Genomic DNA, 450162 nt, shown 5'->3' on the forward strand with positions numbered 1-450162 from the left:
GACAATCTCCGTGATGTTCTGGCGCTTGCCCGCAAACATGATCTTTGGATCGTCGCCGACGAGATTTATGCGTTTTATCATTATTCCGGCAGCCGCGCGCCGTCCTTCCTCGATGTGATGGAGCCGGACGACAAGATCGTCTTCGCCAATTCCTTCTCGAAGAACTGGTCGATGACCGGCTGGCGGGTCGGCTGGCTTGTCGCTCCGCCAGTCATCGGCCAGGTGATCGAAAACCTTATCCAATATTCCACGTCAGGCGTGGCGCAATTCATGCAGCGCGGCGCGGTCGCGGCCCTCGACAAGGGCGATGGTTTCATTCGCGAGAATTACGAGCGCGCTTTGACCTCACGCGATATTCTCTGTGACGCCTTGATTGCAACGAACCGCGTCGAAACTCTGAAACCGGATGGCGCTCTTTATGCCTTCCTCAAGATCGATGGAGTGACGGACAGCCGCGCAACCGCGATTGATATCGTCGATAAGACCGGCGTCGGCCTTGCGCCCGGAACTGCCTTCGGCCCAGGGGGAGAATTGTTCCTCCGCGCCTGCTTCCTGCGCAACCCCAGGCAGATAGAAGACGCGGCCGACAGGCTGGCCTCTTACATCCTTAGTCGGTAAGCCTCGCTCGCCGGCATCTCTGCCCTTTCGCGGCGCCTACATAGCATCGGCACGCCTCTGTCCGGCTCGTCTTCACGCATCACGCCGAAGCGCGAAAATTACAACCCCACGGCGTAGCCATCGACGTGCGGGTTTTTTTGTGCTAATGCGCCCTCGTTCCGTCTATGAGAACATTTTCATACAATAAATAAAATGCCTTGCATCGCACTAACCAATCGTAAGCCACCTTTTCACAGAGGCGGAAGATTGGCTGGGTATTCGCTGTGCAAGTAATCAATGATGAAGAATTATTGGCTTTGATGAGCTCAAGAAAAGCAAACAGGGAAGTAGTGTCATGGCTGTTCTGGTCACGGGTGGGGCCGGTTATATAGGAAGCCACATGGTGTGGGCTTTGCTCGATGCCGGGGAAGAAGTCGTCGTTGTCGATCGGCTTTCGACCGGATCGCGCTGGGCCGTCGCGCCAGCGGCGCGTTTTTATCTCGGCGATGCGGCGGATCCCGCGTTGCTCGACCAGATTTTCGAAGAAAATCAGATCGAGACCATTTTCCATTTCGCCGGCTCCGTCAGCGTTCCCGAGTCCATCAGCCGGCCGCTCGAATATTACGAAAACAACACCGGCACCACCCGCGCGCTTGTCGCTGCCGCGGTGCGGAATGATATCCGCAATTTCATCTTCTCCTCCACAGCCGCTGTGTATGGAAACCAGCCTTTCGAAGGCCCGGTGCCAGAAACGGCGGTCCTCAGCCCCGAAAATCCCTACGGTCTGTCGAAACTCGCTTCTGAAATCATGCTGCGGGATGTCGTGCGCGCACATGACTTCAACTACGTGGCGTTGCGTTACTTCAATGTGGCCGGAGCCGACCCCCAGGGTCGCGCCGGACCTTCGCCAACAGGCGTCGCTAATCTCATAAAGGTGGCATGCGAAGCTGCAACCGGGCGCCGGGATCACGTGGAGGTTTACGGGACGGATTATCCGACAGCCGATGGCACCGGCGTTCGCGACTATATCCATGTCAGCGACCTCATCGAAGCGCACATGCTGGCCATGGCCCATTTGCGCGCCGGCGGCGGCACAAGAACGCTCAACTGCGGTTATGGCGTCGGTTATTCGGTGCTTGACGTCCTGCATGCCGTGCAGCGGGAATCCGGACATGATTTTCCGGTCATCCACTGTCCGCGCCGGGCCGGCGACATCGCCACCATGGTGGCGGATTCGGGACGGATCCAGTCAGAATTTGGTTGGCGTCCGCGCTTCAACGATCTTTCGACCATCGTCCGCACCGCGTTGCAATGGGAGGCCAAGCGCCAGGCCCAGAAAAACGAGATGATTCCTCCAATACGGCGTAAACTGGCGGCGATAGGATGAACCGGCTGCGCATCACCTTGCCCTGTTTTTCTTGACTGAACGATAGTCAGTCGGGCGGTCTGACGCGCTGGCTGGGCGAAGCCATCGATCACGATCGAAGAAGCTGCGTGTCAGCTTCAGTCCGGCCGAAGTTTCGGTCGCGAGCAAAATCACATTCACGCGGTGCGGCGCGGTGGGTTCCGGCTTCACGGAAGCCGAAATGCCGAAGTGTCGCGCCTGATACGGTTGCATCTTCTGCGCCGGTTCAAGCACCGAGCCAATATCTCTCCAACGGGTCTGCTCGATAATCATGGCAAGTGCTGCCGCAAGCTTCGCGTTGACAGCGCGTCCGGCCGATGTCTGCGGTGCAACTGCCTTCAGCCTGACGGACCGGATTTCCCCGGAAACCTCGCCGCGGATTTCCAGGAAAAGCGATGCCGCGTCAGCCCGGTCCGCCGTCGTTGCCTCGCCCAGATCGGCCATACATTCGAAGCTGCGGTTATTCACCGGGCTAGGGTGCCAGCCTTGCGGGCTGGAGAAGCCTTCGGCCGTGAATCGGTCGCAAAGGTCTTTACCGGAGATGATGAAATCGCGGGCGAAAGACGCTCTTGCGCCATTGCGCTCGAATTTCAGCAGGTGAGGTGGCAGATAAATGGTTCTCGCGGCAGGCTTCTGCCGTTTGACGGGTTTTGCCCTGGCAGATGGTACGGCGGAAAGAGGAGCGGGCGCCAGATTGAGATAGGTGAGCAGGCTTCTCAGATGCTTTTTGTCATTGGCGAGCAGAACCGTGGCCGATATGGCGAAACAGACGACGAGCACCGCAACAAGCAGCGCGCGGAGACTGACTCTCTTTTGCGGGCCTGCGTCCATCATGGGACCTTGTTGGCTGTCTGTTATAGGCATCAGCCGGTTTGGAGCGAATTATCGGACCATTGGCGGTCCGGCGAATATCAATTGCGAGTAAAAGTTCTAAAATATCTGGTTCCGCCGGAATGTCCGGCGGATGTCCTCAGTCGGAGGAATTCTTGTCACCATCCCGTCCGCCGGCGCTGCTCTCATCATCCGCTACGGGAATGGCGTAGGAACCGTTCAGCCAGCGGGCCAGATCGAGCGAGCGGCAGCGATCCGAGCAGAACGGGTAGTCTTCCCGCGTCGATGGTCGGCCGCATTCCGGGCACGGTTGGGATTTGCGGAGCGGCGTAACGTTTCCAGCGCCTTCGGTGGAGGATTTTGCCACAGCCTATCCCTCCAGCCAGCCAGACGTCACCTCGAACCCTTCACCGGCAAGAAGCGACATGGTCTCATAGAGCGGCAGACCGACGACATTGGTGTAAGAGCCCGTCAATTTCTGAACAAACGCGCCGGCGATGCCCTGAATACCATAAGCGCCCGCTTTGCCGCGCCATTGCCCGGAGGCGATATAGGCATCTATCTCACGGGTCGACAGGCGTTTGAAGCGTACCTTGGTCTCCGCCACTTTCTGCCGGATCTTGCCGCCCGGGGTTACGAGGCAGATGCCGGTATAGACCCAATGGCTGCGTCCGGAAAGAAGATGCAGGGCCGCTGAAGCCTCTTCCGTATATTCGGCCTTGCCCACGATACGTCGACCGACAGCAACGACCGTGTCGGACCCCAGAACATAGGCGTCCTTCCAGGCCTGCTCGTTTTTCAGCGCCGCCTGCGCCGCTTCCGCTTTCTGCAAGGAAAGACGGCGGCAGAGCGTTCGCGGATGCTCGAGCTTGACGGGCGTCTCGTCAATATCCATCGGCATCAGGCGAGCCGGCTCGATGCCGATCTGATGCAGCAGCTCCAGACGCCGCGGCGATCCAGAAGCCAGAACGAGCTTTTGTTTTGAATTCGTCATTGCGCTGCCGGGCGTAGGATGCGGAAACGGATTACTTGAAGCGATAGGTGATGCGGCCCTTGGTCAGGTCGTAAGGCGTCATTTCGACCAGAACCTTGTCGCCTGCGAGAACGCGGATGCGGTTCTTGCGCATGCGGCCCGCCGTATGGGCGATGATTTCATGGTCGTTCTCAAGCTTCACGCGGAATGTTGCGTTCGGCAGCAATTCGGTTACGATGCCCGGGAATTCAAGGACTTCTTCTTTTGTCATGTAAGGGTTTTCTTCCTGTTGATAGTGCCGGACCGTGTCCTGTCCGGGAAAATTGCGCGGAAACTACACAATCCCGGCACATTTGTGAACCTCTAAAGCATCGGCTTGAAAATCGCGATCGATTTTAACAGGCCGAGGCAGTTTTCAGTCTTTTGAAAGCGTATCCGCCACCGGCTGTTGCCGCTTCGGCAGGCGTTCGGCAATCAGTTTTGCAAGATGGTCCCGCACCTCACGATAGGCGTCGAGTATTTGCTCCCGAGTGCCAGTGACCACCGTCGGATCCATGGTGGGCCAATAGACCACATCGAGAGAGTTCGAGCGCGTCAGTTCCAGTGCGGCGTGATGAGCTTCTGGTGTTAATGTAATGATCAGATCGAAAAAATCATCCTCGATCTCTTCCAGAGTACGCGGTTTGTGCTTGCCGAGCGAAAAACCCTGCTCCTCCAGCACCGCATCCACGAAGGGGTCGCGCTCGCCCGCCCGCACACCTGCCGACTGGATGTAGATGCCGGGCGCGACCAATCGTTTGGCGATCACCTCGGCCATGGGGGAGCGGATGGAATTCATGCCGCACATGAACAGGACCGATTTCGGCGCTCGTCCCTCGTTTGGCGCTGCGGCAGGATCGCTCATCTCTAACCCCGCCAATAAAGCACACAGACAAGGGTGAAGAGCCGGCGCGCCGTGTCGAAATCCACCTTTATCTTGCCGGACAGCCGGTCCATCAGCGTCTGCGACCCGTCATTGTGGATGCCGCGCCGGCCCATGTCGATCGCCTCGATCTGGCTCGGCGTGGAAGAGCGGATCGCCTCGTAATAGCTTTCGCAGATCAGGAAATAATCCTTGATGATGCGACGGAACGGCGTCAGCGACAGGATATGGGTGGACACATCCCTGTCGTCCTCGGTCTTGATGGAGAAAACCAGTTTGGAATCGACGAGCGATATATAAAGCCGGTACGGCCCGCCGTCATGTCCGGCAGGCTCAAAGGTATTTTCTTCGATCAGGTCGAAAATGGCGACGGCGCGTTCATGCTCCACGTCGGGCGTGGACCGGCCGATGCTGTCGTCCAGTACCACGTCGCAGAGCCGGAAGTCGCCTGACGCCATCGTTTAACTTTCCGGGTTGAGGCGGATGGAGACGGAGCGCGCATGCGCGTCCAGCCCCTCGGAACGGGCAAGGGTGATGGCTGCCCGCGCAAGCTGGCGCAGCTGCTCCGGACCAAGGCGCAGGATGGACGTGCGCTTGACGAAATCCAGCACCGAAAGGCCTGAGGAAAAACGCGCCGAGCGCGCTGTCGGCAGAACATGGTTGGAACCGCCCACATAATCGCCGATCACTTCGGGGGTATGGCGCCCGACAAAAATCGCCCCGGCATTGCGGATGTGGGCCATTAGCGCATCCGGGTCATCGATGGCAAGTTCCAGGTGTTCGGCGGCGATCCGATTGGCCAACGGAATGGCATCGGTGAGCTTTTCGACCAGAATGATCGCGCCGAAATCCGCCCAGCTCGCCGCTGCTGTTTCGGAACGCGAGAGACGCTTCAGCTGCCGCTCGACGGCTGCTCCCACCGCCTTGCCGAGCTCGGCATCATCGGTGATCAGGATGGATTGCGCACCACGATCATGCTCCGCCTGCGCCAGAAGATCGGCAGCAAGCCAGTCGGGGTCGTTATCCCTGTCGGCGATGACAAGCACTTCGGAAGGGCCGGCGATCATGTCGATGCCGACAGTGCCGAAGACCTGACGCTTGGCAGCCGCCACATAAGCATTGCCCGGGCCGACGATCTTGGCGACCGGCGCGATGGTTTCAGTGCCATAAGCCAGTGCCGCCACGGCCTGCGCGCCACCGATGCGATAGATTTCCTCGACGCCCGCAATACGCGCGGCAGCCAGAACGGCCGGATTGACCGCGCCGCCATTCGCGGGCACGACCATGACGATGCGCTCCACACCGGCAACCTTGGCGGGCACGGCATTCATCAGCACTGAGCTTGGATAGCTGGCCGTGCCGCCTGGCACATAAAGGCCCACGGCCTCGATTGCGGTCCAGCGCGAGCCGAGGCCGACGCCGATATCGTCTTCGTAAATATCGTCCTTCGGCATCTGTCGCGCATGGTGTTTTTCGATACGCCGGGCTGCGAGTTCAAGCGCTTCGATCACGCTCGTGTCGACGGCGGCAATCGCCGCATCGATTTCATCAGTCGTTACCCGCATCGGCACCGCGGCAAAATCGATGCCGTCGAATTTCCGGGAGTAATGGGCTAGGGCCGCATCGCCGCGATGTCGGACATCATTGATGATGTCGCGAACGGTCGCATTGACGTCTTCGGAAACTTCTCTCTTGGTTGTCAGGAAGGCAGCGAATTTCTGTTCGAAATCAGCCGATGCCTGCTCCAGCCAGATTGCCACGCCATTACCCTTTCATTGTCCCCGCGGGGTGCACGACTTACCGCAGAACGATTGCGGCTCTGGTATGTGGCATAAATCGAAACGGGACGGAAAGGCAACCGTCCCGACAGTCCGGAAAGCTTATTCGCTGTCGGGATGATGCGGTTTGGTGGCGGTTTCCCACGCACCGCTCACATCAGTCAACTGCGCCTCGATGCATTCGACATCAAGCGCGATGGTACCGCCGCCGGAAAGGGCCAGTTCCACAAGGCCATCCGGGCCTTCGCCATTCGGTGTGAAACGTATCGCCAGAAGCGAAAGAACCTGCTCCCTGTCGGCCAGGTTGATGGACTGCGAACGAACGGCGGAGACACGCTTCAGGAAAACAACTGTGCGGCAGCGTTCCGGTGGCAGGTGCTTTTTATCGGCGCTTTCCCAGACGAAACGGTTGGCGGAAAAGGTGAACTGGCCGTGTTTCGGCTCGAAGGCAACATCCTTCAGCTTGAAGACACTGTCCTGCATATGGGTCGAGATGACGGAGAGATCTTCAGTATCCAGCGCGAGCAATTTCAGGCCGCTCATCTTTTTCTTCCTTCTTGTGCGGTGCGGACCGCTATTTCCATGACTTACAATGGAAATAGGCAGTCCCGGCCCGCTGTGCAACGGGTAGAAAACGGATGAGCGGCGATGAATGGATCAATCGCTGACGCGCTCGACCAACGCGCCGCAGCGGGTGAGCTTTTCCTCGAGGCGTTCGAAGCCGCGGTCTAGATGATAGACGCGCGACACCATGGTCTCGCCCTCGGCCACGAGGCCGGCAATGACCAGCGACACGGAAGCGCGCAGATCGGTCGCCATCACAGGCGCACCCTTGAGGCGGCAAACGCCTTCGATGCGAGCCATCTGACCGGAAAGCGAAATCTTCGCACCGAGCCGGGCAAGCTCCTGCACATGCATGAAGCGGTTTTCGAAGATCGTTTCGGTAATGTGGGAAACGCCCTGGGAACGGGTCATCAGCGCCATGAACTGCGCCTGCAGATCTGTCGGGAAGCCGGGGAACGGTTCAGTGACGACATCGACCGGCTCAATGCCATTGCCGTTGCGCACCACGCGCAGGCCGGTTTCCGTCTCGCTGATCGTGGCGCCCGCGAGCCTGAGCGTATCAAGTGCATTGTCGAGCAGCGATGCGCGCGTGCCTTCCAGCACCACATCACCGCCGGTCATGGCCACTGCCATGGCATAGGTGCCGGTTTCAATACGATCGGGCAAAACCCGGTGGCGCGCGCCGGAAAGCGAGGTGACGCCTTCGATGGTGATGGTGGAGGTGCCGGCGCCTTCGATCTTCGCGCCCATTGCGATCAGGCAGTGCGCCAGATCGACAACCTCGGGCTCGCGGGCGGCGTTGTGGATGACGGTTGTGCCACGGGCAAGGCTTGCAGCCATCAGCATCACATGCGTCGCGCCAACCGAAACTTTGGGGAAGGTATAGACCGCGCCGATGAGGCCGCCCTTGGGGGCCGAGGCATTGATGTAGCCGCCATCGATCTCCATCGTCGCGCCGAGCGCCTGCAGGCCCTCGATGAACAGGTCAACGGGACGCGTGCCGATGGCGCAGCCGCCAGGCAGGGAGACGCGGGCACGGCCCTCACGTGCCAGAAGCGGGCCGATGACCCAGAAGCTTGCACGCATCTTGGAGACCAGCTCGTACGGAGCGGTGGTATCGACAATGGTGCGGCAGGTGAAATGCACGGTACGGGAATAAGCTTCGCCCTGACTTTCGCGGCGGCCATTCACGGAAATATCCACGCCGTGATTGCCGAGGATACGGATCAGCTGCTCCACGTCAGCCAGATGCGGAACGTTTTCGAGCGTCAGCGTATCGCTGGTCAGCAGCGATGCGATCATCAGCGGCAAGGCGGCGTTTTTAGCGCCGGAGATGGGGATGATGCCGTTGAGCTTGTTGCCACCCGTAATTCTGATGCGATCCATGCGTCCCTACGGGCCTGTGCCCGCCTTTCTTTATCGTGCCTTGCGGAAAGGCGCGTCCTTAGACGAATTTCCGCGGCGTTTCAATTTTATGCTGTGAATTCTCTATGAGAATGATTCGTCCGTTTTTGCGGCAGGCAGGCCAATGGTGTCGTCTGCGTCGCCGGCACGGCGCGCGCGAACCTGTTGTTTGCGCTTCAAAAGATTTTCGCGAAGTTTCTTCGCGGCACGCGCCTTCCGTTCCGCTTCGCGCTGGCGCGCCTTTTCGCCGGGCCCCGCCTGCGGCTTGCCGCTGGCCGCCGTGTCGGATGCGCCCGCGGAAAAGTCCCCGCAGAACGCTGTCTTCACCTGTTTGTCGTGATGTTCTGTCATAGATTCAGCAATATCTGAAAAATGCTGTTTTCAACAGGGGGGACGCTTTTTTGCGCCGCTTGATGAAGAATATCGTTTTGCGACTTGCGCTCGTCAAAAACCTGTGGCAATAGGCCGCCACGCTTGATGCTGAAGCGATCGCTTCGGCACCGGATGCTGCTATAGCTCAGGGGTAGAGCACTCCCTTGGTAAGGGAGAGGCCGAGAGTTCAAATCTCTCTAGCAGCACCATTTTACCTCGACAATTCAAGAAGTTACCCGCTTACTCAAGCCCTGCACCCTGCATGTTGCTCACCGCATTCCGGAGTGTTGCCGCGTCGTGAAAGCTTCGCAAACGGGAAAACCGCGCCCCTTGCGAAGCGCGGTTTCCACATCCGAATATTCTGTTGCTGCCAGAGCGGGACGAAACCGCCCGTAGCCAACGGGCGCCGCTTACTGACGGAATAGCGACAGGATATTTTCGGAACTGGTATTGGCGATGGAGAGCGACTGGATCGCCAGCTGCTGCTGCGTCTGGAGAGCCTTGAGCTTGGTGGATTCCTCGTTCATGTCCGCATCGACGAGGCGGCCGATGCCCTTGTCGATGGAGTCTGTCAGCTTGGAGACGAAGTCTTCCTGCAGATCGAGGCGCATCTTGATCGAGCCGAGATCGGCGCTTGCGCTGATGAGCGATTCCAGCTGGGTGTTGACGAACTGGATCATGTTATCGAGACCTTCGTTTTCGGTCAGCGGCTGTCCCTTTGAATTGGTCAGGCCGGCCAGGTCCTTCGTGATGTCGAGGTCGATCAGCGAGTAGTCGAGCTTCTGCGCCATCTGCGAATCCGCTGCGGCGGTTTCCAGATAGATATTGTTGCCGGACGTTCCGCCGGTGCCGATCGCGGTTACCGTGGTGCCGGCAGGTGTCGGCGCCGTGTTGTTGGCCTTCACGTAAAGCGCTTCGCCGGCGGCGTTTTCACCGATCTTGAAGTAGGTGCCGTTGTTTCGTGCAGTGGTGGCGGCAGCGACTGTAACGAGGCCGGTTACCGGGTCTGCGGCGGAAACCGTGGTTGTCGTGCCCGAGGGGAAACCGAGAAGCTGCGCTTCGGTAAACACCTTTGCGGTATAGGGTGTTGTTGTGGGGACACCTGCGGGCGTCGTTGTCGTGATCTCGAAATCGCGAAGAGCGCCGGTATCGGAGTAATAGGCGGCGCTGTCGAGAATGCCGTTTTTCGTCGCGCCGGTGGTCGTATCGAAAAGCGCGGTCTTGTTGTCGACCTGGATGTTGATGGTCTTGACGGCGACATTACCTGCACCGTCACGGATGAAGGAGCCGACGACCTGCTTGGTGATGGGCGTCAGATTGCCGGACGCGTCGCTGATCTTGCCCTTCAGCCAGTTTTCACCGGAGAAGGAGGCGGATTCGCCAATGCTCTTCAACTGGTCCTGAAGCTGGCGGATTTCTTCCTGGATCTTGGCCTTGTCAACGCCTGCTTCGCGGGCGGCAACCAGCTTCTTGCTGATTTCCTTGACGACATCGACGGTGGTTTCCATGGCGGAATAGGCGGTATCAACCTTTGCGGCGCCGAGGCCGAGAGCGTCCTGTACGGCGGAGAGGGCGCCATTATCAGAACGCATGGTGGTCGCGATCGACCAGTAGGCGGCATTGTCGGATGCGGTCTTGACGCGCATGCCGGAGGAAACGCGCGACTGGGTTTCTTCCATGTTGCTGCCGATGGCGCGAAGAGTCTGGAGGGCGGCCATGGCCGCAACGTTGGTCAAAATGCTGGTCATAATGATTTGCCCCTTGATTGGCTGAAATGAAAAGGGACATTCCGGATTGCCGCCGGGAACGATCGAGCGGCTTGATGCCTGTTAACCTCTTTTTCGTCTTGGTTAACCAATCGTTTCGATGACCAGTTTTTAGGGCGCGAATGGTTAACAAAGCCTAAACCTGTATTAATAAAATTAGGAAATAATAATTTCTATTAACGATAACGAAAAACCGCGCCCTTTCGGGCGCGGTTTGCATTTGACGATCGAGTGTCGGAATTAACGGAAGAGCGAGAGAATGCTCTGGGAGTCGTTGTTGGCGATCGACAGGGCCTGAACAGCGAGCTGCTGCTGGGTCTGAAGGGCCTTCAGCTTGGTGGATTCTTCGTTCATTTCCGCGTCGACGAGGCGGCCGATGCCCTTGTCGAGCGAGTCGGTCAGCTTGTTGACGAAGTTTTCCTGCAGTTCGATGCGCATCTTGACCGAGCCAAGGTCGGCGGCGGCGGATGTCATGCTCTGGAGCTGCTTGTCGACGAAGGAAACCATGGCGTCGAGCGCCTGCTCGGGCGTCAGGGTCACGGTGGCGGGGCCGACGAGATCCTCGGTGATGTCCAGCGAGGTCAGGGAGTAGGACAGTGACTTTGCGAGCTGATTGTTGGCGCCGGTTTGAAGGTAGACGTTTTGGCCATCTTTCGTGGTGCCGATTGCGGAGGTGCCGAGCGCTTTCTGAGCTGTGTCGATGGCGCCGGTGCCTGTCGAGGCAGTCGCTGCGGTGCCGTCGCCCATGACCTTGACATACTGATCGTCACCGATTTTCAGGTATGCGCCGTTCTCTGCGGCCGAAGCGTTGGCGACAACGACCAAGCCGGTAGTCGCATCCGCAATCGCAGTGACCGGGGTTGCAGCCGCGGCAGGGGTCAGGCCCTTAAGTTGTGCTTCGGTGAAGACCACCGCTGCCTTAACCGTGGTGGCCTTTGCGGCGCCGACGCCTGTCGTGATTTCGAAGTTCTTGTATGAACCCGTCGAGGAATAGACGGCGTAGGCATCGAGAATACCCTGCTTGTCTTTTGCCGCGCCGGACGAGGTGTCGAACAGAACCGTCTCGTTGCTCAATGCGACATTGATGGTCTTGACGGAAACGTTGCCGCTGTTATCGCGGATGAAGGAGCCGACGACCGCCTTGGTGATGTCGGAGAGGTTGCCCGTGCCATCGCTGATCTTGGCCTGCAGCCAGTTCTCACCGGAGAAGGAGGAGGAGCTGGAGATGGACTTCAGCTGGTCCTGCAGCTGGGAGATTTCTTCCTGGATCTTGGTCCGGTCGACGCCTGCTTCGCGGGCGGCCACCAGCTTGTTCTTGATCTGCTTGACGACCTCGATCGAGGATTCCATGCCGGCATAGGCGGTGTCGACCTTGGCAGCGCCGAGGCCGAGGGCGTCCTGAACGGCGGAAAGGGCGCCATTATCCGAACGCATCGTGGTCGCGATGGACCAGTAAGCGGCATTGTTGGAAGCTTCCCGGACGCGCTGGCCGGAGGATACGCGGTCCTGCGTGGCTTCCATGCTTTGGCCGATGGAGCGCAGGGTCTGGAGTGCAGACATGGCTGCGACGTTTGTCAAAATACTCGTCATAATAAATTGCCCCTTGAATGGCTGATTAGAAAAGGGACATTCCGGCTCACCGGGAGCGGCGCACAGCATCATGCCTGCTAACTGGCTGATTTTAAAAGGTTAGCTCACCGCTTCGATGGCTCTAGCTAACTGCCTTATGGTTAACAAATACTTAAAGTAGTAAAAATATCGCGATAAACTTTATACGTGCATACCATCTAAAAAACTGAAACGTAATATTTGCCATCCGCGTCGGACGGGCTGCCTTGAACGGTCTTCACGATCATCGCTTTGAAACGCGGGCGATAAAACGAAAAAAACCGCGCCCTTTCGGGCGCGGTTCGCATTTGGCGATTGAGTGTCGGAATTAACGGAAGAGCGAGAGAATGCTCTGCGAGTCGTTGTTGGCGATCGACAGGGCCTGAACAGCGAGCTGCTGCTGGGTCTGAAGAGCCTTGAGGCGAGTCGATTCTTCGTTCATTTCCGCGTCCACCAGACGGCCAACGCCCTTGTCGAGCGAGTCGGTCAGCTTATTGACGAAGTTTTCCTGCAGTTCAATGCGCATCTTGACCGAGCCGAGGTCGGCGGCGGCGGATGTCATGCTCTGGAGCTGCTTGTCGACGAAGGAAACCATCGCGTCGAGATACTGGTTTTCCGAGACTGCCGAGCCGTCACTGTTCTTGAACGTGCCGGTCAGGTCCTTGGTGATGTCCAGCGACGTCAGCGAGTAGGTGAGCTGCGTTGCGAGCTGGGCGTCAGCGCCTTCTTCCAGGTAGATCTTGGTGGTGCCGTCGAGGCCCACGGCAATGCTGGTCTTGGTTGCCGGAGCTGTCGGCGCAGTCGTGTTGATTTTCACGTACTGGTCGTTGCCAAGATTGAAGTAGGTGCCGTTGACGTTGGGGACTGTCGTGTCGGCGTTAGCGATCGTGACGATACCCGTTGCGGCGGCGGTGGTGAAGGTGACGGCGGTACCGGCAGTTGCTTCCTTCAGGCCCTTCAGCTGAGCTTCGGTGTAAACCTTGGCTGCGGCAACCTTGGTTACCGGCTGTGCGGCGCCTGCGCCGTCCGAGTCATTGGTGATTTCGAACAGCTTGTAGCTGCCGGTGGAAGAAAAGTAGGCATAGGAGTCGAGAACGCCCTGCTTGTCTTTTGCAGCGCCCGAAGACGTGTCGAACAGTACCGTGTTGCGGCTCAGGTCAACGTTAACGGTCTTTACGGAGACGTTACCGGCGGCATCGCGAATGAAGGAACCAACGATCTGCTTGGTGACGTTCTTCAGTTCGCCGGCACCGTCGCTGATGGTTGCCTGCAACCAGTTTTCACCGGAGAAGGAAGAGGAGCTGGAGATCGACTTCAGCTGATCCTGAAGCTGCGAGATTTCTTCCTGGATCTTCGACTTGTCTACGCCGGGTTCGCGAGCAGCGACCAGCTTGTTCTTGATTTCCTTAACGACGTCAATGGACGATTCCATACCGGAATAGGCGGTATCAACCTTGGCAGCGCCGAGGCCGAGGGCATCCTGCACGGCAGAAAGGGCGCCGTTGTCGGAACGCATCGTGGTCGCGATCGACCAGTAAGCAGCGTTATCGGAAGCTTCGCCGACGCGCTGGCCGGAGGAAACGCGGTCCTGCGTCGTTTCCATGTTCTGGCCGATAGAACGCAGGGTCTGGAGTGCAGACATAGCTGCGACGTTAGTAAGAATGCTCGTCATGGTAGATTTGCCCCTTGAATGGCTGATTAGAAAAGGGACATTCCGGACTCACCGGGAACGGCGCACAGCATCATGCCTGCTAACCGGCTGATTTTTAAAGGTTAGCTCACCGTTTCGATGGCTTTAGCTAACCTTTATATAGTTAATGAACACCTAAGGATTTTCTAAAAAATGCATTCCGAAGATTTGTTTTGCAACCCTTACGCGTGCGCGCGCGTATTCTGAAATGTTTAAAAAAAAATGAAGCCGCACCCGTTGCCGGATGCGGCTTTGTCGACAGGTGATGTGCTCGGGTCAGCCTCCCTTGCACTCGCCCCATTCACGCGATCGCGAGACGGTCAGCCCCCGCTTGCAATCGCGTCATTCATGTCATTCTGGTCGCGGCTATCCGCTGTCCATGGGTAAAATCTGACAGCCGGTGCTTTCCAAATCACTAATTTAGACGAGTACCAAAGCCCTTGCTGGGATCGTGGTAAATCCTTCGAAAATAAGGATGGTAAACAAATTCTGCCGGGGATTTGGCAGTATGCAACAAACAAAACCGCGCCCTTTCGGGCGCGGCTTGCATTTCGTCATTTACGATCCGATTAACGGAAGAGCGACAGGATGTTCTGCGAGTCGCTGTTGGCGATCGAGAGAGCCTGGATTGCCAGCTGCTGCTGTGTCTGCAGAGCCTTGAGGCGGGTGGACTCTTCGTTCATGTCGGCGTCGACCAGGCGGCCGATACCCTTTTCCATCGTGTCGGACAGCTTGGTAACGAAGTCTTCCTGCATGGAGATGCGGTTGGAGACTGCACCCAGATCAGCAGCGGCGCTGTTGAGGGTTTCAAGCTGCTTGTCGACGTGGCTGATGAGCTTGTCGAGGATGTCGTTGTCCGTGGCAGCGGCGGTGCCGAGCATCGTGGCGCCAGCGCCCTTGTAGATCGACAGGTCCGAAATATCGAGGTTCGAAATGGACTGCTTTACACCGTCTGCGACTGCAGCCTTGTCGAGGATGCCCGTGCCCTTGCCGTCCGTTACAGCGCCGGTGTCGAAAAGAACGTTCGAGCCGCTGAGCTGCACGTCAACGCGCTGAACCTTAACGGCGCCAGCGGAGTCACGGGTGAAGGATGCGACAACCTGCTTCTTCAGGTTTGCGATAGCCGCGTCGTCGGTGCCGGCAGCGAACGCTACGCCATCGTTGGACGCCTTGGTCTTCAGCCAGTTTTCGCCGTTGAAGGTTGCGGAGTCGGCGATGGAGGTCAGCTGCTTCTGGAGCTGGCCGATTTCCTTCTGGATCTTTTTCTTGTCGGCGGTCGGGTCCTGGGCAAGGATGAGCTTGTCCTTGATTTCCTGAACGACCTTGATGGTGGCTTCCATGCCCGCATAGGCAGTGTCGACCTTGGCGGCGCCAATGCCGAGAGCGTCGGAAACGGTGGAAAGGGCGGAATTGTCCGAACGCATGGTCGTTGCGATGGACCAGTAAGCAGCGTTGTCGGCGGCGGAGCTTACCTTCTGGCCGGTCGAGATGCGGCCCTGCGTCGTTTCCATGTTCTGGCCGATAGAGCGCAGGGTCTGGAGTGCAGCCATAGAGGAGGCGTTGGTGAGAATGCTTGCCATAGTATTTGTCCCTTGTGTTTACGAGATACTGGAGTTGGGGACATTCCGGACTGTGTATTACCGGTCACAACGTTTCGGCTTCATGCCACTCGGTTCAGAATTACTTGCTTCTGGAAACCAAACCCGCTGTGTGTGAGGCGAATTTCGCAGTCAAAACTTGCATAATTATTAATTTACGAATGAAGAAATATTAGAAAATACATATGGTTACTGGTTTGTTTCTACGAAAGGTAAGTTTTTAATTTAAAATTATAGTTATTCATCCGCTAGCGAAGCTGGTAACCAAAGTCTTAAAACGCCAAAACCCCGCGGCCTTGGGCACGCGGGGTTAAGAAACAGGGTTAATGGGTGTCAGTTCGGCACGAATGCCCGTCAGTTGAACGATCTGACGAGGCTGCCGACAAGCAGGTTCCAGCCGTCGATCAGCACGAAAAACAGGATCTTGAAGGGCAGGGAGATGGAAGTCGGCGGCAGCATCATCATGCCCATGGCCATGGTGATGGTGGCGACGATCAGATCAATGACCAGGAACGGCAGGATGATAAGGAAACCGATCTCGAAACCGCGCCGGATTTCCGACAGCATGAAGGCCGGAACCAGAACTCGATAATCGACGACGTTGTCGGTCATCACTTCCTGGCCGCGTTCGCGGGCAATATCCACGAACAGCTTCAGATCCTTGTCACGCGTATTGGCGTTCATGAAGGTGCGAAAGGGCTCGGCGATGCGCTGCACGGCCTGCTGCTCGTTGATCTGGTTCTGCAACAGCGGTTGCACGCCATCGGTCCAGGCTTTGTCGAAGGTGGGCGACATGACGTAGAAGGTCATGAACATCGCCATCGACAGAAGGATCATGTTCGACGGCGTGGAAGCGAGCCCCATGCCGGAGCGCAGGATAGAGAAAGCGATCACGAAGCGTGGAAAGCTCGTGACCATGATCAGGATGCCGGGCGCGACGGAAAGAACCGTCAAAAGGCCGAAGGTGCGGATGATCCATGCCGCGACAGACCCGTCTATCTGCGTGTTGAACAGATCGGACGGAAATTGCTGGGCATTGGCAAGGCCCGGCAAAGCGAGGAGGACGGCGATGGTTACAAGAAATCGAATCATTCGATGACAAAGGTCCGGAACATGACCTTGGATACGCGCCCTTGAGAGCGCAGGTCAACTCGTTCCTGAATGTCATCCTTAAGATATTGAAAGCCGCGCGGCCCTTCCAGCTGCTGAAGGGAAACGGTGCGGACATAGGCCATGATATCCTGATGGATATCCTCGGCCAGTCCGACTTCCACCGGCCCCTTGAACATCAGCGCCACCTCCAGCCGCACCCAGTTCGTCGAGGGGTAGGCGAGATTGGTGGTGATGGGATCGAGCTGGACGATGCCGTTCGGTTCGGCCGCGATTTTCTCGACACCCTCTTCCTTCTTCTCGCCATGACCACCGGCCGCAGCGGTGGCATGGGCCTCCGTTGCGGCAATCTTCGGTGCGATCATGCCGCCGACGAGCCAGCCTCCGCCCGCGCCGAGCAAGGTGAGGATCACAACACCTGCGATGGTCATGATCAGAGGGGAGGATTTCTTCTTGCCCTCTGCCTGTTCGTTTTCCATGGATCAGTCCGTTCCCCGTGTGCGGCGTCAGAGCGGCGAGAACAGGTCCACGACCTGCTGCCCGACCGGAGGCTGCTGCACTTCCGTCAGACGGCCGCGACCGCCGTAGGAGATGCGCGCTTCGGCAATGCGCTCGTAGGAGATCATGTTCTGAGCATCCACATCCTGCGGCCGGACGATGCCGCCAACGTTGAGGATGCGGATTTCATGGTTCACGCGCACTTCCTGCGAGCCGCTGATGATGAGGTTGCCGTTTTCGAGAATACCCGTCACGACGGCGGCCACGAGCAGCGTCAGCTTTTCAGACCGCTTGGTCTTGCCCTTGGCCTGGGTATCGGTGTCGGAGCCGTATTTGATGTTGGAATCCGCGTCCGGTGTCCAGCCAAGTATCTGGGCTTTGGCCTTCCAGTTCAAGCCGCTGGAGTTGGTGCGGTTACGCTCGGTTTCGTTGTCGAAATCGGCCTTGTCGTTGATCTGGATGTTGACGGTCAGGATGTCGCCGATGTTCAGCGCGCGCAGGTCTTTGAAAAGTGCGCCCTGGCTGTCGCTCCACAGTGAATAGCCGCTTGCCATGTGTTTCGGCTGCTTGGGATACATGCCCATCTGCGGTGTCTGGCTGAATTGCAGACCGCTGCCGATCGGGCTCATCGCCGGTGCGTTACCGATTTCCTTCAGGGTCTGGTTGTTCTGGCAGCCTGCCAGGAGAGCGAGCGGCAGGAGGAGGGCCGGAAGACGACGCGTGCTCATGAAGGATCCTTCGAAGTGTTTTTGTCGATTGCCTGCGACATGATGCCGGCGACGGTGGCAGCTTTCTGCGCGTCCATCTCGCTGAGGATGAGGCCGGATTGACGCGGCGGCAGCTGCATGATGATGGCGGCAGCAATCTCCACATGCATCTTCTCGAGCTGCGGTGCGGCGGCATCCGCCTTCATCGTCTTGTAGATGTCGACGAGGTTGCTTTTGGCCTGGTTGAGGAAATGTTCGCGGCGCGCCAGCCAGTCTTCATATTCAGCCTTGCGGTTTTCCAGCACGGAAATGCGCTCGTTCACGTCGGACTGGAGCTTCTCGAGCTCCTGCTTCTGCATCAGGTAACGCTGATCCCGGGCCGCATCGGCAATGTTGGTGCAGAATTTCTGGATTTCATCCTGCGTGCTGAGTTCTGAAACCACGTTCTGCTGGCTCTCCGCGCCGGCGGCCGGCAGCAGGAACAGCAGCGACGCGACCGCCGCGAAGCGGACGAGGCCATTCGAAAGCGGATTTTTGGTCTGACGTTCCATCATTGCAGCACAAGCTCCGCCTGAAGGGCGCCGGCGGATTTGATGCCTTGCAGGATGGCGATGATACCATCCGCCTTGAGCCCGATGCTGTTGAGACCGGCAACCAGCGTGCGAAGGTCAGGCCCTTCGACAATGGCGACCTTGCTGCCTTCCTGCATGGCCATGATATCCGTCTGCGGCTGCACCGCCGTTTGGCCGCGCGAGAAGGGTGCCGGCTGAATGACCTGCGGTGATTCGGTCACCTGCACGGTCAGCGTGCCGTAGCTGACGGCGACGCGCGAAATCCGCACATCGGCACCGATGACGATCGTGCCGGTGCGTTCGTTGATGACGACCTTGGCCGGGGTATCCGTCTCGACGGTCAGGTTTTCGATTTCCGCCATCAGCCGGGTGAGATCCGCGACGCGAGGCTTTTGCACCGCGATTTCCTGCGAATCGCGCGGTTCGGCGATCGGATCGCCATAGCGGGCGCGGGCAAAGGCGTTGACGACGTCTGCGACGCGCACGGCCGTCGAAAAGTCGGGGTTGCGCAGCTGAAGGACCAGATTGACCGAATCCTTGAACTTCGACGGCAGCTCCCGTTCGATGATCGCGCCGTTTGGCACGCGCGCCGAGGTGGTGACACCCTGGGTCAGCGTTGCCGCATCGCCCTGCGCCGAAAAGCCGTTGACGATCAGTGCGCCCTGCGCGACCGCGTAAATCTGCCCGTCGGCGCCGGAGAGCGACGTCATGATGAGGTTGCCGCCGCGCAGCGAAGAGGCATCGCCGAGCGAGCTCACTGTCACGTCGACGCGGCTGCCGGGGCTCGCGAAGGGCGGCAGATTGGCCGTCACCATCACGGCGGCGATGTTCTTGGCATTCGACTGGCCGCCCTGCGTGGTGATGCCGAGATTCTGCAACATCGCGCGCATGGATTGCTCGGTAAACGGCGAAGAACGCAGGCTGTCGCCCGTGCCCTGCAGGCCGACCACGAGACCGTAACCGATGAGCTGGTTGTCACGCCCCGCCTGCAGCGATGCGATATCCTTGATGCGGGACGTATCCGCTTGGGCTGCCGGAACGGAAAGGAAGGGCTGGGCCGAAAACAGGATGGCCGCGGCCAGGATACGAAGCACTCTCATTTCGCCATCACCTGAATGGTTCCGTCCTTCATGACCGTGCCGTTGACGATGACGCCGGAATCGATGTTGCGTACCCGTACGACTTCGCCGAGCGAGCCATCAGTCATCGGTGTTCCCGAAGCCATCAGCGTCATATTGCCGATGGTGAAGACGAGCTTGACGCTGGTGCCGCGCGTGACGAGCGAGGGTTCGCGCAGGGCGGCAACGGGGATCGTGCGGCCGGGAAGCAGGGTCTGCTTGGAGATCATGCCTTCCACTTCGCTGATGTCGCTCGCGTAACCCGCGGAAATATTGGGATTGGTCACCTCCACCGGCTTCACCTGTTCGGACGTGATCGTCTCGCCCGGATAGATGGTACGCACGGGAACCAGCGCCATTGGCGCCTGGGAGAAGGCAGGCGCGAAAGCGCCGATTGAAAAGGCAGACGCCAGGCACATACGGGCGAGTGCCCTTTTGCAGCTGTTATTTTTCCGGCCAAACCTCATGTTCGCCTGCCTTTCCGTTCTTACTTCAGGTTCTTGCTGACAATCGAAGCCATTTCGTCAGCGGTGGTGATGACTTTGGAATTCATCTCATAGGCGCGCTGCGCCGTGATGAGGTCGGTGATTTCCTTGACGGCGTCGACGTTCGAGCCTTCGAGGTAGGATTGCTTGATATAGCCGTAGCTCGGATCGTCGGGCACGCCGATGACGGCGTCGCCGGAAGCCGGTGTCTGGGCGAAGAGGTTGTCGCCGAGCGGCTTCAGGCCGGCTTCGTTGGCGAAGTTGGCGATGGTCAGCTGGCCAAGCTCGGTGAAGTCGGCGGCGTTGCCGATACGGGCCGTCACCTGACCCGTGCGGGTAACGGTGATGTCCTGCGCGTCGGTCGGGATATTGATATTCGGAATGACGTTATAGCCATCCACCGTCACGAGATTACCATCGGCGTTCTTGTTAAAGGCGCCGGCGCGGCTGTAGAGCGTCGAACCATCGGCCGCCTCGATCTGGAACCAGCCCTGACCGATGATCGCGACGTCGAGCTTGTTGCCGGTCTCGATCAGGTTGCCCTGGGTGTGGATGTTGCGCACGGCCGAGGTCTGCACGCCGAGGCCAATATTGGCGCCCTCGGGCACGATCGCCTGGTTGGCGCGGTTTGGCACACCCTGCATGCGCTCGGTCTGATAGAGAAGATCGGTGAACTCCGCCCGCGCGCGCTTGTAACCGGTGGTGTTGATGTTGGCGATGTTGTTGGCGATGACTTCCAGATTGGTCTGCTGGGCGTCCATACCGGTGGCAGCGATGGCAAGAGCTCTCATGTCAATATTCCTGCTGGGCTAGATCTGCATCTTGGTAATGTCGAGATAGGCCGACACGATCTTGTCTCGGAGCGCGATGGCGGTTTGCAGCGACTGCTCGGCCGAAAGCATGGCATCGACGACTTCACGCGTATTCGCCTTGCCCTGAATGCCTTCAAAAGAAGCGACTTCGGCCTTCTTGAGGTTGTTCATCGCGTCAACGGAAACATTACCGAGAACGCTTGCGAAGCTCTGGCCGGTCTGCTGCGCTGGTGTCGTCTTCTCGCTGCCGAAAATATTGTCGGTGAGCGAGGAAACGCTGCCGGCGCCGCGCGTCAGCGAGAGGGAGCCGAGTTGTTTGATGCCGTCGATCATTGCGATGCCTTCAGAAGGTCGATGGTGGAGGCGACGAGGTCGCGTGTCTGGCGGATGACCTGAAGATTGGCGTCGTAGCTGCGGTTTGCTTCGCGCATGTCTGCCATTTCGATCAGGATGTTGACGTTCGGCATCTTCACCATGCCGTTTGCGTCGGCGGCCGGATTGCCGGGGTCGTATTCGTTGATGAAGTCGCCGCGATCGACGCCGAGCTTTTTCACCGTCACGCGCTCGACGCCGCTGACACGGTCGAGTTCCGAACCGAAGGTGACTGTCTTGCGGCGATAGGGGTCCGCGCCTGGTGTGTCACCCGTCGATCTGGCATTGGCGATGTTTTCAGACACGATGCGCAGTCGGGTGGACTGCACTTCCAGGCCGCTGCCGGCGATCTTGCTCGCCGCACTCAAGGGATCCATGGCTTACCTCTTAACCGTCATCAGCATCATGCGATGGAAGGATTTGACGAGATTGGCATTCAGCTCGTACTGCCGCTTGATCTCGCCGGTCTTGGTCATTTCTTCCGCAAGCGCGACCGAATTGCCCGATTCCTGCATGCCGATCTCGTTGTTGACCGGGTTGTCGCGCACCGCGATATTGTCGCTGAGTGTGCTCTCGCCGAAGTGGGCAGGGTTGGTCCTCGCCATGCCGACCTGCTGGCTGGTGGCCTGCATGACCGCTTCGAATGGGCTGACATCCTTGGCGTGGAACTTGGGTGTGTTGGCGTTGGCGATGTTGGTCGCCACGACTTCCTGCCGCACGCTCAGCCATTCCGCTTGGCGGGATGCCAGTTCGAACAGTTGAATCGGTTGCATAGACTTCTCCATCTCGTATGCCCCGAACCTACGGGGCTAATCTTGCGTCAGACTTGCGGAGAAGACGAAGGGGTGCGACGACGGGAAAAGGCGCATGGATGCGCGGCCTGCACAAAGAAAAAAGGCGCACCAGCAGATGCCGCGCGCCTTTTGATCGGAAGAAAATTCTTTTATTTTTCGGGGTGATAGGTTTTTCCAGAGGATGTCTCTATCAACCACTCGCCGTTGCGTTGCTCGATTTTCGTCAGCAGTGCATTATCAGGCAGGGTCGAGCCGACCCTCACCATATACATGCCCGAACCGTCTTCGATCAGGGCGCGGCCGTTGGAGACATGCAGCAGACGGAAGGCGGTCTGGCCGGGGAAGGGCTGGTCCTCGACCCCGGCTGCGAGATTGTTCTGTTTTTCCTTGCCGCCTGCGTTCACGGTCGCCGTCGTCAGCATGTCGGGCAGTTCGGCCGGCGGTGGGGTGTCTTCCTTGTTGCGATTGGTCATCGCCATCGGAGAAACACTGAAGACTTCCCGCGGGCCGGTATGGGGCAGATCGCGGGTGCGGTCGCCGCCAGCCACCTTCATGCCGAATTTTTCCTCGTTGAAGAACACGTACCAGGGGAAGAAGGCCGCTGCAGCGGCAAGCGTGATGCCTGTCCATGCCAGAATACGGTCGGGTGTGAAGAAAACGGGCTTGGGCAGCACGCCTTCATCGTAGCTATTGTTATTCCGCTTTTTCTTCACGGTCAGCCTCTCATTCTCGGGGTTACCTGCGGCTGGCCGTTCTGCGCGCCGCCGCGCAATGCGGTCGCAAGGTCAGCATAGGCATCCTGTGCCGCCGGTTCGTTCGGCAGCTGTTTCAGCGTTTCATAGATGATCGGAACCTGCTTCACCGCCATGTCGAGGTCTGGGTCGGTGCCCGGCCGGTAACCGCCGATGAGGCGAAGATCTCGCGTTTCCTCGAAGCGATGCACCAGCGCCTTGAGGCGCGAGACCAGCTTTTCCTGATCCGGCGTCCATGCTTTCTTGGCGAGACGCGAGATCGAGGCGAGCGGATTGATCGGCGGGTAGCGGCCTTCTTCTGCAAGGCTGCGGTCGAGCACAATGTGACCATCGAGAATACCGCGGGTCGAATCGGCGATCGGATCGTTATGATTGTCTCCATCCACCAGAATGGAAACGATGGCGGTGATGGTGCCGGTGCCTTCGGCGCCCGGTCCCGCCCGCTCCAGAAGACGCGGCAGCTCGGTGAAGACGGAGGCGGGGTAACCGCGCGCCACCGGCGGTTCACCCGAAGCAACGGCCACTTCGCGGATCGCATGGGCAAATCGCGTCACGCTGTCAATGATGAGGAGGACATTGTCGCCCTGATCGCGGAAATGCTCTGCAATGGTGACGGCGGAAAGTGGCGCCATCTTGCGCAGCATCGGGCTTTCATCGCTCGTCGCGACAACGGCGATGGACTTGCTCATGTTCTCGCCCATCGTATCTTCAATGAATTCGCGCACTTCACGTCCGCGCTCGCCGACCAGTGCAATCACCACCTTGTCGAAGGCGTCAGCCTTTGCAAGCATGGACAGCAGCGTGGATTTGCCGACGCCCGAGCCGGCGAAAATGCCAAGGCGCTGGCCGAGACACAGCGGCGAAAAAATATCGATTGCCCGCACCCCGGTCTTGAACGGGGTCTCCACCCTCTTGCGGGTCATTGAGGGTGGCGCATTGTTGGAAATCGAACGGCGTTCAAGGCCGGCGGCAAGCGGTCCCTGGCCGTCGATAGGTTCGCCAAGCGCATTGATGGTGCGCCCGCACCAGCTATCATCAGGCGCGACACGGAAGGCGCCCTTGCGGATGACGGTATCGTGAATGCCGATCGGTTCGCCCGGTTCGATAGGGCACACGTAGCAGATATCCGGCTCAACGCGCACCACTTCGCCGAGATGGATGCCGGTCGGGCTGCGATGGGCAACAAACTCGCCGAGCCGCACATGCCGGGACAGGCCGGACACGGTATAGTGCCCGGCGGCGATGGTGCGAACGTGGCCGCCCGGCGCAACCGAAAATTCCGGATCGGCATAATGTCCGGCAAGGCCGGCAAGTTGGGCGAGCTTCGGTGAAATGGCTTCGGCCGAAAGCAGGGATACCGGCATTGTCATTGGTCAGTTCCTCAGCGCGCGCCACCAAGCGTCTTGATGCCCTCACCGAAGGTCGATTCGGTATCGCGCATCAGAGAGGAGATGCTTTCGAAGGCACGGTTGACCTGGATGAGCTGCGTCATCTGGGAAATCCCGTTGACGTTCGACTGTTCGAGATAACCCTGGACGACGCCGACCTCGTGATTGTTGACGACGGGGACCGGTTGGGCCACGGGCTTCACACCGCTATTGGGGTGGCGCAGGAAACCTTGCGAAAAATCCGCCTGGAAGATGCCAAGCGTGGCGACGATGTTTTCGTTCTGCCTGATGGCTCCGTCAAGACCCACGGTAATCGGGCCGCCATTCGGATTGAGCTGGATCGGGCCGCCGCCGGCGTCGAGAACCGGATAACCGCTGGAGGAAATGAGCGCGCCGTCAGGCCGCATGGTGAAGCGGCCGTCACGGGTCAGAATCTGACCGTCGGGCGTATCCAGCGAGAACCAGGCATCGCCCTTGATGGCGAAATCGAAGGAATTGCCGGTCTGCTCGAAAGCGCCCTGGCGCGTGGAGAGATAGTCGTTGCCCTGGGACACGAAGGCGATCTTGGCATTCATGTCATTATGGTTCTTGGCGACCATTTCGTCGAATTTCACTTCGGAACCGCGGAAGCCGACCGTGTTCACATTCGCCATATTGTCGGAAATGGTGGTAAGACGACGCTCCAGCGCGATCTGCGAGGACAGGGCGACGTATAGTCCGGATTGCATATCATTTGCCTCCGAGTTTCAGGGAGTTGATGGATATCAGCAGATCGGCCGAGATACCGTAGCCGCTGGAGGAGCCGAAGACGGCGAGGGGATCGTAGGTCGTCGAGGGGTTTTGCATTTCCCACATGATGGTGAAACGCTCCAGCAGCTTGCCGACCTTTTCAGGATCCTGCAGGTCCTTGACATCTATCGTTTTTTCGATGAGGGCGGCCTGTTTCTCGACATCTGCCCCGGCGAATTCGCCGGGCAGGTTATAGGCCGTGCGAAACACCTGCGCGAGCGCATCGTCGGCCAGAAAGTCGAGGCCGGATTTGATCGTCGGCGCCTTGCGCTCGAAATAAAGGGCGAGACGAACACCGTTATTGTCGTCGCCCGCTTCCTGTTCCAGCGTCTGCCGGGTGTATTTGGTAATGACGCCCGACTGGGCTGCATCGACCGAAGTCGCCGCCGCACCCAGATCTGCGAAATTCAGCGATTTCGCGAAATCCGCGTAACGGCTGTCGGAAAGCTTGTTGGCGAAGGCATTCTTGTCGGTCGCGCCTTCTGTCAGGACCTTGCGGATGAAGGCTTTCGCATAGGCCATGTCCTCGAGCCCGTGCGCCTTGAGCGCGTAATTGTAAAGGCGGGTATCCGCCATGAAATCGTCTATGGATTTCACGTCGCCGATCTTTGCGCGGTAATATTCGGTCTCGCGCGCCACGTCCGGCTGCTTCGACACCCGCTCAAGCGACTTGCCGATATCCTGACTGATCAGTCTGTAGCTGGTGTAGGTGGAAGTCACTGAACCGCCGCTCTCGTTTGATCCCGATCTCAAGGCGCACGTCCGCCTTTGCCGGCATAGTGCCGCGGCTTGCTTGTGCGAAACTGGCTGGAGGCTGAAGCGCGGAGAGGCTTTGCGGACAGGTTCACGCAAGCCACATTTTTTAGACATGGCGGCATGGAACACTGTTCGGGCGTGGTCGATCAATGAATATTGTAATTGGACTTATAATCACCTTCGGCTGCATCATCGGCGGCTACATGGCGATGGGCGGTCATCTGGACGTGCTGATTCAGCCGTTCGAATTGATGATCATCGGCGGCGCCGGTCTCGGCGGCTTCATCATGGCGAACCCGATGAAGGTCGTGAAGGATTCGGGCAAGGCGCTCGGCGAGGCCTTCAAGCACTCGGTTCCGAAGGAGCGCAACTATCTCGACGTGCTCGGCGTGCTTTATTCGCTGATGCGCGACCTGCGCACGAAATCGCGCAACGAGATCGAGGCTCATATCGACAATCCCGAGGAATCCTCGATCTTCCAGAGCGCGCCATCGGTTCTGAAGAACAAGGAACTGACCTCGTTCATTTGTGACTATGTCCGCCTCATCATCATCGGCAATGCCCGCAGCCACGAAATCGAGGCGCTGATGGATGAAGAAATCGAGACCATCCTCCACGACAAGCTGAAGCCTTACCACGCGATCACCACCATGGGCGATTCCTTCCCTGCCATCGGTATCGTCGCAGCGGTTCTCGGCGTCATCAAGGCGATGGGCAAGATCAATGAATCGCCTGAAGTGCTGGGCGGCCTCATCGGCGCCGCCCTGGTCGGCACCATGCTCGGTATCATCCTGTCCTATTCGATCTGCAATCCGCTCGCCTCGCAGGTCAAGATCGTCCGCACCAAGCAGCATCGCCTCTACATCATCGTCAAGCAGACGCTGATCGCCTACATGAACGGTTCGGTGCCGCAGGTCGCGCTTGAATATGGCCGCAAGACCATCTCCAACTACGAGCGGCCGTCCATCGACGCCGTCGAGCAGGAGATGATGAATCCCGGCGGCGAGAACAAGGCGGCATGACCATGGCAAAAGCTGCAGCGCAAAAAGCTCCCGCCATCGACACCGCCTTGCTCGCGAAACTCACCGGCGGGCTCTCCGACCGCAGGACGATCGCGAAGATCGGTTCCGATATCGGCCACCTCTACAGCGAATTCCTGCCGGATATTTTTCACAGCGAGACCGGCATTGCGATAGACGTCGAATATATCGGCTCCGAATCGGGGCTCATGACCGACCTGATCGCCAATGTCGGGCAGAATGTCGCGGTGGCCGATTGTTCCCTGCGCAACTGGTGCCCGAACTTCATGATGACGGTCGGCAATGGCTTCGTCATCGCGCTCATGGAGCGCATGCTCGGTGCAGCACCGGACAGCATCGGCGAACCCGATGAGCGCAGTCTTTCCCATATCGAGCTCGATCTGGCTGCCATGGTCCTTGGACGTATCGGTGGCGTGCTCCGTTCCGGAGTCAATGCGCCGGGCGGTTTTGAAGCGGCTATCGAGCCGCCGTTCAATTCCAATGGCAAAAGTGCCTTCGACGAGATGATTGCGGGCCTCTACGGCGTTAACATCCGCATGAAAATCGACATTGGCAAAGTGTCGTCGGAATTCTCGCTGATCATACCGCAGCGTCCGTTGCTCAAGACATCCATCGTCGCTCCCAAGGCTTCGGCGCAGGCGCTGAAGAAGCAGGAAGAGTGGATGGAGATGATCTCGGAACAGGTGAAGAGATCGCAGGTCACGCTTGAGGCGCGCATCAAGCTCGAAACGCTGACACTCCGTACGATTTCGAAGCTGGTGGCCGGCGATGTCATTCCGTTTCAGGCCCTCAACCAGGACGATATCGGCGTTGAGGTCAGTGCTAACGGTTCCAAGCTCTATAATTGCGAATTCGGCAAGTCAGGCGACCGCTACATGGTTCGGGTCAAGAACAATGTCAGCACGGACGACGAGATCTTACGACATTTGATGGGTTAAAATCCTGCCCGACCTTTTTGGGTTTGGGCAGGCTGACGCAAGTTTCAAAGGGAATAATCAGCGCATGGCTACGAAGAAAACACCTGTGACCGATGATGCGGCGTTGCCGTCGTTTGAAGACGGCGGCGACCTCGACCAGGCTATCGGCGATCTGCGTGGCGTCCTCAAGACGGATGCGGAAGGCTCGCTCTCCGATTTTGGCGACTTCGGCGATTTCGGAAGTACGGACGAGGTTTCTACGGATACCGACCTTTCCGCCTTCGGTGGCGGAACGGCCGATTTTGCGATGGACGATTTTGCCGCCGCCCCGCAGGTTGTGGGCGTAAAGGCACCGCTGGGCAGCGGCCTGTCCGAAAACATCGACCTGATCATGGATATCCCGATCGATGTCCAGATCGTTCTCGGCACCAGCCGAATGCTCGTCTCGGGGCTGATGAGCCTGGAGGAGGGCGCGACGATCGCACTCGACCGCAAGATCGGCGAGCCGGTCGAGATCATGGTGAATGGCCGCCGTATTGCGCGCGGTGAAATAACGGTTCTGGAAGACGACGATACGCGCTTCGGCGTAAAATTGATTGAAGTACTGAGTACGAAGAAAGCCTGATCCCTGTGGGGACGGAGAGGAAAGACCATGATGGACTTTGAAGATTTCGGTAACCCAATTGCGGGCAAGCCGTTGTCTCAGGCCGACAAGGCGGCCGCGGTGCTTCTTGCCATGGGCAAGGGCGTCGCCGGCAAGCTGCTGAAGTTTTTCACGCAGCACGAATTGCAGATGATCATTTCCTCGGCCCAGACCCTTCGCGTCATTCCTCCCGATGAACTTGCGCAGATCGTGGCCGAGTTCGAGGACCTGTTCACCGAAGGAACGGGTCTGATGGACAATGCCAAGGCAATCGAGAGCATTCTCGAAGAAGGCCTGACCCCTGAAGAAGTGGACAGCCTTCTCGGCCGCCGCGCAGCGTTCCAGGCCTATGAAGCATCGATCTGGGACCGCCTGCAGGAAGCAGAGCCGGAATTCGTCGGCAAGTTCCTGCTGCGCGAACATCCCCAGACCATTGCCTATATTCTCTCCATGCTGCCCTCGTCCTTCGGTGCCAAGGTTCTTTTGACCATTCCGGAAGAGCAGCGCGCCGATATCATGAACCGCACGGTGAACATGAAGGAGGTGAGCCCGACGGCCGCCCAGATCATCGAGAAGCGCGTGGTCAACCTCATCAACGAAATCGAAGCCGAGCGCAATGCCGGCGGTTCCACGAAGGTTGCCGACCTGATGAACGAACTGGACAAGCCGCAGGTCGATACGTTGCTCAGCTCGCTCGAGACGCTCAGCAAGGAAGCCGCAAACAAGGTCAAGCCGAAGATCTTCCTCTTCGACGACCTCATGTTCATGCCGCAGCGCAGCCGCGTCATGCTGCTGAACGATGTGTCGGCCGATGTTCTGACGATGGCGCTGCGCGGCGCCACGATGGAAATCAAGGAATGTGTGCTTTCCAGCATCAGCCCGCGCCAGCGCCGCATGATCGAATCGGACCTTGCGGTGCCGCAGGCCTCGATCAACACCCGCGAAGTGGCGATTGCCCGCCGTGCCGTTGCACAGGAGGCGATCCGGCTGGCCAATTCCGGCCAGATCCAGCTGAAGGACGCTGCCGCGGAAGAACAATCGGCTGCGGCCTGAGTGGAAGCCGGTTGATAACCGGCCCATCTGCTGCAGGCGGCCATTGCGGTGGCCAGCCGCCGGCGCTAGTTTCGGGACGACGGCCTGCCGGGATCGGCGGGCCTTTTTTTATCCCGGGAACGTGCCTTGGCAGACGATCAGGACAAGGACAGTAAAACAGAAGCCCCAACGGAGAAAAAACTCCGTGATGCGGCGGAAAAGGGCAATCTGCCCTTTTCCCGTGAAGTGCCGATCTTTGCGTCGTCACTGGCCTTTTACTGTTATCTCGTTTTCTTTCTGCCCGACGGTGCCAGCCGCATCGGCGAGACGCTGAAGGACCTGTTCGGCCAGCCCGAACAATGGGACCTCAGCACCAGGCCAGACGCCCTGTCGCTTTTGTACTTCCTCGGCACGTCCATGGCCTATCTGCTCATGCCGGCCATGATCATGTTCATCGTCTTCGGCCTCGCCTCTTCGTTTTTCCAGAACCTGCCGTCGCCGGTGCTGGAACGGGTGCGCCCGCAATGGTCCCGCGTATCGCCCGCCAAGGGTTTCACGCGCATCTATAGCAAGCAGGGTTTCGTGGAATTCGGAAAGTCCGTTTTCAAGATCATGATCGTCTCGACCATCATGTTCTTCGCTCTGCGCGGCGAGTTCTACAGCCTCATCGATCTGATGTTTTCCGATCCGCAGGTTATTTTTGTCCGGGTCGTCGAGATCGTCAAAAAGATGATGATCGTAATCCTGCTTTCGACCGCATTGCTCGCCGCCGTGGACGTTTTATGGACGCGCCATCACTGGTTCACCCAGCTGAAAATGACGAAGCATGAGGTGAAGGAAGAATACAAGCAGTCGCAGGGCGACCCGGTTGTCAAATCCCGTCAGCGATCGATTGCCCGCGACCGTGCCCGCCGCCGTATGATCAACAACGTGCCTCGCGCGACCCTCGTCATCGCCAACCCGACACACTTTGCGGTGGCGTTGCGTTACGTGCGTGAAGAAAGCGACGCGCCTGTTGTCGTTGCCAAGGGCCAGGACCTTATCGCATTGAAAATCCGCGAGATTGCGGAAGAAAATAATATCCCCGTTTTTGAGGACCCGCCGCTTGCGCGCTCCATGTTTGCGCAAGTCTCGATCGATAGTGTGATTCCACCAGCCTTTTACAAGGCTGTGGCTGAGCTTGTTCATCGGGTTTACGCCATGAAGTCATCGAAAATACGGGTTCAATAAGACCAATGAAAAAATCCGCCTATTCTGAACAGCGGGAAATGATCGTCGCAGAGGCGATCAACCCGATCGCTACAGAACTACGATTGCTAGACCCGGCCGACCTGATTTCGCTGCTCAGATTCGAGTGCTACGGCAGCATTGCCGATCTCGTGTCATCGGCTGCGGAGCTTTATTATCATCCCGGTACGATCAATTTCGGCGCCGGCGGCGAATATAAACTAGAATGGGAAGGCGCGCCGGAGATCGTTCTCGATCTCGAAATCAAACCGATGGGCGCCACGGTCTATGCACAATTGATCTTGGCCAATGAACATGCGGCGGTCGAAATCAATCATGTGTCGTTTCAGAACCCTTCGGAAAATCCGGACGAAAACACCGAGTTCCTCCGCCATAGCCTGATGGCCGCCCGATTCGTTTCGACCCACCAGGGCGAAGCGGCCTGAACCATCCGCCGAATATCCAGCCGATGACCGGTTGCGACTGCCGAAACGGCGGTCGCGACGGTTTTGACCTATCGCTTTTTCATCCGACCTTGCCCGAAGCCTGCCACCGCGCGCAAAACCGTTATGGGAAAGCGAGGAACGCCTTGCAAATCACCGTTGTTGTTTGGTACCTATCGAATTAACGATTTGTTAACGAACGGCAGGTCGCGGTGGATCATTTCAACCACCGCCGATGCGCATGATGCCTCTGCTCGTTTCCGGCGCAGCGCCGGATTATTTCTTACATTTTGAATTGGGTGGAACCCATGACCAGCATTATGACCAATGCGGCGGCAATGGCCGCGCTGCAAACCTTGCGCATGATCGACAAGAACCTCGAGACCACGCAGGCGCGCGTCTCCTCCGGTTACCGCGTCGAGACGGCAGCGGATAACGCGGCCTATTGGTCTATCTCCACGACCATGCGCTCGGACAATGCGGCGCTTTCGGCCGTTCAGGACGCACTTGGTCTCGGCGCCGCCAAGGTCGACACCGCCTTCGAAGCCGTGGAAAGTGCTATTGAGACGGTCAAATCGCTGAAGGCGAAGCTGGTTGCTGCTTATGGTGTGGGCAGCAACCGGACGAAGATCCAGGAAGAAATCAAGCAGCTTCAGGATCAGCTGAAGAGCATCTCCGAATCGGCGTCTTTCTCCGGCGAAAACTGGCTCCAGGCTAAGATCGGCGACGGCAAGACGCCGCCCGCCGAAGAGCCGGTCATCAAGAAGATCGTCGCTTCATTTACCCGCACCGCCGCAGGCGCAGTCGGGGTGACGACGGTCGATTATTCACTCGATTCGAGCACGGTGCTTTTCGATCTGAGCGGCGGCAAGTTCGGCATTCTCGATACAGAAGCGCGATTCCTGCGCAAGAACGAGACGATCGTGACGATGCGCACGACCGATACGCCCGCGGCACCCGCCGCTCCCACCGTCACCGACAAGGATTATGTCGTTCCGACGCTGAAAGATAGCGAAGTGGCGGCACTGGCAGGTTTTTCCGTCAAGGCGACCGGCATCTATACCAATGCCGCCAATACGGAGGGTTATTTGAAGATCGGTGATGGTGTGTGGGTAAAGCTCACCTCCACCGACCCGGCAGCGGCGGGCGCTCCGGCGACCGACAGCACGACCCCCGTCGCGACCACGACATCGCCGAGCACCAACTGGTATTACGATGTCACTGCGGCAATTGACCCTGACACTCGTAAACTCGGAATCTCCGTCTCCACGCTCGACATCAACAAGCTCACCGATCTCGCCCAGAAAATGGGAACGATGACGGGAGAGCAATATACCGAAGCCGACGTGCTGGATGCGATGATGTCCTTTGTCGACGGTCAGCTCGAAGCGATGACCAGCGCGGCGTCCAGCCTGGGCTCGCTGCAGAGCCGTATCGACATGCAGGAGAACTTCGTGTCGAGCCTGATGGACGTGATCGATAAGGGCATCGGTCGTCTTGTCGATGCTGACATGAACGAGGAATCGACCAAGCTGAAGGCGCTCCAGACACAGCAGCAGCTCGGTATCCAGTCACTCTCCATCGCCAACGCCAATGCGGAAAATATTCTCCAGCTCTTCAAGTAATGGAGCTTCCTCGCACGGACATGCGCGGAAACGTGGCGCAGACGTGCTGAACAGTTCCGCCTTCATCCTCGCACAAGTTTGAACACCTAACGTCGGGGCAATATGGGGGCGGATCGCATGGCGCGGTCCTCCGGCAATCATGGAAGAGACGGGCAGGGTAGCAAGGATGACGGTGGTGCCGCCAAACGGCTTAGAGCATTTCCAGGAAAAGCGGACCTCGGTTTTCCGCCCGGAAATGCGACGGAACGTTCCAGATCGCAGGCAGCGAAACATGTCTCGTCCCCTGTTTTGCCGGGGGCGTGCATGACCACCTCCATCGCAAGATATCTGAAGGACTTCGGTGACGCTCAGCCGGCAGGACTGGCCTTCGTCGATCCCCTGGCGGATACCGATGGCGTTTCGCCATTTGCCGACGCTGTGTCCGGTTTCGATGAATTCGAATCCGTCGACGTGGAGAGTGAAAGGCAGGCCGCTTACGCCCGTGGCCATGAGGATGCGACACGCGAAATCACCGAAAAGATGCAGGCGGAACGCGACGAGCTGCTGGCCGCCCATTCGGCTGAGCTGGAGGCGCTGCGATCCGCCTATCTCGAGGAAATCGCGGTCTTTCTGTCGCGCGGGCTGCGAGAGGGCATTGATGCGATTGCCGCCACCCTCAGCGAACAGACCGCCGCAATCCTTGCTCCGGTTTTGACGGAAGAACTGTCGCTTAAAGCAGTCTCGGCGCTGGCGGATGTGGTGCGCGCTTCCATGCCGGATGGTGACGCCGTCACGCTTGTCGTGAAAGGTCCGAAGGATTTGTTCGAGCAGTTGAAGACCCAGCCCGGCTTTGAAGAAGAGACGATGAAGTTTACCGAGACCGCCGATATCGATCTTTCAGTCGAGCTGGGTGAGAGCGTCTTCGTGACGCGCATGTCCGCCTGGGCCTCCAGTCTTCGCAAGGTGATGAAATGAGTGAAGGCGAAAACCATCACCACGGCAAAAACGAGATCATCATCGTCAAGCGCCATAAAGGTGGCCACGACGGTGCGCATGGTGGTGCGTGGAAGATCGCCTACGCCGACTTCATGACGGCGATGATGGCGTTCTTCCTCGTCATGTGGCTGGTCAATGCCGCCAATGAGGAAACCAAGGCCTCGGTCGCGAGCTATTTCAATCCGATAAAACTGTCCGATGAGAAACCCTCGTCCAAGGGGCTGGAAAAGCCCGTGGACAAGGAAGAGGGCGTCCAGAAAAAGGACCAGTCCAACATTCAGGCAGAGAAAGTGACCAAGGGATCCGCCGCGGCGACGGGCGAAGACCTGACGTCCCAGACAGGTGAACAGTCGAATTTCTCCGAAGCGGACTTTTTCGAAAATCCCTATTCCGTGCTGGCGGAAATCGCCCAGCAGGTCGGGCAGCAGGCCAATGTCAGCGCCAAGGGCGAGGGCGGTGCTGCCGATTCCGGCCCTGCAACCGGCGCAAGCGGCGGCGAAGCCTATCGCGATCCCTTCGATCCTGATTTCTGGACGCAACAGGTGAAAATCACCCGCGCCGATCAGCAACAAAAACCGGTTGAGCAGCAGGCCGCCGAAAACAAGCAGGAGAATGCTGCCGACAGCGCTCAGGCCGTTGCGGTTAAATCGTCTCAGGCGCCGGAAGACAAGGCGCAAGACGGCAGGCCCATGGACGTCGCCGCGGTTGTACCGCAGCAACGGCCGGATGCCGCCGAGCAGGCAGCGCTTGTACGGCCCAGGCCCGAGCAGCAGCAAGAGGCGAAGGATGTTCAGCAAAAAGCGAGCGATGCTGAATGGGAAAAGGCCGATACGCTGCGCGAAGAAATCGAGAAACAGATATCCGGCATAACCGGCAGGCTCTCGGAAGGGCTGGTCGTGACGCCTGCGGAAGGCGGATTGCTGCTGACCATTTCCGACCAGACGGAAACACCGATGTTCAATATCGGATCGGCCGTTCCCCGGCGCGAAATGGTTCTCGCCATGGAAAAGATCGGCAAACTGCTTCAGGAGCGCGGTGGCAGCGTGGTAATCCGCGGCCATACGGATGGGCGGCAGTTCAAGGGCGAGGCCAACGACAATTGGCGGCTCTCCATGGACCGCGCGCACAGTGCCTATTACATGCTGGTGCGCGGCGGCCTGTCGGAAGAGCGGGTAAAGCAGGTTTCTGGGTTTGCGGACCGCAGATTGCAGGTCCCGGCAGATCCCCTGGCGGATGCCAACCGCCGTATCGAAATCCTGCTTGAGGCTGATCGGGGGTGAGTGTGACGAAAACCTCGAAACGCTGGCTTCTTCTTGCGGCGACGCTTTGTGGTCTCGGTGCCGGACCATTCAAGGCGTTTTCGCAGTCACAAGACAATCTCATGCCCTATGCCATGCTGCGCTCCCTGCAATTCGTGCAGGATTCGGTTGCCAAGGGAGACCATTCGGCAACGGAAATGCAGCGGTTCCTGCTCCAGACCATTGACGAGCGGCTGAAAAGCGCGCCCTCGGCGATCTTCAAGGACCCACGCAATGTCGATGCGGCGCTGATCTATGCGATGAGCGGCGGCAATCCCGCCACGCTTGAATTGCTGGTCGCGCGCGATGTGGACGGAAATTTCGACAGCCGCGTCGCCGATATCCTGCGTAAGTATCTGTCAGGCAAGGGGACGCTGGTGGCGCAGAGCATCGCGGCAATGGTGCCTGAATATCGCGGCACCCGGATAGGCGCCTATCTCGCTCTGATCGGTGGCAATGTCACGATCCCGCGCGATCCTCTGGCCGCGCTCGGCTTCTACGACATTGCCCGGCTTGAAGCGCCCGGGACAATCGTTGAGGAGGCGGCATTGCGCCGCTCGCTCGCCATTGCGGTTGAAGACGGCGATGCAAAACGCGGCATCGAATACGCACAGCGTTACGCGCGGCGGTTCCTGCATTCGCCCTATGCAAGTCAGTTTGCGGATCTTCTGGTCTCGCTGGTGGTCAAACGCTCTGATTCCCTCGGCGAAGACGCGATAGTGGAGACCTTCGCGATGATGGATGCGGAAAGGCAGAAGGAAGCCTATCTGCGTCTTTCGCGTCTTGCGGCGATCAGCGGCAAGGATTCGCTGGCCCGCATGGCGGCGCTTAAAGCGAAGACGCTGTCGTCCGCCGCGCCTGATCAACCGGAAGCGCAGGCCAATCTCTACGAAAGCCTTTCCAACATTGGAACACCCGATGTGGTGAGCGCGATCGAGACGATCGGACAAATTCCCGAAACGCAGCTTTCGGACCGGGACAGGGCCCTCAGAGATGCCGCAAGGGCGATCGCCGAACAGGTGGTTCGTCCTCCCTCGCTATCAGGTGCTGATGTCGACGCGGCGGCGCAGGGCGTCAGGCAGAACGCAGCCAAAAATGATGCGGTGCCTGGCGGGGAAAAAAGCATATGGCGGGTTGAAACCCACAAGGCCGACGATGGCGGTGAGAATGTCCGGCAGCTCGTGACAAGCGGCCGCAGCAAGCTCGATGAAATCGACAGCCTGTTGAAGAAAGGCGAGGGGGCACCATGATCGACGCAACCATCAATGCGCTAACGAATGCGCCACCGTCCGATCCGCGCGCAGGCAGTGCTGCCGCACGTGACGAGGCGAGAGGCGGCAGCTTTGGCGATGCCCTTTCCACGGTTCGTGACGAGCGACCGCCGCAGGCGCCGCATTCGCGGTCGGACGATTCTGGTTCAGCAGGGCAACAGCACGGACAGGCCGACGGCGAGGGGGAAAAGATGGATGTCCCGGTCAAACGGCCTGCAGCCTTCCTGAATGTCATCGTCAACGAGCATGCCGGGGACGGTCGAGTTCACGACACAGCTGCCGAGTTCCAGAACGCGGTCAAATCCTCGCGGGCACAATTGGGGGACGGCAAGCCTGGCAAGAAGCTTAAAGATGAGGCGGATAAGGATGCCGAGGCGATAACGGATACTCTCGATCCGAAGCTCGCCGAACTGCAGCTGGTTACGGCCAGCGCCGGGGCAATGGCCACGGCCAAGACGCCGCTGGAAGAAATTGCGCAGGCAATTGCCGGCAAGACCGACACGGTCAAGTCCGACAGGGCTGAACCTGTCCGCAGCAAGGCTGAACATCCGGCCAAAGACATGCCGACTGGGGTTGCAGCTGCCAATGATGCGGCGGGTTCGGCTTCGGAAAACGAAGGCGATGCCTCATCATTCCGCTTCGCGTCTCCGCGTTCGGGTGCAGCCCGCGCTCTCGATATGAGCACGGTTCAGCGCGAAGGCCGCGTGGAGTTCGACACGCGGGAAAGCAGCGGCAAGGCGGCCGATACCATAACGGTTCTCGATTCCCGGCGCTTCATCGGTCTGGCGCCCTCCTCCAATGCCTCGGCTCTGACCGGCCTGATCGCCAATGATCCGGAATGGATCAGCGCCATGCAGCCCGGTTCAGCGCTGTCCAACGCAGCCGCCCAGAGCAGCACCGGCAAGGTCGTGCATACGCTGAAGCTGCATATGACGCCGATCGAGCTTGGATCGGTGACGATGTCACTGCGTCTTGCCGGTGACGAACTCGCCGTGCACATGACTGTGGAGAGCGTCGCGGCCTATAAAAAGCTCCAGGAAGACAGCAAGAGCATCCTTGATGGCCTCAAGGCGCAGGGTCTGACGGTCGATAACATCACGATCAGCATCGCTTCTTCCGATAAGAGTGACCAAACGGGCACACAAGCCAACAATCAGCAAAATCAGCAGGCGCAGCAGCAGGGCCAGCAGGCGGCTGCGGGCCGCAACCGTGACGAGTCCGGTGCACGAGGCGGCCGGCAAGGCAATGGCGATAATTTGGGGGTGCATAATGAAGGCATGGACGGCGCTCTTGGCTCTGCCCGCACTTCTGCTGACAATGGCGTCTATCTCTGAGAACGCATCGGCCTCGGCAACGTCAGGCGTGTGTGAAAGAGAGATCCAGTCTGCGGCACGCAAATACGGCGTGCCGGAGGGAATTCTCTATTCAGTGGGCCTGACGGAGACTGGCCGCAAGGGGCGGCTAGACCCCAACGCCATGAATATCGAAGGAAAACCGGTATTTGCGGCCTCTACCGAAGAGGCCTTGATGACTTTTGAGGCTGCCAAACGCAATGGCGCCAAGCTGATCGACCTTGGATGCATGCAGATAAATCATTATTTCCACGGCGAAAATTTCACATCTGCGCGCGAAATGTTCGATCCGCGTCGCAATGTCGAATATGCCGCCATGTTCCTGCGTAACCTCCACAACAGACACGAGACTTGGACGATGGCGGTTGCCCGCTATCACGCAGGGCCCAATAATGACCCGGCCCAGAAGAAATATGTCTGCCGGGTCATCGCCAATCTGGTGGCGACGGGCTACGGGAAATGGACGCCCAACGCTAAAAATTTCTGCGAAGGATAACAACCTGAAATTGCTTTATCAGGGGTTGGGACTCGTTATCGGAAATGTGGCGAGACAAAGCCCGAAAAAAGGCGTTTCAAGCGTTTTTTAGCGATTTCGGAAATTTTTACACAAAAATTTTGTGCCATATATGGTTAATACCCACTATATATAGATCAAATCGGCACAAAATGGTTAATCAATTATTAATAACTATCGATGATTTCCTACAGTTGTCGCTGAATCCCCCGATTCGTACCAATGCCTCATTGGAAAACACCACACTGATTCGGAGGCGGACGAATGATCGTAGTGGTTGATGAGCGCGAGCTCGTTAAAGACGGCTATACATCTCTATTTGGGCGTGAGGGCATTCCCTCGACCGGGTTCGATCCGGTCGAATTCGGGGAATGGGTCTCGACGGCGGCGGAAAGCGATCTTGCGGCTGTGGAAGCCTTCCTGATCGGCCAGGGCGACCGGAGCTTCTCCTTGCCAAAGGCGATCAGGGATCGCACGACGGCGCCTGTCATCGCGGTGAGCGACCAGCCCTCGCTGGAAGCGACACTCGCGCTGTTCGACAGCGGCGTCGATGATGTCGTGCGCAAGCCCGTTCACCCTCGGGAAATCCTCGCACGTGCGGCGGCTATTCGCCGCCGGCTGCAGGTCATTTCGAATTTCACCGACGCCGGTCCGATCCGGGTCTTCTCCGATGGACGCGACCCGGAAGTGGGCGGCGAGGTATTTCCCCTGCCGCGCCGCGAGCGCCGCATTCTTGAATATTTGATCGCCAATCGCGGACGCCGCGTTTCCAAGGCGCAGATTTTCAATGCCATCTACGGCATCTTCGATGATGACGTCGAAGAAAACGTCGTCGAAAGCCACATCAGCAAGCTGCGCAAGAAGCTGCGCAAGAAACTTGGCTACGACCCGGTCGATTCCAAGCGGTTCCTCGGCTACAGCATTGATTGGCAATGATTTTCATTGACCCGCGTGGTCTTTTTCAAACGCGGTATTTCAGACAGCTTCACGCAAGCCAAACGCTTTACCTTCTCCTTGAAAGATGACCACGAGGGTTTTTGAATGAGTATTTTCGGCACTATGCGAACCGGCGTGTCCGGCATGAATGCACAGGCGAACAAGCTGGGCACCGTTGGCGACAACATCGCCAACGCAAGCACCACCGGTTACAAGCGTGCATCGACGTCGTTCTCGTCGCTCGTTCTGCCCTCCTCGTCGGGCAGCTACGCTTCCGGCGGTGTGCAGTCCAACGTTCGCTACAGCATTTCGGAGCAGGGCAACCTCTCCTACACCACCTCGGGTACTGACCTTGCCATTCAGGGCAACGGTTTCTTCGTTGTCCAGGATGGTGCAGGCACGCCTTATCTCACCCGTGCCGGCTCTTTCGTGAAAAACTCGGAAGGCTATCTGGAAAACGCCGCTGGCTTCCAGCTGATGGGTTACCCCTACGGTTCCAACCCGCCGGCTGCCGTTGTTAACGGCTTCACAGGTCTTGAAGCCATTAACGTCAACAATTTCGGCCTGACGGCATCGCCCTCCACACAGGGCAGCTTTCCGGCCAACCTCAATCGTGACGATACGGCCGTAGCGGCGGCGTCGCTCCCCAGCACCAACTCCGCAACGGCGAAGTTCGGCAACAAGACTTCGCTGACCGCATTCGATAGCGGCGGTGCGAAGGTGCTCTACGACTTCTATTACACCAAGACCGGTGACAACACCTGGGAAGTGGCGGTCTACCGTCAGGATCAGTCGACCAATGGTGGCTTCCCCTATACGGCGACTGCGCCGGCATCCCTTGTTCAGGAAAGCGTCACGCTGACCTTCGATCCTGCGACCAACAAGCTGACGACTACGTCTCCCAAATCCATCACCATCGACGACAACAACAGCGGCGTGGCGCAGGCGATCAACATCGACCTGTCCGACATGACCCAGTTTTCGTCGAAGTTCACGCCCGGCACGGCGATCCTGAACGGTAACGGTCCGAGCCAGATCAAGGATGTCGAAATCGGCAAGGATGGCGTAGTGACGGCAGTTTACCAGGATGGCGGCCGCCGCAACATTTACCAGCTGGCGCTGGCCACCGTGCCGAGCGTCGACAACCTGAGCCCGCAGAACGGCAACGTTTATCTTCCGAGCAACGAGTCCGGTGTCGTTACCATCGGCTTCCCGCAATCGGGCAGCTTTGGTTACGTCCAGAAGGGCGCGCTGGAAGGCTCGAACGTCGATATCGCCAGCGAACTCACCGACATGATTGAATCCCAGCGCATCTATACCGCGAATTCGAAGGTCTTCCAGACTGGATCGGATTTGATGGACGTCCTGATCAATCTGAAGAGATAGTAATTCCTACGGGGACAGATGAATGTCGCTCACGTCAGCAATGAATACTGCGCAGTCGATTTTCAATAATGTAGGTAAGCAGACGGACGTTACCTCGAAAAACATTGCCGCTGTCGGCAATGCGAACTACGTCAAGCGTACCGCCATTCTCGGCACGACCATGGCTGGAGCGAGTATCGTCTCCAACGGTCGTGCCCAGAATGAAAGTCTTCTCAGGCAGACGATTTCCAGCGCCTCGCTGGCCACCGGGCAGAACACTGTTCTGACCGGTCTCGAGGAGATGAAGAGCATTTTCGGCGGCAACGACTACGAGAGCGCGCCGTCCACCTACATGAAGGAACTGCTCAAGAGCCTTAGCGGCTATGCCGCCAAGCCGAGCAATGCTGCTCTTGCCGCAACGGCCGTGACGTCCGCCGCGGATGTCGCCAGCTCATTGAACAAGGCGTCTGCCGAATTGCAGGCGATGCGTCTGCGTGCCGACAAAGAAATCTCCCTTCAGGTCGACAAGCTGAACGGCCTGCTCGCGAAATTCGAGGAAGCCAATAACGAGGTCAAGGCGCAGACGGCGATCGGCGGCGATCCGAGTGACGCACTCGATCAGCGCGAGACCTTGCTGAAGGACATCTCGTCCATCATCGGCATCAATGTCGTCAACCGCCCGAATAATGACGTCGCGCTTTACACGACCGACGGCGCCACGCTGTTCGAGATCGTACCGCGTCCGGTAACCTTCAAGGCGCAGCCGGGCTACGACGCGACGACCACCGGCAACGCGATTTATGTGGACGGTGTGGCGCTCAAGGCCGGCAGCGGCAGCAACACGACGGCGGAAGGATCGCTTCAGGGTTTGATGCAGGTTCGCGATGAACTTGCGCCGACCATGCAGAGCCAGCTCGACGAAATCGCGCGCGGCCTGATCACGATGTTTGCGGAAAAACCGATTACCCAGCCGGCGCCGCCTGCGACGCCTCTGACGGCGAAGCCCGGCCTTTTCACCTGGTCGACGGCAACCGGAACGAGCGAGATTCCTCCCGCCGGCGTCGTCGTCCCGGGGCTCGCTGCGACCATTACCGTCAACTCCGCGTTAATTATTTCGCAAGGTGGCAATCCGGAATTGTTGCGCGACGGCGGCATCAACGGTACCGCTTATATAGTCAATCCCGCAGCTACGGGCGGAACCGGGTTTTCCGCGCTGATCGACAGCTATGTGACCGCATTCGACGCGCCCATGAATTTCGCCGCGTCGACACGTATCGATACGAATACCAGCATCCTGAAATACGGCACCAACTCGATGGGTTGGCTCGAACAGGAACGGTCCGGTGCGACTTCGGCAAACGAAGCGAAAAGCGCGCTTTATGAGCGCTCTGCGACATCCTATTCGAACAATACGGCGGTTAGCCTGGACGAGGAGCTGTCGCTGCTCATGGATATCGAGCAGTCTTACAAGGCGGCCACGAAACTGGTGACGACCGTTGATGAAATGCTCAAGTCCTTGATGGACATGGTGAGGTAAAGGATGAAAACGTCATTCATTTCATCGCTGGCGATGCAGAACAGCATGCGCAGCACCATCCTCAAGGCTCAGCTTGAGATGACGAATCTCAATACCGAGCTGACAACGGGCAAGCACGCGGATCTTGGTGTGACGCTGGGTGCCAACACGGCCCGCAGCCTCGATCTCAACAGGGACGTGGAGCGGATTTCCTCGCTCGTTACGGTCAACTCCTTCGCCACACAGCGTCTTGAATCGTCGCAGACCGCATTGGACGGTATGGCAAAGGCCGCCCAGGAAATCCTCAATGTTCTGGTGCCCAATACGAGCAGCGAGCAGCCCACGCTTGCCACCGTCAACCAGAAAATCACGATCGCCTTCAACAATTTCACCAGCTTTGCCAACACGGCCGTAGATGGTGAGTATCTGTTTTCCGGTACGAATACGGATGTGAAGCCGGTCCAGGACTATTTCGCCGACGGTTCGCCGTTGAAAGCCGCCTATGACGCCGAACTGAACCATTTCATGGCGACACAGACGCCGGCCGTGGGGAGTATCTCGGACCTGTCCAAAGATCAGGTCAACGCCTTCATGACGCATATGGAAGGCGTATTCAACGGTACGACGACTGTAACCAACCCGCCGCACAGCAGTCTCGCTGTGGGACAGAATGTCGATTTCTGGACGAGGTTCGGTTCCAACGCCAGCGATACCAACATGACGAGCCGGATCAGCCAGAACGAAGTGGTCGAAACGTCGACCAACAGCAATTCGCAGGGCATGCGTTACTTCGCGATGACGGCAATCACGGCGATGACCTTCCTTAAGGACAATGTTTCGAGCACGGTCCGTGAGGCGGTCGCCACCCAGTCGGTGACGACTATCGGCAAGGCGATCAGTGGGCTGAACCAGCAGGCAAGCAGTCTTGGCCTTTCGCAGGAGCGCGTCAAAAAGTCGAATGACTCTCTGGCTGCCCAGAAGAAGATCATCGAAACACATCTGTTGGATATCGAGGGGATCGATACCTACGAGGCGAAGACCCGTCTCGATCTGCTGCAGCAGCAGATTGAGATCGCATACAGCCTCACGTCGCGTCTGCAAAAAATGAGTCTGGTGAACTACCTCTGATGAACAGAGGTGGCGGCAGATAAAGGATACATGAATGTACCAGTTTTCCTACGCCGAAATCATGGAGGATGGTGTCGCCAACGCGAAAGACCGCGAGCGACAGGCGTTGACCAAATCGATCGAACTGCTTGCGGAGGCGAAGGACTCCTCTTCTCAGCGGCACACGATCGAAGCGCTTTTTTACACTCGACGGGTCTGGATCCGCTTCATTGAGGATCTCAAGCAGCCGGATAATCAACTGGCCATGGAACTGAGGGCCAATCTCATTTCGATCGCGATCTGGATACTGAAAGAGTGCGAACTGATCCGGAAACGTCAGTCGACGAATTTCCAGGGCATAATTGACGTGACAACCATCATCAGGGATGGACTGAAATGAAAAGTACACTTCGAATTTCGCTGAAGTCGGGCGAAAAGATTTTCATCAACGGCGCAGTTCTGCGTGTGGATCGCAAGGTGGCGCTGGAATTCCTGAACGATGTCACGTTCCTGCTCGAGAACCACGTATTGCAGCCCGACCAGGCTACCACCCCGCTGAGACAGCTTTATTTCATCGCGCAGATGATTCTCATCAATCCGGAGGGGCGCGAACAGTCCACCAACATGTTCCGCAAGTCCGTGAGCATGCTCTTGAATTGCTTCCAGCATGACGAGGTCCTGGCGGAGCTCAAGCGCATCGACGGGCTGGTTGCCTCCGGCAAGGCTTTCGAAGCGCTGAAGGCCATCCGCGGCCTTTACCCGATCGAGGAGAAAATCCTCAACAATCAGGAAATGACCCCTGCAACGATCGAACAGATTCGCAAGGAGATCGCACCATGGCGGTAGATGCAGTCAATGCGGCGGCGGCAAACCCCTGGGCGAATGCCGGGGCGAGCAGCAACGACAAGAACGCGGCCTCGCTGAACTATGACAGCTTCCTGAAGCTCCTCATCGCCCAGATGAAGAACCAGGATCCGACCAGTCCGATGGATGCTGGTCAGCAGATGTCGCAGCTTGCAAGCTTTTCGCAGGTCGAGCAGACCATCAAGACGAACACCCATCTGAAGAGCATGCTGCAGGCCGAAGCACTGACCCGTGCGTCGGATCTGGTCGGCAAGACGGTAAAGAGCGCCGACGATACCGTCACGGGCGTGGTGAAGGAAGTCGAAGTCTATTCAGACGGCGTCGTTGCCATCACCGAAGCTGGTGACAAGGTGCTGCTGCAGGCCGGTGTGACCTTCTCCAACGGTCCGATCACGGATAAATCTGATAGCGGAACCGATTCGGATACGCCAGCTGGTTCCTGATATTGATAAGGCGGTATAATGCCGCCTTTCTGGAACGAGGGATGCGACGATGAACGAGGCCGATGCGCTTGATATCATGCAGGCGGCAGTGTGGACGGTTCTCGTCGCGGCCGGTCCTGCGGTTCTCGCCGCCATGATCGTCGGTGTCGCCATCGCCTTCATTCAGGCCCTGACGCAGGTTCAGGAAATGACGCTGACATTTGTTCCCAAGATCGTCACGATCATGATTGTCCTCGGCGTCGCCGCCCCCTTTGTGGGCGCGCAGATAGCGCTTTTTTCCAATCTCGTCTTTTCACGCGTGCAATCGGGCTTCTGATATCGACCCGGCCAGGATGCCATCCTCGCGCAAGCTTCGGCGGCTAGGGATAGGTTGAAGCATCGGGCTGAATTGCGTGAGCGATTTCGCGAAACGATGCCGCGGAACCGTGCGGCGGCTTTTCCGTCGCCCTTCTCATGAAGAGACAGGACGAAATTTATGGCGCAACCACCAGTCATTTCCTTGCCCAAGGTCAGTCCGAGCACGCGTGACATCGGCTTCGCACTGGGCATCGTGGCGATCCTCTGCGTTCTGTTCCTGCCCATTCCGGTCGTTCTGGTGGATATCGGCCTGGCGTTTTCCATCGCGCTTTCGGTCCTCATCCTCATGGTGGCGCTCTGGATCCAACGGCCGCTGGATTTCTCGTCATTCCCGACGGTGCTGCTGATCGCGACCATGATCCGCCTGTCGCTGAACATCGCGACGACGCGCGTCATCCTCTCCCACGGCAATGAGGGTCCGACGGCGGCCGGCGGTGTAATCGCCGGCTTCTCCAGTCTCGTCATGTCAGGCGATTTCGTTATCGGTCTGATCGTCTTCCTGATCCTGATCACCGTCAACTTCATCGTCATCACCAAGGGTGCGACGCGTATCGCTGAAGTCGGCGCACGCTTTACCCTCGACGCCATTCCCGGCAAGCAGATGTCGATCGATGCGGACTTGTCCGCCGGCATCATCGATGAGAAGGAGGCGCAGCGCCGCCGCCGCGAGCTGGAAGAGGAAAGCTCTTTCTTCGGCTCGATGGACGGCGCCTCGAAATTCGTCCGCGGCGATGCGATTGCAGGCCTCATCATCACCGCCATCAATATTTTCGGCGGCATCATCATCGGTTATTTCCGGCACGGCATGCCGATCGGCGAAGCGGCCGATGTTTTCGTCAAGCTTTCCGTCGGTGACGGTATCGTCTCGCAGATTCCGGCCCTCATTGTATCGCTGGCAGCCGGCCTGCTTGTGTCGCGTGGCGGCACGGCGGGGTCGACGGATCAGGCGGTCGTCAATCAGCTCAGCGGTTATCCGCGCGCATTGATGGTTTCTGCCATGTTGATGGGCCTGCTTGCCATTATTCCGGGCCTGCCCTTCCTGCCTTTCATGTTCCTCGGTGGCATCATGGCGTTCGGCAGCTGGTATATTCCGCGCCAGGCTGAAGCCGAAAGCGCGCTTCGTCGCCAGGAGGAGGAGAGCAAGATTCTCCAGACGACAGAGGCGGAAAAAGACTCGGTCAAGCAGGTTCTGAAAACCGCCGAGATCGAACTGGCGCTCGGCAAACAGGTTTCGACCCGCCTTCTCGGTGCGCATCAGGAACTGGCTTTCCGCGTCGGCAAGATGCGCAAGAAATTCGCAACGCAATACGGTTTCGTCGTGCCGGAGATCAAGGTTTCCGACGACATCATGATCCCGGAGAAGGCCTATCAGATCCGCGTTCACGGCACGACCATCGCATCGAGCCATCTGCGCGTCGGAGATGTTCTCGTCGTGACAGGGGCAGGGCGCAAGCCGAGCATTCCGGGCGACGAAATCCGCGAACCCGCTTTCGGCATGCCGGCCGTATCGATCCTCGAAACCTTCACCGAGGATCTCAAGCGCGAAGGCTTTCATCCGATCGATAACGTCTCCGTGGTGCTGACGCATCTGAGCGAAGTCATTCGCAACAATCTGCCGCAGCTTCTGTCCTACAAGGACGTCAAGATTCTCATCGACAGGCTGGATCCCGAATACAAGAAGCTCGCCGACGAGATTTGTTCGTCGCACATGTCCTATTCCGGCCTGCAGGCCGTGCTGAAACTGCTGCTTGCCGAACGTGTGTCGATCCGCAACCTGCATCTCATTCTCGAAGCCGTCGCCGAACTTGCGCCGCATGTGCGCAAGACGGAACAGATCGTCGAACATGTGCGGGTGCGCATGTCGCAGCAGCTCTGCGGTGACCTGGCCGACAATGGCGTGCTTCGCGTCCTGCGTCTCGGCAACAAGTGGGACATGGTCTTCCATCAGGCGCTGAAGCGCGACCAGAAGGGCGAAATCGTCGAATTCGATATCGATCCCCGCCATCTCGAGGAGTTTTCCGAACAGGCGTCGAAAGTTATCCGTGAATTCATGGATCGCGGCCTGCCCTTTGTGCTTGTAACCTCACCGGAAACGCGGTCCTATGTGCGCATGATTATCGAGCGACTCTTCGCGACCCTGCCGGTTCTCTCGCATGTGGAACTTGCCAAGGGGCTGGAGATCAAGATCCTGGGCGCCATTTCATGATAACCGACCCGCAGGGAACCATTATCGCGTTGTTCCTTGCCATCTGCCGTATCGGCGCCTGTTTCATGACCATGCCGGGCTTTTCCAGCTCGCGCATTTCACCGCAGATTCGCATGTTGCTGTGTGTGGCTGTGTCCATGGCCCTGTTGCCGGTGTTGTGGGATACGATCTATCCGAAAATTTCCGGCGCGAATCAGGGCACTGTCGTCGGCCTCATCGCCACGGAGATCGCGATCGGTGCGATGTACGGGCTGATCGCGCGCTTTTACACGCTTGGTTTTCAGTTCACCGGCGCCCTTATTGGCGCATCGGTCGGCCTCAGTGCGCCCGGCGGCGCCGATGTCATCGAAGACGCCCAGGAAAACCAGATATCCAACTTCATCACCTTCGGCGGACTGCTGGTGCTGTTCATGCTGGATTTTCACCACATCGTCCTCAAGGCCCTTGTGGATTCCTATACCGCCACGCCGGTCGGCGCGCTCATCAGCGGCCAGAAGATGCTGATTACACTGACCGACACGCTGAGGGCGTCGTTTTCGATCATGCTTCGGCTTGCTAGCCCCTTCGTGATCTATGGTCTGATGTTCAACGTCGCGGTCGGCCTCATCAACAAGCTTGCACCGCAAATCCCCGTCTACTTCATATCGACGCCCTTTGTTCTCGCCGGCGGCATCTTCATGCTCTATCTGTCGGTCGCGGCCCTCATCCGCCAGTTCGTGGATGGCTTCGGCCCGGTCTTCATCGGCTTTTGATCGGGAGAAACGCGGTGGCCTCAGACAAGCGGTCGGAGAAACTCAAGCGTCTGGTCACGGTCCAGCGCCACATGGAAAAAATGGCCGAGGTCGAACTGGCCGACACCACCCGCACGCGAAGCGAGGTGGCGCAATCGATGGACAGCGTGCTGGAAGCCATGAGTTCGATGGAGCCGGTGCATCAGACATTCTCGAGGCATTATTCGGATCGTTACGGCCGTCTGGTCGTCAAGGACCGTCAGCTCTCCGGCGTGCAGCAATTGCAGGAAAACAGGGTGCTCAAAGAAAAAACCAAGGCCGACAGGCTGGAGGACAGGATGCACCTGGCCCGTGATCTCGAGGATCGTGAGGCCGACGACAATGCAATCTATGATTTGTTAGAAATTACGAATGCTTCCCGGACACCAGCCTCCAGCAAGGTTGGCGATTCATAGTCTGCTCCATTGTTGCATCGCGGGCGTTTTTTTGAGGACGCCTAAAGCGATGTTTCTTGATTGGGTGAACGTGCCGGTTCGTGCCGCGCGTTCGTCAGCTCGGGAGATCGGGACGTGGCGATATCGGTTATAAGTGATCTGGTGATGGATGTGGTGCGTGCTGCGGACCCCCAGGAAGTCCAGGTTGCCCAGGAGAAACTCAAGGCCAATAAGGCGGCTTTTGCCGCAACCAGCCTTGCAGATGCCGGCAAGGGGTTTGGCGCCGCGGTGGATATGCTGGATGGCGCCTCCTCGAAGGCGGGCCTTGGCAATACGAATATTCGCGCGGCTCGCACCGAAATTCCTGAAACATATCGCAAATATGAGGCCTCTGTCCTCCAGACCTTCGTAGCCAACATGCTGCCGAAAGACAGCGAGGAAGTTTACGGCAAAGGTAATGCCGGCGAAATCTGGAAGAGCATGATGGCCGAACAGTTTGCCGACACGATCTCCAGAAATGGCGGTGTTGGCATTGCAGAGCAGGCATACAAGGATGCGCTTCGGAAGGCCGAAAGCAAAGGCATAACCGACGTATCGATGAATGAAAAAGACCATAATGCTGCAATTCGGATGGTGGCGGAGTTCGAGCGGCAGGTCCTCGGCGTTTCCAATGAGAAAACGGACGAGGCTTGAGAATGAAAAACCCTAACGAGGAGACAAGCATGGACCTTATGTCGAACGACCACCGTATCCAATCCGTTCTCGGCCGCCTTGAAATGATCATCGACCATGAGAACGACAATATCGGTAAGGACCCGCGGTTCGACTTCAAGGTCTCCAATGCCCATAAGAGCCGGTGCCTTTATGAGCTGACGATGCTGTTCCGGGATACCCCGCGCGAGGAAATCGCTGCCGGTTACATGGAGCAGGTCAAGGGCATCAAGTCCAAGCTCGCCACCAATGCCAGCCGCGTCGAGGCACATCTGAATGCAGTTCGTGCGGTCGCCGACCTCCTGAAGAACGCAATCCAGGAAGCCGACACGGATGGTACCTACTCCCAGGAACAGTTCATGTACGGCGCAGCCTCCTGATGTTGAAGCTTCTTCTCACCGGCGTCTGGGTTTGCGCCGTCACGCTCGGCGCGGTGTATTTCTCCGTCCAGATGGCGACGGCGCCCGCGCCGGATGAGGCGGGCGCAAAAAAGGCCAGCTTGCAACTGGTCAAGGGCGAAAGCATCACCATTCCCGTCATCAATGATGGCGGGGTAAACGGTTACTTCCTAAGCCGTATTTCGCTGCGCGTCGACAAGGACAAGATGGCGAAAATCGAGTTGCCGGCAACCCAGTTGATGACCGATGAGCTGTTCACGCTCCTGGCGGGTTCTTCCATGGTCAACATCGCCAATATCTCCACTTTCGATCCCGACGCCTTCAAGCAGCGCATCCGCGAGGGGCTGAACAAGAGGCTCGATGATGAGGTGGTCGAGGACGTGCTGATCGAGCAACTCGATTATCTGTCCAAAGCCGACATTCGTGAGCAGAATGGGAATGGAACACCCCGTTCCATCAAGATCGTAGAAGGTGAAAAAGCCGACGCCGGCAAGGAAGCGGCCGCCGCGCCAGGCCACTGATAGCGCCGCGCCGCTTCGTGCCTTCGGCATGGCCAGAGGCAAGGGACGGTCGCGTGATCCACGTGGTTAATCATTCCTTCGCGTGGGCCTTGGAATTCTATTGATTGCTTTCAGCGTAAATTCAACCAGCACATGTATAAACGGTCCATGAACCGCGAACCCGCAGAAACCTGCGCGTGACGGGCGGGGCTTGCATCGGGGGCTGGGTATGAACGTAACGACGGGTTTTGCACGACCGGGACAGCAGCGGGACATTTACGGGCTGCACTTCTGCGACCTCGACTGGAACGCAGCGCTGGAACATGTGAGCGACAGGGCTTCCGCCTCTGAGGGACACACGTCGCTCTCATTTCTCACCCTTGAAAAGGCAAAGCTTTCACTCAAGGACATCGGCTATCGGCAGGTCCTCGAAAGCTGCCTGCTTTTCCCGCAGGGCAAGGCGTTGAACGCTGCCGCGCGGCGCGCACATGGTGAGCCTCTGCCGGTCGTGATCGATGGCGTTGCCTTTGTCATGGCGCTTCTCACCTATATGGCAGTACCGAAACGGATCGGCGTTGCGGGTGACGATGCAGCCCAGCTCGGTGTCGTTCTTGCCAAGCTGCGTAGCCATGCGCCCTGGCACGACTTCGTCATGCTGAGCGGCGAGACGTCCGGCGTGAAAGTGGATATGCTGCTGGCGGGAATGACGAAGCAAAATCAGGAGATGTGGCTGCATCGCACCGTCAACCGCGAGGACGCGCGAGTCGCCATCGCAGTCGGGCCGCTTTTCAAGATATTATCGTCCGAAGTGGCAGGCATGCCTGAAATCTTCCGCAGGCTGCATATGAGCTGGCTTTACAGCCTTTGCGCCGAACCCTGGCATATCGCTCTCGGCAAGGGCTGAGGCGAGTTCGGCGAAGGTCCGTTAACCATTTGTTTGCCACGATCCTTTAACCTCTCGTAAGGTTTTGACAGCTGTCCGTCCGCGGGCGGCGGCGAAGGTGGCAGACGGCTTCAGATGGTTGATCACAGTCCAGATATGACGGCGACCCGCCCGGAAGGGGATGAGATTGCCGCGCCCGCGTCGCAGTGGCGCAGGCATTGTCTTCGGCTTTTGACCGCCGGATGCGTCGCGGCCGCCACGGTAACCGGCGCAGCCCTTCCGCTGCTGCTCGTTGATTCCGGTTTTCGCGGCTATGTTTCGCAGGCGCAGATCGAGGTATCACAGACCGCTTATGATGCACCAGATGCGACCCGCTTTCTGGCGATGGCGCGGCGCACCCTGCTTTCACCTCGCGGGCTGGACCGGATCAGCAGCGATCTCAAGCTGAAGCCTGCCGATCTGGTCGGCGTTCGCAAACAGGGTGAATTTCACCTGCTGGTCGATCTTCTGACCGGCGCGGATGCGCGTCCGCTCTCCCCGCGTGAGGCGCTTAACAGCGCGGTGGGAGATGGGATAGGGCTTGAACTGTCGCCCGACGAGACGACGCTGATCGTGACTTCGAGGGCTGCGACGCCAGAAGCGGCCATGCGGCTTACCGACTATCTTTCGATGCGTATCATGGCGGACGGCAAGGCCGGCACCATGACGCCCGCTGTGCGGGAGATGGAGCGGGCACGGACAAGGATGGACGAGGCCGAGGCGGCGCTAAGCGGTTTCCAGATGCGCCATGGCGATGCGGTGACCGAGGTGCAGCAGCTCGAGCAGCAATTGCGTGACGTGAACGAAAGAATCACCGCGGCGACCCGACAACAGCAGTCGCTGCAGGCGGATCTGGCGGCGGCTTCGGCCCTGAAACCCAACGATCTGTTCTCCAAACCGCTTCCCTCCGGCATCGCCTTTTCTGCACTCGAGGACATCAGGCAGAAACATGCCGCCGCCAGTATGGCGCTTTCCAGCATCTCGGTCGATTACGGCCCGAAACATCCCCGACACATCGCCGCCAGGAATGCGGAGGATGCCGTACAGGCACTCGCTGCTCCAGCATTGCGCCAACTGCTCGACGCACTGCGAGCGGACGAGAAGCGCCTCGCTGAGGAAATCGCCGATGCTGAAGCCGAGCGGAAAAAGAACCTTGATCGCCTGAATGGTCTCGGTGTTGCTCCGGGAGAGTTCTCCAGGCTGCAGGGGGAGCTCGAAACGGCGAGAAACACCTATCTGGAGGCGAGCGAACGCCGCGATCTCTCCTCTGCTGCGACGCCCGCCCTTGAGACCCGCCTCGCGAAAAAGGCAGGTCCGGGAGAACTATCGCGTGATCTTGCCCAGGCCGCCATGATGGCGGGCGGCGGCGGCCTGATCGGGTTGCTGGGCAGTCTCTATCTTCTGACGTACCGTCGCCCTGACGAGGAAGAGCAGGATGCCTCCGCCTTCGAACCGGAAGCGGCAATCCGGCTCCCCGAGGAGGAACCCGCGCAATTTTCGGAATTCGAGCCAATCGAACCGGCTGTGTTTGACGATCTGCAATCTCCTGATGCCGAAACGGCCGGCTTGGATGCTGGCCACGACGAGGAGAGCTTCGCCGATTATTACTGCGGTGCGGTTAACGACGATGAGCGCATGCCGCTCGACGAGCGTGTAAGGCAGGTTCTGATGGGCAACCGCACGGTTGGGATCGCCGGTCAGGCACCGTCCGCGCTGCCGCCGCTGCTGGCTGATGCGCTTGCCGGCCATGCCGATCATGCCCAGGCGGAAGCGGAGGAGCTGATGGAATTGCGACGGGAATTGGCGCTCCTGAGGGAGCGTCTCGTCGATTATGCCGACCACCAAGAAGACTACCGCAAAACCGCCTGAAAACGCCGCATTTTAGCTTGCATTCCTGCGACGGGGGCACCATACGGAGCCTACGTAACCCATGAGGAGCAGGACGCATGGCAGTTGTGATTGACGGGAAGGCGAAGGCGGCCTCGGTAACGGAGGCGGTCCGCGCATCGGCAGAAGCGCTTGAGGCGAAAAAGGGCGTCAAGCCCGGTCTCGCGGTCGTCATCGTCGGTAATGATCCGGCTAGCCACGCTTATGTGAACTCCAAGAGCAAGATGGCCAAGCAATGCGGGTTCAACTCCATCCAGCACACGCTGCCGGAGGAGACCACACAGGCTGACCTCCTGAAGCTGGTCGGTGAACTGAATGCCGACACCTCCATCCACGGCATTCTGGTTCAGCTGCCGCTGCCGAAACATTTCAATTCCGATGAAATCATCCAGTCGATCCTGCCCGAGAAGGATGTCGACGGCCTCAGCGTGCTAAATGCCGGCAAGCTCGCGACCGGCGATCTTGCCACCGGTCTCATTTCCTGCACGCCCGCAGGCGCCATGCTTCTGGTGCGCGGCATTCACGGAGACGACCTTTCCGGCCTGAACGCTGTTGTCATCGGCCGCTCCAACCTGTTCGGCAAGCCCATGGGCCAGCTCCTGCTCAATGCCAACGCCACTGTGACGATGGCGCATTCGCGCACCAAGGATCTGGCCGGCATCTGCAAGACGGCGGATATTCTGGTGGCGGCGGTTGGCCGCGCGGCGATGGTGAAGGGTGACTGGGTGAAATCCGGCGCGACCGTCATCGACGTCGGCATCAACCGCATTCCCGCACCCGAAAAGGGTGAAGGCAAGACGAAGCTGGTGGGCGACGTCGCCTATGATGAAGCAAGCGCCGTTGCCGCGGCCATCACCCCTGTTCCCGGTGGTGTCGGCCCGATGACGATCGCGATGCTGATGGCCAACACCGTCATCGCCGCTCATCGCGCCGAAGGCCTGGCGGCACCGAAGTTCTAGGCGGTTGAAACCGGCCGGCTACGCTTTCGGAGCCGGCCCCGTCGAGGCACGCACCACCAGTTCCGCCTTCCAGAGTTCCTGATAGGGCTCCGTCTGGTCGTTCTTGATGTGATTGATCAGGCGCTGGCCCACGCGGACGCCTGCCGCTCTCAGCGACGAGCGCGTGGTGGTGAGCGGCACGGAAAAATTATCGGGTTTCAAAAGCGGCAGCACATCGTCATGGGCGATGAGGGAAATATCCTTGCCGGGTTTCAGGCCTCGCTGGTTGAGCGAGCGGATCGCGCCAAGTGCGAGCGCGGTACTGGCACAGAGAATGGCGGTCGGTTTCTCCGGGCGTGAAAGCAGGGCCTCCATGCCGAGATAACCTTCCTCGTCGGTCATGCTGCCGTGTCTCTTATTGCTTGCATGCAAGGCCAGGCCGTTTGCCGCCAGCGCCTTTTCCACCCCAAGGCAGCGCCGATAGGTGAAATCATAGCCTTCCGGACCGTTCAGCAGCCCGATGCGCGTATGGCCAAGCTGAAGCAGAAGCTGGGTCGCATCACGGAAGGCGCCTTCATTGTCCACGTCGAGGTAGGGATAATCCTCCTCCACGCCGATGGAGCGGCCATGCACGAGGAAGGGCAGGGAAAGCGACTGCATCATGGCGATGCGCGGATCGTTATTCTTCATATAAGCGAGATAGATGCCGTCGACGCTGCCGCTAGCGGCGAGCCCACGAAGGGCTTCGCGTTCCTTTTCCGGCTCGGTGGGCATGATGACGAGATGAAAGCCGCTGCGCGAGGCTTCCTCACCAAGACCGCTCAGGAATTCGCCGAAATGCACATCCGAACGGTGATGTTCGCCAATCGGCATCACGAGCCCAATGGAGCCGACCTTGCCGGTTGCCAGCCGCTGTGCCGCGGCATTGGGGCGATATCCCGTCTTCTCCGCGGCTTCCATGACGCGGCGGCGCGTTTCCGCGCTGACCTCGGGATAGCCGTTGAGCGCCCTGCTGATGGTCGTCTGCGAAATGCCCAGCAGTTGCGACAGCTGTTTCAGGTTCATGTCTGTCATTCCTCCATGCGCGCGCCCGGAAAAGGCCAAAAGCCACTCCTCATTTTACCAAAGCGCTTTAGATTTTTAACAGCCCCATCCGCTTTTCTCAATCGAAAATGATAGCCGCCTTCCTAAATCAATATGACTATTTCGAAGGTTAGGCAGCGTTTCCGAATAAAGAGCCTCTTGACTCCATCTTGATGACAATGAGATGAATAGGCAGCCAAAGCGCTTTGATTGGAGAGGACGCTTTGAGCCTTTTATGTGATGGGAGGTAAATCACATGCGGAAGACCCTTTTGGCGACGGCTGCTTCAATCGTGCTGCTGTCGGGTTCGGCCTTTGCCGCCGATCTGAAATTCGCGCCGGGCCAGGACGCCAAGTTCAACTGGAAAAGCTACGAAGACTTCAAGGCGGCCCATGCTGACCTTAAAGGCCAGACGCTGACGATTTTCGGCCCGTGGCGTGGTGAGGACGAGGCTTTGTTCCAGTCCGTTCTCGCCTATTTTGCTGACGCGACAGGCGTGAATGTCCGTTATTCCTCGTCGGAAAACTACGAGCAGCAGATCGTCATCGACACACAGGCCGGCTCGCCGCCCAATATTGCCATTTTGCCGCAGCCTGGCCTTCTCGCCGATCTCGCCGCCAAGGGTTTTCTTGTGCCGCTCGGCGACGACACGGCCAAATGGGTCGAGGAAAATTACGGCGCGGGTAAATCCTGGGTCGATCTCGGCAGTTATAAGGGCAAGGACGGCAACAAGGCCTATTTCGCTTTCCCCTTCAAGGCCGACGTGAAGTCGCTCGTCTGGTATGTGCCCGAGAATTTCGAGGAAGCGGGATATAAAGTTCCCGAGAGCATGGAAGACCTGCTCAAGCTCACCGATCAGATCGTCGCTGATGGCGGCACGCCCTGGTGCATTGGTCTCGGCTCCGGTGGTGCGACCGGGTGGCCGGCAACCGACTGGGTGGAAGACCTGATGCTGCGCACGCAGCCGCTGGATGTCTACCAGAAGTGGACGACCAACGAGGTGAAATTCACCGATCCGGCCGTGGTTGCCGCGATCAACGAATTCGGCAAATTCGCCAAGAACGAAAAATATGTGAGTGGCGGCGTTGCGGCCGTAGCCTCCACCGACTTCCGCGACAGCCCCAAGGGCCTCTTCGACATTCCGCCGAAGTGCTACCTGCACCATCAGGCATCGTTCATTCCCTCCTTCTTCCCTGAGGGCACCAAGGTCGGAACGGATGCGGACTTCTTCTACATGCCGACCTATGCCTCAAAGCCTGACCTCGGCAAGCCGGTTCTCGGTGCCGGCACGCTCGTCACCATCACAAAGGAAGCGCCGGCTGCCAAGGCATTCGTCCAATTCCTGCAGACGCCGATCGCCCACGAAGTGTGGATGGCGCAGTCCAGCTTCCTGACGCCGTACAAGGGTGTGAATGTCGAAACCTATGCCAATGAGCAGATGAAGCGTCAGGGCGAAATCCTGACCACGGCGACGACCTTCGGTTTTGACGGTTCCGACCTGATGCCCGGCAAGATCGGCGCCGGCGCTTTCTGGACGGGCATGATCGATTTCGTCGGCGGCAAGTCCGCCGATCAGGTCGCCGCCGATATCCAGAAGGCCTGGGACGGCCTGAAGTAACACGTATTAAGACGAGGCCTGGCGGCTCGCTGCCGGGCCTCTTCCGCAGGAACGGCCCGACAGCTGCATAAATCAACGCGGCGCGGAGAGGATCAGGGAGGGAACATGGCTCAACAACTGGTGTCCGCCATCGGCGTTATGGTAGCGGGCGTTTTTGCCTGTGCTGCCTATTACTGGCTATCCGATAAGGCGTTGCAGGCAATCTTTCCCGTCCGCTCGGGAGACGTCATTCACGCATCCCGCAACTTAAACCGCCGCGCCGCCGTCCGGCCGTGGCTGTTCGTCGGCCCTGCGCTGATCCTGTTGCTTGTCTATCTGGTTTATCCCGTCATCGCGACGCTGATCCTCTCCTTTTACGACCGGACGGGCAGTGAATTCGTCGGTCTCGCCAATTATCGCTGGGCGTTTTTCGACGCCGGTTTCCGCCAGTCGATCTTTAACAACATTCTCTGGCTCGCCGTCGTGCCGGCCGCCTGCACCTTCTTTGGCCTTGTTATCGCGGTCATGACGGACCGCATCTGGTGGGGCAACATCGCCAAATCCATCGTCTTCATGCCGATGGCGATCTCCTTCGTCGGCGCTTCCGTCATCTGGAAGTTCATCTATGAATACCGCGCCGAAGGTCAGGTGCAGATCGGCCTGCTGAACGCCATCGTCGAGTTTTTCGGTGGTAATCCGCAGGTCTGGATTTCCATGCCCTTCTGGAACAACTTCTTCCTGATGGTCATCCTCATCTGGATTCAGACCGGTTTCGCCATGGTCATCCTCTCTGCGGCTTTGCGCGGTATTCCGGAAGAGACCATCGAGGCAGCTGTCATCGATGGCGCCAATGGCTGGCAGATCTTCTGGAAGATCATGGTTCCGCAAATCTGGGGCACTATCGCCGTCGTCTGGACGACGATCACCATTCTCGTGCTGAAGGTCTTCGATATCGTGCTGACCATGACCAACGGGCAATGGAACACCATGGTTCTCGCCAATCTCATGTTCGACTGGATGTTCCGCGGCGGCGGTGATAGCGGCCGAAGCGCTGTTATCGCGCTCATCATCATGGCGGCCGTCACCCCGATCATGGTCTGGAACATCCGCCAGGCAAACCGCGAGATGGAGGGCCGCTGAGATGGATATTGTCAAACGCCTCCGCCGCGTCGGCCTGCCGCGGCTCATCGTTCACGCCAGCGTTCTGATCGTCGTGCTGCTCTGGCTCTTGCCAACGCTCGGCATTCTCGTGAGTTCGCTGCGCGACAAGGATCAGATCACGGTGTCGGGCTGGTGGACCGCATTTTCGAGCTCCGAACAAACCCAAGCCGTTCGTCTGTCCGATGCCTCGGCTCAGAAGCAGGATGGCAGCCGCTACGTCATATCAGGCAATGTCTTCGAAAACGGCCAGGGCGGAAAGGTTGCGGCCTTCGGCGTGCGCGTGCAGGAGCCGACAGCTTTCAAGGCAGGTGAAGCCGCTGACATCGGCGATGGCGAGACGCTGCTTATCAATGAAGACGGCACTTACGAATATAGCAAAGCCGCAAGCTTCGAGGGTTCGCGCGGCAAGCGCGTCTACATCTCAGTCGCAACGCCGCCCGTCTTCACCCTCGACAACTACCGTACGGTTCTAACATCGGAAGGCATCGGCCAGTCCTTCGTCAACTCGCTGACGGTCGCCGTACCTGCAACCGTCATCCCTATACTCATCGCCGCCTTTGCCGCCTATGCCCTGTCATGGATGAACTTTTCCGGCCGCAATCTGCTGATCGCCATGGTGGTGGGCCTGATCGTCGTGCCGTTGCAGATGTCGCTGATCCCGCTTCTGAGACTGTATAATGAAATTGGCACCATCTTCGGCGTGCCGTCCAAGACCTATGCAGGCATCTGGCTGGCGCACACCGCCTTCGGCCTGCCGCTCGCCATCTATCTGCTGCGCAACTATATTTCCGGCCTGCCGAAAGAGATCATCGAAAGCGCCCGTGTCGATGGCGCAAGCGATTTCGAAATCTTCGTCAAGATCATCCTGCCGCTCTCCTTCCCCGCGCTCGCCTCCTTCGCCATCTTCCAGTTCCTGTGGACCTGGAACGACCTGCTCGTCGCCATGGTGTTCCTCGGCACGCAGAAGGACGAGCTTGTGCTGACGGGCGCGCTTAACGCGCTGCTCGGTTCGCGCGGCGGCAACTGGGAAATTCTCACTGCCTCGGCCTTCGTCACCATCGTCGTGCCGCTCGGCGTCTTCTTCGCTCTTCAACGTTATCTCGTGCGTGGCCTGCTGGCAGGCTCCGTCAAGGGAGGCTGATCATTCCATGAACGCCCATACCACACAGGACACTTCCATGACCGCTTCGGTGACTTCCGCTTTGACGCCCAACAAGGACTGGTGGCGCGGCGCTGTTATCTATCAGATCTATCCGCGCTCCTATCAGGACTCCAATGGCGACGGCATCGGCGATCTCAAGGGTATCACCGATCGCCTCCATCACATCGCAGGCCTCGGTGCCGATGCGATCTGGATTTCGCCCTTCTTCACCTCGCCGATGAAGGATTTCGGTTACGACGTCTCGAATTATGTGGATGTCGACCCGATGTTCGGCACGCTCGCCGATTTCGACGGGCTGATCGCCGAAGCCCACCGTCTCGGCATCCGCGTCATGATCGATCTCGTTCTGTCGCACACCTCGGACCAGCATCCCTGGTTCGTGGAAAGCCGCGCCAGCCGCAACAACCCGAAAGCGGATTGGTATGTCTGGTCGGACAGCAAGCCGGATGGCACGCCGCCCAACAACTGGCTGTCGATTTTCGGCGGCTCGGGCTGGCAGTGGGATCCGACCCGCATGCAATATTACATGCACAACTTTCTGACCTCGCAGCCGGACCTCAACCTGCATAATCCGGAAGTGCAAGAAGAGCTGCTGAATATCACACGCTTCTGGCTGAAGCGCGGCGTCGATGGTTTCCGCCTCGACACCATCAACTTCTATTTCCACGACCTTGAGCTGCGCGATAATCCGGCGCTGGCGCCGGAGCGCCGCAATGCCTCCACCGCGCCTGCGGTCAATCCCTATAATTTCCAGGAGCATCTCTACGACAAGAACCGCCCGGAAAACATCGCCTTCCTGAAGCGCTTCCGCGCCGTACTGGACGAATTCCCTGATATCGCCGCCGTCGGCGAAGTGGGCGACAGCCAGCGTGGCCTCGAGATCGTCGGCGAATACACCTCCGGCGATGACAAGATGCAGATGTGCTACGCCTTTGAATTCCTCGCGCCCGATGCGCTGACCCCGCAGCGTGTTGCCGATGTACAGGCGGATTTTGCCAGAGCTGCACCGGAAGGCTGGGCCTGTTGGGCTTTCTCCAACCATGATGTCGTGCGCCATGTCAGCCGCTGGGGCGAGGATGTCGAGGACAAGGATGCTTTCGCGAAGGTACTGTCGGCGCTGCTGATGACCCAGCGCGGTTCCGTCTGCATCTATGAGGGCGAAGAACTCGGCCTCACCGAAGCCGATATCGCTTTCGAAGATTTGCAGGACCCTTACGGCATTCAGTTCTGGCCTGAATTCAAGGGCCGCGACGGTTGCCGTACGCCGATGGTATGGGACGCCGGCCATGCGCAGGCCGGGTTCTCGACGGCCGACAAGACGTGGCTGCCGATTCCGACCGAGCACAAGCAGCGCGCCGTGAGCGCCCAGCAGGGCAATGAGGCTTCGGTGCTGGAGCATTACCGCCGCTTCCTCGCGTTCCGCAGGCAGCATCCGGCTTTCTCAAAGGGCGGCATCGAATTTCAGCCCGTGCAGGGAGAGGTGTTGAGCTATACCCGCAAGCTGGGCAACGAAACCGTTCTTTGCGTCTTTAACTTGTCAGCGACGCCGGCAGAGGCCACGCTGCCGGAAGGGAACTGGGAGGTTCTTGAAGGCCATGGCTTTGCAAGCGGACTGAAGGGCAGAAGCGTCGAACTTCCGGCATGGGGCGCTTTCTTCGCCCGTTACGCCTGACAGATGAGGGAGGAACACCCATGACAAGTCTCGTTCTCAAGGATATCCGTAAATCATACGGGCAGGTGAAGGTGCTGCACGGCATCGATCTCGATATCGAACAGGGCGAATTCATCGTTTTTGTTGGCCCCTCCGGCTGCGGAAAATCGACCCTGCTGCGCATGATCGCCGGGCTGGAGGAAATTACCGGCGGCGAGATGTATATTGACGGCCAGCTTGTCAACGAAATCCCGCCTTCGCGTCGGGGCATCGCCATGGTGTTCCAGTCCTATGCCCTTTATCCGCACATGACTGTCTACGACAACATGGCCTTCGGCATGAAGATCGCCAGGGAAAGCAAGCAGGAGATCGACCGCCGCGTTCGCGCCGCCGCCGAAATCCTGCAGCTCACGCAATATCTGGAGCGATTGCCAAAGGCGCTGTCCGGCGGCCAGCGTCAGCGTGTCGCCATCGGTCGCGCGATCTGCCGCAACCCCAAGGTCTTCCTGTTCGATGAGCCGCTCTCGAACCTCGATGCGGCTCTGCGTGTTGCCACGCGCATTGAAATCGCCAAGCTCAACGAGCAGATGGCCGATACAACGATGATCTACGTTACCCACGACCAGGTGGAGGCGATGACGCTCGCTGACCGCATCGTCGTTTTGAACGCGGGGCGGGTGGAGCAGGTCGGCGCGCCGCTTGAGCTTTATGAGAGGCCGGCCAATCTTTTCGTGGCGCGTTTCATCGGCTCGCCCGCCATGAATATTATCGGTGCGAAAGTGACCGGCACGGGTGAACGGACCTCCATCGAACTTGCCGGCGGCAAGACATTGGTCGTCGATGTTCCCACATCCGCATCTGAGCAGGGGAAGGCCGCAAGCTTTGGCGTTCGGCCGGAAGACCTGAGCATCGCGACGGGCGACGACTATCTATTCGAGGGAAAAGTCGCGATCGTGGAGGCCCTGGGTGAGGTGACCCTGCTTTATCTCGAAGCGCCCAAGGGCCAGGAGCCGATCATCGTAAAGGTGCCGGGCATTGTTTCCGTGGGTAAGGGTGAAACCCTGCGCTTTGCCGCCCTGCAGGAGAAGCTTCATCTTTTCGATGCGGAAGGCAAAGCCTACCGCAAGTAAACAGTGGCGATACTGAAACAAGCCCCGGAACTGTCTGTTCCGGGGCTTTTTACTGCTTATCAGCCGTGTGGAAAAACGTCGGAAATGTCCCGCTTCCGTCCTGTTTAAGCTGACGCTGATATGAATTGTTAAAGACTATGGCCTAGTCTCGTCCTATTGGTAAGCATTGGGAGTTCGGGCGTGCAGAGCGGTGCGGGTGTCATCAGAAATCATTATCTGAGCAAGGAAGAGTCCTTCATGTATGACCGCGAAAGCCGGTTCCGCATGGAAGACACCATGAACGCGGCGCGCATCGAATATACCGAAAAAGCCGTGATGCACATGGCGGCACGCCGCTGCGACGTCATTCGCATCTCCCAGACAGAGGCCGTGCTGGCGCTACTGACCAAATACAACCTGCCGAACCAGTTCTATCTCGATATCCCCGATGCCCGCATCACCAAGATCGGCTGCGTGATGTTGCGCGTCAACGCCAACAACACCATCCATGTCCGCTTCCTGCGTATGCTGACACAGAAGGAGCTGGATCGAATTTTCGTGTTCAGCACGCACCCGGCCCACAAGGACCGCAAGCTGGATATCCGGTCGTTCTAAGACCCTGACGATTTGCGGCTTTAGGAAAGCCCGCCCAGAACCGTCTGCTTCAGCTTCACATCCGGCACTTCGATGAAGGCGAGATCGCTGCGGCCGAAATAGGATTTCTGGTTGGTGGCGGACCAGTCGTTGCAGACCAGTTTGTAACGGCCTTTCTTCTCCGGCTTTTCCGGCATGGCGTAGAGATAGTCGCCCGTGCGTGCGGCGAGCGGAATGTTGCTGTCCTGATTGCATCGCTTGAGGATTTGGACGAGCGTTTCGCTGTCCACTTCGGTCACCATCAGCTTGCCGTCGAAGCGCAGCGAGGCGTTGAAATCATAACGGCGAATATCGCCTGCAGGCAGGCCTGCGCCGAAAGAGGTGTGGCCGATGAAACCGACATCGGCGCCGGTCTTCGCGGCGATCAGATGCGCCACATGGCGCCCTGCTTCGTCGACGGTCATCGCCTTGGCGGCCTTGCCGACAACTTCCCGTTCTTCTGCGGTCAGGTGCTTTTCAAGCGTCTGCTCGATGAGAGTCTTGAGAGCCGGCGAGGCGGGAGCATCACGATCGATGGTGACCGTCTCAATGGCGGCGGCCTTGCCGGGACCGGTAATTGTCGCGACCGTCATGGAGGTGCACCAGGAGCCGGTGTGGACATAGCGCGTCGCGCCCTCTTCGTGCACGAAATTCAGGTGATCATGGCCGCCCACCAGCAGCGTGCCGTCAGGCAGCACCGGCAGAATATCGCGGTCGGCGACAACGCCGGCGTGGCTCAGAACAATATTGATCGCATCCGCTTTGACGATTTCGGGCAGATTGGCCTTCGCCCATTCCACCGGCTGAGGAATGTCCAGCATCTCGCGCGTCGCCTTCGGATAGGTATTGATCGCATTGGTCGCGAGGCCCGCGACGATGACCGCCCGTTCGCCGGCCTTCACCGCGGCACTGGACGGCGCATAGGGGTTGCCGCTTCGCTTGTCGATGATGTTGGAAAGCACGGTGATGCCGAGGGCTTGAGCACGGCTGACGAAATTGGCGAGGTCATTGTCGATATCGGGCTCATGATTGCCGATATTGATGACCGTGGGGGCAAGCTTGGCGAGCGCCGCAAGGAAGGTCCATTCGATTTCGCCGGCCGAACGTGTGGCCACGGCGTTGCCGAGTTCGAAAAGGTCGCCATTTAGCAGGATGATGTGGGGCGCCTTGTCGGCCGCGATACGCGTTTCGATGGCCGCGAGAAGCTGGCCGATACGCTCATAGGCCGAATGCAGATCGGAGATGACGATGGCACGCAGGGCTACATCCTGCGCCGTTGCCGGCATGGCCGCTACCGTCAGCGGCAGCATGGCGGTGCCCGCCATAAGCTTCAGCACATCGCGGCGGTTGCTTGAAAAAATCGTCATGTCATGTCCCATTATCCGAAACTGCGCCGTCATCCCACGGCTGGTCGGGAACGCCTTAAGAGGCGATCATCACAGCCGCATGACAAGTTTGGCGTTTAAGGCATGGGAAATAAAGCTGTTTCTGCGTCCGCCCGTCCCGGGCGTGAAAGTGCGGTGTGACGATGCCGCAGAGCGGGGTTTAAAGGCGAAAGCCGCATCCAGCCTTCGCCTTTTGGAAATCAATGAAACAGGACGCTGGCACCTTGATCGGCAGGACCGGCATTACGGCGGAAGGGGGCGAAAAGTTCGCGGCCCATGCCCCATTCATTGCCGGAGAGATCAGCGCGCGCCGGTTCGCGTTTTGACAGTTCGGCGGCGGACACCAGCACTTCGAGCGATCCGGAAACGGCGTCGAGACGGATGATATCGCCATCGCGGATGAGCGAGATCGGCCCGCAATCGGAAGCCTCAGGCGTAACATGGATCGCGGCCGGTACCTTGCCGGATGCGCCGGACATGCGCCCGTCCGTCACAAGCGCCACCTTGAAGCCGCGGTCCTGCAGCACGCCGAGCGGCGGCGTCAGGCGGTGCAGCTCAGGCATGCCATTCGCCTTCGGCCCCTGGAAGCGGACGACCGCAATGAAGTCGCGGTTAAGCTTGCCTTCCTTGAAGGCGTCCTGAAGCTCCTGCTGGTCGTGGAAAACAATCGCGGGCGCTTCGATGATATGGCGCTCCGGCTTGACGGCGGAAATCTTGATGACGGATTTGCCGAGATTACCGGTCAGCATCTTGAGACCGCCGGTGGGCTGGAACGGTGTTTCAATGCTGGAAAGCACCTTCGGATCGTGGCTCTGCTCGGGGGAGGGCTGGCGGGTGACCGCGCCCTTCTCGTCCAGTAGTGCATCCACGGTGTAGGCGGCCAGACCCTGTCCGAAGACGGTGCGCACATCGTCATGCACGAAGCCTTGTTTCAGGAGCTGCTTGATGAGGAAGCCCATGCCGCCTGCAGCGTGGAAATGGTTCACATCGGCCAGCCCGTTGGGATAAACGCGGGCCAGCAGCGGCACGATGTCAGAGAGATCAGAAATATCCTGCCATGTGAGGATGATGCCTGCGGCGCGCGCCATGGCGATCAGATGCATGGTGTGATTGGTGGAACCACCGGTCGCATGCAGACCCACGACGCCGTTGACGATGGATCGTTCGTCGATCATCTCGCCGGCGGGGGTGAATTCGTTGCCCTGCGCGGTGATGGCGAGCGCTCTCTTGGTAGCCTCGCGGGTCAGCGCGTCACGCAATGGCGTGCCGGGATTGATGAAGGAGGAACCAGGCATATGAAAGCCCATGATCTCCATCAGCATCTGGTTGGAATTGGCGGTGCCGTAGAAGGTGCAGGTTCCGGGACCGTGGTAAGATTTGGATTCCGCTTCCAGCAGCTCGGCGCGACCGACCTTGCCTTCGGCGTAAAGCTGGCGAATACGCGACTTCTCGTCATTCGGCAGGCCTGATGTCATCGGACCGGCAGGAATGAAGACCGCGGGCAGGTGACCGAAGGCGAGTGCGGCGATGACGAGGCCGGGCACGATCTTGTCGCAGACGCCAAGATAGAGGGCGGCATCGAACATGTTGTGCGAGAGGCCGATCCCCGCAGCCATGGCGATGGCATCGCGGGAAAACAGCGAAAGCTCCATGCCGGGCTGCCCTTGGGTGACGCCGTCACACATCGCAGGTACGGCGCCGGCAACCTGAGCGATACCGCCCGCTTCCTTGGCTGCATCGCGGATGATGGCCGGGAAGGTCTCATAGGGCTGGTGCGCCGACAGCATGTCGTTATAGGCGGTGATGATGCCGAGATTGGGAACCCGGTCGCCGGCAAGGATGTCCTTGTCGGCGGGGGAACAGACCGCAAACCCGTGTGCAAGATTGCCGCAGGACAGGACGGAGCGGTGAACGCCTTTTGAGACCTGCAGCCGCAGCCGCTCGAGATAGGTCTCGCGATAGGGCTTGGAACGTTCGACGATGCGGGCGGTGATGGCCTGAATGCGGGAATCGGCGGACATGGGCGTTCATCCTGTTCGTTGGGCGACAACCGGCGTTCCGGGAGGCGAATGCCGGTTGTCGTGTTTCAGTCTTCATGTCTTCGGGGCGCTTGTCGCGGGCCGCAGGAGCGGCCGTCGCGTCGGCTTATGGCGCCCAGTAAATATCCACTGGCGTTTCTGCCCGGTTCAGCACGGCACGGACGGGCATTTCTTCCTCATCCTCGCCCGACTGCGCCTTCTCCAGCGTCGCCTTCTTCGCGGCGCCTTCGATATGCAGCACCAGGAAACCGGCATCGTGCAGGCTGGAGAAGTTGAAGGTCAACCGCTCCTCGCCGGCATTCTCGGCCGCCATGGTCAAAACGCCGCGCGGCTCATCGAGATCAAGCGCTTCGTAGAGATTGTCTCCACCGGGAAAGAACGAGGCCGTGTGGCCATCCGTTCCCATACCGAGAATGACAACATCGAAGGGATCGCAGATCGCTTCGGTCTTGACGGTCGCAAGCGTTGCCGCATCCTCCGGCGAGGCCGCCGGCTGGAACAGCGGCACGAAATAAGCCGCCTTCGCCTTGTTTTGCAGAAGATTCTCGGCGACGAGACGATGATTGGAGCGATCGCTTTCCGGCGGCACAAAACGCTCGTCCACCAGCGTCACGCTGATATTGGGCCAATCGAGATCGTGCTGGGAAAGCGCCTGAAAGAACAGCTTCGGTGTAGAGCCGCCAGAGACCGCAATGCTTGCGGTCCCCCGTTCCTTGGTTGCCGCGTCGAGCCGCTGGGCGACATCAGCCGCAAGCGTATTGGCAAGATCGGAGGCGCTATCGAAGGCGTGGATTGTTTCGCTCATCCGCGCGCCCTCAGTCGGCATCGTGCCAGGTACGACCGTCACGCTCGATCAGTGCGATCGAGCCGCTCGGTCCCCAGGTTCCTGCCGTGTAACCCTGCACGCCCTGACCAAGCTCTTCCCAGCTCTTGAGAATTGGGTCAATCCAGTCCCATGCGGCCTCGACCTCGTCGCGGCGCATGAACAGCGTCTGGTTGGACCGGATGGTATCCATCAGCAGGCGCTCATAGGCGTCGGGGCTGCGCACGTTGAAGGCTTCGGCAAAGCTCATGTCCAGCGACACCTGGCGCAGGCGCATGCCGCCCGGGCCTGGGTCCTTGATGAGGAGCGACTGCTTGACGCCTTCATCCGGCTGCAGGCGAATGACCAGCTTGTTGGCCTCGATCTTGCCTGCCGCGTCGTCGAAGATCGAATGCGGGATCTGCTTGAAGGTGACGACGATTTCCGAAACGCGGGTCGCGAGGCGTTTACCGGTGCGGATGTAGAAGGGAACGCCCGCCCAGCGCCAGTTTGCAATTTCAGCCTTGATGGCGACGAAGGTTTCGGTGTTGGAAACGCCGCCTTCCAGCTCTTCCAGATAGCCCTTGACCGGGCCACCTGCGGAAGCGCCGGCGCGGTACTGGCCCCGAACCGTCAGCTTTTCGACGTTGCTGGTGTCGATCGGCTTCAGCGAACGCAGAACCTTCAACTTTTCGTCGCGCACGGCTTCGGCGTTCATGGAAGCCGGCGGCTCCATGGCGACGAGGCAGAGCAGCTGGAGAATATGGTTCTGCACCATGTCGCGCAACGCGCCGGCCTTGTCGTAATAACCGGCGCGACCTTCGAGACCGACTGCCTCGGCAACCGTGATCTGCACGTGGTCGATATGCGCGGAATTCCACAGCGGCTCGTAAAGCGCGTTGGCGAAACGCAGCGCCATCAGGTTCTGCACCGTCTCCTTGCCGAGATAGTGGTCGATGCGGAAGATCTGCTCTTCCTTGAAGACATGGCCGATGGTGTCGTTGAGTTCCTGCGCCGAGGCGAGGTCGCGGCCGATCGGCTTTTCAACGACGATGCGGGTCGAGCGGGTGATGAGCTTGTGTTCGCGGATCTTGTCGGCGATATCGCCGAAAATTCCGGGCGCGACAGCGAGATAGAAAGCGCGCACGCGCTCTTTACCTTCGTCCAGCAGCTTCTTCAGCACGTCCCAGCCATTGTTGCCCTTGGCGTCAACGGGCACGTAGAAAAGCCTGTTCAGGAACACGGCAACCTGCGCGTCGTCATACTCGCCGGCCTTCAGATGCTCCTTCAGGGCGTCCTGTGCGAATTTGCGATATTCCTCATGGGTCATGACCGAACGCGACGCACCGATGATGCGGGTCGGCTCCGTGAACTGCCCTTCGATCTGCCGGTGATAAAGGGCCGGCAGAAGCTTGCGCTCGGCAAGATCGCCCGTGCCGCCGAAAACGACACAATCAAAAGGTTCAACAGGAATGATCTGACTGCTCATATCGATTCTCTCGATCTTCAAGGGTTGGGGCATCAATAATCTAATCGATTTAAAAATGCCAGACTCAGTTATGTGAAATTATGAATTTTGCTTTTGCCGGTGTGCTTGCCGCCGGTAATGGACTGTAAACATTGGACTAAAACCTGTCTCGCAATGCAAACCACGAAAGCGCCAGGAAAAGCAGCGGCGCGCGCAGTGACGTTCCGCCCGGAAAGGCCGGCACTTTAAGCCGCGCGAATGGCGCCAGCATGTCCTTTTTGCCGAGCACCAGATCGGCATAAAGCTTGCCGCAATAATTCGACAGCATCACGCCGTGGCCTGAATATCCACCGATGGAGGTGACACCTGGCATGACCTCACGCACGAAGACCTTGCGCGGTAGAGTGATGCCGACGGAGCCGCCCCAGGAATGGGTGATGTCGATGTCCTTCAGCTCGGGATAGATTTCCGCGATCTGCCGGCGGATGTGGCTGGAAATATCCCGCGGCGTATCTGCCGTGTAAGCTTCGCGGCCGCCGAACAACAGCCGGTTATCGGCCGTCTTGCGGAAGTAACGCACCACAAACCGTGAATCCGCCACGGCCTCCCGGTCTGGAATGATGCCGGGGAAGGCATCCAGCGGTGCGGTTGCGCCGATGAAGGAGCGGATCGGCATGATATGGGCTGCCGTTATCGGTTCCAGATTGCCGATATAGGCATTGGTCGCAATCAACACCCGTGGCGCAGTGATGGTGCCGAAAGGGGTGTCGATGATGGTCTTGCCGCCCACTTGCCGGATGGATTTCGCAGGCGTCATCTCGTAAATCTGAGCACCCGCATCTTTCGCGGCTTTCGCAAGCCCGACCAGCAGCTTAAGCGGGTGTATATGGCCGGTGCCGGTGTCGCGGGTGCCGCCGAAATAATGAGTGGAGCCGACGCGTTTGCGCGCTTCGCCACGCTCCATGTAGGAAATATGCGGATAGCCGTAGCGGTTGTTCATCGCATCGACGCTGCGGCGATAGTCGTCCTCGTAACCTGCCTTGTGCGCCACATAGAGTTGGCCCGGCAGATAATCCATGTCGATGCCGCGGCTGCTTGCGAAATCGCGCACATAATTTTTGGCGTTTTCGGCGATGTCGAACAGCAGCTTCGATTGCTCGAAGCCAATCTCTTCCTCAAGCTCATCGGGGAAAGAGCGCTGGCCGGTGCCGAACTGGCCGCCATTTCGGCCGGAAGCACCATCGCCAAAACGATGCGCTTCGATGAGGGCGACCGAGACGCCGTTTTCAGCGAGATTACAGGCGGCCTGAAGACCCGTGTAACCACCGCCGATGATCGCGACATCCACCTGCTTCGACCCATCGAGCGCGGGATAGTCCGGCCGCTCACCGATGGTTGCCTGATACCAGGATAGTCCCGGCGCAATCGGGCTTTGCCATGTCATGCTCGGGATTCCTTACACGTTGAGAAGCAGGAACTCGCGCTCCCAGGGGCTGATGACCTGCATGAAGGTCTCGAATTCCCCCCGCTTCAGACCGGCATAAAGGCCGACAAATTCGTGACCGAAGATCCGGTCGAACTGTGCCTCGCCCTCCAGCAAGGCGACCGCTTCAAGCAGGCCACGCGGCAGGTCGATCGAGCCTTCATTGGCAGTATCGGCGGTGGGTTCGGTCGGCTCGATGCTGTTGACGATGCCGAGCCAGCCGCAGCCGAGCGAGGCCGCGAGCGCCAGATAGGGGTTGGCGTCCGAGCTGGGCAGGCGGTTTTCGACGCGCCGCGCCTGCGGGCCGGAAATCGGCACGCGGAAGGCCGTCGTGCGGTTGTCGTAACCCCAGGCATTGTTCACCGGGCAGGCCATGTCAGGCGTCAGGCGGCGGTAGGAATTCACATAGGGCGCCAGCATGACCAGCGCATTCGGAACGTAACGCTGCATGCCGCCGACAAAGGAGAAGAATTCTTTCGAAGGGCTGCCGTCTTCATTGGAGAAGATGTTGCGGCCGCTATCGATTTCTACCACCGACTGGTGGATGTGCATGGCCGAACCCGGCTGGCCCTGCATGGGCTTGGCCATGAAGGTGGCATAGATGCCGTGCTTCAGCGCGGCTTCGCGAATGGTGCGCTTGAACAGGAACACCTGGTCGGCAAGCTCGATCGGATCGCCATGGCGCAGGTTGATTTCCAGCTGTGCCGGCCCTTCCTCATGGATGAGCGTATCGATCTCCAGACCCTGCTTTTCGGAGAAGTGATAGATATCGTCGATCAGTTCGTCGAACTCGTTGATGCCGGCGATGGAATAGCTTTGACCGCCAACGATGGAGCGTCCCGACCGACCCTTTGGCGGATGCAGCGGATAGTCCGGATCGTCATTCATGGCGACGAGGTAGAATTCGATTTCCGGTGCCACCACCGGCTTCCAGCCCTTTTCGGTATAGAGCGAAAGCACGTTCTTCAAAACGTTGCGCGGCGTGTAGGGCACGAAATTGCCTTCCGCATCCACCACGTCACAGATCACCTGCGCGGTCGGGTCGGTTTCCCAGGGCACGACGGAGAGGGTGGAAAGATCAGGCACCAGCTTCAGATCGCTGTCGCGCGGCTCGTAGCGGAAATTGGCGGTCTCATCGGGATATTCGCCCGATATCGTGTGGCGATAGAGCGCCGAGGGTAGAGCAAGCGAGGTATCGCCCGTGAATTTCGCCGTCGGCATCATTTTGCCGCGGGGGACGCCGGCAAGGTCGGGCGTGATGCATTCTATGTCTTCTATCCCACGCGCCCTCAGCCATTGCGCGGCTTCGCGCCAGGAGGAAACGCCACGGGTGGAGGAAAGGTCGAGGGGAGGGGTCTTCTTTGCCATGGTTGCCTGTTTTTTCGGGCGGAGCATGGTTTTCTTGGCGGGCATGTATCACCGGGTCTGTGTTTCGACTGTCGCCATCATAACCGTAGTTTGGCAATTGGCGAGGGGGAAAGCGCCATTGACAAGCGGCGGCACTTGGAAAAGAGGAAAGGAAACGAAACGGATGGAATGATGGCAGATAAATGTGACGTGCTGATTTTGGGGGCGGGCGCCGCCGGCATGATGTGCGCCATCCGCGCCGGCCAGCGCGGCCGCTCCGTCGTCGTTCTCGACCATGCGAAAGCGCCGGGCGAAAAGATCCGCATCTCCGGCGGCGGCCGCTGTAACTTTACCAATATCCACGCCGGGCCGAGGAATTATCTCTCTGCCAACCCGCATTTCGCCAAATCCGCGCTTGCCCGATATACGCCGCGCGATTTCATCGCCCTTGTCGAAAAACACCGTATCTCCTGGCACGAAAAGACGCTCGGCCAGCTTTTCTGTGATGACAGCGCCAAGGATATCATCCGCATGCTGCTGGCTGAAATGCAGGCGGTGAATGCGAAGCTTCGGCTCGAAACGTCAGTCTCCGCCGTGACCCATGACGGCGGCCGTTTTCGGGTGTCGACCTCGGGTGGCGTCATCGAGGCGGAGAGCCTCGTCGTCGCGACAGGCGGCAAGTCTATCCCGAAGATGGGCGCGACCGGTTTTGCCTACCAGATCGCCGAAGAGTTCGGCCTCAAGCTCATTGAAACCCGCCCCGGCCTCGTTCCGCTGACGCTTGATCCCGGTCTTCTGGAAAAGCTGAGCCCGCTTGCCGGTGTCGCTGTTCCAGCTGAGGTTTCCCATGGCAAAACCTCGTTTGAGGAAGCGCTATTGTTCACCCATCGCGGTTTGAGCGGTCCTTCCATACTGCAAATCTCCTCATACTGGCGCGAGGGCAATCCCATCCGCCTGAAGCTTGAGCCGCATCGCGATTTGGCCGCGGTGTTGAAGCAGGCCAAACAGAAAAGCGGCCGTCAGTCCGCCCAGACCGCCCTGTCGGAGATCCTTCCGAAGCGGCTCGCCCAGCATGTCGTCGAACAATCCGGCCTCACCGGCCATCTTGCCGATATGTCCGACAAGGCTCTGGCGAAGCTGGCGGCAGAGGTGCAGGACTGGCAGATCAAGCCCGCCGGTTCGGAAGGTTATCGCACCGCGGAGGTCACGCTCGGCGGCGTGGACACCACCGGCCTCGATTCCCGCAGCATGGCGGCGAAATCCGTCCCCGGCCTCTATTTCATCGGCGAATGTGTCGATGTGACCGGCTGGCTCGGCGGTTATAATTTCCAGTGGGCCTGGGCGTCCGGGCAGGCGGCCGGCGAATTCGCGTGATCGTCTCTGGCCGTGGAAAAGATCGGACCTCTCTCCTTCGTCATGCCGGACTTGATCCGGCATCCAGCCATGTCGCTTTTGCGCCATGAAGAGTCTTTCGCGATTAAGGACTTGATCGCGCTCGACCCCGGAACTAGTCCGGGGTGACGGAGCTGATGAGACCTGTTCGCCAACCCAGTTTCAGTTGGTAAAGTTGTGGCCCTTCCTCGCGTTTTTAATAATCTGTTAACGGGGGAGGAGTCATCCTGACCAAATGCCAGCAAGGCCGGATCGCTCAATGATCCCGCTGCACATGATGTCACGCTGGAAGCCCTTAACAGGGCATGGGTCGGTTGAGTTTTTCGTCTGGAGCCCGCGCATGAACAGATCTGCACATCGCCGCCCTCGCGCCATTGCCATCGCCCGCACTGACAACGAGAGCCGGCAGTTGGCCTTTCGGCTGAGCCTCATCGCAGCCGGTGCTCTCGCAGCCCTTATCGCCCTCTTCCATTGATCGACGGCTTCTCGCCTTCACAAAGTTGATAAGCGCGCTGAAAAACCGTGACATCCGTGATGCCTCGGCCATATCCCTGTAAAACTTTTCTTCCTGCAGAATCGCTTCACGGCGTGTGCGCGGTCGCTGATTTTCGATAATGGCCCGTGCTGCAAAAATCGCGTGCATGTTCGCTCTCCTTCTTACTGCAGAGGGCCATGATGCACGCCGTTTTTTGATTTATCTGCGCAAGAAAATGCGCTACGTTTTTCAATTATGAAAAACGTCACCTGGGATTCCTACCAGCTTTTCCTCGATGTGTCACGCAGCGGTGGCCTGACGGGTGCCGCCGCGCTGACGGGCTTAAGCCCCGCGACCATAGGGCGGCGCATGGTCGAGCTGGAGGAGCGGATCGGCAAGGCGCTGTTCCACCGCAGCCAGACGGGATACGCCCTCACAGTGGACGGCCGTGCGTTGTTCGACAGACTTCAGGCCATGGAGAATGCGGCCAGGGATATCGAGGGGTGGCAGAAGGCGTCATCGGCCTCGTCCATCGTGCGGATTGCCGTGGGCACCTGGAATGCCTGGCTCTTGACCAGCAACTTCTCCGCCATCTGCACGGATCGCGATGATTTCCGCATCGACCTTTTTATCGCCGAGCAGAGGGCGTCTCTGGCGCATCGCGAAAATGATATCGGTATCCGCGCTTTCGAGCCGCAGGAGCGCAATCTCGCCGCCATCAAGACGGGGGAGGTTGCCTACGCTCCCTACAGGCTGCGCAATGCCGCCGCCACTGTCGCTGACCGCTGGCTGTCGGTAGCCGAGGAAAACGCCATTTCAACCTATCTTCGCTGGCCGCATGAAAACCGGAGCAACGAGATCGTCGTAACGGTGAACCGGCCAACGGCGCTTCTCGATCTTGTCCTGTCAGGGGCGGGGATCGCGGTGCTTCCCTGTTTCGTGGGCGATGCGGATGCGCGCCTCGTCCGGGAGGGCGGCGAAATCGAACCGCTGCGCCACAATCAATGGATCGTCATGAATAATGACGATCGCCACCGACTCGATATCAGGACGGTGGCGGATCGGATGACCCGTCTGATCAAGAGCCATTCCGATCTCTACGCCGGACGCAAGGGCCGCCCGGCATAGATGAAATCACGTTCAGTTGTATAAATAAATTTTAATAATTTATAGTTGCGTGCGCATCAAAATATCCATAGGTTGCTTTTTGTAAGTTTAACCCTTTCAGGTTGAGGCCGCCATGATAGTTTCAGCATCATACGTAAATGCGATGTCCGCAGCAGGAACGCCGGAAGAAGCAGCAAAGCTCTTTTATGCAGCAGTCAGTAAGGGGCTCGCGGCAGTTGTTGCCGATGCTCTTTCGCAATCCGTCACGGCAATTGCGCCGGCAGCCTCAGGCACCAAGATCGCAGGCTGGGAAAAGCTCGTGGGAGGCGTGGCGATGCATCTGGCGTGGGAATCGCCGGCCGTTCTGAACCCGATTCCCCTGACGCAACTTGCCTGCTTCGCCCCCTATGCGCCCCAACTCCAGGGTAACGTGGAGGCGATGGGCGTCAATGTAAGCATCGGCGTTTCCGTGTCGGCGAGCTTCTGAGGCGGCCACTTCTGACGTTTGCACTGAAGGCCGGAACATCGATTATGATGTTCCGGTCTTTCGTTTCACGCGGCGTCACGCCCCTGCGCAACGATGACGGGGATAAGCAGATCACCCCAGTTGCCGCCGCCGCCATGGTGGCGGGCCGAGCGGACCAGCTCGACGGAAACGCCGGCCTCGACGGCTTTCATGACGGCCTGGTTGAGGCGGTGCAGGTCATTGGCCAGCATGCGGATGGCAGCCTGCTGATCCTGCGTCATGGCGGAGGATTGCTCCTCGGCGCGTTCCTTGACGTGCGTCTTGATGGGATTGTGGGCGTTCATGGCATTTCTCCTCTCGTTATTGTCAGGGGTTTTTGATCTGCTTTGCAAGCCCTTCCCGCGATGGGGAAGGGCGGTTTTCTTGATTTATTCGGCCGCCGGGCGGAACTGGTCGTGCTCGGTGGATTCCTTCATGGCCGTGGTGGACGACGTGCCGCCAGAGATCGCCAGAGACACGGCGTCGAAATAGCCGGTGCCGACTTCGCGCTGGTGCTTGGTGGCGGTGTAACCATTGGCCTCTGCTGCGAATTCCGCCTCCTGAAGCTCGGAATAAGCCGCCATCTGCCGGTCCCTGTAGCCGCGCGCCAGTTCGAACATCCCGTAGTTGAGCTGGTGGAAGCCAGCGAGCGTGATGAACTGGAACTTGTAGCCCATCGCGCCTAGCTCGCGCTGGAACTTCGCAATCGTCGCGTCGTCGAGGTTCTTTTTCCAGTTGAACGACGGCGAGCAATTGTAGGCGAGCTTCTTGCCCGGATGCACCTTGTGCACGCCTTCAGCAAACCTGCGCGCCTGTTCCAGATCCGGCTTTGATGTTTCGCACCAGATCAGGTCGCAATAGGGCGCATAAGCCACGGCGCGGGCAATGCAGGGCTCCAGACCGTTCTTGACCTGATAAAAGCCCTCAACGGTGCGCCCGGCATCGTAATCCACGAAGGGACGGTCGCGCTCGTCGATATCGGAGGTCAGAAGCTTGGCGGCCTCCGCGTCCGTGCGGGCGATGACCAGCGTTGGTACACCCATAACGTCGGCCGCAAGCCGTGCTGCCGTCAGGTTGCGGATGTGCGCCGCCGTCGGGATCAGAACCTTGCCGCCGAGATGGCCGCACTTCTTTTCCGATGCCAGCTGATCCTCATAGTGAACACCTGCTGCACCTGCCTCGATGAAGGCCTTCATGATCTCGAAGGCGTTGAGCGGCCCGCCGAAACCGGCCTCCGCATCGGCAACGATCGGCGCGAACCAGGTGTCGACAGAAAGGCCCTTGCCCTCCGCGGTCTCGATCTGGTCGGCGCGTTGCAGGGTGCGGTTTATGCGCTTGGCCAGCTCCGGCGCTGCATTGGCGGGATAGAGCGACTGGTCCGGATACATGGCCGAGGCCGTGTTCGCATCCGCTGCAACCTGCCATCCCGAGAGATAAATCGCCTTCAGCCCGGCGCGAACCATCTGCATGGCCTGGTTGCCCGAGAGCGCACCCAGCGCATTGACGAAATTCTCCTCGTTGATCAGCTTCCACAGCCGGTTCGCACCCATTTCGGCAAGCGAATGGCGGATTTCGACAGAGCCGCGCAGCCGCTCCACGTCGGCGGCGGTATAGGTGCGCTCGATGCCGTCGAAACGTCCCTGCGGTGCGCCCGGAACAAGTTTGTAAAAATCCGTCATACTTCTCTCTCCCATGATAAATGCGGTTTTCGTAGCGGGCCGTCTTGAACATCATATGGCGCCGTTTGATGTGACTACATTTACATTTTTCGAGATTTGATCGCCAGAACAAACATAAAAACAGTGACTTGAAAGAGGTTATCCTGTAGTGTGCGTGACAGAGTGACGCTGTAAAAATGTAATTTTTGTAAAAGAGTATGATCCGTCGATTTTGTAATGGAATTGTATGTGTTGACGGGGGTGGAGGGGAAAGGCTGTGTCGGAAAACAAGATTTTTGCGGGCCCGCGCGTGCGCCGCATTCGCAACGGTCTCGCGCTGACGCAGACGGCCATGGCCGAGGCGCTGGCGATTTCGCCATCCTATCTCAATCTCATCGAGCGCAACCAGCGGCCGCTGACGGTGCAGCTGCTTTTGAAGCTCGCCTCTGTGTACAAGGTCGATCTGGATGACCTGCAGGGCGAAAGCGCCGGTTCCGCCGGGCAGCTGCGCGAGGTCTTCGCCGATCCGCTGCTGGTCGGCGAAGTGCCGTCGCCGCAGGAACTGATTGAGGTCGCCGATGCCGCGCCCAATGCGGCAAGTGGTGTTCTCAAGCTATACCGGGCTTACCGGGAACAGGCGCAGCGCCTCTCCGATCTCTCCGATCTTCTGGCGCGGGAGGGTCATGAAACGATGCTTTCCTCCACCCGCCTGCCGATCGACGAGGTGCGACACGTCTTTGAAAACCGCCCGGCCTACTTCCATTCCATCGATGCGGCTGCGGAAGACCTCCACAAACATTTGTCGACGGGCGATGATCTCGCCTCCGGCGTTCGCGCATGGCTCCAGAAAAACCACGGCATCGTTGTCCGCACCCTGCCGGTTCACGCTATGCCAAACCTCCGCCGACGTTACGACCGGCATTCCATGCGGCTTTTTTTATCCGAGCGCCTGTCGCAGCCGGATCAGCTGAGGGAAATGGCGATGGAGACCTGCCTTCTCGCGCTGCGCGAAGAAATCGGTACGGAGCTTGAAGGGCTTGGCCTGAAAGGGGAAGAGGCGAGACGCATTGCCCGCTTCGAACTGGCGCGTTACGCCGCTCATGCGTTGATGATGCCCTATGGCGCATTCCTCGGCGCCGCCCAGCGGGCGAAGTACGATCTCGAAGTCTTGCGGTCGCGCTTCAACGTATCGTTCGAACAGGCGGCCAATCGCCTTGTCAGCCTGCAGCGGCCGACAGCCGCGGCGATCCCGTTTTTCCTGATGGAAATCGACAATGCCGGTAACCGTTTTCGCCTTGCGGGGGCCGGCGGTTTTCCAAGGGCGCGTTTTGGCGGCCTCTGTCCGCGTCTCAATATTCATGCGGCTTTCGCCCAGCCGGGACAAGTGCTCGTGGAAGCGGTCGAGATGCCCGACGGGGATGCTTTCCTCACGGTGTCGCGCACGCTGGAAGGTCCGCAGGCTGGTTTCGGTGAGAGGGTGCGGCGAACGGCGGTGCTTCTTGGCTGCGATTTCGCTCAGGCGGCAGAGACCGTCTATGGCCCGGCCGCTTCGGGCGCTGCGCCCGTCGCCGTCGGTCCTTCGTGCCGGCTGTGCGAAAGACAGGGCTGTCTTTCGCGGGCGGAAGCGCCGCTCACGCGGCCGCTGGGGCTGGATGAAATGGTCACCGGCCTCAGTGTTTTCGACTTCCAGTAGGTGTTTTCATTCGCTTTTTTGCGACCGGAACACATTTGGTTGAAAATGCTGTGCTGCACATTTCCCCCTTGCTCCCTTCTGTTTTCCTTTCTAGTCTCTCCGAAAAAAGGGGATCACGCTCCCGTCGTGAGGATGCGTTAACAGGAGACATCATGAAAAACCGTTCTCTCCGCCTGACCTTGGCTCTCACCACCGCGCTCGTTGCAGCAGGCTCGGCAATGGCCCAGGAAAAGGTCGTCCACGTCTATAACTGGTCGGATTATATCGACGAATCGATCCTCGCCGATTTCACCAAGGAAACCGGCATCAAGGTCGTCTATGACGTTTTCGACAGCAATGAACTTGTGGAAACCAAGCTGCTGGCCGGCAGCTCCGGATATGATGTCGTCGTGCCCACTGGCCCCTTTCTCGCCCGCCAGATCAATGCCGGCGTGTTCCAGAAACTTGACAAGTCCAAGTTGCCGAATCTGAAAAACATGTGGCCCGAGGTTTCCGAGCGTCTGGCGAAATACGACCCCGGCAACGAATATGCCGTGAACTACATGTGGGGCACCACCGGCATCGGTTATAACGTCGCCAAGGTGAAGGCTGCGCTGGGCGATGTTCCGGTCGATAGCTGGGATATTCTGTTCAAGCCGGAAAACGCTGAAAAGCTGAAATCCTGCGGCATCAATATTCTCGATGCCTCGGACGAGACCTTCGCCATTGCCATGAATTATCTCGGAAAGAACCCGGACAGCAAAGAAACCGCCGATCTCGAGGCGGGCGGCGATGTCTACATGAAGATCCGCCCCTATGTGAAGACCTTCAACTCCTCCGCCTATATCGATGAACTGGCGAATGGCGACAGCTGCATCACCATCGGCTGGTCGGGCGACATCCTCCAGGCGAAGAGCCGCGCCGAGGAAGCCAAGAATGGCGTCGAGGTGAATTACGTCATCCCGAAGGAAGGCACCTACATGTGGTTCGACAACCTTGCCATCCCGGCGGATGCCAAGAATGTCGAAGAAGCGCACGCCTTCATCAACTATCTGATGCGGCCGGAAGTCATTGCCAAGGCGTCGAACTACGTTCAGTACGCCAATGGCAACCTTGCTTCGCAGGCGCTGATGGATGAGTCTGTTGCCAAGAACCCGGCAGTCTATCCCGATGCCGAGACGCTGAAGAAGCTCTTCACGATCTCGCCTTACGGACCGAAGGAACAGCGCGTGCTGAACCGCGTCTGGACGCAGATAAAGACTGGCAGCTGAAACCTCCGCCCGCTGGTTGAGGAACGGCCGGCGGGCCTGTTCCTCTGATCCTTTGCCGGCAGGTCCGTTACCTGCCGGTATTGCCCGCCCCGAAGCATCGATCGACAGACCAACGGGATTTGAGGGTAGGGTGAATGGCGAAAACTCTAGGGCCGGTCAAACGCAAATTTAGCCCGTGGGACAATCCCGATGCGGTGCCCTTCATCCGCTTTGAAAACGTCACCAAACGTTTTGGCGATTTCGTCGCCGTCAACAATCTGACGCTCGATATTTACGAGCGTGAGTTCTTCTCGCTGCTTGGTCCGTCGGGCTGCGGCAAGACCACGCTGATGCGCATGCTCGCCGGTTTCGAGGAGCCGACCGAGGGCCGTATCCTGCTGCAGGGCAAGGATATTTCCGGCGTGCCGCCCTACAAGCGGCCCACCAACATGATGTTCCAGTCCTATGCGCTTTTCCCGCACATGTCGGTAGAAAAGAACGTCGCTTTCGGTCTGGAGCAGGATGGCCTGCCCAAGGCGGACATCGTCGCCCGGGTCGAGGAAATGCTGCGCCTCGTCAAGCTCACGGAATTCGCCAAACGCAAGCCGAGCCAGCTTTCCGGCGGGCAGCGGCAGCGCGTGGCGCTTGCCCGATCGCTTGCCAAGCGGCCGAAGGTGCTTCTCCTCGATGAGCCGCTCGGCGCGCTCGACAAGAAGCTGCGTGAGGAAACGCAATTCGAACTGATGGATATCCAGACCAATCTCGGTCTCACCTTCCTCATCGTCACCCACGATCAGGAAGAGGCGATGACGGTGTCGGACCGCATCGCCGTCATGGACAAGGGCATTGTCGTGCAGGTGGCGACGCCCGCCGAGATATATGAAGCGCCGAACAGCCGCTACGTGGCCGATTTTATCGGTGACATCAATATTTTCGACGCCAATGTCGTCGCCAATGCTTCCGATATCGGCAGGCCCGGCCTCGTGACACTGGATTGCGACGGGCTGAAGGTGGCGGTTGAGCAGGAATGTGCCGCTGCCGCCGGTAGCCAGGTGGCTTTCGCCATCCGGCCGGAGAAGGTGCGCATCTCGCTCGATCAGCCTGCCGATAGCAGCATTAACTCCGCCTATGGCGAGGTATGGGATATCGGCTATCTGGGCGACTTCTCGGTCTTCATCGTCAAGCTTGCCGATGGCCGCGTCATCCGCGCCGCACAGGCAAATGTCTCGCGTCTCGTGGATCGCCCGATTACCTTCGGCGATATGGTGTGGCTGAACTGGAAGCCGGACTCCGGCCTCGTCCTGACGCGCTGAGGGAGGCTTCGATGGCGATCACCACTCCCGAAAACCGGCAAAGCCCCTGGCGCTGGCTGGTCGTCGCGGTTCCCTATTTCTGGCTGCTGCTGTTTTTTGCAGCCCCCTTTTTCATCATCTTCAAAATCTCGCTGTCGGATACGGCGATCTCCATGCCGCCCTATACCCCTGTCTTCGAAGGCTTCTCGAGGCTCGGTGATTTCTTTTCGCAGCTGGATTTCGAAAATTACCTCTTCCTGACGGAAGACCCGCTATACATCGACGCCTATCTATCGTCGTTGCGCATCGCCTTCATTTCCACCTTCCTGCTTTTGCTGATCGGTTATCCCATGGCGCTGGCCATGGCCCGCGCGCCGTCTTCCGTGCGGCCGACGCTGGTTATGCTGGTGATCCTGCCTTTCTGGACTTCGTTCCTCATCCGCGTTTACGCCTGGATCGGGATTCTGAAGCCGGAAGGCCTGCTGACGGTGCTGTTCCAGTGGCTCGGATTGCTCGGGCCGGACCAGCAGGTCAACATCTTCCGCACCGAAACCGCGATCTTCATCGGTATCGTTTATTCCTACTTGCCCTTCATGGTACTGCCGCTTTATTCCGCGCTGGAAAAGCTGGACAATACGCTGCTGGAAGCGGCCGCCGATCTGGGTTGCCCGCCTTGGAAAGCCTTCTGGAAGATTACGTTCCCGCTCTCCCTGCCGGGTGTCGTGGCAGGCTCGATGATCTGCTTCATCCCGATAACAGGTGAATTCGTCATCCCCGATCTCCTCGGCGGCGCACAGACGCTGATGATCGGCAAGACGCTCTGGACGGAATTCTTCGGCAACCGCGACTGGCCGCTGGCATCAGCCGTTGCCGTGCTGCTTCTGCTGTTGCTGGTCGTGCCTATCGCCATCTTCCAGAACCAGCAAAAGAAGGTGGGGTGAGGCCATGAAGCGCGGAAAATTTGACATCACCGTCCTCACACTCGGTTTTGCCTTTCTTTACATACCGATCATCATCCTGATCGTTTATTCCTTCAATGCTTCCAAGCTTGTCACCGTCTGGGGCGGCTTCTCGCTGCAATGGTACAGGTCCATGTGGTCGAATGAAGGGTTGATGGATGCCGCCTGGGTGACGCTGCGCGTGGGTATCCTCAGCGCCACCATCGGCACCATCCTCGGGACACTCGCGGCGCTCTCGTTGACGCGCTTTGCGCGTTTTCCGGGCCGGGTGCTGTTTTCCGGCATGATCTATGCCCCGCTCGTCATGCCGGAGGTGATTACCGGCCTGTCGCTGCTGCTGCTCTTCGTGGCCGTCGGAGTGGATCGCGGTTTCTGGACGGTGGTCATTGCGCACACCACTTTTACCATGTGTTATGTGGCGATTGTGGTGCAGTCGCGTCTTTTGACCTTTGATCGAAGTCTCGAGGAAGCCGCGCTTGATCTTGGTTGCCCACCGGTCAAGACCTTCTTCCGTATCACCCTGCCGCTGATCTTTCCCGCCGTTATTGCCGGCTGGATGCTGGCCTTTACCCTGTCGCTCGATGATCTCGTCATTGCCAGCTTCGCCACCGGACCGGGTGCGACGACGCTGCCGATCAAGATCTATTCGCAGGTTCGCCTCGGCGTGACCCCGGAAATCAACGCCATCTGCACCATCCTGATCGGGCTTGTGACCGTCGGCGTCATCGTCGCCTCAATCGCCTCGAAGCGCACGGAGTTGCAGCGGATGCGCGATGAACACGCCGCGGCGCGAAACTGACCGGAGAGAATTCTACGATTTTTTCGCGTTACTGTTGAAACGCCAATAAAATCGGAAACCTGTAATTTAGTTTCGGGGCTTTACGGTTCCAGAATAGGAATTTTCGTCGGTGATTGATCGATTTTGGTTTTAACTGCTTGTTAATGGGAGTTGGCGGAAAGTAAACCCAACGCAGGGTCGTCATATGACTGATGGCCGGGATTGATAATTTCCATCTGGCGAGATTGTCCCCTTTCTCTCGTTGAAAAGCACACCTTATCCAGGCGGCCGCAAGGCCGCCTTTCTTTTTTGTCTCATTGGCGGGACGTTCATCGGTTTTCAGGATGATCCATCGACCTGGAAACGAGAAGGACGGGGACAAGCCCGGCGATGATGATGATGATCGCCGGTACGGCGGCATCCTGCACCTTGGAGCGTGAGGCATTCTCGTAAACAAGCGTGGCAAGCGTATTGAAGCCGAAGGGTCTCAGCAGGATGGTTGCCGGCAACTCCTTCATGGACTCGATCAGGACCAAAAGGAAAGCGGTCAACGCCGCGGGCCGCATATTGGGCAACAGCACCCTGAACAGCGTCTGCGCCCGGTTCCGCCCAAGCGTTCGCGAAGCCATGTCGATATGCGGCGAAAGCTTCTGGAAACCGGCATCCAGCGTGCCTTCCGCCATGGTCATGAAACGCACGGCGTGCGCATAGATGATGGCAAAGGCGGTGCCGGAGAGCAGCAGGCCGGTGGAAAAGCCGAAATGTGTACGGAAGAACCCGTCCACCCCGTTGTCGAGAGCCGCGAGTGGAATGAGCACGCCGATGGCGAGCACCGTTCCCGGCACCCCATATCCCATGGAGCCGAAGCGGGCGGCAAACTTCGAGGTTCGTGACCGCCCCGTGCGGATGGCGTATGAAAAGACGAAAGCCCCAACCAGCGTTACCAGGGCCGCGGCAAAGGAAACTTCGAGGCTGTGCCCGAGTGCCTTGAGAAGTTTCGGCGCAAGCAGCGCATCGAACCGTTTGGCCGCGTAACCACCCAGCACGATGACGGGAATGACAAAGCCACTCGTCACGGGCAGGAAGCAGAAAACAGTTGCCGCGCCGCGCCGCCAGCCGGTCAGCGACTTCAGCCGATGGCGCTGCGTCATGTTTGTCGCCTTGGGTGCGCCGAAGCGCTGTTTTTCCCGGGCGTTGCGTTCGATTACGATGAGCGCGCCGACGATGATGAGGATGACGGCGGCGATCTGCGTTGCATTGGCGAGATTGCCGCGGTTGAGCCAGGTCTCGTAAATGGTGAAGGTCAGCGTTTGTACGCCGAGATATTCGACCGCGCCGATATCGTTGAGGGTCTCCATCAAGACCAGAGAAAGCCCGATGGCAATCGCCGGTCGCGCCATCGGCAATTGTACGGAGAAGAACACGTCGAGAGGCTTTGCGCCGAGCGTGCGTGCGGCTTCGGCTGCAAAACGCCCCTGCATGGAAAAGGCGGCACGGGCCGAGAGATAGACATAGGGATAGAGCACCGAGCTCAGGACGATGACCGCACCGCCGAGGGAACGGATATCAGGAAACCAGTAGTCGCGGATGCTGTGATAACCGAAAGCGGCACGCAATAAGCTCTGCACGGGCCCGGTAAAGTCGAGAAACTCACCGAACGCATAAGCGGCGAGATAAGATGGAATGGCGAGCGGCAGGACGAGCGCCGCCGACAGCAGCCGCCGCAGCGGAAACTCGAACGTGGTGACAAGCCAGGCGCAGACAATGCCGAAGAAAGCGGTCGTCGCTGCCGTTGCTCCGAGCAGTATGAACGTACGAAATCCGGCTCGCGGCAGGACGTTGACGAGAAGATGTCGCCACCCCTCCGTGCTGCCGGTCAGCGCCAGCCAGAAGATCGCCAGAACGGGCATGGCGGCGATGGCCGAAACAATGATGGCCGCAATCGGCAATAGAGAAACGCGTTTTGTCGCGGGAAGGGGAACCGTCATGGGCATGCGAGCCTGCTGTCCTGCATAGGCCTTGACCGGCTGGTTCTCCAGCCGGCGGCTTTCGCATTGCTACGCCCGCATGACCTCAGTTGGCAAGGACCCGCTGTGACGGAAAGGTGATTTCCACCAGCGTGCCTTCGTTGGGTGTCGAGGTGATGGAGAAATTCGCCCGGTTGGCGTCCACCATGGCCTTGGTCAACGGCAGGCCGAGCCCGGTGCCGTCACCGCGTACACGTTTGCCGGAAGAAGCCACCTGCCGGAACGGCTTCATCGCCTGTTCCAGTTCCGCCCGCGTCATGCCGATACCGGTGTCGCGGATGCGAAGCGACACGCTGCCATTGGCCTCATAGGCGGTGGATACAACGATCTGCCCGCCTGACGGGGTGAAGCGAATGGCGTTCGACAGGATGTTGAGCACGATCTGCTTGATCGATCGCAGGTCGGCGACGATCTGCGGCACGGATTGCGCAAGCGCCGTGCGGATGATGACGCGCTGGTTGTTTGCCTGCGGCTGCACCAGCGAGACCGCTTCGGCCACCGTTTCGTTGAGCGGGACGGCGATGAAGTCGACATCCATCTGCCCCGCCTCGATCTTGGATATATCGAGGAGATCATTGACGATATCGAGCACATGCCGGCCGGAACGGCCGATATCATTGGCGTATTCCACATAACGCGGATGGCCGATCGGCCCGAAACGTTCAGTCGCCATCATGTCCGCAAAGCCGATGATGGCGTTGAGCGGCGTGCGGATTTCGTGGCTGACGCGCGCCAGGAAGTCGGTCTTGTGGGCATTGGCGGTTTCCGCCGCGCGCTTGGCGTTGCGCAGTTCTTCTTCGGTGCGCTTCCACTGGGTGATGTCGCGGATTACGGCGCAATAGCCATGTGAGGATTTGAGCCGCCCGATGGTCATGAACAGCGGCAGGAAACCGCCGGATGCTTCACGGCCGATCACTTCGCGGCCATCGTTCAGCACGCTCGCAACACCGTTATTGGCGAGACCGGAGAGATAGTCCAGCACGGCGCGCTGGCTCTCATGGGCAAAAAGCGTGACAAAAGGCTTGCCGGCAATTTCGCCATTGTCATAGTTGAACAGCGCGCTGGCCGAGCGGTTGAGGGAGCGGATTTCGCCCTCGTCGCCCAAAAGCACCACGCCGTCAGTGGCCGTTTCAAGAATGGAGTGCAGTTCCTCGACTTCGCCCTGAAGCAGGGAGATGCTGCCGGCTTGCGCGCTCTGCGCCGCAGTGTTTTCATTGGCGGCGGCAACCGGCGCTGCTTTTTCTTCCAGCGGAACGAGAGAAAGCATCAGCGCCTTCGTCTCTTCCCAGCGGATGGATTGCAGCCGCGCTCTGACAGGAATGATATCGTTTTCGGCGCTGACAACCACCATGCCGCCTTCATTGTCAGGCATGTCTTCGAGCTCCTGCCTCTGCAGCAGGGCTTCCAGCCCACCCACTTCTTCTAGTTCGGCCAGAGAGTCATAACCCGTCAGCCGCAGGAAATCCGGATTGGCGTGGATCAGCCTGTCGCCGGCGTGCACGAGAAGGGCAACGGGCATCTGGTCCAGCGTCTCGGCCGTCAGCGCGTCGGCGGGGCGAGGTACAGGACTGACCATTGCTGCCGCGACTTCGGCAACCGGCCGCTCTTCGGCGACGGCCTGCTGCTGCATTTCGTCCGAACCGCTTTCCGCTACGGGTTCGCTGACGGCCGCAGGCTGTTCACCCCGAACATAGTCGGCAAAAAGATCGTCGTCCTGCGCTGGCGCCGTGGCCTTAAGGTCAGTCTCGGAAGGTGCGCTGTCAGGCGCATGCGCATCCATGTCCTGTTTAATATCATGCGTGTCCGAATCGATGGAAACGGTTTCCGCATCCGTTTCCCGGTCGTCTTCGAAAGCAGTATCCGCTGGCGCCAGGGCGCGGCCGATTTCGCGGAAGGCGGCCTGCTCACCGGCGGTCAGGCCTTCGCGGGAGCGCGAACGGCGCTCTTCCAGACGAACGATCTTGTCGGAGGAAGACGGTTCCGGTGCAGTTGCCGGGGCTTCGAATTCGGGCGGGGTATAATCATGATGCTGTTCGTCGGTCGAAACGTCGTCCGCTGCATCGTCTGCCGCTCCGACCTCCGCGGCCGGGATTTCATCGTCAGTAGCCGATCCGGGAGTGTCCTCCGCATCGTCATCCTCATCGATGAAGGCCAGCAATTCATGGCTCGTGCTGTCGACGGTTGGCTCCGGAGAAACCTCCGCCGGATCAGACTCTTCGCCCTTCAAGAAGGTAAGGCCGATGGCGTGCGGGTCTTCTGTGGCGTCGGCCAGGCGCACGATGCCGAAACCGCGAAAACCGTCAAATTCCCGTGAGCGCGTATAGGTAGGCAGGGCGGCGAGATCGATCGGCACCATCAGCGATGTGCCTTCCACCGGCCAATGGATTGTCTTGCCCGACCACGTGTCGCGGCGGCCGAGAAGCTCACGGATCTTGCCGTCGGGATCGAGATTGAACAGGGCCGCAACGTCGGCAAAGCCCATGCCTTCCACCGCAGCCGCCTTGGCACCCACGGCCTCGGCAAATTCATGAGAAATGGAGCTGAACCGTCCTTCAGCGTCGATTTTCCAGACGAAACGGGATGCACGGGCGCCCGCGTTGAAGGCAAAAGGCTGGGCCTGTTCGACTGCTTCGGTCTCGATTGCAGCATCCTCGTCCGCCGGTGGCGCAACCGGGGATGCCGCGTTTTCGGTTATCTCGTCCTTTGCGACGAAACTCTCCGCATCGAGAGCCTCTTCGGCGGGTTCGTCGTCCGTCTTCTTGGTGAAGGGCGCCTCCGCCTCATCCTCATCCAGTTCAAAAAGATCGGCAATGTCGTCAGTCATCGCCACGTCCGCAGCCGCATCGGCGTCCTGCGTGAAAAGCGCCGCGGGGGCCTCCGGCTTCTCTTCCGCAAAGGGCAGAAGCCTGTCTTCATCCTGTCCGGATACCGCTTCTTCCTCCGCGTCGGACGGCTGCTCCTGCGGGTCTTCCACCTCTTCGATGTCTGCAACAGCATCGAGAACGGCGTCGAAAGAAGCAGCCGTTGCGACAACAGGCGCCGTCTCTGCAACCGGGGACGCAGGCTCGGCGACCGGGACGTCCTGCGGCTTGTCCTCGGCAAAACCATTAACGGGGTCGAGTGTGCCCAGTGCGGTTTCGACCACGAAGATCAGGTTGAGTTCGGGCGTGGTGGTGATTTGGCCGGCGGCTGCGGGCAGATAACCCTTTCCGGTGGGTACCGGGCGTTTGACGAGATGCCCCGATTGGCGCGCCGCCATTCCGACCAGTGTTCTGGCCGTATGCGGGGTGATGCCGAGTGTAGAGAAGCCGGGCGAGGCGGCAACGATCCGGTTGTCGCCATCGGTGACTGCCATATGGATATCGGGGTCGTCGAAGCCTTCGATCATGCGCCGGGCGCATTCCGCCATGTCGGGCTCGGCCTGATCGGCGCGGGCAGAAAAGAGTATCGCGGTTTGGCCGGGCTCGGCCTCAATGATCTCCGCGCGCGCAGTTGCGGCAATGCTGCGGAAACCGGAGGTGATGCGGATCGTGAAGGGCAGGCTGTCGCCGGTCTTTGAAAGTCGCGCCGCCGTGGCCGCCAGTTGGCGGAACGTCACGTCCTGCCGCTTCGGTCCCTGTTCCAGAAAGTCATAAACCATCAGCGTGCCAAACAGGGCAGCGCCGCGTCCATTGGCCCATAGAACATGTCCAAGATCGAGCGAGAACAAAGCCATCGCTTCACCGCGCCCGAAACCTTCACGCACCCGTTCATGCACTGCGATATCGATAAAGGGATACTGGACGGCGGGCATGTCGAAACCTATTCTGGCACTACCGGACCTTGCGGGCTCCCGGCTTCCTCATGAAACCGAAACGTAAACCCGCCGAGGCATCACGTTAACAGAATTTTAAATAACTTCACAGGGTCGCCGGGTCCACCGCCCGGCTTATGAATCACCAAATAGAGTTAACATCAACAGCCTCAATGCCGGCTTTCCGGTGTCAGCCCGCGCTGGAAAAGCGCTTGCCTTTCGCTGCCTTTTTTCGCAAAATTCGGATAGGGACTTGCAAATGGGAAAAACACCTTTTATGTGACCCCCCGTGGCGCCGCATTGGCGTTTGATGTGCGGTTGTAGCTCAGTTGGTTAGAGCGCAGGTTTGTGGCACCTGAGGTCGGTGGTTCGACCCCACTCAACCGTACCATTCCCCTCTCCCAGTAAGTTTATATGTCACAAGGACTTACCGGGAGAGGGGAAAGTCTGTTCCGCCGCTGGTCAGATATCCCGTTTTCCCGAAAAATAATCTTTGCGGTCACACGGCGCGCGGTCGTGTCAGGGGCCCTGCGGTTTCAGTCCGGCAAAAACCATTTGGCTAAAATCTCTTGCGCTGGTATTGTCTGCCCAACGAAACCTTATGAAAGCCTGCAGCATAGCGTCTACGCTTGTGCGCGGCGAAATGGACAAGACAGTGATCGACCCCGGAAACGGCCCAAAGCCGTCGGAACAAGGGGCGTCGGTGGCAAACAAAGGGAAAGCGAAGCGTTCCCGTCGTGGCAAGAAACACAAGCGTGACGGTAAGCCCCGTGACGCCTCTGTGTTGTTGCATGATGTTGCCGCGGATGTTCCGGCCGGTTCCTCCTATGTATCGGCGCTCGAGCCGGATGCCGAGCCGCGCAAGAGAAAACGTCGCAGGCGTTCTCGAGGCAAGGGCGCGTCTCAGCCGGCATCTGCGGCTTCCCCTGTACAGGTGCAGGCTTCAGCTGCAATTGACCCGGCCAATCCATCCTCCTTACCACCCGGTGGCGGGCGTAAGTCGCGTAACCGCAAACGCGGGCATCGCGATCCACGCGGACGTGATCCGCAGGGCCGCCCGCTTGTCCCCAGCCATGTACCGAAACACGTCGGCAAGCAGAACGGTCGCGCCGGCGGCTCCGCGCAGGACCAGCACCGGCAGCAATCGGAAACATCAGCCCGTCACCCAGGGCGGCAGCACGAGCATGGCCCGGACGCGCCGGCGGATATGTATGCCGCGCTTGATCTCGGCACCAACAATTGCCGCCTGCTGATTGCGCAGCCGACGCGGCCCGGCCAGTTCCGGGTGGTCGATGCGTTTTCGCGCATCGTGCGGCTGGGTGAAGGGCTGGTATCGAGCGGCCGGCTTTCCGATGATGCGATGGACCGCGCGGTTGAAGCACTCAAGGTCTGCGCCGCAAAACTCTCCGGCCGCCCGATCCGGCGCATGCGGCTCATCGCCACCGAGGCTTGCCGCGCTGCGTCGAATGGCGAGGAATTTCTGGCGCGTGTTACGCGGGAAACGGGGCTTAAACTCGAAATCATCAGCCGCGAGACGGAAGCCCGCCTTGCGGTTTCGGGCTGCGCCTCCCTCGTCGGCCGTGAAGCGCGTTCCGTCGTGCTGTTCGATATCGGCGGCGGATCGTCGGAGATCGCCGTCATCAAGGTCGGGGAGAATCGCTCGAACCGGCTTGCCAACCACATCACCCACTGGACCTCGCTGCCCGTCGGCGTCGTCACGCTTTCCGAACGCCATGGCGGCCGTGATGTGACGCCTGACGTTTTTGCCGCGATGGTGCGGGAAGTCGAAGGCCTGCTCGACGCCTTCCATTGCCCGCCGCTCGCGCCGCAAACGCATCACGAGGATTTTCACCTCATCGGCACATCAGGCACGGTGACGACACTTGCGGGCGTTCATCTCGATCTGCCGCGATATGATCGCCGCAAGGTGGATGGTCTCTGGCTTTCCGATGCCGAGGTGACGGCGATGCAGGACAAGTTGCTGGCATGGGATTTCGCCGGTCGCGCCGCCAATGCCTGCATCGGGCCTGACCGGGCCGATCTGGTTCTCGCCGGCTGCGCGATTCTCGAGGCCATTCGCCGCCGCTGGCCGGCGCGCCGAATGCGCGTGGCGGATCGCGGTCTGCGCGAAGGCCTGCTGACGGATATGATGGCGGATGACGGCGCATGGCGGCGCAACCGCATAAGGCGCATGCAGATGGTACGGCAGGACAGGACGGAAGGTTTGACATGAGCAAGGCGCCAACAAGCACCAATCGCACCGGCCGCAAGATCGGCCAGAAGGTCAAGAAGACCAAGCTCAAGGCCTCGTCGCGCCGCTGGCTCGAACGTCATATCAATGACCCCTATGTGCAGCGCGCCAAGCTGGAAGGCTATCGTGCCCGCGCCGCCTTCAAGCTGTTGGAAATCAACGACAAGCACCAGATCTTGAAGGGGGCAACCCGCATCATCGACCTTGGCGCCGCCCCCGGAAGCTGGTCGCAGATCGCCGCCAAGGTGACGGATTCGACCGAGGACGATATCCGCGTTGCAGCGATCGATTTCCTCGAGATCGATCCCATTCCCGGCGTGAAAATTCTGCAACTCGACTTCCTCGACCCGAGCGCGCCGGAAAAGCTGATGGAGGCCGTTGGTGGCACGCCCGATCTTGTTTTGTCGGACATGGCAGCACCCACCACCGGGCACCAGAAAACCGACCACATCCGCACCATGCATCTGTGCGAAGTCGCGGCCGATTTTGCCGTTCAGGTGCTTGCGGAAGGTGGCCATTTCCTTGCCAAGACCTTCCAGGGCGGCACGGAAAAGCAGCTGCTGGATATGCTGAAGAAGAACTTCAAGCAGGTTCTCCACATCAAGCCGGCGTCGTCACGCTCGGAATCGGTGGAAATGTTCCTGCTTGCCAAACACTTCAAGGGCCGCAAGACCGAGGCGGCGGGTGCATCTGAAGCCGACGAGGCCTCGAAAGATTGATTACTCCGCCGGTTGCGAGACCTTGCCGCGGTGGCCGGAAACGGCCGCACCCGCCTGTGCGTCCATGCGGATGATCGGCACGATGGCGAAGAGCGATACGAGCGCGACGATGGTGAAGGCGATGTGGAAATCGGCGAGCTGCAGATGCGTGCCCGACATCATGCTGCTGACTTCCAGAATAGAGGCAGCGAATGCAACGCCGAGCGCCAGGCTGATTTGTTGCAGCACGGAGGCCATGGACGTTGCCTGGCTCGCCTGACTGTCCTCGATATCGGAATAGCTGAGCGCGTTCGATCCGGTAAAGAAGAAGGACCGGGCAAATCCGGCCGTCACAAGAAAGATCATGATCAACGGGTATGGCGTTTCCGGCGTGAAGAAACTGTTGGCGAGCGTCGTGAACGCGCCGACGATGCCCGCGCCGATCAGCGTCGAGCGGAATCCGGTCGCCGCAAACACCCGCTTGGCCATGAATTTCGTAGTGATCGCCCCGATGGCGCCGGCGAAAGTTATCATGCCCGACTGGAACGGGTTCAATCCGAAACCGATCTGCAGCATCAGCGGCATCAGGAAGGGAATGGCGCCCGTGGAGATGCGGAAGATGGTGCCGCCGACGGAGGCGGCCCGGAAGGTCGCGTTCTGGAAAATTCGAAAGTCCAGAATGGGGGCGGGGTGGTGCGCAGCGTGGCGCATATAAAGAAAACCGCAGATGAAACCGATGATGGTCGATGCGATGCCGATGGCTGGCGGGAGCGCAGGCAGGCTGACGACGGAGAGGCCGAACACCACGCCGGAGGCGGCGATGCCGGACAGCACGAAACCCTTTCCGTCCATTGGCGGCGGGTTGGTGGTTTCGATTTCCGGCAGGAAGATCGTCGAAAGCCAGATGCCGATGATGCCGATCGGCACATTGATCAGGAAAATCCAGTGCCAAGAAAAATAGGTGGTGATGAAACCGCCGATGGGCGGACCGGTCAGCGGCCCCACGAGCCCCGGTATTGTCAGCAGCGCCATGGCGGAGACGAGTTCGCTGCGCTTCGTCGTGCGCAAAAGCACAAGGCGGCCCACGGGTGTCATCATCGCTCCGCCCATACCCTGCAGGAAACGCGAGAGTACGAATTCGAACACCGAAGACGAGACCGCGCAGCAGATCGACCCCACGACGAAGACGCCAATGGCGAAACGGAAGATTTTCTTCGCGCCGTATTTGTCGGCCATCCAGCCGCTGATGGGAATGAAAATCGCCAGAGCCACCATGTAGGCCGTTAAAGCCAGCTTGAGCGTAATCGGGCCGACGTGGAGATCTGCGGCAATTGCCGGAAGCGAGGTGGCGATGACGGTGGAGTCCATCTGCTCCATAAAGAGAGCGACTGCCAGGATGAGGGGAATGATGCGGTTCATGAGGCTGCCTGCGGCTTTCCGCTGCGACAAGGGATATCGCCGTCCGTCCTACGCCTGATAAGCGGGCTTGCCAACACGTTAATTACCAATTTCTGATGTTCCGATCAAACCTGCGTGAGGCCGGTTTCCTTGCAACTTTCTCGCTCTATTGTCCGTTGGGTGAGTTCAGTTGGCAATCACGGCCAGTTGGCGATATCGGAGACAAGATGATGACCCAATCCTTGAACATGAGCAGACGCGGCCTCATCGGTGCGGCCGGCGCGAGCGTTCTCGGCGCGCCGTTTTTGATGGCGCGCAGCGCAAATGCCCAGACCAACCAGCCGCAGACCTCGATGGAGATAGAGCACGCCATGCCGCCCGAAACCAACCGCTTCAAGCTCGGTAATTTCGAAGTGCTGGTGGTGAAGGATGGCGCGCGCGCGGCCCCCAATCCCGGCGAGACCTTCGGCACAGACCAGTCGGCCGAGACGGTCGGTAAATTGCTGGAAGACAATTTTCTGCCGACGGACCAGTTCGTCAATTCCTTCTCCCCCGTCCTCGTCAATACAGGGTCCGACCTCGTGCTGTTCGACACCGGTTTCGGTGAGGCCGGGCGCGGTGCGGGCAATGGTCGCCTGATCGAGGGCATGGCAGCCGCCGGTTACGCACCTGAAGATGTGACAGTGGTGGTGCTGACCCACATGCATGGCGACCATATTGGCGGCCTGATGGAGAAGGGCGCGCCGGCCTTTTCCAAGGCACGTTATGTTTTCGGCCAGACGGAATATGATTTCTGGACGGATGAAAAGCGCGTCGGCACGCCGGCAGAGGGCGGTCACAAGGGTGTTCTCGCCAACGTGAAGCCGCTGGCCGAAAAGGCGACCTTCATCGGCGACGGTCAAGATGTGGTGTCTGGCATCACAGGCATCGCAGCCTTCGGCCATTCGCCGGGGCACATGATTTTCCGTGTCGAATCGGAAGGCAAGCAGCTGATCCTGACGGCGGATACGGCCAATCATTTCGTCCTGTCGCTGCAGAGACCTGACTGGGAGGTTAAGTTCGACATGGACAAGACGGCAGCCGCTGCGACCCGCAAGAAGGTCTTCGACATGATTGCCACCGACCGGCTGCCCTTCCTCGGCTACCATATGCCTTTCCCGTCTGTCGGTTACGCAGAGAAGCTGGATACGGGCTATCGTTTCGTGCCGAAATCTTACCAGTTTGATATCTGATATCTGCTGCAATGCAGCAACAGGAAAAGCCCGGAAGCCGATTCCGGGTTTTTTCTATTCCCTTCCTGTCATGAACGTGTTACCAGCCCTCGCCAACTTCCAAGCAATCCTTGCAGGGCGCCGGGGTGAACTTTTCGTTCCGGAGCGGCCACGCATTTTCAGTATGAAGGAATTTGGTCATGGCACGCATCATTCAAACACCCACTGGTTTGGACGCTCTCACATTTGACGATGTGTTGCTGCAGCCCGGACATTCCGAAGTCATGCCGGGACAGACGAATATCGCCACCCGCATCGCCCGCGATATCGATCTCAACCTTCCAATTCTCTCCTCCGCCATGGATACGGTCACCGAAGGTCGCCTCGCGATTGCCATGGCCCAGGCCGGCGGCATCGGCGTCATCCACCGCAACCTGACCCCTATCGAACAGGCCGAAGAAGTCCGGCAGGTGAAGAAGTTCGAAAGCGGCATGGTCGTCAACCCCGTCACCATCGGCCCGGATGCGACGCTTGCAGAAGCACAGGCGTTGATGAAGGCGCACGGCATTTCCGGCATCCCGGTGGTTGAAAACGGCGGCGCCGGCGGCCACAAGAACGGCCGCCTCGTTGGCATCCTGACCAACCGCGACGTGCGCTTCGCCTCCGATCCGCAGCAGAAGATTTACGAACTGATGACCCGCGAAAACCTGGTCACGGTCAAGGAAAGCAGCGTCGATCAGCAGGAAGCACGCCGCCTCTTGCACAAGCACCGCATTGAAAAGCTGCTGGTGGTGGACGCCAAGGGCAATTGCGTCGGCCTCATCACCGTCAAGGACATTGAGAAGTCGCAGCTGAACCCCAATGCCACCAAGGATGCGCAGGGCCGCCTTCGCGCCGCTGCCGCCATCAGCGTTGGTGCTGACGCCATCGAGCGCGCCGAGCGCCTCATAGATGCCGGCGTCGACCTTCTGGTTGTCGATACCGCGCACGGCCATTCGCAGCGCGTGCTGGATGCCGTCTCTCAGGTCAAGAAGATGTCGAACTCGGTTCGCATCATCGCCGGTAATGTCGCCACTGCCGACGGCACCAAGGCTCTGATCGATGCCGGCGCGGACGCCGTCAAGGTCGGTATCGGCCCCGGCTCCATCTGCACCACCCGCATCGTCGCCGGCGTCGGCGTGCCGCAGCTTGCCGCGATCATGTCGTCGGTTGAAGTCGCCAACGCGGCTGATATCCCCGTCATCGCCGATGGCGGCATCAAGTTTTCGGGCGATCTGGCCAAGGCGATCGCCGCCGGCGCCTCGGCTGTCATGATCGGCTCGCTGCTTGCCGGCACGGATGAAAGCCCGGGCGAAGTATTCCTGTATCAGGGCCGGTCTTTCAAGGCTTATCGCGGCATGGGTTCCGTTGGCGCCATGGCGCGTGGTTCTGCCGACCGTTATTTCCAGGCTGAAGTGCGCGACACACTGAAGCTCGTGCCTGAAGGTATTGAAGGCCAGGTTCCCTATAAGGGCCCGGTCTCCGGCGTTCTGCACCAGCTGGCCGGCGGACTGAAGGCTGCCATGGGTTATGTTGGCGGCAGCAACATCAAGGAATTCCAGGAACGCGCCACTTTCGTGCGCATTTCCAGCGCTGGCCTGCGCGAAAGCCACGCCCATGACGTGACAATCACCCGCGAAAGCCCGAACTACCCCGGCGCGGTTTGATCTTTCGAGCCGAATCCGTAAAAAGATAGGCTAGTTATTTGGCGCTCCCCGATTCATGCCGGATCGGGGAGCGTTTTCATGATTGGAGAAAAGCATGTCACCCACGACCGCAATGTTCTGGCCGATGATCGCCCATGTCGTTCTGGTCTTCTGGCTTTACGCGCTTCTGATCGTTCGGCGAAACAAATATGCATTCAAGGATCGCGAATCGGCGATCCGCCTCCGGGATCACGGCGAGGAGGCACGCGAAAGCCGTCTGGTGAACCGCAACATCGCCAACCAGTTCGAAGTGCCGGTCCTGTTTCACATCGCCTGCCTGCTGCTCTACATCACGGATGCGGACAATATCGTGACCGTTGTCCTGGCATGGCTTTTTGTGCTTTCGCGTTATGCGCATTCCTATGTCCACGTCACCAGCAACCGCCTGCGTCAGCGCGGCGCATTGTTTGGTATTGGTTTTGCGCTGGTCGTCTGCCTGTGGGGATGGCTCGCCATATGGTTGGCGCTGGAGTAAATCAGCACCGTGAGGTTGCTTCATAAGTGAGACAATCCCGGCCTGCAAAATGGTGCGATTTGCGATGGGTCAATTCCATGACGCCCCATCCCCGTTAATCTCTGCCTCGCCGTCGAGGATTTCGGGCGAGCAGAGATTAGGGAGTATGTCATGGCTAAGACAATGAAAGCGGCAGTCGTCCGCGCATTTGGAAAACCGCTGACCATCGAGGAAGTGGCGATACCGGATCCCGGCCCCGGTGAAATTCTCATCAACTACAAGGCGACGGGCATTTGCCACACCGACCTGCACGCCGCGACCGGCGACTGGCCGGTCAAACCCAACCCGCCTTTCATCCCCGGCCACGAAGGTGTCGGTTATGTCGCAAAGATCGGCGCTGGCGTCACCGGCATCAAGGAAGGTGATCGCGCCGGCACGCCCTGGCTTTATACCGCCTGCGGATGCTGCATCCCCTGCCGCACGGGCTGGGAAACGCTATGCCCGAGCCAGAAGAATTCCGGTTATTCCGTCAACGGCAGCTTCGCCGAATATGGTCTTGCCGATCCGAAATTCGTCGGCCGCCTGCCGGATAATCTCGATTTCGGCCCGGCCGCACCTGTCCTTTGCGCCGGCGTCACCGTCTACAAGGGTCTGAAGGAAACCGAAGTCAGGCCCGGTGAATGGGTGGTCATCTCGGGCATTGGCGGGCTTGGCCATATGGCCGTGCAATATGCCAAGGCCATGGGCATGCATGTTGTTGCCGCCGATATTTTCGATGACAAGCTGGCGCTTGCCAAAAAACTCGGCGCCGATGTCGTCGTCAACGGCCGTGCGCCTGACGCGGTGGAGCAGGTGCAGAAGGCGACCGGCGGTGTCCATGGTGCGCTGGTGACCGCGGTATCGCCGAAGGCCATGGAACAGGCCTATGGCTTCCTGCGCTCCAAGGGCACCATGGCGCTTGTCGGCCTGCCGCCGGGCTTCATCTCCATTCCGGTATTCGACACGGTGCTGAAGCGCATCACGGTGCGCGGCTCCATCGTCGGCACACGACAGGATTTGGAGGAGGCGCTGACCTTCGCCGGCGAAGGCAAGGTGGCGGCTCACTTCTCGTGGGATAAGCTCGAAAACATCAACGATATCTTCCACCGCATGGAAGAGGGCAAGATCGACGGCCGTATCGTCGTGGACCTCGCCGCCTGATGTGAAAATCCGGAAGCGGCGCTCACGCAAATGTGTGGCGCCCCTTCCGACTGCCTTATTCCCCGCCCTTAGATCTGCGTTATCCTCCCGCATCCGTGCGTCCAAGGAGGATAGAGCGATGGACAAGCCCAAGATTACGCAGGCCATGATCGACGCTTATGATGAGTATACCCATCTCAGCCTTGATCGCCGCAAATTCATGGAAAAGCTCACCGTGCTGGCCGGCTCCGGCGCGGCGGCGGCGGCAATTGCGCCCCTTCTTTCCGCCAACAGCGCCCGCGCCGCCATCGTCGCGCCTGACGATGCTGGCATTGTTGCGGAAGACGTGACCTATCCGGCGCCCGGCGGCGAGATGAAGGGTTATCTCGTCACGCCGAAATCGGCGTCCGGCCCCATCGGTTCCGTCATCGTCATTCACGAGAACCGTGGCCTCAACGACCATATCCGTGATGTGGCCAGACGCGTGTCGCTCGCCGGATTTCGGGCGCTCGCGGTCGATTTCCTCTCGCCGCAGGGTGGTACGCCCGCTGATGAGGAGAAGGCGCGGCAGATGTTCAGTGGTCTCGACATGGATGCAACTGTCGCCAATGCCGAAGCGGGACGGGTCTGGCTTGCGGCAAGGCAAGGGGCGAATGGCAAGGTCGGCGCCATCGGTTTCTGCTGGGGCGGCGGGCTGGTCAACCGTTTCGCCACCAAATCGGGGGGCCTGAATGCCGGCGTCGCTTATTACGGTCAGCAGGTCCCGGCGGCCGATGTGCCGGCCATAAAGGCACCGCTGCTTTTGCATTATGCCGGTCTCGATGAGCGCATCAATGCCGGCATCGATGCTTACAAGAAGGCGCTGGAGGAGAACGGCAAGACCTTCGAGATTTTCGTCTATGACGGCGTCAACCATGCCTTTAACAACGATACCTCCGCGGCGCGCTATGACAAGGCGGCTGCTGATCTCGCCTGGGGGCGGACGGTGGAGTTTTTCAGGAAGTATCTGGGGTGATGGGTTTTGAGCGGGCAGCTGTTCTTCTCGCCGGTGGGGGAGGCGGACAGGCGTCAACTGTCAATTTAGAGCGAACCGAAAGTGGGTGGGGCTTTCCCCCCCTCTGCCCTGCCGGGCATCTCCCCCTCAAGGGGGGAGATCGACTCGTGGTGAGATTTCGCTCATCTCAACGCTTACGGATAAAGTGACGGTAGCGCCTCTTGCCGATCTCCCCCCTTGAGGGGGAGATGCCCGGCAGGGCAGAGGGGGGTAAAGCCCCACGCACCCTCGATCAAGTGCCCTAAACCCCACCAGCCCCACGCTTCAAATGCTCATCCAGCCGCGGCATGATTTCCACGAAATTACACGGCAGATGACGATAATCGAGTTGCGCCTTGAGGATGCCATCCCACGCATCCTTGCAAGCCCCCGGTGATCCCGGCAGCACGAAGATGAAGGTCGCATTCGTCACACCACCGGTCGCGCGTGACTGGATGGTGGCGGTGCCGATCTTGTCGTAGGAAATGCGATGGAACAGCGCCGAAAACCCGTCCATGCGCTTTTCGAACAGCGGTTCCAGCGCCTCGGGTGTCACATCGCGGCCGGTAAAGCCGGTGCCGCCTGTCGTGATGACCACATCCACGCCGTCAGTGAGCGTCCATTCGCGCACCGTGTCTGCGATCGCCGTCTTGTCGTCAGGCACGATGGCGCGGGCGGCGAGCCTGTGGCCTGCCTCCTCCAGCCTTGCGACCAGCGTATCGCCGGACTTGTCATTCTCCAGCGTGCGGCTGTCCGAAACGGTCAGAACCGCAATGCCAAGGGGAATGAAGGGTCTATCGCCTGCCATGGCTTTGTCCTCGAAATATCCGGCCCTCAAATGGTCCGCGTTGCCTGAAAATACCAGCCTGGGCGCTTCTTCCGAAGCGATGTTTCCGCGTTTTGGGCGGCATCGAAGGAATGAAAAATCCCGAAACAGGTTGCCCCCGAACCGGACATGCGCACAAGGGTGGCGCCCTCCTCAGACAGCAACCCGATGATCTCGCCGATGTCAGGCAGAAGCGCCTGGGCCGGCGGTTGCAGATCGTTGCGACTTTCCGCGAGAAAATCCTTCCAGCCGATTGTCACCTCGCCAACCTTGGCTGGCGTCGGCAAAGGCGGGTTGGCCTTGTTCTGCAATCGCCGGAAAATCTCCGGCGTCGAGACCGCCTTCAGCGGGTTGGCCAGCACCAGAAACAGTTCCGGCAGGTCATTGACCGGTTCGATGTCCTCGCCGATGCCGCGCGCGATCAGCGATCGGCTTTCAAGACACATAGGCACATCCGCACCGAGCCTCAGCGCTATCGACGAAATCCTATCCGGTGTTATCCCGGCACGCCAGTGGCGCAGAAGCGCCCGCAGCGTTGCCGCCGCATCCGCCGAGCCGCCCCCTATACCTGATGCAACGGGCAGATTCTTTTCAAGATGAATGGCGACCGGGGGCGCTGGTTGACCAACTGATGCGAGCGCGTTGCGCAGCAAATCTCTGGCCCGGGTAACGAGGTTATCGCCGCCATCGCCGGCGTGTAGAAGATCGCCAAACGGTCCTGAGATGGAGAAGCTGTCGACATCGGCGTCTTGGATATGGATCGTGTCGCCGGCTTCGGTAAACACCACCAGCGATTCAAGCAGATGGTAGCCATCCGCCCGCTGCCCGGTGACGTGGAGTGCCAGATTAACCTTGGCCGGGGCCGCCTCGACTGTCTCGGCCGCCCCGGAAATGCCCTGCATCGCCATGTGGCGTCAGGATTTCTTGTCCGGAGCAGGGGTCGCCGGGGCCGGAGGAGCCGGCGGCTGCGGCGCGACGTCCTTCTTGGCCGTATTCTCGGCATCCTTTTCGACTGGCGGCAGGCCGTTGGCGATCTTTTCCTTCACCTTGGCCTTGTCCACGTCGTCGCTGTCGCCGATCAATGCGCGGTTCCACTGATAGACCGCCTCGATCTTGCGGCCGACGCGCCAATAGGCATCGCCCAGATGGTCGTTGATGGTGGGATCACCGGCCTTGAGTTCGATTGCCCGCTCCAGTTCGGTCACGGCATCGTCGAAATCGCCGAGGCGATAATGCGCCCAGCCGAGCGAATCGACGATATAGCCGTCATTCGGACGAAGCTCGACGGCACGACTGATCATCTTCATGCCTTCATCGAGATTGATGCCCTTGTCCACCCAGGAATAACCCAGATAGTTCAGTACCTGCGGCTGCTCGGGGTTCAGCTCCAGCGCCCGCTTGAAATTCGGTTCGGCCTTGTCCCATTGCTTCAGGCGCTCGTAGGCGATGCCGCGCTGGAAAAACACCGTCCAGTCGGATTTCTGCGGCACGGCGCCGATCACTTCAACGGCCTTGTCGTAATTCTCCGCCATGGCCTTGTAGTCCTTGGCATCGGACAGCACGCTGCCATAGGCGAGGTAGGAACGAATATCCTTGGGGTCGGATTCGAGGAGCGACTTGAGGTGTTTGCGTGCCTCTTCCACCTTTTCGGTCTGCGCCAGCGTCAGTCCGAGCTGCAGCTCGGAGATGCGATACATCGGCGAGTCCTTCGGCACTTCGCGATAGAAGGCGATGGCACGTTCCGGCTTCTTCATGGCTTCTGCAAGTCCGCCGAGAAGAATGAGCGTATCCGGGCTCTTCGGATCGAGCGCGCGCGACGTCTGCAGATAAAGCGTGACGATCTCTTCGGCGCCTTCGCGGTTCAACGCACCGGCGATGGAGAACATGACGCTGGCGGCGCCCTCCACGGCATTGGTGATCTGCTGCTCCGGCTTCTCACCCTTTTCGATGGACTGGCGGAGCGCTTTCAGCGGTGCGTAATTCGGCGCGAAAGTGTCACCGACCGCGATCGCATCCAGCGCTTTCTGCTTATTGCCGGCGGAAGCCTCCAGCCTTGCGAGCGCCATCACTGCGCGCATATAGGTATCGGAGGCGGTCGCTCCGCCTTCGCGGTCGGTTACCGCTTCGTTCAGGCTCTTGCGGGCGGCCTCGGTGTTGCCGGAAACAAGCGCGATGGCTGCCGCATTGTATTTCTGGAAGATCGAAATCCAGCCCGGGCCCTTCATGTTGTTGACGAGCGCCAGAGCCTCCTTCGGCTTGCCGGAACCCGCGCGCGCCCAGGCGGTCAGAAGCGTGTTGACCATGCGGTCCAGATCGTTCGGGCCGGAATATTTCAGGATTTTCTCGGCCTTGGCGAATTCCTTGTCCTTGATGGCGTCGAGGCCACGCACGATGGTCGTGACGCGTTCCACCGAGGTATCGTCCTTCATCGAATCGGCAATCTTGGCGCCGGCTTCGAAGTTGCCGCTCAGAAGTTCGGCGATCATCAGCCGCTGGCGGATTTCCGAGTTGGCAGGGTCGAATTCCAGCGCCTTCTTGTAGAGCGAAATTGCGGTGGGATAATCCTGATCGACATCGGCATTGCGTCCGGCGAGGAAGGCGCCGGAGAAGGTGTTGACCTTGCCGGGGTCGAACGTAACGGCCTTGTCTTCCGGTGTCGCCTTCGTCTCCGCAAAGCCGGGGCTTGCACCCGCGCCGATTGCGAGAGCGGCGGCAAGAGCCGCGCTGCAGAGAAGACGGAGTGCTGGTTTACGCCGCATGAGGGAACCTTTGCCTTTGTGCAGAAGCACGGAAAAATCAGTTTCCATTGTTTGGTCACTACAGAATGGCTTTTTTGAAGCAACCCCGCAAGAAATTATGGCCCCGGCCACAATCACGCCTCGCGGAGAGTCAGGCCCGCAACCTCGGGCGGATGCTGTGTTCCATCCGCCTTTCGCCTGGCCTGCGGCGTCAGTTCAGACGCTCGATGCAGAAGTCGATCACTTCCAGAAGCGCATTTTTCCAGGGGCTCTGCGGCAACGGTGCAAGCGCATCGCGGGCAATGGTGCCATAATGCGTTGCACGGCCTATCGTATCGCCGAGGCCGTTATATTTTGTGATCAGGCCGAGCGCCTTTTCGAGGTTATCGTCGCTGCTCTCGCCATTTTCGATGGCATTGCGCCAGAAAGCACGCTCATCCTGCGTGCCGCGGCGATAGGACAGGATGACCGGCAGGGTGATCTTGCCTTCGCGGAAATCGTCACCTGTGTTCTTGCCGAGATCGGCGGACTTGCCGCCATAGTCCAAGACGTCATCGACCAGCTGGAAGGCGAGGCCGAGATTCATGCCATAGGATTTCAGTGCACTGCGGGTCGCCTTGTCGGTCTTGGCGACGATGGGGCCGACTTCGGCCGCGGCGGCGAAGAGGGCAGCCGTCTTGGCGCGAATCACCTGAAGATAATCGTCCTCGGTCGTTTCCATGTTCTTGGCGACCGAAAGCTGCAGCACCTCACCCTCGGCGATGACCGAGGCGGCGGTGGAGAGCACGTCGAGGGCATCGAGAGAGCCGACATCCACCATCATGCGGAAGGCCTGGCCAAGCAGGAAGTCGCCGACGAGAACGCTTGCCTGGTTGCCCCAGATGGTGCGTGCGGTGGATTTTCCGCGACGCAGATCGCTTTCATCCACCACGTCGTCATGCAGAAGCGTCGCCGTGTGCATGAACTCCACGCTGGTGGCGAGCTTGATGTGGTTGTCGCCCTCGTAACCGAACATCGAGGCCGAGGCGAGCGTCAGCATCGGCCGCAGGCGCTTGCCGCCGGACGAGATGAGGTGGTTGGCCACCTCGGGTATCATCTGAACGTCGGAACCGGCCTTGGAAAGGATAAGCTGGTTCACCCGTTCCATATCGGGGCGGGTCAGGTCGACAAGCGGCTTGACGGATGCGAGTTTGTTTTTGCTTTCTTCAAGCGGTATGACGACGCCCAAGGGACAGGACTCCAGTTCGAATTTGAATTCGACAATAAAAACTGACGCCTTGCGCGGCAAGGGGCGAATTGCCGCTAGCCATTCAAAAAGATGGGAATTTAAGGTCTATCCATGCGTGAACTGATCCGTACCAACGATGCCGTGCTGCTCTCCTTCGCCGAAAGCCTGATGAAGGATGCCGGCATCCATTGCCTCATTGCCGATCAGGCAATGAGCATTCTGGAGGGATCTCTCGGCCTTTTGCCCCGCCGGTTTCTGGTAGAGGAAGATAGGGCGGCTCAGGCCCGCCGTATCCTCATCGATGCCGGGCTCGGCGACGAGTTGCGCAACGAAGAGGCTTGAACGACGGTGGACGACGGCATTTCCGAAACGATCGATGCCTTTCATCGGGGCCGGTTTCATATCATCCAGCCGAAGGGCAGGGGGCATCGGGCCGGCATGGACGCCATGCTTCTGGCTTCGCTGGTGGCGGATGACCGCCCCTGCCGGATTGCCGATCTGGGTGCGGGTGCCGGTGCCGCCGGCATGGCGGTTGCGGCGCGGCTCGAAAAGGCCAGGGTGACGCTCTATGAGCGCTCGCCGGAAATGGCGCAATTTGCCCGCCGCAGTCTGGAACTGCTTGACAATGCAGCCTTTTCGGCCCGCGTCGAGGTGCGCGAAGCGGATGTGACGCTGCGCGCGAAAGCCCGTGTGGAAGCGGGTTTGCCGGACGATCATTTCCATCACGTCATCATGAATCCGCCCTATAATGATGCGGGCGACCGCCGCACGCCGGATGCTCTGAAGGCCGAGGCCCACGCGATGACGGACGGCCTGTTCGAAGACTGGATCAGGACTGCGGGCGCGATCATGGTATCAGGCGGGCAACTTTCCCTGATTGCGCGGCCGCAATCGGTGGCGGAAATCATTGCTGCCTGCGGCAGCCGTTTTGGCGGCCTGGAAATCACCCTCATCCATCCACGTCCCGGTGAGGATGCGGTACGAATGCTCGTCACCGCCATCAAGGGTTCGCGCGCGCGGTTGGTTTTTCGCGCGCCGCTTATCATGCACGAGACCGGCAGCCACGCCTTTACCCCTTTCGTGGATGACCTCAACAATGGTCGCGCCGCCTATTCCCGTAATGTAAGGGCAATCAGACCCGGCTTATAAAATCACCGTGACGCCAGCCGCATGCCATTGTGTTTTGCCCGGCGATACATACATCCGTGTCGATGAAGTCATTGCTGTGAGGATTGATTGGTGGGTTTGCTGAAGCTTCTTGTGCCGAAACGCTTTCGTAAAAAAGAGCTCGTCATTCCCGTGGTGCGCATGCATGGCGCGATCATGGCCGGCGGCAACCAGTTCCGCCCCGCCCTCAATCTCGCTTCCTATGCGCCGCTTCTCGAAAAGGCCTTCGCCGTCAAGGATGCTCCGGCCGTCGCCATTTCGCTCAATTCGCCCGGTGGTTCGCCGGTGCAGGCGCGGATGATCTATAACCGTATCCGCCAGCTTGCCGAGGAAAAGGACAAGAAAGCCCTCATCTTCGTGGAGGACGTCGCGGCCTCGGGCGGCTATATGATCGCTCTTGCCGGCGACGAGATCATCGCCGACCCCACCTCAATCGTCGGTTCGATCGGCGTCGTCTCCGGCGGCTTCGGTTTTCCGGAAATGTTGAAGAAGATCGGTGTGGAGCGGCGCGTTTATACAGCCGGCGAGAACAAGGTCATTCTCGATCCCTTCCAGCCGGAAAAGGAAGGCGACATCGATTACCTGAAGTCGCTACAGGTCGAAATCCACAATGTTTTCATTGATATGGTCAAGATGCGCCGCGGCTCCAAGTTAAAGGGCGACGAGGCGATCTTCTCCGGTCTGTTCTGGACCGGCATGCGTGGCCTCGACCTTGGCTTGATCGATGGGCTGGGTGACATGCGCGAGGTTCTGCGCCGCCGTTATGGTGAAAAGGTCAAGCTCCAGCTCGTCAGCGGCGGGCGGACTTTGTTCGGTAAAAAAGTACCTGGTGTGAATGCTGCGTTTGGCCTCGACACCCCAAGGCTGGCGGCGGGCGCCGTCGCGGGTCTTGCGGAGGTCGCCGAAGAAAAGGCATTGTGGTCGCGTTTCGGTCTATGATGTCGCGGGAATAAAGCCTTATGGCGCAGCTTATTACAATCATTCTTCTGGTGGTGGGGGCCATCATCCTCTACCGCCGCTTCGTTCGCGATGCGGAAAAGCTCTCGGCAAAATCGAAACAGCGCGAGAAGGAACGCGAGACCGGAGCGATCGGCACGCTGATCAAGGATCCCGAGACGGGGGAGTACCGCGTGAAGCGTGAGGATGAGGCGTAAGGCGCAGTCATCCCGGACAATCTCGTTTGCCAGTCCAGAAGGATTGGGGGTTAACCCAAAAATCAGCTTTTCGGGACAGCCCTGAAATTCGCCGAGTATTTTCGTCCCGATTGTGCGATTAGTGATCCACAAATTTTAGGGTGATCTGCTTTGCTTCGGCCTAATCCGGCGGAAGCCTCGCATTGCGCAGCCGGACGGGGTAGTTTTGCAAAAAGTTCATTCCATTCAGTTTTTGCGGGCGGTCGCCGCGCTTTCCGTCATGTTTTTTCACATTGTCGGGGCTCCTCTGACGATAGGCGCCGCCGGGGTGGATGTGTTTTTCGTAATATCGGGATTTGTGATGGGCATGGTCGGCGATAAGGCGACACCCACCAAATTCCTGCGTCATCGGCTTTTCCGTATCGTGCCGCTCTACTGGGCCGTTACATTGCTCATGTGTCTTGGCGCGCTGGCAGGCGTGTTTTCCACATTCACCTTTACCATGGACCATCTCTGGAAATCTTTGCTGTTCATCCCTTATGCGGATGCTTCGGGCCAGGTCACGCCTCTCGTGATGGTGGGCTGGACGTTGAATATGGAGATGTTCTTTTATCTCGTTTTTGCGTTGGGTCTTGCACTGCGCGCGCCCATTTCCGTGACGATCATTGTCCTGACGGGCATGGTCTGCCTGGGGCAACTGGCGGACTGGCAGTCTCCCTTTATGCAGATCTGGGCCTCGCCGCTGCTGCTGGAATTCCTCGCCGGTCTTCTCCTGTCGCAGATTGCCTTTGCGGGCGTGCGCAGCGGCGCTGCGGCCCTCGTGCTTTCTTTTGTCGGCTTCGCTTTCGCGGCCGGTATCGGTGAGCAATCCGGCCTTCTGCGCATCGCGAACTGGGGCGTGCCAGCCGTTCTGCTGGTGGCGGGCTGTGTGTGGATCGAAAGAGCGGGTGGCTGGCCCATCGCGTGGCTGAAGCCCTTTGAAATCATCGGGGACGCCTCCTATGCGCTTTATCTCCTGCACGGGCTGGTTATTTCCGTGGTCTACAAGATCATAGCGCCGGGCCCTACGGCGGGGATCGTGGTTGTTTTTGCGGCATTGGCTGTCTCGGTTGCAGCACATCTCCTGTTTGAAAAACCGGTGATCAGGCTTCTCAGGAAATTCGCAGACCGTGGCATCGGTGGTCAACGTGCCGAGGCCGTGGGCTGATCGCCGCTTCGCATAAAACCTTGACCCTCAGGCCATGCCGTGGCACCAGTCCGCATCCGAAGTAAGTCAATGCTTACTTGTCCTCCTAACACCGCGATGACTGCAATGACCGATGTTCCCGACCATATGAACCCGAAGCGTTCCTTTCAGGCGCTGATCCTGACGCTGCATAATTACTGGGCCGACAAGGGCTGCGCGGTGCTGCAGCCTTACGATATGGAAGTGGGCGCGGGTACGTTCCATCCGGCCACCACTCTGCGCGCACTTGGGCCGAAGCCGTGGAAGGCCGCTTATGTGCAGCCCTCGCGCCGCCCGTCGGACGGCCGTTACGGGGAAAACCCCAACCGTCTGCAGCATTATTACCAGTATCAGGTCATCCTGAAGCCCAACCCTTCAAACCTGCAGGAACTCTATCTCGGTTCTCTGAAGGCCATCGGCCTCGACCCTCTGCTACATGACGTGCGCTTCGTCGAAGACGACTGGGAAAGCCCGACGCTTGGCGCGTGGGGCCTCGGCTGGGAATGCTGGTGCGATGGCATGGAAGTCTCGCAGTTCACCTACTTCCAGCAGGTCTGCGGCATCGAATGCTCGCCGGTCGCGGGCGAACTGACCTATGGTCTGGAACGCCTCGCCATGTATGTCCAGGGCGTCGACAATGTCTACGACCTGAACTTCAACGGCCGCGAGGGCGAAGAGAAGATTTCCTATGGCGACGTCTTCCTGCAGGCCGAGCAGGAATATTCCCGCCACAACTTCGAATTCGCCGATACAGCCATGCTGCATCGTCATTTCATCGACGCCGAAAAGGAATGCCAGGCGCTTCTCGCTGCCGGTGCGCCCGGTGACAACGATAATCAGCGCCTGCACAAATGCGTGTTCCCGGCCTATGATCAGTGCATCAAGGCCAGCCACGTCTTCAACCTTCTGGATGCGCGCGGCGTGATTTCGGTGACGGAACGTCAAAGCTATATCCTGCGCGTGCGCACGCTGGCCAAAGCCTGCGGCGAAGCTTTCCTGCTGACGGATGCGGGCGGGCTGAACTGGAACAGGGCCGCTTGATTTTTAGCGGTAAGCTCTTGTCTAACTTTGATGATTTGAAAGGCCGTTCTTGACGGCCTTTTATTTTGTGTGGATTCGTATGGCTGAATAGGGCAATGGGTTTAACCGTGAATAATATTAGAAATTTCTGTTTTCTATATGTGCTTACACTCGGATGCGTTCTCGGTAATGGCGCGGCTGCGGAAACGACAGACTGGATGAGCGGCAACGATGCCTTTGCCCGCGCCGACAAGCTGCGTTCTTTTGGAATGATCGTCACCCGCATGGAGTGCAAGGATAGCGGCCAGCGCTCTCTCGATGTGGGCAGCGCGCTCGTCCGCATGCACTACACGCGCAATACGAAAATGCTCGACTGGGTCATAGACGGCTGGAATCATCTGGAGGGAAACAAGGAATATTGGGCTGAGCGAGGCTACAGGCTTGCCTCCTATACTCTTTTTGTCCGTAAGGTATCCGGCCTGAAATTATATTGTACCGTCTTTTATAAATAACGGGCGCTGCTTCCTGCAGCGGGTCCGTTCCGCCAAAAGCGGACAGAATGAGCGAAGCCCCATGACTTTGCGGTAATGAGCGGTTATCGTGCGCGCAACGAAGCTGGGAATCGCAATTCATGTTCATCACGCTGGCAATCATCGCGGCAATCGCGCTTTATGTCGTCTTCATCTATAACGGTCTCGTCAAGGCGCGGCAGATGAAGGAAGAGGCGTGGTCGGGCATCGACGTGCAGCTGAAGCGCCGCGCTGATCTCATCCCCAACCTCATCGAGACCGTAAAGGGTTACGCGGCCCATGAAAAGAGCACCTTCGAGGAGGTGATCAACCTGCGCAACCGGGCGCAGGCCGTACCGGCGGGAGACGTTGAAGGCCGCGCCCAGGCGGAAGGGCTGCTGTCGCAGGCGCTCGGCAAGCTTTTTGCACTTGCCGAAGCCTATCCCGACCTCAAGGCCAACTCCAACTTTCTGGAATTGCAGCGCTCGCTCGAAACCATCGAAAGCGAGATCCAGATGTCGCGCCGTTATTACAATGGCGCTGCCCGCGATCTTAACGTCAAGGTGGAGAGCTTCCCGTCCAATCTCGTGGCGGGGCAGTTCGGTTTTGCCAAGGCGCCCTATTTCGAGATCGACAACCCGGCCGACCGCGCCGTGCCGACGGTGAAGTTCTAAGCACCGGCTCACAAATTCCCGCCGATATTCCGATAGCCCGGCTTTGCGCCGCATACTTTGACAAGACGACGATCATGATCGAACTGACCATCACCCCGCCCGGCCACCCGCTTTCCGGCAAGGTGGAGCCGCCCGGTTCCAAATCCATTACCAACCGTGCACTTCTGCTGGCCGGGCTTGCCAAGGGCAAAAGCCGTCTCACGGGCGCGCTGAAAAGCGACGATACGCTTTACATGGCAGAAGCGCTGCGTGAGATGGGTGTCAAGGTAACCGAGCCTGACGCCACCACCTTCGTGGTGGAGAGTTCAGGTGGGTTGCATCAGCCGGAAAAGCCGCTTTTCCTCGGCAATGCCGGCACAGCCACCCGCTTTCTCACCGCCGCTGCCGCCCTTGTGGATGGCGCCGTCATCATCGATGGCGACGAGCATATGCGCAAACGCCCGATCATGCCGCTGGTGGAAGCCCTGCGCTCCCTCGGCGTTGAGGCGGAGGCGCCGACCGGCTGCCCGCCCGTCACCGTCTGCGGCAAGGGTACTGGCTTCCCGAAGGGCAGCGTCACGATCGACGCCAATCTTTCCAGCCAGTATGTGTCCGCACTTCTGATGGCCGCCGCCTGCGGCAACAAGCCTGTCGATATCATCCTCAAAGGTGAGGAAATCGGCGCGAAGGGCTACATCGATCTCACCACCTCAGCCATGGAAGCATTCGGTGCGAAGGTGGAGCGGGTCAGCAACGCCATCTGGCGCGTGCATCCGACCGGCTACACGGCAACCGATTTCCACATCGAGCCGGATGCCTCGGCCGCCACCTATCTCTGGGGCGCTGAGCTTTTGACCGGCGGTGCCATCGATATCGGCACGCCGGCCGATAAGTTCACCCAGCCGGATGCCAAGGCCCATGAGGTCATGGCGCAGTTTCCCCACCTGCCCGCTGAAATCGACGGTTCGCAGATGCAGGATGCCATTCCCACCATTGCGGTTCTCGCCGCCTTTAATGAAACGCCGGTGCGTTTCGTCGGCATCGCCAATCTGCGCGTCAAGGAATGCGACCGAATCCGCGCCGTCTCACTCGGCCTCAACGAAATCCGCGATGGTCTGGCGCATGAGGAAGGCGACGACTTGATCGTGCATCCCGATCCCTCGCTTGCGGGCCAAACGGTCAAGGCCTCCATCGACACTTTCGCCGACCACCGCATCGCCATGAGCTTTGCGCTGGCCGCACTGAAGATCGGCGGCATTGCCATCCAGAACCCGGCCTGCGTGGCCAAGACCTATCCCGGTTACTGGAAGGCCCTCGCCTCGCTCGGCGTCGACTATACCGAAAAGGAAAGCGCTGCCGAGCCGCAGCATTAGAAGAACGGTATTGGTTTTCCGTCATTCCGGCCCTGAGCCGGAATCCAGTGCGGTCAAGTCCTTGATCGCGAAAGACTCTTCAAGCCGCGCAGACGCGCGGCTGCTGGATACCGGGTCTAGCCCGGTATGACGGCAATGACTGTATTCTGAAACCGGAAACGCTCCATTCACTTAAGGAGAAATCACCCGTGAAGACCATCGCCGCAAGATTTCTCGCGCTGTTCGTCTTCCTGGGCGCGGCCTTCCCGGCTTTCGCGGAAGAGTTCATCCGTTCGTATCATTCCGTCATCGAGGTTGCGCGAGACGGAAAGCTGACGGTGACGGAAACCATCACCGCCCGCGCCGAAGGCCAGAACATCAAGCGCGGTATCTTCCGCGATTTCCCGCTTTATGCGCTGGATGCGAATAACCGCCGCACCAAGGTGGATTTCAGCGTCGTTTCGGTGGAGCGCGATGGTGCGCCCGAGAACTGGCGCACCGAAACCATCGATGGCGGCATCCGCATCTATACCGGCAGCGCCGACAGGATGTTGCCGACGGGCGAGCATATCTTCCAGATCACCTACACCACCGCGAGGCAGATCCGTTATTTCGGCGACTATGACGAGCTGACCTGGAATGTTACCGGCAATGGCTGGCAATTTCCCATGGGCGAGATTTCCGCCACCATCACGTTGCCTGATGGTATCAAGGCGACGGATACCGCCGTCTTCACCGGTCCGCTTGGCGCAAAAGGCAAGGACGCCCGCATCCTCAGTGAGGGCAACGAGGTTTTCTTCGCTTCCACTCGCCCCTTTTCGGTGGGCGAGGGCATGACGGTTGCGGTGAAACTGCCCAAGGGGGCTATAGCGGCTCCTGACACCACGCAGGAGGCGGGGTGGTGGCTGCGGGACAATCTCGCCATCCTCCTTTCGGGCGGCGGTCTCTTCGTCGTGCTCCTCTATTATCTGCGAGCCTGGTTCGCCGTGGGCCGCGACCCGGCAAAAGGCGTCGTCGTGCCGCGCTGGGACGCGCCGGATGGACTTTCCCCGGCGCTGGTCAATTACGTCGATAACCGCGGTTTTTCCGGCGCGGGCTGGACGGCGCTTTCCGCTTCGGCACTTGATCTGGCCGTAAAAGGTTATGTGGTTCTGGAGGACCTGAAGAACGCCATCGTCATCCGCCGCACGCAAAAGGCGACGGCCGACAACCTGCCGACGGGACAGAAGACGCTGCTTTCCTCCATCGGTGGGCCGGGGGAGACACTAACCATCGACAAGGCCCATGGGGCGGAGGTCGAGAAGGTCGGCAAACAGTTTCGCGCAGCTATAGAGAAAGAACATCGCGGCAAGTATTACCGCAGCAATGCCGGCTACACCGTCTTCGGTATCTTCCTCAGCCTCGCCCTCATCGTTGCGACGCTGGTCTTCGGCGATCTGGATGAGAGCGCCATCGCCGCTGTGCTGGTCTTTGGCTTTTTTGCTTTCTTTTTCAGCATCCTTTCGATTGGCATCGGCCGGCAGTTTTCGCGCGGCGCGCCGCTGCGCAAGCGGATCGGCGGCATCGTCATGCTCGCCTTTGCCGGTTTCGTGGCCTTTTCGGCCATTGGCGGCATCGCCACGCAAATCCTGCTTGACGTTACACATGACACCAAGTCACTGGCGCTCGCTGCCATAGGCGGAATCGTGCTCACCAATGCGCTGTTCCTGTTTCTGATGGGCGCACCGACGCCGCTCGGTCGCAAGCTGATGGATGGCATCGAAGGCCTGCGGACCTATCTGACGCTGGCCGAAAAGGACCGGATGAACATGGCGGGCGCGCCGGCCATGTCGCCGCAACATTTCGAAACGCTGCTGCCCTATGCCGTGGCGCTCGGCGTCGAAAAGCCCTGGAGCCGTACGTTCGAGACCTGGCTCGCGACCGCCGCTGCCGGTGCCGCCGCGGCAAGTTATGTGCCCGGCTGGTACCTGGGCAGCAATTACGGCAGCTTTGGCGACAGGATCGGCGGGTTCTCAACCTCTATGGCAAGCACAATCGCCTCCACCATTCCGCAGCCTGTCAGCTCTTCCGGCTCCAGCTTCTCAGGCGGGGGCGGGGGCGGTTTTTCCGGCTCTGGCGGCGGCGGTGGCGGTGGCGGCGGCTGGTGATGCCTGCCGCGGTAATTTAAGCGATAGCTGGTGACTTTTGCCGCTGGTCTTGCTAAGTCCGCGACACTCTTTTGCAACAGATTAAAGTCCTTATCCCATGCCCGATCTTCTGCTTGAACTTCGCTCCGAGGAAATCCCTGCCCGCATGCAGCGCAAGGCGGCGGGCGATCTGAAGAAACTCGTCACCGATGCCTTGGTGGAGAGAGGGCTGACCTATGAAGGTGCGCGTGAATATTGGACACCGCGTCGCCTGACGCTGGATATTCGTGGCCTCAACGCCCGCTCGGCCGATGTGCGTGAGGAAAAGAAGGGTCCGCGCACCGATGCCAATGAAAAGGCCATCGAAGGCTTTCTGCGTGGCGCGGGCCTCAACGATATCTCGGAAGCGCAGGTTGTTTCCGATCCGAAGAAGGGTGATTTCTACATCGCCATCATCAACAAGCCGGGCCGTCCGGCGGAAGAGATCATCGCCGAGGTGATGCCCGGCATCATCCGCTCTTTCCCCTGGCCGAAATCCATGCGCTCCGGCCCCGCTTCGATGCCGAAAGGCTCCAGCTATGCCGGTATCGAAGGCAAAGGTTCGGAAAGCCTGCGCTGGGTGCGGCCGCTGCAATCCATTGTCTGCCTGTTCGGCCCCGAACACGATGAAACGCAGGTCATCCCGTTTGCCATCGATGGTATCGTTGCCGGTAACGTCACCTATGGCCATCGTTTCCATGCGCCGGGTCCGATCACCGTGCGCCGTTTCGAGGATTATGTCTCGAGCCTCGAAAAGGCGAAGGTCATTCTCGATGCCGAGCGCCGCAAGGACATCATCCTGCACGACGCCAAGGACCTCGCTTTCGCCAACGGCCTCGACCTTGTGGAAGACGAAGGCCTGCTGGAAGAAGTTTCCGGCCTGGTCGAATGGCCGCAGGTGCTGATGGGCACTTTCGAAGAGGACTATCTGCAAATCCCCGCAGAAATCATCCGCCTCACCATCAAGACCAACCAGAAGTGTTTCGTCACCCGCAACCAGGGTGCGGAAGAGGGCCTTTCCAACCGCTTCATCCTTGTCTCGAACATCGAAGCGAGTGATGGCGGCAAGGAAATCATCCACGGCAATGGCAAGGTCGTGCGCGCGCGCCTGTCCGATGCCCGCCATTTCTGGACCCGTGACCAGGGTGATCTGCCCGATCTTGAGACGCTGAAGGACTCGGCTGCAAAATTCGGCCTCGATCTTAAAAAGCCCCTCGACCAGCGCATGGCGAAGCTCGATGCGCTCAACGTCACCTTTCACGCCAAGCTCGGAACGCAGGGCGAGCGCGTATCCCGCATCCGCGACCTGGCGAAGACGCTGGCCCCGATCGTCGGCGCCGATGCCGCGCTGGTGGACCGCGCCGTTGTTCTGGCCAAGGCCGACCTGCGCACCGAAGCCGTCGGCGAATTCCCCGAGCTTCAGGGCTTGATGGGCCGCAAATATGCGGCGCTTCAGGGCGAAAACGAAAGCGTCGCCGCCGCCATCGAAGATCACTACAAACCGCAAGGCCCTTCCGACCGCCTGCCGGCCGATAAGGTGGCGATCACGGTCGCTCTAGCCGACAAGCTCGACACCCTCATCGGCTTCTGGGCCATCGATGAGAAGCCCACCGGCTCGAAGGACCCCTTCGCGCTACGCCGTGCGGCGCTGGGTGTGGTGCGTATTCTGCTTGAGAAAAACGTGCGCCTGCCTTTGCTGAGCGTTGCCAAGGACCCCGACCTTCTCTCCTTCTTCCACGACCGCCTGAAGGTCTATCTGCGCGATCTCGGCGCGCGTTACGATCTGATCGACGCCGTCCTGACGCCGGAATCCGACGACCTGCTGATGATCGCCCGCCGTGTCGAAGCGCTCACCGCCTTCATCACCGGCGAGGATGGCCGCAACCTTCTGGCAGGCGCCAAGCGCGCCACCCAGCTTCTGGCCGCGGAGGAGAAGAAGGGGACTGTGGTGGCGGATGGCGTTTCGGAAGAGTTGTTGAAGCTCGATGCCGAAAAGGCGCTCTATGCGGCGATCAAGACCGCGTCTGCCGATGCCGCGAAGGCTGTTGACGGCGAAGATTTCCGCTCTGCCATGCAGGCGCTTTCGACGCTTCGCGCACCCGTCGATAAATTCTTCGAAGATGTGCTCGTCAATGACGAGGACGCGGCCATCCGCGCCAACCGTCTGGCGTTGCTGAAGGCCATTCGCGAGGCAACTGGCACGGTTGCGGATTTCTCGAAGATAACGGGGTGATAGGGTTGGGGTAGCCGTACATGTCAGTGTGCGCGGTTCACCCCCCTCTGTCCTGCCGGACATCTCCCCCTCAAGGGGGGAGATCGACTTGTGGCGAGCTCTCAACCACGTTGAACGTTTCGGGAAGAGGGGGAGCATGCCTCTCGCCGATCTCCCCCTTGAGGGGGAGATGCCCGGCAGGGCAGAGGGGTTAAGCCACAGCCTCAACTCCCGCAGGATAACTTCCCATTGACCCACCCCACCTCCAAAATCCTCATCAGCGCCTGCCTCCTCGGCCAACCTGTCCGTTACGACGGCAGAGGCAAGCCCTTCTTCCACCCGGCGATCGACCGCTGGCGCAGCGAAGGCAGGCTGGTGGCGATCTGTCCGGAGATGGCGGGCGGTATGCCCGTGCCGCGCCCGCCGGCGGAAATCGAAGATCGTGCCTCCGGTCTCGATGTGCTGGAGGGCCGCGCCCGCGTGCTAGAGGTGACCGGCGGCGATGTCACGGCGCAATTCATTGCCGGCGCAGAAAGGGCGCTGGCCTTTGCGAGGGCCAATGCCTGCACATACGCGCTTCTGATCGACGGCAGCCCGTCCTGTGGATCGGTTGCGATCTATGACGGTTCGTTTTCTGGCGTCAAACATGCGGGCAATGGGGTGACGGCGGCGCTGCTCGAAAAAGCCGGTATTGCCGTTTTTTCACCTGCCGATATCGACAGGCTGGATATGCTGACCCGTTAAAAGAAAAGCGCCGGAGTTCCCCGGCGCCTTTGTTCATCGATAGTCTTGCGGCGTATCACCCCGCCATGCGCAGCTCATGCGCCATGGCATGAAGCTGGTGACCGGACGACACGCGGAAGCCGCGGATGAGGTTCAGCAGTTCTTCGGTGTCCACGGCAAGCGCTTCCGCCGAAGCCGTGGTTTCTTCCGCCATGGCCGCATTGTGCTGGGTGGCGACGTCGAGCTGGTTGAGCGATGAGGAGATCGAGCGCAGCGTCGTATCCTGCTCGGCTGCCGAGTGGGCGATCTTGCTGACGATCTCGTTAGCGGATTTGATCTGGTCGGAGATACGCTTCAGTGCATCGCCGGCCTCGCCCACAAGCCGCACGCCATTTTCCACCTGGGCGGAAGAGCGGGCGATCTGGTCCTTGATCTCTTTGGCGGCAGCCGCGGATTTCTGTGCGAGTTCGCGCACTTCCTGCGCTACCACGGCAAAGCCCTTGCCAGCCTCACCCGCGCGAGCAGCTTCGACGCCAGCATTCAGTGCCAGAAGGTTGGTCTGGAAGGCGATATCGTCGATCACGCCGATGATGTTGGAAATCTGGTCGGAAGACTGCTCGATGCCGCTCATCGCCATGATCGCTTCTTCCACCACACGGTCGCTGCGCATGGCTTCCGAGCTGACGGTGGTGACACGCTTGGCGGCGTCAGCTGCCCCTTCCGCCGTCTGGCGCACCGCAACGGTCAGTTCGTCAAGTGCTGCGGAGGTCTCTTCCAGATTGGCAGCCTGCCGTTCGGTACGCTGCGATAGCTCGTTGGAGGCCTTGCGGATTTCTTCCTTTGAGCCGCCAATGTCGATGCTCTTGGAATTTACCTTGGCCATGGCGGCATCGAGATGGGTCAGGGCCTCGTTGAAATTGTCGCGCAGCGTTGCGTAACGGTTGCCGAGGTCGCCGCAGCGCACGGTCAGATCGCCGCCGGCCAGCTTTTCCAGCGCCTCGCCGATGGTGGCGACCACACGCGCCTGCAATTCTGCCTCGTCGCGCTGCATGTCGAGGTTGTTCTGGCGCTCGGCATTGAGCTGTTGCTGCTGTTCTTCCTCACGGCGCTGCATGGCATGGCGCTCGCGTACCTTGTCCTGAAGCGAGGCAGTAGCCTTCGCCATCATGCCCACTTCGTTGGTGAGGACAGTATGGGGAATGGCGAGCGAGACGTTTTCATTGGCGACTTCGCCAAGCGCGCGGTGAATATCGCCGAGGGGCTTCGAGATACCACGGATGACATAGAAAGCGGCTGCAAGCGCCAGCACGAAGATCAACGCGCCGATGGATAGCGCCTTCATCACCTCGCCGCGCACCTGTGCGTTCAGATCATCGATGTAAACGCCGGTCACGACCACCACCTGCCAGGGTTCGAAGGCAAGTGCATAGGAGCTCTTGGCGTAGTCATTGCCTTCCATGCCGGGCTTCGGGCCGTAGAAATCCGTCTGGCCGCCGCCATTGCGACCAAGCCGCACCAGCTCGTCACGATAAGCGAAACCCTTGCTGTCAGGCTTGCCCTTGAAGTTCTCGCCGACGCGCTTGGCATCGGGATGGAACTTCATCGTCACATCGTAATCATAACCGAAGAGGTAGCCATCCGGGGTGAAGCGTATGGCGCTGACGGTGGCATAAGCCTGCTTCATGGCCTCGTCGCGCGAAAGGGTGCCGGCCTTTTCCTTGTCGTGGAAGGATTGCAGGATGGAGATGGCCGACTGCACCTGAGTCCGCAGCATTCCGTAGCGTTCCTCATAGATCGCGTCGGTGGCGGACTTGAGCTGGTAGAAGGTTGCCACGGCGAAGGCGGCCATCAGGGCCACTACGAGAACGATCAACTGACGGGAAATGGAAAGGTTCTTCATGGGCGCTCACAAGCGTTTGGCCTCGCGCGCCTCGCTTTGCCGCGCGCTGCCGGTGTTTCGGAAAAGGGAGAAGCGCATGATGCGCCGGGAAGGGCCCGAAGAGCGGTATCCGCCCAAGGCCTCATGCTGTGCTGCATTGCACCATGAGATGACTTAGCAGCCAAAAATTTGAAGAAATATTTAATTAGTGGAAGCTTTATCACGCCAGCCGGCGGAATAACCTCTCGGGGATTTTTAATTCCCCAAATGGTTGCTGATGGCCTTTAAAAATACAGCGCGGACGCGATTGTTTGACATTTGTCATCCAACCCGCGGGTTAGTTGCCGCGCAATTGGAAGTCCGGGAAGTTGGTCGGAGCGGGCAAGGTAGACGCGCGTGAGGGGGCCGCCGCACCGGTACTCGAAATTTCCTTCGTAGCCGCAGTGGTGGTCGTCATGTCTATGCCGCCGGGCGTCGCAGCGGTTTCCTGCGTGTGCGCCGTGGGCTCCGCGTCGTCATAGGTGGCGATTGCGGTGCCAGACGCTTCCTTCGGCATCCATGCCGGATTGGTGCTGACAAAAGTCACGGGCGCGCCGCCAAGCCATGCTTCCGTGCGCACCAGCGTCTGTTTGCCATCCACTTCCCGCATTTCCGTGTGCTGGGTCCCGGGTTCTATGGAAGGAATGCTGTAAACCTGCGCCGCGGTTTTCTCCTTGACCTGCTGGCAACCCGTGCAGTCGCGACGGATGAAGCTGCCATTGGTGGTATGAACACCGTTGATATATTCGATGGAAGACGCCAAGGCAGACCCGCCGGTCAGCACGACAATCGCTGTCAGAAGAAGACGCCGCATCGAAAAAGCCCCCAAATAACGGCGCCGCCTCTTGATCCGGGCAAAGTGCGCCATTCCATGTTCGGGCAAGTATTACCGGCGTTTCGTTTCCATCGGGTCAGCAAACTTGGTAAAAATTGAACGAAATATTCGTTGCCGGCCCGTTTGATCTAAAAATCAGGCCTTTTCGCGCGCCACAGCCTGCCAGCCGATATCGCGCCGGCAAAAGCCGTTTTCCCACTCCACCCTGTCCGCCAGCGCATAGGCGTGGGCCTGCGCCTCCGTCACGGTCTTTCCAAGGGCGGTAACGTTCAGCACGCGGCCACCCGTAGCCACCAGCCTGTCGCCCTTCAACGCAGTGCCGGCATGGAACACCTTCGCTTCTTCGCTCGCTTCAGGAATATGCGCGATCGGCGTGTTCTTGTCGTATGCGCCGGGGTAACCCTTGGAAGCCAGGACGACGGTCAGCGCAGCCTCGTCGCGCCATTCCGCGTCAACCCTGTCCAGTGTGCCAGTGGCCGTGGCGTAGAGGATGGGCAGCAGATCACTTTTCAGGCGCATCATCAGCACCTGGCATTCTGGATCGCCGAAGCGCACGTTGTATTCAATGAGTTCCGGGCCCTTGGCGGTGATCATCAGTCCAGCAAAGAACACGCCGGAGAAGGGATTACCATCTTTCGCCATGCCCGAGATCGTCGGCTCGATGATTTCTTTCATGGTGCGCTCCACCATGGTCGCGGTCATTACGGGGGCGGGCGAATAGGCACCCATGCCGCCCGTATTCGGACCGGTATCACCATCGCCGACGCGCTTGTGATCCTGCGCGGTGGCGAGCGCCAGCGCGGTCTTGCCGTCGGAAAGGCAGAAGAAGCTCGCTTCCTCGCCATCGAGGAAGGCCTCCACCACCACTTCGGCGCCGGCCGCGCCGAAAGCGCCGTCGAAGCAGTCGTTAATCGCGGCGAGCGCTTCCGCTTCCGTCATGGCCACGGTCACGCCCTTGCCGGCGGCAAGCCCGTCGGCCTTGATGACGATGGGCGCACCCTGTGCGCGGACATAGTCCTTGGCCGGCTCTGCGGATTTGAAACGCTGGTAAGCGCCGGTCGGAATATCGTAGCGCGCGCAGAGATCCTTCGTGAAACCCTTGGAACCCTCCAGCTGGGCTGCCGCTTTCGATGGCCCGAAAGTGGCGATGCCGGCGGCACGCAGGTCATCCGCCAGACCGGCGACCAGCGGCGCTTCCGGGCCGATGACGACGAAGTCGATTGCCTTTTCTTTCGCAAAGGCGATGACGGCAGCATGATCTTCCACGTTCAGCTCCACTAGCCTCGCATGGTCGGCGATGCCGGGATTGCCGGGGGCTGCGTAGAGCGCATCAAGCAGGGGAGACTGGGCGATTTTCCACGCCAGCGCATGTTCGCGTCCGCCGGAACCGATCAACAGAACTTTCATGGTCAATATCCCTGCAAATTCGCCAGTAACCTTGTGTCAGGGGCGTTAAGGGCAGGGGGGCGAAAGGTCAAGACGAATATGTGGCGATTGCCGCGCGTTTAGCCTGCGAATAGAGGCTGCAAATCCCTCCTCCGTCATGCCGGACTTGATCCGGCATCCAGCCACGGCGCGTCTGCGCCGTGAAAGAGTCTTAAGCGATCAAGGACTTGATCGCACTGGACCCCGGATCAAGTCCGGGGTGACGGTGTGCGGATGGTGCCGTTCTGCATCAGAAATCGCTTTTCGAGACGCCGCGGTCACTACGATGAATTGCCTGTCTTTCCCCTGAAGTCAGCCTTTCCTGTGGAATCGTTGTCGCCTCTTGTTGTCACGCCACAATCAGACATTATGGTCGCCGCTCCAGATATGACAGCAGAGACCCATATGACCGCAGACAACGCCCGCCTCGCCACGCTCATCGCCTCCGAAATCAACGCCCGCCCCGATCAGGTAAAGGCGGCGGTGACCCTGCTGGACGAGGGCGCGACCGTTCCCTTCATCGCCAGATACCGCAAGGAAGTGACGGGAGGGCTTGACGATACCCAGCTGCGCACGCTTTCCGAACGCCTTGTCTATCTGCGCGAACTCAATGCACGTCGCTCTTCCATCGTCGATTCCATCAGCGGGCAGGGAAAGATGACCGATGAGCTGATGGTCAAGATCATGCAGGCGGGCACCAAGGCCGAGCTGGAAGACCTCTACCTGCCCTATAAGCCGAAGCGCCGCACCCGTGCCGAAATCGCCCGCGAAAGGGGCCTCGGGCCGCTTGCCGAAGCAATATGGGAAAACCGCGCCGCCGATCCGGCGAAACTGGCGGAGGCCTATGTGCAGGGCGAGGTGGCCGATGTGAAGGCGGCGCTCGAGGGCGCGCGCGACATCGTGGCTGAAACCATGACGGAAAATGCCGATCTGCTTGGCCGCCTGCGCGATTACATGCGCCAGAACGCCACCTTCCGCGCCAAGGTGGTGGATGGCAAACAGGCGGCCGGCGAGAAATTTTCCGATTATTTCGACCATTCCGAACGCTGGGCAAGCGTGCCGGGCCACCGGGCGCTCGCCATGCTGCGCGGCTGGAACGAGGAAATTCTGACATTGACGATCGATGTCGATGCAGACGATCCCGCACCGGTGAAGCCGGCGCAGCGCACCATCGCCGCCGCCTTCGATATCCGCAATGCTGGCCCCGCCGATCAATGGCTGATGGAGGTCGCCGGCTGGACCTGGCGCGTGAAACTCTCCATGTCGCTGTCGCTCGACCTGATGCGCGAGTTGCGTGAGCGGGCGGAAGAAGAGGCGATCAACGTCTTCGCACGGAACCTCAAGGATCTCCTGCTGGCCGCCCCCGCCGGATCGCGCGCCACCATGGGTCTCGATCCGGGCATCCGCACCGGCGTCAAGGTGGCCGTGGTCGATGGCACCGGCAAGCTGCTGGACACCTCGACGGTTTACCCCTTCCAGCCGAAGAACGACGTGCGCGGCGCGCAGGCGGAACTCGCCTTGCTCATTCGCAAGCACAATGTCGAGCTGATCGCCATCGGCAATGGCACCGGCAGCCGCGAGACGGAAAAGCTGGTGGCCGATCTTCTGGCCCAGCTGCCGGCTTCCGCTTCCGGTATAAAGCCCACCAAGGTCATTGTGTCGGAGGCGGGCGCATCCGTCTATTCCGCTTCGGAACGGGCGGCGGCCGAATTCCCCAATCTCGACGTTTCGCTACGTGGAGCAGTCTCCATCGCCCGCCGCCTTCAGGACCCGCTGGCGGAACTGGTGAAGATCGAGCCGAAATCTATCGGCGTCGGTCAATACCAGCACGATGTCGATCAGGGCCGCCTCAGCCGCTCGCTCGATGCTGTCGTGGAAGATGCCGTGAATGCCGTCGGCGTAGACCTCAACACGGCCTCGTCGCCGCTTCTGGCGCGGGTTTCCGGTCTCGGTGCCTCGATTGCCGATGCCATCGTTGCCCATCGCGATCAGACCGGTCCATTCGCGAGCCGCAAGGAATTGCTCAAAGTGCCGCGCCTCGGCCAGCGCACCTTCGAACAATGCGCGGGCTTCCTGCGCATTCCAAACGGCAAGGAGCCGCTGGATGCCTCGTCCGTTCACCCGGAAGCCTATGGCGTGGCGAAGAAGATCGTCGCCGCCTGCGGCCGCGATCTGCGCTCGCTGATGGGCGATAGCGCCACCTTGAAGTCGCTTGACCCTAAGAAGTTCATAGATGAGCAATTCGGCCTGCCGACCGTCAAGGACATCATCGCCGAACTGGAAAAGCCCGGCCGTGACCCGCGCCCGAGCTTCAAGACCGCGACCTTTGCCGAGGGTGTGGACGAGATCACCGATCTGAAACCCGGCATGTTGCTTGAAGGCACCGTTACCAATGTGGCTGCCTTCGGCGCCTTCGTGGATATCGGCGTGCATCAGGACGGGCTGGTGCATGTCTCGCAGCTCGCCGACCGTTTCGTCAAAGACCCGCATGAGGTCGTCAAGGCGGGTGATGTCGTCAAGGTGCGAGTCGTTGAAGTGGATGTGAAGCGCAAGCGCATCGGGCTGACCATGCGTAAGGATGGTGGTGAGGCTGCGCCGCAGCCGATGCGGGAGAGGGGCAATACAAACGCCATGCGCCACGCGACAGCCAAGCCCAAAGATCGCAACGAGGGGTCGCAATCCGGTGGTGCACTGGCAGCTGCCCTGGCTGAAGCCATGAAGCGGCGCTGACCTGCGGTTGAAATGATTTTTCTGAGTAAGGCCCTGCCATACACCTCGGCAGGGCTTTTTGCTTGATGAAATCGTTCAATTTTTTTGAAATAAGACTATCTTGCAACTTATGCCGAAAGGAATACGGTCAGCAAAATTGATAAGTGAGACTTAGCAATTGGGGGTGCCATGGCGTCGTCTCTGCATGTTCTTCTCGAAAAGATAATCAAGAACGGTGATCTGACCGTCAACAGCCCCGGCGGCAGCCGCACATTTGGCAATGGTGCCGGAAAGAAGGTGGTTCTCAACTTCACCGACGAAGCCGCCATGCAGGAGATTGCCGCCGATCCGGCGCTCAAGCTTGCTGAAATGTACATGGAAGGCCGCGTGAAGGTCGCGGAAGGCGACATTTATGATTTTCTGGCGCTGGTCAAAAGCAATACGCTGAGCGAAGCCCTGTCCTTCGGCATGATCTGGCGTGGCATGGCTCGCATCATCGCCGCCCGCATCAAGATGCATCTGCCGGTCAATCACAACAAGAGCAACGTCGCCCACCATTATGATCTGAGCGCAAAGCTGTTTGACCTCTTTCTCGATGAGGACTGGCAATATTCCTGCGCCTATTTCAATCCGCCCGGCATCAGCCTCTATGAGGCGCAGGTCGCGAAAAAGCGGCACATTGCCGCCAAGCTGATGACCGAGCCGGGCCAGAGTGTTCTGGAAATCGGCTCCGGCTGGGGCGGCATGGCCATGTATATCGCCGAGAGCGCCGGAGCCGATGTCACCGGCATCACGCTTAGCGAGGAACAGCTGCGCGTTTCCCGTGACCGAGCCGCAAAACGCGGTCTTGCCGGCAATGTCCGCTTTGAGTTGCAGGATTATCGTTATCTGCCTTCCTCGAAAAAATACGACCGCATCGTCTCCGTCGGCATGTTCGAACATGTCGGGCCGACCCATTATCGCGACTATTTCGAGAAGGTGGCGGAGGTGCTTGATGATAAGGGCGTGATGGTGCTGCATTCCATCGGGCAGCCCTATCCGGCACTGGCGACCAACCCCTTCATCGAAAAATATATTTTCCCGGGTGGCTATATCCCATCGCTCGCGGAAGTGTTGCCGGCCATCGAGAAGTCGCGGCTGCTGGTGAAGGATATCGAAATTCTGCCCATGCATTATGCCCATACGCTTCGCCACTGGCGGGAACGTTTCGTGGCACGCAGGGCAGAAGCGATCGCGCTTTACGATGAGCGCTTCTTCCGCATGTGGGAGTTTTATCTGGCGGGGTCGGAAATGGCCTTCACCCATGAAAACTTCCACATCTTCCAGATCCAGATCGCCAAGGACCGCGATGCCGTGCCGCATAATCGCGACTACATTGCGCAGAACGAGGCAAAGCTGCTGGAGTTTGAGAAGACCCGGGCGCCGCTGGAGAAAGTGACATTCTGACGACGGTGTGGGCGACGAGTGACCGAATTGCGGAGAGTATTGACAAGCGTCTCCGCAATCTCGGCGTCACCCTCGGGCTTGTTCCGAAGATCTATCCACGTTGCGTAAAGTCCTTCGGTCGCAGATGCTCGGGACAGGCCCGAGCATGACGAACGAGAGGTTTGGCGCCGTGTCGTGAGCCTCGCAGTGGTGTCTGCTTCTTAACGCACTGGTTAATCGAATGGAAAGACAATCCCTCTAATTCTACGGACACCTGTCTGTATTGCGTTTCTGGGGTTCTTTCATGTTCAAGCCATCAGCGGCCGTTGCCGCCTGTGTTGTATCGCTTTTTGCCGTGGGCAATGCCCATGCGGATGGCTGGTTTTCCGGCGACTGGTATCTGAAACTCGGCGGCGCGGGTTTCACTGCGCCGAAATATCAGGGCGATAACAAGAATGAATTCGGCTTTTCGCCCATCATTTCCCTCGGCCGTCAGGGGCAGGGCGCCCGTTTCACCTCCCGGAACGACAGCGCCTCCATCTCGCTTCTGGATAACGGTCCGATCAGCATGGGTCTCGCCGGCCGCCTGATTTCTCCACGTGATGAGGGTGATTCTGCCGATCTGAAGGGCATGACGCGTATCAAGCGCGGCGGCGAGCTTGGTGGTTTTGCCGAGGCTTATCCGACCGACTGGCTGCGCGTTCGCGGCGAAGTTCGTCAGGGCATCCGCAGCCATAGCGGCGTGGTCGGCGATGTCGCTGTCGATGCCTTCACCGATATCGCCCCCGGCATCCAGATTTCGGCCGGCCCGCGCGCCACGTGGGTGAGCAGCAAATACAATGAACGTTATTACGGTGTGAGTGCGGCACAGGCGGCCGCCGGCGCGCCATCGCCCTATAGCCCGGGCGGCGGCCTGCATTCGGCCGGTATCGGCGCCGCCATCACCTGGAAAGTCACCGAAAATGCCGAAGTCGGCTCCTTTGCGGAATATCGCCGCCTGACCGGCGATGCCGCGGACAGTTCGCTCGTGCGCGAGCGCGGTTCGAAGAACCAGTTCATCATCGGGGTTCAGGCGAGCTACAAATTCAATTTCTCCCTGCCCTGACACGAGTGGAGATATGCTCCTGAAAAGCCCCGCCGCGAACAGCTGCGGGGCTTTTCTGCGTGTACGGTCGGCTGCTGAAATCCATTCCGATTTTGCGGCTGATGCTGTAGAACCATCCCATGGTTCACCACAGCGATTTGTCAGACCGCGTCTCCGACGCGCCATCCAATAACTGGGTCTATCGGATTTTGCCGAGGCCCCTCTGGCCCTATGCGCAGCTGGCCCGGTGGGATCGACCCATCGGCTGGCAATTGCTGATGTGGCCATGCTTCTGGTCCGCAGCCCTCGCGGCTAACGCGGCGGTGTCGACCGGCGGCTTTTCCTGGGGCACGCTGCTCTGGCACCTAGTGCTGTTCTTCATCGGATCGGTGGCGATGCGCGGCGCGGGCTGCACCTATAATGATCTGGCCGACCACAAGATCGACACGGCAGTGGCGCGCACCCGCTCGCGACCGCTGCCGTCGGGCCGGGTGAGCCGCGGACAGGCCAAGGTCTTCATCGTCCTGCAGGCGCTTGCCGGGCTGGTCGTCCTCCTGCAGTTCAACACTTTCGCAATCGCGACCGGTATGTTCTCGCTGTTCTTCGTGGCGATCTATCCCTTCGCCAAGCGCTTCACCAACTGGCCGCAATTTTTCCTCGGCCTTGCCTTTTCCTGGGGCGCGCTGATGGGCTGGGCGGGGCAGTTCGGATCGATTGCCTGGCCGGCTGTCCTGCTTTATGTCGGCTCCATCGCCTGGACGATCGGTTATGATACAATTTACGCCCACCAGGACAAGGAAGATGACACGGCGGTGGGCATCGGTTCTACCGCCCTCCTGTTTGGAGAAAACACACATCGCTGGCTGGTTTTCCTTTATGGCACAGCCCTTGCCATGATGTTCCTGTCGTTCTGGACGGCGGGTGTTAACGTCATTGCTTATAGCGGACTTGCCGCCGCGGCTCTCATGCTGTTCCGGCAGGTATGCGTGCTTGATATCGATGACGTTGACCAGTGTCTCGTGCTGTTCAAATCCAACAACCGCGTCGGCGTGCTGATTTTCGCAGGGCTCATTCTGCCGCTGCTGCTGGTGTAAGCTGCGGGAATAGCGAATGAGAAAAAGCCCGGTCGCGTCATCCGCGCCGGGCTTTTTGTGTTATGAAGAAGATCAGTTGCGGGCGATGATTTCCTTGCCCTCGATCTTCATGCTCATGCCGAGCGAACCGGTGGAACGGCGAACGAGGAAGCGCGGGCGGCGCTCCGCGAAATAGGAATGGCGGCGGCGCGGACGGGTATTCTGGGTGCGCACCTTGCCGAGATGTTCTTCCAGCGGACGGGCGACGCCATCGGCTTCCACCATCAGCATGGGAATGCGGTAGGCCTCGGACCAGCTGCGCCAGTCGGCGGCGATATCGCACAGATCGTGGGCGACGAGAAGCGGAACGCAAAGGTCCGGATCGTCGTGATGCAGCTCGAGAGTCACCGTCACCTGCCCGTCACCATGGTCGATGGCGCGGGCGGCAACACCCTTGAAGGCGCGGGCAGGCAGGGCGAAGGACAGAGGCAGGCCGGAAGAGGACAGAACCTTTCTCAGAACGGCGCCCCGTTCATCGAGGGTGACGGCGACATCGGTCGCGCCATTGCCTTTTCCATAGGTGACCTGTTGCGGAAAACGTGCCGGGTCTAACCTGAGAGTGGCGACGGCCCAGTCGGGCTTCAGAACGGTCTTGGTCATGTTTATTCTACCCTTGTTTTACCTGAGAGCCGGTTTCCGGTCTTCTCATCGGGACTTTTCGTCCTCTGATGTCAGGAGAATATCCGCCGCCTGTTCGAGACTGCTTAAAAATCGCGGTTAAGAAAACTTTGCATTCCCAAATGGTTAGCAAAACACACTGTGGCATGGTTTCGCTTGAGTAAAGGAGATCGGGACAATGCGGTTTTTATCCCGGTCGAAATTGTGCTCTTTCAAGCTCCGGGCAAGGCGCGTCCTGCATAGTCGCGTCGGGCCCTGCCGCGCTTCCGGATGGAGGCATGGTGGGGCGGATTCAAGCGGAGTTTCGACGTCCCACGGGGACGAGCGCGGCTCCAGGGGGCATTCGGATGGTATCGACTTATCTCAGCTACGACCTCATCAACCGCGATATGAAGACAAGCATTTCGCGCGTGTCGCAGCAGGCAATCACCGAGCGTCAGACGAAATATTACAAGGAAAACATCGGCAATGTGAAAAGCGTCGATGAATTCCTCGATAACTATCAGCTCTATTCCTATGCCATGGATGCCTTCGGCCTCGGCGAGATGACCTATGCCAAGGCTTTCATGAAAAAGGTGCTGGAGAGCGACCTGAACGACCAGAACAGCTTCGCCAACAAGCTGACGGACGAGCGGTATCGGGAATTTGCCGCTGCCTTCAATTTCACGGCCTCGACAAAGACGGTTCAGACGGAGGCACAGCTCGACAAGATGATCGGGCTCTACGGGACGTCAATCACCGACATGGATGACAGCCTTGCCGAAGAGACCCGCTATTACAAGGCGATCATCGGCACGGTCACCAACGTTGATCAGCTGCTCCAGAACGACAGGGCCCGCGCCTATATATTTCAGGTCTTCAGCATCGATGAGAAGACCTATACCTATTCCCATATCCGGGGATTGATGACGAGCGACATCGCCGATCCCGACAGCTACCTCAATCAGAAATTTGGCGCTGCCTATAATGATGCGGTCGAAAAGCTGACCATGAAAGGTAATATCGAACTGCACGCGGAGGTCACGGCGCGGATCGCCGCAATCGACACTTCGCTCGCGGGAACGGAACTGACAGACGAGCAGCGCACGGCGCTCGAGGCGGAAAAAGTTACCAGGCAGGACCAGCTGACGCAGCTCGAAGCCGTGTTGCCACCCAAGAGCGAGTGGGAAGCGAAGCTTGCCGCGATCACCGCAGAACAGACGACGCTTTCAAATGCCGTTACCCAATATAACAAGATGGCACAGCTCGCCGCCGCCTTCGAATTCAAAAACGATGGCACCGTTGCCGCCGGCGGAGCGCAGAAAGCTGACAATATCAAGGTGATGACGGATGCCTACATCAGCAGCGCACCGCGCGTGACACCGACGGTCGCCACGCTGAACCGGGACTATTTCGAATCGAAGATCGGTTCGATCAAGACCGTGGACGAACTGCTCGCGGATACGCGTCTCCTCAACTATATCAAGGTTGCCTTTGACCTTAACGACCTGACGATCGTGACGGCGACCATCGAGAACATCCTGACCAGCGACCTGAACGACCCGAACAATTACATCGCGACTTTCGGCAAGAACGACAAGCGCTACCTCGCCATGAGGAACGCGTTCAATTTCAAGACGGACGGAACGCTTGCCGACGGCACGATGCCGCAAACGACGCTGCAGACCGCGACCACGACAAGCGGCTACATGACCCATTACGGCGAAAAGGATGACGCCGCCGACGAGAAGGCGCTGACCTTATTCAAGAGTGACATTAGAAGCGTCACCTCCGTCAAGGATTTCCTCGACAGCAGCGCAGTCTATAATTATGCGCTGAAGGCCGTCGGCCTCGATCCGGCCAAGGTGAATGCGGCGGATATTCGCAAGGTCCTCACCAGCGATCTTCAGGACAAAAAGAGCTACGTCTATACGCTGAAAGACGAGCGCTATGTCAAACTGGCGGAGCTTTTCAACTTCGCACCGGACGGAAGTCTGGGCTCCCCGGTGCTGGCACAGTCGGAAATCGAGATGCAGACCATGTCGGCTGACTACATCAAGAAGAAGTCGGCTTTCGGCACTGAGAAAGACAAGGAAACCGCCAAGAAGGAGGCGGAATATTTCACGGGCGAGATGCAGAAGATCAAGACGCTCAAGGATTTTCTGAGCAATGATCGTCTTACGGAATTCGCGATGGAATCGCTTGGTATCGATCCCAAAACTGTAACGAAGGAACAGCTGCAGAAGATGTTCTCGTCGAAACTGGATGATGGCGAAAGCTATCTCAACAAGGAAATGGACCCGGTCTTCCGCCGTCTCGTCACCGCCTTCAACTTCGATTCTGACGGCAATATCCTTCACGAAGACCGCAGCCTGATCCAGACTCGGCGCGGTCTCTACGAGACACTGGACAATTATCTGACCCAGACCCTGGAGACGCAGGCGGGCGAAGAGAATGCCGGCGTCCGTCTGGCGCTTTATTTCAAGCGCATCGCGGCAGGCACGACGTCCTATTATTCCATTCTTGCCGATACCGCGATCCAGAGTTTCATCAACACCACCTTCGGCATTCCTGACGAACTCGGCAATGCCCCGGTCGATACGCAGGTGGCGATGATGAAGAAATATTTCGACATCAAGGATTTTCAGGACCCGGAAAAGGTAAAGAAGCTCGTCGCGCGTTTTACCGTCATGTATGACAACGCGCAGAACACCACAGATCCCATCATGATGCTGTTCAATGGCAGCGGCTCTGCGGGAATCAGCGGCGATACGCTGCTGGCGGTAGCGACGCTGCGCGCGCGATAGGCGCGTTCGGACCGGCTTGTCAGCAGGGCGCGCTCGGCGATCCGCCGCCGGATTACCAGCCCGGCAGCATATGCCCGGCGCGCAGGCGCGGCATCTTCGGATAGGTCTTCACATCGCTGTCCATCTCGTCGACCACGCTCATCGGTGAGATATTGTCGAGGCAGGCGGTGATATGGTCGGTGATGGCATTCACCAGCGATGGGGAAAGGCCCGGTCGTTTCATCAGGCCGATCTGCACCGGCGGCAGCGGCGGGAAGCCGTCTGCGGCGGTCAGAACCTTCATGCCGGTGCGCAGCGCCGATTCCGGCAGCACCGAAACAGCCATGCCCGCCAGCACGGCGGCGGCAACGACGGTTGAAGACCAGCTGGTAAACAGCACCTGGTAATCGCGCCCGTCGGCATCGAGCGCCGAACAGGCGAGCTGGCGCCAGTGGCAGTCACGTCGTCCGACGGCGAGGGGCACCGGGGCATCGTCCTTCAGCGGATGGTTGGCGGAAGCGACCCAGCACAGCGGTTCGGTGCGCACCACATCCGACGAGCGGGCCCGCGGATTGTGGGTGACGAGAGCGATATCCAGTTCGCCGCGCGCCATTTTTTCCGCAAGGCTAACCGACGGCTCGCAGACGATGTAAAGCTCGACATTCGGATGAGTCTTCGCGAAACGCCCGATGATCTCGGGCATGTAGCGGTCGGCATAGTCATCGGGCGTGCCGATGCGCAGCGTGCCCTCCAGCCGGTTGTCATCGAAGGCGGCGATCGCCTCGTTATTGAGGCGGATGATGCGGCGGGCATAGTTCATCAGCTTTTCGCCTTCCGCCGTCAGGCGGTTGCCCCGCCCGTCCTTGGCGAAGAGCTGTTTGCCGATGCGTTCTTCCAGCCGTCGCATCTGCATCGAGACGGCGGACTGTGTCTTGAAAACGCGATCTGCGGCCTTGGTGAAGCTGCCCGTATCGACGATGGCGATGAAGGTGTGCAGCTGGTCTATGTCGAGAGGTGCGGACATGGATAGTCATCCATCAGAATGATTGATGTCTTACATTAGAAACATTCGTTGGACTGATCAATAGTCTTGCGACATTTTGACACCAAGCAAATCAATCTCAACCCCGGGCCGGCGAAACGTCAGGCCCCCAACCCGAGGCAGCTTCTCGCGCGTGGTGCGCCGGGGGCGGTGCCGCATCGTGCCGTTACGAAAGGATAAGTGTCATGCGCACGGCAGAACGGAGAATGGAACTGGAACTTGCAACAGCACGGCCGAACGATACGTTCCGCCGCGTCGCTTTCCGCGTCAAGACCTTCGTGCAGCGCATCTACAATCGTATCGTGGCGAATGGCCTCACCGAGCTGGATGATCGTCTTCTCGCCGATATCGGCCTGGCAAGATCGGACGTCAGCGACGCCCTCAACACGGGCCTGCTGGAAGATCCCACCGCTCATCTGACCCGCGCGGCACGTCGACGGGCCGTAACAAGGTTCAAGACCCTTTGAAATAGTGCCATCCGGCGGGCCTCCAGCTGCCGGAGAGGCCCTCCAGCCGAAAGGTTTCCCCGCAGGGTGATTTGCCAATAGCCCTGCCTTTGCCCGGTGTCAGGCCCCCTCGGCCGCACCGGGTTTTTTTATGTCTGCGATTGGCGCTCTCGCGAAAACCCGAAGCGGTTCCGCTGGTTTTAATACTGGTATTCCTCAAACACAGGAAGAACCGAGCCGTCCCAGCGGCCATTGTAAAGCGCCAGCAAATCTTCGGCGAGTGTCGTTTTCTTCGCCAATACCTCGTCCAGCGAGGACAGGAATACGGTCTCGTCCTGACCTTCGCCATTCAGCCGGTTGCGGTTTTTCAGTCCGGTGCGGGAAATATCGAGCACTTCGCGCGCGATACCGAGAAGTGGCTTGCCGGCGATTTCGGCATTCAGTCCCTTGGCCGGAACCGCATCACGAAGGGCGATGACCTCGTCGAAGCTCCAGGCCGCCGTCAGTGCGTCGGCAGCGTCCAGCGCTTGCCGATCGTAGAGAAGGCCGACCCAGAAGGCTGGCAGGGCGCATATGCGTCTCCACGGGCCGCCGTCGGCGCCGCGCATTTCCAGAAAACGCTTCAGGCGTACATCGGGGAACAGGGTGGAGAGATGGTTCGTCCAGTCGCCCATGGTCGGTTCCCATGCGGCGATTTCGCCCTTGAGCGCGCCATTCATGAACTGACGGAAGGTGACATGGGTGCAATCATGGTATTTGCCGTCGCGCACGATGAAATACATCGGCACGTCGAGCGCCCATTCCACATAGTCCTTGAACCCGAAATCCTCGTTGAAGGTGAAGGGCAAGACGCCCGAGCGGCGATTGTCAGTATCGCGCCAGATATCGCCGCGCCACGAGAGAAGACCGTTCGGTTTGCCCTCCGTAAAGGGCGACGAGGCGAAAAGCGCCGTTGCCAGAGACTGCAGCTTCATGGAAACACGCATCTTCTGGCGCATGTCGGCTTCGGATGAAAAGTCGAGATTAACCTGAATGGTGCAGGTGCGGTACATCATGTCGAGACCCTTGGTCCCGACTTTCGGCATGTAGCGCGTCATGATCGCGTAGCGCGATTTCGGCATGCGTGGCGTTTCGTCAAAGGTCCACAGCGGGCTGCCGCCGATGCCGAGGAAACGGATGCCCATCGGCTCCGCCACTTCGCGCAGCGTCGCCAGATGCTGGTTGGATTCCTTGCAGGTCTGGTGCAGGTTCTCAAGCGGCGCGCCCGAAAGTTCGAACTGCCCGCCCGGTTCGATGGAGATGGCACCCATGCCGTGTTGTTCGCCGAGGCCGATAATGTTTTCACCGTCCATTATCGGGTCCCAGCCGAGCTTCTCCTGCATGCCCTTCAAAAGTGCGGAAATGCTGGCATCGCCGAAATAAGGAACCGGCCGGTTGTCCTCGCGGAAAAAGGCGAATTTTTCGTGCTCGGTGCCGATACGAAAATCGGCTTCAGCTTTGTTACCGCCCGCCAGATAATCGGTAAGCTCCGTAACGGAGGAAAGGGGGGTCTGGTCGGTCGTGTCGCGTGCCATGGCTTACCTTGTTATGACGTCTCTGTTGCGGCGAGGCATATGATTGGCAGATAGGGCCGTATCGTAGCTGGAGGCAAATGAATTTCTTTTAAAGATGCATGAAGAGCAACGGAGCATTCAGTTCCAGTCGCCGACCGTGGCCTGAATGACCGCCAGTGCGGCAACCGCAGCCGTATCTGCCCTCAGAATGCGCGGCCCGAGCGGAATGGGGGTGACGAAGTCGAGGCTGCGCAGAAGCTCCCTTTCTTCCTCCGAGAATCCACCTTCCGGACCGACCAGCAATGCGATTTTGCGTTCCTTCACTGCCTGCAGGATCGGCAGCGGATTTTGCCCCGTATCGCCTTCGTCGCAATAGATGATGCGCCGGTCGTGGGGCCAGGTGTCCAGTATGTCCTTCAGTTTCACCGGCTCGGCTACCTCGGGCAGGGACAGTATGCCGCACTGCTCGGCGGCTTCGATGGCGTTGGCGCGCAATTTTTCGGTGTTGTGGATCTTGCCTTGGACATGCTGTGTCATCACCGGCTGCAACAGGCCGGCCCCCATCTCCACCGCCTTCTGCACCAGGTAATCCATGCGCCCGACTTTCAGCGGCGCGAAAAGATAATGCAGGTCCGCGGGGTTTGGCTGAGGCCGCGTCTGTTCGAGGGGGACGAGCACGATCTTCTTGCGGCTCGGAAAGGCAAGTTTCGCTCTCCACTCGCCGTCCCGACCGTTGAACAGCAGGATTTCCGCACCATCGGTCATGCGCAGCACATTGGCGAGATAGTTGAACTGTTCGGCGGTCGCCTCCAGCGCGACGCCTTCGGCAAGGCTGGCTTCGATATACAGGCGTTGCATCCGGAAATTGGCGCGCATGGGATTTTTCGGCTTTAGAGAAAGAGGAAGGACATGAACCAGTAGAGCAGCGCGGCGAGCGCTGCACTGGAGGGAACGGTGACCAGCCAGGCGGCGATGATCGTCATGAAGTGGGAGCGGCGGACAAGATATCGGCGGCGTATCTCCGAAGGATTGTCGGCATATTTGTCAGACCGGCGGGGTCGGCCGTCACCAACCTGGACCAGATCCTGCCGCCTGCGGGACGATTGCGTGTACCATTCGCGGAAAAAGCCGACGCCGAACACCGCGCCGATCGCCGTATGGGTTGTGCTGACTGGCAGGCCGAAACGCGAGGCGACGAGAACGGTGAGCGCAGTTGCCACCGAAACGCAGAAGGCGCGCATCGGGTTGAGCTTGGTGATCTGCTCACCGACGAGGCGGATGAGGCGCGGGCCATAAAGAAGGATACCGCAGGAGAGCCCGAAGGCGCCGACCAGCATCACCCACAGCGGCGCACGTGCAGAGGTGCTCACCGCCTCGTCATGCAGGGCCCGCACGATGGCCACGACAGGCCCAATGGCGTTCGAAACGTCATTAGCCCCATGCGCGAAGGACATCAGGCCGGCGGCGAGAACGAGCGGCCACTGGAACAGGATGCGAAGCGACTGGTTGCGGTTTTCCAGTCCTTCCGACTGCTTGCGGATGATCGGCACGCCAAGCCGCCAGACCACAAGCCCGGTCACCAGCCCAATCAGGCTGGCGTGGCCAAGCGACACATGCATGAGCTGCCGCAACCCGACCCAGATGAGATAAGCCGTAAAAACACCCGCCATCAAACCGATGAGGACCGGCACCCACCGCTGCGCCGCGCCAATCTTGTCCTCACGGTAAATGATGAATTCCTTGATGAAAGCAAGGATGATGATGGCTATGGCGGCGCTGATGAAAGGCGCGAGGACCCATGCGAAGGCGATGCTGCCGAGCGACAGCCAGTCCACTGCTTTTGCTCCGTAGGCGGCCATGCCCGCGCCCGCGACTCCGCCCACGACCGTATGAGTGGTTGAAATCGGTGCTCTGGTCCAGGTCGAGATATTGACGAGAAGGCCGGCGGCGAGAAGCGCAGACAGCATTGCCCAGGAGAAAACGGTTCTGTCGGGAATGGTCTCGATGTTGATGATGCCGCTGGAAATGGTTTCGACGACATTGCCGCCGGTGATCAGCGCCCCCGCAATCTCGCAGATCGCGGCGATGATGAGCGCGACGGCAAGCGGCATCGCCTTGGCGCCGACCGCGGGGCCGACATTGTTCGTCACGTCATTGGCGCCGATATTGATTGCCATATAGGCGCCGATGGCGACGGCGGCGATGATGATGACGGCGCCCGAAGTGCCTACGACAAAAGCGCCGGCGAAGACCGCCGCCAGAACGACGAACATGAAGCCGGCGCCAAGGCCCGCAAGCTGCTGTGTGACATGCAGCGTCGCTTCTTCGACACGGGTAATCTTGTCGAGATCCTTGTCGAGCGTCGGCTTCATGTTTGATGGCGGCTTCAATGCCATTCAGACCTCGTTTGCCAGCATTCCCTTTCGTCCGGCAGTGTCGCAGGTTGAAGGCAATTTACAGAAAGACTGTTACATCTCGTACATCTTTCCAAAAGGAAAGACGATAAAAGCCGTGTTGGAAAAACAAACTGCAAATTGCCACACCTGGGGCGGCCGCACTATTTTGAATGCGTCATCCGTTTGTCGAAAGCGAGCATCAGCGCTTTCAGTTCCGGCTCGTTGACCCGTCTGGTCGCCTCCTGGGGGCTGACCCATTCCAGTCGCCTGGATTCCTTTTCAGGAAAGCTATCCTGCATTTCGGAAACTTCGAGCAGATGCACCTGAACCCTGCATGGCACATTGATGCCGCTGTTCAGTTTTTTCTCGTATTCGTAGTAACCGAAGGGGGCCTTCTCCACCGTGCCCTTGACGCCTGCTTCCTCATAGGCTTCCTGCTCGGCTACCGCATGGGCCTTTTTATGCGCCATGGGCCAGCCTTTGGGAATGACCCATCGTCCCGTGTCCCTGCTTGTCAGCAGCAGCACTTCAGGCCCCGGATTTTTCTTGGAGAACCGATAGCAGAGCGCCGCATATTGCTGCCGCGGCGGTCTGCGCAACATCAAGCCAACATCTGTCGCCAATCGATTCAAAATCTTCAATCCGAATAGGTCCTTCTTTGCCTGCCTATGATAATTGCTAATATAGATATCCCGTAAATTCCGCCAATCCCCCAACCTCCATAACCCACTACTGTCTTCACGCTGATGAAGCCTGCGGAAAAGATGATGCGGCAGATTTGCGAACAAAGTTTCGACCGGGTGGTTCCCTGGCCAAACAGCCCGATTGCGGTCTCACGGATGCGTCCTTTTCACACCGTTCGCAACCAAAGCATCGATAACGGAACGCTTCAGGCGGGGCGCAGTCCCCAATGGCGCAGGCCTTCAACCACGCCGTCCGCTTCGGACGCGCCCGAGCGGAAATAACGGCTGTCGAGATCAGCCAGCGATACAAGCTCCGGCAGGGCATTGCCGACAATGACGCCACGAATGTCCGTTAACTCGAACATCGCCCGATCATTGCCAGTATCGCCTGCGACCACTGATTCGTCGAGGCCGATACGCAATTGTCCACATAACCATGCGAGCGCCGCGCCCTTGTCGGCGGCCTTCGGTAATATATCCAGATCGCGCCCGCTGGAATAGACGATCCGGGCTTCGATATCGGCCTCAATCAGCGCAGCCTCGATATCGGCCAGTGCCGCTTCATCTGCATCATGCAGGAACCAGCTGGACTTGAGGCCATGCTGGTAACGCTCCTCCTGCATCGTCACGCCCGGAACAGCGCTCATTACATCGGCAATTTTCTCCGGGTCGAATCCGGTGCCGAGGGAATGTGTGTAGGCGCTCTCCAGGTCGCTAGGCTCCTTGGCATGCAGCATGGTGCCGACCCCGCCGATGATGTAATCAGGTCGGGGCAGCGGCACTTCTTCCAGAAGGGCAAGCTGGTCATCCACCAGCCTGCCGCTGTTGAACACCAGAACCGGACGGCGATCGTCCGGCAATGATTGCCAGAAATCCCGGAACCGCCGCGTGGCGTCATTATCGCCCACGACGGTGCCGTCGAGATCCGTTGAAAAAAGGCGAAGCGGTCTCAATCGCCGTCATTCCATGGTTCGGCCCAGTCGGCTTCCTCGAGGACCGGCATCATGGTCCTGCCTTCCACCACGGCCAGAAGCTGCTGAGCAATCCCGGTCCATGTGAAGAGGCTGCGCGCCTTATGCGCGCCCATGCGGGAGAGGCGTCCATAGAGTCGCTCGTGCTTGAACGGCTTCATCATGGTGATGCCAAGATCCTCCTTGTCGAAAGGATCGGCGAATAACGCATGGCGACCATAGCTGACGGCTCGGAACAATCCGCCGTGAATGGTAACAACGGTCGGTGTGCCGCTTGCCATCGCCTCGATGGCCGTCATGCCGAAGGGCTCGTAGCGGCTGGACAGCACGAAGAGATCGGCCGCGCGATAGATGTCGGGCAGGTCTTCATCCGCGACATAGCCGGAGAATACCACCTTCTCCTCCAGTCCGAGCGATTTCACCCGCTCCTTGAGCTGGTTGAGGATGGTGGTTTCCTGCTCGTCCATGTTCTCGCCGCCCACGGCAAGATGCAGGCGGGCCTCCGGCTCGCGCTCGGCAAGAACCGAAAAGCCGTCGATCAGCAGGTCATAGCCCTTGTTGGTAGCAAGTCGCCCGAGCGCCAGCACCACCTTGCCTTCAAATCCGAAACGCTGGCGTATCATCTGCCGTGTCGCATCCGATACCGGGAAAAAGCGGTTGTCGTCATAACCCGGCGGAATCATGTGGATGTGCTTGCGCTTTTGCCCGTAGTCTTCAATGAGCACGTCGAGCTGCACCGGCGTGGTGGCGATCACCATGTCGCAGCTGCGGTAGATGATGAGTTCGTGCTGGATGCGTTCCTTGAAATTGAATTCCAGTTCGAACGTATCGGCCTTTTCCGGATAGTCGGTTTCCATCTGGCGTTTTTTCCAGATGCCCAGCGAATGCGGCGTATGCAGATGCGGGATTTTCAGCGCCTCGGAAAGCCGCTGACCGGCGACGCCTGCGTCCCAGTAGTGGCTGTTGATGAAGGAATAGTTGAGATCGTTTTTCTTGATGAAACGCAGGGCGTTTTCGCACCATTCCATCAGGTGGCGGTGCAGATACTCCTTGGGAATGAAGTCACGCCCGCCGCAGGGAATGCGCACCACGCGGACGCGCTCATCGACCTCGTCGAATTCCGGCTGGTCTTCGAAGCGCCGCGTATAAAGATCGACGGTATAACCGAGTTGGCCGAGTTTGCGTGCAAGCTCAAGCACATAAACCACCTGCCCCCCGGTATCAGCCGCGCCCAGTGGCGGATGCGCGGCGACATAGCCATGCGTCGATATGAGAGCTATCCGCGGATAGCGTTCAGTTTCGCTCGTGGTTGTCATGGGTCCCATCTTGGTAAATTTTTCCAATTAACCCGATAAAAAGACCGAAGAGCACAAAAGGTTCCATCAAAACCTGAATAAAATGGATTGCGTATTTCGCCTGAGGGCGTTTTTAACTACTTCGCTGCTGCTGCCGCAAACGGGAAATCCGGTCCCATTCCCGCGCCTGATGCGCCCTGGATGTCGTCTCAACGATGAAGTCGATGTGGGCCTCTGCCGCCGCCCGTGCCGATGCCGGATCGCCGGCGACGATGGCGTCGTAAATGGCGACATGCTGTCTCAGCACCTCGTCATGGGCGCCTGCGATACTGAAGATGATGTGGCGATTATAAAAGATGTCATCGCTCAACAGCCGGTAGCAGGAGCGAAGCGTGTGCATAAGGACAATGTTGTGCGCCGCTTCGCCGATGGCGTTGTGAAACTCCACATCCCCCGCCAGTTCCTCTTCGAAGCGGCCTGCCTCGTGCGCATCGCGCATCCGGTTGACAATGGCGGCAAGGTTGCGCCTGTCCGGTTCTGTCGCCCGCTGCGCGGCAAGTTCGGCGGTCATGCCTTCAATATAACGGCGATATTCGAGAAAATCCCGCGTCGCCCGGCTGTGGCGGGTGATCAGCGCGCTCAAGGGATCGGAAAAGACCGCCCCGACAATATCGGCGACATAAGTGCCGCCACCATGCCGGCTCACGAGAAGTCCGCGGGTTTCGAGTTCTTTCAGCGCTTCGCGCAGGATAGGCCGCGAGACGTCGAGTTTCTGCGCCAGTTCCCGCTCGCCGGGCAGCCGGTCGCCATCGCGCAATATGCCGTCGAGTATCAGTTCTTCGAAACGCAAGATCACCTCCTGCGATGTGCGGCTGTGCTCGATGCGCGCAAAAAGCGTTTCGTCCATCGCAGAAGTCTCCGGCGAAATCCGCCCGTGTTTGATATCGTATAAAGTATCAAGCAAGTCTCGCACTGGTCAAATATTCTGTCCAGTTCTCTCGCTCGCTGTATCAATGCCTGCGGCAACACGGCATCTGCCTTTTTGAATTGGCTTTTGTTAAAGCGGTCCCGACAGGGGCACTACAGCGGATTTTTCTGTCAGGTGGATCAAAACAGTGACATCGGCGTCGATCGTGGTGTTGTCATCACAATCGATGCCTTAGACATCAGCCATAAAAGCGGGGACGATATCGCAATGGCAAAGGGTAGATTTGCATTCGCAAGCGCGCCGGAACGGTCGCTGGCATTGGGCGAGGTGCATGCGCGGCCGACGGTGCTGCTTGCCCCGTCGCGCATCATCATCCAGCTTGCCTTCATGATGGATGGCGGCTCGGCCGTGCACCATTCCGTCATTGCGGAAATGTCGCGCAGCCGCGGTGTTGCGCCGCCGGAACGCGATGCGCGTCACCACGCCATGCCGTGGGGGCAGGGGACATTGCGCTGGGAGCGGCATACCGAATTCTCGACCTGGTTCTGGGATGGCCCTGCGCCGGAAAAATTTGGCGGGGAGATTGCCGGCGATCCCTTCGGTGACGGCTTTTCGCCGCCCGGCTCGCTGATCTCGGGCGTGCGGCTGGAAATTCGCCCGGAGAGTGGTTTTACCTCGCAGGCGGAAACAATCTTCGAGCCGACCAGCCTCTGTCATAGCGATGTGCGCGACGGTCAGGCGGCCATCCTCACCGATTTCAGGCAGGATCGCGACGGGCTGACGCAGATATTGGTGATCGATCGCGGCCTCAGCGATTACAGCCGCGGCGCGCTGGTGCAGCGGCTGCTCGATATCGAAACCTATCGCACGCTTGCCATGCTCGGCCTGCCGATGGCGCAGACGCTCTCGCCGGAAATCCGCCGCATCGAGGATGGCTTGACGGGCATCACCCAATGCATGAAAAACGGCGCGCGTGACGAGGCGGATGCGCTGCTGGCCGAAATGACCCGGCTTGCTGCGGAACTCGAAGCCAATGCCGCCCTCAGCCTCTATCGTTTCGGTGCCAGCCGCGCCTATGACGGCATCGTGCGCGAACGCATACGGGCGCTCGCGGAAACGCCTGTTCATGGCCATGAGACGATGGGCAGTTTTCTGGAGCGGCGCATGGCGCCGGCCATGCGCACCTGCCAGTCGGTGGAAGAGCGGCAGGCCAACCTGTCGCGCAAGCTCTATCGCGCCACGGCTCTGGTTCGAAGCTGGATCGATGTGGAGCTGGAACGGCAGAACACCGTGCTGCTCAATACCATGAACAAGCGCGCCGCCATGCAGCTTCGCCTGCAGCAGACGGTGGAAGGCCTGTCTGTCGCCGCCATCTCCTATTATGTCGTCGGGCTTATCGGTTATCTCACCAAGGCAATCAGCCATAATGTGTTGCCGGTCGACCCGGCCGTGGTCACCGGCGTTTCTGTGCCCTTCGCCGTGCTTGGCGTCTGGTGGGTAGTGCGCCGCATCCGCCGCTCTCATGCGGAGGGCGGGCACTGAGTGTCAGCCCTGCTCCCAATAGGGCGACGGCCCATAAAGCGCGGCGAGATAATCGATGAACAAGCGCACTTTGGCGGGCAGGAACTGTCGGCTGGGATAAACCGCCGAGAGTGTGACGTTACGCGACCCTTCATAACCGGGCAGCACCTGCACCAACTTCCCGCTTCGCAATTCATGGCCGATATCCCATGTCGAACGCAGCGCAACACCAAGCCCTGATATCACCGCCTCACGGATCACCTCGCTCGAATTGGTGACCAGCATGCCTTCAGGCCGAATGCTGAGCGCGCCGCCCGGTCCCTCCAGCCGCCAGATGTCATTATTGTGCGCCGGCAGGCAGCGATGTTTCTTCAGATCCTCGATCGTATCCGGCATGCCATGCGCGGCTACGTAGTCGGCCGAGGCGCAAAGCACGCGCCGCACCGGTGCCAGCCTGCGGGCCACGAGGCTGGAGGAGTTGAGATCGGCGATACGGATCGCCAGATCGTAACCGCCCTCGATAATATCGATGAACTCATCGCTCAGCACCAGATTGACTGACAGGTCCGGATGCCGCTCCATGAATGTCTTCAGATGTGGCGCGATATGCATGCGCCCGAAAGAGGTGGGTGCGGAAACCTTCAGCGTGCCGTTAACGGTATTGGCCCGGCCGGAGACGAAATCCTCCGCCTCTTCCAGCCCTTCGAGAACAGCCAGCACCCGTTCGTAAAAGCCTTGCCCCGCTTCGGTCAAAGAGATTTGTCGCGTGGTGCGCTGGAACAGCCGGGCACCGAGCTTTTCTTCCAATCGCTTGATGCGCTTGGAAATGACGGCGGGCGAATAACCAAGCTCCTTGGCAGCAAGCGACATGCTGCCGGAGGCGGCAACGCTGGCAAAGACTTCGAGATCACCCAGATTTGTCATAGTTGCCCTCGATTGTTTCCAGAATGGAAAAAATCCATAACATTTGATTGCGCAGCTTCAAAGTGGTAAAGAAACAATACCAGTTATCGGCACGGAGGAGCGGCGGTGACGCAGCCTATAAAGTTTCTGGAGCCGCGCGCTCAGGTCTTGGCGGATCGCGAACGAATTATCGCCGACCTCAAGACCGTCCTGCCTGATGACTGTCTTGTGCACGAGCCCCGCGAACTCGTGCCTTTCGAGACCGATGCTTTCGTTTCCTATCGCCGTCTGCCGCTCGCCGTCGCTTTGCCGAGAACGACGGAGGAGGTGGCGGCTGTCATGACATATTGCCATCGCTCCGGCATCCCGGTCGTGCCGCGCGGTGCCGGCACCTCGCTTTCCGGCGGCGCCATCCCGCAGGAAGACGCCGTGGTAATCGGCTTGTCGAAGATGAGTGCGATCCTTGAGCTTGATTTTTACAATCGCACGGCGCGGGTGCAGGCGGGCGTAACCAATCTCTCCATCTCCGATGCCGCAGGCGCGGAGGGTTTCTTTTATGCGCCCGACCCCAGCTCGCAGCTTGCCTGCACCATCGGCGGCAATATCGGTATGAATTCCGGCGGCGCGCACTGTCTGAAATATGGCGTCACCACCAATAACCTGCTTGGCGTCAAGATGGTGCTGGTCGATGGCACGGTGCTCGAGCTGGGCGGCAAGCATCTGGATGCTGCAGGTTACGACCTGCTCGCGCTTGTCTGCGGCTCCGAAGGCCAACTCGGTATCGTGACGGAGGCAACGGTGCGCCTCATCGCCAAGCCGGAGGGCGCGCGCCCGGTGCTGTTCGGTTTCGAAACCTCCGAAGAAGCGGGCTCCTGCGTCGCGGATATCATTGGCGCGGGCATCATCCCTGTTGCCATCGAGTTCATGGACAAACCGGCAATCGAAATCTGCGAGGCCTTCGCCAAAGCGGGATATCCGCTTGACGTCGGTGCGCTTCTGATCGTGGAGGTCGAAGGCTCCGAGGCGGAAATGGACGCCATGCTGGCCGATATCGTGGCCATTGCCCGACGACATGGCGTGAAGACGGTGAAGGAATGTCAGTCGGCAATGGAGGCGGCGGCGATCTGGAAAGGCCGCAAATCCGCCTTTGGCGCAACGGGTCGTATCGCGGATTATATCTGCATGGACGGCACGGTGCCGCTCTCCCAGCTTTCCCATGTGCTGAAAAAGACGAGCGAAATCACCGATCGCCTCGGCCTGCGCGTCGCCAATGTCTTCCATGCCGGCGATGGCAACATGCACCCGCTGATCCTGTTCAACGCCAATGACCCTGACGATGCGGCCCGTGCGGAAGAAGCGGGCAACGAAATTTTGAAGCTCTGCGTCGATGCCGGCGGCTGTTTGACCGGTGAACATGGCGTGGGCATCGAAAAGCGTGACCTGATGCGGCACCAATATGGCGAGGCCGATCTCGCCCAGCAGATGGCGGTGCGGGCAGCCTTTGACGAGGGCTGGCTGATGAACCCTTCCAAGGTGTTTCCGCTGGAGGGGAGGAGTTGATGGGCGCTGGTTTTATGATGTTGCAGGGTGTGGCTTACCCCCCTCTGCCCTGCCGGGCATCTCCCCCTCAAGGGGGGAGATCGGCAAGGGGCGAACACCCTGCCCATGGAACGGGTGAGTGCGGCATATCGATCTCCCCCCTTGAGGGGGAGATGCCCGGCAGGGCAGAGGGGGGTATCACTTGCTCGAAGGCAACAATCGCATGCTGACGCCCTACGCAGAAACCCAGGTTGCCGACATCATCCGCGATCATGCCACGCGCAAAACCCCGCTGAAAATCTTCGGCGGCAACACTCGCTCCGGTTTCGGCAATGCGGTGACGGCGGAGACCGTGCTGACCTCCCGTGCGATGAACGGTATCGTTTCCTACGTCCCCGCCGAAATGGTCATGACTGCCAAGGCTGGCACGCCGCTCGCAACTGTCGAAGCGGCGCTGGCAGAAAATCGCCAGATGATGGCCTTCGAACCTATGGACCATCGCCCCATCATGGGCACCCATGGCGAACCGACCATTGGCGGCGTCTTTGCTGCCAATGTTTCCGGTCCGCGCCGCTATGTGGCGGGTGCGGCGCGCGACAGCCTTTTGGGTATCCGTTTCGTCAATGGTAACGGCGAGATCATCAAGGCCGGCGGCCGGGTGATGAAGAATGTCACCGGTCTCGATCTGTCGAAGTTTCTCGCTGGTTCTTTCGGCACGCTTGGGTTCCTCACCGAAGTCACATTCCGCGTGCTGCCGAAACCGCCCGTCGAAAAAACCGTTGTCGTGTCCGGCCTCGATGACGAGGCGGCGACGCGCATCATGGCGGCGGCGATGGCGATGAGCGTCGAGGTCTCCGGCGCGGCGCATCTGCCTGAAAGCGTGCGCTCCCGCTTTATCGATGGCGCCTTGCCGGAAGGACCGGCCACCATTCTGCGTCTGGAAGGCCTTGCGGCTTCGGTGGAGGCCCGTACGGCTAAACTCCTGTCGGTCATGGATCGCGTCGGACCCTGGGCGCTGCTGGAGGGCGACGAAAGCAGCCTTTTGTGGCGGCAGGTCCGGGATGTCGCGCCTTATGCCGGCCAATCCGCCAAGCCGCTCTGGAAAGTCTCGGCAGCGCCTTCGATGGGCCACCAGCTTGTTGCGGCGCTGCGCATGGAGGCAGGCATCGACGCCTTATATGACTGGCAGGGCGGCCTGGTCTGGATGCAGATGGAGGCGGACCCCGAAGCCGATCTGCTGCGCGGCGCAATCCGTGCGCTCGGCGGTGGCCATGCCACGCTGATGAGGGCGAGCGATGCTGTGCGCGCCAAAGTCGCGGCCTTCGAACCGCGCCCGGCGGCGGAAGCACTGCTTTCCGCGCGTATCAGGGAGAAGCTCGATCCCGTGGGCATCTTCAATCCCGGCAAGATGGCCGTAACGATGGAAAGGGCCGTCTGAACCATGCAAACATCCTTCACGCCTGAGCAGCTGGCCGATCCACATGTGGCGGAATCCGAAAAAATCCTGCGCAAATGTGTGCATTGCGGCTTCTGCACTGCCACCTGTCCCACCTATGTCACGCTTGGCAACGAGCTGGATAGCCCGCGCGGCCGCATCTACCTCATCAAGGACATGCTGGAAAACAGCCGTCCGGCCGACCGCGAGGTGGTCACCCATATCGACCGCTGTCTTTCCTGTCTTGCCTGCACCACCACCTGCCCCTCCGGCGTGGATTACATGCATCTGGTCGATCATGCCCGCGCCCATATCGAGCAGACATACAAGCGTCCCTTCATGGATCGGCTGATCCGCAATCTTCTGGTCGGCATATTACCCCATCCTGCCCGTTTCCGGCTGGCCCTGCATCTGGCCCGTCTGGCACGGCCTTTCGCCGGTCTTTTTGCAAAGGCTCCTGCGCTGAAACCGCTGCAGTCCATGCTTGCTCTCACACCGGCCGCGGTCCCTCCAGCGTCGGCGTCAAGCCGCCCGGGCGCGCGACCGGCCGAAGGTGAAAAGCGCGGGCGCGTCGCCATTCTCACCGGCTGCGCCCAGCCGGTGCTTGATCCCGGTATCAATGAGGCGACGCTGCGGCTGCTTACGCGGCTCGGTATCGAGGTCGTTGTGCCGAAAGGGGAGGGCTGCTGCGGTTCGCTGGTGCACCACATGGGCCGGGAGGAAGAGGCGCTGGCTTCTGCTCGGCGGAATGTCGATGTCTGGACGCGCGAGATGGAGAATGGCGGTCTCGACGCCATCATCATCACAGCGTCGGGCTGCGGCACCACCATCAAGGATTACGGCCATATGCTTAGGCTTGATCCGGCCTATACCGAAAAAGCCGCGCGGATATCCGCGCTTGCGAAGGACGTTACCGAATATCTCGCCACCCTCGATCTGCCGCAACAGCAAAGCCAGGGGCTGACGGTCGCCTATCACTCCGCCTGCTCAATGCAGCACGGTCAGAAGATCACGCTTGCGCCGAAACAACTGCTGAAGGCGGCGGGTTTTGCCGTGCGTGATCCGGCGGAAGGGCATCTCTGCTGCGGCTCGGCCGGAACCTACAACATCCTGCAACCGGAAATTTCCGGCAAGCTCAAGGCGCGCAAGGTGAAGAACATCGAGGCCACGCGGGCAGATGTCATCGCGACAGGCAATATCGGCTGCATCACGCAGATCGGAACCGGCACGGACATGCCGATCCTGCACACAGTGGAGCTTTTGGACTGGGCTTATGGCGGGCCGAAGCCGGCGAGGCTCTCGGTGTAGAACGCCGCGCACCAGTAAAGCCCGTCGTGCATGAGAAAAGATTCGCCTGAGCGTCGTCGCTCTCGTTTCCTCATCCCTGTGCTCGTCACGGGGATCCAGCCAGTCCTTGGGCCGAGAAGATTCTTTCCGTCACGCAGACGCGCACCGCCCAGATTCCTGTGACAAGCACAGGGAATGAGGGTCAGGGGATGCCCACCGGCTGCCAGGATGCGCCCCGCTTCCCAAGCCACCACTAGAACTTATACGCCACACCGAAATTCACCGCATTGGTAATGATGTCGGTCTTCAACGAGCCGCCGTTGTCAATATCGACATCGACGAAGGAATAGGTGCCCTTATATTCCACGAAGGTCGACCAGCTGTCGGTGATGCGGTAGCTGAGGCCGGCCTGCGCCTGCAGCGTTGCGCCGCCGAACTGGTATTCGAAAGTCTTGCCCGAAGGGCGGTACACTTCCACATGCGGCACGTTGATGCCGACGCCGGCGCCGACGTAAGGGGTTATCGGCAGGGATTCCAGCGGAAAGCGGTAGAGCGCGTTCAGCGTCAGTAGGTTCAGGCCGTCGGTGAATTCGAAATGCGACCAGCCTGAGCGGGCAAGCGTCTGGTCATCGGCATAGACCTTGTCATGGGTGAAATCGAGCGAGATACCGAAATTCCGGAGCTGACCCTCATCGAACCAGTAGGTGCCGCGCACGCCCCAGTAGGGCGGGTTGGAAAAGGACTTGCCTTCCCATCCGGCGCGGAAATCCGGACCGTCGGAAACTTTCACATCGCTGTGCGGTGCGCTTTGCCAGCCGCCGTAACCGGAAATTTCGAATTCGCCCGCGATTGCGGCAGAGAAGGAAACGCCGCTGAAGAGCAGGGCGCAAACAAATGAAGTATCGCGCGGCATGAAGTGAATCCAGATTGATATCAGTAATTCACCAAACCGTTTTTTGATAACATTTGAATGACAGAAACGAAAAACGGGCGGTCGATTGACCACCCGCTTTAAGGCCGTTCCGTCATCCCCCTGAGAGAGGTTCGGCGCCTGGCGTCCCCCGCCAAGTCTCATTCCGCTGAAGTGAGCCGGATTGTACCGCCGCAGGGCGGTAACTCAAGCGGATAAGCCGATACGCCCGTTCCGAAGCGGCCGGAAAGGCTGAACCGTTGCCGTCATATCACAATGACCTTGGTTCCGACGTTGACGCGCTCATAGAGATCGGTGACATCCTCGTTGCGCATGCGGATGCAGCCGGAGGAATTGTTGCTGCCGATCGTCCAGGGCTGGTTGGTGCCGTGGATCCGGTAAAGCGTCGAGCCGAGATACATGGCGCGCGCGCCCATCGGGTTGGCGGGGCCGCCTTCCATGAAGGCCGGCAGGTAATGTCCTTTTGCCGCCTCTCGGGTGATCATTTCCTTCGGCGGGGTCCAGCTCGGCCATTCCGCCTTACGGGTCACCTTGTGAGTTCCAGCCCATTCGAAACCGGGCTTGCCGACGCCGACGCCATAACGCCGGGCCTTGCCATCAGCAAGCACGAGATAGAGGAAACGGTTCGGCGTATCGATGACGATAGTGCCGGGTTTTTCATTGGTCGGATAGGTGACGATCTGCGGCAGGAATTGCGGCGCGATCTGGGTACGCACCGGCGCATTGGGGCGTACGGCGGCATTCTGCACCCGTGCCGGGCGCTGCGATGTGACGCCGGAGCTGGGGCGCTGCGGCATTGCGGCCTGGCGCTGCTGGAAGAACGGCTGGCGTGCGGCAGGTGCGCGCGGATAGACAACGGGGCGCACGTTGCCGCGGCCGCCGAGCTGGGTTACCCATGGCGCGGAAAGATCCGGGCTGACGACGACGGGCGGACGCTCGCGATAACGTTCATTGGCCATGGCGGCAGGGACGGCGAGGGTGGAAACAAGGCTCAGCGCCAGGAAAACGGACTTCATCGTCATCGGGTGGACTCTCTCTGCGGGACGTCGCAACTATGGATTTGCGGGATCATTCTCCCGCTTTGCCGAACACGTTCGCACCTTGACGCCAGCGAATCGTAAATGGCTGTTCATTAAAAAGCGCTTGATTAAGGAAAGCTGATTTTAGGGTTAGCACCCCGTTTTGAAACGTGGTGAATGAGTGGTAAGTGCAGTCTTTAAGTGGTCGCAGGCGGAGTGGAAAAGGTGGTCGCGGAAATGATCGAGGCGGGACTTGAAACGGGCGCGGATGGCCTTGTTCGGTGCTTCTGGCAGCAGGGGCTTGCGGATTACAGCCGATATCACGACGAAGAATGGGGTTATCCCGTCACCGATGATCGCCGCCTGTTTGAGAAAATTTGCCTGGAGGGCTTTCAGTCCGGCCTCTCCTGGCTGACGGTGCTGCGCAAGCGGGAGGCTTTCCGTCTTGCATTCGCCAATTTCGAGTTCGAAAAAGTGGCCGAGTTCGGCGAGGCCGATATCGAGCGCTGCCTTTCCGACAAGGGCATTATCCGCCATCGTGGCAAGATTGTTTCCACCATCAACAACGCCCGCCGCGCCGTGGCTCTGCGGGACGAGTTCGGGTCGCTCGCCCGATATTTCTGGGGTTTCGAACCGGCTGCCGCAGAAAGGCCGCAAAGGCTGGACTATGCGACTTTAAGGGCCAATCCCACTAGCGCCGCCTCCATCCGCCTTTCCAAGGATCTGAAGAAGCGGGGCTGGACCTTTGTCGGCCCGACGACCGTCTATGCATTCATGCAGGCCATGGGTATGGTCAACGACCATATCGAAGGCTGTCATTGCCGCCAGCCGATAGAGGTCATGCGGCGGGAGTTTGTACGTCCATGAAGGTAACCCCCCTTCTCCTGGCGCTTGCCATGGCCATGGCCGCCGTGCCGCACCCCTCCTTTGCGGAAGGCCGCAACGTCGACGGTATCTGGCTGGATGACGGCGAAAGGCTTAAGGAGGTGGCGTTGCCACCGGCCGGCCCGCTGAAGCTCGAGGGCTGGACGCGCCGCGGGCGCGGCGATGTTTATCGTCTGAAGGTGAAGGCAGGGCAGACGGTGAAGGTCGAGCTTGCCGCCTCGAGCGAATTCGTGTTGATGGCGATCTTCGATTTTTCGACCCCGGATGAAGATGCGATTTTCTTCAGCGATTCCCAGGGCAAGGTGGCGACGCTGACACCAAAGGCAGATACCGAGTGGTTGATTCGCCCGACGCTCATTCTCGGTTCGCCGCGCCGCGGGCTCGGTGCGCATTATACACTTACTGTCAGCGCCGGCGAATAAAGCCGGAAGCTGGCTCAGGCCGTCTGGGTCAATACGATCAGGCCAAAGCTCAGGATACCCAGCAGCAAGAGAGACAGGCTGGCAGCGAGGATGACCTTGCCGCCGGCGTGGCGAAGGCTGCGGATATCGACCGACAGGCCCAACGCCGCCATCGACATGATGGTGAGGATGTTTGAGAGAGAGGCGACGGGGGCAAGCAGGACTTCAGGGATGAGACCGAATGACCGGGCCATGATCATCAGCACGAAGCCGATGATGAACCACGGAACCATCTGCTGCAATCTGAGGCGTCCCTTGTCGGACCGGCCGTGGACGACGGAGAGGGTGGCGATGACAGGTCCCAGCATCAGCACGCGGATGAGCTTCACGATGGTGCCGGTTTGCACGGCAATCGCGCCAAGCGGGGCGGTGGCGGCCAGAACCTGCGGCACGGCATAGACCGTAAGCCCGGCGAAGATGCCGTATTGGGTGGCGTCGAGCCCGAGAAGCTGCGGCAGGAATGGCATCAAAAGCACGGCGGCGACACCGAGAACCGCGGTAAAGGCAATCGAGGCGGCGACATCTTCCGGCTTGGCGCCGATGGCAGGTGCCGCAGCGGCAATGGCGGAATTGCCGCAGATGGAATTGCCGCAGGCAATCAACGTCGCGAGCTTGGGCGGGAGGCCGAGCATCCGCCCGGCGGCATAGCTGACGACCAGTGACAGCGCGACGATCAGCGCAATGCCGCCTATCAGCAGACCGCCCGCGCCCTTGAGGATGGACAGGCTGAGTGATGCACCGAGAAGCGCCACGGCGATTTCAAGCAGGGTCTTGGCGCTGAACTTTATGCCGGCGGAAGCGGCTGCGGGCAGAGCCACCAGCGAACGCAGCATGGTCCCGATCAGAATGGCGAGAACGAGATCGCCAAGCCAGGCATGGCCCGCAAGCCGCACCTGAAAGCGCTCCGCCAGAATGGCGGCGCAGCTGACGGCCGAACAGATGAGAATGCCCGGAAGAAGCGGGGCGAGCCAGCGGAGCGAAAACTGGAAGGGATGAGCAAGGGTGCGATGTTGGGCCATGACCAGACCATGCCGCAGCAGCCTGTTTTATTCTATCAAATAATATGGCATATATTATTCGATAAAATCGAATGAAAAACCATGACCTTTGAGCAGCTCCGTATTTTCATAGCCGTAGCCGAACGCGAGCACCTCACAAGGGCTGCGGAAGCCATCGGTCTGACCGCCTCCGCCGTCAGCTCCGCCATCAAAAATCTCGAAGCCTTTTATAATGTCGAACTGTTCCACCGCGTCGGACGCAACATTGAGTTGACTGAAAGCGGCCGGGTTTTTCTGGGTGAAGCAAAGGCGACATTGGCGCGTGTGCGCAATGCGGAACTAATTCTCTCCGAAATGGGCGGGCTGACGCGCGGCGAAATCACCGTCTGCGCCAGCCAGACCATTGCGAGCTACTGGCTGCCGCCGATCCTGATGCAGTTTAAGAAGCTCTATCCCGGTGTCACCGTGCGGCTGGATATCGGTAATACCAAGACCGTGACGCAGGCTGTGCTGGACGGTCTTGCGGAGGTGGGTTTCATTGAAGGCAGGATCGATGAGCCGGCTCTGATGGTGCAGCCGGTGGTGTCTGACAAGCTTCTGGTCGTCACGGGCTCCGCCCACCCCTTTGCCGATGGCCGTTATCTCACCGCGCTGGATATCCTCTACGGCACTTCATGGGTTCTGCGCGAGCAGGGCTCCGGCACCCGCTCCGCCTTCGAGGCGGCGGTGCGGCAGATGGGCGTGGATCCGGGTGAACTCTCGGTCATGCTTGAACTGCCGTCCAACGAGGCGGTGGTGATGGCGGCACGCTCCGGCGGGGCTGCGACGGCGGTTTCAGCCTCAGTGGCATCCCTCTTCCTGCGGCAAGGGCTGCTCGTTCGCGCTGGTATTGATCTGCCCGCCCGCAACTTCGCTTTGTTGCGCCACAAGGAACGCCACACCAGCCGGGCAGCCATGGAGCTGGAACGCCTCAGCCGCGCGGCATCGGAGGATTACAAGGCCGGTCTTGCGGGGTTATAGTAAAGCGCGGGGTGGCAGGCGGCGTTCGCGCGTTCGCCGTTGTATGGGAAAGCTGTCGCAAGTTTCTTCTCCCCGCCGGGGGAAGAAATATGCAGCAAAGTTGCCGGAGGAGCGCCATAGCCGGCGCTCCCCTTCAACAATAGCAATCACTTGCCCCTGGACTTCAGCCAGGCCTTCATCATGGCGATTTCGCCTTCCTGCGCCTTGATCACTTCTTCGACCAGCTTGCGGATTTCCGGGTCCTTGCCGTATTGCAGTTGGACCTTGGCCATATCGATCGCCCCCTGATGATGCGGGATCATGCCGCGCACGAAATCGACGTCGGCATCGCCACTATAATCGATTGCCATATTGCCATGCATCTTTTTGCTGGCTTCCATGAACGCCTGGGTGGAGGCGCTGTCGCTCATGCTGCCTTTTGACATGTCGTGTCCGGCATGGCCGCCCGCGTCCTGTGCAAAAGCGGGCATGGCGAGAGAGGCCGCAAAAGCGGCGGCGAGCGTAATGGTCTTGATAGACATGGATTATCCTTCCTGTGTCTGACGGATTTTTCGAAAGTCGGTCTGAAAAATCTGTGGTCAGGCGCGGGGAGGCGGTAGCGGCGGCGCGAAAGCCTTGCCGTCAAACATAGTGCCGCGTTGCGGCTTCGCATAGGCGAATGCCATCCGCCCGGCATCGGCAAAGATCATTCGTGGAACCACGATCAGGCAGGCGGCGCAGGAATCCGGATGCGAAGCATCGTTGCCGTGGGGGCAGCAACCGCCCGTTCCCGCTTCATGAGCGGCATTCTCCGCAGGCGTTTGAGAACCGTGACCTTGCGGGTGTGATTGGGTATCTTGATGTTTCATCGGCAAATGCGAGGAAACAACCATGCCTGTCGGCATGCTCATCGCCATCTGCGCCGGCATCGCGCCGTAAAGCAGGCAGGCAAGGAACATCAATGTGCGGACCACATGGGACATGATGTGAAGTTACCGCTGAAATTATGGAATAAGCATGACGATCAGGTAAGTTCGCGTGCAATGACGTGGTGCACGATGCGATAGTCCCCGCTTTCCTCGCCAAGCGGCGCGAGCGGCCATTCCCATGCAGCGGCTGGCGCGGGAAGCTCAATGCCGTGCAGCAGGTCTTCGTGCTGGTGCAGGCTTCCATCCTTGCCGATGACGTCAAAGGCGGTGTCCGTCACGAGGCACACCTTGCAGGGCAGACCGGCCAGCGCATCGAGATGCGTATGAATGAGTTTCGGCAGGAGATCATCAGGCGCAGCCGCTATTTTCTGTCGTTCCAGCCGATGCTGTGCACCCGTACCGATCTGCGACAGCAGGTTGGCCGAGACGACAAAATCGAGATAGGGCACCCGCCGCAGGAAATCGAGCGGTTCCGCCGGTCGGCCGGCTATGAGATCATCGAAGCCGGAAAGATCGCGATTGGCGACGCGGACATTCTTTTTGGCGTTGAGCCGCAACTTCACCTGCACGCTGGCGAGATGTACCAGATCGACCAGAACGACGGTATCGAACATCGCCACCAGCGCCTCATGGGGTACATCCCGCAACAGGCCGGACCCCAGCACCACGGCGGTCCGTCTCTGCTTCAGCTTTCTCGCCGATTGCAGCACGAACTGCCGGCTGTTGTTTTCATGCTCCGCCCAGGCTTTGGCGCAACGATTGGCGCGTGCCCAGAGATTGACGGAATAGCGGATATGCGGCCGGAATTCTTTCGGCGTGACCGCGCGTGTCGCGGCATATTGCAGGGCTTCGAGGATCATGAATGCCTAACGGTAAATTTCGCGGCGATGGCCGATTCGACCACCAGCACGATTAGCTTGTGATCCTGTATATCGCAGATGATGCGATAATCGCCCACCCGGTAGCGCCAATAATTGCCGAGTTCGGAGCCTTGCAAGGCGGCACCAGTCTGGCGGGGATTTTCATTTTGCACCACCCTGTCTGCCAGAAACGAAACGATGCGGTTCGCATCTTGCTTCGCCAGCTTTTCAAGCTGCTTGACGGCGCGGTGCTGAAACTCAATTTTCCAGGTCAAGATTGCGCATCACTTCTTCCAGAGTATAGGTGCGCTCATTGTTTGCGATCCGTCGCCGCGTCGCCTCTTCGGCGAGATAAAGATCTTCCATCTCTTCGATATGCTTTTCGATCGCCTCGCGAATGTAATAGGCAGATGTGCGTCCGGTGCGCTCGGAAAGCGCTTTCAGCCGCTCATAGGTCTCATCCGGGAGGCGGATGGCCGTCTGTTTGCTCATCGCTTGCGTCCTTTCCGACTAAAATGGGATACATGCATCCCATATAGCATCGCTTGTCCTTCGCGGCCAGTAAAACCGGAGCCTTTGCGGCTTGCCGCACAGGGCTTCATCCTCTAAAGCATGTCTCCCAAAAGTGCGCAGCGGTTTTGGGATAAAGACATGCGTAAAAACAGAATTTAAAGCGCGGCGCGCTTTAACACCGGCATAATTTCAGGAAAATATCGGATCGGCACCATGAGCGAAAAAGCAAAAAAGCCTCAGAAACTGAAAGCCCGCCTGCCGCGCGGCTTCGTGGACCGCTCGGCTGCCGATATCCATGCCACCAACGAGATGATCGACAAGATCCGCAGGGTTTATGAGCTTTACGGTTTCGACCCGATCGAAACGCCGCAGTTCGAATATACCGATGCGCTCGGCAAGTTCCTACCGGACAGCGATCGTCCGAACGAGGGCGTGTTTTCGTTGCAGGATGACGACGACCAGTGGATGAGCCTGCGCTACGATCTGACGGCGCCGCTCGCACGCCATGTGGCTGAAAACTTCAACGAAATCCAGCTGCCATACCGCACCTATCGCGCCGGTTATGTCTTCCGCAATGAAAAGCCCGGCCCCGGCCGTTTCCGGCAGTTCATGCAGTTCGATGCCGATACAGTGGGTGCATCCGGCGTGCAGGCGGATGCCGAAATGTGCATGATGATGGCAGATACGCTGGAAGCACTCGGCATCAAGCGCGGAGATTACGTTATCCGAGTCAACAACCGCAAGGTGCTCGATGGCGTCATGGAAGCCATCGGTCTCGGTGGCGAGGAAAATGCCGGTCGTCGTTTGAACGTGCTGCGCGCTATTGATAAGCTCGACAAGTTCGGCCCTGAGGGTGTGAAGCTGCTGCTCGGCCCCGGCCGCAAGGACGAGTCCGGTGACTTTACTAAGGGTGCCGGTCTCGGTGACGAGCAGATCGAAAAGGTCCTGTTTTTTGTCGGCATCAAGGATTATGCGGCGAGCGCCGATGATCTGGCGAAACTGGTCGCGGGCACCTCGAAAGGCGAGGAAGGCGTTGATGAACTGAATGTCATCGGCGCTCTGGTCTCCACTGCCGGTTACGATGCGGATCGCATCAAGATCGACCCCTCGGTCGTTCGCGGCCTCGAATATTATACAGGCCCGGTCTATGAGGCCGAGCTCACCTTCGATGTCACAAACGAAAAGGGCGAAAAGGTCGTGTTCGGCTCCGTCGGCGGCGGCGGCCGTTATGACGGCCTCGTCTCCCGCTTCATGGGCCAGCCGGTTCCCGCCACGGGCTTCTCCATCGGCGTTTCTCGCCTGATGACGGCGCTCAAGAACCTCGGTAAGCTCGGCCAGGTGAAGCCGCTCGCACCCGTTCTCATCACCGTCATGGATGGTGATGTGGAGAGTATGAGCCGTTATCAGCGCTTCACCCAGGCGCTGCGGGCCGAAGGCATCCGCGCCGAAATGTATCAGGGCAACTGGAAGAAATTCGGCAACCAGCTGAAATACGCCGACCGCCTCGGTTCCCCCATTGCCATCATTCAGGGCGGTGACGAGCGCGCCGAAGGCGTGGTGCAGATCAAGGACCTGATCGAAGGCAAGCGCCTCTCCGGCGAGATCGAGGACAATGCCAGCTGGCGCGAGGCGCGTGTGGCCCAGGTCAGCGTGCCGGAGGCCGAGCTGGTGGCAAAGGTCCGCGAGATTCTGGAGCATCAGGCAGAGGACGTTCGCCGCGCCGCCGAAGGGCGCTGAAGCCATGGGGATCTTTGCGCTCGACCATGTTCAACTGGCGATGCCGGCTGGCCGTGAAAAAGAGGCGCGGGCTTTTTACGGGAGCCTGCTCGGCTTTGCGGAACAGGCAAAACCGGCCAATCTGGTTGCCCGCGGCGGCTGCTGGTTCAGCCGGGGTTCGATAAAACTGCACCTGGGCGTCGAGCAGGATTTCCGACCGGCGAAAAAAGCCCATCCGGCGTTTCTGGTCAATGATTTGGCAGACTTGCGAAAAACACTTGAAACAGCGGGCTGCCATGTGGTTGAGGATGAGCCGCTTGAGGGATATCACCGGTTTTATGTCCATGATCCCTTCGGAAACCGCATCGAAATGATGCAGCCGCTCGAACCGTGACGAAAAGTACCGTTCCATGCCCCTGATCGACATGCCGGAGTTTTCCGGAGAGCTACTGGAAGAATTCGCCGCGCGCCGCACGAGTCGCGTGAACACGCCCGTCATCCAGCCTGCGGAACCGTTTCTGGATATGGCTGGCGAGGATTTGCGCCGCCGTATCTTCATGACGGAAAGCGAGACGGGTGAGAGCCTGTGCCTGCGGCCCGAATTCACCATTCCCGTCTGCCTGCGCCATATCGAGACGGCGACCGGCACACCCAAACGTTATTCCTATCTCGGTGAAGTCTTCCGCCAGCGCCGCGAAGGTGCGAACGAATTTTATCAGGCCGGCATCGAGGATCTCGGCGATACCGATATTGCTGCCGCCGATGCGCGTGCCGTCATCGATGCCACCGGGATTCTGCAGCGTCTGCTGCCGGGCCGGGCGCTTGCCGTCACCCTGGGCGATCAACAGGTGTTCGAGGCGGTTGTTGCCGCCCTTGGCCTGCCGCTCGGCTGGCAGAAGCGGCTGGTACAGGCCTTCGGTGACATGGCGCAGCTTGACGCGTTGCTGGAAAGCCTCATGCATCCCAAGCCGATGACCGGGCTCGACGCCCGCGTTGCCGGGCTATTGGCGACCGGGGATGAGGCGGTGCTGGTCGATTATCTCGATACGGTGATGCAGGAAACCGGCTACTCCACCAATGCAAGCCGTTCACCACAGGAAATCGCCCGCCGCCTGAGGGAAAAACTGGCCCTTGCGGCCACACGTCTACCGGATGACAGTTTTGCGCTGCTGAAGCAGTTCCTCGCTTTGAAGGCGCCTCTGCCGCAGGCCTCGCAGGTTCTGGCCGATTTTGCTGCGAAGGCGAAGCTGAAACTGGACGGGGCGCTTTCCGCTTTCGACAAACGTGTCGCAGCTCTTTCTAACGCTGGCGTTGACCTCGAAACCGTCACCTATGGCGCGGCGTTCGGTCGTCCGCTCGACTATTATACCGGCCTTGTTTTCGAGGTGGTGGAAGCGGGTGGAGATAGTGTTCTCGCCGGTGGCGGCCGTTTCGACCGGCTGCTGACGCTACTCGGCGCACAGGAAAAAATACCGGCCGTGGGCTTCTCGCTCTGGCTGGATCGCATCGAAACGGTGCGCGGGAGTAAGCCATGATCACCATCGCATTGCCCTCCAAAGGCCGGATGAAGGAAGACTCCTCCGCCGTTCTGGAACGCGCCGGGCTGAAAGTCGCTGCCGTCGGCAATGATCGTTCCTATCGCGGCCGCGTCGAAGGGCGCGACGATATCGAGATCGCCTATCTGTCGGCGTCAGAAATCGCCCGCGAGATCGGCGCCGGCACGGTGGATTTCGGCGTGACCGGGGAGGACCTTGTGCGTGAAGGGCTGACCAACGCCGATGCGCAGGTGGAATTCTGCGCCCGTCTCGGTTTTGGGCATGCCGACGTCGTGGTCGCCGTGCCGGAAATCTGGCTGGATGTGGACAGCATGGCAGATCTGGGTGATGTCGCTTCGGAGTTCCGCGCCCGCCATGGTCGAAGGCTCGCCATCGCCACCAAATACTGGCGGCTGACGCAGCAGTTCTTTTCACGCCAGCACGGCATCCAGCTTTACCGCATCGTCGAAAGCCTCGGTGCCACCGAAGGCGCGCCGGCGGCGGGGCAGGCGGATATCATCGTTGATATCACCTCCACGGGTTCGACGCTGAAAGCCAACCATCTGAAAATTCTCTCCGACGGTATCATCGTGCGTTCGGAAGCCTGCTTTGTCCGCGCCCGCAAATCGGAACATGACGGCGATGGAAGGATTGAGGAGATAGCGTCGCGCATCAGGGCGGCGGTCTGAGCATCAAAACACAAAAGCCGCTGGATCGCTCCAGCGGCTTTTTCGTTAGCGGGACGCCTGAATTAAGCGTGAGCCAGAGCGACGCCGCGCTTTGCATCGACGGAATAGGCGCCGGGACCGAAGGCGGCGAGCAGGATATAAGCGCCGGCCAGGGTGATGTTTTTCATCAGCATGATGCCGTTCAGCGCGTTGATCCAGCCAAGCGCCGGGTCAGGCCAGCCGGGAACGGCAACGGTGCCGCTGTGGAAAACGAGGCCGGTGAAGACGCAGAAGACGGCAAGCGCCCAGGCGGCGATTTTCGTCTGGAAACCGACGAGAATGGCAAGGCCGGTCACGAGTTCGAAGAGGCCTGCGAGATATGCAAGCGCGGTTGCGGCAGGCATGCCGGCACCGGCGATCATGCCGGCCGTACCGGCCGGATCGGTAAGCTTGCCGAAGCCGGCATAGATAAAGATGAAGGAAAGCAGAATGCGGGCAATAAGAACGAGAACGTTCTGGCTGCTGGACATGGAAATCTCCGGTAAATGATCGGCGTTTCGCCGGTTGGGGCAATGTCTGGAGATATCAATGACTGAAAATCATTCGCCCATAAAGATGAACAACAGAAGACGAATTGTCTTTATTTTGTGAACGATGGTGAAACTGGAAACAGGATATCAGGCGGCGAAGCGCATGTCTTCGAAACGGGGAAACAGGAACAGTCCCGTGATACGACCGGGCTGGCCATCTTCAAAATTGAAGGATTCACCCATGCAGATGACCGGTTGCCGCAGGGCCGGCAACATCGAGATGCCGGTTGAAAAGCAGAAACGCGAGGGGGCGGAAGAAGCCTGTTCGAATAGTTCCAGCACCCGGGCGTGGTCAGCGCGGTCGTAACAGCGGACGAGGCTGAGCAGGCCGCATTCACCCGGCGGCAGGCCATGCATGAAAGATGCGTGTTCGCCGAGCCGGATGACACCGCTCGAAAGCTCACTGCTCCATTCTTCCGAAATGAAGAAACGCGCCAAAGTCCGTGGATCCGGTGTGGTGGGAGCCGTTGCGGGCAAAGCATCGTTGCGTCTTGATATTTCGAACAATTCGCGCCCCCGTATGAACATCGCGCCGGCGCCGCTTTTGAAGCGTTATCGCCGGGTCGAACTTCCACCGCCATCCGCAGTCGGACGTATCTGCCAGGCATCGAAACCCCTTCAATGCTTGCGTCCCGTCGCGGCACCCTTACGGGAGCTGCTTATAGTTTATTTTCTTCTACCTACAACAACCAGTCAGTGAGAAATATAAAAATAATATGTATTTCTTCTTCAAAACCGCGAGACTTGTGAAAAGCCACAACTAAATAGCGTGCTTACAGGTCACTTGGCGCCGATATCGAGTCCCGTGGTGATGATGATTCGCAGAAGCGCCACCGCAATATTCCATGGGCCGCAAAAAACGGCTGGACAAATGCGGCGCTGTTCCAAAACGGGACAATATTTGAGCCCTTCCGCGTGGGCCTTCGAAATTGTGCAACCGGTTGATTTTACGAGGCATCTCTCTGGGAAGTGTCGACTTTCTGCTCAGTCTGGCGTCGAGGTTCACAGACTGCGCTCCTTTCTCTTCGGTCAGGGGATAAGGCCGATCCGACAAGTGCCGTTCATTACCCCGATGACAGGACTGATTAGAAGTCCATGCCGCCCCGTCCGGCGCGCTGGCGACGCCGGACCACTCAAGGGGCATTGGCGGCCAACGAAAAAGGGCGATCCAAAGACCGCCCTTTGATTATTCCGGTGACTGGCCTGATTAGAAGTCCATGCCGCCCCGTCTGGCGCGCTGGCGACGCCGGACCACTCAAGGGGCATTGGCGGCCAACGAAAAAGGGCGATCCAAAGACCGCCCTTTCATTATTCCGGTGACAGGCCTGATTAGAAGTCCATGCCGCCCCGTCTGGCGCGCTGGCGACGCCGGACCACTCAAGGGGCATTGGCGGCCAACGAAAAAGGGCGATCCGAAGACCGCCCTTTCATTATTCCGGTGACAGGACTGATTAGAAGTCCATGCCGCCCATGCCGCCGCCCGGCATTGCCGGCATCGGAGCGTCCTTCTTCGGAAGCTCGGCGATCATGGCTTCGGTGGTGATCAGCAGCGAAGCAACCGAAGCTGCGTTCTGCAGAGCCGTGCGGACAACCTTGACCGGGTCGACGATGCCGAGCTGGATTAGGTCGCCATATTCGCCGGTCTGGGCGTTGTAGCCGTAGTTGTCTTCGTTCTTCTCGAGGATCTTGCCAACAACGATGGAAGCTTCGTCACCAGCGTTGTCTGCAATCTGGCGAACCAGAGCCTGCAGGGCGCGGCGGATGATGTTGATACCAGCTTCCTGATCGTCGTTTTCGCCCTTGACGGCGATCTTCGTGGACGAACGCAGCAGAGCCACGCCACCACCAGGCACGATGCCTTCCTGAACAGCAGCGCGCGTCGCGTTGAGCGCGTCGTCGATGCGGTCCTTCTTTTCCTTCACTTCGACTTCCGTCGAACCGCCAACGCGGATAACGGCAACGCCGCCAGCGAGCTTGGCAAGGCGTTCCTGCAGCTTTTCGCGGTCGTAGTCGGAGGTGGTTTCTTCGATCTGGGCCTTGATCTGGGCAACACGACCTTCGATGTCGGACTTCTGGCCGGCGCCGTCAACGATCGTGGTGTTTTCCTTGGAGATCGAAACCTTCTTCGACTTGCCGAGCATGTCGAGCGTAACGTTTTCGAGCTTGATGCCGAGGTCTTCGGAAATGACGGTGCCGCCGGTCAGGATGGCGATGTCTTCCAGCATGGCCTTGCGGCGGTCGCCGAAGCCAGGAGCCTTGACGGCAGCGATCTTGAGGCCGCCACGCAGCTTGTTGACGACGAGCGTTGCAAGAGCTTCGCCTTCGACGTCTTCAGCGATGATGACGAGCGGCTTGCCGGTCTGAACGACAGCTTCGAGAACCGGCAGCATGGCCTGGAGGTTCGAGAGCTTCTTTTCGTGCAGGAGGATGTAGGCGTCTTCGAGGTCAGCCACCATCTTTTCCGGGTTGGTCACGAAGTAGGGCGACAGGTAGCCGCGGTCGAACTGCATGCCTTCGACGACTTCGAGTTCGGTTTCAGCGGTCTTGGCTTCTTCAACGGTGATGACGCCTTCGTTGCCGACCTTCTGCATTGCTTCAGCAATGTCGAGACCGATCTGACGTTCGCCGTTTGCGGAGATCGTGCCGACCTGCGCAACTTCTTCAGAGGTGTTGATCTTCTTGGCCTTGGCCTGAAGGTCCTTGACGACTTCAGCAACGGCCAGATCGATACCGCGCTTCAGGTCCATCGGGTTCATGCCGGCAGCAACTGCCTTGGAACCTTCGCGAACGATGGCCTGGGCCAGAACGGTCGCGGTGGTGGTGCCGTCACCGGCGATGTCGTTGGTCTTGGAGGCAACTTCGCGAACGAGCTGTGCGCCCATGTTCTCGAACTTGTCTTCCAGTTCGATTTCCTTGGCGACCGAAACGCCGTCCTTGGTGATGCGCGGAGCGCCGAAGGACTTGTCGATAACGACGTTACGACCCTTCGGGCCGAGGGTTACCTTCACTGCATCAGCAAGAACGTCGACGCCCTTGAGCATCTTTTCGCGTGCTGTGCGGCCGAATTTTACTTCTTTGGCTGCCATTTTCAAAACTCCTGGTTTCGAATGGCCGGATGGGGTCCGGCTTGAAATTTGAGGAAGGATGGGGTGGCCGAAATCAGCCGATGATGCCCATGATGTCGGCTTCCTTCATGATCAGAAGGTCTTCGCCGTTGAGCTTGACTTCGGTGCCCGACCACTTGCCGAACAGAACGCGATCGCCAACCTTGACGTCGAGAGCGACGACCTTGCCGGCTTCGTCACGTGCGCCGGAACCGACGGCGACGATTTCGCCTTCCTGCGGCTTTTCCTTGGCGGTGTCGGGAATGATGATGCCGCCCTTGGTCTTTTCTTCGGACTCAACGCGACGAACAACGACGCGATCGTGAAGCGGGCGGAAATTGGTGCTTGTCATTGTCTAATCCCTCGATCAAATGACTGCGCGAGCTTTTGGAACTCGCCTGATGGGTGTTAGCACTCTCGTTTATCGAGTGCCAGCGGAACCGAGATAAGGAGGGCTTCTTCCGGAGTCAAGAACGCCCTGTCTGAAAAATTTCATGGCTTATGGTTACCAGCGTTCCATGACAGGAATTTCTATGTCTGCGCGATGCTATGAAGCTTCACATCGGGAGGCTGGAAGGCTCGAAAAGCGCGCCGCTGTCTTCCTCAGGCTTGTCCCGGGAATATGATCTGACAACGCATTGATTTTCGTGACGGGTTTGGACGCGCGGGATAAGCCTGAGGATGACGTCGAGTGTGACGAGCCATTCCGTTCAGTCTGAAGCCCGGACCGGCGGCGCTTTTTTCCTTGCCATCGGCGTCCCGCTTTGCGATGTGACGCACACACTCTTCTCGCATCCGGAAAGCATCTCATGGCCCACCGCATTCAAACTCTCGGCGAAATCACTGATGGGTTCGACGTTATCCTGTCGGATGTCTGGGGCGTGCTGCACAATGGCGTCAGCGCCTTTCCGGACGCGGCCATTGCCCTGAGAAGCGCGCGCGAGGCCGGCAAGACCGTGGTTCTCATCACCAATTCACCGCGTCCCGCGCCCGGCGTCATCGCCCAGCTGCGTGTGCTCGGCGTGCCCGACGAGGCCTATGACCGCATCGTCACCTCGGGCGATGTAACGCGTGGCCTGATCGCGGAAGGCCCCAGAAAAGTCTTCCTGCTGGGACCGCAGCGGGACATGCCGCTGTTGGAGGGTCTCGATGTCGAGGTGGTTGGCGAGGCCGACGCGGACTCCGTGGTCTGCACCGGCTTCTTCGACGACGAGACGGAGACGCCGGAGGACTATACCGAAATGCTTAAGGGCTTTATTGCCCGCAACGTGCCGATGATCTGCGCCAACCCGGATCTGGTGGTGGAGCGCGGCGAGCGCATCATTCCCTGCGCCGGCGCCATGGCCGCCTATTACGAACAGCTTGGCGGCGAGGTTCGCATCGCCGGAAAGCCGCATGCGCCGATCTATGAGGCCTGCCTTGCAGCGGCCAAGGAAGTGCGCGGCGCCTTCGCCAAGGATCGCGTTCTCGCCATCGGTGACGGCATGCCGACGGATGTGAAGGGCGCGATTGCGAGCGGTCTCAACCTTCTTTATATCAGCGGCGGTATTCACGTCGCCGAATATACGCTGAACGGCCAGACGGACGAGGCGCTTCTCAATGCCTATCTCAAGGGGCAGGGCGCTTCACCCGGCTGGTGGATGCCCCGACTTGCCTGAGGACGCATTTCTACGTCTCGCCTCGGGAATAGCTGGCGCTGGAATGGATCGACTGTCATGACCGTCTTTCACCGCAATGAAAAAAAAGAGCCGCTGCCCGAAGCTCTTCGTGGCGGCGTCGTCGCCATCGGCAATTTCGATGGCGTGCATCGCGGCCACCGGGCCGTGCTGGATCGCGCGCTGGAACTGGCGGAAGCCCGCGGCGTCCCCGCGCTGGTGCTGACCTTCGAGCCGCATCCCCGTTCCGTGTTCAGGCCCGATACGCCGGTCTTTCGCCTCACGCCTGCGCCATTGAAGGCGCGCATCCTTGAGGCCATCGGTTTCCGCTCGGTCATCGAATATCCGTTCGACCGCGAGTTTTCGCAGCGCTCGGCGGAAGAGTTCGTCCAGTCCATCCTGATTGACTGGCTGCATGCGAGCGCCGTCGTCACCGGTTTCGATTTCCATTTCGGCAAGGGCCGGGAAGGTGGGCCGGCATTCCTGATGGAAGCCGGAAAACGCCATGGCTTCGATGTGACGCTAGTGGACGCTTTCCGCGACGAGGGCGCGGATGTCGTCTCTTCCAGCCGGATACGCTCGCTTCTGTGCGAGGGTGATGTGGCGGGCGCCGCAGGCCTGCTCGGTTACCGTTTCACGGTGGAAAGCGAAGTCATCGGCGGCCAGAAGCTTGGCCGCACGCTGGGTTACCCCACCGCCAACATGGCGCTGGCGCCGGAAACGGAACTGAAGGCCGGCATATATGCCGTCCGCTTCCGCCGACCCGATTGCTCGATCCGCGACGGCGTGGCGAGCTTCGGCTATCGCCCGACCGTCACGGACAACGGCGCAGCGCTGCTCGAGACATTCGTCTTCGATTTCTCCGGTGATCTTTATGGCGAGGTCTGTTCGGTCTCTTTCTTCGGGCATCTGCGCGATGAGTTGAAATTCGATGGTCTCGATCCGCTCGTGGCGCAGATCAAGCGGGATGAAGAAGAGGCGAGGGCGATGCTGTCGGGTGTGCAGCCGCTGAGCGAAGTGGATGCGAAGATCGCGTTTTAAGCAGGCTGTGGGGCATGTCCTTATTCGCCCGCCCCTTGCCGTCGCTTTTCTCTTCCTTTTTACCGGAAAACCGCATAAACAACCGGCCATGTCCCAATACCGGTTGAAATTTGCAGTTCAGATTGGCCGAATTATTGGCCCGGCCTTCCGCCCGCTCTGAGAGAGCCGGAAGGTCCGGGATTTTGGCGCTTCTGTGACAGACGGACGTGGCGCTTTCCGAATTTGCCCTCTTTGCAATTGATATGGCGCGGCCCGCACGGCGCGCAACAACGGTATGATCATGAGCGACACCGCAGAAAAACTGGACTACTCCACCACCCTCTATCTTCCGCAGACGGATTTTCCGATGCGCGCCGGCCTGCCGCAGAAAGAACCGGAAACGGTGAAGCGCTGGCAGGAAATGGGTCTCTACAAGAAGCTGCGCGCCTCGGCCGCCGGCCGCGAGAAATTCGTGCTGCATGACGGCCCGCCCTATGCCAACGGCAACATCCATATCGGCCATGCGCTGAACAAGATCCTGAAGGACGTCATCACCCGCTCGTTCCAGATGCGCGGTTACGACGCCAATTACGTGCCCGGCTGGGATTGCCATGGCCTGCCGATCGAATGGAAGATCGAGGAAGCCTACCGCGCCAAGGGCAAGAACAAGGACGAGGTTCCGGTCAACGAATTCCGCAAGGAGTGCCGTGAGTTCGCAGCCGGCTGGATCAAGGTCCAGTCGGAGGAGTTCAAGCGCCTCGGCATCGAGGGTGACTTCGAAAACCCCTACACGACGATGAACTTCCACGCGGAAGCCCGTATCGCCGGCGAACTTTTGAAGATCGCCAAGAGCGGCCAGCTCTACCGCGGTTCCAAGCCGATCATGTGGTCGGTTGTCGAACGCACGGCGCTGGCGGAAGCGGAAGTCGAATATCATGACGTCGAGAGTGACACGATCTGGGTGAAGTTCCCGGTCGTTGAAGGCTCTGCCGAGCTTGACGGCGCTTCCATCGTCATCTGGACGACCACGCCGTGGACGATCCCCGGCAACCGCGCCATCTCGTTTTCGTCACGCATCGCCTATGGCCTTTATGAGGTCACGGCGGCGGCCAATGATTTCGGACCGCAGCCGGGCGAAAAGCTCGTCTTCGCAGACAAGCTGGCAGCCGAATGCTTTGCCAAGGCGAAGGCCGAATTCACACGCCTGCGCGATGTGAAGGCGGAGGAGCTCGCCGCTGTTACCTGCGCCCACCCGCTGGCATCGCTGGGTTACACCTTCCCTGTTCCGGTTCTCGATGGCGATCACGTCACCGACGATGCCGGTACCGGCTTCGTGCACACAGCCCCCGGCCATGGCCGCGAGGACTTTGACGCGTGGATGGCGCAGGCGCGCGATCTGGAAGCGCGCGGTATCTCCTCCAAGATCCCGTTCACGGTCGGCGATGACGGTTTCTACACCGAAGACGCCCCCGGTTTCGGCCCGTCGGCCGAAGGCGGTGCCGCCCGTGTCATGGACGATAACGGCAAGAAGGGTGACGCCAATGACCGCGTCATCAAGGCGCTGATCGCGGAAAACAACCTGTTTGCCCGCGGCCGTCTGAAGCACAGCTATCCGCATAGCTGGCGCTCCAAGAAGCCTGTCATCTTCCGCAACACGCCGCAATGGTTCGTCTATATGGACAAGGAACTGGGCGACGGCACGACGCTGCGCTCCCGTTCGCTTTCCGCCATCGACCAGACCCGCTTCGTGCCGGCTTCCGGCCAGAACCGCCTGCGCGCCATGATCGAAGGCCGCCCGGACTGGGTTCTGTCGCGCCAGCGCAGCTGGGGCGTGCCGATCGCCGTCTTCGCCGACGAGAAAGGTGAAGTTCTGATCGACGAAGCCGTCAACGCCCGCATCCTCGAGGCTTTCGAGGCCGAAGGCGCGGACGCCTGGTTCGCCGAAGGCGCCAAGGAACGCTTCCTTGGCAATGACCACGACCATGCCAAGTGGCAGCAAGTCATGGACATCCTCGACGTCTGGTTCGACAGCGGCTGCACTCACACCTTCACGCTGGAAGATCGCCCGGACTTGAAGTGGCCGGCGGATGTCTATCTCGAAGGCTCCGACCAGCATCGCGGCTGGTTCCATTCGTCGCTGCTCGAAAGCTGCGCGACGCGTGGCCGTGCGCCTTACAATGCCGTTGTCACCCACGGTTTCACCATGGACGAGCAGGGCCGCAAGCAGTCGAAGTCGCTGGGCAACGTGGTTGCTCCGCAGGAAGTCATGAGCCAGTCGGGTGCCGATATCCTGCGCCTGTGGGTGATGACCACGGATTACTGGGAAGACCAGCGCCTCGGCAAGGCCATCATCCAGACCAATGTCGATGCCTATCGCAAGCTGCGCAACACCATCCGCTGGATGCTCGGTACGCTCGCCCATTACCAGGGCGAGGAGATCGCCTATGACGATCTGCCGGAGCTGGAAAAGCTGGTGCTGCACCGCCTGTCCGAACTGGATGGCGTTGTTCGCGAAGGTTATGACGGCTTCGAGTTCAAGAAGATCACCCGTGCGCTTATCGACTTTGCCAATGTCGAGCTTTCGGCCTTCTATTTCGACGTCCGCAAGGACACGCTGTATTGCGACGCGCCGTCGTCGCTGAAGCGCCGCGCGGCCCTGTCGGTCATCGCCAAGCTGTTCGATTGCCTGGTGACGTGGCTTGCCCCGATGCTGCCCTTCACCACGGAAGAAGCGTGGCTGTCGCGCTACCCGGATGCGGAGTCTGTGCATCTCGCCCAGTTCCCGGAAATCCCGGAAAACTGGAAGAATGATGCGCTGGAAGCGAAGTGGGAGAAAATCCGCAAGGTCCGCACCGTCGTGACGGGCGCGCTTGAAGTCGAGCGCCGTGAAAAGCGCATCGGTTCTTCGCTGGAAGCGGCTCCGGTCGTCCACATCGCCGACGCCGATCTTCTGGCCGCGCTGAAGGATCAGGACTTCGCCGAAATCTGCATCACCTCGGCCATCACGGTTGTGGGTGACGAAGGCCCTGCCGACGGTTTCCGCCTGCCGGAAGTTCCGAAGGTCGTGGTCGAGCAGAAGCTCGCGGAAGGTGAAAAATGCGCGCGTTCGTGGCGCATCACCACCGATGTCGGGTCCGATCCGGATTATCCCGATGTCTCGGCGCGCGATGCGGCCGCCCTGCGCGAGCTTGCGGCCCTGGCATAATGAAAATGGCCGGATGAATTGCGCTTTGCCTCTTCATCCGGTACACCTGCCTGAAAATGGCCGGATTTACAGGGCAATGCGGGCTGCCGCCTGCCGAAAGACGATGTCTGGCGAAGTGGGACGGACGGCTGGAAGGGTTTCAATGAAGACGATGCAGGGTAATGCGCAGGGTTTGGGCATGTTTCGCACAGTGGTTGGCGTCACGACGATAGGCGTGCTGCTCGGCGCGTGCACGAGCCCGACCTACGGTACGGGCAAGACGGCAGCCGAACAGCTTGTCGACGATCTCGGCAACGCAACCTCGATCACCGGCGACCAGACCAAGCGCAACCTGAAATATGGTCCTCGCCCGGGCCTCGTCGTTCCCGCCCAGGCCCGTGCCGAGCAGCTGGCTCAGCCGCAGCAGAACATGGCGAGCCGCGAAAACAACCCGCAATGGGTCGAATCGCCGGAAGAAACCCGCGAACGCCTGCGCGATGAGGCGGATGCCAACAAGAACAACCCGCATTATCGTTCGCCGCTGCTCGCCGGCAACGGCACCGCCGGTCAGATGACCGAAAGCCAGAAGTGGGAAGCCTTCCGCAAGGCCAAGGCCGAAGCCCAGGGCGGCTCTGTGGTCAACGCCCAGCGCAAGTTCCTCACCGATCCGCCGGCCGAATATCGCAGCGTTCCGCAGGATCAGCTGACCGATCTCGGCGAGCCGGAGCAGAAAAAGGAAAAGCGCCGCAAGAAAGAAGCGGCAATGGCCGGCACCGGCAAGAGCTGGTGGAACCCCTTCCAGTAATGGCGAATGGTTGATGGCTGGCGGGAAGGCTTACGCCTCCCGCGAGTCGCTCAGTCGTCGAGACGTTTCCCGCGGAAAAATTGCCGCAGGATGTCAGCACTTTCACTCTCCGCCAGTCCCGAATAAACATCCGGCGCATGATGGCATGTCGGCTGGCTGAAGAACCGCACGCCACTCTCCACTGCACCGCCCTTCGGGTCTTGCGCGCCATAATAGAGCCGACGGATACGGGCAAATGAAATTGCCGCCGCGCACATGGTGCAAGGCTCCAGTGTCACATAGAGATCGGCACCGGGCAGGCGTTCCTGTCCCAGCGCCTCGCAGGCCATACGGATCACGGCGATTTCAGCATGCGCCGTCACATCGTTCAATTCACGGGTGCGGTTGCCGGAACGGGCAATGACGCGACCGTCCAGTACCAGTACGGCGCCGATTGGAACCTCCTGCCGCTCGCCGGCGGCACGGGCTTCCCAAAGCGCCAGCTCCATGAAATGCGTCCTTTCGGCCATTGCGTTTCAATTTCCTCTTAACCCTTGTGCTTGGACCTGATAGGACAGCCCAAACAACAGGCAAACAGCAAATGACTTTTAAAGACAAGCCGAAGCGTGACGGCGGCAAGACATTTAGCCGAGACAGGAAGCCGAAAGGCCCCGGCAAACCCGCAGCCGAGCGCGAAAAGAAACCTGCCGAGGCAAAGGCCGCCCCGGTGCCGGAAACCGTTGGCGCCTCGAAGCCCGAGCGCATTTCCAAGATCATGGCGCGCGCCGGCGTGGCTTCGCGCCGCGATGTCGAGCGCATGATCATGGAGGGCCGCGTGTCGCTGAACGGCGTCAAGCTGGATACGCCTGTCGTCAACGCCACGCTGTCGGACAAGATCGAAGTGGATGGCATGCCGATTCGCGGCGCCGAGCGCACGCGGCTGTGGCTTTATCACAAGCCCGCCGGTCTGGTGACCACCAATTCTGACCCGGAAGGCCGCCCGACCGTTTTCGACAATCTGCCGAGCGAACTGCCGCGCGTCCTCTCCATCGGCCGCCTCGACATCAATACCGAAGGCTTGCTGCTGCTTACCAATGATGGCGGTCTTTCCCGCGTTCTGGAATTGCCGACCACCGGCTGGCTGCGCCGTTACCGCGTGCGCGCCCATGGTGAGGTGGATCAGGCGGCGCTCGACAAGCTGAAGGAAGGCATCGCCGTCGATGGCGTGCTCTACGGCGCGATCGACGCCACGCTTGACCGTACCCAGGGCCACAACGTCTGGATCAGCATGGGCCTGCGCGAAGGCAAGAACCGCGAGATCAAGAACGTGCTCGGCGCGCTCGGCCTCGAGGTCAACCGTCTGATCCGCGTTTCCTACGGCCCGTTCCAGCTGGGTGATCTGCCCGAAGGCAAGGTGCTGGAAGTGCGTGGCCGGATGCTGCGCGACCAGCTCGGCCCGCGCCTCATCGAACAGGCGGGCGCCAATTTCGATGCGCCGATCTACAATGCCCCCGTTGAGGACGAGGAAGACAACGCGCCGAAGCGGCCCGCGAAGGCCGAATGGGCAAAGAGCGATGCGCCGGAAGGCAAGCCACGCTTCGAAAAAGGCGGCAAGTCCGAGGACCGCCGTGAAAAGGCGCTTGGCCGCCTCGACACCAAGCGGGGCGATAAGCCCGCCAACAAGTTCGGCTCCAAGCCTGCCGGCAAGTTCGGCGCCAAGGGCCGCACCGAGGACGAGGGTGACGACCGCCGCCCCCGCCAGCCTGCCGGCACAAGCCGCACGGCCAATGTCTGGATGGCGCCTGGTGCGAAGCCGACCCGTGACGGCAAGGAACGCAAGTCTTCGGCCCGTGCTGAGGCGGAAAGCCTGTTCAAGAAGCCTTCTGCGCAGGACGAAGCCCGCCGCAGCCTCGTGCGCCATGCCGATGAAGACGGTGAGTGGATTCGTTCCGAACCCACCCGCGACGATGACCGCGGGCAGGGCCGTGGCGATCGCTCCGCACGTGGCGAGAAGAATTTTGGCGATCGTGGCGGACGCGGCGGCAAGTCGTTCGGCGATCGGCCGTTCCGCGACCGCCCCCGTGAAGATGGCGACCGTCCGCGTGGTGCCAAGCCGTTTGGTGACCGTCCGGCCCGGGGCGACAAACCCTTTGGCGACCGGCCCTTCCGTGACCGCCCGCGCGAAGACGGTGACCGTCCGCGCAGCGACCGCCCACGTGGCGAAAAGAGTTTCGGCGATCGCACCGCCCGGGGGGAAAGACCCGCTGGTGACCGTCCGTTCCGCGACAGACCCCGTGACGACGGTGATCGCGCCCGCGGCGAGCGGCCAGCGGGTGACAAGCCCCGCGGCGGCAAGCCGGGCGGCAAACCCGGCTTTGGCAAGCCGTCCCTCGGAAAATCGGGCGAGCGTGGCGAACGTTCGGGGTTTTCCGGAAAAGGCGCTGGCGGCAAGGGCCCCGGCGGTAATAAGCCGGGCGGCAAGGGCCCGGGTGGCAAACCTTCTGGAGGCAGGGGAATGACACGTAATGCGGATCGTAGGCGGTGAGTTCCGCGGCCGGAGCTTGGCCGCGCCGAAAACAAATTCCATTCGTCCGACCATCGACAGGACGCGGGAAAGCCTCTTCAACATTCTGAGCCATGCCTATCCGGAAAGTCTGGATGGCACGCGCGTTCTGGACGTTTTCGCCGGGACCGGTGCGGTCGGGCTGGAGGCGCTTTCGCGCGGCTGTCGTGTGGCGCTCTTCGTCGAAAACGGCGTCGAGGGCAGGGGGCTGCTTTGGGAAAATATCGATGCGCTGGGTCTGCATGGCCGCGCCCGCATCTTGCGGCGTGATGCCACCAAGCTCGGTGGCGTCAACAATATCGAGCCGTTCGATCTTCTTTTCGCCGATCCTCCTTATGGCTATGGCCATGGCGAAAAGGCTTTCGCGGCTGCCCATAGTGGCGGTTGGCTCAACGCCGGCGCGCTTGCCATTCTGGAAGAGCGCGGCGATGTGACGGTCAATGTCGATCCGGCGTTCAAGCTGCTTGAAAGCCGTATCTTCGGCGACACGAAGATGCATTTCTACCGCTACGAGCCCTGACGGGGAGTGCCCCGTCACGCCACGGTCTTGTCGTGTTTGCCGGATAGGCAGACCCCTTCACCGTGGTAACCAGTTTTGGGTGTTTCCGCATGGATCAGGCTGGGAACGAAAGCGTCACGATCGTCCGCGCCGGAGAAGAAGTTCTCGAAGGCGATGGTGCGGGCAATCATGAGCCGACATTCGGACTGGCGCTCGGCGGCGGCGGCGCACGCGGCATCTGCCATATCAACGTTATCGAGGCTTTCGACGAACTCGGCATCCGGCCCGTGGCAATTTCCGGTTCGTCCATCGGCTCCATCATCGGCGCGGGCATGGCGGCCGGCATGTCTGGCCGCGAAATCCGCGAATACACGCTGGAACTCATGGGACGCAAAGGTTCGGTCGCCAACCGGCTCTGGAGCCTCGGCCCGGCATCGATGCGCCATGCAGTGGACGGTTTTCGTCTCGGCCAGTTCAATCTCGAACTCATTCTCCACGCCTTGATGCCACAGGCGTTGCCGAAGGATTTTTCCGAACTCGCCATTCCGCTGAAAGTGATAACCACGGATTATTACGCCCAGACCGAAGTGGTGGTCGAGAGCGGCGAGATCATCCAGGCGCTGGCGGCTTCAGCCGCCATTCCGGCGCTGTTCATGCCTGTTCGTATCGATGGCCGCATCATGATCGATGGCGGTATCTTCAATCCGGTCCCCTATGAACATTTGCTGGATCACGCCGATATCGTCATTGGCGTCGATGTTGTCGGTGGTCCGGAAGGGGATGGAACCACCATGCCCAGCCGATTGGAAAGCCTGTTCGGCGCCAGCCAGCTGATGATGCAGGCGGCGATTGCCCTGAAGCTCAGACTGCGCCCGCCACACATTTTCCTGCGCCCTCCGGTTCACCGTTTCGGCGTGCTGGACTTCCTGAAGTCGGAAGAGGTGCTGAACGCGTCGTCCAGCATCAAGGATGATCTGAAACGCCAGATCGAACTGCAGGTAGAGCTGTTTCATCGCGGGCAGGGCGTGGAGGCTTAAGCAGCAATCCCTGAGTATTCGCTAGGAACGAGCGGGTACCACTGGTTTCTTCTCCCCGCCGGGGAGAAGGTGGCCCGAAGGGTCGGATGAGGGGGAACGTTGCCGGATTTCGGAGAACTTGCCCCTTCATCCCGCTGCCGCGGACTTCTCTCTGGCGGGGAGAAGAAACAAGTGGCGCTATCCCAGCCACTACGAAGAACGCATTTCACAACGACACCTCCGTCTCGCTGTCCTCCATATCCTCTTCTTCCTCCCGCTTTTCCGCCTTGTTCTTCGGCTTCATCAGCGGCTCCGGCTTCACCTCGCGTACCGGCTTGTTGTGCAGCATCTGCCGGCCGGCGGCGAGGCCTTCCACGGCTTGCAACTGGAGTCGCTCTTCATCGCGTTCGCGAATGTCGTCGGCAATCGCCAGAGCCCTGTCGCCATCCATATCAAGCCCCTCGAGAATGCGCCTGCCAAACAGCAGGCCGGATTCCAGCGTTTCGCGGAGCTCATATTCCACGCCCTTCTTTCTAAGGTCGATCGAATGAATGCGGTCATAGGAGCGGGCATAGATGCGAACGCTTGGAAATTCCGACTGGATCATGTCGATGATACGGTCGGTGACTTCCTTCTTGTGGGTGCAGACCGCCACCAGATCGGCCCGTTCGATGCCGGCGGCGATCAGCACGTCCTTGCGGGTGCCATCGCCGAAAAAGATACGGAAACCGAAACGAGCGGCCTGACGCACGCGATCGGCGGAACTGTCGATCACGGTCACGTCGCGCCCGCCGGCGAGAAGGATCTGCGAGGCGATCTGACCGAAACGGGAAAAGCCGATCATCAGCACATCCGCGCCGGCTCCGTCGAAATCCTCATCCAGCTTGTCTTCTTCCGCATCCTCCGCCGTCAGCCGGCGTGAAATCACCGCAAGAAGCGGAGTCAGCGCCATGGAGAGCGTAACGACGGCAACGAGGATCGAGGCCGTTGCCTGCGGAAACAGCCCCGAGCCGGCAGCCGTGGTGAAGAGCACGAAGCCGAATTCGCCGCCCTGCGCCAGAAGCAGCGCGATGCGGCTCGATGCATAACGCGACGAGCCGGCGATGCGGCAGAGACCATAGATCAGCGCCGCCTTCACCGCCATCATGACAGGCACGGCGATCAGGATAAGCAGGATGTTCTCATAAACGATATGGACGTGCAGCGACATGCCGACGGCCATGAAGAACAATGCCAGGAACAACCCGCGAAACGGCTCTATATCGGCCTCCAGCTCGTGCCGATAGGAGGATTCCGACAGCATCAACCCCGCCAGCAACGCGCCCATGCCCATCGACAGGCCGACCGCCTCCATGATCGCGGCGGCGCCGATGACGACGAAGAGGGCGGCGGCGATCATCACCTCCCGCGCGCCGGTGCGGGCGATGATCTGGAACATGGGGGTGAGAAGATACCGCCCGGCAAGGATCATTCCGGCCACCGCGACGACGGAGGCGATGAGATCGGACACCATGGAGTCCGTCGGCACATCGGGCCGGTTGGAAAGAATGGTGACAAGGGCAAGAAGCGGCACGATGGCGAGATCCTGAAACAGCAGGATCGAGAAGGACCGGTTGCCGTGCCTTGTATTCATGTCGCCGTCATCGGCAAGGATCTGCAGTGCAAAGGCGGTGGAGGAAAGCGCAAGGCCGAAGCCTGCGACGAGGCTGCCGCGCCAGTCGATCAGCCCCGCCCACCATACAATCGCCGCAAGCACACTGCCCGTCACCAGTACTTGCGCAAGCCCCAGCCCTAAAATATCGCGCCGCATCTGCCAGATGCGCGACGGCTTGAGTTCCAGCCCGATGATGAAGAGCAGGAAAACGACGCCGAGTTCCGAGACGTTGAAGATGTCCTTCGCATCGGTGACCAGATGCAGAAACGGCCCGATGACGATGCCGGCCACCAGATAACCGAGCACGGTGCCAAGTCCGAGTTTGCGGAAAACGGAGGCCGCAATGACCGCGCCGGCCAGAAGCAGCAAGGGTTCGGAAAAGAGAGCGTCGTGCTCGGTCATGCGGGCGAACTTTCGAATAGGGTGGCGATGGCGCCCTCTGGACGGAGAAAGCGACGTTTCGCCCTTGATGCGGGGTTGCTGGCACAATAAATGGAACAGGAATGAAAGGCCAACTCATGTCCTCAGAAATAGATTCTTCCAAACTTCTCGAGAGCGCCAGCCAGCTTGTCGATCTTGCCCGGGCCGCCGGCGCGGATGAGGCGGATGCTGTTGTCGTGCGTTCGCGCTCACAATCGGTCGGCGTGCGGCTCGGCAAGGTGGAAAGCACCGAATCCTCCGAAAGCGACGATTTTTCCCTGCGTGTCTTCGTTGGCCGCCGGGTGGCAAGCGTTTCGGCCAATCCCGGCTTCGATCTGAAGACCTTGGCGGAAAGGGCAGTGGCCATGGCGAAGGTTTCGCCCGAAGACCCCTTTGCCTGCCTTGCGGACAAGGAACGGCTGGCAAGTTCCTATGATGATCTCGAGCTTTTCGATGCAACGGACGTGTCGGCGGATCAATTGCGCGAGGCGGCCCTTGCTTCGGAAGAGGCGGCGCTGGCGGTCAAGGGCGTCAGCAATTCCTCCGGCGCCGGTGCATCGAGCGGGATGGGCGGTCTCGTTCTCGTCACCTCGCATGGCTTTGCCGGCAGCTATATGGGCAGCCGTTTCAGCCGTTCCGTCAGTGTCATCGCCGGCGAAGGCACGAAGATGGAGCGCGACTACGATTTCGACAGCCGCCTTTATTATGCAGATCTCGATGCCGCCGAAGAGATAGGCCGTCGCGCCGGTGAAAAAGTCGTGCGCCGCGTCGGTCCGCGCCAGGTCGATACCGGCAGCAATATCACGGTGGTGTTTGATCCACGCATCGCCCGCGGCTTCGTCGGTGCGATTGCAGGCGCGATCAACGGCGCTTCCGTTGCCCGCAAGACCAGCTTCCTGCGCGACAAGATGGGCCAGCAGGTGCTGAAAAAAGGCCTGTACCTCACCGACGATCCTCAGATCGTGCGTGGCCCTTCCTCCCGTCCTTTCGATGGCGAAGGTGTTCGCGGCGAAAAGATGACGATGATTGAGGACGGCGTTTTGAAGCACTGGTTCCTCTCCACCTCCGCGGCACGGGAACTCGGCCTGGAAACCAACGGCCGCGGCGTGCGTGGCGGCACTTCGGTCTCGCCGGCCTCCACCAACCTTGCTCTGGAGCCGGGCGATCTTTCGCCGGAGGACCTGTTGGGGCAGGTCGGGTCGGGCTTTTACGTCACCGAGCTGATCGGCCACGGTGCCAACATGATCACTGGTGAATACAGTTGCGGCGCGAGCGGTTTCTGGATCGAGAACGGCGAAAAGACGTTTCCGGTTTCCGAGGTCACGATTGCCTCGAACCTGAAGGACATGTTCATGCGGATCACGCCGGCCAATGATATTGATCGCAAATACGGCATCGCGGCCCCGACGCTCGCCATCGAAGGCATGACGATCGCAGGCAAGTGAGGCGACCTGCGGGGTTTTCGCTGGCGCTTCATATGCAAGTGCGAACAGAAAAACGGGCGCGCCATCTGAGGCGCGCGGAAAAGACGGCAAGATGAACGACATGGATGAGGCCCGCTGGGCCTCCGATCTGAGGCTGGTCCTCGAAGCCGCCCGCAAGGCGGGCGAGACAGCCCTCGGTTTCTTCCGCAAGGATCCCGAGGTCTGGTGGAAGAATGGCGGGCTTTCGCCGGTCAGCGCGGCCGATTACGCCGCCAATGAAATCCTCGAAACCATTCTGCGCTCCGCCCGGCCGGATTATGGCTGGCTTTCCGAAGAGACGGATGACGATACGGACAGGCTTTCCCGTTCCACCGTCTTTGTGGTCGATCCCATCGACGGCACCCGCGCCTTCATTGGCGGCAGGGATACCTGGTGCATCAGCGTTGCCGTGGTGCATGAAGGGCGACCGGTGGTGGGCGTACTCGTCGCACCGGCGCTGTCGGAGGAATTTACCGCGATAGAGGGCGGCGTGGCGTTAAAAAACGGAAGCCCCATCTCCGCAAGCGGCGGCAATACCGGCACCTTCCATCTCGCCGCCGCGGCAGAGGCGATCACGCATCTGCCGGAAACGATGCGCAACAATGTCGAGCGTGTCCCGCATGTGCCGTCGCTGGCCTACCGGCTGGCGATGGTGGCGGATGGTCGTATCGACGGTACGCTGGTCATGCCCAACTCACACGAGTGGGACCTGGCCGCGGCCGATCTCATTCTCGAACGCTCCGGCGGCCGGCTTGCCGGTCTGGATGGCAAACCTCTGATGTATAATCGCCGCCGGGTGAACCACCCCGCATTGTGCGCCGCAGCAAATTATGCGATGCCTGCACTTTTGAAAGCGTTTTCACATCCGTCTGGCAGTTGACGTTTGGCGGGAAATCCCGCAGATGAAGGCCTCTCTCAGAGTTCAAGAAAGAGATAAGACATGACGGAAACTGGCAAACCGAAACAGCTGCTGCACCTCGTCTTCGGCGGCGAACTGGAAAACCTTCAGGATGTTCAGTTCCGGGATTTGAGCGCGCTCGACATCGTCGGCATCTACCCAGATTACGCCTCCGCGCTCACGGCTTGGAAGTCGAAGGCACAGATGACTGTCGATAACGCCCATATGCGTTATTTTATCGTGCATATGCACCGTCTTCTCAATCCTGACGACAAAATTTGAGTCCCTTTGCCCTTGCGTTGTAATACTATCGGATGAAAGCGCGCTTTCCCGTGATTCCTGCGCGAGCGGCGCAGCCCGGGAATGCCGTTGCGAGAAAATGTGATCGCGCTTTCGTTTCCGATGACAAAAAATGACGCAATTTGAGAAGAAGTAGGCGGCGATAACAACCAGAACAGGGGCAGGGCATTGCGCGGAATGATCAAGGGCAGACTGTCATGAGCAGCCGTATCGCACGTTTCGCTCTTTCCGGTTACCGCATTGCCGGTATCGCCGCTTACCCGTTTGCCAAGCCCTATCTTTCCTATCGGGCCGCCAAGGGCAAGGAAGACAAACGCCGCCGGCTCGAACGTTTCGGTTATGCGAGTGCCGAGCGCCCCCGCGGGCCGCTCGTCTGGTTCCACGCCGCAAGTGTCGGCGAGACGCTGGCGCTCATTCCACTCATCCGCGAAATCCGCAAACGCGACATCTTCGTGCTTCTGACCACGGGTACGGTCACCTCGGCCGAACTGACCCGCACCCGGCTCGGCGATGACGTGATCCACCAATATGTGCCGCTCGACATCAAGATCGCGGTCAACCGTTTCCTGACCTACTGGGCACCCGATGCCGCCATCACGGCCGAGTCCGAAATCTGGCCGGTGACGATGATGGAACTGGAGCGTCGGCACATTCCGCAGATCCGGGTCAATGCACGCCTTTCCGACCGTTCCTTCGATCGCTGGAAAGCTCGCCACGACATTGCTGAATCGCTGTTTTCCAAGCTGGCGCTGGTGGTTGCCCAATCCGATCTCGATGCCGAACGTTTCCGCGATCTCGGTTCCTGGCCGGTGGTGATATCGGGTAACCTCAAGGGTGACACCGACCCGCCGCCCTGTGACGAGGCGCTGCTGGAGAGCTACCGCAAGCAGATCGGCAATCGCAAGACATGGGCGGCGATCTCAACCTTCGACGGTGAGGAGAAGGCCGCAGCCACCGTGCATGCGGCGATCAAGTCGCGCAACGGGCAACTGACCATCATCGTGCCGCGCCATCCCGAGCGTGGAGATGAGGTGGAGGCCATGCTGAAGGGCATGAATCTCTCCGTTGCTCGCCGCAGCCGCAATGATGTGATAACGCCTGAAACCGATATTTTCCTCGGGGACTCCATTGGGGAAATGGGGCTTTACCTGCGGCTGACCGAGCTTGCCTTTGTTGGCCGCTCGCTGACGGCCGAAGGCGGGCAGAACCCGCTGGAGCCTGCCATGCTTGGCTGTGCGGTTTTGTCGGGCGCGCATGTGCAGAACTTCCGCGAGGCCTATCAGAAGCTGATCCGCGCAGGTGGTGGCCGCATCATCCGTGATGTGGAGATGCTGGCAAAGGCGGTGCATTATCTGCTGGTCAACGATAATGAGCGCTACAAGATGATCGATGCGGGCAATCGGGTCATTCAGGATATGCGCGGCGCGCTGTCCTCCACGGTGAAGGCGCTGGAGCCCTATATCAACCCGCTCACCGTTTCCGCCAAGCTGCAGCCGCGGAGCGCCATCGGATCATGGTAGCGGATATAGAACTCAACGCCGCGCAGTCAATCGCCGCAGTGCTTTTCGACAAGGACGGCACGCTGCTGGGCTATGACGCAAGCTGGGGACCGGTGAACCGCGAACTCGCGTCGATTGCGGCCAAGGGAGATCCCGTCCTCGCCGACAGGCTTCTCTCCGCCTGCGGCATGGATCCCGTTACCGGTCATGTGGTGCCCGACAGTCTTCTGGCCGCCGGCAACACGGCGGAGATCGCCGCCGGTCTCGTCGCCGCCGGCTCGCCCTGCGATGTTGTCGAGCTCACGCAACGTCTCGACCGGCTTTTTACCGAGGCCGCGGATAAATCCGTGCCGGTGACCGATCTCAAGGGTTTTTTCGCGAGGCTGAAGGCTCGCGGCTACAAGCTCGGTATCGCCTCCAGCGACAACGAAAACTCCATCCGCCAGACGGCCATCCGCTTCGGTTTCGAAAACGATATCGATTTCGTTGCGGGATATGACAGCGGTTACGGCACCAAGCCGCAGCCCGGCATGGTCCTCGGCTTCTGTCAGGCGATCGGTATCTCTCCCGACCGCGTGGCCGTCGTCGGCGATAATAACCACGATCTGCATATGGCGAAAAACGCCGGCGCGGGTCTCAGGGTCGCCGTTCTCACCGGCACCGGCTCTCGCGAAAGCCTGGGTGCGGATGCCCATTATTGTTTCGATGACATCACCGGGCTCGAAGCGCTGCTGCCGGAACGGGCTGTTTGAAGCGGTGTCGCACGGTTTGCATTGTCGCGGCACTCTCTACGTCCCGTCATGCCGGCCTTGAGCCGGTATGACGGAGAAAATGGATATCGCGGCGCGCAGATTGAAGTTCTATGTTAAATCGCGGCCAGTCCGTATCAGCACCGGTGCGTAAAGCCGTCTATTCGGATTTTGCAATTTACGGTTTTTTCTGGCAAACAACCTCCCAGACGTGAAATGGCGAACGCAATGCCGTGGGCGACCCGGCCGGGAGCGGGAATAGATGGTTTCTGAAGCGCCGCCCTTCTGGTGGCAGAAAGCGGGCTGGCAGGCGTGGCTCCTGTCTCCTTTCTCGCTTCTTTACGGCAAGGTCGCCGGCCGGCGCATGCGGACGGCAAAAAGGGCAAGTGTTACCGTTCCGGTCATCTGCATCGGCAACTTTACCGTGGGTGGCGCCGGTAAGACGCCGACGGCAATGGCAATTGCAAGGGCCGCCGTTGCGAAAGGCTTGAAACCCGGATTTCTCAGCCGCGGTTATGGCGGCACACTGGACGTCACCACCCTTGTCGATCCCGCACATCATCGCTCTGCCGATGTCGGCGACGAGCCGTTGCTTCTGGCGCGCGAAGCGGTGACGGTGATTTCGCGCCGCCGCGTTGAGGGTGCGCATCGCCTGATCAAAGAGGGCGTCGATCTCATCATCATGGATGACGGGTTTCAGAGTGCGCGTCTGACGCTGGATTATGCGCTTGTCGTCATCGATACGATGCGCGGCATCGGCAACGGCCATCTGGTGCCGGGCGGTCCGGTAAGAGCCCCGCTCGCCGAACAGATGCGGCATATGACCGGGCTCCTGAAGGTCGGTAATGGTCACGCGGCCGATGCCCTTGTGCGGCGAGCCGCAAAGGCTGCCAAACCCGTTTTCGTTGCGGCGATCACGCCGCAGGAGCCGCAGGATTTCAGGGGAAGGCGTGTGCTGGCCTATGCGGGCATAGCCGACCCGGCCAAATTTTATCGAACCGTCGAAGCGCTCGGCGGCGATATCGTGATGCAGCGCTCTTTCCCGGATCATCACCACTTCAGCGATGACGAGATTGCCGATCTTCTGCAGGACGCAGGCAAGGCGGATCTGCAACTTGTCACCACGGCCAAGGATGCCGTGCGGCTTAACGGGCACCAAGGCCGGGCAGAGGAATTGCTCTGGAACAGCCTGGTGATCGAGGTCGACATGGTGTTCGACGATCCCAATGCGGCTGGAACCATTATCGATACGGCCGTGGCGAACTGCCGCGCCCGTTTGCTTCGGGATAATTCGCGGACGTCGCTTTAAGGTACCGAAAAAGACAAACCGTCGTGCGCCGGTTTCTCCTCACTGACGTGACGAGCATAGGGACGAGGGAGGCAAACACGCGACACTCAACGCGTCTCTTCCCTCCTTATGCCGGCAAAGTACCAGCCTTCTTTTCGGCTTCCAGAGAAGCCGCGGCATCCACATAGGCCTCCTGCCGCGCCACGCTCCAGTAGCGCAGCTCATCGAGCGGAATGCTCTTGCCTGTCATGGCGCAGATGACATGCGAGCCGGTCTGGACGATGCGGAAGTCACAGTCGAGATATTCGATGACGGCGAGGCGATTGCCGCCTCCTTCAAATCTGTTCATCCGTTTTCGTCTCCTGCTCTGTCCTGTCGGGGCACCCAGTCCGAAACGGCGTAGCGTTTTCCTGAACAATCCGGATGCTCCAGTATCCTGAATTTATATAGGCCGGCGTGGCGCAAGGCCAGCCCCGACGCCCTTGCATGTAAGAAGGCGTCAGCTGCGGCCGAAGAGCCGTTCTATATCGGAAAGCTTCAGTTCGATATAGGTCGGACGGCCGTGATTACACTGGCCCGAACCCGGTGTATTTTCCATCTGCCGCAGAAGCGCATTCATCTCCTCCGGCCGCATGCGGCGGCCGGAACGCACCGAGCCGTGGCAGGCCATCGTGGCGGCGACATATTCCAGCTTGTTGGCAAGCGTCGAGGCGGCGTCCCATTCGGCGATCTCGTCGGCAAGCTGGCGCACCAATCCCTGCACGTTGACCTCACCCAGCATGGCCGGGGTTTCGCGAACGGCGACGGCACCCGGCCCGAAACGCTCGATGACGAGCCCCAGCGCATCGAAACCGGTGGCGTGATCCATCAGCCGGTCGCAATCTTCTTCCGGCAGATCGATGATTTCGGGGATGAGCAGCACCTGCGAAGCCGGCCGTTTGGAATGCAGTGCATTCCGCATCTGCTCGAAAACCAGCCGCTCATGCGCCGCATGCTGGTCGACGATGACAAGGCCGTTTTCTGTCTGCGCGATGATGTAGTTCTCGTGCAGCTGCGCCCGCGCGGCCCCGAGCGGGTAGAGCGTGGGCGCGGGCGAGGAGCTCGCGCCGGCTTCATAAGTTTCCCGAGACTCGGCCCGCGCCGTTGGGGTGGTGATGTCCGAGAAATGTGATTGTACCGCCTCCGAAAACTGCGTTGCGCCTGAAACGGCGAGCGGCCGTGACGGCGAGGTCGCGGCGGACCATGGCGCGGGAGCGGTCGTGAAAGGCGATGGCCTGAGGCCAGAAGGGCTATAGCCGGGGCGGAAGGCGTTCATCATCTGGCTGGCGCCCGTCGTTGCCGCCCTGTCGCCGTCACGCGTCAGCGCCTGGCGGATCGCGCCGACGATCAGCCCGCGAATGAGCCCGGGGTCGCGAAAACGAACGTCGGATTTCGCCGGGTGTACGTTTACATCCACAAAGGCGGGATCGAGCGTGATGGAAAGCACCGCGACAGGATATCGCCCATGCGGCACGGTTTCGGCATAAGCACCGCGAATGGCGGATAAAAGCAGTTTGTCCTGCACCGGACGGCCGTTGACGAAGACATATTGATGCGCCGAATTGCCACGGTTGAACGTGGGCACGCCGGCAAAGCCCGTCAGCGTCACATCCTCACGCCCGGCATCGATTTCGATGGCGTTGTCCTTGAAGTCCGCACCGAGAATCTGTGCCATGCGGGCCAGATGATCGTCACCCGTCGACGGAATTTCGAGCGTCGACCGATCCGTGCCTGACAGCACGAAGCGGATATGCGGAAAGGCGATCGCCATGCGTTTGACGACTTCGGTGATTGCGGCCGCTTCGGCGCGTTCCGTCTTCAGGAATTTCAGCCGTGCCGGTGTGGCGAAGAACAGGTCGCGCACCTCGACGATGGTGCCGGCATTCGAGGCGGCGGGCCTCACATCGGAAACCTTGCCGCCGGTGACGGAAATCACCGAACCCTGCTCCGCGCCCTGCTGGCGGCTGGTGATCGTCAGCTTGGCCACGGAGCCGATGGAGGGCAGTGCCTCGCCGCGGAAGCCGAGCGTGCGTATATCGTCAAGTGTATCGGAAATCTTCGAGGTGCAGTGCCGCCTGACCGCAAGCTCGAGATCGGCCGGAGACATGCCACAGCCATTGTCGGTAATCCGCACCAGCCCCTTGCCGCCGCCCGCCGTGGCGATCTCGATGCGCGTCGCCCCGGCGTCGATGGCATTTTCCACCAGTTCCTTCGTGGCGCTGGAGGGTCTTTCGATGACCTCGCCGGCGGCGATCTGGTTGATAAGGGTTTCTGAGAGCTGCTTGATGGCCATGATCGCCATTTTCGCGGATTCGCGCCGGCTTCGAAAGCAAAAAACTGAGACTGCGGAAATTTGCACATGTTTTGCGGGTTGCATGGCATCGGACCATTTCCGCCAATGCAGTTTAAGCGTTAATCCGCCCTTAATCGCCCTTGTTTATGGTGGGGCAGCTTGAAATGACCGCAGAAACGGGGCCGCCTCTGCCGGGTGGTGTGTGACGTCGACTATGGGTGAGCGTCATCTTCTCCTCAAGACTGCTTCAAGCGGCAAACCCTGATGTCTGTTTTCCGGAATTTTCGTTTCATCCCGGCATCTGCCCTGGACGATTCCAATAGAAACAAAAGCCTGACCCATTAAAACAGGCGGGAGTTTGCAGTTGAGTGATTTGGCGTCCTCCGGCGCGGGCGTTCATACGGTGATGCTTGATGCCCTTTGCGACGCGCTTGGCGCGGCGATCGTCGTTTACGACCGTAACGATCACATTATTTTCGCAAGCCGGAAGCTCCTCAGTTTTTTCCCGCTGGAAGAGGCCGTCATCGGCCCCGGCGCGCGCCTGCGCGATTATCTGGGCGCCCTGTACGATTGTTACCATATCGAGACGGAAAATCCTGTCGCCAATGCCCGCCAGCTCGGTCGGGAAGAGTGGATCGGCGAACGGCTGGCTCTGCACTGGAAGGAACGGTCTGAAAAAACCGAACGGCTGAAGGGGGAGAGGTTCCTGCGCTTTGTCATGAACCGCCTGCCATCCGGTCTCGGCATTAGTGTCCTCGCGGATATTTCTGAACAGAAGAAGCGCGAAGAACAATGGCGTATCGATCTCGAGCGCGTACAGCTCCTCGAGGATATTCTCGACAATCTGCCGTTTCCCGTCTTCGTCAAGGACCGGAACCTGGCCTATGCCGCCGTGAATAAATCCGCCTGCACCCTGGTCGAAACCAGCCCCGAGAGCCTGCTCGGACGCACGGTCTTCGATCTCCATTCACGCAAGGTTGCGGGGCGGATCGATGCGGCCGACCGGACGGTACTGGAGAGCGGCACGCCAAGCGTCATTCCGGAAAGGGTGAGACGCCTGAACGGCGAAGAGATACTGACGATCACGCGCAAACAGCGCGTAGGACGGCCAGGCCGTTATTTCCTGGTGACGACGATGGAGGATGTGACTGCGCTCGCCACGCTTGATGCGAACGGCATGCCCGTCATCCCTTCTCTGGAGCATGTGGCATTTGTGTCCTCAACCTATGGAAAGGATGAGGAGAAGGAAGGCCGTAACGGCTTGCTGAAAAGCAAGGCGGTGCTGGTCGTCTCCGAAAACAGCCGCTTTGCAGAGGCCGCAGGCCGCCAGCTCACGGCAGGTGGCATGGACCATGCAGCGGTGACGAGCGAGGAAGAGCAGCGCGCCTTTATCGATGTCGCCGCCTCCGCCGGGGTTGCCATCGATGTTGTTGTCATCGACGCCCAGATGAGCATCGCATGCCTCGATATTGCCGCGGCACACCATCTGCCCGTCGTCAGCATCGAGGAGGACGAGATTGACGCGTCGTTGTTGCATCATGTGGCTGTAGGGCTCCATTCGGTGCCGAAGCAGAAATCGGTAGAGGAGGACTGGGAGATCATGACGCAGGACCTGCCCAAAATCCTCAGCAACGGCGGCGTGTGCGACGTTCTTCTCGTCGAGGACAACCGGGTCAACCAGATCGTTTTTTCGCAGATACTTGAGGGTCTCGGGCTTTCCTGGCGGCTCGCCACGTCGGGCGAGGAAGCGCTGCGTCTCTTCGTGGAACAGGCTCCATCGGTCGTCCTGCTTGACACGACACTTGCCGATATCGACGGCTTCGAGGTCGCCCGCCGCATGCGCGATCTTTCGGGTGAAAAGCGCATTCCTGTTGTCGGCGTCATTACCCACGCATTCGAAGGCGACCTCGACAAATGCCTCGCATCCGGGATGGAGGACATGCTGCTGAAACCTGTCAGCCCCGATATGGTGGAGGCTGTTTTTGTGCGGCTTTTTGGCAAGGACGTGCTGCAGCTGCAGGCGTGATAGCCCCCTCCATCGAACGGCGTGGCGTAAACATACAATTAATTGCCGCCGCCTCGGCCGCTTTGTGCTGGCAGCGGGTCTCAACGAGGGCGGTCTGCGTTTTTCGGTTCGTCGCTCTATGGCTTTTTTAATACTTGCCCTGCATTGTGATCGCGGTCGATAGAGGATTCAAGAGATGCAGGAATGAAACGGGCAGAGCCGCAAACGTTGCAGGTTAGCCAGAACGAGCTTCAGGCGATGGCCTACAGCGATCCGCTGACAGGGCTCGGCAACCGCTACCGTTTGCGGGACAAGATCCGCATGCTCGCCAGCGAACGCTCCAGCGATCCAGCACCCTTCACGGTCGGCATCGCCAATATAGACGGCTTCAAACCCATCAATGACCTTTTCGGCGTGCAGGCGGGCGATGAAATCCTCTGCCAGGTTGCTCACCGCCTCAAAGCCTGCATTCCCGATGGCGCCATCGTGACGCGCCATGATGGCGACGAATTCGCTTTCGTATTGCCGCTGGTGTTCGAACGCACCGGTGCCGAGCGTGTCGGCAACATGATCAAGGACGTGCTCTCCGCTCCCTATGATCTTGGCGATCGTAATGTCCGGCTTTCCTCCTCGTTCGGCTTTGCCATCTATCCCTTTGCCGGGGATGATTTTGAGGATCTGCTGAAAAGCGCCGAGACGGCGCTCTACCGCTCCAAGCGGCGCGGCCGCGGCCAGATCACCGTCTATTCGCGTGAGATTGCGCAGGAGATGAAGCGCGCCACGCAGCTTGAGCAGGCGCTCAGAAACGCGATCATCACCGACGCGATCGACGTGCATTTCCAGCCCATCGTCCGGCTGGAGGAGGCGAAGGTCATCGGTTTCGAGGCGCTCGCGCGCTGGAATGATCCGGATCTCGGCTTCGTATCGCCTGCGGTTTTTGTGCCGCTGGCCGAAGAACGCGGTTTCATCGATGCGCTTTCGGAGGCCCTGCTCAGAAAAGCCGCGGAAGCGGCGCTTTTCTGGCCGCGTGAGCTCTTTCTGTCCTTCAACCTGTCGTCAGCGCAACTGATGGACCCCAGTACGGCCGACAATATTCTGTCCATACTTTCGCGTGTCGGCCTCGACCCGCACCGGCTGGAGCTTGAAATCACCGAAACGGCGGTCATGACCTCCGCCGATACCGCCCAGCGGATCATCAGCGAGTTGCAGAGCGCGGGCGTTCGTATTTCTCTCGACGATTTCGGCACCGGCCAATCGAGCCTCGGCCGCCTGCGGGATTTCACATTCGACAAGGTGAAGATCGATCGCGCTTTCGTCTCGCGCATCAGCAGCGACCGCCCTTCCGAACATATCATCAAGGCCATCGTCGCCATGTGCGAAGGGCTTGATCTTGAAGTCGTGGCCGAAGGGATAGAGGAGCGGGCGGAAGAGGAAAAACTGCGCGCGCTCGGCTGCGCCATGGGACAAGGCTACTTCTACGGCCGCCCCGCCGACGCCGCGGCGACCCAGCGGTATCTACATGAGAATTACCGCGAGATATTGTCGGATATTTCCTGAGAAACGGAATGACCTTGGACGAGGTGGTGGGGACGCCCCCAACACCCCTCATTCCTGTCTTTGTCACGGGAACCCGGCCGACGCGCGTCTGCGCGGCGAAGAGAGTCCCTTCGGTCCAAGACTTCGGCTGGCTAGATTCCTGTGACAAGCACGGGAATGAGGAGAAGGCGGTTCGTGCCGCGTCTCAGAGCCTGTAAAGCGGCTCAAACCGGCCCTTGACCTCAACCCCCAGTTCGAACGTCAACCCGTGCTGCGGATTGGCGGCTAGGGCGTCCTCGTCAAGATTTTCACGCGCCGACGTCACGAGAAGGCGCGATGCGTCCGGGCCGACGAAGGCCGGGCAGGTCGTCTGTCCCGCGGGCACCGCATATCGGGCAATATGGTTGCCGTCGGTATCATAACGATCAACCGCGCCTTCGCCCCAACGAGCGTTCCAGATATGCCCTTCGGCATCGCAGACCGAGCCGTCGATACCGCCATCGACTCCTGTCGAATCGATGAAGACTTCAGCCTTGCCGGAGGGGAGGCCGGTTTCGGGATCGAGCGGCACGCGCATCAGCTTGTTCACCTTGGTATCGACGTAATATCCGGTCGCACCATCGGGCGAGAAGCAGATCGAATTCGGAATGCTGATATCGGCAAACAGCTTCGTCACCGTGCCTTTGTAAACATGATAGATGCTGCCCGCGCCGGTTTCCGCCTTGCGGCCCATGGTGCCGATCCAAAGCGCGCCGCAAGGGTGCATGCGCCCGTCATTGGACCGGTTGCCGGGCAGGTCCTTTTCCAGCTCCGCATGCAGAGTCAGCACACCAGTCTTCGTATCACGCAGGAAAAGCCCGTCATCGGAGGCGATCAACTGTTGGCTGTTGCTGACTTTCGCCAGAGCGCTGCCCATGAAGGGCAGGGCATGGACGGTCTTGCGGCCGGAGGCGAGGTGCAGTTCATGCAATTCCCGCTCGAGAATGTTGAACCACCAGGCCGTGCCGGTCGCAGGGTCGAAGGTCGGGCCTTCGCCGAGCAGCATCGGCGTCTCGTCAAGAACACGTCCGGTAAAGGGAAAAACAGTCGCCAAGCTCTTATCCTCCGATGGCTGCATCATAGGCCGACAGTGTGACAGTGGCGCGTTCGCGCACCTCCGCTGCGGTCATGCCGGGTTTATAGAGGCTGGTTCCGAGCCCGAACGCCATGATGCCGGCCGATGTATAGTCGGCAAAATTCTTATCCGAGACACCGCCGACCGCGGCGATGACCAGATCCTTCGGCAGGATCGTCCGGATCGCATTGATGCCGGCGGGGCCGATGATGCTGGCGGGGAAGAACTTCAGCCCGGTCGCACCGGCTTTTGCGGCCACCAGCGCTTCGGTGGGGGTGAGAACGCCCGGCATCGTCACCATGCCTTTTTCACGTGCAGCTGTAATGACCTCCGCATCGGCATTGGGGCTAACCATCAGCCTGCCGCCTGCCGCGTCCAGCGATGCGACGTCTTCCACGCTCAGCACGGTCCCGGCGCCGATCAGGCAATCGGCGGGCGCCATCTTTGCCGCGATCTCGATGGAACGGAACGGATCGGGGGAATTCAGCGGAATTTCGATGGCGCGGAAGCCGGTTTCGATCAGCGCGCCGACAACGCCTTCTGTCTCCTCGGGTTTCAGGCCGCGCAGGATGGCAATCAGCGGATATTTGATGGAAGGAAAGGGAATACGCATGGTCGATCTTTCTTCTTATGGCCAGATGGCTGTTGCAGCGGCCAGCAATCCGCGCCGCACGGCTTCGTCTGCGTCGATGACCGTATAGTGGATATCGAGGGCGGTGAAGGCGCCTTCGTAAAGCGCGCCAAGCGCGCCGGAGCCGATCAGCACCACCGGTGTCTCCCGCCGCGCCGTCGAATGCGCGCCGGCGATCTCCAGCCCGATCATGATGCCGGAAAGCCTGGCCTTGGCATCCGTGGCGGCGAGGCCATGCAGCAATTGACCGGAGCGCAGTGTGAACAGCCGGTTGCTGGCGAGCTGCGGATTGGCGTAAATGTCGAGCACGGCCGCTCTGAAGTCCTCGTGTTGGCCGGTGAAAGGCTCCGCCTCGGCCACCGCATGGGACAGGATCGTCTGCTTGGAAATGACCTCGAACAGTTCGCCGGTCATGAAGGTGGCAAAGCCGTTGACGTCGCCATCACGAACGGTCACCCATTTGGAATGCGTGCCGGGCATGCAGACAAGTTTCTCGCCGGTGTCCGAGGAGGCAAGAGCGCCGAGCAATTGCGTTTCCTCGCCACGCATCACGTCGGGCGCGTTTTTATCCCGCTGCGCCAGCCCCGGCAGAATGCGCACATCGCGCGCCTGACCCGGCACGCGAACCGCGCCATCCAGCACGGACGACAGCGATGCCGGCACGTCGATGTAACCCGCTTCGACCCAACCCTGCCGCGCGCCTGCCATACCACAGACGAGAACCGGCAAATCTTCAGGCGCGCCGATGGCGTCGAGATGCGCTTGCAGAACCTCGGCAAAACCGGTCCGCATGGCCGTGGTCATGCCTTCCGAACTTCTGCGCTCCGCCAGCACAGCACCCGAGCGGCTCATGAGCCAGAGCCGGAAACTGGTCGTACCCCAGTCAACGGCGATAAAAGCGGGTTCAGACATTATAGAAGGCCTCCGTCTACGATTATGGATTGCGCCGTGATGGCGCTTGATGCCGAGGATGCGAGAAACAGGCATGGCCCAGACAAATCGGCAGCGACGAGCATGCGCTTCAAGCATTGTCGCGCCGTGGTCGTCGCAATGCCCTCATCCGTCAGCCACAGTTCCCTCTGCCGCTCGGTCACGATCATGCCCGGCAGCAGCGTGTTGACGCGGATATTTTCTGGCCCCAGCCGGCCGGCAAGGCTTTTTGTCAACCCGATGATACCTGCCTTCGCCGCCGCATAGGAGGGAAGTTCGCCCATGTTGAGCAGAAACGAGATGGACGAGAAATTGATGATGGAGGCGTCTTTCGCGAGCCGGAGGTAGGGAAGCGCGGCCTGAACGGTAAAAAACATCTGCTTGAGATTGACCGCCTGATTGGCATCCCAATAGGCTTCTGTCACCGTATCTATGTCATGACGGTCGTCCCAGGCGGCGTTGTTGACCAGAACCTTGATGCCGCCGATCGCCGCGGCCGCCTCAGTGACGGTGACGGCTATGGCCGCCACGTCGCGCAGGTCGGCCCTGAAGAAATGGACCGGGTGGGGCGACACCCCGGAAAGCCGCCGGACCAGCGCTTCGCTCGGCTCTTCGGCGATATCGATGAATGCTACCTTTGCGCCCTGCATGGCAAAGGCTTCCACGAGCGAAGCCCCTATGCCGGAACCGCCGCCGGTGATCAGCACGCCCGCATCCTTGAGGTCCGGAAATTGGGCTGTCGTCATAGCGTGATCTCATCCATCAGGGCTTGATTGTTCCATTATTTGGAACTAGATTTTAATAAATGGAATTATTCCCTTGGCGCAAGCCTCATGTCAAGGCGAATGACAATGGATGGTGCCATGCCTGATACCAAAATACCCAATGGCAGGATGCGCAGCGCAGTTCCAGCCGCGCGGCAAAAAACCGATAGCGACACAGGTACACTCGGTAAGGCGATCTCGCTCCTGGAACTGATCGCCCTTTCTGAAAGGCAGATGCGTTTCACCGATGTGGTGGAAGCGTGCGGCCAGCCGCGAGGCACCGTCCATCGCCAGCTCGCACATCTGCTTGCCGAAGGCCTGATAGACCAGGCCCCCGACCAGACCTACGTTGTTGGCCTGAGGCTGTTGCAGTTTGCAGCCAAAGCCTGGAGTGGCAACGATCTGCGCAGCATAGCCGCCCCACACCTGGCGGCGCTGCAGGAGGCAACGCAGGAATCGGTGCATCTCGCGGTTCTGATCGGGCGCGAAGTGACCTATCTGGACAAGATTGAGGGCAAGCACAGCTTGCGCATGCATTCGCAGGTTGGAAAGACCTCGCCAGCCTATTGCACAGGCGTGGGTAAGGCCGCGCTGTCGCTGCTACCCGCCGGCGATCTGGAAGATCTCGCGGCCGGGCTGGATTTTAAGCGCTTCACGGACAACACCATCACCACACCGCAGGCCCTGATGGAGGATGTTTCGGCCATTCGCTCCCTCGGTTACGGTTTCGACCTTCAGGAGCACGAGATCGGCATTCATTGCGTTGCGGCACCGTTACCGGCCCCGGGACGCAGTTTCCGCGCGGCGATTTCAGTGACCGGCCCCGCCTACAGGGTGGATGTGGAACAGCTCCGCGCCTGGGCTCCGCTGGTGCGTGCAACCGCCGATAAAATTTCGGCAGAACTTGTCTATCGCTTATCGCCGGTTGCGGATGATTGACGGAAAGCCGATGCCGCTTATGGGGATGCCCGCCCGCGAAAAAGAGGAGACATGACCGGCTTACGCGAGATAACGCTAATTTTCGAATATTCTGATCTAATTTTCAACTTTTGTTTGCATGAATCGATTTGCTGAGTAACATCCTCAAAATTCCGGGCAGAGGCGGGCCTTTGCGGCGGCATTTCCTCATGCTCGAAGAACAGCTTTCATGCAGAAAACAGAAACGGCCAGCGTTCAGTCGATTGGTGTTGATTGCGTTCGCGAGATCGCCAATCTTAATACGCAGTTCGATATATTCCGCTTCCTGAAGCGGCTGACGGAGGCGTGGGAATTCAGGGCCTTCATGGTACTCGACCTCACTACAGAGGTCTCAAGCGAATTGTCGCATTATACCGTCATCACCAGCTGGCCGGCCGAACTGTTGCAACGCTATGATGAAGAAGGCGAGTTGCAGAACAGCCGCGTCATGGCGCGGCTAAGAAAATCCACTGTACCCTTTTCCGTGTCGCTGGATTTCCTGGTCGAAGGCGAGGGGCATGTCCTGAAGAAAAACGTGGTCGCGCTTTTCGAACGGTTCGAGATGATAAATTCCGTCTGGTTCCCGGTGTATGATGTCACCCTCAGGCGCGGCGCCGTATCCTTTTCCGGCAATAAGACGGCCCTGCCGGAAGCCCGGCTTGCGGAGCTTTTTTACATTTCCAGCCACGTCTTTGCCCGGCTGTCCGAAATCCGCCGTCTCGATCTCCGCGTGCCGGAAACATTGAGCGAACGGGAGATCGACTGCCTGAACTGGACGGCAGCCGGCAAGACCAGTGCCGAAATCGCCGAGATCATGATGTTGTCGGAGCATACCATCAATCACTACCTGAACCGCGCGACGAAAAAACTCGATACGGTCAACCGCACCCAGGCGGTCGCCAAGGCCCTGCGCGTCGGACTGATTAAATAGCGAAACTCGCAATTTTATCATTGTGATAAAGCCCTTCCTGGGCGATCCTCTTTTCGAATCACCGGAAAGGAGAAATCGTTGCCGGAGCGGCATAGTGTAAAAGCGGGATTTTCTCCGACTGTCGATTGCGCCGTGCTGATAGTCGCTGCCGAAAAAGGCTTTGCCGCCGATGAAGGCATAGAACTGGAACTGGTCCGAAAGCAGTCCGCACGTGGTGTTCTTTCGGTGCTCGGCGAGGACGGCGTTCAGATCGCGCATTTGCCCGCTCCCGTTCCCGTGGGGTCGGTCGTTGGCCTCCATGATATGCCGGCCAATATCATCGGCGTTTTCACGCTTTCCCTCGGCGGCTCCGCGACCACCGTTTCCCCTGGGTTTTATGATGAACTTTACCGTGAGGGACTGAAGCTGCCGGACCCGGCGGCTTTTGGCCGTGCGATGGCCCGCGTCTGCGCCGCACGCCGGGCCGCGGGTGAAAATCCGCCCGTCTTCGCGGTTGAGGATATCGCCTCGACCTCCTTTTATGCCCTGCGTTATCTGCTCGGAAGCTGCGGTGTGCTGCTTGGCCGTGACATGGAAGTCGTCGAAGCGCTGCCGAAGGCGATGCCCGGGCTTCTGGAAAGCGGCGACGTCGATGCGCTCTGTTCTGCTGAACCCGCGGGCAGCGCTGCGGTGCTGGTTGGCGCCGGGCGTATCGTGACGACGGGCGCGCTCATCTGGCACAATGCCCCGGAAAAAATACTTGCCGTGAAGCGAGATTGGGCTGATGCGAATGCCAGCCTGTTGGAGGGGCTGCTGCGCGCGCTTTACCGCGCGGGCGAGTGGTGCGCCAACCCCGCCAATATCGAGGAACTTGCCGGTATTCTGGCCGCCCCCCATTATATGAACGTCAGTGGCGAATTCCTGCTTCCGGCCCTGACGGGCTATATTTCGACTTCGCAGAAGGACATGCAGCGTTTTCAGGAATTTTTCGTCACCAGCGCGAAAGCGGCGAATTTTCCATGGCAAAGCCAGGCTCTTTGGTTCTTCAGCCAGATGTTGCGCTGGGGGGAAATACCCGCCGGTTGCCGTTTCGATGCCGCGGTGGTGGAAGCCGCACGCAATGCGTATAGGCCGGATATTTTTCGCAAGGCGATGAAACCACTTTTCGTGCCGGTGCCAGGCGCCAATCTGAAGCTGGAAGGCACGCTGAGGGAACCTGTTCATGTCGGCGCATCGCGCACCGGCCTCGTTCTGGGACCCGACTGTTTCTTCGACGGGCGCGTCTTCGATCCGGAGACGCTTGATATGGATGACGAGATTTGAAATCGCATCGCTAAATCGTCGCGAATGGTTCCTGTTTGCGCTTTGGCATTGGCGAACCGCTTCCGCTTGTCTATGGATGGCGCAAATTGTTTCCCGATCAGGCCGGACGATGTAACGGAGTAAGACAATGGCAGAGGTCAGCAAGAACCAGGTGGAAAAGGCTCTGGACGCCGTCATCTATCCCGGCAGCGGCAGAAGCATCGTTTCCCTCGGCATGGTCTCGGAAATCTTCATCGCAGATGGAAAGGCCTATTTCTCGATCACCGTCCCGGCCGACAGGGCGGCCGAGATGGAGCCGTTGCGCCTGTCCGCCGAACGGGCGGCGAAGGGCGTTCCGGGTATCGCCGGCGCGGTCGTGGCGCTGACTGCCGATCGCAAGCCCGGCCAACAGCAGCCGGCGCCGGCGCGTCCCGCCGCGGCAGCCGGCCGGCCAACACAGCAGCCGGGCTCGTCCAAGGTGGGCGTCCCCGGCGTCCGCGCCATCATCGCCGTCGCATCGGGCAAGGGCGGGGTCGGCAAATCGACGACATCAGTCAATCTTGCGCTCGGCCTTCAGGCGCTTGGCCTGAAGGTCGGCATGCTGGATGCGGACATTTACGGGCCTTCGCTGCCGCGGCTCCTCAAGATTTCCGGTCGTCCGAAACAGCAGGAGGACCGCATCATTCTTCCCATGGAGAATTATGGGCTGAAGGTCATGTCCATGGGGTTTCTGGTGGATGAGGAGGCCGCGATGATCTGGCGCGGGCCGATGGTGCAGTCCGCCCTGATGCAGATGCTGCGTGAAGTCGCCTGGGGCGAGCTTGACGTGCTGGTGCTGGATATGCCGCCCGGCACGGGTGATGCGCAGCTGACCATCGCCCAGCAGGTGCCGCTTGCCGGCGCGGTCATCGTTTCCACTCCGCAGGACCTCGCGCTGCTCGACGCGCGCAAGGGCATCACCATGTTCCGCAAGGTGGAGGTGCCATTGCTCGGCGTCATCGAGAACATGAGTTACTTCATCGCGCCTGATACCGGCGCCCGCTACGATATTTTCGGCCACGGCGGCGCGAAGGCGGAAGCCGAAAGGATCGGTGTGCCGTTCCTCGGCGAGGTGCCGCTCACCATCGCCATCCGCGAAATGTCGGACGCCGGAACGCCTGTCGTCGTTGCCGACCCGGATGGTCCACAGGCTGCGATCTACCGCGAGATAGCGAAAAAAGTCTGGGAGCGTATTGGCGCCGGTGAAAGAAAAGCGGCTCCAAAGATCGTTTTCGAATAAGCTACGGACCGCCGGCAAAACCGCAAAGCGCACCTGCGCTGTGAATAGTCCTGTAAAAACAGAAGATTGGTGGCCAGTAACGGTGCGGTTTCTGGCCATGAAATCCAGAAGTGCTTCGTCTGCAAAGCTGTTGCGAAAAAATATTGCTTGATTGCATCTCGCTTTGGGCGCATACGCCTGCGCCGTTTGGCTCTTGGTCCATCGGGCTGGCGCGATATGACGTTGCGCCTGTTTCGGTTGTCCCTGAAGTGTCGTCCAAAGGTTTGCCGACAGCAAACAGGATATGTTAAGCAGCATTGCGGCTAAGGCCTGCAATGTGGAGCGGAGAAACGGATTGATAAAAGCCTATCGCGCCAATTGCGAGGCGATCAGCCTGTCGTCAGACGACGGCTCCGTACAGATTCCTGATGACATCGTCTGGATCGATCTCGTCAACCCGGACAGGACGGAAGAGCAGCATGTTGAAAAGCTGCTGCAGCTCGATCTGCCGACGCGTGAGGATCTGAAGGATATCGAGCCCTCCAGCCGTCTCTACATGGAAGACGGCAATGTTTTCATGACCGCATCGCTGGTGTGGAAGGCGGATTCGGACGACCCCCGCCTCACAGATGTCGCCTTCATCCTCGCCGGCACGCGCCTCGTGACGATCCGTTATGCGGAGCCGAAATCATTCCACCTTTTCATTGCCGCCATCACCCGCGCGCCGCATGAGATGCGCAGCGGCACGGCGCTGCTTTTGAAACTGCTCGAGACAATCGTCGATCGCACGGCCGAAATTCTCGAGAACTCGGTCGCCGGCATCGACAATCTCGCCGCTGATATTCTCGGCAGCCAGGCCCGTTCCAAGCGCAAGGCGCCGCGTTATCTCGAAGACCGCCTGACCAACATCGCTGCCTATCATCGGCTGATTTCGAAGGTCCGCGTCAGTCTTGCATCGCTGGCGCGGCTGCAGACGTTCTTTTCCACCAGCGATCAGGCGAGCGCGGACAAGGTTGCGAGGGAGCAGGGCAAGTCCATCGGACGCGATATCCAGTCGCTGAACGAACATGCCTCCTTCGTTTCCGGCAATCTGACCTTCCTGCTCGATGCCTCGCTCGGCATCATCAACATCGAGCAGAACAGCATCATCAAGATATTCTCGATCGCTTCGGTGGTTTTTCTGCCGCCCACGCTGGTGGCTTCGGTTTACGGAATGAACTTTCAGCTCATGCCGGAGTTGAACTGGACATTTGGTTATCCACTTGCGCTGATCGTCATGGTGATGTCCGCAATCATCCCGTTTCTCTTTTTTCGTTGGAAGGGCTGGCTCTGAGGAGCCAGGATCATCATGTCCCAGATCGCTGACAAGGATGTTGCCGAGAAGCCGGATGCGGATGACGCTCACAAGAACAAGGGGCTTTACGCCGCTATCCTTGGTTCGATCGGCGTCGTTTATGGCGATATCGGCACCAGCCCGCTCTACGCCTTTCGCGAAGCCCTGCGGCCCATCGCCTATGACGGGGTGACGCAGGAAGAGGTCATCGGCCTCACATCGCTGATGATCTGGTCTCTGACGATCATCGTCACCTTCAAATACATCACGCTTTTGCTGCGCGCCGACAATGACGGCGAGGGCGGCACGCTGTCGCTGCTGGCGCTGCTGATGAAGACGGCCGGCACCCATCGCAGCGTTCTTATCGTGCTTGGCCTGATTGGCGCGGCGCTGTTTCTCGGCGACGCCATGATCACCCCGGCACTTTCAGTGCTTTCGGCGGTGGAAGGCCTGAAGCTCGTCACCCCGGAGATGGACGCCTTCATCATTCCGATCTCTGTCGGTATCCTGATTGGCCTCTTCGCCATCCAGTCCCACGGCACCGGCACGGTGGCAAAATTTTTCGGACCGATCACCGCGGTCTGGTTCATCGTCATGGGCCTTGCAGGCCTCATTCATATCGCTGACGACTTCAGCATTCTCTTTGCCTTCAACCCGTGGCACGCGGTCGAGTTTCTGGCGAATGAAGGTTTTTATGGCATTGTCGTACTCGGCGCGGTGTTCCTGACGATCACGGGCGCAGAAGCGCTTTATGCAGACCTCGGCCATTTCGGCCGCCGCCCCATCCAGTGGGCGTGGTTCTGTCTGGTATTCCCGGCGCTGACGCTGAACTATCTGGGGCAGGGCGCGCTCGTGCTGAAAGACCCGGCGGCCATGTCCAATCCCTTCTATCTGATGTTCCCGCAATGGGCGATCCTTCCCGCCGTCATTCTGGCGACCGCCGCGACAATCATTGCCAGCCAGGCCGTTATAACGGGCGCCTTCTCACTGGTTCGCCAGGCGATTCACCTCGGCTACCTGCCGCGCATGGAAATTCTCTTCACCTCGGAAACCAATACCGGGCAGATTTATCTTCCCGCGGTCAACACCATCCTGCTTTTCGGTGTCGTTGCCCTGGTGCTCACCTTCAAGAGCTCGGATGCGCTGGCCACCGCCTATGGTATTTCGGTCACCGGTGCGATGGTCGTCACCAGCCTGATGTTCTTCGAGTTCGTGCGCAAACGCTGGCAATGGTCGATCTGGCTTGCCCTTGCGGTGCTGACCCCGCTTCTGGTGCTGGAACTGATCTTCCTCGGCGCAAACCTTCTGAAAATTCACGATGGCGGTTACGTGCCGGTGCTGCTGGCGATTGCCTTCACGGTCATCATGACGACTTGGCAGCGCGGTTCGAGAATCCTGTTCGCCAAGACGCGCCGCATCGATGTGCCGCTGAAGGCCTTCATCGCCTCAGTGGAAAAGGAAAGCGCCCATGCGCCGGTGCGCGTACCGGGTACGGCGATTTTCCTCACCGGCGATCCGGAAACGGCGCCGGCGGCTTTGCTGCATAATCTGAAGCATAACCACGTCCTTCACGACAAGAACGTCATCCTGACGATCCGCACCGAGGATCAGCCGCGCGTTCATCCGGCAGATCGTTATACGTTGACGAAGATGAGCGACCGTTTCGCCGTGGTCGAGCTGCATTTCGGCTTCATGGAAACCCAGAATGTTACCCAGGCGCTGGGCTATCTGCGCCGCACGGGCTACAAGTTCGACATCATGTCAACCTCCTTCTATCTCGGACGCCGCAAGCTGGTTCCAGATCCGAAATCGGGCATGCCGGGCTGGCAGAACCGCCTGTTCATCGCGCTCGCCGAAACCGCGGCCGATCCCTCCGACTATTTCCGCCTGCCTGCCAATCGGGTGGTGGAACTGGGTTCGCACGTCGTGGTGTGACGAAGTGGGCATGCCCTTAATGTAGCTGGGCGATCTCGTTCTCTCCGTCATACCGGCGTTAAACCGGTATCCAGCCAGCCCAAGTCCTTGGGGTGAAGGGGTCTTTACGCCGCGCCGACGCGCGACGGCTGGTTCCGGCTCGAGGCCGGAATAACGGCTGAGGAGATGCCCTGCGGCGCAGTTCTGATCGGCACATGGGAACTCTACTCCGCGCCACACTCATTAACACTCACTCACACATTAACGTGAAGACACCTTCCTGCGCGGCGTTAACCAACCATCAAGGTTAATAAGAGATTCTCGAACACCTGTAGAAAATTCGGTTGTCGGTGTTCGGAGTGCTGGTTTTGCGTTCGAAAAGAGTAATGCGTCGTCGGTCCCCCGTGTCCTTTCAGGGATGGGCGTCCAAATGGACGTCACCCGTCGTCTTCGGCCTGGCCGCCTGGCTTGTCTTTCCCTCCCTCGCTGCGCGTGCCGATCTCGCCTCGCTTCTGGCGGGCCTCGACAAGGGCGGCGAACAATGGCGCATGGTGCTGACTGCCTCCCCGGCGGGCTCGACGCATAACGCCTCCCTGACATTCAACGATGCGGAAGGGGACGAGGCGCTGCATGGCGGCGGCATGACCCTGCCCAATGGCAGCAAGGTCGCGTTCATCACCAACAAGAAGGGCGAGGCAACGACGCCAGACAGCGAGCGGGTGAACCGCGCAGCCAAGAAGGGCCGCATCGTCGCCACCGAAATCATGCAGCCGCCGAAGGCCTTCACCGCCGGTTCGGTGCTGCATCGCACCTCCATGCTGGATATCGAGCCGCTGAAGCGCAAGGATCGCACCGCCTTCGTCAAGCCGAAGCGCGGCAAGGATATCGAACTCGCCTCTTTCTATTTCCGCCGCGAGGAAAAGAAGGCGGACAAGAGCGTCTCGCCGATGCTGGCGGAACTCGTCACCAACCGCACGCCGGACATCCTGGCGACGGCCTATGCGCCCGCCGAACCGGATTTTGCCCGCGAGTCTCCCTTCGACGCCATTCTGAAGAAGCCCGAGGCCGGCCGCTTCGTACCGCAGATCAACCCAGATGACCACGCCTGGGCCGCAACGCCGCTGCCGGCAGCCGTGTTTTCTCCGGCCGAACAGCAGTGCCTTGCATCAGGCATCTATTTTGAGGCGCGCGGTGAGTCCGTTAAAGGTCAGGCGGCGGTGGCGCAGGTCATCCTAAACCGCGTGCGCAATCCGGCCTATCCGAAAACCATCTGCGGCGTTGTCTACCAGAACAAGGACTGGCGCAATCGCTGCCAGTTCTCCTTCGCCTGCGATAATATCAAGGACCGGGTGAATTCCGAACGCCACTGGAAGATGGCGCGCGAAGTGGCCATGGCGACTACGGCCGGCAAGATCTGGCTGAAGGAAGTTGGCTCTGCCACCCACTATCACGCCGTTTACGTGCGTCCCGCCTGGGGCAAGTCGATGAAGAAGGTCGGCAGAATCGGCCTCCACGTCTTTTACCGTACCTATGGTGGCGGCTGGAGCTGATACCACCGCCAATTTGTCGCATTTTGCGTGTCAAAAATGCCGATTCCCCGGCGAAACATCGCCCCCAAACCGTGATTTCTAGTCAAGCCATTGTTTTTGCATCATTAATTTGTGCCTAAACAACCGCTCGCAGTGCCTTGACTAGAGAAGCCCCTAAAACTATGTTGCGCGCGACTTCAGAGCGGGCTGGAACAGGCTTAATCCGTCACCGTTTACAACTCCAAAGGGTTCTGGCATGGCTGGAACGGAGAAAATGGGTGGGATTTTAAGATGACTGGCAACCGTGACGATAGTCTGGACGAGCGCCGCAAACGCCTTGCTGACGAGTTGGCAAAGGTGAAGGCGGAGGATGAGGCGGAAGTGAGGGCGGAGACCAACGCTGCGGAGAGCCGGAAGGGCTTTGCGATGGCGGTTAAGCTCTCATCGGAGTTCATTTCGGCCATCGTGGTCGGCGCTATGCTGGGTTATCTTCTGGACTATTTTGCCGGCACGACGCCGTGGGGGATGATCGTTCTTCTTCTTCTCGGTTTCTGCGCAGGCGTATTGAATGTGTTGCGTTCGACGGGCGCGGTGGCCAAGCCGCCGCTGCTTGAGAAGGCGGACAAACGAGACGAGGGTGGAAAACGCGGCCTTTGAGGCTGTTTTTCCTTACAGTTGAGATGCCGCGACAGGCGGCGACAGGTAAAGAGGGCAGCCGGTGGCAAACGATCCGACCCATCAGTTCTTGGTGCAGCCGATCATTCCGATCGAAATTGGCGGCGTCGATTTTTCCTTCACCAATGCGTCGCTCTTCATGGTCGCGACCGTGGCTGCTGCTTCTGGTTTCCTTTATTTCGCAACGTCGAACCGCGGCCTGATCCCTACCCGCATGCAGTCCGTTGCCGAAATGTCCTATGAGTTCATCGCCTCCATGCTGCGCGAAGGTGCCGGCAAGAAGGGCATGGTGTTCTTCCCCTTCGTTTTCTCGCTGTTCATGTTCGTGCTGACGGCAAACCTGCTCGGCATGTTCCCGTATTTCTTCACGGTCACCAGCCAGATCATTGTCACCTTCGCGCTCGCCTGCCTCGTCATCGGCACGGTCGTGGTTTACGGTTTCTATAAGCACGGTCTGCATTTCTTCGGCATTTTCGCCCCCTCCGGCGTGCCCAAGGCGCTTCTGCCGCTTGTGGCGTCGATTGAAATGATCTCCTTCCTGTCGCGCCCGATCAGCCTTTCCGTTCGTCTTTTCGCGAACATGCTGGCCGGCCACATCACGCTCAAGGTTTTCGCAGGCTTCGTCGCCTCCATGAGCGCGCTTGGCGCGCTCGGCGTCGGCGGTGCAGTCCTGCCTCTCATCATGACGGTCGCCATGACCGCTCTCGAATTTCTCGTTGCCTTCCTGCAGGCTTACGTCTTCGCGGTACTGACTTGCATGTACCTGAACGACGCCGTGCATGGTGGTCACTGAGAAGTAAAGTCGCTGGCCCCGGCAACGGGCGTCAAAAACAGCCGCAACAACCAATATCTCAAGGAGTCTCACATGGAAGCGGAAGCAGCAAAGTACATCGGCGCAGGTCTCGCATGCCTCGGCATGGCTGGTACGTCCCTCGCACTCGGCCGTATCTTCGGTGATTACCTGTCCGGCGCACTGCGCAACCCCTCTGCTGCCGACAGCCAGTTCGGCCGTCTGGTATTCGGCTTCGCCGTTACGGAAGCTCTGGGCATCTTCTCGCTGCTCGTTGCTCTCCTTCTCCTGTTCGCTGTCTAATATCGGCATCAGGTCTGGATCACGGCCCGCAACATAGCGTGCCGTGATCCTTCGCATTTGCAGTCCCCCTGGAGGTGAGCATGTTCGTGACCGAGGCTTATGCCCAGTCAGCACCGACCGTAGGTGAAACGCATACGGAAACTCCGGCCGTTGGCCAGCCGCAACCGGAAGCCACGCACACGGAAACCGGTGTAGCGCATGGCGCCGAGCACGGTTCTTCCGGCGTTTTCCCGCCGTTCGACCAGTCTACTTATGCATCGCAGGTCCTGTGGCTGGCGATTACGTTTGGCCTTTTCTACCTGCTCATGCAGAAGGTCATCGTTCCGCGCGTCGGCGGCATTCTGGAAAACCGTCATGGACGCATCGCACAGGATCTCGACGAAGCGGCACGGCTGAAAGCTGAAGCTGACGCTGCCGTCGAAACCTATGAAAAAGAACTCGCGGCAGCCCGCGCCAAGGCAAGCTCGATCGGCGCCGCGGCCCGTGACGCCGCCAAGGCGAAGGCCGATGCCGATCGCGCCGCTATTGAAGCCGGTCTCGCCGAAAAGCTTGCCGCTGCCGAAAAGCGCATTGCCGGCATCAAGGATCAGGCTTTCGCCGATGTCGGCGCCATCGCCGAGGAAACCGCGACCGCAATCGTCGACCAGCTGGTTGGCGCAAAGGTCAAGGACACGGACGTGAAGGCAGCGATTGCCGCCGCTTCGAACGTGAAGGGAGCCTGATATGGCATTTGATGCATCATTTTTCGCTCTCGTCGGTCTCGTTCTCTTCTTCGTCCTGATCGCTTACCTCAAGGTTCCGGGCATGCTCTCCAAGTCTCTGGACGAGCGCGCGCAGAACATTCAGGACGAACTGGCCGAAGCCAAGCGCCTGCGTGAAGAGGCCCAGCACCTGCTGGCCGAATATCAGCGCAAGCGCAAGGAAGCCGAAGCCGAAGCCGCCGGCATCGTTGCCGCCGCTGAACGCGAAGCCGCAGCACTGACCGAAGAAGCCAAGCAGAAGACGGAAGAATTCGTCGCCCGCCGCACGGCCCTTTCGGAACAGAAGATCAAGCAGGCCGAAGAAGACGCCATCGGCGCCGTCCGCGCCGCCGCCGTCGACATCGCCATTGCCGCTTCCGAGAAGCTGCTGGCCGAAAAGACGACGGCCGCCGCAAAGGCCAAGCTTTTCACCGCCACGATCGGCGAAGTGAAGTCGAAACTGAACTGAGATTTATCTCGGACTGATTAGAACCCCTCCAGCGCGAGCTGTGAGGGGTTTTTTGTTATGCCGTTTCTCGAGGTTGGGATGCAGTCCCGGGAGCAAGATTGCGTCCTTTTTGGCTTCAGACCTCACAGCGGAATGTCGAACTTGCTTAGTTTCCGTCGATTTCGATGGTCTCTTTTATTCCCCGCGGGTTAGTATACTGCCCCAATTTTGGAGCCAACCATGACAGTTCGCATCGCTATCTGTGGCTCGATGGCCTTCATCGATGAAATGGAGGCAATCGCCGGCATGCTTGAAGCGCTAGGATACCAGCCGATACCCCCGGCCCGGGAAGAGCGAGATTTTGATTGGTCGAATTTGAAGAGTGCTGAAGTCGTCGCACAGAAGAAATATTACATCGACCTGCATCTTGAGATAATCCGTCACTGCGATGTCGTCCTGATCGCTAACTTTCCGAAGCGAGGCATTGCGGGGTACGTCGGACCAAATACATTGATGGAAGCAGCCTTCGCTTACGCTCTTTGCGTACCAGTGATTTTCTTGAACGACCCTTCGGCACAGGAAAACGGTTTGGACTGCATCGCCATCGCGTCTGGTTATTTAGGTGGCGACGCAACCGCTATAGGTACATTATTGCCCACAACTCTCGCCCGGAATGCCAAGGGAGGAATTTAATGATCAACGACGCAATCAGAATTGACGTAGAGAACTCGGTTCTCTGCTGGCTGGCGACTGTCGATGAGGATGGCACGCCCAGCGTGACGCCGAAGGAGATATTCGCCAGCTATAACGAAGATCATCTTGTTATAGCGGACATTGCTTCATCGCACAGCGTCAGCAATGTGATTGCCCGTCCGAAAGTCTGTGTCAGTTTCGTTGATGTGTTTCGCCAGAGGGGTTTCAAGCTTACTGGCCAAGCCAGAATAGTGGCGCCCGGCGACGCGGATTTCAACGCGTTCGGCAACGATCTCCTGCGTTTGGCAGGCACGGATTTTCCGATACGGAATATAATCGCGGTCAAAATCGAAAGCGTTTCCCGCATATGGGCTCCAAGCTACAAACTGTTTCCCGAGCGCAGCGAGAACGAGAGAATGCAGAGCGCTTATGAGACCTACGGTGTTCAGCCTGTCTAGGCGCTTTGGTATCAAAAATCTTCATTAAAGCTATATACGGGCCGCAGTGGATTTCGCTGCTACGCGACATTAGTCTCGTTGCAACACAGTCGCCCGCATGGTTTTGCAGAATGCTGCATCCAATTGGCCCAGCTTGCGATGTACTTAAAAAGGTTCATCATGGCTCTTCTCGACAAGAATGCGGTCTATCCAATAACTCTACCCGACGGTTCGTTGTATCGGGATACTGTATATCTGAAGAACGTTGTCGATCATCCTCGCATGGAGATAGGTGATTTCAGCTATTATACGCATTCTGGAAGATTAGAAGACACAGCTGTGATCCTTGCGCCTTATCTCGGTCATGGGGTTCGCGAGAGACTGATGATCGGTAAGTTTGTCCAGATTGCCAGAGGAAGTTATTTCATCACAAGTTCGGCAAACCATCCGATGACTGGCTTTACCACTTATCCATTTCGTATCTTCAAACCTGAGACGTTTGGTTACAAAGACCTGCCCGTCAAGGACACTATTGTGGATCACGATGGATGGATCGGTCAAAACGCGGCAATTTTGCCGGGCGTTCACATAGGTGCAGGTGCGATCGTCGCTGCCGCCTCGGTTGTTACTCGGGACGTGCCACCCTACGCAGTTGTCGGAGGAAATCCCGCATCTATTATTCGAATGCGTTATTCCAGCGAAGTCATCAGCGAACTGCTTCATCTTCGCTGGTGGGATTGGCCGATAGATAAAATCGAAGCCAATCTAGCGGCACTCAGCAGCGATGACATGGCTACACTCAGGCTGGTTAAGGGATGAATGTCCTGCATTCCAGCGTCTGATTTGCGCCAAAAGGGGACATTGTGTCTGCCGCGAAACTTATTATTCTGCGACGTCGCAAATCTAGGAAAAGAAAGTCGCTTGATTGGAATTCATGCGACGATTCAGCAAGCAGTTGTATTCTGGGTCCGAGGAAAAAAGATATATGTGGATGCGGGTAATGGTTATGAGCGGCATTTGCGCTGCATTCTTGAATATTGGAGCAGCCACAGCGATGCCGGAGAACATAACGGTAGACCGCCTTCTCGCCATCTGCGAAGCGCCCAGTGTGCAAGTCGCCACGATACAAGGTGATAAGCTCGGTTGGCAGCGGCTGACCGATGCAGAAACAGAGGAATGGCGTGCCCATTTCGTTGGCTACAATGGTGGATCAGTAGAGGCTGTCGGATGGCGGCGGAAGAGTGCAGATCAATCCGATTTACTGTCGTTTTGGATCGCAACCGGTCCAAACGGGCACAAGGCATGTACATACTCAACGGCGAAACCTGCCGGATTACTGGATGCGTTGTCGGCTAGTCTCGGCACTCCTGACACTCAGAACAGGGAGGACGCTGTGGAAATGATATCAGCTTATTGGAAGCGAGGTGAGGTTGAGTATTCGTTCACTCAGATAGGATCATCCGCTACCATCGCTGTCGGACCAAGCAGATAAGGCCCTTCCACCAGCATTGTCCATACTGCAGATGATCGCTTAAAAGCAGACTGACCGCAAGCCGCGCCGTCTCGGGCGCGTTGAACCCCTCCAATTGTCCGCTCTGGGCCAATTCGGAAGTCACAGTTAGAATTCTCTTACACCGCCGCAATCAACCCTGCTTCAGCGGCCGAAAGCTCATCCTGTGCAGCGCGCAAGGCCCATGGTTCTCGATGGCGCGCAGATGCGCTGGCGTGCCGTAACCGGCATGCCCTTCAAAACCATAGGATGAATGCACCACACCCGCACGTTCCATCATCCGGTCGCGGGTCACCTTGGCGACGATTGAGGCGGCGGCGATGGAGAGGGAGCGGGAATCGCCCTTGATGACGGCCTTGGCTTCGCAGGTGATGCCTGGCGGCCTGTCGCGGCCGTCGGCCAGTACGAGGGCGGGGGAAATTTCGAGTCCGAGGACTGCGCGGCGCATGGCGTCGAGGCTGGCGCGCAGGATATTCATGGTGTCGATCAGGCCCGGGCCGGAGGAGGCGACCGATACGACCGAGGTTTCCATGATCTGGACGAACAGGCTCTCGCGCTTTTGCTTCGTCAGTTTCTTGGAATCATCCATTCCGTCAGGAATATTGTCCGGATCGAGAATGACGGCGGCCGCAACCACAGGGCCGGCGAGCGGGCCACGCCCTGCCTCGTCCGTGCCGGCGACCGGCCAGAGGCCCTTCTTTCGCGCTTCCAGTTCGAACGAGAAATCCGGGCCGGTATCGGCAAGATCAAAAAGGGCAGGAGAATCGGGTGTGGCCGTGCGTTTCATGCGGCGAAACTGGCACACCCACCCGATCTCCTGCAAGCCCCCGGAAGCGGGCGATGACAGGCACGATGAGCCGGGGTCAAGGGGCGTGGCTCACCGTGCCCAAGGTCGTCATGACCTTTTATCCTCCAGCAGGGCGGCGGAGGAAAAACGATCGCACGCGAGGCGGCGGTTCCAGGGGCGATGTCCGGCGGGCCAGGGAAAACCAGCCGGGCATTTCGTCGAGAGCAACACGATGAGACGGTTGCTCCTGTCATTTTGAATTCCGTTTATTAAAAGCTCACAGAACCTCGTATTGTCGGCGCGTTACCCCATGCTCGATGTCCTCTCGGGCTTGACCCGAGATCCTGCCGCGCTCGGTTCACGTTCCAGGGTCGAGCCCGAGGGTAGCGTCTGGTTCATCACAGGCATTCATTACCTTCAGTCACTTTCACCATGCGGCTCTCAAAGCAGAGACAATTGCACCCCGGCACCGCCCGGAGGCACGAACAGGTCGTCACGCAGGTTGATGCCGCGGCGGATGAGACCAAGTCTTTTGGTCGCCATCTCGAATCGCCTGCCGATCTGCCAGGCATAAGGGCCATCACCCTTCATGCGCTTGCCGAACTCCGCGTCATAGTCCTTACCGTCGCGCATGGAGCGCACCAGCGACATGACATGACGGTAACGGTCCGGATAGTTGCGCAGCAGCCAGTCGCGGAACAGCGGGCTTACCTCCAGCGGCAGCCGCAAAAGCACATAGGAAGCCTCGGTCGCGCCAGCAGCCTTGCCGGCCTCAAGAATGCGCTCGATTTCATGATCGTTAAGCGCCGGGATGACGGGTGCCATCATCACCGCCACCGGAATTCCGGCATCCGTCAGCGCCTTGACGGCCTCCAGCCGCTTCTCCGGCGTGGCGGCGCGCGGCTCCATCGTGCGCGAAAGCTTGCGATCCAGCGACGTGATGGAAATGCCGACCTTGACGAGCCCCTTTTTTGCCATTGGCGCGAGAATATCAATATCCCGCTTGATCAGCGCCGATTTGGTGACGATGGCGACGGGATGATCAGCTTTGGCCAGCACTTCCAGTATCTGCCGTATGATGCGCCATTCGCGCTCAATCGGCTGGTAAGGGTCGGTATTGGTGCCGATGGCGATTACCCGCGCCTTGTAGCCGGGTTTCGCCAGTTCCCGTTCCAGAAGTTTGGCCGCATCCGGCTTGGCAAACAGCTTGGCCTCGAAATCAAGTCCGGCCGAAAGGCCCATGTAGCTGTGAGTGGGTCTGGCAAAACAGTAAATGCAGCCATGTTCGCAGCCCCTGTAGGGATTGATGGAACGATCGAAGGGGATATCGGGCGATTCATTGCGGGTGATGATGCTGCGTGGCTTTTCCACCTGCACCTCGGTGCGGAATTCCGGCATCTCTTCCAGCGTCTGCCAGCCATCGTCGAAGACCTCACGCTGCAAGGCTTCGAAACGCCCGTCGGGATTGAGCCCCGCACCACGGCCGCGGCGACGGTCAATCTCGATGCGCAGGCCGGATGCATCGGCCAGCGCATTGGCAATGTCAGGCGTATGGCTCGGCTGGAAGGCAGCCTGCCCCGAAAGCGAATGATTTCTCATCTGGATGCTCCCAAGACGTCGCACGCCTTTCGAGGCAAGCTGAACGCCCTAAACCGTTTCCATCCTGAGAGGCCTCATCGCCCCTCGAATGATTAAATTCCTACATCACGAATGAGAACATTACAAGAACAAAATTGTAAATTTGGCTCCTTTTGTACTGCCGGGGCCAGCGCCAGGACGGGCACGCCGGCACCTGAGATCGCGGAGAGCGACATCAACCCCCGCGGATTTTACCGCGACGAGCATGGTGGCAATTTATTGTGCGATGCGTTAGAGCTATGCACATGTTGACAGTCATAATGGAATGCCGGGATCAGGAGCCGGAACTGGCGCATACGCTGTCTGCGCTTGTCACCGGTGCCGTGGAAGGGCTTGTAAGCGATGTTGTGATTCTGGATCACGGTTCGCGCGATGGATCGTCGCGTGTGGCCGATGCGGCCGGCTGCCGTTTTTATGGGCAATGGGAACTGGAGGATATCGTCAAGTCCGCGCGTGGCGGCTGGTTGCTGCTGATCGAGCCGGGCGCACGCCCGCAGGCAGGCTGGATCGATGAAATCCTGGAATATGTCGCGATCTGCGAACAGCCAGCGCGCTTTTCCCCATCACGTTATCACCGGCGGAATGTTTTCAGCCGTGTCCTGCGCCGCACCCCGCCGCTGGAGCATGGTTATCTCCTGCCGAAGAAGCACGCGATGTCGATTGCGAAATCGGGCATGAGCCTGACGCAATTTGTCGGCGCGCAGAAGCCGCGCCGGCTGAATGCGGAAATGGTGCCCGCCTGGGCATTGCGGGCTTCGGCCTGAGGCGGAAAGGGTTATTCCGCCAGCACCTTGCCGGGGTTCATGATTCCGGCGGGATCGAATGCGTGCTTGATGCGCCGCATCAGCTCCATTTCGATGCCGGGCCGGATGGCGGCCAGTTCGTCGCGCTTTAACTGGCCAATGCCGTGTTCGGCGGAAATCGAACCGCCCAGCGACAGCACGATGCCGTGCACGATTTCGTTCATGTCCCGCCAGCGGGCGAGGAATTGCGCCTTGTCCGCCCCCACCGGCTGGGAAATATTGTAATGGATGTTGCCGTCGCCCAGATGGCCGAAGGCGCAGACACGGGCGCCCGGGATGGCAGCAAGAACCGCCTTTTCCGCCGTCGCCATAAACTCCGGTATTCTGGAAACCGGGACGGAGACATCGTGCTTGATGGAGCCGCCCTCCGGCTTCTGCGCATCCGACATGCTCTCGCGCATGTGCCACAGTGCCTGACGCTGGGCTTCGGAGGCGGCGATCACGGCATCCTCGACCAGTCCGGCCTCAAAACCACGCTCCAGCAGCAATTGCATCATCGTATCCGCCGTCTCGGCCGAATCGGAGGTGGAGATGTCGATGAGTGCGTACCAGTCATGGGGCTGTTCCAGGGGATCGCGCACGCCGGGAATATGTCTGGCGGTAAACTCCACGCCAATCCGTGGCATGAGCTCGAAGCCGGTCAGCGCCGTGCCGCAGAGGTTTGACGCCATCTCGAACAGCTTCAGCGCATCTTCGGTTGAGGTCAGCCCGGCGAAGGCCACCTGATGGCCGAGTGGCTTCGGGAAAAGCTTCAGCACCGCGCCGGTGATGATGCCGAGCGTGCCTTCGGAGCCGATGAAGAGATCACGCAGATCGTAACCGGTATTGTCCTTTTTCAGCCGGCGCAGCCCGTTCCAGATCTCGCCTGTCGGCAACACCACTTCGAGCCCGAGGCAGAGCTGGCGCATATTGCCATAAGCAAGCACTGCGGTGCCGCCGGCATTGGTGGCGAGATTGCCGCCGATGCGGCAGGACCCCTGAGAGCCGAGCGACAGCGGAAACATGCGTTCAACCGAATCGGCGGCTTTATGGATGTCATCGAGAATGCAGCCGGCATCGGCAACGATGATATTGGCGACGGGATCAATATCGCGAATGCGGCTCATGCGCTCCAGCGAAAGAATGATGTCAGTTCCCCCGGCGCGGGGCGTTTGCCCGCCGACAAGGCCGGTATTGCCCGTCTGCGGCACGATTGGGGTACCCGTCTCGCTGGCGAACTTCAGGATGGCCGATACTTCCTCGACCGATCCGGGTTTGAGGAGCAATGGCGAAGCGCCACGATAAAGCCCGCGATTTTCCACCAGCCGCGGCGCCATCTCTGCCGCATCGCGCACCGCATTCCTGTCTCCGACAATGGCGGTAAAGCTGTCGAGGATGTCGGAGGAGGGGACGGTTGTCATCGGGCGTCTCTCTGTCATTTGAAACGGTGGGCGAATGGTCGGCGGGCCTCAGCTCCGCGGTGCGGCGGCGCGGGAAAGGCGGTCATTGATCGCCTCTCCAAGACCGTGAGTGGGAATGCTGGTGATGGCGATGCTGTCTGCGCCGCTCGCATCGGCGGCCTTGAGGTAATCGAACAGGTTGGCGGCGGCCTCGGAAAGATCGCCGGAGGGGCTGAGATCGAAAACGGCGCGGGCGGTCTCTTCACCCGCAACCGGGATACCTTCGAACCGGATCAACGCTTCGCCAGGCGAAACCGATGTGGCGTTGAGGCGCACGGCGGCGCCGGGGGCATAATGCGAAGCGAGCATGCCAGGCGCCTCGATGGCAGCCGACACTTTTTCAGAACGTTCAAGCCGCTTGCCCGCAACACGCTCTATTTCGGCCGTGACGACGCCGCCAGGACGAAGCAGACGCACCCTTCCATCTTCCTCCACCTTGACGATGGTGGATTCGACGCCGACCGAAGCCGCCCCGCCGTCGAGAATGAGGTTGATTTTCTGACCGAGATCGGCCTCCACATGGGCGGCGCTTGTCGGGCTGATCTTGCCGGAACTATTGGCGCTGGGGGCTGCGAGCGGTTTGCCGAACCGGCGGATAAGATCGCCGGCAAAACCTTGCGGTACGCGAATGCCGACCGTATCGAGCCCGGCCGTCGCCAGCGCATGAATATCGTTTGCCGGTTTCAGCGGCAGCACCAGTGTCAGCGGGCCGGGCCAGAAGGCCTCTGCAAGATCAAGCGATATGGGATCGAAGATGGCGTAACGTTCCGCCATGGCGATATCTGCCATGTGGCAGATCAACGGGTTGAATTGCGGCCGGCCTTTGGTCTCGTAGATACGGGCAATGGCTGCAGGGTTGGTGGCATCGGCGGCAAGGCCGTAAACGGTTTCCGTCGGCAGGGCGATCGGCTGGCCGGCGGCAAGCTCCGTGACGGCTGCTTGAAGGGCGGTTTCCCGCTCGTTTTCAATATGGATATGACGCGCCATGATGCTGCCTTTCAGGGCGGTCAATAGCGTATTTCCGGGCAGAATGGAAAGCGCTAATGCACATTGTCCGAAACTGGTCGTCGGTTTCGGGACAACGACATGCCTAAGAAAGAAAGATGAAGTCCCTGGGGGCTTTGTCGCTGCTATATCGCCTTGATGATCCTGCGCATCTCCTCCGAGCGCGCGCCGAGCATGAGGACGTTTTTCAGCGCCACGCGCGGATCGTGGGTCTGGAACAGCAGGCCGCCGCGATGGACGGATGTATCGACGGCGATTTCCTGATCGGGAAGGGCGTTGATGGCGACAGCGAAATACATCCGCGAATAACGCGCATCGATATTTTCGAAGAAGTTTTCGGCACCGCTCAGTTCCGCGAAGAAATTCGCGAAATAGAAGGACCATAGCACATGACGCTCTGCATCGAAGCTGGTCGTCGCCGCCGTGACGTGGCAATAACCCAGATGCGGCCGGTCATTCAGCAGATGGTGAAAAACCATCTTCGGAAAACGGATGGACTGGTGAAAGCCGTTCAGGCGGCTGTGGGTGGCATCGGCGGCAGCTTCCAGCTTTCGCCCGGTCAGCGCAGCCACTTCGTCATGGCTGTAGTAGACGCGTTCTTTCGGCAGCCACCGCTCTTCGTAACGGCTGATGCGCCCTGTCCGCAAAAAATCGGAATGCGCGGTCTTCGAGCGTATCGGTGTGACCGAATGCCTGCTCGCATCGAAATAGCGTATGCGTGTCGCCTTCTCCACCGGGAACACCCTCGTTGCTGTCGATCCGGTAAGATAATTTAGGGTGCGTTAATACTCCGTTGCGCTGCAGCCCCTGTTTTTTGATGGGTGGGCAGTGGCTGCGCCATCATGCGTCATATTGCGACGTCGTTGCAGGCGGTAAATAGTTGCCGGATTTTGCAGTGGAATGGCCTGAAGACGCCGTTCGGACATGTCGCAATTTGTCGCCAATGCGGAAGCCGATGTCGCTGTCTGTGCTGCCGCAAATGACCGCCGATGATTAGATGAGGACATGCTTCCGCAGCCCCCGCAAATGGTGTCGGGCAGGGCGGTTTGATCGAGGATTTGGCCATGGAATTGCGTGATACCGTATTGCGCCAGCTGAAAAACCGCCGCGAAGGTTTTAGCCTGGAACAGCCCTTCTACACGGACCCGGATTACTTCAAGCTGGATATGGAAACCATCTGGTATCGCGACTGGCTGTTTGTCGGCCATGATTGTGAGGTACAGAAGTCCGGCAGCTATTTCACCGTGCAGATCGGCGCCTATTCGGTTGTCATCGTTCGTGGCCGCGACGGGCAAATCCGCGCGTTCCACAATTCCTGCCGCCATCGCGGCTCCCGCGTCTGCACCACGCAGAAGGGCCAGTCGGCGCGTCTGGTCTGTCCCTATCACCAGTGGACCTACGATCTTGACGGCAAGCTGCTTTTTGCCCGCCACATGGGCGAGGAGTTCGACAAGGGCGATTTCGGCCTGAAGCCTGTCGCCTGCGAAACCGTCGCTGGCTACGTCTTCATCTGCCTCGCCGATCAGCCTGCGGATTTTGAGCCCATGCGCGCCGAAGTGGAGAGCTACATGGCGCCGCACCGCATCTGGGAAGCCAAGGTCGCGCATGAGAGCACCATCATCGAAAAGGGTAACTGGAAGCTCGTCTGGGAAAACAACCGCGAGTGCTACCATTGCGCCGCCAACCATCCGGAACTCTGCCGTACCTATCCCGAAAACCCGAGCGTGACGGGAACGGATGGAGGGGCAAGCGACCCCGAGATCGGCGGCCACTGGGCACGCTGCGAAGCAGCCGGCCTGCCCAGCCGTTTCAAGATTGACCCGAAGGGCCAGTTCCGCGTGGCGCGCATGCCGCTGATCGGCGAAGCGGAAAGCTACACAATGTCGGGAAAACGCGCCGTGCGCCGGCCGCTGTCGGACGATGTCAGCATCAGCCATATCGGCGCGCTGCTCCTGTTCCATTACCCGACGACCTGGAACCACTTCCTCGGCGACCACACCATCTCCTTCCGCGTGCTGCCGCTCAGCGCCAACGAGACGATGGTTACCACCAAATGGCTGGTGCACAAGGATGCGGTGGAGGGCGTGGATTACGATCTTGAGGATCTCACCCATGTCTGGAACGAAACCAACGATCAGGACCGCCGCATCGTCGAGGAAAATGCCTTCGGCATTCGCTCGCCCGCTTATGAGCCCGGCCCTTACTCCATGGAGGACGAGGGCGGCGTGATGCAGTTCGTCAACTGGTACGCCGATTTCATGATCGACCGGCTGTCCGGCGACAAGGCCCGGCTTTCGGCTGTAGCGTGAAGATGAACATGGTCGTGACATATAAGCATATTGACGAGATGAAGCCGTGGAGCGACAAGCTCCATCTGCTGGAATGTATTTCGGTAACCCCCGAAACACAGGATGTGATGACGTTCCTGTTCCGCTCCGAGGATCAGAACTGGTTCCGTTATCTGCCGGGCCAGTTCGTCACGCTGGAACTGCCGGTGGGCAAGGAGCCGCTTTACCGCACCTACACATTGTCCTCCAGCCCGTCGCGGCCCTATTCGCTGTCGGTCACGGTCAAGGCGCAGGCCAACAGTATCGGCACGCGCTGGATGTTCGACAATCTGAAGCCCGGCATGAAGATCCGGGCGCTTGGTCCGCTCGGCGATTTTTCCTACGTCAAGCATCCCGGGGACAAGTATCTCTTCATCTCCGCGGGCTCCGGCGTCACGCCGATGATGTCGATGGTGCGCGACATGAGCGACCGCGCCCCGCAAAGCGACATTGCCTTCATCAATTGCTCGCGTACACCCGGCGATATTGTCTTCCGTCACGAGCTGGAATATCTCGCCCGCTTCATGCCGAACCTGTCGCTCGGCTTCATTGTCGAGAAATGTGGACGCACCGATCTGTGGTCCGGCCTGAAGGGCATGGTCGACAAGGCCAAGATCGCGCTGCTCGCCCATGACTTCATGGAGCGTACCGTCTTCTGCTGCGGGCCGGAGCCGTTCATGGCCGCCGTCCGCTCCATGCTTGAAGCCTCCGGCTTCGACATGGGCCGTTACCATCAGGAAAGCTTCTCGCCTGCTGCTCCCGTCGCCGTCGGCGAGAGTGTTCTCACCGATGATGGCGAAGCGTTGTCGATGGTGGGTTTTACCCTTTCCGGGAAAGAAATGCCCTGCCAGCCCGGGCAGACCGTTCTGATGACGGCGCGTGCAGCCGGTGTGCGGATCGGCGCAGCCTGCGAATCCGGCATCTGCGGGACTTGCCGGGTCTTGAAACTTTCCGGCGAGGTGGAGATGAACCACAATGGTGGCATTCTCGATGAGGAAATCGAGGAGGGCTATATTCTCGCCTGCTGCTCGCGGCCTTTGACCGATGTCAAAGTGGAGGCATGATGCCGGCAGGCGTTTGAGGCTTTCCTTCCATTACCATTGTCTGGAACCAAATTTCCGTAAATTCGTTTGCACGTCATCCAATTCTTCTCGGGCATGAAGCGGGGCTGACCCTAATCTCCGAAAAGAGTGAGTGGGTGAAAAGCGTGGGTCAACGCGCTGAAGCAAACGGAGGAAGATCATGATAAATTTCCGGACAACGAGTGTCGCCACGGCCCTCGTCGTGTTCCTGACCAGCTTTACGCCGTCGCAGGCGTTCCAGGTTCCTGTGCCGATCCAGAAGCCGGCGGTTTCCACCGACAATGTCGTGCAGGTGCAATATCGCGAATGGGACCGTCGACATGATCGCCGTCACGGCGACCGCATGTATCGCCCGCGCCCGCCGCGTGACGGCTATTATAATGGCCACCGTGGTTACCGCGACCGCCGTCCGGGTTACCGTTATCATAACGGCTACTGGTTCCCGCTTGCCGCTTTCGCCACCGGCGCCATCATCGGCGGCGCGATTCAGCAACCCCGTCCGGCCTATGGCGGTAGCCATGTATCCTGGTGTCAGAATCGCTGGCGCTCGTATCGTGCCTACGACAACACCTACCAGCCCAACAGCGGTCCGCGTCGCATTTGCGTATCGCCTTACAGCCGCTAATTGCACAAGCAGAAGCCCGGTTTCTACCGGGCTTTTGTCTGGCCCTGAAACGCCGTGGTTTTGATAAACGAAGCGTGATCGGACCGTTAATCGTAGGTTCAGCCACACGTCCCTAGGCTGTAGAAGTATACGACACCGCCCGGACAAAGGCGGAATAGAACAACAGAAATTCACGTCTTACGGCCTGTCGACCGTCGTGAATGGAGGAAGTCAGATGAAAAGCTATGTGAAGAATATCCTGGCTGTCGGTCTTTCTGCAATCGTGGTTGCAGGAGCGATTGTTCCGGCCGAAGCCGCCATGCCCCTGCCTGTAGCGCCGAAGAGCGTTGAGACCTCGGGCAACGATGCCAGCAAGAATATCGTGAACGTGCAATATTGGCGTGACCGTGACGGCTGGGGCGATCGTCGCGGCTGGTATCGCGGTCACCGCGGTTACCGCGATTATCGTCCGGGTTACCGCCACCATGACGGTTACTGGTTCCCGCTCGCAGCATTTGCAACGGGCGCAATCATCGGCGGCGCTCTTTCGCAGCCGCGCGAAGTCTACCGTCCGGTGCCGGAATATCGCCCGCGCCCGGTCTATCGTGAGTATCGTCCGGTCCGCCGTGGCGGCATGAGCCAGGCGCATGTGAACTGGTGCTATGGCCGCTATCGCTCCTACGACGCCTATAGCAACACGTTCCAGCCGTATAACGGTCCGCGTCAGACCTGCTATTCGCCCTACGGCTGATAGGTTGGCCAAGACCGAGATTGACAGAGCCGTCCGGTTTCGACCGGACGGCTTTTTGCTGTCAGAGGATACGCGCGCGTTTCAACACGAACCAGGCGAGCACGACCGAGATGACGATGAAGATGCTGGCCGCCATGGTGCCACCGGTCCCGACCGTAAACGGCAGCTCATCCGTGTTCATGCCAAAAAAGCCGGTTACCAGCGACGGTGGCAGCAGGAACGCCGTCATCAGCGACAGGATATAGAGATGCCGGTTGGTTTCAGACGAGAGTTTTGAATCGATTTCTTCGTGAAGCAGCCTTGCGCGCTCCTGCAGGGCATAGACGTCATGATCGACAGCCTCGAGGCGCCCCATCAGCCGTGAGGCGACATCCTCGAAACCGTCAGGCATCTCGTCGTCATCCGCGGCCGAAGCCCGCCGCATCAGGGTGAGGACGGTGCGCAAATGCCGGTGCAGGCGCACCACCGTGCGGCGCAGCGGTGCGAGGCGTCGCCTTTCGTCGCGGGTCTCGCTGTCATAGACCAGATCCTCGATGGCGTTCAGTTCTTCCGTCGTCTCCATCACCAGATTGATCAACGAGCGCTGGAATTCGGCGACAAGGCCTTCGAAGACGTGGGACGGTGTGAGATAGCGGTTGGAGTTCTTGTCGACCGCCGCCTTTAGCCGGTCTACCGAATGCAGCGGCTGAAGGCGGGTGGTGATGATAAAACGGTCGCTCACCGCAAAATGCAGCCAGCCGAAATCGCGCGTTTCCTTGTCGAATTCCCGTTGGAAATCGACCAGGGTGCCGTAGAGCGATTTTTCGTCGACAACAATGGACGGATGCGTTTCGTGGGTGGTGAGGCTTGCCCGTGCTGCCGGATCGAGACCCTCAACCGTCTCCAGAAAACCCGCCACGCGCTGATCGGCGAGATTGAGATGCAGCCAGAAGAACCCGTCGCGTCCCGCCATTTCGTCAAAGCCGGCATCGGGCGCCAGCCTGCGGCATGGGGCCTTCCCGGGTTGAAATTGATAGGCCCACACGAGGCCGGGAATGGTGGGCGTTATGAGGTCCATCGTGGCAGTCCTGACCGGCGGGATGGGAGGAGAGGGGTGCCCGTCGCACCGGGAGGAGGCGAAAGGAGCGCGTCAGGGCACCGTCAACATGCTGAGCAAATTCATATGACAGTTTTATAACAAGCCCGTCGAAATACCGGGAATTTTCAAATTGACGTTTACGTAAAAATCATTTAGCCCGAAGGCAGTAGCAGGATACAAGAGCTTCGGGAGGAGGCAGCATGTATAGCGCGCCGGTGGATGATATCGCCTTTACACTCAAACATGTAGCGGGTCTCGGAGACGCGCTTTCCAGGGGTGTGCTGGGAGATCTGAGTGAAGATCTCGTCGATGCCATTCTGGAGGAAGCCGGTCGTTTCGCCACCGGAGAGGTCGCGCCACTCGCCGAAATCGGGGACCGTCAGGGCGCAAAACTTGCCGATGGCAAGGTGACGACGCCCGATGGCTGGGCCGATCTTTACCGTCGCTGGGCGGCGGCGGGCTGGAACAGCCTGACTGCCCCGGAAGAATTCGGCGGTCAGAACCTGCCGCATATGCTGAATGTTGCAGCGCTCGAAATGTGGAATTCCGGCTCCATGGCCTTCGCGCTGGCGCCGACGCTGACAATGGGCGCGGTGGAAGCCATCGTTGCCCACGGCAGTAACGATCTCAAGCGAACCTACCTGCCGAAACTCGTCTCCGGCGAATGGACGGGCACGATGAACCTGACCGAGCCGCATGCGGGTTCCGATCTTGGTGTCCTGAAGACCCGGGCGGAGCGCAATGGTGACGGCACCTACCGCATCTTCGGCCAGAAGATTTTCATCACCTGGGGTGAACACGACGCGGCTGATAATATCATCCACCTCGTTCTCGCCCGTCTTCCGGATGCGCCGGCGGGAACGCGTGGCATTTCGCTGTTCCTCGTGCCAAAATTCCTGCCCGATGAAAACGGCGCGCCGGGCAACCGCAACGATCTTTTCTGCCACTCTCTCGAACACAAGCTCGGTATTCACGGTTCGCCCACCTGCACCATGATCTTCGGTGACGGCAAATTTGGTGACGAAAAGGGTGCGCTCGGCTGGCTGGTCGGCGAGGAGAACAAGGGCCTCGCCTGCATGTTCACCATGATGAACAACGCCCGCCTTGCCGTTGGCATGCAGGGCGTGGCGATCTGTGAGGCGGCGACCCAGAAGGCGATCGAATACGCGAGGGAACGCACGCAGGGCAAGGCGCCCGGCTGGCAGGGTCCGGGCATGAGCCCGATCATCGAACATCCTGATATCGTGAGAACCCTTCTGACAATGAAGGCGCTGACGCAAGGATCACGGGCGATTTCCTTCAGCTGCGCGCACGCCATCGACATGGCGCATGCGACTGAGGACGCCCGGCAGCGCGCTCACTGGCAGGAGCGCGCTGCCCTTCTGACACCGATCGCCAAGTCCTTTTCCACCGATGCCGGTGTCGATGTCGCGTCCATGGGCATTCAGGTGCATGGCGGCATGGGCTTCATCGAGGAAACCGGCGCGGCGCGTTATCTGCGTGATGCCCGCATCGCGCCGATCTACGAGGGCACCAACGGCATTCAGGCCATCGATCTCGTCCTGCGCAAGTTGCCGCTCTCCGAGGGCGCGCAGGTACGCGGTTTCATCGCCGAACTGCGTGAGATCGCCGCCCGCACGGCTGCATCGAACCGTGACGATCTCGGAGAGACCGCCCGTTATCTCGATGCCAGCCTCACCGATCTGGAAACGGCAACCGACTGGCTGCTCTCCCGCATCAAGGCGAGCGAAACCGAGATGGCACTTGCGGGCGCCACGCCCTATCAGCGTCTCTTCGGTCTTGCCTTGACGGGCGCTTATCTCGCCAAGGGCGCATTGGTCTCTGTCGATGATGGCAGGGGCGGGCATCGTGCCGCGCTTTGCCGTTTCGCGGCGGAAAACCTGCTGGCGGAAACGGCGGCGCTGAAGGACCGCATTGTGTCAGGCGCGGCAAGCCTTGCCGCCGCCCGTACTGTTTTGGCTTGAGGAGCTTCAGATGTCGGACGACCATATTCTTGTCGCGCGTGTCGGCCATGCGCCTGACGTTCTGACCATCCGCTTCAACCGACCGGAAAAGAAAAACGCCATCACCGATGCCATGTATCTGCGCATGGCCGAGACGTTGCACGCCGCCAATACGGATCCGGACATCCGCGTCGTTGCCTTTCTCGGCACGGAAGGCTGCTTTTCCGCTGGCAACGACATGGCTGATTTTCTCGCCTTCGCCATGTCCGGAGGAAAGGGCAAGCTCGCTGCCCTCGAACTTCTGAAAGCGCTGGTCGCCTTCGAAAAACCGCTGGTATCCGGTGTCGATGGGCTCGCCATCGGCATCGGCACGACGCTGAACCTGCATTGCGACCTGACGGTCGCTTCCAGCCGCAGCCTGTTCAAGACGCCCTTCGTGGATCTCGCATTGGTGCCGGAAGCGGCCTCCAGCCTGCTCGTGCCAAGGCTCATCGGCCACCAGCGCGCCTTTGCGCTGCTCGCCATGGGTGAGGGTTTTTCCGCCGAGCAGGCATTGCAGGCCGGGCTGATCTGGAAAGTCGTTGCCCCGGAACATGTCGAAGCCGAAACGCTGGCGCTTGCCACCCGCCTTGCCGCCAAACCGCAGCAGGCGCTGAAGATCGCTCGCGATCTGGTCCGCGGCAACCCGGCCGATATTCTCGCCCGCATCGAAGAGGAAGGTCGTCATTTCATCGCGCAGCTGCAAAGCGCCGAAGCGCGCGCCGCCTTCGAGGCATTCATGCGTCGTTAAGTGTGCGGGCAGGAATTCCTTGCGGTTAAGCAACCGGGCAATATGGCTTGGGTTAGATAACGCACCGTCATTGTCCGAAGGCCACCCACATGCGTCACTTCGTTTTCGCCCTGACTGTCTTCCTATCCGCCGCGACGATTGCTGAAGCGGCGGCGATAACACGCGCTCCAGCTGCTTCCACCAACGATGTCATTCTGGCGCAGTCCACGGACGACGATAGTCCGAACTTCTATTCCGGCAATAACCGCGACCGCCAGCGCCGCGCGCGTTTCGTCTGCGTCATCACCCCCCCGGACAGCGCCAACCGCCGTCGGCCCTATATCTGCCCGCTGGAGCGCGGCCGTGTGGGCGGTGCCTGCCGCTGCTCGGGCGTGGTGGGCAACGGCACGGTCGATACGGCCTGGTAAGACTCCCAGGCTTCATATCCACTCTCATTCCTGTGACAAGCACAGGAATGAGGGCTGTTGGGATTGCGGGCATATGAATCGTTGCGTTGCCTCAGCGTCGCTGAGCGGCTCTCCGCCCGGATTGCTTATTTCTCCAGCGTCGCCACGGCTTCCACATGCGGCGACCACAGGAACTGGTCAACCGGCGTGACGCGGGTGACGCGATAGCCGCCCTCGGTCAGGATGGCGAGATCGCGCGCCAGTGTCAGCGGGTTGCAGCTCACGGCCACGATCTTCTTTACCGTGCTGCGTGCCAGTTCCTTGCACTGGAATTCCGCGCCCGCGCGTGGCGGATCGAAGACGACGGCGTCGTAATTCTTGAGCTCGCTTGTCATCAGGGGGCGGCGGAAGAGATCGCGCTTCTCGACGCTGACCGGCTTCAGGCCCTGCGTGTTGCGGGCGGCGAAATCCAGCGCCTTCAGCGGCTTGTCTTCCGCCTCCACCGCATGCACCTTGCCAACGCGCGCAAGCCGCAGCGCAAATGTACCGGAGCCGCAGAAGAGATCGGCAATGCGTTTGGACTTGCCGACATGGGCAAGCACCAGCTCCGCCATGGCGTCCTCCGCCTGCTTCGTCGCCTGCGTGAAGCTGCCGGCCGGGGGCGATACCGCCACCCCGCCAAACTCGATGATCGGCTTCTGGGGTTCGATCAATATTTCACCCGACAGTGAAACACGCGCAATGCCGCGCATGGCAAGAACCGTTTCCGTGAGCGTGCGGCGCTGCTTGTCGCTGACCGACTTGATGCCGTCGACGGAAATATCGAGGCCGGAAAGGGTCTCCAGCACCGTCATCCGGAAGGGTTCCGCATTCGCCACCATTGAAAGTCCGATGGCGCGGATGGCATCCAGTCGCGAGACGATGCCGGGCGAGGTGACGGGACATTCCTCAATGGCGACGATGTGGTGGCTGTTCGCCTGGCTGAAGCCGAGCAGCAGGCCCTTTTCCGTCTTGCGGGCGGCGAACACCGCACGGCGGCGCTCGCCAGGGTGACAGATGACGAGATTATCCACATCGGGCGTCAAGCCCTTCGATTTCAGTGCCGAGACCACCAGTTCCCGCTTGTATGCATGGTAAGGCTCGTCGGCGAGATGTTGCAGCGAACAGCCGCCGCAGGTGCCATTCTTGCCCTCCGGGCCGAAATGGCGGCAGGCGGGTGTGCGGCGCTCGGGTGAGGCTTCCGTAATCGACATGACGGTGCCGTGATCCTTCACCTTGGCGATGGCGACCGTCTCGCCGGGCAACGCGAAGGGCACATAGACCGGGCCGTCGGGACAGTGCGCAATGCCATCGCCCTGGGCGCCGAGGCTCTTGATGGTGACGGTTTGTGTGCTCATGGCTTTTCGCCTCCGAGAAGAAATTCGACATTGCCGTCACCGCCGGAAATCGGCGAGGGAATGAGGCCGAGACTTTTCCAGCCCATGTCCTCCGTCAGCCAGCGCTCCAGTTCGGCCGCCACTGCGGGCGCGGTTTCGGGTTCCTTCAGAAGCCCGGCCTTGCTGATGGCGTCACGCCCTGCCTCGAATTGCGGTTTCACCAACAGGACAGCACGAGCACCCGGCTCAGCAAGATCAAGCGCCGGGGCGAGCGCGAGCTTCAGCGAAATGAAGGACACGTCCGAGACAATGAAGCCGATGGGCTGGTCATCGATATCGTCCGCCGTCAGGAAGCGGGCATTCAGCCCCTCCAGATTGGAGACACGCGGATCGTTCTCGATCCTTGCATGCATCTGCCCGTGGCCGACATCGATGGCGATGACGTGGCTGGCGCCCCGTTCCAGCAGCACCTCGGTAAAACCGCCTGTGGAAGCGCCGACGTCAAGACAGTGATGGCCGGAAGGATCGAGCCCGAAATGATCGAGTGCGGCCACGAGTTTCAGAGCTGCGCGGGAAACATAGGCCTGCGCTGGATCGCTGATGGCGATCTCGGCATTGCCGGCGACGGTCTGGCTCGGTTTGGTGACGGTCTTGCCGTTGACGCTCACGGTGCCGCGCGCAATCGCGTCGCGCGCACGCGAGCGACTGGCGAAGTGGCCGAGCGACACGAGAAGCTGGTCAAGCCGTTCATTTTCAGGTGTTTTGGACATGATCCCGTGTCAATGACTGCCAAACTCCGCCGATGCAAGCGATTTATCGCGATGCGGAGCCGACAGCGCCTGAGCCACGGCCTTATGAGGCTTTTGCGCCGCAAAATCAGCATATCAGATTAATCCAATATAAAGGCTTGTATTGCAGGGTGTGCCAAGGCCCGTGCGGCCGGTCGGAACCCGCCATGATGGCATCTTCTCCCATTTCTGAAATTGCGGCCGTTGCAGCGCAGACGCTTGCTCCGAGGCATCGGGTCGCCGAGAGAGTTTGCGATGTCGCTGAAAAATCTCCCCATTAATCTGAAGCTCATAGCCACCTTCTGTGCCTTGATGGGCGTGTGCCTGCTCGCTTCCGCGGTCGTATTCTGGCAGACGCTGGGGAGCGAGCGTGTCACGATTGAAAACAACCGCACCAAGGATATCATCCAAGCCGTGGATGGTGCGACGGCAGCCATGCTGGAACAGGCCGTCAATCAGCGCGGCTTCCTGCTGTTTCGCAGTGACAGCACCTATAATGACGTGTTCGCCCAGCGCGATATCATGCTGAAGAAGCTTGATGCAGCGCGCGCCCTTGCTGCCGGCCAGCCGGACATCCTGAAATCCATCGACGACATGCAGAAATCCGCCACCGTGTTCTTCAAGGAACTGGCGGAACCGCAGATCGCCGCACGCAAGACGACCGAAGCGCCGATTTCCGAAATCATCGAAATCGGCCGCAATCAGGCCAAGGGCCAGCTTGACGGCTTCCGTGCCTCGGCCGCCAAGATCAAGGAACAGCTAAATGGCCTGTCCACCGCTTACGCTGCAGAACAGCAGGCTGCTGCCCGCAAGCTGGAATATGCCCTTCTCGGCGGTGGCGCCGTCGCCGGCCTTCTCGCCGTGATCCTGATCTGGGCGCTTTCGCGCTCCATCGTTACGCCCATCGTCGGCATGACAGCGGCGATGAGCCGGCTTGCCGATGGCGATCTAACGACGGAAGTTCCGGCCACGGATCGTGGCGACGAAGTCGGCAAGATGGCAAAGGCTGTAATGGTCTTCAAGGAAGCCGGGCTTGAAAAAGCTCGCCTTGCCGGTGAGACCGATCGCATGCGCTCCGCGACGGAAGCAGAACGTCGCCGCACCGAGGAAGAAAAAGCCAGGGACGAGGCCGCCAGCGCTTTTGCCAGCGCCGAGCTTGGCAAGGGCCTTGCGGCTCTCGCGGATGGCGATCTTTCCTATCGCATTGAAACGCCTTTTGCGCCTGCGATTGATCCGGTTCGTGTGAATTTCAACAGCGCCGTCGAAAAACTCCAGCAGGCATTGCGCACGGTCGGCGAGAACGCGGCCGCCATCAATGCCGGCGCTTCCGAAATGCTCTCCGCCGCCGACGACCTGTCGCGCCGCACCGAACAGCAGGCGGCCTCCATCGAAGAGACCGCTGCGGCGCTCGAAGAAGTCACCACCACCGTGCGTGATAGCGCCCGTGGTGCGGAAGATGCCGGCAATCTGGTCCAGCGCGCCCGCGCCGGTGCGGAAAAGTCGGGTGTTGTGGTCCGCAAGGCGGTTGCCGCCATGCGCGAGATCGAGAAGTCCTCGGGCGAAATCGGCAACATCATCGGCGTCATCGACGATATCGCTTTCCAGACCAACCTCCTGGCGCTGAATGCCGGTGTGGAAGCCGCCCGTGCCGGTGATGCCGGCAAGGGCTTTGCGGTGGTCGCGCAGGAAGTCCGTGAACTTGCCCAGCGTTCGGCCAATGCCGCCAAGGAAATCAAGACCTTGATCAGCGCTTCCAGCCAGCAGGTGGAAAACGGCGTCAATCTCGTCGATGAAACCGGCAAGGCGCTGGAACTCATCGTCTCGGAAGTCGAAGAGATCAACGCCCATGTCAGCGCCATCGTTGTCGCTGCCCGCGAACAGGCCACCGGCCTGCAGGAAATCAACACGGCCGTGAACACCATGGATCAGGGCACGCAGCAGAACGCCGCCATGGTGGAGCAGCAGACCGCCGCCAGCCATTCGCTGGCCCGCGAAGCGGAAGCGCTGAACAGCCTGCTTGGCCAGTTCAGGATGGGCGGCGCACGCACCGCCGTTGCGAGCGCCGGCGGATATTCCGCTCCGCGCGCATCTTCGGCCAAGCCGGCCTTTCAGCCTGCGCCAGCCGCGCCGATCCGCAAGGCTCCGGTAAAATCGGCCTCTGCAACAGCAAGGCCTGTCGCATCGCCGGCCCGTGCACTCGGCCAGAGCCTTGCCCGCGCCTTCGGTGGTGCTGCCGAAGCACCGGCCGCGAAGGATCAGGACTGGACGGAGTTCTGAGCGGGGTTTCAGATTGAACCTACGGATCGGGGGCCGAAAGGCCCCCTTTTTGCGTTGGCATTTTTAAATGGGAGGCCGCCTAGGCGCGCTGTAGCCGGAACATCCGCGCAAAAAAAAGCTCATCCGACAGGCGGTGGAGCAGGGCGGCAATGACGGCGGTTGCGGCAATGGCGAAAACTAGACGTCCGGCGAGAACCCCGTAGACATCCGCACCCAGCGACATGACCACAAGCGTGTCTTCAATCACGCTATGGGCAAAACCCATGAAGACGCAGGACAGAAATACCTGCCGCGGTGATATCGTCCCCGATTGCGCCTCGCGGATCAGGAAACCCGCGCCGTAGGAAATGCCGAGGAATAACCCGATGGCAGTGAGATGCTCGGCCTCGCCGCGAATGCCTGCAAGACGCAGCAGGGGCGAGAGCGCTTTCATCATCAGCGCGAGCAGGCCGGTCAGCCTGAGAATTTCAAGGCAAAGGGAAAGGGCAAGGAGGATGACGAGCATCCAGGCCATGGTTTCACCGAGACCGAGGAAATAGGCGGACCATTCAGGCTTGGCGCTCATCGCAATCCAGGCCGGGCTCACCGGTCCCGACAACCAGCCGGTCGATTCCAGAAGCTGGTGCAGGAGAAAGGCATAAAGCAATCCGCCGCCGACGCGCAGCCCCGTCGTGACGATCATGCCGGGGCCCGCCTTTTCGATGATTTTCTGTTCGATTGGCAGGCCATGGGCGAACAGGATGAGCGCCGAAAAAACGGTGATATCAGCCACGGTCAGTGACGACGCGGGAACCAGCGTGAAGATGAGCGGCACGGCGCCCCATATGCCGACCAGCATCGCGGTCAGCCAGGCAAGGCCGAGTTCAGGCGGCAGGCCGATGATGTTCATGACCGGCGCAAAAGCAGGCGCCACCGCCTCGATCGCCCCCATCCTTGATAGCAGCTCGGTCAGTATGGCGATCGGGACCGTGATCCGCACCAGCACCCAGTAGATTGCAAGCGTTTCCCGCGTTTTTTGCCAGACGGTCTGTAGAACTGACATATGAAGGCTCCCCTGAAAGTTGTTTCCATCCACTACTCCCGGCCGGTTCGCATTTGCGGTCAGAGATTGCAGTTTCATGCAATTTTATTGCAAAGATGGCGGCGGGCGATATGCTGCCCGCATGGACAGGATCGACCGGAAACTTCTGAACCTTTTGCAGAACGATGCCTCGCGCACCAATGTGGATATGGCTGATGAAGTCGGGCTGTCGCCGTCCAGTTGCCTGCGCCGCCTGCAGCGGCTGTGCAAGTCGGGCGTAATCGACCGCATCGTGGCGATCCTCAACCCGGCAAAGGCGGGACGCGTGCTCAAGGCTCTGGTGACGGTGGAGCTGAAACTGCACGGCGAGCAGCAGATGCGCCGCTTTCTGGATATTGCCTGCGCGGAGGAGGCGGTGTCGCAGGCCTATGCCGTCACCGGCGCAAGCGATGTCGTACTGATGTTACGCCTGCGGGATATGGAAGAATTCGACGCCCTGTGCGACCGCTTGTTCCGCGATCAGCACAATGTGGCACGCTTTTTCACCATGGTCGTCATCAAGACGGCGAAAGAAGAAACGGCCATCAAGCTTTGAAACTGATAATATGGCCTTCTGGGAAGGCATTTGATCCTCCCCTTCAACCCAAGGAAAGCGTCTGGCTTTCGGGAAGGCAGTTTACAGATGGCGCCTCGCGTTAAGTTAAGGCTCCTTGAGGGCACCTACGGAGTGGCCCGGCTTTCTGCCGATGCATCCATTCCAGCCTGGGCCGATGGCACAGGTTTTCTCAGCATCAGCCGGACTGATGATGAGCTTTCCGTCGTTTGCCGTCAGGAGCGTATCCCTCATGAAGTTAAGGCCGACACCGGCTGGAACTGTCTCAAACTTCAGGGCCCGTTCGCCTTTGATGAGACCGGCATCGTGCTTTCGGTGATCGAACCGCTATCGACCAACGACATCGGGATATTCGTGGTTTCCACTTTCGATGGCGATCACCTGCTGGTCAAATCGAAAGATCTGGAGAAAACGTTTGAGCTGCTGGCAAATGCAGGGCACTCATGCATCTAAGCTCCGTGAGCGTGATCCACCCGCATGGGATGCCAGACGGAAATATCGCGCGGCGCGTCCAGAAGCTCGGGCAGGGCATCGTGCCATGCCTGCCGATAGGGCCGGTGGATCTGAACGTCGATGACGTCCTGATGGTCAGTCCAGGTCTCATGCAGCAGGAACCGGTTCTCGTTTTCGCCATCCCGGTGCAGGGTTGCGTTCACGAAGGTCTTTTCGTGCCGCATGGCGTCGAGCAGCGCATTCAGCAATTCAAGAAAACGTTCGCGCTGGGCTGGACGGACCTGAAAGCCGATAAGATAGGTGGTGTGCAGGGGTCTTACTCCTTGGCACCTTGCATCAGTGCGTTGCGGGTTGCCGCGTCGGCGGGATAAAAACATTCCAGCACGAGTTCGGAGAGCGTGACGTCCGTCGCCGTCCCGAAAACCGTGGTGGTTGAAATGAAGCTCAATATGCCGCCCGAAGATGGATCGCGAAGCTGGAGCGGTATGGCCAGAGGGTCGGCCCCGGTGGAATGCGGGGCGACCTTTGGCGCGGGATAGGCCGCAAGCTCCGCATGCAGCCGAGAAAGCACTTCGTCTCCGGTTTCCTCGACCTGACGGCGCAGGCGTTCCAGCAGGTGATGGCGCCATTCGGCCAGATTGACGATGCGTGAACTCAGACCCAGCGGATGCAGGCTCAGCCTCAGGGCGTTGAGCGGCGGGTAAAGCAGCTCTTCTGAAACGCCGGCCAGAAGCGACGTGATCGCCCCATTGGCGAGAACGACATTCCAGTGCCGGTCGACGGCAAGAGCGGGGAATGGCATATGCCCATGCACTACCGTTTCGACGGCTTGTCGGGCGGCTGCCATATCAGGTGCATCCAGTGATCGTTCGGAATGAACGGGTGCATAACCTGCAGCCAGCATCAGCCGGTTGGCGGCGCGGGCCGGCATCGAAAGCTGCTCCGCCAGCCTCACCAGCATGTCGCGGCTGGGCGATGATCGCCCGCTTTCAACGAAGCTCAGATGGCGTGCTGATATTTCAGCCTCCACCGCCAGATCCAGCTGGCTCAATCTGCGGCGGGCTCGCCATTCCTTCAGCACCTGGCCGACATGTTCTCGATGATGTGTCATGCCCCGCAGCCTAGCAGAAGATATCGCGGATGCGATTACCTCGGAGGTAATTGTTCCGCTTCCCGACCCCCGGCATGTTTGGGCCGTCAACCACAAGGAGCGCAATCATGACGCAGCATCTCGCAATCGCCGAAACCTATCTCGCAGCCTGGAATGAGGAAGACAATGAACGTCGCAGGCACCTGATCGGTCAGGCATGGGCAGAAAATACGCGCTACGTCGATCCGCTGATGCAGGGCGAAGGCCAGCAGGGGATTGCCGCAATGATCGAGGCGGCGCGGCAGAAATTTCCGGGATATCGTTTCGTTCTTGCCGGCACCCCGGACGGACACGGCAACTTCACCCGTTTCTCCTGGCGCCTTATCTCGCCTGAAGGGGACGATGTGGCTGGTGGCACCGATGTCGTCAGCCACGATGCCGAGGGCCGGATCGAAAATGTCGTTGGTTTTCTCGACGGCGCGGCATCCTGAGGTAAAGGCGGGATAGTCCCGCCTCCTGTCCCGGCAGTTTTGTCAGCCGGCGAAACCGACTCCGGCCTGACGCTGGCCGAGCGCATTGAACACCGTGGAAATGATGCCGGCCCGGTCGAGGCCGGCATTGGCATACATGGTCTCTGGCTTGGCTTGTTCCACCCACTGGTCGGGCAGTGTGAGTGTCCGCACCTTGGGGCCGTGATCGAGCAGGCCGGCGCTTGCCATGAAATGCAGCACATGTGCGCCAAAACCGCCGACCGAGCCTTCCTCGATCGTCACCAGAATCTCATGATGGGCGGCAAGCTGTCGGATGAGATCGAGATCGAGCGGCTTGGCGAAGCGTGCATCGGCAACCGTCGTAGAAAGACCGGCGGCGTCCAGGTCTTCGGCCGCCGCCAGGCATTCCGCAAGGCGGGTTCCGAAGGAAAGCAGGGCAACCTTCGTGCCTTCCTTGATGATGCGACCCTTGCCGATCTGAAGAATCTCCCCGCGCGCGGGCATCTCGACGCCGACACCTTCTCCGCGCGGATAACGGAAGGAAATCGGGCCTTCGTCATAGGCCGCCGCCGTGCGGACCATATGTTTCAGCTCCGCCTCATCCGAGGCCGCCATAACTACCATGCCGGGGAGGGTGGCGAGGAAAGTGGTGTCGAAAGAGCCGGCATGGGTCGGCCCGTCGGCGCCGACAAAACCGGCGCGGTCGATCGGGAAACGCACGGGCAGGCTCTGTATTGCCACATCATGCACCAACTGGTCGTAACCGCGCTGCAGGAAGGTGGAATAAAGCGCGCAGAACGGCTTGTAACCGTCAGCCGCAAGCCCCGCCGCAAAGGTGACGGCATGCTGTTCGGCAATGCCGACATCGAAGGTGCGCGCCGGGAACAGCTCGGCCATCTTGTCGAGGCCGGTACCGTTGGGCATCGCGGCCGTCACACCGATGATTTTCTCATCGAGCGTGGCTTCCTGGATCAGCGCCTCGGCAAAGACGCTGGTATAGCTCGGCGCATTCGGCTTGGCTTTCGCCTGCGCGCCGGTGATGACGTCGAACTTGTTGACGCCGTGATATTTGTCGGCTGCGGCTTCCGCCGGCGCATAACCCTTGCCCTTCTGCGTCACCACATGGATGAGGACGGGGCCTTTCTGGTTGTCGCGCACATTGCGCAGCACCGGCAAAAGGTGGTCGAAGGAGTGACCGTCGATCGGGCCGATGTGATAGAAACCAAGCTCCTCGAAAAGCGTGCCGCCGGTCACGTAACCGCGTGCATGGGTCACGGCGCGGGTAATGGCGCGGTCGATCGTCTTCCCGAGATACGCCGTCAGCTTCTTGCCGAAATCGCGAAAACCCATATAGGTGCGGCCGGAGGCGAGACGCGCCAGATAGGCGCTCATCGCGCCCGTCGGCGGCGCGATCGACATGTCGTTGTCGTTGAGGATGACGATCAGTCGTGCATCGAGCGCGCCGGCATTGTTCAGTGCCTCAAACGCCATGCCGGCAGACATGGAACCGTCACCGATGACAGCAATGACCTTGCGGTCGCTGCCATCCAAGCCCGCCGCCACCGCCATGCCGAGACCGGCGGAAATGGAGGTGGAAGAATGGCCTGCGCCGAAATCATCATATTCGCTTTCCGCACGGCGGGTGAAACCGGAAAGGCCACCTTCCTGCCGCAGCGTGCGGATGCGATCACGCCGGCCGGTCAGGATCTTGTGCGGGTAACATTGATGGCCGACATCGAAGATCAGCCGGTCTTCGGGCGTGTTGAAGACCTTGTGGATGGCAATCGTCAATTCCACAACGCCAAGGCCGGCACCCAGATGCCCACCGGTCTTCGACACGGCGTCAATCATCTCGTCGCGCAGTTCCCTTGCCAGTTCCGGCAAGTCGCGATCATCGATCTCCTTGAGATCGGAGGGAAAATTCACCCGGTCAAGCAATGGTGTCTGTGGCATTCCGGTCAATCGTTCGGCCTTTTCTGGTGGTCCCCGCGCGGCGCGTGAGAACGTCTTTCATCGCGAAAGCCGCCGGGTGAACCATGCATGTCGTATACTTCTATAGAATTTCAACCTTCCGGCAAAGGGACAAACTCTTCTTCGTCGCCGGGAACGATGTCGAAGCGTCCCGTTCTCCACTCCTGTTTGGCCTGTTCTATGCGTTCTTTTGATGACGAAACGAAGTTCCACCAGATGTATCGGCGCTCATTCAGCGCTGCCCCGCCAAAGATCATGATGTGACAGCCATTGCTGCCGGCCTGAAGCGTGATGTCGTCACCCGGCCGGAAGACGAGCAGCTGGTCGGCGGCGAAGATATCGCCCGCCACATCCAGCGAGCCGGACAGAATATAGATCGCCCGCTCCTCATGATCGGCGGAAAAGGGAAACTTTGCCCCCGGCTCCAGCGTCAGGTCGACATAAAGCGTATCCGTGAAGGCCGCAACGGGGGAGGTGAGGCCCTCGAATTCACCGATCACTACACGACCCGACGCGCCCTTGATATCGATCAGCGGCATCTCTTCCTTTGCCGTGTGGGCAAAGGCCGGGTCGATTTCCTCCATATGGTCGGGCAGGGCAAGCCAGGTCTGGAGGCCCGACATGGAAAGCGGATGGCCGCGCAGGTTTTCCGGCGTGCGTTCCGAATGCACGATGCCGCGCCCGGCCGTCATCAGGTTGATGTCGCCGGGGCGGATGACAAGCTCGGTGCCGAGACTGTCTCGATGCTTGATTTCGCCGTCGAACAGATAGGTGACGGTGGAAAGCCCGATATGCGGATGCGGCTTCACATCCAGCGCCTCACCGGCCTTCAGTATCGCCGGACCCATGCGATCGAAAAAGATGAAGGGACCGACAAGCCGCCGCTGCCGCGTCGGTAGCGCGCGCCGCACCGCAAAGCCGCCAATATCGCTGGTGCGGGGGATGATGAGGTTCTCGATGGCGTCGCAGGCAAAGGCATCTCCCGCGACGGGATCGTTACCGGGAAAGAAGGACATGGTCAGCTCCTCGTATCGTCTGGCGGGAGTTTAGCATAACCGAGGGGGAGGGGAGCATCGCGATATCGAACGCAGCGTCAACGATCCTTGTTAACACGACATTGTGAGAACACTTTACGGCCGGAGAAAGTTCTCAAACCTCTCCTCCGTCATCCTCGGGCTTGTCCCGAGGATCTAAACACGTCAAGAAAATCAATGCATTGCAGATCCTTGGGACAAGCCCGAGGATGACGTCGAGTGTTTAAATCGGGAGGTGGCTACCTTATCGAATCACGTCCGAACGCTCACCCTAAACGCAATCACTCCCCGTCCAGCGGCTCCACACCCTGCGGCTTGCCGGCGCGATCGAGGCGAATCTTCTCGATGCGCTTTTCGGCAGCGTTCAGCAGCGTCTCGCAATGCTTCTTCAGGGCTTCGCCGCGCTCATAGATGGCGATGGATTCGTCCAGCGCCACGTCGCCGCGTTCCAGACGTGCGACAATGCTTTCCAGCTCGGCGACGGCTTTTTCGAACGAATAACCGCTGACATCGGCTGTGTTGGCATTTTCCGTCATGTTCAACCCTTCATCATTCTCAAAATATGCATGGCTGCCGATTCCGCCAGCCCTTCCAGATCATAACCGCCTTCCAGCAGGCTGACGACCCGGTTCGAAGTGTATTTATCCGCCATCTCCAAGAGCCGGCCCGTCGCCCAGTCGAAATCCTCTCCCACCAGATTGATCTGCGCCAGCGGATCACGGTGATGCGCGTCGAAACCGGCGGAGATGAGAATGAGATCGGGCGAAAAATCCGCAATCGCCGGCAAAACGCGTGATTTGAATGCCTCGCGGAAATGTTCGCTGCCGGTGTTCGGAGAAAGCGGTGCGTTGACGACGTTGTTCTTCACGCCGGTTTCGTTTTTATCGCCGCTCCACGGATAAAGCGGCATCTGGTGGGTGGAACAGAACAGCACGGATGTGTCGTTCCAGAAGATGTCCTGCGTGCCGTTGCCGTGGTGCACATCCCAGTCGATGATGGCGACGCGCTCGGCACCATGCGCCTTCTGCGCGTGGCGGGCGGCGATCGCCACATTGTTGAAAAGACAGAAGCCCATGGCCTTGGCGGTCTCGGCATGGTGGCCAGGCGGGCGGGCTGCAACGAAGACATTGTCGGCAGCGCCGGTAAAGACATCGTCTACTGCCGCCATTGCGGCGCCGATGCCGGTCAGCGCCGCCTGCAGGCTTTTTTGCGAAACGTAAGTGTCGGCCTCAATGCGGTTGATCTCGCTATCCTCTTCCGGAATCTGTCGCATCACGGCAAGCAGATGCTCTTCCGGATGCGCCAGCAGCACCGCATCCTCATTGGCCTGAGGCGCTTCTTTGCGATCAAGGCGCTCGAAATTCGGATGTTCGAGCGCGATGTTCAGCGACCGCAGGCGGTCCGGCCGCTCGGGATGGCCGGAAGGCGTGATATGCTCGAGGAAGATCGGATGTTCGTATAAACGCGTCGCCATTCTTTTCCTCCCGAAGAAAGTGTTTTCAGGCGCGCTGCGGCAGCAGCGGATAACCCGCCATGACGGCGCGGCCGGCAAGGGCTGCCAGCACGGCCTTCAGCGCATCACCCGGGATGAAGGCGAGCGAACCCATGAAAGCCTTTTCAAAACCGAGACCGACGACCACCGCCAGGTAGGTGATGCCGAAAGCATAAAGCACGACCACGCCGCCGATCAGGCTGGCGACGAAAAAGCCAACACCCTGCGCCAGAGCGGACTGGCTGCGATTGACGAGTTTTTCCGAGAGCGTGCCGGTGACGAAAACGGCTGCGATCCAGCCGATCAGGAAGCCCGTTGTCGGCGTGGTGAAGATCGAAAGACCACCACGTCCGCCCGAAAGCACCGGCAGGCCGATGGCGGCAATCAGGATCGTCAGCAGAACCGCGAGCGTGCCGCGTTTTGCGCCGAGGACGACGCCGGCGAGCATGACGCCGAGCGACTGCGCGGTAATCGGCACCGGAATGAAACCGAGCGTGATCGGCGGCAAAAGCCCGAGCGCGATGATGATGGCGGAAAACAGCGAAATCAGCACAAGGTCGCGGGTCGTCATGGCTCGGAAACTCCGGATGGTTGTCTGGCCGTCAGCTTTGGCCTCTGAAACCGCGCGCGTCAATGGCGTCGGCAATGGCATCGGCATCCTTCAACGTCATAATGACGAGCGGCACGATGATGGTCGCCATCCGCACGGGCAGGCCACGCGCCCGGTGGGCATCGCGCACCGCATGGTAACGGTTGACGATCTCAGGCACGAAGCGCACCACCAGCCCGACTGCAAGCCCGATATCGGCGGCCTTGAGCAGCCCCAGCCTTTCCAGCGGGGAGGCAGCACGTGTAATTTCGTCCATGAACTGCGAAATGCTGACGGTGATGGTGACCGCGGTGGCGAGCAACGCAAGTGCCGTCAGCCGCATAAGATTGACACTGGCATCGTGGGCCGGAAGCAGGAGATAGCTGAAGCCGGCGACGAGGAAGATCGTCAGCATCACCGGCCGCAGCCGCAGGGCGATGTCCTTGAGGGGCAGCCGCGTCGCGCTCAGAGCTAGCGCGGCCAGAACCATCGCGCATGCGAGAACCAGCAAGTCGCGGGTGAGGAACAATGCAATGCTGAAGCCCATGAGCGTCAGAAGCTTGAGGCGCGGCGAGACGCGGTAAAGCCAGCCGGTGCCCTCGACATGCAGCGATTTCATCGCGACGCCACCTCCAGATAGCGCGCCACCGCCTCTTCAGGTGCAGCATCTGCAATAAGCGCACCCTCATGGAAAACCAGTACCCGGTCGAAACCCCGAAGCAACGGCAGATCGTGGGTTATGACAATCAGCGCCTGGGACAGCGCCGCCATGGTTCTTTCCACGATTGCGCGGTTTTTGAGATCAAGCTGGTTGGTTGGCTCATCGAGAATGAGGATTTGCGGTTCGGTCACCAGAAGGGCGGCAAGCGCTGCAAGCTGTAGCTCACCGCCGGAAAGCTCATGCGCGCGCCGGTCTTCCAGCTGCGCGATGCCGAGTCCGGCCAGAACGACCTTCACCCGATTTTCAGTTTCGGCCTTGCCGAGGCCGAGCCGCTTCAGCCCGAAGGCGACATCGTCGCGCACGATCGGCAGGATGATCTGGTTTTGGGGATTCTGGAAGATGAAACCGACCATCTGCAGGATGGCCCTGGCGTCGCTCACGGTGTCGAGACCGTTCACTGAAACCTTGCCCTCGCTTGGCTTGTTCAGCCCGTTGATCAGCCGGGCAAAGGTGGTCTTACCGGAGCCATTGAGACCGATTACGCCGATGCGCCGTTCCGTCAACGTCAAGGACAGCGGCTGCAGGACCTGCCGGCCCTCGAAAACGACACCGGCGGCATCGAAACGGATTTCCAAACTTACATCCTCGCGCTCGTTTCCGGTTCTATATCCCGTCATCAACAGAAGTGAAACAAGGAACAAAAAAAGAACATTGCATTCGCGAAAAAGCCGTCATACCTTCTGGGCCATGACGATCAAGGTTTCGAACGAAGCAGCAAGGCGGATTTTTCTGGCGCGGCAAGGCCTTTCCTCCCCGCCCGGCAAGGCGCTTTCCAAGGATGGGCTGCTGCAGCTCATCACCGATCTCGGCTTCGTGCAGGTGGACAGCATCGGCACGGTGGAGCGCGCCCATCACCAGATTATTTTCTCCCGCAACCAGACCTACAGGCGCAACCATCTGACCACGCTGCTGGAAAAGGATCGCGCGCTTTTCGAGCACTGGACGCATGACGCCTCCATCCTGCCGACGGAATTTTATCCCTATTGGAAACACCGCTTCCGCCGCCGCGAGCCGATCATTCAGGAACGCTGGCGCAAATGGCACGGTGAGGGTTTCGATGCCGCGTTCGGCGAAACGCTGGAGCGCATCGCCGCAACCGGGCCGGTGCTGGCACGGGAGCTTAAAGAGGAGGGACACCAGTCCGGCGGCTGGTGGAACTGGCATCCCTCCAAGACCGCACTCGAATATCTCTGGCACACCGGCAAGCTGGCGATATCAGGCCGGGTTAATTTCCAGAAGGTCTACGATCTGGCCGAACGGGTTATTCCCGGTAAGCATCACGAGACCGAAGTGGAGCATGCCGAATTCGTCGACTGGGCCTGCCGCGAGGCGCTGAAGCGGCTTGGTTTCGCTACACATGGCGAAATCGCCGCCTTTTTTGATCTCGTCACCCCGCAAGAAGCGAGAGACTGGGTCAAAAACCATCGCGATGAATTGTGCGAGGTCTCGCTTCTCGCAAGTGACGGCGACACTGCCCGCCAGTCCTATGCCTTTGCCGATTTCACTGCCGACCTCACCGACGTGCCTGAGCCCTCCTCACGCGTCCGTGTCCTCAGCCCCTTCGACCCGCTATTGCGTGACCGAAACCGTACGGAGCGGCTGTTCGGCTTCTATTACCGTATCGAGGTCTTCGTGCCGGAGCCGAAGCGGCAATATGGCTATTATGTTTTCCCGCTTCTGGAAGGCGACCGCGTGATCGGCCGCATCGACATGAAGGCGGATCGCAAGCGCAGTACGCTGGATGTCCGTCGTCTCTGGCTGGAGCCTGGCGTGCGTGCCTCCGCCGGTCGGCTGGAGAAGCTCGATGCGGAATTGTCGCGGCTTGCGAAGTTCACGGGGGTGGAGAGCGTGAACTATCTGGAGGGCTGGCGGGAGGAAAACTGAGTTTTTCGCAGGGATGATTGCGAGAGAGGTGCCTCGGACTCAAGGTTACCGATCCGTGAAACCGCATTGTAGCGCGGCGCTGCGGCATATTTCTTCTCCCCGCCGGGGAGAAGGTGGCCCGAAGAGTCGGATGAGGGGGCAACGCCAGCGATATGCGGAGAGCTTGCCCCTCATCCCGCTGCCGCGGACTTCTCCCCGACGGGGAGAAGAAACAGGCGGAACCCGCTCGCCTCAAAATTGCGGTGTGAGACTAGTCAAACCCCAGAGCTCACCCGATATCCGTCGCGGAAATCTGGATGCCGAAGCCTTCAAGCCCGACATAATGCCGTTCGCGTGTCGTCATCAGCTTGATCGAGCTGATGCCGAGATCTTTCAGGATCTGGGCGCCGAGACCGATTTCCAGCCATTCGTTTTCTCGCGAGCGGGCCTGCGCATGCGCTTCATCGGGATCGCGTGCCTTGCGCCGTCCGGCGACCTGGCCGACGCCGACGGAGCCTTCACGCAGATAGACGATGACGCCGCGGCCTTCCTCGGCGATCTTCTGCATGTAATGCCGCACCTGCTGGCGATCGCCGAAGACATCGTCGGCGACGTTTTCCGGGTGCAGGCGCACGGGGATGTCGATGCCATCGCGGATATCGCCGAAGATAACAGCCATATGCTGCATTGGGTCCCAGGGCAGGGAATAGGTCTGCGCCTTGGCCGGTCCAAAGGGCGTTTCGATGGTGAAGGAGGATTCCATCTCCACCAGCGTTTCCTTGCGCTGGCGATAGGCGATGAGATCGGCAACCGACACCTGCTTGAGCTGGTGTTTTTCCGCAAAGGCGGTGACCTGCGGTCCACGCGTCACGGTGCCGTCATCATTGACGAGTTCGCAGATGACACCGATCGGCGGCAGTCCTGCCAGCTTGCAGAGGTCGACGGCGGCTTCCGTATGTCCGGAGCGCATCAGGACGCCGCCCTCACGGGCAATCAGCGGGAAAATGTGTCCGGGCCGGGTAAAATCGGCGGCTCCGACATTTGGATTGGCGAGATTGCGCACCGTCAGCGTGCGGTCATCGGCGGAAATGCCCGTTGTGGTGCCGTGCTTGAAATCGACGCTGACGGTGAAGGCCGTGGTATGGGCGCTGTCATTTTCGGCCACCATGGCATTGAGGTTCAGGCGCTTGGCTTCTTCGCGCGGCATGGGGGCGCAGACGATGCCTGACGTGTGGCGCACGATGAAAGCCATCTTTTCTGCCGTGCAGTGGACCGCTGAAATGATCAGATCGCCCTCGTTCTCACGGTCATCATCATCGGTCACGACAACGATTTCACCGGCTTCGAAAGCGCGGATGGCATCGACAACGCGTTTCTGGTCATAGGCCATTGCGGAATACCTCACTTCAACCGGCCGGTCTGGCCGCGATCCCTCAGATAATGGTCGGCGACGGTGCAGGCCACCATCGCTTCGCCGATCGGCACGGCACGAATGCCGACGCAGGGGTCGTGGCGTCCCTTGGTGCGCACGTCGACATTGTTGCCATCGGCGTCGATCGACTGGCGCTCGGTCAGGATTGACGAGGTCGGCTTGATGGCAAAGCGCGCGATGACGGGCTCGCCGGTCGCAATGCCACCCAGAATGCCGCCGGCATGATTGGAGAGGAAGATCGGCCTGCCGTCATTGCCCATGCGCATTTCATCGGCATTCTCCTCGCCGGAAAGCTCGGCGGAGGCGAAACCCTCACCGATTTCCACGCCCTTGACGGCGTTGATCGACATCAGGCTGGAGGCAATATCCTGGTCAAGCTTGGCGTAGATCGGTGCGCCGATACCCGCCGGAACGCCTTCGGCGATCACTTCGACAACGGCGCCGATGGACGAACCGGCCTTGCGGATGCCGTCGAGATATTCTTCCCAGACGGGCACCATGGCGGCATCAGGGCAGAAGAACGGGTTCTGATCGACCTGATCCCAATCCCAGTTGTCGCGGTTGATCCTGTGTTTGCCGATCTGCACCAGCGCGCCGCGCACGTTGAGGCTGGGTACCACCTTTCGCGCGATTGCGCCGGCAGCGACACGCGCCGCCGTCTCGCGCGCGGAGGAGCGACCACCGCCGCGATAATCGCGAATGCCATATTTCAGGTCATAGGTGAAATCCGCATGTCCGGGGCGGAATCGCCTGGCGATCTCGCCATAATCCTTGGAGCGCTGGTCGGTATTTTCGATCAGCATGGAAATCGGCGTGCCTGTTGTCGTCATCGTCTCGCCGTCCTCATCCAGCATGACGCCGGAAAGGACCTTGACGATATCGTCCTCGCGCCGCTGGGTGACGAAGCGGCTCTGGCCCGGCTTGCGCTTGTCCATCCAGTGCTGCACCTCGGCAAGGGTAAACCGGATGCCGGGCGGGCAACCATCCACCACGCAGCCAAGTGCCGGCCCGTGGCTTTCTCCCCAGGTGGTAACGCGGAAAAGATGACCGAAACTGTTATGCGACATAATTCTCAAACCGGAAAACGGGGCGCCTGTGGACAGCGCCGTTTAAAACAAGCGGATTTGTCTTAGTGGAAAATCCGGACAAGGCAAAAGCCTTTCTTTCATCGCAAACGCGATAAGAAGGTGACGTACCGTCCACGACTTGCGAAAGGACGAAAAACGACAGTCCCGCCATGGGCGACGGAAAGTGATTCGACCGGATCGACGGTTTTTTGAGATGACGAAATTGTAAAAGAGCCGGGGTTTTCCACCCTAAACCCGAGTTTTCCAATATTGCCGGAAAATGCGGTGTAAAAATCACTAACGGCTTGAACAGGATTTGAAATCCGTTCATCAATTGGGCCGAAAATGTCATGGTTGCGGGCAATTTCCGCCACATTCGAAAGGCAATTCTTCATGCATGTAAGGTTTTCACGCAAATCCACGAAAGCTAGATCGATGCGTATGATGATTGCCGCCCTTCTGGCCACCGCCAACCTCCTGATGCCGATCAACGGCTTCGCCCAGAGCGTCGACGTGGAAGGCACGATCAGCAAGATCGACGCGAACGGTCTAAGTATCACGCTGAACGACGGCAAGACCTATCGTGTGCCGGAAGAATTCAATTTCGAAGGTCTGAAAGCGGGCGTGAAGGTCGTTGTCTTCTACACGGAAGTAGATGGGAAACGTGTGGTCGACGATCTGCAGGTTGTGGAATAAGCAGCCGCCTACCAAGTCAAAACCCCCTTTGTGAAACGAGCGGGTGCCACCTGTTTCTTCTCCCCGCCGGGGAGAAGTCCGCAGCAGAGGGATAAGGGAGCAAGCTCTCCGAAATACGGCAACGTTGCCCCCTCATCCCACCCTTCGGGCCACCTCTCCCCGGGGGAGAGAAGAAACAAGCTGCGACGTCCTGCCAATCATAGGAAAGCTGCCAGCCCCTAGGAAATCCACTCCACGCTGTTCCTGTCGATCTCGACCTTCAAAATCTGGTCCTGCGGGATTTGCGTCCGCGACGCCTCATCCTTGTCCATGCCTGAAACAAGTCTGAAAATCGAGCGGATGACGCCGCCATGGCAGACGCAGACTGTCGGCCGCTCCACGGAGGAGAGCCATGCGCCGATGCGCCAGGAGAGGATTTCATAGCTTTCGGCATCCTGGCCGGGGGGAATGAAATCCCACTTGTTGGCCTTGCGCGCCTTCACCCGGTCCGGAAATTCCTTCTTGAGCTCGGGCAACGTTTGCCCTTCCCAGTCGCCAAAGGAAACTTCGATGAGGCGGTCGTCGGTGCGATAGGCCTTGGCATCGAGCCCCATCGCGCCGCGCATCAGTTCCATTGTCTCGCGCGTGCGCCCGAGCGGGCTTGCTACATAATCGAAATCCGCGGCCTGATCCCCCAGGAGGCGGGCGAGAAGCAGACCATTGCCGACCGCCTGCTGGCGGCCGAAATCATTGAGCGGAATGTCTTTCTGGCCCTGAAGCCGGCGTATCGCATTCCAGTCCGTTTGTCCGTGCCGGATCACATAGACGAGCAAGGCGATACCCCAGTTTCAAGCATTCCCGGTTGTCGTCAGTCCTTCACCACCGAAATGTCAGGCGCATCCACCGCCTTCATGCCGATGGTGTGGTAACCGGAATCGACATGGTGGATTTCGCCGGTCACGCCAGTCGAAAGGTCGGAGAGCAGGTAAAGCGCCGACTTGCCGACTTCCTCGATCGAAACGGTGCGCTTCAGCGGCGCATTATATTCGTTCCACTTGAGAATGTAACGGAAGTCGCCGATGCCGGAAGCAGCGAGCGTCTTGATAGGGCCGGCGGAAACGGCATTGACGCGGATGCCGCGATTGCCGAGGTCGACGGCGAGGTAACGCACGCTTGCCTCAAGCGCGGCCTTGGCCACGCCCATGACGTTGTAGTTCGGCATCACCTTTTCGGCGCCGTAATAGGTGAGCGTCACGATCGAACCACCGTCATTCATGACGGGCTCCGCCCGCTTGGCAACGGCGGCCAGCGAGAAGACGGAAATGTCCATGGTGCGGTTGAAATTGTCGCGGCTGGTGTCGAGGTAACGGCCGGTCAGCTCATCCTTGTCGGAAAAGGCAATGGCGTGCACGACGAAGTCGATCTTGCCCCAGTGCTTTTCCAGGCTGGCAAAAACCGCATCGATCGTCTCGAGATCGGTCACATCGCAGTGACCGGCCATGAAGGCGCCGAGTTCCTGGGCCAGCGGCTCGACACGCTTCTTCAGCGCATCGCCCTGCCAGGTGAGAGCCACTTCCGCACCCGCGTCGGCGCAGGCCTTGGCGATGCCCCAAGCGATGGAACGATTATTGGCGACACCCATGATGAGGCCGCGTTTGCCAGCCATGAGGCCGGATGCCTGAGCCATTTTATGCTCCCTAGTACTTTTGATCGGTCCTGCCTATGGCATAGGCTGCAATCCTGTTCAAGATTGCCAAGGATCATCAACTGTTAGGGAACGTAACAAAGGGTGCGTTGTCCCGGCTATTCGCAAAACTTTCACAAATAAAGGCCTTCGCGCATGTGGCGCATCAGGTCGGTCACCTTCTCATCGGGCTTCTCGTGCAGGACGATGCGCAGTTCGATGACGAGATCGCCGGAGCCGCCATTGCCGTCGGCAAGGCCCTTGCCGGCAATCCTGAGCGCGCGGTCCGAGCCTGACCAGGCTGGAATGGTGATGCTTTCCTCGCCAAGCGGCGTCTTGACCTTTGCTTCGCAGCCCAGAACCGCATCGCTGAGCGAGATCGGCAACGTTGTGTGGATATCGAAGCCACGAAGGGAAAACGCATCCTCGCGTGCGGTCAGCAATGTCACGGCGAGATCGCCGCGGGCCATGTTCGGAAGCTTCAGCCCCTGTCCCTTCAGCCGCACCACATGTCCGTCGGTCATGCCGGCTTCCAGCTGGAAGCGAACCTCTCGTTCATCGGCAAGCGATACGGTAATCCACTTTTGCTCCAGCAGATCGGCGACCGTGACGATGGCCTCCGCCGTGATATCGGGCGCCTTTTCGGGAGCTGGTTGCGGCGTGCGGAACCGGCGTACGAGAGCGCTGAAGAGATTGGCGGCAAGCGAGACGGGCGCGGCCCTGTCATCGCCAGCGCCGGACTGGGCGGTCTCGCCGGCGGCAGGCGCATCGCCTCTTACGGCGCTTGCGGCAGCCTTTGCCGCTTCCGCCGCCTGCTGTACCTTGGGATCGTTCTGTGCCTCCGCGCCGAAAATCCGCTCGACGATGTCTTCGGCACTTTCCGTCCTGGCGTCGGTTTTCTGGCCGGTCTGCGTCCGGTTGCGGGCGTCCGCCCGGGCCAGTTCTTCCATCAGCTTTTCGGCCGCCCTGGCGCGTTCAGCCGCCTCGCGCGCGGCCTCCCGCTGCTGCATGATGGTCTGATCGCGCTGCTTTTTTTCTGCAGCCTTGCGGGCCTGATCGTAGAGATCGCGCTTTTTCGGGTCTTTCAGAAGGTCGTAGGCCTGTCCGATCTCGGCGAATCGCGCCGAGGCATCGGGATCGTCGCGATTGGCGTCCGGATGAACGGTTTTCGCCTTCGTGCGCCAGGCGGCCTTGATTTCCTCGTGGCGGGCGTCACGTTTTACGCCGAGGATCGAATATGGATCGCGCATGCGAAACACCAGTTACGTTGGCTCAGGCGCCTGCCGCCCGTCATGGCGCAATCCTGAAGCTAACCCCTCCGAAAAGGGGTGCCCGCGATCATTCGCCTGCACGCCCTCGGTTTAATCAACGTCGACTGTTGCAATAAGTTGCTAATCACTCCTTTACGGAGCAGGTTCGACGCACCGGGGCCGCGCCTATTCCCCATGGAAGGGTAAACAGATTATTTCTGCTCGAAGCGGGTCATCAACCATTCGCCGGTTTCCGACAGGCAGGCCTGTCCGGAATAAGCTGCCACCCCTTCGAAGGAGTGGCGCGTTGTCTTGAAATCGCGGCAGACGAAACCGCTTGATTTATCTTCGTGAATGGCGGTCACGACGCCGGCGCTGCCGGTGGCGGCATTCGCCCAGGGCAGCGGCTGGTCGGCAAGTTTGGCGAGATCGGCCGATGTCACCGCATTGCGAATGGTCACATCGTCGGTCTGGGCGCTGCCATTCTGCTGGTTCGGCACGGAGGCGGTGGAAAGCGAGCGGTCAACCTTGTCGCCGCCGAACAGATCGAGGCTGACGCATCCGCTCAGCACCGCAAGCATCGACACGACGGCGGAAACTTCCGCTACCGACGAAAGGAGGCTCTTTGTTCGACTGTTCGACTTTGCTATGACGGTCACCATCTTTCACCAGAGATCATCTCTGGGGTCCAAATCAGCTCGGGAGCATTTTAGTCAATATGTCGGAAACGGGGTTAACATCCAGTGACTTCACGGAAGAAAATGAACCTTTCACGCTTTTTGCCGAATGGCTGAAGGATGCGACGGCTTCCGAGATCAACGATCCGAACGCGGTGGCACTCGCCACCGTGGACGAAAATGGCCTGCCGAATGTGCGCATGGTGCTGCTGAAAGGCGTCGATGACCGCGGCTTCGTGTTCTACACGAATTTCGAAAGCCAGAAGGGCCGGGAGATCCTCGGCCAGAAAAAAGCGGCCATGTGTTTCCACTGGAAGAGCCTGCGACGTCAGGTGCGCCTGCGCGGCGAGGTGGAGATCGTGAGCGACGAGGAGGCGGATGCCTATTACGCCTCCCGGCCGCGCGGCAGCCGCATCGGCGCCTGGGCCTCCAAGCAGTCACGGCCGCTGGAAGGCCGTTTCGCGCTGGAAAAGGCGGTGGCTGAATATACCGCCAAATATGCGATCGGCGATATTCCGCGCCCGTCCCATTGGTCCGGTTTCCGCATTCGCCCCGTCAGCATCGAATTCTGGCATGACCGCAAGTTCCGCCTGCATGACCGCATCGAATTCCGCCGCGACACGCCAGACGGTGCCTGGTCCAAGGTCCGCATGTATCCGTAAGGGCGTCAGGCCGCGCCATTGGCGCCTGCCTGTTTAAGCAGCAAATCAAACAGCGCCGGGCCAAGGGGGGCCCGAGACGCTCGTCGCGCAAATTCCATCCGCCGTCCGTACAGTGCTTTCGAATCGACGCTGCCGGAGAATCGTGATTAGAGTTGGATATCACGAACAAAGGATGAACAAATGCTTCTGTCCATGATGCGCCAGTTCGAGGCGGCCTCGCAGAAATATGCCGATGAAAACGGGATCGCCCGTGATCCCGACTGGTTCATGCTGAAGCTTCAGGAGGAGGTGGGCGAGGTGACGCAGGCCTGGAACCGGCTGACAGGGCGGGGGCGCAGCAGGGGCAGAAGCGAAGAGGAGATGAAGCGTGATCTGGCTGACGAAACCGCCGATCTGCTCGGCCACGTACTGCTGCTGGCGCATCGCAACGGTCTCGATCTCGAAAATGCGATAGAACGCAAGTGGCGCTTCAAGCCGGGGGCCTGACGCTCCGCCGAGGACCATTCGATCCTGCTGCGTCGTGCCTCCGCGATCCGCTAGGAGAACGCGATGACAAAGAACAGGATCGCAAGAGCGGCAGCCACAGGTGCCATGACCAGCTGCTCCGGGCGGCTTTTCGACATTGCGTTCAATCCGATGCTCACCGCCATGTAACAGACGATGATCCAGATTCCAGGTTCAACCCAGCCAGACGGCCAGATGTCGGCCCAACCCGCCTTTTGCAGCGGGAAGGAAACGAAAAGCGCATAAATGAGCGGTGTCGCTGCGCTGGCTATCCTTTGCCGTCCCGGCAATACCGTGTGCGCGCCGCCCCAGGCAAGGCGGCCGAAAGGGGCGCCGGCGGCGAGCGCAATCTGGAACAGGGACAGAACCAGCAGTATCAGCGTGATGAGTGACACGGCGACAGGCGTCATGATTACCCCGGTTATGGATACGCCGGCAGAGGCATTTGCCCAGTAGCGGCGCCCCAGCCCGACATGCGTTTCATCATGACGTCAAATCGCGAAGCGCGTATGACGCCGTCTCGCGCCCCCAGCCCGATTTTCATTCTACTCAGGCCTGCGCTTTTTGCAGAAGGTCGGCCACCATATGCAGGTCGCTGGCGACGGCCACGCATTTCTCCCGCATTTCCTCGGTCGGCGGCGCAACGTCGGGCACCATGATCGTCATCATGCCCGCCGATGTCGCCGAGCGTACACCCGAGTATGAATCCTCCAGGGCAAGACAGCGCCCGGGATCAAGGGACAGTCGTCGCGCGGCTGTCAGATAGGGCATGGGCGCCGGTTTCGGCTCCGTATAGTCGCCGCGCGCGACAATTGTGTCGAAGCGTTTGAGAAGATCATGGGGCCCAAGATGGCGCGTCACCGAATCGTGCCGCGACGAGGTGGCGATGGCGCGGCGGATATCGAGGCTGTCGAGAAGGTCGAGGATCTCGGTGACGCCCGGCTTCAACGCCACGCCACCAGCCATCATCACGCCAAGATGCCGGAGCCAGGCGTCTCGGAAACTGTCGATGGGAAAATCCGCGCCATAATCAGCAAAAATGGTGCCGGTGATGACGTCCCACGGGCTGCCGCAGACCTTCTGATAGGTCTCCACCCTCATGCCGTGGCCGCCTTCTTCCGAAGCCGCCAGAAATGAATCGCGATAGAGCCGCTCGCTCTCGATCAGCAATCCGTCCATGTCGAAAACCACGGCCCGCGGGAGAAAAGGCAGCATGGCTCAACCGAACCGGAAAGGGCGTTCGCCAAGGCTCTCGAACGGACGGATCAGGTAACCATCCGGATCGGCGACGATGAACTGCCGGTTGCCCACTTCGACCGTGCCGCGCCTGTACCATTTTTCTTCCAGCGGCATGACGAGGTCGATGGAGGATCGCTCCAGCCGGGAAAGAATGGGTTGCAGCGAGGGGACGGCAAGCTGCAGGTTCATGCCGCGACCAAACGGAAATTCGAGCACGGCATTATCAGTCACGAATGTCCGCGTCGCGCCAATCTGGTCGATCATCAGCTGGGCATCCCCCAGCGCCAGATAGGTAAAGCCCTCTTCGGGGCGCTCATAGACCACATGAAAACCGATCAGGTCGCAATAAAATGCGCGGCTCTTCTGCCAGTCGCTGACGGCAAGTTCAGGAACGAGGGCATTTCGTATGATGGTCATGGTCTCCTTTGCGCATCGGCCGGATCGGGATGTGGCCTTAGGGTAGGGGCTGATCTTAACGTCTTCCCGGCGGCATACCAGAGGAAACCGCATCATGGCAGCCATGTGTGTGGTCAGGGGCTGACGAGGCGCCGACAGGCTCAGTGTGGCTGCAACTCTTTCTTCCGTCATTCCGGCCTTGAGCCGGAATCCAGCCAGCCCAAGTCCTTGGGCTGAAAAGAGTCTTCCCGCCGCGCCGACGCGCATCGGCTGGATTCCGGCTCAAGGCCGGAATGACGGGTGCAGGGATGCACCGTTACATCACTTTATCCGCGCTGCAGATACGCATTAACAGTCGTTACAGGCAGGGTCGGGAGATTTACGCCTTCGTGCCGCCCACGGTGATCTGGTCCATGCGCAGATGCGGCTGGCCGACGCCAACAGGCACCCATTGCCCGGCCTTGCCGCAATTGCCGATGCCGGTATCGAGTTTCGAATCATTGCCGATCATCGAGACGCGCTTCATCGCATCCGGCCCGTTGCCGATCAGCATGGCGCCCTTCACCGGCGCGCCGATCTTGCCGTTTTCGATGAGATAGGCCTCGGTGCAGCCGAACACGAATTTACCCGAGGTGATATCGACCTGGCCGCCGCCGAAGGAGACGGCATAGATGCCCTTCTTGACGGAGGCGATGATCTCTTCCGGCGTCTTGTCGCCCGACAGCATGTAGGTATTGGTCATGCGCGGCATCGGCACATAGGCATAACCCTGACGGCGACCGTTGCCGGTGGGCGTCGCACCCATCAGCCGGGCGTTCTGGCGGTCCTGCATGTAGCCCACCAGCCTGCCGTTCTCGATCAGCACGTTGTAACCGGAAGGGGTGCCTTCATCGTCCACGGTCAGCGAGCCGCGGCGGCTGTCGATAGTGCCGTCGTCCACCACGGTCACGCCGGGCGCGGCGACCATTTCGCCCATCAGGCCGGCGAATGCGGACGTCTTCTTGCGGTTGAAATCGCCTTCCAGACCGTGACCCACGGCCTCATGCAGCATCACACCCGGCCAGCCGGAGCCCAGCACCACATCCATCGTGCCGGCCGGGGCATCGATGGCGGTGAGGTTGACGAGCGCCTGACGCAGTGCCTCATCGGCGCCGCGCTGCCAGTTTTCTTCTGTGATGAAATCGCCGAAACCGACCCGGCCGCCAATGCCATAGGAGCCGCTTTCCTGCCGATCGCCTTCACCCGCCACGACGGAGATGTTGATGCGGGTCATCGGCCTGACGTCACTGACGCGGTGGCCATCGGCGCGCAGAATGTCAACCACCTGCCAGCTTGCGGAAATCGTCGCCGTCACCTGCCGGACATTGGGGTTCTTGTCACGCAGATAGGCATCGATATCGGTGAGAAGCTTCACCTTCTCTTCGAAGCTCGGGCTGCCGATGGGGTTCTCGTCGCCATAGAGCTTCTTGTTGGTGCGCTGCGGTGCGGCGGCATAGGAGCCGGAATAACCTCTCGTCACTGCGCTGACCGCATCCGATGCACGTTTCAGCGCGCTTTGCGAAAGCTCGCCCGCATGGGCGTAACCCACCGTCTCGCCGGCGACCGCCCGCAGGCCGAAACCCTGGTCTGTATTGAAGGAACCGCCCTTGAGCCGGCCATTATCGAAAGTCAGCGACTCGGCCTGCGCATGTTCGATGAAAAGCTCGCCATCGTCAGCGCCGGCGAGCGCCTCGCCGACGAGCTTGCGCAATTGCGTTTCGTCGCAATCGAAGAGTTTTACAAGTTCGTCGGTCATAGGAGGCTCCAGTCATTATCGTTCATGACCGATTTAGGCACTGGAGCGGGCGGACGCAAGGCTGTCCGGTACGGCAGGCTTCAAGGAAGCGCGTCGTAACCTTCGGCAAACCCCGTCAGTTCGATCGGAATGCCGACGCGGTCCTGATCGACGGATTCACGCAGTGCAAAAACGGCGTTCTTGCCGGCGCGCAGAACCTTCAGCAACTCGTCGTCAATATCGACTTCCACATAGCAGCCTTCGGAGAAGCAGCGGGTGAAATAGGCGCGGCCAATATTGTTATTGTCGATATAGAGTTCCATGCCGTCCTTCAGAAGCACGCCCAGCGGTGCGAGGATGCGGAGGATGCGCGACTTGCGGTCGGCCGTCTTCAGCACCACCACTGAAAGACCGACTTCCGGGCGGTCGTCGGCAATCACGTTCTGCATCAGGGCGCATTGTTCTTCCGAAGCGCCCGCCGGCTTGTCACAGATGACAGACCATGCGCCATGCGTCGACTTCGGCGTTCCGGGCTGCGGCTGTTGCGCCAGCGCCGCGGCGGCGGGGGCGATGATGGCAAGACCGGCGGCGGCAAGAAAAGTGCGCGCGAGCGGGGAAAGACGCATGGATACCTCTGGGATTCGAATCAGTGCGGCTATTTTGACGCCATAATCCGGAAAAAAAAGCCTCGGGCTTTCAATTCCAGCCGAGTTGGGCGGAAATAGGACCTGTCGGTCCTGATGGCAGCCGGATTTGTTCGCGGCATCGGTCGTCATCCCGCGATCAAACCGGCTGGAAGACGGGGCTTGCCGCATTTCTTCGTCGCGAAATCGTCTTCGGCAGACGAGCCGACGCACAGGCTGCAGGAAAGTCGCGCGTGGATTGATCAATGGCAAAATTGGGGCGCATCCGTGGCGTGACGCATATTGCGGCAGAGGGCAAACTGTGGTTTGAAGTTATTACCATTAGCATGGATTCTGCGCCTGTGATTGATCTGGATCAGGCGCGTGAGGGAGAGGGTACCGTGAGGAATAGGATTTACGCAGCACTGGCGGGGATGACCTGTCTGCTCACGGCTGTCGGCGCCCACGCCGATCAGCCGGTGCATTGGCAAATGGGCATGCAGGAGGCCGCCACGCCGATCATGCACGAAATACGCTGGTTCGAACAATATACGCTCTGGTTCATTGTTCCGGTTACGCTTTTCGTTCTTGCGCTGCTCATCGTCGTCGTTCTGAAATTCCGCGCCTCGGCCAATCCCGTGCCTTCGAAGACCAGCCACAACACGGCAATCGAAGTTGTCTGGACGCTGGCGCCGGTTCTCATTCTCCTGTTCCTTGCTTTCCCGTCGTTCAATCTTTTGAACGCGCAGCTCACGCAGCCGGAAAACCCCGACGTGACGCTGAAGGCGACCGCCACGCAGTGGCTTTGGAGCTACGAATATACGGCTGCCGAGGGCGCCGAGCCGGTCTCCTTCGACAGCTACATGCTGAAGGATCAGGATCGCGCCGCCGCCGGCAAGGAGGACAAGGCCCGCTATCCGCGTCTTCTCGCAGTAGACAATGAAATGGTTGTCCCGGTCGGCAAGACCGTTCGCCTGCTCGTCACCGCCGCGCCGACGGATGTGATCCATTCCTTCGCCATGCCGGCTTTCGGCGTCAAGATCGACGCTGTTCCGGGCCGCCTGAACGAAACCTGGTTCAAGGCGGAAAAAGAAGGCCTTTATTACGGCCAGTGTTCCGAGCTTTGCGGCAAGGATCACGCCTTCATGCCCATCGCCATTCGGGTGGTTTCCGAACAGCAGTACAACACCTGGCTCGCCGCCGCCGGTTCTGACCTGAACGGCGCGAACCGGGCGCTGATGGCCTCTGTCGATGGCGCTCCGCGCACCGTCGACGTTGCCGCCAACGAAACCAACTGATTCTGGAGTGAGGACAATGGCTGGACCTTCCGCACACGACGATCATCACTCGCATGGTCATTCCGCACATGATGGGCACGCCCATGACGACCATTCGCATGATGCACATCATTCTCATACGCCGGGCTTCTTCGCCCGCTGGTTCCTGTCCACCAACCATAAGGACATCGGCACGCTATACCTGATCTTTGCGATCATGGCCGGCATCGTCGGCGGCGGGCTTTCCGTCGTCATGCGCATGGAACTGCAGGAGCCGGGCATCCAGATTTTCCACGGTCTGGCCTCCATGGTCTACGGCTTTGAGGGCGACGCTGCCATCGACGGCGGCAAGCACATGTTCAACGTGTTCACCACCGCACACGCCCTGATCATGATCTTCTTCATGGTCATGCCGGCGCTGATCGGCGGTTTCGCCAACTGGATGATCCCGATCATGATCGGTGCGCCGGACATGGCTTTCCCGCGCCTGAACAACATCTCCTTCTGGCTGATCGTTCCGGCCTTCATCCTGCTCATTCTGTCGCTCTTCGTCGAAGGGCCGGCGGGTGCTTATGGTGTCGGCGGCGGGTGGACCATGTATCCGCCTCTGTCGACAAACGGCATGCCCGGACCGGCGGTGGATCTGGCGATCTTTGCGCTGCACGTTTCGGGCGCGTCGTCGATCCTCGGTGCGATCAACTTCATCACCACCATCCTCAACATGCGCGCCCCGGGCATGACGCTGCACAAGATGCCGCTCTTCGCCTGGTCGGTCCTTGTCACTGCGTTCCTGCTGCTGCTTTCGCTGCCGGTTCTGGCGGGCGGCATCACCATGCTTCTGACGGACCGCAATTTCGGCACGGCATTTTTCTCGCCGGAAGGCGGCGGTGACCCGATCCTCTATCAGCACCTGTTCTGGTTCTTCGGCCATCCGGAAGTGTACATCCTGATCCTGCCCGGCTTCGGCATCATCAGCCACATCGTGTCCACCTTCTCGAAGAAGCCCGTCTTCGGTTATCTCGGCATGGCTTACGCCATGGTCGCGATCGGCGCGGTCGGCTTCATCGTCTGGGCGCACCACATGTATACGGTTGGCCTGTCGCTGGAAGCACAACGCTACTTCGTCTTCGCAACCATGGTCATCGCGGTGCCGACAGGCATCAAGATTTTCTCGTGGATCGCGACGATGTGGGGCGGCTCGCTGACCTTCTCGACACCAATGGTCTGGGCAATCGGCTTCATCTTCCTGTTCACGGTCGGTGGCGTCACGGGCGTCCAGCTCGCCAATGCCGGTCTCGACCGCTCGCTGCACGATACCTATTACGTGGTGGCCCATTTCCACTACGTTCTGTCGCTCGGCGCCGTCTTTGCGATCTTCGCCGGCTGGTATTACTGGTTCCCGAAGATTTCCGGCTACATGTACAGCGAGTTCATCGGAAAACTGCATTTCTGGGTCATGTTCGTCGGTGTGAACCTGATCTTCTTCCCGCAGCACTTCCTCGGCCTTGCCGGCATGCCGCGCCGTTACATCGATTATCCCGATGCCTATGCCGGCTGGAACCTGGTGTCGTCCTACGGGTCCTATATTTCGGCCGTCGGCGTGCTGATCTTCCTTTTCGGTGTCTGGGAAGCTTTCGCCAAGAAGCGGATCGCCGGCAACAATCCCTGGGGTGAAGGCGCGACGACGCTCGAATGGCAGCTGTCTTCCCCGCCGCCGTACCACCAGTGGGAACAGCTTCCGCGCATTCGCTGATGCACGGATCGGGACGCGCGGTAAGGCTCGCGGGTCCCGAGCGCTGAGAAAGAGGGCGGCACGGTCAGGCCCGTGCCGTTTTCCCGAACGGGCTACCTTTACTGCCGCGTGACATTTTGTCCAAGCGATGCTTGCCTTCCAGCGTGATACATGCGCCGGGATATGATAAATGCCAGTTTTGGCCTTTATGAATGGCAAGCGCAGACGAATGGCGGCAGGACACGGCGTAAGGCCGGGCAGATGGCATCGGTTGAACCGGCTGCCGGTCAGGCCGTGACGTTCGGGACCCATGGATCGACGCATCGCGCATTCCGGAACTCTCACTCGTGTTTCCGGCCGATGCAGGAATGTCGCGACAGGCGGCGTTCGAAGGAAGCAGGACAGGAAATGACCGTTATCGACAATCGCGAAATGCTGGGCGCGGAAAGCTCCGAACTCTCGGAAGCCGGCGCGCGCGATTATTTCGAATTGCTGAAACCTCGCGTCATGTCGCTCGTGGTCTTCACGGCCTTTGCGGGCCTCGTGCTGGCGCCGGGTGAAATCAACCCGATACTCGGCATCATCGCTATTCTCTGCATCGCCGTCGGCGCGGGCGCGTCCGGTGCGCTCAACATGTGGTACGATGCCGATATCGATGCCGTCATGAGCCGCACCGCCAGGCGACCGATCCCGTCCGGCCGTATCACCCCGCGCGAGGCGCTGGCCTTTGGCCTGACGCTGTCGGCCTTCTCGGTAGTCATTCTCGGCCTTGCGATCAACTGGTTCTCGGCCGGTCTTCTGGCCTTCACCATCTTCTTTTATGCTGTCATCTATACGATGTGGCTGAAACGCTCGACGCCGCAGAACATCGTGATCGGCGGCGCGGCAGGCGCTTTCCCGCCCATGCTTGGCTGGGCCTGCGTCACCGGCGGCGTTTCGCTGGACAGCATCATCCTGTTCCTCATCATCTTCCTGTGGACGCCTGCGCATTTCTGGGCGCTGGCCCTGTTCAAGATGCGTGATTATGGCGCCGTTGGCATTCCGATGATGCCGAATGTTGCTGGCGAGCGCTCCACCAAGAACCAGATGATCTGTTACGCGGTGTTGACCGCAGCCGCAGCCGTCGCGCCTTATTTCACTGGTCTGGCAAGCGCCGGTTACGGTATTTTCGCGGCAGTGCTGAGCGCCATCTTCGTATACTGTTCGCTCGATGTCCGGCGCATGCCGGAGGGTGACGAAAAGATGTTGCCGGCCAAGAAAATGTTCGCTTATTCGGTGCTTTACCTTTTTGCGATTTTCTCCGGCCTTCTGGCCGATCATTTCGCGCCGGCCCTGAAGGCCGTCATGTCGGGAGTCCTGTGATGGAAACGGTGGAACTGAGCGCGGCGCAGAAAAAATCGAGACGCGGGCGCAATATTGCGCTCGGCGTCCTGCTCGCCGGTCTGGTGGTGCTATTCTACATCATCACCATCATCAAGATCGGTTCGCACTGACGGGCTGATCGAGGGGGAAGGAGGAGGATATGGCGAATATGGAAGCGCAGACAACGGGGACCGAGCGGCAACGGGTGAGCAATCGCTCCATCCTCGTGCTCTGTCTGGTGTTTTTCTGCGCCATGATCGGCATGGCCTACGCCGCCGTGCCGCTTTATACGCTGTTCTGCCGTGTCACCGGTTACAACGGCACGACCCAGCGCGTCGAGCAATATTCCGATGTGATCCTCGACAAGACCATCAATGTCACCTTTGACGCCAATACGTCGAACGGCCTCAACTGGGATTTCCAGCCGGTCGACAGGAAGGTCACGCCGAAGATCGGCGAAACGGTGCAGGTGACCTTCAAGGCGACGAACCGTTCACCGGTGGCGACCACGGGAACGGCGGTCTTCAACGTCACGCCCATGGAAGCCGGCGCCTATTTCAACAAGGTGGAGTGCTTCTGCTTCACCGAAACGACGCTGCAGCCCGGCGAAACGCTGGAAATGCCGGTGGTGTTCTTCGTCGATCCTGACATCGCCACGGCGCGTGAGACCAAGAGCATTCATACTTTAACGCTGTCCTATACGTTTTATCCGGCCAAAACCGAAAAACCGGTTGCGTCCTTGCCGGTAAAAACCGAATCTGGCGAAAGCAAATTGTGAGAGGAGATCCGGCCTTTGCCGAGGCCGGATCAGGGAAGAGACACCAGGGGATTGTCGCAATGGCAGATACGCATCAGAAGAACCACGATTACCACATTATCGATCCAAGCCCCTGGCCGCTTCTGGCCTCGATCGGCGCTTTCATCCTGACTTTCGGTGGCGTTTGTTACATGCGTTACCTGTCGGGCGGCTCCTTCAAGCTGTTCGGCGCGGAACTCGCCAATCCCTGGCTGTTCTATATCGGTCTCGTCATCGTGCTCTACACCATGTATGCGTGGTGGGCGGATACGATCAAGGAAGGCCGCGAGGGCAATCACACCCGCGTCGTTTCGCTGCATCTGCGTTACGGCATGATTATGTTCATCGCCTCAGAGGTGATGTTCTTCGTCGCATGGTTCTGGGCATATTTCGATGCCAGCCTCTTCCCCCACGAAGCTATTCAGGCGTCGCGTCTCGAATATACCGGCGGACAATGGCCGCCCAAGGGCATCGAAGTCATCGATCCATGGCATCTGCCGCTCTACAACACCGTCATCCTGCTGCTGTCGGGCACCTGTGTCACCTGGGCGCATCACGCTCTGCTGCACAATGACCGCAAGGGCCTGATATCGGGTCTGGTGCTCACCGTTGCGCTTGGCGTGCTGTTCTCCACCGTGCAGGTCTACGAATACATGCACGCCCCGTTCGACTTCAAGAATTCGATCTACGGCGCGACCTTCTTCATGGCCACCGGTTTCCACGGTTTCCACGTCTTCGTGGGCACGGTGTTCCTGCTGGTCTGCCTGTTCCGCGCCATTGCCGGCGGGTTCACGCCCACGCAGCATTTCGGTTTCGAAGCCGCTGCCTGGTACTGGCACTTCGTTGACGTCGTCTGGCTGTTCCTGTTCTTCGCCATCTATATCTGGGGTGGCTGGGGCGCGCCAATTCACGGCTGATAGGGCCAAGGGGCCGAAGCAAGGCATCCGGTGGAGCGAGCGGGTGCAATCGTTTCTTCTCCCCGCCGGGGAGAAGTCCGCGGCAGCGGGATGGGAGGGCTCCGGTAGAGATATCCGGAGAGCTTGCCCTCTCATCGACCCTTCGGGCTACCTTCTCCCCGGCGGGAGAAGAAGACGCGACGCGATCGAGCAAGAAACAAGTGCCCGGGTTTGAGGCAGGTTTCCAAGAGATCGACGTCACCCTCGGACTTTGGCCGACTTTGCGGGAGGTTTCACCATGTCAGAGCCATCAGGCAGCAAGTTCGCCCCGGTCGACCCGATCAAGGTGGGCTTGAAGGGCTGCTGCCCTCGCTGCGGCAACGGGCGCCTTTTCGATGGTTTTCTGACGGTAAAACCCGCCTGCAGCGCATGCGGACTGGATTACGGTTTTGCCGATGCGGGTGATGGCCCGGCGGTTTTCGTCATGCTGATCGTCGGTTTTCTGGTTGTCGGGCTGGCGCTCTGGTTCGATCAGCATTTTGCGCCGCCCGTCTGGGTGCATGTCATCTTGTGGTTGCCATTCACGGTGATTGTCTCCCTCGTGCTGCTGCGCAAGCTGAAGGGCATCATGATCGCGCTGCAATACCGCAACAATGCAAGCGAAGGCAGGCTTGACCGTGAATGACGTGTCCCACATGAAGGCGGCGGAAAGGCGGGTCTGGTTCGCTGCGCCGCTGGTTCTGCTGGCGCTTGCCATTCTTCTCGGGCTCGGCACCTGGCAGGTAAAGCGGCTTTACTGGAAAGAGGCGCTTCTCGCCGATATAGAAGAACGGCGAAACGCTGCCCCCGCCACGGTTGCCGAAATAGAGGCGATTGCCAAAAGCGGCGGCGATATCGAGTATCGCAAGGTCAGTCTGTCCGGTACCTTCGATCACGCCCGCGAGCGGCATTTCTTCGCCACCCACCAGGGCAGAACCGGCTATTACATCTATACACCGCTGACGCTTGCCGATGGCCGCGTCCTCTTCGTCAATCGCGGTTTTGTGCCCTTCGAGATGAAGGATCCGGCCAAGCGATCCGAGGGGCAGGTGACGGGCGAGGTGACGATAACGGGGCTGGCGCGTGCGCCGCTTGTCGCCAAGCCTTCCTCGCTGCTGCCGGACAACGATATCGCCAAGAACATATTCTACTGGAAGGATCTGGCGGCCATGGCCTCCAGTGCGGATATTCCGCCGGACCGGCTGGTCAAGCTTTTCGTGGATGCCGATGCCGCCCCCAATCCCGGCGGCTGGCCGCAGGGCGGGGTGACGCTGATAGATTTGCCCAATAATCACCTGCAATATGCGATAACGTGGTATGGTCTGGCTGCAGCCCTTGTCATCGTCGCCGGTTTTGCCTATTTCCGGAACCACAAGGCGCGCGATGAATAGTGCGCCTGCCGCCCGGCAGGGCTGGCCATCGGCAGGGCACGGAGCACGCCTAAGGAGCTGGAATGAACATCGCCGTTTCCAAACCCCCTTTGACGATAAGGCTGTGCGGACCGCGTGGCTTTTGCGCGGGCGTGGACCGGGCGATCCAGATCGTCGTGCTGGCGCTGAAGGCCTATGGCGCGCCCGTTTATGTTCGCCACGAAATCGTGCATAACCGCTATGTGGTGGAAGGGCTGGAAGCCAAGGGTGCGGTCTTCGTCGAGGAACTGCATGAAATTCCGGCCGAACATCGCGAGCAGCCGGTGGTTTTCTCGGCGCATGGGGTTCCTAAATCCGTGCCTGAGGATGCGCAGGCGCGCAACCTGTTTTATCTCGATGCCACTTGCCCGTTGGTCTCCAAGGTCCACAAGCAGGCCATGCGCCACCAGCGCCTCGGCCGCCATGTGGTGCTGATCGGCCATGCCGGTCATCCAGAGGTCATCGGCACCATGGGCCAGCTTCCCGAAGGCACCGTCTCACTCATCGAAACGGTGGAGGATGCCGACCGTTATGAGCCGCTGGACCGCGAAAATCTCGGCTTTGTCACCCAGACGACTCTGTCGGTCGATGACACGGCAGGCGTGATCGCCAGGCTGCAGGAACGCTTCCCGGCCATTCAGGCGCCTGCTGCCGACAGCATCTGTTACGCGACCACCAACCGTCAGGATGCGGTGAAACAGGCAGCGCCTGGCTGCGACCTGTTCATCGTCGTCGGCGCCCCCAATTCCTCCAATTCCAAGCGGCTGGTGGAAGTGGCCCTGCGTGCGGGTGCGAAGCGCTCTGTCCTGGTGCAGCGGGCCGCCGAAATCGACTGGAATGAAATCGGCGATATCCGCACCGTCGGTCTCTCGGCCGGCGCATCCGCTCCTGAAGTCATCGTCGATGAAATCATCGAAGCCTTCAAGGCGCGTTTCGACACCACGCTCGATCTCGCCGTGACGGTTGAGGAAACGGAACATTTCCTCGTCAATCGCGAGTTGCGCAGCATCGAGCTGACGACGGATGATATGGCTTTCGTCAACGGCAATGCCAGCAACGCGCTGCCGCCCAAGGCTGCAGCCGGCGCCTGACATGGTTTGGCGGGAAGGGTGGTATTCGCCCCGCGCCGCTCTGCCGGATTTCCACTCCATCCTTCACCAAGAGATTTAAAATTGGCAGTTTATACTGATATCACCGAAGATGATCTGAGGAATTTCCTCACGCAGTACGACGTCGGCAGCCTCACTTCCTACAAGGGAATTGCCGAAGGCGTCGAAAACTCCAATTTCCTGCTGCATACCACCAAGGACCCGCTGATCCTGACGCTTTATGAAAAGCGTGTGGAAAAATCCGATCTGCCTTTCTTCCTCGGCCTCATGCAGCATCTGGCCGCCAAAGGCCTGTCCTGCCCCTTACCATTACCGCGCAAGGATGGCGAGTTGCTGGGAGAGCTGTCGGGCCGCCCCGCCGCGCTTATCTCCTTCCTTGAAGGAATGTGGCTGAGAAAGCCGGAGGCGAAACATTGCCGCGAAGTCGGCAAGGCGCTGGCCGCCATGCATCTGGCGGGCGAAGGCTTCGAGATCAAGCGGCCGAACGCGCTCTCCGTCGAGGGCTGGAAGGTGCTGTGGGAGAAATCCGAAGACCGCGCGGACGAGGTGGAGAAGGGGCTGAAGGACGAGATTCGCCCCGAGATCGATTATCTCGCGGCCCATTGGCCGAAGGACCTGCCGGCCGGTGTCATCCATGCGGATCTGTTCCAGGACAATGTGTTCTTCCTCGGCGACGAACTCTCCGGTCTGATCGACTTTTATTTCGCCTGTAACGACCTGCTCGCTTATGATGTGTCGATCTGCCTCAATGCCTGGTGCTTTGAAAAGGATGGCGCTTACAACGTCACCAAGGGCAAGGCGTTGCTGGAAGGTTACCAGTCCGTGCGGCCGCTCAGTGAAGCGGAGCTGGAAGCCCTGCCGCTTCTGGCGCGCGGTTCGGCTCTGCGCTTCTTCCTGACGCGGCTTTACGACTGGCTGACAACGCCGGAGGGCGCGCTGGTGGTGAAAAAAGACCCGCTGGAATATCTGCGCAAGCTGCGGTTCCACCGTTCCATCGCCACTGTCGCCGAGTACGGGCTGGCCGGCGAATGAAGCATGTCGATATTTTCACCGATGGCGCCTGCTCCGGCAATCCGGGTCCGGGAGGCTGGGGTGCGGTGCTGCGTTACGGCGAGGTGGAGAAGGAACTCTGCGGCGGCGAGGCCGAGACCACCAACAACCGCATGGAACTGATGGCGGCGATTTCCGCACTTAATGCGCTCAAGGCCCCCTGCGAAGTCGATCTTTACACCGACAGCGCCTATGTGAAGGACGGCATCACCAAGTGGATTTTCGGCTGGAAAAAGAAGGGCTGGAAGACAGCCGATAACAAGCCGGTCAAGAATGTCGAGCTATGGCAGGCATTGGAAGTGGCGCGCGAGCGCCACAAGGTTACCTTGCACTGGGTGAAGGGCCATGCCGGCCATCCGGAAAACGAGCGCGCCGATGAATTGGCGCGAAAAGGCATGGAGCCTTTCAAACGGCGGTAATGCAAGACTGCTCTATTTTGCGCCGGACAAAATCCGAGCCGGCACGCCCCCATCCGGGGTTGTGAAAACCGAAACCCGACCTATCTTGTCGTCAAAGGGTGCTCCGGTGGTGCCCAACGGAGGAGAAAAATCCGGATGATCCTGCATTGTGTCTTTCTACGCTTCAAGGCCGCGACGGCCGCTTCTGAAAAACATGCAATTTTCGAGGCGATCGCCGCCCTGAAAGACGTGATACCCGGCATCGTCGATGTGAAATACGGACAGAACGTTTCACCCGAAGGGCTGAATGGCGGTTTTGTCGATGGCTTCATCGTGACGCTTGAAAGCCCGGAAGACCGGGACGAATATCTTGCCCACCCCAGGCATATGGAGGTGGGGGAGCGCCTCGTGTCACTCACCGATGGCGGTCTTGCCGGGCTTCTGGTGTTTGATATGAATGTTTGAGAAGGCGGCGCCCCGCCGCTCTCTTGCCTCATGCTCGGGCCGGCCCCAAAACATCTGCAGCATTTCGTTTTTGGTGAAATGATTGGATCCTCGGGACAAGCCCGAGGATTTATGGCTCGGCCTGTGGCCAAACATTTGGCCTTAAAGCTGCTCGATCATCGCCGCAGCGGCAGAGACCGTCGCCTGACCGGGGTTCTCTTCCACGTTGAGTGACTTCACGACGCCGTCTTCCACCAGCATCGAATAACGCTTGGAACGCACGCCGAGGCCGCCGGCGGAGAGGTCGGCATCAAGGCCGAGCGCCTTGGTGAAGGACGCATCCCAGTCGGCGAGGAAATGGATTTTGCCCTGACCGCCCGAAGATTGCGCCCATGCGCCCATTACATGCCAGTCGTTGACGGCAACGACTGCGATATCGTCAACGCCTTTAGCCAGAATAGTGTCGCGGTTTTCAAGATAACCCGGCAGATGGTTCAGCGAGCAGGTGGGGGTGAAAGCGCCGGGAACGGCAAAGAGAACAACCTTCTTCCCGCCGAAAAGCGCGTCCGTGGTGGTTTCCACCGGGCCATCGGCCGTCTTTTCCTTGAAGGTTGCGGAAGGCAGTTTATCGCCGATCTTGATGGTCATGTCCGTGCTCCTATGGCCGTTCGGTTCGCGCGACTATAGAGTTTGCCAGGGAAAAGTGGAACCCGGTTTTCCCTGGAAGACAAACGAAAACAAGCTGTCCGGATACTGGCAGGTTCGCAACGAATCCAACGGTATCAGGAGCACGGAAATGAAATCCGCCATGCGGTTTTCACGGTGGATTCCACCGCGGAGCCACCGTTCAGGGCTTCGGGAAATTCAGCATCGTCTCCATGGCCCGGTCGCCCGATTTGACCAGAATGGGCCAGCTGTTGCCCTGCACCTGATAGGTTTTCGGCAGGCCCTTGATGTTCATGTAGAAGGAGAGCTTGCGCTTGTCGCGTACGAGGTTCTGCGGCTCGTAATAGGCAAAACCCGAGGGGCCGGCGATGAAGATTTCGGTCTCCTTCGGCGCGTTTTCCGGAAGCTGCAGCTGCACGCCGAGCATGGTCTTGTCGGGCGTGATGTGGAAATCGATCACCTTGAAATCGTCGGATGCCGCTTCGGGCAGTGTTTCGCGCGCCTCTTCGAGAAGGCGGCGCTCCTCGCTGTCATCATCACCAGCCGTGCCCCGGTCGATGGAGAACTTCGCCTCGAAGGGGATACAGATATTCTGGCAGACGCCGATGAATGCGGTGAGGTCGATCTTCCCGCCAGCTGCCGGATCGGTAACCTTCAGCTGAAAGGGAAGGCTGACGGCGTGGTCATAACCGATATCGGTTATATCGCCGTTTTCGATCAACTTCGGAACCGGATAGGCCATGGCGGTCAGCATCGCACCGCTGGTCGGATCAGGCGTGATCTGCGGCGGTATGCCTGCTTCTCCGGGTTCGCGCCAATAGGTTATCCAGCCGTCCTTCGGCTCGATCTGCAATACGCCGCGCACCACGCCGTTTGCATCCACGGCAAGGCTCGCGACGCGCATCTGGCCGCCCTCGCTTCTGGCCCAGTCGGTAATGTCGGCCCGGGCGGCTTGCATGCCGCCGAGGAGGGCGGCGAAAGCAGCCGCGAGGTGAAGATGTGAAAATCGAAAGAATAACCTGACGCTCATGCTTCCCGTCTAACCCAACATCGACCGGCGGACCAGTTACGAATTCGTGGGGTTCATCATTTTCGGTTGATTGATCGGGCGGTATGCCGCATCCTGTCCTTTGTCGAAGTGCGAACGCCGTTTTCCGTTAAACGACGGAATTCGGCCTGCTGGAGGCGCCTGTGAGCTTTTCAACCCTGATGGACAAGCGCGAACGTGGCTTTCTCGACGGCCAGTTCCTCATTGCGATGCCGGGGCTGGACGACGGCAATTTTGCCCGTGCGGTGATCTATATCTGCGCCCACTCGGACGCCGGGGCCATGGGTTTCATCATCAACCGGCCGCAGCAGATTACCTTCACGGACATACTGCTCCACCTGAAACTGGTGGACAGCAACGACGCCATCATGCTGCCCAACCGCACCCGTGAGTTCCCGATCCAGTGCGGCGGCCCGGTGGAATCCGGCCGAGGTTTCGTTCTGCATTCGGATGACTATTTAAGCGAATCCAGCATTCCCGTCAGCGATGACATTTCGCTGACCGCAACGCTGGATATCGTCCGCGCCATTTCCAACGGCCGCGGCCCGCAAAGGGCCACCATGATGCTCGGTTATGCCGGCTGGGGGCCAGGCCAACTGGAAAACGAGATCGCCAATAATGGCTGGCTGAACTGCCCGGCTGCGGAGGAGCTGATTTTCGACCGCGGGCTGGACAATAAATACGAGCGGGCGCTCGCCCTGATGGGCGTTGATGCACGCATGCTCTCCACAGATGCAGGGCATGCCTGAGCCTCATCTTCCCGCTCGTTTTGGCTGGAACCATTCTTCTCCCTTTGGCGTTACTTACCCGGAAAGCCGCACAGACAGTACGGTTCAACTAGGGAGCAGTAATATGGGTAGCACATCTGACAAAGTCGCCGGTAAAGCCAATGAAGTTGCTGGTAAGGTGAAGAAGAACGTCGGTGAAGCGACCGGCAATAATGAATTGCGCGCCAAGGGTGCCGCCCAGGAAACCAAGGGCAAGGTACAGTCCTCTGTCGGCAAGGCGAAGGATGCCGTAAAGGGTGCCGTCGACCGCATGTAATATCGCCGGATTGATTGCGCCTCTCTGATGATGGGGCGCGCGGAGCGCATGTGTTCAAGAGCACATGCGCTCTTGTCGGCTGAGCGCCGGAACGCTCTTCCTGTTGCGCGGTTCATGCCGTCGTTCCAGATTTGCCTCCGAGCAACTGATCCATCGCAAGGGTTTCATCGATGAAGCTTTTTTCCTGCGCATCCTGCGGCCAGCCGGTGCATTTCGACAATCGTTTTTGCGTTTCCTGCGGTCATCGTCTTGCCTTCGTGCCGGAGCGCCTGTCCATGGAGGCGTTGGCCCCGGCCGGTGAGCCGAACTGGCAGATCGTCGCGGAACCGCAAAAACAGGTGCGGTTTTGCGCCAATGAAGTGAACGATATCTGCAACTGGTCGGTGCCCGCGGGAAGCGAAAGCGCATTTTGCCCTGCCTGCAGCCACAATCGCCTTGTGCCCGACATTGCGACGCAACAGGGCATTGAGCAATGGCGTCGTATCAGCCAGGCGCAGCGTCATTTGTTTTATTCTATCCTGCGGCTCGGCCTCCCGCATCCCAACCGTGATGCCGATCCCGCCGGCGGCCTTGTCTTCGACTTTCTGGTGGATGAGGTGGCGCCAGATGGTTCCGTCATTCCGGCCATGACCGGTCATGACGAGGGGCTGATCGCCATTCGTGCGGCCGAGGCCGACGATGCTACGCGCGAACAGGTGCGCGCCAATATGAACGAGCCGTACCGCACAATGCTCGGCCATTTCCGCCACGAAGTCGGTCACTTCATCTGGAACAAGCTCGTACGCGATGCAAACCGACTGGAGGCCTGCCGCGCCGTCTTTGGCGATGACAGAGAAGATTATGGCGCTGCCCTGCAACGCAATTACGAGGAGGGTCCACGTCCCGACTGGCAGGACAGCTTCATCAGTTCGTATGCCTCGGTCCACCCTTGGGAGGATTTTGCCGAGTGTTTCGCGCACTATCTGCATATCGTCGATACGCTTGAGACCGCGCGCGCCTTCGGCGTGGCGATCGACCCCGACGGGCATGAAGAAATGGCGGCGGAGGTGACTTTCGATCCTTACAATGCCCGCAGCGCTGCACAGCTGGTCAAGGCCTGGATTCCGCTCAGCGTTGCGATCAACTCGATCCAGCGCAGCATGGGGGAAGCGGACCTCTATCCCTTTGTCCTGACGCCGCCGGTGGTTGCGAAGATGGAGTTTATTCACGACCTGCTGCATGGGAGGGTGGCGGCGGATGCGTCAACACCGGTGCAGGCTGCCGTGGTTCAGTGAATATCGACAAGCGAGGAGTAAAAGCCGGCAAACGCGGTGTTTCCTCCTCCGGTCGTGCCGGACTTGATCCGTATACAACCAGCCCAAGTCCTTGGTTTGAAAGGGCTTTTCCCGCCGCGCCGACGCGCGTCGGCTGACGGGGGTAGATACCTCGCGTTTCAATACTTCGCTTACGAAGCCCGCTTCGTCGGCTGGAACCGCTCCCGAAGAAGCTTTAGCGCCGCATCGCCGGAAACCGGCGTGCCAAACAGGAAGCTCTGGCCGAAATGGCAGTTCATGCGGGCCAGTTCGGCCGCATCCTCAGGCGTTTCGATGCCTTCCGCCACCACCTGCATGTCGAGCGCCCGCGCCATGGCAATGACCGAGCGCAGAAGCACGTTACGCTTGTCGCTGGTATTGGCCACAAGCGCCTTGTCGAGCTTGATCGTATCGAAGGGGAAACGGGTGAGATAGGCGAGCGATGAATAGCCCGTGCCGAAATCGTCCATTGCGAGGCTAAGGCCGGTTTCCTTGAGCTTGGAAAGCACAAGCCGCGCCTGTTCCGGATTTTCCATGACGACGGATTCCGTCAGTTCCAGCTTCAGCTGCTGCGGGTTGCAGCGCGTGCGGGTGAGCATGCCACGAACGTCGTTATAGAGTTCGTTGTTCAGCAGTTGGGCACTGGAAATATTGACGGAGATGAAGATCGGCATCTTGTCGATGGCATGTTGCCAGTCCATCAGGTCGGTCGCTGCCCGTTCCAGCGCGAACATGCCGAGCGGCTCGATCAGGCCGGAGGCTTCGGCAATCGGAATGAACTCGCTTGGCGGGATATTGCCACGCTTCGGGTGCTCCCAACGCATCAGCGCCTCGAAACCGGCAAGTTCCCCATCATCGAGCTTGACGATCGGCTGATAGGCAAGCGACAGCTCCTTGCGCTCGATAGCGCGGCGAAGGTCACTTTCCATCTGCAGCCGGTCGGTGCCCGAGGTGCGGAAGGCGGGACGGAAAGGCTCGACACGATTGCCGCCGGCGCGCTTGGCGCGATACATGGCCAATTCCGCATCGCTGAGCAGACCTGCCGCACTTTCCTGTTGGTCGATCCACGAGACGAGGCCGATAGAAGCGGTGAGAATGATTTCGCGATTGGCGAAATTGATCGGCACCATGATCGCCTTGTTCACCGCATCGGCGAAATCCGCCACACGCTGCGGATCGCGCTCCGAGGTCAGGATCAGGCCGAATTCGTCGCCGCCGAGACGAGCCAGCGTGTCCTGCGGTTTGAGCAGGCGACGCAGGCGCCGGGTGAGGGCAATCAAAATATTGTCGCCGGCAGCAATGCCGAGCGTGTCATTGACCAGCTTGTAACGGTCGATATCGATCGCCATCACGGTTGGCCGCACGCCCTCGCTGTCCGGCGAGAGGTTGAGGATCGATTGCAGGCGGTCGAGGAAGACCTGCCGGTTCGGAAGCCCGGTCAGATTGTCGTTCATCGCGTCCTGCAGCAGCCGCTCGACCGAATTTCTCTGCTCTGTAATATCGGTGATGGTGCCGACGCAGCGGATGATTTCGCCGTTGGAGCCAAGAACGGGACGCGCACGGATTTGCAGCCAGTGGAAATGGCCATCCTCGGCGCGAATACGGAATTCGTGGTTCAGCCGGCCCTTGCGATGGTCGAGCAGCACGTCGAGCGTGGCCTTGAACCGGTCGCGGTCATCAGGGTGCAGGCGCGGCAGCCAGTTGCGCGCGGCGCCATGCATGGTTCCGGGCTCCAGCCCCAGGCGGTTGGAAATATCAGGCGTCGTGACGATACGGTCACGCGTCACGTCCCAGTCCCAGACCGTATCGCCGCTGCCCGTCAGCGCCAGCGATTGCCGCTCCAGATCGGAGAACAACCCCTGCTGATAGGCGCTGCCGGCAAAGGCGTGCTGTATGACCGTGAAACCGATCAGCAAAACGATCAGCACCAGCCCGCCGCCAAGCGCAGGCTGCACGATGTCGTTGTCAAGCTGTCCCGTCACCGTCAACCAGCTGCCGAACAGCCAGACGAGGATCAAGGCCCAGGATGGGACGAGCAGGATCGCCCGGTCGTATTTGTTGAAACCGAGATAGATGATGAGCGCGATGCCCGCCGTCGCCGTCAGCGCGAAGGAAACACGCGCTATACCCGATGCAACCGAAGGATCGTAGATTGCCACGCCAAACAGCAGTGCCAGCCCCACCACCCAGGCAAAGGTCGCATAACCCAGATGTGCGTGCCATCGGTTCAGGTTGAGATAGGTGAAGAGAAAGACGACGAAGCTGGAGGCGAGCGCCACTTCCGCGCCCGCCCTCCATATTCGCTGATCGCTTGAGGTGACGGTGATGAGCTTTTCGAGGAAGCCGAAATCAACGCATATATAGGCAAGCACGGCCCAGGCGAGGGCGGCAGACGCGGGCAGGACCGAGGTTCCCTTGACCACGAAGAGAATGGTCAGGAGCACGGCAAGCAGGCCGGCAATGCCGAGCACGATGCCGCGATAGAGCGTGAAGGCGTTGATCGTATCCTTGTAGGCTTCCGGTTCCCACAGATAAAGCTGCGGCAGCTGCGGCGTGGAAAGCTCGGCGACGAAGGTGATGACGGAGCCGGGATTGAGCGTGATGCGGAAGACGTCGGCGTCCGGGCTTGGCTGCCTGTCGAGCGCAAAGCCTTCGCTGGGCGTTATCGCCATGATGCGTTGCGAGCCGAGATCCGGCCAGAACAGCTTGGAATTGACGAGACGGAAATGCGGCGCGACGATCACGCGCTCCAGCTGCTCTTCGGAGACATTGGCAAGCGCGAACACGGCCCAGTCGCCCTGGTGATCGTCGGAACTGGCGCGCACCTCGATGCGCCGGCGGATGCCGTCAGGACCCGGCGCGGTGGAAACCTGAAAGGCTTCGCCCTGATTGGCATAGATATCCGTGGTGGCGGTGAGATCGAGCGCCGTGTCGTCACGGGAGATCTTGACCGGCTCGAAGGCGAAGGAATGGGAGGCAAAAAGCAGGAAAAGCAGAAAAAACGGCGCAGCCAGCGCGATTGCCGCCAGACGTTTCGTGAGGCAAGGCGCAGTGTGATTGTAGGTCATGTATCGTACTTCGTTCCGCCGGAGCTTTGCTTGTCGGCAAGAAGGGAAAACATCATATGATCCCGCCATTGGCCATTGATTTTCAGATATTCCCGCAAGAGACCTTCCCGCTGGAACCCGGCATTTTCGAGGAGCCGGATGCTTTTGAAGTTTTCCGGAATACAGGCTGCCTCGATACGGTGCAACTGAAGTCCGTTGAAGATGTAGGGTATTACCAATTTTAATGCGGCAGACATATGGCCTTGGGCAGCATGCCGTTCACCGATCCAGTATCCGATCATGCAGCTCTGCGCCGCCCCGCGGCGGATATAGCCGATGGTGATGCCGCCGACCAGAAGCGTCTCTTTTTCGAACAGCAGGAAGGAAACGGCGGTGCCGGAAGAAAATTCCTGTCCGTTACGCACCACGCGCATGCGGAAGGCGCCCTCCGTCAGTTCGTCCGGCCGCCAGGTCGGTTCCCACGGCTGTAGAAACTGCCGGCTCTCGGATCGCAGCACGTGCCACTGCTTGAAATCGCTGTAGCGCGGCAGTCTGAGAAGGTGATTGGCGCTGCGCAATTCTGGTGTGTCATTATGTCGGGAAAGAAAACGCAGCATTCACGATCCCTGTGAGGCAGATATCGCCATCCGCGAATGGGATGGCGAAAAAGATGAGCGGTCTTCACCTTCAAATCCCGCTCTCATATCGGTTTATCCGTTCGCCTTTATCCTTGCGGGCTGCTGCGCGGACAGCGCGGCCGTGATGTCGGAAAGAGGCGGCAGATGTTCGAGCGGGCCAATTGCAGACAATGTCGGAACTGTATCGAAAAACAGCCGTCCTGCAAGATCGGTCAGGCGCGTGCGGGTGATGTCGCCCAGCCGCTCCATCATCTCTTCATTCGGAATGGGTCGGCCGTAAAGCATCATCTGGCGGGCGATCTGGCCGGCGCGGGCAGCCGGGCTTTCCTGGCCCATCAGCAGTTGCGCGCGGATCTGCGCACGGGCCCGGTCGATTTCCTCCTGGTGGATGGTCTGCGAGGACTTGCGCAGCTCCTCCAGAATGACGGGAACCAGTTCAGGCAGGTCGTTGCCGCCGGTGGCCGCATGCACGCCGAAGATGCCGGTATCGGAAAAACCCCAGTGGAACGCATAGACGGAATAACACAGGCCGCGATATTCACGCACTTCCTGGAACAGGCGGGAAGACATGCCGCCGCCGAGAATATTGGCGAGAATCTGCGAACAATAGAAATCGCGGGCATGATAGGCCTTGCCCTCGAAGCCGAGAAGCACCTGCGCATCCATCAGGTCGCGGGTCTCTCGGATTTCTCCGCCGGTATAGACAGCCTTTTCAAGCACAGGTGTCGCCACGGGCAGCTGCGGCAGCGAGGCGAAACGCTCTTCCACCTGCTTGACGAAGCTCTCGTGATCGACCGCGCCGGCCGCAACGACGAAGATGCGGTCCGTCGTATAATTGCGGGCGAGATAATGCCTGATCTGGCCTGTCGTGAAGGATTGCACGGTCTCGGGCGTGCCCAGGATCGGCCGGCCGATCGTCTGGTCGCGATAGGCGACACCGGAGAAATTGTCGAAGATCACGTCGTCGGGCGTATCGGTGGCGGCACCGATCTCCTGCAGGATGACGTTCTTTTCGCGCTCCAACTCGTCTTCATCGAAGAGCGATTCCGTCAGGATGTCGGCAAGGATATCGACCGCGAGCGGAACGTGATCCTTGAGGACGCGGGCGTAGTAGGAGGTTGTTTCCGTCGACGTCGCGGCGTTGACTTCGCCGCCGACATTTTCGATCTCTTCGGCGATCTGACGGGCGGTGCGGCGCGCCGTGCCCTTGAACGCCATATGTTCGAGAAGATGGGCGATGCCATGTTCGGCAGTCGTCTCGTTGCGGGAGCCGGATTTGATCCACACCCCAAGAGCGACGCTTTCGAGATGTGGCATTCTTTCCGTGACAACGGTCAACCCGGACGAAAGCCGGGTCAAATTTACTCTCATACTCAACGTCTTTCCGCGTCTCTATTTGCCGGCGCGTGCATGTTTGCCGATGAAGCTTTCCACGGCTTTGAGCTCCGCATCCAGAATGTCGAAACGCTCCTCCCGGTTCATGATGTCAGCGAGCCATACTGGAAGCGCCGGGTCGATTGCGCAAGCGGATTTTACAGCCGCCGGGAATTTTGCCGGATGGGCGGTCGACAGAACCACCATCGGGGTTGCGGGCTTTTCGTGCTTTTCCGCCACGAAAACACCTGTTGCCGTGTGCGGGTCGATCAGGTAGCCGGTCTTTTCAAGCGTGTCGCGAATGGTCGCCGCCACCTGCTTTTCGGTGGCGCGTCCGGCGCGGAAATCCTTCTTGATGAACTTCAGCGCCTTTTCCGGAATTTCAAACGCGCCCGATTGCTTGAGGCCATCCATCGATGACTTAACGGCAGCGGAATCGCGGTCGTAGGCTTCGAACAGCAGTCGCTCGAAGTTGGACGAAATCTGGATATCCATCGAGGGCGAGGTGGTGGGCTTGACGCCGCGCATCTCGTAACGGCCGGTCTTCAGCGTGCGCGCCAGAATGTCGTTGTCATTGGTCGCGATGACCAGCTTGTCGATCGGCAGGCCCATCTTCTTGGCGACGTAACCGGCGAAAATATCGCCGAAATTGCCTGTCGGAACGGTGAAGGACACCTTCCGGTCCGGGCCGCCGAGCGAAAGCGACGCGGTGAAATAATAGACCACCTGCGCCATGATGCGCGCCCAGTTGATGGAGTTGACGCCGGAAAGCTTCACGCCGTCGCGGAACTTCACGTCGTTGAACATCTCCTTCACCAGCGTCTGGCAATCGTCGAAATTGCCGTTGATCGCCAGCGCATGCACGTTGGAAGCGGTGGAGGTCGTCATCTGGCGCTGCTGCACCGGAGAGACCTTGCCGTTCGGGAAAAGGATGAAGATATCAGTACGCTCGCGTCCGGCAAAGGCGTCGATCGCCGCCCCGCCCGTATCGCCGGATGTGGCGCCGACAATGGTGGCGCGCTCGCCGCGTTCCGTCAGCGTATAGTCCATCAGACGGGCGAGGAGCTGCATCGCCACATCCTTGAAGGCGAGCGTGGTGCCGTGGAACAGCTCCAGCACGAAGGTGTTCGGACCGGTCTGTGTCAGCGGAACGACGGCCGGGTGGCGGAAGGTCGAATAGGCGTCGTCGATCATCGCCTTGAACTTGTCGGCCGGAATTTCGCCGCCGGTGAAACGGTAGAGAACCTCGAAGGCGACATCCTGGTAGGACTTGCCGCGCAGGTTGCGGATTTCCTTTTTCGACATGGACGGCCATTTGCGCGGCACGTAAAGCCCGCCATCGCGGCCAAGGCCTGCCAGAAGCGCGTCGCAAAAACCAAGCGAAGGGGCCGCACCCCTGGTCGATACATATTCCACGAGATAGTCCCTTATCCGTTGCCGATGTGATCGGCGTCTTTTCCGCAGCGTCTCACCGAAATGAGGCGATTGGCGAGGTCATGAAGCGCTTTTTTGAAAATTCAAGCAAAACCGAACATGCCAATCGATTTTTTCCGGCGTCGCTGCTATAGACCATCGCCAACCTGGGTGAAAGGTCAATAAACAGCGTCTCCGGTTCTGTTCCGGGACAATGGAGAGGGAATTAGAAGAGTGTCAGGGAATTTCTTGCGTTTGTCCGCCGCGATGTCGCTTCTCGTCGTTGTTGCAGGATGCAATTCCTCCAACCCGTCGGACTCGCTTGCCGTCAACCCGCCGGCGGCGCAGGCCGCGCCAACGGCTGCCGTGGTTCAGGCCAATTGCCCGGCCGTGACGGTTCTCGACGCCAATGCCGTTCATCGCGTCTATGCCGGCGGCGCCAAGGACGATCCGCAGAAACTCGCCTATCAGGTCTCGCTGTCCGATACGACGCGCTCCTGCACCGCCAATGAATCGACGCTCACCGTCAACGTGCTGGCCCAGGGCCGCCTCGTTCCCGGCCCGATGGCCAAGCCCGGCCGAGTCACCGTGCCGATCCGGGTGACGGTGAAGGATGGCGACGGCGAGATTTTCGGTGAAACGACCAATTTCGCCATCGATGTTCCCGCAGGCGGGGCCGGCACGCAGTTCATCTTCAACAACGACCACGTCGGCATTCCCAACGGACCGGGCGGCGCGCCGAGGTCTGTCAGCGTTTATATCGGCTTTGCAGAGCAGGGCGCGAAGGCCAAGACGAAGCGCCGGTGATTTGACGGGCAAAATGTAAAAGCCGGAGGCTGCTCGGCAGGCTTCGGTGCTGATTGCGGGGAAAACCATTCCTCACACGCGACGCCATCCTCGGGCCTGTCCCGAGGATCCAAGCATGTATCGTAAAATCAAAGCGTTGCAGATGCTCGGGACAGGCCGAGCATAACGAAGTGGCGTTTGTGACAAGGCCACAACTTAAAAAGCGCCTTCCCACTCTGCCATTGCCGCAATCACGGCCGGCAGGTCCTGCATGCGGGAGATCACCGTTTCGGCACCCGCATCCGTCAGCCGGTCGGCGTGGCTGGGATAGGTGTGGGACGCGCCGGTAAAGCCGATGACGCGCATGCCAGCGGCCCTTGCGCCATGGATGCCGTGCACGGAATCTTCGACCACGACCACGCGATCGGGGGAAACGCCGAATTGCGCCGCGCCGTGCAGGAAGATGTCGGGCTTCGGCTTCACGCGATCAGCGCCGAGATCCTTGGCGGAATAGATATGCGGCGCGAAATAGGGTTTCAGGCCCACCTTCGTCAGCATCATGTCGAGGCGGTGGCTCGAAGAGTTCGAGCAGATGCAGCGGGGCGTCGTCAGGCGGGACAGGGCGAACTTCACGCCCTCGATGATCTTCACGTCGCGTTCCAGCCGCATGTCGAGCAGTTTTTCCGATTTGTCGAGCAGCGAGGCTGAGAGCGGAATGCTGGCTTCGCTTTCCACCTGCAGGAGGATGTTCTTCCAGGTCATGCCGGCGAAACGCTCCCCCATTTCCTCGACCGAGATCGGATAACCGGCTTCGGTCAGAAGGCGGGATTCCACCTGTGCCGCGATGATTTCGGAATCGACCAGAACGCCGTCGCAGTCGAAAATAATAAGGTCGAAGCCGCTCATGGGCGCTCCCTGTATCGGATTTGGCTGGAAGAAAATGATGCCGGGCTTTTAGACCATGTCTGCGCCAAGCTCAACCGGCTCGCCAGCAAAGGACAGTCCCGTCAGGCTCATAGCTTGAAGGCCGCGGGCAAGGGAGCCGCGTGTGATAACAGTCTGCTCTGGCTTGCTGCAAAAACCTCTACACACGGTCGCGCCATATGCGCTATGGGATGTTATGCCCAAGACAGCAAAAAATTCGCCTGAAGATACCATTGCCGCCCGCATCAGCCGCACGCTTGCCGACCGCATCGTTCGCGGTGAGCTGTCGCCGGGCGAAAGGCTGCGGCAGGATCACATCGCCGCCGAATTCGGCGCCTCGCATGTGCCGGTGCGCGAGGCATTCCGCCGGCTGGAAGCGCAGGGACTTGCCGCCAGCATTCCGCGCCGGGGTGTCAGGGTCGCGGATTTCGGTCTCGATGATGTGCGCGAGGTGGCGGAAATGCGTGCCGCTCTTGAGGTTCTGGCTTTGCGCCACGCCATTCCCAACATGACGTCAGCCATTCTCGATCAGGCGGAGGCAGCCACGCTCGAAGGCGACAGCGCCGTTGATGTCGAGCATTGGGAGGAGGCCAATCGCCGCTTCCACCGCCTCATTACCGCGCCCTGCAACATGCCGCGCCTGATGGAAGCGATCGATGGCCTGCATGCGGCAAGCGCCCGTTTCCTGTTCTCCGCCTGGCGGGCCGGCTGGGAGCGCCGCACCGATACCGATCACCGGGCGATCATCGACGCGCTGCGCGGCGGCCGCGCCGAAGAGGCGGTGCGCATCCTTGACGGGCATGTGCAATGGATCGGCCGCAAGGCGATCCGCACCTCGTCCGGCTCGGTGCGCGACGCCTTCGCCATTGTCGGATAGGCCCTTGACCGTCCGCCTCCGGCCCCACCACCTTCTCTGCATGCTCACCTATGTGGGCAAGGGATACACATCCGGCTTCGTCGAAAATTACGACCGTGTCGCCGACCGCCTGAATGCCGGGGAAGAGGATATCGAGCTGGTGGATGGCCCCGACGACATCTGCGAGGGCCTGTTGTGTGAAAGCCATGCCCACTGTTTCAACGAAGGGGTTGTGAAGCGGGATGAGACGGCCCGCGTTTCGGTGTCAGTGCTTTTGGGCGAGACGCTGGCTGCCGGCAAGCGGTTGCAGGCGACGCCGGACTTCCTTGCCAAGATGCGTCTGGCATTTGCAGGGGGAGATATCAGGCAGGCCTGTCGAGGCTGCCAGTGGAACAGGCTGTGCGACCGCATTGCCGCTTCAGGCTTTGCTGGCGTGAAAATCGGCGAACAGCCGGAGCCTCAAGCAGGGCTGCGGCCAAGGCCTACTCCGGCACACGCGTCTCGGTTCTCTCGGCAGCCTTGACCGTCGCCTTGATCTCCTTCGGATCGCGGCCCGACTTCTTGTCGTAACTTACCTTCACCGAATAATCGCCGGGATGAAGCGTTTCCTGATGCTGCGTGCCATAGCGACCGGAAATCTCCTTCTGCGTGCCCTGAAGGTCCCTGGTCGTTTCGACAATGTCGATCCGTTCCGCGCCGGGGGCGGTAATTGCGAGTACGCCCGCATCGAGATTGATGGTTATTTCCGTGCGTTTTCCGGCGGTCACGGTGAACGGCTGCTCCACTGTCACCTTGCCGAGGCGTGCGCGCATGACGAAATTACCGGCCGGCATTTCCATCATCTTGCCGGTTCCGTAAATGCCGTTGATGGTCTCCCGCGTGCCGTCAAGGGTTTCCTTGGCCGACATCGCTTCGAAGCGGATATCATCCGTTTCCACCGCCCTGCCGCCTTCCGCATACACGGCCTTGGCGATCACCACGCCGCTCGGAATGACAAGTTCGTGGCTGATCTTGTCGCCGGCCTTCATGGTGAGCTTCTCCTGCGCCCGCGCCGGGCCGACGCTGCCGGTGAGAAGCACTTCGCCCGCCGGCACGAAGACGGTATCCTGGCCATAGACGCTGTCTTTGAAATCATCCTTGGTGATTTCAGTTTTCGCCTGTGTCTCCACATCGCCGCCGGGGCTGCGTTTTGGCACGACAGTCAGTTCGGCCGCATCGAAATTTACCTTGGGCCTTGCAACGCTTCCGTCCTTCACCTCGAACGCTATTTCGCGGGTCACATTGCCCAGCGCCGCCACGCCCACATATCTGCCCGCTGGCAGCTTCGCCTCGAAGGTGGCGTCATAGGAACCGCCGGCATTCTCGTCGGTGCGCACGCCCGTGCGGTCGGCCTTGTAGAAATCCCAGCGCACCCTGTCACTGTTGCCGAGGGAGGGGCCGCCATCAAACAAAACCGCATCGGTGATGACGTTATATTGCGGGTTCGGTTGCTGGGCCTGCGAGGGCGTTGCCAGCGCGACCGCGAAAAGTGCGGCCCAAACGACATTCATGGAAAAAGACGCCATTTTCATCACGGACCCCATTGCGGACTACCCCCTGCCATAATGGCTCTTCCTGCCGCGCGAATATGCGGGCACAGGAGAACCCATTGTGCACAACGTTTTCGCCGGACTTCGGGTTCCCCGCCGGTCTCCGCAAATTGCGCCAGTGCGCCGCGAGAGCCATTTATTTCGCATTTTCCGTGACTTGTTCAGGCTTTGATAACCATCTTCGGTAACCATAAGCCTCAGTAGAGAGTAAGCGTATGGAGCGAGTACCAATGGCAGCAGTTTTTCCGCTGGCCGATTTTCGGCATGCCGGTTTTGATCGTGCAGGTGAGAGTGACGCCTGGAAAGACAGCATCATTAAGGGTGATTGCGTCGCTGCCTTGGATGCCCTCCCGAGCCAGTCGGTGGACGCGATTTTCGCCGATCCGCCGTATAACCTCCAGCTTGGCGGCACGCTGCACCGGCCCGATCAGTCGCTCGTTGATGCCGTCGACGACGAATGGGACCAGTTCGCCTCCTTCGAGGCCTATGATGCCTTCACCCGCGCCTGGCTGCTCGCCTGCCGCCGCGTGCTGAAGCCGAACGGCACCATCTGGGTCATCGGTTCCTATCACAATATCTTCCGCGTCGGCGCCACGCTCCAGAACCTCGATTTCTGGATCCTCAACGATATCGTCTGGCGCAAGACAAACCCCATGCCCAATTTCAAGGGCCGCCGGTTCCAGAACGCCCATGAAACCATGATCTGGGCGAGCCGCGATCCGAAAGCCAAGAACTATACCTTCAACTACGATGCGTTGAAGGCCTCCAATGACGACGTGCAGATGCGCTCCGACTGGCTGTTCCCTATCTGCAGCGGCCATGAGCGGCTGAAGGGTGAGGACGGCAAGAAGGTGCACCCCACCCAGAAGCCGGAAGCGCTGCTTGCCCGCATCATCATGGCTTCCACCAAACCGGGTGATGTCGTGCTCGACCCGTTCTTCGGCTCCGGCACCACGGGTGCGGTGGCAAAACGCCTCGGCCGCCACTTCGTCGGCATTGAGCGCGAGCAGGATTATATCGATGCCGCCGCCGCCCGCATCGCCGCCGTCGAACCGCTCGGCAAGGCGGAACTGACGGTCATGACCGGCAAGAAGGCCGAGCCGCGCGTCGCCTTCAACACCCTGCTGGAAAGTGGCCTCGTCCGTCCCGGCCAGGTGCTGACGGATGCAAAGCGCCGTTATAGCGCCATTATTCGTGCGGATGGTACGCTCGCATCCGCCGGAACCGCCGGCTCCATCCATCGCCTCGGCGCGAAGGTGCAGGGTCTCGACGCATGCAACGGATGGACGTTCTGGCACTTCGAAGACGGCGACGACCTGAAGCCGATCGATGATCTCCGAGCCATCATCCGCAGTGAACTGGCAAAGGCCGAATAGTCCAAGCCGAAAAGGCTTGAAGGCAACGATCCACCGCCCGCCCTTGTCCAGAATACGTCTCCGTCCGGTTTAGTACCTTCAGTCCCGGATGGAGAACGACCAACGCCCGGCACATCGTGTCGGGCGTTGGTATTTTCGAATACAAAATTTTAGATAGACAAGTTTCGCGCAAGAGACGACAACTACTGTCTTAATCAAAGCAGTGGTTGTGAAAATCCGGTCTGGACAACTCACAAAAACATTGCGTCCAATGCCGCTTGCGGCAGGACTGGCGCAGGCCGGAGACCGCCATTTCCGCCTGCGCCAATTTCTTTTCCCGATCTTTTTGACAAACCTTGCCAAAATCTGCACTCTGTCTTCATAGGAGATGAAGATGGTGACCATGAATATTTCGCTGCCCGGCCAGATGAAGGAATGGGTCGAAGCGCAGTCTAAAACGGGCCGTTACTCCAATGCCAGCGACTATGTCCGAGATCTCATCCGAAAGGATCAGGAGCGGAGCGAAAAGATCGCTGCCATGCAGGGCCTGGTGGACGAAGGATTGCAGGCTCCCTCCGGTCATCGTTCTGAAGATGCCTTGTTTGCTGAGGCCGAAGCCCGCTCCATGAAACGTAAAATTGGCTGATCATGGGATTTCGCCTTTCTCTGCCTGCGGAAGAAGACGTCATCCGCATAGCGCAAGAAGGCATCGACCTATTTGGACCTCAGCAAGCGCGAAAGTACCATCGCGAACTTTTCGCAATATTCGACTTGATATCACGGAATCCGAGGATCGCACGCGAGCGTAACGAGTTGTCGCCGTCGGTGCGCATTCATCCGTTCAGAGCACATCTGGTGGTCTATCGCGTTGAGGCGGACGACGACGTCCTCATCGTCCGCGTCCGCCATGGGCACGAGGACTGGGGCAATGAGCCTTAATCCATGCCACGAGGTGACTTAAGGGCGGAACCTAAACCGCCACCCCAAATGCCTGCAGATCCTGCTTCAGCTTCTCCGCGCCGGTGAACTGCACCGCCTGCCAGCCGGCGGCCTTTGCGCCTTCGACATTGATCGCCGTATCATCGATGAACAGAGTTGCGGCGGGATTGAGCCCGAAATCGCGCGCATGAAGCTCATAAATCGCCACATCCGGTTTGATCAGCTTGATGTCACCGGAAACGGTGACGCCGCGCGGCAGGATGAGGAAGGGGAACATCTTTTGCGCCTCACGAAAAGTGTCGGAGGCGAAGTTGGTGAGCATCGTCACGTCGTGGCCGCTCTCGATAAGGCCCGTCATGATCGCGACGCTGTCGTCATAGGAATGCGAGACCATCTCGTGCCAGAACTTGCGGAAGGAGCGGATATGCTCTTCCCGTTCCGGGAACTTCTCCACCAGCAAAGCTTCAGCATCCTCCCAGCGGCGGCCACGATCCTGCTCGAGGTTCCAGTCATGGGTGCAGACATTCTCGAAGAACCATTGGCGCTCATCGGCATCGGGAATGAGACGGCTATAGGGAATATGCGGATCGTAATGGATCAGCACCTTGCCGATGTCGAATACAATATGCTCAATCTTGGTCATCGAAATTTCCTGCTTTCATTGAATGCGGATGGAATAGCCTGCGCGATGACTTTTTTCATCACCGTTGGCAGCGCCTGCGCGTCAAGATTTGTAACCGGCTCCCACCATCCGTCATCCGGGCCGGTTTGGAGGCCGCCCGGAACCTGAGCGCGGTAGACGTTGAGCCTCAGCTCAAAATGGGTGAACACATGCGCGATCACGCCCGTCGCCTGCCAGTCGGCGACAAAGGGCGCGTGACTTTGGTCCGTGCCGCCATCCAGGCGGGCGGTCCAAGCCGTTGTCGGCACCTCGGTCATTCCGCCGAGAAGGCCGCTTTCGACGCGCCGCCGCAGCAGGATTTCACCTTCTGCATTGACGGCCACAAAGGCAGCCCCGAGCCGCACCGGTTTTGCTTTCTTCGCGGCTTTCACCGGAAAACGCTCCGGCTCATCCTCCGCAAGCGCCAGACAGACGCCATTGAACGGACAGAGCGCGCAGGCCGGCCGTTTCGGCGTGCAGATCGTTGCGCCAAGGTCCATCATTGCCTGGGCGAAATCCCCGGGCCTGTCGGCAGGGGTCAGCTCTGCTACCTTAGCTTTCATCGCCGGCTTGGAGCTGGGCAGTGGCGCATCGATGGCGAAGAGACGTGAAATAACCCGTTCGACATTGCCGTCCATGACAGCGGCCTGCCGGTTAAAAGCGATGGCAGCGACGGCAGCCGAGGTATAATCACCGATGCCGGGCAGTTGCTTCAAACCCTCTTCCGTGTCCGGAAAGACGCCACCATGCTCATTCGCCACGGCTTCCGCACATTTCTTGAGATTGCGGGCGCGAGCGTAATAACCAAGGCCTGCCCAGGCCGCCATGACGTCCTCGACCGGCGCCGCAGCGAGATCCGTGACGCTCGGCCACGCGGCGAGGAACTTCAGGAAATAAGGTTTTACGGCCTGCACCGTCGTCTGCTGCAGCATCACTTCGGAGAGCCAGACGTGATAGGGATCGGCGCGTTTTCCCTTCGCCGCCATGGCCGGGGAAGTGCGCCATGGCAATTCGCGATGGTGCCGGTCGTACCATGCGAGCAGCATCTGCGCATAAGACGACGAGGCGGTTTTTTGAAGCATGGTTTGCCGTTTCTGTTCGATTTGGCCTATAGTTGGGACATCCGTAGCGGGCGATCAAGAAAATGTGGATCGCCCTCTCCAAAATCGCGAGTGAAACATGCGTTATCCCCAGAGTGGTGCCGGCAAGAAGAAGGGCGTCGTGCAGATCGCCGAAGTCGCCAATGGCATCATGGACCCGGTCCTGTCGAAACGCGCCGGCATCAACACGGCGCTGCTCGGCTCCTGGGACGAGATCGCCGGGGACGATTTTGCCGATTGCACCCGCCCGGAAAAGATCACCTGGCCGCGCCGCGACGAAGGCCCGGACCGTGGCGGATATCAGCCCGGCGTGCTGACGATCGCCTGCGAAGGCGCGCGCGCGCTATTTCTCACCCACGCGCAGGGCGAACTCATTGCTCGCATCAACGGCTTTTTCGGCTTCCCGGCCGTGCGCCAGATCAGGATCGTACAGAAGCCCGTCTCGCAAACCATCACCCGCCGGCGCAAACCGCAGCCCCTGCGCGGCGATGCGGCAAAACGTCTCGATGACATGATGGACGGCATTGAAAGCGAGGCGCTGCGCAAGGCGGTGGAGAGGCTGGGTACGGCGGTGTTGCAGAAGAAGCCGGGGCGCAGGACGATTTGATGCAAGGTGCCGTCCTTGACTGGTCACAATTCTTTGACAAGAAGAGTTCAGAACCCCGCTTGTGATGAACAGGCCGTCGCTATATCGGAATCAACGGACAATAGAGTCTATTACCAACAGGTGCTTTCATGCATTTTCCCGAACTGACCATTTTCCGTCGCAGCCTTCTCGGCGGCGTTGCTCTTGCCGCCATTGCCACGGCCCTGCCGTTTGCCTTTACGCCTGGCATCGCCGAGGCTCAGGAACTGCCTGAGTCCACCGGTGATGTGGATATGGCTGCGGTAATGAAGCCCGGCCCGCTGCCGGAAGCAGCGCTCGGCGATGCCAACGCACCCGTCAAGATCGTCGAATATATGTCGATGACCTGCCCGCACTGCGCCAATTTCCACAACAAGACCTTCGAAGAAATCAAGAAGAAGTATATCGACACCGGCAAGGTCTATTTCGTGCTGCGCGAATTCCCGTTCGATCCGCGCGCCGCTGCCGCGTTCATGTTGGCGCGCTGCGCACCGGAAGGTCAGTATTTCCCCTTCGTTTCCATGCTGTTCAAGCAGCAGCAGAGCTGGGCCGTTGCGCAGGATGCGCGCGCCGCCCTGCTGCAAATGTCGAAAATGGCCGGTTTCTCACAGGAGTCTTTCGAGGCCTGCTTGACGAACCAGAAACTTCTGGATGATGTGAACGCAACCATGCAACGCGGTGCGACGGAATTCGGCGTCAACTCCACGCCGACTTTCATCATCAACGGCAAGAAATACGCAGGAGACATGTCGGTTGAAACCATGTCGGCTGTCATCGACAAGCTGCTCTGATCACCGAAGCCTTCAGAAAACGGGCGGCGGATATTTCCGCACGCCCGTTTTTTATTGCCGTTTTTCTGTCCGGAGCGGGACGGCATGAAGTTTAACAAGCTCCGCCTCGTCGGTTTCAAGTCCTTCGTCGAGCCCTCGGAATTCATCATCGAACCGGGCCTCACCGGCGTTGTCGGCCCCAATGGCTGTGGCAAGTCCAATCTTGTCGAAGCACTGCGCTGGGTGATGGGCGAGAACTCCTACAAGAACATGCGCGCCTCCGGCATGGATGACGTCATCTTCTCCGGTTCCGGCAATCGCCCGGCCCGCAACACCGCCGAAGTTGGCCTTTATCTCGACAATTCCGACCGCACCGCGCCTGCCGCCTTCAACGATGCCGATGAAATTCAGGTGACGCGCCGCATCGAGCGCGAAAACGGCTCCGTCTACCGCATCAACGGCAAGGAAGCGCGTGCCAAGGATGTGCAGCTTCTTTTCGCCGATGCCTCCACCGGCGCACGCTCTCCTTCCATGGTGGGGCAGGGGCGCATCGGCGAACTCATCAACGCCAAGCCGCAGGCCCGCCGCCAGCTGCTGGAAGAGGCGGCCGGCATTTCCGGCCTGCATTCGCGCCGCCATGAGGCCGAGCTTCGCCTGCGCGCCGCCGAGACCAATCTGGAGCGGCTGGAAGACGTCACCGCCCAGCTGGAGAGCCAGATCGAAAGCCTGAAACGCCAGGCGCGCCAAGCCAACCGTTTCAAGATGCTCTCCGCCGATATCCGCGCCCGCGAGGCGACGCTGTTGCACATTCGCTGGGTGGAAGCGAAGGAAGCCGAAGGCGAGGCGGAAAGCGCGCTCAATCAGGCAACGAACATCGTCGCCGAAAAGGCGCAAACCCAGATGGAAGCGGCAAAGCAGCAGGGCATCGCCAGCCTGAAACTGCCGGAGCTGCGCGAGGACGAGGCAAAAGTCGCCGCCGCCCTGCAACGCCTGCAAATCGCCCGCACCCAGCTGGACGACGAGGCCAACCGCCTGCTCCGTCGTCGTGACGAGCTGGCGCGCCGTCTGTCGCAGCTTGGCGAGGATATTATCCGCGAGGAGCGGCTGGTCTCCGACAATGCCCAGATACTCGCGCGGCTCGACGAGGAAGAAGCCGAGCTCCTCGAAATCCTGTCCGATTCCGGCCGCCATGCCGACGAAATGCGCGAAGCCTTCGAAGCTGCGTCCGTCAAGCTGGCGGAAAGCGAAGCCATCTTCACCGCCATCACCGCCGAGCGCGCGCAAGCCGCCGCCGTCCGGCAGCAATTGGAGCGGGCGATCCGCGATCTTTCCGACCGCAAGGTGAGGCTCGAACGGCAATCGCAGGAAGCAACGGCCGAGATCGAGGCCATCGACGAAAAACTCTCCGGCCTTCCGGACCCCGCGGAACGGCGCGAAGCGGTTGAGGCAGCCGAGATTGCCGTGGAAGATGCGCTGATCGTCGTGGAAGAGGCCGAGGCTGCCGTTGCTGAGGCGCGTTCCGCCGAAGCCATGGCGCGCGGGCCACTGGAAACGGCGCGAAACCGCCTGAACGCGTTGGATACGGAAGCGCGTACCATCACCAAAATCCTCGCTTCAAGCGCCGCCGCGAATGGCAGCTTCACGCCGGTGGCGGAAGAAATGACGGTTGAGCGCGGTTATGAGGCGGCACTGGGCGCGGCGCTTGGCGACGATCTCGAAAGTCCGCTCGATGCCAAAGCACCTGCCTATTGGGCCGGTAATGGCGACGGTTCTGATGATCCTGCCTTACCGCAGGGCGCCAAACCGCTTCTGGATTATGCTCAGGCGCCGGATGCGCTTAGGCGTGCTCTCGCCCAGATCGGCGTCGTTGCAGACGTCACGGAGGCCCGGCGGCTGTTGCCGTCGCTGAAGGCCGGCCAGCGGCTGGTGACGCGTGAAGGCGCGCTGTTCCGCTGGGACGGCCATGTCGCCAGCGCTGATGCGCCGGGCGCTGCGGCACTTCGCCTGTCGCAGAAGAACCGCCTCGCCGAAATCGAAACCGAACTGGATGAAGCCCGCTCCATTCTGGAAGAGGCCGAAGACCAGCTTGCCGCGAAAAGCGAGGAGATCAGAAGCAGCGAATTGCGGCTTTCGGACGTGCGAGACCGGAGCCGGCTTGCGACCCGTCAGCTTGCCGAGGCACGCGAGGCGCTGACGTCGGCCGAACGGGCCTCGGGCGATCTTTTGCGCCGCCGGGATATCGTCTCCGAAGCACTGAACCAGATCGGCGCGCAGATCGACGAGATCGCCGTTCAGGAAGAAAATGCCCGTATCGAGATGGAAGATGCGCCTGATCTTTCCGTGCTTGATCTGAAGCTGCGTGAAAGCCAGCTGGAAGTCGCGACCGATCGTGGCGTGCTGGCGGAAGCGCGCGCCCGCCATGAAGGCGTGAGCCGCGAGGCGGAAAGCCGCCAGCGCAGAATTCAGGCAATCGGGCAGGAGCGTTCCACCTGGCAATCGCGGGCGGCAAGTGCCGCCGATCATATCGCCACGCTGCGCGAACGTGAGGAAGAGGCGCGCGAGGAAATCGCCGAGCTGGACATTGCGCCCGAGGAATTTGACGAAAAACGCCGCAACCTCCTCAACGAATTGCAGAAGACCGAAGACGCCCGTCGCGCGGCCGCCGACCGGCTGGCCGAGGCGGAAAACCTGCAACGCGCCGCCGACCGGCTGGCGGCAACGGCGCTTTCCGAACTCGCCGAAGCCCGCGAAAAGCGCGGCCGCGCCGAAGAGCGGCTGGTTTCCGCCCGCGAGAAACGGCAGGAGGCGGAACATCGCATCCGTGAGACGCTGAATACCGAGCCGCATATGGCGTTTCGCCTGACCGGCCTTGGCCCGGACCAGCCAAAGCCCGATATTCGTGATGTCGAGCGCGATCTGGACCGGCTGAAGATCGAGCGCGAAAGGCTTGGCGCCGTCAATCTGCGCGCCGAGGAGGAGCAGGCCGAGCTTTCCGCCAAGCTTGAGGCGCTCATCAAGGAGCGGGACGATATCATCGACGCCGTGCGCAAGCTGCGTGCCGGTATCCAGAACCTCAACCGCGAGGGCCGCGAGCGGCTGATTGCCGCCTTCGATGTGGTCAATTCGCAGTTCCAGCGGCTGTTCACCCATCTCTTCGGCGGCGGCACGGCGGAATTGCAACTGATCGAATCCGACGACCCGCTGGAAGCCGGTCTCGAAATCCTCGCCCGCCCACCGGGCAAGAAGCCGCAGACCATGACATTGCTTTCCGGCGGCGAGCAGGCACTGACGGCCATGGCGCTGATATTCGCCGTCTTCCTCACCAATCCCGCGCCGATCTGCGTGCTGGACGAGGTGGACGCGCCGCTCGATGACCACAATGTCGAGCGCTACTGCAACCTGATGGATGAAATGGTGGCCTCCACCGAAACCCGCTTCGTCATCATCACTCACAATCCCATCACCATGGCGCGCATGAACCGCCTCTTTGGCGTCACCATGGCGGAGCAGGGCGTGTCGCAACTGGTGTCTGTTGATTTGCAGACCGCCGAACAGTTGCGCGAAGCCGTCTGAGGCGACAATTCCGGGATTCAATTTCTGGTTTTGCTCAATGTCAATTTATCTTGCCATATCACCCATTCGGGTGAGCGACATTGCGCGGCAGTTTGCTATGTCTTTCGCAAGAGCCAAAGGTTCTCCTGAGACCCCACCATCCGGTTTCCTGTACCGGATGGAATGCCTTGCGAGGCCGCTGCCGTGGCCTCGCAAGGCTTTCTTTTCCAGGTTCATAGGGTTGCGCGGCGGTTTGCATTGGCAATTGTGTCAGGGGAGTAAGCCTCTTTCCGTCATACCGGCCTTGAGCCGGTATCCAGCCAGCCCAAGTCCTTGGGCTGAAAGGACTCTTCCCGTCGCGCGAGAGCCGCGTCGACTGGATTCCGGCTCAAGGCCGGAATGACGGAGAGAGGCGACGCAGCCAATCACTGTAAACACTGGCATGCTGCAATTGCCCGCGCAGTGTGCGAGTTTCTCGGCCCATGATGCATGGAGGCCACCATCACTCACCCCGGCACAAGCCGCAACCTTGTACCCCAGGGGTCGATCGCTTCCACGACATTATTCTCCATCTCCACCAGCACATAACCCGCGGCCCGCAGCCGTGTTTTCTGCGCCTCGAGATCGGTGGGGTTGCGAACGGTGATTGAAAACCAGTCGAGGCCGGTTTCCATGGCGTTGCGTTCCTTTGCGCCACGGCTGTTCCAGGTATTCACCGCCAGATGGTGGTGATAGCCACCGGAAGAGAGAAAAGACGCGTCGGCACGCGCATCCTGTGTCGGTTTGAGGCCGACGGCCTCTTCGTAGAAGGCGCGGGCAGCGGCGATGTCCCCAACTCGCAGGTGGATGTGGCCAATGCGCATTCCCGCGGGGGCGACGTCATAATCACTGTTTTTGGTATCGGTCAGCTTTACGAGATCATCGACATCGAGAGGCTCGGTGCCCATTTTAACCACGTTGCCGCTCCACACCCATGTGTCCGTGGGACGATCGCTGTAGACCTCGATGCCGTTACCTTCGGGATCGTTGAGATAGATCGCCTCGCTGACATTGTGATCGGCAAAACCCGTCAGAGGCACCTGCTTCAGCGCCGCATGCACCAGCCAGCGCGCCAGATCCTTGCGGGAGGGCATCAGATAGGCGACGTGGAACAGACCGGCAGAGGTGGGGCTCTCGAAATCCGCTGCCGGCTTGTGATCGAGATCGAGCAGCGGCACGGTCCCGACACCCAGCGTCACGCCCCTTGCCGTGCGTTCCACTTCGTTCATACCCAGCACCGAACGGTAATAATCGATCATCGGATCGAGTTCGCGCACGCGCAGCGCCGCCTTGCCGATATGCATCGGCGTCGTCAGCGCAAAGGGCAGGGTGGGATCGACGGCGGCGGAAGCTCCGCCCTCGGCTCTAAGCGCACCGGCAAGGGCGGTGGCGGCGCAGGAAATTCCGGCAAATTTAAGCGTGTGGCGGCGGGTAAATTGCATGAATAATCTCTTTGTCGGCGATTTGAATGGCTTAGGTAACACTCCGTTTCAGCGCACTACACGAATGCGTCAATGCTGCTGTTATGTCCTGTTTAAGGCAATTCTGGCGCGCAATTCGCCGCAATTATGCTGCACTGCGATGTAAACTACGCGTTGCGGCGTTCCCAACGTGCCGCCAATGCTGTAGATGATAGAAAAATGACAACGCTTCTGGGTGGAGAGCGTGGAATGAAAAAATGGGTTTATACCTTCGGCAACGGTGCTGCCGAAGGCCGGGCAGGTGACGTTGCGATATTGGGCGGCAAGGGCGCAAACCTTGCCGAAATGGCAAGTCTCGGCCTTCCTGTTCCCCCCGGCCTCACCATCATTACCGACGCCTGCGCGCTTTATCACAAGAACGGCCGCGATCTCCCGGATGACCTGAAGCTTCAGGTCATGGCCGGCCTGCATGGTATGGAAATCGTGACCGGCAAGACCTTCGGCGGCAGCCAGTCGCCACTGCTCATCTCCGTGCGTTCCGGCGCGCGCGCCTCCATGCCCGGCATGATGGATACGGTGTTGAACCTTGGTCTCAACGACCGCACCGTCGAGGCATTGGGCCACGATGCGGGCGACGCGCGTTTTGCCTGGGACAGCTATCGCCGCTTCATCCAGATGTATGCTGATGTCGTCATGGGTCTCGACCATGAAATGTTCGAGGAAATCCTCGAAGATGAAAAAGGCCGGCTTGGCCATGAATACGATACGGACATGTCGGCGGTCGAATGGCAGCACGTCGTTTCGCTCTACAAGAAGCTGATCGAAGATGAGCTCGGCGAAGCCTTCCCGCAGGATTGTCACGTCCAGCTTTGGGGCGCAATTGGCGCCGTGTTCGCCAGCTGGACCAACCACCGTGCCGTGACCTATCGGCACCTGCACAATATTCCCGGCGACTGGGGCACGGCCGTTAACGTTCAGGCCATGGTCTTCGGCAATCTCGGCTCGTCCTCGGCAACCGGCGTCGCCTTTACCCGCAACCCCTCGACAGGCGAGGCGGAGCTTTACGGCGAATTCCTCGTGAATGCGCAAGGCGAAGACGTGGTGGCGGGCATCCGCACGCCGCAATCCATCACCGAGGCCGCACGCTTGGCCTCCGGCTCCGACAAGCCATCCATGGAAAAGCTGATGCCGGAGGCCTTTTCCGAATTCCTGGCGATTTGCAAGCGGCTGGAAACCCACTACCGCGACATGCAGGATCTTGAATTCACCATCGAGCGCGGCAAGCTCTGGATGCTGCAGACCCGCTCCGGCAAGCGCACCACCCGTGCCGCCATGAAGATTGCGGTCGATATGGTGGAGGAAGGGCTGATTTCGCAGGACGAAGCCGTCTGCCGCATCGAGCCGTCGTCGCTCGACCAGCTGCTGCATCCCACCATCGATCCCGGCACATCCCGTCCCATCATCGGCTCCGGCCTGCCCGCCTCTCCAGGGGCGGCAACGGGTGAGATCGTCTTTACCGCGGAAGAGGCGGTCGCCGCCGAGGCCGAAGGACGCCGCGTCATTCTGGTACGCATCGAAACCAGCCCGGAAGATATTCACGGCATGCATGCCGCCGAAGGCATTCTGACGACGCGCGGCGGCATGACCAGCCACGCCGCCGTGGTGGCGCGCGGCATGGGCATTCCCTGTGTCACCGGCGCCGGCTCCATGCGGGTCGATATGCGCAACAGGGTGCTGATCGGCGTCGGCTGCATGCTGAAGCGGGGGGATGTCATCACCATCGACGGTTCCTCCGGCCGGGTGCTGAAAGGCGAAGTGCCGATGACGCAGCCGGAACTCTCGGGTGATTTCGGCAAGCTGATGGAGTGGGCGGACAAGCTGCGCCGGATGACCGTGCGCACCAATGCGGACACGCCCGCCGACGCCCGCGCCGCGCGCGCCTTTGGCGCTGAGGGCATTGGCCTCTGCCGTACCGAACACATGTTCTTCGAGGGCGATCGCATCCATGTCATGCGCGAGATGATCCTCGCCGAAAGCGAAAAGGGCAGGCGGGCGGCGCTCGATGAGCTTCTGCCGATGCAGCGCTCGGATTTCACCGAACTTTTCCAGATCATGCACGGCCTGCCGGTGACGATCCGCCTGCTCGACCCGCCACTGCACGAATTCCTGCCGAAGACGGATGGTGAAATCGTCGAGGTTGCCGCCGCCATGGGCATGCCGCAGACGGTGTTCCGCCAGCGGCTGGATGCGCTGCACGAATTCAACCCCATGCTCGGCCATCGCGGCTGCCGTCTCGCCATCTCCTACCCGGAAATCGCCGAAATGCAGGCCCGCGCCATTTTCGAAGCGGCCGTTGCGGCGGCGCGCATTACCGGCGCGCCCGTCGTGCCTGAGATCATGGTGCCGCTGGTTGGCCTGCGTTCGGAACTGGATTACGTGACTGCGGTCATCGACGGCGTCGCCGCGGCGGTGGCGAAAGAAACCGGCATGGAGATCGAATATCTCACGGGGACCATGATCGAGCTGCCGCGTGCGGCTCTGCGCGCCCATGTCATTGCCGAAGCGGCCGAGTTCTTCTCCTTCGGCACCAACGATTTGACGCAGACGACCTTCGGCATTTCCCGCGACGATGCGGCGCGCTTCATCAATACCTATCAGCGTAAGGGCATCATCGAACGCGACCCGTTCATTTCGCTCGATTTCGATGGCGTGGGTGAATTGATCCGCATCGCCGCCGAACGCGGCCGCCAAACGCGGCCAGAACTGAAGCTCGGTATCTGCGGCGAACATGGCGGAGACCCGGCCTCGATCCATTTCTGCGAAAATGCCGATCTTGATTACGTCTCGTGCTCGCCTTTTCGCGTGCCCATCGCCCGCCTAGCCGCCGCGCAGGCGACGCTTGCCGCGCGGGCGGAAGAAGGGCAGGTGGCAAGCAATGTCGCCTTTATCCCCGTCAGGGGTTCTGTTGGACGATGATGCGCCGCTCCACCACCACGGGACGGTAGAACATGTCGCGGTTCATCTGCGCCTGCCAGGCACGGTTGTCGGCACGGCGGTCCATTTCCAGATCGAGAAGGCAACCGGCCATCGGGTCAGTGCCGGGACGGAAACCGTAACCCCGGCATGTCGCCTCATCCCGAGCCCGGCGCTCTTCCGGTGTCAGCGTCTGGCATGCGGTGAGCGCCAGCATGGCGGCAAGCGCACCGAAGACGATGGAAAAGCGCATTTTGTTTCTCCCTGATATGACAGCCGTACGGCACTTATTGCCGAGATTGATACGCCTGTTTTAAGACGGGGAAAAGCCGCGGCGGGGTGGAAAGTTGCGTCGATAGGCCGCCGCAGGCACCTCCGCTGTGCTTAATATCTGGACAGGAAGGAGGGCGGGAAAAAGCCCTGCTGAATGAGCCAGTCACTCAACAGAAGCGTGAGGATGCCGGCGAGAAGAAGACCGCCCATGAATGCGATCAGGCCGAGGGTGGCGCGTGTCCAGCGGCGGGTCTGATAGAGATAAATGGCAAGGCCGACAGGCGCGAGCAGAATAGTCGCGAATTTTACGGCAGAGCTGCGTCGGGAACCCCGCTTTTCGGCATCCTCTATCTGCCACCACGCAAACAGGGTGATGATGCCGATCATCTGCACCAGATCGTTTGCGGTAAAGGAACTGGGCGGTCCGGCGGGCCAGATGGCCGCGTCGATAAGAAGCCCGACTGAGACAAAGACGAGCAGGCCGACATAGATCCAGTTACGTTTCACCATGCATACGTTCCGCTGAAGCTGCGCTTTGTCCGTGTCGTTATGGCTATTGATGAAGCCATCTCCGTCAACCCCTAACTTTAATGGGGCAAAGGAAGCGGCCAACGCAGGGCGTCTCCTTTTTATCGGAAACGCCCCGCGACTATTGCTGTCAGGCCGTCGCCACTTCACGGTCATCGAGTGCGTCGATGTCCTTGGCGTTGTTATAAACGGCCTCGTTGAGAATGCCCTCACGCTTGGCGACAATGGTGGGCACCAGCGCCTGTCCGGCGACGTTGACCGCGGTGCGGCCCATGTCCAGGATCGGGTCGATGGCGAGCAGCAGGCCCACACCTTCGAGCGGCAGTCCGAGCGTGGAGAGCGTCAGCGTGAGCATAACCACCGCGCCGGTCAGTCCGGCCGTTGCGGCGGAACCGAGCACCGAAACGAAGACGATCAGCACATATTCCTGAATGCCGAGGGGCACCTGGAAAAACTGCGCGATGAAGATCGCCGAGATTGCCGGATAGATCGCGGCGCAGCCGTCCATCTTGGTCGTTGCGCCGAGCGGCACGGAGAAGGCGGCATATTCGCGCGGCACGCCGAGGCTCTTTTCCGTCACGGTTTCGGTGACGGGCAGTGTGCCGATGGAGGAACGCGAGACAAAGGCGAGCTGGATGGCCGGCCATGCGCCCGCAAAGAAGCGCGAGGGCTTCAGGCCATGCGCGAGAAGCAGCGCCGGGTAAACGACGAAAAGCACCAGTGCGAGACCGATATAGACGGCCGCTGCATACCAGCCGAGCTGCGACAGCGTGGTCCAGCCATATTGGTCAACTGCGCGGCCAAGCAGGCCGATGGTGCCGATGGGGGTAAGGCGGATGACCCACCACAGGATTTTACGCACGATGGCGAGCAGCGACTGGTTGAAGGCGAGGAACGGCTCCGCCGCCTTGCCGGCTTTCAGCGCCGCGACACCGAAGGCAATCGACACCACCAGCAACTGCAGGACGTTGAAATTCAGCGAGGTGCTGGCCGCGCCATTGCTGATTTTGGTAGATGCTTCGAGGCCGAAGACGTTGGCCGGGACGAGACCCTTGAGGAAGTCCAGCCAAGAACCGGTGGAGGACGGTGCTGCCGCTGCCGTATTGGCGATCGCCGTGTTGACGCCCGGCTGGATGACAAGACCGAGCACGATGCCGATGACGACCGCGATCAAAGCGGTGATGGCGAACCAGAGCAGCGTCTGCCAGACGAGCTTCGCCGCATTAGAGAGGTTCTTGAGATTGGCGATGGAGGCGACGATGGCGGTAAAGATCAGCGGCGGCACGAGTGCGCGCAGCAGCTGGACGAATATGCTGCCGATGGTCTGCAGCGTCACCGAGAGCCAGTTGGGGCTGCCGGCGGCGTCGGGGCCGATATTGCGGGCAACAAGGCCAAGCAGCAGGCCGATGACCATGGCTATCAGAACCTGAAAGCCAAAATTGCGATAAAAGGGTTTATGCCCCGAAGGGCGGGCAGAGGTCGTTGCCTGTGACATGACATGTCTCTTTATTGTGCAAGAAAGCGAGAATGTTGCATTTTTTACAAGCATTCTCGAGGGAGGTCGCCGAGAATACGCCGATTTCCTCAGCAATTAAGGGATGAACGTGCGTATTTGTTGCATTGTCGGGGAATTATTCCCTGACGCAGCGGCAATGCGAAAAATATTCCTGCTTCTTGTTGGCGTGGCCTCTCAGTCCGTCGCGCAGGGAAAGTCATGCTAATTGCGCCGACGTCATCCTCGGGCCTGTCCCTAGGTCTGCCGACATATTGATTTTATTTGAGGTGGTTAGATCCTCGGCACAGGGCCGAGGATGACGTTGAGCGGGTCTTCACGCTTAATCACCGACCTCAAGGGAACTGCGACCTGTCCGGAAATTTAACCCGGACAGAAGTGGATCATGTCCGGCATGATGGAAGAGAGGTCTTCGGGGGGCACGCTTTACCCGCAGATCGCCCCCTCCTTTGTTTTCCTCGCCGCAATTCCGGTCTATGACATCATATGCAGGTGATTCCCTGCCAGAACCCGGGTGCAACGCCTCTTAGCCAATGCGATCTAACGGATATCCGCTTCCATGACTGTGCGTTTCGTCCGGCCTTTTTCGGTTGCAGCCTATCTTTCCCGCTATCTGGGCCTGGCGGCACTGGCGCTTTTTCTCATCGCCGCCGGCATCCACCGTTTCGGGCCGCTGACGACGCCTGATCTTGTCGGGCTGCTCCTCATTGCCGCCGTTATCGCTCTTGTGGCCGTGCTTCTGGCGCTGATCGGCCTCGAGCGGCTATGGACCAGAGGCGCACGCGGCGGCCTTTCGGCGCTGGCGGCGCTGCTTTTCTCGGCCCTGCCGCTCGGCGTTGTCGGCTACGGCGCCTTTCTTTATTGGCAGCAGCCGAAGATTTACGACATTTCCACTGACCTGAGCGATGTGCCGGAGTGGCTGGCGACACCGGCCGCCAACCAGCAATGGCTGGTGCGGCCCGCGACCATTACCAAGGCTGATCGCGATGTGCAGATGGAGGCCTATGCCAGCCTTGCCGGGCGCCGTTATGAAGGCGCGATAGACCGCATCTACGCCGCCGCCAAAAAAATGGCCGCCTCCCAGAATATCCGCATTACCCATACGAAGGGTGTGATCGGGGCGGAGGATGCCCCTGCTGTCGGGGTGCCACCACAGGACAGGCAGCAGCCCGCCGACGATGCGCCGGTGGAAGACCTGCCCTCCATCGTGCCCGTGCCCATGGCCCGCCCGACCGACGCGCCTTTGCCCACCTTCTTCAACGGCAGCGGCGTGGTGCTGATGCAGGGTGAAACCCGTACCCGCATCTGGGGCCTGCGCTTCGATATCCTCATTCGCCTGAAGGAAGAGGCGGAAACCACCATCGTCGATGTCCGCGTCGCCTCCCGCTACGGCCCGCACGATCTTGGCATGGGTGCGGCGATTGCCGAGGCCTATCTCGATGCTCTGGATGCGGAGATGCAGGGTCTGAACGATAATTGAGGCCGGAAGGCAAAGCTACACGTCGGCCGAATGGATCGCGACTTCGCCGCTCGTTTCTTCTCCCCGCCGGGGAGAAGGTGGCCCGAAGGGCCGGATGAGGGGGTAACGGCGGAGATTTTCGGAGAGCTTGCCCCCTCATCCCGCTGCCGCGGACTTCTCCCCGGCGGGGAGAAGAAACAGGTGGCGCCCCGCTCGCTCCCCACCGAAGGGGCGGCAATCACGAAAGCACCTTGAGAGCTGGCTAGTTAAAACCCCGTCACGCCGGGAAATATTCACCCGTGAGCGAAGGCGCGCCATCCGTCCGAACTTCGCCCTTCTCGATCAGATCCTCGATATGCGCCAGCACGGAAAGTGCCGCCGCCCCATGCAGACGCTTGTCGGTGCTGGCATAGATCACCTTCACCATGTCGGCGATCAGCCTGTCGCCGTCCCTGATCCGCTTCAACACCGCCTTTTCCCGCATGCGGCGGTGGGCGCGCAAGCCCCGCATGAAGGCGGCGGGATCGGTGACCGGGCCGCCATGGCCTGGCAGGAACAACCGGTCGTCGCGGGTCAGCAACCGCTCCAGTGAAGCCATGTAGTCGCTCATCGCCCCATCAGGCGGCGCGACGATGGTGGTGGCCCAGGCCATGACGTGATCGGCCGAAAACACGATGCCGCTGCCCTCAAGCGCAAAGGCGGCGTGGTTGGCGGTGTGGCCCGGCGTATGCAGCGCCGTCAATGTCCAGCCGTCACCGGAAAGGCTCTGCCCGTCGCCCAGCGCAATGTCGGGCGCGAAAGTCGTATCGGAACTTTCGGCAAAGGGATTGGTCTCGCCCACATAAAGTGGCCGGGCGGCGCGGTGAGGGCCTTCAGCCACCGTCAGCGCCCCGGTCGCCTGCGCCAGCCTGCGGGCAAGCGGCGAATGATCGCGATGGGTGTGGCTGACGAAGATGTGCGTGACTTCGCGCCCTTCGAGCGCGGCCATCAGCGCCCGAAAATGCGCCTCATCCTCCGGGCCGGGATCGATGACGGCGATGGAACGGTCACCGACGATATAGGAATTGGTGCCATGGAAGGTGAAGGCGGAAGGATTGTTGACGGTGATGCGCTGGATGAGCGGGGCGACGGGAACCGCCTCGCCATAGGCCGGCTGGAAATCGAGATCGAATGCCGGGTCCGCCATCGAGACCTCCTGAAAAAATGCCATGCATGCTTGCGCCGCGGCCTCATCCGCGTCACGGCCAAGCCCTAACATGCGAACTTCGACACGGCACCCAAAAAGCTTGAATTTTGTGAAAAAATTGGTCGCCGGGTCATTGCCGCGCCGGGCAGGCTTTGCTAATCAGGCGCGGTTCAGGCAGCGGCGTTTCGCTCTCGCTGCCCTGTTGGGGCGTCGCCAAGCGGTAAGGCACCGGTTTTTGGTACCGGCATTCCCAGGTTCGAATCCTGGCGCCCCAGCCATCTATCCCCAAGTCAGAACAACGTTTGCAGGTTCCGGCGACCGTCGATCACGCGAACGATTTCCACGGAATATATTTCGCCGCCATCGGTATCCGGCACGGTTTCGTAGAGAATGATGTAAGGCGCTTCAACCAGCATGCGGGCGGATGGGAAAATTTCCGGGCGGCGCTCGCCGAGGTGAGGATGGTCGACCAAGCGCTCCGCTTTGGCGCGGAACGGCAAGGCGCTGTGATTTGCCGATATCGATATAGATTTTCTTCACATCGCTGCGCGCGCGGGGCGACCAGAAAAGTTTAATGGTCATGATTTTTCAACGGGGCCAGTTCTGCACGCGCTTCATTGAGCGCCTCGTCGAAATCCACTTCGGTTGAATTGCCACTGGCTTTGCCTTCGGTCCATAATGCGCGCAGCTTGGCAATGTCGTCGCGTCGCTGAACCCATTTTGCCGACCAGTCTCGCATCGCTTCACGGATGACTTCGCTGCTGCTGGCATAAGCACCGCTTTCCACGGCGTCACGCAAGATTTCGGCGTGCTGGGGAGTCATCGAGACGCTGATCTTTTCAACATTGGCCATCTAAGCTCTCCATCGAATTGGTAGCAATTATTACCACCAAGATTGGCCGACGAGATATTTCAGTATCAAGAATTAGATCAACAAAAAACGCCGCGCATCCAGAGGCACGCGGCGTCCAATCCTAAATCGCACCTAACCCTTAAAGCGCGATATCAGGCACCTTCTTCACGGGTGCACCCGCAGGCGCCGCACCGGCGCCCTTCAGGGCCTCAAGATCGATCTGCGGCGGGGTCGGCAGCTGCAGGTGCTCGGCGGTGTAGGCCCATTCCTCACGTACCTTTTCCGGGTCGTCATTGAGCTTGGTGCCGTAGCTCGGCACGATCTGGCGCAGCTTCGTCTGCCATTCCGGCGTTGCCACCTTGTCCTTGAAGACTTTTTCCAGAACGCTGAGCATGATCGGCGCTGCGGTGGAGGCGCCCGGCGAAGCGCCGAGCAGGCCGGCGATGCTGCCGTCCCCGGCGGAAACCACTTCGGTGCCAAGCCGCAGTACGCCGCCCTTTTCTTCGTCGCGCTTGATGATCTGCACGCGCTGGCCTGCCTGCCACAGGCGCCATTCGCCCTGCTTGGCATTCGGGAAATATTCCTTCAGCGCAGCAAAACGGTCGTCATCCGACATCATCAGCTGGCCGGCGAGATATTCGACCAGCGGATATTCGTCGATGCCGACGCGCACCATCGGCCAGGCATTGCTGGTTGTCACGGAGGAGACGAGATCGAAATAGGAGCCTTCCTTCAGGAACTTGGTGGAGAAGGTGGCGAAAGGTCCAAACAGGATGACGCGTTTGCCGCCCAGCACGCGGGTATCGAGGTGCGGCACCGACATGGGCGGCGAGCCCACCGAGGCCTTGCCATAGGCCTTGGCCAGATGCTGCATCGTCACATCGGGGTTCTCGTTGATGAGGAACGAGCCGCCGACAGGGAAACCGGCATAATCATCCGCTTCCGGAATGCCGGACATCTGCAGCAGATGCAGCGCGCCGCCGCCGGCGCCGATGAACACGAATTTCGCATCCACCATCTGTTCGGCATCGGTCTTGGTGTTGGTATAGGTCACGCGCCAGCTGCCGTCGGCATTGCGCTGGATGTCGGAAACCTCGCTATTGACCTGCAGGTCGAAATTCTGGTCGCTCTGCAGATGCGAGACGAACTGGCGGGTGATTTCGCCAAATTCCATGTCGGTGCCGAGCGGCGACCAGGTTGCGCCGATCTTCTGGGAAGGATCGCGGCCTTCCATCATCAGCGGCACCCACTTCTTGATCTGCTCTGGATCGGTGGAGAACTCCATGCCCGCGAAAAGCGGGCTCGCCTTCAGCGCCTGGTAGCGCTTTTCCAGATAGGCGACGTTCTCGTCACCCCAGACGAAGCTCATATGCGGCGTGTGGTTGATGAAGGAGCGCGGGTTCTTCAGAACGCCGTTGCGCACCTGCCATGCCCAGAACTGCCGGGAAATCTGGAAGGATTCGTTGATGTTGATCGCCTGGCTGATCTTGATGTTGCCCTTGTCGTCTTCAGGCGTGTAGTTCAGCTCGGCAAGCGCGGAATGGCCGGTGCCGGCATTGTTCCAGCCGTTGGAGCTTTCAAGCGCCACGCCATCCAGCCGCTCCAGCATCTGCATCGACCAGGTGGGCTCCAGCTCGCGCAGCCACACACCGAGCGTCGCGCTCATGATGCCGCCACCGATGAGAAGCACGTCGACCTTCTTGGCAGTCGTATTGGCGAGAAGCGCGGAAGAGGGCAGCGCTGCCGCGGCAAGTCCGGCGAGAGCACCGCCCAGAACCTGTCTGCGGTTCATCGGCAATGCGTGGGAGAGGGAAGTTTCCTCGGAGAGATCAGTGAGCTGGGATTTGTCTTGATCGATGGGAGTCACGGCCATACCTGATTCTTGTTTTGTGTTAAAAACACTCCTCCCGACCGCCCCGTTATAGCAAAGCGCAAACCGGCACAACCCGGACTCATCCACCCCAGTTCAAGCGGTTTTGTGCGGATTTTGCCGCGGCGGACGGCCGATCTCTCGGTTATGCCGATTATCATTTTGATGATTGTTAAGATAAGTTGCGGCTTTCAAACGGTTGAAAGCGTTCCCTGGCGGGATTTTGCCAAAAACGCAGCGCCAGCACCCTTTCCAGTGAGTTGCGATCCGCAAGGTGCCGCTTCAGGCACAATTTTTTTCAGAATAATGACGGAAATCCCGAAAAAGTGAAAAGGCCCGCCGGTTCGGGCGGGCCTTCGTGCATTTTGGCTTGTGGCTGACGATCAGTTGGCGGCGAGGAATTCCGCGCAGTAGCTCGGACCGTTGACGCCCGGGCGATCGGAGATCGTGCGCACGGCGGTGATCTTGTAATCGCTGGAGACGACCAGCTGCACCGTGCAGGAAAGGGAGGCGGTGCGGGCGGGCGAAATCTGCCGGCCTTTTTTGCCATCCTTGCCTTCTTCGAACTTCGCCGGAATCGTCGCCTTCTTGTAGCCGCCGCGCCAGTTGTAGACGGTGGAACTGCCGCTTTCGGTGTCGCTCAGCGGCGGGCCGAATTTGGCGAAGAAAATACCTGCGGACTGGCCGACCCAACGGGTCTCAACCGGGCTCTTCTGGGTGAAGGAGGGCGTGGAGCCATCGGTGGAAGTGGTGCAGGCCGAGAGCGCAATGGCAAACGCTGCAAGCGTTACGCTGCGAAATAGCATGGTGAAATGTCCTTTGTGCCGTGTCCGGCATCCCGCCGGTCATTCCGTTCCCCTAGCAGATTTGGCGGCGGCGGGCAGGGGAGCTGTGCGGCCCGATGAAAATTTCCTGCCACAATTGCTTTTTTGTAACGTTTTGAAGCCTTCCGCCCGGTGCCGCCGGTGCCTGCCGGGGCTGTTTCAGCAGGTGGGGAAAACTTGTCATAAAAAATGCAATAAGCCGCTTGTCGAATGCCGGAGGCTGGTCTATAGAAGCGCCGCTGGTCACGGAGTGTAGCGCAGTCTGGTAGCGCACCACGTTCGGGACGTGGGGGTCGGAGGTTCGAATCCTCTCACTCCGACCAGCTAGAAGCCCGATAAATCAGCGGCTTGCAAAAAATCCCGATACTTGCTGAAAACCTCCATATCAAATCGTCATACATCAACCGGGCCGGTCGCATCAGAGCCGGTTTGAACGCATTCGTCGCCCATGCCTCGGAGCCCAGTTGGGTAGGCTGTCGCAACTTCCTGCGCTTCCACTTTTCCGTATGCGCGAATAAAAGAGGCCCGTCGCTCCGCCAAGCGCCAGGCCCCAATGTCGCGGCCTGTTTCAGGGGACGCGCGACACGGACCGTCTTAGAAGTGTCAATTCAGGTCCACAATCCAAGAAGTTACCCGTGACAGTCGCGAGCCCTGAGTTTCAGGGCCATCGCCGTGATCAACTTATCGCGATCAAAAAAGAGGCCCGCTGCATTTTCAAGCAACGAGCCTCTGTTCGGCCGCTTGGCGGAGCGACCGAGGGCAAATTCGCCTTTTGCCCATGAACGCCGAATGAACGAGCGCCCTTCTGCGCCGCCGAGAAACAACCCGTAAAAATCCGCAAAGCAGATGGATCGGAAAGCTTCCTCAGCCGTTATCCAAACATACAACAATGGAGGATAACATGCTGAAGGGTATTGCACTGTGGGCTATGGGCGTTCCGATCTTCGTGATCATTCTGCTTTATATGTTCGTGTTTTAAGTCGCATCTGACGACTGGACCCAAACAAAAAGGCGACCACACCGTGGTCGCCTTTTGTCGTTCATGCCGGCATTCTCAGTCGAGATCGCTGATGAGCCGTGAGGCTGTTGCCGCATCCGTGCGCCGGATGTCGATCTCGTCGCGGTGCTTGGCAAGAAGCTCGCTCGCCAGCAGCTTTTCCGCGAGATCGGCAGGCAGCGAGAGAATGACCCGGTCGCCTTTTTCTTCCGTCGCGCCAGTATTGCGCTTTCCTGAAATCATGCCGCCCGCCACCGTATTGTTGGTGTCGGGGTCGATCAGGATGAAGGAACCCGTCGAGCGGTTCTGTTCATAGGGATCGAAGATCGCCGTCTCATCGAAGGAAAGCCTGACCTTGCCGATGGCGTTCATCGGCAGCGACGTCTCATGCGCCTGCCATTCGCCTTCCTTGAGGTTCAGCTGGCTGACGGGCTGCACACTGACACGCTGTCGGCGGCTGCCGCTTTTCAGCCAGTAGCGCTTGCCGGCCTCGATGCCTCCGGGCTGCAAAGCCACGATCTGCGCGTCGAAGGCAAGGCCAGTCTGAGGCTGCGCCTCGATGGAGACAATCATGTCGCCGCGCGAGACGTCCACCTGACGATCGAGCACCAGCGTGACGGCATCACCCGCCACGGCGGCATTGCGCACCAGATCGAACGTGACGATCTGCTTGACGTTGGCGACCATGCCGGAAGGCAGGATAACCACGCTGTCGCCCGGCTTAACCGAACCGCCCGCAACCGTGCCCTGATAACCGCGGAAGCTTTCGCCGGGACGCGAGACGCGTTGTACGGGAAAGCGGAAGCCGCCCGATTGCGCGGAGCGAACGGTCGCCAGTTCCAGCGTTTCCACCAGCGTCGGGCCTTCATACCAGGGCATGGAAGCCTTGCCTGACAGAACGACGTTTTCACCTTTCAGCGCCGACATCGGAATGGCGGTTATCTGCTTGATGCCGAGATCGGATGCGAAATCGCGGAACTCGTGGGCGATCAGTTCGAAACCGGCCTTGTCGTAATGCGTCAGGTCGATCTTGTTGACGGCCAGCACGAATTGCCGGATGCCCATCAGCGCCGCGATGGTGGCGTGGCGGCGGGTCTGTTCCAGAATGCCGGTGCGCGCATCGACGAGCAGCACGGCGAGATCGGCCGTGGAAGCGCCGGTCGCCATGTTGCGGGTATATTGCTCATGGCCGGGCGTGTCGGCCACGATGAAGGCGCGTCGGTCGGTGGCGAAATAACGATAGGCGACATCGATGGTGATGCCCTGCTCGCGCTCCGCCTGCAGACCATCCAGCAGCAACGCGAAATCGGGCAGGCCGAGATCGTTCTGCTTGCCGCTGTCGCGGTGCAGTGTCGCGGCCTGATCTTCCTTGACGGCCTTGGTGTCCCAGAGGAGACGGCCGATCAGGGTCGACTTGCCGTCATCCACGCTGCCGCAGGTGATGAGACGAAGCGGGCGGGTGTCGCGCGCTGCTTTCGAATGTTCGGCAAAGGGCAAAATGGTGGCCGTGGAAATGTTGGTGGTGGCAGAAGCGGTCATCAGAAATACCCCTCACGCTTCTTCTTCTCCATCGAGCCGGACTGGTCGCGATCAATCGCGCGGCCCTGACGTTCGGAAACGGTGGCGATTTCGAGCTCGGCAATCACATCCTGAAGCGTCGCCGCCTCGGAACGGATCGCACCGGTGAGCGGGAAGCAGCCGAGCGTGCGGAAGCGGATTGAGCCACGCTTGATCTCTTCACCGGGCAAAAGCTCCAGGCGCTCGTCTTCGGCAAGGATCATCATCCCGTCACGCTCGATATAGGGGCGCTCAGCGGCATAATAGAGCGGCACCAGCGGGATGTTTTCCGCCTCGATGTAACGCCAGATATCCACTTCGGTCCAGTTGGAGAGCGGGAAGGCGCGCACGCTTTCGCCCTTGCGGACCATGCCGTTATAGATGTTCCACAGTTCCGGCCGCTGGTTGCGCGGGTCCCACTTATGGTCGGGCGTACGGAAAGAGTAGATGCGTTCCTTGGCGCGGCTCGCCTCTTCGTCGCGGCGCGCACCACCGAAGGCGGCGTCGAACTGGCCGGCATCCAGCGCCTGACGCAGGGCTTCCGTCTTCATGATGTCGGTGTAAAGCGCCGATCCGTGGGTGAAGGGCGTGATGTTTTCCGCCGCGCCGCGCGGATTGGTATGGGAGATCAGCTCCAGATCGTATTCCTTGACGATATTGTCGCGGAATTCGATCATCTCCTTGAACTTCCAGCCGGTATTGACGTGCAGCAGCGGGAAGGGAATGCGGCCGGGGAAGAACGCCTTGCGCGCGAGATGCAGCAGCACGGACGAGTCCTTGCCGATGGAATAGAGCATCACGGGCTTGTCGAATTCGGCTGCGACTTCGCGAAAGATATGAATAGCTTCGTTTTCAAGCGCCTTCAGATGGGGATCGAGCGGCGGCTTGGATGCGACAGTATTCTTGCTGTCCGTCTCGTGGACTGCGTTGGACATTGTGAACTCCGGGAATGTACTGAATGATTATCGTTGCGGGATGGCGGAAACAGCGGAGGTCTGCTCCGCACCGGCGACGTGAAGACCGCATTCGCGCTTCTCGTCGTTTTCCCACCACCATCGTCCGGCGCGCTCAGGCTCACCGGGCTTGATGGCGCGCGTACACGGCTCGCAGCCGATGGACGGGTAACCGCGCTGATGCAACGGATTGATGGGGACGTTCTCCTGGGCGACATGCGCCTTGATGAGATCGATATCCCAGTCAGCCAAAGGGTTGATCTTTATGAGATTGCGATCCGCGTCGAATTCGGCAAACGGCGTCGTGGCGCGATTGCCCGACTGGCCGCGACGCAGGCCGGTGATCCAGAATGCGGCACCATCAAGCGCCTTGCCGAGCGGGATCAGTTTTCTGACATGACAGCAGGCATGACGCGCCTCAACGCTTTCGTAGAAGCCGTTGAGACCGTATTTTGCGGCGTAGGCGTCTATATCGTCCTGTTCGGGACGGAAACGACGGATTTCGATGCCGAAACGCTCCTCGGTTTCATCGATGAGATCGACGGTTTCCTTGAAAAGACGGCCAGTTTCCAGCGTGACAACGTCAATCGGCAGGCGGTGGGTGCCGATCGCCGCGGTGATGACCTGATCCTCGATGCCGAGGCTGGTGGTGAAGACCGCGCGCCCGCCAAGGCCGGCGATAAATGAAAGCCGACCCGCCAGATCGAGCCCGGCAAGCGTGGCATCAAGGGAAGCGGCATCGGCAGAGGCATTTGCTGAATTGATGGTCATTGTCACGTCCGGGATTTCCATGGCCGATTATTGTTGAAATCGGCGCTTTGGACGAGAAATGACAGTCTTTGTGCGCTGCACTTCAGAGCAAAAATGCCTCTCGCGCGCGTGCTATGAGCAAAAGATGCCCGTTCACCTTGTTCGCAGCCTGGATTTGAATTGTGACAACTTCTGCGCTAAGCCGTGATTGCCGGGTATCCGGGCTTGTGATCTACTGGTTCTACAATGATTTCGCAGAAGGCAAAATATGCGCTGAGGGCGCTTCTCTCGCTGGCCAAGGCCGACGGCGGCTGTCCTGTGCAGATTTCCGACATTGCCCGCGAACAGGCCATTCCGAAAAAGTTTCTGGAGCAGATCCTTCTCGAAATGAAGAAGGAACGCCTTGTCGAAAGCCGGCGCGGCAAGCAGGGTGGTTATCTTCTGGCTCGCCCGGCGGATGATATTACTTTCGGCGAGGTGCTGCGGCTCATTGATGGCCCCCTTGCTCCTCTGCCTTGCCTCTCCCAGACCGCCTATCGCCGCTGCGAGGATTGCGACGGCGAGAAGCAGTGCGAGATCCGCCACGTCTTCGCCCGTGTGGCCGATGCGACGCGCAACATCCTGTTCAACACCACCGTTGCAGATGCGGTGGCCGGTGTCGAAGTGCCCGAGCTTTTGACGGCCTGACGAAAAATTCGTCTAAAACACCTCAATATTTTTCGCCATCGCGGCAAAAAACCGGCAAAAATGTGAAACGCTTTTGCATTCAGCAAAGTTTTACACGACGCTTGTTGCGCCTTTCGCTTATGCTGCGCTGTATTTGTTGCCCGGAGAAACGCTCAAGGGAAACACTTTTTCGATCGTATTCGGCCTCATTGACCAACTCTACTCAACCGGTAGAGTTAAGCCATCGCAATCAGGAGGGAATACCGATGTCCAAGCTTCTGTCCGGTTTGAGCGTTGTCGCGCTCAGCCTCTCACTGGCACTTGGCGCAGCTGGCTCGGCCGCGGCGCAGACCAAGCTGCTGAACGTGTCCTATGATCCGACTCGTGAACTCTACAAGGATTTCAACGAAGCCTTCGCCAAGAAGTGGAAGGCCGACACCGGCGAGGACGTCACCATCCAGCAGTCGCATGGCGGCTCCGGCAAGCAGGCCCGTTCGGTCATCGACGGTCTGGAAGCCGACGTCGTGACGTTGGCGCTGCAGAGCGACATCGACGCCATCGTGCAGAATTCCGGCAAGATCAACAAGGACTGGCGCGGCCGCCTGCCGCATAATTCCTCCCCTTACACCTCCACCATCGTTTTCCTCGTTCGCAAGGGTAACCCGAAGGGCATCCATAACTGGGGCGATCTGGTGAAGGGCGACGTACAGATCGTGACGCCGAATCCGAAGACCTCGGGCGGTGCGCGCTGGAACTATCTCGCTGCCTGGGCTTGGGCCAATGAAGAGTTCAAGGGCGACAAGGACAAGATCAAGGCCTATGTCGGCGAGCTCTACAAGCGCGCGCCGGTCCTCGACACCGGCGCCCGTGGTTCCACGGTAACCTTCGCACAGCGCCAGATCGGCGACGTGCTGCTCGCCTGGGAAAACGAAGCCTATCTGGCCGGCCAGGAATTCGGTGCTGACGCTTTCGATATCGTCGTTCCGCCGATCTCGATCCTTGCCGAGCCGCCGGTCGCCGTGGTTGACGCCAATGTCGACGCCAAGGGCACCCGCAAGGCAGCCGAAGCCTATCTGCAATATCTCTATTCCGACGAGGGCCAGAATATTGCGGCCAAGCACTTCTACCGTCCGTCCAACCCGGCCGTTGTCTCCAAGGACCTGCTCAAGCAGCTGCCTGACATCAAGCTCGTCACCATTGACGACCCGATCTTCGGCGGTTGGGCAAAGGCGCAGCCGGAACATTTTGGTGACGGCGGCATCTTCGACCAGATTTACAAGCCCGCGAAGTAAGTGGATGATGGGGTGAAACGTAGTCACCCCGTCCCACGGGACAAGACAAATCAGAACCTGATCGACCGGACGCCGTGCCGGTCGATACTTTATAATAAGCGCCGGGGGAATACCGGCTCCCAGAGAGCACCTCCAGGACAGGCGGACCTCGGTTGACTGTCCCGGGAATGTTCAAAAACTAAGATTATCCGGAGCCTTGATGAGCAATAATATTTCCGGAAGCAGGTGGAAGTGGCGGCAGTCGAGCGTCATACCGGGCTTCGGCCTGACGTTTGGTTACACCGTCACCTATCTGTTTCTCATCATTCTTATTCCGCTTGGCGGCCTTATCTGGTCCACGGCGAAACTCGGTTTTGCAGATTTCATTGCGATTGCCACGGATAGCCGTACGCTGAATGCGTTGCGCGTCAGTTTTGGCACGGCGTTCCTCGCCGCATTGGTCAATGTGGTCTTCGGCGTCATCGTCGCCTGGGTTCTCACACGTTACCGCTTTCCCGGTCGCCGCTTCGTGGATGCCATCGTGGACCTTCCCTTTGCGCTTCCAACGGCGGTCGCGGGCATTGCGTTGACGGCGCTTTACGCCAATCGCGGCTGGGTCGGTTCGCTGTTTGAGCCCTATGGCATCAAGATTGCGTTCACGCCGACTGGCATCGTCATCGCGTTGATCTTTATCGGCCTGCCATTCGTGGTGCGCACCGTGCAGCCGGTGATGGAGGAGATCGACCGGCAGGTGGAGGAGGTGGCAGCAACGCTCGGTGCCAATCGTTTCCAGACCATAACCCGCATTCTGTTGCCGAGCCTCACACCCGCCATCCTAACGGGGTTTGCGCTGGCCTTCGCGCGTGGTGTCGGAGAATACGGCTCGGTCATCTTCATCGCCGGCAATATTCCCTACGTCTCGGAAATCGCGCCGCTCCTCATCGTCATCCGGCTGGAGGAGTTCAATTATGCGGCTGCGACTGGCATCGCCACCATCATGCTGATCATCTCCTTTGCCATGCTGTTCCTCATCAATCTCATTCAGGCCTGGAGCCGCAAGAGGTACGGTTATGTCTGAGACTGTTTCCCGCACCACGCCGCGTCCGTTTCGCGATCCCGCCAGCGAAAGCCTGCCAGCGCGGCTGGCACTGATCGCCATCGCCTTCGTCTTCCTCGCCGCATTTCTCGTCCTGCCCCTGGTTTCGGTCTTCTTCGAAGCCTTCCGCAAGGGCACGGAAAGCTTCTGGGAGGCGATTTTCGAGCCGGATGCGCTTTCCGCCATTCGCCTGACGCTGCTCGTCGCCGCTATTTCGGTGCCGCTCAACCTCATTTTTGGAGTAGCGGCCGCCTGGGCCATCGCGAAATTCGAGTTCAAGGGCAAGGCATTCCTGATCACGCTGATCGACCTGCCATTCTCGATCTCTCCGGTCATATCAGGTCTGGTCTACGTCATCCTGTTTTCCTCGCACAGCGTGCTAGGCCCATGGCTGAAGAGTTACGGCATCGAGATCCTCTTTGCGGTGCCGGGCATCGTGCTCGCCACCATCTTCGTCACCTTTCCCTTTGTCGCGCGCGAGTTGATCCCGCTGATGCAGGATCAGGGCAATGGTGACGAGGAGGCGGCGATTTCGCTTGGCGCATCCGGCTGGCAGACCTTCTGGTACGTCACGCTGCCGAACATCAAATGGGGCCTGCTTTATGGCGTGCTGCTCTGCAACGCCCGTGCCATGGGCGAGTTCGGCGCTGTCTCGGTGGTTTCAGGCCATATTCGCGGCGAGACCAACACCATGCCGCTGCATGTCGAGATACTCTATAATGAGTACAATATCGGCGCATCCTTCGCCGTTGCGACGCTGCTTGCCGGTCTGGCTCTGGTGACCCTCGTTCTTAAAACCATTCTCGAAATACGCTTTGGCGCGGGCAACGCAGCCGGCAAGCATTGAAAGGCATCTTCATGGAAGTGAAAGTTTCCGGCATCACCAAGCAGTTTGATCGCTTTCCGGCGCTGAACGATGTGTCGCTCAACATTCGCTCGGGCGAGCTGATCGCGCTGCTTGGTCCTTCCGGTTCCGGCAAGACGACGCTGCTGCGTCTGATTGCCGGTCTTGAGCAGCCGACGACGGGCCAGATTTTCTTCGGCGACGAAGACGCCTCGCACCGCACCGTGCAGGAGCGCAATGTCGGTTTCGTTTTCCAGCATTACGCGCTGTTTCGCCACATGACGGTGGCAGACAACATTGCTTTCGGCTTGAAGGTGCGACCCTCCGCCAAGCGTCCGCCAAAAGCGGAAATCCGTAAGCGCGTGTCCGAGCTTCTCGACATGGTGCACCTTTCCGGGCTTGAAAAACGCTACCCCTCGCAGCTCTCGGGTGGTCAGCGCCAGCGGGTGGCGCTCGCCCGCGCCGTCGCCATCGAACCGAAGGTGCTGCTTCTCGATGAACCCTTCGGTGCGCTTGATGCCAAGGTGCGCAAGGAGTTGCGCCGCTGGCTGCGCGAATTCCACGACCGCACCGGCCACACCACCGTCTTCGTCACCCACGATCAGGAAGAGGCGCTGGAACTGGCGGACCGCGTCGTCGTCATGAGTCAGGGCAAGATCGAGCAGGTCGGCACCGCCGATGACGTCTACGACACGCCGAACTCGCCCTTCGTCTTCTCCTTCATCGGCGAATCCTCCAGCCTGCCGGTCACCATCCGTGATGGCCATGTGCTGTTCCAGGGCGAAAGCATCGGCGTAAACGAAAGCGGCGCAGGCGAGGGCGAATTGTTCTTCCGGCCGGAAGACGTGGTGCTGACGGACGAAAATGACGCGCTTTACGGCAAGGTCACCACCTGTCGCCGCCTGGCCGGCACCCGCATCGCCGAAATCGACATCGCCAATAACGGCCATGAACCCTACCACCTCGAAATCGAAGTGCCGCTCAACGCCGCCGTGGCGGTGGGTGCCGAACTGCGGTTCCGCCCGACGCGGTGGAAGGTGTTCGGGAAGAAATAAGGAAGAGGTGACCGCCGTTTAGGGTCGATGGTTTGTCGCTTTCTAACGCGCGCCACGTTTACTCCGATTCCACGTTACACCACGGTTGAAATCATCGACGGTTCTGGGTGTCGTTACCCCCCTCTGTCCTGCCGGACATCTCCCCCTCAAGGGGGGAGATCGTTCCGTGGCGAGGTCTCGCGCATCTCGACGGTTGGAAATGAAGTGGCAAGAAAGCCTCCTGCCGATCTCCCCCCTTGAGGGGGAAATGTCCGGCAGGACAGAGGGGGGTAACGACACCCAGAACCGTCGATGGTTTCAACGGCGGTGAACTGCAATCTGATTAAGGAGATTTTCTCGTCGCGAGAGAACCGCACCTGCACTCGAAGCGCAGATTTCTCAATAGTCGAAGCAATAAGCAAAAACGGAAAAGGGCCGCCTGAGCGACCCTTCCATGAGTTTGGTCCTGTTTACAGACCCGGGACTGTTTCTCAACGTTCCGAAGGCAGAAGAGGTTTACAACGAGGGCTGCCCCGTCGAAAACACACCCTTTCCATTGCCTGCACCAGAGACCGAAATCTCACTAGACATTGGATCACCTCCTTCCGATACGTTGAACATAACTAGAAGGTAGTACGATTCGTGAGTAATGCAAGAGGGCTAACTGAGAACTTACTCTGCAGCACCTAGTCGACTCGCATCACGATCTTGCCGATATGGCTGCTGCTTTCCATCAGCCGGTGCGCTTCCGCAGCCTCATCCAGTGTAAAGACGCGGTTGATGATCGGTGCGACCTGGCCGCTTTCGATCAGCGGCCAGACCTGATCCACGAGATCGTCACGGATGGCGCGTTTCTCGTCCGCCGTGCGCGGGCGCATGGTGGAGCCGGTGACGGTGAGGCGCTTGACCATGATCGGTGTGAGGTTGACCTTGTCGGCCACGGCGCCCCCGAGAAAGGCGATGATGGACAGGCAACCATCCTTGGCCAGCGCCGCAAGGTTCTTTTCGAAATAGGCAGCACCGATCATGTCGAGAACGACATCGACGCCCTTGCCGCCGGTTTCGGATTTCACGACTTCGGCGAAATCCTCGTCGCGGTAATTGATCGCCCGTTTGGCGCCGAGCTTCACACAGGCCTCGCATTTTTCCGCAGAACCCGCCGTGGCATAAACTTCCGCGCCGAATGCTTTGGCAAGCTGGATCGCCGTCGTGCCGATGCCGCTGGTGCCGCCGTGGATGAGCACGGTTTCACCTTCGGTCAGGCCCGCCATCTGGAAGAGATTGGCCCAGACGGTGAAGAAGGTTTCCGGCAAGGCTGCGGCTTTGACGGCGTCGTAGCCTTTGGGGAAGGGCAGGGCCTGCCCAGCGGGAACGGCGCAATATTGCGCATAACCGCCGCCATTGGCGAGCGCGCAGACCCTGTCGCCAAGATTGAATTCATCGACGCCTTCGCCAAGCGCAACAACCTCGCCGGCGATCTCAAGGCCGAGGATCGGACTTGCATCCTTCGGTGGCGGATAGGTTCCCTGGCGCTGCGCGATATCCGGCCGGTTGACGCCTGCTGCCTCGACCTTCACCAGAACCTCGCCTTTCGCGGGCTTCGGCAAAGGCGCTTGCGAAAGACGCATCACTTCCGGACCGCCATGGGAGGGAAGGTCGATGAAACGCATTTTTTCGGGCAGGGTCTTGGGGTCGGGCATGGTCAGGGGCAACTCCTCACTATCGGCGTCGCCTGAAGATGTAGGTCAGATGCGCCGCTTAGGGAAGAAGGCCGTTTGTCACTGGTGTCAATTTGTCTCGCCGAAGACCCGGATGACGAGGCCGCTGTCATTTTCCTTCGCAGCCGCCTTCACACCCGCGATCTCGCTGCCGATGCGCTCGGGATTGGCGATGATCAATCCTTTGGGCAAGCTCAGAACGCCAATGGAGCAGCGCAGCAGCGCGAAGTCCCGCTCATTGCCGTGCCGGTCCTGGCCCTTCATGCAGCCCGCCTCGCGATCCTCGGCCGAATACAGTTCCGCGACATCGTCGTGAAAATCGCTGAGCAGCCGCTCGAGTATTTCCGTCAGGTCTTCCACCGCCCAGTCGCGCACGCCGATGAAGAAGTCATCACCGCCAATATGTCCGAGGAAGCAGTCGCCGGCAAAAAAGTAACGGCGCATCAGGGCTGAAAACAGGGTGATGGCGTGGTCGCCGGCGTTGAAGCCGTATTTGTCGTTGAAGGGTTTGAAATTGTCGAAGTCGCAATAGCAGAAGAAACGTGTCTCGTCGCCGTCGCTGCAGCGGTCGGCGATGAAGCCGCCAATCGCGCGGTTGCCCGGCAGTGCCGTCAGCGGGTTCTGGTCCTGCGCCATCTTCAGCTGTTTTTCATTGATGACCTTGATCAGCGAAGCGGCGGAAACGATGCCGGCATAACGCATGTTTTCGGTGAGGATAATGCAGGCGCTGCCGCCCATGCTGGCAAACATGTTCATCAACTGGTCGGCATCGGCATCGAGACCGACGATCGGCGCGGCGTCGACGAAATGGGAGATGGTGCGCTCATAGATCTTGTTCTTGAGCAGGTCACGGCCAAAGGGTCGGTAGATATATTCCTTGAGATGATATTCGTTGATGACGCCGCGCGGTTCGCCGTTGGCATTGAGAACCGGAAAAAACGCCTGCTGCGGGTTTCTCCGGAAGAGCTCGAAGACGCTGTCGACGCTGTCATGTTCGAAGACGGTGGGAAGTCGTTCGATTTCACGGCGGATCAGGATCTCATCCAGAGTCTGGCTGTTTCGCCGCGCCACGCCGATGCGGTTGATGTGGGGAAAGCTCTCCGGCAACTCGCTGGTGAAGACCGTTGGCCTGGCGATCAGCCAGCCCTGCACCAGGTCGACGCCGAATTCGCGACACGTCAGGAACTCCGCTTCCGTTTCAATGCCCTCGGCAATGACCCGCACCCCCAGAACATGGGCAATATTGACGATGCTGCGGACAAGATGCTGCTTGCGCGGCAGATGATCGACGCCGGTGATGAAGTGACGATCGATCTTCAGATAGTCCAGCGGAAAATCGCACAGAAGCTTCATCTCGCCGTGTCCCGCGCCAAAATCGTCGATCGCCAGCTTGAAGCCCTCTTTCCGCATGCGGGCAATCAGCGTCGTGAATTCGGGGACGCTTGTATTGTCGAAACGTTCGGAAAGCTCGAAGCAGATGGAGGAGGGGGGAATACCCGCGCGCGCCAGATGGCCCACAAGCTTGTCGAGAATGGCGTCGCCCTGCGCGATCAGCCGCACATCGAGGTTGAGAAACAGGGTGGCGGAGGAGAAGTCAGGCAGGGTGGAGAATTTCGCCAGCGCGCGGCTCGCCAGCATCTGCTCGAAAGCTTTGAGTTCGCCGCCCTGCGCCGCCTGGTCGAGAAGCGCCAGCGGATCGGAAAACCCGAGCCGGTCGTGGCCGCGCATCAGTGATTCATAACCGAAAATAGTGCCCGTCGTCGCCTCGACGATCGGCTGAAACGCGGTTTCCAGCACGAGCTTCGCCATGGGAAACATGTGCCCGGAGGCAAATCGCCTTACGGCATCGTTTTCCAGCGTAACGGCCTGCATTTCTGTTCTCCGCTATTACGGCTTTCCTTCCGTGGCTGACGTAAGGAGAGCCTTTCTCTTTTGCGGCGAACAATCGCAGATTACAGGTCAACAAAAGCTTTCACGTCTGTGAAGCTTTGATGAACGTTTTGTTGCAACCCCCTTGATATATGGGGTAGTAGCCGGGCCTCACGCCCGGCGGACATGTCCTGAGTGCGCGGCATAGAGATCAGCCACGTTCACCCGCTCCCGGTCGGCTTCCACGGGTTCCCTGGACTTCGCGCCCATACCGTGTGCGCCAGACGCCGCCCATAATCGCAGCGCTTCCCTGACGACCTCGCTACCGGATGCATAAGCCCCGCAATTGACGGCTTCGCGCATTCTCGCTGCCTGTTCCGGGGAAATCGATACTGTCACCATTGGCATGATATCACTCCCTTCTTTAAACACTGCGAACGGTCATTCGATGCCCGGATGGGTATCGGCTGCCGTCTTGGTCTAGGGCGGGCGTTTTTATTGTCTTTCGTCTGGCGCCGCTTCCAGCGAAATTTGTATCAGCTGGGATATTAGCACGGAACGTGTTCCATTCCCAATTCGCAGTATATCACGGTTTAGTTTTTCCCCCGTGACCGCGCCGGGAGCATGAAGATGATCCTCACGCGCCGGCCATTGCCGAAACCAGGGTCCGTCCGATGAGAAAGAATTGATTTACAGCAAAATAGCGACACGGAATGGCGCATTTTTTATTGATTGATCAGTCAATCAAGAATATTTTGCCGCCCTCAAGGAGATCGTCATGCCCAAGGTCGGAATGGAGCCTCTGCGCCGAAAAGCGCTTGTGGATGCGGCGCTACGCACCATAGGCCATCATGGCTCGTTGAATGTGACAATGTCTGACATCGCCCGGGAAGCGGGGGTGTCGGCGGCGCTTGCGCATCATTATTTCGGCAGCAAGCAGCAGCTCCTGCTGGAGACCATTCGCAGCCTGCTGCGTGATCTCAGGCGTGATGCGGTGGCGGCGCTGACCCGTGCTTCCGGCCCGCGCGAAAGGCTGAGCGCCATCGTCCATGTCTCCTTCCAGAGCGACCAGTTCACGCCCGAAACGGTGGCGGCATGGCTTGCCTTTTACGTTGAGGCGCAGCGCTCGGAAGAAACCCGCCGGCTGCTGGTGATTTATTCCCGCCGCCTGCGCTCCAACCTCATGGCAAGCCTCAACCGGCTCTGCCCGCCCGATGATGCCGCACGCATTGCAGAAGGGGCGGCGGCGCTGATCGACGGGCTTTACATCAGGCACAGCTTGCGTTCCGCCCCGCTCGGCCTCGCTTCTGCACCGGCGCTGGTCGAAGACTATTTCGACATGCAGCTCAGATCCTTTCCCGATGGACAGCGCGCCAAGCCGTCCATCCGCACTCTCTAGGAGACTTCGACATGACCATCGCCACGCCACTCAGGGCGCAGCCGAAAGCCTCGCATTTCATCGACGGCGATTATGTCGAGGATAATACAGGCACGCCGTTCGACAGCATCTTCCCCGCAACCGGCGAGATCATCGCCCGGCTTCACGCCGCAACGCCGGCGATTGTCGAGCGTGCCATCGCCTCGGCCAAGCGCGCCCAGAAGGAATGGGCGGCAATGAGCCCCATGGCGCGGGGACGCATCCTCAAACGCGCCGCCGATATCATGCGCGAACGCAATGAGGCGCTTTCGACGCTGGAAACGCTGGATACCGGCAAGCCCATTCAGGAAACCATCGTCGCCGATCCGACCTCGGGTGCGGATGCCTTCGAATTTTTCGGCGGCATCGCGCCATCAGCATTGAATGGCGATTACATCCCGCTCGGCGGCGATTTCGCCTATACGAAACGTGTGCCGCTCGGCGTCTGCGTCGGTATCGGCGCGTGGAACTATCCGCAGCAGATCGCCTGCTGGAAGGCCGCGCCTGCGCTCGTCGCCGGCAATGCCATGGTCTTCAAGCCTTCGGAAAACACCCCGCTCGGCGCGCTGAAGATTGCTGAAATCCTTATCGAAGCGGGTCTGCCCAAAGGCTTGTTCAATGTCATTCAGGGGGATCGTGATACGGGGCCGCTGCTCGTCAATCACCCGGATGTGGCGAAGGTCTCGCTTACTGGCTCGGTGCCGACCGGCCGCAAGGTGGCCGCCGCTGCCGCCGGGCATCTGAAGCATGTCACGATGGAACTGGGCGGCAAGTCGCCGCTGATCGTCTTCGATGATGCCGATATCGAAAGCGCCGTCGGCGGTGCGATGCTCGGCAATTTCTACTCCTCCGGGCAGGTGTGCTCCAACGGAACGCGTGTCTTCGTGCAGAAAAAGGCGAAGGCCCGCTTCCTTGAAAACCTGAAAAGCCGCACGGAAGCGATGATCCTCGGCGATCCCCTCGATTACGCCACCCATCTCGGCCCGCTGGTCTCCAAGGCCCAGCAGGAGAAGGTTCTCGGTTATATCGAAAAGGGCAAGGCGGAAGGTGCGACGCTCATCACCGGCGGCGGCATCCCCAACAATGTCGCGGGTGAGGGCGCTTATGTGCAGCCCACCGTGTTCGCCGACGTGACCGACGACATGACGATCGCCCGCGAGGAAATCTTCGGGCCCGTCATGTGTGTGCTGGATTTTGATGACGAGGAAGAGGTTCTCGCCCGCGCCAACGCCACCGAATTCGGGCTGGCCGGCGGCGTCTTCACCGCCGATCTCGCCCGCGCCCACCGCGTGGTGGATCAGCTGGAGGCGGGCACGCTGTGGATCAATACGTACAATCTCTGCCCGGTGGAAATCCCCTTCGGCGGCTCCAAGCAATCCGGCTTCGGACGCGAGAATTCGGCGGCGGCACTGGAGCATTATAGCGAGTTGAAGACGGTTTATGTGAGCACGGGGAAGGTGGAAGCGCCTTATTGAGGTTCAGAGGGGGGTAACCCACCCCCTGACAGTCAATTGATCGGAACAACCTCTCATCGGAGAGAGCAACAATGCAAGCAGATTACGTCATCGTCGGCTCCGGCTCCGCAGGGTCCGCCATCGCCTACCGCCTGTCGGAAGATGGTCGCTATTCCGTCATCGTCATAGAGGCCGGCGGTTCCGATTTCGGCCCGTTCATCCAGATGCCGGCGGCTCTCGCCTGGCCGATGAGCATGAAGCGCTACAATTGGGGTTATCTCTCCGAACCCGAGCCCAATCTCAACAATCGCCGCATCACCGCCCCGCGTGGCAAGGTCATCGGCGGCTCCTCCTCCATCAACGGCCTCGTTTACGTGCGCGGCCATGCCGAGGATTTCAATCGCTGGGAAGAGCTCGGCGCGCATGGCTGGGCCTATGCGGATGTGCTGCCTTATTTCAAGCGCATGGAACATAGCCATGGCGGCGAGGAAGGCTGGCGTGGCACGGATGGGCCGCTGCATGTGCAGCGCGGGCCGGTCAATAACCCCCTGTTTCACGCCTTCATTCAGGCCGGCGCTCAGGCGGGGTTTGAACTGACGGATGACTATAACGGCTCCAAACAGGAAGGTTTCGGCCTGATGGAGCAGACCATTCACAATGGCCGTCGCTGGTCCGCCGCCAATGCCTATCTCAAACCGGCGCTGAAGCGCGGCAATGTCACGCTGGTCAACGGTTTTGCCCGCAAGGTGGTCATCGAGAACGGCCGCGCCGTGGGAGTCGAGATCGAGCGCAGGGGTGTGGTGGAGACCATCAAGGCCGGTCGCGAGGTCATCGTTTCGGCCTCCTCCTTCAACTCGCCGAAGCTGCTGATGCTCTCGGGCATCGGCCCCGCCGCCCATCTGAAAGACATGGGCATCGAAGTAAAGGCGGATCGCCCCGGCGTTGGCGCCAATCTCCAGGACCATATGGAGTTTTATTTCCAGCAGGTCTCCACCAAGCCGGTCTCGCTTTATTCGTGGCTTCCGTGGTTCTGGCAGGGTGTGGCCGGTGCGCAATGGCTGCTGTCGAAAGGCGGCCTCGGTGCTTCCAACCAGTTCGAGGCCTGCGCCTTCCTGCGCTCCGCCCCCGGGCTCAAGCAACCTGACATCCAGTATCATTTCTTGCCCGTCGCCATCTCCTATGACGGCAAGGCGGCGGCGAAAAGCCATGGTTTTCAGGCGCATGTCGGCTACAACCTGTCGAAATCGCGCGGCAACGTCACCTTGCGCTCCGCGGATCCCTCAGATGAGCCGGTCATTCGTTTCAACTATATGAGCCACCCAGAGGATTGGGAGAAATTCCGCCATTGCGTGCGCCTCACGCGCGAAATTTTTGGCCAGAAAGCATTCGACGAATTCCGTGGCCCGGAAATCCAGCCCGGTGAAAATATCGAGACCGATGAGCAGATCGATGCCTTCCTGCGCGAGCATCTGGAAAGCGCTTACCACCCCTGCGGCACCTGCCGCATGGGCGACAGAAACGACCCGATGGCGGTTGTCGATCCCGAATGCCGCGTGATCGGTGTCGAGGGCCTGCGCGTTGCAGACAGTTCGATCTTCCCGCACGTGACCTATGGTAACCTGAACGGCCCCTCCATCATGACGGGCGAAAAGGCCGCGGACCACATTCTCGGCAAGACCCCGCTGCCGCGCTCCAATCAGGAGCCGTGGGTGAACCCACGCGCGGCTGTCAGCGACCGGTGAGGTCAATGATAATCATCCTCGCGCTGGTGGCGAACGGCGGCAATGGTTACTGTTTCCGGGCCGTCGATGCGGAACAGCACGATATAGCCGGATGACCCGAACGGCACGAGGAGTTCACGTATCAGCCCATTTTCAGAAGACGCCTTACGGCAACTGAAGGGAAAATCGCTGAGAATGTCTAATCCTGCTCTTATGGCGTGAATGGCCTTCTCGGCCACATTGATGTCGTATGCGATCAGACAATCATAGATGCGATCGAAATCCGCCAGTGCTTCTTCGGTATAACGAAGCTGATATGTCATTTCCGTTTAGCGGCTTTTGCAGCATCGAGTTTTCTTTGCATCATCGAAAGAACATCGTCGGTGCTATAATAGACGCCAGTGCGCTCCGCTTCCTCAAGCGACGCCAGCCCCCGCGCAATGAACTCCGCCTGCGACTTGCGGATTTCCACCTGCCTGCGGACCGAATCCTCGACAAATGACGATAGCGTTTCGCCGTCCTTCAGCACGCTTTCTGCCGCCTCGCGGAAATCCGCGGTCACACGCAGCGAAGGCAAAGTTGCGGTTTTCATCTTGTCTCTCCGTGCGTTGCATTTGCGATGCAGATGATGTCGCGACGCTCGGTAAAAGTCAAATCCAAAACTTGCAAAGCTCGGTCGGCAGGCAGATAAAAGGTCTTTCCGCCTGCCTCTGCCGAAATCACTGATCTGGATCCCCATGCCCGTCGACTACAAAAAGCTGAAAATGCTCCGCCGTTCCCGTGTCGTCTGGGGTTCATGGCGGATTTGGAAGCCAAGGGCGGTTTTCTGGATTGGCGCGATTGCAGTTGGCCTTATCAGCGTCGGCTTCGCCTGGCTTGCCGATCGCGCCCAGCACCTTTTCTTCGCAGCGACGTCCTCAGGCGAAGGGAAGTTTCTGCTGCCGCTCATCATCACGCCGCTCGGCTTCACCCTTTGCGCCTGGCTCGCGATCACGGTTTTCCCCAATGCTGGCGGTAGCGGCATTCCGCAGGCCATCGCCGCCCGGCACCTGCGGGACGATGCGGATCGGTCGCGGCTTCTGTCGCTGAAGCTTGCTTTCGGCAAGGTGGTGCTCACGGTCGCCGGCCTGTTATCAGGAGCGTCGATTGGCCGTGAGGGGCCGACGGTTCAGGTGGGGGCCTCGATCATGCTGCAGGCCGCTCGCTGGGGCGGCATGGCGCAGGCCAAGGGCCTCATCCTAGCCGGTTCGGCGGCGGGCATTGCGGCGGCCTTCAACACGCCGCTCGCAGGCATTGTCTTTGCCATCGAGGAGATGAGTAAGACTTATGAATCCCGCGCCAACGGTCTTGTGCTGACGGCCGTTATCCTGTCGGGCCTTGCATCGCTGGCTCTGGTCGGCAGCTATACCTATTTCGGCACCAGCTCGGTCATGGCGAAAACGACGATGGACTGGCTGCTGGTGCTTGTCTGCGGTGTCGGCGGTGGTGCATTTGGCGCTCTTTTCAGCGCTGGTGCGTTGCGCCTCTCTGCACGTATCCGCCGTTTCGCCCAGACCATGCCCTTGAAGCGAATGCTGGCGGTTGCCGCCGCCTGCGGCCTTGCTTCCGCCGTCCTCGGCATCGCAACAGGCGGAGCGACCTTCGGAACCGGTTACGAGCAGGCCCGTGCGGCGATAGAGGGGCAAGCCGCACCGTCCTTCTTCTTCATCGAAAAACTGGCGGCGACTTTCCTTGCCATGATGTCGGGCATCCCCGGCGGCATTTTCGCGCCGTCTCTGTCGGTCGGTGCGGGTTTCGGCAGCACCATGGCGAGCTTGCTCGGCACCAGCATCGGCCTTGGCGCCATCGTCGGCATGGCGGGTTATTTTGCCGGCGTTGTGCAGGCGCCGATGACAGCCTTCGTCATCATCCTCGAAATGACCGGTAATCATGAAGGCGTCATACCCATCATGGCCGCATCGATGCTCGGATATCTGACGTCTCGGCTTTTCTCTCGCGAACCGCTTTATCACGGCCTGTCACGGGTCTTCATCGCCCAGAGCATCCGCGCCAGACGCGCCGCTCAGGCCACTGAAACGTGATGGCTCAAGCCCTGACGCCCGCCACGCCGAAATAACCGAGCCCCGGTATCTTCACGCCCGGCCGGGCGAAATCGATGCCGGCCACGAGACCGAGGAAGTTGATCTCGAAGCCGCTGCGCGCACCCGCCGAAATGCCGAACAGGCCGCCGAGCGAAACGCTTGCATCCTTCCAGTCGTCGGCGATGTGGTAAAATGCACCGTCCGGCAGATAGTCGCGGCCGACCGCATCCGGCGGCAGCACGACGCCGAGTTCGGGCACGCTGCGCAGCACATGGGCAACAAAGGTGTTGGAGTTGGGGCCGGGATAGATGCGATAGCCGCCCGGCTTGCCATAGGGATAATCGGCAATCGCCTTTTCGATCTTGGGGATCAGCTTTTCCGCCTCTGCGCCGTGAATGGCCACCACCTGGCGCGGCATGTTGGAATACCAATAGGCGTCCGCCGCATATCCATTATGGCGGATCGGCGTGCCCCAGCCCACTTTGTCATAACGGTCATAGCTCGTAGCGCCCGGCTTTTTCAGAACGACCCAGGCGTGGCTGGCAACCGAGCCCTTGAAGCCGCCGGTCATGGCGGAAAAGACGTAGACGGCGGCTTGCCCGTCGCTCGAAGCCGCCGGCAGCATGCCTGACGATGACCATCTGGCGGCATTCCAGCCGCGCGGATGGTCCTTCATGGCCCACAGTCCGGCCGACGCCAAAGCCGGCAGCAGATAGATAATGGCAATCGCCAGTAACAGACGTTTTGCAAATTTCACTGATGGCCCCGTGCATCGAAAAATCAATTGCGGTATCAACAACATAAAATCAGAATTTTTTGAGGCTGAGAGAATGAACAATTCCGTTACCGTCGAAGTCGTCAGGGGCAATCTCGTGGAAAGCCGCCACAGGGGCCTTGCGGTAGTGGTGGATGGCGATGGCGGCGTGCTGTTTTCAACGGGAGATGTGGAACGTGGCATCTTCCCGCGTTCGGCCTGCAAGGCCATGCAGGCCTTGCCGCTGGTGGAAAGTGGTGCTGCGGATGCCTATCAATTCGGCAGCCGCGAGCTGGCGCTTGCCTGTTCTTCTCATTCCGGCGAGGACGCACATGTGGAACTTGCCGCTTCGATGCTCGCCAAGGCGGGCAGGGATGTGGATACGCTGGAATGCGGCGCGCACTGGTCCTCCGACCAGAAAACCATCATCCATCAGGCCCGCACGCTGGAAAAGCCGACGGCGCTTCACAATAATTGCTCCGGTAAACATTCAGGCTTCATCTGCGCCTGCTGTCATACCGGAACGGACCCCAAGGGCTATGTCGGTTATGACCACCCGCTGCAGCAGGAAATCCGCGCGACGATGGAGAGCCTGACGGGTGCTGCGCTGGGTCACGACAATTGCGGCGTGGACGGCTGCTCCATCCCGACCTATGCGGTGCCGCTCAAAGGGCTGGCACATGGTTTCGCAAAGATGGCGACGGGCAGGGGGCTGGAAGCCGGCCGGGCGAGCGCCTCGCGCCGGCTCATGGAGGCCTGCATGGCAGAACCCTTCTATGTGGCGGGCACCGGCCGCGCCTGCACGAAGCTGATGCAGATCGCGCCGGGCAAGATTTTCGCCAAGACCGGCGCGGAGGGCGTCTTCGTCGCCGCCCTGCCGGAAAAGGGCATCGCCATGGCGGTGAAATGCGAAGACGGCACGACGCGTGCGGCGGAAGCCATGGTTTCTGCATTGCTCGCCCGCTATTTCGACGAAGGCAGTGCCGAACAACAGGCGCTGAGCGGCATCGCGAACCGGCAGATGCGCAATTGGAACGGCATCCATGTCGGCGATATCAGGGTCGTCGGTCTCTAAATAACCTTTGACGCGGCCGTTTGCCGGCACGATGATGACGCGCCCCGCACGTGACGGCCACCCCATGGCCCTCGCGGGGCGGTGTCCGCATGAGGAAGAAGCGGGCGCTTCATTGCTTTGGAGGTCGCATATCCATGTTCACATTGTTTTTATCCCCCGGTTCCTGCTCCCGCGCCAGCCATATTGTGCTGGAGGAATCGGGCCTGCCTTACAAGGCCCACCGCGTCAATTTCGCGGAAGGCGAGCAACGCTCCGAGGCATTTTTAAAGATCAATCCCAAGGGCCGCGTGCCGGCACTGGCGACGGAAAGCGGCGTGCTGACGGAGACGCCGGCCATCCTCGCCTTCATCGCCCAGATGGCGCCCGAGAAGAAACTCGCGCCGTTGGACGATCCCTTCGAATTCGCGTTGATGCAGTCCTTCAACGCCTTCATTTCTTCGACGGTGCATGTCGCCCATGCCCACGGCCGGCGCGGCAGTCGCTGGGCGAGCAAGGATAGCTCGCTTGAGGATATGAAGGCGAAAGTGCCGCAGACCATGGGCGAGTGCTTCGAACTGATCGAGCACGGCATGCTGCATGGCCCATGGGTTCTGGGCACTGCTTATTCCGTGGCCGATCCCTATCTTTTCGTCATGTCCGGATGGCTGGAAAGCGACGGCGTGGATATTGCCCGTTTCCCCAAGGTGCACGACCACTTCCGCCGCATGAACGACCGGCCGGCGGTCCAGCGCGCGCTCGCGGGGGAGAGGGGCTGAGAGGCTCAGTATTTCCGTCATTCCGGCCCTGAGCCGGCATCCAGCCGACGCGCGTCTGCGCGGCGAGAAGGGTCCTTTCAGCCCAAGGACTTGGGCTGGCTGGATGCCGGATCAGGTCCAGCATCACGGAGGGGTAAGGGGCTTAACCGCTCAAGCCGCCTCGGCCGCGCGCGTATCCCACATCGTCTTGAACGCCGTGCGGGCCTGGCAACGATCCAGCCAGGCCTTCAGAGCTGGATGGGCGTCGAACAGCGGCTTGTGGCCCTGTGCGTAACGAACGATTTCCGCCGCGTTGAGATCGGCGACGGTAAAGCGATCGCCCACCAGATAATCATGACTGGACAGATGCTGCTCCAGCACCCGGAAGGGGCGCTTCAGCAGGCGGCCGGCAACATCGATCACGGCCTTGCCGCTATCACTTTCCGACAGGCCTTCGGCGATGGCGGAGGAAATCTTCAGCGAATTCGTCTCCACTTCGGTCGCAGCAAAGAAGGACCATTGCAGCATCGCCGCATCTTCCTTCAGATCGATCGGCGCAAGCGGTCCGCCATATTTGCGGGCGAGGTAGAGATTGATGGCCATGGATTCGTAAAGCACCATGCCGTCATCCTCGATGCAGGGAATGGTGCCCATCGGGTTGACGGCCAGGAAGTCCGGAGACAGCGTGTTGAGCGGCGCATCCGCAGCCAGCGGATCGGCAAGACGGCGGGCCTGTATCACAGGCACATGCTTGAATGCTATGCCGAGTTCGCCCGCCAGCCATAATGTGCGTGTGGCGCGGGAACGGTAGACACCGTAAATCGTCAACATCGAAATTACCCCTTCAACCTGTCAGATGGCGGCAAGTTACGGTCTTGCCCTCTTAAAGTGAAGCTGTGGATCGCAGCGCCAACTATGATTTTTTCTGATCCGGCAGGAGGTCTGTATCGGGCGAGAGCCGGCATTCGAAACGGTCGATGAACCGCTCGAACAGCCGGGCGAATGTCTCCACATCCTCCGCCGGCCAGCCATCCATCACGTCCTCGATAACGCTCATCTTCGTCCGACGCATTTCCTGCAAAAGACTGGTGCCGAGCGGGGTGATCTCTACGATGCTGCGGCGGGCGTCTTGCTGGGAAACGCCGCGTTTCAGCAGCCCTCTCCCGACCATGTCGGCCACAACCCGGCTGCCGCGTGAGGGATCGATGCGCATGCCCTCGGCAATCGCGCCCACGGTCACATCGCCCTCCGCCCGGCGCAGAATGTCGAGCACGTCGATATGGGAAAGTTCGAGACCTGGAGCGAGCCTGGCAAGCGCCATGCGGCCGATGATGCGGCGGCCGATCATGATGCGCATGCGCGTCATCGTATTGCCGATCCGCTTGATGTCCTCTGGCAGATCCTCGTTCCAGTTTTCCTCAGTCGCCACGCTTCATCGTCCCTTTCGATGCTGTTTTCCGATCACGTTTAGCGGCAATAGCACAGATGTCAAAAACTTGCCATTGACATATATATGCTGATAGCACACAAATTGTCACAGTAAATCTGCCTGAAGCCAACGAGATTTTTCATGGATATGTCCACCGCCCCCGTGGCGCCGCTTGTGTCGGATCATCGCCGCAGGCTCATCGTCTTTCTGTTTCTGATGCTGGCCATGTTCATGGCGACCCTCGATAACCAGATCGTATCGACGGCACTGCCCACCATCGTCGGTGAATTCGGCGCGCTGGAGCGTTTCGGCTGGATCGGCTCTGCCTATCTGCTGGCGACCAGCGCGGTCATGCCCGTCTATGGCAAGCTCGGCGATCTGTTCGGCCGGAAATATGTGATGATCGCGGCGGTCGTCATCTTCACGCTCGGCTCGCTCGCCTGCGGGCTGGCATGGTCGATGGACAGTCTGATTGCTGCCCGCGTGTTGCAGGGCCTTGGCGGCGGCGGCATCATGGTGTCGATCTTTTCCGTCAATGCGGATCTGTTCGAACCGCGTGAACGCGCCCGTTACCAGAGCTATTCCAGCCTCACCATCATGGCATCGGGCAGTGTCGGCCCGATCCTCGGCGGCACGATGAGTGATCTCTTTGGCTGGCGGTCGATTTTCCTGATCAATCTGCCGCTCGGCATCATCGTTATTGCCGGTCTGGCGCTGATGCTGCCTTACCGACGCCCGGCGCGCCAGCCGAAGATCGATTATCTCGGTGCGGTCCTCTTGGCGGCCACCATTGCCAGCGTGGTCTTCTGGGCGGACAGCAGCGAATTGTTCGGCTCGCTCATCGCGGCCCCCAGCCTCGGCATCATCGCCTTCGCCGTCATCGCCGCGTTCCTCTGGGTGCAGGTGGAGCGGCGCGCGCCGGAACCGGTGGTGCCGCTGCGTCTCTTCAAGGACAGCACCTTTCCGCTGTTGATGATCGTTTCGCTGACCAGCGGCGGCATCGGCATCGGCATGGTCAATTATTATGCCCTGTTCCTGCAGACGACCACCGGCCTTTCCCCCTCCCATGCCGGCCTGTTCTTCATCGCGGTCACTGGCGGCATCGTCATGGGTTCGCTTTCGGCCGGACGGCTGATTTCGATCACCGGCGTCTACAAGCCCTTCTCGGTTGCGGGCCTGACAATCAACGTCATCGCCATGCTGCTCTTCACGCAGATGCATGCGGGAACGCCGCTTTGGCTGATCGCGGTGCTGATGCTGGCGCAGGGTTTCGCAGTCGGCCTCGGCCAGCAGGCTCCGATCATCGGCGTGCAGAACTCGGCCCCCAAGGCTGACATCGGTGCGGCAAGCGGAGCGGTAACGCTGACCCGCATGGGTGGTGCTGCCATCGCCATCTCGGTCTATGGCGCCATCGTATCCACAAGCCTCAAAGGTGTGGCGGTGGATATTCCCGGCGTCGGCAAAATCGAGGAACTGACGCCGAAAATCCTCTCGGAACTGCCCGCAGCCTCCCAGGCCGCCGTCGCCTCGCTTTACTCGGATGCGTTTACGCCGCTGTTCTTCGCGGCCGCCGCAACCGCTGCCATCGGCCTTGCGGCGGCGCTGATGCTGAAACCGGTGCGGCTACCGGCTGCGGTTGAGGCGAAGCCGGCGGAAGTGGCGGGAGAGTAGGGCGCGAAGGGTCGGTGTGTGAACGCCGCCTTACGCGGCGTTCGATGACTTTTCGACGGCCAGTCGGAAGCCTAGCGAATGCAGGACTTTCTGCACGGTCTCGTAGCGGAGCTTCGAACCGGGCTTAAGTGCCTTATAGAGACTTTCCCGGCCGAGACCTGCGGCATCCGCGACATGCGACATTCCGCGAGCTCTGGCGACCGCGCCAAGGGCGGCGATGAAGACGTCGGGATTCTCGTCTTCCATCGCCACTGCCAGGTATTCGAGCATGGCTTCATCGCTATCCAGGTAGTCCGACACATCGAATTTGCTAAACTGCGTCACGGTCATTCCTTCCTATTGTTTGCGCCATCTCGACTGCCCGCTTTATGTCCCGCTTCTGCGAGGATTTGTCTCCGCCGACCAGAAGGAAATACACCCTCTTGCCAATGCGTGTGAAATAGACCCGATAACCCGGACCACAGTGGATGCGCATTTCTGAAACACCCCCACCGACCGGCTCGCAATCGCCGAAATTCCCGTGCTCGGCCGCGGTAAGGCGATGAAGAATTCGCGCCTTTCCGGTGCGATCTTTCAAAGCCTTCAGCCATTCGTCGAACTCTGCCGATTTCTCGAAATCGTTCGTCATAGAATGTATCCGATAGGATACGTTTCTGCAAACTCGAATCTCATGATTGTCCTCTAAGTCGGTCTTGCGCTGATGTTGTGTGCAAACCGCGGCGACAACTCGATACAGTCCCGGCTCAAAGCCGAAATGACAGGGAGGCGACCGCAAAACAAAAACGCGCCCATTGGAAATTTAACGCGCGTTCCGCGTTATGCTCGCAGCACTTTAGATTCGCGCGGGCGGCCCTATCTCAATGAACATGAAGCCGGAACAGCTTTTGAATTCCACGCCCAAGGGCCTTTATTGCCCGACGGGTGATTTTTATATCGATCCCGTGCGGCCCGTGGCGCGGGCGCTCATCACCCATGGTCATTCCGATCACGCCCGCGCTGGCCATGGCGCGGTGCTGGCCACGCGCCAGACGCTGGATATTATGCGCATCCGTTATGGCGAGGATTTCTGTGGCAGCGAGCAGGCGGTCGCATTCGGCGAGATGGTGGAGGTAAACGGCGTCACCGTCGGTTTCCATCCGGCGGGCCATGTCCTGGGTTCGGCGCAGATTTCCGTGGAAATGAACGGTCTGCGCATCGTGGCGTCCGGCGATTACAAGCGCGGTATCGACCCCACCTGCGCCCCCTTCGAGACGGTGCCCTGCGATGTCTTCATCACCGAAGCCACCTTCGGCCTCCCGGTGTTTCATCATCCGCTGCCGCGTGTGGAAACGGCCAAGCTGCTCACCTCCATCAAACAGTTTCCCGAGCGGACGCACCTTGTCGGCGCCTATTCGCTGGGCAAGGCGCAGCGCGTCATCAGGCTCCTGCGCGATAATGGTTATGCCGAGCCGATCTATATCCACGGTGCGCTGGCGCGGCTCTGCGATTATTACGTCTCGCAGGGTATCGATCTCGGTGATCTCAGGCCCGCAACACTGGAAAAAAGCGATCCTTCCGCCTTCAAGGGCGCGATTGTCGTCGGACCGCCCTCGGCGTTTCAGGAGCGCTGGGCGCGCCGCTTCAACGAACCACTGATTGCCTTCGCGTCCGGCTGGATGATGGTGCGGCAGAGGGCAAAGCAGGGCGGTGTGGAATTGCCGCTGGTGATCTCGGACCATTGCGACTGGCCGGAACTGCTGGAGACGATCAAGGAAATTTCCCCGCAGGCCGTCTGGGTCACCCATGGCCGGGAGGAGGCGCTGGTGCGCTGGTGCGAATTGCAGGGCATCGCCGCCAAGCCACTGCATCTCGTTGGTTACGAGGACGAGGGGGATTGAGATGAAAGCCTTCGCCACCCTTCTTGACCGCCTGGTTCTCACCCCGTCGCGCAATGGCAAGCTGAAGCTGCTGACCGATTATTTCCGCGATACGCCCGATCCCGACCGGGGTTACGGGCTGGCGGCCATTGCCGGCACGCTGGACCTCAAGAGCGTCAAACCGGCCCTGCTGCGCGAGCTGGTGCTGGAACGCATGGACGAGGTGTTGTTCCGCTATTCCTATGATTATGTGGGCGATCTCGCCGAAACCATTTCGCTGGTCTGGGGCAATATCGGCGGTGCTGACGATTCAGAGGCACAGGATCCGCGTCTTGGTGAAGTGGTGACACTGATGAATTCGCTTGGCCGTACGGAGGTGCGCGGTGCGGTGCGTGATCTCCTGGATCGGCTCGATACGTCCTCTCGTTTCGCTTTCCTCAAACTTGCCACCGGCAGCCTGCGCATCGGTGTTTCGGCCCGGCTGGCGCGTCAGGCGCTGGCGGATTTTGCGGGGAAAGACATCATCGAGATCGAAACCCTCTGGCACGGGCTGGCGCCGCCCTATACGCCGCTTTTCGCATGGCTCGAGGGTAAGGCGGACCGCCCGGTGCTGGCAACGCCCGCCATCTTCCATTCGGTGATGCTGGCGACGCCGGTGGCGGATGGCGACCTCGATGGGCTGGACCCCGCCGACTACGCCGCCGAATGGAAATGGGACGGTATTCGTGTGCAATTGTCCCGCGCCGGTGGGACACGGAAACTCTATTCCCGTTCAGGCGACGATATTTCAGGCGCCTTCCCTGACGTTCTTGACGCGATCGATTTCGAAGGTGTGATGGATGGTGAGCTGCTGATTGGCGGCACGGCACGGTCCAACAATCTCACCCGAACCTTTTCCGACCTGCAGCAGCGACTGAACCGCAAGACGGTGACGGCGAAGATGCTGGACGACTATCCCGCCTTTATCCGCGCCTATGACCTGCTGTTCGACGGCGAGAGCGATATCCGCGCGCAGACCTATCTGCAGCGTCGCGGCCGGCTGTCTGACATTATCGAACATGCACCGCATGACCGCTTCGATCTATCGCCACTGATCGGCTTTTCCAGCTGGCAGGAGCTCGATACGCTACGCGCCGCACCGCCCGATCCGGTCATCGAGGGCGTCATGATCAAGCGCCGCGACAGCGCCTATCAGGCCGGCCGCGCCAAGGGGCCGTGGTTCAAGTGGAAACGTGATCCCTACAATATCGACGCCGTCATGATGTATGCCCAGCGCGGCCACGGCAAAAGATCGAGCTATTATTCCGATTTTACCTTCGGTGTCTGGGCGGAAGGCGAGGATGGCGAACAGCTTGTTCCCGTGGGCAAGGCCTATTTCGGCTTCACCGATGCGGAGCTGGAGGTGCTGGACAAGTTCGTGCGCGACAATACCGTCGAGCGTTTCGGCCCTGTGCGGGCGGTGCGCGCCACGCCGGATTTCGGTTTCGTGCTTGAAGTTGCCTTCGAAGGCATCAACCGCTCTACCCGCCACAAATCCGGCGTCGCCATGCGGTTCCCCCGCATTGCCCGGCTGCGCGCCGACAAGTTGCCGGCCGAAGCCGACAGGCTTTCAACACTGGTGGCGATGATCGACGGTGTGGAAGGCTAGGGTGGCACGATCGCCTGTTTATTTCCCTGGGCGTCACAGTCGGGGCGAGGCGACGTCCAGAAATTGCCACGATGGCTGCGAATACATTGTTGTCATTCGCGAATCCGTGATTGGACAGCCTCCCGCCGCAGTGCTGAACTGCTAATGCAACCATCCTCGTCAGGTGACAATATGGCAGACAAACGCTTTCTTTCCTCACCCTTCGGACAGGAAGAGAGCGGCACGATCTCGCCGGGCATGACGCGGCGCGGATTGCTCGCTGGCGCAATGGGGCTGTCAGCAGCGGTTATCCTGCCGCCCGCCGTGAAAGCGGGCATTCCGACACCTGAAGTCTTGCCGCTGGAACGGCAGGATTATGCGGAGGCTCGCCGACGTTTCCACACCCACCTGCTGCGCAAGATGGCGGCGCCGGAGAAATCCTCGGCGCTTGGCACACCGCCCGGGGCGGAGCGTGTCACCTATCGTGGCGGGCCGGATGGCTCGATCGAACTTGTCGCCTGGCTCTCCCACTACCAGCCGTCAAAAACACTGAAACCGGCCGTCCTCTTCCTGCACGGCGGCAACGCCACCGGGGATGGCCATTGGGCGCTGATGAAGCCATATTGGGAAGCGGGCTTCGTTGTGCTGCTACCGTCCTTTCGTGGCGAAAACGGCCAGAACGGCAATTATTCAGGCTTCTACGACGAAACCTCGGATGCGCTGGCGGCGGCCACCTATCTTGAAAATCTTCCCGGCATTGACAGAGCTCGCTTCTTCATCGCCGGCCATTCCAACGGCGGCACGCTCACGCTTCTGGCAGCCATGAGCCGTAAATTCCGTGCTGCGGCCCCCATATCCGCTGGCGTCAATTCATGGCGCTATTTCAACCGCTATAGCGAGGAGATCTGTTTCGACGAAACCAACGAACGCGAATTCATCATGCGCTCCTCCGTCTGTTTCGGCCCCAGCCTCAAATGTCCGGCACTGCTGTTGCGCGGCACGGAGGAACGACCTTTCGACGCCGATCACCAGCTTTTTGTGGACCGCGCCCTGACCTCGGGTTTCAGGGTCGACAAGAAGCTGTTGCCCGGCACCCATAACGGCGTGGTGCCGCATGCGGTGGAGGAAAGCATCCGGCTTTTCAACGCCTTCGTCTGAAATGCGAACTGTGCCGCTGTCTAGGAACGTCTGGGGTTGAGGAGCACGTCCGGCCAGACCGCTTCGCACGTTTACCGGAGATGCCCTAGTTCTTGACGATGGACGTCTTGGCTTGCTCCGCCCACCATGCGCCGTCTTTTTTGTCGGCATATTGGGCGCGCTTGTTGGTGAACTGACCCTGCGTGCACATTTCGCGGTAGTTGCGGACCGGAAGCCCCAGTTCCTTGACGACGGCATGCACCACCGTCGGGCCGGTCATGTCATAGACGCTGGCGAGCGTTCCGTCTTCGATATTCCGGGAAATACGGTCGGCCATCAGCCTGAGCGCCGGGTGGCCGGGCCTGGAGGCCATGAAGTAATTCGTGATCTCGCCGCTTTTCATGGCGATGAAAACGGCCTCTTCCTGCGGGTCGATCACATCTTCGGGGCGGGCCGCAAAATTGGAATCGATATCGAGATAGATGCCGCCTTCCTGCAGCAGCACCAGAATACGCCAGAAATCCGCCTTGGCGGCGCCCACCTGCAGGCGACGGAAGGCGTCGGCATAACGTCCGGGAAAATGGCGGTCGATATAGGCCTGACACGCCTCGTCATCATGGTAACGATATTCGAATTCCGGCGTCAGCCAGCGGTTGAACAGGAAATTCGCATAGATCGGCGTCGTGACCCGATTGGAGTAATTCGTCTGCCAGATAATGCGAGGGATGGCTTTTTCCGTTTTTGGGCTGCGTCTGGCAGGCTGATGCTGCGGGAGCGTCTTTCTCCTGCCGGGCCGGATGAACAGATCGATGGAGAAAATAACCTTGACGATGTTCCCGCCGATCTTGATCGCGCGGTACGCTATGCGGTTATAGCCAGTCTCAGCCAAGTTCAGCGCTCCCTCGCGTGGAATCGGTTGTCACGCGCGTGGAAAACGGCGGTACGCGGTATTTATTGGACGCAATTAGTTTGTCAATACGCTGAAAATGAGACCGGCCGAGCCCGGATTAACGGGGCCCGGCCGGTTGGGGAGGGGCTGCGATCAGGCTTTGTTGCGGTTAAAATATCCAAGAAGCCGCATGGCATTGGCCGTCACCAGAACCGTGGCTCCCGTATCGGCGAAGACGGCAAGCCACAGGCCGGAAAGGCCGGTAACTGTTGTGACCAGGAACACCGCCTTCAGGCCGAGCGCGATCGCTACGTTCTGGCGGATATTGCTCATGGTGGCGCGCGAGAGGCCGATGAGGCGGGCGGCATCGCCGACATTGTTGCGCATCAGCGCCGCATCCGCGGCTTCCATCGCCACGTCCGTGCCCGAGCCGATGGCAACACCGACGCTGGCCGCCGCAAGGGCCGGCGCATCGTTGATGCCGTCACCCATCATGACCACGGTCTTCTTTTCGGCAAGCTTGCGGATTTCCTCGACCTTGTTCTGCGGCAGGAGTTCACCGCGCGCTTCTAGGCCCAGCTTGTTGCCGATGGCACGCGCCGTGCGGGCATTGTCACCCGACAGCATCAGCGAGGAAATGCCCATTTCCTTCAGCGCCTTGACGCCTTCGGCGGCATCCTTGCGCGGCTCGTCGCGCATGGCGAAGAGGCCGCTTGCCGCACCGCCGGCCATGACGACAGCCACCGTCTTGCCTTCGCTTTCCAGCGCAGAGATGCGATCGGAGAGGTCCTTTGAAAGCGTACCGACCTCAGTCGCAAAGCGCGGTGCGCCTATAAACAGGTCCTTGCCGCCGACATTGCCCTGCATGCCGCGACCGGAAATCGCCTTGATGTTGGAACCGGGCAGCGGCTTGACGCCGGCCTTTTCGGCATGATTGACGATGGCGCGGGCGAGCGGATGGCTCGACTCGTTCTCGATGGTCGCGGCCTGCGCAATCAGCTCGGCCTCGTTGCCATCAACAGTGATCACATCCGTCACGACAGGCTCACCAAGCGTCAGCGTGCCGGTCTTGTCGAAGGCGACGGTTTCGGTGCGCGCCAGCATTTCGATGACCGCGCCGCCCTTCACCAGCATACCGTGGCGTGCCGCAGCCGAAAGGCTGGAGGCGATGGCGGCGGGAACCGAGATGACCAGCGCGCAGGGGCAACCGATCAGGAGCAGCGCGAGACCACGGTAAATCCAGGTATCCCAGTCGCCGAGACCGGCGAGCGGCGGCACGATGATGGTCAGCACCGAGATCGCGACGATCAGCGGCATGTAATAACGCGAGAAGCTCTGGATGAAGCGCTCGGTCGGCGCGCGGGCATCCTGTGCTTCTTCGACCAGCGTAATGATGCGGGCGATGGTGTTGTCTTCCGGCGCACGGTCGACGCGGATGCGCAGCGAACCGTCATGGTTGATCGAGCCGGCAAAGACGCGGTCGCCCTTGTCCTTGGCGACGGGAATGCTTTCCCCGGTCATCGGCGATTCGTCGACGCTGGACTGGCCGTCGATGACAACACCATCGGCGGCGATACGGTCGCCGGGGCGCGCCACGACCACCTGGCCGATGCGAACCTGATCGGCGGAGACCTGCCGAAGCGCGCCGTTTTCCTCCACCATCGCCGTTTTCGGTAGCAGTGAACCGAGCGCCTTGATGCCGGAGCGGGCGCGGGCGGCGGCAAAGCCTTCCAGCAATTCGCCGACGGAGAACAGCAGCACGACGATAGCCGCCTCTTCCGCCTCGCCGATGATGATCGCGCCGATGGCGGCAATGGTCATCAGCATCTCGATGGTGAAGACAGCGCCGAAACGGGCAGCATTAAAGGCATTGCGTGCGATCGGGAAGAGCGTGACCAGCGTGGCGACGATGAAGGCGTAACTACCCCAGGCCGGGAAGGTCAGTTCCGCCGCATAGGCAATCGCGACCAGAATGGTGCCGGTAAAGGTGTTGCGCGCCTTGGCGGTGCGCCACCATGCACCTTTTTCGTCCGCGCCATGGGCGTGCCCTATCTCGGCGCTCTGGTTTGCGGCGGCAGGTGCGGCAGCGTGGGAATGGCCCGCATGGTCGTGTCCGTGATCGTGACCTGAATGATCATGGCCGGAGTGATCGTGGTCATGCCCGTTGCAGGAATGCTGCTCGTCTCCCGAATGGTCATGCGCCGCGTGGTCGTGGCCGGAATGATCATGCCCGGAGTGATCATGACCGGAATGATCATGATCGTGATGGCCACCGCATGTCGCGTGATCATGATCGTGTTCGTGCTTTTGATCCGGCGTTTTTTCGCGCGCGGCCTTCTCCTGCGGCAGCAGGGCCGGCTTGAAGCCGAGCTTGCGCAACGTATCCTCGATCTTTTCCACCGGGGTTTTGTTTTCGGCAAGCGAAAGGTTCAGCCGCTCGCGGGCCACCGACACCTTGACGTCAGCAACGCCGGGCAGGCGGGACAGTGCGGTTTCGATCTTGGCCGCGCAGCTGCCGCAATCCATGCCGCCGACCGAAAAGGTCAGCGCATTGTTGTTTTCAATAGCCGTTTGGGGCGTGTCATTATGGTGACCGCCGCAGGAGGAATGGTCGTGATGATCGGCCTCCACCTTTGCTGCGGGCGCTTTTTCGCGCGGCAGCAGAGCGGGCTTGAAGCCGAGCTTGCGCAACGTATCCTCGATTTTTTCCACCGGGGTTTTGTTTTCGGCAAGCGAAAGGTTCAGCCGCTCGCGGGCCACTGACACCTTGACGTCGGCAACGCCCGGCAGGCGCGACAGCGCGGTTTCGATCTTGGCCGCGCAGCTGCCGCAATCCATGCCACCGACCGAAAAGGTCAGGGCCTCCGGTTCCCCGTTCAAACTGCCGCGTGTCGAAATATTCATGGTTTCGCTCCTGAATTCCACTCGACAGCCAATCTGGCACCTCTAGCAACTAGAGCTTCAAGAGAAAAAATGCAGTTCTTCGATTTTTTTTGAAAAACCGACGCCAGCTTCGCGCCAGCCGCGCGGTCCATCATGGCCTCAGATTGGATTCCATGAAGCGGTTCAGATGATAGCACTCCTTTTGAAAAACGGTCGCCGGGCGGCCTCTCTGGTCGGGCTTGCCCTGCTGCCCCTGATGAGCGGCTGCCTTTTCGTGACGGATACGACCCGGATGGATCCGGACGTCTTCGTCAGGGAAACGGCGCCAGTGTTCAATTTCAATTCCGTCAGCTCCAATCGCCAGCCGGAACTGCCGCCGCAGCCGGGCCAGCTTTCGACGCGCCCGCCGGATCTGTTCCGAACCCGCTTCCATCAGGAATATGGCCCGCCGGTGCGCGGCCAGGGGCTGCAGGCCCCGCAGGTGCAGGGCTATAATGTGCCCCAGGGTCAGAGCCAAGGCCAGGCGGTGGCCTATGGTCTGCCGGTCTCCAATCCGCTGCACCGTGTCATGTATGGCCCGATCCGCGATGAGGATCGCTCCTTGCCGGCCATTCCCTATGGCCGCATCGATCCGCGTTATCTCCGGCAGGAAGTCAGCTACCAGACGGCGGAAGCGCCTGGCACCATCGTGGTCGATACGAAGCAGCATTACCTTTATCTCGTTCAATCCGGCGGCAAGGCCATCCGCTATGGCGTCGGGCTGGGACGTGACGGTTACGCCTGGTCGGGCCGTGGCAAGATCCAGTGGAAGGCCAAGTGGCCGCGCTGGACGCCGCCCGATGAAATGGTCAAGCGCCAGCCGGAACTCGCCTCCATCTCCGCCGCCAATGGCGGCATGACGCCGGGTCTGAACAATCCGCTCGGCGCACGCGCGCTTTATATCTTCAAGGATGGCAAGGACACGCTGTACCGCGTGCACGGCACGCCGGACTGGCAGTCTGTCGGTAAAGCGACGTCCTCCGGCTGCGTGCGCATGCTCAATCAGGATGTGATCGATCTCTATGAGCGCGTGCCGCAGGGTGCGCAGATTGTGGTTATCTGAACACGTTCTAAAAGAAAGAGATAGGGGACCCATTCCGCCAGCAGCTTGTGACTGGCTTTTAGCGGTCGGTTAACTATTTTCGCAATACGCATGATACGGAACAAATGACGTACAACGGCGATCTAGCCGTTCGAAATGTGGGACAAACCGGCCTTATGACAAGCACCGACACAGATCTTTCCAGACGCACCTTTCTTTCCCTTCTTGGCCTTTCTTCCGCTTCGCTTCTCGCAGGCTGCGCCTCATCGGGCACGGGAGACGCCATCCGCCAGCAGGCAAGTGCCATTGGCAGCGATTTCCGCCAGATGTTCTCGTCCGGCGTCAGCGACGCGGAACTGGCCGTCATGTACGGCTCGGTCGAGGATGGCGGTTACGTCATTCCTGCCGTGCCGTATCAGAAAATCGACCGGCGTTATTACCGCCAGCGGGTCGTTGATCCGACGGGCGAACGTCCAGGCACCGTGGTCGTCGATACGCGTTCGCGCTTCCTTTACGTGGTGGAGCCGGGCGGCAGCGCCATGCGTTACGGCGTCGGCATTGGCCGCGAAGGTTTCGCCTGGTCGGGCGAGGGCGTCATCCAGTGGCGTCAGAAATGGCCGAAGTGGACACCGCCGGACGAAATGGTCGCCCGCCAGCCGGAACTCACCAAATATTCCTCCAAGAACGGCGGCATGCCGCCGGGCCTGAAGAACCCGCTCGGCGCCCGCGCGCTCTATATCTTCCAGAATGGCAAGGACACACTTTATCGCCTGCACGGTTCGCCGGAATGGAACTCCATCGGCAAGGCCGTCTCCTCCGGCTGCGTGCGCCTGATGAACCAGGACGTCATCGATCTCTACGACCGCGTGCCGCAGAAGGCGCGTGTCGTGGTCTGGCAGTGAGCCGAGACTTCTTCATATGAAAAAAGGCGGCTCCGTGCCGCCTTTTTTGTTACGTCAGGGTCGGGTGAGGCTGTCCTTCAGCGCATTCACCCGGTCGCGGATCTGCACCAGCTCTTCCAGACCGCAACCAGTGGCATTGCCGATTGCCGCCATGATCTTCACGCCCTCTTTTTTAAGGTTCGCGCCCTTTGGCGTCAGGGCCACCAGCACCTGTCGTTCGTCCACCGTCCCGCGCTTGCGGGTGATCAGGCCCGCATGCTCCAGCCTTTTCAGCAGCGGGGAAAGGGTGCCAGAATCGAGCCCCAGCATTTCGCCGAGCGCCTTGACGGTCGAGGTCTCTTTCTCCCATAGCGCCATCATGACCAGATATTGCGGATAAGTCAGCCCGATTGGGTCGAGCAGCGGTTTGTAGGCCCTTGTGAAGGCATGCGCCGCGCCGTAAAGCGCAAAACATATCTGCTGGTCCAGCCTCAGCAGGCTTTCCATCTTCTTGTCGTCGCCCTCTGCACCCATTTTCCTGCTCCAAAATCAACCGGGGAGGGAACAATCGGCCCCCGCTTTCGGTTCCTGCCGCATGGATGCGCGGCGAAATTTCGTGAAAATTATCGCAAAAAACGAATTCGCATTCAATGTGCAAAATTATATTGCGCACAATTCAATTGTTCGCTATAAGAGCCTCAACGCCAACCCGAAGGAGTAATGTCATGCCAATTCTCTACACGACCAAAGCATCTGCCACCGGTGGCCGCGCCGGTAACGCCAAGTCGGAAGACGGCGTTCTCGACGTCACGCTCACTGTTCCCAAGGAACTGGGCGGTGATGGCGCCCGCGGCACCAATCCGGAACAGCTTTTTGCAGCCGGTTATTCCGCCTGCTTCCTCGGCGCCCTGAAATTCGTCGCCGGCAAGGAAAAGGTAAAGATTCCTGAAGACACCACTGTGACGGCAACCGTCGGTATCGGCCCGCGCGAAGACGGCGGCGGCTTCGGCATCGAAGTCTCGCTGAAGGCCAATATTCCTGGTGTCGAGCGCGAAGTTGCTGAAAAACTGGTTGCTGCTGCGCACATCGTCTGCCCCTACAGCCACGCCATGCGCACCTCCACGGAAGTGCCGGTCTCGGTAGCCTGATTTTTCAGGTCTGAAATGTGGGGCGGGTTCATCCCGGCCTGAAGTGGACCGCGACGTCTCCTCCGCATGCCGGACTAGATCCGGCATCCAGGCCCCGGCGCGTCTGCGCCTTGAAAGGAGTCTATCGCGATCAAGGACTTGATCGCGCTGGACCCCGGATCTAGTCCGGGGTGACGGGGCGGGGCGCCCTGCACACGATAAATATCAGGCTTGGGCACTGGATCGTCATTCCTGCGTTCATTCCGCCCTTCTTGTTTGCAGAAAGGAATGTGCTATATTCTTTCCAAGGAAAGGATAGACCCATGAATATTCACACCAAGGCCACGGCGGACCCCGCATCGCAAGGCAGGGTCGTCACCAAGGCTGTCATCGCCGCCGCGGAGCGGCTCGGCCTGAATGCCGCCCGCACGGCGGATATTCTTGGCGTTTCCGCGCCCACGGTGTCGCGTATGAAGCGGCTTGATTTCCTGCTGGAGCCGGGTGCCAAATCCTTTGAACTGGCTGTGTTGCTGATCCGGGTTTTCCGTTCGCTGGATGCGATTGCCGGCGGCGACGAGGCCGTGGCGAAAAGCTGGCTGCGCAATCATAATACGGCGCTCGGCGCCGTACCTGCCGACAAGCTGATTACCATTACCGGATTGATCGATGTCCTCTCCTATCTGGACGCCCGACGCGCTCCTGTCTGAAAAACGCGCTGCGGCGGGAAAATACTGGCGGTTGGTGGAGGCGCAGCACAAGGTTTCCACCATGAAGCTGGTGGATACGGTGGAAGAGCAATCGCTGCTGGAAGATATTCTGGAGGCGAGCAAGCGGCCGTTTCCACCCGAATGCGCCGGTTTTGATTATCTTCTCGCGACGCCCTTCCGTTATGGCGCAGCCTATCCGCATGGCTCGCGGTTCCGCCGCGCGGGTTATACCGAAGGCGTTTATTACGCCGCCGCGAAGGTGGAAACGGCGCTTGCTGAAATGGCCTTTTACCGGCTGCTGTTTTACGCCGAATCGCCCGGTACGCCGCTGCCTGCCAATCCAGCCGATTATTCCGCCTTTGCCGCCCGCGTCGCCACCGATGCCGCGCTGGATCTGACCGAACCGGCACTCAACCGCGACGAGGCCCTGTGGACTGATCCCACGAATTACGAAGCTTGTCAGACACTGGCGGATCAGGCGCGTCTCGCCCGGATCGAGGCCATCCTCTACCGCTCGGTGCGCGATCCGGCAGGCGGCCTCAACATTGCCATCCTGTCGCCGAAGGCCTTTGCCGAAAAATCGCCGGTGGAGCGGATGAGCTGGCGCATCCATCTTTCGAAAACCGGGGTGCAGGCGCTGTGCGAATTCCCGATGCGGCGAACCGGTTTTTCGGCCGCGGATTTTGCCGGTGATCCACGCCTCGCCAGCCTGCTGGGCTGACGGGCGTTCTCTGTTTCATCCTCTTGGTGGGCCGATGATGTCAGGCGGAAGCGAAAAACGCTTCCGGGTCGTCAACTTCCACCAGCCTGCGCTTGTCGATCAGCCAGAAGCGGTTACCTACCGTCCGCACAAAACTCCTGTCATGCGAAACGAAGACGCAGCTGGCTTCACGGCTGATGATTTCCGCCTCCAGCGCTTCCTGTCCCTCGATATCCAGATGGTTCGTCGGCTCGTCCAGCAGGTAGAAATTCGGCTCCGCCAGCCTGAGCGCCAGCATGGCAAGTCGCGCCTTCTGCCCGCCTGAGAGCGTGGCGATCCGGCGTTTCTGCATTTCCATGTCAATGCCGGCGCCGGCGAGCAGGCCGTGGATGCGCTGGTCGCCGATGTCGAAGCGATGCGAGAGAAGCGTCGCCGGCGTGCTGTCGTCATCGATGTCGGCAAGCGACTGGTCGACATATCCGGCTACTAGCGAGGGCGTGGCCTTGATGCCCTCCTGAATATGGCCATCACCCGTCACCGCCGCCTGCAGCAGCGACATCAGCCGTGTCTTGCCGACACCGTTGCGGCCGAGAATGACGATGCGGTCGCCCTGGCGGATGAATTGCCGGCCGGTGCGAAACAGCACCGTTCCGTCCGGCGTGGAGACGGCCACATCCTCCAGCGTTACCAGTACCTTGGCATGGGTGCCGCGATTGGCGAGCTGGATTTTGCCGGCGGATCGTTCGATATGGGCAGGGCGCGCTTTCTCCTCGATCCTTTCCGCACGCTCGCGCAATTGCTTGGTTTTAACGGTCAGGAGATCGCTGCCGGAATTGATGCCGATATTGTTGAGCTTGGCCGCCTGCCGGCGCAACTGCTGTGCGGTTTTCATGTCGCGCTGGAAACGCCGCTCATCGGCGGCGTCCTCCTCCTCCAGCGCCGCGCGCGCACGGCCATAGGGCAGGCGAAACAGCGCCGAGTTCTCAGGCCGCAGGAAAAGCGTCGTCCGCGTGACATTGTCGAGAAAGGCGCGGTCGTGGCTGACGATGATGACGGCCGTGTCGCGCGGCAGGGCGCCCAGCCAGCTTTCCAGCACGTTGATCTTTTCAAGGTCGAGATGGTTGATCGGCTCGTCGAGCAGCAGCACGTCAGGCTCTGTGATCCAGGCCGTGGCCAGCATGGCAAGCCTCTGCCAGCCGCCGCTCAGTTCTTTCAGGCGACGCTCGCGAAACGGCTCCGGCACCAGCATGTCATCGAAGATGATGTCTGCGCGCCAGCTTTCGCTATCGATCGTATCCGCCGGCAGGGCGGAGAGCACAGCCTCCCGCATGGTCAGCTCCATCAGGGCGGCAGGCGGATTTTGGCGCACGATGGACTGGGTGAGCCCGCGCAGCCGGGTGATGTCGCCGCTACTGGGCTCCATGTCGCCCACCAGGCAATTGAGCAGGGTGGACTTGCCGCAACCATTGGCGGCGACGATGCCGATGCGGTCGCCCGCATTCACGGTGAGGCTGAGATTGGAAAAAAGCGGTTTGCCAAGGATGATACCGAGGTTGCGCAGCGTAATGATGGTCATGATGTCGTCTCTGGCGAAGACGGACCCGCACCGTTGCCTGCGCGTGCAGGACGGGGTTTCGGTTATCGGTGATCCGTCGTGAAACTATGCGCAATGGCAGACGAACTGCGTCCTGCGCGGCCTTTTAGGCAAACCAGAGGGTGGTGTTCCGGTCAGCCCTGCAAACGTGTCCGCAGGGCAAAAAGGTGGCAGAGCTGACGATTGCGCCAGAAGCAGGAAATATCCATGCGAAGCCTCCTTTCTTGAAACGGGTTGAACCGCCCGACCATTAACAGCGGCGGCGATCCGTTGCAACCCACTTTGAGAAGGGTGGGAAGGGGCGATGCGGCAAGGCCTACCCGGTGGGAGAGGTAGTCGATGCCGCACCTGATCCTTTCAGCCGGGCTCGTTCGGCCCGCTGGCGTCATTGGTTGCCGACACGCGCCCGCAGTTCTTCGACATGAGCGGCGATTTCAGGTGTCACCGCGTCGCCGAAGTCTTCCATTTCAAACATGGGGCGGATTTCGATTTCGCTGCGCTCCAACATCGGGTTCGGGCAGCGTTTTACCCATTCTACCGCCTCGTCCATGTCCTTCACGTTCCAGATCCAGAAACCGGCGACCAACTCGTTGGTGTGCGGGAAGGGACCGTCGATCACGGTGCGGCTGTCGCCGTCGAAGATCACGCGCTTACCCTTGGAGGAGGGGTGCAGGCCGTCGCCGGACTGCATGATGCCGGCATTGACCAGTTCTTCGTTGAATTTCCCCATTGCCTCCATCAGTTCCGTCGTCGGCATCACGCCGTCTTCGCTGCTTTTTGTGGCTTTTACAAAAACGATTGCACGCATGATCATTCCTCCTGGATTGCGTTTCGTTCAGTTTCGCTCTCCGGCGCGACAACCGGATGACAGTCTTGCCGGGGCGCTCCGCCCCTGTCAGCCAAGATCGATGAGGTCGCGGCGCAGTCTTTCAGGGTCACCGCTTCCAATCTTTGCTTCGATTTCCGCATGGGTCTGCTCCCATATCGGAAACGCGGCGGCGAGTACGGCCATCCCGTCAGCCGTCAGCCGCAGCCGTTTGCCGCGCTTGTCCTTCGGGTCCTGTTCGATGCTGACCAGCCCGCGCCGCTCCAGCGGCTTCAGCGCCGCCGTCAACGTCGTGCGGTCCATCGCCAGAAGATTGGCGACCGGCCCCATCGGCGGCGGCTCCGGGCGGTTCAGCGACATCAGCAGCGAAAATTGACCATTGTTGATGCCCACCGGCTTCAACGCATTGTCGAACAGCCGTGCCAGCGCCCGTGCCGCACGCTGTGCATGCAGGCACAGGCAGGAATCACGCACGAGAATGGTTGTCGCAAAAGGAATCACGCTGACGTTTGACATGCGCTAAATATGTTGATATCAACCTAATTAGTCAAGCGGAACTTGGTGCTCTGCAGACTGTTTGTTGCCTTTCAGCACAGAAATAGGCGGTGCCGGCCGTTGGGACGGAGCGGCGCCGAGGTGAAGGACGGATCCAAGGAGGAAAGATCATGTCTCATCCCGTCGTTTCGAAAGAGGAGTGGCTTGCGGCCCGCCGCGATCTGCTGGTGAAGGAAAAGGAATTGACCCGTGCTCGTGACAGGCTGAACGAAGCCCGTCGCGCATTGCCGTGGGAGGAGGTGACGAAGGATTATATCTTCGACGCGCCCTACGGCCCCAAATCGCTGCAGGAGCTGTTCGGTGATTGCAGTCAGCTGATCGTCTACCACTTCATGCTGGCGCCGGACTGGGAGGAGGGCTGCGTTGGCTGCTCCTTCTTCGCCGATCACGTCGATGGCGCGCTGATCCATCTCAAGCATGGCGATGCTGGCTTCGTCGCGGTGTCGCGGGCACCGCTTGAAAAGATCGAAAGCTACAGAAACCGCATGGGTTGGAAATTCCCCTGGGTTTCAGCCGCAGGCACGGATTTCAATTACGATTATCAGGCCTCGTTTCGCGACGAGGATATGGCAAGCGGCGAAATCACCTACAATTACCGTGACATGGCGCCCTATGGCGACCTGAAGGACCTGCACGGCATCAGCGTTTTCGCCAGGGGCGAGGACGGCAAGATCTATCACACCTATTCCACTTATGCCCGCGGCGCGGAGCAGACGCTCGGCACATTGATGCTGCTCGATCTGGTGCCAAAAGGCCGTAATGAAGAGGGTGTAATGGATTGGGTGCGCCGCCACGACCAATATGAGGACGCGCCGAAAGCCGCATCCTGCTGCCACTGAAAACGGCAAGACGAGAGGAGGAGACGACAATGGAAATGGAAAGCGTCAAGCCGCAGAAGGAACACGAATTCCTGTCTAGGCTCGTCGGCGACTGGGTAATGGTTGCCGGCCATGAAGGATACGATCCTGATGATCCGGACCAGCGTTTTACGGAGACCGTCCGCTCCATCGGCGGGTTGTGGGTCATCGGCGAAGGCACCGGCAGGATGCCTGACGGCGACCGGATGACGGCCGTCATAACGGTCGGGTTCGATCCGGCCAAGGGCAATTTTGTCGGCACCTGGGTAGGGTCGATGATGACGCATCTCTGGGTCTACAAGGGCTGGCTGGAAGAGGACGGCAAGACCCTGACGCTGGAAGCGGAAGGCCCCGCTTTCGACGGTTCCGGCGGCACCGCGACCTATCACGACGTGCTGGTGCTGCATGATGACAATCACCGCAGTTTCTCCGGCAGCGTCAGGCAGCCGGACGGCACATTCAAGACCTTCATGACATCGGAGTTCCGGCGCAAGTCGTAAAGCTCGCCCGGACTTGATCTGAACGAACGTGCCGCCGCGCCCTGCGGCGGGCGCTTGCCGAAACACCCGCCAAACCCCCCATAGGAGACGACAATGTCCGATACGCATGGAAAATTCATCTGGGTCGAGCTGATGACACCCGACATGGAAGCGGCCGCCCGCTTTTATGGTCATGTCGTTGGCTGGCAGACCAAGGATTTCGGCTCGCCGGAAATGCCCTATCTCGTGCTGGAAGCCGACGGCAAGGGCATGGGCGGCGTCATGGAACTGACCGACGAGCACAAGGGCCAGGACATTCCGCCGAACTGGACGGCCTATGTCGATGTCGACGATGTGGACGCGACGGCAAAACGTTTTGCCGAAAAAGGTGGCGCGATCCGACGTCCGCCGCAGGATATCCCGGAAATCGGCCGCTTTGCCGTGGTGGCCGATCCCTATGGCGCCGTGCTCTGCATCATGACGCCGCAGCCAATGGAAACCGGCGGTTTCCCTGAAGATATGCAGGCGAAACAGGGCCATGTCGGCTGGTACGAACTTTTCACCGACAATGTAGATGAAGCGATGGCCTTCTACGGCGATGTCTTCGGCTGGACCAAGGACCATGATTTCGACATGGGCGAAATGGGCCCGTACCGCATCTTCGCCCATAACGGCAAAGCCGTTGGCGGCATCATGAAACGCATGCCGCAGGTTCCCGTCTGCCATTGGGGTTATTACTTCAATGTGGATGGCATCGATGACGCCATCACTCGCGTCAGCACCGGCGGCGGACAGGTCGTCAACGGCCCGATGGAAGTGCCCGGCGACAGCTGGATCGTTAACTGCGTCGATCCGCAGGGCGCCTATTTCTCGCTGGTCTCGCAGAAGAAATAAGTCTGTTGCTGATGATCTGCCGGGGCAACGTCCGGCAGATCATCGCTCTCTCGACAGGCGAACATGATCGATAAAGGCCCGCAGCTTCGGCGCAAGGTTGCGACGGCTGGGATAATAGAGATAAAACCCTGCGAAGCTGGGCGAATAGTGTTCCAACATGGAAACAAGCTCTCCGCGCTCCAGATAGGGCCGGAATGTCTCTTCCATGCCAAAGGTAATGCCTGCACCGGCACAGGCGAGCTTGATCATCAGCTGCATGTCGTTGGTGGTGAAAGCAGGCTCCACCGCCACCGCAAACTCCCGGCCGCTTTCGGCAAATTCCCATCTGTATGGCGCAATACGCGGACGAGGCCGCCAGCCGATACACCTGTGCTCGATCAGCTCGCGTGGCTGGCCGGGCAGGCCGAATCGGTCCCGGTAGGAAGGAGAACAGACGGCAAGCTGCCGCTGGGGAACTGATACCGGAACGGCAATCATATCCTGTTCGATAAGCTCTCCCAAACGCACGCCGGCATCGTAATGCTCGGCGACAATATCGAATTCTTCATCCGTCACGACGATGTCGAGCTGCACTTCGGGATGTGCCTCGGCAAAGCTTGCGAGCAGAGGTCCCGACAAGAAACGTTCTGCAATGGACGACACCGCCAGCCGAAGCTGACCGCGCACCGTGCCGCCAAGCGATGAGGCCGCCTGCGCCGCCTGCGAGATCGCGCCTATGGAAGACGAGACATCAGCGTAAAGCTGCTGCCCCGCTTCCGTCAGGCTCACGCTGCGGGTGGTTCGTTGGACCAGCGCAATTCCCATTGTCTCCTCAAGCTTGCGGATGGTCTGGCTGACGGCGGAGCGGGTGACGCCCAGCCTGTCCGCGACGGCGCGAAAATTCCGTTCCTCGGCAACAAGGCAGAACGTCGAAACAGCATTGAGATCAATGTTCATTGGTTAGAAATTCTATCCATTGAGGTAACTATTAAGGCGGTTATCGCGACAATGCCTGAGCGCTATCTTCCCTGCAACGGTCGATTTCGAAAAAGCCGACCGTAACAGCAAGGAGATAGCCATGACATTGAACAAAGTTGTTCTCATCACGGGTGCATCGAGCGGGATCGGTGAAGGCATTGCGCGAGAGCTGGCCGCCGCCGGCGCAAAACTGGTGCTCGGGGCGCGCCGGCTGGATCGCCTTGAGGCGCTGGCCGAAGAACTGCGCCGCACGGGCGCCGACGTCGTCGTCCATCCGCTCGACGTGACCGACAGGCACAGCGTCGAAGCCTTCGCAGAGGCAGGCCGCAAGGCTTTCGGTGAGATCGACGTCATCGTCAACAATGCCGGCATCATGCCGCTGTCGCTGATGTCGTCGCTCAAGGTCGATGAATGGGACCGCATGATCGACGTCAACATCAAGGGCGTGCTTTATGGCGTCGCGGCCGTTCTGCCCGAGATGACCGCACGTGCCTCCGGCCACATCATCAACATCGCCTCCATCGGTGCACTCGCCGTTTCTCCGACGGCGGCCGTTTATTGCGCGACGAAATTTGCCGTGAGGGCGATTTCGGACGGGCTGCGTCAGGAAAACCGCGACCTGCGCGTCACCTGCATTCACCCCGGCGTGGTGGAAAGCGAACTCGCCCATACCATCACCGACCCGGCCGCCGCCGAACTGATGCAGAGCTACAGGGCCATCGCCTTGAAGCCGGACGCGATCGGCCGCGCGGTGCGCTACGCCATCGAACAGCCTGACGATGTGGACGTCAACGAAATCGTCGTCCGCCCAACCGCTGCCTGAGGAGATTGAGATGAAAGCCATTTTTTCAAGTGCATTTGCGATTGCAATGCTCGCGGGAAATGCCGTCGCGCTCGCAAATACGCAGCATCCGGATGACCGGTTGAAACGCGGCGATGATGTCGTCCGCAGTCTCAATAATGGCCAGCCGCAAGCCAATCTGGAACGCATGCGGCAGGAGTTTCCGTTCCTGGCGCAGGCAACGGAGGGATATGCCCTGGGTGAGGTCTGGTCGCGGCCGGGTCTGGACAACCGCACCCGCCAGCTGGCCGCCGTCGCTGTCATGGCGGCCCTTGGCGAGCGCGATCTGATGAAAGTCCATGCCGGTTATGCGCTGAATGTGGGCGCAACCGACGAGGAACTGAAGGAGATGATCTATCTCATCACCGTCCCGGCCGGTTTCCCAAAAGCCATCGCCGCATCACGCACGCTTGCGGAACTGTTCGAGGAACGCCGCGCCAATGCCGCAACGGGAGTGGAGAGACAATGAACATCGTATCGACATCGGTTGCGCTTCTGCTTGCGGCGGCTTCCGCCGAAGGGGAGAACCGCAAATCTAGCAACGCCACGGAAGTGAACATGACCGAAAACGCGGAGATCCAGAACCATCCGTATGTCGGCATGTGGGTCACCGGCGATGGCCACGTTCGTCAGGAACTTCTGCCCAGTGGCCGCTACGACGAGGCGCGGGGTAACCGCAAGAGCGCCTATCAGGGACGTTATGAGGTGAAGGGAAACCACATCGACTATTGGGACGACACCGGCTTTACGGCCGACGGCGAATTCGTGGACGACATTCTCTACCACGGCGGCATGATCTTTTATCGCGAGAAGTGATAACCACGCCAATCAAGCGCCGCCCGCTCCATCGAGAGCGGGCGGCGCGCTTGTTGCTATCGCTTCAAACTACCCAAAATCCCGCGCACGATGGCGCGGCCTACAGAAGTCGCGACCGAACGGGCAGCACTTTTCATCGCGGCCTCGATCACCGTTTCGCGCTGGTAGCCGGAACGGCGCGTGCCGCCGTTGCGTGAGCCGCTGGAATTTTGCGCAGGTTCGTCATCACCGAAGCCGGGCAGGCGCCAGCGGCCGGAGGCGTTGTCGGACTGGTTTTGGGCATTTTCTTCTTCAGCACGCTTCGCAGCCTCGGCCTCCGCCGCCTTCTGGGCACGGGCGGCAAGAATCTCGAAAGCCGATTCCCGGTCTATATCCTTGTCGTATTGGCCGGAGACGGGGCTGAGATCGATCAGCGATTTGCGTTCCGCATCAGTCAGCGGTCCGACGCGGCCGGATGGTGGCCTGACGAGCGTGCGCTCGACGATGGAGGGCGCACCCTTGTCGTGCAGGGTGGAAATCAGCGCTTCACCCGTGCCGAGCGTGGTGATGGTATCTGCCGTGTTGAAGGCCGGGTTCTGTCGAAACGTATCGGCTGCCGTGCGCACGGCTTTCTGTTCGCGCGGCGTATAGGCGCGCAGCGCATGCTGCACGCGGTTGCCGAGCTGGGCAAGCACGGTCTCCGGCACGTCGAGCGGGTTCTGCGTCACGAAATAAACGCCAACGCCCTTGGAGCGGATGAGGCGCACGACCTGCTCCACACGCTCCACCAGCACGCGCGGCGCATCGTTGAACAGCAGATGCGCTTCATCGAAGAAGAACACCAGACGCGGCTTTTCCGGATCGCCGACCTCGGGAAGCTCTTCGAAGAGTTCGGAGAGCATCCAGAGCAGGAAGGTGGCGTAAAGGCGCGGGTTCATCATCAGCTTGTCGGCGGCGAGAACCGAAACCGTGCCGCGCCCATCCGTGCCCACACGCATGATGTCGGCGATCTTCAACGCCGGTTCGCCGAAGAAATTGGCAGCGCCCTGCTGTTCGAGAACCAGCAGCCCGCGCTGCAGCGAACCGACCGAAGCCTTGGAAATCAGCCCGAACTGGTTGGAGAGTTCCGTTGCGTTTTCGCCCATATAGTTGAGGAGCGATTGCAGGTCTTTCAGATCGAGCAGCGGCAGCCCGCCCTGATCGGCGATCTTGAAGGCGATGTTGAGAACGCCTTCCTGCGCCTCGGAAGCATCCATCAGCCGGGCGAGCAGCAGCGGCCCCATTTCGGCGATGGTGGCACGCACGCGATGGCCTTTTTCGCCATAGAGATCCCAGAAGATGACAGGCGACTTGCCGTAGGAAAAATCGGTGAAGCCGATCTGTTCGGCGCGCTTCTGGACCCAGTCCTTCGCTTCGCCTTCCGCCGCGATTCCGGAAAGGTCACCCTTGATATCGGCGCAGAAGACCGGCACGCCGGCCTTCGAAAAACCTTCTGCCAGAACCTGCAGCGTCACGGTCTTGCCCGTGCCTGTCGCGCCGGTGATGAGGCCGTGGCGGTTGCCGAATTTCAGTTCCAGATATTCGCCCTTGTTCAGGCTGTCATCCGGATTGCGGCTGGTGCCGATATAGAGCTGTCCGTCCTGCAACATCGACCAATTTCTCCTGCGGCTGAAACACGACCCCTAAAATCGCGGCGGATTTTGCAAAAGTCATGTCCGAATTAAAAGTGTTCCGGCATGATAGGGAGACTCCGGCAGGGAGCAGCCCTTTCATAGTTTGGTTGCGATGATCTTATAAGGACAGTTTCAAGGCGCAACAACTGCTTGATGGCGATGAAGAAAAAGCGCTTGATGAAAGTTGCCGCACCGCTCATGGCCGCTTGAATGCCACATGAGATTGTTTTACGTTGACGTTAACGTCAGTTCGCAGAAGTTGACGTCGTTTTTCAACAGGAGGCAAGAATGAACGAAGTCGTGGATCAGATCGCCGCAAAGGCGGGGATCGACCCTGAACTGGCTGAAAAGGCCATTGGCATGATTCTCGGTTTTCTCCAGCGCGAGGCTGCAGACGGCCCGATCGCGCGGATGATCGAAGCCATTCCCGGCGCGAGCGATCTGGTGGCGCAGTATAATGGCGAAGGTGCCGGCGGCGGCGGTCTGCTCGGTGGCCTGATGAGCGCCATCGGCGGCGGCGGCATCATGGGGCTTGGCCAGCAGCTGATGAGCCAGGGCCTTGGCATGAGCGAGATTTCCACCCTCGCCAAGGAAACCATCGCCGCTGCCCGCCAGCATGCCGGCGATGAAACCGTCGATCAGGTGATCGCCTCGGTCCCGGGCCTCAGCCAGTTCGCCTGAGCCGGACTATTCCATCGCGGGGCGTGGCGGCTGTTCTTTGAACAGGCGCCGCGCCTCTTCTATTTCGGCATGGTGCGTTTCCGCCCATATCCACACCCCGCAAAAAGCGCTGCCCAGCGTGCGGCCAAGGTTCGTCAGGCCATAATCCACATGTGGGGGAATGACGGGATGCACCGTGCGGCGCACCAGCCCGTCGCTTTCCATCTGCCGCAGCGTCTTCGTCAGCATCTTCTGGCTGATATTGCCCACATGTTTGCCAATCTGCGTAAAGCGCAGCGTGCCGTGCTCTTCCAGCACTTCGAGAATGAGCATCGTCCATTTGTCGGCCACCTTGGCAATGATGTCCTGAACCAGCGCCTCTATTGCCGGATCTGTATCCGTGGGTGGCGGAACCTTGCGCCGGTTCTCGATGGCCGGGTCGGCTGCATGCCGCTTCATCTTGCACTCTCCATTTGGTAAGTATAAATCTTTTGGGTGCCTACTTTCGATTGGAGAGTATCATAGCTAACTTCCTTTCAGCCAACAAGCAAAGGATGTTCCCATGAAAATCTCTGGCAATACCATTCTCATCACCGGCGGCGGTTCCGGCATCGGTCGTGCTCTGGCGGAGGCCTTTCACAAGGCCGGCAACAGGGTCATCATTTCCGGCCGGCGCAAGGCCGTGCTCGACGAGGTGACGGCCGCCAATCCCGGCATGGCCTCGATGGTGATGGATGCGACGGACGCGGCAGGCATCCGCGCTTTCGCAGAGGCTGTCGTAAAGGCCCATCCCACTCTCAACGCCGTCATCAACAATGCTGGCATCATGCGGCCGGAAGACATCGCCGCAGCCCCGGATTATCTGGACACGGCCGAAGAAACCATCGCCACCAATCTTCTTGCACCCATCCGCCTGACGGCGGCGCTTTTGCCGCATTTCCTCAAGCAACCCGCCGCGACGGTGCTGACGGTCTCCTCCGGCCTCGCCTTCGTGCCGATGGTGCTGACCCCCACCTACAGCGCCACCAAATCCGCCATTCATGCCTATTCGGTCGCTCTGCGCGAGCAGCTTGAAGAGACGCCGGTGGAAGTCATCGAAATCGTGCCGCCTTACGTGCAGACGACGCTGATGGGTGAGGGGCAGGCGAAGGATGAAAGAGCCATGCCGCTTGATGCCTTCATTGCCGAGGTCATGGATATCCTCGAAAATCGTCCGGACGAGAAGGAAGTGGTGGTGGAACGCTGCAAGCCGCTGCGGTTTGCCGCGCAGAACGGAAATTTCGATCAGGTCTTCGCCATGATCAACCATATGCATCCTTGAGCGGCAGCGTCTGTCGCATGGGGGCATCCTGTGATAGCGTCGCGCTCCTATCTGAGGAGTGCGTGCTTTCATGGCCCAAGGCCGGTTCCTGATGCCGAAAACCAGCATGCCCGGTGTCGTCGCCGTAGTGGCGGATAGCGATCGTTCTTTCCCACGCCATATGCATGATCAATTCGGTATCGGCGTCATCGAACGCGGCGCGCAGAAATCCCTTTCCGGCCGTGGCATGGTGGAAGCGGCCGCCGGTCAGGTCATCACCGTCAATCCCGGCGAGATACATGACGGTATCCCGCTCGGGGAGGGCGGCCGCGCCTGGCGGATGCTCTATCTCGGCGTCGATATCGTGCGCGATGTCATTGCCGATGTCTGTGAGAAGGATCGCGGCTTTTTCGAATTCGCCTATCCTGTTGATGCAAGGCCTTTGGCGGAGCGGTTCAACGCTGTCTTTTCCGCCGTCACTGCGAAGGAACGACCGGGCGAAACCCTGCACAGCGACGAGACCTTGCTGATGCTTCTGGCGGCTGCGATGGAGACGGAGGCTAAACCGCCCGTGGTGACCTCGCCCGACACCATCAGGCGCGCGAAAAGCAGCATCGATGACGACCCTGCCCACCCGTTCCGCCTTGCCGATCTGGCCGCGGAAGCCGGCATGAGCCAATTCCGTTTCCTGCGCGCCTTCGCAAAAGCAACCGGCCTGACGCCGCACAGCTATCTTCTCCAGCGGCGCGTCCATCTGGCCCGGCACGCGCTGGCCGGAGGTAAGCCGCCGGCCGAGGTTGCCTTCCTTGCCGGTTTTGCCGACCAGAGCCATCTGAACCGGGTTTTCGTGCGCCAGTTCGGGGTGACGCCGGCGGTTTACCGGGCGGCGACGGGCGGCGGATCGTCGCTCTCTTCCGTCATGCCGGACTAGATCCGGCATCCAGCCATGGCGCGTCTGCGCCGTGAAAGAAGTCTTTCGTGGTCAAGGACTTGACCACGCTGGACCCCGGCTCGGGGGCCGGGGTGACGGTGTGCGGATTTGGCCCTGCAATTTCATCCAAGACAACGATCCCACGCACCCTCATGCTCCTGCCCTTCACCCACAGGACACCGCATCATGACACCTGAATTCCTCATCACATCCTTCATCGTCGCCGCCTCTCCGGGCACCGGCGTGGTATACACGCTGGCTGCCGGCCTTTCGCAGGGGGCGCGGGCGAGCGTCATTGCGGCCTTCGGCTGCACGCTCGGTATCGTGCCGCATCTGCTCGCCGCCATCACCGGTCTTGCCGCCATCCTGCACACCAGTGCGCTGGCCTTTAGCGTGGTCAAATATCTGGGGGTCGCCTATCTGCTCTACATGGCGTGGAACACGCTGCAGGAGAATGGCGCGCTGAAGATCGATGAGACGAGGCAGCCGCAAAAAGCCGCCCGCGTCATCGGTGAGGCGATCCTCATCAATTTGCTGAACCCTAAACTGTCGATCTTCTTTTTTGCCTTCCTGCCGCAGTTCATCGCGCCGGATGAAGCTTTGCCGACATGGCGCATGGTCGATCTCGGCCTGATCTTCATGGCCATGACCTTTCTGGTCTTTGCGCTTTATGGCAGCTTTGCCGCCTCCGTAAGGCGTCAGGTGATATCACGCCCAGCGGTCCTCGTCTGGCTGAGACGCAGCTTCGCCGCCGCATTCGTGGCGCTGGGGGCGAAGCTGGCCTTGACCGAGCGATAAGACGGGACCGCAAGGCCCCGTCGCCTCAGTTGTCCCAGTCGGGCGCGAGGTGGCCGGGGCTGACAATGCGGCCATTTGGCTTTGCCAGCGCATGGATTGCCTGCATTTCTTCTTCCGAGAGCGCAAAATCGAAAATATCGAAATTCTCCTTGAGGCGGCTTTCCGTCGCCGTCTTGGAAAGCGCCACGATATCCGGCTGTTGTACCGCCCAGCGAAGGGTTACCTGCGCGGCGGTTTTGCCATGCCTCGCGCCGATATCCTTCAGAACAGGGTCGTTCGGCACCTTGCCGTCGGCCATCAGGTAATAGGCTGTCACCGACATGCCGTGCTTGCGCGCAGCCGCAATCACCTTCGTTTGGTCGAGATAGGGGTGATATTCGATCTGGTTGGTGGCAAGCGGCGTGTCGGACAGTTTCACCGCCTCTTCGGTCAGCGCCACGTTAAAGTTGGAAATGCCGATATTGCGCGCCTTTCCGGCCTTGCGCACCGCGTTCAGCGCGCCCATGCGCTCGGCAAGCGGCACATCGCTCTTTGGCCAGTGCAGCAGCAAAAGGTCGACATAGTCGGTCTTCAGCTTTGCAAGACTCTCATCGACGGAAGCGAGAAAATCGTCGTGGCGATAGCGGTCCACCCAGACCTTGGTGGTCAGGAATATATCGTGCCGGGAAATGCCCGACTTGGCGATGACTTCGCCCACGGCCCCTTCGTTTTTGTAGATCTGCGCGGTATCGACATGGCGGAAACCGAGCTTCAGCGCCTCCGGCAGAATGCGCCTGACATCGTCTTCCGGAATGCGGAAGGTGCCGAAACCGAGGGCGGGAATGTTCGCGCCATTTGCGCTGACGTCATACATGGGATGTCTCTCCTGTTTGCTGAAACATGGCCGGCGCGGGACGCCGGGGGGCAGGGAAGCCGTCTTTCATTAACTGGTATCCGCACGATCGGTTTCAACCCGGCGACGCCAGTCACATCAGCACGTAATCCACCGGACGCGGATCGGCCGGCAGGTCGGTATCGCCGATCGCCTCGCGCAGATTGATCTCGATTGTGGTGGCAAGGGCATTGATCGGCAGCGCGTTGAGGCCGGTGCCGAAGGGGTCCTCCAGCTCGTCGGACAGCGCATCGAGGCCGAAAAACGTATAGGCGATCAACGTACTCGTGAAAGGCGTCGCCCAGCCGAGCAGATCGGTGAAACCGAACGGCAGGAGAAGGCAGAAAAGATGCGCGGTCCGGTGCAGCAGCAGCGAATAACCGAAAGGAACCGGCGTGTGGCGAATGCGCTCGCACGAAGCCTGTGCGGCGCCCATCTGCTGCACGGTCGCATCCAGCATCTGCAACTGTATATCGCTGATCTGGCCTTTGCCATGAGCGGCGACGATGGCGCCGGAGATTTCGCGCAGCAGCATGTCCGGCCTGTTGCGGCTGCGGGCATAGGTCTGCGAAAGGTTCTCCGGAATGAGGTCGGTGGCGACCGTCGCATTCGCCGGACGCAGATGTGAGACCAGCGCGTGACAGAAGGCGATGACAAGATCGGTGATCCGTCTGCGGGTGACGGGATCGGCCACATGCTGCCGGCCTTCCAGCATCACGGTCTGGCGTGCCAGCGTGCGGGCCACGGTAATCAGCGCGCCCCACTGCTTGCGGGCTTCCCACCAGCGATCGTAACAGGCATTGGCGCGAAAACCGAGAAACACCGAAAGCGCGATGCCGAGCAGCGAGAACGGCGCTCCATTTAGCGCCGGCACCAGATCCGGGCGATCCTTGTGCGCCCAGACCACCAGCGTCGACAGCAGGAAAACCGCAAGCACCTGCGGAAAGATGCGGACGATGATGGAGCCGCGCACGATGAGGAAAAGCTGCAGCAGGTTCGGTTTTGGACGAACGATCATGGTGGAAACTCGAAATGCCTGTGGCGGGTGAGGGCGCGTGAAAATCCCTATCCTATCTACATGCTGGCTAGGCGGCCTTGTCCACCCTTTTTTGCGTGGTTGCGCACGGCGGCTGGCAGCGCTACGCGTCTATCGCGGGCATCGTCAGTAGATGATCCGACCGTGCGGGGTGGAAGGAAATGTCGCGTGTCACGTTCACAACGGCTTCTTGATCTGTTGCAGATTCTTCGTTCCCACCGCATGCCGGTGAGTGGTGCAGCCCTTGCCGCTAAGACCGGCGTCAGCCTGCGCACGCTCTACCGTGATATAGCAACGCTTCAGGCGCAGGGCGCCGATATCGAGGGCGAAGCGGGCGTGGGTTATGTGCTGCGTCCCGGTTTCCTGCTGCCGCCGTTGATGTTTTCCCAGCACGAAATCGAGGCGCTGGTGCTCGGCTCGCGCTGGGTGGCGGGCCGCGCCGATGCCGGACTGGCGGAGGCTGCGCGCGCCGCACTCGTCAAGATCGGCGCCGTTCTGCCCGAAGCCCTGCGGGAGGAACTCGATCACTCCACCCTGCTTGTCGGTCCGGGACAGGGGCTTGCGGCCATCCATGTCGATCTGGCGGCCATTCGCGATACGATTCGCAGGGAAAGCAGGGTCGTCATCACCTATCGCGACGAAAAGGGGGACGTGACGGAGCGGATTATCTGGCCTTTCGCACTCGCTTTTTTCGATCTGGTGCGGGTGGTGCTGGGCTGGTGCGAGACACGGCAGGACTACCGCAGTTTCCGGGCTGACCGCATCGAAAGCTTTCGTCCCCTCGACGGCCGTTATCCGCGCCGCCGCCAGGTGCTGCTGAAAGAATGGCGCGAACGGGAAAAACAGCGGCGGCGGCAACATGCTGACAAAAACTGACAGCATCGGGGTCTAGAAACCGTTCATCCGCAACACAGGAGAACAACCATGACCCACCCCGATTTCACCATTCTTTACGTCGATAATCCGCCGGCCAGCACCGAGTTCTACAAGGCCCTGCTGGGCGTCGATCCCGTCGAAGCCTCCCCGACATTTTCCCTCTTCGTCCTTGCCAACGGCATGAAGCTCGGCCTCTGGTCGCGGCACACGGTGGAACCGAAGGCATCCGTTACGGGCGGCGGCGTCGAACTCGCCTTCCGCGTCGAAAACGACCTTCAGGTGGAAGAGACTTTCGCGAGCTGGAAGGCAAGAGGCGTCGCCATGCTGCAGCAGCCAGCGAAAATGGAGTTCGGTTATACCTTCACGGCCGCCGACCCGGACAGCCATCGCCTCCGGGTCTATGCCTTCGCGAGCTGATGACAAGCGGTTTGGCCGGGTTGGTCAAATAAAGCCATCCTCATCCATGCACGCGGTATTCCGCACGCTCCTGCTCCGCACTCTCCTCATCCCTGTGCTTGTCACAGGGATCCAGTCGACGCGCGTCTGCGCGGCGGGGAGAGCCCTGCCAGCCCAAGGACTTGGGTTGGCTGGATTCCTGGGACAGGCACAGGAATGAGGGCGGTGGGGAGGCGTCCGCGTGTGACAATCGCACGTCGCATCTGATGCCCTACGTCTTGACCGCCACGACAAAAAGGCGGGGAAACCGCAGAAGCAACCGGCCATCCGCCATCGGCGGATAGGCCTCCCTGATACGCCGCGTATAGTCGGCGAGGAAGGCTTCGCGGTTCTCCTCGCCGGCGGCGGCGAGATAGGGGCGCAGCCCCGTGCCCTTCACCCATTCGACAATGCTATCCGCATCTTTCATCGGGTGATTATAGATCGTGTGCCACACATCCACCCGCACGGATTTCGGTGAAAGCGCATTGAAATAATCCGAAGGTGCGGGCAGGGGTTTGCGCCGCAACCGGCCATCGGAAAAAGTCTGCTTCCATGGGCCTTCGTCACCTGTCTCATGCATCGCGATATGCGTCGGCTCCTGCAGATTGTCAGGCATCTGCACGGCCAGAACGCCGCCGCTTTCCAGCTGGTCCATCAGTTGCGAAAGAATGGCGAGATGATCCGGCACCCACTGGAAAACGGCATTGGCGTAAAGCAGGTCCGCCTTCTGCGCCGGTTTCCAATGCGCGAGGTCGGCCTTGCCGAAGCGGGTGGTCGGCAGCCGGTCTGCTGCCTTCGCCAGCATATCATCATCGCTATCAATACCGGTGATGACATTGACGCCGTAACGGTCGGTCAGAAGCTCGGTGGAATTGCCGGGACCGCAACCGAGGTCATAGCCGTTCAGCACCCGCTCCAGCGGCACCTGGGCCAGGAGATCCCGCGCCGGGCGCGTCCGCTCGTCTTCGAATTTCAGATATTGCTGTGCGGACCATGCCATGATTTTTCTCCTGCGGACTGCCGTCAGATCGTCAGCATCGCATGGGCGAAATCGCCCCGCCATCATTCAATCGATGAATTATTGTGATGAATCTATTCACCAACCTTTTGTTTCGCCTCATAAAACATCCTGCCGGGGCCGCTGCTTTATTATTTTCCATCAAAATCAGAAATCGCGGCAATTAAAACTTGACCTCATTGAGGGAGAGGCATTCACTCCGGCCGATTTCCCGCACATGCCCGGTTGCGCGCGCACAGCGTTCCTCATCCGGCAATGCATCAGAACAAAAAGACGGAGCGTTTTTTACCGAACGGAAACGCTCGAGACAGGAGACCATCATGAGCGTCGATACCGCACCCCGATCAACCACCTGGACCTATGTTGACGGTCAATGGCTGCCTGGCAATCCGCCGCTCATCGGGCCAACCTCGCATGCCATGTGGCTGGCCTCTACGGTATTCGATGGTGCACGCTGGTTCGATGGCGTCGCGCCTGATCTTGATCTGCACTGCCAGCGCGTCAATCGCTCTGCCGTCAACATGGGCATGAAGCCGACCATGACCGCCGAGGAAATCGAGGCCCTGGCGCTCGAAGGCGTGAAGAAATTCGACGGCAAGATGGCGATCTACATCAAGCCGATGTACTGGGCCGAACACGGCATGCCCGGCAGCGTCGTTGCACCGGATGCCAGTTCCACCCGGTTTGCGCTCTGCCTTTTCGAAGCGCCGATGGACGCCGGCAAGCCGCTGACGCTCACCGTCTCGCCGCTGCGCCGCCCCTCGCCGGAAACGGCAATGACGGACGCGAAGGCAGGCAGCCTTTATCCGAATAGCGGCCGCGCGATTCTGGAAGCGCGCTCACGCGGTTTCGACAACGCCCTGATGCGGGACATGAACGGAAATGTCGCAGAATCCGCCTCCGCCAACATCTTCATGGTCAAGGACGGCGTCGTTCTCACGCCGGTCCCGAACCGTACCTTCCTTGCCGGCATCACCCGTTCACGCGTGATCGGTCTTCTGCGCCAGGCCGGTTTTGACGTGCGGGAAGCGACGCTTTCGGTTGAGGATTTCCGTGAGGCCGACGAAATCTTCTGCTCCGGCAACTATTCCAAGGTTTCGCCTGTCGTGAAGCTCGACGACCGCGAGCTGCAGGCCGGCCCGGTCGCCCGCAAGGCGCTTGATCTTTACATGGAATGGGCACGTCTCGGCGCAGACGTCTGAATTCTGCATCTATTCGCGTGAAACGGCCATGACAGACATTCGGTCGGTCATGGCCATTTTTTTGCGATGCAAAAAAACCCTGAAAACAGGGGGTAATTTAATCCAATTTTAGAAAACAGAATTGTAGCTTGCGACATCTTCACTTCCGGGCAGCGGGGGCCGCCAGATGTCTTTCAGCATTCGAAATGTACTTGTTGGTTTTTTTCTCACCATCAGCCTTGCACTTGCCGGTTTGGTCGGCAACGAAGCCTGGCGCTCGGTCAATCGCGCCAGCGCCTTTTCTGAGGTTGCGCAGCTTGTCGCGCTCGACAAGCTTCTCTTCAACGCACTTCTGAATTTCCGCAGTGAGCGCGGCGACAGCGCCACCGCGCTCACTGTCGATCCTTCGAAATCGGCGGGCAGCGTCGCCAGCGTGCAGGCGGCGCGTCAGAAGGTGGATGCCGCCATGACGGCCTTTATCGCGCAGTCTCCGTCGATTGCAGATGCGAAGCTCCAGGGGCCGCTCAAGCGCGTGAGCGATGTCTACGCACAGTTCGTCGACCTGCGAAAGAAGGTGGACGCCAATATTTCCCAGCCGCTTGATCGGCGCGAAAACGGCCTCGACAAGACCGTGATGACGCTGGGCGCCGATTTCCTTGCGTCTCTCGAAGCCGGCTCGACTGCGCTGGAAGGCGCCGTCCGTTCGCTGGATCAGGGCCAGACAGGCCTCATTCAGCTGCGATCCTACTGCTGGTCCGCCCGCGCGCTTGGTGGCAGCGCCACCGTTGTCCTCAACGCTGCTGTGGCGCAGAACCGTCCTCTTACCGCCCAGGAAATGCAGCAGCTCGGCGCCTTCGATGCCGGCGCGGCTTTCGCGTGGAAAGCAACGGGCGATCTCGTGGCGCATGAATCGGCGCCGCAATCGCTCAAGGACATCTACGCCACTGCGGACAAGACTTATTTCAAGGGCGATTTCAACGCCCAGCGAACCAAGCTCATCGAAGACCTGAACAATGGCCGCACGCCGTCCTTTACCATGGATAGCTGGCGCACCACCGTCACGGAAAATCTCGGCACGATTGCCAAGATCGCTTCTGCCGCCATGGACGTGCTGGATGCCAACGCCGAGAAGGCGAAACAGGAAGCCTTCACCGATGCGGTGATCTTTCTCGCGGTCTTCGTGGTCACGCTCGCCCTCTGCATTGTCTCGCTCGCCGTCATCGTCGGCCGCGTCACCCGGCCGATCAGCCGGCTGACCAATGCCATGATGGCACTGTCGGGTGGCAATCTCGCAATCGATATCGCTGGCGCAAAACGCGGTGACGAGATCGGCGAGATGGCCCGGGCCGTGGAAGTTTTCCGTGAGGCCGCCATCCGCAATCGGCAGCTGGAGGCGGATGCCGTCGCAAACCGGGAACAGGCCGAACGCGACCGCATCGAGCTGCAGCAGCGTGCCGAGGCCGAAGCCGAAGCACGGCTCAACCAGGCGACGGGTTCGCTGGCAGGCGGCCTGCGCCGCCTCGCCTCGGGCGATATGCTCTGCGAGATCGCCACGCCATTCGCGCCGCAATTCGAGGCGCTACGGCACGATTTCAACAGCTCCGTGCACCAGCTTCGCGAAGCGCTGACCAGCGTCGGCCAGTCCGTGCAGACGGTGAATGGCGGCGCACACGAGGTGTCGTCGGCATCCGACGATCTTTCCCGCCGCACCGAACAGCAGGCCGCCTCCCTGGAAGAGACAGCCGCCGCGCTGGAAGAGATCACCGCCAACGTGTCCGCCACGTCCAAACGCGCCGGCGAAGCGCGCGACACGGTACGGGAAGCGCGGACGAAGGCCGATCTTTCCGGCAAGGTGGTGCGCGATGCCGTTGCCGCCATGGAACGCATCGAACATTCCTCGCGTCAGATCGGTCAGATCATCGGCGTGATCGATGAGATCGCCTTCCAGACCAACCTTCTGGCGCTGAATGCCGGCGTTGAAGCGGCGAGGGCGGGCGATGCCGGCAAGGGCTTTGCCGTCGTTGCACAGGAGGTGCGCGAACTGGCGCAGCGCTCCGCCAATGCGGCCAAGGAAATCAAGCAGCTTATCAATACGTCAGCCGTTGCGGTGGGCGAAGGCGTGAAGCTGGTGGCCGATACCGGCGTCGGGCTTTCCGAGATCGAGCAGCTGGTGCTTTCCGTCAACAGCCACATGGACGCCATCGCCACGGCGGCGCAGGAACAGTCGGCCGGCCTTTCCGAGGTCAACACCGCCGTCAACCACATGGATCAGGCCACGCAGCAGAATGCTGCCATGGTTGAGGAAATGAATGCGGCCGGTGCGGGGCTCGCACAGGAATGCGCCAACCTCCAGGCGCTGCTGGCGCAGTTCCAGCTTGGCCACCAGACCTCGGCCCTGCGGGAGACGGCGCGGCAGATGCAGCGCGCTGCAAGTCCGGCCCCTGCGCCGGTCACCTCCGCCCCGAAAGCCCGCCCGATCGCTGCACGCGGCAATGCGGCACTGGCCGTGAAGGGTGACGACTGGACGGAGTTCTGAGTTTCGCCGGCGAGGCCCGCGTCATCAAAGGGCGCGGGCAATGTTGTTACCGAGGCTTCCCCCTCGCGACGTCATCCTCGGGCTCGTCGCGAGGATCTGCAACCGATTGATTTGTGGACGTGCTCGGATCATTGGGACGAGCCCAAAGGATGACGTTGATTAAATGCGCACTATCGCTATCGGCTCCGATGGTCTGACCTGTGCCCAAAAACCGGCGCGGGCCTCATCCCTTCCGCACATCCTCCAGCGCAGCGGCAAGCGCCCTCAGCGGCGCCGTCATATGTTTGTCGCGGCGCATGGCCAGCGCGATCCGGCGTTCGAGTGGCGGCTCGAGCGAACGCCACTCGAGCCCAGATGAGGTGGCTTCCTGCTCCACCGCCATCCTTGGCACGATGGCGAGCCCAAGCCCGGCCCCGGCCAGTTTCTTGATGGCTTCGACGCTGCCGAGTTCCATCGTGGGCTGCACGGTGCGGCCGCTTGCAGCGAACCATTGATCCACCAGCTTGCGCGTATTGCCACCCTCGTAGAGCAGCAACGGCTTTGTCGAAAGCATGTCGGCGGTCAGCGTCGTCGTGGCTGCAATCATGTCGCGGGGAAATACCGCGACCAGCTCATCGAAATGGATATCGCTGATATCGAGGCTGCGGCCGCTGGCGGGCAGGGCCACCACGGCGGCGTCGATCGTGTTGGCCTCCAGAAGCCGCAGGATATCGTGGGTATTGCCCGTCTGCACCACGATCTCGATGCCAGGCATGGCTGCGCGAATCCGCCCCAGAACCGGCGGCAGGAGATAGATGCAGGCGGTGGCGCCTGTGCCGATGCGCAGGCGTCCCGTCACCCCGCTGCGATGCGGCGCGACCGTATCGATGGCGTGCGCCACCTCTTCTGCAATCCGCCTTGCATGAATGAGGAAGTCGCGGCCCGCCGCCGTCGGCTGGGCGCGCCTGCCCACCCTCTCGATCAGCCGCACGCCCAGCTGTTTCTCGAGCAGCCGGATGTGCAGGCTGATGGCCGGCTGCGTCACTCCGGCCTTGTCGGCGGCGGCGGAAAAGCTGCCGAGATCGGCCACATCCATGAAACTTCGCACTTGCCGAAGGTCGAGATCCATCATCAAAGAAAACCTTATCGTTTGTATAAGTCAGATAATCTTTATTTTGGCTGCGCCGCAATGCACAATGACGGCGTGAATGATCCGCAGGACAAGAGAATGACCCTTTCCACCGTTTCCAGCCTTCTGATCCGCCCCTGTGAAGAGGCGGATATCCCAGCCATTACCGAAATTTACCGGGACGCCGTTTTGCATGGCCGCGCCAGCTTCGAGATCGATCCGCCAACGGCGGAAACGATGGCTGAGCGCCGCCGCCTTCTGGTGGAGGGCAATTTCCCCTATCTCGTCGCTGAGCGTGACGGCAAGGTGGCGGGATATGCCTATGCCGGGGCTTATCGCGCCCGCCCGGCCTATGGCGCGACGGTTGAGGATTCCGTTTACATCGACCCTTCGATGAAAGGCATGGGTATTGGCCGCAAGCTGCTCGACGCGCTCATCAAGGAGGCGACCGTGCGCGGCTTCCGGCAGATGATCGCCGTCATCGGCGACAGCGCAAATGCGGCTTCGGTCGGCGTGCATCGCGCCGCCGGTTTCGAGCACGTCGGAACCTTCAAATCCATCGGTTGGAAACACGGTCAATGGCTGGACACGGTGCTGATGCAGCGCGCACTGGGCGAAGGCGATACCACGCCCCGTTTCTGACCCGCGTCAGGGCTTGGTGGAGCCGGGAATTTCCACCTTCAGCGTATCGCCGGCAAGTTCGCTGCCGAGTTCCACGGCCTTTGTCTTCTTGTCATAGACGCAGATATGGCTGACCGTCACATCCGCGCCCTTTGCCCTGCCGGTCAGGATGGCAAGACCGTAATTCTCGCTGCCAACGGGATCGACGACCGCCTTGGCGTCGTCGATCATGTCTCCGGCTGCGGCAAGACAGGCAGTCTGCACATCCGCCACGAATTCCTTCCACGCATCGTCCGAAGATGCGGACGCAGGCAGGACAGCCGACGAGACGGCAACAAGGAGGGCGGCTGTGTGGATCATCGGGCGTATCATGGAATTTCCTTCCTGCAATCTCGATCAAAAGCGAACCGATAGGGTGGAAAACGGTACGCCAGCGGTGTGAAACAAATATGGTGGCGGCCGGCGCGAGAGGAATTTTCTCTTTTGGCGGAACATTTTGATAATTCACAGGTTGCCCAAACAGAGCTTCGCTCCTATGGTCCGCTCACACGGTTTCTAGGAGCGGTAACGCGCTGCAAAAAGGAGTAAAAACCATGGCCTTCGAACTTCCCGAACTCCCCTACGACTACGACGCGCTTGCACCTTACATGTCGCGCGAGACGCTCGAGTTCCATCACGACAAGCACCACAAGGCATATGTCGACAACGGCAACAAGCTTGCAGCTGAAGCCGGTCTTTCCGACCTGTCGCTCGAAGAAGTCGTGAAGAAGTCCTTTGGCACCAATGCCGGTCTCTTCAACAATGCGGCCCAGCACTACAACCACGTTCATTTCTGGAAGTGGATGAAGAAGGGCGGCGGCGGCAACAAGCTGCCGGGCAAGCTCGAGCAGGCAATTGCCTCCGATCTCGGCGGTTACGACAAGTTCAAGGCCGATTTCATCGCAGCCGGCACCACGCAGTTCGGCTCCGGCTGGGCGTGGCTGTCCGTCAAGAACGGCAAGCTCGAAATCTCCAAGACCCCGAACGGCGAAAACCCGCTCGTTCACGGTGCAGAACCGATCCTTGGCGTCGACGTCTGGGAACACTCCTACTACATCGACTACCGCAACCTGCGTCCGAAGTACCTCGAAGCCTTCGTCGATAACCTCATCAACTGGGACTACGTCCTGGAGCGTTACGAAGCTGCTGCCAAGTAAGGCTTGCGACAAGCGTGGTTGCTGATCGAGGCAGCCACCTCTTGCGCTACGTCATCCTCGGCCTTGTGCCGAGGATCCGCGGATGTTCCCTGAAACGGGATGTCAGCAGATGCGCCGGGACAGGCCCGAGCATGGCGACGGAAAGCTTGCGGAACCACCTATTGAACACCCGGCTCTCAGGCCGGGTGTTTTGCTTTGGAGCATATTCTGCTCCTGTCACAAGCCTGTCATCCGCCGGGTTTATCGCGGCGCATCATGACTGAAAAAACAACTCCTCTCTTCTCCTTCGGCATAGTCGCCGATCCCCAATATGCCGATATCGATCCGCGTCCCGAGATGGGCCGTCATTATCGCGAAAGTCCCAAAAAGCTCGCGGAGGCGGTGGATGCCTTCAATCGCGAAGATCTGGCCTTCGTCGTGACGCTGGGCGACATCATCGATCGCGGTTTTGAAAATTTCGATGCGATTCTTGCCGTTTACGACCGGCTTCGCCACCGCTCGCTCCTGCTGCCGGGCAATCACGATTTCGCCGTTGCCGCCGAGCATTTGCCTGGCGTCCACGCCCGCCTCGGCATGGCCGCCGCCTGGCATGATTTTACCGTCGGCGGCATCCGCTTCGCCGTGCTTGATGGCAATGACATCAGCCTTTTCGCCCCACCAGTCGGCGATCCGCGTCGCACCCTTGCTGCCGAGCGGCTGAAGCGCCTCTCGGAAGTAGGCGCCATCAACGCGCAGGACTGGAACGCCTCGCTTGGCGACGAGCAGTTCGACTGGCTGCGGGCGGTTCTGCAAAAGGCGGATGCGGCGGGCGAAAGAGTCATCGTGCTGTGCCACTACCCTGTCTATCCGGAAAACGCTCATAACATGTGGGACGCGCCGCGCATCCTTGATCTTCTCAACGCCCATACTTGCGCCATCGCATGGTTCAACGGCCATAACCATGAGGGCAATTACGGCGTATCGGGCAATACACATTTCGTGAATTTCAAGGGCATGGTCGACACGCCCGACCAGAACACCTTCGCCATCGCCGATGTCTTTGCCGACCGAATCGCCATTCGCGGTTTCGGGCGGGAGGAGGATCGCCTCTTATGGCTGTGAGTAAGGGATGGCCGGCTGGTTGCTCTGCCAGCCGGCTATCCACAATTGCCGCAGCTTCTCGCCTTCGAGCTTGAAGAAGCTGCCGGTCGCCTGGCAGCTACGCACCCGGTTCGAGCGGAAATTGCGGATCGCCTGCCGCAGCTCGCACCAGGCGACAATATTCACGGTTTCGGAATAATAGATCACCGCGATTGGCCGAACCCGCCGCCGCGTTTCCGCGCCGGCTTCATCGCGATAGATGATTTCCAGCGTCTCCTCGTCGCGCACCGCACGCCTGACCGTCGAGAGATCAAGTCCTGCCGGTGCCGGCGCGATGCTGCCCCAGGCGTGGAGGGCATTGGCGGAAAGGGTCTTTGACAGCGGTTCGGGCAGAGACGCGGCAATCTTGTCGCTCGCCTTCTTCGCGGCCCGGCGCAATTCCATATCGCCGGTGCGGTCGACCATGGCGAGCGCCAGCACGATTGCCTCGGTTTCCTCGATGGAAAACATCAGTGGCGGCAGGTTGAAACCGGGCCGGAGAATATACCCCACGCCGCGTTCCCCTGCGATGGGCACACGCATGGTCTGAAGCGCTGCCATATCGCGATAGACCGAGCGCACTGTTATCTCCAGCATGTCGGCAATCGTCTGCGCGGTCACCGGGCGGCGCGCCAGCCGCAAAATCTGGATGATCTCGAACAGTCTTGAGGCCTTGCGCATTGCCGTCTTCCCGATGGATTTTCCCACGCAACTGACACAACGCTGTCAGTTGGCGTTCCCTATAAACGGAAAAATACATTGAGAAACATGGGGTTTCTCGAATGCACCTCTATCCGGTATGAAAGATACTGACATGACTTATGTCGAAAATCTCTGGCTTTTCTTTGTTGTCCTGTTCGGCATCATCATCCTGCCGGGCATGGACATGCTCTTCGTGCTGGCAAGCGCGCTGACAGGTGGCAGGAGAACCGGCCTTTCCGCCGCCGTCGGCATGAGCGCCGGCGGCATCGTGCATTCGCTGTATGGCGCGCTGGGTGTCGGCATGCTTGCCGCATGGATGCCGTCGCTGTTCCTGCCGCTGCTTGTCGTCGGCGCGGCTTACATGGTCTGGATCGGTATCGGCCTGGTGCGCAGTGCGATTGTCGTGAACGGCGATGAGGCTGAAGCAAGCGCTTCAGTGAAAAAGGCATTCTGGCGGGCGGTGTTGACCTGCCTGTCAAACCCGAAGGCCTACCTGTTCATGATGGCCGTCTACCCACAGTTTCTCAAACCCGCCTATGGACCGATCTGGATGCAGGGGCTGGTGATGGGTGCGATGGTGGCGGTAACGCAGTTCACCGTTTATGGCGCGCTGGCGCTGACGGCGGATAGAAGCCGCGCATGGCTCGTTTCCTCTCCCGCGGCTACGATCGTCATCGGCCGCATCGCCGGTTTCATGCTGATCGTCGCAGCACTTCTCACATTGTGGGAAGCCTTGTCTTAGGCTTCTGTTTTCACGATGGAATTCACCGCAATGTGACTTCTTTTCGCCATGTGGAAAGGGCATCCTCGCGGCGTTCCATCAAGCGTCCGGCGCCCGCCGGAATCAAGGAGAGAGTGTATGAAACTGAAAACAATCGCAGCGGCCACGCTGTTCGGCTGTCTTTGCGCCGGAGCGGTCTATGCTGCCGGCGAAGTCGAAAAACGTGAAGGCATGATGAAGCAGATCGGTGGCTCCATGGGAGCGCTCGCCGCCATCTCCAAGGGACAGAAGCCTTTCGACGCCGAAGCCGTCAAGGCCGCCGTGACGACCATCAGCACCAATGCCAAGGCTTTCCCCGACCAGTTCCCCGCCGGCACCGAGACCGGCAGCGCGGCAGCGCCCGCGATCTGGGAAAACTTCGATGACTTCAAGGCCAAGTCCGCCAAGCTCGGCGCAGATGCGGATAAGATTCTCGCCAATCTCCCCACCGATCAGGCGGGTGTAACCACCGCCATGCAGACGTTGGGCGCCGATTGCGGCACCTGCCACCAGACCTATCGCCTGAAGAAATAATCGAACGAGTTTGAAACGCCGCTCCCGGGCGGCGTTTTTCCGTCACGAAAGACACCTGACCTTGTCAGGGGAGAATGGGGAGAGGGGCATGTCTTCCATTTGGACGAAGCTTGTGGGCGGGATCGTGGTCGCGGCCGTTGCGGGCTACGGGATTTTCGCATGGGTGACCGCGCCGCAGCGCCAGGCGCCCAGCCATTGGGTGAGCCTCGGTGAGCCGGATCTCGCCAATGGCGAGACGCTGTTCTGGGCGGGCGGCTGCGCAAGCTGTCATGCCGCGCCGGATGCTAAGGGTGAAGCGCTGTTGACGCTTTCAGGCGGGCAGGCACTGAAAAGCCCCTTCGGCACCTTTCATGTTCCAAATATTTCGTCTGATCCGCAGCACGGCATCGGCGGCTGGACGCTGGCGGAATTTGGCGATGCCATGACGCGTGGTGTGGGAAAGAACGGCGAACATCTCTATCCCTCCTTCCCCTATGCCTCTTATGCCCGGATGACGCAGAAGGACATCAATGACCTCTTCGGTTATCTGAAGGCCCTGCCTGCGAGCCAGAACGATGCGCCCGCCCACGATCTGCCGTTCCCCTTCAACATGCGCATGGCGCTCGGCGGCTGGAAGTTCCTGTATTTCGACCCTTCGGCACCGCCGCGCGTCGAGCTGGCCAATGCCAATGCCGAACTTCTGCGTGGCCAATATCTGGTGGAAGGTCCGGGCCATTGCGGCGAATGCCACACGCCGCGCAATGCGCTCGGTGGCTTCCTGAAGGGCAAGTGGCTGGCCGGCGGCCCCAATCCGGAAGGCGAAGGCCGCATTCCGGACATTACCCCCGGCTCGCAAAGCATCGGAAGCTGGGCCGAGGCCGATATTTCGAGCTATCTCGAAACCGGCTTCACCCCGGAATTCGACAGTGTCGGCGGTTCCATGGTGAAGGTGCAGCAGAACATGGCGCATCTGACAGCCGAGGACCGCGACGCGATCGCCGCCTATCTGAAGGCGATCCCGGCGCGCTGAGGGTCCCGTTGGCATGCGTGCCCATTGACTCCCGTCCCGACGCGGCGGATAACAACCCTGTGATGGTTCCTTCCGGGCGTTCCGGAAGGTGAAAAGGGAACACGATAGGGAGAAATCCTCATTCGTGGCTGCCCCCGCAACTGTGAGCGGAGAGCCTGAAACGAAATGCCACTGGCAGACCCTTCGACCGAACCGGCGTTTCCGGTTGAGGCGAGGTGATGCCGGGAAGGTGTTTCAGGTTTTGACCCGTAAGCCAGGAGACCTGCCATCACGGAAATGTCCATGCCGGCGGGGTGTCCGGAAGAGCGGAATGTCAGGGTGGCAAGATCGATGCCCCCTGTGTCAGTCTCGTATCCCCGTGGTGAAGTGTATCGCAGGCGGTCGCATGGCTTTGCCGTTCGACCGCATCCAGAGGCGCGGGGTCGCGCCGGAGAGGGGTCACCATGTCCATCCACCAGAATACGGCCAATTCAGCCGTTTCAGCAAAAACGGGCAGCTTCGCGCAATCGCTGACGGCGATCGTGCTTGGCCTGTTCGTTGTCGGTTTTGTCGGTTTCTCGCATGTGGAAGCCGTTCACAATGCCGCCCATGACACGCGTCATGCCAATGCCTTCCCCTGCCATTGAGGGGAATGTCATGTCGTCTTTTCGCAATATCGTCTTTACCGCCGTTCTCGTCGGCATCCTCGGCGGCTTAGCCGTTTCAGCCATGCAGGCCTTCGGCACCACGCCGCTCATCCTTCAGGCAGAGACCTATGAGGGCGCGGGCGGTGAAGCTGCCCACAGCCACGAGGCCACGGCGCCCGGTGCTGTGGTTCCCGCCCACGAGCACAATGAAAAGGCCTGGGCTCCGGCCGATGGTTTCGAACGCACTGCCTATACGGTTGCCGCCAATGTCCTGACCGCGATCGGTTATGCGCTGGTGCTGACCGGACTGATTTCGCTGCGCGGCACCAATGGCGCCTGGCGTGAGGGGCTTTTGTGGGGCGTTGCCGGATTTGCCGCCGTCATGCTCGCCCCGATGATCGGCCTGCCGCCGGAACTGCCGGGCAGCCCCGCCGCAGCACTTGAGGCACGGCAGATCTGGTGGCTCGCAACCGTTGCCGCAACAGCCGGCGGCATCGCGCTGATCGCCTTCCGTCGCGAACCCTGGGCCATCGTCCTGGCGCTGGTGCTGATCGTCGCGCCGCATGTGGTGGGTGCGCCCCTGCCGCCGGAAGGCGAACATGCACTGGCACCGCTGCCGCTGGAGCGTCAGTTCATCGTCGCCGCTACGGTTACGAGCTTCGTCTTCTGGGCTTTGCTCGGAACATTGAGCACGTTTTTCCTCAACCGCTTCCAGTCGGCCTAAGTCATGGAGGACGCAGCGGATTGGAGTGAGGAACTCGATGCGCTGCGTTTTGCAGTTCCCGGTCACGGCGCTTACTGCGCCGTGCATCGTCTCGCCTTCAAGGCGGTACTGGGCCCGAGCCCGGCGGATGAGGCGGCTCTTGCCTTTTTCCAACACCATCAGGCCGCCTTTGTGGCGGCGGCACTCGCCAAGATCAAACGTGCAAATTTACCCGCCGGCCGCAGCCTGCATCTGAACAGCCGCGATATTCGCCGGGCGATTGCCGGGGAGGGCGGCGATCACACAGCACGTGTGTGCCGGGTGCTGGATCAGCGATAATCATCGCTGTTCTCACCTCCGTCATCCCGGCCCTGAGCCGAAATCCATCCAGCCCAAGTCCTTGGGCTGAAAGAAGTCATCTCGCCGCGCAGATGCGCGTCGGCTGGATTCCGGCTCAAGGCCGGAATGACGGGGAGTAGGGGAGTGCAAACAACCGAGGCGGCTATGCCTCAGCGATGCTCCGCCGCAAAAACCTGAAGTTCGGCCTCGGCTTCCGGACCAAAGAGGCCGAGGCTTTTCAGAATTTCCACCGCGAAACTGACCGGCGCGCTGCCGGCCGCGGTAATGATCCCGCCATCGTTGACCGCTTTCGGCTGGTCGCGGTAAAGCGTCTCGCCGCTATAGGCCGAATAGGCCCTGTGCGAAGCCAGCGAATTGCCGGTATGGGCAACGGCGTTCAGAACGCCCGTGCCTGCCAGCGCACTTGCCGCCGCGCAGATGCCGGCCACCAGTCGGTTCTTCTCGCGAAACCGGCGCACCAGTTCGCCGAGATCGGCAGCTGTTCCCTTTTCCCAGCTCAGGCCTCCGGGAATGACGAGCGCATCGATGTCAACGGCATCGAGCGCGTCATAGGATGTATCCGGCGTCACCTTCAGCCCGCCCATGGAGGTTACCGGCCGTCCGTCCGGCGTGGCATAGACGATTTCGACACCGAGATAGCTGCGCGCCGCGGCGGCAAGCAGCGCCGGCTCCCAGTCCGCAAAATCCTGGGCGAGCGCAATGGCGATCCGTGTCATGGTCGTCTCCGTGTTTTTTAATCAGGCGATGGACTGCATATAGCGCATGCCGGTCACCGGGCGGGGCGCGAAATCCATGTTTTCGTAGAAACGATGCGCCGCCACATTGCCGGTTGTGGCGCTGACGGAAAGATAGTCGCAGCCGAGACGCTTGGCGATATCGCGGGCCCGGGAAACCAGATGCTGGCCGGTGCCATGGCCACGATGGCCGTCACGCACGAAGAGGTGATGCAGTTCGAGCCCGCGGCGGCCCTCCTGCGCCCTGTAGAGCGGCAGAAGCAGGGCGTAACCGATCAACGCGCCATCGGCCTCGGCCACGAGACCATGCACCCAGGGCAGCGGGCCGAACAGGTCGCGCTCCAGTTTCGCCGGCGTGATCGCCGCCGCATCGCCGTGGTAGGAGGCCAGCAGCGTGATCATCTCGTTGAGTTCGGGCAGATCCGTCTTGCGCGCGCCTCGGATGATGACGACGGGCGGTCTTTCCAGTGTCAGGGAGCTATCTTCGGTCATTTTTTCGGTCCTTTGGTCTTATCGGTGCCGTCAGGACGTTTGAAAACAACAAAGCCGCCTGACGGCGGCTTGTTGACAATATGATCTGTCGAGCCGCCCTTAGAGGAAGGCCCAAAAATACGAGCAGGAGATGGGTGCGCGTTCGTTGATCATGGAAAATGAAATGCGCCCGAATCCGCCGTCTGTCAAGCGGGTCAATTCGCAAATCGCGCAATTGCCGACAGGATTGCGTCTTCCATGCCCGCATCGCCCGTCGAATGGCCAGCGCCATCGATGGTAACAAGCTCGCTTCCCGGCCACGCCTCGGCAAGTTCGAAAGCGGTGACGGGCGGCCCCTGCAAGTCGCGCATGCCCTGAACGAGTATCCCGGGAATACCGGCGAGGTCTCCGGCGTTGCGCAGGAGCGCGCCATCATCCAGCCAGGCCGCATGGTGGAAATAATGGGCGCAGAGGCGGGCGCGGGCGAGAATGTACGCGCTGTCGCGCCATTTCTCCGGAAAGGCCGAAATGCCCTCCGCGCTGATCGAGCCCGCCTCCCACAGGTGCCACTCTAGGGCGGCCTTTGCGCGCACGGCGGGATCGGGATCATTCAGAAGCCGGCGATAGGCGCCGACCGGATCTTGCCTGGACACGTCATCGGGGATCGCGGCGATGAAACGCTGCCACTGCTGCGGCAGAAACATTGCCAGCCCCCTGTACAGCCAGTCGATTTCCCTCTGCCGGGTGGTGGTGACGCCGGCCAGAACCATGCCGCGAACATGGTCTGCATGGCGCTGTGCGTAAGCGAGGGCCAGCGTGGAGCCCCATGAACTGCCGTAGATCAGCCAGTCTTCCACCGCGAGGGCACAGCGAATGGCCTCAATGTCATCGATCAGATGATGCGTAGTGTTATGCTCAAGACTATCAGCGGCGTTTGGCGTGCTTTGACCGCAGCCGCGCTGGTCGAACTGGACGATGCGGAAAATGGCAGGATCGAAATAGCGTCGCGCTGTCGATGACAATCCTGAACCAGGCCCTCCATGCAGCAGGATTGCAGGTCGCCCCGCCGGATTGCCGGCAATCGTCACGTGCAGCCGATGGCCCTCGGAAACATCAAGGAAAATCGTGTCTGATGGCGTGATTTCAGGAAAGAGCTCGGCCATCTGACGTCCTTTTTTCAGGCGGGCAAGAGGCGATTACCGGGTGCACGTGACATTCGAATGTCAGCCTCTTCTCGGCTCAATGCTCCCCCTCGCACATGCCATGATCGGAAAGCGCGCGGATGACATAACAATCCTCGATGGAATGGCCGTGGCAATGGGAGACGATCCGCTCCAGTTCGTGTTCCAGCTTCTTCAGGCTGGCGATTTTTTCCCGCACATCGGCAAGATGTTCGGCGGCGATGCGGTCTGCACCCTCGCACGGCATTTCCCGGTGCTGGCTGAGCGCGATCAACTCGCGAATGGCGTCTATGTTCAGGCCGAGATCGCGCGCGTGGCGGATGAAGGCCAGCCGTTCGAGATCGGATTTTTCGTAGCGGCGCTGGTTGCCCTCCGAACGATCCGCCTCGCGGATGAGGCCCATCTGCTCGTAATAGCGGATCGTGGGCACCTTGACGCCGGTGCGTTTGGACAGTTCACCGATGGACAGCATGGCTTTCTCCATATCTCCAGTCTCTAGAGATATGGCTTTTCCGTCCCCGGTTCAATGGCCTCAAGCGGCCTCGTTGACGCCAAGCGCCTGGGCCAGTGCCTTCAGAATCTGCGATTCGAGGCTTGCCATATCCGGCTGGGCGGAAGCGGCCACCTCAGCATTGGCGCCAGTGGAGGCCGAAGCGCTGCTGTCCATGTTCCAGAGAGCCGCAGCCAGGCTCGCGGAGGCACCGGCCAGCGGGGCGACGGTGGTGGCGACATTGCCCGCCACCGAAATGGCGCGATGGGCCGCCCGCGTGAGCTCCTGCACCGCCTCGGTGGTGGACTGGCTCTCCCGGTTATGCGCAGGCGCGATGCCGCGGACCGGAGAGGCGAAATTGATGCTGCTGGTTGCTGCGATAGTCGTCATGACTGTGAGTCCCCTAGTTTTGATGGGGTATTTTTAAGGTCCGAAACATTCCCGAAGATTGCGTCATGCACGTCTTGTGCAAAAAATAACCGCAATATACTATACCCCCCTATAGTATATGAGGTCGGCCATGTCCCATACCATCCGCAACAAGGAAAAGCTTCTCGCCCGCATCCGCCGCCTGAAAGGGCAGATGGAAGCGGTCGAACGTGCGCTCGATGATGCCAAGCCCTGCGGCGAGGTGCTGCAGCTGCTCGCTTCGGTACGCGGCGCGCTTTCGGGCCTGACGGGGGAGGTAATGCAGGAGCATCTGCACGAGCACGTGGTGCATGCCGAAAATGAAGACGAACGGGCGCGGGCGGCGGAAGAGCTGGCCCAGGTGCTGAAGACCTACATCCGGTAAAACCGACAGGATTAAGCGACATGACGACGACATCCGAATACCGCGCAGCAGCCGGTCACGACCATGTTTTCCTTGGCCAGAACCACGAGCGTAATGAAAGGCGCGTCTGGATGGTCATCGCACTGACCGCGGCGATGATGGTGGCGGAAATCGTCGCCGGTCACTGGTACGGCTCCATGGCGCTAACGGCGGATGGCTGGCACATGTCCACCCATGCGGGCGCGATGCTGATTTCGGCACTCGCTTATCTCTATGCCCGCCGCGAGGCCCGCAACCCACGCTTCACCTTCGGCACCGGCAAGTTCGGCGATCTCGCGGGTTTTGCCAGCGCCATCGTGCTGGCGGTGGTGGCGTTGCTGATTGCCGTGGAAAGCGGGATGCGCCTCGTCAGTCCCGTCGAGATCGATTTCAACCAGGCCATCCTCGTCGCCATCATCGGCCTTGCCGTCAATCTTCTCAGCGCCGTGCTTTTGAAGGATGACCATCACCACGATCATGGCCACGGCCACGGCCACGGTCATGCCCACGGCTCACATGCCCACCATGGGCACGGCAGCCACGCCCACCATGATCACGGGTCCCATGCCGGGCACCATGCCGGGCACGGCGCAAAGGGCGGCCGGGACAATAATCTGCGCGCTGCCTATCTGCATGTGCTGGCGGATGCGCTGACCTCGGTTCTGGCAATCGTCGCGCTGCTGCTCGGCAAGTGGAACGGCTGGTCGTTCCTTGATCCGTTGATGGGTATCGTTGGCGGTCTGGTGATTGCCCGCTGGTCATGGGGCCTGATCCGCTCCACGGCGACAACCCTGCTTGACGCGCTGCCGCCGGCTGAGGATCTGCCGCAGGAAATCCGTGAAAGCGTGGAAACGGAAGAGGATCGCATTACCGATCTGCATGTCTGGCAGGTGGGGCCGGGGCATCACGCCGCCATCGTGGCGATCCTTTCGCAGGCGCCCAAAGCACCGGCATTTTATAAGCAGAAACTTGCCGCCATACATGAACTCTCGCATGTGACGGTGGAAGTCAGCCCGGCAAGAGGCTGATTGGAATCGCCTATTCGGTATATTCCGAATAGGCGCTGCGTACCCATTCAGCCTGCGCTTCCGCCTTGTCCTCGGGGGAGGCGGTGGCCGCATCCTGATAGGCCGGCGCGCTGCCGTTGCCTACGGTCCATAGAACATTGGCCAGCGACTGGGAAAGAATGGTGCTGGAAACGGTGGGGTTGCCGGGGCCGCGTTTTACCGCCTGCTCCTCCGGCGCGCTTTGGGCGCTGCCAGCTTTTTCGATGTCACGGATGCGACCCTGATAGTTATATCCGCCAATATTGCTTTCGATCTGCATGTCGGTGATTCCGCGTTCAAAAGTTAACGAATGGTTAACGGCGGCGACTTGTCCGAAACTTGCGCTTGCTGCGCTGCAGCGACTGTCGAGGGTTGACAGCCGGCGAAGTAGTGCTTCGTTTTGGCATCGAGAGTGGACGAGCAAGGGGATTGCACCCGTTTTACGCGCAAGAAGAAGCGGGACGGCATTAATGCCGGTAGGTCTCCTCACATTCCGCGTCATCCTCGCCCTTGAGGCGAGGATCCATTTTCCACGCGCCGACCTTGGGTCATGGATCCTCGCCTCAAGGGCGAGGATGACGACGGATAGTTTTCGGGCTAGAGAGGCGCGGCCAACAGGCTCACGCCGTCTCCTTCGCCGCAGGTGCCGCCGCTTGCCGCACGGCCTCCAGCTCCTTTTCCTCAACGTCGACCGTCACCGCCGCTTCCTGCGGCGCGGGCGTCACCATCGCAGCCACCAGCGTATCGAGCCCGATGCTGCCGACCGGCTTGCCGTCCTCGTCCACCACATGGGCGGTCGTTTCGTTGGCTTCCGACATGTCGCGGGCGATGGTTTCGAGCGTTGCGGTCTCTGGGACCGGCATGCCCTCGGGCTTGCTCTCCAGCGGCTCCATGACAGTGTTTGCCTGCAACACGCGGCCACGATTGACGTCGCGCACGAAGTCGGTGACGTAACCATCGGCTGGCGAGAGGATGATGCTCTGGCCGTCGCCCTGTTGCACCACTTCGCCGTCTTTCAGGATGGCTATATGGTCGCCAAGCCGCAAAGCCTCGTCGAGATCATGGGTGATGAACACAACGGTCTTCTTCAGCTCCTGTTGCAGATCGAGCAGCATGGTCTGCATATCCACACGGATGAGCGGATCGAGCGCCGAATAGGCCTCATCCATCAGGAGAATATCGGCGTCATTGGCAAGCGCCCGGGCAAGGCCGACGCGCTGCTGCATGCCGCCGGAAAGCTGGTTCGGATAATAATCCTCGTAACCGGCAAGGCCGACACGCTCCAGCCAGTAACGGCCCTTTTCCTCGCTTTGCTTGCGCGGTACGCCCTGGATATCGAGGCCGTAGACGCTGTTTTCGAGTACCGTGCGATGCGGCAGAAGGCCGAATTTCTGGAACACCATCGCCGTCTTGTGGCGGCGGAATTGCCTGAGCGCCGAGGCGCTCATGCCGCAGATATCCTCGCCGTCATAAAGAACTTCGCCGGCGGTCGGGTCGATCAGCCGGTTGATGTGGCGGATCAGTGTCGATTTGCCGGAGCCTGACAGCCCCATGACGACGGTGATCTTGCCGCCCGGCATGGTGATGTTGATGTTGTTGAGGCCGAGAACGTGGTTGTGCCTGTCGTTCAGCTCGACCTTGTCCATGCCTTTACGCACCGCTTCGAGGTACTTCTCGGGATGCTTGCCGAAGATCTTGTAAAGATTCCTGATTTCGATGCTTTTAGCCATGGGAGACCTCGCGGTATTTCTGCAGGCGCTTGCCGAAAGCCTGGCTCGCCCGGTCGAACATGATGGCGATGGCGACCAGAGCGAAACCGTTCAGGAAGCCCACCGTGAAGAACTGGTTGTTGATGGCCTGCAGCACATTCTTGCCAAGCCCGCCGACACCGACCATGGAGGCAACGACGACCATGGCGAGCGCCATCATGATGGTCTGGTTGATGCCGGTCATGATGGTCGGCAGCGCCAGCGGCAGCTGCACGTTGAACAGCTTCTGACCGTTGGAGGAGCCGAAGGCGTCTGCCGCTTCCAGCACTTCGCGATCAACGAGGCGGATGCCGAGGCTGGTCAGGCGAATGACGGGTGGAATGGCATAGATCACCACTGCTATCAGGCCCGGAACCTTGCCGATGCCGAAAATCACCACCACGGGGATGAGATAAACGAAACTTGGCAGGGTCTGCATCACGTCGAGCACGGGATTGATGAGGCGTTGCAGGCGTTCGGAACGACCCATCAGAATGCCGAGCGGCAGGCCGATGACGATGGCGATCAGGGTAGCGATGGCGACGATGGAGAGCGTCGTCATGGCATCGCGCCAGAGGCCGACCGCGCCGATCATCAGCAGGGAAATGGCGGTGCCGCCTGTGATCTTGAAGCTGCGTCCGGCCAGATGCACGATGGCGAGAATGACCAGCATGGTGATGATCCACGGCGTCTGGATGAATAGACGCTCCGAGGAATTGAGGAAAAGCTGCAGCGGGTGAACGACGACGTCGATCGCATCGCCGTAATTGCGCACGATATCGCGAAACCCGTCATCGATGGTTTTGCGAGCCACGCGCATGGTGGAGTTGTCGATTGCCGGGAACTTGCAGAGCAGGTCCGGCAGGTAGGTGCAGAGGGCCATTATTGTTGTTTTCCCTTTGGGTTGTTGGGGTGGGCGGAGGCTGGGTCACCCCCCTCTGTCCTGCCGGACATCTCCCCCTCAAGAGGGGAGATCGGCAGGGCGCACCCTTTCCAAAATCTCAACGTAAGCGATGGGCGAGACCCCCGCCGCAGGTCGATCTCCCCCCTTGAGGGGGAGATGCCCGGCAGGGCAGAGGGGGGTAAGCGGCTTGCGCCAACCCCGCCTCCCGTCACATCGAAGCCTTGATCTTCTCAGCCACCTCGGGCGAAACCCACTTCGTCCAGAGTTCCTCATGGTTCTCGAGAAAATACTCGGCCCCATCTTCATTGGTGCCCTGATTTTCATCCATCCACGCCAGAACCTTGGCGACGGTGTCGTTGTCCCACTGCCGCTTGCGGATGTAGTCGATGGAAGGGCCCGCCTTTTCGGCGAAATCCTTGGTCACGACGGTGAAGACCTCCGCCACCGGATAGGCATTTGGCTTGGGATCGGCGCAATCGGGCTTGGCGATGCAATTGTCGTAAGCCGCCCGGTCAAGCGGAACGCCATCGTCCAGCTTCACCATATCGTATTTGCCGAGAATGGCCGTCGGAGCCCAATAATAGCCGAGCCAGCCCTGCTTCTTTTCGTAGGCATTGGAAATAGAGCCATCCAGACCGGCCGCGGAGCCGGTATCGATCAACGCAAAGCCCTTTTCATCAGCCTTGCGGGCCTTGAACAGGTTGGCGGTGGTTGGCTGGCAGCCCCAGCCGGGCGGGCAGCCGAACACGGCGCCCTTGCTGGCGTCTTCAGGCGCGGGAAACAGTTCGGGATGCTTCAGCGCATCCTCGACGGTCTTGATCTCTGGATGTTCGTCGGCGAGATATTTCGGAATCCACCAGCCTTCAACGCCGCCTTCGCTCAGGATTTTGACTTCCTGAATGAGATTGCCGCTCTTGACGGCTTCCTCGTAGGGGGTGCCAAGTGTGTTCACCCACATTTCGGGCGCCATGTCGGGCTGGCCCTTCTCGTTCATGGAGGTGAAAGTGGGGGTGGTGTCGCCGCTGACGACATTGACCGTGCAGTCATAGCCGTTTTCCATGATGAACTTGTCGACGTAGGCCGCGACACCGGCGGATGCCCAGTTCATTTCGGCGATGGTGATGCTGCCACAGCTGTCTGCGGCATTGGCGGAAGATGCTGCACCGGCAGCGATGGTAAAGCCCGTTACGAGAATGGTCGAGGCCAGGAGTTTCTTCATGAGGAGACCTCCAAGTCTAATGCAGTGTTTTCATTTGGCAAAGCGGGAGCACTGCAAAGCCCGGATTGCCAAGGGCGAACTGACATGGCGCGTGGAGATGCCGAAAATCCGGCGAGAGAATATCCGCAGAACAAGCCGCGAGATTGCCGCGGAAACTGCGGCGAAAAGGCGCATGAATATGTCAACGCCGTGCATAATACGGCCAAAAAGTGATATTGCAACGCGGCAATGCGCAGGGCAGCCATGCAGGTGATCTATGGAGCGATTTTCCTGTTCGGGTAATACATGGCGTGTATTTTATTATTCAGTAGAAAATATCGACTATACAGTAGATCGAAATAAAAATTCTCAATGATTTCAAGTTTTGTTTAAATAAGAAATTTGTGCCGCAATTTGTGGAAAAAACAATCTGAAATCTTTTTTCGCGAGGTATTTTTGTGCGAAACGATGCGGGCGGCAGCCTACGCCGCCCGCATCGGGCATCAGACGGCGTCCTTGCCGGCTACCTTCAGCGCGAAGGCGTATTCGAAGGCTATTTCCTCCAGCCGCTGGAAGCGGCCCGACTTGCCACCATGGCCTGCCGCCATGTTGGTCTTGAGCAGGATCGGCGCTTCACCCGTGGTCTTTTCGCGCAGCTTCGCCACCCATTTGGTCGGCTCCCAATAGGTCACACGCGGATCGGTGAGGCCGGAAAGCGCCAGAATCGGCGGGTAAGGCTTCGCACCGACATTGTCATAGGGGCTGTAGGCGGCGATCCAGCCATATTCCTCTGCCGATTCCAGCGGATTGCCCCATTCCGGCCATTCCGGCGGCGTCAGCGGCAGCGTGTCGTCCAGCATCGTTGTCAGCACGTCCACGAAGGGAACGGCGGCGATGATGCCGGCAAACTTCTCCGGCGCCATATTGGCGACGGCGCCCATCAACATGCCGCCGGCAGAACCACCCTCGGCGATGATGCGCTCGTAAGACGTGAAGCCTTCCTGAACGAGATGATCGGCAGCGGCAATGAAGTCTTTGAACGTGTTCTGCTTGTGCTCCATCTTGCCGGTTTCGTACCATTCGAAACCCTTGTCCTTGCCGCCGCGAATATGGGCGATGGCATAGATGAAACCACGGTCCGCCAGAGACAGCGTCGTGGTGGAGAAGGAAGCGGGAATGGTGATGCCGTAAGCGCCGTAGCCATAGAGCAGGCAGGGAGCGGAACCGTCGAGCGCCACGTCCTTGCGGTAAAGCAGGGAGACCGGCACCAGCTCACCATCATGCGCAGGGGCCATGATGCGGCGGGTGATGTAATCATCAGGATTGTGGCCCGATGGCACTTCCTGCGTCTTCAGAAGCGTGCGTTCGCGCGTCACCATGTCGTAATCGAACAGTTGGCTCGGCGTCGTCATCGAGGAATAGGAGAAACGGATGACGTCGGTGTCATATTCCGCCGCGCCATGCAGGCCGAGCGAATAGGCCTCTTCGGCAAAAGCGATGGAATGTTCCTCGCCGGTGCGGCGGTCGCGGATGACGATGCGCGGCAGGCCGTCACGGCGCTCCAGCCATATCAGATGGCGGGCATAGGCATCGACGGAGAGGATCAGCCGGCCTGGCTCATGCGGCACCACCTCTTTCCAGTTTTCCTTGCCGGGCGCCGTGACCGGGGCTTCCACAATGCGGAAATCCTTGGCATCGCCATCATTGGTGAGGATGAAGAAGACATCGCCGCCTTCGCACATCGAATATTCGATGCCTTCCTCACGCTCTGCCACGATAGCCGGTTCGGCGGTCAGGTCTTTCGTGGAGAGAATGCGATATTCGCTGGTCTCGTGGTCGTGAATGTCGATGAAGATGAAATCATCGAGAACGGACGCGCCGACGCCCATGAAGAAACCGGGATCCTTCTCCTCATAGACCAGCCGGTCGGCCGATTGCGGCTCACCGATAATATGGTGGAAGACCTTGGAAGGGCGGTGGTTCTCGTCCTGCAGCGTATAGAAGAAGCTCTTGCCGTCAGGCGCCCATGCGCCGCCGCCACCGGTGTTTTCGACGATATCGGCAAGGTCCTCGCCGGTTTCGAGGTTACGGATGCGCAGGGTGAAATATTCCGAGCCCTTGTCGTCATAACCCCAGATGCCATGTGTGTGATCGGAAGACTGGTCGAGACCGGCAAGACGGAAATAATCCTTGCCCTCGGCTTCCTTGTCGCCGTTCAAAAGCACCTGTTTCTCACCGCCGCCGCGCGGGGTGCGGAAATAATGCGGCTGCTCGCCGCCGGTCACGAAAAGCGTGCCATAGGCATAAGGCCCGTCATTGACCGGCACGGAGGAATCATCCTGCTTGATGCGGCCCTTCATCTCCTCGAACAGCTTCTCCTGAAGCGCCTTGGTGTCGCCCATCGCCGCTTCCATATAGGCGTTTTCCGCCTCCAGATGGGCGCGGATCGCCGGGTCGAGAATGGAGGTGTCCTTGAACATGGCCTGCCAGTTATCGGCCCGGAACCATGCGTAATCATCGGTGCGGGTAATGCCGTGATGCGTATCCTGAACGGGCCGTTTTTCGGCGGTCGGGGCGGCGGGCAGGTTTTTGAAAATCGGCAATGGAAACTCGCTTTCCTGTAAAAATTCTTGAGCGGCACCAAGATGTAGAGCGGGGCTTGCGGCCGATCAAGTTTCAAATCTCCACAGGCGGAATGGCGTTCGGGCACAATTTCGTCAGCTTTCGATCACATTTTGGCAATATCCGGCAAATCAGCGATGATGCGTGCCGCCCGCTGGCACGCCATCCATCGTCAAGAACAAACGAAAAAACTGACAGGACCCCATGCGAAAGCTTCTTCCCGCTGCCCTTTCTGCCTTTTTCCTTGGCTTGCAGACCCTTACCCCCGCTTTTGCGATTGATGCCAGCGTCATGCGGCAGTTGAACGCGCTTGCTCCCGAGGAGCGTCTGGAGCAGCGTTGCGACATTGAGGCGATGGAGCGGATAGCAACCGAGCAGAAGGGCATGAAGCCGGACAAGGTGATCGCCTATACGTTCGGTGATCCGGAAGTGGGAAAAAACTCCATCAAGGCGCCGGGCGCGGTCTTCAGAAGTTCGGGCGAATGGTACAAGCTCAGATACAAGTGTCAGCTGAAGAGCGATAGTCTCAGCATCCAGTCCTTCGACTACCGTGTGGGCGACAAAATTCCCGAGGAGCAGTGGAAGAAGTTGTATCTTTATGACTGATTACGGAATTTTTCGGTTTCGAACCGGCGTTTAGCCGCCGCTTTGTTGCCCCGTCGCAACCGGCTCTGTAACCCTGACATCTGATCGAAGTGAGGGGACAGACATGGCGAGACGATTCAAGGGACTTTCTGCTTTTCCGATAACGCCGGCAGATGAGGCAGGGCGGGTCGATGTTCAAGCCTTCTCCGCCATGATCGAGCGGCTGGATGTCGCGGCAGTTGATTCGGTCGGCATTCTCGGCAGCACCGGCATCTATATGTATCTCACCCGCGAGGAGAGACGCCGCGCCATCGAAGCGGCGGCCGCCGTCCTCAAGGGCAGGCGCACACTGATGGCCGGCGTCGGCGCCTTGCGCACCGATGAAGCCGTGGCGCTGGCAAGGGATGCGGAAGCGGCCGGTGCCGATGCGCTGCTGCTCGCGCCGGTTTCCTATACGCCGCTGACGCAGGAAGAGGCCTATCACCATTTCGCCGCCGTGGCGGGTGCGACGGCCCTGCCGCTCGCCATCTATAATAACCCGACGACCACCCGCTTTACCTTCAGCGACGAACTTCTGGTGCGGCTCGCCTATATTCCCAATATCCGCGCCATCAAGATGCCGCTGCCCGCTGATTCCGATTATGCGGGCGAGCTTGCGCGGCTCAGGCCCAAACTGTCGGAGGATTTCGCCATCGGCTATAGCGGTGACTGGGGCTGCGCCGAGGCCACGCTTGCTGGCGGCGATACATGGTACAGCGTCATCGCCGGCCTGCTGCCGGTTCCGGCGCTGCAATTGATGCGGGCGGCACAAACCGGCAATGCGGAGGAGGCAAAAAGGCTCGATGCGGTCTTCCAGCCGCTCTGGGCGCTGTTCAGGGAATTCGGCAGCATCCGCGTGGTCTATGCAGCCGCCAATATCCTGTCGCTGACGGTCAGCGAACCGCCCCGACCGATCCTGCCGCTTACGAGTGCGGAACGCCAGCGGGTGGAAGAGGCGCTGGAGGCGCTCTCCGCGCTGGAAACCGCGCCATAATTCGGGCGCTTTGCGGGCGGATTGCCACACACCATGACTGCATGAAATTGCGGAACCAGAAATGATACGTCGTCTCCTCCTCGCTGCCCTGTTTGCCTCTGCCGCCGCGACCGCCTTTGCGGCGAACGGCCTTGTCGAGCCGTCGCTGAAAATGTCGCCGCAGCATGATGGCAAGGTGCGGGTGGCGATGACGCTCGACGCCTGCATGGGCAAGACCGACCACCGCATTCTCGATACGCTCGTTCGCGAACGTATTCCCGCAACAATCTTCGTGACCGCCCGCTGGCTGAAGCATAATGGCGAGGCTCTCGCGGTGCTGATGGCAAATCCCGACCTGTTCGAGATCGAAAACCACGGCGAAAACCATGTTCCGGCGGTGGACAAGCCCGTTTCGATTTACGGCATCGCTGCTGCGGGATCGGAAGCTTCGGTCGTGCAGGAAGTGGAAGGCGGTCGTCAGGCCATCGTCGCTGCCACAGGCATCCAGCCGCAATGGTTTCGGGGTGCGACGGCCAAATATACAAGCTCGTCCATGGCCACCATCAACCGGCTCGGCATGCGCGTGGCGGGTTACTCCGTCAATGGCGATGGCGGCTCGCTGCTGGGCGCTGCCGCGACGGCCAAGCATATCGCTGCGGCGAAGAATGGCGATGTCATCATCTCCCACATCAACCAGCCCACCCACGAGGCGGGCGAAGGCGTGGTGAAGGGCCTTCTAGCGCTTAAAGCCCGCGGTGTGATTTTCACGCGGCTGGACGACCCATCCTTCGCGCCGCCGGGGAATTGATCTCCAAGGTTGCCGCCCGTTTCTTCTCCCCGCCGGGGAGAAGATGCCCGAAGGGCAGATGAGGGGGCAAGCTTTCCGCATATCTCTGCCCTTGCCCCCTCATCCGGCGCTGCGCGCCACCTTCTCCCCGGCGGGGAGAAGAAATATGCCGCAGACTTTTCCTTCAAACGGCGCGGAAGAAAAGAGCTGACAACATCCCCCACATCTACGCCCGTTTTTCGGCGGCGTGCCGTTCGAAATTGCGCTAGCATCTTCGTCATGATGTTGTTCAAACGCCCCGACACCGAAACCCTTTATTCCGCCCTTGTGAACAAGGACCCCGCCTATGAAGGCGTGGCCTATGTGTGCGTGACCTCGACCAAAATCTTCTGCCGCTTCACCTGCACGGCGCGCAAACCGAAGGTCGAAAACTGCCGGTTCCGCGAGACCATCGCCGAATGCCTGGAGGCCGGGTTCCGCCCCTGCAAGCGCTGCAAACCGATGCTCTCCTATGGCACGGCCGATGAAACGGTAACGCAACTGCTGACGGTGCTGGAAAACGAACCGGCGCGGCGCTGGCGTGAGGAGGATGTGGTGGCGCTTGGCCATGATCCCTCCACCGTGCGGCGCACCTTCAAGCGCCGTTTCGGCATGAGCTTTCTGGAAATCGCCAGATTGCGCCGCTTGGGCGATGCGGTGGAAAGCATCGCTTCCGGCGAAGCGGTAATCGGCGCGCAGATCGACGCCGGTTACGACTCCGGCAGCGGCTTCCGCGCCGCGATCAACCAGTTCTTCGGCTCCTCTCCCGCCGCCATGAAGGGCAGGGGGTTCCTGAAGGGTGACTGGATCGATACGCCGATTGGTCCGATGCTCGCCATTGCCGACGATCATGCCCTGCATCTGCTAGAATTCGCGGACCGGCCGGCGCTTCCGGCCGAACTGAAGCGGCTGAAGAGCCGCACCGGCGCGGACATGGTGCTCGGCCGAACGGCGGTAACAGGTCAGATCGAAGCCGAGCTCAAGGCCTATTTCGCCGGGCAGTCAGCCTCCTTCGAAACCCGCCTTGCCGGCCACGGCACGCCCTTCGAGCGCGATGTCTGGCGCAGCCTGCGGCAAATCCCGGTGGGCGAAATCGTCAGCTATTCGGCACTCGCAACCGCCATGGAAAGGCCATCCGCCGTGCGCGCGGTGGCGCGCGCCAACGGTGCCAACCAGATCGCCATCGTCGTGCCGTGCCACCGGGTGCTCGGTGCGGATGGCAGTCTGACCGGTTATGGCGGCGGCCTGTGGCGCAAGAAATGGCTGATCGAGCATGAGCGTCGCATGGCGCAAGGGCAGGTGCGCGAGATGCCGCTCGCTTCCTGAGCGGCCTCGTTGTGGGGTTTCAGGAGATTTTCCGTTGGCGGAGGCGCGTCGCGCCCTCCGCCTCTGTATCCGCCGTTCAATCCGGCAGGTTCGGCACGACCCGGCGGGAGGGGAAGAGTTCGCGCGTCACCGTCATGACGATGAGCGACAACGGCAGGGCCAGCATGGCGCCGGCCGCGCCCCACATCCACGTCCAGAAGATAATCATCACAAAGACGAGGAAGGGGTTGATCTCCATGTTGCGGCCCACCACCGCCGGAAAGGCGAGGTTTTCCATCAAGAGGTGGATGGTGAAGAACACTCCCGCCGGCAGCAGCGCGAGGATCATGTTGTCATGCGTGATGATACCGGCGACGGTCAGCGATATTGTCATCAACGTGATGCCGAGAAACGGAATGAAGCTCGAAAGAAAGGCAAAAAGCCCCCAAAGAAGCGGCATGGCGAGGCCACCGAGATAGGCGATCACGATCATCGTCACACCCAGCGCGGCGTAGATGAGGCTTGCCGTGGCAAAATAGGTGCCCAGCACCTTCTCCACCGAGCCGATGATGCGAATGGTTCTGAGCCTTTGATGGCGCGCCGGAAAGGCCATGATGAGAGCCTTGCGCAGTCGCAGCCGGCTGTAGAGAAACATTAGAAGAGCCGCCAGGAAGATCAGTCCCTGAACGATGGCCGGCGTCACATTCGCGCCAAGCAGGGAAATGATTTCGCCGCTACGCGACAGCAGCGATTCCATCGACATGGAGCCCATGCTGAACGTGGCCGCGGAAATATTCAGCCACCGCAGATTTTCGAGGTAAGGAAGGAAGCGGTCAATGCTGCGCTCGATCAGGGCAGGGCCTTCCGATGCCAGCTGTGAGACCGGGTCGATCAGGGAATTGACCACGAAAAAAATGACCGCAGCGACGAGTGTGGACAGGATGATGGCGACACCGGCACCCGGAATGCCGTAGGAGGCCAGTTTTTCGGCGGAGATGCCCAGGATCATACCAACAACGACAGCCATGACGACGGGCATCAGAATCATCGATAATTCGTGGATCACCGCCATGGACATGATCAGGAAAATGCCGATGACCGACCAGGCAACGAAAACGTCAAGCGCCTCCCGCCCCAGCGGCTGCTGACTGCGCGCGTCATCCCGCTGTGAAACAGAGGCGGGTGTCGCAAGCGGATCGGCCTTGTCTACTGGCAAGGCCGCGGTGCCGGAAAGATCCGGCTTGGCATTCTCATTCATCGGACTATCCCCCAATAACGAGGTTAACGTCCGACAAATCCGGCGGTTCCGGGGCGGCTGAAATTTCTGCCGCCCCGTTCAGCGTTTATGCGGAAAGCTTTAGCCCTATGCCCCACGGATCCTTCAAAAAGATGCCGTCACTTTGCCTTTCGGTGGAGATTTCCAGCCGGTCGAGTGCGGCAAGAGCCGTCTCGAGCGCGGCCGGCTCGTTGAATTTCAGCGAGTAACCGGAAAGCCCCGTCATGTTCTCCCTGCGGGCCACGGCGCCACGGCTGTTCCAGATATTGGCGGCCACGTGGTGGTGATACGCGCCCGATCCGAAGAAGCTTGCTCCGGGATATCGCGCCATGATCTTAAGCCCCAGCACATCCTGATAAAACTCATCGGCCTGCGGAATACTGCCGACCTGCAGGTGAATGTGGCCAATGGCGGTTCCCTCCGCTGCACCGGTGAAGGCCGCCTTCGGGGCGCTGTCGTAAAGCGCCTGAAGATTGAGGCCGATTGTCGCCATCTCCACCGTGCCATCCGGCTGGTAGGTCCATTCTTCCGGCACCCGGTCGCGATAGACCTCTATGCCGTTGCCTTCCGGATCTGCGAGATAGATGGCCTCGCTGACCAGATGGTCAGACGCACCCTGAAGCTGAACATTGTTCTGAGCGGCATGTGCCAGCCAGTGCGCGAGGTCATCGCGGCTCGGCATCAGAAACGCGGTGTGGAACAGGCCTGCGGCATTGCGCGGCGCGCGTTCCGCCGTGCTGGAGGTGGAAAGTGTGAGCAGCGGCTGGCCTCCGACGCCAAGCACCTCACCGCTCGGGTTCTTTTCAAGAACGGAAAGACCGATGATCTTTTGATAGAAATCCGAAACGCGCGGCAGATCGTGAACGACGAGATGGGCCTGGCCGACATAGGCCGGCCGCGTCAGGGCGAATTGTTTGATTTCACTCATCATCATCTCCATATTGATTCCGACGCGCCAAGGGGTGGGCCGGTTGCCGACGAGGTCGGCTTCGCCGCTTTGCGGCGTTTGTCGAAGACGAATATGGGCTGGTTTCGTCGTTCAGCAAAGATCACCAGCTGGCGATTGACTGTCCACTGTTCGTTGACAATGCCCTGTTCCGGCATGGCTTCGGCTTTGACTTCGATCAAGGTGAAGGCTGCGCCGGCCGGCAAATATGAGCTTGAGCCCGACACAACGGCGGATCACGTCAAAGGAGACAGCCATGTACAAGAAGATCATCGTACCGGTAGACCTCAGCGCCACTGACAAGGGAGAAAAGATTCTCGAAAAGGCCAAGGCACTGCTGGACCCCGACGGCGAGATCGTTCTCATAAACGTTGTCGAGGAACTGCCGGGCTATATGGCGATCGACCTTCCTGTCGACCTCATCGAAAACGCCATCAAGGACGCCAAGGCAAAACTCTCGGACCTCAAGGCCAGGGTCGGTTTCAACGGCAGCCATGAAATCAGAAGCGGCGCGCCGGCGCGGGAAATCATCGCTGCGGCAGAGGAACACAAGGCTGATCTCATCATCATCGCGTCGCACACGCCTGACTTCAGCAACTATTTCATCGGCGCCACCGCCGACCGCGTGGTGCGCCACGCCAAATGCTCGGTGCTGGTGGATCGCTAAGGTTTGACGTTTTTGGGTTGCGGGCGGGTTTCCCGCCCCTCCAAGCATTTCCAGGAAAAGTGGAATCCGGTTTTCCACCCGGAAATGCGACAAAACAAGAAGATCGGCTGGAGGAAAAGTCCATGAATACCGAAAGTTACGAGAAAATCCTGCGTGACCGGCAGCGCGAGCTTTATCGCCGCCTGCATAAGATCGAGGCCGACTTCGAAGAGCCGCGCAATCCTGATGACGATGACAGGGCCGCCGAACGCAGCAATGACGAGGTGCTGGACGAGCTGGGGCAGGTGGGACAGGATGAGTTGCGCGCTATCGACGCCGCCCTCGAGCGTATCGCCAAGGGCACTTTCGGCACCTGCGTCAAATGCGGAAGCGAGATTTCAGAGGATCGGTTGAAGGCTGTTCCCTATACGCCGTTTTGTCAGGAATGTGCTGCGGCGTTGTGATGGCAGGGAAAGCGTGACTGGGTTTCTTTCCCGCTGGGGAGAAGGTGGCCCGAAAGGCCGGACGACGGGGGCAAGCTCTCCGACCACATCTACCCTTGCCCTCTCATCCCGCTGCCGCGGACTTCTCCCCGGCGGGGAGAAGAAACAAGTGTATACCGCTCGCTTCACAGGCAATAGGTCTGGCCGCAGGGCAACCCAGGACCTCTCCTTTCGCAACAGCACCGAACGCAATTTGATCGCCATTAACCGGCTGCTGTCTTGTTCCTGTCTAATATTGTCTTCATGCTTTGGTGAAAGCACGCAGACAGGATTGGACTATGAGTGATTTGTGGCGGTTCGGACGCCAGTATGATTTTCACGAGATTGTCGCCGATGGCATCGTCCACGGGGTCGGCATCGTGCTGGCGCTTATCGGCGCCACGGCGCTGATTTTCTACGCGATGGTATGGGGTACGCTCAGCGCCATTGCAGCGGCGTGGATTTACGGCCTCGGTCTCGTCGTCTGCCTATCCGTCTCCTTCACCTATAATATCTGGCCGCACTCGAACGTGAAATGGTTCCTGCGCCGGCTGGATCACTCGGCGATCTTCATTCTCATCGCAGCCACCTATACGCCGTTTCTGATGCGGGGTATCCACGATCCCATGATCGCGGTCATGCTGGGGCTGATCTGGCTCGCTGCGATCTGCGGCATCCTTCTCAAATGCCTGTTTCCCGGCCGTTACGACCGGGTCGCCATCGGCCTTTATCTCGCCATGGGCTGGAGCGGCGTCATGGTGGTCGAGCCGCTGTCGTCGCATCTCGCGCCGGTCACGCTCTGGCTGATCGTCGCCGGCGGCGTCATATATTCGCTCGGCGTCATCTTCCATGTCTGGGAAAAGCTGCGCTTCCAGAATGCGATCTGGCACGGTTTTGTGGTCGCAGCCGCTGCGGTTCACTATTTTGCCGTGGTCACCGCCTTCAGCCTCGTTCCCCTGGCTTCGTAAAGATCGTGAGAGCGCGGCGCTGGACATGTCTCCGTCTCATCGCTTAAGGCTCGGCGCAGGCGCGGCAAAGCCGCGTATTCGCAAACCAGGCGGAGCTAAGAAAATGACCGTGGAACTTCGCGACGCGACCGTGGATGACCTCTCCGGCATCATGGAGATATACAATGACGCTGTCGTGAACACGACGGCGATCTGGAACGAGGTGGTGGTCGATCTCGACAATCGCAAGGACTGGTTCGCCGCCCGCAAGTCGCGCGGCTTTCCCGTCATCGTCGCGGTTCTGGACGGCAAGGTCGCGGGCTACGCTTCCTATGGTGACTGGCGTGCTTTTGACGGTTATCGCCACACCCGCGAACATTCCGTCTATGTGCATAAGGACGCCCGCGGCCACGGCATCGGCAAAAAACTGATGCAGGCGCTCATCGATCATGCCGCCGGCAACGACGTGCACGTACTGATCGCCGCCATCGAGTCGGAAAACACCGCTTCCATCCGCCTGCATGAAAGCCTTGGTTTCACGGTCGCGGGCCGGTTCTCGGAAGTCGGCACCAAGTTCGGGCGCTGGCTGGATCTGACGTGTATGGAACTGAAATTAGGTTAAGCCAAGAAGCTTAAGCCATCTTTTGATCGGTCGAGTGTCACGAGTCTCTTCTCCCCGTGGGGGAGAAGTCCGCGGCAGCGGGATGAGGGGCAAGCTCTCCGAATATCGCTAACGTAGCCCCTCATCCGACCCTTCGGGCCACCTTCTCCCCGCCGGGGAGAAGAAATACGCGGCATGGCTCAGACCGGCTCGAACACCATCGAATGGCCGTTGATGCAATAACGCAGACCGGTGGGCGGCGGGCCATCGGGGAAGACGTGGCCGAGATGACCGCCGCAATTGGCGCAGCGGATTTCAGTGCGCACCATGCCATGGCTGGCGTCGCGATGTTCCGTCACTGCGCCGGGCTTCACCGGTTCGAAATAGCTTGGCCAGCCGCAGCCGGCGTCGAATTTCGTGTCGGAGAGGAACAGCGGCTCGTCGCACGCCGCACAGCGGTAGAGGCCTTTTTGGAATGTGTCCCAATAGGGCCCGGTAAAGGCGCGCTCAGTGCCGTGTTCGCGCAGGATGCGATATTGCTCCGGCGTCAGCTGCTCACGCCATTCGGCATCGGTCTTCTTCACTTTTGGGGATGTCAGATCGCTCATGGAATGATCCTTTCTGTTCATGCCTCAGATAATCATCGCCATGGCGGATTGAAAGAGGACATATCCCATAACGACTCCGTTATGAAACGGGGCCGGGAGTCGATTTGGGTTGAGAAGGCATTGCCTATGCCTTAACTGAAAAATCCGATTTGAAACAAGAACGCCAGCCATGGCGCGCAGGGGTGGGGGACACCCCGGGAGATATGAATGACGTCCGATGTCACGCCGATGACATTTCTGTCGCTATTTCTGCCGTTTCTCGCGGCGCTCGCCGCACCGGCGCTGGTGAAGAGATTCGGGCACAATGCCGCCTGGATACTGGCGATTGCGCCGGCGCTTTCCTTTGTCCATTTCGCACTGATGTTGCCGCAGGTGGCGGCTGGCGGCGTGGTGACGGGCGGTTATGCGTGGGTCCCAAGTTTCAATCTCAGCTTTTCCTGGTTCATCGACGGCCTGTCGCTCACCTTTGCGCTGCTGATCACCGGCATCGGCCTGCTGATCGTGCTTTATGCCGGCGGCTACATGAAGGGGCATCCGCAGCAGGGCCGATTCCTGTCTTTCCTGCTGCTGTTCATGGGCGCGATGCTGGGCGTCGTCGTCTCGGACAGTCTGCTGATGCTGTTCGTCTACTGGGAGCTGACGTCCATCACCTCCTTCCTGCTGATCGGTTTCGACCATGAACGTGCCGCCTCGCGCCGCGCCGCATTGCAGGCACTGGTGGTGACCGGCGGCGGCGGACTACTGCTGCTTGCCGGGCTGATCTTCATCTGGGACATGAGCGGGATGACGCAGCTGTCGATGCTGGTGCGCAGCGGCGATATCCTGCGTGACAGCCCGTTTTATCTGGCCGCGCTGCTGCTGGTGCTCGGCGGTGCCTTCACGAAATCGGCGCAGTTTCCCTTTCATTTCTGGCTGCCCAACGCCATGGAGGCGCCTACCCCCGTTTCGGCCTATCTGCACTCCGCGACCATGGTGAAGGCCGGCGTCTATCTGCTGATGCGGCTTAATCCGGTTCTGGGCGATACCGCCGCCTGGCAGATACTGCTGCCCTTCTTCGGCGGGCTGACCATGCTCACCGGCGCGCTGCTTGCCATACGCCAGACCGATCTCAAGCTGATGCTCGCCTATACCACGGTGTCGTCGCTCGGCCTGCTGGTCATGCTGACGGGTTTCGGCTCCGACCATGCCATCGAGGCGGCGGTGCTCTATCTGGTGGCGCATTCCCTGTTCAAGGGCGCACTGTTCATGGTCGCCGGTATCATCGATCATGAGACCGGCACACGCGACGTGACGAAGCTTGGCGGCCTGCGAAGAGCCATGCCCGTCACCTTTGCGGCGGCGCTGGCGGCCGCGATTTCCATGGCCGGCCTGCCGCCCTTCTTTGGTTTTCTTGCCAAGGAAGAGATTTATTATGCGCTCGCGCATGGCAATCCGCGTGCCGTGCTGTTCACCGGCATTGCCATTCTCGGCAACGGGCTGATGTTTGCCGTCGCCTTTGCAGTGGCGCTGAAACCCTTTCTCGGCAAGCCGGTAAAGACCCCGAAACAGGCACATGAAGGCCCGCTGCTGCTCTGGCTCGGCCCGGCGCTTCTGGCGCTGAAGGGGCTCACCATCGCTCTGTTCTCCGGCATCGCGCATTTCTACATCTCGACACCCATGGCAAGCGCCATTGCCGGTGAGGCGCGACCGGTGGAAATCTCGCTCATTCCGCATATCGGCGTGCCGCTCGGCCTGTCGCTGCTCACCATCGCACTCGGCATCGTCCTTTATACGCAGCTTTCCGCTGTCCGTGGCCTGATCGACCGCACCTTCAGGGCGCTGGGGTCAGGGCCGGACCGAGGCTTTGACGTCTTCATCGAAATGCTGGTGAAAATGTCGTTCCACATCACCCGGCTGATCCAGCCGGGCCGTCTCGAATTTTACGTTACCGCCACTTTCGCTGTCATCGCCGCCGTGCTGCTCGTGCCGCTGTTTCTTTATGGCGAATTGCCGTCCATGCCGTCATGGCCGCGGGATGCGCCGATCCATGAACTGACCTTCATCGCCATTGCCGTGGCGGGGCTCATCGCTGTGCTGACGGCGTCGAGCCGCCTGACGGCGATCATCGCGCTCGGCATCCAGGGCTTCGCGGTGGCAGTCATCTTCCTGCTGTTCGGCGCCCCGGACCTGTCCTTCACGCAGTTCATGGTGGAAACGCTGTCCGTCGTCATATTGACGCTGGTGATGACGCGGTTGCGCCTGTCGCCATCCGACCATCGCGGCCTTGGCCAGAAGCTCTTGGACAGCAGCATTGCAATTGCCTGCGGGACTGGCTTTGCGCTTTACCTGATGCGCGCGACGCAGGTGAGCTTCGACAATCGCCTGACCGATTTCTACAACAGCTATTCCAAGGTCATCGCCCATGGAGCGAACGTCGTCAACGTCATCATCGTCGATTTCCGCGGCACGGATACGCTGGGAGAAATCGCTGTCGTGATGATAACGGGCCTTGCCATCCTGGCGCTGATCCGTATCCGACCTGCCGCGGTCAAGGAGCCGGCGAAAAGGTTCAAAAAGAAGGGAGCGCGGGCATGAACACGCTCATTCTGCGCACCGTGGCGCCCGTCGTCACCAGCCTGATGGTGCTGTTTTCCATCTTCGTCCTGCTGCGCGGCCATAACGAGCCGGGCGGCGGCTTCATCGGCGGCCTGATCGCGGTCTCGGCGCTGGCGATCTACGGCATCGCCTATGGCGTGGCGGCGGTGCGGCGCGCAATCTTCTTTCACCCGCTGGCGATTGCCGGGGCAGGGCTCCTGCTTTCGATGGTCTCCGGCCTCGTTTCCATTGTCGCCGGCGTGCCCTTCATGACCGGGCTTTGGGTCTACCCGAACCTCTTCGGCGTCGAACTGGCGCTCTCCACCGTCATGTCCTTCGATATCGGTGTCTATCTGGTCGTGGTCGGTGCCATCACATCCATTGCGCTGGCGCTGGAAGAAAGGGAAAGCGACTGATGGAAGCGATCTTCTCCATTCTCGTCGGCATCTTCTTCTCGGTCGCGATCTACCTCATGCTGTCACGTCACAGCATCCGCGTGCTGCTGGGCATCGCCATTCTCGGCAATGCGGTCAACCTGCTGCTCTTCACGGCGGGGCGGCTCACCCGGGAGGTGCCGCCGATCATTCCGGCGGGCATGGACACGCTGCCCGCAGGGGCTGCCAATCCGCTGCCGCAGGCGCTCATCCTGACGGCGATCGTGATTTCCTTTTCATTCTTCTGTTTCCTGCTGGTCCTGACATGGCGCGCGTTTCAGGAGTTGCAGACCGACGATACCGATGAAATGCGCACCGCAGAACCGGCAGGCGAGCCCCTGCCGCCGCTCGGTTATTGAGCGGCGAGGCTGAAACGACATGGCTTCATCCCCCACCTCCGCTGTTACCGATCTTTCCGCCGCGCTCGTCATGGCGCCCGTGCCGCTGCCGGACTGGCTGATCATTCTTCCGATCGCGCTGTGCATCGGCGCGGGCGCGGTGCTGATGATGATGCGCCACGCCATTCGCTACCATGCGCCGGTCGCCATCGCCGCGCTGGCCCTCCTTGTGGTTCTCGATGCCGCCCTCTTATGGAAGGTTGCCACGCAGGGGCCGTTCACCATGGTCATGGGCCGCTGGCTGCCGCCCTTCGGCATCGCCTTCACGGCCGATCTCACCGGCGCGTTGCTGTCACTCGCGGCCGCCATCGTCGCGCTGGCCGGCGCCATTCACGCCGGCAGCGATATTGACGCCAGCGGCAGACGTTACGGCTTCTATCCCTTCCTGATGCTGCTGATGGCCGGCGTTACCGGCGCGTTCCTGACCGGAGACATCTTCAACCTCTATGTCTGGTTCGAAGTGCTGCTGATCTCGTCCTTCGGCCTCATCGTGCTCGGCTCGACGCGGGAGCAGATCGACGGCGCGTTGAAATATGCCGTCCTGAACCTCATCGGCACGACGCTTTTCCTGATCACGGTGGGTTATCTCTACGCCATCTTCGGCACGCTCAACATGGCCGATATCGCGTTGAAGGCAAACGGACTGCGCGAAACCGCGCCGCTGATGACGCTTGCCAGCCTCTTCACGCTTGCCTTCGCCATGAAGGCGGCGGCCTTTCCGGTGAATTTCTGGCTTCCCGCTTCCTATCACACGCCGCGCATCGTCGTCTCCGCCCTGTTCGGTGGACTGCTCACCAAGGTCGGCATCTATTCGCTGCTGCGCGTCATGGTCATGCTGTTCCCGGTCGAGCGGGAGGAACTCAGCATCGTCATCGCCGCTTCCGCCGCGCTGACAATGGTGCTCGGCGCCATGGGTGCGCTCGCCCAGAACGATATTCGCCGGATGCTCGGTTATATCGTCATATCCGGCATCGGCTACATGATGGCGGGCATCGCCATCGGCACGCCGTCAGGCGTCTCAGGCGCGATCTTCTACGCGCTGCATTCCATGGTGCTGATGACGGCGCTCTACCTTGCCGCAGGCCACGCCGCCCGTCTCGGCGGCGGTTTCAGCCTCACCGTGCTTGGCGGCCTTTACCGGCAGGCTCCGTGGTTTTCGGCGCTTGCGCTCGCGCTGTTTTTCGCCGGTTCCGGCCTGCCGCCCTTTTCCGGCTTCTGGCCGAAGGCGGTCCTGGTCAAATCGGCGATCGATATCGGCGCATGGTGGCTGGCCGCCGCCATTCTCCTCTCCGGTTTCATCGCCACCATCGCCTTCGGACGCGTCTTCCTTTTGTGTTTCTGGCGTCCGGCGGCAAAGCCATTGCCGCAACCCGCCTTGCCCGCCGCGGCGCCCTCCGTCGCTCCGCTGGTCGCGCTGACGCTGCTGGTCGTGTTCTTCGGCCTGTTTCCCGAAAGCCTGCTTGATCTCAGCCAGGATGCCGCAGCCGGGCTCGGGAACCCGCAAGCCTATATTCATTCGGTCTTTCCAGAAGGAGGCAAGCCATGAGCCTCTATGTCGTGCAATTGCTGTTCGTGGCGGTATGGCTTGCGGTAACGGGCAGCCTGACGCTGGCAAACTTCATCTTCGCCCTCATCGTCTCCACGCTGGCGCTCTGGCTTATCCGCCACCAGCTTCCCGGCGGGCGCAACCACTGGCTGCGTCTTGGCCGCGTGTTGTCGCTGGTGCTGTTGTTCTTCAAGGAGCTTGCGCTTTCCGCCTGGAAGGTTGCCGTGATGGTGACACGCCCGAAACTGGACGTTCAACCCGGCATTTTTGCCTATCCGCTGACCGTAACCACGGATTTCGAAATCACGCTGCTCGCCAATCTCATCACGCTCACGCCCGGCACGCTTTCCGTCGATGTTTCCCCTGACAGAAAGGTGCTCTACGTGCACGCAATCGATTGCAGCGATATCGAAACCGCAAAAAACGACATTAAGAACGGCTTCGAAAAGAAGATCATGGAGGCGTTTCAGCAATGACGCCGGAACAGATAGTCTCATTTGCAAATATACTTGCGCTGGTTGTTCTCTCGGTGGCCTTTTTGCTGACAGTCTACCGCGTTGTCGTTGGTCCCACCTTGCCGGACCGTATCGTCGCGCTGGACATGCTGGTCGGCATCGCCATCGGCTTCATTGCGGTCATTGCCATCCGCACCGGCTTCAATCTCTATGTCGACATTGCCATTGCCCTCGGGCTCGTCGGTTTTCTGGCCACGGTGGCGTTCGCGCGCTTCGTGCTGTCGCGCGGACCGGATGGCGGGCGCGGCCCGAAAGGGGTTCTGGATGGCGCACGCCGGTCTGAATTCGCTGAGAACCCCTCGAAAATTCAGGTGAATAGCGGAAAAGAAAAGGGAAGGCGGTAATGGGTTGGATCGTTGCTATCCTGGTTGCGGCGCTGATGATCTCGGGTGCCGCCTTTTCACTGATCGCCGCAATCGGGCTCAATCGCCTGCCTGATGTTTACACCCGCATGCATGCCGCATCCAAGGCGGGGACGGTCGGCTCCGGCCTGCTGCTTCTGGCGGTGGGCATCCACTCTATGGATATATCGACGCTGGCTCGGGCGCTCGCCGGTTTCTTCTTTTTCGTTCTGACGGCGCCGGTTTCCGCGCATCTTCTTGCAATGGCTGCGCACAAGGCAGGTTATCCGCTTTCCGTTAAATCGGTAGTTGATGACCTCAAGAAAATTTGAAGTTGAATTACCCCCTAATAATAGGGGGTGCGCGTTTTCAATTACTACTAGGCATAGTATTTTATTACCCGTAATTTTTTGTATTCCGATTAGACTGTTTTGAACTAAAAAATTCACAGCAGGAATTTGACTTTTGCTGTTTTGCTGTTATCCAAATTAAGTGTAAAGTTGCTAATCGCGATTTGCATCTAGCCTCTTCATAGTCGGCATAGGCATTTTATTAATGTCTAATCTACGGGTCTCAGGACCATTGCTGCCCATGTCGCGGGTCATAAGTTGAATCTCGGACCAATACGTTTCCGGTTTTCGCTTGAAATCTAGGGGTAGATTTCACGTTGGTTTCAACAGGGCGAAGGTGGGGGCACCGGTAACTTCACATCGCTCGATGCGGCGTTCGCCCGCGTCAGGGGATCACTAACAGGAGATACTTAAATGACGGAAACTGCATACGGTAACGCCCAGGATCTGCTGGTCGAACTGACGGCGGATATTGTGGCTGCCTATGTTAGCAACCACGTCGTCCCGGTAACGGAGCTTCCCGGCCTTATTTCGGATGTTCACACGGCGCTCAGCGGAACGTCCGCGCCGGCATCGGTAGCGGTCAATGTTGAAAAGCAGAAGCCGGCCGTCTCTGTCCGCAAGTCGGTTCAGGACGATCATATCGTCTGTTTGGAATGCGGCGGCTCCTTCAAGTCGCTCAAGCGCCATCTCACGACGCATCACAGCATGACGCCGGAAGAATACCGCGAAAAATGGGACCTGCAGGTCGATTATCCGATGGTTGCGCCCGCCTATGCCGAAGCCCGCTCGCGGCTCGCCAAGGAAATGGGTCTCGGTCAGCGCCGCAAGGCCAACCGCTGATTTTCGAAGACAATCCGGCTTGCAGTGAAAGCCGGAAGTCGCAAGTTAATACGGCCGGTCCTTAGACCGGCCGATTTTGTTTTCGGGATTGAAGACCATGCCTTGGCGTGCCGTTCCCCGGGAACGAAGCCGAGCATCATAAGGCCGCCATCAACGTCGTATCCGCGCCGTGAGAAACAACCCTTTCGCGATAGGAACCTTATTGCGCTGCACGCCGGATGCTACGCGGCGAAAGCCTGCGGGCGCCGCTGCTTGCCATCATCCACTCTCCACGGAAAATCATCACCCCTCAGCCAGCGTGGAGATCGGCTTTTTATCGTCTCGCGCAATATCGGATGAGGAAAAAAATCCTCAATTACGTCCATCACTTTCGAGAAAATCAAGCTATGTCAATGGCCTGAACTCCATCGCAAAATTTGCGCTTCCCCAAGCCTTTCCTCAGGTGTATGAATTAATTCCTATTCGTAGAGGAGTTGCATATGCCGTCGGATACCATGTTTCTGCCTGCTGCCGCGCGGCCTTGCCTGCGGGTGCGTGATCGTCCCATTCGTTCGTGGCCGTCTGCGGGCGGGCGGGATGACATTTCCCGTCTTTGCCGTCTGGTGCGGCAACTCACCGGGGAGATGGTGCGATTGACGGGTGAGCGAACGCCGGTGCGCCGCGACATCAGGCGCATGGAGTGCCACGTCCGCCAGATCGCGATGTATGTGTGCCATGTGCAGCTTGGCATTCCCATGTCGGATATTGGACCCTGCTTCGGCCGGGACAGGACGACGGTCGGCCATGCCTGCCAAGTGGTCGAGGACCGACGGGACGAACCGGCATTTGACGAGTTTGTCGCCACGCTCGAGCGGCTTACCGGCAGTATCGTCAACGTGATGACAGGGGGCCGGGATGACTGAGACGAAACCTATGCCGGCTGCCTCCTCCGATCCTCATCTATTGCGGCTGCTGCGGTGCATCGCCGCCGGCGCAGCCGAGATGTCCCCGGAGGGGGGCGATATTGTGCTGCGCCGGGGGCTGGCAGGGCATCCCGCACTACGGCTTCCGGCCGCGACGGTGCGGCTTGCCGTTTCGTCCGGGCTGGTCGAGCAGCGGGAAAACACCCTTCATGCGGCGCCGCCGCTCGCCTCCTACCTGAAACGCGCAATGGCAAAAGACCGCGACGAGATTTTTCAGGAGCAGCATCGGGATGTGCAGACGGTTGTCGTGGATATCGGCGATGCGAAGCAGTCGGCCAGGCGTAACCTCAACACCTCGCAGCTGATCAGCCTTTCAAGGCTGAAGGAGCGCGACGGCGCGGCATTCTTTCCACCGGATGCGCTGGAGGCGGGGGAGCGGCTGGCCGCCGATTTTCATCGCGGCCACCTCAATCCCAGGGTGACGGCGACATGGGAACCCAGAACGGCGAGCCGCACAAAGGGTGAGGCGGGAGGCGCGCTCGAACTCACCGAGGCAGCAATGGCCGCAAGAACACGGTTTTCCCGCGCAGCCGAGGCGATGGGGCCTGAATTATCTGGCGTCGCTATCGATATCTGCTGTTTCGAAAAGGGATTGGAGACGGTGGAACGCGAGAGGCAATGGCCGGCGCGTTCGGCAAAATTGCTGCTGCGTGCCGCATTGCTGGCGCTGGCGCGCCACTACGCGCCGCCTGCAACCCGTGCAGGCAGGAAAGAACACCATTGGGGCGATGCTGATTATCGCCCATCGATGACGCGATAAATCTCAGGCGGTAAGCAGCCGGGCTTCCTCGCGGATACGCTTGATCATCGAGCGCAGGCCGTTGGCGCGCTGCGACGACAGATGTTCCACGAGCCCTATTTTGTCGAATACCTCGATCGCGTCGAGACCGGCGATTTCGGAGGCCCTTTTGCCGGAATAGACCGCAAGCACGATGGCGACGAGGCCGCGCACGATATGCGCATCCGAATCGCCCTCGAAGGTCAGGAGAGGGTCTTCGGCGCCGTCGCTATGGCTGACGAGCCAGACCTGGCTGGCGCACCCCTGAACCTTGTTTTCAGCCGTGCGCTTGTCTTCCGGCAGATCGGGCAGCGCCTTGCCGAGTTCGATGACATAACGATAGCGATCCTCCCAGTCATCGAGGAAAGCGAAGTCGTCAAGGATCGTTTCGAGAGAGGCCATTTGTGCGCCGTATCATCCGTTATTGCAGGTCTTCGTCACGATATAGGTGAAGTGCGGTCGGTTTTGAACCATAGCCCACGAAAAAGCCCACGGAAAACAGGTTCCGTGGGCAAGTTTGGCAGGCAGTGGCGGAAGGAAATATCCATCCGCAATAAAGGCGGGCGCGGTGGCCGGCAGGATCAGGGAGCAGGGCGCTTCTGCGGCAGGGGAATGACGGTGCCGGTCTTCAGCATGTCGGCATCTGCGGGAAACTCGACGCTGACAACGGGTGCCGCTGCAAGCTTTTCGGCTTCTGCCGCAACGTCGGCAACATCGGCGGGCTTGTCCCCGGAGGCAAGCTGCTTGTCCAGCAGTTCATAGGCAACCTTTGCGCCTTCCTTTGCCCGTTCGCCCAGCGCATGGAAGGTTTCGGCGCCCTTGATGCAGACATCGGGCTTTTCGATGCAGATGGCGCTGACATAACGATAGGCCTCGCCGGCAGCCGAAACGGCGCTGGGAATATCGAACGCCGAAGGTTCCTTGGCCGGATCGTTGCTGCTGCCGAAATAGGACAGCGCCACCAGTACCAGCGAAAACCAGAATGTTCCTTTGATCAGAAACCACATTGTCAGACACCCTGCCAGATGATCTTTGTTTTCGAAAGCCCCGCCCGGTTTCGGGTCATCGGCCTTTGTCCCGTTTTTCGGGCTTGTGAACAACCTACAGACGACCGGCGAACAGCCGATTGCAAAAAGCGGCGCAATTTAATTCAAATTGTATCTATTCTCCTCGGATCGGGACGGCGGCCATCAATTCACTCGCATTTTAACGGTCCATGTTAAGCATAATTGCGACAGAGGCCGCGCGTTCCGGGCGAAAGCGGCGAAAAACTCTGCCGCAAAAGTTAACGCGATGGCAAAAATGAAGCGAAATCCGTCGCTTACCCGTCATTAACCATGATTGGCAAAGCTTCCTGGAAATGCCCCGTAATGGGACTGTCACGCATTTGACGGGCTTTTCAGCCCATTCTTTTTATCCATTCCTTAAGCCGCCGCCTTCTATTGTCGGAGCCGTTGGAACCGCCTTCAGGATTCGGGTTTGGTATTGCGTAATATGAGAGAAAAAGCGGTCGCACTGGTCGACCATGCAGCGGGCAGATGGCTTGCGCGCATGGAAGAGGACGCCGAAAGGCGCGCCGGGACCGTTGCGCGCCTGCGCTGGCTGATTGCCTTCAGCGCCGTCGGCCTTGTGGTTGTACCAGCCATTTTCAGCCTCGTCGTCAGCCCCGCCATCGCGCTGCCCATCGGTGCGGCCCTGGTGCTGGCGCTGTTTCTGGCCGCCGCCGCCCTGCTGATCGCCTTCTCCCATTCTGCGCACGGCGCATCCGCTCATTCGGTTTCCTCGGTGAACGACGATCTGATCGCGGCATCGCAGGTGCCGGGTCTGGTGCTGGTGATCGGTGAAACCGGCTTCGTCGAACACGTGTCCGGTCGCGATTGCGCGGCATTCCCGGCCGACCTTCAAGCCAGCAAAGGACATATCCTCGTTGAATATGTCTATGTCTCCGATCGTATCGAACTGATGCAGGCTTTCGACGTCCTGCGGCAGGGTGAGGACAGGGCAACCGCCGAACTCCGCTTCGAGACCGGTGCGAAATCGCGCCAGGCGCAATTCATGCACGCCCGTATCGAGATGACCGCCATTCGCGGCGCGACAGGTCGCCTGCGCCGCATCGTCGCCCAGCTCACCGATATTACCGAGATGGAGCGTCTGCGCCGCGATGTCGCCCGCAAGGCAGCCGAGGCGGAATCCGCCAATGACGCCAAGTCGCGTTTCCTCGCTGCCGTCAGCCATGAACTGCGCACGCCGCTCAATGCCGTCCTCGGTTTCTCCGATATTCTCGCCGGCGAATATTTCGGACGGCTGGAGAACGACCGTCAGCGGGAATATGTCGGCCTCATCCGCCAGTCTGGCGCCCATCTTCTGTCCGTCGTCAACACAATGCTCGATATGAGCAAGCTGGAAGCCGGCCGTTACGAGCTGATGATGGAAAGCTTCCCGATTGCGGAAACCATCTCGTCCTGCGAAGCGATGCTAGGCCTTCAGGCGAAAGAAAAGGGCCTGACCCTGACCAGCCGCATCCAGCGCGGCATCGGTGAAATCTCGGCCGATCAGCGCGCCATCCGTCAGGTTCTCATTAACCTCGCTGGCAATGCCATAAAATTCACCGATGCCGGTGGTGTGGTATCGATCGACGCTGCGCGCGAAGGCGCAATGCTGAAATTGACGGTAAGCGACACCGGCATCGGCATCGCGTCTGACAAGATTGAACTGCTGGGCCAGCCCTTCATGCAGGTTCAGAATGAATATACCCGTCGCTATGAAGGCACGGGTCTGGGATTGTCCCTGGTCAAGGGGCTCGTGGCTCTGCATGGCGGCACATTCGCCATCGCCAGCAAGCCCGGCGAGGGGACGGTCGTAACGATCACTTTGCCTGCCGATGGTTCCGGCATGGCGGGTGGCGGCGAAAGCGCTGACGCCGAAAGCATGGTGGAGTTCCCACCGCGCATTCGGCAGCTTGGCGACATGACCGCGAAAATGAGAAAGGACGGTGACGATGGCCCCGCGAAAGCGAAAATCGCCTAAGAAAACAACGGCCCAGATTGGCGCCGGGATTGTTTCCTTGGTGGTTTCGGCCATCGGGCGCGAAATCCTGCGCCATCCGAAACTGGTGGGCGGCTGCGGTGCCTTCGCGGTCGTCTTCGGTTTTGTCGCCGCCAATGCGCTCTGGTACCAGCCTGGTGTGCACCCGTCGCCCTTCCTGCGCACGCGCGATGCGGAAAACCCGAACGGCATCGCCGGTTACCGCCCGGCCGAACCACTCGGCACCCATGGCAACGTCACCACATTCCGCATAGAGCGCCCGGCAGAAACGGAAACGGCACAGCAGCAGCCTGCGGCCGAAACGCCGGCGCAACCCGTCGCCGAAAGCCAGAAACCGCAGCAGATCGTCGCCGACATTCAGGGCGAACTCAAGAAGCGCGGGCTTTATGAGGGCGAGGCGGACGGTCGCATGGGACCGAAGACGGCCGCCGCCATTATGTTCTTTGAAGAAACGCTCGGCATGGAACAGACCGGCGAGCCGACAAGCCGGGTGCTGGCGGCGCTCAGGATCGATGGCGCAACGGTTGCCGCGATCCCGAAGGACCGGCCTGCCGATAGCAGCGGCGGTGTCGAAATCGACCCCGTTGCCGCCGCCATTCGCAAGGCGGAAGCGCCGCATCCCAAGGCCGAACCGGTCTCCCTCAACGGCGCCGCGAAACCCGCAAGCCGCGATCTCATCGCCAAGATCCAGCAGGGGCTGATCAATATCGCCTATGCCGACGTGAAGGTGGACGGCGTGGCCGGCCAGCAGACCCGCAATGCCATCAGGGCGTTCGAGAAACATTATCGCTTGCCGGAAACCGGTGAGCCGAGCGAGGCTGTGCTGAAGAAGCTGAAGTCTATCGGGGCGCTTTGAGGCTTTGACGGCAGCGTGGGGCGTGTGTGGCTCTACCCCCCTCTGCCCTGCCGGGCATCTCCCCCTCAAGGGGGGAGATCGGCAGGAGGCGCTACCACCACTTCATTCGCAAGTGTTGAGATGGGCGAGACTTATCCGCTTGCCGATCTCCCCCCTTGAGGGGGAGATGCCCGGCAGGGCAGAGGGGGGTAAAGCCACGCACACCTTCGTCAGCTTAAAAATCAACATCGAAACCCCGCCCACCTAGGCAGCGCAAAAATCGAAAGCAAACCCATGCGCCTCAAATCCGAAATGTTCGTCTCAGCCCTCATCCGCCGCGTCTTCGCTGCCGGTGGATTTGCCGCTGTCGAAAAGAAGGGTGCGGAGGAGGCGGGCGCTATCTTCGTTCGCCAGCGGCTGCGTGACGGCCGCGAGAACCTCTATGGACCCGCCCCGCAAAGTTTCGCTGAGGACGAGGACATCATCCGCGCCGAGCGCCGTTTCGAAACGCGTCTGGCCGGTGTCGAGGGCGAGGAAAGTGCTGCCCTGCTGGAAAGGGAGCGGCGGTTCGACAGCGACCTGTGGGTCGTGGAGATCGAAACCGATGACATCGGAACGTTGCTGACGCTGGTGGATCAGCCCAAAGCCTAGAACCAGGGAAAGTGGAATCCGGTTCTCCATCCGCGAATGACCTCGCACTACTGAAGATGCAAGGCCAGCCCGCTTAACCCTGCGTCCCGGTTCTCTGCGCAGCCGGTGCGCTACGGCCCGGCCGCTCGCGGCCATGGGTGTAGCTGTCGGCGCGCCGCCAGCTTTCCAGCCGCTCTTCGCATTCCACGGTGTTGAGACGGTCAAGCAGGGCTTCCGCCCGGCTCATATCGCCTTCCGCGGCGGAAAGATGCGGATAGAAGCACTGCAAGACGAAGGCGGCCTCGGAAAATTCCATGCCGAGGCCGGTCAGCGTGGTGGCAAGCTGCGCGCCCGATATATCGAGCATGATGCGCTCCGACAGCCAGTAGCTGGAGGAGAGGGAATCTGCCAGCGCCACCGCGAACTGCCGCGCATTGCGTTCGCGGGCGAAACGCACCAGCAGCGCGTCCTGCACCTCGCTGAGGCGGCGAAGGCCGAGGACATCGCTTTCCGGGCGGTTGAGATGGCGCGCCATCTGCTTGATCCGCTGGCGCATTTCTTCTTCGAGCGCGGAAGCCGCGGCGATGTTGTCCGTCTTCACTTCCGCCTTCGGCGCTTCGATGCTCACCGCTGCCGGCGGCTCAGTGGCAGGCGTTTCCTCTTGCGGTCGCTTGAGGTCTTCGATGTGCCGCAGGCCCACGAGCGCGTCGATGACGGTGGGGGAGAGGTCCTCCCGCCGGACGATGGCGCGTGCGTGGGCGGCCCCTTGCGTGCGGGCAATGGTGATGAGCGTGTCGTCGTCGAGGCACTTCGAGGCAATGAGGAAAGGAGCCGCAAGCGAAATCGGCTGGCAGGCAATGAAGAAGGCAACCGCGGAAGGCACGTTCGGGTGCTGCGAAAGGGCGGCAATTGCCTCCCGCTTGGCTTCATCGGTGGAGGCATTAAAAAGCGGCATGAAAAGTTCGGCGAATTGCCGGAGATCCGTTTTTGACGGAAGGGGAACATTCTCGAAATTCGTCACGGTGGCCATCAGCACCACATCTTTCTTCCTCACGGCTCTTGGCCTCTCAAGTTCTCGAAACCGGTCGGTCAACGCACTACCCAACAAACGCAAACACAATATCGGTTCAATTTAGAGCAAATCCGTTGACGTCCTGTTAACTATGGGTGCCACCAAGAGAGAAACCGCCAATATCAACAGGCAAATTTTAAAATCGTGTGGTTGGGAAAATGCCGCGGAACTTTGCGGCCTCGCCTTTGTTTTCAACGGGTGTGGCTCGGCAAAGGAGAAAACGCCACCCGGTCATTAGGGTTAACGGATCATTAACCTCTGTCTGTTTGTAATTTCATGGGCAGTATTAGGATTCCATGTTATTCTGAAATCCGGAATAAGAGCCGAACCGGCGTCTGATGCCTGAATGTCCGCATGGCCCAGCGTTAAAACCCGCGATGGTTTTCAGGGATATGCGAAAACCAGCCTGTGGGCTGGATTATGCGCAATGTGATGGTGATGAAATTCCCGACGCAAGACGAGGCTTGCGCGGTTCCCATGGGCAACATTGACTCCCGAAGAGGAGAAGAGCATGGCAGACATTATTCCACTTGTTGACGCCCGACGAAGTCTGCGTCCCGCAGGCGTGGTCAGCACGATGATCGGCCCCGCGAAAGTGGTTCTGTTCACCGGCGTTCGTTATGAGAAACGCGACAGCGAGCCGGCAGGCAAGGTTGCGCGCAAGGGCAAATCCGCACCGGAAACCGCCTTGAAATCCTGATTAATAAAAATAAGCCGCCGTTATTTCCACGGCGTCGGCTGGCACTTTGCCTCGTTCAGGAACCGTTCCGCCTCTTCGCCGAAACTCGGCTGCGGTACGAGGGTCCTCAAAACCACATATCCTTCCGTCTGATCCGATTCCGCCAGAATTGCCTGTGAAAGCGCGGGCGGTTGCGCCTTGCGGATGGCGGCGATCTGCACCGCATCTGCCACCAGAATATCCATGACGCCGGCGGCGGATGTGCGGTCATTCATGCTGAACACCTCGTTCGAGGCCTTGTCGTAAACCGCCACGGACCAGAAGGGCACGGCCCCGATGGCGGTCAGCCGGATCGGCTGTTCCTCAATATTGAAGGTGCATACGGCCACCCGCATGAAGGGATCGCCGCTGCCCATCGTCTTTTTTTCCGTCGTTTCTTCAAGCAGATGGAACAGGTGCGGTTTTCCTTCCGCCACTGCCCGCGTATAGGCGTCGCGATTGCTGAAGTGCGGTATCGCCAGGAGAATGATGACATGCAGCACGGCCGCGCCGACGAGACCGGTGACGATGGCGAGCAGGACCCTAAGCATTGCCACACCCCAGCTTGCGGATCTGCGGCATGGAAATGTCGATCAGGCCGGAACTGCCGGCCACAGGCGTGTCGAGCAGGGTCAGGACGAGCTTGAAGGTCTGTCCCTGAGGCACCGCGAGCCAGTTATAGGTCTGGGCATCCGGAGCAATGGTGATGTCTATGCCGCCATCGGCGCTGCGCAGAAGCGTGCGGGAATTGAGCGCGAATGGCCGTCCGGCATCCTCAGCCAGCACGTTGCCCTGCTGATCGGCGGTGTAAAGCGTCCAGAAACGTGCTGGTGGCACAGCCCCGGCCAGCCGGTAGCGGCATTCGCCGCTCAGGCGCTGGCCCTCGCTGTCGACGGACGCGGTGAAGGCCAGCCCCTCCGCCGTTCCGTAAAGCAGCTTGCCGGCGTCAGCGCGATGCGACTTGGCATAAGGGTCGGCCTCGATCGTCTGCGCTTCCGGAAACGCGTCCCAGGAGCCGATGCGGATCGAACCGAAACCGGAGGTCGCTTCAAGCGCCGCGAGCGTTGCGGCAATACCGCCGCCAAAGGCGATCAGAAGGGCGATGCCGACAAGGAATGGAACTCGGAACACGCTGTTTTCCCGTTTATGAACAGGTCGAGGACTATCACTGATTCCCTGTTTGGAAAATGGCGCGGCTTGTTTAGTCCTCGTGAAAGTGACTGGAGCGCGAAATTCCTGGCCTATGCGCCCATGACGAGCTTGAAGGCGATGGCCCACATGGTGATGGCGATGACGCCTTCGAGGATGCGCCAGGCGGAAGGTTTTTCGAAGATCGGTCGCAGCCAGCGCGCTCCGTAGCCCAGCGAAAAGAAGAACAGCAGCGAGCCGGTGGCCGCCCCTGTGGCAAAGGTCTTTTCAAAGCCGGGAAACTGCGTGGAAATCGTGCCGAGCAGCACGACCGTGTCAAGATAGACATGCGGATTGAGGAAGGTGAGGGCCAGGCAGATGGCCAGCGTCTGCCACAGGCTCGCTTCCCGTCGCTCGGCCACTGACAGCGCTTCCGACGAACGCAAAGCCGAGTGCAGGCTTTTGGCACCATACCAGATGAGGAAGGCGGCGCCGGCATAACGCATGATGGGATCAAGCGCCGGCATGATGGCGCTGATCCGCTGGAAACCGAACACGCCGACGGTAATCAGCAGCGCATCCGATATCGCACAGGTGGCGCAGACGGCAAACACATGCGAGCGCGCCAGCCCCTGTTTCAGCACAAAGGCATTCTGCGCGCCGATGGCGACGATGAGACTGAGGCCCATGGTGAGGCCGGTAAAGAAGATCTGGATGTCCACGCCCGCTACCGCTTTTTGTCGAAATGATATGAAGCAGGGCTTGGATATTTCTCCATGACGGATTAATCAAATTAAACGATCTCAGTCAGGATAAGAACTACTAATGCTGGACTATCCCGCAATGCGCGCTGCGGCGCTGGTTGTTCAGACCGGCAGCTTTGAAAAGGCGGCGCAGGCACTGCATGTCACGCCATCGGCCGTTTCCCAGCGTGTCAAGCAACTGGAGGAGCGGCTGGGCGTGGTGTTGATCGTGCGCGGTAACCCCTGCGTTGCAACGGAAAAGGGTGAGTGGCTCTGCCGTCACATGGATCACGTCGGCATGCTGGAAAGCGAATTGTTCCGCCAGCTACCGGCCTTGGCGGAAGCGGGAGCGGCGCAGGAGCGGGTGACGCTCAACATCGCCACCAATGCCGACAGCCTGGGCACATGGTTTCTGGATGCGGTGTCGAAATTCACCGGTAGCAGCGATTATCTCGTTAATATCGCCGTCGACGATCAGGATCACACGGTGGAATGGCTGCGCGCGGGCAGGGTGCTCGCCGCCGTGACCGCCCATGACAAGCCGGTGCAGGGGTGCCGGGTAACGCCGCTCGGTGTACTCAGATATCACGCGACCGCCAGCCCGGATTTCATGACCCGCCATTTTGCCGAAGGGGTAACATCAGCAACGCTCGCCTGCGCGCCGGGCTTGACCTTCAACCAGAAGGACCGGCTGCAGGCGAGCTGGGTAAGGGAGGTGCTGGGTGAAGACATTGTCTACCCGACGCACTGGTTGCCTTCGACCGATGGATTTGTGAAGGCGAGCCTTGCCGGCATGGGCTGGGGGCTCAATCCGGTTCAATTGGTGGGGGAGCATTTGCAGGCAGGGCGGCTGATGGAGGTCGTTCCCGGCACGCCGCTCGATATCCCGCTCTATTGGCAGGTTAACCGGCTTGCGGCGGAAAGGCTGGCGGGGTTGACAGATATGGTGGTGGGGACGGCTAGGGCGACGTTGTTGGTGTGAGGCATCGCGGAGCGTGGAGCTTGCGGCTTACCCCCCTCTGTCCTGCCGGACATCTCCCCCACAAGGAGGGAGATCGACCCGAGGCCAGGTCTCGCCCATCTCAACGTTTGAGATTGAAGTGGCGGTAGAGCGTCTTGCCGATCTCCCTCCTTGTGGGGGAGATGTCCGGCAGGACAGAGGGGGGTGAGCCACACACTCCGACGGAAAACTTCAGTCGATTCGCCCCGACTTCACCGCTCTGCCCTCACTGCTTCCCCGCCCGTTCCATCAAATAACGGGCCACAGCCTCATAAGCTGGCAAGGATGTCGCATCGTTGGCGGCGTTGCTGGCAACAGGATGCGACGAGAACCGTGCGATGACCATGTCGGCCGCGGGATCGACATAGATCGCCTGGCCGTGCACCCCACGCGCCATGAAAGCGCCGTTGGCATTGTGGGTGATCCACCACATGGCGCGATAGCTCCAACCCTGCAGCGCCGGATATCCGCCTTTTGCGAAAACCGCCTTGTCGCCGCCTTGACGGATGGCGTCGATCGCCTTTTGGGGAATGAGCCGCTCGCCGCCCATCATACCGCCGTCCAGTAGCAGCTGGCCGATGCGCGCCATGTCGCGCAGGCCGGCATTCAGCCCGCCGCCGGCAAAAGGCGTGCCGGTGGAATCGACGGTGTAATAGGCGTCCTGTTCGGCGCCCATCCGGCTCCAGATGCGCTCGGAAAGCAGCTTTGCAACCGATTTTCCCGAGGCGCGGGCAATGATCCAGCCAAGCGCATCGCTGTTGATGGTCTTGTACCCGAAGGCGGAACCGTGTTCTCCCTGCTTCACCACCGTCTTCAGATAATCGAAATAGCTGCGAGGGCCTTCGTAACCCTCGGGCTTGGGAAGCGGATTGCCGGCGGCGGAATATATCCATACGTCGGCATTGGGATCGGCGTAGTCCTCGCTGTAACGCAGGCCGGTCGTCATATCCAGCACCTGCCGGATCGTCGCATCGCCGAACGCGCTTTTTTCAAGTTCGGGAACGACGGTCGCGACTTTGGCATTTTCGTCCAGCGTCCCTTCGGCCACCAGCATCTCGCCCAGAAGCCCGGTCAGCGATTTCGTTACCGACATCGCCCCGTGCTGCCCCGTATCGTTGAGGCAGCCGGAGTAGCGCTCATAGACAAGCACTCCCTTGTGCAGCACGACGATGCCATCGGTATAGTTGGCCGAAAGCGATTGCAGCCAGGTCATGTCCTGCTCACCGCCGGTCGGGCGGAAGGTCACGGCGTCGATAGCTGGGTCGGGCTTGCGCTCAAGGGCCGCTGGCGCGCCGAGCCCACGGCTGACATTGACCGTCGGCATCAGCTGGCGGAAGTGACACACTGTCCAGCGCAATTTCGGAAAGTTGAAATAGTCGCTGTCCGAAAAGCGGATGATCTTGTCTTCCGGCGGCGGAAAGCCCTGCATCCAGCCGAGCTTCAGCGGGTCCGACTGCTCGGCTGAAAGCGGCACGGCTTGCTGACTGGCAGCGGCATAGGGGTAAGCCAGAACAGGCACCATGGCTGCAAGAAGGACGGGCAGGGTTCTAGAAATTGACGATGACATTGACGAAACCTCCAAGCCAGTTCGGCGAATGCTCTGCCGTCAGGGAATCCATGCCCTTGCCAGGGAATGAAATGCTGACGCCGGCGGTGAGATAGGTATTGGCATTGATGATGCGCGAATATTCCAGATAGAGATCATCGGCGAGATGGCGGTTGCCGACGCCCGCAACCGGGGTGGGCGTGCCGTCAATGTCGTCGAGCCGCGTGCCCTGGCCAAACTGGATCGGGCTATCCAACTCGTTGGCGCGGATATGCGCGTAACGCAGCGTCCATGTATCGGCCTGCGTTGGCTTCACCTGCAGGCTGATCTGATGGGCATTGACGTTCGAATTCAGGAACATCATGGAAGATTTCGTGCCCGTCGACCATGCGCTCGGATTGCCTTCGTAATACAGCGGATCGAAGCGTTCGAGACGCGAGGTTGAAGGATCGTCGCCGGAGAAGGTCTGAAAGCTGTAGGCGATCGTCGGCATCCATGAAACATCTTCGAAAGCATAGCCGATCTGGGCGCGGCCGCCCCAGGCTGCAAGGTCGATGTCGGGATTCCATTGATAGGCGATATCGCCGCCGATGAAAAATCCCGGCAATGGCGCGTCGAACGGATTGGTACGGGTATAGGCGTTGATGAAGCTCAAGCCCTCGCGCGCACCCGGCATGATGACCGGCGCGCCGATGCCGCCAGCCGCTGCCCGAGGGTAAGGCGAGCCGGATTCCGGCACATGGCCGAAGGTAACGCCGACATATCGACCCTCTTGCGGTTCATAACGCAGATCCGTTCCCACGATCTTCGTTCCGCTGTCCTTGTCGGATAATTCATTCGCGTCGATGAAAAAGGCCGTGGCCGTCAGGTCATCCTTGCCGAGCCGGAGGATCGCCGCCTGCTCCCAAGCCTTTCTCGGCCCTAGTTTCAACGCGCCACGCTCAAAACCGCTTGATCCGCCATTGGCAATCAGCATGCCCGTTCCCGTCTTGAACGGACGCGGCCCCAGGGAGATATCGAAGAACGGGCCGCTCTCCGCCTTCGAGCGCAGGCCGAGATAGCCGTCTTCGAGTGTCACGACGCCCGTGCCACCGGCATCGAAGGCGTCGGTGCCGAGCGTGCCGGAGGCAACGGCCGAGATTTTTCCATAGACCTGAAGCCGGTCGCCGGCGTCGGCGGTAAAACCGATGCCGGGCATCAAATAGCCCTCAAGCCAGCGCGTGTCGCTGTCGAAGCCGGCGTCCGGCGCAAATCGATCGGCAAAGTTCCAGAACAGGTTCTGTTCGGCAACGGCATTGATGCCGGCTTGAAAATACAGGCGCAATTCAAAACCCGGCTCGTCGATCAGCAGCATGGGGTCCTGCGCATGTGCCGCATCCGCTGCAAACCACAGTCCGGCGAGGAGAGCAACCGCCGCCGCGCGCGTTTCCGCCGCATCATTCATGCCGTCCTCCGGGGCGCGCTGTTATCGCACAAGAGATAACCGCATCCACTTAGACATGAATTGACTGGCAAGGTCCATTCAATCTTGAAGTGTAAAAACAATATTGCGGAATATTACGTCTTGAAAGGCTCGGATAAAGACGGTTTGGGTAGGAATTGCCGTAAAATAATATTATTATTTGCAGGCAGGAGAAGTCTGGATTGGTTTCGCCCCTCATTTTCGTCGATGGCAGATCGACCATCCCGGTCATGGAGGCAACCAGGGATTGTTTAAACGTGCAGGATTCCGCCTGTTATTCCTTCTAGAGTCTCACGATACCTTATAGGGATCCTGAAACACCCTAACGCCGCGCGGCTTCGTCTTTGCTATCGCGGATGGCGGCATCCGCCACCTTCTGCGTCGTCACATTCAGCGCCGTGGCTTCCTTCATCTTCCGCCCGATGGAGCGGATTACACGGGTCGCTTCGGCCGAGAGCGAGCGGGGACGGGTGAGGGCCGACAGGGCGGGTGTGCTGCTGGCTGCGGCTGCCACTTCCGCAGAAGGCTGCGGTCGGGCGCCGGTCGGCAGCGGGTTCTGGATGCCGGGGATGGGGCGCAGCTCCATGCCCTGATGGGCATAGTCCATCAGCCGCTTGAAGGTCATGGCGGGCAGCGCACCGCCGGTCATGTTGTTCATCGGCGTGAAATCGTCGTTACCGAACCAGACGGCGGTGGTGTAATTGCCGGTAAAGCCCACATACCAGGCATCGCGATAGGCCTGTGAAGTGCCGGTCTTGCCGCCGGAAACGATGCCATTGTCAAGCGCACCGCGCCGCGCCGTACCCATCACGGGAATGGTCACCAGCATCTGGTTCATCTTCGAATTGGCGTCTACGGACAGCACGCGTTTGGCGGGCGGCTCGTCATGGCTGAAATCGTAGAGAACATTGCCCTCGTAATCCAGCACCTGCTCGATGCCGTGGCGGCGCGACTGCATGCCGTCAGCCGGGAAAACGGCATAGGCGGTGGCCTGATCCAGTACCGTCACTTCCGATGTGCCGAGCGGGATGGTCTTGTCGCTGCGCAGCGGCGTGGCGACACCCATCGCCTTGGCGGTATCGACGATGACCTGCGTGCCGAGCACGTCCTTGGCGAGGCGGACCGGCACAGTGTTGTAGGACTTGGCGAGCGCCATCTGCAGCGTCACCTTACCCGCATAGGAGCGGCCGTAATTCTGCGGCGACCAGCCGCGCCAGGTTACCGGCGCGTCGGAAATCAGCGTTTCCGGCTTCATGCCTTTTTCCATGGCGGCCGAATAGGTATAGACCTTGAAGGAGGAACCCGGCTGGCGCAGCGCCGCCGTGGCGCGGTTGAACTGGCTTTCGCCATAGTCGCGGCCGCCCACCATGGCGCGCACGCCACCGCCATTTTCGATCATCACCATCGCGCCCTGCTTGACGCGATACCCTTCGCCGAGTTCGCGCAGGCCCATTTCCATCGCCTGTTCGGCCGCCTGCTGCAGGCCGGTGTCGATGGTGGTGCGGACGACGACGGTGTGATCCTTGAACTTGCCCGCGGCGGCCAGCCGCTGCACTTCGTCAAAAGCCCAGTCGAGGAAATAATCCGGCGCCTTCACGTCTTCGCGGTCGATGACGGTGGCGGGGTTGCGGCGCGCGCCGACCACCTGCCCCTCGGTCATCAGCCCGCTCTGCACGAGGTTGGAAAGCACGGTGTTGGCGCGGGCACGCGCCGCCGGAAGGTTGACATGCGGTGCATATTTCGCCGGCGCCTTGAAAAGCCCGGCCAGAATGGCGGATTCCGAAAGCGTCACGTCGGTGAGGTTCTTGCCGAAATAAAACTGCGCGGCCGCAGCGGCACCAAAGGTGCCGCCGCCCATATAGGCGCGGTCGAGATAAAGGCTCAAAATTTCCTTCTTCGACATGTTGGTCTCGAGCCACAGCGCGAGGAAGGCTTCCTTGATCTTGCGCTCCAGCGAGCGTTCATTGGTGAGGAAGAGGTTCTTGGCGAGCTGCTGCGTCAGCGTCGAGCCGCCCTGCACCACGCCGCCGGCGCGGGCGTTTTCGCTCATGGCGCGGGCAAGGCCGATGAAATCGATACCGAAATGGTCGAAAAAGCGCCGGTCTTCGGTCGCCAGCACCGCCTTGATGAAATGATCAGGCATCTGGTCGATCGGCACGCTGTCTTCATGGATGATGCCGCGATGACCGATGGTGTTGCCGTATCGGTCGAGGAAGGTGACTGCGAAGTCACCGCGATAACGCCAGTCCTTCTTGGTTTCCTCGAAAGCGGGCATGGCAAGCGCCAGAAGCACGACCGATCCCGCCGTTCCAAAGGTCAGCGCGTCGCAGGTGAGATTGACGAGGAGCTTCTTCCAGCCGCGGACATGCAGCTTGCGGGAGGCGATGGTGACATCTTCCCAGAAATCCACCAGCCTTGCCGCAGCCGTCCACAGGCCGGAGTCGATGAAGCTATCGATCCGGAGCAGGATATGCCGTTTTTTGCGGCCTTTTTTATCGTCTTTTTCTTCCTGCACCTGGCGATATTTCCTGTTTAAGGCAATGCGACCGTCGATATTCTGCGCTTCAACCCATTCCCGACGCAAAACCGTGGCATGGTTATGTCGGAAGTGCTTGACGTGGCGGCCTTTCGCGGGCCAATGACCCCTTCGCCGCCTGCCAATATGCTAAAATATCGTACAAACCAGCCCTTGGCGATACGATATAAAGGATTAGGGACCGGTTAAACACTCCCGTCCAAGAGATCAAAATGAAACGGAAATGTTAACGATGAATGACGCGCCGTTCTGGAAAACCAAATCGCTGACCGAGATGACCGGCGAGGAATGGGAAAGCCTGTGCGACGGCTGCGGATTGTGCTGTCTCAACAAGCTGGAGGACTGGGACACCGGCGAAGTGGTGTTCACCTCCGTCCGCTGCGTGCTGCTCGACGGCGAGAGCTGTCGATGCTCGGATTACGAGAACCGCCGTGCCACCGTGCCTGATTGTATCCAGCTTGACCTGAAGAAGGTTCACGAGATCGGCTGGCTGCCGCCCACCTGCGCCTATGCGCTGGTGCGCGATGGCAAGGATCTCTACTGGTGGCATTATCTCGTCTCCGGCGATACCGAAACTGTGCATCAGGCCGGCATTTCCGCGCGCGGCCGCACCGTCAGCGAGGCCGATGTGGATGTTGACGACTTCGAGGATTATGTGGTCGACTGGCCGCTGACGGTCGGCGAAAGGGCGGGAGAAAAGGAGCGGACGTGATGAAAAACGGCAATTTTCGTTTTGGTCCTATTCCTGCCCCATCAGCCTCCTAAAGGCATGTCATCCGAAAACGTGTCACGGTTTCGGGCTGTGACTTGTCTGAAATCAAAGACAGCTTCCGGCCATTCCGGCAATTGATCCGCAAAAGCGGACGAGGGACATCAAAACGCATGCGCTACCGGCTGCCCGCCATCTTTCTTTCATGCCTTGCCCTTCCGGGGCTCCTGCCGTTTTCCGCTGACGCCCAGCAACAGCCCCAGGCCTTCGAATGCACGCTGGTCACATCAATCGAGACCGGCGCCATCATCAACCAGCAGGGCGCCTGCGACCAGCGGGTGGCGCCAGCCTCCACCTTCAAGGTGCCGCTGGCGCTTATCGGTTACGATGCCGGTATTCTCCAGGATGAAAAATCGCCCGCCTGGGACTGGAAACCTGGCACGGAGGCGCGCGCCGCCGACCGCAAGACGGTCGACCCGACCATCTGGGAGCAGGATTCGGTGCTGTGGTATTCCCGCGAAATCACCCGCCGCCTCGGCCCGGAAAAATTCGCCGCCTATGTGAAGCGTCTCGGTTACGGTAATGCGGATGTATCGGGCGAGCCTGGCAAGAACAATGGACTCACCCATTCCTGGCTGGGGGCGTCGCTTACCATCTCACCGGTGGAGCAGGTCGGTTTCCTTCGCCGGTTGCTTGCCGGCAATCTGCCTTTCTCCCGCGATGCGCAGGCCAAGACGCGCGCCATCGTACCGGTCTTCGATGCGCCGGAAAGCTGGGCCGTGCACGGCAAGACCGGAACCGGCTACATGCGTGACGAAAAGGGCAATCCCGACCGCAATCGCCCCTTCGGCTGGTTCGTCGGCTGGGCGGAGCGTGAAGGCCAGCACATCGTCTTCGCGAGGCTGCGTGTTTCCGACAAGCCGTCAAACGAGCCGCTCGGCCCCGCCGTGCGCGATGCCTTCCTGCGCGATATCCCGCGGCTCGCCGTGCACAGGTAGGCGACGGCCCTCACACGGGAAAGGACATCAGCATATGTCGGATGCCTCTCGCGATGTCATCGAGCTCTATACCAAGCACGGTGCTGATTTTGACAATCAGCGCGGTCGTTCCCTTGTCGAAAAACCCTGGCTGGACAGGTTCACCTCGCTTTTGCCCGATGGCGGCTCCATTCTCGATATAGGCTGCGGTTCCGGGGAGCCGATCGCTGGCTATTTGATTGCCAACGGTTATGACGTCGCCGGCATGGATGCCTCGCTGCCGCTGATCGAACTCTGCCGCAGCCGCTTTCCGGAAAAGCTCTGGGTGGTTGCCGATATGCGCGAACTGGCCCTCGGCCGCCGTTTCGATGGGCTGATTGCCTGGCACAGCTTTTTTCACCTGTGTCCCGAGGATCAGCGCCGGATGTTCGGTATCTTTCGCCAGCATGCCAATGAAGGTGCGGCCCTGATGTTCACTGCCGGGCCAGTGCAAGGCGAAGCAATGGGTACCCTCCAGGGCAAGCCACTTTATCACGCCAGCCTCGCGCGTGAAGATTACGAAAGCCTTTTGGCCGCGCATGGATTCCGGATTCTGGATCACGTCGTCAACGATCCGCAATGCGGCGGGGCAACGATTTATCTCGCCAGGCGGATCGTATCATAGAGACCATTGCATAGTCCCCGGGGATCACGCATAGGATCGACAGACCGGGTGTTTCAGGGACTTTCCCATGCTCGAAAAGCTCAAGCGATGGGCGAAATCCATCAAGCGTGACGTTCACGCCCTTTATCTTGCCGCACGCGATCCACGCACGCCGCTTTTGGCTAAAGTGGTGGCGATGCTGGTCGCCGCCTATGCGCTTTCACCGATCGATCTCATCCCGGATTTCATTCCCGTCATCGGTTATCTCGACGATCTCGTCATCGTCCCGCTCGGCATCCTCCTTGCGGTGCGTCTTGTGCCGCCGCCACTGCTGGCGGAGCATCGATTGACGGCCGCGGCCGCGCAATCCCGTCCCGTCAGCCGCGTGGCTGCTGCCATATTCATCGCCCTGTGGCTGGCGGCGTCGTTCACGATTTTGTTTGCGGCAAAAAATTTCTTCTTCCCTTGACCTTCCCATCATGGGAAGCCCTACATAGGGTCTCGAAAGGGGATTTCCCATGAACGAGACAGTCAGACACGCCCATCCAAATCAACCGGTTTCCATTCCCGTGGAAGGCATGACCTGCGCTTCCTGCGTGCGGCGGGTGGAAACGGCCGCGGCCAAGGTGCCCGGCGTCATGTCGAGTTCCGTGAACTTCGCCACGAAGAAGCTTACGGTCGAGCCGGCTGAAGGTTTCTCAGCCAAAACGCTTGGCGCTGCGATCAAGAAGGTGGGTTACGATATTGCACCGGATCGGCATGAATTTACCGTCGAAGGTCTGCACAGCGATGCGGATGCGGCGCGGTTGAAGGCGGTTCTGGAAGCCGTCGCAACCACCATTAACGCCACTGTCGATACCGCAGCCGGCAAGGCCGCTGTGGAGACGATCGGCGGCCGGCGTGAACGGGACGCGCTGGTGGAAACGGCAAAACTTGCCGGCTTTGCATTGGCGACGCCAAAGCCGCACGACCATTCCTCCCATCAATCCCACAACAGGCACGAGGGGCATCACCACGGCCACAGCCAGATGGCGACGGCCGGTGAAAGTGGCGGCCATGACCATATGCACCATGCGGGCGAAGAGGGCGCGCTGAAACGCGACCTGACGATCGCCGCCATCCTGACGGCACCGCTTTTCGTGCTGGAAATGGGCGGCCATCTCTATGAGCCGATGCACCACTGGCTGATGGGCATCATCGACACGCAGAACCTCTATTATATCTATTTCGTGCTGGCGACTTTGGTGATTTTCGGACCGGGTCTGCGCTTCCTCAAGACCGGTTTTCCGGCCCTGCTGCGCGGCGCGCCGGAAATGAACTCGCTGGTGGCGCTGGGCGTTACTGCCGCCTATCTCTATTCCGTCGTGGCGACCTTCGCGCCCGGCCTGCTGCCGGCAGAGGCGCAGTTCGTCTATTATGAAGCGGCAACGGTCATCGTGACACTGATCCTGACCGGACGGCTTCTCGAAGCCCGCGCCAGCGGCCGCACCGGAGACGCCATCCGCAAGCTGATGAGCCTGCAGGCGAAGACCGCCCGCGTAGAGCGCGATGGTGCCACCATCGATATTTCTCCTGACGATCTGGTGATGGGCGATATCGTCGTCATCCGTCCCGGCGAGAGGCTGGCGGTGGATGGCGAAGTTGTCGAAGGCTCGTCCTATGTCGATGAATCCATGATTTCAGGCGAACCGGTGCCGGTTGAAAAGACGGTCGGCGCTGCGGTCGTTGGCGGCACCATCAACAAGACCGGGGCCTTCAAGTTCAAGGCGACCAAGGTGGGCGCCGATACCATGCTGTCGCAGATCATCCGCATGGTGGAGGAGGCGCAGGGCTCCAAGCTGCCGATCCAGCTGCTGGTCGACCGGGTTACCGCGCTGTTCGTGCCCGTCGTCATTGCGATTGCGGTGCTGACCTTTATCGTCTGGGCGATTTTCGGTCCCGAACCTGCCTATACATTCGCGCTGGTCAATGCGGTCGCGGTGCTCATCATCGCCTGCCCATGTGCCATGGGTCTTGCCACGCCGACTTCCATCATGGTCGGCACCGGCCGGGCAGCGGAGCTGGGCGTACTGTTCCGCAAGGGTCAGGCCCTGCAGGAACTGCGCTCGGCTGAGATCGTCGTGGTCGACAAGACCGGCACCGTCACCAAGGGCCGCCCGGAACTGACCGATCTCGTGGTTGCGGAAGGATTTGTCGATAACGACGTGCTGGCGCTGGTCGCCGCCGTCGAGGGCCGCTCGGAACATCCGATTGCCGAAGCCATCGTCCGGGCTGCGGAGGAAAAGAAGGTGGCGACCCATGCAGGACTTGAACCCCCAACCGTCGAGAACTTCGAAAGCGTGACGGGTTACGGTATCGCCGCCACCGTCAATGGCCGCAAGGTCGAGGTCGGTGCGGATCGTTACATGGCCAAACTGGGTCATTCGGTTGATGTCTTCGCCGAAACCGCCGCAAGGCTGGGCGATGAAGGCAAGACGCCGCTTTATGCCGCGATCGACGGCAGGCTGGCGGCTGCAATCGCCGTCGCCGATCCGCTGAAACCGTCAAGTGTCACCGCCATCAAGGCGTTGCAGGCGATGGGCATCGAAGTGGCGATGGTGACGGGCGACAATGAGCGTACGGCAAACGCCATAGCCCGGCAGGTCGGCATTTCCCGTGTGGTTGCGGAAGTGCTGCCTGATGGCAAGGTGAAGGCAATCCATGAGATGCGGGCAGGCGGCAAGGTGCTGGCTTTCGTCGGCGATGGCATCAATGATGCGCCGGCACTGGCAGAGGCCGATATCGGCATTGCCGTCGGCACCGGCACGGATGTCGCCATCGAAAGCGCCGATGTGGTGCTGGTTGGCGGCGATCTTCTTGGCGCGGTCAACGCCATCGAGATGAGCCGCGCGACCATGCGCAACATCAAGGAAAACCTGTTCTGGGCCTTTGGTTACAACGTGGCGCTGATACCGGTTGCGGCGGGCGTGCTTTACCCGTCTTTCGGCATCACGCTGTCGCCGATGATCGGTGCGGGGGCGATGGCGCTGTCCAGCGTCTTTGTTCTCGCCAATGCGCTGCGGTTGAAACGGGCGAAGGTCGCTCATCGGGAGGTGAAATCGTGAATATCGGCCAGGCATCGGAGGCATCGGGCGTTTCCGCCAAGATGATCCGTTATTATGAGCAGATCGGCCTCATCACCCCCGCCGCGCGCACCGGTAATAATTACCGCGTCTATGGAGAGCAGGATGTCCATAACCTGCGCTTCATCAAACGTGCGAGAACGCTCGGTTTTTCATTGGAAGAAACCGAGACGCTGCTGAAACTCTGGCAGGACAAGAGCCGTGAGAGTTCGGCGGTAAAGGAAATCGCGCTTGTCCACATCGCCGATCTCGAACAGAAGATCGCCGAAATGAAGAGCATGGTGAAAACCCTCTCCCATCTCGCCCATTGCTGCGGCGGCGACCACCGGCCCGATTGCCCCATCCTCGACGATCTCGCGGGTGCCGACAAGACAGACAGCAAGCCCGCCAGAACCCACTGAAAGAAAGCCGGTGCGAAAATATCGGCGCCGACCAATAGGAGAAATTATGACCCCAACCACCTTCCTCATCCCGGACATGACCTGCGGCCATTGCGAAAAGACCCTGCGCGGCGCACTTTCGGACGTCCTTCCCGACGCCGCCGTCAATATCGATCTTTCCACGCATAGGCTCACGGTAACGGGTGACGCCGCAACCGCGGAGGAAGCAATCCGCGAGGCCGGTTACTCGCCTGAACGGGCGGGCTGACGCACGTCGTTCCTGGAATGAAAAGGAAAGATATGCTGCTGAGTAGCATCATTTTTCCTTTGAAGGCAGAACTCCAATGTCCGTCTCGACCATCTCATTCAATCCTATCGCGGCCTTGGCGACACGCTGCCGGAGGCATTCGAGCGGGCGGTCCTGCGCATCGGCGCTATTGAGGCGGATATGCAAACCCTCGGCAAGGCACCGTTTCGCGGGACATTGATGCCTGAACTTTTGCCCGGCCTTCGTCGGGTCGCAAAAAATCAGGCGATCTTTCATTTCGATGTTGATGACGGCGAGAAGACATTGCGTGTTCTCGCCATCTTCTTCGGTGGGCAGGATCATCAGCGCCACATGTTGAAACGCCTCGTATCCGGCCTGACAAGCGGTTAAACCTCGTCGAACGCCCCGCCCTCGCGCGAGGGATTGCGGTTGATCACCCGTTCCTCCGCATCGTCGGGCAGGGCCTCGTCGCTTTCCTGATAGGGGTCGTCCTCGCTCTCGGCCTCTTCTTCCTCGATTTCCTGCTCGATGAATTGAGGAATTTCTCCCTTGGCGGGGAGGGCGTCGATGTCGAGGTCGAGCAGGTCTTCATCCATGGCGTCTTCGTTCGAGGGCAGGATTTTTTTGCGGTCCATGACGGTATCCTTTCTATCGGTTATTCGGCAAACGAGCGGAAACGCGCAGGGTTCCTGTCGCCTGCGAATTCCCTCGGATTGAATGGCGCGAAAAAGCTGTCTTGACCTCAATGGCGCTTGAGGTTCTAGTTTGCCCGCCGTATCGCGAAAATCGAAAGGATGCGGCTTTGACGAGTATGGAAATGACGGAGAAAAACGGCTGGGGTGAATTGTTGAGCGGGACCAATCTCTCGCTTTTAACCGTCATCTCCTCCGGTATCGGCCTGCACGCTTTCAACCAGTTCGCGGTCGTCACGGCCTTGCCGGTGGCCGTGAATGAAATCGGCGGAGCGGCCTTTTATAGCTGGGCCTACAGTCTCTATTTCGTGGGTTCCGTCGCTGGCGGCGTCACCGCCGTGCTGTTTCGCGAACGTTTCGGCGCGCGCACGGTCCTGCTGCTGTGCTGCCTGATCTTTTCTATGGGTTCCCTCCTTTCGGCAATCGCCGACGACTTCTTGTGGGTCGTCGTCGGTCGCGCCTTGCAGGGTCTGGCGGACGGGTTGATCGTTGCCGTGTGCTACAGCCTCATTCCCGCCGGTTTCCGCTCCGGCCTGTTGCCGAAGGTCTTCGCCATCGAGGCGGCGATCTGGGCGGTCGCCTCGTTCATCGGCCCGCTCACAGGCGGTTTCGCAACCGAACATATCTCTTGGCGCGCCACCTTCCTGTTGTCGGCACCCCTGATTCTGTTGCTCGTGGCCTATACCGCCATTGCCGTCTCCGCCGAGCGACCGGTGGTGACGACGCGCAGGCCGCTGGTGCCGCTGGCGCTATGCCTGGTCGGCGCATTGGCGTTTTCCGCTCCCTCTGCCTTCGAGGATGCGAGCCTGCGCGCCCTGTCCCTGCTGGCGGGTGCAGCACTCCTGTGGGCCTCGCTCCGCGCCGGTACACGGCCTTCCGTTGGATTGTTTCCGAAGGATTCGTTTCGGTTGAAGACGGTGCTCGGCAGCGGCTTCTGGGTGTTGTTCCTGATGTCCTACGCCCACGCTCTCGGCAGCGTCTATCTGGCCTATGTCGCCATTAATCTCTGGCGTCATGAACCCACCTTCGCCGGTTTTATCGTGGTAACGATGCCGCTCGCCTGGAGCCTGGTGGCGATGCTGATTGGTAGCCTGCGCTCCGATCGCCTGCGCGAGGTTTGCCTGCATTACGGCCCGTATCAGATGGTGCCGGGCTGCATTTTGCTCGGGCTCGGGCTTTCGTCCGGCAGTTCGGTCGAAATGCTGCTTGGGCAAATCCTGATAGGATCGGCTTTCGGCATGTCATGGGCAGGTATCAGCCAGGCGGCCATGGAAGCCGCACCGGAGGAGGAACGCAAGATGACGGGCGCTCTGCTCCCCACGGTCGCGACACTGGGAGCCGCCGCCGGTGCGGGTGCAAGCGGCACCGTGGCCGCTGCAACCGATCTCGTGACGCAAGTCGATCGGGCAGACGTGACGATGCCGATGATGTATCTTTACGGACTTGGTGTCGTGGTGTCGCTGCTGGCGATCTTCACGGCAAGGGGGCTGCGCAGCGTGCGCTAGCGCCCCCGCCGCGGCCTGGTCAGGACTGGGTAGTGGCGATGGTGATCGCCGTCAGATAGACCACAAAGGCCATGACGGCGATCGCGCCGATGACGATGACGATACCCTTTCCGGCGCGCTTCTTCTCGGTCTTGTTCTCGTTGGCTTCCGTCGGAAACAGGATGGGATCGCTGGTGTCGCGGATTTTGGTCATGCCGTTTCTCCTTTCGGCGGAATTTTTCGGGCGTTTCTGGTCTATCAACCACCCAATCCGCCAAAAGGTTCCTTAGGGACGCAGCGCCCAGGTCGTGGCGTGGACCACCGCCCCGGACTCGGCCTTCAAAAGAGCGGCGCGCACGGGCTCGAAGCCCTCGATGCGTTTCGTGCCGACATACCGTCCGCGATTGGCAAAAACCTCCATAGAGCCGTAATCCAGAAAGATACGGACGCGCGAGGCCCTTGCGCCTTTGGCAATGTAATGTGGGGAGTGGCCCTCCCGCCCATCCTCGTGGCGGATCCAGAGGCCCGTTTCGTCGCTGACGAGACCGAGCGTGACCGTCGGATGATCAAGCGCGAGTTCGAAGGGCACCCCCGGCGACGCAAGCTCGATCAATATCTCCACTGCGCCGTTGATGAAGGTGACGCGCTCGCCGGCCGCAAGCCGGGTGCGGTCGAGAATGTGGCTGCGCAGGCTTTCGGCCGCGCCGATGGGTGGGGTCAGAAGCTCGCCATTCACATAAGTGATCCGGCGCGGTAACGTCATGGAGGTGGGGAAATCGATCTCGGGATTGGCGTCGGCCCAATTGGCCAGCCAGCCGATGCCGATGATGCTATCCCCGTCCAGAAAGGCCTGAAAGGCATAATTATCGGTGCCGAAATCGAGCTCCTGACCGGATTCCTTGGTGAAGACCTTGCCGTCGAACCAGCCCACATCGGCCATCGTCAGGTTCTTGCGGCCTGTCTCGGGGTCTTCCGAGTGCATCAGTCCGTAGATCAGCACCCAGCGCGTGGAACGGGCATTGGCGGGGCCATCGAGCGGCAGCAGGCAGGGGCATTCGATGGCTGTGGTTTTATAACGCGTTTCCACCCACAGCTTGCCGACATAGGTCCAGCCGGAAGCAGCCGTGGGGTCGAGCGTTTCGTAAAGCAGGATGACACCGCCGCCCTCGCTCTGGCTGCCGAGCACCATTTTCCATAAGCCATCGGGACCGCGAAAGACGTAAGGATCGCGGAAATCCGGCGTCAGTCCCTGTCCGTCCGGACGATGGCCCAGAATGACGTCTGCCTGCCCTGCCATGATGAGATCGGACGAGGTGGCGGTGAGCTGTATCTGCTGTTCGGGAATGCGGTCCTGCACCTGCTCGGTGAAGAACACGCGGATGCCGCTGCCTTCCACCAGCGGAATGGTGGAGCCGGAATAGGCGCCGCCGCGCTTGTCCGGACGGGTGGTCAGGTCTTCTGACGGAAAAAGGAAGATCGGCAGATGCCGCCAGCGAAGATAATCGGAGGAGACAGCATGTCCCCAATGCATGGTGTTCCACCGCAGCCCGTGCGAATAATGCTGATAAAACAGATGCGGACGGCCCTCGAAGCGGCCAAAGCCGTTCGGATCATTCATCCAGCCGAAGGGCGGGCGGAAGTGGTAGCTCCCGGGAAGTTCCGGCGCGGCATTGTCAGGCTTGGTATGAACAACCGTGATGCCGGTTTCGAGTACATCCGATGCCGTGAACCAATAAATCACCGAAACGGCGGTGGTGACCGTGTCGTAACTCAGCTCCACATGGCCGCCGCCAAAAACCTGATAGATCCGAAACCCGTACTCTTCGGTGTTGACGCTTGAAACTTCAGCGAATTTTCCGTTTTGATTGGAGAAGGAAACCGCACCCGGCTCGCCGGCTTTTTTTGCCTTCAGCCAGACATGAAAGGTGGCGTTGACGGGCAGATCGGTGTGAATGGTACGGATGGCGCTTTCCGGTTCGGCGGTTACGGCTTCAACGGCGGTCATTGCTTTTCCTTTCCTTTCGGCATTCTGCGGGTCAAGCATAGGAACGATGATGGCGATGGAAAGTTCATTGCGCAAAATTGAATGAGGCGAAGGAGCGGAGCTTTGGCATTTATCGCTCGCATCCGTCGCCCTCCGGCCCCATATAAAGGCAAAGCAGGGAGTTTATCCGTGATGAAATTTGACAATTCCTATGCCCGCCTGCCGGAGCGTTTCAGCGCCGCGGTGCTGCCGACGCCGGTAAAGGCACCGCGCCTCATCGCCTTCAACCGTGGGCTTGCCGACGAGCTTCGTCTCGACGTCACCGGCCTTGACGATGAAAGACTGGCGGCGATCTTTTCGGGCAATGTCGTGCCTCAGGGAGCCGAACCGCTGGCCATGGCTTATGCCGGCCACCAGTTCGGCGGTTTCGTGCCGCAGCTGGGCGATGGCCGCGCGATTCTTCTGGGCGAGGTGATCGACAGGAACGGCAAACGGCGTGATATCCAGCTGAAAGGCTCCGGCCCGACGCCGTTCTCGCGCAGGGGTGACGGGCGCGCCGCGCTTGGCCCTGTGCTGCGCGAATATATCGTTTCGGAAGCGATGTTTGCGCTGGGCATTCCCGCAACCCGGGCCTTGGCAGCTGTTCTCTCCGGCGAAAGGGTGCAGCGTGAAGTCGGCCTGCCGGGCGGCGTCTTCACCCGTGTCGCGGCAAGCCACATCCGTGTCGGCACGTTCCAGTTTTTCGCCGCGCGCGAGGATGACGAGGCAATCAGGAACCTCGCGGACTATGTGATCGACCGTCATTATCCCGAGGCGAAAGAGGCAGATAATCCCTATCTCGCCCTGCTGCAGGGCATAGCGCAACGGCAATGCGACCTCATCGCCCGCTGGATGATGGTGGGCTTCATCCATGGCGTGATGAATACCGACAATATGGCGGTCTCCGGGGAGACCATCGATTTCGGCCCCTGCGCCTTCCTTGATGAATATCACCCCAACAAGGTTTTTTCCTCCATCGATGCGCAGGGCCGTTACGCCTATAACAACCAGCCCGGCATCGCCCAGTGGAACATCGCAAGGCTGGCGGAATGCCTGCTGCCGCTGCTCGATCCGCAGGTGGAAAAGGCCGCTGAACTCGCCAATGGGGTTCTCGCCGATTTCGCTGCCGCCTTTCCCAAACGCTGGCTTGCCGGCATGCGCGCAAAACTTGGCCTGACGGCGGAGGAAGAGGGCGATATGGATCTGGTGCAGGGGCTGCTGGCGCTGATGCAGGCATCGGAAGCGGACTATACGCTGACCTTCCGTCGTCTTTCGCATGCCGTCAATGGCGACGCCGAGCCATTCCGCGGCATGTTCATCGATATTGCGGGCGCGGACGAATTTCTCGCCCGTTGGCGGGAAAGAGCCGGTCGGGAGGGGATTTCCGATTCCGAAAGATCGACGGCGATGCTGTCAGTTAATCCGGCGATCATCCCACGCAACCACCGCATCGAGGAACTGATCGAGGCGGCAGTGGAGGAGGATGATTTCGAGCCCTTTCACGCCATGCTGAAGGCGATTGCGACGCCCTTCGAGGAGCGGCCGGACAATTTCGTCTATATGCAGCCGCCGATGAGCCATGAGCGGGTATTTCGGACGTTTTGCGGGACGTGACGACCTCACCGTCATGCCGGACTTGATCCGGCATCCAGCCGACGCGCGTCTGCGCGGCGAATAGAGTATTTCCAGCCCAAGGACTTGGGCTGGCTGGATACCGGCTCAAGGCCGGTATGACGGAATAAACTGAGGCCGGTAGCTCACCCCACCCGAGCCAGTGGCTCATGTGCGCCATAATACCGGCCGAACCGGTTATCGAGGAACTTGGGCAGGTCCACTTCCTCCTGGCGCACGAAGCCCTTCTGCGGCAGCGTGCCTTCGGCAAGCAGATCGAGAACCGTGCAGATGCCTGAGGCGGTTGTGATCTGGATGGCGCTCATCATCCGGCCGGAAACGGGACCGGCATAGACCTTGTTGGCGTAGGTTTCCTGCAGGAAGCGGCCGTTGCGGGTGCCGCAGACGGTGACGAAGACGATGACCACATCCTGCATGGTGCCGGGAAGGGCGTTCTCGAACAGGTCCTTTAGAACATCACGGCGATTGCGCAGGTTGAGATCGTTCAGCAGCGCCTTCATGATCGCGACATGGCCGGGATAACGGATGGTGCGGTAATTCATCGTCCGCACCTTGCCTTCCAGCGTGGCGCAGAGCGTGCCGAGACCGCCTGACGTGTTGAAAGCCTCATAGGTGACGCCATCGAGCGAGAATTCTTCACGCTCCTCAAGCGCCGGAACGGCGGTGAGGCGGCCTTCGACGATCGCTTCGCAGGGCTCGATATATTCGTTGATCAGCCCGTCCGTGCTCCAGGTGAGGTTGTAGTTGAGCGCATTGGACGGATATTGCGGCAGCGCGCCGACGCGCATACGCACGCTGTCCAGCTTGTCGAACTTGCCGGCAAGATCGGCGGCGACGATGGAAATGAAGCCGGGCGCGAGGCCGCATTGCGGGATGAGCGCCGTCTCCGCCGTTTCCGCCAATGCCTTGACCTTGCGGGTGGATTCCACGTCTTCGGTCAGATCGAGATAATGCGTGCCGACGGCAACGGCCGCTTCGGCAATGCCCGCCGTCAGGTGGAAGGGGGCGGCGGATAGCACCGCGAATTTGCCTTTTAGCAGTGCTTCCAGCGCCGGACGATCGGTGATGTCGACGATCTCGGTGTCGACGCGCTCATGTGCTGGCACATTGGCCAGCTGGTCGGCCGAGCGATCGGCAACCGTGATGCGATAATCGCCTGTGGCAGCCAGCATCCAGGCGATGGCCGAGCCGATGTTGCCCGCACCTATGACGACGATGTTTTTCATGTTTTGTTCCCCGCAGAAAAATCCGTAGGGCACAATCATATTGCGGTTTCGCTGCGATTCGGAGCTTCACTATGTGCAGATCGCTCGTTATTATTGAACGATAAGACGACAGGATTGATCACTATGACGATCACTGACAAGGACCGGGCGCTGCTGGCGCTGCTTTCCGAAAATGCCCGCATGCCGGTGGCGGAACTGGCGCGCAGGCTCGGCCTTTCGCGCACCACGGTGCAGGCCCGCATCGAGCGCCTGGAGGCAGACGGCGTGATCGCGGGTTACGGCCTCAGGCTTTCGGAAAGTTATCTTTCCGGGTTGGTGCGCGCGCATGTGCTCATCACCATCGGGCCGAAGGCTCTGCCGGCGGTGACTGCGGCGCTTGCCGCCATCAAGGAAGTGACGACGCTGCATTCGGTGAGCGGCACATTTGACCTGATCGCCATTCTGGCCGCCCCTTCGATCCTCGATCTCGACCGGCTGATCGACCGTATCGGCGCCTTGGACGGCGTGGAGCGCACGCTGTCATCGATCATTCTGTCGACGCGGATCTCGCGGTAAGAAGCGTTTGAAAGAGTAGAAGATAAGCGAAACCCACTTCCGTCATGCCGGACTTGATCCGGCATCCAGTCGCTGCGCTTCTGCGCGGGGAACAGAGTCTTTTCAGCCCATGGACTTGGGCTGGCTGGATACCGGATCAAGTCCGGTATGACGGAAGCGATGGTCTGCAAAACGAAACAACAAAGGATTGCCACTCCTATGTTTCTCTCGCTACGCGAAAGCGAAGCCGTCTAAACCACCGTCCGCTCATCATAAGCCTTCTGTGCCGCCATCACCGCGTCCATATTGCCCTCCGCCCAATGGGCAAGCGCCGCCACGGTGTCCGTCAGCGTGCGCCCCAGCGGCGTCAGTGAATATTCGACGGTGACAGGAACCGTTGGAAAGGCCTGCCGTGAAATCAGCCCGTCACGCTCCAGCTTCTTCAGCGTCTGCGACAGCACCTTCTGCGATATGCCCTTGATCTCGCGCCGTAACAGGTTGAAGCGAACGGCATCACGCCGCAGCTTGTCGAGGATCAGCAGCGCCCATTTGTCGGCGATCCTGTCCAGCACCATGCGTGTCGGGCAGCGGTCCTCATAAACGTCATAGATATTTGACATCGATTTCACCCTGTTGTTTCAAGGCCATGCCGGTTTCCGCGAGGAAACCAGCTAACCGAAAAGTGCTCTCTTCTCATGATTTCTCTAACGCAGTATCTGTGTTTTCGAAACATGGTTTTCATTAGATACTAAGGAGATTTGAGATGGCAGGCAAGATACTCGTAATCGGTTCAACCGGCACCATCGGCACGCCGCTGGTCAGGGCTCTGGTGGCCAAGGGCGAAAGCGTGAAGGCGGCGTCGCGCAGCGGCAGGGCGTCGGACGGCGCGGAAGGGGTGCGTTTTGATTATACCGACGCATCGACTTATGCGGATGCCTTCGACGGTGTTGACCGCCTGTTCCTGCTTCTTTCCGGCGGGCGTCTGGATGCCATCGACGCGCTGACGCCCGTTGTCGAGGAGGCCGCGCGCCGGAAGGTGAAGATCGTGTTCCTCAGCGTTCTCGGTGTCGATGCCGACGATTCCATTCCCTATCGCCAGATCGAGCTGAAAATCATCGCGTCAGGCACGCCTTACGTCATCCTGCGTCCTAACTGGTTTGCCGACAATTTCCACAGCTACTGGAAAGCCGGCATCGACCACGGCCAGATCGCCGTTCCCGCGGGCGAGGGCAAGTCAAGCTTCATCGATGTGCGCGATATCGCCGATAGCGCCGCCGCCGCTCTGACATCCACGGCCTTTGACGGCAAGGCCTTCAATCTGACCGGACCAAGGGCAGTTGGCTACGGCGAAGCGGCAGCACTGATTTCGCAGGCCATCGGCAAGCCAGTGTCTTATGCCGCCGTTTCGGACGAGGTCTTTATCGGCATCCTCACGGGTGCAGGTGTGCCGCAGGACTACGCGTCCTTCCTCGCCTCGATCTTCTATCCCGTTCGTGAGGGCTGGACGGCGGTGGTGACCGGCGACGTGGAAACGCTGACCGGCCATGCGCCGCGTTCGCTGGAGACCTATATCGCCGACAATCTGGACCGGCTTAAAGGCTGACACTCGACTAGAGCCCGCCGCGCTTAAGCCGGATCGGTGGAGCCGCGGCGGGCCTTGAAGAACATCTTCAGCCGCTGGATATCCTCGGCATTCCAGCCCTGCGGCGCCGTCACCTCCGTCCAGGCATCGATGTAATGTTCCGGCGCATAGACATGGCCATATCCGATCGGCGCCGTGGTGGCGGCAGCAACATCGAGGCCGAGCTGCAGCAGGGTGACGACCGGGAACCAGCGGAAGGATGTGGAAACGTCTGGCCCGTGATGCACCATCCATTGCGGCCGCCGGTAAAGCGAGGCGGCTTCGAAGAAGGTGATGGGGTCGCTGGCATATTGCAGATAAACGATCCGCATCGGCCCCCAGGTCGCATCAGGCATATGCGCGGTGGTATATTGGTTGGCGAAGCGGATGACGGAGGAATCGCGGAAACGCGGCAGCCATTCCGGCGTGCCCTTCACCCGGCCATTGGTGGCCATGCGCCATGTCGGGCTGGAGAAAGGAGGGCCGCTCCACAGCGCGCCCTGGAAGGGATCGGAGAGCACATCGTATAGATCGGAGGACTTCTGCGAGTTGAGCGAACCGAGGCTCAAGCCGTGCAGATAAAGCCTCGGCCGCTTTTCCTTCGGCAAGGTGGTCCAGTAGCCATAAACGGCTTCAAACAAAGCGCGCGCCGTCTCGACGCCGTAATCCGGCTCCGTCAACAAGGCTATCCAGCTTGAGAGATAGGAATATTGCACGGCAACGCTGGCGATATCGCCGTCATGCAGATACTCGACGGTATCGAGCGCTTCCGGATCGATCCAGCCGGTGCCGGTGGGGATGACCACCAGGAGCACCTTGCGGTCGAAGCCACCGACACGTTTCAGTTCCTCAAGCGCCAGGGATGCCCTTTCATCCGGGGTCGAGGCGGAGTTCAGGCCTGCATAGACCCGGAGCGGCTCCTTGGCCGGGCGGTGGGTGAAGGCGGAAATGTCTGCGCTACGAGGGCCTTCAGCGACAAATTCGCGGCCGCGACGGCCGAGCGATTCCCATGTCATCAGCGACGCGCTACTGCCGGTCTTGAGCGAATCGGACGGGCGCGGCACATCGGGTTCGATCAGCGCATCCACCTGTTTCAGCGAGGAATCGGCAAATCTGAGGCCGATGTCGAATATCAGCCCGTTGAGCAGCATCCAGGACAGAATGATGGCCGCGGCGATGCCGAGCACATTGGCCAGCCGGCGCGGCAGGAAATGCCGGCTGCGCGTCGCAAAGAAACGGCGGATCAGCTGGAACAGCCGGCCGGCGCCGATGAGAATGGCAGCCACCAGTATGGCGATGGCGCCTGTCTTGGTGGGGTGCGCGCTGGGGAGCGGATCGAGCTCCATCAGCACGCGAATGGAGTTCTGCCAGTCTTTCGCCTGCCACAGAAACGCAATCGCCGTAATCGCGGCGGCAAGCGCAATGAGAAACCGAACGCCGCGGACATTATGACGCGAGGGTTCAGGCAGCTCCAGATAAGCCCAGATCGCATGAAGGGCGACGCCGATCATGTAACCGATCGCGAAAGAAAACCCGCACAGCACACCTTGCATCAGCCATGTTCGCGGCAGGAGCGATGGTGTGAGAGAAGCGCAGAAGAGAACCGTGCCAAAGACGATGCCGGTTGCCGAAAGACCCGCAAACAACCGCTCAACCCATTGTTTTACCAACTTGACTCGTCCCTTCTACTCACCGCCTGATGCTAAGTGTAATATGTGACGGACGAGGGTGCAAATCCCGTGATCAGGATAAAAATCACAGAAATAGGAAAATAATCCTTTACACCGTGACGGTGGTTTGATAGTGTTTGGCTATAGTCGGAGATTTGCGGCTGAACGGCAATGGTTGTCTTTGGGACTGCCCGTAGCGCTTTCTTCACCACCGCGTTCCTGTGCTTGTCACAGTAATGAGGGTGAGCGAGGTGCAAGCAAACTTGCCTTGTTCGCGGGCTCCTCTTTATTTGTTCTTTCTCTCGCAGGCCAATCCCATGACAACGTCCAGCAATTGCGATCCGGCGCTCTACAGCGTCTGGCCGGAAACGCCCGCCTATGCGGCTGACGACATGCCGGAAGCCGCGCCCGAGACGAAGTCGCGGGCCGACAGGCTGGCCGCCGAAGATGCGGCGCGCAACGGCAGCCTGCGGCAATTGCTGAATGAGCTTACGGAGGAGATGCGCGAGCAGTTCTGCCTGTACCGCAATCTCCGCCAAGTGAGCGAAGCGGCATTTCTGGCGACAGCGGAGGATGCTTCGGGCAAGCTCGCGCGCGCCGATGTGAAGGCTGCGACGGACCAGCTGTCGCTGATCGTTCGCACGCTGGAGCGGATCGACGCTTTGCAACGGGTGCTGGCGGAAGAAAGGGAAGCTCTTTTCAGCGAAGACGAAACCGAGGTCGGGGACTACGAAGTGGCGGTGGCGCATTTCCTCAATCGCATCGATGAACTGGCTGAACAGAAATGCCGCGCAAAGATGGCAACCGATCCCGCTTGCAGCCCCTTCGCAGAAACCGACACATGACGGATATGTCGACCGGACCCCATCTGCCGGCGCAGGTCTTCAATCTTCTGCGCGACTGGCGTTTCATCGGCAACCTGCCGCAGCAACCGCCGGAGGGCGACTGGCGGACATGGCTTCTGATCGGTGGACGCGGATCCGGCAAGACCCGCGCCGGGGCGGAGTGGGTTCACGCCGTCGCTTCCGCCGGCAGGCAATCGGATTTGCGCATCGCGCTGGTTGCCGAAACGCTGGGTGATGCCCGGGAGGTGATGATCGACGGCATTTCCGGGATTTGCCGTGTTGCCCGCCGCCATCGTCCCGCCTTCGAGGTGTCGCGTCGGCGGCTGCTTTGGCCCAACGGGGCGATGGCGCAGGTGTTCTCATCGGAAGACCCGGAAAGCCTGCGCGGGCCGCAGTTCCACATGGCCTGGGCGGATGAGCTGGGCAAATGGAAATATCCACAGGAAACCTGGGACATGCTGCAGTTCGGCCTGCGTCTGGGTGAATTGCCACGACAGCTGGTGACGACCACGCCACGGCCCATTCCATTGCTGAAGGCGCTTCTCGCCGATCCTTCGAGCCGGGTGGCCCGGATGCCGACGGCCATGAACGCGCGGAACCTTTCGCCCGGTTTTCTGAAAGCCATGCAGGACCGCTACGGCGGCACACGGCTCGGCCGTCAGGAAATTGGCGGCGAACTGATCGATGAGCGCGAGGGCGCGTTATGGAAACGCGCCGATCTGGAAGCGATCGTTGAGGTTGCGGCTGCGCCGCTTTCGCGGATCGTGGTGTCGGTTGATCCGCCGGCCGGCAGTGGTGAAAATTCCTGCTGCGGCATCGTCGTGGCGGGACTGGGCATGGCCGGGCGTCTCACGGTGCTTGCGGATTGTTCGGTGGAAGGCGAGACGCCGGCCGGCTGGGCTCGCGCCGTCGTCGCCGCCTTCCGCCGCCACGAGGCTGACCGCGTTGTGGCAGAGGTCAATCAGGGCGGCGAGATGGTGCGCGCCATGCTGCAGAGCGTAGACGCCAACCTGCCGCTGACGCTGGTGCGGGCAAGCCGCGGAAAGTTCGCCCGCGCCGAACCGGTCGCCGCGCTCTATGAGCAGGGAAGGGTGCGCCACGCCGCGCGATTTGAAAAGCTGGAGGACCAGATGACGGATTTCGGACCGGAAGGCCTGTCGACCGGGCGCTCGCCGGACAGGCTGGACGCACTCGTCTGGGCGATCACTGCGCTGACGACGATGGTGACCAGCGAACCAAAGGTGCGGGGGATGTGAGACGGTGATTTATTGGCTCCAGGGACCTAGAGCCAATAACGCCTCAAGCGTGCCGCCCGTTTCTTCTTCCGTTGGGCAGAAGGATTGCAGCGCGGGATCAAGAGGCAATGGTCAAAATGTGCCGCGAGAGCATGGATGTCAGCACCTTGCCCCGTCGTCTGACCCTTGGGGCCATCTTCTCCCCAGCGGGGAGAAGAAAAAGTGAAGGACCCGCCCGATTTCGGGCGTCGGGCAAATATTATTTCTTCGGAGATTGCGCCGGCTTCGGCTGGGAGCCGGTTTCACGCATCTGGCGCCACTCGTTTTCGAGACGGTCATAAACGGTCTGGGGGATTGTCGCTGTCATGGTGGCATTCCTCCTTGAATGGTTTACGCTGCAGGATTGCGCGGTAAATGGAGTTAGCGCGCTAAGGTTCCGGAATTCAAGGAATTTTTTACTCCAAAACCCCGGTCGGAGGATTAAAATCGATTAAGGTTTTTTCAAATCGATTTAGTCCTGACGGACGTCAGGGGTCATGAACCCCAAGTCATATCAAGTGTCATATCAGGAGCAGGCCATGGTCTTTGACGAGGCGCGATTCGTCGCGTCGGTGCGGAAATCCCTGTTCGGCGGGCGGCTGCGCACGGCGCAGCTTGCCGGGATGAAGACGATCCTGTCGGGCTTTGCGACGGCGCTGCCCGGCGGCGAACCCCGGTGGCTGGCTTATATGCTGGCGACTGCTTTCCACGAGACCGCGGCAACCATGCAGCCGGTGCGCGAGACTTTGGCGACAACCGATGCCGAAGCGATCGCACGGCTCGACCGCGCCTTTGCCGCCGGCGGTCTGCCGATGGTCCGCAGACCCTACTGGCGGCGTGATGCGGAAGGGAAAAGCTGGCTGGGACGTGGCTTCGTTCAGCTGACCCATCGCCGCAATTATGAGATCATGTCGGTGCTGACCGGGGTGGATCTAACCGGCCACCCCGAGCGCGCCATGGAAGCGGACGTGGCGACGGCTATCCTGATCCAGGGCATGGTGGCCGGCAGCTTCACCGGCAGACGTCTTGCGGATTTCTTCGGTGCAGAGCGCGAAGACTGGGATGCGGCGCGCGCCATCATCAATGGCAGCGACCGGGCCGGCCTGGTGGGCAATTATGGGCGCGCATTTCATCGGGCCCTTCTTGCGGCGCGGATTGAACCGGCGCGGCCCAGGTGATAACCCGTTACGCAGCGCCGAGAAGGCCGCCTTCGAATTTCGCATGACAGGTGACACCGTGATCCGCCATATCGTCTTTTTCACCGTTCCCGAGGAAAACCGCGACGCCGTCCGCAAGGGCCTTTCCGGCCTTACCGCGATTCCGCATGCGCTGAAGCTGGAAATCGGCGAGAATGTGAAGAAGGACCAATGGGGCAATTCCGTCGATTTCATCGTTTATGGCGAGTTCGAAAACGAGGCGGCGCTGGCGGCCTACAAGGCCGATCCCGCCTATGATCTTTCCACCCGCACGGTGAAGCCGCTGCGGGAAACCCGCGTCGCCGCCGATTTCGACAGCGATACGGCAGTAAAAGCACCGATCCGGTAACGGTTCGGTTCAGCTGCGCAAGTGACGGGCATCTGCCCGTCATCTGCCGAGAGCCGGCGAAAAAAATCTTTTTCCGTTTGGGCTTTGAGTCCCGGTATCCCTTATTTCTGTGCCTGTCGCAGGAAACCAGCCGACGCGTGTCTGCGCGACGACAAGACTCTCTTCGGCCCAAAGAGCTGGGCTGGCTGGTTCCCTGTGACAAGCCAGGGATGAGGAACATCACAAACAAGGACACCGTCATGCGATTTCCCTTTTCCCTGCCGCGCAAGCGCCCGGCGGATGGCAGCGCCATGCCCGAAAACCGGAAAATGGCTGGCGGCTTCATGGCCGTGGCCATGCAGGGCGGGCAGGCCTTCTGGTCCGGCCGGTCCTATGCCGCGCTTGCCCGTGAGGGTTTCATGAAGAATCCCGTAGCCCACCGGGCTGCCCGCATGGTGGCGGAAGCGGCCGCGTCGGTGAACTGGCTGCTTTACGACGGCGATGACGAGATAGGCGATCATCCGCTGCTGGCGCTTCTGGCGAGGCCGGGCGCGCACATGGGCGGGCCGGATTTCTTCGAGGCGCTTTATGGCCACCTCATGCTGGCCGGAAACGCCTATGTCGAGCCGCTTGTGATCGGCGGGCGGCTGCGTGAACTGCATCTTCTCCGGCCTGACCGGCTCAGCATTGTCGAAGGGCCGGATGGCTGGCCGGCGGCTTATGATTACCGCGCCGAAGGCCGGGCCACGCGGCGCATCGCCGCCGAGCGGGACGGGCTGGGGCTGCTGCATCTCAAACTGTTCCATCCGCTGGATGACGGGGTGGGGTTCGCTCCGCTCGCCTCAGCCGGCGCGGCGCTTGATCTTCACAACGCGGCCAGCCAGTGGAACAAGCGCCTGCTCGATAATTCCGCCCGGCCTTCCGGAGCGCTGGTCTATCAGCCGCGGGAAGGCGGCAATCTTTCCGCCGAACAATATGAACGGCTGAAGCGCGAGCTGGAGGAGGGCTATCAGGGCGCCATGAATGCCGGCCGGCCGCTGCTTCTGGAGGGCGGGCTGGACTGGAAGGCGATGGGACTATCGCCGCGCGACATGGACTTTCTGGAAGCCCGCAACGGCGCGGCCCGCGATATCGCGCTCTCACTCGGAGTACCGCCAATGCTGATCGGCATTCCCGGCGACAATACCTATGCGAATTACCAGGAAGCAAACCGCGCCTTCTATCGCCTCACCGTGCTGCCGCTCGTCAACCGCACGGCGGCGAGGCTTTGCGGCTGGCTTGCGCCGATCTTCGGCGTGGGCCTGCGACTGGAAGCCGATCTCGACCGGATTGCCGGGCTCGCGGGCGAGCGGGACGCGCTCTGGACACGCATCGGCGCAGCCTCGTTCCTGAGCGACGAGGAAAAACGCGAGGCCGTCGGTTATTGAACGGACGGCGTTTGCTTTCGCTTTGACGGTTCAAGCATTGTCTGAAGAAGCGGATTCTCTTTGTGAGCTCATCCGTCCAAGCGATTCCGAAGATTCGTAAAATCACCCGGTGCAGGCGCGCAGGAAGCGGCTGCGTGCGACGCGGCGCGTCCGCCCGATGACAACATCCTAGAACGGAATGATTACCCATGTCTGAATTCGCCAATGAGGCCGGCATCTGGGCCGCCCGCATCACCGGCGCCGTGGCGGGCGCGGGTGTATCGCTCGTTTATCTCCTGCCGAAAAGCAAACGCGAGGCCGCGAGCCGTTTTATCACCGGGGTCTCCTGCGGCATGATCTTCGGCGGGCCTATCGGCCTGTGGATCGTGCAGCAGCTTGATATTGCCGGCGCGCTTTCGGGTCGCGAAATCATGGTAGCGGGTTCCGCCGCCGCCAGCATGGGGGCCTGGTGGGGGTTGGGCGTGCTGGTGCGCATCGCCGACCGTTACAGCGCCCGCCCGCGCGCCTGATATTCCCCTCACATCGCAGGAGTTAACCATGCACGCCTATCGCGGGCCGCGTCCCGCCACGCGTAAATTCGCCAATCTGGAACTGCGCGGCATTGCCGGCGACGGCACTTTTTCCGGTTACGCCAGCGTCTTTGGCGAGATCGATCTTGGCCGCGATGTGATCGAGCGCGGTGCCTTCCGCCGCTCCATTGAGGAGCGCGGTGCGTCCGGTATCCGCATGCTCTACCAGCACGATCCGGCCCAGCCTATCGGCGCCTGGCGCACCATCCGTGAGGATGAGCGTGGCCTTTATGTCGAGGGTATCCTCACGCCCGGCGTCGCCCGGTCGAGGGAAGTCCATTCGCTGATGAAGACCGGCGCTCTGGACGGGCTGTCCATCGGTTTCCGCACGGTTCGTTCGAGTAGGGAAGGGCGTTCCGGCAAGGCGGCCCGCGCCGGCGTCCGGCGCATTCTGGAGGCCGATCTCTGGGAGATCTCCGTCGTGACTTTTCCGATGCTTCCCTCGGCTCGCGTCTCCGATGTCAAGCATGCCCGCTTCTTCCGCGACCGCGACACCGAACTGGTGCGCAGCATGCGCCGCGCCGCCCGTTCGCTTTTCGATACCGCCTTCAAACGCTGATTTCCGGACAAACCGCAACAAGGAAAACCACATGACAGAGCAGACAACGACACCGGCCCCGATGACGGTTGCGCCGCAGTTGAAGGCCGTCCCCGATACGATGACGGCCGCCTTCGACGAGTTCATGGAGGCCTTCGAAGCCTTCCGTGAGACCAACGATCAGCGGCTTGCCGATATCGAGCGCAAGATGGGGGCTGATGTCGTGACCCGCGACAAGCTCGACCGCATCGACAGGGCGCTCGACGACAACCGCAGGCTCATGGACGATCTGGCTTTGAAGAAGGCGCGGCCCGCGCTCGGCCGGAAGGACGCGCTGTCGCAGGATGCCGAAGAGCACAAGGCCGCTTTCGAGGCCTATATCCGCCGGGGCGAGGAAGCCGCGCTGCGCGATCTCGAGGCAAAGGCCTTTGCCGGCTCGGCCGGGGCGGACGGCGGCTTTCTTCTTCCGACCGAGACGGATGGCGAGATCGGCCGGCGCATGACGGCGATTTCGCCTGTCCGGGCGCTCGCCACGGTGCGACAGGTTTCCGCTGCCGTGCTGAAAAAACCCTTCGCCGCCGGCGGGCTCGCCACCGGCTGGGTTTCGGAAACGGCGGCGCGCCCGGAAACGGCGACGCCGAAACTGTCGGAGCTTTCTTTCCCGACCATGGAGCTTTATGCCATGCCTGCCGCCACCCAGGGCCTGCTGGACGACGCGGCGGTCGATATCGAGGCGTGGATCGCATCCGAGGTGGACATCGCATTCGCCGAAGAGGAGGCGGCGGCTTTCGTTGGCGGTGACGGCATCAACAAGCCCAGAGGGTTCCTCGCCTATACGACCGTTGCCAATAACGACTGGAGCTGGGGCAATATCGGTTATGTCGCGACCGGCGTATCGGCGGGCTTTTCCTCTGCCGGTCCCATGGACGTGCTGCTCGACGCCATCTATGCGTTGAAAGCCGGCCATCGCCAGAACGGCACCTTCCTGATGAACCGCAAGACGCAGGGTGCGCTTCGACGCTTCAAGGACACGACCGGCGCCTATCTTTGGCATCCGCCGGCTGCCGTCGGTCAGCCGGCCTCGCTGATGGGCTTTCCGGTGACGGAAGCCGAGGACATGCCCAATGTGGCGGCCAACAGCTTCGCCATCGCCTTCGGGGATTTCCGCGCCGGTTACCTCATCGTTGACCGAACCGGCGTCCGCATCCTGCGCGATCCCTATTCGGCCAAACCCTATGTGCTTTTCTACACCACCAAACGCGTGGGCGGTGGCGTGCAGAATTTCGAGGCGATCAAGCTGGTGAAGTTCGGGGTGAATTGAATCTCGACGGTGCCGCGCGTTTCTTCTCCCCGCCGATGCCCGACAGGGCAGATGAGGGGGCAAGCTCTCGGTTTACCCCGACCCTTGCCCCCTCAACCCGCTGCCGCGACCTTCTCCCGGCGGGAAGAAGGCGAAAGACGCAGCCGCTCGCCCTAATCTCCGGAGACCCCATGACCTATGCCCTCATCCATCCGCCGCAGGCGGAGCCGTTGACCCTTGCCGACGTCAAGGCGCATCTGCGTCTCGACAGCGGTGACGAGGACACCTTGCTTGCCACGTTGATACGCGCGGCCCGCGAGCATCTGGAACGCACCACCGGGCTGTGCCTCCTGCGCCAGACCTGGCGGCTTTATCTCGATCGGTGGCCCGAAACGGGCGTGATTCTGATTGGCAAGACGCCGGTGCAAGCCATCGAAACGATTCTGGTTTTCGACGGGCAGGGGCGCGTGGCAGACATCACCGCCACCGAAAAGCTGCTCGACGGCGCGGCGCGGCCGGCACGGCTGTGGCTGCGCGAACCGCCGGCCCCGGAACGGGAGCTGAATGGCATCGAGATCGATTTCACCGCCGGTCATGGCGAGGCCGCGACGGATGTGCCCGATACGCTGAAACGCGCCATGCTGATGCATGTGGCGCAGATGTTCGCCTTTCGCGGCGCCGTCGCGCCGGAAAACCAGCCGGCCGCCGTTCCGGCTGGTTATGAGCGGCTGGTGTCTCCTTTCTGCCGTCTGGGGCTTTAGGCCATGAACCTCGTCTTTCTTGATCCTGGCAGGCTGACGGCGCGACTGGAACTGGAAGTGCGGTCGGAGACGCCCGATGGACAGGGCGGCGCCGCCGAAAGCTGGAAGGCCGTGCGCGCGTTGTGGGGCGCCATCGAACCGGTTTCCGAAGCCTCGCACGAGCGGGCTTCGGCCGAGGTGGCGACGATTACCCATCGTGTCTGGCTCGCCTGGCGCAACGACATCGACATCGGCACCGGGATGCGCTTTCGCAAGGGTTCCCGCATCCTCAACATCCGAACGGCGATGGATCCCGATGAAACCCGCCGCTTCATCGTCTGCCGTTGCGAAGAGGAAGACCGATGAGCGCCGCGAACCCGCTTCTTCAGGCGATCGTCGCAAAGCTCGCTGGCGATGCCGAATTGGCAGACCTCAACCCCGGCGGCATCGTCGACCGGCTTCTGACGCGTGGCCTTTTGCCATGTATTGTCTTCGACGAGGTCGAGACCCGCGATTATTCGACGGCGACGGAAAGCGCGGAGGAGCATTTTCTGACGCTGCAAATCTGGGGTGATGCCAATCGCCGCAGATCCACGGGTGAGATCGCCGCAAGGGTAAAAGCGCTGCTTGATGATGCCGCGCTGCCGCTCGTCGGCTTTTCGCTCGTCAACATGCACATGCTGTCCAGCCGCTCCCGCCGTGAGGCGAAGTCACGGAACTTCGTCCTTGAAATGCGGTTCAGGGCGGTAACGGAATGAAGGGCCTTACGCTTTCTGGCCGGCCACGGTTTTCCACAGCAGGATCAGCAGCAGCAGCGAAAGGGTGATCAGGATGGAAGCGATGCCAAGCATCGCCGCCACGCCGCCGCGATCGAGCGCCATGCTGAAAATGACAGGTGCAAAGGCGATGGCGAGATTTTGCGGAAGCGAAATCCGTGCGGCCTGAAGGCCGTATTGCTGCGGAGAAAACACTACAAGTGGCAGAACGGCGCGGCTGACCGTCAGCACACCCGCGCCAAAGCCGAACAGGGCGATGAAGCCGGCAAAGGCTGGTATGGCCGGAGAAAAGACGAGCAGGACCAGAAAGGATGTCAGCAGAAGACAGAGGCCGATCAGGCAGGTGATGAAGGGATTGCCGTGTTTTCCCAGCAGGAAATCTAGCCCGCGCGCGGTAATCGCCAGCACGCTGCGCACCGATGCCAGCTGGATTGCGAGCGCTTGCGATGCGCCTGAATGCACGAGAAGCAAAGGCAGAAGCGGCGAGAAGCCAAAGGCGGTGAAGGCGCTGAGCGTGGTCATTGCCGCCAGAAGCAGGAAGGCGCGCCGCGTATCCACCGGCGAGGCCGGGATTTCGCCAGGATGCGGGCGCTGGCCTGGATTGCCGCCCTTACTCTTCGGAAGAACGAAGAGGTAAAGCGGCAGAAGCAGGAACAGCTGCAGACAGCCGTAGAGGATGAGGGTGCCGCGCCAGCCGAGATGCTGCTCCGCAAAGGCTGTAACGGGCAGGAACACGGCCGCCGAAAGGCCGGTAAAGACCATCAGCAGCGTCAGGGATCGACCGCTTTCCGCCCCGACGCGCTCCACCACGGCGGTGTGTGCCGCCGTTGTCAGCCCGCAGGCGCCGGCAAAGCCCATCACCGCCCAGCCCAGCAGATAGCTTGTCACGCCGCCTGCAAAAGCAAGCAGCGCAAAGCCGCAGGCAAAAAGCAGGGTGCCGCTGACCAGCACCGGCGCTGCGCCGTGGCGCACAAGCATCCGCCCGAGCAGCGGCCCGCAAATCGCACTGATGGTCATCATCACGGTCAGGCCCGCAAAAACGACTTCGTTGGCGATGGCGAGTTCGCTGCCCATTCGTGGACCGAGAATGGCCAGCATGTCGAAACCGGAACCCCAGCTGACGACCTGCCCAAGCGCCAGCACGCCGATAAGGCGTGTACGGAACGTCGGGGAAGCAGCATCGGACATGGCAAGATCGCACAATGCGAGGGCAAGGAACATTTTTGGTCGCAGGCCCGCAACACCCTGCAACCGCAATCGAAACGGAAGGAAACAGGATGGTGGCGCAGAAGGGCAAGGATTTTCTGCTGAAATTCAACAATGCCGGAACATATGTCACTGTTGCCGGGCTCAGAACGCGGCGGCTGGCCTTTAACGCCCAGCGGTGGACGTTACCGATGGGGAAAGCGTCGGGCGCTGGCGCGAGTTGCTGGCGGGTGCCGGCGTGCAAAGGGCCGCGCTGACGGCGTCAGGCATATTCAAGGATGCGGCGAGCGATGCGCTCGTGCGGGGCGCGTTTTTCGCGGGCACCATTCCCGGCTGGCAGATCGTCATACCCGATTTCGGCACGATTATCGGGCCGTTCCAGATCGTGGCGCTGGAGTATTCCGGCCGTCACGATGGCGAAGTGCAATTTGAGATCGCGCTGGAATCGGCCGGTCTTTTGACCTTTGGAGCGCTGTGATGCCGCAAGGGTTGCGTTACGGGCGGGCGAACCGTCATCGCGGCGAGATCGAAGCGCTGTTCGACGGCGAGAGGCGCATATTGTGCCTGACGCTCGGTGCGCTTGCCGAGCTCGAAACCGCCTTCGAAGTCGATGACCTGACAGCGCTCGCCGAACGTTTTGCGAGCGGACGCATGAAGGCCACCGACATGATCCGGGTGATCGGCGCGGGGTTGCGCGGCGCCGGTAATGTTTTTTCGGATGAGGATGTTGCCGGCGCCACGGTGGAGGGTGGCATTGCCGGCCATGCCGCCATCGTCGCCGAACTTCTGACCGCCACCTTCGGCGGTTTGAAAGGGGAGACGCCGCGGGACCCCTGAATGCCGCAGCAGGCGATGCGACGCCGCGCCCCTTTCCCTGGGATGCGGTTCTCCATGCGGGTTTCTGCCTGCTGCGGCTTTCTTCCGAGGTCTTCTGGCGGCTGACGCCCAGAGAGTTTTTCGCCATGACGGGCGGCGTGCGATCCGGTTCACACGGCCCCGATCGACAGGAGATGGAGGCGATGATGCGGCGTTTTCCCGACAGGGACGCATCCGGTCATCGTTTCGCGAAGATGTTTTAATTCAAATACTTGAAGCTCCAGTTTGAATCGGAAAGGCAGGTACGATGGCGGGTGAAGGATCGATCGCGGAAAATCGGGAGGAGGCGGAAGCCCTGTCCGAAGTGATGGGCGATCTCGAACGCCGCTCCGAACGGTTCGGAGTGGCGTTGACGTCTGCACTGCAGGCGGCAACGACAGGCGGCAAAGGGCTGGACGATGTGCTGCGCGGCCTTGGGCAGCGGCTGTCGGGCATCGCGCTTTCCGCCGGGCTCAAACCCTTTGAGGCCATGATTGGCAATGCCGTCGGCGGGTTGTTGAACGGCGGCGGCTCGCTCTTCGCTTTCGCCGATGGCGGGATGCCGGGGCGCAGCGTCACGCCTTTCGCCGAGGGTGGTGTCGTCTCCAGCCCGGCGTTTTTTCCCATGGGCGGCGGGCTTGGCCTGATGGGAGAAGCAGGGGCGGAAGCCATATTGCCTCTGAAGCGCGGCCCGGATGGTGCACTCGGTGTCGCGGCGCCTTCCGCCGGCGGCGGGTCCCAGATCATTTTCAACGTCACGGCGACGGATGCGGCAAGCTTCCGCAAAAGCGAAGGCCAGATTGCCGCAATGCTGGCGCGCAGCGTCGGGCGCGGCCAGCGTGGATTGTAATATGCAGACCTTGTCCCTGTCCCGAACGGCCTGCCGAGCATGGACAAACCGCGAAGGATGAGGGCCTGCGGCCGGCACACCCCGAACAGCGAAATGAATCCAGGAACAACGACATGGTGGCATTTCATGAAGTGCGGTTTCCGCTGCGGCTGGCGCTCGGTGTGAGCGGCGGCCCGGTGAGACGGACCGACATCGTCAATCTTTCCAATGGGCGGGAAAGCCGCAATCAGCGCTGGCGAAATGCCAGGCGTGCCTATGACGCCGGCTCGGGCATCCGCTCGCTCACCGATCTCTATGAGGTGCTGGCCTTTTTCGAAGCACGGCGCGGCGAGCTTTACGGCTTTCGTTTTCGCGATCCCGTGGACTTCAAATCCTGCCCGCCGGGAGACACGCCGGCATCGACCGATCAGAGGATCGGCGTGGGTGATGGCGTCACGGTGCGGTTTCAACTGGTCAAGACCTATGCCGATGCGGGTGGCTTCTTCACCCGCCGGGTGGAAAAGCCTGCCGAGGGCTCCGTCCTCGTATCGGTCGAGGGTGTGCCCGTATCCGCTTCGGATATGTCCTGCGATTACGCGACCGGTATGGTGACATTCGGTTCCGGAAAGGTTCCGCCCGCCGGTTCGGTGGTCCGTGCCGGATATGAATTCGATGTACCGGTACGGTTCGCGACCGACCGCATCGACATCAACCTCACCGCCTTCGAAGCCGGGCGAATTCCCGCCATTCCGCTGATGGAAGTCCTGCCATGAAAACGATTGCTCCCGCCCTTGCCGGGCATCTTGAAAGCGATGCCACGACCACTTGCCATTGCTGGAAAGTGACGTTGAAGGATGGCGCCGAAATCGGCTTCACCGATCATGACGAGGCGCTTTTCTTCGCCGGCACGGCCTTTCTGGCCGCCAGCGGTTTTTCGGCCAGCGATAATGACAGCGAAACCGGGCTCGGCGCCGGCGCAGGTGAAGTGGCAGGCGGTTTTTCCAGCGAGGCGATTTCGGAAGAAGATCTTGCCGCAGGCCGTTTCGACGGAGCGAGAGTGGAGCTTTACCTCGTCAACTGGCAGGCTCCGGAAGAGCATGTGCTTCTCTCCCTGCGCGAGATCGGCGACGTAACCCGGGCGGGCGGGTCCTTTCGCGCCGAGCTGCGCAGTTTCGCCCATCGCCTCAGCCAGCCGCAGGGGCGGGTTTATGGACGGCGCTGCGATGCCGCGCTGGGAGACGCACGCTGCGGCGTGGCTCTGGCGCGGTTCACCGGCAATGGCCGGGTGGTGGCGGTGGACGCGGCCGGCAATCTCGTCGCAACCGGGCTCGATGCTTTCCCGGATGGTTTTTTCAACGGGGGAAAGGTGCGTTTTCTCACCGGTCCGCTTGCCGGGCGCGGGTTCGATCTCGATGGCCATGAGCAGCGCAATGGCGGCGTGCTTCTTTCTTTCTGGCTTCCACCGGATGAGGCGCCGTTGCCGGGAGACAGCTTTTCCGTCACGGCCGGTTGCGACAAGAGCTTCGCCACATGCAGGCATACATTCGCCAATCAGCTGAATTTCAGGGGCTTTCCCCATCTTCCAGGGGCGGATTTCGCCTATTCTTATGCCAGCGGCGGTCACACCCACGACGGCGGGGCCTTGTTCCCATGAGCGAGACGGGAGACAAGGTGCTGGCGCTGGCCGAGCCGTGGATCGGCACACCCTATCGGCATCAGGCGTCGCTAAGGGGCGTTGGCTGCGATTGTCTCGGCCTGATCCGAGGCGTCTGGCGCGAACTCTACGGCAGCGAACCGGAACTTCCGCCGCCCTATGCGCCTGACTGGGCCGAGCGCTGTGGTGAGGACCGGCTGATGGCGGCCGTGCAACGGCATTTTCCCGGCGTTTCGGGCCTGGACGGGGCAAAGCCCGGAGACCTGCTGCTGTTCCGCTGGCGGGCCGATGCGGCGGCCAAACATCTCGGCATCCTCGCGGTATCCCGGCATTTCATCCACGCTTATGAGCAGGCGGCGGTGGTGCGTTCCGCCTTGGTGCCATGCTGGAAACGGCGCATCGCCGGCGTTTTCCGATTTCCCGATCCCTGAGATTTTTTGAGGCAGGCATGGCAACCATACTATTTCAGGCAGCAGGTGCGGCGCTCGGCGGTATTTTCGGGCCCGTGGGAGCGATCATCGGGCGTGCGGCCGGCGCGCTGGCTGGCAACGCCGTGGATCGCGCCTTGCTTTCAGACGGTCGTACCGTGTCCGGGGCACGGCTCTCGACCGCGCGTATTCCCGGTGCGGATGAAGGCGCCGCGATAAACCGGCTTTACGGTACGGCGAGGATCGGCGGCACCCTGATCTGGGCGACACGTTTCGAAGAAAGCCGTGTCGTGCAGAGACGTGGTGGCAAAGGCAACCGCGGCCCAAGGGCGGAGACCTATCGATATTTCGCCAATCTCGCCATCGGTCTCTGCGAGGGGGAGGCGGCCCTCGTGCGGCGCGTCTGGGCCGATGGGCGCGAAATTGACCTGACCGGCATCGAGATGCGCTTTTATCCCGGCAGCGCAACGCAGTTGCCCGATCCGCTGATCGAGGCGAAACAGGGGAGCGGCAATGCTCCCGCCTTTCGCGGCCTCGCTTATGTCGTCATCGAGCGCCTGCCGCTTGAAGCCTATGGCAACCGCATTCCGCTCATGCAGTTCGAGGTGGTGCGGCCGGTCGGCGGGCTGGAGAAGTCGATCCGCGCCGTGACCGTCATTCCGGGCGCAACCGAACATGGTTACGCAACGGTGCCGGTTTCCGAGCATACGGGCATGGGTGAAAGCCGCGTGATGAACCGTAACGGCCTGACGGCCGAGACGGACTGGCGCGCTGCCATCGATGAATTGCAGGCGCTTTGCCCCGCTCTTCAAAGCGTGGCGCTGGTGGTGAGCTGGTTCGGCACGGATATGCGGGCGGGCGAATGCCGCATCCTGCCGGGTGTTGAAGTGGGGGAACGGGAGGGGGAGACGGCGCCGTGGTCCGTTGCCGGCCTCACACGCGCTGGGGCGCACCCGGTCAGCCATCATCATGGCGGTCCCGCCTATGGCGGCACGCCGAATGATGAAGGCGTGCTGCAGGCGATAGCCGACCTCAAGGCGCGGGGCCTGAAGGTCTGCCTTTATCCCTTTGTGATGATGGACGTGCCGGCGGGCAACGGGCTGCCGGATCCCTATGGCAAGGCCGAACAGGACGCTTATGCCTGGCGGGGGCGCATCACCTGCTTTCCCGCACCCGGGAGGCCCGGATCGGCCGATCGTACCGCCGGAGCGCGGCTGGAGATCGATCGTTTCTGTTCCCGCGCCGAGGGCTATCGACGCATGGTGCTGCATTACGCCGACCTTTCGGTAAAAGCGGGAGGCGTCGACGCCTTCCTGATCGGTTCCGAACTGCGGGGGCTGACGGGTTGCGCGACGACAACGGCGCCTTTCCCTTCGTGGAGGCGCTGGTGCGGCTCGCGCGCGATGTACGGGCTGTCGTCGGAAGGGCGACGAAACTAACCTATGCTGCGGACTGGAGCGAATATTTCGGTCACCAGCCGGACGACGGCTCGGGGGACGTGTTCTTCCATCTCGATCCGCTCTGGGCGAGTTCCGACATCGACGCCATTGGCATCGACAATTACATGCCGCTCTCCGACTGGCGCGACGAAGATGCCGCAAACGGCAATCCTGATGGCATGACCGGCCCGGATGACGCTGTGGCCTTCCGCCGCGCCGTTACGGCTGGCGAGGGTTTCGACTGGTTTTATGCAAGCGAAGCCGACCGCACGGCCCGGCGGCGAACCCCCATTGCTGATGGCACAACGACAAAGCCATGGGTATTCCGCTACAAGGACCTTCGAAACTGGTGGGAAAATCTCCATTACGATCGGCCCGGCGGGAAGGAGAGCACCACGCCGACCGTATGGAGGCCGGGCTCGAAGCCCATCTGGTTCACGGAACTCGGCTGCCCGGCGGTGGACAAGAGCGCGACACGCCCCAATGTCTTTCCCGATCCGAAATCGGCGGAAAACGCCTTTCCCCATTTTTCCCGCAAAAGCAGGGCGGACAGCCAGCAGCGGCGTTTTCTGGAGGCGCATCTGGGGCACTGGGAAAATGGCGATGCCGCGATGGTGGATACGAGCCGGATCTATCTGTGGACCTGGGATGCGCGGCCTTTCCCGGCTTTTCCGCAAAACGGTGCGACGTGGAGCGATGGCGGTAACTGGCGTACGGGCCACTGGCTGAACGGCCGGCTGGGAACGGCGACGCTTGCCGACACCATCGCCGCCGTTTTGACGGATCACGGCTTTTCCGCTTTCGACGTCTCCGCCATCAGCGGCGATCTCATCGGTTATGTGCAAGGCGAGGTAACTTCGGCCCGCAGCCTGCTGGAGCCGCTGATCGCGGCATTTCAGCTGGATGTGGCGGAGGACGCCGGTACCCTGCGTTTCCGCTCCCGCAACGGAGCTGTCACGCCCGTTCGGGATATTTCCATTCTCGCCGATCTGGAGGGTGAACCGCTGTGGTCGGAAAATCGCGGCCACGACAGCGATTTCCCCGCGGAAGCCGTTCTGACCTCGTTCAACCCGGCGCTGGACTACGAGCAGGCGAGCGTGCGTTCGCGGCGCGTGGAGAATGCCGGCAGCCGTGTCATGCGGCTCGATCTCAACGCCGCTCTATCTTCGGAAACGGCGCAAGCGGCGATCGAGGCGGCCTTGCGCGACAGCCGCCAGGCACGGCGCAGCCTGCGTTTTGCCCTGCCGCCGGGGCAGATTGCGCTGGAGCCGGGCGACTGCATCCGTCTCTCCACGGATGCCTTTCCGCAGGCGCCCGCAGGTCGGTTCATGGTCAGCCGTATCGAGGATGGCGCGGTGCGGCAGGTGGAAGCGCGGGCCTTTTCCCCGGCCTTGTCAACTTTTGCCGGTGTGGCGGACGAGCGACGTGCCCGTGGCGCAAGCGGCAGCGAGGGTTTCGCGCCGGAAGTACTGTTTCTCGATCTGCCGTATCAGGACGGTGCGGCGGCCGAGCAGTCGGCGCGAGTTGCCGCCTTCTCGAAACCCTGGCGGCACATCGTCGTCTCGGCCTCATCAGGCACGGAAGGATACGGCCAGCGCGTGACGCTCGACCGTCCGGCCAGGATCGCAACGCTGGCAATGCCGCTGAAGCCTGGACCCTCCGGTCGCTTCGACCGTGCAAATACCATCGTGCTCGATCTGCCTTTCGGCGAAGTTGCATCGGCCGAACCGCTTTCGGTGCTGAACGGCGAGAACCGCATCGCCGTGAGGGCGGCGAATGGTGTCTGGGAAATCGTCGCTTTCGCGAAGGCAGAGGAAACCGCGCGGTCGCGCTGGCGGCTTTCTGTTCTCCTGCGCGGCCTTGCCGGCACGGAAGACGCGTTGGCCACCGGTGCGCCGGCAGGGGCGCCGGTGGTTGTTCTGGATGCCGCGGTACAGCCGCTCGGTCTGCTCGCCGGAGAGCGTGGCCGGCGAATGAACTGGATTGTCGAGGCAGCGGAACAGGCCGGCGCGCCGGTCGGGCCTTTCTCCGTCGAGACCGGATTTCGGGCGCTGACGCCGCTTGCGCCGGTGCATCTTGCCGGCCTGCGAAAAACGGATGGCGTTCTCATCAGCTGGAAACGCCGGGGGCGGATGGACGCCGATGGCTGGGACGCAAGCGAGATTCCGCTGGATGAAGCTTTCGAACGTTATCGGGTGGAGGTGCTGGACGGCGACGAGGTGCGGCGTACCGCCGACGTCTCGGAACCCTTCTGGTTTTATCCAGCAACAGCCAAACTCACAGATTTTCCGGCGCTGCGGGATCACATTTCCGTGCGAGTCCGCCAGCTCGGCCGCGCGGTGCCCCTGGGAGTGGCGGCACAGGCCGTTCTCCCGCTTTCATAAATGCCTGAAAACAAAGCAAAGGACGACAAGATGGACAGTACCAAACCGTGGTATCAATCCCGCACGATATGGGGCGCGCTGATTGCGGTCTTCGCCCCGCTTTTCACCATTGCCGGCTTTGATCTGCCCGCCGGACTTCACGGTGAGCTGGCCGACGGCCTGATGACCGTGGCCGGCGGAATTGGCGGTCTCATCGCGCTTTACGGCCGCCTTTCGGCGACCCGTGCGATCCGCTGACCCAGCCCGCGCAAGCGCCGCTCCCGTTCCGTCTTCCCGCTGCGGGGGCGGCATTCATTTGCCATTCAGACGCTTTGCGCTACATATTCGGTCACAATACGGTTCAAGACGCACCCGTTTTTTTGTGGAAGTTTGTAGAATGGCATCACCTCTCATCATCGCGACGCTTGCAGCCGGGCTTTCCGGTTTCACGGCGCCCGAGGCTGATTTGCAGGGCCACTACATTCTCGCTGCCAGCGACTGCGGCGCGGCCGTGGCCCGCGTTGTACGCGAAACCGGCGGCCAACTTCTTTCTGTCTATCCTTCCGGCGACGGTCAGTCCTGTGTCGTCACCGTTCTCGTCCAGGGAAATGGCGAGCGCCCGCGCAAGGTGACGATGCGCGTGCCGATGTAGCTTGCCCGCATCGCCGAAATATCGGAAAACGATCCGAGACATCTAGCATGACCGGCCACGCGCGCGGGCCGGGACACAGGAAAGGGCGGACAATGCGTATTCTCGTTGTTGAGGACGATGCCAATCTCAATCGTCAGCTGACCGATGCTCTCAAGGAGGCCGGTTATGTCGTCGATCAGGCATTCGACGGCGAGGAAGGCCATTATCTCGGTGACACCGAGCCCTATGACGCCATCGTTCTTGATATCGGCCTGCCGCAACTCGATGGCATCACCGTCGTCGAAAAATGGCGCGCGGCCGGAAAGGCCATGCCTGTTCTCATCCTGACCGCCCGCGACCGCTGGAGCGACAAGGTGGCGGGCATCGACGCCGGCGCCGATGACTATGTGACGAAGCCTTTCCATGTCGAGGAAGTTCTTGCCCGCGTGCGCGCGCTCATCCGCCGCGCGGCCGGCCACGCTTCTTCCGAACTCGTCTGCGGCCCGGTCCGGCTCGACACAAAGTCCTCCAAGGCGACCGTCAACGGCACGACGCTGAAACTCACCTCGCACGAGTTCCGGCTCCTGTCCTATCTCATGCATCACATGGGTGAGGTCGTATCGCGCACGGAGCTGGTCGAGCATATGTACGATCAGGATTTCGACCGCGATTCCAACACGATCGAGGTATTTGTCGGACGTCTTCGCAAGAAGCTCGGGGTTGATCTGATCGAGACGATCCGTGGTCTCGGTTACCGGATGCAAGCGCCGGCAGATGCGAAGTAATTCTCTCACCGCCCGCGTCCTGCTGCTCGCCTCGCTCTGGTCGGTGCTGGCGCTGGTGGTGATCGCCGTCGTGATCTCGACGCTTTACCGCCAGGGCGTGGAGCGCAGCTTCACCGATCTTCTCAGGGCACAGCTCTATAACGTCATCAATTCCGTGACGATTTCCAACGAAAATACGTTGGCCGGCAGCCCGCAGCTTGGCGATCTGCGCTTTTCGCAGCCCGATACCGGCTGGTACTGGGTTGTCGAGCCGCTCGGAAATTTCCAGACCGCGCCGCTGGTCTCTTCCTCGCTCGGCGTTTCCACCCTTCCGGTGCCGAGCATTCTCGATGCCCCCTTCGACAACCGCTACGAGCGCTTTTATGCCGTCACCGACGAGGCCGGCAATCAGGTGCGGGTGGCGGAAACCGAAGTCGTGCTGGATGGCGAGGGGCGTGCAGCGCGTTTCCGTGTCTCCGGCAATCTCAATGTCGTGGAAGACGATGTCCGCGACTTTTCCAACAGCCTTTATCTGGCTCTGGCCGTCTTTGGTGTCGGCAGCCTCGTCGTGAACGGTCTTGCCATTCTCTACAGCCTGCGGCCGCTCGATCAGGCCCGCGTCGCGCTTGGTAAAATCCGGGGCGGTGAGGCGGAAAGCCTGGAGGGCGAGTTCCCGCGCGAAATCCAGCCGCTTGCCAATGAGGTCAATGCGCTGATCGACAGCAATCGAAGGCTTGTGGAGCGCGCGCGCATGCAGGTCGGCAATCTCGCCCATTCGCTGAAGACGCCGATTGCCGTTCTCCTGAACGAAGCCCGCACGCTCGATCCCCAGCACGGCGATCTGGTGCGGGCGCAGGCGGACGCCATGCAGGCGCAGGTGCAATCCTATCTCTCCCGCGCCCGCATCGCCGCCCAGCGCGGCTCCATCCTTGCCCGCGTGGAGGCCGAACCGGCGCTGGAACGGCTGGTGCGCGTCATGCGCCGCCTGAACCCCGACAAGCAGTTCGTGCTGAATTTCGAGCAACCCGGCGCGGTACTCGGCATGGAGCAGCAGGATCTGGAAGAGGTCGTCGGCAACCTTCTCGAAAATGCCGCGCGTTTTGCACAGACGCGTGTGGTCATTACGCTGGCGACCGGTACGCACCCATCCTCCGACGCCGAAATCGCCCGTCGCGCCTGGGTGGAGCTGACGGTGGAGGATGATGGGCCGGGACTTGAGCCGGAACAGATCAGCGAAGCGATGAAGCGTGGGCGGCGATTGGATGAGAGCCGCCCCGGCACGGGCCTCGGATTGTCGATCGTTTCAGAGGTGGTGTCAGAGTACCATGGCCGCTTTTCGCTGTCGCGCAGCGCCATCGGCGGGTTGAAGGCAGATCTGATTTTGCCCGGCCTTTCGAAAGAGCTTGCGTGAGCCGAGAAAAAAGGCAAGAAATTCAACGCTGGTATATTGATGCAATGCGGTAGGAAAGAGGACAGGGTTTGGTTGACGTGTATGATGGCTGCCGCTCCGTGACGATGCGTTCGCTGGTGTCACGCCCGGCACTTCTCTCGATCCTGTGCGTTTCCATGCTGAGCGCCTGCACCACCACGGGCACCCGCCCGGCAGGCGGCGGTCTTTTCGGCCGTTCGTCACAGCCCTCCACGCCCTTCCTTGCCAATCTGGAAGGCGGCATTTTCGGGCGAAGCGGCGTGCAGCTTGACAGGGGTGACCAGACAAAGGCGCTGGAGGCAGAATATAAGGCGCTGGAAACGGCCCCGGTCGGCACGCCTGTCACCTGGACGGGCGATGACGCCAAGGGCCAGGTGGTCGCCAATGCGCCCTATCAGGTTGGCAACCAGAACTGCCGGCAATATTCGCACACCCTGACGGTAGACGGACGCGAGACCCGGGCGCGTGGCGCAGCCTGCCGCAATGCCGATGGAAGCTGGTCGCCGCTGACATAACCGGTTTGACGCAAATCAAGGTCACTTGCCCTTTGCGATGACAAGAGAGGCATGGCGGTGCAGCCGGGGGAACGGCCTGCGGTGCGGCGTGATGTCTCAAATTCGCGTCATCCCTGCGCTTCATGTTTCCATGTGCCGCGCATTCGAGTAATTGAGCCTTATGTTCTGGATTGTCGTTGCGATATTGACGGCGGCTGTTGCCATCGTCCTGATGTACCCGCTGATGCGGAAGACCGAGGCGCCGCAGACGCGCCGTGACGGTGAGGTTGCCGTTTATCGTGACCAGCTGGCCGAACTGGACCGCGAGCGCGCCGCCGGCCTGATCGGGCAGACCGAGGCGGATTATGCCCGCGCCGAAATCGGCCGCCGTCTGCTTGCCGCCGCCGAAGCGGAAGAGCAACCCGGCAAGGAAACCCGGCCGCGCCGGCACAATCTCGCCGCCAGCCTGATCACCATTCTGTTGCCGGCGCTGGGTCTCTGTCTCTACATCTGGAACGGCAGTCCGGAGGTGCCGGACATGCCGCTCGAGGCACGCCTTGAAAAGCCCGGCAACGACATGAATCTGCTGGTCGCAAGGGCCGAAAGGCATCTGGCGCAGAACCCGGATGATGGCGCGGGCTGGGACATTCTGGCACCGATCTATTTCAAGATGCAGCGGCTTGGCGACGCCGAGCTCGCCTATCGCAATGCGCTTCGCATTCTGGGCCCGAGCGCCGAACGATTGACGGGCCTTGGCGAAACGCTGGTGGCCGGCAATGACGGTATCGTCATCGAGGCGGCGCGGGATGCATTTGCCGAGGCGGAAAAGCTGAAACCCGGCAACCCGCGTGCCCGCTTCTATCTCGCGCTGTCGCTGGAACAGGCCGGCAAGGCGGAGGATGCACGCGCGGCCTTCACTCAGCTGGCGGCAGACGCCCCGGCTGGCGCGCCATGGCTGCCCCTGGTGCGCGAGCATATTGCCCGGACTGGCGGCGAAACGAAGCCTGCCGCACCCGGCCCGACGGCCGAGGACATGGCGGCGGCAAAAGACATGACGGCGACCGACCGGCAGGCGATGATCGAAGGCATGGTGGCGAGCCTTGACGCCAAGCTGAAGGATAACCCGGCCGATTTCGAAGGGTGGATGCGGCTCGTGCGTGCCTATTCCGTGCTGAAGAACGAAGCCAAGGCCGGAGAGGCGCTGCGGGCGGGGCTGAGAGCTTTTCCGCCGGAGGGTGAGCAGGGCAGGCAGCTTCTGGCGCTGGCGAAGGAACTCGGCGTTTCCGCCGGACCGATCCGCATGAACGGGAAACAGGATGCCGCGCCGCAGGGAGTGACACAATGACCCGCAAACAGAAACGACTCGCGATCATCGGCGGCGGCATGAGCTTCATCGTGGCGGCCGTGCTGCTGGTCATGTTCGCCTTCGGCCAGTCCATCGCCTATTTCTACATGCCGGCCGATCTGGAAAAAACGCCCGTCAACCCCGGCACGCGCATCCGCCTTGGCGGGCTGGTGGCGGAAGGGTCGATCAAGCGCGGCGAGGGCCGCACGGTGAGCTTCACGGTGACGGACGGCGAAGCGACCGTGCCGGTCAGCTATACCGGCATCCTGCCCGATCTCTTCCGCGAAGGGCAGGGCGTGGTGACCGAAGGCATGTTCGATGCCGCGACCCACGGTTTCGTGGCCGACAGCGTGCTTGCCAAACACGACGAGAACTACATGCCGAAGGAAGTTGCCGACCGGCTGAAGGACAAGGGTCTGTGGCAGCAAGGCGCAGAGGGAGAGAAACCCGCGGCCGCAACGCCGGCCGCCGGCACGGCTTCGACTGACAAGACCGGAGCAACCAAATGATCAATGAGATCGGCCATTACGTTCTGGTCCTGGCGCTTGGCGTGGGGCTAATCGTGTCCACGCTGCCAGTCATCGGCGCGCGCCGCAACGACCGGGCGCTGATGGACATCGCTTCGCTCGGCTCGGTGCTGATGTTCCTGCTCGTTGGTTTGTCCTTTGCGGCGCTGACGCGGGCCTATGCCGTCTCGGATTTTTCCGTGCGCAACGTCTGGGAAAACTCCCATTCGCTGATGCCGATGATCTACAAGCTGACCGGTGTATGGGGCAATCACGAAGGCTCCATGCTGCTTTGGCTGCTCATCCTCGTGTTTTTCAGCGCGCTCGTCGCCACCTTCGGCCGCAACCTGCCGGAAACGCTCAAAGCCAATGTTCTTGCCGTGCAGGCATGGATTTCCGTCGCCTTCCTGCTGTTCATCCTGCTCACCTCCAATCCGTTTCTGCGGCTGGAGCCGGTGCCGGCCGAAGGGCAGGATCTGAACCCCATCCTTCAGGATTTCGGCCTCGCCATTCATCCTCCGCTGCTTTACCTCGGTTATGTCGGCTTTTCCGTCTGCTTCTCCTTCGCCGTTGCCGCATTGCTGGAAGGCCGTATCGATGCCGCCTGGGCGCGGTGGGTGCGGCCATGGACGCTCGCCGCCTGGACCTTCCTGACCGCCGGCATCTCCATGGGTTCCTACTGGGCCTATTACGAACTCGGCTGGGGCGGCTGGTGGTTCTGGGACCCGGTGGAAAACGCCTCCTTCATGCCGTGGCTTGCCGGCACCGCGCTGCTGCATTCGGCGCTGGTCATGGAAAAGCGCGAGGCGCTGAAAATCTGGACCGTGCTTCTGGCGATCATGACCTTTTCACTCTCGCTGCTCGGCACCTTCCTCGTTCGCTCCGGTGTTCTCACCTCCGTGCATGCCTTCGCCACCGATCCGAGCCGCGGCATCTTCATTCTCGGCATTCTGACCGTCTTCATCGGCGGCGCCTTCGCGCTCTTTGCATGGCGTGCGCCGTCGCTCAAAGCCGGCGGGCTATTTGCGCCGATTTCGCGTGAGGGATCGCTGGTTCTCAACAACCTGATCCTGACGGTCTCCACCGCGACCGTGCTGATCGGCACGCTCTATCCGCTCATTCTGGAAACGCTGACAGGCGAAAAAATCTCGGTCGGTGCGCCTTTCTTCAATCTCACCTTCGGCCTCCTGATGATCCCGATCCTGATCGTCACCCCGTTTGGGCCGATGCTCGCCTGGAAACGCGGCGATCTCCTGGGCGCATTCCAGCGGCTCTATGTGGCGGCAGCGCTTGCCGCTCTGGCGGGACTGACGCTCTGGTACATTGAAAATGGCGGCCCGGTACTGGCCGCACTCGGCATCGCTGCCGGTTTCTGGCTGATCCTCGGCGCATTTGCCGATCTCTGGTATCGCGCCAATTTCGGCAAGCTCGCTTTCGGTATTGCGTTTCGCCGCCTCAAAGGCCTGCCGCGCTCGGCCTTCGGCACGGCGCTGGCGCATATGGGTCTTGGAATCACCGTTCTCGGCATCGTCATCGTCACCACCTATGAGACCGAGACCGTGCTGGAAATGAAAGAGGGCATGGCGGCGGAAGCGGGCGGCTACAGCCTGACCTTCGACGGCATCCGCCACGCCGTCGGACCGAACTTCACCGAGGATCGCGGCCATTTCACCGTACGCAAGGCAGGCGTGGAAGTTGCGGATGTCTGGTCGTCCAAGCGGCTTTACACGGCCCGGCGCATGCCGACGACGGAAGCCGGCATCCTGACCTTCGGTCTCAGCCAGCTCTATGTCTCGCTTGGTGACCCCATGGCCGATGGCGGCATGGTGGTGCGCATCTGGTGGAAACCCTTCATCCTGTGCATCTGGGGCGGCACGCTGTTCATGATGGCGGGCGGGTTCATTTCTCTCTCGGACAGGCGATTGAGAGTGGGGGCGCCGAATCGCAAGGCGAAGCCGGCGCAGGCTGCAATGCCGGAGGCGGCGGAATGAGTGTGGAGCGTGCGGCAGGTTTCTTCTCCCCCACGGGAAGAAGTGCCGAGCAAAGCGAGGCGATGAGGGGGAAGCCGCATACACTGAGAGTTATGGCTGGCGTGGGCCCCCTCATCCGACCCTTCGGGCCACCTTCTCCCCGGCGGGGAGAAGAAATGCGCCGCACTCTTTCGGGATTGCCTCGGATGCTGGCGGGTTTTCTGCTTCTCTTCGCTGTGCTTGTCTCAGCATCTCCCGCTTCCGCCTTCAACCCGGATGAAGTCCTCAAGGACCCCGTGCTCGAACAGCGAGCCCGCAACCTCACGTCTCAGCTCCGCTGCATGGTCTGCCAGAACCAGTCGATCGATGACAGCAACGCCGAACTGGCGCGTGACCTGCGCGTTCTGGTGCGCGAACGGCTGGTCGAGGGTGACAGCGATAAGGCGGTCATCGATTATGTCGTGTCGCGCTATGGCGAATTCGTGCTTCTCAAACCGCGCCTCAGCCTGCGCACCGTGCTTTTGTGGGGCGCACCCATCGGCCTCACGCTTGTGGGAATTTTCGCCGTCTTCGTCTTTTCGCGTCGCCGCGCCACCCTTGAACAGCCACAAAAACTGAGCGCGGATGAAGAAGAAAGAATTCGCAACCTCATTGAAAAATAATTGTTTTTCATTTTTTCCCACGGTTCTTTTTCAACATTACGGATTTTTCATTCCTCAGACACTTCGCCGTAAGGTGTCGCCTCCTATATCTTCATCATCCACCGCTTCCCCGGTCACACGGGTTCCAGTCTGAATGAAGAAAGAAGGTACACCATGTCTCATTCGCAAAACGGCCATTCCTCGCTGAAGACAGCCCTGAAGGCCACGACGGTTGGCGGCCTTGCGGCGCTGATGCTTTCCACCGGCATTGCCGCACCTATCCTCCACTCTTTTGCCGCCCCCGTCGAGGTGACTGCGCCGCAGGTTCCGAGCTTCGCCAATGTGGTCGATGCGGTATCGCCCGCCGTCGTCTCCGTTCGCGTTCAGTCGAACGTGCAGCCCGCTTCCGATGATTCCAGCAATTTCTCCTTTAATTTCGGTGGCCGTGGCCTTGACCAGCTTCCGGATGACCATCCGCTCAAGCGCTTCTTCAAGGAATTCGGCGGCCCGAACCAGGATCGCTCCGACCGCGGCCCCAATCGCCACCGTGACGGCAAGGGTCCGCTGCGCCCCGTCGCTCAGGGCTCCGGCTTCTTCATTTCCGAAGATGGTTACATCGTCACCAACAACCACGTCGTCGATGACGGCTCCGCCTATACGATCGTGATGAATGACGGCACCGAACTCGACGCCAAGCTCGTCGGCCGCGATCCGCGCACCGATCTGGCACTCCTCAAGGTCGATGTGAACCGCAAGTTCACCTACGTTCAGTTTGCCGATGACAGCAAGATTCGCGTCGGTGACTGGGTCGTCGCCGTTGGCAACCCCTTCGGCCTTGGCGGCACGGTGACTTCCGGCATTATCTCGGCCCGTGGCCGTGATATCGGCTCCGGCCCCTATGACGACTACCTGCAGATCGACGCCGCCGTGAACCGCGGCAACTCGGGCGGTCCCGCCTTCAACCTCAACGGTGAGGTGGTTGGCATCAACACCGCCATCTTCTCGCCCTCGGGCGGCAATGTCGGCATCGCCTTCGCCATTCCGGCATCGGTCGCCAAGGACGTGATCGCCGACCTGCAGAAGGACGGCAAGGTAGAGCGCGGCTGGCTCGGCGTGCAGATCCAGCCCGTCAGCAAGGACATCGCCGAATCGCTCGGCCTTTCCGAAGCGAAGGGCGCCCTGGTCGTTTCGCCGCAGTCCGGCTCGCCGGGCGACAAGGCAGGCATCAAGCAGGGTGACATCATCACCGCCGTCAACGGCGAACCCGTCAAGGATGCCCGCGACCTGTCACGCCGCATCGGCGGCATGGCGCCGAACAGCAAGGTGGAAATCTCGCTGTGGCGCGGTGGCAAGTCTCAGTCGGTCACGGTGACGCTCGGTGATCTCGCCAGCGACGATGCCTCCAAGGCGACCCCGAGCCAGAACGACGACAAGGGCGGTCAGTCTTCCAGCGAGAAGGTGCTGTCCAGCCTCGGCCTGACGGTGGCCCCCGCCGATGACGGCAACGGGCTTGCCATCACCGATGTCGACCCTGACAGCGATGCCGCTGCCCGTGGACTGAAGACGGGTGAGAAGATCACCTCGGTCAACAACCAGCAGGTCGCATCCGCCGCCGATATCGAGAAGATCCTCGAGCAGGCGAAAAAGGACGGACGCTCCAAGGCGCTGTTCCAGATCCAGACGGATGACGGCAGCCGCTTCATCGCTCTGGATATCGACCAGGGTTGATAGGCTGAAAGGCGATGCCGGTTCTTTCGGGAGCCGGCGTCGCTAAGGAATGTGTCTCGCCTATAGGACGAGGCAGAACATATGGAGTGAGCGCGTGCCACTTGTTTCTTCTCCCCGAGGGGGAGAAGGTCGCGGCAGCGGGATGAGGGGGCAAGGGTAGCGATAGACTGCGCGCTTGCCCCCTCATCCGACCCTTCCCCGGCGGGGAGAAGAAAGGACCCGCAACGCCGGTCCGGGCAGTATCGCGGAGGAAACCTCATGGAAAACAAGGTTCAGGAAATGTCTGTCGCATCTGTTTCCGGTTGTGCGGAAAAGGGCGAGGGCGCTATTGTCCCGCACATGAAGATTCTTGTCATTGAAGACGACCTCGAGGCTGCGGCCTATATGACCAAGGCGTTCCGCGAAGCCGGGATCGTCGCCGACCACGCCAGCGATGGTGAAAGCGGCCTGTTCATGGGCTGCGAGAATGTCTACGACGTCATGGTGATCGACCGCATGTTGCCGCGCCGCGACGGGCTTTCCGTCATCAGCGAACTGCGCCGCCGCGGCATCGAGACGCCGGTTCTTATCCTTTCAGCGCTGGGGCAGGTGGATGACCGCGTGACCGGCCTGCGTGCCGGCGGTGACGATTATCTGCCGAAACCCTATGCCTTCTCCGAACTGCTCGCCCGTATCGAAGTGCTTGGCCGCCGCAAGGGCAAGCCCGAGCAGGACATGATCTATCGCGTCGGCGATCTTGAGTTGGACCGCCTGTCCCACGATGTGCGCCGGGGTGGCAAGGAAATCCTCCTTCAGCCGCGCGAATTTCGCCTGCTGGAATATCTGATGAAGAATGCCGGCCAGGTGGTGACCCGCACGATGCTTCTCGAAAATGTCTGGGATTACCATTTCGATCCGCAGACCAATGTCATCGACGTGCATGTTTCCCGCCTGCGCTCGAAGATTGAGAAGGACTTCGAGAAGCCGCTGCTGAAGACCATTCGCGGTGCGGGCTACATGATGAAGGACGAGGGCTGATTGCCGAAAATGGCCCGCCTCAGAATATTGTTCAGGTCGACAGCGGTGCGCCTTTCGGCGCTCTATATCCTGCTGTTTGCGCTCTGCGCGGCGTTCCTTGTTTTTTATGTCACTGCGCTTTCCGAAAGGCTGCTGAACCAGCAGACGCGTGACGCCGTGCTGCAGGAAGTCTCGGATGTGCAGCGCATCTATAATCGCGGCGGTATCAATCCGCTGCTGAGGATGATGGAGCGCCGTGCCCGCCAGCCGGGAGCGAGCCTTTACATCATCGCCGGGCCGAATGGTGAAATTCTGGCCGGCAACGTCGCCTCCGTGCAGCCCGGTGTTTTCGACAAGGAAGGCTGGACCGGCTTTCCCTTCCGTTATGAGCGTTATTCCGAGAGCGGCGACAGCGTGCAGCATCTTGCCACGGCCAATGTTTTCGTTCTGGACAACGGGCTGCGCATCCTGATCGGCCGCGACCTCGGTGAGCCGACCAAATTCCGCGCCCTGGTGCGTAATGCCCTGATGGTGGCGCTCGCCATCATGAGCGGCGGCGCCCTGCTGATCTGGTTCGGCATCGGCCGCAATGCACTGAAACGCATCGACCGCATGTCGGCGGCAACCAAGAAGATCATGGCCGGCGACCTTTCGCAGCGTCTGCCGCAGGGCCGCTCCGGCGATGAGTTCGACAGGCTGTCCGGCTCGCTTAACGCCATGCTTGGCCGCATCGAGAAGCTCAATGAAGGCCTGCGGCAGGTTTCCGACAATATCGCCCATGACCTGAAGACGCCGCTGACGCGCCTGCGCAACAAGGCCGCCGCGGCACTGGACGATGATGACGAAACGAAACGCCGCGCAGCCCTTGAAGGCATTATCGCCGAGTCCGACCAGCTCATCCGCACTTTCAATGCGCTGCTGATGATTTCCCGTGTAGAGGCCGGTTCCATCGCCGCTGAAATGACTGAAGTGGACGTCTCGGCGATTGCCGAAGACAGCGCCGAACTCTACGAGCCGGTGGCCGAGGATGCGGGGCTCGCGCTGGAAACTGAAATCGAACAGGGCCTCATCGTCAAGGGCAACCGTGAATTGATCGGCCAGGCGCTTTCGAACCTGATAGACAACGCCATGAAATATGCCTGCGAAGGCGAGGGTGACAAAAAACTCGTCGTTCGTCTGGCAAAGGCCCCTGGCGCAATCCTGCTTTCCGTTGCCGATAACGGTCCCGGTATTCCTGCCGACAAGCGCGGCGAGGTGCTGAAACGCTTCGTGCGGCTGGATGAAAGCCGCTCCAAGCCCGGCACGGGCCTTGGCCTGTCGCTGGTAGAAGCGGTGATGGAACTGCATGGCGGG

General features: G+C 60.1%; 445 protein-coding genes, 4 tRNA genes, 5 pseudogenes and 1 riboswitch (2 of these 455 only partly in view). Of the genes and pseudogenes, 268 read left to right on the top strand and 186 right to left on the bottom strand.

Annotated elements, in window-relative coordinates:
* Together HQN82_RS00810 and galE are read left to right on the top strand one after the other, a co-directional pair.
* Positions 1–618, top strand: partial view of a pyridoxal phosphate-dependent aminotransferase gene (locus HQN82_RS00810; RefSeq protein ID WP_173614443.1) — the 3' portion only. Its footprint begins 549 nt before the window's first position; only the last 618 of its 1167 coding nucleotides appear in the window; its start codon lies off the left edge, out of view; the stop codon is at positions 616–618.
* 334 nt (positions 619–952) lie between these two features.
* Positions 953–1984: a UDP-glucose 4-epimerase GalE gene (gene galE, locus HQN82_RS00815; protein WP_004439901.1), complete on the top strand. Its 1032-nt coding sequence runs from the start codon at positions 953–955 to the stop codon at positions 1982–1984.
* Positions 1985–1996: 12 nt separating this feature from the next.
* On the opposite strand, the gene HQN82_RS00820 is transcribed toward galE, so the two are convergent.
* The 10 genes from HQN82_RS00820 to HQN82_RS00865 form a co-directional block, all read right to left on the bottom strand.
* Positions 1997–2833 (bottom strand): DUF6030 family protein, encoded by an 837-nt coding sequence (locus tag HQN82_RS00820; RefSeq protein ID WP_173614980.1) that lies wholly within the window; start codon positions 2831–2833, stop codon positions 1997–1999.
* Between the two features lie 139 nt (positions 2834–2972).
* Positions 2973–3200: a DNA gyrase inhibitor YacG gene (yacG, locus tag HQN82_RS00825; RefSeq protein WP_004439907.1), complete on the bottom strand. Its 228-nt coding sequence runs from the start codon at positions 3198–3200 to the stop codon at positions 2973–2975.
* 3 nt (positions 3201–3203) lie between these two features.
* On the bottom strand, positions 3204–3827 hold the full coding sequence (locus tag HQN82_RS00830; protein WP_004439909.1) for a Maf-like protein: 624 nt from the start codon (positions 3825–3827) through the stop codon (positions 3204–3206).
* Between the two features lie 31 nt (positions 3828–3858).
* Positions 3859–4077: a translation initiation factor IF-1 gene (infA, locus tag HQN82_RS00835; RefSeq protein ID WP_003503453.1), complete on the bottom strand. Its 219-nt coding sequence runs from the start codon at positions 4075–4077 to the stop codon at positions 3859–3861.
* 144 nt (positions 4078–4221) lie between these two features.
* On the bottom strand, positions 4222–4710 hold the full coding sequence (locus HQN82_RS00840; protein WP_077986634.1) for an arsenate-mycothiol transferase ArsC: 489 nt from the start codon (positions 4708–4710) through the stop codon (positions 4222–4224).
* 2 nt (positions 4711–4712) lie between these two features.
* Entirely contained in the window at positions 4713–5186 is a 474-nt protein-coding gene (locus HQN82_RS00845; RefSeq protein WP_004439916.1) for a UPF0262 family protein, read from the bottom strand.
* 3 nt (positions 5187–5189) lie between these two features.
* Positions 5190–6488, bottom strand: coding sequence for a histidinol dehydrogenase (hisD, locus tag HQN82_RS00850; RefSeq protein ID WP_173614444.1), 1299 nt, complete (start codon positions 6486–6488; stop codon positions 5190–5192).
* A 120-nt stretch (positions 6489–6608) separates the two neighbouring features.
* Positions 6609–7049: a DUF2948 family protein gene (locus HQN82_RS00855; protein ID WP_004439923.1), complete on the bottom strand. Its 441-nt coding sequence runs from the start codon at positions 7047–7049 to the stop codon at positions 6609–6611.
* 114 nt (positions 7050–7163) lie between these two features.
* Complete coding sequence (gene murA / locus HQN82_RS00860) at positions 7164–8456, bottom strand: UDP-N-acetylglucosamine 1-carboxyvinyltransferase (protein WP_173614445.1); 1293 nt, start codon at positions 8454–8456, stop codon at positions 7164–7166.
* Positions 8457–8558: 102 nt separating this feature from the next.
* Complete coding sequence (locus HQN82_RS00865; protein WP_345791257.1) at positions 8559–8801, bottom strand: hypothetical protein; 243 nt, start codon at positions 8799–8801, stop codon at positions 8559–8561.
* A 179-nt stretch (positions 8802–8980) separates the two neighbouring features.
* Between HQN82_RS00865 and HQN82_RS00870 the strand changes: the two genes are divergently transcribed.
* A tRNA-Thr gene (locus HQN82_RS00870) sits at positions 8981–9055 on the top strand.
* 201 nt (positions 9056–9256) lie between these two features.
* On the opposite strand, the gene HQN82_RS00875 is transcribed toward HQN82_RS00870, so the two are convergent.
* The 18 genes and pseudogenes from HQN82_RS00875 to HQN82_RS00960 all read right to left on the bottom strand — a co-directional run bounded on the left by HQN82_RS00875 (position 9257) and on the right by HQN82_RS00960 (position 25625).
* Positions 9257–10594: a flagellin N-terminal helical domain-containing protein gene (locus HQN82_RS00875; protein WP_004439930.1), complete on the bottom strand. Its 1338-nt coding sequence runs from the start codon at positions 10592–10594 to the stop codon at positions 9257–9259.
* Between the two features lie 258 nt (positions 10595–10852).
* Complete coding sequence (locus tag HQN82_RS00880) at positions 10853–12202, bottom strand: flagellin N-terminal helical domain-containing protein (RefSeq protein ID WP_173614447.1); 1350 nt, start codon at positions 12200–12202, stop codon at positions 10853–10855.
* 346 nt (positions 12203–12548) lie between these two features.
* Positions 12549–13892: a flagellin N-terminal helical domain-containing protein gene (locus HQN82_RS00885; RefSeq protein WP_044459707.1), complete on the bottom strand. Its 1344-nt coding sequence runs from the start codon at positions 13890–13892 to the stop codon at positions 12549–12551.
* Between the two features lie 587 nt (positions 13893–14479).
* On the bottom strand, positions 14480–15490 hold the full coding sequence (locus HQN82_RS00890; RefSeq protein WP_006698203.1) for a flagellin N-terminal helical domain-containing protein: 1011 nt from the start codon (positions 15488–15490) through the stop codon (positions 14480–14482).
* A gap of 372 nt (positions 15491–15862) precedes the next feature.
* On the bottom strand, positions 15863–16600 hold the full coding sequence (gene fliP / locus HQN82_RS00895; RefSeq protein ID WP_004439940.1) for a flagellar type III secretion system pore protein FliP: 738 nt from the start codon (positions 16598–16600) through the stop codon (positions 15863–15865).
* Positions 16597–17097, bottom strand: a complete 501-nt coding sequence (locus HQN82_RS00900) for a flagellar basal body-associated FliL family protein (protein ID WP_004439944.1) — start codon at positions 17095–17097, stop codon at positions 16597–16599. The genes fliP and HQN82_RS00900 overlap by 4 nt, the downstream gene beginning before the upstream one ends.
* 27 nt (positions 17098–17124) lie before the next feature.
* The gene (gene flgH / locus HQN82_RS00905) at positions 17125–17844 is read right to left on the bottom strand and encodes a flagellar basal body L-ring protein FlgH (RefSeq protein WP_004439948.1); all 720 of its coding nucleotides are present in this window, start codon (positions 17842–17844) and stop codon (positions 17125–17127) included.
* Positions 17841–18377 carry a MotE family protein gene (locus HQN82_RS00910; RefSeq protein ID WP_004439951.1) on the bottom strand — a complete coding sequence of 179 codons (537 nt, stop codon included), beginning with the start codon at positions 18375–18377 and terminating at the stop codon, positions 17841–17843. The genes flgH and HQN82_RS00910 overlap by 4 nt, the downstream gene beginning before the upstream one ends.
* A pseudogene (locus HQN82_RS00915) lies at positions 18374–19429 on the bottom strand (flagellar basal body P-ring protein FlgI); the annotation flags it as partial. The pseudogene HQN82_RS00915 and the gene HQN82_RS00910, both read right to left, overlap by 4 nt.
* Before the next feature lie 62 nt (positions 19430–19491).
* A complete protein-coding gene (flgA, locus tag HQN82_RS00920; RefSeq protein WP_004439958.1) occupies positions 19492–19980 on the bottom strand; it encodes a flagellar basal body P-ring formation chaperone FlgA in 489 nt (162 codons plus the stop codon).
* 20 nt (positions 19981–20000) lie between these two features.
* A complete protein-coding gene (gene flgG, locus HQN82_RS00925; RefSeq protein ID WP_003503427.1) occupies positions 20001–20789 on the bottom strand; it encodes a flagellar basal-body rod protein FlgG in 789 nt (262 codons plus the stop codon).
* A gap of 18 nt (positions 20790–20807) precedes the next feature.
* Positions 20808–21143: a flagellar hook-basal body complex protein FliE gene (gene fliE, locus HQN82_RS00930; RefSeq protein WP_022555613.1), complete on the bottom strand. Its 336-nt coding sequence runs from the start codon at positions 21141–21143 to the stop codon at positions 20808–20810.
* A complete protein-coding gene (gene flgC / locus HQN82_RS00935; RefSeq protein ID WP_004439964.1) occupies positions 21140–21559 on the bottom strand; it encodes a flagellar basal body rod protein FlgC in 420 nt (139 codons plus the stop codon). The genes fliE and flgC overlap by 4 nt, the downstream gene beginning before the upstream one ends.
* Positions 21560–21562: 3 nt before the next feature.
* Positions 21563–21955: a flagellar basal body rod protein FlgB gene (gene flgB / locus HQN82_RS00940; RefSeq protein WP_004439967.1), complete on the bottom strand. Its 393-nt coding sequence runs from the start codon at positions 21953–21955 to the stop codon at positions 21563–21565.
* Between the two features lie 170 nt (positions 21956–22125).
* Positions 22126–22650, bottom strand: coding sequence for a hypothetical protein (locus tag HQN82_RS00945; protein WP_373969202.1), 525 nt, complete (start codon positions 22648–22650; stop codon positions 22126–22128).
* A 41-nt stretch (positions 22651–22691) separates the two neighbouring features.
* On the bottom strand, positions 22692–24098 hold the full coding sequence (gene fliI, locus HQN82_RS00950) for a flagellar protein export ATPase FliI (protein ID WP_173614449.1): 1407 nt from the start codon (positions 24096–24098) through the stop codon (positions 22692–22694).
* An 11-nt stretch (positions 24099–24109) separates the two neighbouring features.
* Positions 24110–24844, bottom strand: a complete 735-nt coding sequence (gene flgF / locus HQN82_RS00955; RefSeq protein WP_004439975.1) for a flagellar basal-body rod protein FlgF — start codon at positions 24842–24844, stop codon at positions 24110–24112.
* 1 nt (position 24845) lies between these two features.
* On the bottom strand, positions 24846–25625 hold the full coding sequence (locus HQN82_RS00960; RefSeq protein WP_173614981.1) for a DUF1217 domain-containing protein: 780 nt from the start codon (positions 25623–25625) through the stop codon (positions 24846–24848).
* 185 nt (positions 25626–25810) lie between these two features.
* Between HQN82_RS00960 and motA the strand changes: the two genes are divergently transcribed.
* From motA to HQN82_RS01105, 29 genes are all read left to right on the top strand, one after another.
* Positions 25811–26683 (top strand): flagellar motor stator protein MotA, encoded by an 873-nt coding sequence (gene motA, locus HQN82_RS00965; RefSeq protein ID WP_004439982.1) that lies wholly within the window; start codon positions 25811–25813, stop codon positions 26681–26683.
* A complete protein-coding gene (locus tag HQN82_RS00970) occupies positions 26680–27639 on the top strand; it encodes a FliM/FliN family flagellar motor switch protein (protein ID WP_022555618.1) in 960 nt (319 codons plus the stop codon). The genes motA and HQN82_RS00970 overlap by 4 nt, the downstream gene beginning before the upstream one ends.
* Before the next feature lie 64 nt (positions 27640–27703).
* Positions 27704–28243, top strand: coding sequence for a flagellar motor switch protein FliN (fliN, locus tag HQN82_RS00975; RefSeq protein ID WP_042936024.1), 540 nt, complete (start codon positions 27704–27706; stop codon positions 28241–28243).
* Positions 28244–28270: 27 nt separating this feature from the next.
* Positions 28271–29314: a flagellar motor switch protein FliG gene (fliG, locus tag HQN82_RS00980; RefSeq protein ID WP_004439994.1), complete on the top strand. Its 1044-nt coding sequence runs from the start codon at positions 28271–28273 to the stop codon at positions 29312–29314.
* 126 nt (positions 29315–29440) lie between these two features.
* Positions 29441–30523 (top strand): flagellar biosynthesis protein FlhB, encoded by a 1083-nt coding sequence (flhB, locus tag HQN82_RS00985; RefSeq protein ID WP_004439997.1) that lies wholly within the window; start codon positions 29441–29443, stop codon positions 30521–30523.
* Positions 30524–30528: 5 nt separating this feature from the next.
* Positions 30529–30966, top strand: a complete 438-nt coding sequence (locus HQN82_RS00990; protein WP_112636815.1) for a hypothetical protein — start codon at positions 30529–30531, stop codon at positions 30964–30966.
* Between the two features lie 305 nt (positions 30967–31271).
* A complete protein-coding gene (locus HQN82_RS00995; RefSeq protein ID WP_004440000.1) occupies positions 31272–32588 on the top strand; it encodes a flagellin N-terminal helical domain-containing protein in 1317 nt (438 codons plus the stop codon).
* 303 nt (positions 32589–32891) lie between these two features.
* The gene (locus tag HQN82_RS01000; RefSeq protein ID WP_112766175.1) at positions 32892–33542 is read left to right on the top strand and encodes a hypothetical protein; all 651 of its coding nucleotides are present in this window, start codon (positions 32892–32894) and stop codon (positions 33540–33542) included.
* Positions 33539–34843, top strand: coding sequence for a MotB family protein (locus tag HQN82_RS01005; protein ID WP_034496029.1), 1305 nt, complete (start codon positions 33539–33541; stop codon positions 34841–34843). Before HQN82_RS01000 ends, HQN82_RS01005 begins: the two co-directional genes overlap by 4 nt.
* Positions 34840–36111, top strand: a complete 1272-nt coding sequence (gene motC, locus HQN82_RS01010; protein ID WP_112766136.1) for a chemotaxis protein MotC — start codon at positions 34840–34842, stop codon at positions 36109–36111. Before HQN82_RS01005 ends, motC begins: the two co-directional genes overlap by 4 nt.
* Positions 36108–37466 carry a flagellar hook-length control protein FliK gene (gene fliK / locus HQN82_RS01015; protein WP_173614450.1) on the top strand — a complete coding sequence of 453 codons (1359 nt, stop codon included), beginning with the start codon at positions 36108–36110 and terminating at the stop codon, positions 37464–37466. Before motC ends, fliK begins: the two co-directional genes overlap by 4 nt.
* Positions 37450–37980 (top strand): lytic transglycosylase domain-containing protein, encoded by a 531-nt coding sequence (locus HQN82_RS01020; RefSeq protein ID WP_374709461.1) that lies wholly within the window; start codon positions 37450–37452, stop codon positions 37978–37980. The genes fliK and HQN82_RS01020 overlap by 17 nt, the downstream gene beginning before the upstream one ends.
* A 282-nt stretch (positions 37981–38262) precedes the next feature.
* A complete protein-coding gene (locus HQN82_RS01025) occupies positions 38263–38934 on the top strand; it encodes a response regulator transcription factor (protein WP_006698188.1) in 672 nt (223 codons plus the stop codon).
* A gap of 105 nt (positions 38935–39039) precedes the next feature.
* A complete protein-coding gene (locus HQN82_RS01030; RefSeq protein WP_004440014.1) occupies positions 39040–40320 on the top strand; it encodes a flagellar hook protein FlgE in 1281 nt (426 codons plus the stop codon).
* A 22-nt stretch (positions 40321–40342) separates the two neighbouring features.
* Positions 40343–41836 carry a flagellar hook-associated protein FlgK gene (gene flgK, locus HQN82_RS01035; RefSeq protein WP_173614451.1) on the top strand — a complete coding sequence of 498 codons (1494 nt, stop codon included), beginning with the start codon at positions 40343–40345 and terminating at the stop codon, positions 41834–41836.
* A gap of 3 nt (positions 41837–41839) precedes the next feature.
* Complete coding sequence (locus HQN82_RS01040) at positions 41840–42943, top strand: flagellar hook-associated family protein (protein WP_006698186.1); 1104 nt, start codon at positions 41840–41842, stop codon at positions 42941–42943.
* 34 nt (positions 42944–42977) lie between these two features.
* Entirely contained in the window at positions 42978–43322 is a 345-nt protein-coding gene (flaF, locus tag HQN82_RS01045; RefSeq protein ID WP_004440020.1) for a flagellar biosynthesis regulator FlaF, read from the top strand.
* On the top strand, positions 43319–43768 hold the full coding sequence (gene flbT, locus HQN82_RS01050) for a flagellar biosynthesis repressor FlbT (protein WP_004432543.1): 450 nt from the start codon (positions 43319–43321) through the stop codon (positions 43766–43768). Before flaF ends, flbT begins: the two co-directional genes overlap by 4 nt.
* Positions 43759–44229 (top strand): flagellar hook assembly protein FlgD, encoded by a 471-nt coding sequence (gene flgD, locus HQN82_RS01055; RefSeq protein WP_004440022.1) that lies wholly within the window; start codon positions 43759–43761, stop codon positions 44227–44229. Before flbT ends, flgD begins: the two co-directional genes overlap by 10 nt.
* Before the next feature lie 49 nt (positions 44230–44278).
* Positions 44279–44545, top strand: a complete 267-nt coding sequence (locus tag HQN82_RS01060) for a flagellar biosynthetic protein FliQ (protein WP_003515115.1) — start codon at positions 44279–44281, stop codon at positions 44543–44545.
* 159 nt (positions 44546–44704) lie between these two features.
* Complete coding sequence (flhA, locus tag HQN82_RS01065; RefSeq protein WP_112766137.1) at positions 44705–46792, top strand: flagellar biosynthesis protein FlhA; 2088 nt, start codon at positions 44705–44707, stop codon at positions 46790–46792.
* Complete coding sequence (gene fliR / locus HQN82_RS01070) at positions 46789–47544, top strand: flagellar biosynthetic protein FliR (RefSeq protein WP_004440028.1); 756 nt, start codon at positions 46789–46791, stop codon at positions 47542–47544. Before flhA ends, fliR begins: the two co-directional genes overlap by 4 nt.
* A gap of 14 nt (positions 47545–47558) precedes the next feature.
* A complete protein-coding gene (locus HQN82_RS01075; RefSeq protein WP_004440029.1) occupies positions 47559–47978 on the top strand; it encodes a hypothetical protein in 420 nt (139 codons plus the stop codon).
* A gap of 114 nt (positions 47979–48092) precedes the next feature.
* A complete protein-coding gene (locus HQN82_RS01080; RefSeq protein WP_006698183.1) occupies positions 48093–48650 on the top strand; it encodes a rod-binding protein in 558 nt (185 codons plus the stop codon).
* 29 nt (positions 48651–48679) lie between these two features.
* A complete protein-coding gene (locus tag HQN82_RS01085) occupies positions 48680–49048 on the top strand; it encodes a hypothetical protein (protein WP_006698182.1) in 369 nt (122 codons plus the stop codon).
* A complete protein-coding gene (locus HQN82_RS01090) occupies positions 49048–49587 on the top strand; it encodes a flagellar basal body-associated FliL family protein (RefSeq protein ID WP_004440034.1) in 540 nt (179 codons plus the stop codon). Before HQN82_RS01085 ends, HQN82_RS01090 begins: the two co-directional genes overlap by 1 nt.
* A gap of 208 nt (positions 49588–49795) precedes the next feature.
* The gene (locus HQN82_RS01095; RefSeq protein ID WP_045532735.1) at positions 49796–50470 is read left to right on the top strand and encodes a WecB/TagA/CpsF family glycosyltransferase; all 675 of its coding nucleotides are present in this window, start codon (positions 49796–49798) and stop codon (positions 50468–50470) included.
* Between the two features lie 114 nt (positions 50471–50584).
* Complete coding sequence (locus tag HQN82_RS01100) at positions 50585–52357, top strand: GumC domain-containing protein (protein ID WP_173614452.1); 1773 nt, start codon at positions 50585–50587, stop codon at positions 52355–52357.
* A 77-nt stretch (positions 52358–52434) separates the two neighbouring features.
* Positions 52435–53334: a bifunctional methylenetetrahydrofolate dehydrogenase/methenyltetrahydrofolate cyclohydrolase gene (locus HQN82_RS01105; protein ID WP_107340481.1), complete on the top strand. Its 900-nt coding sequence runs from the start codon at positions 52435–52437 to the stop codon at positions 53332–53334.
* 18 nt (positions 53335–53352) lie between these two features.
* Here the strand turns inward: HQN82_RS01105 and HQN82_RS01110 are convergent, their stop codons facing one another.
* On the bottom strand, positions 53353–54378 hold the full coding sequence (locus tag HQN82_RS01110; protein WP_112555820.1) for a LacI family DNA-binding transcriptional regulator: 1026 nt from the start codon (positions 54376–54378) through the stop codon (positions 53353–53355).
* A gap of 274 nt (positions 54379–54652) precedes the next feature.
* Between HQN82_RS01110 and HQN82_RS01115 the strand changes: the two genes are divergently transcribed.
* From HQN82_RS01115 to HQN82_RS01140, 6 genes are all read left to right on the top strand, one after another.
* The gene (locus HQN82_RS01115) at positions 54653–56014 is read left to right on the top strand and encodes an ABC transporter substrate-binding protein (protein ID WP_142181874.1); all 1362 of its coding nucleotides are present in this window, start codon (positions 54653–54655) and stop codon (positions 56012–56014) included.
* A gap of 105 nt (positions 56015–56119) precedes the next feature.
* Positions 56120–57133 carry a carbohydrate ABC transporter permease gene (locus HQN82_RS01120; protein ID WP_004440046.1) on the top strand — a complete coding sequence of 338 codons (1014 nt, stop codon included), beginning with the start codon at positions 56120–56122 and terminating at the stop codon, positions 57131–57133.
* Position 57134: 1 nt separating this feature from the next.
* Positions 57135–58295: a carbohydrate ABC transporter permease gene (locus tag HQN82_RS01125; protein ID WP_173614453.1), complete on the top strand. Its 1161-nt coding sequence runs from the start codon at positions 57135–57137 to the stop codon at positions 58293–58295.
* 37 nt (positions 58296–58332) lie between these two features.
* On the top strand, positions 58333–59988 hold the full coding sequence (gene bglA, locus HQN82_RS01130) for a beta-galactosidase BglA (protein ID WP_173614982.1): 1656 nt from the start codon (positions 58333–58335) through the stop codon (positions 59986–59988).
* Positions 59989–60008: 20 nt separating this feature from the next.
* Positions 60009–61097, top strand: coding sequence for an ABC transporter ATP-binding protein (locus tag HQN82_RS01135; protein ID WP_004440053.1), 1089 nt, complete (start codon positions 60009–60011; stop codon positions 61095–61097).
* A gap of 237 nt (positions 61098–61334) precedes the next feature.
* Positions 61335–61691: a hypothetical protein gene (locus HQN82_RS01140; RefSeq protein ID WP_034496014.1), complete on the top strand. Its 357-nt coding sequence runs from the start codon at positions 61335–61337 to the stop codon at positions 61689–61691.
* A 20-nt stretch (positions 61692–61711) separates the two neighbouring features.
* Here the strand turns inward: HQN82_RS01140 and HQN82_RS01145 are convergent, their stop codons facing one another.
* From HQN82_RS01145 to HQN82_RS01170, 6 genes are all read right to left on the bottom strand, one after another.
* Positions 61712–63076 (bottom strand): metallophosphoesterase, encoded by a 1365-nt coding sequence (locus HQN82_RS01145; RefSeq protein ID WP_107340483.1) that lies wholly within the window; start codon positions 63074–63076, stop codon positions 61712–61714.
* 218 nt (positions 63077–63294) lie between these two features.
* A complete protein-coding gene (edd, locus tag HQN82_RS01150) occupies positions 63295–65115 on the bottom strand; it encodes a phosphogluconate dehydratase (RefSeq protein ID WP_004440058.1) in 1821 nt (606 codons plus the stop codon).
* A gap of 124 nt (positions 65116–65239) precedes the next feature.
* Entirely contained in the window at positions 65240–65938 is a 699-nt protein-coding gene (pgl, locus tag HQN82_RS01155) for a 6-phosphogluconolactonase (protein ID WP_006698174.1), read from the bottom strand.
* Positions 65939–65948: 10 nt separating this feature from the next.
* On the bottom strand, positions 65949–67424 hold the full coding sequence (gene zwf, locus HQN82_RS01160; RefSeq protein ID WP_004440062.1) for a glucose-6-phosphate dehydrogenase: 1476 nt from the start codon (positions 67422–67424) through the stop codon (positions 65949–65951).
* 136 nt (positions 67425–67560) lie between these two features.
* The gene (locus HQN82_RS01165) at positions 67561–68847 is read right to left on the bottom strand and encodes an NAD(P)/FAD-dependent oxidoreductase (RefSeq protein ID WP_173614454.1); all 1287 of its coding nucleotides are present in this window, start codon (positions 68845–68847) and stop codon (positions 67561–67563) included.
* 12 nt (positions 68848–68859) lie between these two features.
* On the bottom strand, positions 68860–70299 hold the full coding sequence (locus HQN82_RS01170; protein ID WP_022555640.1) for a glutamine synthetase family protein: 1440 nt from the start codon (positions 70297–70299) through the stop codon (positions 68860–68862).
* Between the two features lie 123 nt (positions 70300–70422).
* On the opposite strand from HQN82_RS01170, the gene HQN82_RS01175 reads away from it, so the two are divergent.
* The 4 genes from HQN82_RS01175 to HQN82_RS01185 all read left to right on the top strand — a co-directional run bounded on the left by HQN82_RS01175 (position 70423) and on the right by HQN82_RS01185 (position 73694).
* On the top strand, positions 70423–71607 hold the full coding sequence (locus tag HQN82_RS01175) for a BaiN/RdsA family NAD(P)/FAD-dependent oxidoreductase (RefSeq protein WP_173614455.1): 1185 nt from the start codon (positions 70423–70425) through the stop codon (positions 71605–71607).
* Between the two features lie 358 nt (positions 71608–71965).
* A complete protein-coding gene (locus tag HQN82_RS25630; protein ID WP_262621252.1) occupies positions 71966–72100 on the top strand; it encodes a hypothetical protein in 135 nt (44 codons plus the stop codon).
* 255 nt (positions 72101–72355) lie between these two features.
* The gene (locus tag HQN82_RS01180; protein WP_173614456.1) at positions 72356–73228 is read left to right on the top strand and encodes a LysR family transcriptional regulator; all 873 of its coding nucleotides are present in this window, start codon (positions 72356–72358) and stop codon (positions 73226–73228) included.
* Between the two features lie 142 nt (positions 73229–73370).
* Positions 73371–73694: a hypothetical protein gene (locus HQN82_RS01185; protein ID WP_006698168.1), complete on the top strand. Its 324-nt coding sequence runs from the start codon at positions 73371–73373 to the stop codon at positions 73692–73694.
* Positions 73695–73759: 65 nt separating this feature from the next.
* On the opposite strand, the gene HQN82_RS01190 is transcribed toward HQN82_RS01185, so the two are convergent.
* A complete protein-coding gene (locus HQN82_RS01190; protein WP_004432604.1) occupies positions 73760–74017 on the bottom strand; it encodes an SMc00767 family acetate metabolism repressor in 258 nt (85 codons plus the stop codon).
* 84 nt (positions 74018–74101) lie between these two features.
* Positions 74102–75391 (bottom strand): isocitrate lyase, encoded by a 1290-nt coding sequence (gene aceA / locus HQN82_RS01195; RefSeq protein WP_004440074.1) that lies wholly within the window; start codon positions 75389–75391, stop codon positions 74102–74104.
* A 256-nt stretch (positions 75392–75647) separates the two neighbouring features.
* On the opposite strand from aceA, the gene HQN82_RS01200 reads away from it, so the two are divergent.
* The 5 genes from HQN82_RS01200 (at position 75648) to HQN82_RS01220 (ending at position 81342) form a co-directional block, all read left to right on the top strand.
* On the top strand, positions 75648–77063 hold the full coding sequence (locus HQN82_RS01200; protein WP_006698166.1) for a helix-turn-helix domain-containing protein: 1416 nt from the start codon (positions 75648–75650) through the stop codon (positions 77061–77063).
* A 152-nt stretch (positions 77064–77215) separates the two neighbouring features.
* Positions 77216–78313 carry a polyamine ABC transporter substrate-binding protein gene (locus tag HQN82_RS01205; protein ID WP_004432613.1) on the top strand — a complete coding sequence of 366 codons (1098 nt, stop codon included), beginning with the start codon at positions 77216–77218 and terminating at the stop codon, positions 78311–78313.
* A gap of 134 nt (positions 78314–78447) precedes the next feature.
* Positions 78448–79605, top strand: coding sequence for an ABC transporter ATP-binding protein (locus HQN82_RS01210; RefSeq protein WP_022555646.1), 1158 nt, complete (start codon positions 78448–78450; stop codon positions 79603–79605).
* 11 nt (positions 79606–79616) lie between these two features.
* Complete coding sequence (locus tag HQN82_RS01215; protein WP_004440081.1) at positions 79617–80525, top strand: ABC transporter permease subunit; 909 nt, start codon at positions 79617–79619, stop codon at positions 80523–80525.
* Between the two features lie 4 nt (positions 80526–80529).
* On the top strand, positions 80530–81342 hold the full coding sequence (locus HQN82_RS01220) for an ABC transporter permease (protein ID WP_004440083.1): 813 nt from the start codon (positions 80530–80532) through the stop codon (positions 81340–81342).
* Between the two features lie 308 nt (positions 81343–81650).
* Here HQN82_RS01220 and HQN82_RS01225 read toward each other — a convergent pair whose 3' ends face one another.
* Together HQN82_RS01225 and HQN82_RS01230 are read right to left on the bottom strand one after the other, a co-directional pair.
* Positions 81651–83315 carry an ABC transporter permease gene (locus HQN82_RS01225; protein ID WP_162699355.1) on the bottom strand — a complete coding sequence of 555 codons (1665 nt, stop codon included), beginning with the start codon at positions 83313–83315 and terminating at the stop codon, positions 81651–81653.
* Between the two features lie 79 nt (positions 83316–83394).
* Positions 83395–87141: an ATP-binding protein gene (locus HQN82_RS01230; RefSeq protein WP_112766145.1), complete on the bottom strand. Its 3747-nt coding sequence runs from the start codon at positions 87139–87141 to the stop codon at positions 83395–83397.
* Positions 87142–87455: 314 nt separating this feature from the next.
* Here HQN82_RS01230 and HQN82_RS01235 point away from each other — a divergent pair.
* From HQN82_RS01235 to HQN82_RS01245, 3 genes are all read left to right on the top strand, one after another.
* Positions 87456–87532, top strand: a tRNA-His gene (locus HQN82_RS01235).
* Positions 87533–87742: 210 nt separating this feature from the next.
* On the top strand, positions 87743–89374 hold the full coding sequence (locus HQN82_RS01240; RefSeq protein ID WP_162699356.1) for a Ppx/GppA phosphatase family protein: 1632 nt from the start codon (positions 87743–87745) through the stop codon (positions 89372–89374).
* Positions 89371–90111 (top strand): RlmE family RNA methyltransferase, encoded by a 741-nt coding sequence (locus HQN82_RS01245; protein WP_004440090.1) that lies wholly within the window; start codon positions 89371–89373, stop codon positions 90109–90111. The genes HQN82_RS01240 and HQN82_RS01245 overlap by 4 nt, the downstream gene beginning before the upstream one ends.
* Here HQN82_RS01245 and HQN82_RS01250 read toward each other — a convergent pair whose 3' ends face one another.
* Positions 90112–91509, bottom strand: a complete 1398-nt coding sequence (locus HQN82_RS01250; protein WP_004440092.1) for an MDR family MFS transporter — start codon at positions 91507–91509, stop codon at positions 90112–90114.
* A gap of 209 nt (positions 91510–91718) precedes the next feature.
* Here HQN82_RS01250 and HQN82_RS01255 point away from each other — a divergent pair, with 209 nt between their 5' ends.
* From HQN82_RS01255 to HQN82_RS01275, 5 genes are all read left to right on the top strand, one after another.
* The gene (locus HQN82_RS01255) at positions 91719–92720 is read left to right on the top strand and encodes an MBL fold metallo-hydrolase (RefSeq protein ID WP_004440094.1); all 1002 of its coding nucleotides are present in this window, start codon (positions 91719–91721) and stop codon (positions 92718–92720) included.
* Positions 92721–92899: 179 nt separating this feature from the next.
* Positions 92900–94405 carry an IMP dehydrogenase gene (gene guaB / locus HQN82_RS01260; RefSeq protein WP_004440097.1) on the top strand — a complete coding sequence of 502 codons (1506 nt, stop codon included), beginning with the start codon at positions 92900–92902 and terminating at the stop codon, positions 94403–94405.
* 112 nt (positions 94406–94517) lie between these two features.
* Positions 94518–94919: an MAPEG family protein gene (locus HQN82_RS01265; protein WP_034496309.1), complete on the top strand. Its 402-nt coding sequence runs from the start codon at positions 94518–94520 to the stop codon at positions 94917–94919.
* A 150-nt stretch (positions 94920–95069) separates the two neighbouring features.
* The gene (gene adhP / locus HQN82_RS01270; RefSeq protein WP_004440101.1) at positions 95070–96098 is read left to right on the top strand and encodes an alcohol dehydrogenase AdhP; all 1029 of its coding nucleotides are present in this window, start codon (positions 95070–95072) and stop codon (positions 96096–96098) included.
* A gap of 118 nt (positions 96099–96216) precedes the next feature.
* On the top strand, positions 96217–97092 hold the full coding sequence (locus HQN82_RS01275; protein WP_112766147.1) for a dienelactone hydrolase family protein: 876 nt from the start codon (positions 96217–96219) through the stop codon (positions 97090–97092).
* A 280-nt stretch (positions 97093–97372) separates the two neighbouring features.
* On the opposite strand, the gene moaB is transcribed toward HQN82_RS01275, so the two are convergent.
* From moaB to HQN82_RS01295, 4 genes are all read right to left on the bottom strand, one after another.
* A complete protein-coding gene (gene moaB, locus HQN82_RS01280) occupies positions 97373–97918 on the bottom strand; it encodes a molybdenum cofactor biosynthesis protein B (RefSeq protein ID WP_162699436.1) in 546 nt (181 codons plus the stop codon).
* A gap of 26 nt (positions 97919–97944) precedes the next feature.
* The gene (locus tag HQN82_RS01285; protein ID WP_112766816.1) at positions 97945–98844 is read right to left on the bottom strand and encodes a 4-(cytidine 5'-diphospho)-2-C-methyl-D-erythritol kinase; all 900 of its coding nucleotides are present in this window, start codon (positions 98842–98844) and stop codon (positions 97945–97947) included.
* Between the two features lie 6 nt (positions 98845–98850).
* Entirely contained in the window at positions 98851–100743 is a 1893-nt protein-coding gene (locus tag HQN82_RS01290) for a tetratricopeptide repeat protein (protein ID WP_037090857.1), read from the bottom strand.
* A 142-nt stretch (positions 100744–100885) separates the two neighbouring features.
* Entirely contained in the window at positions 100886–101902 is a 1017-nt protein-coding gene (locus tag HQN82_RS01295) for a polyprenyl synthetase family protein (RefSeq protein WP_173614457.1), read from the bottom strand.
* 111 nt (positions 101903–102013) lie between these two features.
* Between HQN82_RS01295 and HQN82_RS01300 the strand changes: the two genes are divergently transcribed.
* The 12 genes from HQN82_RS01300 (at position 102014) to HQN82_RS01355 (ending at position 114082) form a co-directional block, all read left to right on the top strand.
* Positions 102014–102244 (top strand): putative signal transducing protein, encoded by a 231-nt coding sequence (locus tag HQN82_RS01300; RefSeq protein ID WP_004440111.1) that lies wholly within the window; start codon positions 102014–102016, stop codon positions 102242–102244.
* Between the two features lie 6 nt (positions 102245–102250).
* Entirely contained in the window at positions 102251–103051 is an 801-nt protein-coding gene (locus tag HQN82_RS01305) for a tRNA1(Val) (adenine(37)-N6)-methyltransferase (RefSeq protein WP_112766817.1), read from the top strand.
* 90 nt (positions 103052–103141) lie between these two features.
* Entirely contained in the window at positions 103142–104008 is an 867-nt protein-coding gene (locus HQN82_RS01310) for a S49 family peptidase (RefSeq protein ID WP_427832742.1), read from the top strand.
* Between the two features lie 20 nt (positions 104009–104028).
* A complete protein-coding gene (locus tag HQN82_RS01315; RefSeq protein ID WP_004440115.1) occupies positions 104029–104223 on the top strand; it encodes an NfeD family protein in 195 nt (64 codons plus the stop codon).
* 205 nt (positions 104224–104428) lie between these two features.
* Positions 104429–105409, top strand: coding sequence for an acyltransferase family protein (locus HQN82_RS01320; protein ID WP_112766818.1), 981 nt, complete (start codon positions 104429–104431; stop codon positions 105407–105409).
* A 96-nt stretch (positions 105410–105505) separates the two neighbouring features.
* Positions 105506–106468, top strand: a complete 963-nt coding sequence (locus HQN82_RS01325) for a glycine--tRNA ligase subunit alpha (protein WP_020813609.1) — start codon at positions 105506–105508, stop codon at positions 106466–106468.
* Positions 106469–106575: 107 nt separating this feature from the next.
* Positions 106576–106959: a hypothetical protein gene (locus HQN82_RS01330; RefSeq protein ID WP_223215408.1), complete on the top strand. Its 384-nt coding sequence runs from the start codon at positions 106576–106578 to the stop codon at positions 106957–106959.
* Positions 106960–107078: 119 nt separating this feature from the next.
* Positions 107079–107630: a LemA family protein gene (locus HQN82_RS01335; protein WP_112766819.1), complete on the top strand. Its 552-nt coding sequence runs from the start codon at positions 107079–107081 to the stop codon at positions 107628–107630.
* Positions 107631–107704: 74 nt separating this feature from the next.
* On the top strand, positions 107705–108982 hold the full coding sequence (locus HQN82_RS01340) for a 3-phosphoshikimate 1-carboxyvinyltransferase (protein WP_173614459.1): 1278 nt from the start codon (positions 107705–107707) through the stop codon (positions 108980–108982).
* 188 nt (positions 108983–109170) lie between these two features.
* Complete coding sequence (locus HQN82_RS01345) at positions 109171–111108, top strand: DUF2207 domain-containing protein (RefSeq protein ID WP_173614460.1); 1938 nt, start codon at positions 109171–109173, stop codon at positions 111106–111108.
* 97 nt (positions 111109–111205) lie between these two features.
* Complete coding sequence (gene glyS, locus HQN82_RS01350) at positions 111206–113359, top strand: glycine--tRNA ligase subunit beta (protein ID WP_173614461.1); 2154 nt, start codon at positions 111206–111208, stop codon at positions 113357–113359.
* A 228-nt stretch (positions 113360–113587) separates the two neighbouring features.
* Entirely contained in the window at positions 113588–114082 is a 495-nt protein-coding gene (locus HQN82_RS01355) for a 2-thiouracil desulfurase family protein (protein ID WP_173614462.1), read from the top strand.
* A gap of 55 nt (positions 114083–114137) precedes the next feature.
* On the opposite strand, the gene HQN82_RS01360 is transcribed toward HQN82_RS01355, so the two are convergent.
* The 3 genes from HQN82_RS01360 to purD form a co-directional block, all read right to left on the bottom strand.
* Complete coding sequence (locus HQN82_RS01360) at positions 114138–115961, bottom strand: methyl-accepting chemotaxis protein (protein ID WP_173614463.1); 1824 nt, start codon at positions 115959–115961, stop codon at positions 114138–114140.
* Between the two features lie 316 nt (positions 115962–116277).
* Positions 116278–116793, bottom strand: a complete 516-nt coding sequence (locus HQN82_RS01365; RefSeq protein ID WP_112767087.1) for a plant virulence effector HPE1-like domain-containing protein — start codon at positions 116791–116793, stop codon at positions 116278–116280.
* 156 nt (positions 116794–116949) lie between these two features.
* Positions 116950–118221: a phosphoribosylamine--glycine ligase gene (gene purD, locus HQN82_RS01370; protein ID WP_112767080.1), complete on the bottom strand. Its 1272-nt coding sequence runs from the start codon at positions 118219–118221 to the stop codon at positions 116950–116952.
* A gap of 423 nt (positions 118222–118644) precedes the next feature.
* Between purD and HQN82_RS01375 the strand changes: the two genes are divergently transcribed.
* From HQN82_RS01375 to ubiA, 4 genes are all read left to right on the top strand, one after another.
* Positions 118645–120969, top strand: coding sequence for a Tex family protein (locus HQN82_RS01375; RefSeq protein ID WP_112767081.1), 2325 nt, complete (start codon positions 118645–118647; stop codon positions 120967–120969).
* 168 nt (positions 120970–121137) lie between these two features.
* Positions 121138–122394 carry a cyclopropane fatty acid synthase gene (locus HQN82_RS01380; protein ID WP_112767082.1) on the top strand — a complete coding sequence of 419 codons (1257 nt, stop codon included), beginning with the start codon at positions 121138–121140 and terminating at the stop codon, positions 122392–122394.
* 283 nt (positions 122395–122677) lie between these two features.
* Entirely contained in the window at positions 122678–123478 is an 801-nt protein-coding gene (locus tag HQN82_RS01385; protein ID WP_112553586.1) for a MipA/OmpV family protein, read from the top strand.
* 119 nt (positions 123479–123597) lie between these two features.
* Positions 123598–124551, top strand: a complete 954-nt coding sequence (gene ubiA, locus HQN82_RS01390; protein ID WP_173614464.1) for a 4-hydroxybenzoate octaprenyltransferase — start codon at positions 123598–123600, stop codon at positions 124549–124551.
* 72 nt (positions 124552–124623) lie between these two features.
* Here the strand turns inward: ubiA and HQN82_RS01395 are convergent, their stop codons facing one another.
* The gene (locus HQN82_RS01395; RefSeq protein WP_004440141.1) at positions 124624–125190 is read right to left on the bottom strand and encodes a DUF6101 family protein; all 567 of its coding nucleotides are present in this window, start codon (positions 125188–125190) and stop codon (positions 124624–124626) included.
* A gap of 365 nt (positions 125191–125555) precedes the next feature.
* Here HQN82_RS01395 and HQN82_RS01400 point away from each other — a divergent pair, with 365 nt between their 5' ends.
* Positions 125556–127994, top strand: a complete 2439-nt coding sequence (locus HQN82_RS01400; protein WP_173614465.1) for a DUF1217 domain-containing protein — start codon at positions 125556–125558, stop codon at positions 127992–127994.
* Between the two features lie 52 nt (positions 127995–128046).
* Here the strand turns inward: HQN82_RS01400 and HQN82_RS01405 are convergent, their stop codons facing one another.
* On the bottom strand, positions 128047–128997 hold the full coding sequence (locus tag HQN82_RS01405; protein ID WP_004440144.1) for a LysR substrate-binding domain-containing protein: 951 nt from the start codon (positions 128995–128997) through the stop codon (positions 128047–128049).
* A gap of 203 nt (positions 128998–129200) precedes the next feature.
* Between HQN82_RS01405 and HQN82_RS01410 the strand changes: the two genes are divergently transcribed.
* A complete protein-coding gene (locus HQN82_RS01410; protein ID WP_004440146.1) occupies positions 129201–129482 on the top strand; it encodes a YjiS-like domain-containing protein in 282 nt (93 codons plus the stop codon).
* A gap of 179 nt (positions 129483–129661) precedes the next feature.
* Here HQN82_RS01410 and HQN82_RS01415 read toward each other — a convergent pair whose 3' ends face one another.
* From HQN82_RS01415 to HQN82_RS01445, 7 genes are all read right to left on the bottom strand, one after another.
* Positions 129662–131035 carry a glutamate--cysteine ligase gene (locus tag HQN82_RS01415; RefSeq protein ID WP_022555671.1) on the bottom strand — a complete coding sequence of 458 codons (1374 nt, stop codon included), beginning with the start codon at positions 131033–131035 and terminating at the stop codon, positions 129662–129664.
* A 117-nt stretch (positions 131036–131152) separates the two neighbouring features.
* Positions 131153–131890 carry a 16S rRNA (uracil(1498)-N(3))-methyltransferase gene (locus HQN82_RS01420; RefSeq protein ID WP_004440149.1) on the bottom strand — a complete coding sequence of 246 codons (738 nt, stop codon included), beginning with the start codon at positions 131888–131890 and terminating at the stop codon, positions 131153–131155.
* 14 nt (positions 131891–131904) lie between these two features.
* Positions 131905–133410, bottom strand: a complete 1506-nt coding sequence (locus tag HQN82_RS01425; protein ID WP_006699491.1) for an inorganic phosphate transporter — start codon at positions 133408–133410, stop codon at positions 131905–131907.
* Between the two features lie 161 nt (positions 133411–133571).
* Positions 133572–134012: an NUDIX hydrolase gene (locus HQN82_RS01430; protein ID WP_034495984.1), complete on the bottom strand. Its 441-nt coding sequence runs from the start codon at positions 134010–134012 to the stop codon at positions 133572–133574.
* A 287-nt stretch (positions 134013–134299) separates the two neighbouring features.
* Positions 134300–135046 (bottom strand): HAD-IIB family hydrolase, encoded by a 747-nt coding sequence (locus tag HQN82_RS01435; RefSeq protein WP_112767085.1) that lies wholly within the window; start codon positions 135044–135046, stop codon positions 134300–134302.
* The gene (locus HQN82_RS01440; protein ID WP_004440158.1) at positions 135043–136389 is read right to left on the bottom strand and encodes a glycosyltransferase family 4 protein; all 1347 of its coding nucleotides are present in this window, start codon (positions 136387–136389) and stop codon (positions 135043–135045) included. Before HQN82_RS01440 ends, HQN82_RS01435 begins: the two co-directional genes overlap by 4 nt.
* A 103-nt stretch (positions 136390–136492) precedes the next feature.
* Complete coding sequence (locus HQN82_RS01445) at positions 136493–137266, bottom strand: FadR/GntR family transcriptional regulator (RefSeq protein WP_113380340.1); 774 nt, start codon at positions 137264–137266, stop codon at positions 136493–136495.
* Between the two features lie 288 nt (positions 137267–137554).
* On the opposite strand from HQN82_RS01445, the gene HQN82_RS01450 reads away from it, so the two are divergent.
* Positions 137555–138829 (top strand): DUF3422 domain-containing protein, encoded by a 1275-nt coding sequence (locus HQN82_RS01450; RefSeq protein WP_173614466.1) that lies wholly within the window; start codon positions 137555–137557, stop codon positions 138827–138829.
* Positions 138830–138832: 3 nt separating this feature from the next.
* Here HQN82_RS01450 and HQN82_RS01455 read toward each other — a convergent pair whose 3' ends face one another.
* Complete coding sequence (locus HQN82_RS01455) at positions 138833–139732, bottom strand: LysR family transcriptional regulator (protein ID WP_004440165.1); 900 nt, start codon at positions 139730–139732, stop codon at positions 138833–138835.
* A 105-nt stretch (positions 139733–139837) separates the two neighbouring features.
* On the opposite strand from HQN82_RS01455, the gene HQN82_RS01460 reads away from it, so the two are divergent.
* The 3 genes from HQN82_RS01460 to glcF all read left to right on the top strand — a co-directional run bounded on the left by HQN82_RS01460 (position 139838) and on the right by glcF (position 143993).
* Positions 139838–141271: an FAD-linked oxidase C-terminal domain-containing protein gene (locus tag HQN82_RS01460; RefSeq protein ID WP_112767086.1), complete on the top strand. Its 1434-nt coding sequence runs from the start codon at positions 139838–139840 to the stop codon at positions 141269–141271.
* 202 nt (positions 141272–141473) lie between these two features.
* The gene (gene glcE, locus HQN82_RS01465) at positions 141474–142688 is read left to right on the top strand and encodes a glycolate oxidase subunit GlcE (protein WP_173614467.1); all 1215 of its coding nucleotides are present in this window, start codon (positions 141474–141476) and stop codon (positions 142686–142688) included.
* 3 nt (positions 142689–142691) lie between these two features.
* Positions 142692–143993, top strand: coding sequence for a glycolate oxidase subunit GlcF (glcF, locus tag HQN82_RS01470; RefSeq protein ID WP_173614468.1), 1302 nt, complete (start codon positions 142692–142694; stop codon positions 143991–143993).
* 232 nt (positions 143994–144225) lie between these two features.
* On the opposite strand, the gene HQN82_RS01475 is transcribed toward glcF, so the two are convergent.
* Together HQN82_RS01475 and HQN82_RS01480 are read right to left on the bottom strand one after the other, a co-directional pair.
* The gene (locus HQN82_RS01475; protein ID WP_173614469.1) at positions 144226–144885 is read right to left on the bottom strand and encodes an outer membrane beta-barrel protein; all 660 of its coding nucleotides are present in this window, start codon (positions 144883–144885) and stop codon (positions 144226–144228) included.
* 263 nt (positions 144886–145148) lie between these two features.
* Positions 145149–145925 (bottom strand): L,D-transpeptidase, encoded by a 777-nt coding sequence (locus HQN82_RS01480; RefSeq protein WP_004440174.1) that lies wholly within the window; start codon positions 145923–145925, stop codon positions 145149–145151.
* 234 nt (positions 145926–146159) lie between these two features.
* Between HQN82_RS01480 and HQN82_RS01485 the strand changes: the two genes are divergently transcribed.
* On the top strand, positions 146160–146789 hold the full coding sequence (locus HQN82_RS01485) for a DNA-3-methyladenine glycosylase I (RefSeq protein WP_037090940.1): 630 nt from the start codon (positions 146160–146162) through the stop codon (positions 146787–146789).
* On the top strand, positions 146786–147229 hold the full coding sequence (locus HQN82_RS01490; protein ID WP_004440178.1) for a hypothetical protein: 444 nt from the start codon (positions 146786–146788) through the stop codon (positions 147227–147229). The genes HQN82_RS01485 and HQN82_RS01490 overlap by 4 nt, the downstream gene beginning before the upstream one ends.
* Positions 147230–147243: 14 nt before the next feature.
* Here the strand turns inward: HQN82_RS01490 and HQN82_RS01495 are convergent, their stop codons facing one another.
* Positions 147244–148287 (bottom strand): YeiH family protein, encoded by a 1044-nt coding sequence (locus HQN82_RS01495; RefSeq protein ID WP_072494016.1) that lies wholly within the window; start codon positions 148285–148287, stop codon positions 147244–147246.
* Between the two features lie 81 nt (positions 148288–148368).
* Between HQN82_RS01495 and HQN82_RS01500 the strand changes: the two genes are divergently transcribed.
* Positions 148369–149286 carry a LysR substrate-binding domain-containing protein gene (locus HQN82_RS01500; protein ID WP_004440182.1) on the top strand — a complete coding sequence of 306 codons (918 nt, stop codon included), beginning with the start codon at positions 148369–148371 and terminating at the stop codon, positions 149284–149286.
* Positions 149287–149432: 146 nt separating this feature from the next.
* Here HQN82_RS01500 and copM read toward each other — a convergent pair whose 3' ends face one another.
* The 5 genes and pseudogenes from copM to relB form a co-directional block, all read right to left on the bottom strand.
* Complete coding sequence (copM, locus tag HQN82_RS01505) at positions 149433–149807, bottom strand: CopM family metallochaperone (protein WP_112766543.1); 375 nt, start codon at positions 149805–149807, stop codon at positions 149433–149435.
* 57 nt (positions 149808–149864) lie between these two features.
* Positions 149865–150248, bottom strand: coding sequence for a hypothetical protein (locus HQN82_RS01510; RefSeq protein WP_234904862.1), 384 nt, complete (start codon positions 150246–150248; stop codon positions 149865–149867).
* A 41-nt stretch (positions 150249–150289) separates the two neighbouring features.
* Entirely contained in the window at positions 150290–151054 is a 765-nt protein-coding gene (locus HQN82_RS01515) for a hypothetical protein (RefSeq protein WP_112766541.1), read from the bottom strand.
* A gap of 6 nt (positions 151055–151060) precedes the next feature.
* Positions 151061–151329: pseudogene (locus tag HQN82_RS01520) on the bottom strand (type II toxin-antitoxin system RelE family toxin).
* Positions 151313–151546 carry a type II toxin-antitoxin system RelB family antitoxin gene (gene relB, locus HQN82_RS01525; RefSeq protein WP_112766540.1) on the bottom strand — a complete coding sequence of 78 codons (234 nt, stop codon included), beginning with the start codon at positions 151544–151546 and terminating at the stop codon, positions 151313–151315. Before relB ends, HQN82_RS01520 begins: the two are co-directional and overlap by 17 nt.
* Before the next feature lie 234 nt (positions 151547–151780).
* On the opposite strand from relB, the gene hisS reads away from it, so the two are divergent.
* From hisS to hisG, 4 genes are read left to right on the top strand one after another with little or no spacing between them, the layout of a single operon-like run.
* The gene (hisS, locus tag HQN82_RS01530; protein ID WP_045532648.1) at positions 151781–153304 is read left to right on the top strand and encodes a histidine--tRNA ligase; all 1524 of its coding nucleotides are present in this window, start codon (positions 151781–151783) and stop codon (positions 153302–153304) included.
* Positions 153305–153308: 4 nt separating this feature from the next.
* Complete coding sequence (locus tag HQN82_RS01535) at positions 153309–153677, top strand: VOC family protein (protein WP_112766539.1); 369 nt, start codon at positions 153309–153311, stop codon at positions 153675–153677.
* A 16-nt stretch (positions 153678–153693) separates the two neighbouring features.
* Positions 153694–154818 carry an ATP phosphoribosyltransferase regulatory subunit gene (locus HQN82_RS01540; protein WP_004440189.1) on the top strand — a complete coding sequence of 375 codons (1125 nt, stop codon included), beginning with the start codon at positions 153694–153696 and terminating at the stop codon, positions 154816–154818.
* Complete coding sequence (gene hisG / locus HQN82_RS01545) at positions 154815–155507, top strand: ATP phosphoribosyltransferase (RefSeq protein WP_045532643.1); 693 nt, start codon at positions 154815–154817, stop codon at positions 155505–155507. The genes HQN82_RS01540 and hisG overlap by 4 nt, the downstream gene beginning before the upstream one ends.
* Before the next feature lie 62 nt (positions 155508–155569).
* On the opposite strand, the gene HQN82_RS01550 is transcribed toward hisG, so the two are convergent.
* The 4 genes from HQN82_RS01550 to groES form a co-directional block, all read right to left on the bottom strand.
* Entirely contained in the window at positions 155570–156016 is a 447-nt protein-coding gene (locus tag HQN82_RS01550) for a DoxX family protein (RefSeq protein WP_004440191.1), read from the bottom strand.
* Between the two features lie 147 nt (positions 156017–156163).
* The gene (locus HQN82_RS01555; RefSeq protein WP_004440192.1) at positions 156164–156604 is read right to left on the bottom strand and encodes a hypothetical protein; all 441 of its coding nucleotides are present in this window, start codon (positions 156602–156604) and stop codon (positions 156164–156166) included.
* Positions 156605–157527: 923 nt separating this feature from the next.
* On the bottom strand, positions 157528–159162 hold the full coding sequence (gene groL / locus HQN82_RS01560) for a chaperonin GroEL (protein WP_004440194.1): 1635 nt from the start codon (positions 159160–159162) through the stop codon (positions 157528–157530).
* A 73-nt stretch (positions 159163–159235) separates the two neighbouring features.
* Positions 159236–159532 (bottom strand): co-chaperone GroES, encoded by a 297-nt coding sequence (groES, locus tag HQN82_RS01565; RefSeq protein WP_004440196.1) that lies wholly within the window; start codon positions 159530–159532, stop codon positions 159236–159238.
* Positions 159533–159989: 457 nt separating this feature from the next.
* Here groES and HQN82_RS01570 point away from each other — a divergent pair, with 457 nt between their 5' ends.
* The 4 genes from HQN82_RS01570 to HQN82_RS01585 all read left to right on the top strand — a co-directional run bounded on the left by HQN82_RS01570 (position 159990) and on the right by HQN82_RS01585 (position 165844).
* Entirely contained in the window at positions 159990–160838 is an 849-nt protein-coding gene (locus HQN82_RS01570; RefSeq protein WP_004440197.1) for a TIGR01459 family HAD-type hydrolase, read from the top strand.
* Positions 160839–160895: 57 nt separating this feature from the next.
* Entirely contained in the window at positions 160896–161876 is a 981-nt protein-coding gene (locus HQN82_RS01575) for a bifunctional riboflavin kinase/FAD synthetase (protein WP_173614470.1), read from the top strand.
* A gap of 280 nt (positions 161877–162156) precedes the next feature.
* Positions 162157–165060, top strand: coding sequence for an isoleucine--tRNA ligase (gene ileS, locus HQN82_RS01580; protein WP_173614471.1), 2904 nt, complete (start codon positions 162157–162159; stop codon positions 165058–165060).
* Between the two features lie 142 nt (positions 165061–165202).
* On the top strand, positions 165203–165844 hold the full coding sequence (locus tag HQN82_RS01585; protein ID WP_004440212.1) for a hypothetical protein: 642 nt from the start codon (positions 165203–165205) through the stop codon (positions 165842–165844).
* A 50-nt stretch (positions 165845–165894) separates the two neighbouring features.
* Here the strand turns inward: HQN82_RS01585 and HQN82_RS01590 are convergent, their stop codons facing one another.
* Complete coding sequence (locus tag HQN82_RS01590; RefSeq protein WP_004440213.1) at positions 165895–166353, bottom strand: nucleoside deaminase; 459 nt, start codon at positions 166351–166353, stop codon at positions 165895–165897.
* A 71-nt stretch (positions 166354–166424) separates the two neighbouring features.
* On the opposite strand from HQN82_RS01590, the gene HQN82_RS01595 reads away from it, so the two are divergent.
* The 3 genes from HQN82_RS01595 to HQN82_RS01605 all read left to right on the top strand — a co-directional run bounded on the left by HQN82_RS01595 (position 166425) and on the right by HQN82_RS01605 (position 169922).
* Entirely contained in the window at positions 166425–168368 is a 1944-nt protein-coding gene (locus HQN82_RS01595; protein WP_112766538.1) for a pseudouridine synthase, read from the top strand.
* Positions 168349–168906 carry a 16S rRNA (guanine(966)-N(2))-methyltransferase RsmD gene (rsmD, locus tag HQN82_RS01600; RefSeq protein WP_004440217.1) on the top strand — a complete coding sequence of 186 codons (558 nt, stop codon included), beginning with the start codon at positions 168349–168351 and terminating at the stop codon, positions 168904–168906. Before HQN82_RS01595 ends, rsmD begins: the two co-directional genes overlap by 20 nt.
* Positions 168907–168995: 89 nt before the next feature.
* Complete coding sequence (locus tag HQN82_RS01605; protein ID WP_045532795.1) at positions 168996–169922, top strand: patatin-like phospholipase family protein; 927 nt, start codon at positions 168996–168998, stop codon at positions 169920–169922.
* Between the two features lie 205 nt (positions 169923–170127).
* Here the strand turns inward: HQN82_RS01605 and HQN82_RS01610 are convergent, their stop codons facing one another.
* Positions 170128–171957: a monovalent cation:proton antiporter-2 (CPA2) family protein gene (locus tag HQN82_RS01610; RefSeq protein ID WP_112766536.1), complete on the bottom strand. Its 1830-nt coding sequence runs from the start codon at positions 171955–171957 to the stop codon at positions 170128–170130.
* 116 nt (positions 171958–172073) lie between these two features.
* Between HQN82_RS01610 and HQN82_RS01615 the strand changes: the two genes are divergently transcribed.
* From HQN82_RS01615 to lpxK, 6 genes are all read left to right on the top strand, one after another.
* Positions 172074–173420 carry a TldD/PmbA family protein gene (locus tag HQN82_RS01615; protein ID WP_173614472.1) on the top strand — a complete coding sequence of 449 codons (1347 nt, stop codon included), beginning with the start codon at positions 172074–172076 and terminating at the stop codon, positions 173418–173420.
* A gap of 91 nt (positions 173421–173511) precedes the next feature.
* Positions 173512–174318 (top strand): 3'(2'),5'-bisphosphate nucleotidase CysQ, encoded by an 807-nt coding sequence (locus HQN82_RS01620; protein WP_112766535.1) that lies wholly within the window; start codon positions 173512–173514, stop codon positions 174316–174318.
* 60 nt (positions 174319–174378) lie between these two features.
* The gene (locus tag HQN82_RS01625) at positions 174379–174618 is read left to right on the top strand and encodes a DUF4170 domain-containing protein (protein WP_004440223.1); all 240 of its coding nucleotides are present in this window, start codon (positions 174379–174381) and stop codon (positions 174616–174618) included.
* A gap of 215 nt (positions 174619–174833) precedes the next feature.
* A complete protein-coding gene (gene waaA, locus HQN82_RS01630; protein ID WP_112766534.1) occupies positions 174834–176156 on the top strand; it encodes a lipid IV(A) 3-deoxy-D-manno-octulosonic acid transferase in 1323 nt (440 codons plus the stop codon).
* Positions 176150–176887 (top strand): HAD family hydrolase, encoded by a 738-nt coding sequence (locus tag HQN82_RS01635; protein WP_004440228.1) that lies wholly within the window; start codon positions 176150–176152, stop codon positions 176885–176887. Before waaA ends, HQN82_RS01635 begins: the two co-directional genes overlap by 7 nt.
* A 259-nt stretch (positions 176888–177146) precedes the next feature.
* Entirely contained in the window at positions 177147–178193 is a 1047-nt protein-coding gene (gene lpxK / locus HQN82_RS01640) for a tetraacyldisaccharide 4'-kinase (protein WP_037090822.1), read from the top strand.
* Positions 178194–178299: 106 nt separating this feature from the next.
* On the opposite strand, the gene HQN82_RS01645 is transcribed toward lpxK, so the two are convergent.
* Entirely contained in the window at positions 178300–178521 is a 222-nt protein-coding gene (locus HQN82_RS01645; RefSeq protein WP_112766533.1) for a DUF2093 domain-containing protein, read from the bottom strand.
* A gap of 150 nt (positions 178522–178671) precedes the next feature.
* On the bottom strand, positions 178672–180504 hold the full coding sequence (mutL, locus tag HQN82_RS01650; protein WP_173614473.1) for a DNA mismatch repair endonuclease MutL: 1833 nt from the start codon (positions 180502–180504) through the stop codon (positions 178672–178674).
* 406 nt (positions 180505–180910) lie between these two features.
* Here mutL and HQN82_RS01655 point away from each other — a divergent pair, with 406 nt between their 5' ends.
* Together HQN82_RS01655 and HQN82_RS01660 are read left to right on the top strand one after the other, a co-directional pair.
* On the top strand, positions 180911–182530 hold the full coding sequence (locus HQN82_RS01655) for a response regulator (RefSeq protein ID WP_173614983.1): 1620 nt from the start codon (positions 180911–180913) through the stop codon (positions 182528–182530).
* Between the two features lie 183 nt (positions 182531–182713).
* Positions 182714–184066, top strand: a complete 1353-nt coding sequence (locus HQN82_RS01660) for a putative bifunctional diguanylate cyclase/phosphodiesterase (RefSeq protein ID WP_004440238.1) — start codon at positions 182714–182716, stop codon at positions 184064–184066.
* Between the two features lie 184 nt (positions 184067–184250).
* Here the strand turns inward: HQN82_RS01660 and HQN82_RS01665 are convergent, their stop codons facing one another.
* From HQN82_RS01665 to HQN82_RS01680, 4 genes are read right to left on the bottom strand one after another with little or no spacing between them, the layout of a single operon-like run.
* A complete protein-coding gene (locus HQN82_RS01665) occupies positions 184251–185138 on the bottom strand; it encodes an SMP-30/gluconolactonase/LRE family protein (RefSeq protein WP_112766531.1) in 888 nt (295 codons plus the stop codon).
* A 4-nt stretch (positions 185139–185142) separates the two neighbouring features.
* The gene (locus HQN82_RS01670; RefSeq protein WP_004440240.1) at positions 185143–185772 is read right to left on the bottom strand and encodes a 2-dehydro-3-deoxy-6-phosphogalactonate aldolase; all 630 of its coding nucleotides are present in this window, start codon (positions 185770–185772) and stop codon (positions 185143–185145) included.
* A 15-nt stretch (positions 185773–185787) separates the two neighbouring features.
* A complete protein-coding gene (locus HQN82_RS01675) occupies positions 185788–186702 on the bottom strand; it encodes a 2-dehydro-3-deoxygalactonokinase (RefSeq protein ID WP_048902660.1) in 915 nt (304 codons plus the stop codon).
* Complete coding sequence (locus tag HQN82_RS01680; protein ID WP_112766530.1) at positions 186702–187466, bottom strand: SDR family NAD(P)-dependent oxidoreductase; 765 nt, start codon at positions 187464–187466, stop codon at positions 186702–186704. Before HQN82_RS01680 ends, HQN82_RS01675 begins: the two co-directional genes overlap by 1 nt.
* Positions 187467–187553: 87 nt before the next feature.
* Between HQN82_RS01680 and HQN82_RS01685 the strand changes: the two genes are divergently transcribed.
* The 15 genes from HQN82_RS01685 (at position 187554) to HQN82_RS01755 (ending at position 201592) form a co-directional block, all read left to right on the top strand.
* Positions 187554–188423: an IclR family transcriptional regulator gene (locus HQN82_RS01685; RefSeq protein ID WP_173614474.1), complete on the top strand. Its 870-nt coding sequence runs from the start codon at positions 187554–187556 to the stop codon at positions 188421–188423.
* A 208-nt stretch (positions 188424–188631) separates the two neighbouring features.
* Entirely contained in the window at positions 188632–189372 is a 741-nt protein-coding gene (locus tag HQN82_RS01690; protein ID WP_112766529.1) for a helix-turn-helix transcriptional regulator, read from the top strand.
* 78 nt (positions 189373–189450) lie between these two features.
* Positions 189451–190674, top strand: a complete 1224-nt coding sequence (locus HQN82_RS01695) for a CmpA/NrtA family ABC transporter substrate-binding protein (RefSeq protein WP_173614475.1) — start codon at positions 189451–189453, stop codon at positions 190672–190674.
* Between the two features lie 127 nt (positions 190675–190801).
* Entirely contained in the window at positions 190802–191932 is a 1131-nt protein-coding gene (locus tag HQN82_RS01700; RefSeq protein ID WP_077986690.1) for an Mrp/NBP35 family ATP-binding protein, read from the top strand.
* Between the two features lie 334 nt (positions 191933–192266).
* Positions 192267–193244, top strand: a complete 978-nt coding sequence (locus HQN82_RS01705) for a magnesium transporter CorA family protein (RefSeq protein WP_173614476.1) — start codon at positions 192267–192269, stop codon at positions 193242–193244.
* Between the two features lie 15 nt (positions 193245–193259).
* Entirely contained in the window at positions 193260–195179 is a 1920-nt protein-coding gene (locus tag HQN82_RS01710; RefSeq protein ID WP_004440255.1) for a potassium transporter Kup, read from the top strand.
* Positions 195180–195544: 365 nt separating this feature from the next.
* Complete coding sequence (locus HQN82_RS01715) at positions 195545–196708, top strand: cell wall hydrolase (protein ID WP_173614477.1); 1164 nt, start codon at positions 195545–195547, stop codon at positions 196706–196708.
* Between the two features lie 270 nt (positions 196709–196978).
* The gene (locus HQN82_RS01720) at positions 196979–197344 is read left to right on the top strand and encodes an AtpZ/AtpI family protein (protein ID WP_006699904.1); all 366 of its coding nucleotides are present in this window, start codon (positions 196979–196981) and stop codon (positions 197342–197344) included.
* 61 nt (positions 197345–197405) lie between these two features.
* Positions 197406–198155, top strand: a complete 750-nt coding sequence (locus tag HQN82_RS01725; RefSeq protein WP_004440258.1) for a F0F1 ATP synthase subunit A — start codon at positions 197406–197408, stop codon at positions 198153–198155.
* A gap of 72 nt (positions 198156–198227) precedes the next feature.
* A complete protein-coding gene (locus tag HQN82_RS01730; protein ID WP_003494147.1) occupies positions 198228–198455 on the top strand; it encodes a F0F1 ATP synthase subunit C in 228 nt (75 codons plus the stop codon).
* Between the two features lie 80 nt (positions 198456–198535).
* On the top strand, positions 198536–199177 hold the full coding sequence (locus HQN82_RS01735) for a F0F1 ATP synthase subunit B (RefSeq protein ID WP_004440268.1): 642 nt from the start codon (positions 198536–198538) through the stop codon (positions 199175–199177).
* Between the two features lies 1 nt (position 199178).
* Positions 199179–199664, top strand: a complete 486-nt coding sequence (locus HQN82_RS01740) for a F0F1 ATP synthase subunit B (protein WP_004440269.1) — start codon at positions 199179–199181, stop codon at positions 199662–199664.
* 219 nt (positions 199665–199883) lie between these two features.
* The gene (locus HQN82_RS01745) at positions 199884–200336 is read left to right on the top strand and encodes a TIR domain-containing protein (protein WP_173614478.1); all 453 of its coding nucleotides are present in this window, start codon (positions 199884–199886) and stop codon (positions 200334–200336) included.
* Positions 200336–200794: a pyridoxamine 5'-phosphate oxidase family protein gene (locus tag HQN82_RS01750; protein WP_112766527.1), complete on the top strand. Its 459-nt coding sequence runs from the start codon at positions 200336–200338 to the stop codon at positions 200792–200794. Before HQN82_RS01745 ends, HQN82_RS01750 begins: the two co-directional genes overlap by 1 nt.
* Positions 200795–200953: 159 nt before the next feature.
* Positions 200954–201592, top strand: coding sequence for a CatB-related O-acetyltransferase (locus HQN82_RS01755; protein WP_112766669.1), 639 nt, complete (start codon positions 200954–200956; stop codon positions 201590–201592).
* 824 nt (positions 201593–202416) lie between these two features.
* On the opposite strand, the gene HQN82_RS01760 is transcribed toward HQN82_RS01755, so the two are convergent.
* Together HQN82_RS01760 and HQN82_RS01765 are read right to left on the bottom strand one after the other, a co-directional pair.
* Positions 202417–203070: a ribonuclease HII gene (locus HQN82_RS01760; RefSeq protein ID WP_112766525.1), complete on the bottom strand. Its 654-nt coding sequence runs from the start codon at positions 203068–203070 to the stop codon at positions 202417–202419.
* A gap of 441 nt (positions 203071–203511) precedes the next feature.
* Entirely contained in the window at positions 203512–204669 is a 1158-nt protein-coding gene (locus HQN82_RS01765; protein ID WP_173614479.1) for a PA0069 family radical SAM protein, read from the bottom strand.
* Between the two features lie 284 nt (positions 204670–204953).
* On the opposite strand from HQN82_RS01765, the gene HQN82_RS01770 reads away from it, so the two are divergent.
* Positions 204954–205472 carry a hypothetical protein gene (locus HQN82_RS01770; RefSeq protein ID WP_004440279.1) on the top strand — a complete coding sequence of 173 codons (519 nt, stop codon included), beginning with the start codon at positions 204954–204956 and terminating at the stop codon, positions 205470–205472.
* 11 nt (positions 205473–205483) lie between these two features.
* Here HQN82_RS01770 and HQN82_RS01775 read toward each other — a convergent pair whose 3' ends face one another.
* From HQN82_RS01775 to HQN82_RS01785, 3 genes are all read right to left on the bottom strand, one after another.
* Positions 205484–206911, bottom strand: coding sequence for an FAD-binding oxidoreductase (locus HQN82_RS01775; protein ID WP_112766524.1), 1428 nt, complete (start codon positions 206909–206911; stop codon positions 205484–205486).
* A 48-nt stretch (positions 206912–206959) separates the two neighbouring features.
* The gene (locus tag HQN82_RS01780) at positions 206960–207937 is read right to left on the bottom strand and encodes an L-threonylcarbamoyladenylate synthase (RefSeq protein ID WP_112766667.1); all 978 of its coding nucleotides are present in this window, start codon (positions 207935–207937) and stop codon (positions 206960–206962) included.
* A gap of 143 nt (positions 207938–208080) precedes the next feature.
* On the bottom strand, positions 208081–208689 hold the full coding sequence (locus tag HQN82_RS01785; RefSeq protein ID WP_004440288.1) for a DUF6656 family protein: 609 nt from the start codon (positions 208687–208689) through the stop codon (positions 208081–208083).
* 330 nt (positions 208690–209019) lie between these two features.
* On the opposite strand from HQN82_RS01785, the gene HQN82_RS01790 reads away from it, so the two are divergent.
* The 4 genes from HQN82_RS01790 (at position 209020) to HQN82_RS01805 (ending at position 212719) form a co-directional block, all read left to right on the top strand.
* Positions 209020–210264: an aromatic ring-hydroxylating oxygenase subunit alpha gene (locus HQN82_RS01790; protein WP_004440290.1), complete on the top strand. Its 1245-nt coding sequence runs from the start codon at positions 209020–209022 to the stop codon at positions 210262–210264.
* Between the two features lie 8 nt (positions 210265–210272).
* Positions 210273–211346, top strand: a complete 1074-nt coding sequence (locus HQN82_RS01795) for an FAD-binding oxidoreductase (RefSeq protein WP_173614480.1) — start codon at positions 210273–210275, stop codon at positions 211344–211346.
* 178 nt (positions 211347–211524) lie between these two features.
* A complete protein-coding gene (locus HQN82_RS01800; RefSeq protein ID WP_004440296.1) occupies positions 211525–211989 on the top strand; it encodes a BA14K family protein in 465 nt (154 codons plus the stop codon).
* Positions 211990–212203: 214 nt separating this feature from the next.
* Positions 212204–212719 carry a BA14K family protein gene (locus HQN82_RS01805; RefSeq protein WP_004440298.1) on the top strand — a complete coding sequence of 172 codons (516 nt, stop codon included), beginning with the start codon at positions 212204–212206 and terminating at the stop codon, positions 212717–212719.
* Between the two features lie 61 nt (positions 212720–212780).
* Here the strand turns inward: HQN82_RS01805 and HQN82_RS01810 are convergent, their stop codons facing one another.
* Positions 212781–213776, bottom strand: coding sequence for a transporter (locus HQN82_RS01810; protein ID WP_004440300.1), 996 nt, complete (start codon positions 213774–213776; stop codon positions 212781–212783).
* Between the two features lie 221 nt (positions 213777–213997).
* Between HQN82_RS01810 and HQN82_RS01815 the strand changes: the two genes are divergently transcribed.
* From HQN82_RS01815 to HQN82_RS01825, 3 genes are all read left to right on the top strand, one after another.
* A complete protein-coding gene (locus tag HQN82_RS01815; protein ID WP_173614481.1) occupies positions 213998–215782 on the top strand; it encodes an acyl-CoA dehydrogenase family protein in 1785 nt (594 codons plus the stop codon).
* Positions 215783–215792: 10 nt separating this feature from the next.
* A complete protein-coding gene (locus HQN82_RS01820; RefSeq protein WP_035209390.1) occupies positions 215793–216551 on the top strand; it encodes a crotonase/enoyl-CoA hydratase family protein in 759 nt (252 codons plus the stop codon).
* An 89-nt stretch (positions 216552–216640) separates the two neighbouring features.
* A complete protein-coding gene (locus HQN82_RS01825; RefSeq protein ID WP_003503086.1) occupies positions 216641–216958 on the top strand; it encodes a hypothetical protein in 318 nt (105 codons plus the stop codon).
* Positions 216959–217083: 125 nt separating this feature from the next.
* On the opposite strand, the gene HQN82_RS01830 is transcribed toward HQN82_RS01825, so the two are convergent.
* Both HQN82_RS01830 and HQN82_RS01835 read right to left on the bottom strand, forming a co-directional pair.
* Complete coding sequence (locus HQN82_RS01830) at positions 217084–218334, bottom strand: class I SAM-dependent RNA methyltransferase (protein ID WP_112766522.1); 1251 nt, start codon at positions 218332–218334, stop codon at positions 217084–217086.
* On the bottom strand, positions 218331–219083 hold the full coding sequence (locus HQN82_RS01835) for a TlyA family RNA methyltransferase (RefSeq protein WP_173614482.1): 753 nt from the start codon (positions 219081–219083) through the stop codon (positions 218331–218333). The genes HQN82_RS01830 and HQN82_RS01835 overlap by 4 nt, the downstream gene beginning before the upstream one ends.
* 273 nt (positions 219084–219356) lie before the next feature.
* On the opposite strand from HQN82_RS01835, the gene HQN82_RS01840 reads away from it, so the two are divergent.
* Positions 219357–221378: a methyl-accepting chemotaxis protein gene (locus HQN82_RS01840; protein WP_173614483.1), complete on the top strand. Its 2022-nt coding sequence runs from the start codon at positions 219357–219359 to the stop codon at positions 221376–221378.
* 79 nt (positions 221379–221457) lie between these two features.
* Here the strand turns inward: HQN82_RS01840 and HQN82_RS01845 are convergent, their stop codons facing one another.
* A complete protein-coding gene (locus HQN82_RS01845) occupies positions 221458–222420 on the bottom strand; it encodes a nucleoside recognition domain-containing protein (protein ID WP_173614484.1) in 963 nt (320 codons plus the stop codon).
* A gap of 121 nt (positions 222421–222541) precedes the next feature.
* Between HQN82_RS01845 and HQN82_RS01850 the strand changes: the two genes are divergently transcribed.
* Together HQN82_RS01850 and HQN82_RS01855 are read left to right on the top strand one after the other, a co-directional pair.
* The gene (locus HQN82_RS01850; protein ID WP_173614984.1) at positions 222542–222994 is read left to right on the top strand and encodes an Lrp/AsnC family transcriptional regulator; all 453 of its coding nucleotides are present in this window, start codon (positions 222542–222544) and stop codon (positions 222992–222994) included.
* An 87-nt stretch (positions 222995–223081) separates the two neighbouring features.
* Positions 223082–223465: an ACT domain-containing protein gene (locus HQN82_RS01855; protein ID WP_173614985.1), complete on the top strand. Its 384-nt coding sequence runs from the start codon at positions 223082–223084 to the stop codon at positions 223463–223465.
* Here the strand turns inward: HQN82_RS01855 and HQN82_RS01860 are convergent.
* Together HQN82_RS01860 and HQN82_RS01865 are read right to left on the bottom strand one after the other, a co-directional pair.
* On the bottom strand, positions 223462–223776 hold the full coding sequence (locus HQN82_RS01860) for a putative quinol monooxygenase (RefSeq protein ID WP_173614986.1): 315 nt from the start codon (positions 223774–223776) through the stop codon (positions 223462–223464). The two genes, HQN82_RS01855 and HQN82_RS01860, sit on opposite strands and share 4 nt — an antisense overlap.
* 5 nt (positions 223777–223781) lie before the next feature.
* Complete coding sequence (locus tag HQN82_RS01865; RefSeq protein WP_022555723.1) at positions 223782–224576, bottom strand: helix-turn-helix domain-containing protein; 795 nt, start codon at positions 224574–224576, stop codon at positions 223782–223784.
* Between the two features lie 107 nt (positions 224577–224683).
* Here HQN82_RS01865 and HQN82_RS01870 point away from each other — a divergent pair, with 107 nt between their 5' ends.
* Positions 224684–225046, top strand: coding sequence for a nuclear transport factor 2 family protein (locus HQN82_RS01870; RefSeq protein WP_022555724.1), 363 nt, complete (start codon positions 224684–224686; stop codon positions 225044–225046).
* A 42-nt stretch (positions 225047–225088) separates the two neighbouring features.
* On the opposite strand, the gene dxs is transcribed toward HQN82_RS01870, so the two are convergent.
* The 7 genes from dxs to HQN82_RS01905 form a co-directional block, all read right to left on the bottom strand.
* On the bottom strand, positions 225089–227008 hold the full coding sequence (gene dxs, locus HQN82_RS01875) for a 1-deoxy-D-xylulose-5-phosphate synthase (protein WP_034495944.1): 1920 nt from the start codon (positions 227006–227008) through the stop codon (positions 225089–225091).
* A gap of 101 nt (positions 227009–227109) precedes the next feature.
* Complete coding sequence (locus HQN82_RS01880) at positions 227110–228033, bottom strand: pirin family protein (protein ID WP_035209401.1); 924 nt, start codon at positions 228031–228033, stop codon at positions 227110–227112.
* Positions 228034–228332: 299 nt separating this feature from the next.
* A complete protein-coding gene (locus tag HQN82_RS01885; RefSeq protein WP_003503059.1) occupies positions 228333–228587 on the bottom strand; it encodes an exodeoxyribonuclease VII small subunit in 255 nt (84 codons plus the stop codon).
* Between the two features lie 2 nt (positions 228588–228589).
* Positions 228590–229525 carry a histone deacetylase family protein gene (locus HQN82_RS01890; RefSeq protein ID WP_173614485.1) on the bottom strand — a complete coding sequence of 312 codons (936 nt, stop codon included), beginning with the start codon at positions 229523–229525 and terminating at the stop codon, positions 228590–228592.
* A gap of 25 nt (positions 229526–229550) precedes the next feature.
* Positions 229551–230114, bottom strand: a complete 564-nt coding sequence (locus HQN82_RS01895) for a biotin transporter BioY (RefSeq protein ID WP_004440332.1) — start codon at positions 230112–230114, stop codon at positions 229551–229553.
* 31 nt (positions 230115–230145) lie between these two features.
* Positions 230146–230751: an energy-coupling factor transporter transmembrane component T family protein gene (locus HQN82_RS01900; protein ID WP_072494042.1), complete on the bottom strand. Its 606-nt coding sequence runs from the start codon at positions 230749–230751 to the stop codon at positions 230146–230148.
* Positions 230748–231428: an energy-coupling factor ABC transporter ATP-binding protein gene (locus HQN82_RS01905; protein ID WP_072494043.1), complete on the bottom strand. Its 681-nt coding sequence runs from the start codon at positions 231426–231428 to the stop codon at positions 230748–230750. The genes HQN82_RS01900 and HQN82_RS01905 overlap by 4 nt, the downstream gene beginning before the upstream one ends.
* 112 nt (positions 231429–231540) lie before the next feature.
* Between HQN82_RS01905 and HQN82_RS01910 the strand changes: the two genes are divergently transcribed.
* On the top strand, positions 231541–232737 hold the full coding sequence (locus tag HQN82_RS01910) for a winged helix-turn-helix domain-containing protein (RefSeq protein ID WP_112766666.1): 1197 nt from the start codon (positions 231541–231543) through the stop codon (positions 232735–232737).
* 268 nt (positions 232738–233005) lie between these two features.
* Here the strand turns inward: HQN82_RS01910 and ribB are convergent, their stop codons facing one another.
* The 3 genes from ribB to HQN82_RS01925 form a co-directional block, all read right to left on the bottom strand.
* Positions 233006–234106 carry a 3,4-dihydroxy-2-butanone-4-phosphate synthase gene (gene ribB, locus HQN82_RS01915; protein WP_112766519.1) on the bottom strand — a complete coding sequence of 367 codons (1101 nt, stop codon included), beginning with the start codon at positions 234104–234106 and terminating at the stop codon, positions 233006–233008.
* Positions 234107–234117: 11 nt separating this feature from the next.
* Positions 234118–235215, bottom strand: coding sequence for a chorismate synthase (gene aroC, locus HQN82_RS01920; protein WP_004440343.1), 1098 nt, complete (start codon positions 235213–235215; stop codon positions 234118–234120).
* Positions 235216–235313: 98 nt separating this feature from the next.
* Positions 235314–235610, bottom strand: a complete 297-nt coding sequence (locus HQN82_RS01925; protein ID WP_162699393.1) for a hypothetical protein — start codon at positions 235608–235610, stop codon at positions 235314–235316.
* A 40-nt stretch (positions 235611–235650) separates the two neighbouring features.
* On the opposite strand from HQN82_RS01925, the gene HQN82_RS01930 reads away from it, so the two are divergent.
* Positions 235651–235911, top strand: a complete 261-nt coding sequence (locus HQN82_RS01930; protein ID WP_006699882.1) for a DUF1344 domain-containing protein — start codon at positions 235651–235653, stop codon at positions 235909–235911.
* Positions 235912–236129: 218 nt separating this feature from the next.
* On the opposite strand, the gene HQN82_RS01935 is transcribed toward HQN82_RS01930, so the two are convergent.
* The 4 genes from HQN82_RS01935 to HQN82_RS01950 form a co-directional block, all read right to left on the bottom strand.
* Positions 236130–236723 (bottom strand): histidine phosphatase family protein, encoded by a 594-nt coding sequence (locus HQN82_RS01935; protein ID WP_037090791.1) that lies wholly within the window; start codon positions 236721–236723, stop codon positions 236130–236132.
* Positions 236724–236758: 35 nt separating this feature from the next.
* The gene (gene fabI / locus HQN82_RS01940) at positions 236759–237577 is read right to left on the bottom strand and encodes an enoyl-ACP reductase FabI (protein ID WP_004440350.1); all 819 of its coding nucleotides are present in this window, start codon (positions 237575–237577) and stop codon (positions 236759–236761) included.
* Positions 237578–237708: 131 nt separating this feature from the next.
* Positions 237709–238824, bottom strand: coding sequence for a DnaJ C-terminal domain-containing protein (locus HQN82_RS01945; RefSeq protein WP_004440352.1), 1116 nt, complete (start codon positions 238822–238824; stop codon positions 237709–237711).
* Between the two features lie 212 nt (positions 238825–239036).
* Positions 239037–239486, bottom strand: a complete 450-nt coding sequence (locus HQN82_RS01950; RefSeq protein WP_004440354.1) for an RT0821/Lpp0805 family surface protein — start codon at positions 239484–239486, stop codon at positions 239037–239039.
* A gap of 56 nt (positions 239487–239542) precedes the next feature.
* On the opposite strand from HQN82_RS01950, the gene pdxH reads away from it, so the two are divergent.
* On the top strand, positions 239543–240163 hold the full coding sequence (gene pdxH, locus HQN82_RS01955; protein WP_006699879.1) for a pyridoxamine 5'-phosphate oxidase: 621 nt from the start codon (positions 239543–239545) through the stop codon (positions 240161–240163).
* Between the two features lie 180 nt (positions 240164–240343).
* Positions 240344–240649: a pyrophosphohydrolase domain-containing protein gene (locus HQN82_RS01960; RefSeq protein WP_006699878.1), complete on the top strand. Its 306-nt coding sequence runs from the start codon at positions 240344–240346 to the stop codon at positions 240647–240649.
* Positions 240650–240699: 50 nt separating this feature from the next.
* Here HQN82_RS01960 and HQN82_RS01965 read toward each other — a convergent pair whose 3' ends face one another.
* The 5 genes from HQN82_RS01965 to HQN82_RS01985 form a co-directional block, all read right to left on the bottom strand.
* Complete coding sequence (locus HQN82_RS01965; protein ID WP_045532589.1) at positions 240700–241077, bottom strand: hypothetical protein; 378 nt, start codon at positions 241075–241077, stop codon at positions 240700–240702.
* 139 nt (positions 241078–241216) lie between these two features.
* Positions 241217–241882, bottom strand: a complete 666-nt coding sequence (locus HQN82_RS01970) for an HAD family hydrolase (protein WP_173614486.1) — start codon at positions 241880–241882, stop codon at positions 241217–241219.
* A gap of 3 nt (positions 241883–241885) precedes the next feature.
* Entirely contained in the window at positions 241886–242323 is a 438-nt protein-coding gene (locus tag HQN82_RS01975) for a bleomycin resistance protein (RefSeq protein ID WP_006699875.1), read from the bottom strand.
* A 358-nt stretch (positions 242324–242681) separates the two neighbouring features.
* The gene (tldD, locus tag HQN82_RS01980) at positions 242682–244097 is read right to left on the bottom strand and encodes a metalloprotease TldD (RefSeq protein WP_006699874.1); all 1416 of its coding nucleotides are present in this window, start codon (positions 244095–244097) and stop codon (positions 242682–242684) included.
* Positions 244098–244177: 80 nt separating this feature from the next.
* Positions 244178–244702, bottom strand: a complete 525-nt coding sequence (locus HQN82_RS01985) for an invasion associated locus B family protein (protein WP_022555736.1) — start codon at positions 244700–244702, stop codon at positions 244178–244180.
* 431 nt (positions 244703–245133) lie between these two features.
* Between HQN82_RS01985 and coxB the strand changes: the two genes are divergently transcribed.
* The 12 genes from coxB to HQN82_RS02040 all read left to right on the top strand — a co-directional run bounded on the left by coxB (position 245134) and on the right by HQN82_RS02040 (position 255232).
* Complete coding sequence (gene coxB / locus HQN82_RS01990; protein ID WP_034496285.1) at positions 245134–245997, top strand: cytochrome c oxidase subunit II; 864 nt, start codon at positions 245134–245136, stop codon at positions 245995–245997.
* A gap of 16 nt (positions 245998–246013) precedes the next feature.
* Positions 246014–247729, top strand: a complete 1716-nt coding sequence (gene ctaD / locus HQN82_RS01995) for a cytochrome c oxidase subunit I (RefSeq protein WP_004440364.1) — start codon at positions 246014–246016, stop codon at positions 247727–247729.
* 387 nt (positions 247730–248116) lie between these two features.
* Positions 248117–249070 carry a heme o synthase gene (locus tag HQN82_RS02000; RefSeq protein ID WP_004440366.1) on the top strand — a complete coding sequence of 318 codons (954 nt, stop codon included), beginning with the start codon at positions 248117–248119 and terminating at the stop codon, positions 249068–249070.
* Positions 249070–249201, top strand: a complete 132-nt coding sequence (locus HQN82_RS25635; RefSeq protein ID WP_003521105.1) for a hypothetical protein — start codon at positions 249070–249072, stop codon at positions 249199–249201. The genes HQN82_RS02000 and HQN82_RS25635 overlap by 1 nt, the downstream gene beginning before the upstream one ends.
* A 29-nt stretch (positions 249202–249230) precedes the next feature.
* Positions 249231–249848: a cytochrome c oxidase assembly protein gene (locus tag HQN82_RS02005; protein WP_004440369.1), complete on the top strand. Its 618-nt coding sequence runs from the start codon at positions 249231–249233 to the stop codon at positions 249846–249848.
* Between the two features lie 59 nt (positions 249849–249907).
* Positions 249908–250783: a cytochrome c oxidase subunit 3 gene (locus HQN82_RS02010; RefSeq protein WP_004440371.1), complete on the top strand. Its 876-nt coding sequence runs from the start codon at positions 249908–249910 to the stop codon at positions 250781–250783.
* Positions 250784–251060: 277 nt separating this feature from the next.
* Positions 251061–251447, top strand: coding sequence for a DUF983 domain-containing protein (locus HQN82_RS02015; protein WP_004440372.1), 387 nt, complete (start codon positions 251061–251063; stop codon positions 251445–251447).
* Positions 251416–252192 carry an SURF1 family protein gene (locus HQN82_RS02020; protein WP_376751458.1) on the top strand — a complete coding sequence of 259 codons (777 nt, stop codon included), beginning with the start codon at positions 251416–251418 and terminating at the stop codon, positions 252190–252192. Before HQN82_RS02015 ends, HQN82_RS02020 begins: the two co-directional genes overlap by 32 nt.
* A 62-nt stretch (positions 252193–252254) precedes the next feature.
* Entirely contained in the window at positions 252255–253301 is a 1047-nt protein-coding gene (ispH, locus tag HQN82_RS02025; protein ID WP_112766514.1) for a 4-hydroxy-3-methylbut-2-enyl diphosphate reductase, read from the top strand.
* A gap of 81 nt (positions 253302–253382) precedes the next feature.
* Entirely contained in the window at positions 253383–254351 is a 969-nt protein-coding gene (locus HQN82_RS02030) for a homoserine kinase (protein ID WP_004440378.1), read from the top strand.
* Positions 254348–254788: a ribonuclease HI gene (gene rnhA / locus HQN82_RS02035; RefSeq protein WP_004440380.1), complete on the top strand. Its 441-nt coding sequence runs from the start codon at positions 254348–254350 to the stop codon at positions 254786–254788. Before HQN82_RS02030 ends, rnhA begins: the two co-directional genes overlap by 4 nt.
* A gap of 135 nt (positions 254789–254923) precedes the next feature.
* The gene (locus tag HQN82_RS02040; protein WP_153776700.1) at positions 254924–255232 is read left to right on the top strand and encodes a Dabb family protein; all 309 of its coding nucleotides are present in this window, start codon (positions 254924–254926) and stop codon (positions 255230–255232) included.
* Positions 255233–255373: 141 nt separating this feature from the next.
* Here HQN82_RS02040 and HQN82_RS02045 read toward each other — a convergent pair whose 3' ends face one another.
* Both HQN82_RS02045 and HQN82_RS02050 read right to left on the bottom strand, forming a co-directional pair.
* A complete protein-coding gene (locus HQN82_RS02045; RefSeq protein ID WP_006699978.1) occupies positions 255374–255859 on the bottom strand; it encodes a peroxiredoxin in 486 nt (161 codons plus the stop codon).
* A gap of 199 nt (positions 255860–256058) precedes the next feature.
* Entirely contained in the window at positions 256059–256907 is an 849-nt protein-coding gene (locus tag HQN82_RS02050; RefSeq protein WP_004440386.1) for a protein-disulfide reductase DsbD domain-containing protein, read from the bottom strand.
* A gap of 161 nt (positions 256908–257068) precedes the next feature.
* Between HQN82_RS02050 and HQN82_RS02055 the strand changes: the two genes are divergently transcribed.
* The 3 genes from HQN82_RS02055 to HQN82_RS02065 all read left to right on the top strand — a co-directional run bounded on the left by HQN82_RS02055 (position 257069) and on the right by HQN82_RS02065 (position 259243).
* Positions 257069–257674, top strand: a complete 606-nt coding sequence (locus tag HQN82_RS02055; RefSeq protein WP_004440387.1) for a YqgE/AlgH family protein — start codon at positions 257069–257071, stop codon at positions 257672–257674.
* A 103-nt stretch (positions 257675–257777) separates the two neighbouring features.
* Positions 257778–257969 carry a CsbD family protein gene (locus HQN82_RS02060; protein ID WP_004440389.1) on the top strand — a complete coding sequence of 64 codons (192 nt, stop codon included), beginning with the start codon at positions 257778–257780 and terminating at the stop codon, positions 257967–257969.
* 170 nt (positions 257970–258139) lie between these two features.
* Positions 258140–259243, top strand: coding sequence for a zinc-binding metallopeptidase family protein (locus HQN82_RS02065; RefSeq protein ID WP_037090776.1), 1104 nt, complete (start codon positions 258140–258142; stop codon positions 259241–259243).
* A gap of 170 nt (positions 259244–259413) precedes the next feature.
* On the opposite strand, the gene HQN82_RS02070 is transcribed toward HQN82_RS02065, so the two are convergent.
* The 4 genes from HQN82_RS02070 to thrC form a co-directional block, all read right to left on the bottom strand.
* Entirely contained in the window at positions 259414–262329 is a 2916-nt protein-coding gene (locus HQN82_RS02070; RefSeq protein WP_004440393.1) for a sensor domain-containing phosphodiesterase, read from the bottom strand.
* A complete protein-coding gene (locus HQN82_RS02075; protein WP_004440394.1) occupies positions 262326–262925 on the bottom strand; it encodes a GNAT family N-acetyltransferase in 600 nt (199 codons plus the stop codon). Before HQN82_RS02075 ends, HQN82_RS02070 begins: the two co-directional genes overlap by 4 nt.
* A gap of 93 nt (positions 262926–263018) precedes the next feature.
* On the bottom strand, positions 263019–264317 hold the full coding sequence (locus HQN82_RS02080) for a M16 family metallopeptidase (RefSeq protein ID WP_004440396.1): 1299 nt from the start codon (positions 264315–264317) through the stop codon (positions 263019–263021).
* 21 nt (positions 264318–264338) lie between these two features.
* Positions 264339–265736 carry a threonine synthase gene (thrC, locus tag HQN82_RS02085; RefSeq protein WP_004440397.1) on the bottom strand — a complete coding sequence of 466 codons (1398 nt, stop codon included), beginning with the start codon at positions 265734–265736 and terminating at the stop codon, positions 264339–264341.
* 264 nt (positions 265737–266000) lie between these two features.
* Between thrC and HQN82_RS02090 the strand changes: the two genes are divergently transcribed.
* Entirely contained in the window at positions 266001–266540 is a 540-nt protein-coding gene (locus HQN82_RS02090; protein WP_173614987.1) for a PilZ domain-containing protein, read from the top strand.
* A 195-nt stretch (positions 266541–266735) separates the two neighbouring features.
* On the opposite strand, the gene HQN82_RS02095 is transcribed toward HQN82_RS02090, so the two are convergent.
* Positions 266736–267425: an HAD family hydrolase gene (locus HQN82_RS02095; RefSeq protein ID WP_003520496.1), complete on the bottom strand. Its 690-nt coding sequence runs from the start codon at positions 267423–267425 to the stop codon at positions 266736–266738.
* Between the two features lie 214 nt (positions 267426–267639).
* On the opposite strand from HQN82_RS02095, the gene HQN82_RS02100 reads away from it, so the two are divergent.
* Positions 267640–268320 carry a GntR family transcriptional regulator gene (locus tag HQN82_RS02100; protein ID WP_004440402.1) on the top strand — a complete coding sequence of 227 codons (681 nt, stop codon included), beginning with the start codon at positions 267640–267642 and terminating at the stop codon, positions 268318–268320.
* A 40-nt stretch (positions 268321–268360) separates the two neighbouring features.
* Positions 268361–268822 (top strand): DUF1284 domain-containing protein, encoded by a 462-nt coding sequence (locus HQN82_RS02105; protein WP_112766665.1) that lies wholly within the window; start codon positions 268361–268363, stop codon positions 268820–268822.
* On the opposite strand, the gene HQN82_RS02110 is transcribed toward HQN82_RS02105, so the two are convergent.
* Positions 268782–269882, bottom strand: coding sequence for a hypothetical protein (locus HQN82_RS02110; protein WP_045532570.1), 1101 nt, complete (start codon positions 269880–269882; stop codon positions 268782–268784). The two genes, HQN82_RS02105 and HQN82_RS02110, sit on opposite strands and share 41 nt — an antisense overlap.
* Before the next feature lie 236 nt (positions 269883–270118).
* On the opposite strand from HQN82_RS02110, the gene HQN82_RS02115 reads away from it, so the two are divergent.
* From HQN82_RS02115 to HQN82_RS02125, 3 genes are all read left to right on the top strand, one after another.
* A complete protein-coding gene (locus tag HQN82_RS02115) occupies positions 270119–271264 on the top strand; it encodes a site-specific DNA-methyltransferase (RefSeq protein ID WP_004440405.1) in 1146 nt (381 codons plus the stop codon).
* Positions 271265–271637: 373 nt separating this feature from the next.
* Positions 271638–271889: a type II toxin-antitoxin system ParD family antitoxin gene (locus HQN82_RS02120; protein ID WP_107341193.1), complete on the top strand. Its 252-nt coding sequence runs from the start codon at positions 271638–271640 to the stop codon at positions 271887–271889.
* Positions 271890–271891: 2 nt separating this feature from the next.
* Positions 271892–272182, top strand: coding sequence for a type II toxin-antitoxin system RelE/ParE family toxin (locus HQN82_RS02125; RefSeq protein ID WP_004440407.1), 291 nt, complete (start codon positions 271892–271894; stop codon positions 272180–272182).
* Positions 272183–272213: 31 nt separating this feature from the next.
* Here the strand turns inward: HQN82_RS02125 and HQN82_RS02130 are convergent, their stop codons facing one another.
* Both HQN82_RS02130 and mutY read right to left on the bottom strand, forming a co-directional pair.
* The gene (locus HQN82_RS02130; RefSeq protein WP_112766511.1) at positions 272214–272825 is read right to left on the bottom strand and encodes an HAD family hydrolase; all 612 of its coding nucleotides are present in this window, start codon (positions 272823–272825) and stop codon (positions 272214–272216) included.
* Entirely contained in the window at positions 272822–273925 is a 1104-nt protein-coding gene (gene mutY, locus HQN82_RS02135) for an A/G-specific adenine glycosylase (protein WP_112766510.1), read from the bottom strand. Before mutY ends, HQN82_RS02130 begins: the two co-directional genes overlap by 4 nt.
* A gap of 97 nt (positions 273926–274022) precedes the next feature.
* Here mutY and HQN82_RS02140 point away from each other — a divergent pair, with 97 nt between their 5' ends.
* The 3 genes from HQN82_RS02140 to HQN82_RS02150 all read left to right on the top strand — a co-directional run bounded on the left by HQN82_RS02140 (position 274023) and on the right by HQN82_RS02150 (position 278911).
* Entirely contained in the window at positions 274023–274550 is a 528-nt protein-coding gene (locus tag HQN82_RS02140) for a DUF721 domain-containing protein (RefSeq protein WP_006699987.1), read from the top strand.
* A gap of 128 nt (positions 274551–274678) precedes the next feature.
* Positions 274679–275359: a DsbA family protein gene (locus HQN82_RS02145; protein ID WP_173614487.1), complete on the top strand. Its 681-nt coding sequence runs from the start codon at positions 274679–274681 to the stop codon at positions 275357–275359.
* A gap of 84 nt (positions 275360–275443) precedes the next feature.
* Positions 275444–278911, top strand: a complete 3468-nt coding sequence (locus HQN82_RS02150; RefSeq protein WP_173614488.1) for a chromosome segregation SMC family protein — start codon at positions 275444–275446, stop codon at positions 278909–278911.
* A gap of 485 nt (positions 278912–279396) precedes the next feature.
* Here the strand turns inward: HQN82_RS02150 and HQN82_RS02155 are convergent, their stop codons facing one another.
* Positions 279397–280371 carry a VOC family protein gene (locus tag HQN82_RS02155; protein ID WP_072494059.1) on the bottom strand — a complete coding sequence of 325 codons (975 nt, stop codon included), beginning with the start codon at positions 280369–280371 and terminating at the stop codon, positions 279397–279399.
* A 228-nt stretch (positions 280372–280599) separates the two neighbouring features.
* On the opposite strand from HQN82_RS02155, the gene ppdK reads away from it, so the two are divergent.
* The gene (gene ppdK / locus HQN82_RS02160; protein WP_004440419.1) at positions 280600–283326 is read left to right on the top strand and encodes a pyruvate, phosphate dikinase; all 2727 of its coding nucleotides are present in this window, start codon (positions 280600–280602) and stop codon (positions 283324–283326) included.
* Here ppdK and HQN82_RS02165 read toward each other — a convergent pair.
* The 3 genes from HQN82_RS02165 to HQN82_RS02175 form a co-directional block, all read right to left on the bottom strand.
* Positions 283304–283576 carry a hypothetical protein gene (locus tag HQN82_RS02165; RefSeq protein ID WP_004440421.1) on the bottom strand — a complete coding sequence of 91 codons (273 nt, stop codon included), beginning with the start codon at positions 283574–283576 and terminating at the stop codon, positions 283304–283306. The genes ppdK and HQN82_RS02165 overlap by 23 nt on opposite strands.
* 131 nt (positions 283577–283707) lie before the next feature.
* Positions 283708–284106 carry a hypothetical protein gene (locus tag HQN82_RS02170; protein ID WP_035209442.1) on the bottom strand — a complete coding sequence of 133 codons (399 nt, stop codon included), beginning with the start codon at positions 284104–284106 and terminating at the stop codon, positions 283708–283710.
* A 148-nt stretch (positions 284107–284254) separates the two neighbouring features.
* Positions 284255–285619: a dicarboxylate/amino acid:cation symporter gene (locus tag HQN82_RS02175; protein WP_004440424.1), complete on the bottom strand. Its 1365-nt coding sequence runs from the start codon at positions 285617–285619 to the stop codon at positions 284255–284257.
* A 577-nt stretch (positions 285620–286196) separates the two neighbouring features.
* Between HQN82_RS02175 and HQN82_RS02180 the strand changes: the two genes are divergently transcribed.
* Positions 286197–287117 carry a DUF1499 domain-containing protein gene (locus HQN82_RS02180; protein WP_173614489.1) on the top strand — a complete coding sequence of 307 codons (921 nt, stop codon included), beginning with the start codon at positions 286197–286199 and terminating at the stop codon, positions 287115–287117.
* A gap of 256 nt (positions 287118–287373) precedes the next feature.
* On the opposite strand, the gene HQN82_RS02185 is transcribed toward HQN82_RS02180, so the two are convergent.
* Positions 287374–288282: an MBL fold metallo-hydrolase gene (locus tag HQN82_RS02185; protein WP_173614490.1), complete on the bottom strand. Its 909-nt coding sequence runs from the start codon at positions 288280–288282 to the stop codon at positions 287374–287376.
* A gap of 203 nt (positions 288283–288485) precedes the next feature.
* Between HQN82_RS02185 and HQN82_RS02190 the strand changes: the two genes are divergently transcribed.
* Positions 288486–288560 (top strand) — tRNA-Gln (locus HQN82_RS02190).
* A gap of 12 nt (positions 288561–288572) precedes the next feature.
* On the opposite strand, the pseudogene HQN82_RS02195 reads toward HQN82_RS02190, so the two are convergent.
* The 4 genes and pseudogenes from HQN82_RS02195 to HQN82_RS02210 form a co-directional block, all read right to left on the bottom strand.
* A pseudogene (locus tag HQN82_RS02195) lies at positions 288573–288864 on the bottom strand (type II toxin-antitoxin system RelE/ParE family toxin).
* The gene (locus HQN82_RS02200; protein WP_112765549.1) at positions 288854–289135 is read right to left on the bottom strand and encodes a type II toxin-antitoxin system ParD family antitoxin; all 282 of its coding nucleotides are present in this window, start codon (positions 289133–289135) and stop codon (positions 288854–288856) included. The pseudogene HQN82_RS02195 and the gene HQN82_RS02200 overlap by 11 nt, the downstream one beginning before the upstream one ends.
* Before the next feature lie 139 nt (positions 289136–289274).
* The gene (mqo, locus tag HQN82_RS02205; protein WP_162699286.1) at positions 289275–291008 is read right to left on the bottom strand and encodes a malate dehydrogenase (quinone); all 1734 of its coding nucleotides are present in this window, start codon (positions 291006–291008) and stop codon (positions 289275–289277) included.
* A gap of 380 nt (positions 291009–291388) precedes the next feature.
* On the bottom strand, positions 291389–291811 hold the full coding sequence (locus HQN82_RS02210; RefSeq protein ID WP_006699999.1) for a hypothetical protein: 423 nt from the start codon (positions 291809–291811) through the stop codon (positions 291389–291391).
* Between the two features lie 264 nt (positions 291812–292075).
* On the opposite strand from HQN82_RS02210, the gene HQN82_RS02215 reads away from it, so the two are divergent.
* A tRNA-Pro gene (locus HQN82_RS02215) sits at positions 292076–292152 on the top strand.
* Positions 292153–292883: 731 nt separating this feature from the next.
* Here the strand turns inward: HQN82_RS02215 and cysN are convergent.
* From cysN to HQN82_RS02230, 3 genes are read right to left on the bottom strand one after another with little or no spacing between them, the layout of a single operon-like run.
* Positions 292884–294365 carry a sulfate adenylyltransferase subunit CysN gene (gene cysN, locus HQN82_RS02220; protein WP_162749703.1) on the bottom strand — a complete coding sequence of 494 codons (1482 nt, stop codon included), beginning with the start codon at positions 294363–294365 and terminating at the stop codon, positions 292884–292886.
* Positions 294365–295318 (bottom strand): sulfate adenylyltransferase subunit CysD, encoded by a 954-nt coding sequence (cysD, locus tag HQN82_RS02225; protein WP_004440441.1) that lies wholly within the window; start codon positions 295316–295318, stop codon positions 294365–294367. The genes cysN and cysD overlap by 1 nt, the downstream gene beginning before the upstream one ends.
* A 27-nt stretch (positions 295319–295345) precedes the next feature.
* Entirely contained in the window at positions 295346–296128 is a 783-nt protein-coding gene (locus HQN82_RS02230) for a phosphoadenylyl-sulfate reductase (RefSeq protein ID WP_162699288.1), read from the bottom strand.
* A gap of 204 nt (positions 296129–296332) precedes the next feature.
* On the opposite strand from HQN82_RS02230, the gene HQN82_RS02235 reads away from it, so the two are divergent.
* From HQN82_RS02235 to HQN82_RS02255, 5 genes are all read left to right on the top strand, one after another.
* Complete coding sequence (locus HQN82_RS02235) at positions 296333–296773, top strand: RrF2 family transcriptional regulator (protein WP_004440445.1); 441 nt, start codon at positions 296333–296335, stop codon at positions 296771–296773.
* A gap of 245 nt (positions 296774–297018) precedes the next feature.
* On the top strand, positions 297019–298044 hold the full coding sequence (locus HQN82_RS02240; protein WP_004440447.1) for a sulfate ABC transporter substrate-binding protein: 1026 nt from the start codon (positions 297019–297021) through the stop codon (positions 298042–298044).
* A gap of 199 nt (positions 298045–298243) precedes the next feature.
* Positions 298244–299101 (top strand): sulfate ABC transporter permease subunit CysT, encoded by an 858-nt coding sequence (cysT, locus tag HQN82_RS02245; RefSeq protein WP_006700003.1) that lies wholly within the window; start codon positions 298244–298246, stop codon positions 299099–299101.
* Positions 299094–299966: a sulfate ABC transporter permease subunit CysW gene (gene cysW / locus HQN82_RS02250; RefSeq protein ID WP_022555771.1), complete on the top strand. Its 873-nt coding sequence runs from the start codon at positions 299094–299096 to the stop codon at positions 299964–299966. The genes cysT and cysW overlap by 8 nt, the downstream gene beginning before the upstream one ends.
* Positions 299967–299977: 11 nt before the next feature.
* Entirely contained in the window at positions 299978–301018 is a 1041-nt protein-coding gene (locus HQN82_RS02255) for a sulfate/molybdate ABC transporter ATP-binding protein (protein ID WP_173614491.1), read from the top strand.
* A 665-nt stretch (positions 301019–301683) separates the two neighbouring features.
* Here the strand turns inward: HQN82_RS02255 and HQN82_RS02260 are convergent.
* The 3 genes from HQN82_RS02260 to HQN82_RS02270 all read right to left on the bottom strand — a co-directional run bounded on the left by HQN82_RS02260 (position 301684) and on the right by HQN82_RS02270 (position 304992).
* Positions 301684–302697, bottom strand: coding sequence for an NAD(P)H-quinone oxidoreductase (locus HQN82_RS02260; protein ID WP_173614492.1), 1014 nt, complete (start codon positions 302695–302697; stop codon positions 301684–301686).
* An 87-nt stretch (positions 302698–302784) separates the two neighbouring features.
* The gene (locus tag HQN82_RS02265; RefSeq protein ID WP_004440459.1) at positions 302785–304587 is read right to left on the bottom strand and encodes a GGDEF domain-containing protein; all 1803 of its coding nucleotides are present in this window, start codon (positions 304585–304587) and stop codon (positions 302785–302787) included.
* 168 nt (positions 304588–304755) lie between these two features.
* Positions 304756–304992 carry a ribbon-helix-helix domain-containing protein gene (locus tag HQN82_RS02270; protein WP_022555776.1) on the bottom strand — a complete coding sequence of 79 codons (237 nt, stop codon included), beginning with the start codon at positions 304990–304992 and terminating at the stop codon, positions 304756–304758.
* Positions 304993–305362: 370 nt separating this feature from the next.
* On the opposite strand from HQN82_RS02270, the gene betI reads away from it, so the two are divergent.
* The 3 genes from betI (at position 305363) to betA (ending at position 309197) form a co-directional block, all read left to right on the top strand.
* A complete protein-coding gene (gene betI, locus HQN82_RS02275; RefSeq protein WP_006700007.1) occupies positions 305363–305983 on the top strand; it encodes a transcriptional regulator BetI in 621 nt (206 codons plus the stop codon).
* Positions 305984–305994: 11 nt separating this feature from the next.
* Positions 305995–307476 carry a betaine-aldehyde dehydrogenase gene (gene betB, locus HQN82_RS02280; RefSeq protein ID WP_173614493.1) on the top strand — a complete coding sequence of 494 codons (1482 nt, stop codon included), beginning with the start codon at positions 305995–305997 and terminating at the stop codon, positions 307474–307476.
* A gap of 71 nt (positions 307477–307547) precedes the next feature.
* A complete protein-coding gene (gene betA, locus HQN82_RS02285) occupies positions 307548–309197 on the top strand; it encodes a choline dehydrogenase (protein WP_173614494.1) in 1650 nt (549 codons plus the stop codon).
* 2 nt (positions 309198–309199) lie between these two features.
* On the opposite strand, the gene HQN82_RS02290 is transcribed toward betA, so the two are convergent.
* Together HQN82_RS02290 and HQN82_RS02295 are read right to left on the bottom strand one after the other, a co-directional pair.
* A complete protein-coding gene (locus HQN82_RS02290) occupies positions 309200–309499 on the bottom strand; it encodes a type II toxin-antitoxin system RelE/ParE family toxin (protein ID WP_173614495.1) in 300 nt (99 codons plus the stop codon).
* Positions 309496–309768, bottom strand: a complete 273-nt coding sequence (locus HQN82_RS02295) for a YlcI/YnfO family protein (protein ID WP_173614496.1) — start codon at positions 309766–309768, stop codon at positions 309496–309498. The genes HQN82_RS02290 and HQN82_RS02295 overlap by 4 nt, the downstream gene beginning before the upstream one ends.
* Positions 309769–309913: 145 nt before the next feature.
* Between HQN82_RS02295 and HQN82_RS02300 the strand changes: the two genes are divergently transcribed.
* A complete protein-coding gene (locus HQN82_RS02300) occupies positions 309914–311257 on the top strand; it encodes a chloride channel protein (RefSeq protein ID WP_173614497.1) in 1344 nt (447 codons plus the stop codon).
* 4 nt (positions 311258–311261) lie between these two features.
* Here the strand turns inward: HQN82_RS02300 and HQN82_RS02305 are convergent, their stop codons facing one another.
* On the bottom strand, positions 311262–312014 hold the full coding sequence (locus HQN82_RS02305; RefSeq protein WP_173614498.1) for a DUF3750 domain-containing protein: 753 nt from the start codon (positions 312012–312014) through the stop codon (positions 311262–311264).
* Between the two features lie 73 nt (positions 312015–312087).
* Between HQN82_RS02305 and HQN82_RS02310 the strand changes: the two genes are divergently transcribed.
* The gene (locus HQN82_RS02310) at positions 312088–313086 is read left to right on the top strand and encodes an asparaginase (protein ID WP_173614499.1); all 999 of its coding nucleotides are present in this window, start codon (positions 312088–312090) and stop codon (positions 313084–313086) included.
* A gap of 134 nt (positions 313087–313220) precedes the next feature.
* Positions 313221–313841, top strand: coding sequence for a glutathione S-transferase family protein (locus HQN82_RS02315; RefSeq protein WP_173614500.1), 621 nt, complete (start codon positions 313221–313223; stop codon positions 313839–313841).
* A 150-nt stretch (positions 313842–313991) separates the two neighbouring features.
* On the opposite strand, the gene HQN82_RS02320 is transcribed toward HQN82_RS02315, so the two are convergent.
* Complete coding sequence (locus HQN82_RS02320; protein ID WP_107340977.1) at positions 313992–314651, bottom strand: glutathione S-transferase family protein; 660 nt, start codon at positions 314649–314651, stop codon at positions 313992–313994.
* 82 nt (positions 314652–314733) lie between these two features.
* Positions 314734–315249, bottom strand: a complete 516-nt coding sequence (locus HQN82_RS02325) for a MarR family winged helix-turn-helix transcriptional regulator (protein WP_004440484.1) — start codon at positions 315247–315249, stop codon at positions 314734–314736.
* A gap of 141 nt (positions 315250–315390) precedes the next feature.
* Between HQN82_RS02325 and HQN82_RS02330 the strand changes: the two genes are divergently transcribed.
* Positions 315391–316920 carry an MDR family MFS transporter gene (locus HQN82_RS02330; RefSeq protein WP_006700017.1) on the top strand — a complete coding sequence of 510 codons (1530 nt, stop codon included), beginning with the start codon at positions 315391–315393 and terminating at the stop codon, positions 316918–316920.
* 30 nt (positions 316921–316950) lie between these two features.
* Here HQN82_RS02330 and HQN82_RS02335 read toward each other — a convergent pair whose 3' ends face one another.
* Together HQN82_RS02335 and HQN82_RS02340 are read right to left on the bottom strand one after the other, a co-directional pair.
* Positions 316951–317250 carry an addiction module antidote protein gene (locus tag HQN82_RS02335; RefSeq protein WP_072494131.1) on the bottom strand — a complete coding sequence of 100 codons (300 nt, stop codon included), beginning with the start codon at positions 317248–317250 and terminating at the stop codon, positions 316951–316953.
* The gene (locus HQN82_RS02340; protein WP_072494132.1) at positions 317231–317548 is read right to left on the bottom strand and encodes a type II toxin-antitoxin system RelE/ParE family toxin; all 318 of its coding nucleotides are present in this window, start codon (positions 317546–317548) and stop codon (positions 317231–317233) included. Before HQN82_RS02340 ends, HQN82_RS02335 begins: the two co-directional genes overlap by 20 nt.
* A 238-nt stretch (positions 317549–317786) precedes the next feature.
* Between HQN82_RS02340 and HQN82_RS02345 the strand changes: the two genes are divergently transcribed.
* From HQN82_RS02345 to HQN82_RS02355, 3 genes are all read left to right on the top strand, one after another.
* Positions 317787–318797 carry a ligase-associated DNA damage response exonuclease gene (locus tag HQN82_RS02345; RefSeq protein WP_173614988.1) on the top strand — a complete coding sequence of 337 codons (1011 nt, stop codon included), beginning with the start codon at positions 317787–317789 and terminating at the stop codon, positions 318795–318797.
* A gap of 1 nt (position 318798) precedes the next feature.
* Positions 318799–320424, top strand: coding sequence for a cisplatin damage response ATP-dependent DNA ligase (locus HQN82_RS02350; RefSeq protein ID WP_045532529.1), 1626 nt, complete (start codon positions 318799–318801; stop codon positions 320422–320424).
* Positions 320425–320595: 171 nt separating this feature from the next.
* Complete coding sequence (locus HQN82_RS02355) at positions 320596–321561, top strand: alpha/beta hydrolase family protein (RefSeq protein WP_173614501.1); 966 nt, start codon at positions 320596–320598, stop codon at positions 321559–321561.
* A gap of 85 nt (positions 321562–321646) precedes the next feature.
* Here the strand turns inward: HQN82_RS02355 and HQN82_RS02360 are convergent, their stop codons facing one another.
* Together HQN82_RS02360 and HQN82_RS02365 are read right to left on the bottom strand one after the other, a co-directional pair.
* Positions 321647–322429: a glycosyltransferase family 32 protein gene (locus tag HQN82_RS02360; RefSeq protein ID WP_162699290.1), complete on the bottom strand. Its 783-nt coding sequence runs from the start codon at positions 322427–322429 to the stop codon at positions 321647–321649.
* 153 nt (positions 322430–322582) lie between these two features.
* Positions 322583–325333 (bottom strand): heavy metal translocating P-type ATPase, encoded by a 2751-nt coding sequence (locus HQN82_RS02365; RefSeq protein ID WP_173614502.1) that lies wholly within the window; start codon positions 325331–325333, stop codon positions 322583–322585.
* A 166-nt stretch (positions 325334–325499) separates the two neighbouring features.
* Between HQN82_RS02365 and HQN82_RS02370 the strand changes: the two genes are divergently transcribed.
* A complete protein-coding gene (locus HQN82_RS02370; protein WP_004440506.1) occupies positions 325500–326414 on the top strand; it encodes a L,D-transpeptidase in 915 nt (304 codons plus the stop codon).
* Positions 326415–326569: 155 nt separating this feature from the next.
* Entirely contained in the window at positions 326570–327295 is a 726-nt protein-coding gene (locus tag HQN82_RS02375) for a L,D-transpeptidase (RefSeq protein WP_004440507.1), read from the top strand.
* A gap of 54 nt (positions 327296–327349) precedes the next feature.
* Here HQN82_RS02375 and HQN82_RS02380 read toward each other — a convergent pair whose 3' ends face one another.
* Complete coding sequence (locus HQN82_RS02380; protein WP_004440509.1) at positions 327350–327808, bottom strand: MarR family winged helix-turn-helix transcriptional regulator; 459 nt, start codon at positions 327806–327808, stop codon at positions 327350–327352.
* 191 nt (positions 327809–327999) lie between these two features.
* On the opposite strand from HQN82_RS02380, the gene HQN82_RS02385 reads away from it, so the two are divergent.
* The 3 genes from HQN82_RS02385 (at position 328000) to HQN82_RS02395 (ending at position 329829) form a co-directional block, all read left to right on the top strand.
* Complete coding sequence (locus HQN82_RS02385) at positions 328000–328422, top strand: organic hydroperoxide resistance protein (RefSeq protein WP_003509379.1); 423 nt, start codon at positions 328000–328002, stop codon at positions 328420–328422.
* 302 nt (positions 328423–328724) lie between these two features.
* Positions 328725–329108: an MbcA/ParS/Xre antitoxin family protein gene (locus HQN82_RS02390; RefSeq protein WP_112765558.1), complete on the top strand. Its 384-nt coding sequence runs from the start codon at positions 328725–328727 to the stop codon at positions 329106–329108.
* A complete protein-coding gene (locus tag HQN82_RS02395; protein ID WP_173614503.1) occupies positions 329068–329829 on the top strand; it encodes an RES family NAD+ phosphorylase in 762 nt (253 codons plus the stop codon). The genes HQN82_RS02390 and HQN82_RS02395 overlap by 41 nt, the downstream gene beginning before the upstream one ends.
* Before the next feature lie 40 nt (positions 329830–329869).
* Here HQN82_RS02395 and HQN82_RS02400 read toward each other — a convergent pair whose 3' ends face one another.
* The 3 genes from HQN82_RS02400 to HQN82_RS02410 form a co-directional block, all read right to left on the bottom strand.
* Positions 329870–331384: an ABC-F family ATP-binding cassette domain-containing protein gene (locus HQN82_RS02400; protein WP_173614504.1), complete on the bottom strand. Its 1515-nt coding sequence runs from the start codon at positions 331382–331384 to the stop codon at positions 329870–329872.
* Between the two features lie 403 nt (positions 331385–331787).
* Positions 331788–332210 (bottom strand): YciI family protein, encoded by a 423-nt coding sequence (locus tag HQN82_RS02405; RefSeq protein WP_004440523.1) that lies wholly within the window; start codon positions 332208–332210, stop codon positions 331788–331790.
* An 87-nt stretch (positions 332211–332297) separates the two neighbouring features.
* Positions 332298–332744: a MarR family winged helix-turn-helix transcriptional regulator gene (locus HQN82_RS02410; protein ID WP_004440524.1), complete on the bottom strand. Its 447-nt coding sequence runs from the start codon at positions 332742–332744 to the stop codon at positions 332298–332300.
* A gap of 149 nt (positions 332745–332893) precedes the next feature.
* Between HQN82_RS02410 and HQN82_RS02415 the strand changes: the two genes are divergently transcribed.
* The 3 genes from HQN82_RS02415 to HQN82_RS02425 all read left to right on the top strand — a co-directional run bounded on the left by HQN82_RS02415 (position 332894) and on the right by HQN82_RS02425 (position 335013).
* Positions 332894–333622, top strand: coding sequence for a DUF899 domain-containing protein (locus HQN82_RS02415; protein ID WP_173614505.1), 729 nt, complete (start codon positions 332894–332896; stop codon positions 333620–333622).
* Between the two features lie 29 nt (positions 333623–333651).
* Entirely contained in the window at positions 333652–334140 is a 489-nt protein-coding gene (locus tag HQN82_RS02420) for a DUF1579 domain-containing protein (protein ID WP_004440527.1), read from the top strand.
* A 93-nt stretch (positions 334141–334233) separates the two neighbouring features.
* Positions 334234–335013 (top strand): VOC family protein, encoded by a 780-nt coding sequence (locus HQN82_RS02425; RefSeq protein ID WP_107340984.1) that lies wholly within the window; start codon positions 334234–334236, stop codon positions 335011–335013.
* Positions 335014–335052: 39 nt separating this feature from the next.
* Here the strand turns inward: HQN82_RS02425 and HQN82_RS02430 are convergent, their stop codons facing one another.
* Positions 335053–335949 carry a LysR family transcriptional regulator gene (locus HQN82_RS02430; RefSeq protein ID WP_107340985.1) on the bottom strand — a complete coding sequence of 299 codons (897 nt, stop codon included), beginning with the start codon at positions 335947–335949 and terminating at the stop codon, positions 335053–335055.
* Positions 335950–336070: 121 nt separating this feature from the next.
* Between HQN82_RS02430 and HQN82_RS02435 the strand changes: the two genes are divergently transcribed.
* The 3 genes from HQN82_RS02435 to HQN82_RS02445 are packed head-to-tail and all read left to right on the top strand — an operon-like array spanning position 336071 to position 337627.
* Positions 336071–336793 carry an SDR family oxidoreductase gene (locus HQN82_RS02435; RefSeq protein ID WP_112553439.1) on the top strand — a complete coding sequence of 241 codons (723 nt, stop codon included), beginning with the start codon at positions 336071–336073 and terminating at the stop codon, positions 336791–336793.
* Positions 336794–336803: 10 nt separating this feature from the next.
* Positions 336804–337280: a carboxymuconolactone decarboxylase family protein gene (locus HQN82_RS02440; protein ID WP_006700028.1), complete on the top strand. Its 477-nt coding sequence runs from the start codon at positions 336804–336806 to the stop codon at positions 337278–337280.
* A complete protein-coding gene (locus HQN82_RS02445) occupies positions 337277–337627 on the top strand; it encodes an Atu4866 domain-containing protein (RefSeq protein ID WP_112765561.1) in 351 nt (116 codons plus the stop codon). The genes HQN82_RS02440 and HQN82_RS02445 overlap by 4 nt, the downstream gene beginning before the upstream one ends.
* Before the next feature lie 56 nt (positions 337628–337683).
* On the opposite strand, the gene HQN82_RS02450 is transcribed toward HQN82_RS02445, so the two are convergent.
* Positions 337684–339255, bottom strand: coding sequence for a helicase HerA-like C-terminal domain-containing protein (locus HQN82_RS02450; protein WP_006700030.1), 1572 nt, complete (start codon positions 339253–339255; stop codon positions 337684–337686).
* A gap of 312 nt (positions 339256–339567) precedes the next feature.
* Between HQN82_RS02450 and HQN82_RS02455 the strand changes: the two genes are divergently transcribed.
* Positions 339568–339960, top strand: coding sequence for a hypothetical protein (locus HQN82_RS02455; protein WP_004440538.1), 393 nt, complete (start codon positions 339568–339570; stop codon positions 339958–339960).
* 6 nt (positions 339961–339966) lie between these two features.
* On the opposite strand, the gene HQN82_RS02460 is transcribed toward HQN82_RS02455, so the two are convergent.
* Positions 339967–340398 (bottom strand): winged helix-turn-helix transcriptional regulator, encoded by a 432-nt coding sequence (locus HQN82_RS02460; RefSeq protein ID WP_004440539.1) that lies wholly within the window; start codon positions 340396–340398, stop codon positions 339967–339969.
* Between the two features lie 103 nt (positions 340399–340501).
* Between HQN82_RS02460 and HQN82_RS02465 the strand changes: the two genes are divergently transcribed.
* The 3 genes from HQN82_RS02465 (at position 340502) to HQN82_RS02475 (ending at position 342968) form a co-directional block, all read left to right on the top strand.
* Complete coding sequence (locus HQN82_RS02465; RefSeq protein WP_173614506.1) at positions 340502–341260, top strand: SDR family oxidoreductase; 759 nt, start codon at positions 340502–340504, stop codon at positions 341258–341260.
* Between the two features lie 70 nt (positions 341261–341330).
* Positions 341331–342170 carry a helix-turn-helix transcriptional regulator gene (locus HQN82_RS02470; RefSeq protein ID WP_173614507.1) on the top strand — a complete coding sequence of 280 codons (840 nt, stop codon included), beginning with the start codon at positions 341331–341333 and terminating at the stop codon, positions 342168–342170.
* A 186-nt stretch (positions 342171–342356) separates the two neighbouring features.
* Positions 342357–342968 (top strand): LysE family translocator, encoded by a 612-nt coding sequence (locus HQN82_RS02475; protein ID WP_153776726.1) that lies wholly within the window; start codon positions 342357–342359, stop codon positions 342966–342968.
* A 25-nt stretch (positions 342969–342993) separates the two neighbouring features.
* Here HQN82_RS02475 and HQN82_RS02480 read toward each other — a convergent pair whose 3' ends face one another.
* Together HQN82_RS02480 and HQN82_RS02485 are read right to left on the bottom strand one after the other, a co-directional pair.
* Positions 342994–343821, bottom strand: coding sequence for an aldo/keto reductase (locus HQN82_RS02480; protein WP_045532509.1), 828 nt, complete (start codon positions 343819–343821; stop codon positions 342994–342996).
* A gap of 112 nt (positions 343822–343933) precedes the next feature.
* Positions 343934–344857, bottom strand: coding sequence for a bestrophin family protein (locus tag HQN82_RS02485; protein ID WP_173614508.1), 924 nt, complete (start codon positions 344855–344857; stop codon positions 343934–343936).
* Positions 344858–345043: 186 nt separating this feature from the next.
* Here HQN82_RS02485 and HQN82_RS02490 point away from each other — a divergent pair, with 186 nt between their 5' ends.
* Both HQN82_RS02490 and HQN82_RS02495 read left to right on the top strand, forming a co-directional pair.
* Positions 345044–345751, top strand: coding sequence for a helix-turn-helix transcriptional regulator (locus HQN82_RS02490; protein WP_173614509.1), 708 nt, complete (start codon positions 345044–345046; stop codon positions 345749–345751).
* Between the two features lie 48 nt (positions 345752–345799).
* A complete protein-coding gene (locus HQN82_RS02495; RefSeq protein ID WP_004440552.1) occupies positions 345800–346168 on the top strand; it encodes a VOC family protein in 369 nt (122 codons plus the stop codon).
* Positions 346169–346418: 250 nt separating this feature from the next.
* Here HQN82_RS02495 and tam read toward each other — a convergent pair whose 3' ends face one another.
* Positions 346419–347189 (bottom strand): trans-aconitate 2-methyltransferase, encoded by a 771-nt coding sequence (tam, locus tag HQN82_RS02500; protein ID WP_004440553.1) that lies wholly within the window; start codon positions 347187–347189, stop codon positions 346419–346421.
* A gap of 338 nt (positions 347190–347527) precedes the next feature.
* Here tam and HQN82_RS02505 point away from each other — a divergent pair, with 338 nt between their 5' ends.
* Together HQN82_RS02505 and HQN82_RS02510 are read left to right on the top strand one after the other, a co-directional pair.
* Positions 347528–348409, top strand: a complete 882-nt coding sequence (locus HQN82_RS02505) for a branched-chain amino acid aminotransferase (protein ID WP_004440555.1) — start codon at positions 347528–347530, stop codon at positions 348407–348409.
* A gap of 166 nt (positions 348410–348575) precedes the next feature.
* Positions 348576–350924, top strand: a complete 2349-nt coding sequence (locus HQN82_RS02510) for a methyl-accepting chemotaxis protein (protein ID WP_173614510.1) — start codon at positions 348576–348578, stop codon at positions 350922–350924.
* Between the two features lie 223 nt (positions 350925–351147).
* Here HQN82_RS02510 and HQN82_RS02515 read toward each other — a convergent pair whose 3' ends face one another.
* A complete protein-coding gene (locus tag HQN82_RS02515) occupies positions 351148–352035 on the bottom strand; it encodes a LysR family transcriptional regulator (protein WP_173614511.1) in 888 nt (295 codons plus the stop codon).
* A gap of 96 nt (positions 352036–352131) precedes the next feature.
* On the opposite strand from HQN82_RS02515, the gene HQN82_RS02520 reads away from it, so the two are divergent.
* The gene (locus tag HQN82_RS02520) at positions 352132–352674 is read left to right on the top strand and encodes a GNAT family N-acetyltransferase (protein WP_022555811.1); all 543 of its coding nucleotides are present in this window, start codon (positions 352132–352134) and stop codon (positions 352672–352674) included.
* Between the two features lie 6 nt (positions 352675–352680).
* Here the strand turns inward: HQN82_RS02520 and HQN82_RS02525 are convergent, their stop codons facing one another.
* Positions 352681–353025, bottom strand: coding sequence for a hypothetical protein (locus HQN82_RS02525; RefSeq protein WP_004440563.1), 345 nt, complete (start codon positions 353023–353025; stop codon positions 352681–352683).
* A 221-nt stretch (positions 353026–353246) separates the two neighbouring features.
* Here HQN82_RS02525 and HQN82_RS02530 point away from each other — a divergent pair, with 221 nt between their 5' ends.
* The gene (locus HQN82_RS02530) at positions 353247–353849 is read left to right on the top strand and encodes a superoxide dismutase (protein WP_006700042.1); all 603 of its coding nucleotides are present in this window, start codon (positions 353247–353249) and stop codon (positions 353847–353849) included.
* Between the two features lie 255 nt (positions 353850–354104).
* Positions 354105–354950 (top strand): metallophosphoesterase, encoded by an 846-nt coding sequence (locus tag HQN82_RS02535; RefSeq protein ID WP_112765595.1) that lies wholly within the window; start codon positions 354105–354107, stop codon positions 354948–354950.
* Here HQN82_RS02535 and HQN82_RS02540 read toward each other — a convergent pair.
* Complete coding sequence (locus tag HQN82_RS02540; RefSeq protein WP_173614512.1) at positions 354939–355649, bottom strand: helix-turn-helix transcriptional regulator; 711 nt, start codon at positions 355647–355649, stop codon at positions 354939–354941. The genes HQN82_RS02535 and HQN82_RS02540 overlap by 12 nt on opposite strands.
* Positions 355650–355782: 133 nt before the next feature.
* On the opposite strand from HQN82_RS02540, the gene HQN82_RS02545 reads away from it, so the two are divergent.
* The 6 genes from HQN82_RS02545 (at position 355783) to HQN82_RS02570 (ending at position 359641) form a co-directional block, all read left to right on the top strand.
* Positions 355783–356412: a LysE family translocator gene (locus HQN82_RS02545; RefSeq protein ID WP_112765596.1), complete on the top strand. Its 630-nt coding sequence runs from the start codon at positions 355783–355785 to the stop codon at positions 356410–356412.
* Between the two features lie 117 nt (positions 356413–356529).
* The gene (locus HQN82_RS02550; protein ID WP_004440570.1) at positions 356530–356964 is read left to right on the top strand and encodes a c-type cytochrome; all 435 of its coding nucleotides are present in this window, start codon (positions 356530–356532) and stop codon (positions 356962–356964) included.
* Positions 356965–357052: 88 nt separating this feature from the next.
* Positions 357053–357973, top strand: coding sequence for a c-type cytochrome (locus HQN82_RS02555; RefSeq protein WP_006700047.1), 921 nt, complete (start codon positions 357053–357055; stop codon positions 357971–357973).
* Positions 357974–358019: 46 nt separating this feature from the next.
* A riboswitch (cobalamin riboswitch) is annotated at positions 358020–358257 on the top strand.
* Between the two features lie 159 nt (positions 358258–358416).
* Positions 358417–358599: a CbtB domain-containing protein gene (locus HQN82_RS02560; protein ID WP_004440573.1), complete on the top strand. Its 183-nt coding sequence runs from the start codon at positions 358417–358419 to the stop codon at positions 358597–358599.
* A 10-nt stretch (positions 358600–358609) separates the two neighbouring features.
* Positions 358610–359323, top strand: coding sequence for a CbtA family protein (locus HQN82_RS02565; RefSeq protein WP_173614513.1), 714 nt, complete (start codon positions 358610–358612; stop codon positions 359321–359323).
* Between the two features lie 3 nt (positions 359324–359326).
* Complete coding sequence (locus HQN82_RS02570; protein WP_037091650.1) at positions 359327–359641, top strand: hypothetical protein; 315 nt, start codon at positions 359327–359329, stop codon at positions 359639–359641.
* Between the two features lie 170 nt (positions 359642–359811).
* On the opposite strand, the gene HQN82_RS02575 is transcribed toward HQN82_RS02570, so the two are convergent.
* The 5 genes from HQN82_RS02575 to HQN82_RS02595 form a co-directional block, all read right to left on the bottom strand.
* The gene (locus HQN82_RS02575; protein ID WP_022555817.1) at positions 359812–360378 is read right to left on the bottom strand and encodes a type 1 glutamine amidotransferase family protein; all 567 of its coding nucleotides are present in this window, start codon (positions 360376–360378) and stop codon (positions 359812–359814) included.
* Positions 360379–360399: 21 nt separating this feature from the next.
* The gene (locus HQN82_RS02580; protein ID WP_003509304.1) at positions 360400–360888 is read right to left on the bottom strand and encodes a GNAT family N-acetyltransferase; all 489 of its coding nucleotides are present in this window, start codon (positions 360886–360888) and stop codon (positions 360400–360402) included.
* Positions 360889–361082: 194 nt separating this feature from the next.
* Entirely contained in the window at positions 361083–362030 is a 948-nt protein-coding gene (gene pip, locus HQN82_RS02585) for a prolyl aminopeptidase (RefSeq protein WP_173614514.1), read from the bottom strand.
* 76 nt (positions 362031–362106) lie between these two features.
* Complete coding sequence (locus HQN82_RS02590; protein WP_004440587.1) at positions 362107–362520, bottom strand: MerR family transcriptional regulator; 414 nt, start codon at positions 362518–362520, stop codon at positions 362107–362109.
* Positions 362521–362580: 60 nt separating this feature from the next.
* The gene (locus tag HQN82_RS02595) at positions 362581–362928 is read right to left on the bottom strand and encodes a hypothetical protein (protein ID WP_173614515.1); all 348 of its coding nucleotides are present in this window, start codon (positions 362926–362928) and stop codon (positions 362581–362583) included.
* 130 nt (positions 362929–363058) lie between these two features.
* Here HQN82_RS02595 and dmeR point away from each other — a divergent pair, with 130 nt between their 5' ends.
* Together dmeR and dmeF are read left to right on the top strand one after the other, a co-directional pair.
* Positions 363059–363331, top strand: a complete 273-nt coding sequence (dmeR, locus tag HQN82_RS02600; RefSeq protein WP_003509296.1) for a Ni(II)/Co(II)-sensing transcriptional repressor DmeR — start codon at positions 363059–363061, stop codon at positions 363329–363331.
* A gap of 20 nt (positions 363332–363351) precedes the next feature.
* On the top strand, positions 363352–364377 hold the full coding sequence (gene dmeF / locus HQN82_RS02605) for a CDF family Co(II)/Ni(II) efflux transporter DmeF (RefSeq protein WP_022555819.1): 1026 nt from the start codon (positions 363352–363354) through the stop codon (positions 364375–364377).
* A gap of 10 nt (positions 364378–364387) precedes the next feature.
* Here the strand turns inward: dmeF and HQN82_RS02610 are convergent, their stop codons facing one another.
* The 6 genes from HQN82_RS02610 to HQN82_RS02630 all read right to left on the bottom strand — a co-directional run bounded on the left by HQN82_RS02610 (position 364388) and on the right by HQN82_RS02630 (position 370848).
* Positions 364388–364675, bottom strand: a complete 288-nt coding sequence (locus HQN82_RS02610) for a hypothetical protein (protein ID WP_173614516.1) — start codon at positions 364673–364675, stop codon at positions 364388–364390.
* A gap of 340 nt (positions 364676–365015) precedes the next feature.
* Positions 365016–366125 carry a quaternary amine ABC transporter ATP-binding protein gene (locus HQN82_RS02615; RefSeq protein WP_072494155.1) on the bottom strand — a complete coding sequence of 370 codons (1110 nt, stop codon included), beginning with the start codon at positions 366123–366125 and terminating at the stop codon, positions 365016–365018.
* Positions 366118–367026: an ABC transporter permease gene (locus tag HQN82_RS02620; protein WP_004440601.1), complete on the bottom strand. Its 909-nt coding sequence runs from the start codon at positions 367024–367026 to the stop codon at positions 366118–366120. The genes HQN82_RS02615 and HQN82_RS02620 overlap by 8 nt, the downstream gene beginning before the upstream one ends.
* 229 nt (positions 367027–367255) lie before the next feature.
* Positions 367256–368266, bottom strand: coding sequence for an ABC transporter substrate-binding protein (locus tag HQN82_RS02625; RefSeq protein ID WP_173614517.1), 1011 nt, complete (start codon positions 368264–368266; stop codon positions 367256–367258).
* A gap of 357 nt (positions 368267–368623) precedes the next feature.
* A complete protein-coding gene (locus HQN82_RS25640) occupies positions 368624–368749 on the bottom strand; it encodes a hypothetical protein (RefSeq protein WP_272955771.1) in 126 nt (41 codons plus the stop codon).
* Positions 368749–370848 (bottom strand): S9 family peptidase, encoded by a 2100-nt coding sequence (locus HQN82_RS02630; protein WP_045532483.1) that lies wholly within the window; start codon positions 370846–370848, stop codon positions 368749–368751. Before HQN82_RS02630 ends, HQN82_RS25640 begins: the two co-directional genes overlap by 1 nt.
* Positions 370849–371071: 223 nt before the next feature.
* On the opposite strand from HQN82_RS02630, the gene HQN82_RS02635 reads away from it, so the two are divergent.
* The 4 genes from HQN82_RS02635 to HQN82_RS02650 all read left to right on the top strand — a co-directional run bounded on the left by HQN82_RS02635 (position 371072) and on the right by HQN82_RS02650 (position 374616).
* On the top strand, positions 371072–371473 hold the full coding sequence (locus HQN82_RS02635) for a DUF930 domain-containing protein (protein ID WP_004440606.1): 402 nt from the start codon (positions 371072–371074) through the stop codon (positions 371471–371473).
* 103 nt (positions 371474–371576) lie between these two features.
* On the top strand, positions 371577–372485 hold the full coding sequence (locus HQN82_RS02640) for a dihydrodipicolinate synthase family protein (RefSeq protein ID WP_173614518.1): 909 nt from the start codon (positions 371577–371579) through the stop codon (positions 372483–372485).
* A gap of 61 nt (positions 372486–372546) precedes the next feature.
* On the top strand, positions 372547–373272 hold the full coding sequence (locus HQN82_RS02645; RefSeq protein WP_045532479.1) for a polysaccharide deacetylase family protein: 726 nt from the start codon (positions 372547–372549) through the stop codon (positions 373270–373272).
* 258 nt (positions 373273–373530) lie between these two features.
* Entirely contained in the window at positions 373531–374616 is a 1086-nt protein-coding gene (locus tag HQN82_RS02650) for a bifunctional transcriptional activator/DNA repair enzyme AdaA (protein WP_173614519.1), read from the top strand.
* A 76-nt stretch (positions 374617–374692) separates the two neighbouring features.
* On the opposite strand, the gene HQN82_RS02655 is transcribed toward HQN82_RS02650, so the two are convergent.
* From HQN82_RS02655 to HQN82_RS02665, 3 genes are all read right to left on the bottom strand, one after another.
* Positions 374693–375853: an AI-2E family transporter gene (locus tag HQN82_RS02655; RefSeq protein WP_004440617.1), complete on the bottom strand. Its 1161-nt coding sequence runs from the start codon at positions 375851–375853 to the stop codon at positions 374693–374695.
* Positions 375854–375938: 85 nt separating this feature from the next.
* Positions 375939–376799 (bottom strand): VOC family protein, encoded by an 861-nt coding sequence (locus HQN82_RS02660; RefSeq protein ID WP_112765580.1) that lies wholly within the window; start codon positions 376797–376799, stop codon positions 375939–375941.
* Positions 376800–376801: 2 nt separating this feature from the next.
* Positions 376802–377023, bottom strand: a complete 222-nt coding sequence (locus HQN82_RS02665; protein ID WP_037091621.1) for a hypothetical protein — start codon at positions 377021–377023, stop codon at positions 376802–376804.
* 50 nt (positions 377024–377073) lie between these two features.
* Here HQN82_RS02665 and HQN82_RS02670 point away from each other — a divergent pair, with 50 nt between their 5' ends.
* The 4 genes from HQN82_RS02670 to HQN82_RS02685 all read left to right on the top strand — a co-directional run bounded on the left by HQN82_RS02670 (position 377074) and on the right by HQN82_RS02685 (position 379514).
* A complete protein-coding gene (locus HQN82_RS02670) occupies positions 377074–377484 on the top strand; it encodes a universal stress protein (RefSeq protein ID WP_004440622.1) in 411 nt (136 codons plus the stop codon).
* Between the two features lie 122 nt (positions 377485–377606).
* On the top strand, positions 377607–377927 hold the full coding sequence (locus tag HQN82_RS02675) for a TraR/DksA family transcriptional regulator (protein WP_006700060.1): 321 nt from the start codon (positions 377607–377609) through the stop codon (positions 377925–377927).
* Between the two features lie 317 nt (positions 377928–378244).
* Complete coding sequence (gene trhA, locus HQN82_RS02680) at positions 378245–378913, top strand: PAQR family membrane homeostasis protein TrhA (protein ID WP_004440627.1); 669 nt, start codon at positions 378245–378247, stop codon at positions 378911–378913.
* Between the two features lie 103 nt (positions 378914–379016).
* A complete protein-coding gene (locus HQN82_RS02685; protein WP_006700062.1) occupies positions 379017–379514 on the top strand; it encodes a GNAT family N-acetyltransferase in 498 nt (165 codons plus the stop codon).
* Positions 379515–379693: 179 nt separating this feature from the next.
* Here the strand turns inward: HQN82_RS02685 and msrB are convergent, their stop codons facing one another.
* A complete protein-coding gene (msrB, locus tag HQN82_RS02690; protein WP_004440632.1) occupies positions 379694–380101 on the bottom strand; it encodes a peptide-methionine (R)-S-oxide reductase MsrB in 408 nt (135 codons plus the stop codon).
* A 207-nt stretch (positions 380102–380308) separates the two neighbouring features.
* On the opposite strand from msrB, the gene HQN82_RS02695 reads away from it, so the two are divergent.
* The 10 genes from HQN82_RS02695 to HQN82_RS02740 all read left to right on the top strand — a co-directional run bounded on the left by HQN82_RS02695 (position 380309) and on the right by HQN82_RS02740 (position 388824).
* Positions 380309–382675 (top strand): putative monovalent cation/H+ antiporter subunit A, encoded by a 2367-nt coding sequence (locus HQN82_RS02695; protein ID WP_173614520.1) that lies wholly within the window; start codon positions 380309–380311, stop codon positions 382673–382675.
* Complete coding sequence (locus tag HQN82_RS02700; protein WP_022555830.1) at positions 382672–383091, top strand: Na(+)/H(+) antiporter subunit B; 420 nt, start codon at positions 382672–382674, stop codon at positions 383089–383091. Before HQN82_RS02695 ends, HQN82_RS02700 begins: the two co-directional genes overlap by 4 nt.
* A complete protein-coding gene (locus HQN82_RS02705) occupies positions 383091–383468 on the top strand; it encodes a Na+/H+ antiporter subunit C (protein ID WP_006700064.1) in 378 nt (125 codons plus the stop codon). Before HQN82_RS02700 ends, HQN82_RS02705 begins: the two co-directional genes overlap by 1 nt.
* Positions 383469–383487: 19 nt before the next feature.
* Positions 383488–385053 carry a Na+/H+ antiporter subunit D gene (locus tag HQN82_RS02710; protein ID WP_113382171.1) on the top strand — a complete coding sequence of 522 codons (1566 nt, stop codon included), beginning with the start codon at positions 383488–383490 and terminating at the stop codon, positions 385051–385053.
* Positions 385050–385529, top strand: coding sequence for a Na+/H+ antiporter subunit E (locus tag HQN82_RS02715; RefSeq protein WP_173614521.1), 480 nt, complete (start codon positions 385050–385052; stop codon positions 385527–385529). Before HQN82_RS02710 ends, HQN82_RS02715 begins: the two co-directional genes overlap by 4 nt.
* The gene (locus HQN82_RS02720; RefSeq protein WP_006700067.1) at positions 385526–385912 is read left to right on the top strand and encodes a cation:proton antiporter; all 387 of its coding nucleotides are present in this window, start codon (positions 385526–385528) and stop codon (positions 385910–385912) included. The genes HQN82_RS02715 and HQN82_RS02720 overlap by 4 nt, the downstream gene beginning before the upstream one ends.
* Entirely contained in the window at positions 385912–386241 is a 330-nt protein-coding gene (gene mnhG / locus HQN82_RS02725; RefSeq protein ID WP_004440653.1) for a monovalent cation/H(+) antiporter subunit G, read from the top strand. Before HQN82_RS02720 ends, mnhG begins: the two co-directional genes overlap by 1 nt.
* A 432-nt stretch (positions 386242–386673) precedes the next feature.
* Positions 386674–387102, top strand: a complete 429-nt coding sequence (gene ros / locus HQN82_RS02730; RefSeq protein ID WP_004440665.1) for a MucR family transcriptional regulator Ros — start codon at positions 386674–386676, stop codon at positions 387100–387102.
* Between the two features lie 479 nt (positions 387103–387581).
* Positions 387582–388004 carry a helix-turn-helix domain-containing protein gene (locus HQN82_RS02735; RefSeq protein ID WP_173614522.1) on the top strand — a complete coding sequence of 141 codons (423 nt, stop codon included), beginning with the start codon at positions 387582–387584 and terminating at the stop codon, positions 388002–388004.
* Positions 387997–388824: a DUF6456 domain-containing protein gene (locus tag HQN82_RS02740; protein WP_173614523.1), complete on the top strand. Its 828-nt coding sequence runs from the start codon at positions 387997–387999 to the stop codon at positions 388822–388824. The genes HQN82_RS02735 and HQN82_RS02740 overlap by 8 nt, the downstream gene beginning before the upstream one ends.
* 3 nt (positions 388825–388827) lie before the next feature.
* On the opposite strand, the gene HQN82_RS02745 is transcribed toward HQN82_RS02740, so the two are convergent.
* Both HQN82_RS02745 and HQN82_RS02750 read right to left on the bottom strand, forming a co-directional pair.
* Entirely contained in the window at positions 388828–389244 is a 417-nt protein-coding gene (locus HQN82_RS02745; protein ID WP_004440673.1) for a SufE family protein, read from the bottom strand.
* Positions 389245–389423: 179 nt separating this feature from the next.
* Positions 389424–389849 carry a DUF5330 domain-containing protein gene (locus tag HQN82_RS02750; RefSeq protein ID WP_004440675.1) on the bottom strand — a complete coding sequence of 142 codons (426 nt, stop codon included), beginning with the start codon at positions 389847–389849 and terminating at the stop codon, positions 389424–389426.
* A gap of 487 nt (positions 389850–390336) precedes the next feature.
* On the opposite strand from HQN82_RS02750, the gene HQN82_RS02755 reads away from it, so the two are divergent.
* The 3 genes from HQN82_RS02755 (at position 390337) to HQN82_RS02765 (ending at position 393373) form a co-directional block, all read left to right on the top strand.
* Positions 390337–391869, top strand: a complete 1533-nt coding sequence (locus HQN82_RS02755; RefSeq protein WP_112765586.1) for a sensor histidine kinase — start codon at positions 390337–390339, stop codon at positions 391867–391869.
* Positions 391841–392743: a peptidoglycan-binding domain-containing protein gene (locus HQN82_RS02760; protein ID WP_153776751.1), complete on the top strand. Its 903-nt coding sequence runs from the start codon at positions 391841–391843 to the stop codon at positions 392741–392743. Before HQN82_RS02755 ends, HQN82_RS02760 begins: the two co-directional genes overlap by 29 nt.
* A 273-nt stretch (positions 392744–393016) precedes the next feature.
* Complete coding sequence (locus tag HQN82_RS02765) at positions 393017–393373, top strand: DUF1491 family protein (RefSeq protein WP_045532458.1); 357 nt, start codon at positions 393017–393019, stop codon at positions 393371–393373.
* A 73-nt stretch (positions 393374–393446) separates the two neighbouring features.
* Here the strand turns inward: HQN82_RS02765 and HQN82_RS02770 are convergent, their stop codons facing one another.
* Complete coding sequence (locus tag HQN82_RS02770; protein ID WP_202049000.1) at positions 393447–394382, bottom strand: DUF2336 domain-containing protein; 936 nt, start codon at positions 394380–394382, stop codon at positions 393447–393449.
* Positions 394383–394935: 553 nt separating this feature from the next.
* On the opposite strand from HQN82_RS02770, the gene HQN82_RS02775 reads away from it, so the two are divergent.
* Positions 394936–395124 (top strand): hypothetical protein, encoded by a 189-nt coding sequence (locus tag HQN82_RS02775; RefSeq protein ID WP_004440680.1) that lies wholly within the window; start codon positions 394936–394938, stop codon positions 395122–395124.
* 20 nt (positions 395125–395144) lie between these two features.
* Here HQN82_RS02775 and HQN82_RS02780 read toward each other — a convergent pair whose 3' ends face one another.
* The 3 genes from HQN82_RS02780 to HQN82_RS02790 all read right to left on the bottom strand — a co-directional run bounded on the left by HQN82_RS02780 (position 395145) and on the right by HQN82_RS02790 (position 396992).
* Positions 395145–395693: a DUF1254 domain-containing protein gene (locus HQN82_RS02780; protein WP_045532454.1), complete on the bottom strand. Its 549-nt coding sequence runs from the start codon at positions 395691–395693 to the stop codon at positions 395145–395147.
* Positions 395686–396273, bottom strand: a complete 588-nt coding sequence (locus HQN82_RS02785; protein ID WP_004440683.1) for a DUF1214 domain-containing protein — start codon at positions 396271–396273, stop codon at positions 395686–395688. Before HQN82_RS02785 ends, HQN82_RS02780 begins: the two co-directional genes overlap by 8 nt.
* A 110-nt stretch (positions 396274–396383) precedes the next feature.
* Positions 396384–396992: a LysE/ArgO family amino acid transporter gene (locus tag HQN82_RS02790; RefSeq protein WP_173614524.1), complete on the bottom strand. Its 609-nt coding sequence runs from the start codon at positions 396990–396992 to the stop codon at positions 396384–396386.
* Between the two features lie 103 nt (positions 396993–397095).
* Here HQN82_RS02790 and HQN82_RS02795 point away from each other — a divergent pair, with 103 nt between their 5' ends.
* Positions 397096–397995 carry a LysR family transcriptional regulator ArgP gene (locus HQN82_RS02795; protein WP_173614525.1) on the top strand — a complete coding sequence of 300 codons (900 nt, stop codon included), beginning with the start codon at positions 397096–397098 and terminating at the stop codon, positions 397993–397995.
* Positions 397996–398239: 244 nt separating this feature from the next.
* Here HQN82_RS02795 and HQN82_RS02800 read toward each other — a convergent pair whose 3' ends face one another.
* The 3 genes from HQN82_RS02800 to HQN82_RS02810 all read right to left on the bottom strand — a co-directional run bounded on the left by HQN82_RS02800 (position 398240) and on the right by HQN82_RS02810 (position 403536).
* Complete coding sequence (locus HQN82_RS02800; protein WP_173614989.1) at positions 398240–399535, bottom strand: serine hydrolase domain-containing protein; 1296 nt, start codon at positions 399533–399535, stop codon at positions 398240–398242.
* A gap of 25 nt (positions 399536–399560) precedes the next feature.
* Positions 399561–401003: an alginate export family protein gene (locus tag HQN82_RS02805; RefSeq protein ID WP_173614526.1), complete on the bottom strand. Its 1443-nt coding sequence runs from the start codon at positions 401001–401003 to the stop codon at positions 399561–399563.
* 340 nt (positions 401004–401343) lie between these two features.
* Positions 401344–403536, bottom strand: coding sequence for a transglycosylase domain-containing protein (locus tag HQN82_RS02810; RefSeq protein WP_173614527.1), 2193 nt, complete (start codon positions 403534–403536; stop codon positions 401344–401346).
* A 253-nt stretch (positions 403537–403789) separates the two neighbouring features.
* Here HQN82_RS02810 and HQN82_RS02815 point away from each other — a divergent pair, with 253 nt between their 5' ends.
* The 7 genes from HQN82_RS02815 (at position 403790) to HQN82_RS02845 (ending at position 409656) form a co-directional block, all read left to right on the top strand.
* A complete protein-coding gene (locus tag HQN82_RS02815) occupies positions 403790–404269 on the top strand; it encodes a YcgN family cysteine cluster protein (RefSeq protein WP_003497144.1) in 480 nt (159 codons plus the stop codon).
* Between the two features lie 170 nt (positions 404270–404439).
* Complete coding sequence (gene blaOXA, locus HQN82_RS02820) at positions 404440–405264, top strand: class D beta-lactamase (RefSeq protein WP_037091572.1); 825 nt, start codon at positions 404440–404442, stop codon at positions 405262–405264.
* Between the two features lie 34 nt (positions 405265–405298).
* A complete protein-coding gene (locus tag HQN82_RS02825; RefSeq protein WP_173614528.1) occupies positions 405299–405907 on the top strand; it encodes a class I SAM-dependent DNA methyltransferase in 609 nt (202 codons plus the stop codon).
* 67 nt (positions 405908–405974) lie between these two features.
* Entirely contained in the window at positions 405975–406355 is a 381-nt protein-coding gene (locus HQN82_RS02830; protein WP_004440697.1) for a YkvA family protein, read from the top strand.
* Positions 406356–406404: 49 nt separating this feature from the next.
* Complete coding sequence (locus HQN82_RS02835; RefSeq protein ID WP_173614529.1) at positions 406405–408990, top strand: heavy metal translocating P-type ATPase; 2586 nt, start codon at positions 406405–406407, stop codon at positions 408988–408990.
* Positions 408987–409409, top strand: coding sequence for a Cu(I)-responsive transcriptional regulator (cueR, locus tag HQN82_RS02840; RefSeq protein ID WP_004440702.1), 423 nt, complete (start codon positions 408987–408989; stop codon positions 409407–409409). Before HQN82_RS02835 ends, cueR begins: the two co-directional genes overlap by 4 nt.
* 46 nt (positions 409410–409455) lie before the next feature.
* Entirely contained in the window at positions 409456–409656 is a 201-nt protein-coding gene (locus tag HQN82_RS02845; protein WP_006700082.1) for a heavy-metal-associated domain-containing protein, read from the top strand.
* 48 nt (positions 409657–409704) lie between these two features.
* Here the strand turns inward: HQN82_RS02845 and HQN82_RS02850 are convergent, their stop codons facing one another.
* Positions 409705–410007: a hypothetical protein gene (locus tag HQN82_RS02850; RefSeq protein WP_156779252.1), complete on the bottom strand. Its 303-nt coding sequence runs from the start codon at positions 410005–410007 to the stop codon at positions 409705–409707.
* A gap of 35 nt (positions 410008–410042) precedes the next feature.
* Positions 410043–410291 (bottom strand): hypothetical protein, encoded by a 249-nt coding sequence (locus HQN82_RS02855; protein WP_004440706.1) that lies wholly within the window; start codon positions 410289–410291, stop codon positions 410043–410045.
* 176 nt (positions 410292–410467) lie between these two features.
* Between HQN82_RS02855 and HQN82_RS02860 the strand changes: the two genes are divergently transcribed.
* Positions 410468–411853 (top strand): MFS transporter, encoded by a 1386-nt coding sequence (locus HQN82_RS02860; protein WP_173614990.1) that lies wholly within the window; start codon positions 410468–410470, stop codon positions 411851–411853.
* Between the two features lie 19 nt (positions 411854–411872).
* Here HQN82_RS02860 and HQN82_RS02865 read toward each other — a convergent pair whose 3' ends face one another.
* Together HQN82_RS02865 and HQN82_RS02870 are read right to left on the bottom strand one after the other, a co-directional pair.
* A complete protein-coding gene (locus tag HQN82_RS02865) occupies positions 411873–412046 on the bottom strand; it encodes a hypothetical protein (RefSeq protein ID WP_004440709.1) in 174 nt (57 codons plus the stop codon).
* 72 nt (positions 412047–412118) lie between these two features.
* Positions 412119–413837, bottom strand: coding sequence for a glycoside hydrolase family 32 protein (locus HQN82_RS02870; protein WP_173614530.1), 1719 nt, complete (start codon positions 413835–413837; stop codon positions 412119–412121).
* A gap of 171 nt (positions 413838–414008) precedes the next feature.
* Between HQN82_RS02870 and HQN82_RS02875 the strand changes: the two genes are divergently transcribed.
* The gene (locus HQN82_RS02875; RefSeq protein WP_173614991.1) at positions 414009–415469 is read left to right on the top strand and encodes a protein adenylyltransferase SelO; all 1461 of its coding nucleotides are present in this window, start codon (positions 414009–414011) and stop codon (positions 415467–415469) included.
* 143 nt (positions 415470–415612) lie between these two features.
* Here the strand turns inward: HQN82_RS02875 and HQN82_RS02880 are convergent, their stop codons facing one another.
* Complete coding sequence (locus HQN82_RS02880; protein WP_004440717.1) at positions 415613–416713, bottom strand: saccharopine dehydrogenase family protein; 1101 nt, start codon at positions 416711–416713, stop codon at positions 415613–415615.
* A gap of 123 nt (positions 416714–416836) precedes the next feature.
* Between HQN82_RS02880 and HQN82_RS02885 the strand changes: the two genes are divergently transcribed.
* Positions 416837–417268, top strand: a complete 432-nt coding sequence (locus HQN82_RS02885) for an Lrp/AsnC family transcriptional regulator (protein WP_004440719.1) — start codon at positions 416837–416839, stop codon at positions 417266–417268.
* 230 nt (positions 417269–417498) lie between these two features.
* On the opposite strand, the gene HQN82_RS02890 is transcribed toward HQN82_RS02885, so the two are convergent.
* A complete protein-coding gene (locus HQN82_RS02890) occupies positions 417499–417867 on the bottom strand; it encodes a winged helix-turn-helix transcriptional regulator (RefSeq protein WP_173614531.1) in 369 nt (122 codons plus the stop codon).
* Between the two features lie 143 nt (positions 417868–418010).
* On the opposite strand from HQN82_RS02890, the gene HQN82_RS02895 reads away from it, so the two are divergent.
* Positions 418011–418850 carry an SDR family oxidoreductase gene (locus tag HQN82_RS02895; RefSeq protein ID WP_173614532.1) on the top strand — a complete coding sequence of 280 codons (840 nt, stop codon included), beginning with the start codon at positions 418011–418013 and terminating at the stop codon, positions 418848–418850.
* Positions 418851–418873: 23 nt separating this feature from the next.
* Here HQN82_RS02895 and HQN82_RS02900 read toward each other — a convergent pair whose 3' ends face one another.
* Positions 418874–420514, bottom strand: coding sequence for an alpha/beta hydrolase (locus tag HQN82_RS02900; protein ID WP_173614992.1), 1641 nt, complete (start codon positions 420512–420514; stop codon positions 418874–418876).
* Between the two features lie 341 nt (positions 420515–420855).
* Here HQN82_RS02900 and HQN82_RS02905 point away from each other — a divergent pair, with 341 nt between their 5' ends.
* The 11 genes from HQN82_RS02905 to HQN82_RS02955 all read left to right on the top strand — a co-directional run bounded on the left by HQN82_RS02905 (position 420856) and on the right by HQN82_RS02955 (position 429513).
* A complete protein-coding gene (locus HQN82_RS02905; protein WP_173614533.1) occupies positions 420856–421383 on the top strand; it encodes a hypothetical protein in 528 nt (175 codons plus the stop codon).
* A complete protein-coding gene (locus HQN82_RS02910; protein ID WP_173614534.1) occupies positions 421380–422639 on the top strand; it encodes a DNA-packaging protein in 1260 nt (419 codons plus the stop codon). Before HQN82_RS02905 ends, HQN82_RS02910 begins: the two co-directional genes overlap by 4 nt.
* Before the next feature lie 557 nt (positions 422640–423196).
* On the top strand, positions 423197–423835 hold the full coding sequence (locus HQN82_RS02915; RefSeq protein WP_112766950.1) for a lysozyme family protein: 639 nt from the start codon (positions 423197–423199) through the stop codon (positions 423833–423835).
* Positions 423836–423893: 58 nt separating this feature from the next.
* Positions 423894–424202 (top strand): Dabb family protein, encoded by a 309-nt coding sequence (locus HQN82_RS02920; RefSeq protein ID WP_006700091.1) that lies wholly within the window; start codon positions 423894–423896, stop codon positions 424200–424202.
* A gap of 239 nt (positions 424203–424441) precedes the next feature.
* Complete coding sequence (locus HQN82_RS02925; protein WP_173614535.1) at positions 424442–425608, top strand: phage portal protein; 1167 nt, start codon at positions 424442–424444, stop codon at positions 425606–425608.
* A gap of 188 nt (positions 425609–425796) precedes the next feature.
* Entirely contained in the window at positions 425797–426117 is a 321-nt protein-coding gene (locus tag HQN82_RS02930) for a DUF6107 family protein (protein ID WP_003509186.1), read from the top strand.
* Between the two features lie 28 nt (positions 426118–426145).
* On the top strand, positions 426146–426736 hold the full coding sequence (locus HQN82_RS02935; RefSeq protein ID WP_045532421.1) for an HK97 family phage prohead protease: 591 nt from the start codon (positions 426146–426148) through the stop codon (positions 426734–426736).
* Between the two features lie 31 nt (positions 426737–426767).
* A complete protein-coding gene (locus tag HQN82_RS02940; RefSeq protein ID WP_173614536.1) occupies positions 426768–428036 on the top strand; it encodes a phage major capsid protein in 1269 nt (422 codons plus the stop codon).
* A gap of 170 nt (positions 428037–428206) precedes the next feature.
* Positions 428207–428776, top strand: a complete 570-nt coding sequence (locus HQN82_RS02945) for a head-tail connector protein (RefSeq protein ID WP_035210200.1) — start codon at positions 428207–428209, stop codon at positions 428774–428776.
* A gap of 3 nt (positions 428777–428779) precedes the next feature.
* Positions 428780–429121, top strand: a complete 342-nt coding sequence (locus HQN82_RS02950) for a phage head closure protein (protein WP_112766952.1) — start codon at positions 428780–428782, stop codon at positions 429119–429121.
* Positions 429118–429513: a DUF3168 domain-containing protein gene (locus HQN82_RS02955; protein ID WP_004440751.1), complete on the top strand. Its 396-nt coding sequence runs from the start codon at positions 429118–429120 to the stop codon at positions 429511–429513. The genes HQN82_RS02950 and HQN82_RS02955 overlap by 4 nt, the downstream gene beginning before the upstream one ends.
* Positions 429514–429519: 6 nt before the next feature.
* Here the strand turns inward: HQN82_RS02955 and HQN82_RS02960 are convergent, their stop codons facing one another.
* Positions 429520–430719 carry an MFS transporter gene (locus HQN82_RS02960; RefSeq protein ID WP_173614993.1) on the bottom strand — a complete coding sequence of 400 codons (1200 nt, stop codon included), beginning with the start codon at positions 430717–430719 and terminating at the stop codon, positions 429520–429522.
* Between the two features lie 89 nt (positions 430720–430808).
* Here HQN82_RS02960 and HQN82_RS02965 point away from each other — a divergent pair.
* The 20 genes and pseudogenes from HQN82_RS02965 to HQN82_RS03060 all read left to right on the top strand — a co-directional run.
* A pseudogene (locus tag HQN82_RS02965) lies at positions 430809–431215 on the top strand (phage major tail protein, TP901-1 family).
* Positions 431215–431574, top strand: coding sequence for a gene transfer agent family protein (locus HQN82_RS02970; RefSeq protein WP_006700098.1), 360 nt, complete (start codon positions 431215–431217; stop codon positions 431572–431574). Before HQN82_RS02965 ends, HQN82_RS02970 begins: the two are co-directional and overlap by 1 nt.
* Positions 431571–431816: a rcc01693 family protein gene (locus tag HQN82_RS02975; RefSeq protein WP_112766954.1), complete on the top strand. Its 246-nt coding sequence runs from the start codon at positions 431571–431573 to the stop codon at positions 431814–431816. The genes HQN82_RS02970 and HQN82_RS02975 overlap by 4 nt, the downstream gene beginning before the upstream one ends.
* Before the next feature lie 44 nt (positions 431817–431860).
* The gene (locus HQN82_RS02980) at positions 431861–432442 is read left to right on the top strand and encodes a phage tail tape measure protein (protein ID WP_112766955.1); all 582 of its coding nucleotides are present in this window, start codon (positions 431861–431863) and stop codon (positions 432440–432442) included.
* A gap of 113 nt (positions 432443–432555) precedes the next feature.
* Positions 432556–433194, top strand: coding sequence for a TIGR02217 family protein (locus HQN82_RS02985; RefSeq protein WP_112766956.1), 639 nt, complete (start codon positions 432556–432558; stop codon positions 433192–433194).
* The gene (locus HQN82_RS02990) at positions 433191–434075 is read left to right on the top strand and encodes a DUF2163 domain-containing protein (RefSeq protein WP_112766957.1); all 885 of its coding nucleotides are present in this window, start codon (positions 433191–433193) and stop codon (positions 434073–434075) included. Before HQN82_RS02985 ends, HQN82_RS02990 begins: the two co-directional genes overlap by 4 nt.
* A complete protein-coding gene (locus HQN82_RS02995; RefSeq protein WP_173614537.1) occupies positions 434072–434506 on the top strand; it encodes an NlpC/P60 family protein in 435 nt (144 codons plus the stop codon). Before HQN82_RS02990 ends, HQN82_RS02995 begins: the two co-directional genes overlap by 4 nt.
* Before the next feature lie 17 nt (positions 434507–434523).
* Positions 434524–438326: pseudogene (locus tag HQN82_RS03000) on the top strand (baseplate multidomain protein megatron).
* Between the two features lie 30 nt (positions 438327–438356).
* Positions 438357–438563, top strand: a complete 207-nt coding sequence (locus HQN82_RS03005; protein ID WP_004440775.1) for a hypothetical protein — start codon at positions 438357–438359, stop codon at positions 438561–438563.
* 139 nt (positions 438564–438702) lie between these two features.
* The gene (locus HQN82_RS03010) at positions 438703–438957 is read left to right on the top strand and encodes a hypothetical protein (protein ID WP_003497070.1); all 255 of its coding nucleotides are present in this window, start codon (positions 438703–438705) and stop codon (positions 438955–438957) included.
* Positions 438958–439049: 92 nt separating this feature from the next.
* A complete protein-coding gene (locus HQN82_RS03015; protein WP_003509815.1) occupies positions 439050–439721 on the top strand; it encodes a response regulator transcription factor in 672 nt (223 codons plus the stop codon).
* Entirely contained in the window at positions 439711–441111 is a 1401-nt protein-coding gene (locus HQN82_RS03020) for a sensor histidine kinase (protein ID WP_004440792.1), read from the top strand. Before HQN82_RS03015 ends, HQN82_RS03020 begins: the two co-directional genes overlap by 11 nt.
* A 104-nt stretch (positions 441112–441215) precedes the next feature.
* The gene (locus HQN82_RS03025; RefSeq protein WP_173614994.1) at positions 441216–441644 is read left to right on the top strand and encodes a hypothetical protein; all 429 of its coding nucleotides are present in this window, start codon (positions 441216–441218) and stop codon (positions 441642–441644) included.
* Between the two features lie 160 nt (positions 441645–441804).
* Positions 441805–442968 (top strand): c-type cytochrome biogenesis protein CcmI, encoded by a 1164-nt coding sequence (gene ccmI, locus HQN82_RS03030; RefSeq protein ID WP_173614995.1) that lies wholly within the window; start codon positions 441805–441807, stop codon positions 442966–442968.
* Positions 442965–443477 carry a cytochrome c maturation protein CcmE gene (ccmE, locus tag HQN82_RS03035; protein WP_004440798.1) on the top strand — a complete coding sequence of 171 codons (513 nt, stop codon included), beginning with the start codon at positions 442965–442967 and terminating at the stop codon, positions 443475–443477. Before ccmI ends, ccmE begins: the two co-directional genes overlap by 4 nt.
* On the top strand, positions 443474–445465 hold the full coding sequence (locus HQN82_RS03040) for a heme lyase CcmF/NrfE family subunit (protein ID WP_037091527.1): 1992 nt from the start codon (positions 443474–443476) through the stop codon (positions 445463–445465). Before ccmE ends, HQN82_RS03040 begins: the two co-directional genes overlap by 4 nt.
* A 185-nt stretch (positions 445466–445650) precedes the next feature.
* The gene (locus tag HQN82_RS03045) at positions 445651–446106 is read left to right on the top strand and encodes a cytochrome c-type biogenesis protein (protein ID WP_034495871.1); all 456 of its coding nucleotides are present in this window, start codon (positions 445651–445653) and stop codon (positions 446104–446106) included.
* A 153-nt stretch (positions 446107–446259) separates the two neighbouring features.
* Complete coding sequence (locus HQN82_RS03050; protein ID WP_022555870.1) at positions 446260–447813, top strand: Do family serine endopeptidase; 1554 nt, start codon at positions 446260–446262, stop codon at positions 447811–447813.
* A 258-nt stretch (positions 447814–448071) separates the two neighbouring features.
* Positions 448072–448830, top strand: coding sequence for a response regulator transcription factor (locus HQN82_RS03055; RefSeq protein WP_004440811.1), 759 nt, complete (start codon positions 448072–448074; stop codon positions 448828–448830).
* Positions 448831–448839: 9 nt separating this feature from the next.
* Positions 448840–450162: the 5' portion of a sensor histidine kinase gene (locus HQN82_RS03060; protein ID WP_037091522.1), read on the top strand. Its footprint extends 87 nt past the window's final position; 1323 of the gene's 1410 nt are visible here — the first part of the coding sequence; it begins with the start codon at positions 448840–448842; its stop codon lies beyond the right edge, outside the window.

It is taken from the genome of Agrobacterium pusense (genome assembly GCF_013285525.1).
GTDB lineage: Bacteria > Pseudomonadota > Alphaproteobacteria > Rhizobiales > Rhizobiaceae > Agrobacterium > Agrobacterium pusense.

Coding starts and splice junctions, on each gene's coding strand:
- galE (WP_004439901.1), top strand. CDS start 953: ATGGCTGTTCTGGTCACGGGTGGGGCCGGTTATATAGGAAGCCACATG.
- HQN82_RS00820 (WP_173614980.1), bottom strand. CDS start 2,833: ATGGACGCAGGCCCGCAAAAGAGAGTCAGTCTCCGCGCGCTGCTTGTT.
- HQN82_RS00830 (WP_004439909.1), bottom strand. CDS start 3,827: ATGACGAATTCAAAACAAAAGCTCGTTCTGGCTTCTGGATCGCCGCGG.
- infA (WP_003503453.1), bottom strand. CDS start 4,077: ATGACAAAAGAAGAAGTCCTTGAATTCCCGGGCATCGTAACCGAATTG.
- HQN82_RS00840 (WP_077986634.1), bottom strand. CDS start 4,710: ATGAGCGATCCTGCCGCAGCGCCAAACGAGGGACGAGCGCCGAAATCG.
- HQN82_RS00845 (WP_004439916.1), bottom strand. CDS start 5,186: ATGGCGTCAGGCGACTTCCGGCTCTGCGACGTGGTACTGGACGACAGC.
- HQN82_RS00855 (WP_004439923.1), bottom strand. CDS start 7,049: ATGAGCGGCCTGAAATTGCTCGCGCTGGATACTGAAGATCTCTCCGTC.
- murA (WP_173614445.1), bottom strand. CDS start 8,456: ATGGATCGCATCAGAATTACGGGTGGCAACAAGCTCAACGGCATCATC.
- HQN82_RS00875 (WP_004439930.1), bottom strand. CDS start 10,594: ATGACCAGCATTTTGACCAACGTTGCGGCCATGGCCGCCCTCCAGACT.
- HQN82_RS00880 (WP_173614447.1), bottom strand. CDS start 12,202: ATGACGAGTATTTTGACAAACGTCGCAGCCATGTCTGCACTCCAGACC.
- HQN82_RS00885 (WP_044459707.1), bottom strand. CDS start 13,892: ATGACGAGCATTCTTACTAACGTCGCAGCTATGTCTGCACTCCAGACC.
- HQN82_RS00890 (WP_006698203.1), bottom strand. CDS start 15,490: ATGGCAAGCATTCTCACCAACGCCTCCTCTATGGCTGCACTCCAGACC.
- fliP (WP_004439940.1), bottom strand. CDS start 16,600: ATGATTCGATTTCTTGTAACCATCGCCGTCCTCCTCGCTTTGCCGGGC.
- HQN82_RS00900 (WP_004439944.1), bottom strand. CDS start 17,097: ATGGAAAACGAACAGGCAGAGGGCAAGAAGAAATCCTCCCCTCTGATC.
- flgH (WP_004439948.1), bottom strand. CDS start 17,844: ATGAGCACGCGTCGTCTTCCGGCCCTCCTCCTGCCGCTCGCTCTCCTG.
- HQN82_RS00910 (WP_004439951.1), bottom strand. CDS start 18,377: ATGATGGAACGTCAGACCAAAAATCCGCTTTCGAATGGCCTCGTCCGC.
- flgA (WP_004439958.1), bottom strand. CDS start 19,980: ATGAGGTTTGGCCGGAAAAATAACAGCTGCAAAAGGGCACTCGCCCGT.
- flgG (WP_003503427.1), bottom strand. CDS start 20,789: ATGAGAGCTCTTGCCATCGCTGCCACCGGTATGGACGCCCAGCAGACC.
- fliE (WP_022555613.1), bottom strand. CDS start 21,143: ATGATCGACGGCATCAAACAACTCGGCTCCCTCTCGCTGACGCGCGGC.
- flgC (WP_004439964.1), bottom strand. CDS start 21,559: ATGGATCCCTTGAGTGCGGCGAGCAAGATCGCCGGCAGCGGCCTGGAA.
- flgB (WP_004439967.1), bottom strand. CDS start 21,955: ATGCAACCGATTCAACTGTTCGAACTGGCATCCCGCCAAGCGGAATGG.
- fliI (WP_173614449.1), bottom strand. CDS start 24,098: ATGACAATGCCGGTATCCCTGCTTTCGGCCGAAGCCATTTCACCGAAG.
- flgF (WP_004439975.1), bottom strand. CDS start 24,844: ATGCAATCCGGACTATACGTCGCCCTGTCCTCGCAGATCGCGCTGGAG.
- motA (WP_004439982.1), top strand. CDS start 25,811: ATGAATATTGTAATTGGACTTATAATCACCTTCGGCTGCATCATCGGC.
- HQN82_RS00970 (WP_022555618.1), top strand. CDS start 26,680: ATGACCATGGCAAAAGCTGCAGCGCAAAAAGCTCCCGCCATCGACACC.
- fliN (WP_042936024.1), top strand. CDS start 27,704: ATGGCTACGAAGAAAACACCTGTGACCGATGATGCGGCGTTGCCGTCG.
- fliG (WP_004439994.1), top strand. CDS start 28,271: ATGATGGACTTTGAAGATTTCGGTAACCCAATTGCGGGCAAGCCGTTG.
- HQN82_RS00990 (WP_112636815.1), top strand. CDS start 30,529: ATGAAAAAATCCGCCTATTCTGAACAGCGGGAAATGATCGTCGCAGAG.
- HQN82_RS00995 (WP_004440000.1), top strand. CDS start 31,272: ATGACCAGCATTATGACCAATGCGGCGGCAATGGCCGCGCTGCAAACC.
- HQN82_RS01000 (WP_112766175.1), top strand. CDS start 32,892: ATGACCACCTCCATCGCAAGATATCTGAAGGACTTCGGTGACGCTCAG.
- HQN82_RS01005 (WP_034496029.1), top strand. CDS start 33,539: ATGAGTGAAGGCGAAAACCATCACCACGGCAAAAACGAGATCATCATC.
- fliK (WP_173614450.1), top strand. CDS start 36,108: ATGATCGACGCAACCATCAATGCGCTAACGAATGCGCCACCGTCCGAT.
- HQN82_RS01020 (WP_374709461.1), top strand. CDS start 37,450: ATGGCGTCTATCTCTGAGAACGCATCGGCCTCGGCAACGTCAGGCGTG.
- HQN82_RS01025 (WP_006698188.1), top strand. CDS start 38,263: ATGATCGTAGTGGTTGATGAGCGCGAGCTCGTTAAAGACGGCTATACA.
- HQN82_RS01030 (WP_004440014.1), top strand. CDS start 39,040: ATGAGTATTTTCGGCACTATGCGAACCGGCGTGTCCGGCATGAATGCA.
- flgK (WP_173614451.1), top strand. CDS start 40,343: ATGTCGCTCACGTCAGCAATGAATACTGCGCAGTCGATTTTCAATAAT.
- HQN82_RS01040 (WP_006698186.1), top strand. CDS start 41,840: ATGAAAACGTCATTCATTTCATCGCTGGCGATGCAGAACAGCATGCGC.
- flaF (WP_004440020.1), top strand. CDS start 42,978: ATGTACCAGTTTTCCTACGCCGAAATCATGGAGGATGGTGTCGCCAAC.
- flbT (WP_004432543.1), top strand. CDS start 43,319: ATGAAAAGTACACTTCGAATTTCGCTGAAGTCGGGCGAAAAGATTTTC.
- flgD (WP_004440022.1), top strand. CDS start 43,759: ATGGCGGTAGATGCAGTCAATGCGGCGGCGGCAAACCCCTGGGCGAAT.
- HQN82_RS01060 (WP_003515115.1), top strand. CDS start 44,279: ATGAACGAGGCCGATGCGCTTGATATCATGCAGGCGGCAGTGTGGACG.
- flhA (WP_112766137.1), top strand. CDS start 44,705: ATGGCGCAACCACCAGTCATTTCCTTGCCCAAGGTCAGTCCGAGCACG.
- fliR (WP_004440028.1), top strand. CDS start 46,789: ATGATAACCGACCCGCAGGGAACCATTATCGCGTTGTTCCTTGCCATC.
- HQN82_RS01085 (WP_006698182.1), top strand. CDS start 48,680: ATGGACCTTATGTCGAACGACCACCGTATCCAATCCGTTCTCGGCCGC.
- HQN82_RS01090 (WP_004440034.1), top strand. CDS start 49,048: ATGTTGAAGCTTCTTCTCACCGGCGTCTGGGTTTGCGCCGTCACGCTC.
- HQN82_RS01095 (WP_045532735.1), top strand. CDS start 49,796: ATGAACGTAACGACGGGTTTTGCACGACCGGGACAGCAGCGGGACATT.
- HQN82_RS01100 (WP_173614452.1), top strand. CDS start 50,585: ATGGTTGATCACAGTCCAGATATGACGGCGACCCGCCCGGAAGGGGAT.
- HQN82_RS01105 (WP_107340481.1), top strand. CDS start 52,435: ATGGCAGTTGTGATTGACGGGAAGGCGAAGGCGGCCTCGGTAACGGAG.
- HQN82_RS01110 (WP_112555820.1), bottom strand. CDS start 54,378: ATGAACCTGAAACAGCTGTCGCAACTGCTGGGCATTTCGCAGACGACC.
- HQN82_RS01115 (WP_142181874.1), top strand. CDS start 54,653: ATGCGGAAGACCCTTTTGGCGACGGCTGCTTCAATCGTGCTGCTGTCG.
- HQN82_RS01120 (WP_004440046.1), top strand. CDS start 56,120: ATGGCTCAACAACTGGTGTCCGCCATCGGCGTTATGGTAGCGGGCGTT.
- HQN82_RS01125 (WP_173614453.1), top strand. CDS start 57,135: ATGGATATTGTCAAACGCCTCCGCCGCGTCGGCCTGCCGCGGCTCATC.
- bglA (WP_173614982.1), top strand. CDS start 58,333: ATGACCGCTTCGGTGACTTCCGCTTTGACGCCCAACAAGGACTGGTGG.
- HQN82_RS01135 (WP_004440053.1), top strand. CDS start 60,009: ATGACAAGTCTCGTTCTCAAGGATATCCGTAAATCATACGGGCAGGTG.
- HQN82_RS01140 (WP_034496014.1), top strand. CDS start 61,335: ATGTATGACCGCGAAAGCCGGTTCCGCATGGAAGACACCATGAACGCG.
- HQN82_RS01145 (WP_107340483.1), bottom strand. CDS start 63,076: ATGACGATTTTTTCAAGCAACCGCCGCGATGTGCTGAAGCTTATGGCG.
- edd (WP_004440058.1), bottom strand. CDS start 65,115: ATGTCCGCCGATTCCCGCATTCAGGCCATCACCGCCCGCATCGTCGAA.
- pgl (WP_006698174.1), bottom strand. CDS start 65,938: ATGAGCGAAACAATCCACGCCTTCGATAGCGCCTCCGATCTTGCCAAT.
- zwf (WP_004440062.1), bottom strand. CDS start 67,424: ATGAGCAGTCAGATCATTCCTGTTGAACCTTTTGATTGTGTCGTTTTC.
- HQN82_RS01165 (WP_173614454.1), bottom strand. CDS start 68,847: ATGACATGGCAAAGCCCGATTGCGCCGGGACTATCCTGGTATCAGGCA.
- HQN82_RS01170 (WP_022555640.1), bottom strand. CDS start 70,299: ATGCCCGCCAAGAAAACCATGCTCCGCCCGAAAAAACAGGCAACCATG.
- HQN82_RS01175 (WP_173614455.1), top strand. CDS start 70,423: ATGATGGCAGATAAATGTGACGTGCTGATTTTGGGGGCGGGCGCCGCC.
- HQN82_RS25630 (WP_262621252.1), top strand. CDS start 71,966: ATGAACAGATCTGCACATCGCCGCCCTCGCGCCATTGCCATCGCCCGC.
- HQN82_RS01180 (WP_173614456.1), top strand. CDS start 72,356: ATGAAAAACGTCACCTGGGATTCCTACCAGCTTTTCCTCGATGTGTCA.
- HQN82_RS01185 (WP_006698168.1), top strand. CDS start 73,371: ATGTCCGCAGCAGGAACGCCGGAAGAAGCAGCAAAGCTCTTTTATGCA.
- HQN82_RS01190 (WP_004432604.1), bottom strand. CDS start 74,017: ATGAACGCCCACAATCCCATCAAGACGCACGTCAAGGAACGCGCCGAG.
- aceA (WP_004440074.1), bottom strand. CDS start 75,391: ATGACGGATTTTTACAAACTTGTTCCGGGCGCACCGCAGGGACGTTTC.
- HQN82_RS01205 (WP_004432613.1), top strand. CDS start 77,216: ATGAAAAACCGTTCTCTCCGCCTGACCTTGGCTCTCACCACCGCGCTC.
- HQN82_RS01210 (WP_022555646.1), top strand. CDS start 78,448: ATGGCGAAAACTCTAGGGCCGGTCAAACGCAAATTTAGCCCGTGGGAC.
- HQN82_RS01215 (WP_004440081.1), top strand. CDS start 79,617: ATGGCGATCACCACTCCCGAAAACCGGCAAAGCCCCTGGCGCTGGCTG.
- HQN82_RS01220 (WP_004440083.1), top strand. CDS start 80,530: ATGAAGCGCGGAAAATTTGACATCACCGTCCTCACACTCGGTTTTGCC.
- HQN82_RS01225 (WP_162699355.1), bottom strand. CDS start 83,315: ATGCCCATGACGGTTCCCCTTCCCGCGACAAAACGCGTTTCTCTATTG.
- HQN82_RS01230 (WP_112766145.1), bottom strand. CDS start 87,141: ATGCCCGCCGTCCAGTATCCCTTTATCGATATCGCAGTGCATGAACGG.
- HQN82_RS01240 (WP_162699356.1), top strand. CDS start 87,743: ATGAAAGCCTGCAGCATAGCGTCTACGCTTGTGCGCGGCGAAATGGAC.
- HQN82_RS01245 (WP_004440090.1), top strand. CDS start 89,371: ATGAGCAAGGCGCCAACAAGCACCAATCGCACCGGCCGCAAGATCGGC.
- HQN82_RS01250 (WP_004440092.1), bottom strand. CDS start 91,509: ATGAACCGCATCATTCCCCTCATCCTGGCAGTCGCTCTCTTTATGGAG.
- HQN82_RS01255 (WP_004440094.1), top strand. CDS start 91,719: ATGACCCAATCCTTGAACATGAGCAGACGCGGCCTCATCGGTGCGGCC.
- guaB (WP_004440097.1), top strand. CDS start 92,900: ATGGCACGCATCATTCAAACACCCACTGGTTTGGACGCTCTCACATTT.
- HQN82_RS01265 (WP_034496309.1), top strand. CDS start 94,518: ATGTTCTGGCCGATGATCGCCCATGTCGTTCTGGTCTTCTGGCTTTAC.
- adhP (WP_004440101.1), top strand. CDS start 95,070: ATGGCTAAGACAATGAAAGCGGCAGTCGTCCGCGCATTTGGAAAACCG.
- HQN82_RS01275 (WP_112766147.1), top strand. CDS start 96,217: ATGGACAAGCCCAAGATTACGCAGGCCATGATCGACGCTTATGATGAG.
- moaB (WP_162699436.1), bottom strand. CDS start 97,918: ATGGCAGGCGATAGACCCTTCATTCCCCTTGGCATTGCGGTTCTGACC.
- HQN82_RS01285 (WP_112766816.1), bottom strand. CDS start 98,844: ATGGCGATGCAGGGCATTTCCGGGGCGGCCGAGACAGTCGAGGCGGCC.
- HQN82_RS01290 (WP_037090857.1), bottom strand. CDS start 100,743: ATGGAAACTGATTTTTCCGTGCTTCTGCACAAAGGCAAAGGTTCCCTC.
- HQN82_RS01300 (WP_004440111.1), top strand. CDS start 102,014: ATGCGTGAACTGATCCGTACCAACGATGCCGTGCTGCTCTCCTTCGCC.
- HQN82_RS01315 (WP_004440115.1), top strand. CDS start 104,029: ATGGCGCAGCTTATTACAATCATTCTTCTGGTGGTGGGGGCCATCATC.
- HQN82_RS01325 (WP_020813609.1), top strand. CDS start 105,506: ATGACTGCAATGACCGATGTTCCCGACCATATGAACCCGAAGCGTTCC.
- HQN82_RS01335 (WP_112766819.1), top strand. CDS start 107,079: ATGTTCATCACGCTGGCAATCATCGCGGCAATCGCGCTTTATGTCGTC.
- HQN82_RS01340 (WP_173614459.1), top strand. CDS start 107,705: ATGATCGAACTGACCATCACCCCGCCCGGCCACCCGCTTTCCGGCAAG.
- glyS (WP_173614461.1), top strand. CDS start 111,206: ATGCCCGATCTTCTGCTTGAACTTCGCTCCGAGGAAATCCCTGCCCGC.
- HQN82_RS01360 (WP_173614463.1), bottom strand. CDS start 115,961: ATGAAGAACCTTTCCATTTCCCGTCAGTTGATCGTTCTCGTAGTGGCC.
- HQN82_RS01365 (WP_112767087.1), bottom strand. CDS start 116,793: ATGCGGCGTCTTCTTCTGACAGCGATTGTCGTGCTGACCGGCGGGTCT.
- purD (WP_112767080.1), bottom strand. CDS start 118,221: ATGAAAGTTCTGTTGATCGGTTCCGGCGGACGCGAACATGCGCTGGCG.
- HQN82_RS01375 (WP_112767081.1), top strand. CDS start 118,645: ATGACCGCAGACAACGCCCGCCTCGCCACGCTCATCGCCTCCGAAATC.
- HQN82_RS01380 (WP_112767082.1), top strand. CDS start 121,138: ATGGCGTCGTCTCTGCATGTTCTTCTCGAAAAGATAATCAAGAACGGT.
- HQN82_RS01385 (WP_112553586.1), top strand. CDS start 122,678: ATGTTCAAGCCATCAGCGGCCGTTGCCGCCTGTGTTGTATCGCTTTTT.
- ubiA (WP_173614464.1), top strand. CDS start 123,598: ATGGTTCACCACAGCGATTTGTCAGACCGCGTCTCCGACGCGCCATCC.
- HQN82_RS01395 (WP_004440141.1), bottom strand. CDS start 125,190: ATGACCAAGACCGTTCTGAAGCCCGACTGGGCCGTCGCCACTCTCAGG.
- HQN82_RS01400 (WP_173614465.1), top strand. CDS start 125,556: ATGGTATCGACTTATCTCAGCTACGACCTCATCAACCGCGATATGAAG.
- HQN82_RS01405 (WP_004440144.1), bottom strand. CDS start 128,997: ATGTCCGCACCTCTCGACATAGACCAGCTGCACACCTTCATCGCCATC.
- HQN82_RS01410 (WP_004440146.1), top strand. CDS start 129,201: ATGCGCACGGCAGAACGGAGAATGGAACTGGAACTTGCAACAGCACGG.
- HQN82_RS01415 (WP_022555671.1), bottom strand. CDS start 131,035: ATGGCACGCGACACGACCGACCAGACCCCCCTTTCCTCCGTTACGGAG.
- HQN82_RS01420 (WP_004440149.1), bottom strand. CDS start 131,890: ATGCGCGCCAATTTCCGGATGCAACGCCTGTATATCGAAGCCAGCCTT.
- HQN82_RS01425 (WP_006699491.1), bottom strand. CDS start 133,410: ATGGCATTGAAGCCGCCATCAAACATGAAGCCGACGCTCGACAAGGAT.
- HQN82_RS01430 (WP_034495984.1), bottom strand. CDS start 134,012: ATGTTGCGCAGACCGCCGCGGCAGCAATATGCGGCGCTCTGCTATCGG.
- HQN82_RS01440 (WP_004440158.1), bottom strand. CDS start 136,389: ATGGGACCCATGACAACCACGAGCGAAACTGAACGCTATCCGCGGATA.
- HQN82_RS01445 (WP_113380340.1), bottom strand. CDS start 137,266: ATGGACGAAACGCTTTTTGCGCGCATCGAGCACAGCCGCACATCGCAG.
- HQN82_RS01450 (WP_173614466.1), top strand. CDS start 137,555: ATGGCAAAGGGTAGATTTGCATTCGCAAGCGCGCCGGAACGGTCGCTG.
- HQN82_RS01455 (WP_004440165.1), bottom strand. CDS start 139,732: ATGACAAATCTGGGTGATCTCGAAGTCTTTGCCAGCGTTGCCGCCTCC.
- glcE (WP_173614467.1), top strand. CDS start 141,474: ATGCTGACGCCCTACGCAGAAACCCAGGTTGCCGACATCATCCGCGAT.
- glcF (WP_173614468.1), top strand. CDS start 142,692: ATGCAAACATCCTTCACGCCTGAGCAGCTGGCCGATCCACATGTGGCG.
- HQN82_RS01475 (WP_173614469.1), bottom strand. CDS start 144,885: ATGCCGCGCGATACTTCATTTGTTTGCGCCCTGCTCTTCAGCGGCGTT.
- HQN82_RS01480 (WP_004440174.1), bottom strand. CDS start 145,925: ATGACGATGAAGTCCGTTTTCCTGGCGCTGAGCCTTGTTTCCACCCTC.
- HQN82_RS01485 (WP_037090940.1), top strand. CDS start 146,160: ATGATCGAGGCGGGACTTGAAACGGGCGCGGATGGCCTTGTTCGGTGC.
- HQN82_RS01490 (WP_004440178.1), top strand. CDS start 146,786: ATGAAGGTAACCCCCCTTCTCCTGGCGCTTGCCATGGCCATGGCCGCC.
- HQN82_RS01495 (WP_072494016.1), bottom strand. CDS start 148,287: ATGGCCCAACATCGCACCCTTGCTCATCCCTTCCAGTTTTCGCTCCGC.
- HQN82_RS01500 (WP_004440182.1), top strand. CDS start 148,369: ATGACCTTTGAGCAGCTCCGTATTTTCATAGCCGTAGCCGAACGCGAG.
- copM (WP_112766543.1), bottom strand. CDS start 149,807: ATGTCTATCAAGACCATTACGCTCGCCGCCGCTTTTGCGGCCTCTCTC.
- HQN82_RS01510 (WP_234904862.1), bottom strand. CDS start 150,248: ATGTCCCATGTGGTCCGCACATTGATGTTCCTTGCCTGCCTGCTTTAC.
- HQN82_RS01515 (WP_112766541.1), bottom strand. CDS start 151,054: ATGATCCTCGAAGCCCTGCAATATGCCGCGACACGCGCGGTCACGCCG.
- relB (WP_112766540.1), bottom strand. CDS start 151,546: ATGAGCAAACAGACGGCCATCCGCCTCCCGGATGAGACCTATGAGCGG.
- hisS (WP_045532648.1), top strand. CDS start 151,781: ATGAGCGAAAAAGCAAAAAAGCCTCAGAAACTGAAAGCCCGCCTGCCG.
- HQN82_RS01535 (WP_112766539.1), top strand. CDS start 153,309: ATGGGGATCTTTGCGCTCGACCATGTTCAACTGGCGATGCCGGCTGGC.
- HQN82_RS01540 (WP_004440189.1), top strand. CDS start 153,694: ATGCCCCTGATCGACATGCCGGAGTTTTCCGGAGAGCTACTGGAAGAA.
- hisG (WP_045532643.1), top strand. CDS start 154,815: ATGATCACCATCGCATTGCCCTCCAAAGGCCGGATGAAGGAAGACTCC.
- HQN82_RS01550 (WP_004440191.1), bottom strand. CDS start 156,016: ATGTCCAGCAGCCAGAACGTTCTCGTTCTTATTGCCCGCATTCTGCTT.
- HQN82_RS01555 (WP_004440192.1), bottom strand. CDS start 156,604: ATGTTCATACGGGGGCGCGAATTGTTCGAAATATCAAGACGCAACGAT.
- groL (WP_004440194.1), bottom strand. CDS start 159,162: ATGGCAGCCAAAGAAGTAAAATTCGGCCGCACAGCACGCGAAAAGATG.
- groES (WP_004440196.1), bottom strand. CDS start 159,532: ATGACAAGCACCAATTTCCGCCCGCTTCACGATCGCGTCGTTGTTCGT.
- HQN82_RS01570 (WP_004440197.1), top strand. CDS start 159,990: ATGGCCCACCGCATTCAAACTCTCGGCGAAATCACTGATGGGTTCGAC.
- HQN82_RS01575 (WP_173614470.1), top strand. CDS start 160,896: ATGACCGTCTTTCACCGCAATGAAAAAAAAGAGCCGCTGCCCGAAGCT.
- ileS (WP_173614471.1), top strand. CDS start 162,157: ATGAGCGACACCGCAGAAAAACTGGACTACTCCACCACCCTCTATCTT.
- HQN82_RS01585 (WP_004440212.1), top strand. CDS start 165,203: ATGAAGACGATGCAGGGTAATGCGCAGGGTTTGGGCATGTTTCGCACA.
- HQN82_RS01590 (WP_004440213.1), bottom strand. CDS start 166,353: ATGGCCGAAAGGACGCATTTCATGGAGCTGGCGCTTTGGGAAGCCCGT.
- HQN82_RS01595 (WP_112766538.1), top strand. CDS start 166,425: ATGACTTTTAAAGACAAGCCGAAGCGTGACGGCGGCAAGACATTTAGC.
- rsmD (WP_004440217.1), top strand. CDS start 168,349: ATGCGGATCGTAGGCGGTGAGTTCCGCGGCCGGAGCTTGGCCGCGCCG.
- HQN82_RS01605 (WP_045532795.1), top strand. CDS start 168,996: ATGGATCAGGCTGGGAACGAAAGCGTCACGATCGTCCGCGCCGGAGAA.
- HQN82_RS01610 (WP_112766536.1), bottom strand. CDS start 171,957: ATGACCGAGCACGACGCTCTCTTTTCCGAACCCTTGCTGCTTCTGGCC.
- HQN82_RS01615 (WP_173614472.1), top strand. CDS start 172,074: ATGTCCTCAGAAATAGATTCTTCCAAACTTCTCGAGAGCGCCAGCCAG.
- HQN82_RS01620 (WP_112766535.1), top strand. CDS start 173,512: ATGAACGACATGGATGAGGCCCGCTGGGCCTCCGATCTGAGGCTGGTC.
- HQN82_RS01625 (WP_004440223.1), top strand. CDS start 174,379: ATGACGGAAACTGGCAAACCGAAACAGCTGCTGCACCTCGTCTTCGGC.
- waaA (WP_112766534.1), top strand. CDS start 174,834: ATGAGCAGCCGTATCGCACGTTTCGCTCTTTCCGGTTACCGCATTGCC.
- HQN82_RS01635 (WP_004440228.1), top strand. CDS start 176,150: ATGGTAGCGGATATAGAACTCAACGCCGCGCAGTCAATCGCCGCAGTG.
- lpxK (WP_037090822.1), top strand. CDS start 177,147: ATGGTTTCTGAAGCGCCGCCCTTCTGGTGGCAGAAAGCGGGCTGGCAG.
- HQN82_RS01645 (WP_112766533.1), bottom strand. CDS start 178,521: ATGAACAGATTTGAAGGAGGCGGCAATCGCCTCGCCGTCATCGAATAT.
- mutL (WP_173614473.1), bottom strand. CDS start 180,504: ATGGCCATCAAGCAGCTCTCAGAAACCCTTATCAACCAGATCGCCGCC.
- HQN82_RS01655 (WP_173614983.1), top strand. CDS start 180,911: ATGCTTGATGCCCTTTGCGACGCGCTTGGCGCGGCGATCGTCGTTTAC.
- HQN82_RS01660 (WP_004440238.1), top strand. CDS start 182,714: ATGAAACGGGCAGAGCCGCAAACGTTGCAGGTTAGCCAGAACGAGCTT.
- HQN82_RS01670 (WP_004440240.1), bottom strand. CDS start 185,772: ATGCGTATTCCCTTTCCTTCCATCAAATATCCGCTGATTGCCATCCTG.
- HQN82_RS01675 (WP_048902660.1), bottom strand. CDS start 186,702: ATGTCTGAACCCGCTTTTATCGCCGTTGACTGGGGTACGACCAGTTTC.
- HQN82_RS01680 (WP_112766530.1), bottom strand. CDS start 187,466: ATGACGACAGCCCAATTTCCGGACCTCAAGGATGCGGGCGTGCTGATC.
- HQN82_RS01685 (WP_173614474.1), top strand. CDS start 187,554: ATGTCAAGGCGAATGACAATGGATGGTGCCATGCCTGATACCAAAATA.
- HQN82_RS01690 (WP_112766529.1), top strand. CDS start 188,632: ATGCAGAAAACAGAAACGGCCAGCGTTCAGTCGATTGGTGTTGATTGC.
- HQN82_RS01700 (WP_077986690.1), top strand. CDS start 190,802: ATGGCAGAGGTCAGCAAGAACCAGGTGGAAAAGGCTCTGGACGCCGTC.
- HQN82_RS01710 (WP_004440255.1), top strand. CDS start 193,260: ATGTCCCAGATCGCTGACAAGGATGTTGCCGAGAAGCCGGATGCGGAT.
- HQN82_RS01715 (WP_173614477.1), top strand. CDS start 195,545: ATGCGTCGTCGGTCCCCCGTGTCCTTTCAGGGATGGGCGTCCAAATGG.
- HQN82_RS01720 (WP_006699904.1), top strand. CDS start 196,979: ATGACTGGCAACCGTGACGATAGTCTGGACGAGCGCCGCAAACGCCTT.
- HQN82_RS01730 (WP_003494147.1), top strand. CDS start 198,228: ATGGAAGCGGAAGCAGCAAAGTACATCGGCGCAGGTCTCGCATGCCTC.
- HQN82_RS01735 (WP_004440268.1), top strand. CDS start 198,536: ATGTTCGTGACCGAGGCTTATGCCCAGTCAGCACCGACCGTAGGTGAA.
- HQN82_RS01740 (WP_004440269.1), top strand. CDS start 199,179: ATGGCATTTGATGCATCATTTTTCGCTCTCGTCGGTCTCGTTCTCTTC.
- HQN82_RS01745 (WP_173614478.1), top strand. CDS start 199,884: ATGACAGTTCGCATCGCTATCTGTGGCTCGATGGCCTTCATCGATGAA.
- HQN82_RS01750 (WP_112766527.1), top strand. CDS start 200,336: ATGATCAACGACGCAATCAGAATTGACGTAGAGAACTCGGTTCTCTGC.
- HQN82_RS01755 (WP_112766669.1), top strand. CDS start 200,954: ATGGCTCTTCTCGACAAGAATGCGGTCTATCCAATAACTCTACCCGAC.
- HQN82_RS01760 (WP_112766525.1), bottom strand. CDS start 203,070: ATGAAACGCACGGCCACACCCGATTCTCCTGCCCTTTTTGATCTTGCC.
- HQN82_RS01765 (WP_173614479.1), bottom strand. CDS start 204,669: ATGAGAAATCATTCGCTTTCGGGGCAGGCTGCCTTCCAGCCGAGCCAT.
- HQN82_RS01770 (WP_004440279.1), top strand. CDS start 204,954: ATGTTGACAGTCATAATGGAATGCCGGGATCAGGAGCCGGAACTGGCG.
- HQN82_RS01775 (WP_112766524.1), bottom strand. CDS start 206,911: ATGACAACCGTCCCCTCCTCCGACATCCTCGACAGCTTTACCGCCATT.
- HQN82_RS01780 (WP_112766667.1), bottom strand. CDS start 207,937: ATGGCGCGTCATATCCATATTGAAAACGAGCGGGAAACCGCCCTTCAA.
- HQN82_RS01790 (WP_004440290.1), top strand. CDS start 209,020: ATGGAATTGCGTGATACCGTATTGCGCCAGCTGAAAAACCGCCGCGAA.
- HQN82_RS01795 (WP_173614480.1), top strand. CDS start 210,273: ATGGTCGTGACATATAAGCATATTGACGAGATGAAGCCGTGGAGCGAC.
- HQN82_RS01800 (WP_004440296.1), top strand. CDS start 211,525: ATGATAAATTTCCGGACAACGAGTGTCGCCACGGCCCTCGTCGTGTTC.
- HQN82_RS01805 (WP_004440298.1), top strand. CDS start 212,204: ATGAAAAGCTATGTGAAGAATATCCTGGCTGTCGGTCTTTCTGCAATC.
- HQN82_RS01810 (WP_004440300.1), bottom strand. CDS start 213,776: ATGGACCTCATAACGCCCACCATTCCCGGCCTCGTGTGGGCCTATCAA.
- HQN82_RS01815 (WP_173614481.1), top strand. CDS start 213,998: ATGTATAGCGCGCCGGTGGATGATATCGCCTTTACACTCAAACATGTA.
- HQN82_RS01820 (WP_035209390.1), top strand. CDS start 215,793: ATGTCGGACGACCATATTCTTGTCGCGCGTGTCGGCCATGCGCCTGAC.
- HQN82_RS01825 (WP_003503086.1), top strand. CDS start 216,641: ATGCGTCACTTCGTTTTCGCCCTGACTGTCTTCCTATCCGCCGCGACG.
- HQN82_RS01830 (WP_112766522.1), bottom strand. CDS start 218,334: ATGAGCACACAAACCGTCACCATCAAGAGCCTCGGCGCCCAGGGCGAT.
- HQN82_RS01835 (WP_173614482.1), bottom strand. CDS start 219,083: ATGTCCAAAACACCTGAAAATGAACGGCTTGACCAGCTTCTCGTGTCG.
- HQN82_RS01840 (WP_173614483.1), top strand. CDS start 219,357: ATGTCGCTGAAAAATCTCCCCATTAATCTGAAGCTCATAGCCACCTTC.
- HQN82_RS01845 (WP_173614484.1), bottom strand. CDS start 222,420: ATGTCAGTTCTACAGACCGTCTGGCAAAAAACGCGGGAAACGCTTGCA.
- HQN82_RS01850 (WP_173614984.1), top strand. CDS start 222,542: ATGGACAGGATCGACCGGAAACTTCTGAACCTTTTGCAGAACGATGCC.
- HQN82_RS01855 (WP_173614985.1), top strand. CDS start 223,082: ATGGCGCCTCGCGTTAAGTTAAGGCTCCTTGAGGGCACCTACGGAGTG.
- HQN82_RS01865 (WP_022555723.1), bottom strand. CDS start 224,576: ATGACACATCATCGAGAACATGTCGGCCAGGTGCTGAAGGAATGGCGA.
- HQN82_RS01870 (WP_022555724.1), top strand. CDS start 224,684: ATGACGCAGCATCTCGCAATCGCCGAAACCTATCTCGCAGCCTGGAAT.
- HQN82_RS01880 (WP_035209401.1), bottom strand. CDS start 228,033: ATGTCCTTCTTTCCCGGTAACGATCCCGTCGCGGGAGATGCCTTTGCC.
- HQN82_RS01885 (WP_003503059.1), bottom strand. CDS start 228,587: ATGACGGAAAATGCCAACACAGCCGATGTCAGCGGTTATTCGTTCGAA.
- HQN82_RS01890 (WP_173614485.1), bottom strand. CDS start 229,525: ATGGCGACGCGTTTATACGAACATCCGATCTTCCTCGAGCATATCACG.
- HQN82_RS01895 (WP_004440332.1), bottom strand. CDS start 230,114: ATGACGACCCGCGACCTTGTGCTGATTTCGCTGTTTTCCGCCATCATC.
- HQN82_RS01900 (WP_072494042.1), bottom strand. CDS start 230,751: ATGAAATCGCTGCATGTCGAGGGCACCGGCTGGCTTTACCGCGTCTCG.
- HQN82_RS01910 (WP_112766666.1), top strand. CDS start 231,541: ATGACGATCAAGGTTTCGAACGAAGCAGCAAGGCGGATTTTTCTGGCG.
- ribB (WP_112766519.1), bottom strand. CDS start 234,106: ATGGCCTATGACCAGAAACGCGTTGTCGATGCCATCCGCGCTTTCGAA.
- aroC (WP_004440343.1), bottom strand. CDS start 235,215: ATGTCGCATAACAGTTTCGGTCATCTTTTCCGCGTTACCACCTGGGGA.
- HQN82_RS01925 (WP_162699393.1), bottom strand. CDS start 235,610: ATGAAGAATTGCCTTTCGAATGTGGCGGAAATTGCCCGCAACCATGAC.
- HQN82_RS01930 (WP_006699882.1), top strand. CDS start 235,651: ATGCGTATGATGATTGCCGCCCTTCTGGCCACCGCCAACCTCCTGATG.
- fabI (WP_004440350.1), bottom strand. CDS start 237,577: ATGGCTCAGGCATCCGGCCTCATGGCTGGCAAACGCGGCCTCATCATG.
- HQN82_RS01945 (WP_004440352.1), bottom strand. CDS start 238,824: ATGCGCGATCCATATTCGATCCTCGGCGTAAAACGTGACGCCCGCCAC.
- HQN82_RS01950 (WP_004440354.1), bottom strand. CDS start 239,486: ATGGTGACCGTCATAGCAAAGTCGAACAGTCGAACAAAGAGCCTCCTT.
- pdxH (WP_006699879.1), top strand. CDS start 239,543: ATGTCGGAAACGGGGTTAACATCCAGTGACTTCACGGAAGAAAATGAA.
- HQN82_RS01960 (WP_006699878.1), top strand. CDS start 240,344: ATGCTTCTGTCCATGATGCGCCAGTTCGAGGCGGCCTCGCAGAAATAT.
- HQN82_RS01965 (WP_045532589.1), bottom strand. CDS start 241,077: ATGACGCCTGTCGCCGTGTCACTCATCACGCTGATACTGCTGGTTCTG.
- HQN82_RS01970 (WP_173614486.1), bottom strand. CDS start 241,882: ATGCTGCCTTTTCTCCCGCGGGCCGTGGTTTTCGACATGGACGGATTG.
- HQN82_RS01975 (WP_006699875.1), bottom strand. CDS start 242,323: ATGACCATCATACGAAATGCCCTCGTTCCTGAACTTGCCGTCAGCGAC.
- tldD (WP_006699874.1), bottom strand. CDS start 244,097: ATGACCGACGAACTTGTAAAACTCTTCGATTGCGACGAAACGCAATTG.
- HQN82_RS01985 (WP_022555736.1), bottom strand. CDS start 244,702: ATGCGTCTTTCCCCGCTCGCGCGCACTTTTCTTGCCGCCGCCGGTCTT.
- coxB (WP_034496285.1), top strand. CDS start 245,134: ATGACCTGTCTGCTCACGGCTGTCGGCGCCCACGCCGATCAGCCGGTG.
- ctaD (WP_004440364.1), top strand. CDS start 246,014: ATGGCTGGACCTTCCGCACACGACGATCATCACTCGCATGGTCATTCC.
- HQN82_RS02000 (WP_004440366.1), top strand. CDS start 248,117: ATGACCGTTATCGACAATCGCGAAATGCTGGGCGCGGAAAGCTCCGAA.
- HQN82_RS25635 (WP_003521105.1), top strand. CDS start 249,070: ATGGAAACGGTGGAACTGAGCGCGGCGCAGAAAAAATCGAGACGCGGG.
- HQN82_RS02005 (WP_004440369.1), top strand. CDS start 249,231: ATGGCGAATATGGAAGCGCAGACAACGGGGACCGAGCGGCAACGGGTG.
- HQN82_RS02010 (WP_004440371.1), top strand. CDS start 249,908: ATGGCAGATACGCATCAGAAGAACCACGATTACCACATTATCGATCCA.
- HQN82_RS02015 (WP_004440372.1), top strand. CDS start 251,061: ATGTCAGAGCCATCAGGCAGCAAGTTCGCCCCGGTCGACCCGATCAAG.
- HQN82_RS02020 (WP_376751458.1), top strand. CDS start 251,416: ATGCAAGCGAAGGCAGGCTTGACCGTGAATGACGTGTCCCACATGAAG.
- ispH (WP_112766514.1), top strand. CDS start 252,255: ATGAACATCGCCGTTTCCAAACCCCCTTTGACGATAAGGCTGTGCGGA.
- rnhA (WP_004440380.1), top strand. CDS start 254,348: ATGAAGCATGTCGATATTTTCACCGATGGCGCCTGCTCCGGCAATCCG.
- HQN82_RS02040 (WP_153776700.1), top strand. CDS start 254,924: ATGATCCTGCATTGTGTCTTTCTACGCTTCAAGGCCGCGACGGCCGCT.
- HQN82_RS02045 (WP_006699978.1), bottom strand. CDS start 255,859: ATGACCATCAAGATCGGCGATAAACTGCCTTCCGCAACCTTCAAGGAA.
- HQN82_RS02050 (WP_004440386.1), bottom strand. CDS start 256,907: ATGAGCGTCAGGTTATTCTTTCGATTTTCACATCTTCACCTCGCGGCT.
- HQN82_RS02060 (WP_004440389.1), top strand. CDS start 257,778: ATGGGTAGCACATCTGACAAAGTCGCCGGTAAAGCCAATGAAGTTGCT.
- HQN82_RS02065 (WP_037090776.1), top strand. CDS start 258,140: ATGAAGCTTTTTTCCTGCGCATCCTGCGGCCAGCCGGTGCATTTCGAC.
- HQN82_RS02070 (WP_004440393.1), bottom strand. CDS start 262,329: ATGACCTACAATCACACTGCGCCTTGCCTCACGAAACGTCTGGCGGCA.
- HQN82_RS02075 (WP_004440394.1), bottom strand. CDS start 262,925: ATGCTGCGTTTTCTTTCCCGACATAATGACACACCAGAATTGCGCAGC.
- HQN82_RS02080 (WP_004440396.1), bottom strand. CDS start 264,317: ATGAGAGTAAATTTGACCCGGCTTTCGTCCGGGTTGACCGTTGTCACG.
- HQN82_RS02090 (WP_173614987.1), top strand. CDS start 266,001: ATGTCGCTTCTCGTCGTTGTTGCAGGATGCAATTCCTCCAACCCGTCG.
- HQN82_RS02095 (WP_003520496.1), bottom strand. CDS start 267,425: ATGAGCGGCTTCGACCTTATTATTTTCGACTGCGACGGCGTTCTGGTC.
- HQN82_RS02100 (WP_004440402.1), top strand. CDS start 267,640: ATGCCCAAGACAGCAAAAAATTCGCCTGAAGATACCATTGCCGCCCGC.
- HQN82_RS02105 (WP_112766665.1), top strand. CDS start 268,361: ATGCTCACCTATGTGGGCAAGGGATACACATCCGGCTTCGTCGAAAAT.
- HQN82_RS02110 (WP_045532570.1), bottom strand. CDS start 269,882: ATGGGGTCCGTGATGAAAATGGCGTCTTTTTCCATGAATGTCGTTTGG.
- HQN82_RS02115 (WP_004440405.1), top strand. CDS start 270,119: ATGGCAGCAGTTTTTCCGCTGGCCGATTTTCGGCATGCCGGTTTTGAT.
- HQN82_RS02120 (WP_107341193.1), top strand. CDS start 271,638: ATGGTGACCATGAATATTTCGCTGCCCGGCCAGATGAAGGAATGGGTC.
- HQN82_RS02125 (WP_004440407.1), top strand. CDS start 271,892: ATGGGATTTCGCCTTTCTCTGCCTGCGGAAGAAGACGTCATCCGCATA.
- HQN82_RS02130 (WP_112766511.1), bottom strand. CDS start 272,825: ATGACCAAGATTGAGCATATTGTATTCGACATCGGCAAGGTGCTGATC.
- mutY (WP_112766510.1), bottom strand. CDS start 273,925: ATGCTTCAAAAAACCGCCTCGTCGTCTTATGCGCAGATGCTGCTCGCA.
- HQN82_RS02140 (WP_006699987.1), top strand. CDS start 274,023: ATGCGTTATCCCCAGAGTGGTGCCGGCAAGAAGAAGGGCGTCGTGCAG.
- HQN82_RS02145 (WP_173614487.1), top strand. CDS start 274,679: ATGCATTTTCCCGAACTGACCATTTTCCGTCGCAGCCTTCTCGGCGGC.
- HQN82_RS02150 (WP_173614488.1), top strand. CDS start 275,444: ATGAAGTTTAACAAGCTCCGCCTCGTCGGTTTCAAGTCCTTCGTCGAG.
- HQN82_RS02155 (WP_072494059.1), bottom strand. CDS start 280,371: ATGCAATTTACCCGCCGCCACACGCTTAAATTTGCCGGAATTTCCTGC.
- ppdK (WP_004440419.1), top strand. CDS start 280,600: ATGAAAAAATGGGTTTATACCTTCGGCAACGGTGCTGCCGAAGGCCGG.
- HQN82_RS02165 (WP_004440421.1), bottom strand. CDS start 283,576: ATGCGCTTTTCCATCGTCTTCGGTGCGCTTGCCGCCATGCTGGCGCTC.
- HQN82_RS02170 (WP_035209442.1), bottom strand. CDS start 284,106: ATGGTGAAACGTAACTGGATCTATGTCGGCCTGCTCGTCTTTGTCTCA.
- HQN82_RS02175 (WP_004440424.1), bottom strand. CDS start 285,619: ATGTCACAGGCAACGACCTCTGCCCGCCCTTCGGGGCATAAACCCTTT.
- HQN82_RS02180 (WP_173614489.1), top strand. CDS start 286,197: ATGACTGTGCGTTTCGTCCGGCCTTTTTCGGTTGCAGCCTATCTTTCC.
- HQN82_RS02185 (WP_173614490.1), bottom strand. CDS start 288,282: ATGGCGGACCCGGCATTCGATCTCGATTTCCAGCCGGCCTATGGCGAG.
- HQN82_RS02200 (WP_112765549.1), bottom strand. CDS start 289,135: ATGGCCAATGTTGAAAAGATCAGCGTCTCGATGACTCCCCAGCACGCC.
- mqo (WP_162699286.1), bottom strand. CDS start 291,008: ATGGCCGTGACTCCCATCGATCAAGACAAATCCCAGCTCACTGATCTC.
- HQN82_RS02210 (WP_006699999.1), bottom strand. CDS start 291,811: ATGCTATTTCGCAGCGTAACGCTTGCAGCGTTTGCCATTGCGCTCTCG.
- cysN (WP_162749703.1), bottom strand. CDS start 294,365: ATGACCGCTTCTGCCACCACCAACATTTCCACGGCCACCATTTTGCCC.
- cysD (WP_004440441.1), bottom strand. CDS start 295,318: ATGTCCAACGCAGTCCACGAGACGGACAGCAAGAATACTGTCGCATCC.
- HQN82_RS02230 (WP_162699288.1), bottom strand. CDS start 296,128: ATGGAAATCCCGGACGTGACAATGACCATCAATTCAGCAAATGCCTCT.
- HQN82_RS02235 (WP_004440445.1), top strand. CDS start 296,333: ATGATTTCGCAGAAGGCAAAATATGCGCTGAGGGCGCTTCTCTCGCTG.
- HQN82_RS02240 (WP_004440447.1), top strand. CDS start 297,019: ATGTCCAAGCTTCTGTCCGGTTTGAGCGTTGTCGCGCTCAGCCTCTCA.
- cysT (WP_006700003.1), top strand. CDS start 298,244: ATGAGCAATAATATTTCCGGAAGCAGGTGGAAGTGGCGGCAGTCGAGC.
- cysW (WP_022555771.1), top strand. CDS start 299,094: ATGTCTGAGACTGTTTCCCGCACCACGCCGCGTCCGTTTCGCGATCCC.
- HQN82_RS02255 (WP_173614491.1), top strand. CDS start 299,978: ATGGAAGTGAAAGTTTCCGGCATCACCAAGCAGTTTGATCGCTTTCCG.
- HQN82_RS02260 (WP_173614492.1), bottom strand. CDS start 302,697: ATGCCCGACCCCAAGACCCTGCCCGAAAAAATGCGTTTCATCGACCTT.
- HQN82_RS02265 (WP_004440459.1), bottom strand. CDS start 304,587: ATGCAGGCCGTTACGCTGGAAAACGATGCCGTAAGGCGATTTGCCTCC.
- HQN82_RS02270 (WP_022555776.1), bottom strand. CDS start 304,992: ATGCCAATGGTGACAGTATCGATTTCCCCGGAACAGGCAGCGAGAATG.
- betI (WP_006700007.1), top strand. CDS start 305,363: ATGCCCAAGGTCGGAATGGAGCCTCTGCGCCGAAAAGCGCTTGTGGAT.
- betB (WP_173614493.1), top strand. CDS start 305,995: ATGACCATCGCCACGCCACTCAGGGCGCAGCCGAAAGCCTCGCATTTC.
- betA (WP_173614494.1), top strand. CDS start 307,548: ATGCAAGCAGATTACGTCATCGTCGGCTCCGGCTCCGCAGGGTCCGCC.
- HQN82_RS02290 (WP_173614495.1), bottom strand. CDS start 309,499: ATGACATATCAGCTTCGTTATACCGAAGAAGCACTGGCGGATTTCGAT.
- HQN82_RS02295 (WP_173614496.1), bottom strand. CDS start 309,768: ATGAAAACCGCAACTTTGCCTTCGCTGCGTGTGACCGCGGATTTCCGC.
- HQN82_RS02300 (WP_173614497.1), top strand. CDS start 309,914: ATGCCCGTCGACTACAAAAAGCTGAAAATGCTCCGCCGTTCCCGTGTC.
- HQN82_RS02310 (WP_173614499.1), top strand. CDS start 312,088: ATGAACAATTCCGTTACCGTCGAAGTCGTCAGGGGCAATCTCGTGGAA.
- HQN82_RS02315 (WP_173614500.1), top strand. CDS start 313,221: ATGTTCACATTGTTTTTATCCCCCGGTTCCTGCTCCCGCGCCAGCCAT.
- HQN82_RS02320 (WP_107340977.1), bottom strand. CDS start 314,651: ATGTTGACGATTTACGGTGTCTACCGTTCCCGCGCCACACGCACATTA.
- HQN82_RS02330 (WP_006700017.1), top strand. CDS start 315,391: ATGGATATGTCCACCGCCCCCGTGGCGCCGCTTGTGTCGGATCATCGC.
- HQN82_RS02335 (WP_072494131.1), bottom strand. CDS start 317,250: ATGACCGTGACGCAGTTTAGCAAATTCGATGTGTCGGACTACCTGGAT.
- HQN82_RS02340 (WP_072494132.1), bottom strand. CDS start 317,548: ATGACGAACGATTTCGAGAAATCGGCAGAGTTCGACGAATGGCTGAAG.
- HQN82_RS02345 (WP_173614988.1), top strand. CDS start 317,787: ATGAAGCCGGAACAGCTTTTGAATTCCACGCCCAAGGGCCTTTATTGC.
- HQN82_RS02350 (WP_045532529.1), top strand. CDS start 318,799: ATGAAAGCCTTCGCCACCCTTCTTGACCGCCTGGTTCTCACCCCGTCG.
- HQN82_RS02355 (WP_173614501.1), top strand. CDS start 320,596: ATGGCAGACAAACGCTTTCTTTCCTCACCCTTCGGACAGGAAGAGAGC.
- HQN82_RS02365 (WP_173614502.1), bottom strand. CDS start 325,333: ATGAATATTTCGACACGCGGCAGTTTGAACGGGGAACCGGAGGCCCTG.
- HQN82_RS02370 (WP_004440506.1), top strand. CDS start 325,500: ATGATAGCACTCCTTTTGAAAAACGGTCGCCGGGCGGCCTCTCTGGTC.
- HQN82_RS02375 (WP_004440507.1), top strand. CDS start 326,570: ATGACAAGCACCGACACAGATCTTTCCAGACGCACCTTTCTTTCCCTT.
- HQN82_RS02380 (WP_004440509.1), bottom strand. CDS start 327,808: ATGGGTGCAGAGGGCGACGACAAGAAGATGGAAAGCCTGCTGAGGCTG.
- HQN82_RS02385 (WP_003509379.1), top strand. CDS start 328,000: ATGCCAATTCTCTACACGACCAAAGCATCTGCCACCGGTGGCCGCGCC.
- HQN82_RS02390 (WP_112765558.1), top strand. CDS start 328,725: ATGAATATTCACACCAAGGCCACGGCGGACCCCGCATCGCAAGGCAGG.
- HQN82_RS02395 (WP_173614503.1), top strand. CDS start 329,068: ATGTCCTCTCCTATCTGGACGCCCGACGCGCTCCTGTCTGAAAAACGC.
- HQN82_RS02400 (WP_173614504.1), bottom strand. CDS start 331,384: ATGACCATCATTACGCTGCGCAACCTCGGTATCATCCTTGGCAAACCG.
- HQN82_RS02405 (WP_004440523.1), bottom strand. CDS start 332,210: ATGCGTGCAATCGTTTTTGTAAAAGCCACAAAAAGCAGCGAAGACGGC.
- HQN82_RS02410 (WP_004440524.1), bottom strand. CDS start 332,744: ATGTCAAACGTCAGCGTGATTCCTTTTGCGACAACCATTCTCGTGCGT.
- HQN82_RS02415 (WP_173614505.1), top strand. CDS start 332,894: ATGTCTCATCCCGTCGTTTCGAAAGAGGAGTGGCTTGCGGCCCGCCGC.
- HQN82_RS02420 (WP_004440527.1), top strand. CDS start 333,652: ATGGAAATGGAAAGCGTCAAGCCGCAGAAGGAACACGAATTCCTGTCT.
- HQN82_RS02425 (WP_107340984.1), top strand. CDS start 334,234: ATGTCCGATACGCATGGAAAATTCATCTGGGTCGAGCTGATGACACCC.
- HQN82_RS02430 (WP_107340985.1), bottom strand. CDS start 335,949: ATGAACATTGATCTCAATGCTGTTTCGACGTTCTGCCTTGTTGCCGAG.
- HQN82_RS02435 (WP_112553439.1), top strand. CDS start 336,071: ATGACATTGAACAAAGTTGTTCTCATCACGGGTGCATCGAGCGGGATC.
- HQN82_RS02440 (WP_006700028.1), top strand. CDS start 336,804: ATGAAAGCCATTTTTTCAAGTGCATTTGCGATTGCAATGCTCGCGGGA.
- HQN82_RS02445 (WP_112765561.1), top strand. CDS start 337,277: ATGAACATCGTATCGACATCGGTTGCGCTTCTGCTTGCGGCGGCTTCC.
- HQN82_RS02450 (WP_006700030.1), bottom strand. CDS start 339,255: ATGTTGCAGGACGGACAGCTCTATATCGGCACCAGCCGCAATCCGGAT.
- HQN82_RS02455 (WP_004440538.1), top strand. CDS start 339,568: ATGAACGAAGTCGTGGATCAGATCGCCGCAAAGGCGGGGATCGACCCT.
- HQN82_RS02460 (WP_004440539.1), bottom strand. CDS start 340,398: ATGAAGCGGCATGCAGCCGACCCGGCCATCGAGAACCGGCGCAAGGTT.
- HQN82_RS02465 (WP_173614506.1), top strand. CDS start 340,502: ATGAAAATCTCTGGCAATACCATTCTCATCACCGGCGGCGGTTCCGGC.
- HQN82_RS02470 (WP_173614507.1), top strand. CDS start 341,331: ATGGCCCAAGGCCGGTTCCTGATGCCGAAAACCAGCATGCCCGGTGTC.
- HQN82_RS02475 (WP_153776726.1), top strand. CDS start 342,357: ATGACACCTGAATTCCTCATCACATCCTTCATCGTCGCCGCCTCTCCG.
- HQN82_RS02480 (WP_045532509.1), bottom strand. CDS start 343,821: ATGTATGACGTCAGCGCAAATGGCGCGAACATTCCCGCCCTCGGTTTC.
- HQN82_RS02485 (WP_173614508.1), bottom strand. CDS start 344,857: ATGATCGTTCGTCCAAAACCGAACCTGCTGCAGCTTTTCCTCATCGTG.
- HQN82_RS02495 (WP_004440552.1), top strand. CDS start 345,800: ATGACCCACCCCGATTTCACCATTCTTTACGTCGATAATCCGCCGGCC.
- tam (WP_004440553.1), bottom strand. CDS start 347,189: ATGGCATGGTCCGCACAGCAATATCTGAAATTCGAAGACGAGCGGACG.
- HQN82_RS02505 (WP_004440555.1), top strand. CDS start 347,528: ATGAGCGTCGATACCGCACCCCGATCAACCACCTGGACCTATGTTGAC.
- HQN82_RS02510 (WP_173614510.1), top strand. CDS start 348,576: ATGTCTTTCAGCATTCGAAATGTACTTGTTGGTTTTTTTCTCACCATC.
- HQN82_RS02515 (WP_173614511.1), bottom strand. CDS start 352,035: ATGATGGATCTCGACCTTCGGCAAGTGCGAAGTTTCATGGATGTGGCC.
- HQN82_RS02520 (WP_022555811.1), top strand. CDS start 352,132: ATGACCCTTTCCACCGTTTCCAGCCTTCTGATCCGCCCCTGTGAAGAG.
- HQN82_RS02525 (WP_004440563.1), bottom strand. CDS start 353,025: ATGATACGCCCGATGATCCACACAGCCGCCCTCCTTGTTGCCGTCTCG.
- HQN82_RS02530 (WP_006700042.1), top strand. CDS start 353,247: ATGGCCTTCGAACTTCCCGAACTCCCCTACGACTACGACGCGCTTGCA.
- HQN82_RS02535 (WP_112765595.1), top strand. CDS start 354,105: ATGACTGAAAAAACAACTCCTCTCTTCTCCTTCGGCATAGTCGCCGAT.
- HQN82_RS02540 (WP_173614512.1), bottom strand. CDS start 355,649: ATGCGCAAGGCCTCAAGACTGTTCGAGATCATCCAGATTTTGCGGCTG.
- HQN82_RS02545 (WP_112765596.1), top strand. CDS start 355,783: ATGACTTATGTCGAAAATCTCTGGCTTTTCTTTGTTGTCCTGTTCGGC.
- HQN82_RS02550 (WP_004440570.1), top strand. CDS start 356,530: ATGAAACTGAAAACAATCGCAGCGGCCACGCTGTTCGGCTGTCTTTGC.
- HQN82_RS02555 (WP_006700047.1), top strand. CDS start 357,053: ATGTCTTCCATTTGGACGAAGCTTGTGGGCGGGATCGTGGTCGCGGCC.
- HQN82_RS02560 (WP_004440573.1), top strand. CDS start 358,417: ATGTCCATCCACCAGAATACGGCCAATTCAGCCGTTTCAGCAAAAACG.
- HQN82_RS02565 (WP_173614513.1), top strand. CDS start 358,610: ATGTCGTCTTTTCGCAATATCGTCTTTACCGCCGTTCTCGTCGGCATC.
- HQN82_RS02570 (WP_037091650.1), top strand. CDS start 359,327: ATGGAGGACGCAGCGGATTGGAGTGAGGAACTCGATGCGCTGCGTTTT.
- HQN82_RS02575 (WP_022555817.1), bottom strand. CDS start 360,378: ATGACACGGATCGCCATTGCGCTCGCCCAGGATTTTGCGGACTGGGAG.
- HQN82_RS02580 (WP_003509304.1), bottom strand. CDS start 360,888: ATGACCGAAGATAGCTCCCTGACACTGGAAAGACCGCCCGTCGTCATC.
- pip (WP_173614514.1), bottom strand. CDS start 362,030: ATGGCCGAGCTCTTTCCTGAAATCACGCCATCAGACACGATTTTCCTT.
- HQN82_RS02590 (WP_004440587.1), bottom strand. CDS start 362,520: ATGCTGTCCATCGGTGAACTGTCCAAACGCACCGGCGTCAAGGTGCCC.
- HQN82_RS02595 (WP_173614515.1), bottom strand. CDS start 362,928: ATGACGACTATCGCAGCAACCAGCAGCATCAATTTCGCCTCTCCGGTC.
- dmeR (WP_003509296.1), top strand. CDS start 363,059: ATGTCCCATACCATCCGCAACAAGGAAAAGCTTCTCGCCCGCATCCGC.
- dmeF (WP_022555819.1), top strand. CDS start 363,352: ATGACGACGACATCCGAATACCGCGCAGCAGCCGGTCACGACCATGTT.
- HQN82_RS02610 (WP_173614516.1), bottom strand. CDS start 364,675: ATGCAGATCGAAAGCAATATTGGCGGATATAACTATCAGGGTCGCATC.
- HQN82_RS02615 (WP_072494155.1), bottom strand. CDS start 366,125: ATGGCTAAAAGCATCGAAATCAGGAATCTTTACAAGATCTTCGGCAAG.
- HQN82_RS02620 (WP_004440601.1), bottom strand. CDS start 367,026: ATGGCCCTCTGCACCTACCTGCCGGACCTGCTCTGCAAGTTCCCGGCA.
- HQN82_RS02625 (WP_173614517.1), bottom strand. CDS start 368,266: ATGAAGAAACTCCTGGCCTCGACCATTCTCGTAACGGGCTTTACCATC.
- HQN82_RS25640 (WP_272955771.1), bottom strand. CDS start 368,749: ATGCCCGATGCGGGCGGCGTAGGCTGCCGCCCGCATCGTTTCGCACAA.
- HQN82_RS02635 (WP_004440606.1), top strand. CDS start 371,072: ATGCGAAAGCTTCTTCCCGCTGCCCTTTCTGCCTTTTTCCTTGGCTTG.
- HQN82_RS02640 (WP_173614518.1), top strand. CDS start 371,577: ATGGCGAGACGATTCAAGGGACTTTCTGCTTTTCCGATAACGCCGGCA.
- HQN82_RS02645 (WP_045532479.1), top strand. CDS start 372,547: ATGATACGTCGTCTCCTCCTCGCTGCCCTGTTTGCCTCTGCCGCCGCG.
- HQN82_RS02650 (WP_173614519.1), top strand. CDS start 373,531: ATGATGTTGTTCAAACGCCCCGACACCGAAACCCTTTATTCCGCCCTT.
- HQN82_RS02655 (WP_004440617.1), bottom strand. CDS start 375,853: ATGAATGAGAATGCCAAGCCGGATCTTTCCGGCACCGCGGCCTTGCCA.
- HQN82_RS02660 (WP_112765580.1), bottom strand. CDS start 376,799: ATGAGTGAAATCAAACAATTCGCCCTGACGCGGCCGGCCTATGTCGGC.
- HQN82_RS02670 (WP_004440622.1), top strand. CDS start 377,074: ATGTACAAGAAGATCATCGTACCGGTAGACCTCAGCGCCACTGACAAG.
- HQN82_RS02675 (WP_006700060.1), top strand. CDS start 377,607: ATGAATACCGAAAGTTACGAGAAAATCCTGCGTGACCGGCAGCGCGAG.
- trhA (WP_004440627.1), top strand. CDS start 378,245: ATGAGTGATTTGTGGCGGTTCGGACGCCAGTATGATTTTCACGAGATT.
- HQN82_RS02685 (WP_006700062.1), top strand. CDS start 379,017: ATGACCGTGGAACTTCGCGACGCGACCGTGGATGACCTCTCCGGCATC.
- msrB (WP_004440632.1), bottom strand. CDS start 380,101: ATGAGCGATCTGACATCCCCAAAAGTGAAGAAGACCGATGCCGAATGG.
- HQN82_RS02695 (WP_173614520.1), top strand. CDS start 380,309: ATGACGTCCGATGTCACGCCGATGACATTTCTGTCGCTATTTCTGCCG.
- HQN82_RS02700 (WP_022555830.1), top strand. CDS start 382,672: ATGAACACGCTCATTCTGCGCACCGTGGCGCCCGTCGTCACCAGCCTG.
- HQN82_RS02705 (WP_006700064.1), top strand. CDS start 383,091: ATGGAAGCGATCTTCTCCATTCTCGTCGGCATCTTCTTCTCGGTCGCG.
- HQN82_RS02710 (WP_113382171.1), top strand. CDS start 383,488: ATGGCTTCATCCCCCACCTCCGCTGTTACCGATCTTTCCGCCGCGCTC.
- HQN82_RS02715 (WP_173614521.1), top strand. CDS start 385,050: ATGAGCCTCTATGTCGTGCAATTGCTGTTCGTGGCGGTATGGCTTGCG.
- HQN82_RS02720 (WP_006700067.1), top strand. CDS start 385,526: ATGACGCCGGAACAGATAGTCTCATTTGCAAATATACTTGCGCTGGTT.
- mnhG (WP_004440653.1), top strand. CDS start 385,912: ATGGGTTGGATCGTTGCTATCCTGGTTGCGGCGCTGATGATCTCGGGT.
- ros (WP_004440665.1), top strand. CDS start 386,674: ATGACGGAAACTGCATACGGTAACGCCCAGGATCTGCTGGTCGAACTG.
- HQN82_RS02735 (WP_173614522.1), top strand. CDS start 387,582: ATGCCGTCGGATACCATGTTTCTGCCTGCTGCCGCGCGGCCTTGCCTG.
- HQN82_RS02740 (WP_173614523.1), top strand. CDS start 387,997: ATGACTGAGACGAAACCTATGCCGGCTGCCTCCTCCGATCCTCATCTA.
- HQN82_RS02745 (WP_004440673.1), bottom strand. CDS start 389,244: ATGGCCTCTCTCGAAACGATCCTTGACGACTTCGCTTTCCTCGATGAC.
- HQN82_RS02750 (WP_004440675.1), bottom strand. CDS start 389,849: ATGTGGTTTCTGATCAAAGGAACATTCTGGTTTTCGCTGGTACTGGTG.
- HQN82_RS02755 (WP_112765586.1), top strand. CDS start 390,337: ATGAGAGAAAAAGCGGTCGCACTGGTCGACCATGCAGCGGGCAGATGG.
- HQN82_RS02760 (WP_153776751.1), top strand. CDS start 391,841: ATGGCCCCGCGAAAGCGAAAATCGCCTAAGAAAACAACGGCCCAGATT.
- HQN82_RS02765 (WP_045532458.1), top strand. CDS start 393,017: ATGCGCCTCAAATCCGAAATGTTCGTCTCAGCCCTCATCCGCCGCGTC.
- HQN82_RS02770 (WP_202049000.1), bottom strand. CDS start 394,382: ATGGCCACCGTGACGAATTTCGAGAATGTTCCCCTTCCGTCAAAAACG.
- HQN82_RS02775 (WP_004440680.1), top strand. CDS start 394,936: ATGGCAGACATTATTCCACTTGTTGACGCCCGACGAAGTCTGCGTCCC.
- HQN82_RS02780 (WP_045532454.1), bottom strand. CDS start 395,693: ATGCTTAGGGTCCTGCTCGCCATCGTCACCGGTCTCGTCGGCGCGGCC.
- HQN82_RS02795 (WP_173614525.1), top strand. CDS start 397,096: ATGCTGGACTATCCCGCAATGCGCGCTGCGGCGCTGGTTGTTCAGACC.
- HQN82_RS02800 (WP_173614989.1), bottom strand. CDS start 399,535: ATGGTGCCTGTTCTGGCTTACCCCTATGCCGCTGCCAGTCAGCAAGCC.
- HQN82_RS02805 (WP_173614526.1), bottom strand. CDS start 401,003: ATGAATGATGCGGCGGAAACGCGCGCGGCGGCGGTTGCTCTCCTCGCC.
- HQN82_RS02815 (WP_003497144.1), top strand. CDS start 403,790: ATGAATGACGCGCCGTTCTGGAAAACCAAATCGCTGACCGAGATGACC.
- blaOXA (WP_037091572.1), top strand. CDS start 404,440: ATGCGCTACCGGCTGCCCGCCATCTTTCTTTCATGCCTTGCCCTTCCG.
- HQN82_RS02825 (WP_173614528.1), top strand. CDS start 405,299: ATGTCGGATGCCTCTCGCGATGTCATCGAGCTCTATACCAAGCACGGT.
- HQN82_RS02830 (WP_004440697.1), top strand. CDS start 405,975: ATGCTCGAAAAGCTCAAGCGATGGGCGAAATCCATCAAGCGTGACGTT.
- HQN82_RS02835 (WP_173614529.1), top strand. CDS start 406,405: ATGAACGAGACAGTCAGACACGCCCATCCAAATCAACCGGTTTCCATT.
- HQN82_RS02845 (WP_006700082.1), top strand. CDS start 409,456: ATGACCCCAACCACCTTCCTCATCCCGGACATGACCTGCGGCCATTGC.
- HQN82_RS02855 (WP_004440706.1), bottom strand. CDS start 410,291: ATGGACCGCAAAAAAATCCTGCCCTCGAACGAAGACGCCATGGATGAA.
- HQN82_RS02860 (WP_173614990.1), top strand. CDS start 410,468: ATGGAAATGACGGAGAAAAACGGCTGGGGTGAATTGTTGAGCGGGACC.
- HQN82_RS02865 (WP_004440709.1), bottom strand. CDS start 412,046: ATGACCAAAATCCGCGACACCAGCGATCCCATCCTGTTTCCGACGGAA.
- HQN82_RS02870 (WP_173614530.1), bottom strand. CDS start 413,837: ATGACCGCCGTTGAAGCCGTAACCGCCGAACCGGAAAGCGCCATCCGT.
- HQN82_RS02875 (WP_173614991.1), top strand. CDS start 414,009: ATGAAATTTGACAATTCCTATGCCCGCCTGCCGGAGCGTTTCAGCGCC.
- HQN82_RS02880 (WP_004440717.1), bottom strand. CDS start 416,713: ATGAAAAACATCGTCGTCATAGGTGCGGGCAACATCGGCTCGGCCATC.
- HQN82_RS02885 (WP_004440719.1), top strand. CDS start 416,837: ATGACGATCACTGACAAGGACCGGGCGCTGCTGGCGCTGCTTTCCGAA.
- HQN82_RS02890 (WP_173614531.1), bottom strand. CDS start 417,867: ATGTCAAATATCTATGACGTTTATGAGGACCGCTGCCCGACACGCATG.
- HQN82_RS02895 (WP_173614532.1), top strand. CDS start 418,011: ATGGCAGGCAAGATACTCGTAATCGGTTCAACCGGCACCATCGGCACG.
- HQN82_RS02905 (WP_173614533.1), top strand. CDS start 420,856: ATGACAACGTCCAGCAATTGCGATCCGGCGCTCTACAGCGTCTGGCCG.
- HQN82_RS02910 (WP_173614534.1), top strand. CDS start 421,380: ATGACGGATATGTCGACCGGACCCCATCTGCCGGCGCAGGTCTTCAAT.
- HQN82_RS02915 (WP_112766950.1), top strand. CDS start 423,197: ATGGTCTTTGACGAGGCGCGATTCGTCGCGTCGGTGCGGAAATCCCTG.
- HQN82_RS02925 (WP_173614535.1), top strand. CDS start 424,442: ATGCGATTTCCCTTTTCCCTGCCGCGCAAGCGCCCGGCGGATGGCAGC.
- HQN82_RS02930 (WP_003509186.1), top strand. CDS start 425,797: ATGTCTGAATTCGCCAATGAGGCCGGCATCTGGGCCGCCCGCATCACC.
- HQN82_RS02935 (WP_045532421.1), top strand. CDS start 426,146: ATGCACGCCTATCGCGGGCCGCGTCCCGCCACGCGTAAATTCGCCAAT.
- HQN82_RS02940 (WP_173614536.1), top strand. CDS start 426,768: ATGACAGAGCAGACAACGACACCGGCCCCGATGACGGTTGCGCCGCAG.
- HQN82_RS02945 (WP_035210200.1), top strand. CDS start 428,207: ATGACCTATGCCCTCATCCATCCGCCGCAGGCGGAGCCGTTGACCCTT.
- HQN82_RS02950 (WP_112766952.1), top strand. CDS start 428,780: ATGAACCTCGTCTTTCTTGATCCTGGCAGGCTGACGGCGCGACTGGAA.
- HQN82_RS02955 (WP_004440751.1), top strand. CDS start 429,118: ATGAGCGCCGCGAACCCGCTTCTTCAGGCGATCGTCGCAAAGCTCGCT.
- HQN82_RS02960 (WP_173614993.1), bottom strand. CDS start 430,719: ATGTCCGATGCTGCTTCCCCGACGTTCCGTACACGCCTTATCGGCGTG.
- HQN82_RS02970 (WP_006700098.1), top strand. CDS start 431,215: ATGCCGCAAGGGTTGCGTTACGGGCGGGCGAACCGTCATCGCGGCGAG.
- HQN82_RS02980 (WP_112766955.1), top strand. CDS start 431,861: ATGGCGGGTGAAGGATCGATCGCGGAAAATCGGGAGGAGGCGGAAGCC.
- HQN82_RS02985 (WP_112766956.1), top strand. CDS start 432,556: ATGGTGGCATTTCATGAAGTGCGGTTTCCGCTGCGGCTGGCGCTCGGT.
- HQN82_RS02990 (WP_112766957.1), top strand. CDS start 433,191: ATGAAAACGATTGCTCCCGCCCTTGCCGGGCATCTTGAAAGCGATGCC.
- HQN82_RS02995 (WP_173614537.1), top strand. CDS start 434,072: ATGAGCGAGACGGGAGACAAGGTGCTGGCGCTGGCCGAGCCGTGGATC.
- HQN82_RS03005 (WP_004440775.1), top strand. CDS start 438,357: ATGGACAGTACCAAACCGTGGTATCAATCCCGCACGATATGGGGCGCG.
- HQN82_RS03010 (WP_003497070.1), top strand. CDS start 438,703: ATGGCATCACCTCTCATCATCGCGACGCTTGCAGCCGGGCTTTCCGGT.
- HQN82_RS03015 (WP_003509815.1), top strand. CDS start 439,050: ATGCGTATTCTCGTTGTTGAGGACGATGCCAATCTCAATCGTCAGCTG.
- HQN82_RS03020 (WP_004440792.1), top strand. CDS start 439,711: ATGCGAAGTAATTCTCTCACCGCCCGCGTCCTGCTGCTCGCCTCGCTC.
- HQN82_RS03025 (WP_173614994.1), top strand. CDS start 441,216: ATGCGTTCGCTGGTGTCACGCCCGGCACTTCTCTCGATCCTGTGCGTT.
- ccmI (WP_173614995.1), top strand. CDS start 441,805: ATGTTCTGGATTGTCGTTGCGATATTGACGGCGGCTGTTGCCATCGTC.
- ccmE (WP_004440798.1), top strand. CDS start 442,965: ATGACCCGCAAACAGAAACGACTCGCGATCATCGGCGGCGGCATGAGC.
- HQN82_RS03040 (WP_037091527.1), top strand. CDS start 443,474: ATGATCAATGAGATCGGCCATTACGTTCTGGTCCTGGCGCTTGGCGTG.
- HQN82_RS03045 (WP_034495871.1), top strand. CDS start 445,651: ATGCTGGCGGGTTTTCTGCTTCTCTTCGCTGTGCTTGTCTCAGCATCT.
- HQN82_RS03050 (WP_022555870.1), top strand. CDS start 446,260: ATGTCTCATTCGCAAAACGGCCATTCCTCGCTGAAGACAGCCCTGAAG.
- HQN82_RS03055 (WP_004440811.1), top strand. CDS start 448,072: ATGGAAAACAAGGTTCAGGAAATGTCTGTCGCATCTGTTTCCGGTTGT.